The following is a 461373-nucleotide window of genomic DNA, read 5'->3' on the forward strand; positions in this document are numbered from 1 at the left end:
GTCCAGCACGTTCTTGGCGCGGCTGCTTAGCACCGACTGATCGACGCCGAAGGTCACTTCATTTGGCATGTTCAAGATGATGTTGTCGCCGTTGCGGGTGACGCTCACGCCTGTCGATTGTAGCTGTTTACGCAGCTCGGCTTCCTGCACATCCATGTAGTAGCCGATACCACCACCGACCGCGGCGCCTGAGGCTGCACCGATAAGGGCACCTTTACCCCGGTCGCTCTTGCTCGAAGAGGCTACACCGATCGCCGCACCGGCAATGGCACCTATGATGGCGCCGTTAGTCGCCTTGGCGTTTTGGGTCTCGTTGGTATACGGGTTGGTTGTTTGACAAGCCGAAATAAAAAGTGTCGAGCCGGCTAAGAATGCCGCGACGAGTTTCTGATTACTGATCATCGTTACTCCATATTTGGTTTGCCCTGGGGCGGAGACCGTCCTTAGGGCTTGTTGTTATGTGCGCTATTGTCGCATTTTGCTTGCATAATAACAAAGCGAGGCGTTTTTATCGGAATCTATACAAATTTTAATATAACTGCGTCAAATTTAGCCCTGCTAGGCTCCTTTGTTGCGCACAAACTCGCGGCTGGCTTCATCGAGAAAGCGTTTCGAGAGATAGTGTTTTTGGCCGCTAGACAGTAGCAGAAAACCTGTGGTGGTCTCCTGAATGGTGTCGATATCGTCCCACAGCAGGAGTTGTTTAACATAGAGAGATTCTGTTTTGACTCCTTGCTCGTCCAGGGTGAGGCAGGCTTCGTTACCGGCGGCCTTACTCATCATCTGGCGGGCGAGGTACCAGGGACGCTTAAACTTGATACTCAAGGCCTCCAGCACGCCGAGGGCGATGATAAACCAGGAGGCGTAGGCGTTGACCCCCGTTAATAGCAGCGCCAGGCCGACGAGCAGGAAACCCAGTGTCTTAGCATATGCGGTGCGGGGGGCATCTTGGGTCACAGAGGCATCGAAGCACTCGCCATAATAGGCTTTGTCCAGAATAAAGTGTGTGCTGTAGTGAAACGAAGAGTCAGATGAAGCTGTCATGGTCATTGAGATAGCTGAATTTTGGACACAGTGTAATCCCTTATGGATGAAGTGCAATCTTGCCGTTAGCTTGTCTTAGATCTTTGGCAAAATTTAGACTAAGTTTAGCTTTCGGATAGACGGCAACCGGCCGCGATAAGAGAGCTTTATAATGTCATTTGTGCCTAAAGGATATGTGAAGTGTAAGAAGACCCCTGTGTATAGCGAGCAGGATATGCCAGCCATCTACCGTGAGCGGCATTTTACCCGTCACGGCGTGTATGAGCAGATCCATGTGATCCAGGGGGAGCTGATGTTTTTCGGCTACCTAGACAAACAGGGAGAGGTCAATCGCGAGGTGCGCCTGTTGGCTAACGAAACGGCGATTTCCCATCCCGGTTACTGGCACAGTATCAAGCCCCTTACCCCTGATACCCGTTTCGAAATTCATTTCTTCATCAAACCCGATGGGCCGGTCGATCAGGCTTAAGCATGTATTTTGAGGACTCTTATCAACTGTTTCTAACAGCAGCTCTTTTCGAGCTGCGATAGCGATAAATTGGCGCTTCACAAGCGAGAAGTGAATAAAAGTTAACCTGACTTTCCCTAGGTTAAGTAATAGAGTCCAACGATATTTCTCGCTAAGGAAAGCCGATGAAAACCTCCCCAAACAATTTCTTGAAACATCAGGCCTTGAAACCTCAGGCCCCGACACCTCAGGCCTTGAAACATCAGGCATCGATGGCAACGACAGATAAGGCATCGATGGCAGCGCCAGATAAGGCTGCCGCAACCGAGCCTAATATAGCTACTGCGCCACAGACCGGCTCCTCTTTCATGCAAGACTATTTTGAGATGGATACCGGATTTGCCCTGCTGCAGTCCATGATGCGCTCCAAGACGCTCACTATCATGGTGATCATCTTTCTGCTCGCAGGGGCCGGGTTTGCGCTGTTTCTTCTCAAGATGGCGGCGCAATACTAGGAGGCATTATGTTAGCTGCGAGTCTTACCGAGCTCTTTATCTGGTTTGTCTGGGAGATATGCCTCTCATTTGTTCTCTATACTACCGGGGCCGTGGTGATCGCGCTGCTGACCCTTGGCCGGGTACAGAAGCCCTTGTATTGGCCGGCGCTGTTCCATCGGGAGAAACGCCTAGCGAAAAACGATTTTTATGCCGTCTACCTGGCAGGCTTTTTCTTCTATCTTCTGCTGTTCACCCTAGTCGTTTACTGGGGATAGGCCTTTCGCTGCAAAATATTGCGGCCTATCATACCCAGTTGACTTAAAGTTCGAGGCTGTGATCAGGCGTCGTAGCGATTGCGTTGCGCTGGCAGGTCAGTTAAATATTGCACAAACTCCACCTCATAGCCGTCGGGATCGATAAAATAGACGTTGCGACGGAAGGGATCGTCCTGTCCCACCTTGTCGACCTCGAAACCCGCTCGACTCAGCCTGGCTATCACGCCTTCGAGATCTTGGGTGGTGAAGGCGAAGTGCGCTAGGCCGACCCGATGGCCCTTGAGATCGCGGTTTTCCCCTTCACCGTCATCGTTGAAGGCCAGATACTGATAGTCGTCACCGAAGTGAACCCAGTTGCGTGGCTTGCCATACCAGCTGCCCTTACCGCCGCCACGCACCGACCAGTGAGGGAAGGCGGCGCGGTAGAAGTTGAGACTGGCGTCTAAGTCTGTGACCACGAGATTGATATGTTCTAGCTGGATCATGATTAAATTCCTTCTCTGTTAGCTTGGTGGTATTCCATTAAATTTGTGCTGCTTTAGCGCTCTGGATTTAGCGCTCTGGATTTAGCGCGCTGGCTTTAGCGCTCGCGGCCTGCTACATGCCGTACTGATACTCTTGCTGTTTGGGGTAGGCTTGTTCCCTGTGACGCCGGCGTATGGCGCCTAGGGCGTCGGCGTATTGACCGAGCATATGCAGGCTGTAATCGATACGCTCTCTCAGTCCCTGTTCTCTGGCATCGATTTCACCGTCGCCTAACACCTGCTCGACATTACGAATGATCAGATGATCAGGGATAGGTACCAGCTTGTTGTTCTTCAGGGCATTCATCTTTAACTCGGCGATAGGGTAGGCGCCGCTGATCCCGCTGGTGACCGCGACCAGTAGGGCGGGCTTGTGGGCCGTAGCCTGGTTGTCGCAAAGCAGTAGGAAGTTTTTCAGCATTGGCGAGGCCATGCCGCCCCATTCAGGGGTGATCAGCACCAATGCATCGGCCTGCTTTACCAGAGGGTCGAGCTTGTGCCAGTCGCTCGCCTGGAGTGCGGCCCCATTTCTGTCGCCGTCCCAGAAGGGCAGATCGTAGCGACACAATTCGACATGCTGTATCTCACTGAATTGACTGGCATGTTCGCTAAGATATCCGGCGACTCTGGCGCTCTGAGAACCTGGACGTTGGCTGGCACTGACGATAAGAAGTTTCATTATGTAAACCTTTTTATTTATTTAATGTTTTATACACTAGTTGCTTTATTTAATTTTGTAAAGACTAAAGTAAATAAAAAAGTTTACTTAATCTCTGAATAGGTAATAATGGGCGCATGTGAGTTCAGAGGAGACGGCGGGTGAGTAAGAAGACCAGCGAAAAGATCATCGACTATATCAAGACCCAGGGGCCTAGTACCGCCAAGGTATTGGCCGAGCAATTTGCGCTGACCACCATGGGGGTCAGACAGCATCTGCAGGCCCTGGAGGATGAGGGGATCTTGAGTATCGAAGATAGAAAGGCCAGTCGCGGTCGCCCTACCCGATACTGGGGACTTACCGAGAAGAGCTATAAGCTGTTCCCCGATCGTCACGATGAACTCACCAGTCAGCTGATCGACTCGGTGCGGGTGATCTTTGGCGACCAAGGGCTGGATCAGTTGATCGAGCACAGAGAGCAGGCGAGTCGGCGCCTGTACCAAGAGGCGCTGTCGCGAGCCGCCGGCCTGGCGGACAAGCTCGCGGCGCTGGCAAGGCTCAGAACACAGGAGGGCTATGTCGCCTCCGTCGAGGCGCAAGATGGTGTCTATTGGCTGCTGGAAAATCACTGCCCCATCTGCGCGGCTGCGACTCGTTGCGCCAATTTTTGCCGCTCCGAGTTACAACTCTTCCAGGAGCTGTTTACCGGACTGGCTAAGGTTAGCCGAGAGGAGCATATCATAGAGGGGGCCAGACGCTGCGCCTATAAGCTGGTGCCTCTCTCTGAAGTAGAAAAGGCCGAGCAAGCTATGGCGGATGACAATGTCCGCTAAGCGAGCCAGGTTGGACAGGTTTATCAGTCAGCAGTGTCAGATCCCGCGCAAACAGGTGAGGCTGATTTTGGCCAAGGGCAGGGTGAGCGTCGACGGTCAGGTGGTGCGAGACGCCGACTGTCAGATAGATCAGTTCTCCCATGTGATGCTTGACGGTCAGTCGCTCAGGCAGGAGGAGGCCATCTATCTGATGCTGCACAAGCCTGTGGGGGTGGTGAGCGCGACCAAGGATAGCGAGCACAAGACGGTGATGGATCTCTTGCCTGACTATCAGGACAAGGGGCTGCATATCGTAGGGCGGCTGGATCTCAACACCTCGGGATTGCTGTTACTGACGAATGACAGTCGCTGGTCGAAACGCATCATGTCACCCGAGCATAAGGTGGCCAAGCAGTACCTGGTTACCCTGAAGGCACCACTCACCCAGGCTTATGTGAAAGCCTTCGCCGAGGGATTCTATTTTGCCTATGAGAACATCACCACTCAGCCGGCACAGCTGGAGATCCTCGACGCTCATCTGGCACGCGTTACCTTGCATGAGGGACGTTACCATCAAATTAAGCGGATGTTTGGCCGTTTTCGTAATCAGGTGATGGCACTGCACAGGCTCTCAGTGGGTGAGCTGACTCTGGATGAGACCCTGCCCGTTGGCCAATATCGCCCGCTAACGCCATCCGAGGTGGCGGGCATTTCCGGTTAGAAGGCTTATGCCGGCATGTTTCCTTGCTTTCCCCCGTCTAGCACTAATTTCTGACTTCGACAAGCCAAGTATCATTGTGTGACTAATGGCTATATCGTTTTCTATATTTCTTGTGTTATAAATATTAGATTACTCACATAAACAATAGTATCGATGAGCAATCAAACACTTAAGAAAATCAGCGAACTCGATGTGTTTTGTTTGATGGTGTTTAAAGTCATTTTTCAAACTGGACATGCCAACATAGCGGCAAAGCAGCTTAACGTATCTGCACCTAAAATTAGCCGTTGTTTGAATATGTTACGTGCCACCTTCGACGATGAGCTCTTCTATCGTCGCCAACTCGGGCTCAAGCCCACCCCTATGGCGGAGTTTCTCTACGAGCCCGTGTGTCAGTTCTGTGAAGCCGTCTTAAAAATAGAACAGTCTATCAGCGAAAAGAGTAGTGAGTTGGCCAGCGATCGCCTGAGAATCGCTGTCACCTCGAGTATCATGGCCAGCCTCTCCCTGGCTTTTGCCCGTAGCGACGCCAAGACCGCCTTTAGTCAACTTCAGTTTGTGATCTGGGGGGATGACTCAGCCGATCAGATCCATAACGGTGAGCTGGATATGGGGGTGACTTTCGATGCCTGCAACGAGCATTCATTATCGGTCGAGACCTTAGGCTGTCTGAGTAGTGTCTGTCTGGCGGCTAATGAGGAGCATGCCATCTGGACTCAGAGTGAGCCTTTGACCCTAGAGACTATCTGTCGTCACCCCTTTCTCTGCCTGGATGGTAAGGGGTTTAACGACAAGATCGACCCACTAGAGGTGTTCGCTCGCCAAAACGGTGCCGACATAGATTGTATAGAGAGAGTCAGTTCGCGAGATGAATGGTATAGCCATCTGTTGACCATGAACTCGGTGGCTTTCCTGCCTTGTTCCGAGGCCGAGATCTGCGGTGCCTTGCCCGGGATCCGTGTGGTACGCCTGTCTGACGAGGAGGTGGCTCGGCTTCATGGTGAAAGCATGTCGCCCCAATACCTGCTGCTGGAGAATCCTGCCGAGTATCGCCGTTACTCGATGGAGCAGAGAGAATTAATTATCCAGCTTATCAAACAGCTACTGGTTAAATGTTAATTCCACAAATTGAAATTTACACTTTCAGATTTTGAAATTTCTGTTAATGAATCTTTAAATTGCAGTCACAACTTGGACTCAATTATCTAACATTTTGTCGTTACTCCCTTATATTTGAGGTACTGCAATAGCAGAAAATACCTACAAAGGGATATGGCGATGAAAAAAAATAAAATTACCTTATTAGCCATGGCACTCTTTTGTGCCATTGGTGTGAGTGCGTGTGGTGATGGTGATGATGGTAAAGATGGCGCGCCAGGTGAACCTGGCGTTCCTGGTACTCCTGGTACACCTGGTGCACCCGCGGGATCGACTGTTGATGCTGTAGCCACAGCCGCAGACTTCAAACTGACTCTACAACCTGCCGATATCGTAGTAGTAGGAGCTGATGACTTCTCTATTAAGTTCACCGCGACAGGTAAAAATAGTAAAGGAGATGATGTTCCGTTCACTGGCCTGGACAAGGTTGCCCTCTATGTTACCAACCAGGTCGCTAACGCTACTGACAGTGGCGCACCTATGCTCTGGTCAAACAATGCGATCGCAAACGAGTTTGGCTCTAGCATGTACTGTACACCTACCGGTAAGGCAACTGCCCGTGGCGGCGCCGAAGTTAATGCCTGTACTCTGGTGGAAGATCCTGAAAATCCAGGTACATACATAGGTACTTGGGAGCATGACGGTAATGCCCCTGTAGTGGCCGCGGCTGGTGATCCTAACAGCATGTTCCGCGTCATGGTGCGTACCTACAACGTGACCGATGCCAACGGTGAATCGATTTCCGATAAATTACTCTCTACTCCGCTCGATTTCATTCCTGCAACGGGTGAGATGGCCGTATCGGCCAAAGATTCGGTATCAAGCGCCGCATGTATTCAGTGTCACAGCGAGTTGATGGGCTATGGTGATGACGATAAGCGTATTGCTAATATCGGTGCTCACCACAACTATCAGAAAGTGGAAAACTGTATCGCGTGTCATAACCCTGCTTATGCCGCCGATCAAAATGATCCTGAAAAAGGCTTTAACCCTAACTTCAACGCTATGATCCATACCATTCACGCGGGTGGTCATCTTGCAGAGTGGGGTGTGCTGAAAGGTGAAGCATTAGAAGAGTTTGCTGGCGTTCACTTCCCAGCTGAGCTCAACGAGTGTAAGACCTGTCACGACAATGGCAATCAGTGGAAAGAGAACGTTTATCGTGAGGCCTGTGTAGGTTGTCACGTAACGGTTAATTTCGAAACTGGTGAAGGTCACTCTGACTTCCAGTTGCCACAGGCTGACGATTCACAATGTATGAACTGTCACATAGGTAACCTGAGCCCAGAAATAGTGCATAAGGTAGGTAACAGAGCGATTGAACAGGAACAGCTTGTATTTGAATTCCAAGGTGTGACTGTGACTGACAATGGCGATGGTACTAGCGCATTGACAGTGAAGACTAAGGTCACTATCAACGGTGCAGCACCTGTCGATGGTACTATGTTAGATCCATATATTACTATGGCTGGCAAGTTGTTAATTGGTAATGTTGATAGTAAAGGAGCTCCGATTACTGGATTAGGTATGTCGGTTAAAGGTGTGGCAATTACAGGCGGTATCCTGACCACGACTAAGAGCTTCGACTCTGCACGTCTGACAGGTTCTATCTACGTAACCGCTGATATGTTGGTTTGTGCGGCTAGTGGTGAGGTTATTAAGTGTGCTGACGAAGATCGACCTTCGAAAGTGGCCGTAAGCTCACCTATTAAGTACTTCAACCTGGATGACCCTGCGGTTGCACCAATGCAAGCCCGCATGAGCGACCCTGCTCGTGTCACTGTGAGCGAAGCTAAGTGTAACAGCTGTCACGGTAGCCTGACTTATCCTAAGGAAGGACACCATGGTGTGGCCGAGTTTACTCAGTGTATGGATTGTCACAACGATAAAAATCCTGGTACTTACTACCCACAAGCCAAGTATCAAACTGGTGAAGTTGACGAAAGCGGTGCTCCAATCACTGCGCCAATAGAAGGTGTAACCTTCGCGCACAAAGATCTGATGACTGCGGCTCACCGTTTCCACTCTGGTACTTACGGTGGTGGTATCTATCTAGATAAGAACCTGGAAACTGTAGGTTACCCAGCGCTAGCGACTGACTGTGAAGCTTGTCACAAAGATGGTGCGACCTTCTTCGCAGCCGATGGTGGTTTGACTTCTGGTAAGCGTTCAGTTCAAGTTTCTGCAACTGAGTTCATCTCACCTGTAGCCGAAACTTGCCGCTCATGTCACATCAGCGCCTCTGCACTCGCTCACTTCGAGAGCAATGGTGCGACCGTGAACGGTAATCCTGATACAACTGCAGACCTACCTGTCGAGTCTTGTGCAACCTGTCACGCCGAAGGCAAGACATACGGTGTTGATAAAGTTCACGCCGGTGGTGGTCACTAGACGCCAACAATAATAACTCTCGCTAAGTGGGCATACCCCTGCTAAATGCCCACTGAGAAAGCAGTAATTTTGGGGAACCTGACCAGGTTCCCCTTTTTTATGGGCGGAGTTTGCCCAGACTCCCGCAGTTCATTGTCCGTTTTCAGTATCTTGGTCTAAGTTAAATAGATTCAATCTGCAAATATTGGGACCATAAGTTGGCGGTTAAAGACACCTCATCCAGCCTGTTTCTCATTGCGATAAAAGAGTCTTTTATTGCCCTCCTGCCCTTTATCTTCGTTAACTCCTTGCTGGCGCTGATTGTTGCCCTGGTCGATGTGTGGCAACCCAGTTGGCACGGCAGTGAGGCCTATGGCTGGCTGAGTCAGTTTAGCCGCCTGTTGTTCAGCTTCTTTCCCCTGTTGGCGCTGCTCTCGCTATCATTTCATTTTGCCAAGTATCTCCATGTGTCGGCGGTCGTGGTGGCGTCCCTCTCCATCGGCAGTCAAATTGCCCTGCATATTCATGGGAGTGAGGCTATCGATCTCAGCCATGGCTTCGATTTTCTGTTTGGCGATGCCAGGGCCATCATCACGCCGATCCTGGTTGCCTACCTGCTGCAACGCCTGATGGCGATTAAGGCGCTTAATCTGCTGCAGAGTAGCAGCCTGAGCAGCTACCTCAAACTGCACCTTAACCTGCTTATTCCATTGATCTTATGCTTCTTTCTGGTCACCACTGGCATCTATTGGGTTGGCGAACTCCTAGGGCTAGTGCTGAGCCCGCTGATCGACTCCTTAGCCGCGAGCAGTCCCCTGTTTCAGCTATTTGTCAGGGTGTTGGCCACCCATCTGCTTTGGTGTTTCGGTGTCCATGGTGATATCGCCTATATGCTGGTGCTTGGCGTCGATAATGGACTGCAGCCGGTGGTACTCAACCTGACGTTGTCGCAGTTTACCGATCTCTTTGTGTTGCTCGGTGGCAGCGGGGCTACACACTCGCTATTGATCGCCCTGTTTATCGCCTCGAAAGATAAGAATGCCGTCAATGTGGCCAAGCTCGCCTTGCCCTTCGCCCTGTTTAATATCAATGAGATCCTCATCTACGGCCTGCCGATCATCTTTAATCCCAGGCTGATACTGCCCTTCGTGTTGGTGCCCCTGCTAAATACCATGATAGGCACCTTGTTGGTCGTCAGCGGCTGGGTCAGTTTCAGTGGCAATGACTTTCCCTGGATCACCCCCATCTTTCTCAACGGCTACGTGGCCGGTGGTAGCCTGGCACTGCCCCTGGTGCAACTCTTGCTGGTCTGCCTTGGGGTATTTGTCTATCTCCCCTTTGTTAGACGCTACAGCCTGTTGGTGGGCAATAAGGGCTTCGAGCGGGATCTGATAAAACGGGTGCAGCTGCAGCAGGATATCGACAAGATCAGCGAGCGAAACTATGCCCGCCAGCAGTCTGAGGATCTGGCGGCCAACCTCAACCTGGAGAAGACCATCAAGGAGGTGCTCAATGGCGAGTTACTACTTCACTATCAACCTAAGGTGCGCCTAAGTGACCGACAGGTGGTGGGTTTTGAGGCGCTGCTGAGGTTGAGAAATGAGCGTGGTCAGCTGGAAGGCCCCTATTTCATTCCTGCCTTCGATCAGGCGGGTTACTTCAATCTCATCGATACCTTCGTGATTAAACGTGTACGAGACGATATGCAGGCCTGGGCTCGACAAGGTTTCCGGCCCAGGGTCAGCATTAACCTCAATCCCAACAGCGTCCTGAGCCAGGATATTCAGTCTATGTTGATCGAACATTTGGGGGATATCGCCGACAGAGTCGATATCGAGGTGCTCGAGTCTATGTTTGTGGCAGACCTTAACGCCGTCGAGGCGAGCATGGCTCACCTTCGCCAGTTTGGTTTCTCCTTCGTGCTCGATGATTTCGGCACCGGGTTTTCCAGTATTAGCCTGCTGAGTAAGATCACCATAGAGGGGGTCAAGCTAGACAGATCTATCCTGGAGAACATCAAGCATCGTAAGGGGCAGGTGCTTTATCGCCATACCTGCATGCTGTGTCGCAGCCTAGGTTTTAATCTGGTGGCCGAAGGGGTAGAAACCCCTGAGGAGGAGGCCTTCGTTGCCTCGGCAGGTGTTTCGACGGTACAGGGCTGGCTATATGCCAAGGCATTGCCTGCCGATGAGGCCAGACAGTATGCCCTGTTACAAGGGCGCGCTAGCCAAGAGGCTGGCGAGGCGGAAATGAAAAGGGAGCCATAGGCTCCCTCTGTCACGATTAGGCGCGTGCCCGTTGCAGGGTCAGCAACCACTTGCCGTAGATGAAGATCCCCACGGCAGAGATGGTGCCTATGGCCGCGATGATATACCAGGCCATGCCTATGTTGTGGCTGTTATAGAGCAGGGTGGTTAGCGACTGCGCCGACTCGCCGGTGAAGCTTACCAGGGTAGTAAAGGCTTCCCCTTGGGGAATGGCGGCGATATCGCTGGCGCTCATACCGCGCTCAAGCAATAGCTCGCGCGAGAAGATCTCTTTCGAGGCAAACATCTCATATAGCTTAGGACCAAAGTAGCCTTCCAGTCCCCAGCCTATCCCTTGAGGCAGCATCACGAAGCCCAGGTACATGGCCTTCTTGCCCTTAGGGGCGATGTTACCCATAAACTCATTCTTCTTGGGGCTGATCATCATCTCGCCGAAGGAGAACATGGCAATCGCCAACACTATCATCCAGGCGGCGTTGGTGGCGCCGATGAGGACGAAGGCGATGATACTCAGCAGACAGCCAGCCAGCATGGCGGTGGTGATGCGGTATTTGGCGGTCAGCGCCGCCACCAGGAAGCAGCTGGTCATGATCATGCCGGCGTTGAGGTTTAGCATCCCCTCTGGCATCACCTTAGTGCCCGAATTATCCAGGCCGAGCCAGAACTGCAATATGCCGTTGGAGGTGCCTTCCGGGCCGAACAGGCTGGTGACGATCACGCTGGTATCGACCCACTCGGCGATATGGATCGGCAAGACATCGAACAATGAGTTAAACAGGAACCAGAAGCCGGCGAACACCAGCATGTAGTAGATCACCACAGGCTTCTTCAGCTCATGCAGGGCATCTTTCCACAGGGCTTCCTGGGTGAGCTCGCCGCTCTTGATCTTACGGTTACGTTCGATACGTTCCTCCTTGCCCGGCTCCTTGTAGGCCAGCAGGAAGAGGAAGTTGAGCGAGATGATGGCGGCGCAGGCGTAGAAGACGTTGTCCCAGGAGAGCTGACGCATATGCACGGCGACCAGTGGACCGAGGAAGCCACCTATGTTGACCACCTGATAGAAGATCCCCCAGGCCATAGAGGTATTTTGACGGCCGGTGGAGAGCACCAGCGTACCCTGGATCCCAGGTTTGAAGATACCCGTGCCGCCCGCCAGCAGGATGGCGCCGAAGAGGAAACCCCAGAAGTTGGGGAAGAAGGCCATTATCAGGTAACCGGAGATCTTGATGATCGTCGAGGCGAAGATGGTCTCCTTGTAGCCGACACGGTCTGAGATGCCGCCGGTAAATACAGGGATAAAGGTCTGCATCAAGGCCCAGACGGAGATGATAATGCCATAGTCGTGCAGGCTGATCCCCAGGCCGCCCTGTGATACAGGCGCCTTGGCGTAGAGGCCGGCACTGGCTTTCACGCCGTAGTAGGCGATACGTTCGACCAGCTCCATGCCGCCGACGATCCAGAAAATATAACTTAGGCTAGCAATGGAGGCCCACATTCCCAGCTGCTTAACTTCACGCAGATCATTTTCTGCGTAAGCATCATTGGCGTCGCTCATACCCTTCCTTAATTTTATCTTTTTGTTGTGCTGCTTATTGGCAACATCTCGTCTTGGTTAGTGACAAGCGCTCGCTATAGGGGTGATAGCTCGTCATTTGACAGCACACTTTACCTAAAAATGACCCTAAAGACCAAAACCATTCACATTGGGTGGCACTGGTGTGATCAGCAGGTAAAAAAAAGCGAGCACTCCGGCCCGCCAAAAAGGGTGTGACAACAATGTTTTTTTCAGGGTTATAGTGGCCAGGCCTGCTCGCCGTCGACGGCAACCGATTGCAGATCTAAACCAAAACAGTAATCCCCAGGGGCATAGACATAAATCGCCTTAGGCACGGCGGGGTAGGCGAAACTGGCGACCTGTGCCTTGGCGGCATCTGAGGTTGCCAGTCCCCACATCTGGTAGAAGTCGCGATAGTCGAGCCCTGTGGAGAAGCTCATGGCGATCATCAGAAAATCGTTGTTGCTCATCGCCTTGGCCGAGGCTAAATCGAAGCGGCCAAAGCCCAGTTGGTCGCGCTTGGCCAGCCAGCTGGCCTCGTCGGCCTGGGCGCGCTCGAATTCGCGCAGTAAGATGTGCAGCCTGGCCAGAAGATGCCAGCCGTTTTGCAGCGCCCCCTGTTTCTGGGCGGCCACCATGGTCTGTAACATGGTGGCCATGCCGCTCGACCAGCTGGTCAGGTTGGCGGCCTGCACATAGGCAAAGGGATCGGCCTGGCGCTGGCTGGCCTGTAATACCTCAAATTCATCCTGAATCGACAGGCCCTGACACTGAGGAAGCTTGCCCGTCTCTATGTAGGCGCGCGACTTAGTGTAATAGGAGTAAGGATTGGTGGAGGCGTGTCCCTCGTGGCCGTCGAATCTCAGGCGTCCCCGCTCCAGGCCATGGCCCAGTTCATGGATGTCGCCGTGGCCTGTGGGGCTAAATGACCAGGAGGCATCGTAAGGGTTGCCCGAGCAGCCCGACCCACAGGTGGGTTGGTCGGCGTTCATATGTTTGACCATGTCGAGTTGATCCAGCTGCCAGCCCTTACTGGCGGCAAAGTTGGTGATCTCATCGACGCTGTCGATCCCCGGCCCCTTAAAGCCTGCCAGCAGGTGCGGGTAGTTGTGTACATACTGGCTAATGGCCTGGCTCATCTTCTGCGGCGTGTCCCATCTGGGCTCGTGGCTCATGGTCTCTCGCATCTTGGTGAGCCTGGAGTGCACCTCAAAGTGTTCGGTCGCCAGCTCTGCCCAGTCATAATCTCCCTTGGCGAGTGCCTGGGTAAAGCTTTGGTCATCCTTGTCGCTGCGCCAGAAGGGGTGCAGGCCAACCTTACTAAAGGCGAACTCCACCGGCTGATCGTTGGCGCTAAATCTTATCTGCACCGGGCCACCATAGGGGGAGGTGAGGCTGAGGGTCTCCCCTGGTTTAATGGATATGGCCGGCGACTGCAGGTACTTGGGGCGGTTATAGCCCTGGCTGGCATACTCGTGAGTCGAGCCAGAGCGCTGGGTATTGATAAACACCTTGGTCTCCACCGCGCTGTTGTCGGTGCGTTTCACGCTAAAGGTCTGTCCCGGCAGGGCGTAGACGCCCGCGGCGCGAAACGGCGCCTTGCTGCTGAGTGATACCGTCTTGTCTACCGGGGTGACATGGGAAAAATCGGTGCGGCTGAAATTGCCGAGATCGACAGGCACAGGGTTGATGGACCGGGTGTTGTACACGCTGCTGTCGGCGAAGAGCGCCTTGAGGTAGCTCATCGGCGCCGTGCTGCTGACATCCATGGGATATTGGATCTCGCTGCGATAGCTATCGCCAAGCAGAATCAGATACTTATATAGCTGATACTCGGCGCTGTCGAAGATGGCCGTCTTCTCTGTGTCCAGGCGGTTAATGCTGCTGCGAATATGCGCCAGGGCGCTGCGGTATTCCTCGCTAAAGACGGGATCACAGGTATCGCTACACTTGGCCAGATTAAAGCTTGGGCTTTCGCTTTGCAGCAGTTCCAGCCAGAGCGCCTCCTGGCTCAGCGCCGGGTTAGCCGCCTGCATGGCGAGATAGTCGCTCCAATCCGCCTTATCCGGGCTGAAGTAATTGCCCGGACCGCCTGGGCCCTGCATGGCAAATCCCATGGTCCCCAGCACGGTTTGAGTGAGCGGCACGCTGTTCCAGCTATGGCTGTGAAGATAGAGCAGTGGGGTCTTGGTTTGCTTAAGCGTCGCTAACCTTTCCGCGACCTCGGCGTCATCGAAGGCCTCGATGGAGCCGGCGATCACCAGCTCGGCCTCATCCAGGCAGCTCGCCAATTCGCTGGCGACATCACAGCGACTCACCTGCCAGTTGGGGTAGTGGCTGGTGAGCCAGTCGGTGACCCGACTCTTGCTCCAGTCGCTGATAAGGAAGAGGCGGACCTGCTTGGTCGCCGCCAGGTTTTCTTGTGCTTCACCCGTCAGCCAGGCTAGCAGGCGCATCATGCTAGGCTCGAAGGCCAGGTTATTGCCGCTCTGCATGCTGGCGATGATGTCGGTGCCGAAGGCGGCATTGCGCTGGCCCTGCAGGTCACTCGCCGCGGCAAACAGGCGGCCCTGGTTGCCTCGCACCAGCTCGAAACTCTGGTTGAGTGGAAAACCCTTACTGGCCAGGGGCATCTGGATCATCTGTGAGTGTTGACCCGAGTCGTAGCTGACTCTGTCTGCCTGATAGATGGTGTTTAAGAAGCTCTTCTGCGCGCTGCGATAGTCTTGGATTAGCGTGAGGCCACGGGCGATCACCTTAGGCTCCAGGTCCTTAATCAGGCTGGCATCGCCGCTCAGGCTGGCGGCGCTGATCTTATCCTTCAGCTTGAGGGTGAGGCTGTCTTCGCTGCTCAGGCCGGCGCCGTCGGTGACCTTGAGGGAGAGGACGACCTCTTCATCCTGCAGCAGTTCACTGGCATCCAGGGTGAGGGTATCACTGCTTAGGCCGCTGAGTTTGATGCTTGGCCCACTGGTCTGTTGCCACTGGTAGCTGGCATCACCCGGATTAAACAGGGTAACGCTTGCCTTGAGGGAGAGGGTTTCATGATTCCAGGTTTGCTGATCCGGACCGAGTTCGACACTCGGGGCCTGGGCCAAGGGGGGCGTTACGGTGCCGCCGTTACCCGTATCCGTATTGCTATCCTCTGAACCGCCGCAGGCCGTGAGCCCTAGGGCGATACAGGCGGGGAGTATCCATGGTTTCATTGTTAACACCTCATTTCCATTTTGCGACATTCTGATAGCAATCGTCGCCGAATGCAAATGAAAATAAAAAATTATTCAATAAAAACAATGATTAAGACGGTATTTTGACACCTGCAACTTTTTGACGGTGAGATGACCAAGCGATTTAACGCCTGGAATCGACCGACAAGTAACATCTCGAACCGTGGCAGTTCGCTAATGCCGATATCCAGCTATTTCTGAGTTCTTGGGCGAGGCGTTAATGTGAAGATCGGTTAAAAAGATTGGCTAATTGTGATCTACTACTAATTGGGTAATCATATCTGCTGGCACTCTGATGTATTAAGGGTTATTAGTTTAAGTATTATCAGCTTAACTGATTTTGCCTGAGCCCAAATTGGTTCAGGTTTTTTTATCTGGGTACTTTAATCCAGGCGCTTTAATCCAGGTGCTTTGATGCCTGTCGACCCGGATCTAGTGAATTGGCCATAAAAGGAAGCGAATATGTCTGAACAAAACCGCCAGGAGATACAGGCGATGACGGGAGCGTCCGAGCTGGAGGCGGGCTTGATGGAGCGGATCAAGTCGGTAAGATTTCAACTAAGACTCAACGTGTTTCTGATCATCTTTGCCTTTATCTTCCTCGGCTACAAGGGGATCACTGGCATGCTGGATGCGGGAGATGCCATAGGTGAACTCTACGGACAGGGGATGCAGCATAGCATCAGGGCCGGTAAGGTGCTCAACGAGCTCGAAAAAGCCAGAAGCGGCCTCTTGCTCGGGTTTCAGCATGACCCCGCCAACGCCTTCGCCGATATGCACAATCATCCCTTGAGTTTCCACATCGATGCCAGTCGCGCCTCAATAAAGGCGCTGCATGAGATCATCGACAATCAGATCCTGGCATCAGACCTTGCCGATGATGAGCGTGCTCAGGTCGACCGTCTAGTGTCGCTGCTGGATAAGGTGACAGAGCAAGGCTTTAACCCTGCCATTGATGCCTTGAGTCAGGGGGAATACAAGCGCTCTAACCAGCTCTTGCTGGAGAAGATCAACCCGCTGTTTAAGGATATTACCAGCCAGGCCCAGGCCTTCCTGGATATGCAGATAGGTGAGGCCAAGGAGAGCTATGAGGCCTCCCAGGAAACCGTCTCTCTCTATATCTGGCTGGTGGCCATCTTCTCCGGCGTCGCCATGCTTGGCATCAGTGTCAGTTCAGTGTTTATCATTCGCCGGGTAAGCCTGTCTGTGGTGCAGCTCGAAGAGACGGCGGTGGATATTGCCGCGGGCGATCTCACCAAACGCATTCGTCTCGGCGGCCATGACGAGTTTGCCCATATCGCCGAGCACGTGAATCGTATCGCAAGCGATTTCCAGCAGGCGGTGACCAACACCCATGCGTCTACCTCACGCCTGGCCAGCGCGGCCGAAGAGAATGCTGTGGTGTCGACCCAGACCCAGCGTAACGTGCTGGATCAACAGCAGCAGACCCAGCTGATTGCCACCGCCATTCATGAGTTTACCGCGACGGTGCGCGAGGTCGCCCAGAGCGCCGCGGCCGCGGCCAGTGCCTCAGAGGATGCCAACGGTGCCGCTCACGGTGCTCAGGATGTAGTGGATGAGAGTATCACCGTTATCCAAGCGTTGGCGCAGGAGCTAAGCCGTGCCAGTGATGCGATGACCCTGCTGGCGCAGCACTCAAATGAGATAGGCACTGTGGTGGATGTCATCCAGGGGATCTCGGAGCAGACTAACCTGCTGGCGCTCAACGCGGCCATCGAGGCGGCTCGGGCGGGCGAACAGGGCAGAGGCTTTGCGGTGGTGGCCGATGAGGTGCGCTCCTTGGCCAAACGTACCCAGGACTCCACCGAGGAGATCCAGAAGACGATTCAACGCCTGCAACAGGGGGCGCGAGACTCGATGCAGATGATGCAGAGCGGCACAGATCAGGTACAACTGAGCGTGGATAAATCCTTGATGGTGCGCGATGCCCTGCAGCAGATCTTAAACAGCATCGAGGAGATCAACGCGCTTAACGCGCAGATCGCCACCGCCTCTGAGGAGCAGAGCTCGGTGACCGAGGAGATCAACATCAATATCACCAACATCAGCGAGATCTCTGATCAGACCGCCGAGGGCGCCAGACAGAGCAGCGATGCCACCGAAGATCTCGCCAGGCTGGCGGAGTCCATGGAGGCGGATATCGCCCACTATAAGGTGTAGTATCAGCCTAATAAAATGAGGCAATAAAAAAGGCAGTCGATTGACTGCCTTTTTCGTTCGCTCAGATAAGCGCTTACGCTTCTAGCTTGGCCTTCTAGCTTAGCCTTCCAGCTTGGCCAGCTCGGCCTTCTGCTCGCTGAGCTTGTCCATATCGCGTTGGAACTCGGCCAGCTTGGCGCGCTCCTTCTCGATAACCGCTTCTGGCGCCTTGGCCACGAAGCCCTGGTTATTGAGCTTGCCTTCGATACGCTTGGCTTCACCCGCAAGCTTTTCAAGTTGCTTGTCGATACGGGCCATCTCGGCGGCCACATCGATAAGACCCGCCATAGGGATCAGCAGCTCCATCTCGCCAACCAGTTGGGTGGTCGACATAGGCGCCGTCTCATCGTCGGCAAGAATCGTCATCGACTCCAGCTTGGCCAGGGTCGCGAAGAAGGTCTGGTTAGCTTCGACGCGAGCCTTGTCTTGCTCGCTGACGCTGCGTAGCAGGGCGTTAAGCGGCTTGCTTGGGGCTATGTTCAGCTCGGCGCGGATGTTACGCACGGCGACGATCACCTGCTTGACCCATTCCAGATCTGCCATGGCGGCTTCATCTACCTTGCTTGCCTGATATTCAGGGAAAGGCATCAGCATCAGGGTGTCACCCTCGACGCCAGCCAGCGGCTTAACGCGCTGCCAGATGGTCTCTGTCAGGTATGGCATCATAGGGTGCAGCAGACGCTGCATGGCTTCCAGTACAGTTACTAGGGTATGACGGGTACCGCGCTGTTCGGCCTCGGTGCCGTTTTGCAGTACCGGCTTGGTCAGCTCCAGATACCAGTCACAGAACTGGTTCCAGGTGAATTCGTACAGGGTGTTGGCAGCCAGGTCGAAACGGTAGTTTTCCATGTGCTCGTCAAAGGCCTTAACCGTCTGGTTAAACAGGCCGATAATCCAGCGATCCGCCAGCGACAGCTGCATCTCGCCGTCAGCTTTTCCGTTTGGAGATTGCGGGCCACAGTCTTGCTCTTCCGTGTTCATCAACACATAGCGCGACGCGTTCCAGATCTTGTTACAGAAGCTGCGGTAACCGTCCAGGCGCTTCATGTCCCAGTTGATGTCACGGCCGGTAGAGGCCATGGCTGCCAGGGTGAAACGCAGGGCGTCGGTGCCGTGGGCCTCGATGCCGTCGGCAAACTCTTTACGGGTGCTCTTCTCGATCTTAGCGGCCAGCTGTGGCTGCATCATGTTGCCGGTGCGCTTCTCTACCAGGGCTTCGAGATCGATACCGTCGATCATATCCAGCGGATCCAGTACGTTACCCTTAGACTTGGACATCTTGTTGCCCTGCTCGTCACGGATAAGGCCGGTCACATACACCGTCTTGAACGGCACCTGCGGCTTGCCATCTTCGTCTTTGATGAAGTGCATGGTCATCATGATCATGCGCGCCACCCAGAAGAAGATGATGTCGAAACCTGTTACCAACACATCGGTTGGGTGGAAGGTCTTAAGCGCCTCGGTATCGTCTGGCCAGCCTAGGGTTGAGAAGGTCCACAGCGCAGAGCTGAACCAGGTATCCAGTACGTCTGGGTCTTGGCGCAGCACGACAGAATCGTCCAGGTTATGCTTGGCGCGCACTTCGGCTTCGTCGCGGCCCACATACACCTTTCCGGCTTCGTCGTACCATGCCGGGATACGGTGACCCCACCACAGCTGACGCGAGATACACCAGTCTTGAATGTCACGCATCCAAGAGAAGTACATGTTCTCATACTGCTGCGGCACAAACTTGATGTCGCCATTTTCAACTGCTTCGATGGCAGTCTTGGCCATAGGGGCCACGGCCACATACCACTGGTCTGTCAGCAGCGGCTCGATCACCACGCCAGAGCGATCGCCATAAGGCACCTTGAGGGCGTGTGGGTCAATCTTGCCCAGCAGGCCGAGTGACTCGAACTCTTCGACGATGGCGGTGCGCGCCTTGAAACGGTCCATGCCGGCGAAGCGCTCTGGCAGGCTGCCATCTAGCTCGTCATTGGCGGTGCCGTCTGAGTTAACCACTTCTGCCTGGCTGCGGATGGCCGCGTCTATGGTCAGAATGTTGAACATAGGCAGGTTGTGACGCTTACCTACCTCATAGTCGTTGAAGTCGTGGGCCGGGGTGATCTTCACACAGCCGGTACCGAACTCCATGTCCACATAGTCGTCGGCGACGATAGGGATGCGACGGTTAACGATAGGCAGCAGGATGAACTTGCCGATCAGCGATTGATAGCGCTCGTCGTCTGGATGTACGGCAACCGCACTGTCGCCCAGCATGGTTTCTGGACGCGTGGTGGCGACTTCCAGATAGTCTTTACCGTCGGCGGTCAGTTCGCCGTCGGCCAGCGGGTAGCGGAAGTGCCACATGCTGCCCTGCTTCTCTTTGTTTTCGACTTCGAGATCTGAGATAGCTGTGTGTAGCTTAGGATCCCAGTTGACCAGGCGCTTACCGCGGTAGATGAGGTCGTCGTTGTACAGGCGCACAAACACCTCTTGTACCGCGGCCGACATGCCTTCGTCCATGGTGAAGCGTTCACGATCCCAATCGACCGAGGCGCCCAGGCGACGCAGCTGCTTGGTGATGGTGCCGCCAGACTGATTTTTCCAGTCCCAGATACGGTCGATAAAGTTCTCACGGCCCAGGTCGTGACGGCTCTTGCCCTCTTCGGCCTCTACCTTGCGCTCCACCAACATCTGAGTGGCGATACCCGCGTGGTCGGTACCTACCTGCCACAGGGTGTTCTTGCCCTTCATTCGCTGGTAGCGGATCAGGGTATCCATGATGGTGTCTTGGAAGGCATGACCCATGTGCAGGCTACCGGTCACGTTTGGCGGCGGGATCATGATGCAGTAATTGCCTTTTGACTCATCGCCGTGGGGCTTAAAGTATCCTTTCTCTTCCCAGTTCTGGTACAGAGCCTGTTCGATTGACTGTGGGTTGTATGTCTTTTCCATAGGAGCGTGTGCTTCTCAAACTAATTAATTTGGTTGTTGGGTCGTCAGGGGGATCCCTAACTCGCGATACTGGCGATAACGATCGCGCGCGGTCGCTTTCATGGCAGCATCGTTGGCAACGAAGTCGATAATCTGGCCAAAGTTTACCGCAAATTGCGGCGCTTGGTCTGCAAGATTAATCAGAAGGTGACGATTTTTATTTGGGCCCAATTTATCGAAGCCTATCTCCACCGGCGCGCCACCCGTAGGCCCTTCGCCCTTGAGGTTATGGGGCACAAATGCGCTGGGTTCAAATTGCCATAAAATTTCGTCAACTTCATAGGCCTGCTGCTGGTCATTGCAGTGGATATACACCAGCTGTTGACCACGATACGCCTGCTGGGCGAGTCGGCAGGCGAAAAGATAGACACTCTCTTGCTCCGCCTTGGCAACATTGGTTGCGGCAGAACTGGCTTGTGGCATCAAGTAAAACAAGGCGTTAGGCATTATTTGGCTCTATGTCGCTCGTGTCTGGCTAGGCGTTGACGAAAGAGAGGATTTTACACTAAAAGTGAGTTGGTAAACCAGAGGGGGAGGGGATTTGTCGAATAACAAATTGGGTAATATTTTTTGGTTGGAGTGTCTACCTGACTCAGGTACTTGGATAGGAGGTTCTGAACCATAGCCTCATGGTTTATCAATCGCTGTCCGGCGGGGACTGTGCTACGTCATGTAGATTCCATTTATTCAGTTAAGCGTTTACCTGTGTTGGGTATTTGTATGGTGAGTTTTAAACCATAGCTTCACTGTTTATCAATTGCTTGGCAGCAGGCTTTTCGTGCAAACATTCTTTTGGCACGCAGCAAGTCCATCCTTGGATGCTCTGCGAAATCATCCATGATTTCGAAGGCTAAAAGCATGTTTACACCGAGTTATCTATCTCTTCGATTTGACCTTGTGAGAAGGTCTAGACGTAAAATCATTATGGGAATTGGTATTGGTCTGAATGTTTACTCTGTCCCCACTAAATTTGCCGTTCTCGATATTTTTGCATTGTAACCAAGTTAACAAGAGGGCAAAAAATAACAGGCTTATTGTTTCTACCCGTATAGTGCAATTTACCAACGAGCAGTATATGAACTCCTTGTAGATCATCTAGTTCTTTAATTTTAAATGCTTCTAAGAAATCATCCCGAATGTCAGCAAAGACTTTTACACTCAATCCTGATTTGGAATCACTTGCATTTAGCCATATTCCACCATAAGTCTCGTCAAAAGAGTCAACAATGAGTCCCCAAAATAGTCTGCTCCTATCATCATCTACTGCTGGTGAAATATCGTCAAAATGGACAGCAACATCTTTAATTTCACCTTTTACTTTCAACTGCCCACTTTCCGAGTAAATTTCAACTAACTTATCTGAATACTTAAAATCAGGGAAACGTTTTAGGTAAGATAAAATTTGACGTAGTGTTCGAGTAACACTTGTTTCATAGGAAGAACCACGCCCTGTACCTGTCGCACCTCCACGAGGAGTAACAAAACCTTCTTTAGGTATAGGGGGAAGATCAACGTTTGCTATGACCCCGCCAGATTGATCTCCTAAATTAATAATGTAGTCAGTTGCTGCTGGAACAGGCACATCTACAGACTTTCCTGCATCACTTCCATCATCTACGACTAGATAAGATGTTCTATGTTCGCACTCACCTTGATGATGATGAGAGTTAAAGTGCGCCCCACGCGATACTTTTGCAGTCGGTTTTGTTGCCGAACGAAACCACGCAACATCATTACATCCAATACACAGTAAACTAGCTTTGTAGGTTTGCTGTATTTCCTTTGGTAACGCCTCGAATTCTGAGGCCGTGAAAAATCGCCCGTCTTTTGTACTAATTGCATTTTCCATTTGCATATCCTTATGACTTAGTCGGTTCAACACATCACAAGGGAGTGCTCACTAACGCTCACGCCTTTATGATCATAATCATCTAGTTTAATTGTGTTTAAAAGGTGTTTTAATGATTCGGGGTTTACCAATATCTTTTCCCTTATCGAAGTTCATTAAATTCTAGGGAGCGAATTTGAACACCTTGCGATGTTCTACATTCTTTATAGCAAGTTTGAATCGCTAATCCTCTTAACAACATAATTGTTCAACTGAGGCTCCGAAAGTCGATTATTTATGACCTTGCGCCTCATAAATGTTCCATTCATAAGGCTCTCCTTTTGGCCAATCAACTGAGATTGAAAACGTCTTATTCGTGTATGGTGGCACATTTATTTCTATCCTATATTTGTTCTGCCTAGGAAGGGGCATTTCTTCTTTAGCTAATATCCTTTTTTCAAGCCACCCCTTCTCAGTCAAATTAATGATTAGCTCTGTAATCGTCCAATCAGGATTTCCGTTATAAATATTTCCAGAAAAGTACCCATAGGAAGTTATGCTGGCTCGCCCTGTTATCTGCTCTTTTGATTCAAGCGGAATTTTTTGTGAAATTTGAGATTTACTTTTTTTTAAAGGAAACTTCTTAAGGCATGAGCGATGAACTAACTGTGCTGCAACATCGCTTTGTACACCTTTCATTCCTGCAATGATGCATTCATCGTAGTCATCTGGACCGAACCAATCAGCAATTGCATAAACAGGAGTTAAACTGTAAACGGTGAGAATAAAAAATAAAATCAATCGACTCATTATAATATCCCTATTATTACAATACTATTTTATTTAACTAATTGAATAAATTGCTAAAAAATGGCAGGGGAAACTTTTATGGGAGGTGATTGGCGCATGTGGTTGGCTTTTCCTTCCCGGAATGGCTTATCGATGTTTGATTCGATTAGGCCTAGTTCTGTCCCTAACTGGTTATACTTTAATCTACTTAGCTGATGTCAATCAACATGTTATGTCACATTTCAGTCTGCTTTTTTGTCTAAAAATAATAACTTGTCTCAATGCCTCCCCCCAATGAAGCCAAATCGAAGAGACGTTGGATAGCGAGTGTAAGCACACTTTTGGCTCTCGGCGGCAGGGCCGAAAATGTTCCCGTCATTTTTCGGCATTCCCTCCATCCATGTAGGTCAGATGATTTCGCAGAGCCAACATGGATGTGCTGGCGGCGAGCCAAAATAGTGTTTGCACATACGTCGTTCCTTCACTTCCCTGTGATCTCGACATTCGTACTTCCATGTACAGCACCCGCCGGGCAGGCGTTAGGTTGCAATGAAGATACGACCTTCAAATCTCCTGTAAATACAAATTTGGCCAAATGTTTCTCACCAATGGGCACCCCATGACGCTAAATCGAAGAGACGTTTGATACCGGGTGTAGATACGCCGGTGAGCTTCCGAAACAGGGATGTTTCGGCAGAGCCTAAAGGGATTTATTCACGGCGTCTCACAGGTGTATCTGCACAACCCCCGCCGGGCAGGCGTTAGGTAACAATGAAGGTTCGACCTTCAAATCCACTTCGCCAAAGACCACGACGTGAAGCGTTAACACTCAGTTTTTTTGACATTAACCACAATGTCCTCTATTCCCGCTGGGCAGGCGATAGATTGCCATGAAGGTACGACCTTCAAATCTCCCACCAATATCAATGCAGCCAAATGCTGCTTCCCAATCGGCAACATTGAAGCCAAGTCGAAGAGACGTTAGATACCGGGTGTAGATGCATCTGCGGACGGCGATGATAAGCGGCAAATCCCCCGCCGCGTGTTGCGGCAAAAAAAATCCCCCGGGGTGGTGGGGGACTTGGGTGCCATTGAATCGTGGCAAAGGGAGCGCCTCTAACCTGATGAGCGTCTTGCCATCGAGCTAGAGGCCAAGGTTACCATTAATGGAATTTTCTACGGATGGCCAATGGGAGGAGCAGCAAGACCAGGTATCCCAGGCTACCGCCGCCTGAATTCTCTTCTTTGACCTCGATTGAGAGGTTTGCGTTTGTGCTGAGTCCCATGGCGTCGGTGGCCGTGACCACTACGCTAGATTTACCCGAGATCTTGCTGCTACCGCTGAGTTGGCCTTGTGCACTTAGGCTGATACCCGATGGTAGGCCTACGGCTGTAAAGCTCAGGGCATGACCATCGGCGTCGGCAAATGCGCTGGCTAAATCGCGAGAGACGGCTTCGCCTGTCTTGAGTGACACAGCACCCAGCCCTGAGGCTGTTGGGGCTGAATTCACCTGGACGGTAGCAGACACAGAGGCCCTGGCACCTAAGGTGTCTGTAACTGTGGCGAGCACCTGATGTTCACCTGCCTGGGTGAGTTGTCCGTAAGCCATGCCGAGGGCATTTACCTCGAGCGCCGAGCCTTCATCCGTTGTAAAGGTTAAGTCCTGGCCCTCTGAATCGCTTACCGCATCGGCGAGGTTAAAGGTGATATTCTGCCCTGGATTGATCCAATAGGTGTCTATGGCTTCAACGACCGGAGCCGAGTTAGCAAAGAAAGGCAGACTAATGCTGAGCGTCATATCTTTGCTGTCGGTCACCAGGATGTCGAGTTCGCCCGAGTCATGGCTTGTCGTGTCATAGGTGAGCATGCCCGACTCAGTGAGCTCGGCATCAGAGGGAAGATTGCTCGAGCTGAAGACGAGCTGGTCATCATTGTCGGCGTCAAATACGAACTCACTGATATTACGCTCTACTTTCTCCCCTTCATTGGCTAGTAGGGGCATGAGTGCTGAGGTCAAAATTGGACTGGTGGCGATATCGGCCCGCATCAGTAGGTTGTTGGAGTAATTGAGGCTCGCGTTAAAGATCAGGTTCTGTTTTACCGAATCGTCATAGGCTATCTTCCTGGTATTTAAGCCTGACACCCCTAAGTCCTGAGCCATGATGCTCTCTAGCTGTTTCCAGACGCCGCTCTGTCTGTCGATAGCATAGGTGTTCAGATTATTATAATTAGCGTTTACGACGTAATCTTCAGATATGAAGGTTAAGTCATTGGAATAAAGCCCTGAAACAAAAGAGGTCGACATAAATGACAGGCTGAGATCGTCATTAATCTTATAACTCGAGACTGCGGAGTCGTTTATAAAATAGATGTTCTTGCCGTTTGTGATGATCGTTGCGTTGTCGGGGACCGAACCAGAGAGATCTATGCCTTCTTCAAGATCGACGTCCTTGTTCGCAATGTCCACACCGACGAAATAGAATTTAGTGTTTTCTCTGTCCCAGACATAGGGTTTTCCGTCGACGAAGCCTATGCTCCTATAGCTGTAATAGGTATTAAAGAGCGCTGAATCTAAGGTGTCGATAAAGGTCGGATTATTGTCCGCATCCAGGCTAAAGAATGCATAGCCGCCATCTTGTGACAGAAACGCCGCGACTCCACTGCTCGGGTCAAACTGGGCAGAATTACTGTTACTGTGGTAGTAAAATGGATTTCCCGATGCGGTCAGAGGTTTCATCTCTGTCGAAATAACCCCTTTATCATCGACCTCTAGGGCCATAAAGCGATCATTTTGTGAATTCGGTGTAAAGTTAAAATATCTCCCCGCGAGGAGTATGTTGTTGCCTTTAACGACGACCCTATCTATGGACGGCGATGCACCGTAATCGAAACCCAATTGTTCCCAAGTCGTAGAATAGAGTGGGGTTTGAGCGCTTGAGTCGGCGAGCATTGAATAGATGCCTTGTCTATCAATAGCAACAATGATATCGAGTGACTCGATAAAGGCGATTTGGGTACTTGAATCGCCGAAAATCGGCATATTTTGTTGTCCATCGACTAGGGTATCTTTTTTGACAAAGTCATAAGCCGTGGAGCTGTTGGCAAAGAGTTCGGCCTTTTCATTCTTCATTCTCCAGCCGATTCCATCTGCTACAGTCAGTTGATTAAGGTAGACATTGGTGGTGACTGTGTCTTCCAATGTAAAAGTGGGTGAAACACCGTCATCGAAGCGATAAATTTTACCAAGACTGTCACTTTTCTGAACAAATAGTTTGCCATCAATTAGCCTGATGGAGTTGCTATTTACATAGGTATTGAAAGTATTGTAGATGGTGTCACTGTAGCTGGTCGTTAACGTCTTATTCGTCTCATCTAAGTGGTAGACATTAATATTACCACTCTCAGTTATAAATATATTCTTGGTATTAGGATCGAACTGGATGTTATCAATATTTTGATAGGTGCCGATCAGGGGGAGCCGGGCAATTTCAGTTGTCGAGCCATTTGTTGAGTCGAGTTTGAGTGCAATTAATGCAGAGGTCGAATCATAGGTGGTGCCGCGGCCAAAAAGGAGTAAAGTTTGGTTGGCTTCATTATATTCAACTCCCGATACGCTCGAAGGGAGTTTATCGCTGTCGACTAGAATAAAGGGGCTTAGCTCTCCGGTGACTTTATCCCTTTTGGCAATAGATAGGTGATTTTGGTAACTATTCCAGCTGAAGAGATAGCTTCCATCATCAGAGATCTGGCTCTTGGTACTATAATCGATAGAATGAGTACCTATGCTGGTATAGGTAAATTTGGTTTGCCAAACTTTATTATCAGAATCTAAGCTCATCACCTCTATCTGATAGTGACTGTCTTCCCTTTTCTTTAAATACATAAACTTAGCGTCGGGACTCAGAGAGATATTGTCGCGGTTGTTATAGTAATCCTCTTTTCCGATGCTCTGCTTACCCATATAGCTTATGGTGTTGTCATCGTTGGCAAAAAAAGTATGCAAGTAATGATTGTCTACGCCAACGGCTAGTTTGTTCGATGCATAAATTTGATAGATGTCATGAATATGACCTTCATTAATTACGCCTGTATTTTCAACGGTCAGAGCATGCTGCATGTGTTCGGTGATAGCCGTTGTTTGGGTTTCGTTATAGACAACGCCGTAAGATTGAAATGAAGACAATAGGCCGAGAGCAGCCAACCAACAGAGAGGTTTAGTGGTGATCATATGGGGCAACATCCATTTATAGTAAAAATTCCTAAAGCACACCCAAAGTCAGTGTGCTATTTATTCGCCGCTTATATTAGCGTTAGCGATTATTTTGAGCATTTCGCTTTATTGAATTAGTGGAGGAAATGAACAGAATAATTGAGCGAGAAAAATACAGACTTACACACAAAAGTGCAACATTTTTAAATAAACTTGTTAACTTTAGTATTAGCTTAAATGTCTATGTCTCTGAACTCGAAAGGGCTAATTTTCCCTTATAACGCGATATTCCGGCTAAGTAGGTGGGATGGTGAATAATTGGGGCTTGAGCAAACCTTTAAAGGTTTTTATCGATACATGCTGCTAAGTCTTTTCATTCCCAGAATGGCATGATCTATGTTTGATTCGAGTGGGCCTAGCTCTGTCCTTGATTGGTTGCACATTAAGCGATTGGTCAGGAAGTAATCAACATCTTCGGTGACATTTTTGTACGTTTTTTTCTTAAAAATAATAACTGGTCTTAATGCCACCCAATGAGGTCAAATCGAAGAGACGCTAGACATCGAGTGCAAACACGATTTTGGCCTTCGAAAGCAGGGCCGAAAATGCTCCCGACATTTTCGGCATTCCCTACATCCATGCCTCTCATTCGTAAGCTCGAAGCTTTACTTCACTCACCGTGCCCAAAAGAGTGCTTGGTTTCTTCTATCGAAAACCAATGAAGTTAAATCGAAGAGACGTTGGATACCGAGTGTAAACACGATTTTGGCCTTCGAAAGCAGGGCCGAAAATGTTCCCGACATTTTTCGGCATTCCCTCCATCCGTGGAGGTCAGATGATTTCGCAGAGCCTAAAGGGACTTATTCACGGCGTCTCACAGGTGTATCTGCACAACCCCCGCCGGGCAGGCGTTAGGTAACAATGAAGGTGTGACCTTCAACACCCTTGCCGAGTATCCAATCAGCCAGACGCTAAATCCCAAGCCTATGCCAAATGCTAAACCCCCAGCCCACACCAACTGCTACCTGGCCAAAGCAGCGCCGAAGGTCATGATGAAATGACCTGAGTGGTAAACCTGTGCAGCGTGATGGTGTCACGCCAATAATCCTGTGGCCAGCCGCCTTTCTGTTTCAGGGCATCGACAAAGTCCCTGGGGGCGGGCAGGCTTTGCCATACCGAGGGTAGAAACAGGGCGCGGCGTTGGCCGTCATCCATCAGCAAGCCATCGACATTGGGGCGTAGCGTGGATCGCAGAGCGCCTTCGCCCTGATTGTCTATGGGGACGAGGGGCGAGAGGATGGAGATCTCTAGGCTGAGGGCGTCGCGCTCGTCATCTTGTAGCGGTGCAAAGCGGCGATCCTTAAAGGCGGCGCTATAGGCATTTTCGCAGGCGCATTGCCACAGGGGATCGCTGGCATCCACCCGGCCTATGCAGCCTCTGAGTTCGCCGGCTTTGTGCAGGGTGACGAAACAGGCCGCTGGCGTCAGCAGGGCCTCACTTTCTGGCGGTTGTGGCAGCACCAGGCGCCCTTGGGTTAGCCCCTGGTCTATCACCTGCCATATCAGATCGAGCAGGCAGCCTTTATCGCCGGCGCTGAGTTCAATAGAGGACGAAACTGGCATAGCCGACGACCTCTTCGTTGTCTCTGGGGGCGCGATGTTCATTGTGCGCCATGATATCTCCCGAGTTTGCGTGGCTGACACATTGGATCTGCCAGCCCTGTTGTTTGCCATAGTCGAGCAGGCCGTTGATGGCATGACAGCCGCAGGCCTGCTGGGACGTCAGGTGGGTGTCCAGGGCCAGAATTGTGCTGCGGGTCTCTAGGTCGAGGCGATTAGCCAGAGGATAGGGGTGGTAGTGGCTGAGGTCGCTGCTGACGACGACCAGGGGCGCGGGCCTATCGGGGGCATAGCTCAGGGTAGCCTTAATCAACTTACTGATCGCCTCGCTGCCAGAGTCGCCTACCACCACGGGTATCAGACTAAAATCTGGTAGGCAGTATTGCAGCAGCGGGAGCTGGACCTCCAGCGCATGTTCCTGCTGATGGGCGGTATCTGATTCTATGGCTAACCTTTGATAGAGCAGGGCCTCAACCAACTCGCGGTCGATGGCGACCTCGCCCATGGGGGTGATAAAGCGGTCGCTGCGGGGCAGGGCGGCGCCCCTGAGGCCGACATAGTGACTCGGCCCTAATAGCAAGACCTTGTTATAGGCTGGTTTTTTGTTGGCAAGCAGGCGATAGGCGGCTGCGGCAATGGCGCCGGAATAGAAATAACCAGCATGGGGGGCGATGATGGCCTTGGGGACGATAGTGCTGTGGCTCGGCTGGTCAAAATAACTGGCGATCTGCTGTATTAAATCACCAGGGTTATCGGGATAAAAACGCCCGGCAACCGCGGGTTCTCTGTACCTCATGGCTCTCTCCCGAGCGGTGCTCAACTATACTTTCAGTGTAGGCCATCGGCAGGGGGAGCGCGCCATGAATCAAACGCCGCCGAGATATTTTCCCACCCAATATTGGCATGCCTTAGACGATGGGCGTGTCTGCTGTGATGTCTGTCCGCGCAAGTGCACCCTGCGCGAGGGCAAACGCGGCGCCTGTTTCGTGCGCATGCACCATCAAGGCGAGATAGTGCTGACCAGTTATGGCCGCTCTTCAGGCTTCTGTATCGACCCTATCGAGAAGAAACCCCTGAACCATTTCTACCCGGGCTCCAGCGTGCTGAGTTTTGGCACCGCGGGATGCAACCTGAGCTGCCTGTTTTGCCAAAATTGGGACATGAGTAAGTCGCGGCAGATGGACACCCTGTGCGATAGCGCCATGCCAGATGAGCTGGCCGCCACGGCCCGCCGCCATAGTTGCAAGAGTCTCGCCTTTACCTATAACGACCCCGTGGTGTTTATGGAGTACGCCATAGACGCCGCCCAGGCAGCCCATGAGTTGGGGCTTAAGAGCGTGGCGGTGAGCGCGGGTTATATCTGCGAGGCGCCGCGTGCCGAGTTTTACCAATATATGGATGCGGCCAATATCGACCTTAAGGCCTTTAGCGAGTCCTTCTATCACAAGATCTGTCATGGTCAGCTGCAACCTGTGCTGGAGACCCTGCTCTATCTTAAGCATGAGACCCAGGTGTGGTTTGAGGTAACTACCTTGTTGATCCCCGGCGAGAACGATAGCGACCAGGAGCTTAACGCCATGTGCCAGTGGCTGGTGGAAAACTTAGGCCCGGATGTGCCGCTGCATTTTAGCGCCTTTCATCCCGACTTTAAGCTGTTGGATAAGCCGGTGACGCCCCTGAGTACATTGCAACGGGCGCGGCGTATCGCCCTCAATCATGGTTTGCATTATGTCTATTGCGGCAACGTGCACGACCCAGATTCGGACGCCACCTACTGCGCCAGCTGTCACAAACGCCTTATCGAGCGCGACTGGTATCAGCTGGGGCAATATGCGCTGGATGAGAAGGGGGCCTGTCGCTATTGCGGCGTGCCGCTGCCGGGCCGCTTTGCTAAGGGGCGGGAAGATTTCGGTTCACGGCGCATCGCGGTGCGCATTCATCGCGATGAGGCCTGAGTCTCTTCGGGCTTGCTGCCGGCCTGCCTGGGCTTGAGCGCCACCCCACGTATGGTGGGTCGGGCCAGGGGCATCGCCTTACGCATGCTCTCACGGGTGATCGATTCTATCTGAAAGCCTGCGCGGCGGATCTGCGCCTCCGTCTCTCGGTTGAGGTGGCAGTTGCCCGCGATGCGGCGCCAGATGAAGTTGACCCTGTCTTGCCAGCGTCGCCTGCGGGTGCCCTTTTCTGCGGCGACATGTTCGAGAAACAGCAGGTGACCGCCGGGTTTGAGCACCCGCCAGATCTCCGCCAGTGTCGTGGGCAGATCCACCACGGTGCAGCAGACCAAGGATACAAACACCCAGTCGATACTTTCATCCTCGCAGGCCAGGGCTTCCGCCGGGCAGTCCAGTACAGTGATATTGCTATCGGGTAGCTCGGCGACGGCGCGCTCCAGGCGGCGTCTCATGTCCACGTCGGGTTCGGTCAGCACTAGCTCGAGCCCAGGCACATTGGGGTAGAGGGGCAGGCTGGCGCCGGTACCCGCGCCGATCTCCAGCACGCGGCCGCTGACCTGGCTGAGCAGGGTCCGGCGCCAGTCGATGAGGCAGGCCTGTTCGGGCCCGCGCATGAAACTGTCGTAACAAAAGGCGATGATGCGAGACATCTTGGCCTCCGGATCACACGCCGCGACCAAAGAGCCGGCGGCGTATCATGAATGACTTATTTAAGTATGGGCCCTGATACCGAAAAGACACATCTGTGGTCTATCTTTAGGCCTTTAAGACTATCTTTAGATCTTTAAGGCTTTCTTTGGGCTTTGGGCTTTGGGCTTTGGGGCTTTGGTGCGCCGCTGTGCCCGATATCTAGCAGCCCTTAGTTCTCGCTGGTGGAGATCAAGAGGTCAAACCTTGGGTTGTTTCTCAGGTTGGCGAAGTCATCCTCGTTGGCGGCGACCTCCTTGAAGGAGACGCTGTTTTCGATGGCCTGCTCAAGGTCAGACAGGGCACGTTCCTCCTGTCCCAGACAGGCGAAGGCGCAGGCGCGTTGATAGAGGGCGTGGGCGTTGCTGCCGTCGACCTCAAGCACCCGGTTACATAGGCTGAGGGCCCAGTTGAACTCGCGCATCTCCATGGCCGCGTCGGCCTTGTAGGTCATGGCCTCGAGATCGCCCGGGCGTATGGTGAGGATCTCGTTATAGACGGCGATCTTCTGCTCCGGGGTCTGGGCACTCTGGGATTGCAGCCAGAGGGTGTGGATCTCGTTGATGATCTCGATCTCGCGATTGTTCTTGGTGATGATGCGGCTCTTACGCTTGAGATCTTGCTCGAGTACCTTGAACTTCTCCTCATATTGCTCGGTGATCGACTGCAACTGTTCGGCGGCGAGCTTGGCGGTGTTGGTCTTGATCTCCCTGAGGGACTGCCAGCCGATGAAGGCGATCAAGGATGCCACACCTGCGATGATGTAGAAGAAGTAGGTGACGGTGACGTTGGCATAGTTGAGGGACTTGTCGGCCACCGCCAGCTCCCGGTCGGTGATCTCGATTGTCATGCGGCGCTCGAGATCTTGCTGCTCCATCCTAAGGGCCTTGAGCTCGTCGAGTATGTAACGCTCCACCAGGGGCTTGTCTAAAATCGGCTGCTGAGCATGGGTCAAGGCGGGCTGTGGCGGGGCAATCTGGGGCTCGTTGGCCCCCTGGACCGTGAGTGTCGTGGTGAGTGAAATAATGGCGATTAACAGGCAAAGTAAGCGTGGCATATCAGATTTCCGTCTTTAATTTAGGTCGTTAACTTAGTGTGAGTCGTCCTAATCTAGGGTCACACTAACAACATAGGGCGTTTGATGCCAATCTAATTGCCAGACGGAAAAGGTCAATTAGTCGGGCTGTTGGTCCACTAGGCTAGGGCCTGTTTATCTTTCGCGTTCATTTTTGCAGCATTCTGTATCGCCTTTTATACAAGGCAGAGCGATTGTAATGTGGTGTGCTACATCAATGAGCGATAACGCAGTAGAAAAATGATACAGACGCTGCCCGCAGGGTTCGTCTTGAGCACGTTCAACTCTTTGTTACTCGGTTTTTATATAGAATAACTATACTACAAGCCTCATGCCGCGATTTGAACGTGCTCAATTAGAACAAAATTTGTTCTCAAAAGATCAACAGGCCCTAGGGGAAAGCCACTTCGGGTAGGCATTCGAAGCCCGGCTTAGCAAACAGATAGCCCTGCATAAGCGCAACGCCTGCACCTTTAAGCCATCGCATCTCGCCTGGTGTCTCTATGCCTTCGGCCAGGCATCTTATCTTGAGTTGGTGACAGATACCGAGCAGGTGAGTAACTATGACCTGCCGGGTCTCGTCTCTATCTATGTTACGGATCAGCTCCATGTCCAGCTTGATGAGATCGGTCTGGAAGTTGGCGAGCAGACCTAAGCCGGCATAGCCAGCGCCAAAGTCGTCGATGGCGGTCATAAAGCCAAGTTCCCGGTAGTATTCCACTACGCGTTTGACGTGCCCGCTGTCGGTTATTTTTTCGGATTCGGTAAATTCGAACATGATCCGCTCCGTCGGGAAGCCATACTCCCTTGCGGCCGCCAGAGTGGTACGAATGCAACGTTCGGGTTGGTAGATGGCGTTGGGCAGGAAGTTAATGCTTAATATGGATTCCAAATTTAGCTTGGCCGCCAGTGCGATAGCCTTGACTCGACAGGATTGATCGAAGGCATAGCGGTTGTCGTCATTGACCCTTGAGATCACCGAATAGGCGGCTTCATCATTGGGGCCGCGCACCAGCGCCTCATAGCCAAATACCTTTTGGTTGGCGATATCGACGATTGGCTGGAATGCCATAGTGAAATCGAAGTCGAGAGCAACATTTTTGCTACACTGCTGACATCCTTTCATTGTCAATTGCGATTGTACAGCTTCCATCGAGTCATCCTTTAGCGCGCACTGTCTATCGTCCAATTTGTGATTCAAGGTCGTCCTTTGGCCACGTTTTTTAGACGTTAATTAGCTCAGTATAGTTATCATTTTTAGATTTAATATGTCGGGATCCATTTGAAGCCTTCGCAAGACGGCGGCAGGCCACCAAGGATATCGCCGAGTTTATTTTTTGTCTAAATATCTCAACCCATTGGAATCATTAAACTTGTCGCCTCACCAGTCAAGGAGGCCTCTATCTATTTCAGGTTACCCTGAGGAGGTGACTTTGCTGGCTTTGGCCTACACTGGGTAGATAGCCAAAGATTGTAATTCAGCACTCTGGGGGAGTGTTCTCATGGATAAACGATATCTCTTAACGGCCTTTAGCTACGCCCTGCTCGGGCTTGCGTTGGGCCTCTACATGGCGGCCTCCCACGACCATGGACAGCTGGTGACCCACGCCCATATCATGATGATAGGCTTTCTGATCTCCTTCAGTTATGCCCTCTGTTATCGCCTCTGGCTAGAGGCTTCTACGGGGGAGCACTCGGGTAAGCTGGTCACGGCGCAGTTCTGGTTGCATCAGCTGGGCACCATAGGGGTCGCCATCGGCCTGTTCCTGCTCTATGGCGAGTTTGTGGCGCTGGAAGTGGTTGACCCTTTCCTGGCGATCGCCTCCTTTAGCGTGTTCGGCGGCGTCTTGCTGATGATGGTGCAGCTGCTTAAGACCAGGCAGGTGGACTAAGCAGGCGGGCTAGGTTTTTAAATAAACCCATTGAGGAAGAGTAAATCCCATAAAAAAAGGTGAAGCAGTGCTTCACCTTTTTTGTGTTAAACACAGTCTTATGCCGTGTTTAGAAGAGTGGATTACTCGCCCTGTTCAACGCCTGCACGGTTGATCAGGAATTGAGTCAGCAGCGGTACGGGACGACCCGTTGAGCCCTTGTTGGCGCCACTGTTCCATGCGGTACCGGCCACATCCAGATGCGCCCAGTTGTACTTCTTGGCGAAGCGCGACAGGAAGCAGGCAGCTGTGATGGCACCGGCAGGACGACCACCCAGGTTGGTCATGTCGGCAAACGGACTTTCCAGATGCTCCTGGTACTCGTCCCACAGCGGCATGCGCCATGCGCGGTCACCACTCTGCTCGCCGGCGTTCAGTAGCTCGTGGGCCAGCGGGTTGTGTGAAGAGAAGAGACCCGAGGCGTGTTTACCCAAGGCGATCACACAGGCACCGGTAAGGGTTGCCGTGTCGACGACCAGCTCAGGGTCGAAACGCTCTACATAGGTAAGCACGTCACACAGTACCAGACGGCCTTCGGCGTCGGTGTTGAGCACTTCTACCGTCTGGCCCGACATAGTGGTCAGGATATCCCCTGGACGATAGGCGTTGCTCGACGGCATGTTTTCACAGCCAGCCAATACACCTACCACGTTGATCGGCAGCTTCAGCTCGCACAGGGCCAGCATGGTACCGATCACGCCTGCGGCGCCGCCCATGTCATATTTCATCTCATCCATGGCTTCGCCTGGCTTGAGCGAGATACCGCCCGAGTCGAAGGTCAGGCCCTTACCGACAAGTACGATAGGCTTCTCTGTGCTGTCTACCGCGCCCTTGTATTCCATGACGGTCATGACCGACTCGTTATGGCTGCCGCGGCCGACGGCCAGGTATGAGTTCATGCCCAGCTTGGCCATCTGCTCTTCGCCTACCGTGGTGACGGTGAGGTTTTCATGGTTCTCGGCAATCTGACGTGCCTGAGAGGCCAGGTAAGCCGGGTTACAGATGTTAGGTGGCATGTTGGCCACGTCGCGACACAGCTGGGTACCTGTCGATACGGCCATGCCGTGCTCGATGGCGCGCTCACCCACAGTGAGTTCGCGGCGGGTCGGTACATTGAAGACCAGCTTGCGCAGCGGACGACGGGTTTCGCCCTTACGGGTCTTGAGTGCGTCGAAGCTGTACAGACTATTTTGAGTCGATTCAACGGCTTCGCGTACTTTCCAATAGGTATCACGGCCCTTAACGTGCAGTTCGGTTAGGAAGCAAACGGCCTCCATAGAACCTGTGTCGTTTAAGGTGTTGATGGTCTTAGTGATGATCTGCTTGTACTGGCGTTCGTCTAGTTCTCGTTCTTTGCCACAACCTACAAGAAGGACGCGTTCACTCAACACGTTGGGTACATGATGCAAAAGTAGCATCTGACCTGGCTTACCCTCTAAGTCGCCGCGGCGAAGTAAGTTGCTAATGTAGCCTTCACTGATTTTATCCAGTTGCTCAGCAATACCAGAGAGGCGTCTAGGTTCATAGACACCAACGACAATACAGGCCGAACGTTGTTTTTCCGGGCTGCCGCTCTTAACGCTAAACTCCATGAGCTCTCCTAGATTCTTAAAGACAAATATTATTATTTATTAGATAATGTCTGCTTGTGTCCAAAACGGACCTAAAATTGGTACACCAATGTTAATTTTTCAGGTGTTTTTCTGCCATTTTTAGTTAAAGGCTGGTCACAAAACTACCAAAAGTAGACAGTCTACATGAAAAGTGGGCTGATACCAGCATAAATATAAGTTTAGGGACTGGATCCTGCCTGTGATTGTATTTAGATACTTGATTCGTGAAGTTTTAAAAGCGCAGATGGCAGTGCTTTTAGTACTGTTAGCTATTTTTATTAGCCAACATTTTGTTCGTGTACTCGCTGATGCATCCGATGGCGAGTTTCCCGCCTCTCTGGTGATGACCCTACTCGGGCTCAATCTTCCCTATCTTGCCGTGCTTGTGGTACCTCTGAGTCTGTTTTTGGGGATTCTGGTGGCCCATGGCCGTATGTACGCCGAAAGCGAGATGGTGGTCTTTCATAGCGTCGGCGTGAGTGAATGGTATGTCACCCGGGTGACCCTGCTGCTCGCCGTCGTCAATATGCTGTTTACTGGTTTTCTATCTATCTATGTCACTCCCTGGGCGGAAGAGACGCAAAACCGCGTGCTGGAGAATGCCCAGTCGGAAGCCGGTTTAGCGGCGCTGACCCAGGGACGTTTCCAGACCAGCCCTAACGGCCGCGCGGTACTCTTTGTCGAGCGTATCGGCCGCGACAATCAACTGGACAAGGTTTTCGTGGCGCAATTGCCCGACCCGGAAGATGGCGCCAGCCAGACCAATATCGTGGTGGCCCAAGGGGGCCGGGTGATCGAGGACGATACCGGTGAGCAGCGCCTGGAACTTAACGACGGGATTCAGTATCAGAACAAGCCGAATCGGCTCGATTATCAGGTGGTCGAGTTTGCCGGTTACGAGATGCAGATCAAGGAGCAGGAGGTGGATCAGCGTCGTCGCAAGTTGTCAGCCCTGCCTATCGACCAGCTGCTCGACACCGAGGGGCCCGAGGCGGTGGCCGAGTTCCACTGGCGCCTGGCCATCCCGCTGGCGATCCCCTTCATGACGCTGATCGCCGTGCCCATGGCGCGAGTCAATGTTCGTCAGGGCAAGTTTGCCAAGATGTTCCCGGCCATCTTGCTCTATCTGGGTTATTTCGGTCTGATGATCGCCGGGCGTAAGGCGCTGGAGGATGAGGTGATCCCCGCTTATCTCGGCATGTGGTGGATCCATGCCTCGGCGCTGTTTTTGGGTATCTTGCTCCTGAGTAAGGAGCGCCCCACAGGTGCCAAGCTTTCTGGCTTGATCAAGCGTAAGAAGGTGAATGCATGAGAATCTTAGATTTCTATATCGCCCGCGTCCTGGTCAGCACCTCGGCCCTGTGTTTGCTGGTGTTAACCGGCCTGTCTGGCATCATCAAGTGGGTGGATCAGCTGCGTCTCGTCGGCCGTGGTACTTACACCATGGTGGATGCCGCCATCTATGTGCTGTTTCTGATCCCCCGCGATATCGAGATGTTTTTCCCTATGGCCGTGCTCCTGGGGGCATTGATCGGTATGGGGATGTTGGCGTCCAACTCTGAGCTGGTGGTGATGCAGTCGGCGGGCCTTTCCCGCTTTCAGATCACCCTGTCGGCGATGAAGACGGCGGTGCCCCTGATGATCCTGGTGATGGCGCTGGGTGAGTGGGGCGCACCTGTTGCCGAGCGTCACGGTAAGGAGCTGCAGGCGGTCAAGCTCTCGGGCGGTAGCCTGTTCAAGTCGAGCCGCGGTATCTGGGCCAAAGATGGCGATCTGTTCGTCAATATCGGCGAGATAGAGGATATCAAGAGCCTGCACAATATAGTGCTCTATGAGTTCGATGATCACCTGAACCTGGTGGGGACCATAGAGGCGCGCCGCGGCGTCTATTCCAAGGATCATTGGCGTCTGCTGGATGTGCGTCAGACCAAGATCACGCCAGAGCAGGTGAGCCTGACGGATCTGACTCTGTATCGCTGGGAGTCGACCCTGACGCCGGATAAGCTCAGCGTGGTGTCGGTAAAACCCGAGGCCTTATCGATTCAAGGCTTGGTGGATTATCTGGAATACCTCAAGGTGAACAACCAGGATTCCGGCCGCTATGAGCTGGCGCTGTGGCGCAAGATCTTACAGCCGATCACCGTGGCGGTCATGATGCTGGTGGCGCTCTCTTTCGTGTTCGGTCCGCTGCGTACCGTGACCATGGGCGCACGAGTGCTGCTGGGCGTGGTGGCGGGCTTCAGCTTCTATATCTGTAACGAGATCTTTGGTCCCATGACCTTGGTTTACGGCCTGCCAGCCGTGCTGGGCGCCGTCATGCCGCCGCTCATCTTCAGTAGCGCGGCCATCTATTATATACGCCGCTAGGCCATTCTTTAGGTCTAAGGCAGTGAGAAAAGAGCCCATTAGAAATGAGCTCAATAAAAAAGGACCCTTAGGGTCCTTTTTTATGTCTGGGTTTAGCTTATACGCCGTGCCAGTTACGCATCTGGTTGGCTTCTTTTGACAGTACTACCACTTCCGAGCGAGTCATCATATCCTGTAGTGCCAGCTTATCGCCGTTGATTAGGATCCAAAGGTTGCCTATGCCAAGTAGCGACCATACTAGGCGGGCCGTGGCGGTGATCATGCTCAGGCTCTGGCCGTTGGGGTGCTGGATCTTCAGGCGCCAGGCGCGCATGCCCAGTGTCTGGCCGCCGTAACTCCAGAACAGCACATAGAAGAGGCCGACGCAGAAGGTGATCCACAACTGATACAGGCCTTTGTAGAGTGGGGTACCGTTGAGCAGATCCGAGACATGCTCGAAGCCATTCATGGCAAGCAGGCCACTGCTAGTGAGGGCGGTAAAGGCACCGAAGCCGATGGCACCGGCCACCATGTAGACGGCAACGGCCAGCAGGAGGTCGTACACTATCGCGCCCAGGCGGCGAAAGAAGCCGGCTCTGGGAAAATTGGCATGTTCAATATTAGACATTTAGGGCCTACATCATCTGGTAAAAGGCGAAAATGGGTGGCTTATTCTAGCTAACTTGGCCTTAGCTTTCATCCTGAGCGCTTTCATCTCGAATAAAGTGGATGTCGCTAAAGCCAAAGCGGGCGAACTCCTTCTGGCGATAGTCTTTCACCGCCTGGGAACCCTTGGATGTCATGGCGACCTGAGCCTCCATGGCGTGATAGCGGGTCAGATCGATCCCTTCGGCCGCGGCCACGGCTTCATAGATGTCATGAAACTTGTCGTAGACGAAGTTGATCTCTTTGTATTGATTTTTAAAGGTATAACCGACTCTGCGGGCCATAGTAATCTCTTATTCTTGAAGTGAGGCGCCGGAGGCGTGCGCAGCTATGGCATACACCATATAACAGGCATCTTCCGGGTAGCTGTCCAGGGATTTGTCGATTATACGCGATTTAAAGCCCATACGTTGCCAATATGTGTGGGCGCCGCCCACGGCCACTAGAGAGATGCTGTCTAGCCCCTTGTCTTGCGCCCGCTCGATGAGGCGGCTAAACACGGCCGCCCCCGCACCTAGTCCCCGAGCCTTGGCGGAAAAGGCGATGTCATGAAGATATAGCGTTTCCTGCAAAGGTGCCTGCTCAAGTACCTGCTCCAGGCTCGGCGGCAGATCACGTTGCCAGGGATGGGCCAGGCAATAGCCGATCACCGAGTCGTTCTGGGTGACCACATAGCAGGTATCGGGGGAGAGCATCGCCTTGCTCTGCAGGGCGTCGAGGGATTCGGGCTCGATATTGGGATAACACTCATCCTGAATGTGTAAAATGCTTGGCCAGTCCTGGGCCTGAATAGCTCGTATTTGCATCGCTAATGTTTCTAGTCGTAAGGGTAAAGGTCGATGGGGCAAAGGCTAGATGTTCGCACAGCTTTCAGGCCTTATCAATGGTGTTGGCCAGGGCGTTAAGATTAGCAAAAACAAATGTGAATATTGGCTATTTACTCAATTATTCAGTCTGTTATTCTCTAATCTCGGTGGCTCGCCTACCTTGGCAAGTCGTATCTTGTCTGAGCCGCCCAGTTAGCCATTTTTTGGATAGGAACAGGCGTATAGCAATATACGTGCGCGACATTAAGCGGGCCTTAAATCCCCCTGGGGCAAGAGGCATTTTCTCATGGAGAGAGACTGTGGATTTTTTACTGCTTACCGATAACTTACCCTACAGCCTGGCGCTGGCCTTAGTGATCCTCCTTGGCCTGGTCGAGGGCTTCTCTATGGTATTTGGCCTCAGCCTGTTTGGGCTGCTGGACGATCTGACCCCCATGGAGATGGACGCCGATGTAGACACTGGCGTCTCGGGTGTCACAGGTGTCGCCGGCTGGCTCTGCCTTGACCGTCTGCCCCTGCTCATCTGGCTGGTGCTGGCCCTGACCAGCTTTGCCATCGCAGGCTTTAGCATCAACTATCTGGCGCTATCGATTGATACTGCCTTGCCAGCTTCTTTAAGCATTCCGCTCGCCATAGTGCTTGGCGCACTCTCCTGTCGATTTCTCGGCGCCCGTCTCGCTAATCTGCTGCCCAAGAACGAAACGTCGGCGATCTCTGTGGATGACCTCAGCGGCCTGGTTGGGGTGGTGACCCTGGGCTGTGCCCGCAAGGGATTTCCCAGCGAGGCCGTGGTGAAAGATGCCTATCAGCAGAAGCACTATGTGTTGGTCGAGCCTGAGCTGGCCGGGGAGGCCTTCTCTCAGGGCACCTCTGTGGTGCTGTTAAACCGTAATGGCCAGGTCTGGTCTGTGGTGCAATTTAACAATGAAATTTAGTCTTTGGCAGCCTTAAGGTTTGCCGGAAAACCTGCTTACAACAAGCTTAGATTAAGGATGAAACATGAATGAAGTGGAAGGAATAGGCGTGTCATTGGGTGGCAGCTTTGTGTTTGTCGCCGCGGGCGCGGCGTTAATTGGCATCTTGGTGATCGGCCTGATATTTGCCAAGTTATATCGACGGGCCTCGAAAGAGACCGCCTTTGTGAGAACGGGTTTTGGCGGTGAGAAGATCATCAAAGATGGCGGCGCCATAGTGCTGCCTGTGCTACATGAGACGATCGCGGTGAACATGAACACCCTGCGTATCGAGGTGGAGAAGATGCAGAAAGATGCATTGATCACCAAAGATCGTATGCGGGTGGATGTGCGCGCCGACTTCTATCTGCGTGTCGCGCCGAGTGTGGAGGGGATCTCCATGGCCGCGCAGACCTTAGGTACCCGTACTACCCGGGTTGAAGAGGTGAAGAAGCTGATGGAGTCTAAGTTTGTCGACGTACTGCGTGCCGTAGCGGCCGAGATGACCATGACAGAGATGCATGAGCAGCGCGCCGACTTCGTGCAGCGGGTGCAGAACAACGTTGCCAACGATCTGGAGAAGAACGGTCTCGAGCTGGAGTCTGTCTCTCTGACGGGCTTCGATCAGACCGACCTGCAATTCTTTAATGAAAATAATGCCTTCGATGCCGAGGGTCGTGCTCGCCTGGCGAAGATCATCGAAGAGAAGCGCAAAGAGACCAACGACATCGAACAGGAAAACCGCATCAAGATAGAGCAGCGTAACCTGGAAGCCGAGAAGGAGTCGCTGGAGATCGAGAAGGCCGAAGAGGAAGCGCGTCTGGTGCAGCAACAGGCACTGGAGTTTAAGCGTGCCGAGCAGAAGGCGGAGATCCTCAAGAAGCAGGAACAGAAGAGCCGCGAAGAGAAAGAGGCGGAGATCGCCAAGGAACGTGCGGTAGAGACGGCGCAGATCGAGAAGACCAAAGATATCGAGACCCGGGAGATCGAGAAGCGGAAGGCGATCGAACAGTCACGCATTCAGCAGCAGCGCGATATCGAGGTGGCAGAGCAGGACAAGCAGATCGCGGTCGCCGAGAAGTCGGAAGAGGAATCAGCCGCGCGCGCCAAGGCCGCCGAGGCCGAGAAGCTTAAGGTTGAGAAAGAGGAAGCGGTTATTACCGTGCGTCAGGTGGCCGAGGCTAACCGTCGCAAGGAGATCGAGGTGATCGATGCCCGCAAGGAAGCCGAGCGTGATGCGGTGGGCGTGACGGTCGAGGCGGAAGCCGAGAAACGCGCCGCCGAAGATAAGGCAAGCGCGATCCTTACCGAGGCGAAGGCGGCAGCGGATGCCAAGAAGCTTAAGGCCGAGGCCGACGAGAAGGTATACGCGGTCGAGGCGGCCGGTAAGCAGGCGCTGCACGAGGCGGAAAACGTGCTCAGCAGCGAGCAGATCGAACTGCAAAAAGCGCTGGCCATGCTCAAAGCCTTGCCGGAAGTGGTGGCTCAAGCGGTCAAGCCGCTGGAGAACATCGAAGGGATCAAGATCCTTCAGGGCTACGGCATCTCGGGGGCGACTCAGGGCAATGGCGAGGCTGTACTTAGCCAGGGCGGTATCGCAGAGCAGGTGACCTCAGCGGCGCTGAATTATCGCGCCAACGCACCAATCGTCGATGCCATGCTCAGAGAGCTCGGCATGGTGGATGGCAAGCATGGCGGACTCAACGACCTGCTTAAAGGCCACAACATGATCACCCAGGATATGCTGGGCGCCGGCGAGATGAGTGACGAGAGTCAAGGGGCTCACTCTCCCTTGAACGGTAAGACGCCGCGCGAGGGCGATGCCGCCAACTAGGCGACATGACGATGACGAGTCAGCTTACAGAATAAAGCTGTCGGTAATAGAAGAAAAAAGGCTAGCGCATTGCGCTAGCCTTTTTGTTTGCCTTGTTGCGAGTTTAACCTAACTTAACCGAACTTAACTTAAGTAGCGCTGCTCCAGATGACGCTTGAAGTGAACCGGGTTTAGCACTTCGCCGGTCACTTGCGTCACCAGCTCATCTGTGGTCAGAAGCGATCCTTGAGACCAGATGTTTTGGTTGAGCCAATCCATAACCTGGGTGATATTGCCCTGCTCAATCAGGCTGTCGATATTGCCCAGCGCCTTGACCATGCTCGCCTTAAACTGGGCCGCGTACATGGCGCCCAGGCTGTAACTCGGGAAGTACCCCAGCTCGCCTACAGGCCAGTGGATATCCTGCATGCAGCCGTTGCGATAATCTCCCTTAGTGTATAGCCCCAAAAGGCTCTGCATCTGCTGGTCCCAGAACTCGGGAAGGTCGGCGACCTCTAGGCTTTGGTCGATAAGGCCTTTCTCTACCTCATAGCGCAGCATGATGTGACAAGGGTAGGTTACCTCGTCGGCATCGACTCGTATGAGGCCTGGGGTGACCCGCTGCACTAGGTGTGCCAGGGACTCCTGAGTGAGTTGGCTGCCCAGATGATGATTAATCTTCTCTGTCAGCAGGGCGATCATCGCCGGGCTTCTGGCCAGCTGCATCTCGAAGAACAGGCTCTGACTCTCATGGATTGCCATGGAGCGAGCCAGTCCTACCGGTTGACCACGCCAGTCGATGGGCAGTCCCTGCTCGTAGCGGGCATGGCCCACCTCGTGGATGGTGCTATAGAGAGAGGTGACAAAGTCGGCCTCATCGTAGCGGGTGGTGATGCGCACATCGCCGGGCACGCCGCCCGAGAAGGGGTGGCTACTGGTGTCCAGGCGTCCCTGATTAAAATCAAAGCCGAGTAGCTTCATCACATCCAGGTTGAGGGCCTGCTGGGTGCGGGCGCTGCTGTGGGGGATGGCTACGACTTGCCAGCTCCGCTGCCTGGCCTGTACCTGCTGTATCATATCGGGCAGCCAGGTTCTGAGCTCGCCAAACACCTTGTCGAGCGCCGCCGTTTGACAGCCTGGCTCGAACTTATTGAGCAGGGCATCGTAAGGGGAGAGTTGTTGGACCTCGCCTAGGATCTGCGCCTCTTCGCGCACCAGGGCGATCACCTTCTCCAGGTTTGGCCTAAATCCCTGCCAGTCATTGTCTTTGCGTTGCTGACGCCAGGCATGTTCGCAGGCGTAGGTGAGCGCCGTCTTCTGCTGCACCAGCTCGCCGGGTAGGGCGGTGGCCTGTAGCGTGTGATAACGCATCTCTCTCAGGTTGGCCTTCTGCTGCGCGGTTAAGGCCTCTTCGCCTGCCGCGGCTAATCCATCCACCAGAGTGGGGGCGGTCTTGAGTGTGTGAATATGCAGGGCCAGCTCGGCCATCGCCTCGCCCCTTCCTTGGCTGCCGCCACTTGGCATCATGGTGGCCTGATCCCAGTCGCCCAGGGCTTGCAGGTGCTGGAAGTGATGGATCTGTTTAAACGCGGCGCACAAGGCGTCGTAGTGCGGCGTCGCCGAATCTTGCTTGTCTGCTGTCATAGCCTCTGTCCATAGTGTCTGTCGATCTTAAGTTATTGGCTGACATGCTAACACGAGAATGGCCGGAAACGAGTGTCGATATGCGAGTGTCGATAAGCAAGGCCGTCTTGGTTAAGACGGCCTGTAACAGAAGGCGAGCTAAGGTGTGTTTAGGCTTTCAGCAGCGCCAGCGCCGGCAGGCGGTTGCCTGGATAGAGGCGATAGGCCTTATGGTGTTTGATGCAGCTGGCTTTCTTGTCGCCCTGGCTCAGCAGCAGCGCGTGCTTGACGGCGTGTTGGGCGATCAGCTGCTCGTCGGCGCGCATATAGAGGGTGATGGACTTGATAAGCTTACCCTCGACCAGATGCTGCTCATACTGCTCGACCGAGATCACCAGGCTGTTTTGACCATCGCTGTCGAGCCTAAGCTTGCCGCTCACCTCACAGTCGAGGATGACCAGCCAACCCTGGGCTTCGAGGTCGGCAATCAGCGCAAGCAGCGACTGACCTACCTCGGCGTTTTCCATGGCCGGTAGGTATTGATTTTCGATTCGTTGCAGCAGCTGGGGGAGCTGGGCGCCGGCGCCCTTGCTGCGTCCCTCTCTTATCCAGCGGGTCAGATCCTCTGCCACCAACTTGGAGAAGCGTCGCTCCTTGAGTGATTGCACCATCCAGTTGCAGAGGAAATGGCTTTCTGCCGCCGGGGTCTTGATGCTGCCTGGATTGGCGTTACGCGCCGCCAGGTCGGCGAGGCCCGCCTGGGCTAATGCCACTAGGGCCTGGTTGTAGCTTTGCTCAGTCATTGCGTCTCCACGCAAAAGAAAAAGGGATGCGGTGGCGAGTATACCCTATCGGCGCGCTTATCAATATCGGCAGCATAAAGAAAACCACCGCGGTGTGTGGCTACGCGGCGGTTTGTCTAGCTGTAAGCCCTGTCATTTGCTTGGGCTGTCGGCATTAATATTTGCTAGCGTTGTAGGGGCTAATCTTTGCTAGCGCTGTTGGCACTTTTGCCTACAGGGGGATGAGGCTCGCCGCGGTGAGGATAAGCTTAGGCTCGGCGCGCACCTTGTAGTTAGGGTTGATGTATTGAAAGTGCACCAGTCCCGTCTTGTCTGTGATATAGACAGCGGGCACCGGCAGCACCAGACGAGACTCGCCGGCGGCGTTCTTTCACAGCTTGTTTTTCAGCTGCATCTTGGCCATGTATCTATCCGAGATGGTCTGACTGGTGAAATAGGCAAGGCCGAAGGCGCGCATGGCGTTGAGGTCTGCATCCGAGACCAGGGTGTAGTTGAGATCGTTCTTGGCCATGGAGGCGCGCAGATCCTCTGGTACATCGGGCGAGATGCCAATCAACTGAAAGCCCATCTTGAGGAGATCGCCTTCGATCGCCTGCAGCTGACCCATCTGCGCGTTACAGAAGGGGCACCAACCGCCACGGTAGAAGAAGATCACGCTGGGTTTTCCCTGAATCAGCTGCTGTAGATCTATGTTGTCACCATTAAGTGCTTTGACTTGAATCGAAGGCACCTCTTGGCCGTTGAGTAGCGGTGAGATTGCCGTTGGGCTCTCAGCGATGGCCTTGGCAGCTATGGACTTATCGGTAACGGGCTGAGCGTTGGCAGACTCTGCCGCGAAGAGATTTGCTGCAAATGGCAGGCTCAATAATGTAAAAATCAGGGCGCTCAACAGCGCGCGCGTGTAGGAATTATTCGTCTTGGTCATAGGCTGGCCTTCTCGTGATTGTTTTAGGTGTCGAACAGACCCAGGTGGAGGCGTTAATCTGTCACCCCGATGTAGAATTAATCGATGCGATCAAAAAAGGCACTGTTAAGTGCCTTATTTGATTAGATAATAATTTTGTGACCGTACGTCGATTATTTTTGCTTCTTTATTTTCGCGTTGGATGAGTTCTTCACCTTCACCCGGCGAGTACCCATGTTCTTCTCGGCGATCACCTGAGCGCCCACGTTGTCGCTGCGCTGCTGCTTCTTGGCGAAGCTGCGGCGCTTCTGCAGCTGTTTGATCAGGAGATCGCGACTGCCCACCTCGTAGCCTGGGATGGTGATCCGGCGGATCTTATTGCCGATCAGCTTCTCGATATCGGCCAGGGTGCGCTCCTCTTCACGGCTCACCAGGGAGATGGCGACGCCACTACGTCCGGCGCGGCCAGTACGACCGATACGGTGCACATAGTCTTCTGCCAGGAAGGGCAGGTCGAAGTTGACCACATATTCCAGCTCAGGGATGTCCAGACCGCGGGCGGCGACCTCGGTGGCCACCAGGGCGCGTACCTTGCCCTCTTTAAATTCTCGCAGCGCACGGCGACGATTGCCCTGGGCCTTCTCGCTGTGAACTACAGCCGATGGGATGCCATCTAGGTTGAGTTCTTTCACCAGGACGTCGGCGGCTTCGCGGGTGGCGGTAAATACCAATACCTGTTGCCAGTTCTTCTTGCCGATAAGCTCGGAGAGGAGTTCACGCTTGCGACGCTGCTCTACCGGGTAGACCACTTGACTGACGGTCACCGCAGTAGTGTTCTGCTTGTCGACGGCGATCAGCTTAGGCTTGACCAGCATCTCGTTGGCCAGCTGCTTAACGGCGCTGGAGAAGGTCGCCGAAAACAGCAGGTTCTGGCGATCGCGATTCACCTGCTGCAAGATCTTCTGGATGTCGGTGATGAAGCCCATGTCCAACATGCGGTCGGCCTCATCCAGCACCAGGAAGTCGACATTAGAGAGGTTGAGGTTACAGGCTTGCAGGTGCTCCAGCAGACGTCCCGGGGTGGCGACTATGATGTCGGCGCCCTTCTTGACCTTGGCCGCCTGGGTATCCATCTTGACGCCGCCATAGACTGTGAGTACCGAGACAGGCAGGTAACGACTGTACTGCTTGATGTTATCGGCCACCTGGGCCACCAGTTCACGGGTGGGGGCCAAGATCAGGGCGCGGGTGTTGGAGCGCTGGGTATCGCTTGGAGTGTCGAACATCTTCTGCAGGATAGGCAGGGCGAAGGCCGCCGTCTTGCCGGTCCCCGTCTGGGCGCTGGCCAGCACATCCTGTCCGCGGCGAATCGCCGGGATGGCCTCTTTTTGAATGGGCGTCATTTTTTGGTACCCACATTCTGAGATGGCATGCAAAATCTCGGGTGCAAAACTGAAAGATTCAAATCTCATTGGGATATCCTGTTGTTTACCTTTAAAATAACGACATATCAAATTGAGTTTAGTCCAGACTCGAGCCGTACCTTAACCCATAACGCCTCTGGGTCACAAAGGCGGGCGCGGAGTATAGCAAAATTTTCGGTTAAAACCTGCACTTTTATCTGCCGTGATTCACATGTCTCTCAACCTATTGGGTTTATTTGACACCTAAGCGCGCTGAACTAACCTTATTAAGTTAACGTTTGGAGGTTGTCACAGGCATGGAGGCTTAGGTGTATCGTTATTTGCCCCAACTGCAAGGCAGCAACCTGCTTTGGAAGAGGGGATGAGATGTCGATAAATGTCTTGATCGTCGATGATTCGCTGAGCGCCTGCCGGGTGCTCAGTCGTCACTTTTTGCTACTGGATGTGGACAAGGTCGAGTTCTGCCGCGACGCCCGTAGCGCCATTCGTACCCTAAGCAAATATAGCGATGACTACCAGATAGTGGTGGTGGACCTGCATATGCCCGAGGTGGATGGCATAGAGTTTCTGATGCGCCTGAGCAAGATGGAGTTTAAGGGAGGCATCATCATCGCGTCGGGCATGGAGTCGCGCATCGTCGAGGCGGCTTCCCAGCTGGTGGAGGCCTCTAAACTCAGGCTGTTGGGGGCCCTGATGAAGCCGGTGACTACGGAGCAGCTCAGGGTCTGTGTAGAGCGCTATCGTCTGATGTCTTTCCAGGTCGCCGGTGTGCGTCACAAGGGACAGATGAGCATCGATGAGATCCGCCGCGCCATCAACTCTAACAAGATCATCCCCTACTATCAGGCGCAGGTGGACATCGCCAGTGGCAAGATAAAGGGCTTCGAGGTGCTCTGTCGCCTACAGCAGGGCAACCGCCTGCAGCTGATCACCCCGGATAAGTTTATCGATGTCGCCGAGTGCAACAACGCCCTCAACAGCCTGACGACTAAGTTGCTCAATAATGCGATCCCAGAGTGGGCGCTGATCAGCCAGTTCGAGTCGTGCAAACAATGCCATCTGTCGATCAATCTGACCCCAAAGCAGCTCAATCAGAGTGGCTGGCATACCCGGCTGTTGCAGTACTGCGAGCAAAACCTGGTGTCGCCCTCACGGCTGACGGTGGAGATCACCGAAAATCAGGTGCTGGACAAGCAGCGCCAGCATTCGACCATCAGTCAACTGAGGATGAACAGTATCGGCGTCGCTATCGACGATTTCGGCACAGGCTATACCAATCTCTCCCAGTTATGCACCCTGCCCATCAGCGAGTTGAAATTGGACCGTAGCCTGGTGCATGGTATACACAAAGATCCCGTCTCCCAGACCATACTGCGCTCTATGCAGGCGATCAGCGGCAAACTCGGCATTCATCTGGTGGCCGAAGGGGTCGAGGATATCCATGATCTTAACTACCTGGAGCAGGTTAAAGATATCTCCTTGCAGGGCTATCTCATCTGTCGCCCTAAACCCTACAGTGAGCTGGTGCGTTGGCTAAAGGCGCGGGAGCGTCTGGTTCAGGCCTAGAAAAACAGCACCCTGGGGTGCTGTTTTTCTAATGGTTTTTTTATGCTTCTTTTTATGGCTTTTTAAGGGTTAGATGGCCTCAGTCGCCTTGAGCAGCCAGTCTAGCTCAGCGCCCTGCATCAGCGGGCTCAGGGTCTCCCTGACTCTTTGATGGTAGGCGTTGAGCCAGTTGACCTCGGCGTCCGTAAGCAGCTGTTTATCGACCAGGCGGGTGTCGATGGGGATCAGGGTGATGGCATGAAACTCATAGATCTCACGCTCGGCGCCGGCCAGCGCTTCACAGGCCTGCACAGCGACAAGGTTTTCGATGCGGATACCGAAGGCGTCGGCCCGGTAGTAGCCTGGCTCGTTCGACACCACCATGCCCGGCAGCAAGGCGACGCCATTGCTGTTTTTGGCGATCCGCTGCGGTCCCTCGTGTACGCTGAGAAAGTGGCCCACGCCATGGCCCGTACCATGGTCGTAATCGAAGCCATGTTGCCACAGATATTGACGGGCGAAGCCATCGAGCTGCTGACCCGTGGTGCCTTTAGGGAATTTGGCCTGATCAAGGGCGATATGCCCCTTGAGTACCAGGGTGACCATCTTACGTTGCTCGTCGGTGACCTCGCCGATGGCGATGGTGCGGGTGACGTCTGTGGTGCCATCCAGATACTGGGCGCCCGAGTCCACCAGGTAGATGCTGTCCATGGTCATCATGGCGGGAGTGCCATTGTTGTGGTTGTAGTGACACATGGCCGCGTTGGCGCCAGTGGCCGAGATGGTATCGAAGCTTGGCTCGCGATACTGAGGATCTTCCAGGCGGAAGCTCTCCAGTTTATCGGCCAGGGTGCCTTCGTCATAGAGACGATTTGCCGCCACTTCAGCGTCGAGCCAGGCGAGGAAACGGCTCACGGCAACGCCGTCACGAACATGGCAAGCGCTGAGCCCGGCAAGCTCAGCCGGGTTTTTCTGTGCCTTGGGCAGGGCAACCGGATCTTGACCGGCGATAAGCCTTGCACCAGCCTGTTGGGCCGTTAACTGCATCCAGGCATTTGCGCTGTCAGGGTCGGCCAGCAACTTGACGCCATCGAGCTGAGACAATACGCCTTCGAGTTCAGACTCGGCCTTGAAGCTGACGCCGTCACCCACATGAGCCTGAATTCCCTCAGGCAGCTTGGTCAGATCGGTAAAGAGTGTCATCTCACCATTTTTATGCAGCAGGGCGGTACCTAGCACCACGGGCAGGCGCGGCACGTCGTTGCCGCGAATATTCAGTAACCAGCAGAAGGAGTCCAGTGCGCTGATCAGTGCCACATCGGCACCCGCTGCGGCCACGGCCTTTCCTATCTCCTCACGTTTCACTGCGCTGCTGACGCCGGCGCTCTGCTCGCTAAACAGGCTAATAGGGGCGCTGGATGCGGCCGGTCTCTCTTGCCAGTGGCGATCGATAGGGTTTTCTTGGACGGCAACCAGCTCGATGCCGGCGCGCTGGCACTGAGCCTCGGCCTGCTGCTGCCAGCTCAGGGTATGCAGGCGTGGGTCATAGCCGATGCGGGTGCCTTCACCTAGCTCGGCGATAAGCCAGGGGATCTGTGGGGTATCGTGTAGGCTCTGATAATCGAACAGGCTATTGTCTACCTGCTGCTTAACCTGGACTGTGTAGCGACCATCGACGAAGATGGCGGCGCGCTGTTTGAGCACTATGGCCATGCCCGCCGAACCGGTAAAACCTGTGAGCCAGTGGAGTCTTTCATTACGCTCGGGGACATATTCGCCCAGATATTCGTCGGCCCGCGGGACGATGAAGGCATCGAGTGTTTGGCTGAGCATGTCGCTTCTTACGGCGTGTAGACGTTGTGCGGTTACAGATGTCATGAAGTCTCCTTTAGTACCCACTTGCGGGGCCATCTAATCGTGGCCTTCTGGGGTTAAGCGAATAGGCTTGGCTCTGTCTCTACAGATTGAGATATGGCCGAGTTGTCGCCGATTATCGCAGCTCAGGGAGGGAGTTGGAAGGGAAGCGCGAAAAAGCCCAGGGGCGACGCCGTAAAGTCTGACCAGCCTTTGAGGGGATGTGAGTCAGAGGGAGAGGATTTATTGAGGCGATTGAATCAGATAGCGGCGAAGGGGAGGGATGAAATCCCCAATAACGGCGTTCAAGGCTGGTAAATTTCGTCATGAGTCAGTATTTTGCTCGTAAGTAAAACATTTGTGATTAATTTTATGCCTAGAAATGTATGGGTGTTAACCCTGGCCCAGGCCTTTGCCATGAGTGCGACCCCCATGATGATGTTGCTCGGTGGCCTGATTGGCGCGGAACTGGCGCCAACACCCGCCCTGGCAACCCTGCCGATAGCCATCATGGTGATTGGGGTGGCTGTCTCAGTAGTGCCGGTCAGCCGTTTGATGCGCCGCTTCGGCCGTAAGAAGATCTTTCTGCTGGGGACGGGCCTGGGGGTCTGTGCCGGCGCTCTGGCGGCCTTTGCGACCCAGGCAAAGCTTTTTGTGCCTTTCTGCCTCAGTGGGCTACTGCTTGGGGCCGCCGGGGCGATAGTGCAGCAATACCGCTTTGCCGCGATGGAGTCGGTTGACGCGCTCGATAGCGCCAAGGCGGCGTCACGGGTCTTGGTCGGTGGATTGGTGGCCGCCATCGTGGGGCCTGAGCTTGCGGTGATGGGTGAGAACCTGTTCGCTACGCCCCACGTGGGCGCCTTCCTGTTTCTGATCTGTGTCTGCCTGATGGCGGGACTGGTGCTCTGTTTCTATCAGGATAATGATCAGGACAGACCCGCTCATGTGATCTCGCATCAAGGCGTACGTCCCCTTGGCAACATCTTGCTGCAGCCCGCTATCTGGACCGCCATCGGCGCCGCCACCATAGGCTATGGCATGATGAGTTTCATCATGACGGCGACACCGCTGCACATGCATCATATGGAGCACTATTCCCTGGCCGATACCAAGTGGGTGATCCAGAGCCACATCATCGCCATGTATTTTCCCTCGTTGTTTAGTGGATACCTGGTGGCCAAGTTTGGCACCAGCCGCATGATGCTGGTGGGGCTGGCGGCCTATGGCGTGACCATCACGGTGGCCTTGCTCGGGCGCGAGTTGCTTAACTACTGGACGGCTCTGGTGCTCTTGGGGATCGGCTGGAACCTGTTGTTTGTCGCCGGCACCGTCTTGTTGCCTCGTCACTATCACAGCGAAGAACGCTTTAAGGTTCAGGCCTTTAACGATGCCTTCGTCTTCGGCTCCCAGGCGATAGCCTCCTTGAGCGCCGGCTGGGTATTGCACTGGTTAGGCTGGGAGGTGATGTTGCTCACCTGTATCCCTCTGTTGGCGATACATCTGCTGTTGATGGCCTGGGGCAGGGTGCCGCTGAAGCTGGCAGGCCAACAGAAAGTGGATGAAACCTGATGGCCTTTGGTGGAAATTCAATCAAAGCAAAGTGTTAGTCGCATTTTATATAGTATCAGCCGATGCTTTTTGTGATAAAATTTAGCGATACACAACTCTCTCTACTCATGGCATCGAGAAGCGTCTTGCTGCAATGAGCGAGGCGGCTACGGAGCTCGATATGCAATCCCTGACCATAGATATTGGCGCGACGACCGCCCTGTTCGAAATTGAGACTCAGGGGCGCACCGAGCAATACAAGATAGCGACGGGTGAGCACTTTACCCTGGACGATCTCAATGGCCATATCGCCGATATCGAAGCCGACTACGACCTGAGTGACTATGCCCTCGGGGTAGCGGTGCCCGGGTTGGTGAAGCAAGACACACTCATCGCCTGTAAGGCGGCGCCCAAGCTCAACGGCCTGTCGCTGGCACAGCTCAAGACGCGGGCACGTTTTAGTCTGCTCCATAATGATATCGATGCCGGCATGCTGGCGGTATGCGAGACCAAAAACGCCTGCGAGCTGCTCTTGATGAGCGGCGCCGGCATAGGTATGGCGATCGCCATCAAGGGCGAGCCTTTTCTCGGTGCCGGTGGCGTCGCCGGTGAGCTCGGTCATTGCCGGGTGATGACCGAAGGGGGCGAGTACAGCCTGGAGCAGCTGGCCAGTGGCGAGTCGATTAGGATACGCGGCCTCAAGAGTCCGCAGGAGCTCTATCGAGCCGGCAGCTACCTGGGAATGGGGATTGCCTGGACCATCAACCTGCTAAATCCAAATCGAATCTGGCTTGCGGGCCCCATGATGAACCAACCCGACTATTACAAGGGCTGTGTCGAGTCTCTGAAACAACTGGCCTTAACCTCGCCGCTCGGTGATGTGAATATCGCCCGGGTCGACGATATGGAGACTCTGGTGTGTCGCGGCCTCAAGGTACTGCTGGCTAAGCATGCTCAGCACGGCGAGTAAGTGTTTGGGCTTATAAGCCAGTTAGGCCTTTATCCTGCACTCTGTGATAACAGGCTTTATCGAGAGTGAACGCTTAGCTCGATAGTGCCAGGTTTGTTTACATGCTAAGGGCTCTTTATCTGGCTAAGGGCTTCCCACAACGCTAAGGGCTCTCTTTAACGCTGAAGGCCTCCCTTAACGCTAAGGGTTTTCACGCCAAGCTGATTGCCGAGTTTTGGTGCATTTTGAAGATTTTTCTTTCTGCTAGCTACTGCTTTTTTGTATACATTATGCTAAAAAGGCTGCCTGTCATTATTCTTTTCCACGGTGGTTGCGGGCATGCCTCTCTGACTGCCGTCAAAGGTGTTAACTATGAGTGTAAATACCACGAGTGAGATTGCCACTGTGGGCGTGGGCGGTTCGAGCCCTGAGCTGGAGCTGGCCAAGCTGTCTGATATGACCCAAGGGGTCGAAGGGATCACGAAGCAAGAATACAGGGCGCGTATCGACAAGGCGCAGCAGCTGATGCGTCAGCAGGGGATCGCCGCTATCTATCTTAATGCGGGCACTAATCTCTACTACTTCACCGGCACACGCTGGTACGCCAGCGAGCGTATGGTGGGGGCTATTTTGCCGGCCGAGGGTGAGCTGGAATATATCGCTCCCGCGTTCGAGCTAGACACCCTCAAGGGTTACATGGTGATCGAGGGGCGGGTTAACTGCTGGCATGAGGATGAGAGTCCCTATGCGCTTTTCGTTAAGCGCCTGGGTGAGCTAGGCATTAGCCAGGGTAAGCTGGCGATGGATGAGTCGGCGGCGTTTTTCATCTTCGATGGCGTGCGTCAACTGGCGCCGGCTCTTGAATTTGTCAATGGTAAGGCGGTGACGGCGGCTTGTCGTATGATCAAGTCTGAGACTGAGCTGGCGCTGCTACAGCGTGCCAAGGATATGACTCTGGAGGTGCACAAGGCCGCCGCGCGTATCCTGCGTGAAGGGATCACTGTCGGCGAGGTGGAGAGCTTTATTCACCAGGCACACAAAGCCGTGGGCGCTCCCGCGGGCTCCTATTTCTGTATCGTGCTCTTCGGGGAAGACTCGGCCTATCCTCATGGGGTCAAGTCGCCTAAGGCGCTGGAGCTTAACGATACCGTGCTGATCGACACCGGCTGTCAGCTCCATGGTTACAACTCGGATATTACCCGCACCTATGTCTACGGCACGCCGAGCGAGCGTCAGCGTCAGCTATGGCAACTGGAGCAGGATGCTCAGCTGGCGGCCTTCGAGGCTGCTAAGGTGGGCGCGCCATGCTCAAGTGTGGATCGCGCCGCGCGCGATGTGATTGAACAGGCGGGTTTCGGCCCAGGTTATGCGCTGCCGGGTCTGCCTCACAGGACGGGGCACGGTATAGGTCTGGATATCCATGAGTGGCCCTATCTGGTGTTGAATGATCACACGCCGCTAGCTCCAGGCATGTGTTTCAGTAACGAGCCCATGCTGTGTGTGCCGGGCGAGTTTGGGGTGCGCCACGAGGATCACTTCTATATGACCCAGAGTGGCCCCAAATGGTTTACCCAGCCTGCTCACTCTATCGATAATCCCTTCGGATATTGATATCAATCGTAATAAATAATTGATCATTCTAGCTTGTTAAAACGCTATTTTTGATCACGAAATTACTGTGATTGGTATGAAACTAAAAACGCGCCCTAGGGCGCGTTTTTTTATGCTGTCAGCGTAGAGGCATTATTTATCTATACTGATCAGCTCCACATCGAAGACAAGCACAGAGCCGCCGGGGATCTTACCTGCGCTGCGATTGCCATAGGCCAGGCTGCTAGGAATAAAGAAGCGGGTCTTTTCGCCTTCGACCATCAGCTGTACCCCTTCGGTCCAGCCCTTGATGACGCGATTGAGTGGGAAGGCGATAGGCTCGCCGCGCTCGACCGAGCTGTCAAACACAGTACCGTCGATCAGCGTGCCATGATAGTGAACAGTTACGGTATCGCTGGCCTTGGGATGAACGCTGCCGTTGCCCTCTGCCAATACCTGATACTGGAGCCCCGAGGCGGTTTCGATAACCCCTTCCTGAGTCTTGTTTTGGGCTAAAAACGCCTCGCCTTTGGCGATGTTTTCCTTAGCCGCCTTCTGGTTATTCATGCTGGTAAAGAAGTAAAACAACACGCCGGCGATCACTACGACTGCTAATATCATTCTCATCATTGATTTTCCTGAAAAAGTGCGGCCTTCATCATAGCCAATTGCGCCTCTTGGGTAAACGCGTAGGGCTCATTTGAATCAATAGGCTAGTTAACCCCGAGCCGTGTCAGCAAGGCCTGTCCCTGGGGAGAAATTACGGCGCCCAACAGGCTGAGGTTGATGATGACAGTCAACCAGAGCACCAAACGAAAAGCCCGCTTGCTGGACTTGTGCCTCAGGTGTTGCTGGCCCAGCATGGCGCCCGGCCATCCCCCCAGTAGGGATAACCAATGCAGACGACTCTCTTTAATGCGCCAGGTGTCTTGCCTGGCGGCGCGTTTATCGATGGAGTAGCTGGTAAAAGTGATGAGGCTTATGACGACGTAATAGATGAAGACTGCTATTGGTAGTCGTTGCAACAGGCTGGCAAGTAGTAGGCCGAGAAACAGTGCCATCATCAGCAGGAGGCGTAGTTTATCGGCTAGGGTCCATCTCGTCCCTTTTTGTCTGATCTTTCCCCTATGAGGGCGCTTGGATCCTGATGTCTTGGGGCCTGTTGTTTTTCCAGGCCCGCTTATGCTTTGCCTAGGTTTTGCGCTTTGACTAGGTTTTACGCTTTGCCTAGGTGTTGCACTGTGACTGTTAGGACGGTTCTGTCTCATTGATGCTCTTGCGTTAATTTGGGCTGTGGGTTTTATATCATTTAGAAATAGGTGATCTCCAGTTCGTATAGCGTCGCGTCGTCATCATAAGAGTCATATTTCGCCACCAGAGAAAAGTTTTTTTCATAAATATCGACGCTGTCGAATTCATCGTTAGCCTGTTCAAATTGCGCAAGCAGCTTATCCTTTTGCGATGGAACCGCCATCTTATCGCATAGCACGGCGAGATCCGCATCGTCTGCTTGTGGGTAGATGCCTGAAGCCAGTCTAACCCTATGTAGGGTGTCGCCATCAAACTTGAGTTGTAGATGGTTGCCCAGCAGCCACCACTCACCGTCATTCGAGATAGCTAGCTTAGCCATGGAGGGGTAGGTTTTCTGTAGCTGTTGTAAGTTAGGCCGCTCACCGGAATAGGAAGGCGTGAGCTGTTTGAGCAGCGGCGAGAGGGCTTTCTTGCCGGGTTGTTTGCCTTGTAACGCCAGCTTTGTCTTGTCTTGATAGAGGCTAAAACCGGTTAACTGGGATTCTGGCCTTGCCTCGCTGCCCTGGTGAAAGGTGTCAAAGTTCAGTGTGAGGCGATGATTGCCGTCACTCAGTTTGAGCTGGTCACCCTGTAGCCTCGCTTGGTTGGCGCCCAGGGATTGGCGCACCTGAGAGAGGGGCGCGCGGTAGCCTAGCTCGCCGTTAATTAACCAGGGGGCACCATCGAATCCGTCGCGATATTCGATAAGATTCAGACCTGTATTATTCATTGGGCTGAAGTCGGTGGAAATGGCACTGAGAAGTTGGTGGGTAAACACAAACCAGAGCTGTCTGCCGTAACCCCAGGCAAAATCTTGTGCCGAAAGCGGTAACTCTATGCTTGCGGGTCCCAGTAACTCGTAGAGCTCTTCGGGGCTCATGCCGAGTTTTGCGCCATAGACCCCATTGTCTAACGATACTATGGCCGGAGGCAGTGTCTTGGCCGCTGCGATCTTAGCCGCGGACTTGGGCATGATCGGCTCGAAGGTGTATTCAAAATTTGACTTGCGGATCTCGTAGCCTTTGCTGTCGTAGGCTGCAGACTCATTGGATAGGCTCTTGTCATCCTCGCATAACTGGTAGAGTTCGGCCTCCAGTTGAGTGCGCAGTTGGTAAGTCTTAACCATCTCTTGGGTGGAGCGTTGAGACAGTTTTTTCTGTTTCACTTTGCTGAGGATATGGTTACTCACCTGGGTAAGGAGTATGGCTTCGGCGCCCTTTTCCGTGGCGGTTTGTTTGAGTTGGGCTAATACTGCCGCAAAGGCTTCACTTTCCAGTGGTTTGGTCTCACTGGGGTACTTCTTGCTGGTCACCGAGAGAGTAATGGGCTCTAGGGTGGTTGCGATACACTTGGGTTTCTTATCAAGTATCTTCGCGCCTTGTGCCTGCGGGCTAGTATCACTGTTTGCAAAAACCGTTGCGGCAAGGCCGAGGTGTCCAAATAGGAGAATGCCGCTCGAGAGAGTCTTCAATGCTGGTGTCATATGGCGCGTCCCTGTTGCCAAATTAGAGTCAGTCTCTAACATGAGAGACTCAGCCAAAAATGTCAAATTTTCATGGGATTATGCAATTTTTCATTATTCTCCTGTGTGAACAAGCGACCTAAAACCGCCGCTTGTTACCGGCTAAGCCTTGGCAGGCTTAAGGGAGATCCACAGCTTGATGTGCCCCTTGACGACCACTACGTCATTTTCATCCAGTGCGGTAACAGATACTAGCATATCGCCTTCGACCCACTGCTCAGGCGTTACTTCGGCGATACAGCGGATATCGCTGCCGGCCTTGGCGGTATAGTCGACGCTCATGCCTTTGGGGATCCAGCGTAAGTGAGACGGAATCGAGGCCTCGGCCATGGTGCCCATGGCCATCTCCAGGCCATTACAGATGGCGATCACGTGTACAGTGCCGATATGGTTTTGTACTGACTTGCGTTTACGTACCAGCACCTGGCAGTAGTTGGGTCTGAGCTCTGTGATGAGGGGCTTAACGGTAGCGAAGTAGGGCGCCATGCGAGACACCATAACTGAAAAAATTTTATGGCCGAGTGGCCATTTGGTCACGCGGCGGTAGAGTGCCATCACTCTTGTCGGTTTGTTAGTCATTGGCTTACTCGTTAGTCGAAACTGTTCTTTCTTAATAGAAAGCACTCTGGGTTTAATAGAAAGTGCTCTGGGTTTAATAGAAAACCCATCTGGTCTGATGAGTTGTTAGACTAGCCCAATAACAAGCGGTTAACAATAGCGGTGTGAATCGCCTGTCTAAAGTAAACTTCATTTTCCTTTGTTTGTGCTGGGCGCGTATAATCGGCCCCTGAGGCTTTTGGCCCATAGAAAATCATTAACTTAAGGATTTTGAGTGAAATATCTGCTGACTTATTTCAAAGGAATGGCCATGGGCGCCGCCGACGTGGTACCCGGTGTTTCCGGGGGCACCATCGCCTTTATTACCGGTATTCTCGACCCCCTGCTCGATAGCATACGCAGGGTTAACCCTAGCCTTATCGGCATCATACGCCAGCAAGGCGTGAAGGCCGCCTTTATGCATATCAATGGGCCTTTCCTCATCGCCGTGTTTGGCGGCATCCTTACCAGCATCTTTACCCTGGCTAAGTTGATTACCTATCTGCTGCATACTCAGCCGATCCCCGTGTGGTCCTTCTTCTTCGGCCTCATCATCATCTCTGTGGTGCATATGCTTAAGCAGGTGAAGGGATTCTCCATGGGACGCCTGGTGCTGTTTGCCCTCGGGGTAGCCTTCGCCTGGGGGATCACAGTGCTGCACCCCATCGACATGCAGATGACCTACCTCAATGTGTTCATTGGCGGCAGTATTGCCATCTGCGCCATGTTGCTGCCGGGGATCTCAGGCAGTTTCATCCTCTTGCTACTTGGCCTCTACACCTCGGTGCTGGGCGCGGCCAAGAGTCTGGATATCCCGGTTCTTCTGACCTTCGCCTGTGGCTGCGTGGCTGGTTTGCTCTCGTTTAGTCACCTGTTGTCGGCGCTGCTGCGTAAATACCATGATGCCACGCTGATCTTCCTCACTGGTTTGATGCTCGGCACCCTAGGTAAGATCTGGCCCTGGAAGCAGGTGCTCACCTGGCGTGAAAACTCGGCGGGCGAGCAGGTACCCCTGTTGGAACAGAACCTGTCGCCCATGAGTTTCGAGCAGCTAACCGGGCAGCCGGCGCAGCTTGGTCTGGCGATTAGCGCCATGTTGGTGGGTATCGCCCTGGTATGGGCGCTGGAATACTTTGCAGGCGATAATGCAAGTGTGGGTAGCAAAGATGAATAAGTGGATACTGCTCATTGCACTCGGCTTGAGTGCCTGCTCGAGCGGAATAAGCATGAGTGTGACGACTGAGGCAGAGCCAGAAGGGGATCCTCTCATAGTGAAAGATCCCATGTCACAGGACAATCAGCGCATCATAGATGATGCCAAGCAAGATGGCCGCCTGAACAAGGATTAACGGCGGCCAGAGCTTATGATTCGCGAAAGGTGGGCCTAGCCAGCCTGACGCGAATTATCGACGGTTTTCTTGTCGTAATATTCGAAAGGAAATTGGTTGCGGATACGCTGAATGATGGCGTCGCTGACATTGGCCGACACATGTAGCCTGACGCTGCCGCTTTTCTCGGCGCGCACGACACAGGTCAGTTTCTCACTCTTGGCAATCGATTTACATTCCCGCTGAAACTTCTCTGGTATCTTGCCCTTGTGGGAGATGAGCCGGCCATCTTTAAAATGCATCTCAAAGAGGGTCAGGCCGCGTTTGCCCGAGAAGATCAGCTTGTAGATCAGAATCAGGCCCACCAGGATAAAGGCGATTTTAAATAGGGTTTCGGTCATAGTCACTCCTTAGCGTTATAGTTTGAAGATACTCCCAGCTAAGGGTTTTTCCTAGCGGCTTAGATCAAATTTTAATAAACTGGCTATACTCTCCAAAGGATTATCACAGGTTAAGGAAAACACTATGCATCTGTCTAATGCCCGCCGCTGGGAAAAACTCTGCCATCAGCAAGCCGATATACTACAAGGGTTGTCACAAACTTTTCCCGAGCGCACGCAGGCGCACCAGGAGTTAGTCAACTATTGGCGGGGATTGGCCGAGCGCGTCCGCCGGGGAGAGAGCCTGAAGCTGTAAWAAAAAACCGCCAATATTGGCGGTTTTTTTACAATCACTTGGTTGGGAAAGAAATGGGGTTAGAAGGCGTAGCTGGCAGTGGCCAGTATGGTGCCTTCGTTCTTCCATGGGCCATCGCTAATCTCGTTGTCGCTGCTCAGGTTAGTGTCTAACCAGGCCAATGACAGGCCGACACCAGCCACCTCGGTGGACACGCCGATAGAGTAATCGACATAGTTCTCACCCCAGTCCAGATCGGCACCGTCGCCATAGTTATAGCCCACGTGTGCATCTATGCTCCAGTTCTCGGCAAACTCATAGGAGTAATTCAGCTCACTGTAGTGCATGGCAACATCGGCGTTGGCATAGTCGTTGGTATACCACTGAGCGAAGTGGAAGTCGGCAAAGTAGAAGCCCAGTGAGGCTTCGAGATACTTAGTGCTCTCATCCTGTCCCGGATAGGTGTAGTAGGTCAGGGTGAAGTCATATTCTACCGCATCGTCTTCACCGAAGGCGCCGGCATAACCGGCGTAGAAGTCGACTTCGACATCGGCATCATAGCTTTCATCATCGACATTACTGCCCCAGGCACCGATGAAGAAACCACTTTCCATGCTGTAGTCTATGCTGGCTTGAACGGCAAAGTCGCCTGCAGTTTGTGAGATACCGCGGAAGCGGTAATCGTTGGTGACGCCAATTTCTCCCGAGACCTCGGCCTGTGCCAAAGGTGTTATTAGCGCGGTTGCCAAGGTTAAGCCAGCTAGCTGGGCTATCCGTTTCTTATTAAATTTTTTATACACGGTGGTTTCTCCATTTCACTTGGTTGACACCGATCCACATAGCAAGCTACATAGATCAGATTAAGCCAAACAACAGCTAAACAGCTGAGACGACATGGCAATGATTTTCTTTATTTTTGCTCAAATACGACGTAAACCTTGCGGCACTCCTGCAGCACTTTCCATACGCCCTTAAAGCCGGCGGGGATGACGAAGCGATCGCCCTTGGTGACCGTCAGGCTCTTGCCTGCCTCATCAATGATCTCGCTGCTGCCCGATAAGATCTCGCAATACTCATGTTCGCTGTAGTTGACCTTCCAACTGCCGACCTGGCCCTGCCAAATCCCGGCGTGAAATTGATCGCAGGGACTGGAGTAATGATTTTCCAGCTGCTGCTTGGGATCCCCGCTGAGGATCTTTTTCTGTGCCACCTCATAGTGTTCCGCCTTAACCTTATGCTGGCCAAAGTTGATGATGGCATCGATCGTTTGTGTCATGTCGGCTCCAAAATACAGATAGACTTAAGGCGCAGCGCGGCGCCCTAAGCTTAGTTTATTTCATGGTAGGCATCACAAATTCTGCCTGGCCGCTGTGACCCTTAGGCCAGCGGGCGGTGATCGCCTTGCGCTTGGTGTAGAAGCGCACGCCGTCTGGGCCATGCATGTGCAACGGGCCGAAGAGGGAGCGTTTCCAGCCGCCGAAACTATGGAAGGCCATAGGCACTGGGATGGGTACGTTGACCCCGACCATGCCAACTTGTACATGGTGGCAGAAGTGTCTGGCAGCCTCGCCGCTCTGGGTAAAGATGGCGGTGCCGTTACCAAACTCGTGCTCATTGATCAGCGTCAGTGCCTCGGCGTAATCCTTCACCCGGACGATGGCCAGCACGGGACCGAAGATCTCTTCCTTATAGATAGTCATCTCAGGCGTGACGTGGTCAAACAGGCAGCCACCAAGGAAGTAGCCCTGTTCATGATCGGCTACGCTCAGTTGACGGCCATCGGCCAATAGGCTTGCACCCTCGCTCACGCCTGTGTCCACATAGCTGCGCACCTTCGCGAGATGCTGCGCCGAGATCAGCGGTCCCATCTCCATCTCGCCTTCCAGGCCGTTACCGACCTTGAGCGCCTGGATCTGTGGCAGCAGTTTCTCTACTAAGGCATCACCCACGTCACCGACGGCCAGCACTACAGAGATCGCCATGCAGCGCTCGCCAGCGCTGCCATAGGCGGCGCCCATCAGTGCGCTGACCGCCTGATCCAGATCCGCGTCTGGCATCAACAGCATGTGGTTCTTGGCGCCGCCCAGCGCCTGCACACGTTTGCCGTGGGCCGCCGCGGTCTGGTAAATATATTCGGCAATTGGCGTCGAGCCGACGAAGCTCACCGCCTGAATGTCCTTGTGGGTCAGCAGGGTGTCTACCGCTTCCTTGTCGCCGTTGACCACGTTAAACACGCCGTCCGGCAGGCCCGCCTCGGTGAGGAGTTCGGCCATGCGCATCACAGAGGTGGGATCTTTCTCCGATGGCTTCATGATGAAGGTATTGCCCGCAGCGATGGCGATGGGGAACATCCACATAGGCACCATCACAGGGAAGTTAAAGGGGGCGATGCCGGCCACTACGCCCAGGGATTGGTTGAGTGTCCAGGCATCGACGCCACCACCGACCTGTTCTGTGTGCTCGCCCTTGAGTAGATGAGGGATGCCGCAGGCAAACTCCACCACCTCGAGGCCGCGGATGATCTCGCCCTTGGCATCGTCGAGTACCTTGCCGTGTTCGCGGGTGATCATGGCGGCCAGCTCATCCATGTTGGCTTCGACCAGGGCCTTAAACTTAAACAGAATGCGCGCGCGGTTTAGTGGGGTCATCTCTGACCAGGGGCCGTGGGCCTTCTTGGCCAGCTCGATGGCCGCATCTACCTCGAGTGCGCTGGCCAGGGAGACGTTGGCCTTGTGCTCGCCGGTGGCGGGTTCGAAGACGGCGGCGCTGCGGGCGCTGGGCTGAGTGTGCTGGCCGTTGATGTAGTGGTTTATCTGCTGCATAGCGCGTAATTTCCCTGCAAAAATCTCTAATGTGTTCTGGTTATTCTGAATTAGCCAACTGTGGTGATGGCATCGCTTAGTGTGTTGACCATCTGGTCAATCTGGGCCTCGTCGACGATCAGTGGCGGCGACAGGGCAATGGTGTCGGCCGTTGCCCTGACCAGGGTGCCGTTCTTGAAACAGGTCTCGAAGATGCCGAAGCCCCGCTTGCCTATGCCTTTATCGCTCGGGCTAAACTGGATACCGGCCACCAGGCCAGTGTTGCGAATGTCGATAAGGTTCGGCAGTCCCTTGAGGCTGTGGACCGCCTTTTCGAAGTAGCCTTCCAGCGACTTGGTGCGCTCGAACAGCTGCTCTTCCTGATAGATATCTAAGGTGGCGATGGCGGCAGCTGCGGCTACCGGATGGCCCGAATAGGTGTAGCCATGGTAGAGCTCGATGGCGCCCTCTGGCGCATCCATGCTGACATCATAGATGGCATCGTCGATCAACACGGCGCCCATGGGGATGGTGCCGTTGTTGAGCGCCTTGGCTGTGGTGATCATATCCGGTGTGACGCCCCAACGCTGGCTGGCGAAGGCGTCGCCTACACGGCCAAAGCCGGTGATCACCTCATCGAAGATCAATAGGATGCCATGCTTGCGGGTGATCTCTCTCAGGCGCTTGAGGTAGCCCTGAGGCGGTAATATGACCCCGGCCGAACCCGACATGGGCTCGACGATCACCGCGGCGATATTCTCGGCGCCATGTAGGGTAACAAGCTGCTCCAGCACCTCGGCCTTCTCCGCGCCGCTTTCCGGCAAGCCCTTACAGAAGGCGTTTTGCTGGATATCCAGGGTGTGGGGCAGGTGGTCGACTCCCTGCAGTAGCTGCTGGCTGAAGGTGCGGCGGTTACCGCCTATGCCACCGACCGAGATGCCGCCGAAGCCGACGCCATGGTAGCCCAGCTCACGACCGATGAATCGGGTACGGGTCGCCTCACCACGGGCCCTGTGATAGTTGAGGGCGATCTTCAGCGCCGTGTCGACAGACTCAGAGCCAGAGTTGGTGAAAAATACCTTGTTCATCCCTTTGGGGGCTATGGCGGCGAGACGCTCTGCCAGCTCGAAGGCCAGCGGGTGGCCCATCTGGAACGAGGGGGCATAGTCCATCTCGTGGATCTGTTTGCTGACCGCCTCGGAGATCGCCTTGCGACCGTGTCCGGCATTACAGCACCAGAGACCGGCAGTGCCGTCGAGTACGGGACGGCCGTTTACATCCTTGTAGTACATCCCCTCTGCCTGCGCGAGGAGGCGGGGACTTTGTTTAAACTGTCTATTGGCGGTAAAGGGCATCCAATAGTGTTCCAGCGTGCCTGTTGCTACCTGGTCAGCTTTATTAAAATCTTCCATATCATCTACCCTGGTTCTGTGTAATTGTTGTTTTATTGAGTGGTTGATATTCGCTATGCTATGTCAGAAATAATGAACATGAAAGCTTTTTGTTCATTATTTATAGCAAAAAATAACTTTTTGTAAAAAATATTGAAATTGATTGAGGGTTGAGCGTAATCTAGGGCAGGCACAGTCGCGCCACAGAGAGCGTGGATGTGCAATAGCATTGACGCTAGAGCAATTATCACCCGTTAAGAGGTCAGAATGAGTACTCCACAAAATCGCGAACAATGGCAAGAGATGGCGGACAACCTGGTGATTCAGGGCCAGGCATTTATCAATGGCGAATACTGCGCCGCCGATTCGAATGACACCTTCGACTGTATCAGCCCAATCGATGGCAGGGTGCTGACCCAGGTGGCCAGTTGCGATCTGGTGGATGCCAACCGCGCCGTTGCCAATGCCCGAGAGGTGTTCGAGCGCGGCGACTGGTCACAGCTGCCACCGGTGAAACGCAAGCAGGTGATGATTCGCTTTGCCGATCTGCTCGAGGCAAACAGGGACGAGCTGGCCCTACTGGAAACCTTGGATATGGGTAAGCCTATCCGTTATTCCGGCGCCGTCGATGTGGCGGGCGCGGCTCGCGCCATACGCTGGTCGGGTGAGGCGGTGGATAAGATCTACGATGAGATAGCCCCAACGGCCCATAACGAGATCGGCATGATCACCCGCGAGCCTGTGGGCGTAGTGGCTGCTATCGTGCCCTGGAACTTCCCGCTGCTGATGGCGTGCTGGAAGCTTGGGCCCGCGCTGGCCACAGGCAACAGCGTGGTGTTAAAGCCCTCAGAGAAGTCACCGCTGACAGCCATTCGCATGGCGCAGCTGGCGATAGAAGCCGGGATCCCTAAGGGGGTGCTCAACGTGTTGCCTGGATTCGGACATACCGTGGGTAAGGCGCTGGCGCTGCACATGGATGTCGACACCCTAGTGTTTACCGGTTCGACCAAGATTGCTAAGCAGCTGATGATCTATGCCGGCGAGTCCAACATGAAGCGTGTCTGGCTGGAGGCCGGGGGCAAGAGCCCGAATATCGTCTTCAACGACGCGCCGAACCTTAAAGAGGCGGCCATCGCCGCGGCCTCGGCCATCGCCTTCAACCAGGGCGAGGTCTGCACCGCAGGTTCGCGTCTGCTGGTGGAGTCGGGGGTGAAGGAAGAGCTAATTAATCTGATCGAGGCCGAGATGCAGGCCTGGCAGCCTGGGCATCCGCTGGATCCTGCCACCACCTGTGGCGCCGTGGTGGATAAGCAGCAGCTGGATAATGTGCTTGCCTATATCCGCGCCGGAGTGGCCGAGGGGGCACAGCTGCGTCATGGCGGGCAGCAGGTGCTAGCCGAGACCGGTGGCGTGTATGTGGCACCGACCATCTTTGCCAACGTGAAGAACGAGATGACTATCGCCAAGGAGGAGATCTTCGGCCCTGTGCTGTCGGTGATCACCTTCGATGGCATGGAGGAGGCGATCCGTATCGGTAACGATACCATCTATGGGCTGGCGGCGGGTGTCTGGACCTCAGATATCAGCAAGGCACACAAGACCGCCAAGGCGCTGCGCAGCGGCATGGTATGGATCAATCACTATGACGGCGGCGATATGACGGCACCCTTTGGCGGCTATAAGCAGTCGGGTAACGGCCGCGACAAGTCCTTGCATGCCTTCGACAAGTATACCGAGATCAAGGCGACCTGGATCGCGCTCTAGGAAAGCTTTTCAGGGAAAGCCACCGTCTTAGCGGCAAGCAACCCGCTTATACAAAACGCTTTAATCACAGCCCTTTAGCAATAAAGGGCTTTTTTTATGCCAGTTTGTTAGCAGGGGTAAAATAAGTCACTTGTCCTGAGCCCCTTGCATCGTATATTGTCTTTACAGATAAGCGTCATACGATTGATAAGAGGGGCCAGACAGATGTTGATTAGCCCCCACATTGGGAGTCACTATGGAATTGGAATACCCGTTAGTTACCACCGCCTGGCTTGAGGCAAATCTGTTTGAGTCGAATCTGGTATTGCTCGATGCCAGTATGCAGAGTGTGGTGGGCAAGGAGCCCATTTTATACGATGAGTTCATCTGTATTCCCAGAGCGCAGAAGTTTGATATCGAACGGGTGTTTTGCGATACCACTTCTTCGCAGCTGCATGCCATGCCGACCCCTGAGCAGTTTGAGCAAGGGGCCACGGCGCTGGGTATCGACAGAGACAGCCTGGTGGTGATCTACGATAACCAGGGGATCTATAGCGCCCCCAGAGCCTGGTGGATGTTTAAGCTGATGGGGCACGAAAACGTTTATGTGCTCGATGGCGGCCTGCCCCAGTGGCTCAGCGAGGAGCGCATGACCAGCGAGAGCTATCAGCTCACGGTAATAGATGAAGAGTCTGTGCCCTATGTGGCGGATTTCCAGCCGGGCCTAATCTGTGATGCCAACTATGTGCTCGAATCTCTGGGCAGCGACAGTGTTATCTTGGATGCGCGGGCAGCGGGGCGTTTTGCAGGCGAGGTCAGCGAGCCTCGACCCGGCGTGCGCTGCGGTCATATTCCCGGCTCGGTAAACCTGCCTTTTGGCGAGCTGCTGCGCGAACATAGGATGAAACGGGTCGAGGACCTGCAGGCCATGTTTGAGCAGTTGGTAGGAGAGCAGGTGGGTGAGCAGGAAGCAGAGCGGATCTTCAGCTGCGGCTCAGGCATCACCGCCTGTATCCTGATCTTAGCCTCTGTGGCCTCGGGACATGACAAGGCGGTGCTCTATGATGGCTCCTGGGCCGACTGGGGCAGCAATGCCGACTTGCCTATTGAGCAGGGGGCGTAATCGTTACTAACAGAAAAGGTGCCTAGGGCACCTTTTTTTTATGCTGACTGTTTTATTTTAGTTTTTAGGCTAAAACAGGTCTTTCAGCCTGTGATACAGCATGCCCGCCGCCAACATGGGGGAGCGGAATCTCGGCCCGCCGGGGAAGGTCATGTGTTGTACCCTGTCGAAGATATCGAACCTTTCGGCCTGAGTCGTCAGGGCTTCGCCGATAAGCCTGGCCGCCATATGGGTGGCATTGACGCCGTGACCGGCATAGGCCTGGGCGTAGAGGATGTTGGGGCAGTCCGGCAGCCGACCTATCTGTGGCAGGCGGTTGGCGCCTATGCCTATCATGCCGCCCCATTCATACTCTATCTTCACCCCCTTGAGCTGGGGGAACACCTTCTCCAGGTTGGGGCGCAGCGCCGCGTCGATATCCTTAGGATCTTTACCCGAATAGGTGCACAGGCCGCCAAATAGCAGGCGATTGTCCTGGGAGAGGTGGAAATAGTCGAGATCGATACGCATGTCGGCGAAGGCCATGTTTTGCGGGATAATCTCATCGCACATCTCCTGGGACAGTGGCTCGGTGGCCAACAGATAACTGCCGGCAGGCAGCACCTTACCACCTATATAGCCGTTGAGTTCATGGCCGATATAGGCGTTACCGGCGAGGACCAGATAGCGACAGTCGACGCGGCCATGCTCTGTATGTACGCAGGGGCGCTCGCCCTTGACGATTTTGGTGGCGGCGCTGTATTCGAACATCTTGACCCCCAGGCTGCGGGCCACCTTGGCCTCGCCCAGTGCCAGATTGAGGGGATGCAGGTGGCCGCTGTTCATGTCGACCAGGGCGCCGCAGTAGAGATCTGAGCCAATCACTTCGCCAAGCTGGTGCTTCTCCAGCAGCTTAAAGCCCTCACGGCCCTGGTGGAGCATCTCCTGATAGTCGGCGGCGAGCTCCTTCATGTGTCTCGGCTTGGTGGCCAGATCGCAGTAGCCCATCTGCAGGTTACAGTCGATACTGTGCTTGGCGACGCGGTTACGCACTATCTCGACCGCCTCGAAGCCCATCTGCTCGATGGCCGCGACGCCTTCTGAGCCTATCTCGTTGCGAAACTGATCGACATTATGGCCTATGCCGCGGATCAACTCGCCGCCGTTGCGGCCCGACGCGCCCCAGCCGATCCGTTTCGCCTCCAGCAATACTACCTCGAAGCCTCTCTCGGCCAACTCGATGGCGGTGTTGATGCCGCTGAAACCACCGCCGACGATGCAGACATCGGCGCTGATCCGCTCAGTGAGTTGCGGCAGCGCTTCCAGGGCATTGGCGGTGGCATGATAGAAAGAGTCGGGATATTGGTCACTGTGGACAGGGCGCTTGGTGGTCATTTGGGCTCCGAGTGAGGGTTTTATTCTTGTTATTCGACTAAATTGGCCAGAGTAAGTATACTTTTGACCCTTGAGTTGGTTATAATTCACACCTGTTGATTATATTTAACATGCTTTTTAGTTTGATACAAACTAGTATGGAAAATTGTTTCTTCCTGAGTCTTGTTGGATAGGAGATGTTTTTTGGATATAGGCGCAAATCTCAAAGCTGTTCGTAAAATGAAAGGGTTATCGCAACGCGAGTTGGCCAAGCGTGCCGGCGTGACCAACAGCACCATCTCCATGATCGAGAAGAACAGCGTCAGTCCTTCGGTGAGTTCCCTGAAGAAAGTGTTGTCGGGTTTGCCCATGTCGCTGGTGGACTTCTTCTCTATCGAGGAGAGCATGCCCAGCGAGCAGAAGGTGGTCTACCGCTCTGGCGAGCTGCTGGATATAGGCGATGGCAACCTGGACTACAAGTTGATCGGCAGAGACTACCCCAACCGCGCCATGTCTGTGATGAACGAGGTCTATCCCCCTGGGTCTGATACCGGCGAAGAGATGCTACAGCATGAGGGTGAAGAGGCGGCCATGGTGATCGAGGGCCAACTGGAGATCACCATAGGCGATGAAGTCTATGTGCTCAGCGAGGGCGATAGCTACTACTTCAACAGTGAGTTGCCCCACAGGTTCCGCAATCCTTTCGACAAGCCTTGTCGCATCGTCAGCGCCACGACGCCGGCAAACTTCTAACAAAATATTAGTAGGCCGGGTATCGCCCGGCCTATCCATCCTTCCCCCTCTCTATTGTTTCCCTGCCCATCTCGGTATGTCTATGCCCATATGGCTGAGCCATTGCACGCTCGATTATGTAAATAATTTTGTCCATTAAGGCCATAGGGCCCATTTCTGAAGTTGGCTTTTCTGTGGGAGCTGGTTCACAAAACCCTTGGCGTGATTTTCGCCTGTTTTCGGCTTTACATTAATTTTATTTCTCTTTTAATGTTGTTTTAATTGAGTTTTATTCTAATTGTTATTCTGTTGTATATTTTGTTTTCTGCGGGCTATTGCCTCGTCAACTATTTCAGTGTAGTGTGTGAAAAAATGAACATTGGTTGAAGTCTGTTCATTGTTATAACTATAAGAAGACGCAACAAAGCTAAAGGTGAACTATGTCCGATGAAGGACTTGCTGTTATCGGTGTCACGGCCTGTAATCAACAGGTAGGCCTGCACCCATTCAATATCGTTGGCGAGAAATACCTACTGAGTATTGCCGATGCCACCCAGGGCTGGCCCTTGGTGATCCCCGCACTTGGCCATTGCCCGGCCGAGACGATATTGCCCAGATTAGATGGTCTGCTGTTCACCGGTTCGCCCTCCAATATCGAGCCCCATCACTATGACGGTGTGGCGAGTGACCCAGATACCCTACACGATCCCAAGCGCGACGCCACCAACCTGCCGCTGCTGAAGGCAGCGATCGATGCTGGTGTGCCTGTGCTGGCCATCTGCCGGGGATTTCAGGAGATGAATGTAGTATTTGGTGGCAGCCTGCATCAGAAATTGCATGAAGTTGGCGATTATATTGAACACAGAGAAGACAAGACGGCTGACGTCGAGGTGCAGTACGGCCTGTCTCATCCGTTGAAGATAGAACCGGGGGGATTACTCCACGAGGCTTGGGGCCGCAATTTGGCAGAGGTGAACTCTGTGCACACTCAAGGTGTTGACCGTTTGGGTGTTGGATTGCGGCCAGAAGCCTATGCCCCCGATGGATTAATCGAGGCGTTTTCGGTCAAAGAGGCGAAAAATTTCGCGCTGGGGGTGCAGTTTCACCCCGAATGGAAGGTGTTAGAGAACCCTTTCTATCGCTCAATTTTCAGTGCCTTTAGTCAAGCCTGCCAAGCCAGAGCAGCTCAACGCAAGAGATAGTGAAGCATGAAGAAGTTAATCGATTATTTGAAAGCCAATAAGATCACCGAGGTGGAGTGTGTCATCAGCGATATGACGGGGATCGCCCGCGGTAAAATCGCCCCGGTGGATAAGTTTATCGACGAGAAGGGGATGCGCCTGCCTGAGAGTGTGCTGCTGCAGACAGTGACCGGCGACTATGTGGATGACGACCTGTATGACAGCCTGCTGGACAAGGCGGATATCGACTTTGTCTGTGTCCCGGACGCCAACGCGGTATTCATGTTGCCCTGGACGGTCGAAGCCACCGCCCAGGTGATCCACGACACCTTCGACAAGATGGGTAACCCCATAGAGCTGTCGCCCCGTAACCTGCTAAAGAAAGTGCTCAAGCTCTATGAAGACAAGGGCTGGAAGCCAGTCGTCGCGCCCGAGATGGAATTTTATCTGACCCATAGAAACTCAGATCCCGATATTCCATTGATTCCGCCCGTGGGCCGCAGTGGCCGCAAGGAGTCGGGTCGTCAGTCTTTCTCAATCGACGCCGCCAACGAGTACGATCCCTTATTTGAAGATATGTACGACTGGTGCGAGGCTCAGGGACTGGATATCGATACCCTGATCCATGAAGAGGGCACGGCCCAGATGGAGATCAACTTCAGCCACGGCGACCCCTTGTCGCTGGCGGATCAGGTGTTTGTGTTTAAGCGTACCCTGCGTGAGGCAGCGCTTAAGCATGACGTGTGTGCCACCTTCATGGCCAAGCCTGTCACCGACGAGCCAGGCAGCGCCATGCATATTCACCAGAGTGTGGTGGATATCAAGACCGGCAAGAATGTCTTTACCAACGAGGACGGCACGAAAAGTGCTAAGTTCCTGAGTTACATAGGCGGCCTGCAGAAGTATATTCCCGAGCTGCTTCCTCTGATGGCACCCAACGTAAACTCTTTCAGGCGCTTCTTGCCCGGCACCTCGGCGCCGGTCAATCTGGAGTGGGGCGATGAGAACCGTACCTGTGGCCTGCGTATTCCCGAGTCGTCGCCACAGAACCGCCGCATCGAGAACCGTATCGCCGGTGCCGATGCCAACAGCTACCTGGCCATCGCGGCCACCTTGCTGTGTGGTTACATGGGCATGGTGGAAGATGTGAAGCCATCGACGCCGGTACAGGGACGCGCCAACGAAAATCGTCAGGGGATCAGCCTGCCGCTGACGCTGGAAGAAGCACTGGCGGTGATGTCGGAAAGTTCGGCTGTGAGGGAATATCTGGGGGATACCTTCACCACAGGCTATATCGCGGTGAAACAGGCGGATCTGGAAAACTTCCGCCGGGTGATCAGCTCATGGGAGCGCGAGTTCCTGCTGCTGACCGTCTAGGGGCTCTGCACCACTCTGGGGCAGGGGTGGCGACAAAATGAAGCAAGATTGCCGGGGGATTAACCCCCTGGTTGAATCATGGATAACTAACCGGTGTAAATAGATATAAATTCATATTGATGGTGGATATGTTCGATTTTACACTAGCGATGAATGTTAAACAGGTTCGATGCAGTTGTAAGCTGTAGCATTGGCAATAATAACAATGAAAGCCGTCACAAGCGGCAATGCAATGACAGTAATCATCAGACTACTGGCAAGCTAACAAGGAGATAGCATGAAGCTTTTAAAGAAAATGACAACACTCGCTCTGGTCACCGCCGGGGTATTTGCAAGCTCTGTCGCCAGCGCCGAAGAGGTGGTTAGAGTATATAACTGGTCTGATTATATCGCCGAAGATACCCTAGCCAATTTTGAGAAAGAGACGGGCATCAAGGTGGTCTACGATGTGTTTGACAGCAACGAAGTGGTCGAGGCTAAGCTGCTATCGGGTCGTTCTGGCTATGATATCGTGGTGCCGTCAAACAACTTTCTGGCAAAGCAGATCAAGGCAGGTGCCTTCCAGAAGTTGGATCAGTCACAGCTGACCAACCACAAGAACCTCAATCCTGAACTGATGAAGCAGCTGGAAACCGCCGATCCACGTAACGAGCACGCCGTGCCTTACCTGTGGGGCACTACTGGCATAGGCTATAACGAGGCTAAGGTGAAGCAAGTATTGGGTGAAGACGCACCGGTCGATTCTTTGGAGCTGGTCTTTAACCCTAAGTATGCCGAGAAGATCTCTAAGTGTGGCTTCTCGCTGCTGGACAGTGCCGACGAGATGCTGCCGATGGCGATGATCTACCTGGGGCTGGATCCTAACAGCACTAAGAGCGAAGACTACGCCAAGGCGGGTGAGGTGATGGCGAAGATCCGTCCCTTCGTGACCTATTTCCACTCATCACGCTACATTACCGATCTGGCCAATGGCGATCTCTGTGTGGCATTCGGTTACTCGGGTGATGTCTTCCAGGCCGCCGCACGCGCCGAAGAGGCCGAGAATGGTCAGGTGATTGGTTATGCCATTCCGAAAGAGGGTTCAAACCTTTGGTTCGATATGTTGGCGATTCCTGCCGATGCTAAGAACGTGAAGAACGCTCACACCTTTATTAACTATCTGCTGCGCCCCGAGGTGATTGCACCTATCACTAACTATGTGGCGTACGCTAACCCTAACGTGCCTGCTCAGGAGCTGGTGGATGAAGAGATCCGTAACGACGCGGCTATCTATCCTACCCCTGAAGTGCTGTCACGCCTGTATGTGGCCGATGTGCGTCCGATGAAGGCGCAGCGTGCCATGACTCGCGTGTGGACTAAGGTCAAATCTGGCATGTAATGCCTGTATTAGAGGGCAAGGTCGCTTGCCCTCCTTTCTTTAAGATCATCTTAACTATTGCAGTAGGTGCCTTACTGGTGCTTTTTGTGGAGAAGTATTATGGCTAGCAATTCGGGCGTCACCAACAAACCGACAACAAAGACGCAAGGAGAGGTGTTGCTGAAGATCGAGAGAGTCAGCAAGCTATTTGACGATGTTCGCGCCGTGGACGACGTCTCGCTAAATATTAATCGTGGGGAAATTTTTGCACTGCTTGGCGGCTCAGGTTCGGGGAAATCGACGCTGCTGCGCATGTTGGCCGGCTTTGAGAAGCCGACCGAGGGACGCATCTATCTCGATGGCCAGGATATTACCGATATGCCACCCTATGAGCGCCCCATCAATATGATGTTTCAATCTTACGCCCTGTTTCCGCACATGACGGTGGCGCAAAATATCGCCTTCGGTCTGAAGCAGGACAAGATGCCCAAGGACGAGATAGAACAGCGCGTCAAAGAGATGCTCAAGCTGGTTCACATGGAGCCTTATGCCAAGCGTAAGCCTAATCAGCTTTCCGGTGGTCAGCGTCAGCGTGTGGCCCTGGCGCGTTCGCTGGCCAAGCGTCCAAAACTCCTGCTACTGGATGAGCCTATGGGGGCGCTGGATAAGAAACTCCGTACTCAGATGCAGCTCGAGGTGGTGGACATTCTCGAGGCGGTCGGGGTGACCTGTGTGATGGTTACCCACGATCAGGAAGAGGCCATGACCATGGCCGAGCGGATCGCCATCATGAACGATGGCTGGATCGCTCAAACCGGTTCGCCAATGGATATCTACGAGAGCCCGGCTAACCGCATGGTGGCCGAGTTTATCGGCAGCGTGAACCTGTTCGAGGGGGATATTGTCGAGGATGAGGTCGACCACGTGGTGATCAATGTGGCCAACATTCCTCAGCCCTTCTACGTGGGTTACGGTGTGTCGACCAGTGTGGATACCACCCAGGTATGGGTAGCGATTCGTCCCGAGAAGACTCACATCAGCCGCGAGCAGCCAGGCGAGGCGCGCAACTGGTGCGCCGGTAAGGTAGAAGATATCGCCTACCTGGGTGGCATCTCGGTTTACTACATACGCCTGTGTAACGGACAGCTCATTCAATCTGTGATGACCAACAGCGACCGCCGCGCCGACTCGCCCACCTGGGAAGAGGATGTCTTCGTGAGCTGGGAAGCGACCAGTGCCGTTGTACTGAGATCTTAACGGGGGCGTTATGAAGAAGTCATTGAAGTTTCGTTTGCCCAAGGGGCAGTGCTGGACGATAGGCGTGCCCTACTTCTGGCTGCTGATGTTCTTTGCCTTGCCGTTTGCCATCGTATTGAAGATCAGTCTGTCGACCCCGGCCGTGGCGATCCCGCCCTACGAGGCGCTGTATCAATATGCCGACGAGTCGCTGCAGATCATGCTCAATCTGGGCAACTATATCCTGATCTTCGAAGATCATCTCTATATCAATGCCTATCTGGGCTCGCTCAAGATGGCGTTTGTCACCACCTTCGGCTGTCTGCTTATCGGTTACCCCATGGCCTATGCCATCGCCAGGGCACCTAAGCAGCACCAGACTGTGCTGATCCTCTTGGTTATGTTGCCATCTTGGACCTCGTTTCTTATCCGGGTGTATGCCTGGATGGGGATACTGAGTAACAACGGGGTGGTCAATAACCTGCTGATGTGGCTGGGAGTGATCTCTGAGCCGATTCAGATGCTCAATACTAATTTCGCGGTTTATATCGGTATTATCTACACCTATCTGCCCTTTATGATCTTGCCGCTGTACGCCAACCTGTCGCAGCTCGATGGCAGTTTGCTCGAGGCCGCGGCAGATCTCGGCTCACGCAGTCTCAATACCTTCTGGAAGGTGACCCTGCCGCTGTCGAAAGGCGGGGTGATTGCAGGGTCTATGCTGGTGTTTATTCCTGTGGTCGGGGAGTTTGTGATCCCTGAGCTATTGGGCGGTCCCGATTCGCTCATGATAGGTAAGGTGTTATGGCAGGAGTTCTTCAACAACCGTGATTGGCCGGTCGCTTCGTCGCTCGCCATCGTGATGTTGGCACTCTTGATCATCCCTATCACCCTATTCCATCGTTATCAGTCCAGAAGTATGGAGAAGACGATATGAGCAACAGACTAAGAAAATTGAGTTTCTCCACCCTGATGCTCTGGGGTGGGATGTTTTTCCTCTACGCGCCCATGTTCATCCTGGTCTTCTACTCGTTCAACGAGTCTAAGCTGGTGACGGTTTGGGGCGGCTTCTCGGCCAAGTGGTATGGCGAGCTGTTCCGCGACGACCAGATCCTCGATGCGGTGGCGACCAGCTTAAAGGTGGCGTTCTTCGCCTCCACCATGGCGGTGATCCTCGGCACCATGGCGGCCTTCGTGATGACACGCTTCGCTCGCTCCTGGGGCAAGATGACGCTGTCGAACATGATCACCGCGCCCCTGGTTATGCCAGAGGTGATCACGGGTCTCTCGCTGTTGCTGTTATTCGTGCACATGGCAGACCTGCTGGGTTGGCCGGCTGAGCGCGGCATGTTGACCGTGTGGATTGCCCACTCGACCTTCTGCGCCGCCTATGTGGCCGTGGTGGTGTCATCCAGGCTGCGTGAGCTGGATATGTCTATCGAGGAGGCGGCTCAGGATCTGGGGGCGACGCCGCTCAAGACCTTCTTCCACATCACTGTGCCTATGATCTCGCCGGCGCTGATAGCGGGTTGGCTGCTCTCCTTCAGCCTGTCGCTGGATGACCTGGTGATCGCCAGCTTCGCCTCTGGGCCTGGGGCAACGACCCTGCCTATGGTGGTCTTCTCCTCCGTGCGTATGGGGGTATCACCTAAGATCAACGCGTTGGCGACCTTGATCATCTTAATCGTTTCGCTGATTGCCTTTATCTCTTGGTACCTGGCCCGCCGCGCCGACAAACGTAGCCGTATGGTCAGCGATTAGGCTCGCAGCGTTAGCTCTAGATAGCAGGCGCCCCGCGGCGCCTGTCAACCCAAGCCATTATTATAACGATTCAGGGTGAATGATATGACCTGTACACCTCATGCAAATTCCTATTATGCGGCGTCTGCCAACACCAAGACGCTGCGCGACAAGTTAAGCGATAACATAGAGACCGACGTCTGTATCATTGGCGCGGGTTATACCGGCCTCTCGTCGGCGATCCATCTGCTGGAGGCGGGCTTTAAGGTGACTGTGCTGGAGGCGGCCAGAGTAGGCTTCGGCGCATCCGGACGCAACGGCGGCCAGATAGTCAACAGCTTCAGCCGGGATATCGACACCATAGAAAAGGTTGTGGGCACAGAGCAGGCCAAGTTGTTTGGTCAGATGGCCTTCGAAGGTGGCCGCATTCTCAAGGGGCTGGTGGCTAAATACAACATCCAGTGCGATCTGAAAGATGGCGGTGTGTTTGCGGCGCTGAACAAGAAACAGATGGGCCATCTCGAGGTGCAAAAGGCGCTGTGGGAGAAGCATGGTCATCTGGGGCACTTAGAGCTGCTGGATGAGCAGGGCATTCGCGGCGTGGTGGATACCGAGCGCTACGTGGGCGGCATGTTAGACAAGAGCGGCGGCCATATTCACCCGCTAAATCTGGCGCTGGGTGAGGCCGATGCTGTGGAGTCCTTAGGGGGACAGATCTTCGAAGACTCGGCGGTGATCCGCGTCGATCAGGGCGACAGCCCTGTGGTGCACACCCAGGAAGGTTCGGTGAAGTGTAAGTTCGTTATCGTGGCCGGTAACGCCTACCTCAAGGGCTTATTGCCCGAGCTACAGGCCAAGTCTATGCCCTGTGGCACTCAGGTGATCACCACAGAGCCGCTTGGTGAAGAGCTGGCGCACTCGTTGCTGCCGCAAGACTATTGCGTCGAAGACTGTAACTATCTGCTGGATTATTTCAGGCTGTCTGGTGACAAGCGTCTCATCTATGGTGGCGGTGTGGTCTACGGCGCCCGGGATCCTGCCAACATCGAGGCGATCATTCGCCCCAAGATGCTGGCGACCTTCCCGCAGCTCAAGGATGTGAAGATAGATTATACCTGGACGGGCAACTTCCTGTTGACCCTGTCACGCCTACCACAGGTCGGGCGTATCGGCGGTAATATCTATTACTCTCAGGGCTGTAGCGGTCATGGCGTGACCTATACGCACCTGGCGGGGCAGATACTGGCGGAGACCATCAATGGCCAGGCGAAACGCTTCGATGCCTTTGCTCAGCTACCTCACTACCCCTTCCCGGGCGGTCACCTGTTGCAGGTGCCTTTCTCGGCCATAGGTGCCTGGTACTACACGATGCGTGACAAGCTGGGTGTCTAGCCAAGTTATTGCCATTAAAAAAGCCCGCGCGATGCGGGCTTTATTGTGCCTATGAATCAGGCTGGTATAGCGAGCTTACTGCTTCTCATACCAATCACAGTAAATATGTGATCAGAAATAGCGCAGGAAAAGCGCTTGAGAACAAAGCAGGATTTTTAGATAAGTAGTTATTCTACAATTAAAAATACTAATGCAGTTATCGAGCGTTTTAACAAGCTAGAATGATTAATCATTTATTACGATTGGTATTACTGGTCATGTTCCACAGCACGCTCTGGTCGCTGCCCATGATGGTGGTGGGCATCTGGCCATTCCATTGCTGGGCGCGTACATAATCCACCAGAGTCTGCGATTCTCTCAGTGCCTCGGCTTTCTTCTTGATGGCTTCGGCCTCGGCGATACCCTTTAAGCGAATGGCTTCAGCCTCGGCGATAGCCTCAGTTTGAATCGCATAGGCCTTACCGTCGGCGGTGGCCTTGGCGGCGTCACGCTTGGCGTTGGCCGTGTTTACCTCTCGCTGGGCCTCCAGATTCTGTCTTTCAAGACGATGCTTCTCGGCGGCCGCCAGGTTTTTCTCTGTCTGCTTGGTCTCGATAGACTGGATATACTTCTGCGGCAGGCCGAGGTTTTCCAGCTGCGCCGAGTCGAGCTTGACCGGGTATTCCTTCATCTCCTCGACAAGAAAATCTTCGATCTGGGCGATCACCCGGCTGCGGTTTTGGATGATCTCCTCGGCCTTATAGCGCGCAAGGGCATCCTTGGCGGCCGATCTGAGTTTTGGATCCAGAATACGAGACTCGAACTGGCTCAGGCCACCATAGCTCTTGAACAGATCGAAGGCCTGGTCACGATTGACGGTCCAGTTGATCGACACCTCGGCGGTGACCGGCATCTGCTCGTGGGTCGAGGCATTGAGCTTCTCGACGTTCTTGCGAGTACGTATTTCTAAGATCTCTACCTTATCGACAAAAGGGATCTTGATGTGCAGGCCTGGGTTGACCTGCTCTGTTGCTTGACCGAAACGCTTGATGATGCCCACATGTCCCTCGTCAACCGTGTACATGGTCTGGCTGAATAGAATCAGGGCGAAAAGTAAGCCGGCGACCAAGACAATGGCGCCTTTGCCTTTGCTCTTTATGGTCGATAGGTTGGCGATATCCTTGGGTAGTGTTGTCATGCTCTCTCCTTCGTGACGGTATCTCTAGGCCTCAATTGTACGCATGAGTAACGAGTGTTACACACAGGTTAAGGCGCTGAGGATGTTACGTTATTTCCCCTTAGAGTCAAGGGAAGAGGAGAAAGGGAACAAGAAAGGAGGGTTAGCGAATAAAGCGTTGATCAAATTCTGTTAGGGGGAGTGGCTTGCTGAACATATAGCCCTGGCCCTGTTCACACTCAAGTGAGACCAGTTTTTGCAGCTGCTCGGCATCTTCTATGCCTTCGGCGATCAGTTTGAGCTTGAGGGATTTGCCCAAATGGATCACCGCCTTGACGATATCCAGGCTCTGCTCATCTCCCATCATATCCTTCACGAAAGATTGATCGATTTTTAAGGTATTTACCGGGAAGAACTTGAGGTAGCTGAGACTCGAATAGCCTGTGCCGAAATCATCGATGGCGATGCTCAGCCCAAGTGAGGAGAGGGTGTTGAGTACATTGAGCGCCTCATCGAAATCATACATGAGGGAGCTTTCCGTCACCTCAAGTTCCAGGAAACTGCTGTCGAGCCCAGTGAGTTCAAGCACCTTGGCCACAGAGTCACAAAAGTCAGGGTTGTTAAACTGCTTGGCGGCGATATTGACTGCTATCTGCAGTGGTTTGCCTTTATCCTGCCATGCCTTAGCAGCCATGCAGCTCTGCTTTAAGATGATCTCTCCCAGTTGATGGATCAGGCCCGTCTCTTCCGCAAGGGGGATGAAATCCAGGGGGGAGATCAGCTTGCCGTTGGGATCGTAAAGTCTGGCGAGGGCCTCGGCGCCGATAATCTGTTTGGTTTTTAGATCTACCTTAGGCTGGTAGTAGACCTCAATGGCCTCTGTATCGATGGCGTTTCGTAGCAGGGTGACCAGTTCGTGACGTTTAACCAGTTCCTGCTCCAGATCTTCAGAAAAATAGCAGAAGCGGTTACGGCCCAGGTCCTTGGCGCGATACATGGCGGCATCCACATGGGTCATCAGCTCCTCGGGCCTGAGGGCGTCCGAGGGGTAGATGCTTATGCCGACGCTGACCGACAGGGTATATTCCTGACCATCGATACGAAAAGGCGTGTTGAGGCTTCTCACTATATCCGTAGCGATAGAGTCAACCTGGCTGGTGGCGCTCAGAGAGGGGAGCAGCAGGATGAATTCGTCACCGCCAATGCGCCCCAGGGTGGCGCTGGGATCGATGAGGGACTGTAATCGTTTCGAAACCTGCTTGATCACCTGATCCCCATAACTGTGACCTAAAGAGTCGTTGAGGTATTTGAAGTGGTCTATGTCGATCAACATTAGGGCGACGCTTGTGTCGTAGGAGTCGGCCACGGAGCAGGCATGATTGATTCTGTCATGTAACAGGATGCGGTTAGGGAGATCTGTGAGTTGATCATGATTCGCCAGATGGCTCATCTTTAGCGACATGGCCACGGACTCGCTGCAGTCATGGAACACCATGATGCCACCAATGACCTCGCCCTCACTGTCGGTAATGGGCGCCGCCGAATCTTCTATCTGAAATATGGTGCCATCTAAGCTGGTGAGCAGACAGTTGAGCGCCATGGCGACGTTGCGCTTCTCGTTGATGGCGATGGTGACCGGATTGGGGCTACGGTATTTTGTCTTGGCATCGCAAAGATCCATTACCTGCTCGATATGCAGGCCGATAGCGTCACGGCTTACCCAGCCGGTAAGGCGTTCGGCGATAGGGTTCATAAAGGTGATCTTCGCCTTACTGTCGGTGGCGATGACAGCGTCGCCTATGGTATTGAGCATGATCTTCAGGCGGCGATTCTCCATATCCAGCTGGCTCTTGGCCTGCTTGATGGAGGTGATATCCGTCAGGGTCAGCAGCAAGCCTGCGATACGGCCCTCGTGCTTTCTTATGGTGAGATGGGCCTGGGCATACTCGATCTTGTCTGGCTTATTTTCCAGGGAAATCTCAAATTGATGCTTGAGTTTGTTGCTGGCGATGCGCGTCAATACCTCTTCATACAGTGCCTTGGGTAATAGGCTCGAGGCCGGTTTGCCCAGCGCGTCCTGGGGGATAGTGCCGAACCACTTGCCGTTGTAGTCGTTATGGAAACGGTTGAGCAGATCCTTGGACCAATAGGAGATGTATGAGGGGATCTGATTGACCAGGGCCTGCATGTCCTGGCGTGCCTCTATGATGGTCTGCTCCTGACGCTTGAGAAGCAGGTGGTTCTTGACACGCAGACGGCAGGTGGTGAGATCTATGGGTTTGTGGATGAAGTCTATCCCACCTGAGCTGAGGGACTTATATTCGAAGCTGCTCTCGCTATGGGCGGTGACGAAGATCACCGCGCTGTTGCAGGTCTTGGGGTTGTTTTTCAGGCGCTTGCACATCTCGAAGCCATTCATTTGTGGCATCTCGATATCCAGCAATATGATGGCGGGTTGATGCAGTTCTGCCTTGTCCAGCGCGTCCTGGCCGCCTGTGCTACAGATGATCTCGGCCAGATCGGTAAGGGACTGTTCCAGTAGATGTAGATTCGCGCTTTCATCGTCGACAACTAATATTTTTTGCCGAGCCTCTACATCGTTGCCGAAAAGCATAAAAGAATTCCTTTTCAAATCTGCCGCCTACATTTAGCTTAGCCGACTATAATCAGTTTGCTTAGGGATTTTTAATGCTAAGCGGTGAAATTGCGTTTGATTACAACTTTTGAGTTAGTAACAGTCGTGAGATGGCCATAACTTCCGATAGAGTACTGCGCAGTGCGTCGCTTATGCTTAAAGAGTATTGTTTTAATAACAGTGTGTTACTGAGGTTGGATATTAAAAGGAGTTAAAGTCCATGGTGCGACAGATTTCACGCTTATCTTCTCTCTTTGGCGGACGTTCATTGCTGCTAATCGCCTCAATGTTAGTGCTGGCGGTGGCATTGATCATCGTCGCCAGTTTCGAGTCTCAATTAAACCAGAATATCGTCGACAGTCTGCGCGCCGATCTTGAGGCTCAAAGCGAGCAGGTCAATAACCAGGCTCAGCACAGACTCAACTCTTACTTTAATAACTTACGTTTTCTGTTTGAGACGCCACCCATCTCAGGCTTGTCGCGGGCGAAAAACAATCAGGGAATCGATCCCGTGGATGAGACCCGCTACGAGCAGTGGCGTCATCGTCTCGAAACCATTTTTGTCGCGTTTCTTCAGAACAATAGTGAGTATGAACAGCTACGCATACTAAGTGCCGATGGCATGGAGTTGATTCGGGTTGACCGGCGCGGTGGCTCGGTGCAGGTGGTTGAAGATATCAACTTACAGGACAAGCAGGGGCGAGACTACTTTCAAGCCAGCAAAGCGTTGCAACAGGGGGAGATCTATACCTCACCCATCAACCTGAACCGCGAGTTTGGCAAGATTGATTATCCATACCGTCCCATGCTCCGCCTGGCGACACCGATTTTCGATGACGGTGGTGGCCGATTTGGCCTGCTGATCGTCAACATCAATGCCAGTGAACTGCTTGCCTCCTTTAAACGTTTAGTGCCAGATCCTATCGACCTGGTGTTGACCGATGGTGAAGGCTATTTTCTGGTGCATCCCGATGAGGAGATGCGCTATAGCCGAGATCTGCAGCCCGAGTTGGTGTGGGATAAACACTATCAAGTGAGTAAGACCCTTAAACGCAATTTTGAGCTGGTGCTGGATAGCTATCATGACAATAGACCTTATTATGCCTATAGGCGAACAATTACACTGTCAAACGAAGCACAGAGTGGTCGGCTTACCGTCACTTTGATGGCTCCCAAACAATATGTTCAGGAGATGGCGGTATCGCGTCGCATAAGTGTCTACACCTTTATGTTGGCCATTGGCGGACTGTTTCTATTTGTGGTCATTATCCTGGGGCGCAGTGCCCGCAATAGTCAGGCGCTCGCCAAGGAAAAGGCGCAATCTGCGGCCATCATAGATGGCTCCAAAGATGCCATCATAGGGGTGGACACCAGTGGGGTGGTTAATAATTGGAACCGCGCCGCCGAGTTGTTGTTTGGCTATGACGCCGATTATGCCAAGGGGCACTTTATTAGCGAGCTGGCGCTGCTGCCCGAGGTCAATCTGGCCGAGTTGGTGAGCAAGGCTAATCAGGGCAATAAGACGCTTAACCTCGAGGCGGTTCTGCCGATGAACGAGGGACGTAGTGCGGATCTCTCTGTGTCGGTTTCCCCCATCTTAGGAGAAAATAAACTTGCCTTAGGCGTGGCCGTCATCATGCGTGATGTCTCCATCGAGAAGCAGGCGGCTAAGAAGATCCAATTGGTCAACACCGAGTTAGAGAAGAAGGTGGCCGTCAGGACTCAGGAGCTGCAAAAGGCCAGCTATGTGAAGAGCACCTTCATTTCCAACATCAGCCATGAGATGCGCACACCGTTAAACGGTATCGTAGGCACTCTGAATCTGGTTCGTAAGGAGTCACTGAGCGAGCGACAGGAGCGTTATCTGGAGATGGCCGAGGTGAGCGTAAATGCCCTGTCGGCGCTGATCAATGATGTGCTTGATCTCTCTAAGATAGAGGCGGGAAAGTTAGATCTGGACATCAGTACCTTCAGCCCGCTCAACCTGGTTGAGAGTGTCTGCAGCAGCATGGCGGTGAAGGCGCAGGAGAAGGGGGTCGAGTTTGTCATCGATGTGGTCGATCTTCGTTGCCAGAGCATAGAGAGCGACGCCCATCGACTCACCCAGATCCTTACTAACCTGGTGAACAATGCTATCAAGTTTACCGAGCAGGGATATATCAAGGTGAGGGCCTATAGTCGTCTGCGAGAGACGGGAGAGCTCGAGTTTACCTGTCAGGTGTCTGATACCGGCATAGGCATTGCTGAGGAGAACCAGGCCAAGCTCTTTACCGCCTTTTCCCAGGCGACCTCTAGTATTGCGGGGCAATATGGCGGCACAGGTTTAGGGCTTTCGATCTGTAAGGAACTCAGTGAGCTATTAAACGGTAAGATGAGTTTTGAGTCTCATCAGGAGCAGGGGAGCAGCTTCACCTTCACCATGGTGTTGCATCAGGGCCAGTTTAAGTTGATGGCGCCCGAGGCGCTGCTTCATGAAATGACCTGTAGTGTCTTGCTGGTCAACGAGGCGCAGCAGGCCTGTGTCGAGGGGGCTGTCGCTCGCCTAGGTGGTAAGTTACTGCCTGGCGCGCCTATTCGTGACTGGCTTAATCAGGATGCCCCTGTTCCAGAGGTGCTTCCTCATGTGTTGATTGTCGAGCAGCGTCACTCACTGCTTACGGATCTCGATAGCCTTTGGCCGACGCTGGCGGCGACCCATAAACGCTTGCCTAGGGTGCTGGCATTTCAAAAGAGTGCCGACGGTAATAAGTCACTGCAGAATATCGAGCTTGAATATTTGAACAACCCGCTGCTGTTTTCCGAATTTATGCACAAGTTCGGCGCACAGAAATCTGCCACAGGTGTTGAATCGAGCAAGAGTAAACGTGCACTGGCGATCAGCGACGAGGAGGCTCTCTGTGTCAAAGGCGCACGTGTGCTGGTGGTCGATGATAACGAGATCAACATAGAGGTTGCTCAGGGCATCTTGTCGGAACTGTCGCTGGAGTTTGTCAGAGCCACCAATGGGCAGGAGGCACTAGCCAGGCTGAGGGAATGCGAGCAAGAAGGACTGACGGTGCAGGTTATCCTGATGGATTGTCAGATGCCGATACTCAATGGCTATGATTGTACCCGGGCGATCCGTGCTGGGGAGGCGGGAGAGGCGTTTGTCGATACGCCAATTATCGCCATGACGGCCAGCGCCCTGATGGGCGAGCGTGATAAGTGTATCGAGGCGGGCATGAATGACTATATCACCAAGCCTATCCTGGCTGAGCGTCTGCAGGAGAAGGTGGTCGACTGGTTAGTGTCGGTCTGTGAGAAAGCCGATCAGGAGGTCATGCTGGAATCCCAGCCCCATGAGGAGATCCAGGTTAACGATGAAGATTATGTCTGGAATCGCAAGCTGGCTCTGAGTCGGCTGATGGACAATGAGGTTTTGTTTGCCGAGATCTGTCAGATGTATCATGAGACGACGCCTGGGCAACTCAGGGAGCTTGAAGATGCGATAGCTGCCGAGGATTTTGAGAAGGTTCGCCAGCTTAGTCATGGGCTCAAGGGGCTCTCCAGTAGCTTAGGCGCTATACAATTGCAGGAGCAGTTTCTGAGCCTGGAAATGGAGGCTAAGATGAAAAACTGTGACAAGTTGAATCTACTCTTCGGGGTGATTAAGCCTTGCTATGAGAAGTTGATGGAACGCCTGCAGGAGACGCTCGAAAACCAGGATGAGGTACAAAATGCCTCAGCCCAAACTTAACGCATAAATTTTAACGATTAAAGGTCGATAGGTAGTTAATGGAACAGAATAACGAATTGTCTCCATTAGTTTTTTCTCGTAAGGGGAGAATACTGATCGTCGATGATATGCAGGTCAATATCATCATTCTCAGGCAGCTATTGAGCAAGGAGTATGAGATCGCTTCGGCCCTGAGTGGCCAGGAGGCTCTTGCCCTGTGCGATAGCTTTAAGCCGGATCTGTTGTTGCTAGATATCGAGATGCCGGGGATGTCGGGTTTTGAGGTCTGTCGGCAACTGAAATCTCAACCTGATACTCAGGAGATTGCAGTGATCTTTGTCTCGGCACATCATGACGAAGAGCAGCAGGTGAGTGGCTTTGAGTTGGGAGCGGTAGATTTTATCCATAAACCGCTCAATGCGGTGATCGCCCAGGCGAGGGTTAAGAACCAGATGCAGCTGAAACGTCAGTCGGATCTCTTGCGCTTTATGTTGCAGCAGGAGGCCAGACGCAAGGTGCCGAGTTAGTCTTGGGCATGGTAAGCCTTAGGGGGAGGCGATACAGATAACAAAAAAGCCTGCAAGATGCAGGCTTTTTTGTTTGAATTGGTGGCCCCTCACAGACTTGAACTGTGGACCTAACGATTATGAGTCGTGTGCTCTAACCAACTGAGCTAAGGGGCCGACTTAAGATAGTCGTCACTATCGAAAGCGCAAAGAAGTATACGAGGTTTAAAAGCGCTTGTCACCACCGATTTGGCAAGAATTCTGAACTTTGAATTCAACTGCTTATCTGTTGTGCAATCGGCTTGTTAGGCGGAGACAAAAATAGAAAAGCCAGCACTATGGCTGGCTTTTCGGCACTGTTTTAGCTGTCTGTCTTAGCTGCTTTTAGCGAGTCTATTCATCCAGGAAAGATTTCAAGATCTCTGAGCGAGACGGGTGACGTAGCTTACGCAGTGCCTTGGCTTCGATCTGACGGATACGCTCACGGGTTACGTCAAACTGCTTGCCCACTTCCTCTAGGGTGTGGTCTGTGTTCATATCGATACCGAAACGCATACGCAGTACCTTGGCTTCACGTGCGGTCAGGCCGGCAAGTACTTCGTGAGTGGCGTTCTTCAGGCTCTCGCCGGTCGCGCTGTCTAATGGCAACTCGAGGGTTGTATCCTCGATGAAATCACCTAAATGCGAATCTTCATCATCGCCGATAGGGGTTTCCATTGAGATAGGCTCTTTAGCAATCTTGAGTACCTTGCGGATCTTGTCTTCCGGCATCAACATGCGCTCGGCCAGCTCTTCCGGTGACGGCTCGCGTCCCATCTCTTGTAGCATCTGACGGCTGATACGGTTGAGCTTGTTGATGGTCTCAATCATATGTACCGGGATACGGATGGTTCTCGCCTGGTCGGCAATCGAACGCGTGATCGCCTGACGGATCCACCAGGTCGCATAGGTCGAGAACTTGTAACCACGACGGTATTCAAACTTGTCTACCGCCTTCATCAGGCCGATGTTACCTTCCTGGATCAGATCCAGGAACTGTAGGCCACGGTTGGTGTATTTCTTGGCGATAGAAATTACCAGACGCAGGTTAGCCTCAACCATCTCTTTCTTGGCGCGGCGAGCCTTGGCTTCACCGATAGACATGCGACGGTTGATATCCTTGATGGCGGCAATGGCCAGGCCGGTTTCATTCTCGATGGCATCGAGCTTGGCACGGCAGCGTTGCACGTCTTCGGCAACCATCTCCAGCCCTTCGGCATAAGGTTTCTTGGCGGCAATCTCTTCGTTGAACCATTCGATGCTGCTTTCGTTAGAGGTATAGACCTTAACGAAGTTCTTCTTCGGCATCTTGGCCTGTTCGACACACAGCTTCATGATGAGGCGCTCTTGAATACGCACCTTGTCCATCATTTCACGCATGTTCTTCACCAGACGGTCAAACTGCTTAGGTACCAGACGGAACTCTTTGAAGATCTCGCCAATTTCGAACAGGGCAGCTGTCGATTCAGGGTGTTCACGACCCTTAATTTCGATGATCTTTAAGGCTTTTTCGTGTGCTTCACGCAGCTGTGTAAAACGCTCGCGCGCTTCTTCCGGATCTGGGCCTTTTGGCGAATCGTCTTCATCGCCGTCATCATCCTCGTCATCGCCCTCATCATCTTCGTCGTCGAGATCGTCGTCCGACAATTCAGAGCCGATGTGAGTCGCCGTTGGCGCCACGTCTTCGGCATTGGGGTCAACAAATCCAGAGATAATGTCCGATAGTCTGACTTCTTCAGCTTCGTAGCGGTCGTACTGCTCAAGGATCATGGCGATCGCTTGAGGGTATTCGGCTACAGACGCCTGAACCGTGTTGATCCCTTCTTCGATACGCTTGGCGATAACGATTTCGCCTTCGCGGGTCAGAAGTTCTACCGTACCCATCTCGCGCATGTACATACGCACGGGATCTGTGGTACGACCCAGTTCAGCTTCAACCGTAGCCAGTGCTGCGGCAGCTTCTTCGGCAGCATCTTCATCGGTGCTGTCTTCAGACATCATGATCTCATCGGCATCCGGCGCCTGCTCATAGACGCGAATACCCATGTCATTAATCATCTGGATAATATCTTCGATCTGATCAGAATCGACCATATCTGCAGGCAAGTGATCATTCACTTCTGCATAGGTTAAATAACCTTGCTCTTTACCTTTGGCAAGCAACAATTTGAGTTGCGACTGCGGAGTCTGCTCCATAGATATCATCCAAGTTGGGTAACTGTTACAACGACGGGCAATGTGTGCCGCGCAAATCGTCAATTATAGCCGTGTGCACTGTGCTGTGCTAGTCCAAGTGTTTACTTTATGAGACAAATTTTGCTCTAAGCTTGCCCTTGGATCACTGCAATGAGCTTTTTAAGTTGCATCCGCTCTTCTTTAGTATGGTGCTGTTTTAAGCTCAATTCCTGATAACGTTGTTCAATATATTGATTGTTCAACCAAATCAGGGCTTTTTTGAACTCTTGCTGAAGGTTTTCATCCGCCACTTGATGCTCCCATTGGGCTAATTTTTTCAGGGTGTCTAATTGTTGATCACCCCTGAACTGTTCAAGTAGTTGTGCGCTGTTGACCTTCTCGGCGCGAGTTCTGTCGAGTAAGAGGCTGAGCAAATCTATGCCAGCCATCTTGATATGTTTTAGCGCAGGCTGCACCGGTAGGTTATTGCCAAGGTGCGGATGCTGTACCAACAGGGCGATGGCCAATCGCAATGGGGTACCGCGTCCCTTAAGCGCTTTGTTTTGCAGAGGCTTATTTGCGTCAATGCGTTTAAAGCCGAGTTTACGTTGCAATTCTTCTGCACTGTTCATGCCGAGCTTGTAGGCTAGATTCTCCAGCAATAGGCTCTGCAGAACTGTGTCTTGTACTTTCTCTATCAGGCCCATGGCTTGTTTCGCCAGGGTGCCTTTGTCCGTGCCATAGCGGTTGGCTAAGGTATCGAACAGAAATTCCGGTAGTAGCTTGGCCTCGGCAATCAGCTGCTCGAAGGCTGGTTTGCCTATCTGGCGCACCAGAGAATCGGGATCTTCCCCCTGGGGCAAGAACATAAACTTCACCTGGTCGCCGGGCTTGAGCAGGGGCAGGGCAGTTTCCAACGCCCGCCAGGCCGCCTCGTTACCCGCCTTGTCGCCGTCGTAACAGCAGATCACCTCTTTGGCGCTGCGCAGCAATAGCTGGAACTGATCCGCCGTGGTCGAGGTGCCTAGGGAGGCGACGGCATAGTCGACGCCAAACTGAGCCAGGGCCACCACGTCCATATAGCCTTCGACAATCAGGATCTGATTGGGATCCCTGTGTCTCTGTTTGAGTTCATACAGGCCGTAGAGTTCATAGCCCTTATGAAATATGGGCGTTTCCGGCGAATTCAAGTATTTCGGTGTACCGTCACCCAAGACTCTACCGCCAAAGCCAATGACCCGTCCGCGACGATCGCGGATAGGGAACATGAGGCGGTCGCGAAACCTGTCGTAACGCTTGCCGCTGTCGTTCTCGATCACCATGCCCGCGGTGAGTAACTTGTCCTGGGCATCCTGGTTTTGGCGATAACGTCCCAGCAGACCATCCCAGCCATCGGGTGCGAAGCCGATGTTGAAGTGTTCGATCACCTCATCGGACAGTCCTCGGTGAGCGAGATAGTCGATCACCTTCTGCTTATCCGTGTGCTGTTTCAGTTGGTTCTGAAAGTAGCGGCTAGCCTCTTCCATCAACTGGTAGAGGTCACGGCTTAGCCCCTCGTCGCGACGTTTGCCCGTGCCTTGCTCTCTGGGCACTTCCAGACCTAAGCGGCCGGCGAGCTCTTCGATGGCATCTACAAAGTCTAGCCTGTCATATTCCATGACGAAATCGATGGCATTGCCGTGAGCGCCACAGCCGAAGCAGTGATAAAACTGTTTGTCTCTGCTGACGGTAAAGGAGGGAGACTTTTCGCTATGGAAGGGACAACAGGCAGAATGATTTTTGCCCGCCTTCTTCAGGGGGACCTTGGCGTCGATGAGATCGACAATATCGGTGCGAGCTACAAGCTCATTAATAAACTCACGAGGTATCGCCATTGCTGTATAAATGCCGCCTTTTCGCGAAATTAAACCGAAAGAGTAGAAACAAACAAGCCGTGCGTAGGCACGGCTCATTCATACATCGAACTTAAGGTTACTTGAGTTTTGCCTTGATCAGAGCGCCAATTGACGCCATGTCGGCTCGCCCTTGTACCTTAGGTTTCAATGCTCCCATTACTTTGCCCATATCCGCCATGGATGATGCTCCTACCGCTTGGATAGTAGCATCTACTAGCTCGGCAACTTCTTCTTCAGAAAGAGGCTTAGGCAGGAAAGTCTCGAGGACTCGAATCTCTCCGGCTTCTGCTTCTGCTAGCTCGTTGCGACCCGCCGCTTCATATTGAGCGATAGAGTCGCGACGTTGTTTAACCATTTTGGTTAAGACAGCTATGGCTTGATCATCATTTAGCGTCTCGCGGTTATCCACCTCGATCTGCTTGATGGCAGCCAGTGCCATACGAATTGTTCCCAGACGCACCTTATCTTTGGCGCGCATGGCTTCCTTCATCTGGTCTTTTAGCTGATCAACTAGGCTCATAAGAGATTAGTATAAACGTACGCGACGCGCGTTTTCGCGAGAAAGCTTCTTAGCAAGACGCTTAACTGCAGCAGCTTTAGCGCGCTTACGTGCAGTAGTTGGCTTCTCGTAGAATTCACGAGCACGAACGTCGGCTAAGATACCAGCTTTTTCACAAGAGCGCTTGAAACGACGTAGAGCTACGTCAAATGGTTCATTCTCACGTACTTTAATAATTGGCATACGCCATCACCCCTTAGGTGTAGTTTGTATTGAGTTAATTTCTTAACCCAAGTTAATTTAAAAATGGTGCGGAATTCTATACCGACTGTCGACCTTTTGTAAACCCCTTATGGCGATCCTTTCGGGATCCTTTATCGGAGCAACATCCTTAAGTTTAGCATTTCCTTGTGTCCCTATCATGACCGACCAGGTGAAGGTGCCTAGTGCATGCCGCATGGCATCTGGGCTTGGCCTTTATAAGTGGGTGAATCGACAGGGGCGCGCAATCCATTGGTATTTCCGCGGGCAAGCAGGTAAAATTGGCCGCCACTTTATTTAGCTTGATGAGGAAAAATGCGAGTTTTAGGTATAGAGACATCTTGTGATGAGACAGGTATCGCCGTCTATGATGACGAAAAAGGCCTGTTATCTCATGCACTTTACAGTCAAGTGAAACTGCACGCCGACTACGGCGGCGTAGTGCCTGAGCTCGCATCGCGCGACCATGTGCGCAAGATCATCCCGCTCATCAGGCAGGCCCTGAAAGAGGCAGGTTCGACCCAGGATGATATCGACGCCATCGCCTATACCAAGGGGCCAGGTTTGGTGGGCGCGCTCTTAGTGGGCGCCTGTGTGGGGCGCTCGCTGGCCTTTGCCTGGGGAAAACCTGCCGTAGGCGTACATCATATGGAAGGCCATCTGCTGGCGCCTATGCTCGAAGAGGATGTGCCCGAATTCCCCTTTCTGGCGCTACTAGTTTCTGGCGGCCACTCTATGATGGTGGCAGTAGAAGGCATAGGTCGTTATCAGGTGCTGGGTGAATCTGTGGATGATGCTGCCGGTGAAGCCTTCGACAAGACGGCTAAGCTGATGGGGCTGGATTACCCAGGTGGCCCAAGACTGGCTAAGCTGGCCGCCCAAGGTGAGCCAAACTGCTACCGCTTTCCGCGTCCGATGACGGACCGTCCAGGCTTGGATTTTAGCTTCTCTGGCCTGAAGACCTTTGCGGCCAACACCATTGCCGATGAGCCGGATGATGAGCAGACCCGTGCCAACATCGCTCGCGCCTTCGAAGAAGCCGTGGTCGACACCCTGGCCATCAAGTGTAAACGCGCCCTGAAACAGACAGGCTATAATCGTTTGGTGATCGCCGGCGGTGTGAGTGCCAACAGTCGTTTGCGTGAGAGTCTGGCGGAGATGATGCAGGGACTCGGCGGCAGGGTCTATTACCCCAGAGGAGAGTTTTGTACCGACAACGGCGCCATGATCGCCTATGCCGGCATGCAGCGCCTCAAGGCCGATCAGCTTGAGCCGCTTTCCGTTAAGGGGATGCCACGTTGGCCGCTGGACTCGCTTCCGCCTGTGTAATCTAATGCCTTTATTCTTGCCTTAAAGCCCTTCGAGAGAAGGGCTTTTTGTTGCGCCTTGCTTGGAGTCTGTGAGGTCTGATTGAGCAAGAGGTATGTTCTAGAGGTCGAAGCGGAACAAGGAGGGAGAAGGGGGAGGCGTTCTGCCGCTTAGCTGCCGTCGGTGCGCTTCTTACGTGAGACCTTAGACTCTTCGCCCTTAAGCAGGCGATGAATGTTTTCCTTGTGACGTATGATGATCAGCAAGGAGAGCATGGCCACCGGCACAGTAAAGCGCTCGTCGAAATACCAGGTATAGGCCGGGGCGAGTAGGGCCGTGACTATGGCGGCGAGTGAAGAGTAGCGACAAATCAACACCATAACAATCCAGGTGGCGATCAGCGCCAGTGACAGGTCGGCACCGATAGGCGCCATGGCGCCAAAGGCGGTAGCGACGCCCTTGCCGCCCTTAAACTTAAAGAAGATGGGGAAGATATGGCCCAGACAGGCGGCGATGGCGATCACCCCCAATGAGACGGCGTCGACGCCGAGACGGAAGGCGACATAGGCGGGTAGCGCGCCCTTTAGCATGTCGAACAGCAACACCATGGCGGCGGCGCTGGCACCACCTATGCGCAGCACATTGGTTGCCCCTGGATTACCTGAGCCTTGGCTACGAGGATCCGGTAATCCTCTGAGTCGACAAACTAGCACGGCACTGGATATCGAACCCGCAAGGTAAGCGGTCAATATCATCGCTAGAGTCAGCAGCGTTAAGCTCAAATTGGTTTCCTTATCCTTCTTAAGGTATTATCCCGCCCTAGTTATTGAGGCGGCTGATTAAACCTTGTATTTTACGCACTGGTTGATTGGCCATGTAATGATAACGGGCGATTTGGCATCCGTTTTCTAATCCCTGATTCGTTGTCATTACAGTCGCTTATCCTACTTGGGTTTTCGGCTGCACGAAAGGGCTAATCACAGATTATCTGTGTGATCCGAGGCATTATAACCATATTGGTCGTTGTAGCTTATTAGACCTCTTTTATTACCTAATTTTTTGCCTATCGGGAGGCATCATGGACAAGGTACTTATTTCACAGCTTAAAGTCGAAACCGTGATCGGTATTTATGAGTGGGAAAAGCAGATCCATCAAAACCTGTTAATCGATCTTGAGATGGCCTGGGACAACAGCCTGGCGGCAGCCAATGACGACTACCAACAAGCCCTGTGTTACGAAACCGTCTCTAACCGGCTCACGGCCCTGATCACCGAGAAGCCGATAGAACTCATCGAAACGGTGGCGCAGATGTGTACCGATTGCGTGATGGATGAATTTAATGTGCCTTGGGTAAAGGTTAGGGTGATGAAGCCCGGCGCCGTCCCCAGTGCCCAGGCGGTGGGTGTCGAGATTGAGCGAGGTCATCTGTAACCTTATGGCACGCATCTTCATCAGTATTGGCAGTAATATTCACCCAGAGGGCTACTTCAATGCCGCCCTCAAGGCCTTAAGTGCGCATTTCGATAACCTGTGTCTCTCCAGTGTGTTTGAGAGTGAGGCGGTCGGTTTCGACGGCAGCAATTTTCTCAACATGGTGGTTGCCGCCGATACCGAGTTAGGCATCGCCGAGGTGGTGGCCTTGTTCAAGCAGATAGAGTCAGACAATGGTCGTTTGCCGGGTGCGAAGAAGTTTAGTCCCCGCACGCTGGACCTGGATCTGCTGCTCTATGATGACCTAGTCACAGACTCCCCAATCCCGCTGCCGCGCGCCGAGATCACCACCAACGCCTTTGTGCTCTGGCCGCTGGCGGAGATCGCCCCCGAGCGGGTACACCCGGTGGCGCAGCTTTCCTACCAGACCCTGTGGGACAATTATGATAAGTCGCAGCAGAAGCTGTGGCCTGTCGAATTTCAATGGTCTTATTAATTTTTCTTACCCGACCCAAATCTTAAAGGATAATCATGGATATTTTTCAGGTAATTGTTTTGGCCCTGATCCAAGGCCTGACTGAGTTTTTACCTATCTCAAGCTCCGCGCATCTCATCTTACCCGCTCAGTTGCTCGACTGGCAGGACCAGGGGCTGACCTTCGACGTGGCGGTGAATACCGGATCCTTGTTGGCCGTGGTGATCTATTTTCGCCGCGAGCTCTTCTCCATGTTTACCGCCTGGACCGGCAGCCTGGTGACGCGTAAGCAGACCCAGGAGAGCAAGCTGGCCTGGTGGATCATCCTGGCGACCATTCCTGCGGTGATCTTTGGCTTTACCGCCAAAGACTTTATCTCGACGCATCTGAGAAACATCGAGGTGATCGCTACTACGACCATCGTCTTCGGTCTATTGCTATGGTGGGCAGATAAGTTAAACCGTGAAGGCTTTAGTGAGTTTCAGGTAGGCTGGAAGAAGGCCCTGCTTATCGGTTTTGCACAGGCGATGGCGCTGATCCCCGGCACCTCACGATCGGGCGCGACCATTACCGCGGCCTTGGCGCTGGGGTTGAGCCGCGAGGCGGCGGCGCGTTTCTCTTTCTTGATGTCTGTACCTGTGAGTCTGGGCGCGGCTATCTTAGTGGTGAAAGACTTGCTATCCAGCCAGGAGGCGATCGATTATCAGGCGCTGGTACTGGGCACGGCGCTGTCATTTGTGGCCGCCTATCTCTGTATTCATTACTTCTTGAAGATCATCAGTCGCATGGGGATGACGCCGTTTGTTATCTATCGTCTCGTCTTAGGGGCTATCCTGTGTGTGGTGATTTTTGCCTAATGGTCGATAAGTCAATCTTACTTAAGAGAGTCCTATGAAGAGTCATTACTTGTGTCCCCTCTGCCAGGCGCCGATGAGTGTGCATCAAGACTCTCAGGGTCTGCACTGCGCCAATAAACACCATTTCGATAAGGGGCCGCAGGGTTACTGGGTGTTCAGCCAGCCGAAGAAGCCCCATATCGATTCGCGCCAGCTGATGCGCGCCAAACATTTCTTGTTGGAATCGGGGATCTTCACGCCCGTTATCGAGGCGCTGCAGCGTCAGCTAGGTGAGCTATTGCCGAGGGATGCCAGGCTGTCGCATCTGGATATCGACAGCGGAGAGGGCTATTACCTGCGCTCCCTCGATGGCGTGTTTAAGGCATTAGGCCTGGCTGTCGAGCAGACGGGGGTCGCCGAGGCGGATAACGCCCTGTTCGTGGCGGCGAAGGCGCAGCCTGAAGCCCGCCTGATCCAGAGCCAGCTCAAGACCTTGCCCTTCATGGATGACTGTTTCGATTTGGTGAGCCTGTTTGACAAGCCGCTCAAGGGCAAGGAGCCCCTGCGGGTGCTTAAACCCGGCGGCACATTTGTGTGGTTATCGCCGGGCCCCCGTCATCTGTGGCAGATAAGAGAGTTTATCTATCCAAACCTAACCGAGAAGGGCGGGGAGCCGCAGCAGCCTAAGGGGGTAAGCCTGGTGGCGAGCGAACGTATTAGCTACTCCCTGGCACTTAGCGGCGAGCAGGCGCTGACCCTGCTGGAGATGACCCCCTTTGCCTGGCGGGCCAATGACAAGATAAAGCGTCAGATCGCTCAGCAGAATTTCGAATCGCTTGAGATCGATCTCTATCTCACCCTGGCGACGAAAGACGCTTAGGTGAAAGTACAATTATTCACCACTAGAAAATCCCGGCGGCTCGGGTTACCCTTTGAGCCAAACCTTTAACTCGATTTTTGGAAATCCGTTTCGATGATGCGTAAATTGCTGTTGCTCATCTTGAGTCTCGCGCCATTGCAGTTACTTGCCAATGTCTACTCCCTGCCAGCCAATGGCGGTCGCCTCGTCGGCGAGTTGCAGACCCATGTGGTTCAGAAGGGGGACTACTTCAAAACCATCGCCGATAAATACAATATCGGTATCTTGGAGTTGATGGAAACTAACCCTGGGGTGGATCCTTTCCTGCCGACACCGGGTACCCAGTTGGTGATCCCCACCCAGATGCTGCTGCCAGACGTGCCCCGCAAGGGCATAGTGATCAACCTGCCAGAGCTGCGTCTCTACTATTTCCCCAAGAATGGTCGTGAGGTGCATGTTTTTCCTGTGGGCATTGGCCGTATCGGTCGTGAAACCCCAGAGATGACCACTAAGATCAAGGCGCGTATTCCTAATCCGAGCTGGACGCCGCCGGCGAGCCTGCGCGCCGAGCACCTGCGTGAGCGAGGCGAGGTATTGCCTCCCGTGGTGCCCGCAGGCCCTGATAACCCGCTGGGTAAGTATGCCATGCAGCTCTCCTATGGCGACGGCAGCTACCTGATCCATGGCACCAACAAGGATTTTGGTATAGGTATGCGTGTCAGTGCCGGTTGTATCAGACTCAATCCCGATGATATCGAGTGGCTATTCCACCAGGCCAAATATGGCGACAGCGTAAGGGTGATCAACCAGACGGTGAAGATTGCCTCGGAGCCCGATGGCCGTCAGATCATCGAGGTGCACTCGCCCCTGTCTAAGACGGAAGATCAGCCCCGTGAGAAGGTGATCAGCCTGAGCAGCAAGGTAGTGAAGTTTATCAGTCAGGAAAGCGTCGACAATACTAGGGCAAATGATGCCCTGCTGACGCAGAACGGTATCCCTATGGTGATCTCTCATCCACCGCTGACGGCGTCTCAGGACTTAGAGGTAACCCCCTAGGATTTAGGCTTAGCTTCTATAGGTTTAGCGTTGAGCGACTCATGCTAAATGATTAAGGCGTCCATTGGGCGCCTTTTTTATGGGCGTTTTTCTAAGGCTAGTGTGGCGTGAGTGTCAGCGAGTTTAGGTCAACCCTGGATGTCTAAGCGATTTGTTTAAAAGACAGTCTCATAAGGCAAGTCATATGACTAGTTCAAAGGCTTAGCTCAAAGGATTCACGCAAAGGATTAGCTTAAATGAGTGAGAAAAACTGGGGCTTAGGAGCGTGGGGAGATATTAAGTCTTGGGGAAACGAGTTTGGGGTAAAACCGAGGGGAAAACATATCGGCAACACATGTGTGTTGCCGATACAGACACATTACTTCTTGTAAGAAGAAGCGATGTTGTCGATGCGGTCGTTAGCACGCTTAGCTTCTGCTTGTGCGTCCATCGCAGCAGCTTTTGCATCTTTAACGTCAGCAGCAAGAGCACCTTGCTCAGACTTCAGAGAGCTAACTTCAGCAGATAACTGGTCAACTTTGTTGCCTAGGTTAGCAACGCTTTCTTCTAGAGCAGTAGTGTTTGCGCAACCACCAAGAAGGGCAGTCATTGCTACGCCAGCAATCATCAGTACTTTTTTGTTCATTGGGAAATCCCTTTAAATAAGTTGGATTGAAATGGAGCAGCCGAAAAGTACAACTGCAACTGGTTAATTATGTCATAGCCAATTTATATTGCTATGAATTTTCACCCTAAGGTCGTAATACAATATCTCATGATTGTGCAAAATCAAGCCTGTCGAGGGTTTTTGCTCAAATTTTGGCTTATGATCACTAAAACTTAACGAACACTTAGCTATGGCTTTGCATTTAAGGCGGTTTTTCCCTTGTACTGGGCGATAGCCTCGACCCTTTGCTTGTGTAACTGCGCCTTGATCTCGGCGCCCTTAAATCCTGCCTCTATGATAGGTTTTATCGCCACATTGCGAGCCAGTTCAAAACAGTGCTGCACATAGGCCCCTTGGGGGTAGGGACTGTCCTCTAAACCTTTACGTCCCTTGCTGTCGGCTTCACAGGCCAGCAGGAGTTGCGGCAGTCTCTCGGGCTTACGCCAGAGATCGGCCTTGTCGAACAGCTTGACGATAGTCTCGGCTCGTAGCTCGAAGGCGTTATGGATATTCTGATGTTGGTCACTCACCAGGAGGGCCAGATCTCGATAGTCGTTGGGGACACGAAAGCGCTCGCACAGGGCGCGGATCAGCGGCAGGCCTTTTTGGCCATGGCCGTGATGCTTAGGCAGATGCTCCTTGGGAGACAGCGCCTTACCCAGGTCGTGTACCAGGGCGGCAAATCGTACCTGTTTGTCCTGGCTGAGTCTGGCCGCCTGCTCTAATACCATGAGCGTATGTATGCCGGTATCTATCTCTGGGTGATACTGCTCGGGTTGGGGGATGCCAAACAGCGCCTCGATCTCGGGAAACAATATGGCCAGGCCGCCGGCTTCTCTGAGCACCTCGAAGAACACCTGCGGCGCCTCGGTGGCAAGCGCCTTATCCAGCTCCTGAAATACGCGCTCTGGCGTTAGCGCCTCAAGCTCACCACTTGCGGCAATTTCTTGCATCAGCGCCATGGTGTCCGGGGCTACCCTGAAGCCCAGCGGCTGAAAACGGGCGGCGAAACGGGCGACTCTGAGCACCCGCAGCGGATCTTCTACGAAGGCGTCGGACACATGCCTGAGCAGGCGCCGCTCGATATCGGATTTGCCGCCATAGGGGTCGAAGATCTGCCCCTGTTCATCCTGGGCGATGGCATTGATGGTGAGATCGCGCCGCAGCAGGTCCTCCTCCAGGGTGACATCCGGCGCGGCGTAGACGCTAAAGCCGCCATAGCCGACGCCTGTCTTGCGCTCGGTGCGCGCCAGGGCATACTCCTGCTGCGTCTTGGGGTGGAGAAACACGGGGAAATCTTTGCCGACCTGCCTATAACCCTTGTCGAGCATCTCTTGGGCCGTGGCGCCCACCACCATGTAGTCACGATCTTTTATGGGAATATTGAGTAACTGGTCGCGGACGGCGCCGCCAACTAAATAGATCTTCACGTCTCACCAAGGGATAACTTTATATTTGGCCTAAGCTTATCATGGCAAGTCGTCGGGCCGCATCCTTTCGCCACCTCGATAGCTGGCTTTAGGTGCTGCTGTGGCGCAATTAAATGGGGGGAAGTTTTGACAACGTCTCCCCTAGGGATTAATTTGAATCGTCATTATTATTTTGGGACTGAGGCGGCATGTACAAGGCGTTTTACGGACTAAGCGATAACCCGTTTTCGATCGCACCCAACCCTCATTATCTGTTCTTGAGCGACAGACATAGAGAGGCGTTGGCACATTTAACCTATGGATTGGGTGAAACCGGTGGTTTTGTCTTGTTAACCGGCGAGGTGGGCACGGGGAAGACCACAGTGTCGCGTTGCCTGCTCAACCAGCTGCCCGAGAATACCGATACCGCCTTCATCCTCAACCCCTCGCTGACCGAACTCGAGTTGCTTGCCACCCTGTGTGACGAGCTGGGGGTGCATTATGGTGAGTCGCCTACCCTGAAACAGCTCACCGATAAGCTGAGTCAGTTTCTGCTGGCCAACCATGAGAAGGGGCGCAATACCGTCCTTATCATCGACGAGGCGCAGCATCTCCGGGCCGAGGTGTTGGAACAGCTCAGGCTGCTGACCAACCTGGAGACTGATACCAAGAAGCTACTGCAGGTGATCCTTATTGGTCAGCCCGAGCTGCAACAGCTGCTCAAGCGTCAGGAGCTCAGACAGCTGGCCCAGCGCATCACCGCACGTTATCACCTGCTGCCATTGACCCAGCAGGAGATTGCCCTCTATGTTCAGCACAGGCTACAGGTAGCCGGACGTCACGAGCCGCTGTTTCACCGCAGCGCCATCAAGACGCTCCACCAATACAGTGGCGGCATCCCGCGACTTATTAACCTCTTGTGTGAACGTGCCCTGATGGCAGGTTATGCCCAGTCTAAGGTGCCTATCGACGCCAACATGGTGAGAACCGCCGCCAGCGAAGTCCTGGGCGAGGAGCTCAAGCAGCGCAAACTGCTGTGGCCAGCGACGGCCGCAACGCTTATCCTGGCGACCTTTGCCGGAGCCTTCTATTTCTTTAATCTGCAGGGGCAAGGCGGCATAGCTCAGGTAAACACAGCTCAGGCAAATATGGCCCAGACTGGCGCAGTGCAGACCAATGAGCCGAGTGCTACCGGTGCGCAGCAGGCCAATCAGAACCATTCACAAGCCGTCCAGCAACCAACTCAGAACAATCAGGCAAGCCGTCAAGTCGAAGAGAGCAATGCCAACCTGAGCGCCGATCAGCGCATATTGCGTCAGGCGATCAATCAGAGCCGCAGCATAGACACCGCCTATGCCGCCATACTCGGCCTGTGGGATAAGGCACCTTATGTTGGCCTGACCGCCTGTCAGTCGGCCAAGCAGCAGGGGCTGGATTGCTTCCAGCAGCAGGGTAACTGGCATTCCTTGGTACGCCTCAACTATCCGGCCGTGGTCTATTTGCAGGATGAGCGCGGCGAGCCCTTCTACGGCACAGTCGTGTCTCGCCAGGGCGAGCAGCTGTTGCTGCAACTGGCGGAGCAGCAGCTATGGGTCGACAGAGACTGGTTTACCCGCCACTTTGCCGGTACCTTCGAGCTATTGTGGCAGGCACCAAGCTATCAGCCTAAGGAGATAGGCCGAGGCTCGGCGCCGGCGCAGATCCAGTGGCTGGAGAATGCCCTGGCGCAGATCCAGAACAAGCCCGCCCGTCTGGTCGACTATTTCGATGCCGAGCTGGAGCAATCCCTGATGGACTTCCAGCGTCAGCATGGCCTGCGCGCCGATGCCATCGCCGGTAGCCAGACCTTAGTGCAGCTCAATCTCTACCTCAGCGATAAGGGCCCGAGATTGCAGGAGCAGCAAGTGGGATTGCAGGGAAGAGTGCAAGGCGAGGGTCGCTACTGATGTCTATCCTTCTCGATGCGGTGACCCGCGCGAAACAGCAAGATCAGCAGCTAGACCCTGTGATCACCCCAAGGGCCCAGTATGAAGCGATGCAGCCAAGGTGGCCCCTGATCGTCAAATTAGGCTTGTTAGGTACTGGCCTTGGCGGAGCCATCGCCCTTGCCTGGGTGCTCAGCGTTCAGGGAGAGCTGGGCGCGCAAAAGCAGGCCGCTTCGGTATCTACCGTATCTAACATTGCTAGTCAACAAACCTCAGCGATGCAGACACAAGCCCTGCCCCAGCAACTGTCCCAGCAACAGCGCGTGGCTGAACAGCAGACCGCTCAGCTGACTCTGGAGCAGAATCCTCAGACAGGCATCAAACTGGCGGGTAAGGTCGCCCTGCCATTGCCGGTGGAGCGCCCCAGTGCTCAAGCCCGGACGAGTGAACCCATGACGGCATCTACCACTCAGCCAAGGCGTCAGCAGGCCGCGCAAAGCGGTATAAACCAAAGCCGTGCAAATCAAAGCAGCGTAAACACTAGCGCCGCAAGTAATCAGGGCTATGCAAATAACCAGGGCGCAGATGAGCCGATCATATTAGGCGCCAACGCCAACCAGCGTGGGCGTGAGCTGCTCAGCTCTCTCAAGGCACAGGTGGATGAGGCGGCGGCCGATGTCGGCCTGGAGTCAACTTATGCCGAGGAGCAGCGCGCAAATCAAGACTTAGCAGAGGCTTTCGACCAGGCAATTGAGCAACAAGCAGAGCCTGCATCCCAGCAGCGCCCAGTAGTGAAGGATACCAGCAAGCTGGTGGCCGCCTTCGAGGCGGCGCTCAAGGAGGTGGAGAAGGAGAACGCCGTTGCCACTCCTGTGACCGAGCCTAAGTTAGATCCCATTCCCTCGCCCCAACCTGATGAGCTGCCAAAGTATGGTCAGTTGCCGGCGGGGATCCAGCTACAGGTGCCCGAATTCAACATTCTGGCTCATGTCTATGCCAACGATCCTAAGAACCGCTGGTTGAATGTGGATGGCGCCGAGTTACAACAGGGTGACATGATTGGCGGTAAGCTCAAGATAGTCGAGATACGCCCAAGAGACGTGGTGTTAGAGGTGGCGGGCACAGAGTTTAAGGTGCCGGCTATCTAGCGAGCATTATGCGCGACTCGTGAGCACTTTTGATGATACAAAAAAGGCGATGAATCATTCATCGCCTTTTTCATGTTTGGCTGTTGCCAACACCTCTAGCCGTAGAATTCGTAGGCCAGTAGCAGGGTCAGGCCGTAACCACAGGTATAACACAGCGCCAGCGCGGGTACGTACTTGAGGTAGGTGACGAAGGTGAGCTCTTTCACCTTACTCATGGCGATGATACCCGCCGCGCTACCTATCACCAGCAGCGAGCCACCCACGCCCACCGAGTAGGTGAGTCCTAACCACTCTGGGGTGTTAAGCACAGGTTCTGCTTTGAGCAGCGCCGCGGTCAGGGGGACGTTATCCAGAATTGCCGAGCCGATACCCGTCACGAAGTTAGAGATGTTAGGATCAAACTTGGCATACACATCGGTCAGCAGATGTAGGGTACCAATCTCTTTCAGCATGCCCACAAGCAGCAGGATACCCAGGAAGAAGAGCAGGGTATCGAACTCCACCTGACGGATATATTCGAGGATCTGTAACTCCTCCTTGTTGCTGCGCTGCAGTGTGCCCATCAGGAACATCACCGACAGGCCCGACAGGAAGGTCAGCACAGGCGGAATACCGAAGAAGATATTGAGCACCATAGTCATTATGATGGTGATCAGGAAGATGAGGGCAATAAATACATCCAGCTTGCTGTATTGACGCTTGATGGGGGTGGTGCTCACATGGCCTTCCGCCTTTAGCGAGAAGAGTACCGCCAGCAGCATGACGCTGATAGCTGCCGGAATAAATAGCAGGAGTAGCTGCGAGATATGGACATGGCCGCCGAGGAAGATCATTAGGGTGGTCACGTCGCCGGTGATCAGCGCCACACCGCCCGAGTTTACCGCGAAGATGATGAGTACCGACATGCGGCGCTTCATCTGACTCTCGAGTTGGAAGGTGGTCAACAAGCCCAGCGAAACCAGGGTCGCGGTCACGTTATCACAGATGGCCGACAGCACCAAGGAGAAGAGGGCCACCTGTATCATCAGCATGCGCACAGAGACCTTCTGCGGAAACAGCTTCTGCACCAGGATCTGAATCATGCCTTTGGCGTTTAGGTAGGCCACGAAGGTCATGGTCGACATCAGGAAGAGCCAGAGCGTCGCGATTTCCAGCAGGTTGTGGTCCAGCTCCTCTGCCACTAGATGCTGGTGGCTAGGATCCCGCGCCGCAACAAACAGGGTGATCCAGGCGATACAGCCGAAAAAGAGGGTGGTTTTAGCCTTATTAATGTGGGTAACTTCCTCAAAAATAATGCTTAATAGCGCTAGCACAGCAAGTGTGATCAGGAAAATGTTGAGCATACATTTGTTCCTACGGCTGATATTAAATCTCGCCCGGCAGAGTAGAGGCGGCATGATTTACATCAAGGTTTGGTTAAGGTTGTTGTGTTAGGCGGCGATCTGACCATAGGATGAGATAATACGCAAGTGTTACCTTAGTCTAATTTCGCTGAAAAATGCGATCTCGCGCACGCCTAGCCTTTTGAACTAGCGGAATATTTTTTGATTCCTTGAATCTGTGGTGAAAGCTGCTGAATTCTCATCACCCACCGCTTACCCCTTGGTTAATCCTGCTGATAATTTCTCATGTCGCGATAGTCTCTACTGTCAGCGACTGATCGAGTGGAATAAATTATTTACGAACGGCAGCTGGCCAGGTTTATCGAGTAAAGGCCGCTTGATCTCGGGTGAATTTAGCTTGAGCATCGCGTGCGTCGTCGGTAAACGCCGGGTAACAAAAAAGGACGCCTGGGCGTCCTTTTGATCATTGTCACTCTTATCACTTCACTCGCGGCGTGAGTTATTTCGCCATACGGGCAAACACACGGTCGGCAGCGGCTAGTGTCTCTTCCAGTTCCTTCTCGCCGTGTGCCATAGAGAGGAAGCCTGCTTCATAGGCGCTAGGTGCCAGGTAAACACCCTCGTCCAGCATGCCGTGGTAGAAGGCGCGGAAGGCATCTGCATCACACTGAGTCACCTGATCGAAGCGGGTAACCTTTTCCAGTTCGGTGAAGAAGAAGCCGAACATGCCGCCCACATAGTTGATGCTCAGCGGAATACCATGCTTGTTGGCCGCGGCCTTGAAGCCTTCGGCGATACGCTTGGTCTTGGCAGCCAGCTCTTCATACAGGCCTTCGGCGCACAGCTCTTCCATCTGTGCCAGACCCGCCGACATGGCGATCGGGTTACCCGACAGGGTTCCTGCCTGATACACGGGACCGGTAGGGGCGATGAACTGCATCACCTCTTTACGGCCGCCAAAGGCACCGACTGGCATACCACCGCCGATAACCTTACCCAGTGTGGTCAGGTCAGGGGTAATGCCGTAGTGGCCTTGCGCACCGCTCTTAGAGACGCGGAAGCCTGTCATCACCTCGTCGATGATCAGCAGGGCACCATACTGGTCACACAGGGCGCGTAGACCCTCGAGGAAGCCAGGAATAGGCGGAATGCAGTTCATGTTGCCGGCAACCGGCTCAAGGATGATACAGGCGATCTCTTCTGGGTACTGCTCGAACAGCGCCTTAACCGATTCCAGCTCGTTATAAACCGCGGTCAGCGTGTGCTTAGCGAAATCTTCTGGGATGCCCGGTGAGCTTGGTTGACCTAGGGTCAGGGCACCAGAGCCTGCTTTTACCAGCAGACAGTCGGCGTGGCCGTGGTAGCAGCCTTCAAACTTGAGGATCTTGTCGCGATTGGTAAAGCCGCGTGCCAGACGGATTGCGCTCATTGTGGCTTCGGTACCTGAGCTCACCATGCGAACCTGCTCCATCGAAGGCACCATCTCGATCACCTTCTCGGCCATACGCACCTCAAGCTCGGTTGGCGCGCCGAAAGAGAGACCATTTTCTACCGCGTCCAGTACGGCTTGGCGGATCTTTGGATGATTATGACCCAAGATCATCGGGCCCCAAGAGCCAACATAGTCGATATAGGCCTTGCCGTCGGCATCATAGATGTAGGCGCCGTCAGCCTTCTCGATGAAACGTGGTGAACCACCGACGCCGTTGAAGGCACGCACGGGTGAGTTTACGCCACCAGGGATAGTTTTCTTAGCCTGCTCAAATAGGGTTTCAGAACGGGTCATTCTAGATCCTTTAAAGTCGTTGCCAGATTAAAAATCGGCTTTTTGTGAATACCAATTTACCGGACATTCGTGCTGTTCCAACTGTGAATCAACACCTAATGTCAACGCAAACAGCGCCATGCGGATAAGCAATCCGTTGTCTGCCTGTCTGAAGATGGCCAAGTTTGGATGACTGTTGAGGTCGTTGTCCAGCTCGTTGGCCTGTTCTCTCGAATCGCGAGGCAGCGGATGCATGATCACTGTATTCGATTTGCAATGCTGTGTGTAAATATTGTGGTTTAATCGGAACTTACCACGATACTTGTTGGCCTCTTCCTGTGAAGGAAAACGCTCTTCTTGAATACGCGTCAGGTAGAGTATATCAGCCTGATCTAAATTGCCTTCAAGTTGATCTGTTATTGTGATCTTATGCCCAGCATTTTCAATGTCATCGATCACATAGTCTGGCATTGCCAGCTCTTTGGGGGAGATCAGGGTGAAGCTCACATCCTTGTACATGCACAGCAGGCGCGACAGCGAGTGTACCGTACGGCCAAACTTGAGATCGCCCACCATGGCAATGTGCATGCCGCTGATGGTGCGGCCACCGGCGGCCAGCTCTTTCTGAATGGTGAACAGGTCCAGCAGTGCCTGGGTTGGGTGCTCGTTGGGGCCGTCGCCACCGTTAATAACGGGCACACGACTGCCTTCGGCAAACTCTCTGACCGAGTAAGCATCGGGGTGGCGCATGGCAATCACATCCGAGTAGCTCGACAGCACGCGAGCGGTGTCGTAGAGCGACTCGCCTTTCGACAACGACGAGGTGCCTATACCAACTGTTTCGTTGACCTTGCCGCCCAGCAGGTTAAAGGCGCTGCCGAAGCTGACTCGGGTGCGGGTGCTGGGTTCGAAAAACAGATTACCCAGAATCGCGCCATCGAGTACCGTGGTACGTTTTTGTCTGAGGGCATAGGGAGTCATTCGCGATGCAACGCTAAAGATCTCTTGAACGGCATCTAGATTGAGTTGGTTTACCGAGAGGATGTGTGAACCTTGAAACTGAGTCATCAGCCTTTATTTCCAATTTCGGGGGGCAAAATGGCCGAAGCAGATGGTCATTTCGCCCTAAGTTATGTAGGGTGGCTGAGGCGACACTATACCAGACATAGCGAGGCGGTGGAATAACTTGCCGAGCATATTTGCGTGTTGGCCCAAGCTTTGCTGGGCCAAGGCTTGCGGCCAAAGCCCTTCGGGCCAAATTGGCCATCAAGCAGGGGCAAGCAACTGGCCATCGCCCCGCTTGGTAAATCCTGTTTTTCCATCGTGCGCGGCTTGCCTCCTGTTTATAACTTATTGAAAATAAATGAGTGTCATAGGCGTGTCGTGCTTATGTCGTGTAGCAGTCGTGCTAAAGTCGCTTAGGTGCCGTGGTGGGACAAACCGGCAAGGACTAAGCTGGCATCTCCAATTTAACGAGGTTAAGGAAAACAATGATCATTCGTAAATTACGTCTTCAGCGGGCCTGGTCGCAGGAACAACTAGCGCAGCATTCGGGCCTTAACGTGCGCACCATACAGCGTATAGAGCGTGGTCAGAAGGCGAGTCTCGAATCATTGAAATCTTTAGCCGCAGTATTTGAGGTGCCACTGGAGGCGCTGCAACAGGAGATGGATATGAATACGACAATGGATAAGCAAACCAAGGACGCAACTGAGGAAAGATTGCAGCCCGTGAGCCATGATGAGCGCGCCGCCATCGAGTATGTCAAAGAGCTTAAAGGCTTCTACAGCAATCTGGTGACCATGGCGATTGTCTTACCACTGCTTTATCTGCTGAATCTGATGATAAGCCCGGGTTATATGTGGGTCTGGTGGGTCGTGCTGGGCTGGGGCGGCGGGGCCGTGCTGCACGCCATCTCGGTATTCGAGCCCTTTAGCCTGTTTGGCGCGACTTGGGAGAAGCGTCAGATAGAGAAGCGACTCAAGCGTAGACTGTAATTATTTAACCTGAACTCTGGATAAGAAAGGCTATCATTCTTTGATTTGCATAATAGCAATATTATCTCATGACTCAGTGCGGCCATTTTAGATGCAAAACAAGGCAAAATCATAAGACAATAGCTGGTCTATTGCGTTGATTTTAACGACGTTAGGCGCTAAAAGAGCCGTGCTGAGAGACTTAGATTATCCGGAGTTGAGGTTATTTAGGTCTTTAGCAGGTGCCGCTATGCCTGGTTTATAAAAGCTGGCGCCTGCTATATCTGCCCCTGGTTGATCTCTTTTTGTAGCATCACCCAGCTGATCACCCCTACTACATTTTCACGCTTGTCCTGATAGATAAAGACCTCGCCGCGACGCTCCTTGGACAGAATATCGTACACCTCCTTCAGGGTAGCTGTGTCGACAACGCCTTCGATAGGATGGCGGGTGAGTGTGCTCATCTCCTCGGAGACCTGCAGCTCCAGGTGCAACATCTCCATCTGGCCCTGATTATTTTGCATCAATACCGAGCGGCCCTCGGCGCGTTTGAGCACTTCCAGCAGCAGCTCGTCGTTGTCTCTTACAATCACGAAGCGCTTGTCCATCACGGCGCGTACCCCCTTCTTCTGCAGGCCGAGCTTGACCGAGGAGACCTTATAGTCCAGTCCCATCAACTCTATCTGCTTGTAGAACAGCGACTTGGTATTGAACGCCTGATGGGCTATTAGAAACGCCGGAATAGTCACGAACATAGAGGGCAAGATGATGGCGGCGTTATTGGTCAGCTCCAGTAGGGCGACCAGTGCCGCCAGAGGCGCACTGAGGCAGACCCCCATCATGGCCGTCATGCCTATGATGGTGTAGAGGCCCACATAGGGGGTGATGGTGGGAAACAACATGGCGCTGACCACGGCCAAGATGGCGCCAATCAGGGCGCCGATGCCAAAAAGCGGACCTATGATGCCGCCGGGAATGCCCAGGCCGATGGCGGCTATGGTGGCGACTATCTTGCCCAGCAACAAGCCGACCAGCAGCGCCAGGCTGGGGTGTTCGCTAATGGCGTGGCTAATGGCCAAGTCGCCGCTGCCCAGCGCCTGGGGCAGGAAGAAGCCTATGATGGTGGTGATAAGCCCGGCGAGGAGCAGGCGTAAGAGCAGAGGATGTTGCTGCCCCTTGGCGGTGACTTTCAGCAGGGTGTGATTAAACAGGGCGGCAATACAACCTAAGGTGACGCCACAGAGTGCCAAAACAGGATATTGCGACAGGGGAATACTGCTGACCCCTATCTGGTCATATTCGTGGATATTGCCAAATACCAGCTGGCTGGAGAGAGCGCCGCAGATGGCCGAGAGCATGATGGGGAAGAAGTAATGTACCTTGTATTCCCTCAGTATCACCTCGAAGACGAAGATCACCGCCGCTAAAGGGGCGTTGAAGGTGGCGGCGATGCCGGCAGCGATGCCGCTGGCGCACATGATGCGCACGCTGTTGTCGGGCAGCTTAAACTTCTCCGCCATCACGCTGGCACTTACCGCGCCCAGGTGAATCGCCGGGCCTTCGCGGCCTACGGAGAAGTTGGTCGCCAGGGCAAACAGTGCTTGGAAAAATTGTCCCGGCGCAGACTGCAGGGGGATCTTGCCGTAATGCAGTTTCATCCTTTGCATCACATAGGCGATCCCCATGCGTTTGTAGCGCTTAGATCCCAAAATGGCCACAAACCAGATTAAGATCGCCCCTAAAAGTGGCAATAGGACTCGCCAGTCACCTAAGTTGCCAGTAAACTGCCACTCTTGGGTCTGAGTGAGGTGGTTAAGCCACTGCAGCAGAAGTCGAAAGAGGATGATCACGCCAGAGGCCACCAGGGCGAAGGCGAGGGCGAGGCCACAAAGCTGAACGCTGATCTTGGCTTGGGCCAGTTTGTCTTTGAGGTCGGTATTCAGGTATTTCTGGCATTGCTGTATGGCGCTGTTTATTCTGAGCTGCACAGTAACCTTCCGGATCAATCGTTAGTAACGCTTCGCGGGGCGAATGAAGAAATTATCATAAGGGGCTAGTACTTAATGCCAAATTATCATCGCTGGGTCGATCGCATGCAAGTGCTCGAACGAAAAATTAGACCTTCGAGTGTTTATCTGTTTTGTTTAGTGATCGTCGCCTTCTTACTCGGCGTGTTAACCTGGGACCTCTGGTCAGCCAATCATTCTGTGACACAGACGCATTCCACCGCGAAAGAAGCCGAGCTACGCCAGGCGCTCAAGGAGCAGGCCGAGGTATTGGCCTCGCGCAATCTCGAGCTGTCCCTGGAGCGTGAAGCCAACAGCAACATGCAGAAGATGTTTCTCGAGCAGCATCAGAAACAGAAGTCGCTGGACAGAGAACTCGCCTTCTATCGCAGCATCATGGCGCCCGAGCATCAGGCCGATGGCGTTGCCATCCACGGCCTGGAGATGACCCCGGGCCCGCTGGCCAATCAATTTCAGGTCAAGTTAGTGCTCACTCAGCTGCAGAAACGCAAGCAGGCGTTGAAGGGCCAGGCCAAGCTGGCGTTCGTCGGCGTGCAGCAGGGTAAGATGGTGAATCTGCCACTGTCGGCGTTAACCGATGCCAAGTTTGCCTTTAGCTTCCGCTATTTTCAGACCCTGGAGGCGCAGATCACCCTGCCGACCGGCTTCGAGCTGTCTCGGGTGGAGACTGAGGTGATAGTGCCCGCCAGCCGCTGGAGCAAGGGCGCCAAGGCGCAGCAGAGCTTCAGCGCCCAGGAACTTCTTGCCACACCAGAGCCAGATAGCGAGGTGGGCGCCCGCTCCGGCGGTGAGCCTAATGCGATAGAGGAGCCCCAAGCGGACGAGGCTTATGCCCCCGCCGAGGAGGGCGAAGGGTCACAGATTTCAACAGAGCCACGACTATTACTTGAACAAAATAGTCAGGTATCGGATAATTCCGCTCAGCAAACCGATGTAAGAGGTAGTAATGACTGAACAAGCTGAAGATACAATGCCAATTCGTTTTACCGACGCGGCAGCAGCCAAGGTAAAAACCTTATTGGAGGAAGAGCAAAACGATGCGCTTAAGTTACGTGTATACGTGACCGGCGGCGGGTGCTCAGGTTTTCAGTATGGCTTTACATTCGATGAGAAGGTCAACGAAGGTGACTTTACCGTTGAGAAACAAGGGGTTCAACTGGTTGTTGATCCTATGAGCCTGCAATACCTGGTAGGCGGTGAAGTGGATTACACCTCTGGACTTGAAGGTTCACGTTTCTTCGTGAAGAACCCTAACGCCACCACCACCTGTGGTTGTGGTGCCAGCTTCTCGGTTTAAGCCTCCCGTAGCGAGAACCGAATGCCGCCGATGAGCGCATAAACAAAAAGCCAGCATAGCTGGCTTTTTTGTGTCATTTTTATACCAATCGTAATAAGGATTGATCACTGTAAATACTGTGATTGGTATTAGCCCAATACCGATTGGCCTATTTCATGATATTCATGCTGTTCTTGATATGGCAGTAGGCCTTCACCTTAGGGGTAAAGGCTATCCACACCTGCACCAACGCGAGCAGTATCAGTACAGTGAACACTAACCAATCGGGCAGCTTGCCCTGCCAATCGCCCAGGTGAAAGGTCGACGGACCGGCCACCAGGTTGTCGGGGTCATATAAGATCACCGGCAGCAGGCTCACCAGCGCGAGCTGGATAATGGTGTAGCCCCTTAGCATATAGAGCCCGGCTTTTTGCCGGCCCAGCACGGCAATCACCATCAGCAGGGTCAGAATGCAAAACAGTACCCCTTGCTTGGCCATCAAGCCGCTGACAGAGGCCAGCGTCAGGAGCAGCAACATCGCGAGCAGGCGCTTGGGCAGCTTAGCCTTCACTGGCTGCTGACTAGCGGCTTTTGTGAGTTCAACGGCTTGTGCCTTGTCAGCCTGGCTGTTTGTCTCAGTCATCTCTGGCATCGACACCTTATTCTCTTCCATTATCTGAACCGATAGCGTTAACGTTGGCCGGTTAGTGACGCGGTTTAGGCGTCAGGCGCTGCTCAAGCTCATAGGGCGGGATCACCACGCCTAGATCGTCCTGTACCGGGAACACGGCGACAAACAGGTCATCGTCCTGCATGCCAGGCACCCAGCGCTCCAGCCACTCGTCCAGCGGGATGGCCAGAGGGATGCAGTCGGCCCAGTCGTCGACGGCCCACTGCTTGGCGGATTCTTCACATGGCCACATTGGGATGCAGTCTTCATCTTCTGTGGTCAGCATGACGCAGCCATCGACATCCTGTAGGGTCCACAGTGTCTTGGTGGCCTTGGCTTGCTCGACGAGATAGTCGTAACGGGCCTCTGGGGTCATCTGGCTGGCATCTTTTGCACTCTTGGTCATTGCAGTCTCTTCATTTATTTGTGGCTGGGCCGATTGGCGCTCATGATAACATCGCTTGCGCCCCTCGCTAACCGTTTTTTACGTGGGCTAGGGCGCAAGTTAGGGCATCATGCTTAGTTGCCGGGGAACAGGCCGCCGAGCACAGTTTCACGGCTGGCGCCCGTGACCGCAGGCAGGTTACCGGGCAGGCCGAGCTTGTGGCGCATGGCGAGCCAGGCGAAGGCGATGCCCTCTACCCATTGAGGATCTATCCCTAGGCTGGCGGTGGTATGTACCTGATAGCCGGGCAGCAGCTTGGCCAGGCGGCTGAGCAGCTCGGTGTTAAAGGCGCCGCCACCGCAGACATAGAGCTCGGCCTTATCGGTGAGCTTGCGGCAGTCATTGGCGATGCTGTGGCAGGTGAGATCCAGCAGGGTAGATTGAATATCCGCCTCATGCAGATAGCCGAAATCGGCGGTCTGCTGCTCGAGCCAGGCCTGGTTAAACAACTCCCGTCCCGTGCTCTTGGGGGCGCTGAGGGAGAAATAGGAGTGCGACAGCATCTGCTTGAGCAGTTGCTCATCTGTCTTGCCGCTGGCCGCCCAGGCGCCGTCCTTGTCGTATGCCTCGCCCTGCACCTGCTTTATCCAGGTGTCGATAAGCGTGTTGCCCGGGCCGTTATCGAAGCCGATGACCGCGCTGGCATCCCCCGGCAGATAGGTGATGTTAGAGATGCCGCCTATGTTGAGGATCATCCGCTGATGGCCTGTGCGGGCAAACAGCTCCTGATGGAAGGCAGGCACCAAAGGCGCGCCCTGACCGCCCAGGGCGATATCTTTGCGGCGAAAGTCGGCGATGACATCTATGCCCGTGAGGGCGGCTATGGTGTTGGGGTCGCCAATCTGCAAAGTAAAGCCCAGCTCCAGGTTGGGCATGTGGCGCACCGTCTGGCCATGGCTGCCGATGGCCATGATCTGATGTCTGTCGATGCCGCTCTTGGCTAGCAGACCCTCGACGGCCTGGGCAAACAGCTTACCGACGCTGCGATCCAGTATGCCCATTCGGTTGATCTCATCTGAGCCCGACTGACACAGGCGCTGCAGTCCGCTCAGCAGATGGCTGGGTAGGGGCTCGGTATGGGTGTCGACCAGGGTGATCTTATCGTCGGTGAAGTCGACCAGTACGGCGTCGACGCCATCCATGCTAGTGCCCGACATCAGGCCGATATAGTAATGTTTGCTCATCTAGGTGTCCTGGGGTCTGTTGACCCAAAAAGAGAGACTCACTGGGAGGCCAATTGCACCTGCTTGTTCTGTTCAAGTTTAGCCATCAATTGCTTACTCAGGGCGAGGAAGCTGGATTTTTCCTTGCGATCTATGGGCAGAGACTGGGGCAGCTTGACCGTGCGCGGATTACGGTGCACGCCGTTAACGATAAACTCGTAATGCAGGTGGGCGCCGGTGACGCGACCGGTGGAGCCCAGGGTGCCGATGATCTGTCCCTGTTTCACCGTCTGTCCCTGCTTGACCTTGCGCTTCTTGAGATGGAGATACTTGGTGGTATAGGTCTCATTATGCTTAATGAAGACATAGTTACCATTGTATTGGTTGTAGCCGGACTTGATCACCCGGCCCTTACCCGCGGCCTTGATGGGGGTGCCGACCGCCGCCACATAGTCCACGCCTCTGTGGGCCTTGACCTGTCCTGTGACTGGGTGGAGGCGACGCGGATTGAAGCTTGAACTGACATACTTAAAGTCCACCGGCGAGCGCAGGAAGGCCTTACGCATGCTGCGGCCCTCGTCGGAATAGTAGTTGCCGTCCTTATAGCGCACCGCCGTGTAGCGATCGCCCTGGTTGTAGAACTCGGCGGCCAGGATATTGCCGTTACGCAGGAACTCGCCGTCGGCATACTCCTCTTCAAACAGGATGGCGAAATTGTCGCCCTGGCGCAGATCCAGGGCAAAGTCGATATCCCAGCCGAAGATGGTGGCCAGCTGCATGATCTGGTTGGGCGTTAAGCCCGCGCCGACGCCGGCGTTCCAGAAATTGCTGCTGATGGTGGCGCTGGCAAATTTGGTGCGGCTTTCCACCGTCTTCTTGATGATCTCTTCGCTGTATCCCTTATCGTCCTTGCAGATCTTCAGGGTCGAGATGGGGTCAAGATGGTAGACCACTCGCTTGAGCTGACCGGCATCGTCTTTGACGATACTGATCTCTTCGCCGGGCAGGATCTTTAACAGGTTCTTCTTGGCCTTGGGTAGCTGAGTGATCTCATACACGTCGCGGGCGCTCAGGCCGGCGCGCTTAAACAGGGCCGCTAGGGTGTCGCCGCTGCGCACGGTAAAGTCTTCGCTGGTCTCCCGTTCCTCTTCGGGCTCGGCGACGACTGGGGTCGCAGCTACCTGAGTCAGGGCGCTCTCATTTAGGTCGAGATTGCCGTTAAGGTCTAGGCTGCCGCTCTCTTGGGTATTGCGGGCAATCTCATCGGCGCTGGGTGGCTCAGGCGTACGAAAGGCCAGCGGAATGGGGTAGGCGTTGCCCTTGGTCTTGATGTCATTGTCTGAGTCTTCGCTGGACGGGCCGTTACCGGCCTGCTCGCCGAGGCGGATCTTGCCCGACAGTGCCGTCTTGGTGTTGCGCGATGCCTCGGCATCTTCGGAGGGGAGAAATATCACGCCTATGGTGATCATCACTAAGACACTCAATACGATTTGATGCAATCTGGGTAACAGTTTTAAGAGTGTGATGATCTTTCCCATTGACTCCGATACCAATTTCTAACACTTAAGCCGATCCTGTTAGTGTACACTCTTTCATTTGTGCTGGCTAACAAGTAACATTAGTCCCCATTATTTACCTATCGGCTCTTAGGAGTAGCTGCCAAGATGGCTAATTTAGACCAAGCATTAGCAGAAATTAAACGTGGTACCGACGAGATCTTGCTCGAATCGGATCTGCTGGAAAAATTAAAAGAGGGACGTCCTCTGCGCATCAAGTTGGGGGCCGACCCAACCGCGCCGGATATTCATCTTGGCCATACTGTGATCCTCAACAAGCTGCGTGCCTTCCAGGAGTTGGGACATGAGGTGATCTTCCTGATCGGTGACTTCACTGGCATGGTGGGTGACCCGAGCGGTAAGAACAGCACGCGTCCGCCGCTGACCCGCGAGCAGGTCATGGCGAATGCCGAGACCTACAAGGAGCAGGTCTACAAGATTTTGGATCCGGCCAAGACCCGTATCGAGTTCAACTCGAGCTGGCTAGAGGAGCTGGGCGCGGCGGGCATGATCCGTCTGGCCTCACAGCAGACAGTTGCGCGCATGATGGAACGTGACGACTTTAAGAAGCGCTATGCCTCGGGTCAGTCGATCGCCATCCACGAATTCATGTATCCACTGCTGCAGGGCTATGACTCGGTAGCGCTGGAGGCCGACGTCGAGCTTGGCGGTACCGACCAGAAGTTCAACCTGTTGATGGGCCGCGAGCTGCAAAAAGCGGCGGGTCAGAAGCCACAGGCGGTGATCATGATGCCGCTGCTGGAAGGTCTGGACGGCGTGAAGAAGATGTCCAAGTCTGCCCACAACTACATAGGCGTCAGCGAGCCAGCCGGCGAGATGTTCGGCAAGATCATGTCTATCTCAGATGACCTGATGTGGCGCTACTTCGAGCTGCTCTCTTTCCGTCCATTGGAAGAGATCGCTCAGCTTAAGAGCGATGTCGACAACGGCACTAACCCAAGAGATGTGAAGATAGCCCTGGCGAAAGAGATCATCGCCCGTTTCCACGACGAGGCGGCTGCCGAGGCGGCGCATCAGGAGTTTATCAATCGCTTCCAGAAGGGCGCGATCCCAGATGATATCCAGGAGATCGAGATTGCCGCCGGTGACGGTATCGGCATCGCCAACGTGCTCAAAGATGCAGGCCTGGTCAGCTCGACCTCTGAGGCGATGCGTATGATCAAGCAGGGCGCGGCTAAGCTGGATGGCGACAAGATTGAAGACAGCCGCCTAGTGCTTAACGCCGGCATGACGGGCGTGTTCCAGGTAGGTAAGCGCAAGTTTGCCAAGATCACCCTGGTGTAACGACCTGGCTAACCCCTCGGGGGTTAATGCTTAGATGAAATCGATAAAAAGGCCTGCAGATGCAGGCCTTTTTATGTTCGCTTGGCACGAGCAATTTAGCGATCAATATAGCGGGCTGAAGGCTGGTGGCACTGTATTACTGGGTGGCGAGCTGGTCTTGCATGGTCTGATAGTCCATCAGATCTTCATGCTCCTTTACCCTGTGGTTGGCCAGATCCAGTTTGACCGTGGTCACCCCTGGGATCGCCAGTTCGATCACCTTACCTGGCTTGCCAAACAGGCTGCCAGGGCCGCGATAGTGATAGTTGCCTATCATCACCACCAGAGAGCCCGAGTTGTACATGTGTTCTATGTTGAAGTCGTATTCCAGCACGCCGCGATGGGCACGCTCGAAAAACTCTATGATGTCTCGTCTACCCGTGTAGGTCTTGCTGGCGGTGCGATCCTTAAACACGCTGTCGCGGTTGTAGAAGGAGGCCAGGGTGCGGTAGTCATGATCCGTCAGCGCTTGAATATACTTGATCGCCATCTGCTGCTCGGCGGGCATATCGCCGGGAGCCGCCTGGGCAGCCAGGGGCAATATCATCAGAATGCTAACTAAAAACTGCTTGATCATCTTATGTTTTCTTTAATTCAAACGCCGGAAGTCTTAGGTGCCACTTGATGGCCGCCAGTCGTATGACCAGCGCGCTTATCATGGCGATGGCCAGAGCCACCTTATCGGCCAAGCCCCAGGTGATGGCACAGGTATAGCTTATTCCACCAAATATCGAGGCGGTCGCATAGATTTCGGTGCGCAATATCATGGGGATCTGGCGACAGAGTACGTCTCGAATAATGCCGCCTCCGACGCCAGTTATCAAGCCCATCACCACGGCAATCATGCCGCTGAGGCCAAGATTGAGTGCCTTTTCTGCCCCGATCACGGTAAACAGCGCCAATCCGAAGGCATCGGCCACAGGTAGCGTGTACTGGGGCACCTTCTTGGGCTTGCGAATAAAGATAAGCGCAAGCAGCACGGTAGCCAATATCACTATGATGTAGTTGGGGTCGCGGATCCAAAATACCGGTGTGGTGCCGAGCAGCGCGTCGCGTATGCTGCCGCCGCCAATGGCGGTGACCGAGGCCAGCACTATCACCCCAAAGGGATCCATGCGATGACGCCCGGCAGCTAAGGCGCCAGAGAGGGCAAATACCGCGGTACCACAGAGGTCGAAAAAGTAGATCCACTCCTTCATTGATCTAGCTCTTGCAGGTGGTAGTTGAGGGCATCGACCGAGATGCGGATCTCAAGCACAGACAGCAACAGGGAGTAGAGCAGGAGCAGCAGGCTGGAGCCGAAGATGACCGAGCCAGTTTTGTTAAAGCCCACATAGATGAAGATCATACACAGGACGCACAGGGCGAAGCTAGAGACGCCCGCCTCCTGCATGCGGCGAATGATGACGATGCGGCGACGCAGGTTTTTCAGCTGGCCCGAGTGCACAGGTTTGCCCTCGGCGCTCAGGCTGCGGATCAGTGCCGCCAGCGAGAAGAAGCGGTTGGTATAGGCCAGGAGTAACAGTGAGATCGCCGGAAACAGCAGCGCCGGTGTGGTCAGGGAAATGTGAAGATTCTCAAACAAAGTCGTTATGCCTATTGTGTCAATATGTTGCCGCCAGAGGGGAATAATACCAAGGGTTTTTGGCTTGTCTAGTTAAAAGGCGCCGGGCTCGAGACCCAGGGTGTCGATGTGGCGATTAAGCGTGCGCCAGGAGGCGTAGCATGGCCCACAGGCTGGGGATGAGCAGTACCGAGAGCACCCATATGCCCTTGCTCAGGCGCAGCAGTTTCAGCGCCGCCGAGATGGTGTGAGGCGTGGGCTTGGGGCCAGTGCCGATACGGGCGATATCGACTCTCTTACCGGCAAATTTTTGCGGGCCGCCCAGCTCAGTGTCGAGCACTTTTGCCGCGAGGGCGCAGGTGGTTAGATGATTGTTTATCGGCAGCGGGCTCTTGACGGGTCTTAACATCTGCACCAAGGCGCCTGGGCCACCCTGGATCGCCAGGGTGAAGTTCCAGGCTTGGGTGGGTAACCAGTAGATGAGATAGCTCAGCAAATAGGCGGGACGGCCGAACTCACGATATTGTGGGTTGAGGGCCGGCCAGGTGTATTCCAGCTGCTTGATCATCCGCGCGCCCAGTACCAGGGGGGCACCGCCGACGGCGTAGAAGAGGATGGTGGCGACCGTGCCATAGATGGAGGTGGTCATCAGCTTCTCGATCACCGTCTTGCTCATGCCCACCTCCGAGAGCTCTCGGGTGTCGCGATAGACCCATTGGCTCAGCAGGCGACGGGCGCGCTGCTTGTCCTGGCGCTCCAGTGCCTGGCCTGTTTCCTCCGCCACCTTGTGAAACTGCTCGTCGCACAGGCAGAGATAGAGAAACAGACACTCGAAGAACCAGGGAAAGGCTGCCAGCTCCAGCAGGAAGCTTAAGATCAGCCAGAAGGGCAACACGAGCAGCAGCACAGACAGGCTACCGGCCAGGCGCTGCTGGCCAGGGGAGCGATCGCTACGAGCCACCTTGGCCGACAGGCTGCGTGCCAGCAGGGAAAACCAGTAGAAGGCCTGATATTCCCGTGGCAGCGGCGCCAGCAGCGCCATGAAGATCGCCACCAACAAGATGGCAGCCCCTTGGTAGAAGGGGCTGTCGAGCAGTAGTTGCTGGATGATATCGTGCATCGGGTCGCTTAGCTCTTCGCTAAATGGCTACTGGGTGAGCGCCTGCGTCTTACAGGTGCTTCAGCAGCGAGATCACCATCAGCGCCGAATGATGGCCCGCCTTCACCAGGTAGCTGTCAAAATCTACCGGCGAGTCGTTGTTGGCGTTGTCAGACAGCGAGCGGATCACCACGAAAGGCACCTTGAACTGGTGACACACCTGGGCAATCGCCGCGCCTTCCATCTCACAGGCCGCCATGGTCGGGAAGTTATTCAGCATTACCTTAGTGCGCTCAGGGTCGCAGATAAAGCTGTCGCCGGTGCAGATAAGGCCTTCGATCGCCTTCACCTCGCCCAGATCCGCCACCGCCTTCTTGGCCGCCTCGACTAAGACTCTGTCCGGCATGAAGGCCGCAGGCTGCTGGGCCATCTGACCAATCTCGTAGCCAAAGGCGGTGACATCTACGTCGTGGTGACGCACCTCTGAGGAGATGACGATATCGCCGATGGCCAGGCTGTCGACGAAACCGCCCGCAGAGCCCGTGTTGATCACATAATCCGGGGCATATTTCTCAATCAGCAGTGTGGTGGCGACACTGGCGGTGACCTTGCCGATGCCAGAGCGGGTGACGATCACCTCTTTGCCCTCTAGCTGTCCGGCGACAAACTCTATGCCGGCGATGGTCTGGGTCTGAGTGTCTGTCATAGACGCGATAAGATGAGCGACTTCTGGCTCCATGGCGCCGATAATACCAATTTTCATTGAATACCCTTTATGGTCTAGGTGGATCTGGCCGCACGAAGGCGCAACCTGTCTTAAGATAATGGGCGCTAATATAGCAATAAAGTGGTTCGGTGGCGAGGTTGCGGATCGCAAGCTAGCTTGTTGGAAAACAAGTTAGGAAGTTTCTTTGTTGGAGGCCATCAGCGTTATGGCTTTGTATTTGCTGGTCGCAGCGTTGGCCTTCATTTCTTTGAATTGCCGCAGGCAATTCCATTTTGCTATTTGAACTCTACCCGACTTGGTATTTGAGGTGTGGTTTATAACCATGACGTCATGGTTTATCTATTGCCTGCGGCAGGCTCATGTGCAGATACGCCGGTGAGACGCCGTGAATACATTCCCTGTAGGCTCTGCCGAAACATCCATGTTTCGGAAGCTCACCGGCGTATCTACACCCGGTTTTCCATCTCTTCGATTAAGCCGTATTTGGTATCCATAACCTAATCAAAGTCCTAAATTGTATCGAATTAACGCCAATTGCTAGCTAAAACTGATTGAAATACCTAAATCAAAGCGTTTTTTGAAAAAATGCACCACGATTAAACGTCCCGTTCATGCTTTTGTTAGTATTCCGTCCTCAAAAAGGAATATCATCATCAAAATCTACATCTTTAGATATTTGTTGAGGCTGCCCCCAAACTGGTGGCTGAAATTGTGGCTGTACCTGCTTTTTACTTAAGCATTTACTACAGCCTGAGGATGTATCTTTACCAATATCTTGTTTCTTTAAATATGATCCGCAGCTATCGCACTCAGGCACCCTGAATAACTCTGCTCCACAGCCACCACAGAAGCGTGTTTCAGCAATTGGATAGCCGCATGCACATTGATAAGTTAGTTTTTCGCCACATGAAGTACAGTGAATATCAATGCTATTTTCGATGAAATTAGCCCCTTTATAGTAGCCATTAGGTGACCATGAAGCATCTGGGCATTTCAAGTTAGAACAAAGTGCTTTACTTGGTGTGTTAATAGCAAAGTGGCCAGCACCAGAAAGACTTTTTAGTTCCCTCAGAATGTCACCGACATTTTGGTAGCGATTTTCCGCATCGTACTCTGAAGCTTTGTTAATTAAATTTCTCAACGCATGGGGAATAGATAGTTCAGGTTTGTCTAATGCTTTAAGAGTCGGTTCTCCGGTAAGCAGTTTACATAGTGTTAAACCCAAAGAATAAATGTCAGTGCGGCAATCAACATTTTTCATATCGATGTTTTGCTCTGGGGATATATACTCCACAGATCCCAAATGATCACCAGTTCGAGTTGCTCTTGTAAAGTTTGGGTTTCCAGAAGGGGCAAAGCCAATAGAGAAATCTATTAAATAAGCATGTCCAGCGGAAGATAGCATTATGTTTGACGGTTTAATATCTCTGTGAATGATACCTTTCGAGTGAACAAGTGACAGTGCATCAAGTATTTGAGTCGCAATTGTAATTACTTGTCTTTGCTCAATCACTCCACGCTTTTGAATATATTCTTCTAAATTTGTACCATCAATGTACTCCATTACGATGTATGGTACTGAATCTTCGCCACATTTTACTTCACCATGGGTAATTACATACGGTATTGCTGGATGTTGTGCCTCAGCTAGGATAAATGCTTCTCTTTTAAATTTTTTCTTGAGTTCAGAGTTATGTTGATTGAATACACTGTCGAAAAACTTGACTGCAACAAATCTTTCTAAAGAGCCTTGTTTAGCTTTTTTGGTTTTACCAGAAAGCCCGCTACCAATGTCTCCAATTAGTTCAAATCCTTGACGCTTTAAATGGTTTGAATACTCGTCCAATTTTTACCTCTGAACTTAAAACGAATACTAACGCTTATTAGCGCAATGCCGCCTATGTAAATCGGTGTTAGCTAATGTACATTGCGACAAATTTTTAAATATCTGAAATTTATATCAATAACAACATTACATAACAAGGAGAAAGTGAGCTGGTCCAAAAGAAGGCGAGCCATCTACAGAATGCTGATTTAGTTTTCCTAAACGTTATCAAAAGCGGCCAAATCGAAGAGACGTTAGATACTCAGTGTAAGCACGCTTTTGGCTCTCGGCGGCATGGACGCCGCCGTGAAGCCTCCAGGGATGGAATTTCGGCGTGCCAAAAGTGTGCTTGCACAACCCCCGCCGGGCAGGCGCTAGGTTGCATTGAAGGTGCGACCTTCAATAATCCATCAAATAACAACAGAGCCAGACGCTACAACCCGAAAGTATTCCACATTCCCCGGTCGGGCAGGCGCTAGATTGCCATGAAGTGACACCCTCTAGCTGATTAGCTACTCGTATCAAATACCGCTAAATCGAAGAGACGTTAGATACCGAGTGTAGATACACTGGTGAGCTTCCGTGACAGGGCCGAAAATGTTCCCGACATTTTTCGGCATTCCCTCCTTCCCTGGAGGTCAGATGAAACGGCAGAGCCTACAGGGAGCGTACTTGCGGCGTCTCACAAGGGTATCTGCACAACCCCCGTCGGGTAGGCGCTAGATTGCCATGAAGGGACACCCTCTAGCTGATTAGCTACTCGTATCATATACCGCTAAATCGAAGAGACGTTAGATACCGGGTGTAGATACGTCTGTGACCTTCGGTTTCAGGGATGAAACCGCAGAGCGGCCAGGGATGGCGCACAGCGTGTCACAGATGTATCTGCACAACCCCCGCCGGGCAGGCGTTAGGTTGCCATGAAGGTGCGGCCTTCAATAGTCCATCAAATACTCAAACAGGTAGACGCTACAACCTATAAGATCCCCATACGCCCTCTTCGGGCAGGAGCTAGATTGCCATGAAGGTACGACCTTCAACACCCCACCAAATACCAATAACCGCCAGAAGCAACAAAAGCCAAAAAACAAGCCTGGTTTTCCCCTGGCAAAAAAAAGCGCTTTAACTCTCACTCAAAGTTAAAGCGCCAATCACAAGCCAAATTGTGCAGCTCAGAGAATGAGCTGATTCAGACTTAAGCCTCGAAGCTGTTTAATATCCCTAGCGCCGCATCGCGGCCCTCGGCGATGGCGGTGACTACAAGGTCTGAGCCGCGCACCATGTCGCCACCGGCGAACACCTTAGGGTTGCTGGTCTGGAAGGGGTTGTCGGCCACCTTAGGTGCCACCACGCGGCCCCACTTATCCAGCTCAATGCCATAGTCGCCGAACCACTTGGCGGGGCTTGGCTGGAAGCCGAAGGCGATGATGATGGCATCGGCCTCTATCAGCTGCTCGCTGCCTGCAATCGGTTCGGGGCGACGGCGACCCGAGTCGTCTGGTTCGCCCAGGGCGGTCTCGACACACTCGATGCCGCTTACCACGCCGTCCGTCGTCTTGATCGCTGTAGGCTGGCGGTTAAACAGGAAGTTGACGCCCTCTTCGCGGGCGTTTTGCACCTCACGGCGCGAACCCGGCATGTTGGCTTCGTCACGGCGATAGACACAGGTGACCTCGCTGGCGCCCTGTCTAACGGCGGTGCGCACACAGTCCATGGCGGTGTCGCCACCACCCAGTACCACCACCTTCTGGCCGGCGAGGCTCAGGTAAGGGGTCTCGGCATCTGTGGTGCCCATGACGTTGTGGGTGTTGCCGATGAGGTAGGGCAGGGCCTGGTAGACGCCCTTGGCATTTTCGTTGTCCAGTCCGGCCTTCATCGGGGTGTAGGTGCCCATGCCGAGGAAGACGGCGTCGTACTCTTCCAGCAGGGTGTTGAAGTCGATATCTTCACCCACGGTGACGCCGAGCCTGAACTCTATCCCCATGCCTTCCATGACGGTGCGGCGGATGTCCATGACAGACTTGTCCAGCTTGAAGGCGGGAATGCCATAGGTGAGCAGACCACCAATTTGCGGGTGTTTATCAAACACTACCGCCTTGACGCCGTTGCGGGCGAGGATGTCGGCGCAGCCAAGGCCGGCCGGCCCCGCGCCTATGATGGCCACGCGCTCCTGACGCTTGACCACCTTGCTCATGTCTGGACGCCAGCCCTGGGCGATGGCGGTGTCGGTAATGTATTTTTCCACGTTGCCTATGGTGACGGCGCCAAACTCGTCGTTGAGGGTACAGGCGCCTTCACACAATCTGTCCTGGGGACAGACACGGCCGCAGATCTCCGGCAGCGTGTTGGTCTCATGCACCAGCTCGGCCGCTTCCAGTATGCGTCCCTGCTTGGCCAGTTTCAGCCAGTTGGGGATGTAGTTGTGCAGCGGGCACTTCCACTCGCAGTAGGGGTTACCGCAGTCGAGGCAGCGGTCTGCCTGCTCATTGACCTGAGGCTGGGCAAAGGGCTGATAGATCTCGATAAATTGCGTGGCGCGCTGCTTGGCGTCATGCTTGGTCGGATCCTTACGGCCTACTTCGATAAATTGAAAATCGTTACTCATGGCCATTACCCCGCTACCACTGCTAATGCAGGTTCAGTTTGTTCCAGACGCAGAAGATCATCGAGCGCCACATTCTTAGGTTTGACCAACACGAAACAATCGATCCAGTTTTCAAAGTCGTTCAACAACATCTTGGCGTGCTCGCTGCCGGTCTCAGCCACGTGCTCCTCGATAAGCCCCTTGAGGTGCTGTTGCTGTATCGGCGCGGTTACCTTCTGCATATTCACCATCTCGGTATTGAGGCGGCGGTTGAAGTGACCGAAGCGGTCGAACACATAGGCGAAGCCGCCCGTCATGCCCGCACCGAAGTTCACCCCTGTCTTACCCAGAACCACCACGATACCGCCAGTCATGTACTCACAGCCGTTATCGCCCAGGCCTTCGACCACGGCGATGGCGCCAGAGTTACGCACCGCGAAACGCTCGCCCGCCTGACCCGCGGCAAACAGCTTACCGCCGCTGGCGCCGTAGAGGCAGGTGTTGCCCAGGATGACGCTCTTCTCGCTCTGGAACATACTGCCCACTGGCGGATAGAGGGTGATCTTGCCGCCCGACATGCCTTTACCCACATAGTCGTTGGCGTCGCCGCACAGATCCAGCGACAGGCCAGGGCTGTTCCACACACCGAAGCTCTGTCCGGCGCTGCCGTTGAACTTGAGCTGTATCGGCGCTTTAGCGCCCTGACGGCCCACCTTGGTGGCAATGTAGCCAGACAGCGCCGCGCCTACCGAGCGGTCTGTGTTGTTAATATCGAAGCGCGCGGTCAGTGGCTCACCCGCATCCACCGCCGCCTGACAATGGCCGAGGATCTGCTGGTTAAGCTCGCCCTTGTCGTCGGTTGGGTTGGTCTCACGCCAGGTGAGGGCGCAGCCTTTCGGCACTTCTGGCTTGTAGAGAATGGCCGACAGATCCAGCTGTTGCTGCTTGTCTGTGGCGCCTTCGAGCACCGCGAGCCAGTCGCTGCGACCCACGAGCTGTTCAAACTCGGTGACGCCGAGGGCGGCCATCCACTCGCGGATCTCGCGGGCCATAAACTCGAAGTAGGTCATCACACGCTCGGGCAGACCGTGGTAGTGATTGTCCCTCAGTTGCTTGTTCTGGGTCGCCACGCCTGTGGCGCAGTTGTTCAGGTGACAGATACGCAGGTACTTACAGCCCAGGGCGATCATGGGCACGGTACCGAAACCGAAGCTCTCGGCGCCCAGCAGGGCCGCCTTGATCACGTCTGTGCCTGTCTTCAGGCCACCGTCCACCTGCAGGCGGATCTTATGGCGCAGGCCGTTGGCCACCAGTGATTGATGCACCTCGGCCAGACCTAGCTCCCAGGGGCTACCGGCATATTTCACCGAGGTGATCGGGCTGGCGCCCGTACCGCCGTCGTAGCCCGAGATGGTGATCATGTCGGCATAGGCCTTGGCGACGCCAGTGGCGATGGTGCCTACGCCTGGCTCGGATACCAGCTTGACCGAGATCATCGCACTTGGGTTGATCTGCTTGAGGTCGAAGATCAGCTGAGCCAGGTCTTCGATAGAGTAGATATCATGGTGCGGCGGCGGTGAGATCAGGGTGACGCCGGGGCGCGCGTTACGCAGCGCGGCGATCTCCACGCTCACCTTGTCGCCGGGCAGCTGACCGCCTTCGCCAGGCTTGGCGCCCTGGGCGACCTTGATCTGTAGCACCTCGGCGTTCACCAGATAGTGCGCGGTGACGCCGAAGCGGCCCGAGGCGATCTGCTTGATGGCCGAGTTACGCTCCGAGTTGAAGCGGCGCGGATCTTCCCCGCCTTCGCCCGAGTTGGAGCGACCGCCGAGGCGGTTCATGGCCACGGCCAATGCCTCGTGGGCCTCAGGGCTGAGTGCGCCGATACTCATGGCGGCGCTGTCAAATCTTGGATAAAGGGTCTCGGCGGCCTCGACCTTGTCAACCTCGACAGCCTCATTGCCACCCTTGACGGTGAAGAGATCCCTCAGGGTCGCCACAGGTCTGTCGTCCACCAACTCGGTGAAGCGCTTGTAGACGCCATAGTCCTGGTCGCGCAGGCTTTGCTGCAGCGTGTTGACCACATCCGGGTTGAAGCAGTGATATTCACCGCCTTCGACATATTTCAGCAGGCCGCCCTGAGGCAGTGGCTGGTGGGCCTGGAAGGCAAGTTTCTGCAACGCCTGTTGATCTTTCTCCAGCAGGGCAAAGTTTGCCCCCTCGATGCGGCTAACCACGCCATTGAAGCAGAGTTCGACCACGTCAGATGAGAGGCCGATGGCTTCGAACTGCTGGCTACAGCGGTAGGAGGCGACGGTGCTGATCCCCATCTTGGACATGATCTTACGCAGCCCCTTGTCGATCCCCTGGCGGAAGTTGAGCATCAGCTGCTGAGTCTCGCGCACGCCGTGGCGGCTGGCTAGCGCCGAGATGCTCTCGTAGGCCAGGTAAGGGTAGATGGCGGTGGCGCCAAAGCCGAGCAGCACTGCGAAGTGGTGCGGGTCTCTGGCCGAGGCGGTCTCGACTATGATGTTGGTGTCGCATCTCAGGCTCTTGTCGACCAGGACGCGCTGCACGGCGCCCACGGCCATGGCGGCGGGGATCACCTGCTTGCTCTTGTCGGTCGCCCTGTCGGAAAGGATAAGCAGGGTAGTGCCGGTGCGGGCCAGACGTTCGGCCTCGTCGCACACGCGGCGAATTGCCGCTTCCAGCCCTTCGCTGAGGTCATAATTGAGATCGACCGTGTTGGCGCGGTAGTAGGTCGAATCCAGCGCCAGCAGCTGGTTGAAGTCGCTGTAGAGCAGGATGGGCGAGTTAAACATCACCCGATAGGCGTGACCTGTCGTCTCGTTAAACAGGTTCTGCTCGCGGCCGACGCAGGTGGCCAGCGACATCACATGCTTCTCACGCAGCGGATCGATTGGCGGGTTGGTCACCTGGGCGAACTTCTGACGGAAGTAGTCGTACAGGGTGCGGGATTTCTTCGACAGTACCGCCATAGGCGTATCGTCACCCATGGAGCCCGTGGCTTCCTCGCCTTTCTCGGCCAGCACCCAGATCACCTGTTCCAGCTCCTCGCGGGAGTAGCCAAACTGCTTCTGGTATTGCAGCAGGGTGTCGGCAGTAAATTCACATACGCCCTGGGCCTCGCTCGGCATCTGCTCGGCGGGGATCAGGGTATGACTGTTCTTGGCCATCCACTCCTTGTAGGGGTGACGACGCTTAAGATCGTTATCGATCTCAAACGAGGAGTAGAGCTGACCGTTGAGGGTGTCGAGCACCAGTAGCTCACCCGGGCCGACACGACCCTTCTCGACCACCTCGTCCGGGGCATAGTCCCAGATGCCGATCTCTGAGGCCAGGGTCAGGATGCGGTCTTTGGTGATCACATAGCGTGACGGGCGCAGGCCGTTACGGTCGACGGCGCAGGCCACGTGACGGCCGTTGGTCATGACTATGCCAGCCGGGCCGTCCCAGGGCTCCATGTGCATGGAGTTGAAGTCGTAGAAGGCCTTAAGCTCGTCGTCCATCTCTGGGTTACTCTGCCACGCGGGTGGAATGAGCAGACGCATGGCGCGGTAGAGATCCATGCCGCCGGCGAGCAGCATCTCTAGCATGTTATCGAGCGAAGAGGAGTCTGAGCCACTCTCGTTGACGAAGGGCGCTGCCTGCTGCAGATCTGGCAGCAGGGGCGCATTAAACTTGTAGGCGCGGGCACGGGCCCATTGACGGTTACCCGTGATGGTGTTGATCTCACCGTTATGGGCGAGATAACGGAACGGCTGCGCCAGCGGCCACTTAGGCGAAGTGTTGGTTGAGAAGCGCTGGTGGAACAGACAGATAGCGCTTTGCAGGCGTATGTCGGCCAGATCCGGATAGAAGGCGGGTAGATCGGCGGGCATCATCAAGCCCTTGTAGACGATCACCTGGCCGGAGAGGCTGGCGACATAGAAGTCTTTGCAGTCAGTCATCTGCTGCTCGAGACGGCGACGCGCCATATAGAGGCGACGCTCGAGATCTTTTTCACGCCAGCCAATGGGCGAGTTGATCAGCACCTGCCAGATCTTAGGCTGGCTGGCCTGACCTATGGGGCCGAGTACCTCGGAGTTGACCGGGACTTCGCGCCAACCGGCGACACTCAGGGTCTCTTTTTCAAGCTCTCGCTCCAGGGTGCGCTTGGTGTGGTCTGCCTTGGCCTCATCTTGGCTTAAGAACAGCATGCCCACGGCAAACTTACGGCTCAGGTGCCAGTCGTTCTCACTGGCCACGGCTTCGAAGAATTTAATGGGGAGTTGCATAAGTAGGCCACAACCATCGCCGGTACGACCATCGGCGGCAATACCACCACGGTGTTTCATGCGATCTAGGCCATGAATGGCTGTGCGTACAATTCTATGGCTGGCTTCGCCATCCATTTGGGCGATTAAGCCAAAACCACAGTTATCCCGTTCAAAACTGGGGTGATACAAGCTCATATAAAAACTCCCTAATACTAACCAATACATCGTCGGGGAAATTCAAGCGATTGATGTGCACCCGAACCATCCAAATTAACTTTTGCCTAGTAAAAGGTCAATTCAAATTTGTGCATAAAGTATGACTAGGGGAGGGCGTTTAATACGGTTTACATTTTAACCTTACGTTAACGTCAACTGTGAAAGTTGACGTATAACATTATGAATAAAAAGAATTTTGAATATGTGTCTGAATCTTTTTTACTAAAATGTAACAAAAAGGATTATTGTCTTTTAATCTAAAAAAGTGATTTTTATTGCATATACAGTGAATGATTTAACAAATCTTAGACCAATGTATTAGCCAATACTGTGCTGTATCGCTAAGTTTGCGTCTGCTTTGTGACTTAGGACGTCGAGAAAGGGACGAAAAATTGATGTAGCACCAAGAATGGCGCTATCAAGCCAGTTACAATCCACGCCCTTTGAATGAGCGAGAGAGCACCCCGTGGGACTGGATAGTCACGTCAATACCTTTGGTCTGCATTGCAAGCATAAGTACGGTCAGCGGCTCAAGAAGCTGACCCTGGACGCCAAGTTTACCTGCCCCAACCGTGACGGCAGCCTGGGGCGTGGCGGCTGCACCTTCTGTAATGTGGCCTCGTTCAGCCATGAGCATGGCACGGTAGACAGCATCGCCGTGCAGCTGGCCAATGGCCGCGAGCGTGCTCAGGGAAAATCCACTAAGTTCATTGCCTATTTTCAGGCCTACACCAGCACCTATGATGAGTACCGCCTGCTCAAGCAGCGCTATGATGAGGCGGTGGCCGACAGTGACATCGTCGGCCTGTGTGTCGGCACCCGCCCCGACTGTGTCAGCGATGAAGTGATCGACTTGCTGGCGGGTTATCAGGCCCGTGGCCTGGAGGTCTGGCTGGAACTTGGCCTGCAAAGCGCCAATCTTGAGACCCTCAAACGGATCAATCGTGGTCATGGTTTTGAGGAGTATAAGGATACTGTGATTCGGGCGAGACAGGCGGGACTCAAGGTGTGTACCCACCTTATTTTGGGGCTGCCCGGTGAGACACATGAAGACTTTTTGGCCAGCCACAGGGCGGTGCTCGATGTCGGGGTCGATGGGCTCAAAATTCATCCACTGCATATCGTCGAGGGGAGCACCATGGCCAAGGCCTGGCGGGCCGGACGCATGACCCTTCTGTCTCAGCAGGCCTACGCCGAGAGTGTCGGCGAGTTGATCCGGCTAACGCCTAAAGAGGTGATATTTCATCGTGTTACCGCCTATGCCAAGAAACCTATGCTGTTGGCTCCCGACTGGTGCGCCTTTCGCTGGGAGGGGCTGGTGGCCATAGTTCAGAATCTGGAACGCCTCGGCGGTCAGGGTCATTATTTGACCGATTCGGCAGGTGATCAAATGTCGATTTAGGGGCAAAAAACGTGAAGAATTGAGCAATTAATTTAACGCATGGTTAATGGAAGGTTAAATAAGGAGGTATTTAACTTGCATATGCTTCAATTAGTTGCGCCCGCCATTCTAGGCGCTATTATGGGGTGAATTTTATTCTTGTCCCGTCAGCTTTTTTCGAGAGGTGCCTTAAGATGGCAACAGCCGAGTTAGAATCAATATTGGATCTCAACACACTTGAGCAGTACTGCAGCGCTATCGGTGCAGGCACTCTGCTAAAGAGTGTCGTCTTGTTTGAACAGTTGATGCCTGAGTATGTTGGCAACCTGGTCAACGCTAAAGAAGCACAAGACAAAGATACCTTATGTTCTGAGGCGCACAAATTCAAAGGCGCTGCCGGTTCTGTGGGACTGAAGCGCATCCAGCAGTATGCCCAGTTGCTGCAACATGGCGAGGCGGCCGAGTGGCCTGCGGAGCACGCCAACTGGCTGCAGGTGATCGTGGACAATGCCAGCAAAGATCTGGCCGAGCTGAAGGCTTACCTGGAATCTAAGGCCTAATAGGCCAAAGCCTGTAAACCAAGGCCGATAAACCAAGGCCTGCCAAGTTTAATAGCGCCCTCGATGAGAGATCATCGGGGGCGTTTTTGTATGCGCACTATTTGCTCGCTTTTGGGCAGCGCCTCACACTTCTGGCATAAGAGAGGGTTAATCCTAGGGCGGCTTGTGCTAGAGTTAGATTGAGTAATTGAATGTAAATGGAAGTTGGTAATCGATTTTATGAAACATCTGCCGAGCCTCAAAAACCTTTACTATCTGGTCAATCTCTATCAGGAACAGAATTTTAATCGCGCGGCCAAGTTGTGCCACGTGAGCCAGTCGACCCTGTCGAGCGGGATTCAAAACCTAGAGGAGCAGCTGGGTCATCAGCTTATCGAGCGTGATCACAAGTCCTTCATCTTCACCGCCATCGGCGAGGAGGTGGTGCAGCGCTCGCGCAAGTTGCTCACCGATGTCGACGATCTGGTGGAGCTGGTTAAGCATCAGGGCCAGCCTATGACGGGAGATATTCGCCTGGGCTGTATTCCCACCATTGCGCCGTTTCTGCTGAGCCGGGTGGTGAAACTCTGTCAACAGGAATACCCCGAACTGACGTTGTTTCTGAAGGAAGATACCACTGAGCGATTGCTGGATGCGCTGGGCAAGGGCGAGCTGGATCTCTTGCTCCTGGCCCTGCCGGCCGACACCAGTGGCTATCACAGCATGAAGGTGGGAATCGATCCCTTTAAGCTGGTGATGCACAAGGAGCTCAGCAGCGAGGTGCGCCAGCCTATCGATTACAAGGCCCTGCCCGATGAGAGCATCTTCCTGTTGCAGTCGGAGCACTGTATTACCGGCCATGCCATCAGCGCCTGCAGTCTGGCCGACAGCGACAAGATCAATCCGTTCGCGGCGACGAGTCTGCACACCCTGGTGCAGATGGTGAACAGTAAGTTGGGGACGACTTTCTTGCCGCAGATGGCGATCGATGCCGGGATTCTAAACGATACCGAGCTGACGGCCTTAACGCCGCCGGGTGAGGCGCCTTACCGGGATATCGGCCTGGTCTGGCGTCAGACATCCAGCCGTATCATGACCTTCAGAACCTTAGGCAAGGCGATTCAAAGCTTGTTGGAGCAGGGGCAAGGCTAACTAAAGTTAGCTGTTGTTGCCCTTGGGGGAAACGCCATAAACCTCGATAGAGTGTTGTTTCCCCTTGAGTTTTATCGGACCGAGATTGGTAAAGTCGTAATTGCTGTCGCTGGTGTCGATCAACGACTGCAAGGAGCCTGAGATCAACATCCGCTGTCCGAGCGGGTTACATTGATCCTGGAGTCTCGCCAGGGTATTGAGCACGTCGCTGAAGAAGCTGATCTCTTGTTTCTGCACCCCAACCACAGCCGCAACCACCTGTCCACAGTGGGCCGCCGCCTTGAACTTAGGCACGAAGCCATACTGCTCTTCGAAGTACTTACGCTGCCAGTTTAGCTGCTGGCTAAATTCATAATAAATATTGAAGCTGCGGTCTTCGATGATGCCGTTTTCCAGCGGCCAGTGGATCAGCACGGCGTCGCCCATGTAGCGGTAGATCTCGGCGTCGTTGTTGACCACGGTATCCGACAATAAGCTGAAGCAGTCCTGGATCAGGCGGCTGAAGCGATAGTCGCCGAGGGATTCTGCGTGGGTGGTCGAGGCGACCATGTCCAGATAGAGAAACAGGCGCTGCTCATATCTGGGTCTGTGATATTTGCCCAGGCCGATATTGAACAGAATGCGTGGTCCGACTAACAGGGCCACCTGTTCGATGAAGGCCAGGCCGACACGCACCACCACCAGGTAGATGATCAGGGCCTGGAATGAGGGACTGTAGAGAATATGGGCGGTCAACATCTGCCTGAGTGTCGACATATGATTCTCTATGGCCCACATGTTGAGAAACTGGGTCATGTAGGCGAGTGTGGTCGCACCAAGTAACAGGAAGAGTCCCTTGAAGATCACCGAAAACAGATAGGGCAGGCGATTGATGGCGCTAAAGTCGGCGATCAGGTTCGACATCCAGTGCAGGCTACCAAAGATGAACCCCATATAGATAGCCAGGGTCGCGAGATCGGCAGTGCCTACCGCCCATTGGGGCAGCTCTGGTGTTTGCGCATAGCGGAAAAACACAAAGGCCGCCATGGCAATAGCCCAAGCGAAAATGGCAAATATGAGCTTCTTTGCTTGAATGCGTGCTCTCACGGTGACAGAAAATTCCTAAATGCTGCACAAATCTCAGGATGCGCTAGTGTATAGAAAACACCCCTACTATTTCCAGTGATATTTGTGATCTAAGTCAAATGAAGTCTAGATGTGCCAAAAAAGCGACAAATTTATGTTGAACACTTGTTAAGTGACCGTGGTGATTGTTTTTTTCTTGTGGGATGCTGACAGAAAAAACTCTAGTTTGTCGATTATCTAAAAGTCTAAAGTGGGAGAAATAACCCTTAGCTCTCACTCCTTTTAACTAGGGCCTGTTGATCTTTCGCGTTCATTTTTGCAGCATTCTGTATCGCTTTTATACAAGGCAGAGCGATTGTAATGTGGTGTGCTACATCAATGAGCGATAACGCAGTAGAAAAATGATACAGACGCTGCCCGCAGGGTTCGTCTTGAGCACGTTCAACTCTTTGTTACTCGGCTTTTATATAGAATAACTATACTTCAAGCCTCATGCCGCGATTTGAACGTGCTCAATGAGAACGAAAATTGTTCTCAAAAGGTCAATAGGCCCTCGAAGTGAGATAGCGGCTCAGGATCTGCTGAGTGAAGGGGATCTTGAGATAGAAACCTCTGGGATTGGTGAGCTTGATCTGGCCATCTTGGGATATGCTCTGGGTCAGCGCACGGCTGTTGGCGCCCTTGGGTCTGAGCTGCAATACCTCGCCGTGACGGGCGGTGATTTGCTCGACCTTGCCTAGGGCGATGAGCTCCATGATCTCTTCCCAATCCTGGCGTATCTGCGCCATCTCACTCTCGCTCGGCGTCCAGAGAATAGGAAAGCCGATGCGCCGCTCGCCGATTGGCTTATGGCGAATACCTTCCACCGGGATCCACAGCACTCGCTGCAGCTTATGATACACCAGACTCTCTTGCCACCTGAGTCCGTTGATATTCATCAGGGGGGCGACGGTGACATAGGTGGTCTCGAGTGGCTTACCCGACTCATCCACGGGAATGGTCTTCAGCTCGACGCCCAGATGAAGAAAGTCCTGCTCCGGCTTAGAGCCAGCGGTGGCGCCCAGTTCGAGTTCGATCAGCTGACCTATCCAGCCCTTGTCCCGTTTGAGGTTATTAGGCACGGTGACACCGTGGAGTTCGGCCAGTTGGCCCAGGGTGAGACCTGCCATCTCTTGGGCACGGTGCATCAACTCATCGATGGATTCGGGGGGGAGAATTTGACTCTTCATGGGGGGGATTTTACCCGAGTTATGCACTTAATCAATCGAGGTTAAAAATTGTGCGATCTTTTTATGGTAGAGAGATCCTCGAGTATTTTTATATTAAGTGTATGAAAAAATGTGTTTTTACTCTCATATTCATCTATTCGATTCGCCAGTTATTTAAGTTACTCTGTGATTTCCCCACCCTTTCCAACACACTTATCCACAGATTTATTGGATAACTGGATAAGTCTGTTACGGGACAGAATAGAAAAACCCTTGTCAAGGGGATTTTGATGACATTTTTCCGCGGTAGGGGTCGATAAAACTATTTATCTGTGAATAACCTTTGGGGAGTTTATCCGGGTTTTCTGTTGACATCCGCTTTGACCGTTTTTTGTGCGATCTCTCGGTGTGAACAAATGGTCTTACCGTGTGAACAATTAATTTTTATTAAAATACATATGCTTGCTGGTTAAATCTAGGCTGGCATTTACCAGACATTCGATCAGTGATTTGGCCCAATTGACAATTTTAACTGAGTTTCAAACAGAGATATCCACAGATTTTGTGGATATCCTCAGTTTGAAGTGTCGGTCTCTGTTGATAAAAATAAAAATTTTAGTTTTTTATCCAAGCAATATCTGTTAATGGGGAATTGCCGCCGACGCCGCTTTGTGAAACAATCGATTCATTAGAATATTTCATTTTGGAGTCCATGTGATTGATAGTGACGGCTTTCGTGCAAATGTAGGCATCATTATCTGTAATCGCTTTGGGCAGGTGATGTGGGCCAGACGATTTGGTCAACATTCCTGGCAATTTCCGCAAGGTGGTGTGGATGAAGGCGAAAGCGCCGAGCAAGCCATGTATCGGGAGTTGTATGAAGAAGTTGGGTTAAGGCCTGAGCATGTGCAAATTTTAACCTCAACTCGTTCCTGGTTGCGTTATAGATTACCAAAACGGTTAATTAGGCAAGACAGTAAACCCTTATGTATCGGACAGAAACAGAAGTGGTTTTTATTACAATTGAAGAGTCAGGAGTCTGCCATCAATCTGGCGGCGAGCGGCCACCCGGAGTTTGATGACTGGCGTTGGGTCAGTTACTGGTATCCGGTCAGACAGGTGGTATCCTTTAAAAGAGACGTGTACCGCAAGGTGATGAAAGAGTTTGCGCCGACGGCATTGCCGTTTCAGGCCCAGGAAAGCGGCCACAGTGGCAGAAGAAGAGGTCGCCGCCGATAGGATAAGGCGATAAGTATCAGAGGAGAGATAGGCTGTGTTAAAGACGCTCAGAGACATTACTCAGGCCGTAGCCGCAGCCGACGATCTTCAATCTGCCCTATCTTTGCTTGTTAGCCAGACCAAGTCGGCAATGGAAACCCAGTGTTGCTCCATCTATATCTTAGAAGAGCAGGAGCTGGTGCTGTCGGCCACCGACGGCCTCGATCCCAGAGCCGTGGGCAAGGTCAAGATGCCTATGAGCCAGGGCCTGGTTGGCCTGGTGGCCGAACGCGAAGAGCCGGTCAACCTGGCCGATGCCCAACAACACCCCAGATTTAAGCTATTTACCGAAGTCGACGAGGAAGATTTCCGTGCCTTTCTCGCCGTGCCCATCATCTATCAGAAATTAATCCTAGGTGTGCTGGTGGTGCAGCAGGCCGACGCGCGCCAGTTTAGTGAGGCCGAAGAGGCTTTCTTGATGACCCTAGCCGCCCAGCTGGCGGTTGCGGTGCGTGAGCAGCGTAAGAAGGCCGAGGTCAAATCGACGCCCAATAAGTGTGTCTACACGGGGACCTCGGCGGCCAGCGGCGTGGTGATCGCCCATGCCATGGTGCTGGGTGGCGAGATCCCCCTGGAGCAACAGGGACGTCGCACTCAAGAGGTAGATGACGAGCTGCTCGCCCTGAGTCAGGCCTTGGAGGCCTGTCGCAATACCCTGAGTGCCCTGTCTCAGCGCTTCGATGGCGAGAATGAGAAAGAGGTGCAATCTATCTTCTCCGCCTTGCAGCTGCTGCTGGACGACACCAGCCTGGGCGGTGAATATGTGCGGGAGATCCAGGCGGGCTGGACGGCTATCTCGGCGGTGAGCCGGGTGTCTCTGCGTTACATAGATCATTTCCAGCAGATGCAAGACCCCTATATGCAGGAGCGGGCCACGGATATTCGTGATCTGGGGCAGAGGGTGCTGCGCGAACTGATCGAGCCGCAGAAGATGCAGCTGGAGCTGGATGTGCCCGTGATCCTGGTGACCAAGGAAGCCACGGCGACCATGTTGGCGGAGTTTCCCCAGCACAAATTAGTCGGCATAGTCACAGAGCTGGGCGGGGTGAACTCGCACGCGGCCATTCTGGCCCGGGCCTTCGGTGTGCCCGCGGTAATCGGCGTCGAGGGGATCCTCAACGCGGGGATAGACGGTAAGCAGCTTATTTTGAATGCCAACCGTGGGCAGGTGCTGATCTCGCCCACACCGACCCTGATAGGCGAGTACCGCAGCCTGATCTCGGCGGAGAAGGCGCTGCAGAAACGCTATGCCGAAGAGCTTTCTAAGCCTGCGACTACCCTGGATGATCGGCGTATTCATCTCTACCTGAATGCTGGGCTGTTAAGCAGCCTGGCCTCTGAGATCGCAGAAGGCGCAGACGGTGTCGGCCTGTATCGCACCGAGATCCCCTTCATGTTGCAGACTCGCTTCCCCAGTGAGGCCGAGCAGGTAGAGGTCTATCGTCAGGTGCTGGACGCGGCGCTCGGTCGCCCCGTGGTGATGCGCACCCTGGATGTGGGAGGCGACAAGCCACTCTCCTATCTGCCTATCATAGAGGAGAATCCCTTCCTTGGTTGGCGCGGGATCCGCCTGACACTGGATCATCCCGAGCTGTTTCTGGTGCAGCTCAGAGCCATGCTCAATGCCTCAGGTGGCGGTGAGCAGCTGCATATCCTGCTGCCCATGGTCTGTTGTCTCGATGAGATAGATCAGGCGATCGCCTACCTGGAGCAGGCCTATCTCGAGGTGAAACAAGACGTGCATCCGGATCTGCAGCGGCCGAAGATAGGCATCATGCTGGAGGTGCCGGCGCTGCTGTTCCAGCTCGAAGAGGTGGCCAAGCGGGTCGACTTTATCTCTGTGGGCTCGAACGATCTGACCCAATATCTGTTGGCGGTGGATCGCAACAATCCCAGGGTCAGTACCCTGTACGACTCCTATCATCCGGGCATTTTACGGGCGCTGACCCAGGCGAGGCTGGCCTGCAGGGAATACCGACTGCCCATTAGCGTCTGCGGCGAGCTGGCCGGTGAACCCTTGGGAGTCTTGCTGCTGGTGGCCATGGGCTATACCCAGCTGAGCATGAACCAGGGGAGCCTGGCCAGAATCAATTATCTGATCCGCCGGGTGTCTTATCAGGATCTGAGCGAGCTGCTTGCTCAGGCGCTGTCCCTCAGCAACGGCTTCGAGGTGAGGGAGCTGCTCTCCCTTTATCTTAAAGAGAAGGGCCTCGATGAGTTCATCTAAGTGAGTTTCTCTCTGTGAGCGTTAGGCAATTTCAATCTGTCGGTAATTCCTTTAAGCTAATGCCTCCTTTCGCCACTGCCTTAGAGGTTTCATGTTCACCATAGTTGTCAGTTGTATTGCCCTCGGGGCCTTCATCGGCTTTATGGCGGGTCTGTTGGGCATAGGTGGTGGCGTGATAGCCGTTCCTGTCTTGCTGTTTCTTCTGCCCATGGCGGGCGTAGTGCCTGAACATCTTACCCATGTGGCCATTGCCACCTCGCTGGCGGCGATCATCTTAACCTCGCTCTCGTCGGCCCGGGCGCATCACGCCCGCGGCAATGTGCCCTGGCACCTACTGACCATTATGCTGCCCGGTTTAATCGTCGGCGCGCTGTCGGCTGGATTTATCTCGTCGCTGTTTTCTGCCCAGCTGCTCAAGCAGGTGTTTGCCGGTTTCGTGGTGCTGATGGCGCTGCAGATGGTGTTTCCTTTTAAGGCAGCCGAGGGGGAGCGTAGCCTGCCTGCGGCGCCCTATCTGTTTATCGCCGCCGGACTTATCGCCATCATCGCCGCATTAATGGGTATAGGTGGCGGCATCTTGCTGATTCCGTTTTTAAGTTGGTGTGGCGTGCAGATGCGTCACGCCATAGGTTTCTCCTCTGTGACCGGGTTGATGATAGCCCTGTTTGGGAGTCTGAGTTATGTCTTTGCGGGCTGGGGAACACAAGGGCTGCCCGAATATACCCTGGGCTATATCTATCTTCCTGCCCTGTTTGGCATCGTCTGTACCTCTATGTTGACGGCGCCACTGGGGGCGAAGGCGGCCAGTGTCTGGCCCACGGCGAGATTAAAGAAAATCTTCGCCGTCATGTTATTCTTTACCGGGATCAAGTTAGCCCTCACCTAGGGCCTGTTGATCTTTCAAGTTTAATTTTTGTTCAATCTAAACGCGTTTTGCGTGAGGCGAGAGCCATGAAGCATAGTTACTCTATGTGAATGGCGAACAACAAAGAAATCGTCTGGAACGATTTCTAACAGCATTGCTGACCGCTTGCGGTGAAAGGCAGGAAGCCTTTCATAAAGTGCAGCGCGCGTTTAGATGAACCCGTTGGGCAGCGTTTGTAGGCCATTTCTACGGCGTTATCGCCAGTTTGTGTAGAAGACTACACGACACAGGCTCTGCCTTGTATAAATCACCTTCAAACTGCTGCAAAAACAAACGGCAAAGATCAACAGGCCCTAGCGATGGGCGGCTAATGCGCGGCTAGGATTCGAATAAGGCAGGCGCCACGGGGCGCATCTAAGCAAAAATGATAAGTAGGATAAGATGAAACAGTATTTGGCATTATGTGAACGAATCATCAATGAGGGCGTCTGGGTTGAAAATGAGCGCACGGGAAAGCGCTGTTTAACCGTGATCAATGCCGATCTGGAATACGACGTGGCCGCAAACCAGTTTCCCCTGATCACCACGCGTAAGAGTTTTTGGAAGGGGGCGATTGCCGAGCTGCTGGGGTATCTCAGAGGCTATGACAATGCCGCCGATTTTCGAAAATTGGGTGCCAAGACCTGGGATGCCAATGCCAACGAGAACAACGCCTGGCTGAATAACCCACACCGTAAGGGCCATGACGATATGGGCCGAGTGTATGGGGTGCAGGGCAGGGCTTGGGCCAAGCCGGATGGTGGCACTGTGGATCAGCTGAGAAAGATCATCGATAACCTCTCTAGGGGGGTCGATGACCGCGGCGAGATCTTAAGCTTCTATAATCCTGGTGAGTTCCACATGGGCTGCCTACGTCCCTGCATGCATACCCATAATTTCTCTCTGCTGGGGGATACCCTGTACCTCAACAGTTTCCAGCGCTCCTGTGATGTCCCACTAGGGCTGAATTTTAATCAGGTGCAGGTGTTTGCCCTATTGGCGATTGTGGCGCAGATCACCGGCCACAAACCCGGTAAGGCCTATCATAAGATAGTCAATGCTCACATCTATGAAGACCAGCTCCCGCTGATGCAGGAGGTACAGCTTAAGCGTGAGCCGTTCCCGTCGCCTCAACTGCATATCAACCCTGATATCAAGTCGCTGGAAGATCTCGAAACCTGGGTGACCATGGATGATTTCGAGGTCACAGGCTATCAGCATCATGAGGCGATTCAGTATCCCTTCTCTGTCTAAGGCTCTGTCTAAGGGTCAATCTTAAGACTGAGGAATTTCTGAGGTAAAGCGCGGCGGGGTCTAGTTGAGTCGCCGCGTTTTATTAATCTATTCTGCATAAAAAATCTCCATTTTAAACTGAATCTGCCTGTGATCCCCATCACAGAAGGATTTAGCCGCCTCTTCCTCCAGTTAGCACTGCATGCTATTGATTACTTCCGATTGACTGACTACACTTAATACCTCGGAATTACCGATGTATAATGCCGATGCAAACGATTATTCAGCTAGGTTGCATTCCGCTAGACTCGATACATTAAGTGTTTTTGGAGTTTATTTATGGAAAAGGCGATTAGAAATTTTCTGAGCCAGGAATCGGCCGGTGGCATCTTATTGATGGCCGCCGTCATCTTGGCGATGATTATGGCGAACTCCCCGTTATCAGGCCTGTATCAAGGCTTCCTGCACACTGAGATGCAGGTGCGAGTGGGCAGTCTGGACATTGATAAGACGCTGATCCACTGGATTAACGACGGCCTGATGGCCCTGTTCTTCATGTTGATCGGTCTGGAAGTGAAGCGTGAACTGCTCGAAGGGGCGCTGTCGAGCCGCGAACAGGCATCACTGCCGACCTTTGCCGCCATCGGTGGCATGATCTTCCCCGCGGCGATTTACTTGATCTTTAACTATTCTGACCCCTTGACTCAGGTGGGCTGGGCGATCCCGGCAGCGACAGATATTGCCTTCGCACTCGGTATCATGGCCTTGCTTGGCAGCCGGGTTCCGGTGGCGCTTAAGGTCTTCTTGCTGGCGCTGGCCATCATAGATGACTTGGGTGTGGTGGTGATAATTGCCATGTTCTATAGCACAGATCTCTCGGCCATTAGCCTGGTAGTTGCGGCGCTGGCGATTGTGGTCTTAGTGGGTCTGAATCGTAAAGGGGTTACCGCACTCGCACCTTATGGTGTCGTGGGTCTTATCCTGTGGATCGCCGTGCTTAAGTCTGGGGTGCACGCTACCCTGGCGGGGGTGATCATCGCCTTCTGTATCCCGCTTAGGGCCAAAGATGGTAGCTCGCCCTCTGAGCATTTAGAGCATAGCCTGCACCCATGGAGCACCTTTGTCATCCTGCCAATCTTCGCCTTTGCCAATGCCGGGGTCGACCTGTCGGGCATGAGCCTGGGGGATCTGTTATCGCCCGTGCCTGTGGGCATTGCCCTAGGCCTGTTGCTGGGTAAGCCGCTCGGCGTGCTGTTGTTTAGCTTCGTGGCGGTTAAGCTGAAGCTGGCTGCATTACCTGAGGGCATGGGCTGGCGTCATATCGCGCCCGTGGCCGTGATGTGTGGTATTGGCTTTACCATGTCGATGTTTATCTCATCCCTGGCCTTTATCGGCGATGGCGAGGTATACGGCGATCTGGCGAGGCTTGGTATTCTGACCGGGTCGATCATGTCGGCTGTGATAGGTTATTTTTGGTTATCTAAGGTGCTTCCAGAGAAAGGAGAAAAATCATGAAAAAACTCGTCGTGACACTCATGCTCTCATTCGGTTTAACCGGGGGCGCCTATGCCAGCCAGCTTGAGGCCTGCGATAAAGATATCAATAGCGTCACCTGTCAGCATTATCTCGAAGGGGTGGTAGACGGTGCCCTGATGTTTAAACCTAAGGCGATGGGCAAGCGCCTGGAGAGTAATGGTTATGAGTCCAGGGCACTCAAGTATCGTAGCGGTAAGCGCTTTGAGGAGGCTAACCGCACCTACTGCGAGGGGCGCCTGCCGGATCGTGACAGCCTGGTGCAGGGACTCTCCGAGGCCTTCGAGGCCGGTAAAGTGGACTCGATAGAGGCGCTGAGTGACATCATGTACAGCATGATGGATTGCCAACGCCTTAAATAATCAGGAGAGTCGCGAGTCTTGATGTCGCATCTGAATTACAACCATCTCTATTATTTCTGGATGGCGCACAAGAAGGGGTCGGTGGCCAAGGCCGCCGAAACCTTATGTTTGACGCCGCAGACGGTGACTGGGCAGATCCGCGTGTTGGAGCAGCGTCTCAACGGTACTCTGTTTAAGCGGGTGGGGCGTAACCTGGAGCCCACAGAGTTGGGCGAACTGGTGTTTCGCTACGCCGATAAGATGTTTAGCCTGAGCTACGAGATGTTAGATATCCTGAATTATCAAAAGGATAATAATATCTTGTTCGAGGTGGGGATCGCCGATGCGCTCTCCAAGGCCCTGGCCAGCCGGGTGCTGCTCTCTGTGGTGCCCAGTGACGGTTCTATGCATCTTGCCTGCTACGAGGCAACTCACGAGAGCCTGATGGAGCGCCTCAGGGAGCACAAGCTGGATATGATCTTGTCCGACTGCGCCGGTGAATCCCTCAAGTATCCGGAGATCTTATCGAAGAAGCTCGGTGAATGCGGCGTGGCGTTTTTCTCATCCACTACCTATGACAAGCCTTTCCCCGCCTGTCTGGAGGAGGGCAAACTCTTGATCCCAGGCAAACGCACCTCGCTGGGTCAGCAGCTGCATCACTGGTTCGATGAGAATGGCCTGGATGTCACCATACTCGGTGAGTTTGACGATGCCGCCATGATGAAGGCATTTGGCTTCTTCAAGCAGGGGATCTTCGTGGCGCCCTCTATCTATAAGCAGGATATTCTTGCCCATGACATGCAGCTGCTCGGTGAGACGGATGATATCAAAGAGGTTTATCATGTGATGTTTGCCGAGCGGATGATTCAGCATCCTGCGGTAAAGTCCCTTTTGGAAACCGATTTTAGCGATCTCTTCGCCGGTAAGGATCTCGAGGTGGAGCGGCTATAAAACGGTGTGAAGCCGTCGGCCTAACTGGTACACTATCGCCAATCGAAAATAAGGGAGTAGTTGTGTGTCAGAGCCAATGAACATAGCCAGAGTAAGATGGGCGTGCCGACGGGGCATGTTAGAGCTTGATGTATTGTTTCAACCCTTTGTTGAGACTCAATATGAACAGCTGTCTTCAGACGACAAGACGGTTTTTGTTCGTCTGCTAGAGTGTGAAGATCCTGAGTTGTTTGCCTGGTTTATGGGCCATGAGGCCTGCCCAGATCCGCAGCTCGCCGAGATGGTGATCAAGGTTCGTGGCCGGGCGGCGCCATAACTTTCATCTGACAGCCTCCTTTGACCAGCGACTCTCGCTGGTCTGTTTCGCGGCCCTGTGCCTGAGTGCTTTTCTGGCCTGGCCGCCAATCTCCTCTTTCTGGTTTCTCACCCTCAAGTATGGCCTCTTGCTGGCCACTATCGTTTTCTTCCTCTATCAGTTGATTGCGCTAAGAAGTTGGTCTCTTGCCTTCTGGCTAGATGAATCGGGCAGGATAGGCCTTATCCATGACAGGTTGGATAGTCAGCTTGAAGAGTCAAAAGTTGAAGAACCTGGTGAGGCAAGGCTGAGCCATCGCCGTGTCTGGGTCAGTCCCTTCATGGTGCTGTTCTGGTTATACGAGGGAGAGCAGAAACGCCTGGTTATCCTGTGGCGGGATATGTTTGACGACACAGGTTATCGACACCTGTGTCGTCTACTGCTGAGGTTTGGCTGACTCGCGGTGCCTCTATTGCTCAGGATGCAATATGGTTGGCAGTGGGTTATTGGTCTTGTTGGGATGGTCGATATTGTAATGCAGACCTCGGCTTTCCTTTCGCTCCATGGCGCAGCGGATGATCAGCTCGGCCACCTGTACCAGGTTACGCAGCTCGAGTAAGTTGTTACTCACGCGGAAGTTACTATAGTACTCCTGGATCTCCTGCTGCAGCATGGCGCAGCGACGCAGGGCGCGCTCGAGGCGCTTGTCTGAGCGAACGATGCCCACATAGTCCCACATGAACAGACGTAGCTCATGCCAGTTGTGAGCGATCACAACCTCTTCATCCGAATTAGACACCTTACTCTCATCCCAGGCGGGCAGCACACCCGGCATAGGGATCTTGGCCAGCTGACTCTCAATGTCCTCGGCCGCCGCGCGGGCAAACACTAGGCACTCCAGCAGCGAATTGCTGGCCAGACGGTTGGCGCCATGCAGACCAGTATAAGCGACTTCACCTATGGCATAGAGGCCGTTGAGGTCTGTCTGACCATGAAGATCTGTCATCACGCCGCCGCAGGTGTAGTGAGCCGCGGGTACCACAGGAATTGCATCCTTAGTGATGTCTATCCCCAGCTCCAGACAACGTTTATAGATAGTCGGGAAATGTTTAATCACAAAGTCTGCGGGTTTATGTGTGATATCCAGATAGACACAATCGACCCCGAGGCGCTTCATCTCATAGTCGATGGCGCGAGCCACGATATCACGAGGTGCCAGTTCGCCACGCTCGTCGAAGTCAGGCATGAAGCGGCTGCCATCCGGGCGCTTGAGATAGGCGCCTTCGCCACGCAGGGCCTCGGTCAACAGGAAGTTGCGTGCATCGGCGTGATAGAGACAGGTGGGGTGGAACTGGTTGAACTCCATGTTGGCCACCCGGCAACCCGAGCGCCAGGCCATGGCGATGCCATCGCCCGAGGCGATATCCGGATTGGAGGTATATTGGTACACCTTAGAGCTGCCACCTGTGGCCAGGGCAACGAAGCGAGCCTTAACGGTTTCGACATGCTCTTCGTCACGGTTCCATACATAGGCGCCGAGGACGCGGTTGCCGGGGCGCTTAAGTTTGCGTGTGGTAATAAGGTCGATGGCGTTATATCGCTCAAGCACCTTAATATTGGGGTGGTTCTGGGCGCGCTCCTGAAGGGTCACCTGCACCTCTTTGCCCGTGGCATCGGCCGCGTGCAAGATGCGTCTGTGGCTGTGGCCACCTTCGCGGGTCAGGTGGTAGGGGGCATTGCTCTCGTCACCATCGGCGGTTTCTTCTTTGTCGAAGGCGACGCCGCAGTGAATCAACCACTCCATGGCGCTCTTGGCGTTTTCGGCGGTAAAGGTCACAACTTCTTCATCGCATAACCCGGCGCCGGCGATCAAGGTATCGGCAACATGAGATTCGATGGTATCCTCTTCATCGAATACTGACGCGATACCGCCCTGGGCGTAGTAGGTTGAGCCTTCGCTGAGTGGGCCCTTGGAGAGTAAGATTACGTTTGATTTTTCAGCCAGATGTAGCGCTAAAGTCAGACCAGCAGCCCCGCTGCCGATAACCAAAACGTCAGATTGATGTTCAACTACTTGTTTCATCAGGTATCATGGTAAGTTATGCGAGTATTGTCTATGGTAAACCAAGACGCCATTTATGGATACTGATCTCGCCGTAGAAAATAAATGTGGATATCGCAATTTTTTTTAGAACTTTTTCGATGTGGGCTAGTCTACATATGTGAATATGATTCGAGCGACTGAGAAATCAGCATTTTAGATTTAGGAGTAGTCGGCTCGGATGAGTGGACAGATAAGTGATCAACAACTCGTTGAGCGAGTGCAACAAGGAGATAAAAACGCTTTTAACCTGCTGGTACATAAATATCAGAGCAAAGTGATTAACCTGATTGCACGCTATGTGCGTAATCAGGCCGACGTGGCAGATGTGGCACAGGAAGCCTTTATTAAAGCTTATCGTGCGCTGCCTAACTTTAGGGGTGAGAGTGCGTTTTATACTTGGTTGTATCGCATCGCGGTTAATACCGCGAAAAATCATTTAGTGGCACAGGGTAGGCGAGCGCCTGCCAACGATGTCGATGCGGAAGAAGCCGAATATTATGACGGCAGTGATGCGCTAAAGGAGTTTGCCTCCCCCGAGCGTCTCATGTTGTCGGATGAGATTCAAAAAGTGGTCTTCGATACGCTCGATACCTTGCCAGAAGAATTGAAGATGGCCATCTCTTTGCGTGAGCTCGATGGTATGAGTTATGAAGAGATTGCCAATGTGATGGAGTGTCCTGTGGGCACTGTGCGTTCACGTATCTTTAGGGCACGTGAAGCCATCGATAAGAAGTTACAGCCTTTGCTGGAACGATGAAGCATTTTATTCGATACACTAAATTTATATGGGTGATAAATGGATAAGTTAGGTCAGGAATGGGTTTCCGCTGCCGTTGATGGTGAAGTCGACGAGCAGGAATTGGCGCAACTCGCCGCCGATACGGATTCACATGAAAAGTGGCGTGATTATCACATGATAGGTGATGCTATGCGTGGTGAGTTGCCGGCTGCGATCAATCTGGATCTCAGTGCCAACATTGCCGCGGCGATTGAGCTTGAGCCTAGTATCCTTGTGCCTAAGCGTGTCGAAACGCCTGAGGTGACGCCTCAACAAGCCACTCAACACAGACTTGCGAGTGTGGTGCCACTGTTTAAGCAGTTTGGCCAATATGCCATCGCGGCCAGCGTCGCCTTAGTCGCCGTGATCGGTGTACAGAATTATAATCAGGGTGGCGTCGAAGATGCTGCGCCTATGCCAGTGCTCAATACCCGTCCGCTGATTGGCAGCGCGTCGCCGGTGAGCCTGCAGACAGGTCCTGTGCAACAGAACCAAAGTTATACCAACGAGCGTGTGATGGAGCAGCGTCATCGTATCAACACCTATATTCAAGATCATATGCTGCAGCAAAGATTGAATAACAGTGCCAATATAGACGACAATGGTGAGCTTACGCCGATCCCGGTTAATCACTAAAAGCTATTTATACTGGTCACACTGACTATACTCTTTGTGTCGATTGGTATTATTAAGGAGTTAGCTTGCGTCTTATTTGGTTGGCCTTGTTAGTCCTCGTCTTCCCTGCCAGTGCGCAGGAAGAGTTGTCCGCTAAGGCTTGGCTCGAAAATATGAGCCTCGCCTTAAAAGGACAAGAATTCAAGATGTCCCTGATCCATCTGCAAGCGGATCATATACGCCCCCTGGTTTATCTTCACGGCAAGGTCGACGACCATGAAGTCGCTTTTCTCGAGCACCTCAATGGCCCGCCGAAAAATGCCGTGCGCGTGGGCAATACCGTCACCTTTATCGAGCACGATCAGCCTGCCTACAGTGTTAGGGCCGAACGTATTCAAGGGGTATTGCCACCTGCGTTTGCCGGTTCTATCTCAGATCTCGAGTCGGGTTACCAGTTTGTCCTGGGCGGGCGCTCACGCCTTGCGGGGCGCCCCGGTCAGCTAGTGCGCATCATCCCTAACGATGATAACCGCTATAGCTATCAGGTATGGCTGGATATGGATACCTATCTGCCGCTGCGCTACGACATGCTCAATCTTGAGAAGCAGCTGCTGGAGCAAGTGCTGGTGGTGGAGTTGATCGTCCTGGACGATGCACCGGCGATTCTACGTGAAGCCTACAAGCAGGAGTGGCCTGAGATCATGCCTCAGCCCCAGCGAGAGCAGGCCGATAACTGGCAATTCAAATGGTTACCTCAAGGTTTTAAGATCTTAGTCAAGGATAATCACAGACTTATCGGCAGTCACGAGGCGGTCGAGTATATCGCCCTGAGCGATGGTCTGGTGAATATCTCAGTATATGTGGCCAGAGCCGGCGAGACGGCGCTGCCCGACGAGCTGATGACCCGCAACGGACTCTCTTTGGCGACCGAGCGGGTGGGCAATGCCGAGGTGGTTGCCGTGGGCAAGGTGCCGGCGGAGACCCTGAGCCGTATCGCCAAGAGCATCACCATAGAGTAATCAGGCTATGATGGAAGAAACAGCCACAGTGATCAGGTGCCCAGGAGATGGCTGGGTCACGGTCGAAGTCAAAGTGAAAAATGCCTGTAATCATTGCGACAACAATGACACCTGTGGCACCTCGGCCGTCTCTAAGGCCTTCTCACCTAAGGTGCAGCGATTCTCGCTGCCCAGCGACGAACAGTATGAGCCGGGTGAACTGTTAAAGCTTGGCCTGCCCGAGAGCGTGATCTTAAAGGCGGCCGCCATCGTCTACCTCATGCCGCTGGCGGGGCTGTTTATCGGCGCCGCACTGGGACATTTCCTTGCCGACTTGTCGGGGCTTTCGAGCAGCGATCTGCTGGCTATCGCCCTAGGCGCCGGTGGGGCAGTGAGCGCCTGGTGGCTGGGACGGAGATGGGCTAAAGCCCTGGAGACTAACAGTCAGCCTGTCATTCTGTCACGCCTTGGCCGGGCCATAGACGGCATTTCCCCCGCCAGCTAGCCTATTATTTTCCTTGTCCGATGGATTCCAATTGGTATTCATTTTGCGATCGGGTACAATTCGGCACTTTTAGATCAATTTCAATTTCGAGTTTAGTCATTTCGCACAATGAAGCATATTAGAAACTTTTCGATTATTGCCCATATCGACCATGGCAAATCAACCCTTTCTGACCGTCTTATTCAAGAGTGCGGCGGCCTGTCTGATCGTGAGATGGCGGCGCAGGTATTGGACTCAATGGATCTCGAGCGTGAGCGCGGCATTACCATTAAAGCCCAGAGTGTGACTCTCGATTACAAAGCCAAAGATGGTGAAACTTACCAGCTGAACTTCATCGATACCCCTGGTCACGTAGACTTCTCCTATGAGGTGTCACGTTCACTGGCGGCCTGTGAAGGCGCGCTCTTGGTGGTCGATGCCGGTCAAGGCGTTGAGGCGCAGACCCTGGCAAACTGTTATACCGCCCTGGATATGGATCTGGACGTGGTTCCTGTACTGAACAAGATTGACCTTCCCCAGGCTGATCCTGAGCGTGTTGCCGACGAGATCGAGGATATCGTAGGTATCGAGGCCGCCGATGCGGTGCGCTGCTCGGCCAAGACGGGTCTTGGTATCGGCGACGTGCTGGAAACTATCGTGGCGCAAATTCCGCCGCCAGAGGGCGATCCGGATGCGCCGCTGCAGGCGCTGATCATCGACTCCTGGTTCGACAGTTACCTGGGGGTTGTTTCCTTGGTGCGTATCAAGAATGGTGTGCTCAAGAAGGGTGACAAGTTCAAGGTGATGTCGACGGGTCAGACCCATAACGCCGATCGCGTCGGTATCTTTACCCCTAAGCAGACAGATACTGCCGAGCTGAAGACTGGCGAAGTAGGTTTCGTGATCGCCGGTATCAAGGAGATCCACGGCGCGCCTGTGGGCGATACCCTGACCCTGGCCAAGAATGGCGCCGAGAAGCCGCTACCCGGCTTTAAGAAGGTGAAGCCTCAGGTTTATGCCGGTGTATTCCCTATCTCGACCGACGACTACGAGAACTTCCGTGATGCGCTTAACAAGCTGAGCCTGAACGATGCGTCGCTCTTCTTCGAGCCTGAAACCTCATCTGCCCTGGGCTTTGGTTTCCGCATCGGTTACCTAGGTCTGCTGCATATGGAGATCATTCAGGAGCGTCTCGAGCGCGAATATAACCTGGATCTGATCACCACTGCGCCGACGGTAGTCTATGAGGTAGTGACCACTAAGGGCGAGACCATCTACGTCGATAACCCATCGGATCTTCCGCCGATGAACAACATCGAAGAGATGCGCGAGCCTATCGTTGAGACCAATATCCTGGTGCCTAAAGAGTACCTGGGTAACGTGATCACCCTGTGTGTCGAGAAGCGTGGCGTACAGACCAACATGGTTTACCACGGCAATCAGGTGGCGATCACCTATGATATGCCGATGGCCGAGGTGGTGATGGACTTCTTCGACCGTTTGAAGTCGACCAGCCGTGGTTATGCCTCGCTCGAATATAACTTCAAGCGTTTCGAGCCGGCGGACATGGTGCGTCTGGACGTGTTGATCAACGGCGACCGCGTCGATGCCCTGGCGATGATCCTTCACAAGGCAAACGTGCGTTATCAAGGCCTGGCCTTGGTGAACAAGATGAAGGAACTGATCCCAAGACAGATGTTCGATATCGCGATTCAGGCGGCCGTCGGCAGCCAGATCATCGCGCGTTCATCGGTCAAAGCCCTGCGTAAAGACGTGACCGCTAAGTGTTATGGCGGCGACGTCTCTCGTAAGAAGAAGCTGCTGCAGAAGCAGAAAGAGGGTAAGAAGCGCATGAAGCAGGTGGGTAACGTCGAAGTACCGCAAGAGGCCTTCCTCGCCGTGTTGAAGATCAATGAGTAATCACTTTTTAGTTAAGAATTGTTAATAGTGATTGATAATGAGCGCCGCGGTTTGCGGCGCTTTGTTTGTTACAGTATAAATGGGCTAATGGCCTGCCAGCCAGGCGATGAACACCTTATTTTACTGGAGCATTTTTCAGGAGTTAGTTAGCGTATGGCAGCTTATTTTTCCCTTATCCTGGTCTTGGTGACCCTAGGCAGCGGCCTGATCTGGATGTTCGATGCCTTAGTCTTAGCGCCTAAGCGTCAGCAGAAGCTGGCCCTGGCACAGGCGGCCAACCAGGAGATTAGCGAAGAGAGCGCCGAAAAAATCGTGCGTGAGTCGACGATTGTGGAGACCTCGCGTTCTATTTTTCCGGTCATCGCTTTCGTGTTGATCCTCCGCTCTTTTATTTACGAGCCTTTCCAGATCCCTTCGGGCTCTATGATGCCAACCCTGTTGGTGGGCGACTTCATCCTGGTGGAGAAGTTTAGCTATGGGCTGAAAGACCCCGTGTGGCGTAGCGAGCTTATCGAGACGGGTAAGCCGCAGCGTGGTGACGTGGCGGTATTTAAATACCCAGAAAACCCCCAGATCGACTACATCAAGCGTGTCATCGGCCTGCCGGGCGATCGCATCGTCTATCGCAACAAGGATCTCTATATTCAGAAAGCCTGTCCCGAGGGGCAGAGCGAGTGTCCTAAGCTCGAGAAGATAGCACGCGTCGGTGTGAACCAAGGTGAATTTACCCAGGATAATATCCCGCTGCTGCGTTACAAGGAGCAGCTGGGCGAGGTGACTCACGACATCCTGATCAACCCAGGGCGCGGCGAGCCGACCTCCTATTATTTCCGTGAAGGCAATCTGGCGGTGGGCGAGTTTATCGTGCCCGAGGGCCAGTATTTCATGATGGGCGACAATCGCGACAACAGCACCGACTCACGCTTCTGGGGCTTCGTGCCCGAGGCCAACCTGGTGGGTAAGGCCGTGGCGATCTGGATTAGTTTTGAATTTGAGCGCAAGCCGTCGGACTTTTTACCCACTTGGGTGCCGACCGGCGTACGCTTTAACCGTGTAGGCGGAATAGTGTAGATGGAACCCATTAAGAATCTACCGCGTTTGGGTAGAATATTAGGCTATCAATTTCAGCAGATTGAGCTGCTAGAGCAGGCGTTAACGCACCGTAGTGCGGCCAGCAAACATAACGAGAGACTGGAGTTCTTAGGCGACTCGATCCTCTCAATCGTCATCTCAGACGCCTTGTATCATCAGTTTCCCAAGGCAACCGAGGGCGATCTGAGTCGGATGCGCGCGACGCTCGTATGCGGCAAGATGCTGGCGGAGGTCGCCAAAGAGTTCAAGCTCGGCGATTACCTCAAGTTGGGTCCTGGTGAGCTCAAGAGTGGTGGGTTTCGCCGCGAGTCTATTCTGGCCGATGCTATGGAGGCGATTATCGGTGCCATCTATCTGGATGCCGATATCGAGACTTGCCGTGCTTTAGTACTAAACTGGTATAAGAGCCGCCTTGCGGTGATCGAGCCGGTGAATCAGAAAGATCCCAAGACCCTGCTGCAGGAGCACCTGCAGGGATTTAAACAGCCGCTCCCTGTCTATACCGTGGTGAACATCAGTGGTGAGGCCCATGCGCAAACCTTCACGGTAGAGTGCAAGGTGGAGCAGCTAAAAGAGGCCGTTGTCGGCGTGGCGAATTCCCGCAGAAAGGCGGAGCAGATTGCCGCAGCAGAAGTGTTGGAGCGTATTAAGAAATGAGTAATAAACCCGAGCAGCCAGAAGGTGCACAAGAGCCGAGTCTAGACGAGCTGCTGGCGCGGATGAACAGTGGTCGCAGTGGTAGCCAGTACGAGGTGACCTACTGCGGCATGGTGGCAATTGTCGGTCGCCCTAACGTGGGAAAGTCCACCCTGCTCAACAAGCTACTAGGTCAGAAGATCTCTATCACCTCCAAGAAGCCGCAGACCACGCGTCACCGCATCATGGGCATTCACACTGAGGGCCCTCGTCAGGTGGTGTTTATCGACACCCCGGGTCTGCATATCGAAGAGAAGCGCGCTATCAACCGTCTGATGAATCGTGCGGCCTCTAGTTCGCTGGCCGAGGTGAGCCTGGTGGTGTTTGTCGTCGATGGTCTCAACTGGACCGCCGACGATGAGATGGTGCTGAAGAAGCTCCATAGCCGCGACGATGGCCGCAAGACGATTCTGGCGATCAACAAGGTAGATAATATCAAGGACAAAGAGGCGCTATTCCCGCATCTGCAGGAGTTGTCGGCCAAGTTTGAATTTGATGAGATATTGCCGATCTCGGCAACCCATGGCACTAATGTGCAGCGCATCATGGAGCTGGCGCTGGAGTCTGTGCCTGAGTCGCCGCACTACTTTCCGGAGGATTATGTCACCGACCGTTCTCAGAAGTTTATGGCCTCTGAGATAGTGCGCGAGAAGCTGATGCGTTTCCTCGGCGACGAGCTACCCTACGATGCCACGGTAGAGATAGAGCAGTTTAAGATGATGGAAAACGGCGTCTATCAGATTAATGCCTTAATCTTGGTGGAGCGCGAGACGCAAAAGCGTATGGTTATTGGCAACAAGGGCGAGCGTATTCGCACTATTGCCACCCAGGCCCGCCAAGATATGGAGGTCCTGTTCGATAACAAGGTCTTCCTCGAGGTCTGGGTTAAAGTCAAGTCTGGCTGGGCCGATGATGAGCGCGCCCTGCGTTCATTAGGCTATGGCGAGAGTTAAGCCAGCAAGAATAAAGGTAAGCCGAGGTAGTCACGCTAACGTTGTGGTTGTCTCGGCTTTTTTGTCAGCATTGTTTTTGGTAAACAGGGATTAAGGAAGCGGGCAATGCACAGGGGATATGTACTGCACACCCGTCCCTATCGGGAGTCGAGCGTGCTGGTCAATCTGTTGGTGGACGGCCTGGGCAGGGTCGATGCCGTCGCGCGCCTGGGCAGTGGCAAAACTTCTATCAAGAGCATATTGCAACCCTTTCAGCCGCTGCTGTTTCAGTTGTCGGGCCGAAGCAGCCTAAAGAGCCTGTATCAGGTAGAGGCGGCAAGCCCTGCGGTCCCCCTCTGCGGCAGCGACAGTTTTGCCGGACTCTATCTCAACGAACTGTTAGTGCGCTGCCTCTCGGTCGAGCATGGTGCTGAGCAGTTCTTTTTTACCTATCACAAGACCCTGATGGCCATGGCAGCGGCCTTTAGCGAGGCGCAGCTCAGGCAGTTTGAGCTGGCACTGCTCAAGGAGCTTGGTGTGATGCCCTCGTTGAATCTCGATATTGATGGCAGTCCTATCGAAGACGACTTCTACTATCGCCTCTTATCGGAAGAGGGCTTTAGCACGGCCCTTGGGCCCAAGCCTAACCATTTTAGCGGCGAGATGCTGCGGGCCTTAGAGGAAGATAAGCTGGATGAGGCCGACTTTAAACAGGCTAAGTTGCTGATGAGGCAGCTGCTGTCCCCCTTGCTGGGTGACAAGCCGCTCAAGTCGCGGGCGTTGTTTTTAAAGGGCAACAGGCCATCTAGTTACAGCAAGTAACACCACAGACTCGATTGAGGCGGGCAGTTGAGCATATTCATCGGGTGTTTTCCTTGTGGCCTTCCCTTAACCTTGAGTAAAATAGGCGAAAATTCCAATCGCGACACTCTACACTTAAGGACTTTCCATGAGCCGTATTCATCTAGGCGTTAATATCGATCACATTGCCACCTTACGTCAGGCCCGTGGGACCAGCTACCCGGATCCTGTGCACGCCGCGGCGGTCGCCGAGCATGCCGGCGCCGAAGGCATTACCGTGCACCTGCGTGAAGATAGACGCCACATCTGCGACAGAGACATCTATCTGCTGGCCAAGACCATTAAGACGCGCATGAACTTCGAGATGGCGGTGACAGATGAGATGCTGGATATCGCCTGTGAGGTGAAGCCTGCCTATGTCTGCCTGGTACCGGAGAAGCGCGAAGAGCTGACCACAGAAGGTGGCTTGGATGTGGCGGGGCAGCAGGAGAAGATTCGCGCCGCGGTCGAGCGTTTAACTGCGCTAGGTATCAAGGTGTCGCTGTTTATCGATGCCGATCAGACGCAGATCGACGCCACCGTTGCCGTGGGTGCACCTGTTATCGAGTTGCACACAGGCTGTTACGCCGACGCGGAGACAGACGCCGAACAGGCCAAGGAGCTGACACGTATCACCGAGATGGCAACCTATGCCCACGGTCAGGGGCTGGTGGTCAATGCGGGCCATGGTCTTCACTATCACAATGTGAAGCCCATCGCGGCGATTCCTGAGCTGTATGAGCTCAATATCGGTCATGCCATCATTGCCCGCGCCGCGATTGACGGTCTAGATAAGGCGGTGCGCGACATGAAGCAGCTGATGATCGAAGGTCGCAGCGGTCAGTAGTCGTCAGATTGTTAGAATTAACCTTCATGTTGTGGCTGGTAGGGAAGGGCATATGATTGTTGGCTTAGGGACAGATATTGTCGAGATCGCGCGCATCGCCAACAAGGTGCCAGAGGCCGGTGATGAGGCGGCATTGGCTAAGTGTCCGCTGGCTAAGCGTGTCCTGACCCAGGATGAGATGGCGATATTTCTCGCTTCCTCTCAGCCCGGTCGCTATTTGGCAAAGCGGTTTGCCGCCAAAGAGGCGGCAGCTAAGGCGCTGGGCACGGGAATTGGCCGCGGCGTCTCCTTTCAGCACATCGAGGTAAGCAACGATGCCAATGGTGCGCCGCTTATCAGCTTTCGCGATGGTGCGGCTGAGCGATTAGCCCTGCTCGGGGCAAGCCGCGCCCACATCTCTATCGCCGACGAGAAGCACTATGCGACGGCCACGGTTATTATAGAAACTGTCTAATTGATGTTGAGCGCATCGCCGTTTAACTCCCCGTCTGTGTTTCCCATTGTGATTGAGTCTCGCCAGAGCCTGCCGTTTTAAGGTTCTAGGCGAGTCTCCTTGTCATCGATTTCTCTCCGGTTTTGCGCTGGCAAGTGTTAATAAAATGTTTTAGGTTAGGCTAACTGAGACGAACGTCGCATTTAGCCTGCCGGCCAATCATAGCGGTTAGCGCAATCGGGCTGGCTTTCGTCTCGCAATATAAAAAGACGATGGAGCCGAGTCATGAAATCTGCGATCGAGCAGCTATCCACCTATAAGAGTGTTCACCTCAACCCCACCAACATAAAGACGCACTTTGTCGGTATCCCGCTGATCATCTGGTCGGCCTTCGTGATGTTAAACACCATCCCCTTTAGCCTGTATAGCTTCGGCTCCACAGGGTTTGAACTCAATGTGGCCGTGCTGTTTGCCTGCGGCGTCCTACTCTATTACTTTGCGCTGCATGCCAAACTGGCGCTGGGGCTGGTGCTATTTATCCTGCCCGTGCTCTACACCTCTTTTTTTGTATCTCGAATGGAGCAGGCCTGGCCTATCGCCATCAGTGTCTTCGTCATTGGTTGGGTTTTTCAGCTGATTGGCCACAAGTATGAGAAGGCTAAGCCGGCCTTTATCGACGATCTCAACCAGCTGTTGATCGGCCCCTTCTTCCTGATGGCCGAGCTTTACTTCATGCTTGGATTAGAGCGCGACTTAGACGAGGCGATCACCCCATTGGCAAGAGATAAGCGCCGCGCCCTGACCCACGCCAGTAAGCATGACAATTAAAAATTTGGTCGCTATGGGATAACAAAAAGGCGCCTTAGAGCGCCTTTTTTGAGCCATGGTGATGACTAGTTGCGACTGCCCTTTGGCGCCTTGTAGTGCTGGGGCATCACCCGCACCGTCTTCACCATGTTGTCGGCCACCTCGACCACCTCGAGCGGATAGCCACACAGGCGCATTGAGGTGTTAGGCTCGGGGATCTCCTCAAGATATTCCAATATCAGGCCGTTAAGTGTCTTAGGGCCGTCGATAGGGAAGTGCCAGTCCATCTCCTTGTTGAGATCGCGGATGTTGATGGTGGCATCGATGAGGAAACTGCCATCTTGCTGCTTGTTGATATCCTCGCTGGGCGTGGTGATCATCGAGGTGGTAAAGTCGCCGACGATCTCCTCGAGAATATCTTCGAGGGTCACCAGTCCCTGAATATCCCCATACTCGTCCACCACTAGGCCGATGCGCTCCTTATTCTGCTGGAAGTTGGCCAGCTGCACATTAAGGGGCGTGCCCTCTGGGATGAAGTAGATCTCCTTTACTGCGCGTAGTAGCGATGACTTACTAAACTGCTGCTTGGATTGCAGGCGCAGGGCGTCTCTTAGGTGAACGAAGCCGACGGCATCGTCGATATTGTCTCGGTAGAGCAGAACCCTAGTGTGTGGGCTCTGAATCACCTGCTTGTTGATGCGGCTAAAGTCATCGTTGACGTTGATGGCATAGAGGTCCGAGCGGGGGATCATGATGTCCTCCACAGTGACCTTTTCAAGATCCATGATAGAGAGCAGCATCTCCTGGTGGCGCTGAGGGATCAGGGCGCCGGCCTCATGTACCACGGTGCGCAGCTCTTCCTGACTCAGGGCATCATCGGCCTTCACCGAGCGGATCCCCAGCAGTCGCAGGAAGTTGGAGGTGATAAAGTTAACTATCTTCACCAGGGGAGAAAGTACCACCAATAAGGCCTTGAGCAATATGCTCGAGGGGAAGGCGATACGTTCAGGATGTAGGGCGGCCACGGTTTTTGGGGTCACCTCGGCAAACACTAGCACTACCAGGGTGAGCACACCCGTGGCGATGGCAACCCCCACGTCACCAAATAGGCGAATCCCCAAGATGGTGGCAATCGCCGAGGCGAGGATATTTACCAGGTTGTTGCCGATCAGGATCAGGCCTATCAGCCTGTCCGGGCGCTCTAGCAATCTGATGGCACGTTTGGCGCCCTTGTGGCCATTGTTGGCAAGATGACGCAAGCGATAGCGGTTGAGCGACATCATGGCGGTTTCAGAGCCGGAGAAATAGGCGGAGATGACAATGAGTACGAACAGGATGATGACAAGTACGCTGGTGGATATAGCTTCCAATCAGTGGCCCCACTTTGGCGTTGATGAGTAAGAAAAGCGTTAAGATTTAGTAAATACAGCGATTTGGGCTGTGAGTCAAGTTCACCTAGGTCGCACTTTAGTCCATCTTGACCTAGGTGAAGCAAGCTGTGATTAGCGTGTTTGGCCTATTGCAGGATCAACTCTTTGACGATGCGGGCGCCGAAGTAGGCTAGCGATAGCAGGGTGGCGCCTGTCAGGGTATAGGCCACGGCAGTCCGGATCTTACAACCTACCCAGTACTGCTGTGCCAGCATGGCAATATAGGTAAACCAGGCCATGATAGAGAGTATTGCCTTGTGGCCTTGGCCGTCGGCAAACATATCGTCGAGGAAGATGAAGCCGGTTGCCAGTGAAAGGCTCAAGAGCACCACGCCGATGATCACCAGATGATAGAGCTGCTTCTCTACTGTCATCAGCGGTGGAATCGCCGGGCTCAGCATCAGCTGCTTCTTCTTCAGCTTATTCTGAATCATGGCCAGTTGGATGGCATAGAGGGCCGCTATCATCAGGGCGCTATAGGCCATTAGCGACAGTACCACGTGCGCCAACACCTCGGGGTAAAGCTCGAAATGGATGATATATTTAGGTGGTAACAGCCACAGCAGAGCCACTGAGATGACCGAGCAGGCGTAGACCACAGGCACAACCACTATCACCTTGAGGCGGAACATCAAGATGGTAAAGGTGAAGGCAATGATCCAGTTCACCATGGAGATCACATTGGTCAGGCTAAAGTTTTGACCGTCGCCGGTGAAGATGGCCTGAGACAGGGCGGCGGCATGGAGCACCACGGCCACGGCGGCGAAGGCGGCAACGGCTTTACGGTTAGGGCCATCGGCATGAAACAGTCGACTGATGACCAAGACGAGCGCGATACTGTAGAAGAAAATGGCTGAAGCCGAAAAAATCACCATCGAAAATTAACCTATCGTTATGTGAGCTTTCTTGTGGTTATCGACGCGCGTGAGGCGGTCGAGTTTTTATCCTTAGTTGATCGTTAGAATAACACGATGGATGCTATTTTGGGCAGAGGCTTTACACACAAAAATTAGCACTTTCTGAGCGTTACTCCTAAGTTTTGACATTTTTATCCTATGGCAGTTAACTTGCCAAAGCCATAACTTACGCTGTGCGGTAGCATAATATCTGTGCATCGCTATAATACTGGCCCAATCATGTAAATTCTAAACGGTAAAGAACGCGATAATGTTTGAGAACCTCACTGACAGATTATCACGCACCCTGAAAAATATTAGCGGTCGTGGTCGCTTAACAGAAGACAATATTAAAGAAACGTTACGCGAAGTGCGCATGGCGCTGCTGGAAGCCGACGTCGCCTTGCCCGTTGTACGCGCCTTCGTTAACAGCGTTAAAGAGCGTGCCGTAGGCCAAGAGGTCACCAAGAGCCTGAGCCCAGGCCAGGCCTTCATCAAAATCGTCCAGAGTGAGCTCGAAAATGCCATGGGCGAAGCCAACGAGGCGTTGAACCTCTCGGCGCAGCCACCTGCGGTGATCATGATGGCCGGCCTGCAAGGTGCGGGTAAGACGACCAGTGTCGCCAAGCTGTCTAAGTTTCTGCGCGAGAGACAGAAGAAATCTGTGCTGGTGGTCAGTGCCGACGTCTATCGTCCGGCGGCGATCAAGCAGCTGGAAACCTTGGCCAATGAGGTCGAGGTAGAGTTCTTCCCATCGAATGTATCACAAAAGCCTATCGATATCGTCGATGCGGCCATGGCTCACGCTAAGCTCAAATTTATCGATGTGGTGATCGTCGATACCGCGGGTCGCCTGCATGTCGATGAGAGCATGATGGAGGAGATCAAGGCGCTGCACGCCGCGGTCAAACCTGTAGAAACCCTGTTTGTGGTCGATGCCATGACGGGTCAGGATGCGGCTAACACCGCCAAGGCCTTCAACGAAGCCCTGCCGCTGACCGGTGTGGTACTGACCAAGGTCGACGGTGACGCCCGCGGTGGTGCTGCGCTGTCGATTCGCCATATTACCGGTAAGCCGATTAAGTTCCTGGGGGTGGGCGAGAAGACAGATGCGCTCGAGCCTTTCCATCCGGACCGTGTTGCCTCGCGCATTCTGGGTATGGGAGACGTGCTTTCCCTGATCGAAGAAGTCGAGCGCGGCGTCGACAAAGAAAAGGCGATGAAGCTGGCCTCTAAGGTCAAGCAAGGCGGTAGCTTCGATTTAGAAGACTTCCGTGAGCAGCTACAACAGATGAAGAACATGGGCGGCATGATGAACATGCTCGAAAAGCTGCCCGGTGTCGGTCAACTCCCTCCAGAGGCCCTGGCTCAGGTGCAGGACGGCAAGCTAACCGGGCAAATGGAGGCTATTATTAACTCCATGACGCCAGGCGAGCGTAAGCGTCCAGAGATCATCAAGGGATCTCGTAAGCGTCGTATCGCCATGGGTTCAGGCACCCAGATCCAGGACGTCAATCGTCTGCTCAAGCAGTTTACTCAGATGCAGAAGATGATGAAGAAGATGTCGGGTAAAGGTGGCATGAAGAAGATGATGCGTGGCATGAGTGGTATGCTGCCTCCCGGGATGAAAATGCCCGGACGTTAATCGTCTGACTTTGTATAGATTTAGCTAAGTCCATTAAGGGTTTTCGACCCTTGGTGGGCTTGCTATTTTTGCGTGAAAAACGTTGCATTTGTCGCCGGTTCAGGTAGAATCGTGCGGCTTTCTATCTGGGACTCTTCGCGAACACGGGGTTCCAGTTTTTATTTTTGCTTCAGAACGAAGCAAATCATTAGAGGATAAAAGACGCATGGTTACCATTCGTTTAGCTCGAGGCGGCGCAAAAAAGCGTCCATTTTATAACATCGTTGTTGCTGACAGCCGTAACGCTCGTGACGGTCGTTTCATCGAACGTGTTGGCTTCTTCAACCCTGTTGCTCGTGGTCAAGAAGAAGCTCTTCGCTTAGATCTTGATCGTGTAGATCACTGGGTTGCTAACGGTGCAGCTACTACAGATCGTGTAGCGAAACTGATCAAAGACGCTCGTAAAGCTGCTGCTTAATAGCGTTTAGGTATAGATTGATGAGTAGTCACCAAGAACCTGTCTTACTAGGCAAATTAGGCGCTAGTCACGGCATTAAAGGTTGGTTGAAGATCACTAGCTATACCGATTCTGTCGAAGATATTTTTGACTATTCACCTTGGTTGATTAAAGAGCAAGGCGAATGGCGCGAAGTCAAGGTTGCACAGTGGCGTTACCAAGGTAAGGCGATTATCGCCGCCCTGGAAGGCGTAACCACTCGAGACCAAGCGCAAATACTCACCAACTGTGAGATTGCCATTCCCGCCGAGGCGATGAAGGAGCTGCCGGAAGATGAATTCTACTGGCGTGATCTTATCGGCTGTGAGGTGGTGAATACTAAAGGCTACAACATGGGCAAGGTCGACCAGATCGTGGAAACAGGATCGAACGACGTGCTACTTGTGAAGGCCAACGCGAAAGATGGCTTTGGCAAAACGGAACGTATGATTCCTTTTGTTACCGAGCAGTTCATCCTCGAGGTGAATCTGGCGGAAAAACAAATTTTAGTGGATTGGGATCCGGACTTCTAAGTCGAGGGGCAACAGATGTGGTTAGGGGTAGTCACCCTGTTTCCAGAGATGTTTCGTGCCGTAACAGACTTTGGTGTAACGGGTCGGGCCGTAAGTAACGGTTTGTTAGAGTTGCAAACGTGGAATCCTCGAGATTTCACCCATGATAGACATAGAACAGTGGACGACAGGCCTTATGGCGGCGGACCTGGCATGTTGATGATGGTGCAGCCTCTACGTGATGCCATCCATGCAGCGAAAGCCGCTGCGGGTGATAAGGCTAAGGTGATTTATCTTTCTCCTCAGGGACGCAAGCTGACTCAGCAGGGCGTCGAAGAGTTAGCTAAATCGGAGCGTTTGATTTTAGTGTGTGGTCGCTACGAAGGTATCGATGAGCGCATTATTCAGACGGAAGTGGATGAAGAGTGGTCGATTGGAGATTACGTGCTCTCGGGCGGTGAACTCCCAGCGATGACGCTGATCGATTCGGTTTCACGTTTGGTTCCAGGTGTTCTTGGAAAGCAGGCGTCGGCAGAGCAGGATTCCTTCTCTGACGGATTACTGGATTGTCCCCACTATACTCGCCCCGAAAGCCTAGATGGTATCGATGTACCGGCGGTATTGCTTAGTGGCAACCACGAAAATATTAGACGCTGGCGATTGCAGCAGAGTCTCGGAAGAACTTTACTGCGGCGACCAGAATTATTTGAAAATCTAGCTCTGACTGACGAACAAACCAAGCTATTAGCCGAGTTTGTTAATACCGCCCAAGCAGGCGAGTAAAAGTGGTCAGTTATTACTAGTATGGAGTTTATTCATGAATAACATCATTAAAATGCTCAACGATGAGCAAATGAAGCAAGACGTACCAGAATTTGGTGCAGGTGACACAGTAGTTGTAAAAGTACGTGTTGTAGAAGGCGGTAAAGAGCGTCTACAGGCGTTTGAAGGCGTTGTTATCGCTAAGCGTAACCGTGGTCTGCACTCTGCATTCACTGTACGTAAGATCTCTAATGGCGAAGGTGTTGAGCGTGCGTTCCAAACTCACAGCCCGCTCATCTCTAGCATCGAAGTTAAGCGTCGCGGCCGTGTTCGTCGTGCTAAGCTTTACTACCTACGTGAGCGTTCAGGTAAGTCTGCACGTATCCGCGAGAAGCTTGCTAAGTAAGCTATCGCTAAAACGTAAAAAAAGATGCAGTGTTCGCACAATGACCCGCCTTATGGCGGGTTTTTGTTTTTAGGCATTCGCTAATGAGTTGTGCTGTTATCCATAGCATAGCCTTAGGCTGTTTCTTTCCATTTTCCTTCCTTATCCTCTCCCACACAGCAACCCCTAAAGGCTATATCTCTTTTGGTAAAACCTATCTTGGCTAAAACTGTCTCTTCAGCCAGCGCTGATAGAGGCTTTTACCGCTTCGATCGTGAATTCTGTTTGAAAAGCAAATTTCTGCTTGATCTAAATTTATGCAGCAGGCATAGTTAGCTCACAGATGTAATGGTGTACCATTACGATATTGCATTTTAGAGAAGACACACTAGGTTGGTGACAGGTATGCAGCAAGATACGATTAATAATGTTCACATCAGCTCGGAGAAGGTGCTGGTGACCCCGGAAGAGTTAAAACAACAACTGCCCCTGTCGACTGCCGCCTATCACTACGTACTCAATGCACGCCGCACTGTGGCGGACATAGTACACAAGCGAGATAATCGTGTACTCGTGGTCAGCGGACCTTGCTCTATCCACGATATCGCCTCGGCCAAGGAGTACGCGCTGCGCCTCAAGACGCTACACGACGAGCTTAAAGATGAGTTCTACATCCTGATGCGCGTCTACTTCGAGAAGCCTCGAACCACGGTGGGCTGGAAGGGGATGATTAACGATCCCGACATGGATGAGTCCTTCGATGTCGAGAAGGGCTTACGCCAGGCGAGAGAGTTGATGATCTGGTTGGCGGAGCTTGGTTTGCCGGTGGCTACCGAGGCGCTGGATCCCATCAGTCCGCAATATATTTCTGAGTTGGTCACCTGGTCGGCTATCGGCGCGCGCACCACAGAGTCTCAGACCCACAGGGAGATGGCCTCGGGGCTCTCTATGCCGGTTGGCTTCAAGAACGGCACAGACGGCAAGCTGGGGGTGGCGATCAACGCGCTGCAATCGGCGGCCAGCAGCCACAGATTCATGGGGATCAACCAGGCGGGGCAGGTCGCCTTGCTGCAAACCGCGGGTAACCCGGATGGTCATGTGATCCTGCGTGGCGGTAAGACGCCTAACTATGATGCGGCGAGCGTCGCCGAGTGTGAGCAGCAGCTGCATGCGGCCAAGCTCAACGCCAGACTGATAGTGGATTGCAGTCATGGTAACTCGAGTAAAGATCATACTCGGCAGCCGAGTGTCTGTCAGGATGTGTTCGAGCAGATCGCCAACGGCAACAAGTCGATCATAGGTGTCATGCTGGAGAGCCACCTCAATGAGGGCAACCAGAGCAGCGATAAGCCGATGAGTGAGCTGGCCTACGGGGTGTCGGTTACCGATGCCTGCATCGACTGGCAGACCACAGAGGATCTCCTGCGTCAGGGGGCCGCACAATTGGCATCGGTTTTACCCAGCAGATTTGCTATGCTCAAGGCGGTTAATGCCTGATGGAAAGTGCGCAAATGAGTGAGAAAACCACCAAAGAGCTTGAAAAATTAAGAGAACATATCGACAGCGTCGATCAACAGCTGCTGCATCTGCTGCGTAAACGCCTGGACCTCGTGGCCCAGGTGGGCGGGGTCAAGCATGCAGCCGGGGTGCCTATCTACGCGCCTCAGCGCGAGGCCTCCATGTTGGCCAAGCGTCGGGAAGAGGCAGCAAAGATGAATGTTTCGCCTCAGCTGATCGAAGATATTCTGCGCCGCCTGATGCGCGAGTCCTATCTCAACGAGAAAGATGTCGGCTTCAAGCAGGTGAAGACAGATCTGGGCCATGTGGTGATCGTCGGTGGTCAGGGCAAGCTAGGCGGCCTGTTTGCGCAGATGCTGAGTCTGTCCGGCTATCAGATGAAATCTCTTGATAAAGACGACTGGCAGCAGGCCGAGGCGATTTTCGATGGGGCAGGGATGGTGATAGTCACTGTGCCTATTAGCATCACCTGTGAGCTCATTCGCGACAAGCTTACCAGCCTGCCAAGCAGCTGTATCCTGGCCGATCTCACCTCCATCAAGGAGAAGCCGCTCGAGGCGATGCTCGCCAGCCATCAAGGCCCGGTAGTAGGTCTGCACCCCATGTTCGGCCCTGATGTGGGCAGCCTGGCCAAGCAGGTGGTGGTGGTGTGTCATGGTCGAGGTCGCGAGCAATATGAATGGCTGCTCGAGCAGATTGGCATATGGGGCGCTCGCCTGGTCGAGGCCGATGCTAAGCAGCACGACAAGGCGATGCAGCTGGTGCAGGCGATGCGCCACTTCTCCTCCTTCGTCTACGGTCTGAACCTCTATCGCGAGGCGGCCGATATCGACAATCTATTGCAGTTCAGCTCGCCCATCTACCGGCTGGAACTGGCGATGGTCGGGCGCCTGTTTGCCCAGAGTCCCGAACTCTATGCCGATATCATCTTCGCCCAACAGGAGAGCCTGACCGCAATAGGGGATTACCTGGATAACTATGCCCAGGCACTCGAGTTGCTCAAACGCGGCGACAGACAAGGCTTCATTCGTGAGTTCGAGGCCGTGGCGGCCTGGTTTGGAGATTTCGCGCCTCAGTTCCAGCGTGAGAGCCGCGCCATGTTGCAGTCGGTCAATGATATGAAGACAGGCTAATCGATATTACTGATTAAAGCTCCCTGGCGGCGCCCGAGTGTCTGACACTCAGGGCGCCGCTTTTTATTTGGCAGCCTAAGCCGGCTAATAGCTTGTTTTAAAATATCTTTACCATAATTTTTAACAAGTTAGTTTCGCAATTGCTAATTTGATCCGCTTCATAATTTCTCACATTGCTGTCAATTTTATCTTCTGTGAGTGTCATTAGCACAGTAGACTGCGCCAAAACATGCAAAGAAAAAGCATGATTAAATAAAGGAGCAGTGTTGTGTTTTGTATTCAGTGTGAGCAAACCATTCGTACCCCGGCCGGTAACGGCTGTAGCTATTCTCAAGGTATGTGCGGCAAGTTAGCTGCGACCTCAGATCTACAAGATCTATTGATCTACATCTTACAAGGCGTGTCGGCCTACGCCGAGAAGGCGCGCGCGTTTGGCATCATAGACCCGGCCATCGACACCTTCGTGCCCAAGGCGTTCTTCGCCACTCTGACCAATGTGAACTTCGACGATGAGCGCATCATAGAATATACCAAGCAGGCCTACGCCTACCGTACTCAGCTACAGGCCGCCTACGAGGCGGCATGTAAGGAGCAGGGGCAACCAGTTGAGACACTGATCCCTGCCGCCAGCCTGGTGCTGGCCAGCGTGAAAGAAGAGATGTTGGCCCAGGCCGCTCAGGCGATCCCGAATCGCGGAAAAGATGCGGTCGATGAGGACATCATGGGTCTGCGTCTGTTGTGTCTGTACGGTCTGAAGGGCGCAGCGGCTTACATGGAGCATGCTCGTGTGTTGGATCAAACTGACGCTGAGGTGGCAGCTAAGTTTCATCAGATCATGGCATTCTTGGGCTCAGACTCTGTCGATGCCGACAAGTTGTTTGCCACCGCCATGGAGATTGGCCAGCTAAACTACAGCGTGATGGCCATGTTGGATAAAGGGGAAACCGAGGCCTTCGGTCACCCTGAGCCGACTCAGGTCAACACGGTTGCGGTGAAAGGCAAGGCGATTCTGGTGTCGGGCCACGACATGAAAGATCTCGAGCTTATCCTGCAGCAGACCCAAGGCAAGGGCATCAACGTCTTTACCCATGGTGAGATGCTACCGGCGCTGGCTTATCCCGAGTTGAAGAAGTATTCCCACCTAGTCGGTAACTACGGCAGTGCGTGGCAAAACCAGCAGAAAGAGTTCGCTAACTTCCCTGGTGCGGTGGTGATGACCTCTAACTGTATTATCGATCCTAACGTGGGCGACTATGCCGACCGTATCTTTACCCGCAGCATAGTGGGTTGGCCGGGCGTGACCCATATCGTGGGGGATGACTTCTCCGCGGTGATCGATAAGGCCTTGGCGCTTGAGGGCTTTGCCTATGATGAGATCCCCCATCACATCACCATAGGTTTTGCCCGCAACGCGTTAATGGCCGCCGCGCCTGCCGTGGTGGAGAACGTCAAGAATGGTGCGATCAAGCACTTCTTCCTGGTGGGTGGTTGTGACGGTGATAAGGCCGAGCGTAGCTACTTTACCGATATCGCCAAGGCGGCACCTAAGGATTCCATTATCATGACCTTAGGTTGTGGTAAGTATAAGTTCAACAAGCTCAGCTTCGGTGATATCAATGGTATTCCACGCCTGCTGGATATTGGTCAGTGTAACGATGCCTACTCGGCGATTCAGCTAGCCATCGCGCTGTCAGAAGTGTTCGAGTGTGAGATCAACGAGCTGCCGCTGAGTCTGGTGCTCTCCTGGTTCGAACAGAAGGCGATCGTTATCTTGCTGACCCTGTTATCACTTGGCGTGAAGAATATACGTACGGGCCCAAGTGCGCCGGCCTTCTTAACGCCAAACCTGCTTAAGGTGCTGGAAGATAAGTTTGGTCTGCGTAATACCACCACGGTAGAGCAAGACCTGAATGCCATTTTAAACGTCGCTTAAAATGTCCCTAACGCCCACGGCAGTGTCGTGGGCGTTTTTTATTTTTTGGTGAGTCGCCCATGAATCAACAAGATTATCAATCACCCAACTGGCAGGCTGGCGAGATAAGGCTAGTCTGTGTCGAGCGCTGGCAGGAAACCCATGATGTGACCAGCTTTCGCTTTCAAGGCGCCCAGCCCGTTAAATTTCATTTTAAGCCCGGGCAGTTTATCACCTTCCTGCTGGATATCGCTGGCGAGCGCCTTGCACGCAGCTATACCATCTCCTCGTCGCCCTCCCGCCCTTACTCCTTGGTGGTGACCATTAAGCGTATTTCTGGCGGGCGCGTGTCAAATTACCTGGTCGATAACTTGCAGGCGGGGCATAGTGTCAATGTGAGCGGCCCGGCTGGTGCCTTTAACCTGATCGATATTGCCGCCGATAAGTATCTTTTCTTGAGTGCCGGCAGTGGTATTACGCCCATGTACTCCATGTCGCGCTGGCTAACCGACACCCAAGTTGGCAGCGATATCGCCTTCGTGCACAGTGCCAAGGCGAAGGAAGATCTGATCTTCCATGACGCCCTGCTTAAGATGGCGCAGCGTCATCCAAATATGGCATTGCACTATAGTCTGGAATCGGCCGAGGCGCTTGAGGCCTGCTCAAGTTTCGCAGGAAGGCTAAGCTTAGCCATACTCGCCGAGGCAGTGCCCGATTTTCTCGAGCGAACCGTGTTCGTCTGTGGCCCAGAGCCTTATATGCAGGCGGCTAAGACTATGCTGGAGGAGGCAGGTTTCGACATGAGTCGTTATCATCAGGAGAGCTTCGGCGCGCCCACCTCATCGCCTGCATCGCAAGTCGAAGGGCTAGAGGATGACGCGGCCTTCATGCTGCAAATTGGCGATCTGTCTACGCCGCTAAACGAAGCACAGACGGTACTCGAAGGGATAGAGGCCAAAGGCCTGCCCATTATCGCCGCCTGCCGCTCGGGCGTCTGCGGCGCCTGTAAGTGCCAGGTGTTAAGCGGCGAGACAGAGTCCAGCAGTGAGATGACACTGACGCCAGCCGAGGTAGAGCAGGGCTTTATTCTTGCCTGCTCGACGCGAATAAGATCCGACGTGACGCTCGCCTTGGGTTAAGGTTGAAAGGCTAAGCGCGTTAGGTTTGGCTTAGCGATAAGGGGGCTTTTTAAGAAGGGGATACAGTCGTAAGATTTGCGCTATGGGCGATGACACAGTATGGTTAATGTGAGGGTTAGGCGAATGGCATCACGCTGGCTTAGCCCAATTCTTAGACCCTTTGTGTGGAGCGCCCTCATGGTATCGACTACGTCACAGCCAGTCGTTATAGACGACCATAGCCTTGGCCATCTCCTTTATGCCCTGATGTCGGCCTTTCCGCTTTTGTTGTTGCCGCCTCTGTTTGCCTTGCTTATTAGCCTTGGGCAGAAGGGCGACAAGATGAGTAGTCTGCTCTATTCCCATATTCGTTGGCAGCGTTGGTCGATTATCTCGCTGTTTTCGCTTCTGCTCCTGGCCTACTTAATACCTCAAGCCTGGTTGGCCGTCAGCTTGTCACTGCTGGCTCTGCTGTGGTTTTGTCATCGTACAATCAAAGGCTGGATGAACCTGGTCGATGGCCTGGCGATTTAAATGTATCTATAAACAAAAAAGAGGACCTATGGTCCTCTTTTTTGTTTATAGATACGCTCTGGTGTCTGTTAATTAGCCAGCCGTTAGTCGCGGTAGAGACGAGCCAAGATGTCGCTATGGACATTAAGCTGCTGGGGATCGCTCAGGCCCAGCACCAGGCCATCAGCTTTAAGGGCCCTTGCAGCACAGGCCTGGCTAGCGAGTTCATCTTGCTGACAGGCATAGCGGGTATTGATGATCACCGGCAGGTGGCTCTTCTCTTTCAGGCTGATGAGCCCGGACAGATCTAAGGTCGGCCGCTGCTGCTCGTTGAAGGTTCTGATTCCGGCTTCACTCAAGATCACCTGCTGATTACCTGCGGCCAATATGGTCTCTGCACCGCCCAGCCATTCATCTAGGCTGGCCATAGTGTTGCGCTCTAAGATAACCGGCATGTGCAGCGCACCGACCTGTTCGAGCAGATCGCGATTGTGCATCTGCTTGCCACTGATCTGCAGCATGTCGGCATGATCAACGGCCAGCGGGAGTTCGCTCTCATGTTCGATGGCGACGATACAGGCCAGATCAAACTGGCTCAGGGCTCTGCGCATCTCGCTCAGCTGGCGGTTCGCCATGGGGTTGGCATTTAACTCGCTAACGATCACGGCCTGGAACCCCGCCTCTTTTATCTGCTTGGCCAGCTGGCTGTAGTGGCCAGGCTCTTGAGTCAGACTCAGCTGTGCCATGGCGCCAAACTGACCGTCACCTATCTGTAGCTGTCTTGTGACAACGCTGGTTATCTGTGGATGTTCGGCCAGGCTATGACGTAGATGTTTGGCGTCCTGTTTCTCTCTTGCCTGTTGGTCGGCTTCGCGGCTGGTGGTGGGCTCTATCATCAGCTGACTGTTGCTCAGCTGGGTCGGGTTGACGGTTTCGCAGGGGTAACAGCCAAGTACCTTGATGAAGCGGGTAATACGTTCCAGCTCCTTTAACGCCTGTTGCATCTGGTCGCTGGCGAGGTTGGCGTCAAGGTCCAGGTAGAACATCTCCTCCCAAGGGGTACCTGGGATAGGGCGGGATTCGAGCTTACTCATGTTGAGATCATGGGCCTTTAAGATCAGCAAGGCTTCTACCAGGGCGCCGGGTTTCTGCCCCGTGGCCATGATAAGCGTGGTCTTGGCCGGCAGCTGTTCGGGCACCGCAATGGCCTTTCTGGCGACGACGATAAAACGGCTTTGGTTGATCTTCTGGTTGGCCAGCTCGCGCTCGATGGCCTCGAGTTGGTACAGGGCACCGCCTTCGACGCTGCCGATAGCGGCGACGCTGTTATCATCGGCCTCGAGCACACGCTCCATGGCCTCGGCGCTGCTGGAGCAATATTCCAGTTTGAACTCACCGTGTTGACTCAGATAGCGACTGCATTGGCTGATAGGTTGAGGATGGGCATAGATGGTTTTGATCTGCGTAACCTGAGTGCCAGGCTTGGCGAGCAGGCAATGGCCTACCTCTATGGTGGTTTCGCCTACGATAGCCAGGCTGGTGTGTTGCAGCACATCATAGACCTCGTTGATCGAGCCTGATGAGGTGTTTTCGATCGGCAGGAAGCCGTAGTCGGCGTGACCCGATTCCACCGCCTGTACTATCTCATCGAAACTTTTACAACCCAGATCCTGCATGCCAACCTGACGGCGCTCGCAGTAGCGAGTGGCAGCGAGATAAGAGTAGGAGCCACGCGCGCCTAAGTAGGCGATGTTGTATTGCTGTTTCTGCAGGTCAGGGTTGGCGCGACCCTGAAGGTAGGCTTGTTGGTTTAATACCGAGTCTTCGATGATGCTTTGATAGAGGGAGAGGACATAGTGAGCGTCGAGTCCCTGCTCGCGTCCCTGTTTAACCAGTCTGGCCAGCAGCTCTTTCTCTCTCTGGGTATCGCGAATTGGGCGAATATCGACCTCTTTGCTGCGGGCGACATCTAAGCTCAGTGCCCGTCGTTTGGCCAGCAGTGCCAGCAGTTCATTGTCGAGCGCGGTGATCTGTTCCCGGGTATGGTTAAGGGGATGTGGTTTGGTCATGCTGTCCTCTGTCGTTGAACGCTTCTCGATTACTCATGCAAATAAAAAAGCCCCCCATAAATGGGAGGCTCTGGAATTCTTACTTTCGTTTTTACACCGAAATTCCGCCTCCCTAGAAGGGTGGAATAAAAAAGAAAGTAAAAAAAGCGTTGGTGTTCGTTTTCATAGCCTTCAAATTAAGCCTTGCTCTAAATCCTGTCAATCAAAAAAGGGATAAAGTGAGAATTTATACCTGTGGTAATAAGCGCCCCCCGTGAGCGAATTGACTTGCCACAAATAGAAAGCGCACCTCTTTGGGTGCGCCGGGAGAGTAAAAGATCAGAATTTAAGATGGGGCATCCTCCTTTGCTTGTCGCCTGCAGATGAAAAGACTGCAGCAGGTGATAAGGGAGAGGCAGCGGGCTAATCGACTAGCGGTGATCCAATGGCCTGTTAACGTCTATTACGTTGGTTTGCCTTAATTGGCTATTTGGCTGCCTCAGTTACGGAAAAAGCACTCAATATTAAAATGGGACTGCGCTCCTTTCTCACTCGTTAGGGTGCTAGGCTTCGAGATTATCTTAGCGGCAACCCTATGGCCTGCTGGGGACGACTTGTTTGGCGCTATGCCTATTTCCTATTTGGGCTAATCTTAAGCCTTAGGTTGTGTGAGTCGCCTTCAATAAATCAAACGTGAAAGTTAACGTCTTGCGTCTGGTGAATGTGACCTCTTACTCCTTCGTTGGCTTGCTTTCGACATCAGATACGGCGCTTAATAGTAAGTATAACAAGGGCGGACAACATAGCTAGTTCGTTAGCTGAGTTCCACGGCTTCTCATTGAATGCCTGTGGCTGAAGTGGTTGTCCGTCCTCGTCTCTTGCCTGTCGCTGTACCTCGATTTAGGTGGCGGTTTAACTGTCCACCAAGTTTGGGTAAGTGGCTTTTGTGCCAGTTCGTTAGCGTTCGTTCCTCGGCCTATGCCTGAGGCGATGATTCGCCACTTACCGTTAATCTGTTACGCCGCGTATTCCTCATCTAATGTTTCGTCATACTCGTCGTCGATATCGGCGCTTTCTGGCGTTGGGCTCATCGCTGGAGCCGTGTAGCGAGCTCCTTCCGGTTTGTGGCTGAGGCGATTGAGCTGTTTCTCCAATTTTTGACCCATTGCATTGATTGCTGCATAGAGATCTTTGTCTTTCGCCTGAGCAAATAAGGTGTTGCTTGGTATACCGACTGAAGCTTCTATCTTAAACCCTTGCTTCTCTTGACCTATGATTACATGTGGATTAATGAGCTGTACATCGTGTCTACTTAGTTTTTCTAAACGGCTCTCGATACGTTCACGGATAGGAGTGGTGACTTCGAAATCTTTACTTGTAATCTTTATCATATGTCGAACCTTTCGTTGTTTCCTTGACTTCAGATTACCAATTCAGTCCCTAGAAAACGTGATCTAGATCAACTTTTGACTGCCATTATTTTCCGTTCGTTGGTTATTTGAGCCCTTAGACAAAATTGTAAAATAAACATTAGGAATGGCTTGTTTTTATCAAATTTAGGCTGCATATTTGACTGGATAACACTGCTTACATAAATCTATTTGCCTCTCCCCATCGCTTCAAATATCATCAATTTCATTATTTTCTAAAGCGATGAGTTATAAGATGTCCTCAGTAGAAAACCCTCAGTCTGCCCAGGTAAAAATTAAGGTATGGGATCTGCCTACGCGCCTGTTTCATTGGAGCATGATAGCGCTGCTCGGCGGTTTGTGGTGGAGCGCCGAGGTGGGGGAGATGCAATGGCATCAGGTGTTTGCCTACGGGCTAATGATCTTGCTCGGTTTTCGAATTCTTTGGGGAATCGTTGGCAGTGAGACGTCGCGCTTTAGCCATTTTGTGAAATCGCCGACTAAGGTACTTGCCTATGTCAGGCAGCCCCAGTGCCGCAGCGTTGGCCATAATCCTCTGGGGGGCTATATGGTGGTGGTGATGATCTTGGTGCTGATGGTGCAGCTCACCACAGGACTATTTGCCACAGATGAGGTCTTTACCGAAGGGCCGCTATACGCTTATGTGAGCAGCGAGACAGCCGGAACCTTGACCTGGCTGCATAAGCAAAATTTCAATTTACTCCTTTTACTGGCGGTTTTGCATATTCTTGCAGTGGTCTGGCACGGCATTAAAGGCGACAAACTGGTTGGTGCCATGATCACCGGCTATAAGAGCGTCAGCCGCGAGAGCGTTACCGAGTTTAAGTTTCGCTCGGGCTTGATGGCCCTGACACTGGTGGGCGTGCTAGCAGGCCTAGTAGTGAACTATCTGATTTGGCCCATTGCGGCCATGCTGTAGGGCGATGGCTAATGGTAAAAGTTAGGCTAGAGAAACAGGATAAGAAAAGGGGAGCTTAATTGGCTCCCCTTTTTTATTGGCTTTCGATATTGGTCGTCAATATTCGTCTTGTTATTAGTCTTTCTTGTAGACGTCGTGACAACCTTTACAGCTCTTACCTGTATTAATGAAGGCTTGCTTAATCGCATTTTTATCGTCTGATTGCGCGGCAACGGCAAGTTTGGCGGCGTTGTCTTGGAAAGTGCTCATCTTAGCGTCGAAATCGGCTTTGTCGCTCCAGATCTTCGCCAGTGCGCCAGTGTCGCCCTTGTCAGAACCGGCAACGAAACCTTCTGCTGGCAGCTTGCTCAGTGCGGCAACGTTTTGCGCGCGCATGGCAAAGACTTCGGCGTCGAATGGCTTCTTGCCCTTAAGCATGGCGCCCATGTCGCCAAAGTTGTGAGCGATCAGGCCAAAAGCAGATTGACGATAATGAATGGCGTCGTCTGACTCTTTGAAGTTATTGGCTTGTACCGCTGTGGCCAGTAAGGCACTGCCGGCTAGGGCGAGCAGGCTTAATTTAAACTGTTTTTTCATGGCAATCATTCTCACTACTTTGTGGATTTATGTGATCTAACGCAAACATTCTAATCGTAATTAACTATCAGATACTATAGATTTTTCTTTAAAATGCTGGCCAAAATGTTGCCGAATGTGTCTAACTCTTGAACGCCTGACTCATCGCATCTACTGGCTCGATAGCCAGCGTGGCAGATTTCTTGGTACACTTCGATGTACTGGTAGGCTATGACAGCTTAGGAGCTAAAGTGCGCGCAAACTGGGATCTGGTTTTAGAAAAAGTGGTCAATCATCAAGACACCGATGCCTTGATGGATCTGTTCGATCTACTGCTCACCGAGGAGGAGCGTAGCGCCATTGCTGGGCGGCTGAAGGTATTTCAAGCCCTGCTCTTGGGAGAGATGAGTCAGCGACAGATAGCCGCCGAATTCGAGATCAGTATTGCCACCATCACACGTTGTTCCAACTACCTCAAGCATATGCCCACGGCTCAGCGCGAGCGTATCAAGGCGCTCATTCTCTAGTTAGATCACCCGTATTGGCATAGGCAGTTGGGGCTTACGATAGTTGCGGCGCTGGGCCAGACGAAATAAGGCGAAACTGGCTAGCCCGGCGCCTGCAAACGAAAGATAGCTGGAGTCGCTGTGGCGAAAGACAAACAGGGCGCCCAAAAGGTAGGCGTAAGGAAGCAGGTTGTAGAGCGCATCAGGCCAGATGCCTTGCTTACGACGACTCGGTTTATCGCTACGCCGATTCTGTGAGCGCATGTTGAAGATACGTGCGCCGAGCAGGAAGATAATCACGCCTAAGAGCACTGGAAGGGGCGCCGGACTCATCAGTATGGTCGTTGCTGCGATGAGCAGGTAGATGGCAGGAAGTTTTTCATAGATGGGCTGAGCAACCATTTCGATATCCTTATCGTTTATACGCAGCTAGCTGATGTTGTCTTGAGCTTAAAATAAAAAAGTCGGCAACACCTAGTAAAAGGTGGCCGACTCGATTCAGAATCCTACCTGAGATTGACGCCTAAGCGTCAAATTAAGGCTTTAGGTTGAGCTGCTTTAGCTTAGTGCTGGCAGCCGCAACCGCCGTTGCCGTCACAACCTTCTTTGGCTGGCTTCTCAGGATCTTCGCTACAGCATCCGCCTTGATGATCATGACCTTCGCCACCACAGCAACCCCCTTCATGGCTATGCTCGTGGCTGCCACAGCCGCCGGCTGCATGGATATGGCCATGGGCGATCTCTTCGGCGCTGGCGTCGCGTACTGATAGTACTTCAACGGTGAAGTTAAGGGTTTGACCCGCTAGTGGGTGGTTACCGTCAACCACGACGACATCGTCTTTCACTTCGGTCACTTGTACCGGACGCTGGCCCATCTCTGTTTCGGCGATGAAACGCATGCCAGGTACGATATCTTCGATATCGCCGAAGGCTGCTAATGGGACATCTTGACGTAAACCATCGTGGTAAGGACCGTAAGCCTGCTCGGCCTCTACGGTAACTTCAAGCTTGTCGCCAACACTTTTGCCTTCGAGTGCCTGCTCAAGGCCTGGGATCATGTTTTCTGCACCGTGAAGGTATAGCATTGGCTCACCTTCAAATGAACTCTCGATCAACTCACCTTGCTGGTTCGTTAAGCGGTAATGGATGCTAACAGCTTTGTGTTGGGTGATTATCATATCGCCTCCAATTCAGAATGTGGCGGCATTTTAGCTCGCTTTGTTGGCCTTGGCGATGACCTAGCGCAGCTTCTTGAGGGAAAATCGGTAAATTTTTTTTTATCAGGCTAGGTGTAGTGAGAAGTCGGGTAAGGGGAATTGCTTCTCTTTGATTGTTTATTCACAATTTTTGGAAAAGTATTTTGCATTGTTGACGCCTTAGCGTGCATGTTAATCGTCGATTTCTGGTCTCTTTTCTCTGTCAGTTTGTTAGCACTCGTAAAGCCTGATTTCATACCTTGTGAAAATTCACCTTTCATGATTATCGCTATGTTTATTAGCTATTTATTTGATGATTCGGATAAGCGGAATACTGATAGGTCACTTAGCCTATCATTCCCTTTATTTACTTAAATCTATGTCCTGTTATTTCATTTTAGCGTTTGCAGCGTCGCAGGCGCTGAAAGTGTATTTTTATAAAGTTTTGTTTTGGGGGTTGACACCTTGGGGCAAAAAAGGCAATTCTGTAGAGACTTCAATGAATATGTTTTGATACGACAGAATAGAATTTAAATGTTTAGCCTTAATCTCGTAGTAACCACCATTATTACAACCACCACGATTACTAGCGTGGGGGCCGGCTAAGCATACTCGAAAGAAATGATTTGAAATGATTAAGCCCGCTCCCCATCAAGGAGCGGGTTTTTTTGTTTCTGGGGCGCGGTACTAAGGAGAGAAGATGAAGGTAATGAAGTTCGGTGGTACCTCGCTGGCCAACTGGCAGAGGTTTAGTAGTGCGGCGCAGATAGTCTTGGCATCGGCCGAGGAACAGCCGACGGCAGTGGTGTTAAGCGCGCCGGCAACCGTGACCAACGGCTTGTTGGAGATGGTGGATCTCGCTGTTGCAGGGGATGATTTCTCTCCCGTCTTGAGTCAGGTACATGAGGTCTTTAAGACCCTCTATGCAAAGGCCGCCAGCGAGGTCTTGGGTAGCGAGCAGTCAGCAGGCCTCGAAGGTGTCCTGGCCGCGCAGCTCAAGCACTGGCAAGACAAGCTACAAGGCGTGGTCTTATTGGGTGAGTGCCCCGACTTTGTCCGCGCAGAGATAGTGGTCGGTGGCGAGCGCCTCTCTGCGGCGCTGATGGAGCAGTTGATGTTGGCCGCCGGCGTCTCGGCCAACCAGCTTGTACCACAACAGCTGTTTGTGGCCCATGGGCCGGCGCTGGAATCGGTTGTCGATATCGCCGTGAGCAAACAGCGTTTTGCCGAGCTTTCTCTCGATGCCCATCAGGTGTGGGTGATGCCAGGCTTTACCGCCGGAGACAAGGATGGCCGAGTGGTCACCCTTGGCCGCAACGGCTCGGACTATTCGGCGGCGGTGCTGTCGGCCTGTATCGATGCCAGCTGCTGCGAGATCTGGACAGATGTGGATGGCGTCTATAATACCGACCCGCGTGTCGTCGCCGATGCCAAGCTGCTGACTCAGCTCAGTTACCAGGAGGCGATGGAACTGTCCTATTTCGGCGCCAAGGTACTACACCCTAAGACGATTGCGCCTATCGCTCAGTATCACATCCCTTGCTATATACGTAACAGCTTCAACCCACAGGCTCCAGGTACCTTGGTATCTAATCAGGCGGACGAGACGGGCCTGAACGTTAAGGCTATCTCTAATCTCGACGAGCAGACCATGTTCGACATCGCGGGTCCCGGCATGAAGGGCATGGTTGGCATGGCGAGCCGGACTCTGGGGGCCATCTCCCGCTCCGGGGTGTCAGTCTCTCTCATTACGCAAAGCTCGTCCGAGTACAGCATCAGCTTCTGTGTAGCCACCGCCGATGCCGAGCGGGTGCGCCTGGCGCTGGAGCAGGAGTTTGAGTTGGAGCTTAAGAGCGAGATCCTCGAGCAGATTAGCATGCGCCACAACCTGGCCATCGTATCCTTGATAGGTGACGGTATGCGCACCCATAAGGGGGTTGCCGGCAAGTTCTTCCAGGCCTTGGCCCAGGCCAACGTCAACATAGTGGCTATCGCCCAGGGCTCCTCTGAGCGCTCCATCTCGGCGGTTATCGAGCTGCGCAAGACCAAGCATGCCATCGCCGCCTGTCATCAGAGCTTCTTCGATGTGCAGCACTATCTGGATGTCTTCCTGGTGGGCTGTGGCAATGTGGGCGCTGGTTTGCTCGAACAGATCAAGCAACAGACAGAGATGTTGAAGGCCCAGCACATTACGGTGCGCGTGTGCGGAGTGGCGAACTCCCGCCAGATGCTGCTCGATGCTAAGGGGATAGATCTTAATCATTGGCAGGGACTGCTTGCCGACAGCCAGCAGGCTTGCGATCTGGAGAAGATGCTTGCCTGGGCCAAAGATCAGCAGCTACTCAACCCTGTGCTGGTGGATTGTACCTCAAACGAAGCCGTGTCGGATCAATATGTCGCGGTAATGAATGCCGGTCTGCATGTGGTGACTCCTAACAAGAAGGCCAACACACGTGATTATGACTATTACCGTGCCCTGAGGCAGACTGCGCTGCATCAGCGTCGTCAGTTTCTCTATGAGACCACAGTTGGCGCGGGCCTGCCGGTTATCGACAACCTGAAGAAGCTCCTCTTCGCCGGTGACAAGCTACAGAAATTCAACGGCATACTCTCGGGGTCACTCTCCTATATCTTCGGTATGCTTGATGAGGGGATGAGTCTGTCGGAGGCGACGCGTATCGCGCGGGAGAAATGCTTTACCGAACCCGACCCAAGAGACGACCTCAGCGGTATGGACGTGGCCAGGAAGGTGCTTATCCTTGCCCGCGAGGTGGGTATGCAGATAGAGCTGAGTGACATTCAGGTTGAATCTGTACTGCCGAGTCATTTCGACGCCTCTGGCGATGTCGAGACCTTTATGGCGAACTTGAGCGCACTTGATGGCGAACTTGCCGAGCGCGTAAATAGCGCCAAGGCCGAGGGTAAGGTGCTGCGTTATGTGGGGCAGATAGACGAGCAGGGCTGCCGGGTGAAAATCGCCGAGGTGGATGCCAAGGATCCCCTCTACAGCGTCAAGGGCGGCGAGAATGCGCTGGCCTTCTACAGCCGATACTATCAGCCGATCCCCTTCGTGCTTCGCGGCTATGGCGCGGGCACAGAGGTGACGGCGGCGGGAGTCTTCGCCGACCTGCTGAGAACCCTCAACTGGACACGGGAGATGGGCGTATGAGTTTAACGGTTTACGCGCCAGCCTCCATGGGCAATGTCGGCGTCGGATTCGATCTGCTGGGCGCCGCCTTGGCACCCGTTGACGGTAGTCTGTTAGGGGATTGCGTATCGATAGCGTCGGCGCCGCATGGCGTCTCGCTTAAATTGGCCGGTCACTGGGCCGACAAGTTGCCTGCCGCCTGCGAGGAGAATATCGTCTACCAGTGCGCCCACTTCTTCCTCGAGCAGCTAGGGAGCCGGGCTGGCGTTGCCATGACCTTAGAGAAGAACCTGCCGGTGGGCAGCGGCCTTGGCTCCAGTGCCAGCTCTGTGGTCGCCGCCCTGTACGCCCTGAACGAGCATTTCGATCGTCCCTATGACAGCGATGCGCTGCTGAGGTTGATGGGTGAATTTGAAGGCAAGATCAGCGGCTCTGTGCACTATGACAATGTTGCGCCCTGTTATCTAGGTGGCATGCAGCTGATGTTGGATACCCCGAGCGCCGTGTGTCAGGACCTGCCCGTCTTTAAAGACTGGTATTGGGTGGTGGCTTATCCTGGCATCTCCCTTTCAACGGCCAAGATGCGCGCCTTGCTGCCAGCGCAATACGATAAGTCAGTAACCATAGATTTCGGTCGTTATCTGAGTGCTTTCGTGCATGCCAGTTATCGACAAGATGCCGAGCTCGCCATAGAGGTGTTAAAGGATGTGCTGGCGGAACCTTATCGCGCCGCAGAAATTCCCGGTTATGAGCAGGCGCGCGCCGCCTTGGCCGAACTCGGCATGGCCACCACGGGGATCTCAGGGAGCGGCCCGACACTGTTTACCGTGACCGATAACCTGGAGACGGCTGAGCAGGCCAAGGCCTGGTTAGATGCGAATTATGTCACCTCTGGCGCTGGTTTTTCCCATATATGTCAAATTGATATGCTCGGCACGCGCCGTGTAGATGCACCACTTTTAGATTAATAGGCGGATGTAAGATGGAACTCTATAACTTAAAACACCCCTCACAGAAGGTTAGTTTCACTCAGGCGGTTAAATTGGGCCTAGGGCGGGATCGCGGCCTGTTTTTCCCTGTCACTATCCCAAGGCTGGACGATGTGGATGCGCTGCTGGCGATGGACTTCGTCGAGCGCTCAAAGGCGATATTGGGCGCCTGGTTGGCCGATGAGCTTGGCCAGGAGCTGGTGGATAGCCTGGTTGAGCGCGCCTTCAATTTTGAGCTGCCGCTGAGCAAGGCCGATGACAAGCGTTATTGCCTCGAGCTGTTCCACGGTCCGACCCTGGCCTTTAAAGACTTTGGCGCACGCTTCATGGCGCAGTGCCTCAATAGCCTGGCACAGGAAGACAAGCTGACCATATTGACCGCTACCTCGGGGGATACCGGCGCCGCAGTCGCCGATGCCTTCTATGGGCTGGATAAGGTACAGGTGGTGGTGCTCTATCCTAAGGGCAAGATCAGCCTGCTACAGGAGAAGATGTTTACCACCCTGGGCGATAATATTCATACTGTGGCGGTGGAGAGCGATTTCGATGCCTGTCAGGAGATGGTCAAGGCCGCCTTCGAAGACAGCGACGTGCGTGACGGTCTGCACCTTAACTCGGCGAACTCTATCAACATCAGTCGGTTGCTGGCGCAGATCTGTTACTACTTCGAGGCGGTGGCCCAGTTTAAGCGAGCTAATCAAGGCGATCCTGTGATTGCCGTGCCCAGCGGTAACTTCGGCAACCTGACGGCGGGCTTGTTTGCCAAGGCGATGGGGCTGCCGGTGAAGCGATTCGTGGCGGCCACCAACAGTAACGATACTGTGCCGCGTTATCTGGCCGATGGTCAGTGGTCGCCTAAGGCAACCGTCGCGACCCTTTCTAATGCCATGGATGTGGCCGAGCCGAGCAACTGGCCCAGGGTTGAGACCATCATGGAGGTGATGAACTGGCCGCTGAGCGAGCTGGTGGGCGTCGGTCTCTCGGAGCAGGATACGGTGGAGGCGCTGGATGAGCTCTATCGCGGCGGTTACTTGTCTGAGCCCCATGCGGCCATCGCCGCTAAGGCACTGTCGTTAACCATGTCGGCCGATGAGCAGGGGATCTTCCTCGGTACGGCCCATCCGGCCAAGTTTAAAGAGGTGGTGGAAGAGGCGCTGTATATCGAGCTTGAGCTGCCACCAGAGCTACAAGCGGTGAAGGATAAGCCTATCCTGTCGGCCGAACTGCCTGCCGATTTTGCCCGCCTCAAGGCTCACCTGTTTGAGACCTTAGCTTAACCACTGTCTGGTTATTTATGCTTAACAGCCAAGGCGATAGTGCCTTGGCTTTTTTATGCCCGCTTCTTTCTGTTTTATCTCTTAGGACTGTTTTTTAGTTCAATTAGGCTGTTTCTATCCAGTTGTTTCAATCCAGTTGTTTAGATGGGGCGGCAGCTAACCTCCGCGCCGTATTTTATTAGCATTATCAGCAATGCGTTTGCATCGAATCGCGTCCATTACCTAGGTTGCCAAATGTATCAATGACCTTGAGACCGGCGTGATGGTTATCACAACCAAGCTCTGCTAAATCACTTATCTTACGGGCCTTTTTCTTTAGCCATTATTTGATAGAGCCGTGACGTGTTGCATCTTAGAGTGATTTTATCTGGCCTTTGTTTACTGACAGCCTGCGCCTCAAATGAGCCACAGCTCTACTCGCGAATCAATGAGGCCTATGATTTCGAGGTGACCCATTGCGATAGTTTCGCTATGGTGACGGGGATAGGCAGAGGGGAGGCGCCGCTAAGGGCGGCGCGGGAGAATGCCAAGCAGCAAGGTGAGGCCCTGCAGGGCACTCATATCGTCTGGCTACAGGAGGATCACTTCGACAGGGATAATCAGGCCAGGGTGATTGCCGTGGTCTATAAGTGCTTGTTTTAGCGAACCTGACTCCTTAGCCAGTTGATCTCTTGTGGCCAGATCTCAGGTTCTATCGTCTCCAGGATGAGTGGGATCTGCTTAGTCGCGGGGTGTTTCATGATATAGCTAAACGCATCCATGCCGATATAACCGGCGCCGAGGGAGTGGTGCCTGTCGACCCGGCTGTTGAGGGGCGTCTTGCTGTCGTTAAGGTGCATCGCCTTGAGGTAGTGGTTGCCCACTATGGCATCGAATTGTCCGAAGCTCGCTTCGCAGGCCTCATGGGTCGTTAAATCATAGCCAGCGGCAAACATGTGGCAGGTGTCGATACAGACACCTACGCGGCTCTTATCTTCTACCTTGTCGATGATCTGTGCCAGTTGCTCGAAGCTATGGCCCAGGTTTGACCCCTGACCCGCGGTGTTTTCTATGATGGCGCTGACCCCCTGGGTCTTATCCAGCGCCAGGTTGATCGACTCGCTGATGCGGGCCAGGCACTCGTCTATGTCTATCTTGTTGAGATGACTGCCGGGATGAAAGTTGAGCAGGGTTAACCCCATCTGCTCACAGCGTTGCATCTCATCGAGAAAGGCCTCACGCGAGCGCGTGAGCTGCTCGGTATCCGGATGGCCCAGATTAATCAGATAGCTGTCGTGTGGCAGTATGGCATCGGAGGAGATATTGGCCTGTTCGCAGTTGGCCTTGAAGTCGGCTATCTGCTTAGGACAGAGCGGCGCCGCCTGCCAACGTCTCTGATTCTTGGTAAATAGCGCAAAGGCGTTGGCGCCAATCTTCTGTGCGTTTAGCGGCGCATTGGCGATACCGCCGGCGGCGCTGACATGGGCACCAACCCAATGAGTGTCTGACATTCTTCCTCACTAACTTTCAACAAGCTTATAAATTATCACGGTATTTTGAGCGATTTTTCTAGGCTGGACTATGCTCAATGAAAGGTATTTAGCCTTAATTCTTTATTTTTCGATAGTGGAATGGACTCTAGCGTGTTTAAGGATCTCTCTCAATCTGAATTTATGGACTTCGGCCCAGCCTTGATCGCCCAGCTGGGTAAGTTACAGGGACAGTTTATTCGTGGTGACGATGTGCTCTTGCCCCTGTGTCGTGTTCTGGCCGATAGCAGCGGCGCTGAGTCTGTGATGATCTTGTCTCGTCGCCTGCTGGCCTGTGACGAGATGCCGGCCGATGTCACCTGCTGGTGCCGGGATTCTATGCGATATATCACCCTGTGGCGCCAGGTAAAGGACTGGCCGCTGTTGGATGGTCAACGCGGTGCACATCTGTGGCAGCGATTTGTGGTGTGGCCCATCGAGGGGCTAGACGTCAATATCTTCTTCTATCGCCCGGTCAAGGGCTGGCTGTCGTTTCTCACCTCCTATCAGACCTTTATTGCCGATAGTATCAGCGGCATGTTGCAGCAGCAGAGCCTGGATTGGCAGCAGAGCCGTAATGCCCAGATCATCAAGTCGATCGACACCCAGATGTATCAGTCTATCGTCAGTAACAGCGAGGATATGATCGTGGTCGCTTCGCGCCAGAAGGGGATGGCGCCCGTGATCATGTATGCCAACGCGGCGGCGACAGCCATCAGCCAATATCCCCGCAGTCAGCTGATCGGCAAGTCCATTGAGCTCTTCTTCGGAGATCAGGATGACAAGGCGCAGGAACTGCTGGAGGCGATAGAGCTGCGCCTGGAGTTTACCGGCGAGTTGGTTTGTTCGACCGCTACGGGGGAGAAGGTGATCTTGCATACCCATCTGATTGCCTTAAACGAGCAGTATGAAGATGGCAGCCTGTTTACCCTGGTGGGGAGGGACATCACGGAACAGAAGCTGATGCAAAATACCATGGCCCGCACGCAAAAGATGCAGGCCATGGGTCAGCTGGTAGGGGGCGTGGCCCACGATTTCAACAACATCTTAGGTGTGCTCAAGGGCAATCTGGAACTGATGGAGCTCAAGGGCAAGGACGATACCATAGCACGTTACCTGGCCACGGCGCTCAAAGCTTGTCAGCGAGGCACCGACCTGACCCGGCGCCTGCTGCAGTTTTCCCGGCAGGAGCAATTCAGTGCCCAACCGGTGCAGGTCAATGAGGTGCTGCTGGGCTTAGAGGAGCTGCTGGAGAAGTCGTTAACCACTCAGGTGAGCCTCAATATTTTGCCTCAAGCGTCGATGCGGGATATCTGTGTCGATCGTGGCGACCTGGAAGATGCCCTGATTAACCTGGTATTGAACGCCAAGGATGCCATGCATGGGGAAGGGCAGATCACCATAGCGACAGGTGAGCAGTATCTGTCGGGCTATCTGCCAGGAGTGGGCAATACGGTCAGCACAGATAACCGCGACTATGTGTGGGTCTCTGTGATCGATCAGGGCGGGGGGATAGCCGATCACCTGCTGGATAAGATTTTCGAGCCATTCTTTACCACCAAGGATAAGAGCAAGGGGACCGGGCTTGGCCTCTCCATGGTGTACGGCTTCGTAAAACGCTCTAACGGTTACATGAGTATCATGCACACGGGCGCAGAGGGCACTGAGATACGCCTGTGGTTTCCGGCCATCAAGCCGGTCGAGCGACAGAGCGAGCGACATCACAGGCCGCTCGAGTATCCCAAGGTCGCGCGGCCCATCAGGGTGCTTATCGTCGATGATGAACCCGATCTACTGGAGGTGCTCTGCGATCACTGTCAGATGATGGGGATGGAGGTGCTGGCCTATACAGACCCTCTGTTGGTCAGGGAGCAGTTTAGCGGCGGCATAGAAAACATAGATCTCATCATCTCAGATCTCTTGATGCCAGGTGGCATAAACGGCTATGAGCTGGTGACAGATTTGAATCGGCACACAGCTATCCCTGTGCTCTTGATCTCAGGTTATGTCGGTGATGTCGGGATCAGTAGCCGGGAAGATCTGCCCTTTAAGGTACTACAGAAGCCCTTTGATATTAGCGCCTTCGTGCGTGGGCTCGAAGAGATAGGGATTGAGTTTTTACAAGGAGAATTGCGATGAACAACATGGAGATTTGGGTTGTCGACGATGACAGGGATTACTGCGAGCTGATCGTCGAGATGTTGCAAGATGAATTTAAGGTGACTCCCTTCTATGGTGCGGCCGATTTTCGTATTGCCCTGCAAAGTAGCCAACCCGACCTGTTGTTGATGGATATCAATCTGCCCGATACCGATGGCATCACTCTCTGCAAAGAGCTGCAGGAAACAAACCAGGAGGTGGCCGTGCTGTTTGTCTCTGGGATGAATACCCTAGAGGAGCGGCTCAAGGCCTATGAGGTGAATGCGGTGGACTTTATCGCTAAGCCCTTTGAGTTAAAAGAGTTACTGGCCAAGGTCCATAGCGTCGCCCACTATGTGATGAAGCAGAGAGAGCTGATTCAGGCGGAATCAGTCTCCCGTAACATGGCCTTTCAGTCGATGACCGAGTCGTCTCAGTATGGTTGTGTGTTGCAGTTCTTTCGCCAGTGTTTTCTCTGCCACGATCACCAGACTCTGGCCGATGCCTTCTTTGACCTGATGCAGCAGCTTAATCTCAATACCTGCTTGGAGATACGCGGTGATAGCGTGGAGTATTTTGCGCCTAGGCATGCCGCGATCAGCCCCATAGAGTCGAACATTCTCGAACTGCTGGACAAACATGGCCGCCTGTATGACTTTGGCTGCCGTACCATATGCAACGATAAACATGTCTCCTTCCTGATCAAAAATATGCCGATAAATGACGAGGTGCTCTATGGCAGGTTACGGGATATTATCGCCGTGGTGGTCGAAGGCCTCGAGGCGCGCGTCATGGATATCGGTCGTCAGCAGACACTGAAACAGGTTTTTGTCGATATCGAAGCACTTATCGGTGACATCAACGCCGCGACCCTTGAGCATGATGAAAGATTCAGTGCCGCACTCATTAACATGACCACTGAGATCCGCGGCAGCTTTCATGTGCTGGACATGACCATAGAGCAGGAAGATTATTTTACCGCGCTCATCGAGCGTAATTTGAAGGAGGTGAAGTCGGCCTCGCAGGCCTTTACCCGCCTACAGTCTGCGTTGGGCAAGGTGATGGATGTACTGGGGGCAAGCGTACCTTAAGTGATTATTTTATGTTCATTTTTCTTGATCTGAGTCACGTCATCATGGCGGGTTACATATTAGTGTGAGTAAAAGTTCAACAATTGACTATAGTAACTAAAGGCGTCTAGAAGGTTGGAGGTGACGATGTTAGCGAGACTTCATAATGACCATAAACATATCGCGATACTGTTAAATATTCTCAAAAATAAGCAGCAGCGGCTGCAAAATGGTGAGGCCGTCAACTTTAATCTGATCCGAGATATCGTCGAATATATGCAGAGCTATGCCGAGCACAGCCATCACCCGGTAGAGGATCTGATCAACGAATTCTATATCCAGACACACCCTGAAGAGGCCCTGGAAGAGAATCTGGGAGAAGAGCATCATGGTCTCATCGAAAGTTCGACCAATCTGATGACTACCCTAAACCTTATCTTGAGTGACGTCCCGGTACAGAATGAAACCCTGAGTCAGGCGCTGAAGGAGTATGTAGAGGCGCAGCGAAATCACATGATGTATGAAGAGAGTAAGTTGTTTCCCATCTGGGAGGCGGGGATGACCGAGGCGCAGTGGCAGCAGGTGGCCGACAGATGTCAGGAGAAGTTAATTAGCGACCCCTTATTCAGCGACGATGACAATCTGCTCTTCGAGGAGTTAAAAGAATATCTGGCCAAGGCCGAAGAGTGACAGACATAAAAATAGCGCCTTAGGCGCTATTTTCTTATCATTTTTACATCAGAAGGTTATCTAAGTCGTATTCGAAACTGCTGTCGATATCCTGAAGCTCTTTAATCAAACGCTGTTTCTCTTTGATAGCCTCTATTTCGCGCCATTTTCGCTTCTTGTTGGAGCTTCGCGAACGACTGTTGGGTCTTTCAATGACGGTATCATCTAGCGCACTACCATAATCTAAGCGATTCATGGCAACCTCCTGTTGTTGTATTTTTTCTCAACAATTAAATATCACACTTCCAATTTATGGTGCAAGAAAAATGTTTCAATAATGTTAAGTCTGAGTGAATCATTTATGGCGCGGCAGGTGGTTTTTTGCCCGCTGAATGGGCGAAAGCTTAAGCTTGCTGGTGGATATTACTGCAGATAATAAAAAAGCCAGTGAAAACTGGCTTTTTTATTGGCTAATCTTTCGCGAGCTTAAATGTGGCCGCGTCTAAAGAGATTGATGAGGGCGTTGCTGGATGCATCCAGCGCCTTAGCCTCTTCATCGCTCTGCAGACGTGCGAGTACATCATTACCTAGGGTCTTGCCCAGTTCGACGCCCCATTGGTCGAAGGAGTTGATATCCCATAACGCGCCTTGAACGAAGGTTCTATGCTCGTACAGGGCGATCAAGGCACCCAGAGTTTCCGGGGTCAGCTTGTCCATCAGTAGGGTGTTGCTTGGCTTATTGCCATCCATCACCTTGTGCTTAGCGATCAATGCCTTCTCTTCCTGGCTCAGCGAGCTGCCGTCGAGTTCGGCAAGAGCCTCATCGAAGGTTCTGCCTTGCATCAGCGCCTGGGTCTGTCCAAAACAGTTTGACGCCAGCTGAACATGGTGTTCACCGAGGGGGTTGTGGCTCTGCAGCGGCAGAATAAAGTCTGCCGGGATCAGTGCCGTGCCTTGGTGCAGTAACTGATGGTAGGCGTGTTGACCATTAGTGCCTTCGCCGCCCCAGATCACCGGGCCGGTTGCATGGTCGACGCTGTCGCCGTTGAGGGTGACAGATTTACCATTACTCTCCATGTCCAGTTGCTGGAAGTAGGCTGGCAGGCCTCTGAGGTAATGATCATAGGTCAGTACCACATGGGACTGTGCCTGGTAGAAGTTGCCATAGAGCAGGGAAAATAGCCCCATGATCACCGGCATATTCTGCTCGAGAGGCGCTTCGACAAAATGTTTGTCCATCGACTTGGCACCGGCCAGCAGCTGGTAGAAGTTGTCCATGCCAATGAGCAGTGCGATAGGCAGGCCAATCGCCGACCAGAGTGAATAGCGGCCGCCGACCCAATCCCACATAGGGAAGATGTTATCCGCATCCATGCCAAATTCGGTTGCCTTGGCCACATTTGAGGTTACGGCGACGAAATGCTTGGCGATATCCGCTTGAGTGCCGCCATTTTCCAGGAACCAGGCCTTGGCACTCAGGGTATTGGTCAGCGTCTCTTGGGTGCCGAAAGACTTGGACGACATCACGAACAGAGTGGTTTCTGGATCCACCAGACGCAGCTTCTCACACAGTGAGGTGGCATCGACGTTGGCAACGAAGTGGCACTTGAGCGCCGGATTCCAGTAGGGGCGCAGCGCCTGAGTGACGATTTTAGGTCCAAGGAATGAGCCGCCGATACCTATGCTAACGATATCTGTGATCGCCTTGCCCGTGTAGCCTTTCCACTCGCCCGAGGTGACAGCTTCGACAAACTTGGCCATCTTGGCCTGAGTCTGTTTTACCTCGGGGACGATATTTTGGCCGTCCACCAGGATCACCTCGTCAGTCTCGGCTCTGAGGGCGGTGTGCAGTACGGCGCGCTTCTCTGTGTTGTTGATGATCTCGCCATTGAACATGGCGCGGATCTTATCACTTAACTTGGCAGATTTAGCCAATTCAAACAGTTGTGTCAGTGTCTGCTCATCGGCTCGGTTCTTGGAGTAGTCCAGCAACAGTCCACATGCCGACAGTGACATCTTGTCAAAGCGCTGTGGATCGGCTTCAAAGAGCTCGCGCATATGGGGCAGCTTGGCGGTTTGCGCTTCAAGCTGGGCCCACGCATCTTGCTGAGTAAGCTTAGTCATGACGTCTATTCCCTTAGGCTTCGAGTTCGGCTTTTAGCATGGTTTCAAGTTTGCCCTGGTCGATGGCAAAGTTGCGGATACCTTCGGCAAGCTTCTCAACGGCCATAGGATCTTGGTTGAACTCCCAACGGAACTCGGCTTCGCTGAGGGCGGCACCCGGGGCAACGACTTCGCCTGCTGGTTTCAGCTTTTGAACGACAGGCGTGTCACTGTTTGCCATCTCTTCAAGCAGTGCAGGGCCAATTGTCAGGCGATCGCAGCCAGCAAGTTCGATGATCTCACCCGTGTTGCGGAAGCTGGCGCCCATCACAACCGTGTTGTAGCCATGGCGCTTGTAGTAGTTGTAGATGTTAGTGACCGAGACAACGCCAGGATCTTCCTCGGCGCTGTAGTCCAGGCCGGTATCCTTCTTGTACCAGTCGAGAATACGGCCGACGAAAGGCGAGATCAGGTAAACACCGGCTTCGGCACAGGCTCTGGCCTGGGCGAAACAGAATAAAAGTGTCAGATTACAGTTGATGCCTTCTTTTTCCAGCTCTTTGGCGGCGCAGATCCCTTCCCAGGTCGAGGCCAGTTTGATTAGGATGCGAGACTTGTCGATGCCGGCCTCTTCATAAAGCTTGATCAGCTTGTGCGCCTTCTCGATAGAGCCGGCCTTGTCGAATGAAAGACGAGCGTCCACCTCGGTAGAGATGCGGCCTGGAACAATTTTTAGGATCTCGAGGCCGATGTTGACCGCCAGTTTGTCGCCGGCATCTTCAACCTGCTGCGCCAGATCGTCACTCTGAGACTTAGCCCATTCGATGGCATTGGCAATCAGGTGTTTGTATTCAGGAATTTGGGCTGCTTTGAGAATAAGAGAGGGGTTGGTGGTAGCGTCTTGTGGTTGATAACGCTTGATGGCTTCGATGTCACCGGTATCGGCGACTATGGTGGTGATTGATTTGAATTGCTCGAGTGTATTAGCCATGAAAATTACATCCTTCTTAAGAAGCAGCTTAAGTGTGTGGTTTACTAACGGCTATTAGACGCGATTTTGCCGATATTTCCAACCATGAATGAAAAAAAATTACAGAAAAGTTGCTAAATATCAGTAAAAGGCATTTTAGCCATTGCCGTATAGCCGGGCTGATGTTTGGGCTAAACGGACTTAGAGTATAACCATTAAATTATGACAGGAAAAAAAATCGCTGCCTAAGCAGCGATTTTTATTGAGCTCGATCATTAAGTTAATCGTAAAGACTTACTTTAGAATCGCCTCTTTACGAACACCCGTAACGTGGGCTTCGATGCGACGGTTAGCCTTGTTGGCTTCGGCGCTGCTGCCTTCGATCAGCGGCTGAGTGATACCATATCCCTTAGCGCTGACGCGATCTTGGCTGATACCGTACTTGCTGACCAGTAGCTCGGCAACGGCATTGGCACGACGCTCAGACAGATCCATGTTGTAGTCAGGGTTACCTACGTTAGAGGCGTGACCACCGATCAACACGGTTGCGCGTGGGTTTTGGTTCATGTAGTTGGCCAGCTTTTCGATTTGGCCATAAGACGCAGAGTTCACCACGGCAGAGTTATTGGCAAAGCGAATTGAACCCAGTTCATGTTTCTCGGTGACTTCGCGGTAAAGGGTACAACCGCTGGCATCAACCTTATGATTGCTCGGCGTGTTGGCACATTGGTCTTTATCGTCGGTCACGCCGTCGTTGTCTGAATCCTTTGGTTCAACAACCACAGGTGCTGCAACGGGTGCGGGTGCAGCGGCTGCGCGACCGAAGCGGTAGCTTAGCTCAAGACCCCAGTAGTTGCTTTCCATCTCAAGGGTGTTCCACTTGTCTTCGTCGAGATTTTCATAACGACGATACTTGGCTTGCAGCTTGAGGTTTTCGGTAAAGTTGTAGCCGATACCTGCACCAAAGTAAGGTGCAACACCGCTGTCACTGTAGTACTCGCTACCCCACTGTTTGTTGTTAGACAGTAGGTAATTCATTGCACCGGCTTCGGCTGACAGGCTCCAACGGTCGGCAAACGGCCAGAAACCTACCAGGCCGAGTGTCATACCGCGAGCACCGACATCGTTAAGTTTGTTGGCATAGTCGACCCATTCGGCGCGGCCCAGGTCACGATAACCCAGTTCGACACCAAAATAGTCGTTAAAGAGGTAACCACCAAATACATCCCAAGCATAAGGATCATCTTCACCACATTGCTTCATGGTCTTCTGATCGCAGTTAGGCTCGTAGTTGTTTACGCCTAAACCGCCACCGACGTACCAAGGGGTGAGTTCTTGTGCTGCATTGGCTGCAAATGGGAGCATTGATGTAAGCAGAATAGCTTTCAATGTATTGTTCATCATTTTCCAATTCCTTTGTTTTACTATCTTTCCCCCATGCTGTTTTTATCCAGTAAAAACATGCCAGCACTTTGTGGGGGGATTCCTTTGGTATTATCGCTAGCCTCTGTATTATCTTACGCGAATATAGAAATTGCCACGAATAACAGGCAAATTTTCTAGGATTATTGGTCGATAGACAATAAAAAAGGCGTTTCCGCTAGGAATCGCCTTTTTTCTAGTAGAATAATTAACTTAGCGTTAATCTATTCTTAACGTGTCCAGACCCAGTTTTCGATGCTTTCAGGGTCTACACCGTTGGCCTTGATGTAGTTACGGTGATCAACCAGACGCTGAAGCATGTCAGTGGTGATGGCGACGTGTTGTGTCTCGTCGATCACACCCTGTTGGAATAGCTTGTAAGCCATATCGATAACCAGGTGGTAGCGAGAAGTACCGTTACGCACGCCCATATCGAATGGTGTTGTGGTTGAACCTTCCTCTTCATAACCCTTGATACGGAATCTGTGGCTACCCTTGTAATCGAACACCAGCTTCTTGATAGTGTTTGGATAACCATGGTAGTTGAAGACCACGCCTTTATCGGCGGTGAAGATCTCATCCATCATCCAAGGCTTGCTTTGGAACTTACGGCTACCCAGACCGCTGCTGGTTAGCTCGGTTACGCTCACGAAGCGCACGCGGACTCTTGGTAGTAGCTCACGCAGGATGACTAGAGAAGCCATACATTCCTGGGTCACATAGTCACCACAGCCTGCTAGAACGACGTCTGGGTTGTCGTCAGAGGCGAAATCCCACACCATGACGCCATCTTTAGCCTGTTGACGTGCTTCGTCCAGTGTCAGCCATTGTGGCAGCTCTTTCTTACCGGCAGCGATGATGTTTAGCTTGTCGCGGTCGGCGAAGGCACGCTCGGTGTAAACCAGTGTCGAGTTGGCATCTGCTGGCAGATAAGCCGAGATGATCTCTGGGTGCTTCTCAAGCATAGCCCCAAGGAAAGAAGGGTTCTGGTGAGAATAACCGTTGTGGTCTTGACGCTCTAGCAGTGAAGAGAGCACGACGTTACAAGAAGGCACAGGCTTACGGAAGTGTACGCCCTGGCTGGCATAGACATACTTACAGTATTGGTCGGCCATAGAGGACACTACTTGTGAGAAAGACTCATAAGTTGGGAACATACCGTGACGACCCGTTACTGTGTAGCCGTGTAGCATACCGAACAGCAGGTTTTCAGATAGCAGCTCGAGTACACGACCATCGCGAGACATATCTTCGTCCCAGCTCTCGATAGGCCATTGCCATGCACGATCTGTCTCTTCAAACACAGCCTGTAGCTGGTTAGAGTAGGTTTCGTCAGGGCTGAAGATACGTAGGTTACGCTGATCTCTGTTGAGCTTGAACGCATCACGCATCCATTGACCCATCTTCAACATAGAGTAACCACGCTGTCCTCTTGGTGTTTCAGCACCGTAGGCCAGGTCTTCCAGCTTAGGGTTGTTCAGTGAACGTACCACTTCGCCGCCATAGCTCAGGTGTTGACGACCACAGCAAAGCTCTTTTGGTGGGAGCAAAGATTGAATGTCTTTGTCGAACACGATCTGGTTTTGCTCGTTGATGCTATAGAGTTCGCCGAACTTGTAGCTGGCAAGCCATTGATCTAAGGCTTCAAGGTGTTGTTTGTCTTTCGCACACTTGTTAACGATAACCTGGTGAGATTCACAGTTGCCTTCCAGCTTCTTACCATTGTCTTCGGCAACGCCTGTCCAGCCTTTTGCGGTGCGCATCAGAATCACTGGCCAGCGAGGCTTAACGACATCTTCGCCGCTACGAGCCTTGGTTTGAATGGCTTCGATCATGGCATAGGATTCATCCATCGCCTTGGTCATCTGCACGTAGACATCTTCTTCAAGGTCGCTATCGACGATGATTGGATGATAGCCAAGACCTTTAAATTCCAACTCAAGTTCTTCGTGGCTCATGCGTCCCATACGGGTTGGGCCAGAGATCTTGTAGCCGTTGATGTGAACGATAGGCAGTACGGCACCGTTGTTTGCTGGAGAAACCAGACGGTTAGCGTACCAAGAAGCTGCTAGTGGGCCTGTTTCAGATTCACCGTCACCGATAAGTACGGTAGCGATGAGGTTAGGGTTATCCAGTACGGCACCCCAGGCAACAGAGAGCGAGTAACCTAGCTCACCACCTTCTAGGATCTGACCCGGTGCTTCTGGGTTAGCGTGAGAAGGATAGCCATAGGCAGCTGAAAATTTCTTACAGATATCTTCGATACCAGTCTCGTTGTACGGAATCGTCTCTGGATAGAAATGACTCAGCGATCCTTCCATAAACAGGTTAGCTTGTACTGCAGGGAAGCCGTGGCCTGGGCCGACAAGGTAGAGGAAAGGACGATTGGTTTTCTTGATGAGACGGTTGACGTTAGCGTAGACGAAGTTGATACCTGGACAAGTACCCCAGTGCCCTAGCAGTCTGGGTTTGATGTCGCTATGTTCTAGCGGACGCTTGTGCAGTACGTTTTGCTTTAGATAGATTTGCGAGGTGGCCAGGAAGTTGGTCGCTCTTACAAATTTCTTTAGTGCGGTGATCTCTTGCTGTTGTGACATAAATAACCCCATTTATAGTAAGCAATAAGTTAATCAAAGCTCATGTGAGGCACTATATTTGTAATTTTATTACAAAAATGTGTTCAATATCTTATTTTTGAAAAGTCGTTAAATTTACTAAATGTTAAATTTTTGGTGGTAAACACCATGTTAGTTACGTTAATACAGTAGCTTATTTATGTCTGATTGCGTGATGCCAATGTCATGTAAATGGGTAAGTGTGATCTGTATCACATGGCGCTTTTTTGATGGTATGCTATTTTGGCGTGTCGAATTCGGCAGGCATGTTGTTTTGGCATCATGAAAGGATAATTCGAAAAGAAAATCCTGCCGAAATTATTCGATCAAATTGGGAAGGAAATTTAACAAAGATGGCGGCTTGTTTGGATATGCCGCCATAAACGTCCTAAGGGTGATAGAAGTTCTATGTTTGAATCTGTATTAAATTTAGTCGATTCGACTATCAACGCGGTAAACGGCATGCTGTGGGGCAGCGTGTTGATTTACGTGCTGGTCGCTGCGGGCGTGTTATTTACATTGAGATTGGGCTTTATCCAATTACGTATGTTTGGTCATGGCACCAAACTTGTGCTGCAAGGACGGGAAAAGACTAATGGCATTTCCTCGTTCCAGGTGTTTTGTACCTCTATGGCGGCGCGTGTGGGGACGGGCAACATGGCGGGGGTTGCGGTGGCGATCACTGTAGGTGGTGCCGGCGCCGTGTTCTGGATGTGGCTCATCGCCCTGCTTGGGATGGCGACCGCCTTTATCGAGTCGACCCTGGCTCAGGTCTATAAGGTAAAAGACAGCGACGGTCAGTATCGCGGTGGTCCGGCCTATTATATGGAGCAGGGCTTGGGCAAGCGCTGGATGGGCTCGCTGTTCTCGATATTGCTGATCATCGCCTTCGGTTTTGCGTTCAACGCCGCGCAGGCCAACACCATGACTGATGCACTCAACAATGCCTTTGGCTTAGATAAGACCATGGTAGGTCTGGTGATCGTCGCAGTTGCGGCCTATATCATCAGCGGTGGTCTGAAGAAAGTGGCTAAGGCTTCTGAGCTTATCGTGCCTGTGATGGCGGTGGCTTATCTGGCTATCGCCTTGGTTGTGCTGGTGATGAACCTAGAGCAGGTGCCTGCGGCGCTGGCCTATATCGTGAAGAGTGCCTTCGGTTGGGAAGAAGCCGCCGGTGGTGCCATGGGGGCCATGATGGCGGGGATCGCCAGGGGACTCTTTTCAAACGAAGCGGGTATGGGCAGTGCGGCCAATATCGCGGCGTCAGCATCACCGAACCCTAACCACCCTGCTTCTCAGGGCTTCGTGCAGATGATCGGCGTATTCGTCGATACCATAGTCATCTGTAGCGCGACTGCCGCCATCATTTTGCTGTCTGGCGTCCTTGATGCGCCGGGCGAGCAGAAGGGGATTGGCCTGCTGCAGTTGGCGCTCACCAACGAGGTGGGCGGATGGGCAGCCTATTTTGTTGCCTTTGCCATCATACTCTTCTGTTTCTCTTCTATCATAGCTAACTACAGCTATGCGGAGAGCAATATCCTGTTCCTGAGCAAGAGTAAGAAGGTACTGTATACCTTCCGCGCCTTGGTGTTGGCCATGGTCATGGCGGGGTCGGTTGCCTCGTTGCAGCTGGTGTGGAATTTCGCCGATGTCTCCATGGGGCTGATGGCGCTGGTGAATATTGCCGCCATCGTCATGCTCTCTAAGGTGGCCTTTGCGGTGATCAAAGATTATGAGCTGCAGCTAAAGGCGGGCAAGGTGCCAACCTTCGATGCTGCGCATTTTCCCGAGCTTAATGGTCTGGATGAGAAGATCTGGAAGGGTAAGCCGAGTGCGGGGGTACTGGCTAAAGAGGAAGAAGAGTCGGTTGCCGTCCCAGAGGTATAGGGATATTGGGCTAATCGCGGCTTTCTATTAGTTCTATCTAAAAAACCACGTCCTTTGGGCGTGGTTTTTTATTGTCTGCGTCAGTATGATAGTCACCTCGCTTAATGTTAGAAATAAAGGATAATTTATGCTGATCTTAGTCTCTCCGGCTAAAACCCTGGATTATGAAACGCCAGCAAGTACCCAAACCTTTACAATGCCTGCACTGCTGGAACACAGTGAAGAGTTGATCAAGGTGTGTCGAGAGCTAACACCAGCAGATATCGCGTCTTTGATGAAGGTTAGCGACAAGATCGCCGGTCTCAACGCCGCGCGCTTCGCCCAGTGGAACAGAGACTTTAACTTGGATAATGCCAAGCAGGCGCTGTTTGCCTTTCGCGGCGATGTCTATACCGGGCTGGATGCCGATACTCTGTCTGAGGCGAGCCTTGGACGCGCGCAGCAGCATCTGCGCATCTTATCCGGACTCTATGGTTTACTGCGCCCCCTAGATCTGATGCAGGCTTATCGATTGGAGATGGGCACTAAGCTGGCTAACGGCCGAGGAGCTAATCTGTATCAGTTTTGGGGCGATATTGTCACCCAAGAAGTTAATAAGGCGCTAGCCGAACAGGGGGATGATATTCTGGTGAATCTGGCGTCGAATGAATATTTCAAGGCGGTGAAGCCAAAGCAGATCCAAGGTCAGGTGATCACGCCAGTCTTTAAGGATAAGAAGAATGGCCAGTATAAGGTGATTAGCTTCTTCGCCAAGAAGGCCCGCGGCATGATGGTGCGTTATATGCTGGATAATCAGGTGAGTAGTTATAATGAGCTGATCAAGTTCGACACCGCCGGCTATTACTATAGCGAGGCAGACTCGAGCGTCAACGAGCCGGTATTCCTAAGGGAAGAGCAGGCTTAATGTCAGGTAAGAATTGAATCAAAGCGAAAGTCTACTCTCAAGCTAAGTTAGTTAATGGCTCAGCAAGCGCGATAAAAAAGCAGCCATAGGCTGCTTTTTTTGTCTGTCGTCGGCGTAAAGGTGCTGGCGGCCGCTGTTTTTCGCTATTTATTTTGCCTTAGGGGTAAGTGGCCTTAGCTTGATTTCAGACTGGGCCATTAGGTAAGCAAACTGGGCATAGGCCGCCGCATTTTGCGCTAGCGCCTTGGGATCGATTTTATCCAAGGTATCGTTTGGCGTGTGGTGATAGTCGAAATAGTCGCTGCCATCTTGTCTCAGTGACGCAACCGGGACTCCGTAGCCGGGCAACATGGAGACATCAGGGCCGCCAGAGGCCTTGTTGTTGCCGGGAGCGACGCCGTTATCCTGCATCGAGCTTGTATGGGCCTGTACGGCGCCGAAGGCCTTGTCGGCGACGTTAAAGTCGATTTGGTAGATAGGTCCAGCACCAAAGTCGGATTCGGCGGCTATATAGTGTTTGGCCAGTTCCGCTTGATGCTCTTTGGCGTAGCTCTTGCCGCCAATTAACCCTAGCTCTTCAGCGGCGTAGAGGACGACACGTACCGTGCGAGCAGGTTTTGTGGGTAATTGAGCAATATAGTGGCCTGCGGCGGTGACAATGGCTACACCTGCGCCGTCGTCGATGGCACCGGTTCCTTCGTCCCAAGAATCCAGATGGGCACCGATGAGCACTATCTCGTCGGGCTTGCTACTGCCGGTGACCTCGGCAATCACGTTGTAGGATGTGGCATAGCCCAGGTTCTTGGGGCTCATCTCTAGGTGCATCACGACATTGGGATCGCGCTTTAGCATCAGGGTGATCAAGTCCGCATCAGGGTTGGACATGGCCGCTGCTGGGATCTTATCAACCCCGTCCTGGTAGCGCATCATGCCAGTATGAGCCATTCTGTCATGGTCTGTGCCGATAGAGCGGATCACTATGGCTAGCGCGCCTTTCTCTGCCGCCGCAATCGCGCCGCGCGAGCGTCCGCCTACCGTCATGCCGTAGCCTTTGCCTGTCTTGAACCTTGGGGTGATGTGATCGATAAAGACGATTTTTCCTGTGACCTGGCTTGGATCGGCTTGTTTAAGGGCATCCAGGGTCTCGAAACGGACGATTGGCGCGCTGATACCTTCTTCGGGCGTGCCGATACTGCCACCAAGGGCGGTGATCACCAGTGGCTGTGCATAGGGAGAGACAATATTGGCTTTGGCCTCGCCTCGTTGCCATACGGGCACCTGTACCGCTTCCTTATAGACTCTGTCGAACCCAAGTGAGGCGAGTTTTTTCTCTGCCCACTGAACGGCGATCAGATCTTTCTCGCTGCCCGCGAGTCTAGGGCCTACCTCGACAGTTAGCGATTCGACAATATCGAATGCCAGGCTGGAAGCGAGCGCCTCTTGCTGAAGCATTTGGCTAACACTTTGATTTGTGTCTGTTGCTAACGCGTTTTGGCATGCTAATAACCCGGTAAAAAAGAGCGTGGAAAGGAGGGTGATAGGGGAGCTTTTCATGAGTTTCCTTTATTTTTATTACGTATGTCCCATTTTTGAAAACAATCTAGCAAAAAGTGTGCTTCATGTCCCGACTATATCTTTAAGTCAACGCTATATTAGTGCCGGGGTTTGTTTTAGGAGAAATTGCTCGTAATGAATATAGAATTGATGCAGCAACGAGCGGATAATGCTGTTGTATTGCTAAAGGCTTTAGCAAATGAACGCCGGCTGTTCATCTTATGCTACTTGTTGAGCGAAGGTGAGATGTGCGTCGGTGAGATGAATAAAAAGCTGGGGCTTAGCCAATCTGCGCTGTCGCAACACTTAGCATGGCTTCGTAAAGACAATTTGGTCGAAACGCGAAAAGAAGCGCAAACGGTATTTTATTCGCTAAAAAGCAAGGAAGTATCTGAAATTATTAAGTTACTTAACACTATCTATTGCCACTAAACGGCTTGAGAATAGCGCAGATAGAAAGCTGATGGGCTGTAGGCCATCAGCTTTTTTGTTTTTTAGCTTAGGCCTATGCCTGTAATACTGAAGGGAAGTTGACCTAGTACTCGGGCGACAGGTACAAAAAAACCGGCCTAAGCCGGTTTTTTTATATCGCTAAAAGATTAAGCAGCCAGTGCTTTGATCTTAGCGTTTAGACGAGCCTTATGACGGGCAGCTTTATTCTTGTGAATAAGACCTTTAGTCGCCATACGGTCAACAATTGGTTGTGCAGCATTGAATGCTTCAGTTGCCGCTTTGTGATCGCCAGTGTTGATCGCAGCGATAACTTTCTTAACGTAAGAACGTAGCATAGAACGACGGCTAGCGTTGTGCTGACGACGTTTTTCAGATTGAAGCGCGCGCTTCTTTGCAGACTTGCTATTAGCCAAGGTGCAACTCCTAAAAGGGTTAGATATTTTTAAAGGTCGAGGAATATGCCTTTTTTTCGTCAGTTTGTCAATGACAATGATCGGATCTTTATCTTAAAGATAAATTAATCAGAGCAGACTTGGCCTTCTTCAACCTAACTCGTGTAATATGGGGCGCAATTCTAGCAGTATTTGCTGCTTGGTGACAGGGGGTAAGTCGACTTTTTAACTTGCTCGATACACCTGTGATGCTCGTTTCAGGGGGAGCTTTGAGCAAGAAACTTTTTAAGTCAGGCATGATCGTGAGTGCTATGACGCTGATTTCTCGTGTTTTAGGTTTAGTGCGAGACGTGGTTATCGCCAATTTGATGGGAGCAGGGAGTAGCGCCGACGTCTTCTTTTTTGCCAATAAGATCCCAAATTTTTTACGCCGATTATTTGCCGAAGGCGCCTTCGCCCAGGCCTTTGTGCCGGTATTGACCGAATATCAAGAGAAACATGACGACCAGGCGGTTCGCGAGTTGCTGGCCAAGGTGACCGGTACGCTCGGGCTGGTGGTGACCTTGGTGACTCTGGTGGGGGTGATCGCCTCGCCACTATTAACGGCTCTGTTTGGCGGCGGCTGGTTTTTGGCCTGGCTAAACGATGAGCCAAATGGTCAGAAGTTTGAACTTGCATCACTAATGTTGAAGATCACCTTCCCCTATCTTTGGTTTATTACCTTTACCGCCTTGGCGGGTTCGATACTCAATACCCGAGGTCGTTTCGCGGTGTCGGCTTTTACCCCGGTTTTTTTGAATGTCGCCATCATCAGTGCGGCGCTGTTTCTGGCGCCTAAGCTCGATCAGCCGGAGATAGGCCTTGCTTGGGGCGTTTTCGCCGGTGGCCTGATCCAGTTTCTGTTTCAGATTCCTTTTCTATTTAGAGAGAAGGCCTTGGTTAAGCCGTCGTGGGGCTGGCATCACCCGGGCGTCGTTAAGATCCGCACCCTGATGCTGCCCGCGCTGTTTGGCGTGTCTGTGTCGCAGATCAATCTGCTGCTCGATACCTTTATCGCCAGTTTCTTGGTGACGGGCTCCATCAGTTGGCTCTACTACTCAGATCGACTGCTGGAGTTCCCCTTAGGTCTGTTTGGTATCGCGATTGCTACCGTTATCTTGCCGGCCCTGTCGAAGAAACATGTCAACGCCGAAGGTGATGGGTTTGCCAAGACGATGGATTGGGGGATCAAGGCGATTCTGCTGATGGGGGTTCCGGCCATGTGTGGGCTGATCGTCTTGGCCAAGCCCATGTTGATGGTGCTGTTTATGCGCGGTGCCTTCACGATAGATGATGTCGATATGGCCTCCTACAGTTTAATGGCTTATGGTTCGGGTCTGCTGAGTTTCATGCTGATCAAGGTGTTGGCCCCTGGGTATTATTCTCGTCAGGATACCAAGACGCCGGTGCGCTACGGTATCGTCGCCATGGTCAGTAACATGGTGTTTAATCTGATTTTTGTGTTTCCTTTCGGCTATGTGGGGTTGGCGATAGCTACCTCGCTATCGGCACTGCTCAATGCCAGCCTGCTTTATCGCGGTCTACATCGTGCTGGTGTTTATCAAATCTCAAGGCAAACCCTTGTGTTTATGGGGAAAACCTTGGTAGCTGCCGCGCTGATGATCGCCGTGCTCTATCAGTTGTTACCTAGCATGGAAACCTGGCTGACACTCTCCTTTGTGGGCAGGGCAACTCAGCTTGCATATTTGATTGGTGCGGGGGCTGTGGTCTATCTGCTGGCTATGTTATTGTTAGGAATTCGCCCCTGGAGGATGAAAGCTGGCTTTTGATTGCTGATAATCATCTTGAGCTAGTATATAATCCGCGAACTTATGCTTGCTAGTTATTGAATGTAATGGAACTGATCCGCGGTATACATAATATTTTACCCCGACACCAGGGCTGCGTGCTGACTATTGGTAATTTTGATGGTGTGCATCGTGGGCATGCCGAAGTCATTGCTGCACTTGTGAAAAAAGCCAAGCAACATGGGGTTCCAGCAACACTCATGACATTCGAACCTCAGCCGCAAGAGTTGTTTAAGGGGGATAATGCCCCGGCTAGGCTGAGTCTGCTGCGCGATAAGATAGTCTTGCTCGATGAGCTGGGCATAGATCGTCTGCTATGCGTCAATTTTAATCAGAAGTTTGCCGCCATGCCCGCCGAAGCCTTTATCGAGGATCTCCTGGTGCAACAGCTGGGGGTCAAATACCTGGTGGTTGGCGATGACTTCTGTTTTGGCAAGCAGCGACGCGGTAATTTTGAGATGCTAAAGGCCGCCGGTGAAAAATATGGTTTCGCCGTGGTCAATACTCACAGCTTTATCTTGGGGGATAAGCGGGTGAGTTCCACCGAGATTCGGGGGCTGCTCGCCAAAGGCAACCTAGAGCAGGCAAGACGTCTGCTGGGCCATCCCTATGCGCTGAGTGGCAAAGTTGCCCACGGCGAGAAAATTGGCCGCACCATAGGCTTTCCCACTGCCAACATCGCCTTGAAACGTAAGGTGTCTCCGGTACGGGGCGTCTTTGCCGTCAGGCTATTTTGGGATGGTAGTGACATCTATGAAGGGGTGGCAAACGTGGGCTTTAGGCCTACGGTCAATGGACAAAATTGTCAGTTAGAAGTCCATTTGTTTGATTTTGATGGAGACCTCTATGGTCGCACAGTCGAAGTCGAGCTGGTGGCAAAGATTAGGGATGAACAGCCATTTAAGTCATTAGATGCGCTGAAGCTACAAATTAAAGATGATGCTGACAGGGCCAAGGCCCTGCTTGGCTGCGATGCAGGCTGAGAGCGATCAGCTAAATTAACGGTATAGGATCAATGAGCGACTATAAATCTACTTTAAACTTGCCGGAAACTGAGTTTCCGATGCGTGGTAATCTGGCGAAACGCGAGCCAGAGATGTTGAAATCTTGGACAGAAAAGAAGCTGTACCAAAAGATTCGTGAAAGCCGCACAGGTGCCAAGCCATTCATTCTGCATGATGGCCCACCGTACGCTAACGGTAGTATTCATATTGGTCACTCAGTAAATAAGATCCTTAAAGACATTATTATCAAGTCGAAGACCCTGTCGGGTTTCGATGCACCTTATATTCCTGGTTGGGACTGTCACGGTCTGCCTATTGAGCTTAAGGTCGAGCAGAAAGTGGGTAAGCCAGGCCAGAAGGTGTCTGCGGCCGAGTTTCGTCAAAAGTGTCGTGAGTACGCAGCTGCCCAGGTAGATGGTCAGCGTGAAGACTTTATCCGTCTTGGCGTGTTGGGCGACTGGCAGAATCCTTATCTCACCATGAACTTTGATACCGAGGCCAACATAGTTCGCTCTTTGGCTAAGGTTATCGATAACGGCCACCTACACAAAGGTGTTAAGCCGGTGCATTGGTGTACCGATTGTGGTTCGGCCCTGGCTGAAGCCGAGGTGGAGTATGAAGATAAGACTTCACCAGCAGTAGATGTCGCTTTCCTAGCGGTCGATAAGGCGACTGTGCTGGCTAAGTTTGGTGTAGAGCAGTGTGAAGCCGATGTCGCGACCGTTATCTGGACCACGACGCCTTGGACACTGCCTGCTAACCGCGGTCTCTCTATGGCCGGTGATATCGATTACGATCTGGTTGAGTACACTAAAGAAGGTAACAAGCGCGCGATCATCGTGGCGCAGGAACTTGTAGAGTCTTGCGTTGAGCGTTATGGCGCCGAGTCACATCGCGTGCTGGGTACGGTGAAAGGGCAGGCCCTTGAACTGTTGCGCTTTAAGCATCCTTTCTATGATTTCGATGTGCCTGTCATCATTGGTGATCACGTCACGGTTGACTCAGGTACGGGTGTGGTTCATACGGCGCCTGGCCATGGTCAGGACGACTTTGTGATTGGTCAAAAATATGGCCTGGAAGTGGCTAACCCTGTTGGAGACAACGGTGTCTATAAGCCAGATACCGAGTTCTTTGCCGGTCAACACGTGTTTAAGGCCAACGACAATGTAGTTGCACTGCTTGAAGAGAAGGGCGCGCTGCTGAATCATGTGGCCTATCGTCACAGCTACCCACACTGCTGGCGCCATAAGACGCCTATCATCTTCCGCGCGACGCCGCAGTGGTTCATCTCTATGGACCAAAAAGGCTTACGTACTCAGTCACTGAGCGAGATCGAGAAGACCCAATGGATCCCTGACTGGGGGCAGAGCCGAATCGAAAAGATGGTTGAGAACCGTCCTGATTGGTGTATCTCTCGCCAGCGTACTTGGGGCGTGCCTATTACCCTGTTTGTGCACCGTGATACCGAAGAGTTGCATCCTGATAGCGTCGCCCTGATGGAGCGTGTTGCCCACAGAATCGAGCAAGAAGGTATTCAGGCTTGGTGGGATCTCGACGCTGCAGAGCTATTGGGTGAAGAGGCTGACCAATATCGTAAGGTCACAGATACCTTAGATGTGTGGTATGACTCAGGTTCAACTTTCTCGTCGGTGGTTGCCGCACGTCCCGAGTACAACGGCCATCCTGTCGACCTTTACCTCGAAGGTAGCGATCAGCACCGTGGTTGGTTCATGTCATCACTGATGATCTCTACCGCCATGAGTGGTAAGGCGCCATACAAGCAGGTGCTGACTCACGGTTTCACCGTAGACGGCCAGGGCCGTAAGATGTCTAAGTCTATCGGTAACGTGATCGCGCCGCTGCAAGTCACCAACAAGCTTGGCGCAGACATTCTACGTCTTTGGGTTGCGGCGACCGATTACAGTGGTGAGATGACGGTATCTGACGAGATCCTCAAGCGTAGTGCCGATGCCTATCGTCGTATCCGTAACACGGCTCGCTTCCTGCTTGCTAACCTGAATGGTTTCGATCCGGTAAACGACACCGTTGCCGTCGAAGATATGGTGGCGTTAGATCGCTGGGTGGTACGTCGCGCTGCGGCCTTGCAAACCGAGATCCTGGAAGCTTACGAGCAATACAACTTCCATTTGGTGACTCAGAAACTGATGCAGTTCTGCTCTGTCGAGCTTGGCAGCTTCTATCTGGATATCATCAAAGATAGACAATATACGGCTAAACGTGACAGCCTGGCTCGTCGTAGCTGTCAAAGCGCGCTGTTCCTGATCGCCGAAGCCATGGTGCGCTGGATTGCGCCTATCCTGAGCTTCACCGCCGATGAAGTATGGCAATCGCTACCGGGTGAGCGTGAAGAGTTTGTCTTTACTCAGACCTGGTTCGAAGGCTTGGCCTCTGTGACGCTGGATAGCGACCTGAGCGATGATTACTGGGCAAACCTTATCACGGTTCGTGACGAGGTGAACAAGGCCATCGAGCAGGCACGCCGCGAGCAGCGTGTCGGTGGCTCCTTAGAAGCCGAAGTGACTCTCTACGCCGATGAGGCGCTCACCGAGTCTTTGGCGCTGCTTGGCGATGAACTGCGTTTCGTACTGCTGACCTCTAATACTCAGATTGCACCACTGGCTAGTGCCGGTGCCGATGCAGTTGAAACTGAGCTGGCCGGGTTGAAACTATTAGTGGCTAAGACTGAAGCGGCCAAGTGCGATCGCTGCTGGCATCACAGAGAAGATGTGGGTCAGGTCGAAGCGCATCCACTGCTGTGTACCCGCTGTGTGACCAACATCGAAGGTGATGGCGAACAGCGTCAGTTCGCATAAGGGAGTCGAATGCCATCTAGCTGGAAAGAGAGTGGCTTACGTTGGTATTGGGTAGTTGTATTGGTGTTTATTGCCGATCAACTATCCAAACAATGGGTATTAGCCAATTTTGACCTGAGAGAGTCAATTAACCTGCTGCCATTTTTTAATTTCACCTATGTGAGAAATTATGGTGCGGCTTTTAGCTTCTTAAGTGATGCCGGAGGGTGGCAGCGTTGGCTGTTTACCTTGGTTGCCGTCGGTTTTAGTACCTTGCTTACCGTCTGGTTACGTAAGCAATCCAAAGGGATGTGGAGATTGAATCTGGCCTATACCTTAGTGATAGGTGGAGCGCTGGGGAACTTAATCGACAGATTGCAGCATGGCTTTGTGGTCGATTTTCTCGATTTTTATTGGAAGACGAGCCACTTCCCCGCCTTTAACATTGCCGATTCGGCGATCTGTGTTGGCGCAGGGCTCATCATCTTAGATTCGTTTATTTCGGAGCGTAAGCCAAACGGCGAAGACGTTGCAAAGGGGTAAGTCGTGACTGTTACTCGTTCATTATTGTGTCATATGAATATCGTGCTGGAGGACGGTTCGACCGCCGATAGCACTAAAGCTTCTGGAAAACCGGCTAAATTAAACATTGGCGACCAGAGCCTGAGCCCAGCGTTTGAGGCCGAGATCACGGGTCTGAAGCAAGGGGATAAGCATAGCTTTACCCTGGCCGCCGCCGATGCTTTTGGTGAGTCAAATCCAGATGCCATTCATCATATGGACAGAAGTAAGTTTCCTGCCGATATGACGCTCGAAACAGGGGTTATCGTGAGTTTTGCCGGTCCTGGTGGCAGCGAGATCCCTGGCATAGTGCGTGAGGTGATTGGCGACTCGGTAACCGTCGATCTTAATCATCCGCTGGCGGGGCGCTCGGTGACATTCGAACTGGAAGTGGTTCAGGAGCTTTAATCATGACACAACCTCCTCAAGGCTTGCAGATCAAACTGGCTAATCCACGTGGCTTTTGCGCCGGTGTCGACAGGGCCATCAGCATAGTCGAAAGAGCGCTCGAGCTGTTTTCCCCACCTATTTATGTGCGCCACGAAGTGGTACATAACAGATATGTGGTGGAAAATCTGAAAGACAGGGGCGCCGTGTTTGTCGACGAGCTAGATCAGGTGCCAGATGACAGCATAGTGATCTTCAGTGCCCACGGCGTATCTCAGGCGGTTCGCGCCGAGGCGAAAAAGCGTGGTCTGAGAGTGTTCGATGCGACATGCCCCTTGGTGACTAAGGTACACCTTCAGGTGACTAGAGCCAGTCGTAAGGGAATTGAGTGCATTCTTATCGGTCATGCGGGCCATCCTGAGGTTGAGGGAACCATGGGACAATACGATAACCCTGAAGGGGGCGTGTTGTTGGTGGAGTCCCCCGCCGATGTTGAGGCCTTAGTGGTTAAAGATCCAGATAACCTCTGCTTCGTCACACAGACCACCTTGTCTATGGATGATACCGCAGATGTGATCGCCGCCCTGCAGAAGCGTTTCCCTTCAATTCAAGGGCCGCGTAAGGACGATATCTGCTATGCCACCCAAAACCGACAAGATGCGGTGCGTAATGTTGCCGATGATGTTGACCTCTTTATTGTTGTGGGCTCTAAGAACAGCTCAAATTCGAACCGTTTGATGGAACTTGCCATCAAGAAGGGCACTCAGTCTTATCTTGTCGACAATGCCGATGACATAAAATTAGAGTGGTTTAACAATATCTCTAAGGTCGCCGTAACTGCTGGCGCGTCTGCGCCAGAGGTCCTCGTTCAGCAGGTAATCGATGCAATAGCCAAGCTGGCCCCGAGTGTCATTACAGAGGTAGAAGGGCGTAAAGAAGATACTGTATTTGCCGTACCGGCGGAATTGCGATAGGTATCTTGCTGTTTTGATGAGAAAAGGAGGCTTAGCCTCCTTTTTTATTGTCTAAAAATCACACTCGGCATATTGAATTTTATTTTTAGACCTAATATTACTAGCGAGTAACATTCGACTAATCTATGATTAACTAGTATAGTTTAAAGTTATGCTAACTTTCAGATTTTAAAAGACTAAACGGCTGGAACGACTGTCAAAAGTATGGCTAATATCGGAGATTTGACATCATGGTAAAAGGTGGGAAAGGGTTTTCCCTAATAGAGGTGATGGTATCGCTCGTCATTCTTGTTATTGGCCTGATCGGCATATTTAATCTGCACGTTGTTTCCAAGCGCGGCAGCTTCGAGTCTTTTCAGCAGACCCAAGCTTCATACTACGCCAACGATATTATCAATCGTATGAAGTTAAATCCTACCCAGTTAGCAAATTATGCGGGCACCTATAGTGGTGCCCCAAGTTCAGTCAGCAAGCAATGTCAAGGAGCTACAATATGTTCGTCCTCGGAGATGGTTGCTTGGGATCTGTATGAGTGGCAAACATTGTTCAATGGTACCGCTGAGCAGGTAGGTACTCAGAATGTTGGAGGGTTAGATACGCCAACGGCTTGTATTGTGATTAATGGCAATAGTGTATTGGTTACCATGGCTTGGAAAGGTATTCGTGAAACTTCAATTGCCTCAGCGACTTCTGATTGTGGATCTACTACTGCAAATCGACGACTCTATTCAGTTCAAACGGTGATTTAAACGGGATGAAGATTTTAATTATGCGTACTCAGTCAGGGATGTCTCTCGTTGAGCTGATGGTAGCACTTGTTATTAGTCTGTTTTTATCGGCAGGCATCTTCACTATGTTTAGCATGTCTGCTTCTAATGTCACGACAACAAGTCAGTTTAATCAACTGCAAGAAAATGGCCGTATAGCCTTAGCCATTATGGAACGAGACATAAGTCAGCTTGCCTTCATGGGGGATATGACTGGCACCGACTTTATTGTGGGAAATAATACAACAATATCCTCTGCAGCGGTCCCTAATGACTGCATCGGAGGCGGGGTTAATAATGCGACCTTACCTAATGGTACACCTTCGCATTTTAGGAGGATTTGGGGTTATGAGGCTGGCGTTAGTGGCGTAACTTTTAATTGTCTTACTGGGGTGAATGCTAATACAGATGTATTGCAAATTAAGCGTTTGGTTGGGCCTAATGTCTTGGCTCCAAATAATGTGTCTAGTCACTATGTAGCAACCACTTCTAGTCAAGCGATTTTTTTTACGGGCAATCAAGTGACCCCGGTACTCACAAATAGTCGATTTTGGGAGTATCAACATCATATCTATTTCATAAGAAATGATGGAACGATTCCTGTTTTAAGAAGAAGGACGCTTACCGTCGCAAATGGAATGAATAATGAGGAACAGCTCGTTGAAGGGATAGAAAACTTAAGGGTTTTGTACGGTGTCGATGATGATGGTGATGATATTCCTAATCGCTATGTGCCCGTTGGTAACGTGAATACCGTAATGTGGGACAACCAATCATTTCAACGGATCGTGGCACTAAAAGTGTTTTTGCTTGTTCGCTCTGTGGATCAGGATTCTAGCTATACTAATGAGACTCAATATCAGTTAGGCGATAAAACGATATTAGCTCCTCAGGATCATTTTAGGCGCAAGGTAATGTCGACCACTGTCATGCTTGAAAATCCAGTGCTGATTAGGAATTAATGAGGTTGCAAATGAACAAACAGAAAGGCGTTGTACTCTTTTTTGCCTTAATCGTTTTGATTCTTATGACGGTTATTGGCGTTGCATTGGCGGTTAATTCTACTCAGTCTTTAAGAATGGCGGGGGCTGGAGCCGAACGAATTGAAGCAAAAGCCTTGGCCGATGGTGGCGTTGCTGCCGTGCTATTAAATAAAACACAGGCTTTTTTGGCTACCATGACAACAATTGACGATCAGAACTCTTTTTCTGGTGGAAAGCAGGTATTAACGCCTTTGCCATTGGTGGATGACGGTGCGGGAAATTTGATTGTTCAGCCGAAAAACGTGTCTTGTCAGAGAAGTGCGGCCGCCAGTGGTACAGATTTATTTAAATGTCGCAGGATTGAAATCTCGAGCCAGGTTAGTTTTGGTCGAGATAATTTGGGACAAGTGTTAGTTGTAACAGGTATTGAGCAGGAAGTGCTCAGTGGGAGCGGGTCATGAAGTTTAATAAAATTTTATTTGCAAGCCTAGTTACAGCATTGGCTTTGCCTGTTCAGTCTTTTGCTGATGATACTGATCTTTATTTAAATCCAGCACAGAATAATGTACGTCCACAAGTGCTGATTATTTTTGATAATTCAGGAAGTATGGATACCATTTTGGATGGTGTCCCTGGTGGGTATGAACCGGAAACTGTCTATGATGCGGTGGGGAGTTCGAACTCTTATCAAGGAAGAATGATCTATTTTACCGTCGGTACCGGGATGGATGAATCATCGCTGCCCGTACCCGATAGTCCTTCTGAATCCAGACGCTTTAATGATTTCTTAAATGGCTGTAAAGCCGCCAGGGATGCGTTGAATCAGTATGGACGTTTCACCGGTTATATCAGGGAGTTTATTAAAAAAGGTAAGGGTAAAGCAACCTGGCAGCCTATTAAAGAGAATAGTGGTGCGGAGACGAATAACCCCATAGATTGCTGGGAAGACATTGAATTAGGTTACAACAGTAACAATGATGATGGCAGTGCTTATAAAACTGGCTTTACCCGTGGTTTTCCTAAAGATGGAGATGTAAATTCGCCGTGGGATGATTCAACTAATGCACAAGAGAGAGCAAAAAATTTAGGTTGGAATAATGGGGAGTTGGTAACTCTCTATACCGATAATTATTTACGCTGGTATACCCTATATAAGAATAATTTATTGCCAATCCCCCCCGACGGAGAAGGGTTTACTCGTTTAGAAATCGCCAAGAAGGCAATTTCTGGTGTTATTAGCTCCATACCTTCGGTGGATTTTGGTCTAGCGGTTTTTAACCTGAATTTCCCTAATGAAGGGGATAGCGATGGTGGTCGTATCGTTGCTGGTATACGCTCTAGAACATCTGCAGAAAAAGATACTTTGCTTGGTACCATTAATAACTTACCAGCTAAAACGAATACGCCACTATGTGAAACGCTGTTTGAAGCATATCGTTACTTCTCAGGCGGTCCAATAACTTATGGGCATGCTGATTCCGATTATAATGGCAAGGATATTAAGTACACCGCCAATCGCCCTATGTACGATACCAGCATAGAAGATGGAGCGAATTATAAAACGCCTTTATCTGAATGTAATAAAGTTGCGCATGTCATCTATATTACAGATGGTGCTCCAGTGTTAGATGATAGTGCTAATGATTTTATCAAGGCTTTAAATGATGATCCGTATGTCTATAAGGCAGCAAGCGGTGACCAACCTGCTAAAGTAAGTTATCTGCCAGCATTAGCAGAATATATGTTTGCCAATGATTTATTGCCAGATGTAGAAAATAAGCAGCGTGTAGTGACTCATACCATAGGTTTTAGTCTTGGCGAAGATTCTGAGGCAGAACCTTTGTTGGTTGAAACAGCCGCTCGATCCTATTTGATGACTTCTGAAGGTAAGAAGGTTTTTGGTACTTATCGAAGTGCCAATGATGTAAGGGGATTGCAAGCAGCTGTTAGTAATATTATTGATTCAATTCCGCAGACGGGACAGCGTTTTTCTGCCCCAGGTGTCGCTTTTAGTAATGCGGATCCGACGAGAACATTAGACTCAGCTTACTATGCGCTCTTTCGTCCAGAACAGAGTCCCAAGTGGGCAGGAAATCTGAAGAAGCTTAAAGTTAATTCCTCTGGTACCTTAGTTGATTCTACCGGGAAGCCTGCTATTGACAGTTCTGGCGGTATTGCCGAAAGCTCTTGTAGCCTGTGGAGTTCTTGTACAGGTGGCAATGACGGTAATGATGTTGTTTTAGGTGGCGCTGCGCGTACGATAGATCCTGATAGCCGAACGATTTGGAGCGATATTGGTGGTGCAGGAAAGTTTGCCAAACTTACCCGAACAAATGCTTCAAGTTATGCGGGAGGGGATGATGCTCTAGCGACTTATCTTGGACTAGCTAAATTGGATGTTGATGCGGAATTGACTGCTACATTTGATTGGATCAAGGGTAAAAATGTCGATAGAGATTCAGAAGGCGTTTTGACCTCTGAGGATTTCTCCGGTGTTAGAGGGGATATCATGGGGGATCCGCTGCATTCTCAACCTTTGGCTATTGATTACGGCGGTGATGGATCCAATGTTCGTATCTTTGTAGGTACAAACCATGGAGCGCTACATGCTTTTAGGGATTATGGCCCATCAGTGAATGAGAGTTGGGCATTTATGCCGTATCAGCTTCTTCCGAATCTAGCAACCATACGTCGTGACAGCTATTTAGCGGGACATAGTGTCTACGGTATGGATGGCTCTCCTGTAGCTCATATTGAGCGTAATGCTTCTGGAGCGATAACCAAAGCTTGGTTGTTTGTTGGGATGCGCAGAGGCGGCCAATCTTATTATGCTATTAATATCACAAATCCAGATTCTCCATCTTTGATGTGGCAGATAACTAATAATACCAATGGTTTTACTGATATGGGACAGACTTGGTCTACCCCTGTGGTTACCAAAATACCTGGTTCAGATAAACCTGTAGTTGTTTTTGGTGGTGGATATAATCAGGGGTATGATTCCGGTGTAGGATCTAATTCTGTTGGCCGTTTGGTTTATCTTGTAGATGCAGAAACGGGTAATTTAATTCATAGTTTTGGCGCCAATGGTAATACATCTCTTGCTGGCATTGAGGACTCGATCGTTGGTTCAATCGCGACCTTAGACAGTAATAGTGATGGCTACACCGACCGACTCTATGCAGCTGATTTAGGCGGAAACATTTGGCGTATGGATTTGCCGTCTGCTGAAAAGAGCACTTGGAGTGGATTTAAGTTTGCCGAATTGGGGGGGAGTATTGCATCGAGCGATCGACGTTTCTTTTATGAGCCTACCGTCGCACAAACTTATTTTACAAATACAACGAAAGTTACTGTGACGGATGGTTCTGGAACCACGACAACCGTCGCCTATCAAAATGTTCCCTATGATGCTGTGACTTTGGGCTCAGGTAATAGAGCCGATCCTTTGAATTTAAATACAGATGATATGTTTTTTGTCTTACAGGATCGATATGTGATTTCACAGCAATTTGGAGATGGTGGTACAGCAGTGCCCACACCGATAACATTTGCTAATCTTTATGATGTTACTTCGGCGTCACCTTCAACAGAGACTGAAAACATTGAGTTTGGTACGAAGAAAGGCTGGTATTTTAACTTTGCTGTAACCGGTGAGAAGAGCCTTTCTCCATCTGTGGTCATCAAGGGTAAAGTATATTTTACTTCCTTCATTCCAACTCAACCTGCGGCAGACCAAAACGTTTGTAGTGTATCTTCGGTTGGACGTCTATATACGCTGGATTTACATAAAGGGGGACGCTTCACTGAGGAGTATGTTATTGATGTCTGTGATAACTGTATCCCTCAACCTCCTAAGATTATTACGCCGCCTGTAGATCCTGATAATCCAGGAAGCGAGTCCGAACCAGTTCTTATTATTGGTAAGGGCAAGTGTGATGAAGATGGGGAAAACTGTACAGGAACAGTAGGATTAGAGTCTGGCCTGACTACTAATAAAATTTATTACCACATAGATGAGTAGTGTTTTAATGAAGAAGAGTCGTTTAGTTGGTTTTACACTGATTGAGTTGATGATTGTTGTTGCAATTATTGGTATTTTGGCCGCAATAGCTTATCCGTCATACGTAGATTACATCACCAAGAGCGCACGTTCTGAGGGCGTCGCAGCGGTGATGAGAGTAGCTAATTTACAGGAGCAGTATTATTTAGATAATCGTGCTTATGCGACGGATATGACCAAGCTAGGGCTAAGTGCAAATCCGTTTGTTACCGAGCATGGTCATTATAGCTTGGCCTCGGCAGGTACTGGTTCTTTTACTATTACCGCAACGGCGAAAGGGGCACAGGCAAGCAGGGACTCAACCTGTGGCACTATTACTATGACATCGGCAGGTGTTAAGGGGCCTTCAGCGGAGTGTTGGAAATGAATAAGTTAATTGCAACTTTATCTAGCGTTGTTGCGCTAGGTGTAACCTCTTCAGTATTTGCTGCTAAACAGGATTATAAGTGTTTCATTCAAAGCTCTAAGAAAGGTGAGCAAGTAGTTTTTTATCGATGGGATATTAAAGACGCTAAAATACGAGCTAATAGTTTGGTGGGGAAGCGGCTAAGCGATAGCAGTGGAAAGAAATATTTCATTAAGAGTGTTGAGGAATGCGTGCCATTAAATGAAGAGTTTTCGAGTGGTAAGGCCAGGAAGATTGATGGCCAAACACTAAGATAGAGTGTTAGATATTTTTATTTAGCCAAATGTAAAAAGGCCCCAACGAAAAGTAGGGCCTTTTTACATTCTAGTTTTAGCAGGCGTTACCATCAGTCCCATAAGAGACTATACCGCTGGTGCTTAGAGAAACGCTCTTCGAATCACTGGCTCTACCGTTTGGACAATAGATTACAGTCCCGCCGGAAGAAAGCCCATCAGCGGAAAAAGTCATTGAGATGGCCGATGCTTTAACTTTGTCTTGGCTATTGAAACTATCGATAGCTCTTAGTTCATGGTCTGTATTTGTCGCATCAGTTATGTAAACTCTGATGCCACCACTCCAGTCTGTACTTGTTCCGCATGACGTTGCCGTAGCGAAAGAGCATACATTTACCGTTGCACCATAACTAACGGCTTGGTTGCGGGCAAAAGCGAAGAGATCGTGAATTTTTTCAACGTTATTGTTTACCCTAACTTGTTCATATACAGAGGTTAAAGAGGGAACGCCGATAGTCAAGAGTATTGCGGCAACGGCAATGGTGACCATCAATTCTACTAAGGTAAAGCCTTTATTATTGTTACACATCTAAAGTTCCTCGCTGATACTGATACAAAGTATAAGCGAGAAGTTTTAGGATTTCAGTATATATAAGCTATTCTTTTTAATGCCAATAATTTGTCGGCTTGATTAAAATTGGCGTGAAGTATTACTGTGAGCTTGTTATTGGTTGCAGCTAATATTTTTCTCCTTCGAAAATCGCACTCTACCGGCCTGATTGACGATGACGGCTTTGGAATAAGGGCTGTTTGCTGAATCTGGACAATACCTAAGTGTACCGTTGCTGCCCGATGCGAGCCCATCGGGTTGAAAACGAGCGGCGGCTCGGTTGTAGTAGACAATGTCACTGCTATCGAATGTAGTGGTTTGCATTAGCAACTTATCTGCGCCGTCGATTTGATTACTGGTTCCAGAGTCGGTGAAAACGCTGAGCCCTAGATGCCAGTCATTGCTACAGTGATTGTCTTTGAGCGGACATACAGTAACCCGCACACCGTAGTTGATGGCGTTATTTCTCGCAAACTGCAGTGTTTGTTGGATGATTTTTATGGCGGCATCGGCTCGATAAGCTCTATGTAAGTCCGACAAATTGGGTATGGCTATAGAAAGTAGGATGGTCGATACGGCGATAGTGACCATTAATTCAATAAGCGTAAATCCATTACTATGCTTCATGGCTATTCCTTGCTGTATTTAGTCTATGCTTCCTGCAATGACCTGAACTCGTTTTTTGGGCGAGTTCATTGAGTATAGAAGAGTTGGGTCAGGTTTAGGCGACTGGCATATATTGTTCTGCTCTATGAATATTGAATCATTTTATCTCTCGATATAATCATCTTTGGTGGTTTGGATGGACGTGGTAAGCTAGTGCCTAATAAGCTTAGGTTTTGTTGAATTTGGTCAGTAGAATTTTAGGGAGCGTTTGATGAAGAAGGTCGAGGCCATTATTAAGCCGTTTAAGTTAGATGATGTGCGTGAATCTCTGGCGGAGATCGGTATTACCGGCATGACGGTTTCTGAAGTCAAAGGTTTTGGGCGCCAGAAGGGGCATACAGAGCTCTATCGCGGTGCCGAGTATATGGTGGATTTCTTACCTAAGGTGAAAATTGAGCTGGTTATTCAAGATGAGCTGCTAGATCAGGCGCTCGAAGTCATCGTCGATACCGCTAGAACGGGTAAGATAGGTGACGGTAAGATATTTGTTACCGAAGTCGAACGCGTGATCCGCATTCGTACCGGTGAAGAGAACGAAGAGGCGGTTTAAATTCGCCAAAAGAAAACCGCTGATGATAAGTCAGCGGTTTTTTTATGTCTGTCTCTCGAGCCCAACTTTATTAGCTGTCTCTCGGCTCTGTCGATGAGTCTCTTATCACGGGTTCAGGAATAAACACCTGGTGAGTCGTCTCACTTTGCTTGTTGCCTTGATTTTCGATGAGTAACTCGGTCGCCGTCTGGGCAATCAACTTATTAGGTTGATGGACTGTGGTTAACTTAGGCCAGGTTTGCCTTGAGAAGGGGCTATCCTCGAAACCAACGATAGAGAGTTCCTCGGGTATCGCGACCCCAGCTAACCTTGCCGCAAAGAGTGCACCCGCGGCAATTTCATCGTTACAGGCCACAATGGCGGTAGGGCGATGCGACTTAGCCAGCAGGGTTTTAGCCCCTTCAACGCCCGATTCAAAAGAATACTGGCCGTTAATGATGTTTGACTCATCCAGTGTTAAGTTGTTGCTTTGCAGGGCCGCCTTAAACCCCGCCAGACGTTCCTTGGTGGATTCGTGCTGGTGGTCACCACTCAGGAAGGCGATATTTTTATGTCCCAAGTCGATAAGATGCTGAGTGATGGATACCGCGCCATGTTTGTCATTGACTAGGATTGATAAACCGTCGGTCGGGCTCACCTCTTCACCTGCAATAATACGGACATAGTTGGCGTTAATCTGATCTAGGGCCGCCAAGACTTTTGGGTCTTCCGATAGCGGCGGGGTTAATACCAAGCCTGACAGCCTGGCCTGGCGCACCATATCGACCAGCTCCTGGCAGATATTGTCGGACTTGGCATCGCAGGGGTGGATGAGTAGCTCATAGCCTCTTTGCTTACAGGAAGACAAAATACCATTTTGCATATCAATGACATAGTAGGCATTGGGGTTGTCGTAGACAAAGGCGATCACATAGGATTTTGTGCCGGCTAGATTACGGGCTGCCACATTGGGTTGATAGTTGAGTGCGGCAATGGCCTGATTGACTTTATCTATTGTCGCCTGACGAACCGAAGGTTCGTTATTCGTAACCCGTGAAACCGTTTTTATGGAGACGCCGGCATATTTTGCGACGTCATTAATGGTGACTTTCATCTAGCGGATACTCTTTGTGTCTGCGCAGAGTCTAGCTGCATCAGAATTCAAATATGTCTTAAACAATGTACTGTATGGTTACACAGCAGATCTCACTTCCCCTGGCGACAATATTGCTAAGTTTTCCACTATTAAGCAATCATCAAATTGATTTCTATCCCGAAATACCTTTGTCTTTTTACAGGTTTAAGTGATTTTTTCTCATTATTATCAAGCAATTGCATTGTCATCTGAAGAGTGCATTTTGTTTGATGAATGTATAAATCCAAAGAAATTCCCGCTTTTGGTTATTTTGTTGTGGCGCATCTGTTAATTGTTGTGTAATCTTTGTACTCACATGACAGCGTTGTCATTCCTGCGGGAATGGTTATGAATACGAAAAAAGATAATAAAGTTATGGAAGGGAAACGAGATGCGACCATCTACTTTTAAGAAAAGTGTACTAGCTACAAACATTGCCCTGCTCATGAGTGGCGCAGTGTCTGTTTCTGCTTTTGCGGCTGAGGCCGAAGCAGAAGCGGTTAATACTGACAATATTGAAAAAATTGAAGTACGTGGTCTACGTGCTTCGATGAAGGCGTCTATTAACGCCAAACGATTTTCTGATGCCGTTGTCGATGCCGTAACGGCCGAAGACATTGGTAAGTTCCCTGATGGCGACGTTGGTGAGTCTTTAGGGCGTATTCCAGGTGTTACCGTAAACCGCCAGTTTGGCCAAGGCCAACAGGTGTCGATTCGCGGTGCCTCTGCTCAGTTAACCCGTACACTGTTAAATGGCCACTCAGTTGCCTCAACGGGTTGGTTTGACCAACAGGCTATCGACCGTAGCTTTAACTACTCTCTACTGCCACCCGAGATGGTAAGTGGCATCGAAGTCTATAAGTCTTCTCAGGCCGACATCACAGAAGGTGGTATCGGTGGTACGGTGATCGTTAAGACTCGTAAGCCATTGGATTTAGATGCTAACACGCTATTTCTAAGTGCCAAGGGTGATTACGGTACTGTCTCTGAAGCGACAGATCCTGCCGTTTCAGGCCTGTATAGCTGGGCAAACGACGATGAGACCTTTGGTATCTTAGTCTCTGCCGCAGGCTCTCAAACCGATTATCAACGTAACGGTATCGAAACCTTGCTAGGTTGGGGTGAGATAGTACCTACAACTTTCCAGCAAGATCGCGAGCGCACCGCCTACAACATCGCAGCTCAGTATCGTCCAACCGACAACCTAGAGTTCGGCCTAACGGTGACTAGCCTAGATCTTAAGGCAAATAACGCCAACACCTCTATCTTCCTCTTCCCGACACAGCAAGGCGTTAGTACCTGTAATCAGACCAATGCCGCAGGTGTCTGTACCGATATCACCCATACCGGTGAGGGTGGATTTGCCTGGGCGCAGACTTGGGCTCGTGAAGCCGAGATGTCGTCTGATACCTATGATTTGGACTTCAAATATGAAGCAGAAAACTTCACCCTTGAAGGTCGCGTAGGTAACACCAAGGCTGATGGCGGTACCAGCCTGACCTCTAACTATGGTAACTCAATTGGTCAGCCTGGCGACTTTGCCGGTCATTATGACGCGACAGGCGAGAAGATTTTGATCGACATCGCCAACAAGTCTTTCGGTGCGGGCGACTTTAACGGTCAGCTAGAAACAGCTGGCTGGGCGCTGAAGAAGCAGCCTAACACTGACGAAGAGACCTATGCTCAGTTTGACCTGACTTTCCCGGTTGATCTTGGTGCCATCACTTCTATCAAGGCGGGTGTGCGCTATGCCGACCATGACGTGACACAGCAGACTGACGCGGCTATCGTGGGTAACATAGTGGCTAAAGATGCCTCTGAATACTATTCAGGTACTATCTCTTCTGGCGCAGGCTTTACCCTGCCTAAGCCTAATTTTGATGCCATGATCCGTGATGCCAAGGCTTCTGTGGACGGCTTTACTCGTGACAAGTCTGGTTACGGCACCCTGAATGAGAAAAACCTGGCCGCTTATGCCATGGCTAACTTCGAAGCTGAAGGGATCCGCGGTAACTTCGGTCTACGTTTCATCTCTACCGATATCGAGTCTGACTACTATGCGCTGAGCTCAAGCGGTCAGTTTGCCGATGAGTTGAGCACTGACAAGTCGAGCTACAGTGACGTATTGCCAAGCATCAACGTGACGTTCGACTTAGCACCGGATCTCTTGTTGCGTACTACCGCGGCTCAGGTGATATCTCGTCCTAACTATGCGGAGCTGTTTGCCACATCGACACTGCCTGGTTTAAACGATGGTACGCCGGGTAACGAAAAGTTAAACCGCGGTTCTGTAGCGCTTGATCCATTTAAGGCGACCCAAGCCGATGTCAGCTTAGAGTGGTACTTCGGTGGCGAAGGTCTCGCTTCTTTGACCTACTTCATCAAAGACGTGAGTTCGTTCATCACCACACGTCAGAAGCTTAACCAGCAGATAGGCATCGAGGATAACAACCTTAAGGAGCAAGGCGGCAGCGCTTGTGGGGTTGGCGTGTACGATTGCTGGACCGTCAGTGAGAAATACAATGCAAACGGTGGTCGTATAGAAGGGGTTGAGCTGCAGCTGCAAGACTCGTTCGAAAATGGCTTAGGCTACTCGGTTAACTATACCTTCGCCGATGCCGGTTCACCTGCCGAGAACTATCCTGATGAGGTGGGAGTATTCTCTGACTCGTCGAAGCACACAGTTAACCTGGTGGGCTACTACGAGATGGATAGCTTCTCTGCCCGTCTTGCCTACAACTGGCGTAGCGAATATATGATCCGCGAGTTGCCAGGCTTCTATGGTAATCGTCAGCACCAAGACTATGGTTCGTTGGATCTGAGCATGAACTACAGCGTCACCGATTGGATGGATTTGACCTTCGAAGCCGTTAACCTCACTGAGGAAGACAGCATTCAGATAGGCGTCTCACCAGTCGACAACGAAAATGTGATTGCCGAATTTAAAGATAACTACCCGGTATGGAGCTTCGAAGGCGAAGCAAGATACAAGGTCGGTGTCGCACTGCGTTTCTAATCGACACATGAGTGTAGAAAGCCCGGCATAAGCTGGGCTTTTTATTAGCACCGACCTTTAATTAGACCAAGAGTGGGGAAGAGGTGAAACCATGGACATTAAGCGTATCTTGATATTAGGGGGCGGCACCGCAGGCTGGTTGGCGGCCAATCATTTGGGTAAGGCGCTTGAGCATAGGCAGGATGTTAGCGTTATGCTGGTGGAGTCACCAGATATCCCCATCATAGGTGTCGGAGAGGGGACAGTGCCAGCCATTCGTCAGAGTCTGAAACGCTTCGGCATCAGCGAGTCTGAGTTTATCCGTCAATGTGATGTTACCTTTAAGCAGTCGATCAAGTTCGTCAACTGGATGGATAAGGACAGGCATGGAGCTGAGAACTTCTATCATCACCTGTTCGACATGCCGAGCCCTCTGGGGGAGGACCTGACCCAGCATTGGCTAGCGAATCGCCAACAAGCCTATGGTGACCTAGTTTCGCCCCAACACAAGGTGTGTGAAGCGGGTAGGGCGCCTAAACGTATCACCCACAGCGAATATGAAGGGGCATTGGGCTATGCCTATCACCTTAACGCTGCCAAGTTTGCCAAGCTGTTAGCGGATAACGCCATCAGGCGTTTCAATGTCGAGCATATTAAGGCCAACGTCTGTGAGGTTATGCTCAAGGATAATGGCGAGATTGCCTCCCTGGAAACCGATAACCGGGGCAGCATCAGCGCCGATTTCTACATAGACTGCAGTGGGTTTGAATCTTTGCTTATCGATAAGACGCTCAAGGTGCCCTTTGTCGATAAGTCCCATCAGTTATTTGCCGATAAGGCGATTGCCGTTCAGGTGCCCATAGGTGAAGAAGAAGCGATTCCGCCTTATACCCTGGCGACGGCCCATCAGGCCGGTTGGATATGGGATATCGCCTTGACCCATAGGCGTGGCGTCGGCTTTGTCTATTCCTCTAAGTATATGGATGATGCCACGGCGCTTAAAAAGCTGTCACATTATCTGGGGCAGGATGTCGCTCAGTATCAATACCGGGTCTTGCCGATGAAACTTGGCTATCGCAAGGCGTTCTTGCATAAAAATTGCCTCTCTCTGGGATTAGCGCAAGGCTTTCTCGAACCCCTGGAGGCAACCTCTATCTTGCTGACCGATTTTGCAGCAGGCTACATCGCCAACCGTTTACCAAAAGATAGTGAAGCGCTGGCTTTGCTGGCTGAACAGTTTAATCGGGTGATGACCTATGCCTGGGAGCGTGTCGTCGAATTTATCAAGATGCACTATTGCCTGTCAGACAGGAGTGACTCGGCGTTCTGGGTCGATAATCGCGATCCGGCGACGATTCCGTGTGAGCTTAATAGTCGGCTAAAGCTGTGGCGAGATCACGCCCCCATAAGGCAGGACTTCTTCAGTAAGTTTGAGGTGTTTGATTTAGAAAACTACCTCTATGTGCTCTATGGCATGCACTACCCAACGAACACGCAGGTGGCGAGTGAGCAGCAAAGAGAAGCCTGGCAAGTACAGGGAAAACAGATAGCCAACTTGGCTGAGCATCTGGTGAATGAGCTGCCTGCTCATCGAGACTTGCTCGAGAAGATTGCCAAATATGGTATGCAGAGATGTTAACTTGGGCCTGGTCTAGGTGTTCGCCAGACGAGGGGAATCAGGGCTCAAAAAAGCAGGGCCGATATTTATGTACTCTCATATTATCGGCTCTGCTACTTATAAGTTATTGTAACTTATCAAACTGATTTTGCTTGGTGATGAGGCGCGACATCTGATTGAGTGAGGCTCTGTGGGCATAAACAATCGGCAGCAAACCTTTCTTTCTTAGCTCGAGGAAATCCTCATCGCTCAGTTCGTTCAGTGCCTTGTCATCGATCAGGTAGACGCCATTGATGTTGATCTTCTGCTCAGATCTTTCCAGCTTAATGGTCAGTTGCTGTGACACCAGTAGGTTTTTGTCTGCCAGGAATTGGCAAACCGCCTGGGTCTGTTGATGCATAGCGGCGACATCCAGTAGGGCATTGGTTCTGGCCGTCAGGTACTCGCTACGCTCTCCTTCATCGGTAAACAGGCGGTTACCTTCTGTCTCAGACACCATTGGGCTCTCCTCATCGATGCAGACGATCACGTTGTCACCTTCCTCCGAGGTTCTGGCGATCGACAGAGGCGCATTGCTAAAGCCAATTGGGCTAATAGGGGCATTCCATTGGTTGCTTTGGCAATATAGGTTGACTTCGGGTTCGATCCCCATGATAGCCACAGGGATGAACTGGCCTGTCTCACCATTCTTCACGAAGACGATAGGGAATTCTGCCGCCAGGCTGGGGATCTCTCTGGCCAATACCGGGATCAGGTGCTCTTTGCTGAAACGGCTGAAATCATTTGAATGGATCAGCTTGATGTTGAGATGTTTTTCCGTTGAAAGGGGGACTATCTTCGCCATATTCTTACCTTAGTTAATTTTAGTTTGTGGTGTCTGTCTCAAGCGTTAATTGTCTAACCTGAGAAACGCTGGGTTAATCTTTTACCGCTAGTGGGGGCAAAAGCGCAAGTATTAATGTTTCGAGCTGGCCCGAAACAAGCCCTAAATTGGAGTGAAAAGATGTCAAGTCAGTCTGATCTCTATCCTTTGGGGGTCTTAATACTTTTCTGTGTTAGGGTGCACCACTCTGGTTATCTCTCGCCTTGCACATCCTTGTTCTGTTCCTCTCCTAATATGGACACTTAACACTCATTGTTTAGTGTTTTTTCGGCTCTGAGTGCTGTTAGCCTCTCTGAATGTTATCAATAGTTGACAGCGTTGTCATATTTGTGTGGTGAAGAAGGCTTTGTTCGGCCTCTATGACAGCGTCTGTGCTTGGCGGCTTACAGCGGTGTGATAAAAAACTGCCTCATAATGTCAAAAAAATGTAGAAATTCTGTTCTTTCTTAGGTAAATTAACCAATGACAGCGTTGTCATTTGCTTGTGTGGCACGTTTGTTTTGTAAGGTTTGCATTGTTAGGAAGAGGTCTCCTAACGTTTGCATTGGCAGTAGCCATTAAGTTTGTAGCAATGGTTATTGTGTTTGTTTTTTCCTATAGTCTCTCCCCAGATACTAGAGATGGCTAGATGTGTTATGTCTCAATTGGCGCCTTTATCGGTGGCACTTGATACATGATGCATCTAGCGCTTTTTTCTGGATTAGAGTGACGCCTGATGAGTGGGCTCTAGGGAAATGCGTAAGAGCGAGCAAAGCACAGCGCGGCACGGCACAGCAGGGCGTTCGTTGTCTTGCAGAGATTCAGATTAAATAAACAGATTTCTTTCATTGTCAGATGGCTGAGTGGTTTCTAAAGCCAGAACGCTTTCTATAGCCTGATTACTTGCCAATTCTAGATTGCCTGTAATTGCCAGGTGGGGTTCGGGGAGCCGCTAGATTTGTACAAGTCTGACGATGAGCTATTTTCGCGGCGGCATTTTTGTTAATCGGCCAAGATGCGGCGGCAAAAAAGACCAAGCGCAATAAGTAAGTGATCAGCAATAGCGCAGGGAAAACGTTTGAGAGCAAGGCTGGATTTTTAGGTAAGTAGTTATTCTAAAATCAAAAAAGTAATGCAGTTATCGAACGTTTTAACAAGTTCGCTTGAACAGTTATTTATTAGGATTGGCATAAAGTGGTGGCTGTCTCAGATATCGCAATAGCAGGAAGCTTATTGCCGATGCTGATGGGGAAGGGTAGCTGCAATGAGACTTGAACGTTCAAGTTGAGAAAAGTGAGGATAACAATGAATAATAAGCTCATACCAATAACATTACTCATGAGCCTAGGACTGATTGCCTGCAGTCAGCCAACCACTACTCAAGTCCCCAAGGATGAAGGCGCCGCGGCGCAGCAAGTTGTTGACAGCGAGCCGCAACAGGCACTGCATCAATTTGCCACTAGTCTGGCGGTCAACTATCACACACTCACCAATTATCCTCAGCAGTGCACTTCTAGCGGCGTCGACGGTCGTTGTTTTGCCGCCCAGATTGAGCTAATCCCAGGTGTTGATTTTGACCGTAAGGATTGGGCCATCTACTACAGCCAGATGCGACCGGTGAAGCAGGTGCTAAGCGATGCCTTTGAGCTAACCCAAGTGAAAGGGGACCTGCACCGCATCACGCCTACTGACAAGTTCAAGGGCTTTTACAAGGGTCAGCCGGTCGATATCGCCTTTCTTGGGGAGCTATGGCAGCTGTCGGAAACCGATGCCATGCCCAACTACTATATTGTCGTTCCCGGCCTTCAACCTGAGGTTATCACCAGCACTCAGCTCACCGTGGATGCCAGCACAGGCATGGAGCAGCGCCCCTATGTTGAGGCATATGTCAGCGCCGAAAGCCAATATAAGCGCAGCGATACAGACAGGTTAGCATGGGCGACCTCTAAGGTATTGTTTGACGCGAACCAAGATATCGAGAGCCGCCCTGAGCTTGCCGTCAACGCGATCATCCCAACGCCGAAGCGACAAATCATAGAGAGTCAAAGTCCGGTATTATCGCTTGCCTCTGGGTATCATCTGGATACAGGCAGTGTATCTAAAACCGCTGTCGAGGCGGCGCTGTCTCGCTTGGCGCGCCTGGGCGTGAAGCCATCGCCTCAGGGAGTCGCGCTTAAGTTAGAGAAACTGACGACTAGACTTCCCGAGGGGGGGTATCGACTCAGCATTACTGCAGATGGGATCACCATCGCTGCGAGCGACGATGCTGGTTTTTCCTATGGTTTGGCGTCGCTGACGAGTCTCATCTCGCTCGACAACCTGTCGCTTAATGCCATGCAGATCCAAGATGAACCAAGATATGGCTTTCGCGGCATGCACGTCGACGTGGCGCGTAATTTTCACAGCAAGCAGTTTATCTTAGATCTACTTGATCAGATGGCGGCCTATAAGCTCAACAAGTTACACCTGCATATGGCCGATGATGAGGGCTGGCGCCTTGAGATAGATGGATTGCCCGAGCTGACTCAGGTGGGCAGTCGTCGCTGCCACGATCTGCAGGAAGATACCTGTCTATTGCCTCAGTTGGGCAGTGGTCCATATGGTGATAGCAAGGTTAACGGCTACTACTCCAAGGCAGATTATATCGAGATCCTCAAGTATGCAGCTGCCCGCCAAATTCAGGTGATTCCCTCTATGGACATGCCGGGGCATTCCCGCGCCGCCATCAAGTCGATGGAGGCCAGGTATCGTCGCCTGATGGCCGAAGGTAATGAGGCCGGAGCCAACGAGTACCGGCTTATCGACCCGCTCGATAAGACGCAGTATGCCTCGATTCAATATTATGATGACAACACGATCAACGTCTGTATGGAGTCCAGCTATCACTTCGTCGATAAGGTGGTGAGCGAAATTGCCAAGTTGCATCAGGCCGCAGGCCAACGCCTGGATCTTTACCATATCGGCGCCGATGAAACCGCCGGTGCCTGGGTGGAGTCGCCAGTCTGTCAGGCACTGCTAGCAGTCAAAGAGAGCGGCCTTGAGAGCGAGGCACATTTTGGTGCTTATTTCATCGAGCGGCTGGCGAATATGCTGGCCGATAAAGGGATTGAAACTGCGGGTTGGAGTGATGGCATGAGCCATACACGACCCGATCGTATGCCGGCAAAAAATCAGTCCAACATCTGGGACGTGGTTGCTCATGGCGGCCATAAGCGCGCCCATGCACAGGCCAACTTGGGCTGGGATACGGTACTGAGTAATCCCGAGGTACTCTATTTCGACTTCCCCTACGAAGCCGATCCGAAAGAGCATGGATATTACTGGGCGAGTCGCAGCACCAACGAGCGCAAACTCTTTAGCTTCATGCCCGACAACCTACCGGCCAACGCCGAGCAGTGGACGGATATCGAAGGTAAGTCATTTGAGGCCGACGATACCCTTAAGCTCGATGATGCGGGCAAGCGAATCAGCGGCCCACTTAATCAAGGTGTCCGCTTCAAAGGGATCCAGGGACAGCTGTGGAGCGAGACGATTCGCTCAGACCAAGTAGTTGAATATATGGTGTTTCCTCGCCTGTTAGTCCTAGCGGAAAGGGCCTGGCATAAGGCCGATTGGGAAGTGCCTTATCAATATCAGGGGGCTAAATACAGCGCCGAGACTAACTACTTCACGGCCGAGATGCGCGAGAAGCAGAGAATTCAATGGCAGACCTTTGCCAACACCTTAGGCTACAAGGAGCTGGCCAAATTGGATAAGGCGGGGATCGCCTATCGTGTGCCAACGGTAGGGGCCAAGATTAAGGATGGCTACCTGCAGGCGAATAGCATCTACCCTGGGCTCGGCATCGAGTATCGCATCGATGGCGGCCAGTGGCGGCAATATACCGAGGCGGCTAAAGTCTCGGGTAGAGTCGAGGTGAGGGGCGTTGCCGCGGATGGTATGCGCAAGGGACGCATACTCAGGGTCAATTAGCATTTCACAAATAAAACGCTTAAATCAGGGCGGTTATCTATGAGTCGATAACCGCTTTTCTTCATGTCGCCTAGCTAAAGCAAATAGAGGGCCTAACAGGTCTAAAGCGGACAGTAACATCGAGGATTAGCTGTCATAAACTTAGCTAAAATTTTGAATGACAGCGTTGTCATTTTTGTTGTAACATGACATTAACTTAGTCAGTGGGCAGGGCGGGCGAAGCGAGATGCCCTGGATAATAAAACTGTGAATGAGGTTGGTAATGGGATTTAACCAGACAGAGGAACAGGCCCTCGTCATAGGCATAGATGGTGGCGGTAGCAAGTGCCGCGCGACTATCTATGCCGGAGATGACAGTGTAATAGGCACTGGTGTGGCCGGGCGTGCGAATCCGCTTTACGGCCTGACACATACCTTCGACTCTATCTCGCGCGCGACTGAGCTTGCTCTACAAGACGCCGGGCTAAAAGCGAGCGACAGCAAGACACTGGTGGCCGGGGTGGGCCTGGCCGGGGTTAATGTTGAGCACCTCTATCAGGCGATCAAAGAGTGGCAGCATCCCTTCGCAGAGATGTATGTCACCACAGATCTGCACACAGCCTGCATCGGCGCCCATAAAGGGGGCGATGGCGCGGTGATCATCACAGGTACCGGCTCTTGCGGTTATGCCCACGTGGGCGAGCAGTCCCTGAGCCTGGGTGGTCACGGATTTGCTCTGGGCGATAAAGGTAGTGGCGCCTGGTTAGGCCTGCAGGCCGCCCAGCAGGTGCTGTTAGATCTCGATGGCTTTGGTCCGGCGACTCAGCTCACCGAGCGTTTATTGGATCACTTTAAGGTCAGCGATGCCATGGGCATAGTCGAGCACCTGGCGGGGAAATCATCCGGTTGTTATGCCACCCTGGCGCGCACGGTGTTATCTTGTGCGCAGGCACAGGATGAAGTGGCCAAGGCGATAGTGGTCGAGGGCGCAGAGTATATCAGCGCATTGGCGCACAAGTTGTTTGAGATCCATCCGCCGCGTTTTTCCATGATAGGTGGTCTAGCCGAACCCTTGGCACCTTGGCTGGATAAGCGAGTGGTCGACAAGATCTCGCCAATACTTGCCCCGCCAGAGTTAGGCGCCGCCTATTATGCGCGTCAGCAGTTAGGCTTGAGCCAGGCATAGCCTGTGTCACTTAGCCAGTCGTAAATAGCGAGTCGCAGATGATGTTTTGCCAGGAGAATAAATGAAACAGACACTCATTGCCGAGCGGGTATTCGACGGTGAACACTTCCACCACAACCAGGCCATCACCATAGAGGATGGGCGTATCGTCTCCTTTGACAAGGCGAGTGACGTCGAGCCCATTTTGCTTGCCGGCACCTTGGTGCCCGGCTTTATCGATGTACAGGTCAATGGCGGCGGCGGCGCCCTGTTCAACGACGCGCCCAGTATTGAGAAGATAGAGACCATAGGCCTGGCTCATGCCAAGTTTGGTACAACGGGCTTCTTGCCGACCCTGATCACAGATGATATCCAGGTGATGCATGCCGCTGCCGATGCGGTGGCTGAGGCGATCGCCCTGAAAACGCCGGGCGTGCTAGGGATACATTTCGAGGGGCCGCATCTTAGTGTGCCTAAGAAGGGAGTGCATCCGGCCGATTTTATTCGTCGTATCTCAGATGAAGAACTCGCGATATTCGCCCGCAATGATCTCGGCACTAAGGTGGTGACACTAGCACCGGAGAATGTGGCGCCAGAGGTGATCCGTGCCTTAGTCGAGTGTGGCGTCAGAGTCTGTCTCGGTCACTCTAATGCCGATTACGACACTGTAGTTAAGGCGATCGATGCCGGCGCAACAGGTTTTACCCATCTGTTTAATGCCATGTCGCCCATGGATTCTAGGGCGCCGGGCATGGTGGGCGCTGCGCTCGAGAGCCAAGCTGCCTGGTGCGGCCTGATTGTCGATGGGCACCATGTACACCCGGCGTCGGCCAAGGTGGCCATAGCGGCTAAGCCGAGAGGCAAGGTGATGCTGGTGACGGACGCCATGCCGCCGGTCGGCATGGATGATGATGCCAGCTTCGAGCTATTTGGCACGCAAGTTGTGCGTCAGGGAGATAGGCTGAACTCCGTGACGGGTGAGCTTGCCGGTTGTGTGCTGGACATGAATGGTGCGGTCAATAATAGTGTTGATATGCTTGGTGTGGCTCGCGAAGAGGCACTGCGCATGGCATCGAAATATCCCGCCGAGTTTATTGGTCAACGTCAGCGTGGCATATTCACCATAGGCGCCAAGGCGGATATGGTGCTGCTGGATCAAGACAACAGGGTTGCACGAACCTATATAGATGGCCTGCTGATTTATCAGGCCTAGCGAGTCTTCTGTGTGCATAGCCGTTTGTGTTCTGTGCTTAAAATTCTATTGCTATTAGCCCCTTAGGTTATACCTTGGGGCCTTAATTATAATAATAACCATAAGAGAGACGCCTCGATGGAGCCAAAGTTAGATAGCCATCCTAAGCCAGCAACTAAGCCAGCCTCTATGCCAGCCAATAAGCCCAGGCTGAAGTCGCTCGATGCCCTAAGGGGCTTCGACATGTTTTGGATCTTAGGTGGCGAGGCCTTGTTTGCGGCGCTGCTTGTATGGACCGGCTGGCAGGGATGGCGTATCGCCGATGCCCAGATGCATCACAGCCAGTGGCATGGGTTTACCTTCTATGATCTTATTTTTCCCCTATTCATCTTTCTCTCCGGCGTTGCCTTAGGCCTGTCACCAAAACGTTTGGATTCACTGCCTTGGCCAGAGCGCCTGCCGCTTTATCGTCATGCAATAAAGCGTCTGTTCTTGTTGCTTCTGTTTGGCGTGCTCTATAACCACGGCTGGGGTACAGGCATGCCGATGGCGGCGGATGAGGTGAGATATGCCAGCGTGCTGGGACGCATCGCCTTTGCCTGGTTCTTTGCCGCATTATTGGTTTGGCATACCGACCTGAAGACGCAGATCATCATCGCAATCGGGATATTGATTGGATATGCCGCTATGCAGCTGTGGCTGCCGGTTCCTGGCGGAGTGGCGGGGGACTTCTCTATGTCTGGCTCGATCAACGCCTATGTGGATGGCAAGTTTCTACCCGGTATTAGCTATCAGGGCAGGGCGACTGACCCTGAGGGGATCCTCTCGACCCTTCCTGCCATAGTCAATGCCTTGGCCGGCGTCTTCACCGGTCGCTTCATCGTTAAGCCTCATCCGAAGTGGGGAGGGGCAAAGGGCGAATGGGTCAAGGTTGGCATCTTGTTACTTGCCGGTTTGCTCAGCCTGGGACTGGGCTGGTTGATGAACCCTTATATTCCGGTGAATAAAGATCTCTGGACCAGCAGCTTTGTCATGGTCACCCTAGGCTGGAGCCTTATCTTACTCGCCATCTTCTATGCGCTGGTGGATGTCATCAAGCTGCATAGATTGGCCTTCGGGTTTGTAGTCATCGGCTGCAATGCCATCATCATCTATCTGGCCTCGAGTCTGGTGAAATGGGACTACCTTGCCAGTAGCCTATTTGGCGGCGCGATACAGGCGCTGCCGATTGAGATGCAGCCACTGGCGTCTGCCTGCGCCTTGCTCTTGGTTCAATGGCTGCTGCTCTACTGGATGTATAAGCGCGGTATCTTCATCAAGGTTTAAGCCTTGTGGATGATAATTTAACAAGGAAAACGCCGAGTTAGGCTATATGAGGCTAAAAAGCTAAAATGACAGCGTTGTCTTTTTTGTGTTTATGTTTTAACATCGATGAAACAAGGGGGCAACTTGCGCCCAAGCTGTAATGTACCAAGCCGATATCACAGCGCTGATATCCAAAGATTAATTACTATAAGAAAACAGGCTTATGGAAATGACATTAAATAGTGAAAGTAAGCGCAGCAGCGTGATCCCCATGGCGATCGTTGCCGGACTCTTTTTTATTCTGGGTTTTGCGACCTGGCTAAATGGGTCCTTGATGCCTTACCTCAAGCAGATCCTGCAACTCACCCCGCTTCAAGCCTCCCTCATTCTCTTCTCCTTTTATATCGCCGTGACCTTTACCGCATTGCCCTCGGCATGGGTGATCCGTAAGGTGGGTTACAAGACGGGCATGGCGATGGGCATGGGGATCATGATGATTGCCGGACTGCTATTCATACCCGCGGCCAAGACGCAGGTATTTGCGTTGTTTCTGTTTGCGCAGCTGGTGATGGGCACGGGCCAGACCCTGCTGCAGACGGCGGTTAATCCCTATGTGGTCAGAATTGGCCCCGAGGAGTCGGCCGCCGCTCGCGTGAGTGTCATGGGGATCCTCAACAAGGGCGCAGGGGTGATCGCGCCGCTGGTGTTTACCGCCCTTATTTTGGATAGCTTTAAGGACAGAGTCGGCGTTGAGCTGACCCAGGCGCAGATCGACGAGATGGCCAATGGTCTGGTGTTCCCATATCTGGGTATGGCTATCTTTATCGGTGTGCTGGCGCTGTTGGTGAAGAAATCGCCTCTGCCAGAGCTTGAAAATGAAGACGAGCAAGAGCAGGGCACCAAGGGCCATACCCGTGAGGCGCTGTCTCATCCCAATCTGGCATTAGGGGTAGTAGCACTGTTTTTCTATGTGGCGGTAGAAGTGATCGCCGGCGATACCATAGGCACCTTCGCCCTCTCTCTTGGAGTCGAGAACTATGGCGTGATGACCTCATATACCATGATCTGTATGGTTATCGGTTATTCGCTGGGTATCCTGACCATTCCCCGTTTCATCTCTCAGCCTAAGGCGCTGATGATCTCGGCGATACTAGGTCTAATGCTGACGCTGGGGATCCTATTTGGTGACAATGAGTCCTATGCTATCGCCAACGCGTTGCTGGTTCCCTTTGGCGGCGCCATGTTGCCAGACACCCTGTTGATGATCGCCTTCTTAGGTCTGGCCAACGCCATCGTCTGGCCCGCGGTATGGCCGCTGGCGCTGTCTGGCATGGGCAAACTGACCAGCACAGGCTCGGCGCTCTTGGTGATGGGCATTGCAGGTGGCGCCTTCGGTCCGCTGTTTTGGGGATTAACCAGCTCTGCCACCTCGCTCGGTCAGCAGGGCGGCTATATGGTGATGTTGCCTTGTTACCTGTTTATCCTCTTCTACGCAGTAAAAGGTTATAAGATGCGTAGCTGGAAGTAGCCTTATACCAATCACAATAAGTATGTGATCAGAAATAGCGCAGGAAAAACGCTTGAGAACAAAGCAGGATTTTTAGATAAGTAGTTATTCTACAATTAAAAATACTAATACAGTTATCGAGCGTTTTAACAAGCTAGAATGATCAATTATTTATTACGATTGGTATTAGTTATTTCATCAAATCAAAAAGGAGCCTAGTGCTCCTTTTTTGCTGTCTGCTTTCTAACATAGTCCGCTTTCTAGCTTATGCCATGAAGGTGTTAACAGGAAAGGCTGGATAATCGTTGCTATAGGAGGGCGGCTAAATGCAAGAGGAGGGGGCTAAATATAAAGAATTGAAGCAAAGAGTGAAATCATACAGATATAAAAAAGCCCCGACATTGTCGAGGCTGTTTTATATGGTGCCGGCACCAAGAGTCGAACTCGGGACCTACTGATTACAAGTCAGTTGCTCTACCAACTGAGCTATGCCGGCTAAATTGTGGTGCCCGAACCCGGAATCGAACCAGGGACACGAGGATTTTCAATCCTCTGCTCTACCGACTGAGCTATTCGGGCAACTAAACTAAGTGTCTAGCTAACTACTTCAAACCAGGTCTCTGTGACCCTTGCCGTTTGGAGTGCGCGTATAATATAGCGCTGATATTTATCCTGCAAGCGCTTTTTTGGAGAAATTTAACTGCATGGCTAGTTAATGTGCAAAGTGCTGGCTTTTTGGCATTTATGCCGTTTTTTAGCACAGTGGCTGTGGTTAAAACCCAGGTTTAAGCCACTATTTGTTTTTAAGGGGGCATTTTCAGGCCTCTTATTTCTCAATGCTCCACTTATCTCGTTTGTCTTGGCGCTACCTTTCTAAAAATTAGAAGTTTATTGGCGAAATTACGCGATATTCGTCGATCTAAATCGAAGTTAATATGCTGTTAAGTGATAAATGAGGATGAATCGTGTTTAAAAATACCCAGAGCCGCTACGGCGTGGTGAGCATAGGCCTGCACTGGCTATCGGCGTTAGCCGTATTAGGGCTTTTCGCCTTAGGTGTGTGGATGGTCGAGCTGACCTATTACAGCCCCTGGTATAAGCGAGCGCCGGATCTGCATAAGAGTATAGGCGTCTTGCTCATGGTAGTGACCCTGTGCCGTCTGCTGTGGCGCTGGTTAAATCCTGCGCCCAAGACTCTGCCTGAGCATAAAAGGTGGGAGAAGTTGGCCGCCGGCCTGATGCACCGCCTGCTTTATTTGATGTTGCTCGGCATGTTGGTCTCGGGCTACCTGATCTCGACAGCCGACGGCAGACCCATAGTCGTCTTTTCTCTTATCGAGCTTCCGAGTCTAGGGCTGCTGTTTGAGGATCAGGCCGACATCGCCGGCTGGATACACAAGTATTTGGCCTATGGATTTATTGCCTTGGTGGTCCTGCACGCCTTAGGCGCCATTAAACACCACCTTTTAGACAGAGATGCCACATTAAAACGAATGTTAAACATTAAGGAGATACAATGAAAAAGACGTTAGCCACAGCCTTGATATCGGCTTCCCTCATGCTGCCTATGGGGGCCAACGCCGCCGATTATGTGATAGATACCCAAGGAGCCCACGCCTCGGTGCAGTTTAAGGTGAGCCACTTAGGTTACAGCTTCGTGGTGGGGCGCTTTAACGAGTTTGCCGGCGACTTTAGCTTCGATAGCAAGCATATAGGTGATGCCAAGGTGAATGTAACGATAAATACCGCGAGCCTGGATTCTAATCACGCAGAGCGCGACAAGCACTTGAGAAGCGCGGATTTCCTGAATGTCGCTAAGCATCCTGAGGCAAGCTTTAAATCGACCTCAGTCAAAGAGCTGGGTGACGGCAAGTTTGTGCTCAATGGTATGCTGACCCTTAACGGGGTGACTAAGCCCGTGGCAATCGATGCTAAATTTATCGGTGAAGGGCAAGACCCTTGGGGTGGCTACCGCGCCGGTTTCGTCGGCCAGACAGAATTTGCTTTGAAGGACTATGATATCAAAATGGATCTGGGCCCCGCGTCCAGCCATGTGACCCTAGATCTCGTCGTCGAAGGCATTCGTCAGTAATGACTGCTTAAACAAACCCTCCATTATAGAAAAAGCGCCAATAGGCGCTTTTTAATTTTATAGAGCGAGTAATTTATTACTCGTCATCTTTTTGCGGCACATAGCCTTCGATCTCGACCTCTTTGCCCTCAAACAGGAAGTTCACCATCTGCTCTTCGAGGAACTTGCGATCGTCAACATTCATCATGTTGAGTTTCTTCTCATTGATCAGCATGGTCTGCTTAGCCTGCCAGAGCGACCAGGCTTCCTGGCTGATGTTGTCAAAAATTCGCTTACCGAGTTCACCCGGGTAGAGCTGAAAGGCTAGGCCGTCTGCCTCTTTCTTAAGATACTGGCAGTTCACTGTACGCGCCATGATTACTCCTTATTTGATACTGAACCTAAGCTGGTGAGGATCCGCTCTGTGGCGGCGGCCAGACCAACCTTGGGTGGCTTGGCTATGTTATACCAGAGAGAGGCGCTCTCTTCCATGATCTCATGTGCGCTTGTGGCCTTGCGGGCGACAAAGGCGCTGATATCCAGATGGAAATGGCTGAAGGTGTGACGAAAACTGTCTATGGGCTCCTCACTAATAAGAGTTAGGCCGTTTGTTTTGGCAAACTCCTCGAGCGCCTCTTGGCTGTCAAACTGCGGGAAGCACCAGAGCCCGCCCCAGATCCCCGCCGGCGGACGCTTGCTCATCAGCACCCGATCGTCATCTTGAATCACCAACATATAGCCGAGCTTTTCCGGAATCGTCTTCTTCGGCTTCTTGCCCGGAAACTCTGTCTGACGCCCCATCAGCTGCGCCTTGCAGTCTATGGCGACGGGGCAGAGTTCACACTTAGGCTTAGAGCGGGTACAGATGCTGGCGCCAATGTCCATCATCGCCTGGTTGTATTGGGTGACGCCCGCTTTTGGGGTCAGGGTTTGAGTGAGTTGCCACAGCTGCTCCTCCACCTCCCGCTTACCCGGCCAACCGGCGATGGCGCCGTGTCTGGCAAGCACTCGCTTGACGTTGCCATCTAATATGGGGTGATGCTGCCCAAGAGAGAGTGAGAGTACCGCCCCCGCGGTCGAGCGGCCAATGCCGGGCAGGGCGAGTACCTGCTCGAACTCTGTGGGGAACACACCCTCATAGTCGCTGGCGATCAGCTGGGCGCTCTTATGTAGGTTACGCGCCCTGGCGTAATAGCCAAGGCCGGTCCAGTGGTGCAGCACCTCATCCTGTTCGGCACTTGCCAAGTCCAAGATAGTGGGGAAACGCGCCATAAAGGCTTCGAAGTAGGGGATAACTGTGGCGACTTGAGTCTGCTGCAGCATGATCTCGGACACCCAAACCTTATAGGGGGTCTTATCTTGTTGCCAGGGAAGATGCTTGCGTCCGTGTTTGTCGTACCAGGAGACTATGCGCTGGTGAAATTGCTCTGTTTTCATGGCGCTCAGTCTATAGAGGGGCAAGGTTTTTCTCAAGGCAAATGGCATTGCTAAGCCGGCATGGCTCGCACGCCGTGGGATAATTGGTATACTTTGGCAACATAGGGCTTGCCTTAGAGCAGTAACTTTGGATAATGCCCTTCTTTTTATAATTTTCCAATCATATAAGTGTCAGGATCCCATGGGATCATATGAGTTGGTCAGGCGAGCCTAGAGTCGCTTGATGCTGACTTTTTCTCGGCGCTATATGGCCAACCAATGGCAGATCTGAGGCTGAAAGATAATGAGCGAAGTGACCACCGCAGAGTTTAACGAAGAGGGTAAATACCTTCGCAAAGTGAGAAGCTTTGTTTTACGTGAAGGACGTTTGACCAAGGGCCAGGCACAGGCCATGGAGCAACAATGGCCTATCATGGGGCTGGACTATTCGCCCGAGCCGCTGGATCTGGTCAAGGTGTTTGGCCGCGAGGCCGATACCGTATTGGAAATTGGTTTTGGTATGGGCGCTTCACTCGTCGAGATGGCCAAGGCGGCGCCGGAGCTTAACTTCATCGGTATCGAAGTGCACAAGCCAGGTGTCGGTGCCTGCCTGGCGGATGCGGCTGAGGCCGGCGTCACTAACCTGCGTGTGTTCCACCATGACGCCATCGAGGTATTGGAAAACAGCATCCAAAGCGGCAGCCTGGCCAGAGTACAGCTATTCTTTCCTGATCCTTGGCATAAGAAGCGTCATCATAAGCGCCGTATCGTGCAGCCCGAGTTTGCCCAGCTTATCCGTCGCTGCCTTAAGATAGGTGGTGTGTTCCACCTGGCGACCGATTGGGAAAACTACAGCGAGCACATGTTAGAGGTGATGAACGCCGCGCCCGGTTACAAGAACCAGGCACAAGAGGGGGATTTTGTGCCCCGTCCGGATCATCGTCCACTGACCAAGTTTGAGGCCAGGGGTCATCGTCTGGGACATGGCGTCTGGGATCTGATGTTCGAGCGTACCGAGTAAGCTTTATTTCTATATAAAAGAGGGAATACACATGGCAACACGTAGTCGTCGTTTACGTAAAAAATTACGCATTGATGAGTTTCAAGAGTTCGGCTTCGATGTGAATTGGACCTTCGATGATTCGGTAACCGAAAAGCAGATCGATGCTATCGTCGATCAGTTTATCGACCAGGTGATCGAAGAGCGAAAGCTGGGTTTCCACGGTGGCGGCCATAAAGAGTGGGAGGGCATCATTGCCACTCAAACCATTGGCAAGTGCACCGAAGAAGACAGGCAAGCCGTGAGTGACTTCTGGAAGAAGCAGCCGGCTAAAGATGTTGTGGTTAGCGAGCTGTACGACATCTGGTGGAACTAATGCCACAGAAGGACCTGCTCGAGACCATTATCGAGCAGGTGCGTCCTCTGCTGGGAAAGGGCAAGGTCGCCGACTATATTCCCGCCCTGGCGGAGGTGGATCCTACCAAGCTTGGGATCGCCGTGACCACAGTAGACGGTCAAACCATAGGGGCTGGAGACTATCTCGAGCCCTTTTCGATCCAGAGTATCTCCAAGGTCTTTAGCCTCACTGTCGCCCTGACTCTGTATGAGGAGGGGGAGATCTGGTCGCGTGTCGGCAAGGAGCCATCGGGGCAGTCATTTAACTCCCTGGTGCAGATTGAGCTCGAGCGCGGGGTGCCGAGAAACCCCTTTATCAACGCTGGTGCCCTGATCATCGCCGACCTGCTGCAGAGTCGTCTTGGTGCGCCCAAGCATCATATGCTTGAGGTGGTCAGAAAGCTGAGCGCCGATCCCCATGTGATTTATGACAAGCGTGTCGCGGCCTCAGAATATGAGCATAGTGCCCGCAATGCGGCGATTGCCTACTTGATGAAGTCGTTCGGCAACTTCAACAACGATGTCGATAGAGTACTGAAAAACTACTTTCACTACTGCGCGCTTAAGATGAGCTGCGCCGATCTCTCAAGGGCCATGCTCTATCTGGCCAATCGTGGCCAGAGCCTTTCTGGGCAGCAGGTGGTCTCCCCCATACAGACCCGTAAGCTTAACGCCCTGCTGGCGACATCTGGCCTGTACGATGGAGCAGGTGAATTTGCCTATCGTGTGGGCATGCCGGGCAAGAGTGGTGTGGGCGGCGGTATCATCGCCGTGATCCCGGGCGATATGAGCATCTGTGTCTGGTCACCCGAGCTAGATAAGAACGGTAACTCCCTGGCGGGCACCGCCGCGCTGGAGAGACTCTCCCAAGCCCTGGGACGCTCTATCTTCTAATAGTGCGTCTATTCGAGGCGCTCTTTTTGTTCTACCTTTTCACTCTAAGCTGGTTCCTTTTCTCCCTTTTTCTTTCCTTCTATCAGCCCCCATTCTCTCGATGGTGAAATTTACTAAAAACTGGTTGAAGGCTTTACTTTTGTTAGCCCATAGCCGATTTATAGTCTTGGTTTATATCGTTAATTTTAGCTAATTCATTGATTATATTTAATTAGTTAAAATTGGCACGATACCTGTATTGTTAGCTCTCAATGACACATGGTGCACCTTAAGCTTCACATCATGTGATTTTCAATGACTTAAGGATTAAGAATATGAAGAAATTGACCGCATCTCTTGGACTGACAGCTTTCGTACTTGCCACCACCAGCGCCGCCTGGGCCGGCGAGGATAAGGACAACCATATTTCGTTCGGCAGAGATGACAAGCAGTGCGAGGTGAGCCTTAACTATGATGTCTCGGTAGAGCCGAGCAAGCTGGTGGTCAGTGAAGCCAAAAAAGAGGTATATCGCATCGAGCTTGGTCGTCTCTATGTTAACGGTGACAAGGTTGAGCTTAACGATAAGCAGCAGGCCCTGGTTAACCAATATGCAGGTGAGGTGTCAAAGCAGCTGCCCGAGGTGATCGACGTGGTGCATGATGCCGTCGATATTGCCTCTACCGCGGTTAGCATGGCGCTCACCCCTTTGTTAGGCGACGCCGCCGGTGCCAAGATTGATGAGATGATGGACGGTCTGTCTCAGCGTATCGACACGGTTGCCTATCAGAATGGCGACAAGTTTTACCTGGGCGCGACCGAATCTTCTATCGAAGATACCTTCGGTAAAGAGTTCGAGCAGGAGATGGAGCAGCTGGTGCAGAGCTCTATCGGTAGCATGATGATGACCCTAGGTAGCGAGATGATGAAGGGCGACGGTGAGAGTTTCGAAGAGAAGATGAACGCCTTCTCTGCCAAGATGGACAAGGTGGGCGACGATATCGAAGCCCAGATTGAACAGCAGGCAACGGATCTCGAGGCGCGCGCCGACAGGCTGTGTGACAACTTCCAGCAACTGGTTGCCTTAGAGTCTCAGATGCGTAGCGAAGTCCCGGCGCTGCGCGACTATCCACTGGTTAGCGCTAAGCAGCAAACCCTGCGCGAATAAGTCGCAAACAATTTCCTCTGGCAAAGCAAGATCCACATTTCCCTGCACTTACCTTGGGTGCAGGGCTTTTTTTATTCTGGGCCCGCTATTCTTATGACTTTTCCTCCACTCCTAACTGGGTGTATAGTGGCTAGAAAATAGGTATTAGAATCAAAGAGCAAATCTTTGGTATACTTGTAAAAAATAATAACAATGCTGGCGAAATTTCGATAACGAAATGGCTAACAGTCTGACTCTACTCTTAAAATAATCTGCATAGTCAAGGGGATAACTTCGAAGTCAGGAGGTATCTCCATGATTTATAATTGGTATTTATAGGGTCGCATACACCTTAAGGCTATTTAAATGTTAGAACTTTTAGAACCTATTGCAATTTTTACTCATGTTGCTCGTGCCGGGAGTTTTAGCTCTGCTGCGCGAAAATTGGGGATTTCTAAATCAAAGGTCAGTACTCAAGTTGCCGATCTTGAGCATAAATTAGGTGTTCAGCTGATACAGCGTACCACTCGGAGTCTGAGTTTAACCGAAGCCGGACAGCTACTTTATGCCCAGGGTGAAGAGTTGCTTCGCGATGCCGACCAGGCGGTTGCCAGCGTGCACAATCTTAACGATGCCACACGCGGTGTACTCAAGGTGGGGATCTCCCAATCTTTCGGTACCATGCACATCATTCCTGCCTTGCCCGATTTTATGGCCAGACATCCCGAGCTGGAGCTACAGGTAAGCCTGTTGGATCATAAGGTGGATGTGGTCAGTGAGGGCTTAGATCTGCTATTGACCATGTCTGAGCAGTTACCACTCGGCATGGTGGCCAGGCCGCTGATGAAGTGTCAGTTCCTGCTGGCGGCATCGCCTGAGTATGTTGCCAAGCACGGCTACCCTGAGCGCCCCGAGCAGCTGGTGGATCATAACTGTCTGGTGTACCACGGTGAGTGGCACGAGCATAGCGTCTGGCAGTTTAAGAAGGGTGACGACTACTGCGAGATAGGTGTATCGGGTAATTTCAGGGTCGATAACGCCCCTGCGCTCAAGTCTGCCGCGGTAAGTGGCCTGGGTGTCGTCTATCTTGCCAGTTACCTGCTGGAAGATGAGATAGAGAAGGGCACACTGGTGCCGCTATTGCCAGAATGGCAGTTGACTCATCATCTGCCATTACAGGCCGTTTACCCAAGACGTAAACACCTGGCACCTAAGGTTAGCGCCTTTATCGACTTCATTAAGGATCATATCGGTTCGCCTCCCTATTGGGATGAGCCATACGCCGCCCTGTATGCGCAGCGTAAATAGCAGGATGTGGCTGAAAAAACAGCATTTTATCCATGTTGTTGTTAAGGTTTTTGCCACTTTCAGTTATCAATAACTTAAAAACATTGTTCTGATAACAAGACGATAACCCCCGGTATTTTTTGTGTTGGGGGTTATTCTTTTATAATCATGTGGTTACACTGGTATTACCACTCTATTTCGTGATGGCTTATTTAGCTCAAACTAAAGCTTGAAAGTAATTCACGTTGCAGTCCGTTCTTAATTTAATACAATGGTGGCAGTTGATATCGGGATGACCTGAATCAGTTAGCCGAGCCAGAGAATGACCCCTCTCTCGTTTGGTTACACAGGTCGGCGTTACTGCAATCTTGAATCAATGCTGGCAGCGGTTTAAGAACTAAAACAATGCTAGCCTTAAAACCATCATCCTAGTTTTGGTTTACCCCAGCAAAGATTGCTGGGGTATTTTTCTTTTAGCCCTTTATCTTTTCATCACCTTGCTTTTGTCCTTCAATCCCCCTAGGGCCTGTTTATCTTTCGCGTTCATTTTTACAGCATCCTGTATCTATTTTAGACAAGGTAGAGCGATTGTAATCTAGTGTGCTACATCAATGAGCGATAACGCAGTAGAAAAATGATACAGACGCTGCCCGCAGGGTTCGTCTTGAGCACGTTCAACTCTTTGTTACTCGGCTTTTATATAGAATAACTATACTTCAAGCCTCATGCCGCGATTTGAACGTGCTCAATTAGAACAAAATTTGCTCTAAAAAGGTCAACAGGCCCTAGCCTTTTTGACCGCTCGATAAAGAGAATTTAATCTGTTGTCGATGGCACCTATATGCAGAGCAGGTTATTGTGCTGCACAGTTCAATCGAATCGGCCTCTAATGAGTAAAGGGATATTTATGGCTCGTAAACTACTGTTTTCAATTCTCGCCCTGGTTAGCTTAGTCATTCTGGCGGGCATCTACCGTTTTAACTTTACCCATGATGACCTCTATGTGGTGCAGGAGGATGGCAGTGTCGTCCCATTAGATGAAGATATCGACAGGGTCATGCTGACCCTCTTTAGCATAAAGACTCATGAGGGCTGGTCTATCAAGCTGCCCGAATCCCAGTCGCAGCCCCCGGCCGAGGCGAGACTGACCCGTGTCGATCTCAGTGGTGACAGACGCTTTGCCAGTGGCGATTATCAGGATGGCCCAGAGCGTGGCAGCGTGCGCCTCGATTATATGAAGATGTTGACTCTTAACTATGCAAGTGACGCTGACCAGATGCTGTTTGTGGCGCCCTTCTTTGTCTCCAATCAGGGCAGTGGCGTGTTCGCCTACCTGGGCCTGTTTAATCTCAATCATAAACGCGGCGATATCGCGCAGTTAGGCAGTGTTTTTATTGGAGACAGAATCGAGATCCGTGACTTGCAAGTTGAAGAGCCATTCGATGTGACTTCGAGTGTGTCGCTGAGTTATCTCACCCATGGCGACGAGCAGAGTATTGCCGAGGCGCCTGCTAAGCTGGTGACTAAGCTTATTAAGGTGACGCCATCGGGCTTTAGCGAGCAGCGCTAAGGCCATTATGAATACATGAGCCTGAGTTAATGACTATTTGCTGGTAAATGTAAAAAGGCCGCTCTCGTTTAAGAGCGGCCTTTCTTATGGACAATCTTGAATATAAGGTCAGCTGTTAGGCCTTGTGGGCCCAGTTCATCACCTTAGACTCCAACACATCCAGCGGTAGCGGCCCGTTCTTGAGTACCAGGGTGTGGAACTCACGAATATCGAACTTATCTCCCATGATGGCCTTGGCCTTCTCGCGAATATCGACAATCTTGAGCATGCCTATCTTGTAGGCGGTCGCCTGAGATGGCATCACGATATGACGTTCAACCATCTTGATCGCATCTGACTCGGCATTTGGAGTGTTGTTGACATAGTATTGGATCCCCTGCTCGCGGGTCCAATGCTTAGCATGGATCCCCGTATCCACCACCAGTCGGCATGAGCGCCATAGCTCCATGGAGAGGCGGCCGAAGTCAGAGTAGGGATCTTTATACAGGCCCATCTCCTTAGGGAAGAACTCACTGTACAGTCCCCAACCTTCGATATAGGCGGTATAGCCACCGAACTTCCTGAATTTAGGGATCCCCTCTAGCTCCTGGGCGATGGCTATCTGCATGTGATGACCCGGTGTGCCCTCATGGTAGGCGAGCGCCTCCATCTGGTATTTGGGCATGGCGTCCATATCATACAGGTTGGCGTAGTAGGTTCCAGGGCGACTGCCATCGGGCGTCGGCTGATTATAAAACGCCTTACCGGCAGACTTTTCTCTAAACGCCTCGACCCGTTTGACTATCATGGGGGCCTTGGGTTTGACATAGAACACCTCATCGAGACGCGATGAGATGTTATCTATCAGCGTCTTGGCATCTTTGAGATAGGCGGTGCGGCCCTCTTCCGTGTCAGGATAGTAGAACTGCTTGTCTTCACGCATAAACTTGAAGAAGGCCTTGAGATCGCCCTTGAAGCCGACCTTCTTCATGATGGCGCGCATCTCCTGATGGATGCGGTCGACCTCGGCAAGGCCCAGCTGATGGATCTCATCGGCTGTCATCTGGGTGGTCGTGGTGCGTGCCAGGGCGTTGTTGTAAAACGCGTCACCATCTCTAAACTTCCACATGCCATCTTTGGTATCGGCGCGCTTCTCTAGGGTTTCTATGTAGGCGATAAGTTTATCATAGGCGGGCTTGACCTTGGCGGTCAGCGCCTGCTTGGCCTCATCGAGCAGCTTATTGCGTTGATTATCCGCTATCGCAAGCTTGGCCACCTTACGCTGAAAATCGGCCCAGATGGCGCTGTCATCCGCCTGGTCGAAGGGGGCGCCGCTGATGATGTTGCGGCTGTCGGACAGCACATAGGCAAACACAAACTTAGGCGCTATGATGCCGGCCTTGGCGCGCTCCTCTAATGCTTCTTCCAGCTGCTGCATGTAGTGGGGCACACCCTTGAGACGGCTGATATAGGCCTCGGCGTCGGCGACGCTGTCTATCTGATGTTGGTTAATCAGGAAAGAGGGCACCATGGCGTGGCCGCCATACATCTGGTTAACCGGGTAGTTGTAAAGGCGCCACTTATAGTCCTTGATGCTCTCTTCAAGTTTCTGGGTCAGCAGGTCATAACTCAGCAGCGTCTGCGCATCTAACTTACTCTTATCTATCTGTTTGAGCTGCGCGAGATGTCGCTTATCTCTAGCCAGGCTCTCCTTATCGGCGGCTTCGCCTCGCTCATCCCATTTGCCGTAATCTGTCTTGATCCCAAGCTGGGTCTGACTCATGGGGCTGGCCATCACATTTTCCATGAAGATGGTTTCGAAGAGTTGGTTAGCCTTTTCCGATTCTTGCGCGCTAATCTTTTGTGCGGGTTCGCTGGCGCTAAGTAGAGGGAGTGAAACTGGCGCGGCGTGTACAGCGCCAGAAAGTAGTGTCGCCAAGGTGATGGCGAGCATAGTTGTTTTTGTTTTTATTGGCATAACTTTATCAGTTTAACTTGGCTTAGATTGACTAGTGCCTGTTATCCTAATAAAGCTGACGATTAAATATGCAAACTAAGTGTTAGAAAATGTTTCTGTTCCCCTCGTCTGAGGGGAAAGATTATTCGCAAAATAGTCCCAGTAGTTCGTTGACAAACATCTGTCCCTTGGGCGTAAGCTGCCAGTGATCGGCTTCTATGATCACCAGACCCTTTGTCGCCGCCCGCGCCATGCCGTCATCGAGTACATCTGCACAGAGGCCGGTGCGCTCCTCAAACTCGCGCCTAGGGATAGGCGACATCAGTCTCAAGCGGTTCATCAGGTATTCCAGCGCCCTGTCTTCCGCTAGCACTTCACTCTTATCGAATAGATAGTCACTGGCGCCCAGGTAACCCTTTGGATGCTTTATCTTCACCGTGCGGTAGATGCGCTGCTCATTCACTAGGGTTATCTTGCCGTGGGCACCACAGCCGATCCCCAGATAGTCACCAAACTGCCAGTAGTTGAGGTTGTGACGACAACGATAACCGGGTTTGGCGTAGGCGGAGATCTCATACTGTTCATAGCCGAGCGCGGCGAGGCGTTGCTGGCCCTGCTCATAGATCCGCCAAAGCGCCTCGTCGTCAGGCAACTGTGGCGGCTTAGAGTGGAACAGGGTATTGGGCTCTATGGTGAGCTGATACCAAGAGAGGTGAGGCGGATTGAGGGCCGCCGCCTTATCGATATCGTGCATCGCCTCCTCGAAGCTCTGATTGGGCAGGCCATGCATGAGATCCAGGTTAAAGCTCTGGTAACCGGCCTGGGCGGCCTTGGTGGCCGCAACCTCTGCCTCATGCTTGTCGTGAATTCTGCCGAGCAGATTCAGCTTATCGCTGGAAAAACTCTGCACCCCGATAGAGAGGCGAGTCACCCCGGCGGCGCGATAGGCGCTAAAGTCATCGTGCTCCAGGGTGCCCGGGTTGGCCTCCATGGTGATCTCTATATCCTCTGCAAAGGGGATCTGCGCCCTTACACCATTGAGCAGACGCCTTATCTGAGGCCCATCGAACAGGGAGGGCGTGCCTCCACCGATAAAGATGGAGTGCAGGCTGCGCCCCTGAACATAGGCGGCATCGTTAGCCAGATCGGCGAGCAGGTCGTCTACATAGGCCTGCTGCGGCAGCTCACCATGTTGACCATGGGAGTTGAAGTCGCAGTAGGGGCATTTCTGCACGCACCAGGGGATATGGATATAGAGGCTGAGCGGAGGAAGCTTAAGCATTAGCCGAGAACACCCTTGGCCTTGAGCTCGGCCAGTAGCAGCTGCATCGCCTTGCCTCTATGGCTGAGGGCATTCTTCTCGTCGCTGCTTAGCTCGGCGGCGCTGCACTCATGCTCGGCGGGAATAAAGATAGGGTCATAGCCATGGCCGTTGTCGCCCCTTGGCTCGAAGCCGATGGTCCCTTCCCAGGATGCTTGGCAGATGATGGGCGTCGGGTCTTTGGCGTGGCGCATATAGACCAGGATGCACTGGAAGCGGGCGATGCGCTTGTCGCTGTTAGTCAGCGCGTTCAGTAACTTGTTGTAGTTATCGCTGTCACTGGCGCCTTCGCCGCCGTAGCGGGCCGAGTAGATCCCTGGCGCACCTTCTAAGGCGTCTACTTCCAGGCCGGAATCGTCGGCGATGGCCGCAAGGCCGGTCACCTCTGCGGCATGACGCGCCTTGATGATGGCGTTCTCGACGAAGGTGGTGCCGGTTTCCGGGACTTCTTCGACCTTAAATTGGCTCTGCGGCAGGACCTCGATGCCAAACTCGGCAAGGATCTCAGCAAACTCTTTCAGCTTCCCCTTGTTGCCGCTGGCTAATACGATTTGATTCATGTGATGTGACTCGTTGTGACTGCTTTCTAGATGGCCGCCATGATACCCAAGCTGGCGGGGAAACGATAGAGTCACAGGGGCAAATAGCAACAAGCCGCGCAAAGCGCGGCTCGAAGTGTACAGACAGGTGAGCCTAGTCGACGTAAAACTTCTGCTTAAACTTCAGCTGGGTGTTGAGCTTGTTGCCATATTTGATGGCAATCTGAAAGTTGATCTCCTGATCGTCCCGGTAGGGCACCTCGGCGATGTAGTAGATAGCCTCACCCTCGCGGATCTCCTTGAAGGTCAGCTCCACCCTGGCATCGAGCAGGTTGTTGGCGATCCCCGAGATCTCAACGGGTATCGCCGGATTCCCCTCGGCGCTGGTATCGAGCACCGAGATGTTGATTAGGCCGGTATAGCTACTGCGCTTGATGCCGTAGGTCTTGGCGATGGAGGGGGTGATAAAGGTGCTGCCCAGGGCAACATAGTGGATATCAAAAGTGCCGACGCTCTGTTTCTGCTCCGCCGCGGCATTGCCCATGCTAAGCAGTGTCAGCGCCAGGGCACAAAAAAGGGTACGTATCATGGTGATCTCCTGTCACGGGATAATTGACTCTAGTATAGCTATTAAAGTCTTAGGCTGCGGTGCCCTGGCTTATTTGCTTACACATTTCATGGGATTAAGGCCAAGATCTCCGCGGGGATCTCCTTAGGCATCACCACGCGGATCTGCTTGTGGCGCCCAAGTTCTCCGTTCTCGATAAGGATATTGCCCTTAGCCGTCTTAAACTGTTTCGAGAGAAACTTACACAGGTGGGCATTGGCCTTGCCGTCGATGGGCGGGGCGGTAATGGCCACCTTAAGCTCGTCGCCGTGGGGACCAACAATCTGGTCCCGGCTGGCTTTAGGCTGAATATAGAGCCTGATGACGAGGTCGTCCTCTTCTTTGGTGACAACCGCCATCTAGACGTTGGCCCAGAAGGGAACGTACTGAGACAAAAGCTTGTTGATGAAGATCAGACCGAACATGAAGATCATCACCGAAAAATCCAGGCCGCCCATGGGAGGGATGATCCGGCGGATAGGGGCGACCAGCGGCTCGGTCAGCTGTGCCATCACCATCTCGATAGGGTTGTGGCCCTGGCTGACCCAGCTGAGGATGGCGCGCAGGATAAGCATCCAGAACAGCAACACGCCCGCCTGTTTCACCACAGAGACCAGCGCCACCAGGAGTATGATAGGCAGGTTAATGGCGGCGCCCGCCATCAGGCTGAGGATCACAAACTTAATCACCACCACCGCCAGGGCGAGTACCACTGAGGCGGTATCAAGTCCGCCCAGTGGCGGCAGGAAGCGGCGCATAGGGCCGACTACGGGATGAGTCGCCTTGACCACAAACTGGCTGAAGGGGTTGTAAAAATCGGCGCGGGCCAGCTGTAACCAGATACGAATGATGACCACCATGAGGTAAAGGTCAAACAGGGTGTTCACTAAAAAACTTAATGCATCCATTGTGTTTCTCTACTTGTCTGTATCGAATAAAACTAGGGTTAAACCTATATAGGGCCAGCCCTAAAACTGTTTCGCCATCTCCTGGGCCCTATCCATGCAGTCGTGCATGGCGGTGCGCACTATCTCCCTCAGGCCTGCGCGCTCGAATGCCGCCAGGGCCTGCGCCGTGGTGCCTCCCTTAGAGGTGACATTCTCCCTTAGTTGCGCCGGTGAAAGCTGTGGATTCTGCTTCACCATAGAGGCGGCGCCCAGGGCGGCCTGCTGCACCATCTCGCGGGCCGTCTGCTCGTCGACGCCATCTTGTTTGGCACTGTCAATCATAGCCTCCATCATGAGGAAAAAATAGGCCGGCGAGCTGCCCGCCAGGGCGATCACCTGATTGAGATCTTCTTCCTTGTCGACCCATACGGTTTCGCCGCCCGTCTGCATCAGCTGCTCACACAGCTCGCGGTCTTGCGCGCTCACGCCTGGCTCGGCGTAGAGGCCCGTCATGCCGAGGCCTATCTGAGTCGGAGTATTGGGCATGGTGCGGATAAGCTGAATGGGCTGCTTGAAGAAGGCGTGATAGCGCTCGGCCGTGACACCTGCGGCGATGGTGACGATAAGCTTGTCTTTCAGGTTGAGTCCGCTCATCGCCTCGCACACCTGCTGCATCAGCTGAGGTTTCACCGCCAGTACGATAACGTCGGCCTCATCGGCGGCCTTCAGGTTGTCGTGGGAGACCTGGATGCCTAAATCCTGTTTCAGGGCGATGAGTTTGCCTTCGCTTGGGTTGGTGGCATGAATAAGCTGCGGTGCATAGCCTCCCTTGACCAAGCCGCTGGTGATGCTGCGAGTCATGTTGCCCGCGCCGATAAAGCAAATCTTCTTCTGTGTCATAAGGGTCTCTATTTATTCGTCTAACTATCTATATTTGGGCGCTTAGGCTAATTACAAGGGGTCAGCCTTAGGCGTGATATTCTAAGCTTTGGCATAATCCCGGGCGCCGAAGATGGCGCTGCCGATCCGCACCATGGTGGAGCCCGCGGCAATCGCCTGTTCCAGGTCCTGGCTCATCCCCATGGAGAGGGTATCAAGCTCTGGGTGCCGCAGTTTCAGCGCGTTAAATAAGGTCTGCATCTGACTGAATTCGGCCTGCTGCAGCGCAACATCGTCTGTGGCGGTGGGAATGGCCATCAGGCCTCTCAGGGTCAGATTGGGCAGGGAGGCGATGGTTTCGGCTAAGTGAGCGACCTCATCTGGATTAACGCCTGACTTGCTCTCCTCCTGGCTGACATTCACCTGGATGCAGACCTGCAGCGGCGCAAGGTGGTCTGGGCGCTGCTCGCTCAGGCGTCTGGCAATCTTCTCCCGGCTGAGTGTGTGCATCCAGTCGAAGTGCTCGGCGATGGTGCGTGTCTTGTTTGACTGCAGCGGGCCGATGAAGTGCCATTCGATGTCGCCATGGCTCTCGCGCAGGGCATTTATCTTCTCTTCACCTTCCTGGACATAGTTTTCACCAAAAAGCCGCTGCCCGGCATCATATGCCGCTACTATCTGATCTATGGGCTTAGTTTTACTGACCGCCAGCAGCTGTATCTCCCTGCTATCACGTGATGAATTTTGCGCCGCTTGAGCGATTCTTTGGTGGGCGTGGGCCAGTCTGTCTGCTATTGTTGTCATGTTGTAAGTTTTTGGTTGAATGGATATCCCATACTATGGAAATCACAGAGTTACTTGCCTTTAGTGTAAAACACAACGCGTCGGATCTACACCTTTCTGCGGGAGTATCTCCCATGATACGTGTTGATGGTGAGGTCAGAAAGATCAATCTGCCTGCCCTGGATCATCAAGGCGTACACAGCCTCGTTTATGACATCATGAACGACAAACAGCGTAAAGATTATGAAGAGCATTTAGAGATAGATTTCTCGTTCGAAGTGCCCAACTTAGCCCGTTTCCGTGTGAACGCCTTTAACCAGTCGCGCGGCGCCGCGGCCGTGTTCCGTACCATTCCCAGCGAGATCTTAAGCCTGGAGAAACTGGGCGCCCCTGAGATTTTCAAGAAGATTGCCAGCTTTCCCCGCGGTCTGGTGTTGGTCACAGGCCCAACCGGTTCGGGTAAGAGTACCACCCTGGCGGGCATGATAGATTATGTGAACGAAAACCGTCACGACCATATCCTGACCATCGAAGACCCTATCGAATTCGTGCACCAGAACAAGCAATGTCTAATCAACCAGCGTGAAGTGCACAGACACACTCACAGCTTCAACGCCGCGCTGCGTAGTGCACTGCGTGAAGACCCGGACGTGATCCTGGTGGGTGAGATGCGTGACCTCGAAACCATTCGCCTGGCCATGACGGCGGCGGAAACCGGTCACCTGGTATTTGGTACCCTGCACACCACCTCGGCGGCGAAGACTATTGACCGTGTGGTCGACGTATTCCCTGAGGGTGAGAAGAGTATGGTGCGAACCATGTTGTCTGAGTCCCTGCAGGCGGTTATCTCCCAGACCCTTATTAAGAAGGTGGGCGGTGGCCGTGTGGCGGCGCACGAGATCATGATGGGTACCCCGGCGATTCGTAACCTTATCCGTGAAGATAAGGTAGCGCAGATGTACTCGGCTATTCAGACGGGTATGGCTCACGGCATGCAGACCCTAGATCAGTGTCTGCAAAATCTGGTCAGTCGTGGCCTGATCACCCGTGAAGATGCGATGGCCAAGAGTTCTAATAAAAACGCTAGTTTCTAATAAGGTTTGAGTATGGAAGTTCGTCCATTTTTAAAGGTGATGGTAGAGCGTAAGGCGTCGGATCTCTTTATCACCGCCGGCTTTCCCCCCAGTGCTAAGGTCGATGGCGAGGTGCGTCCACTTGCCGAGAACCCCTTTACCCCGGCCCAGGCGCTGGAGTTTGTCGAATCTTTGATGACTGAGGCCCAACGTAAAGAGTTTCACGAGACTCGTGAATGTAACTTCGCCTACGGCGAGAAAGGCTTGGGGCGTTTTCGTGTCAGCGCCTTCTGGCAGCGCGAGTCGCCGGGCTGTGTGATGCGTCGCATCGAGACCAAGATCCCGCTGGTAGAAGATTTGAAACTGCCGCCAATCCTGAAAGACCTGGTGATGAGTAAGCGTGGCCTTATTATCATGGTGGGTGGTACGGGTACGGGTAAGTCGACCTCGTTGGCGGCCCTGGTGGGTTATCGTAACGCCAACGCCCGTGGCCATATTCTGACCATCGAAGATCCGGTGGAATTCGTGCACGACCATCGCAAGAGCATCATCACCCAGCGTGAGGTGGGTATAGATACCGAGTCTTTCGATGCCGCGCTTAAGAGCTCGCTGCGTCAGGCGCCAGACGTGATTCTCATCGGTGAGATCCGTACCCAGGAAACCATGGAATTTGCCCTGTCGTTCGCCGAAACCGGTCACCTCTGTATGGCTACCCTGCACGCCAACAACGCCAACCAGGCGCTGGACCGCATCATGCACCTGGTGCCCGAGAGTAAACATCAACAGCTGTTGTTCGACTTGTCGTTAAACCTTCGCGGCATCGTGGCGCAGCAACTGGTACCTAAGAGCGACGGTACGGGGCGCCGGGCGGCCATCGAGGTATTGATCAACACCCCAAGGGTTGCCAGCATTATCCAGAAGAACGAGCTGCACCTGCTTAAGGAAACCATGGCGAAATCCAACGAGCAGGGGATGCAGACCTTCGACCAGGCGCTGCTTAAGCTCTATGTGGAAGGTGAGATCAGCTACTCGGATGCGTTGCACCACGCCGACTCGCCAAACGATCTGCGCTTGATGATCAAGCTGCAAAGCTCAGAGTCTGCAAGCTCAGGCTTCATGGAAGGTGTGACGCTGGATCTCGACTAGCCTTTGATAGCACTTTGAAAAAACCGATAATCCTTTTATCGGTTTTTTTATGGGCGGGCCTTGATCTAAGCTGCTCTAATGGGCGTACAAGATGAGTGCCCAGTTGCTTTTAGAGTAAGTGAGAGAGCGCAAGTGAGATAAGAGCCAGTTCGATAAAATCAATCGAGTTGAGCGTAAGCGGACAAGTGCAAGGCAGGCGCCTGAACAGATAAAAACAAGGAATCATTTTGGCAAAATACTTTGGATTAAATAAACAGCAGGGCCATGGTGGTCGTGGCAAGACCACAGTACTGCTGATGAATCTGGGCACACCGGACGCGCCAACGACGGGCGCGGTGCGGCGTTATCTGGCGGAGTTTCTGTCTGACCCTCGCGTGGTGGAGATCCCTAAGTTGGTGTGGATGCTGATACTGCACGGCATCATACTCAGAGTCCGCCCGGCCAAGTCGGCGACCCTGTATCAGTCTATCTGGACCGAGCTGGGCTCACCCCTGATGGCCATCACTAAGGCCCAGCGCGACAAGCTGCAGCAAAGCCTGAGTGATGCGGGCATGGCGGTCAATGTGGATTTTTGCATGCGTTACGGTCAGCCGAGCGTCAAGGAGACGCTGAGACGTCTCCACAGTGAGGGAACCGACAAACTCGTTGTCTTGCCCCTCTATCCTCAGTACGCCGCGCCTACCACGGCTTCTGCATTCGATGCTATGGCTAAAGAGCTGATGTCCTGGCGCTACCTGCCGTCGCTGCATTTTATCAATAGCTACCACGACCACCCTGACTATATTGCCGCGCTGGCCGACTCTATCGCCGAGGATTTTGCAAAGCATGGCAAGCCTAAGAAGTTAGTGCTTTCTTACCACGGCATGCCCGAGCGCAACCTGCATCTAGGCGACCCCTACTACTGCCTTTGTCAGAAGACCACCCGTCTGGTGGTAGAGCGTCTGGGACTCAGTGAGAATGACTATATCACCACCTTCCAGTCGCGCTTCGGTAAGGCCAAGTGGCTCGGCCCCTACACGGATGCCACCCTCGAAGCCCTTGGGAAAGAGGGCGTGGATGATGTCGCCATCGTCTGCCCGGCCTTTAGCGCCGATTGTCTTGAGACACTCGAGGAGATAGAACACGAGAACCGGGATGTGTTCACCCAGGCCGGTGGCAAGAAGTATCGTTATATTGCCTGCCTCAATGACAGGGATGATCATATCGAGATGATGGCGAATTTGGTGAAGCCTTATCTTTAGCTGAGTTAGGTTAAAGGGGGGGGCATCTGCTTTGCTGCAGGCTTGATTGTTATCTGCTTTGTTGCAGGCTTGATTGTTATCTGTTTAGCGTATTGAAGGTTATACCTTCACTTCCATCAATTGCCTGCGGCAGGCTTATGTGCAAGCACTCTTTTGGCACGCCACAAGCACGTCCGTGTGGGCTTCACGGCGGCGTCCATGCCGCCGAGAGCCAAAAGCGTGCTTACACCCGTATCTAAACGTCTCTTCGATTTAACATCATTTGTTGCTGATAAAGGGAAAAGATTTAGCGCATCTTTGCTTATTTGAAGCAACTCATAACAAGCAGTTGAAACTGGACAGGTAGACAGTCGTATTTAAATGATGTGACTTTTGGGTGATTTCAAGTCGAAATTCGTGCGCGTTTCCCCATTTCGCTTTAAATAAATATTTTTAAAATCTATCACTTACGAAATTCGTGAAGTAGATTGTAGGTTTGGGAAACGCGCATGCGCGTTTTTCCAGATGGTGTATTGAGCAAAATGCTGATAAGTTCATTACATACAGATAGTTAACTGTGCGCGTTTTCACTGGCCCAACGAGGTTAATGCGCATGCACACTAATAAGCTGTTAGGCCCTTAAGAACGGATTCACAATGAAACTTCCCAAAAGACACCGTAATCATCAGTTAGAAACTGAATCGGTAAGAGAACTTCAGTCTAAACTACCATCTACTTGGGTATATAGAACTCCAACAGATGATTATGGAATAGATGGTGAAGTGGAAATTTTTGACGATGAGGGGGTTGCAACTGGTAAGAAGTTTTTGCTTCAACTAAAAGCTACTGACGAAGGTGATTTAAAAAAAGCACTAAAATTACGACTACCTATTGAAAAAGCTAATTATTTCGATAGCCTTAATTCACCTGTGTTAATAGTTAGATATTTGGCTATAAACAAGAAAATCTATACTAGATGGTTTCATTCTTTTGACCCTTACTGGGAATCTGTGACCGAAAATAGTTTGGCTTTTAACTTTGCTGAAACAAATTCTTGGTGTGAAGGGCGAGAAAATTCTATTGAAGCGGAATTAATTGAATATCTGAGCTTAACAAGCAATAAATATCCTTTTCCAATTTCGTTGCCAATGTTTTTCACTCCAGACTTCCCTTTGGCTAATGAAGCAGCAAAACTAGCTGTTCAAATTATAACTGCTTCAAAGAAGTATGATGAACTCATAGATTTAAAATTATCGACAATACCTGAGTCCTTCCCACCAAGCTATATAATATTCGATAGTGAGAAGTTGCATGTAGTGTTAGCAAACAGAACCGGCTCGTGTTTGCATTTTAAAGATGGGTTGAGCGAGAAATTACGGAAAAATATCATCAGTGACATTTTTGTAGCAATCGGTCTTGGCTTGTTCTTTAAAAGCTATAGGGTTGAAGCTGGACGCTTTCTTTCAGATAACATCAAAACATCAACCCTTAAACACGATATCAAGGTAGTATCTGCGGTTATAGCTGGCCTTATTCAAGCTAGGCAGCATGAACAAGCTTTAGAACTAACGAAAGATTTGTTCTGTGAAGAAGAGGGAATAAATGCAGCTCAAGCCGCACTAGCATCAATCATTAGATGTTTTGGTTCTAACAATACATCCGACAAAAGCCTCCTGTCCGAATCACTTTCTCAAATTAGCAACTCTTTACAGGAAAGAGGAATAAATGAAATAGCTGCAGTTGTAGAATATAATCATGCAAATATGTTGAGATCTAATAATGATAAACTTAAAGATGCCATAAAGCATTACAATAATGCGGCTAAACTACTTCAAGAATACAAAGAAAGAAGCTACTGGCTTTCAGAAGTAGCAGGTTGCCTTTTTCTGCTTAAGCGCTATAGACATGCATCAAAGTTCTACAAAGCATCAATTGATGCTGAATTTAGTTTGCGCGTGTTAGGCTTGTATGCCGACTCTTTGATGTATTCTCGTTGTTTTAAAAAATCACTTGATGAATTTCACCGTTATCTTGAGGTTGATGACAATGACAGCTTTAATACCGAATGGCATCTAAAAAGTACATGCTTACACGCCATCGTTGAAACATTAAATGTAGAAGAGCAACCGGCTTATCATGGAGAGTGTGATATAGACGCTTTAATAAAGGGGACTGAAGACAGCTTTATAATGTATCTAAAAGAGAAAGATGCTCTCTGTGGAGAGGTTTGGTTTCACTTAGCAATCAGCTTAAGTAATGAGGAAAGGTTTGAAAATGCGGTAATTTGCTTTCTTATGTCTGCTTTTTGTGGACACTCCGAAATGGACTCTTGGGGCAATGCATTAAGCTGTTCATTTCAAACGGAATCCAGAGGAATGTCAGCAGCGATAATGAAATGTGCCTTTGATAAATTTGGACAAGATTTTCTTCTTTTTTTTAGTGAAACTCGACCTTTAGGTGAGGATGCTGATCCTGTAGGAGCTCAATTAAAATTAGTTGAATTAATGCAGTTTTTAAATGAAACAAAACCTTCAAAATCAAAATTTGAAGTCCGTATGCATAGACCTGATGGGGGATATGATAAAATTTTGCCTGTAGCAAATGAAAAGGCCTAACGAGTTGCTGCACTCGGAAAAATTGCTCGCTGCACTCCTAATAATCCGGTGAGAGAAGCGTTCGTTGCCCATAAGGATTCAGTGCATTGTTTGAGAAAAAACCAATAGTCAAAGAGATCGAGTTAAGTCGTGAATATGATTTTTCATATGAAAACTTTGTACTGGCAACACAGCATGAGATTTATCTCTTGATCGAAAAATCTGAAGGCTTGATATATGGTATTAAGTTCAAATCTAGGCAAGTCAAGTACGGCGGTCCAAACGATGAAGCTAGAGGTAGACACCCATTAATAAAATACGGCTTGGGTTTTTATGGATTCTTCGAGGTAGAGAATTCGCCGTGGATAAAAGAGCAAATCAAGTTAAACAAAGTTCATACTCGGCATAGTAATTCTTTGTTTTCTGGGCTTACACATTACGTAGCTTGCTTTCAAGATGTAATGCTTGAAGTTACATCTAGAAATTATGAAGAGTTTCAAATAACCCAAGAAGAATTAAATTTAGTGTTTCAAGAACAGGTGTCAAATCTTGAGGCGTAAGCAACTAACAAGCAAAGGCTGCATCACCCTGCGGGCTGGACGCGCTAACTCGGGCCGCTGCTTTGGGCGTTATCTCATAGACATATTACTCTGAAACTCATATATAGAGCTAAAGTCATAAAGCAGAAATGTCCAGAATTTTCCCATATCGTTTAATCGAAGAGAAGGATAATTGGGTGTAGATACGCCAGTGAGCTTCCGAAACACGGCCGCTCTTTGACATCCATGTCTCCGCAGCATTCGTGAGTCCATTCACATCAGATGTTTCGGTAGAGCCTAAAGGGACTATTCTCCATAAACAAAGAGTCGGCGTCTCACAGACGAATCTGCACGACAAGGTCGCTCATACACATCCCTGTGTTCGCGACATTGGCGCATCCTTGCACTGCACCTGCTGCCAAGCAATTCAAAACAGTGACGGTTAACGCTACAGTTAACTTTGCTAAGAAACAAACTAAGTCGGGGTTAAGCCCTTTCCAATACACAAAAAGGTCGCTCTTACACATCCCTGTGTTCGCGACATTGGTGCATCCATGCACTGCACCTGCTGCCAAGCAATTCAAAACAGTAATGGTTGACGTTCGGTTGACATTGAAACTGTCAATTAAGGTGAGGGCTAAGACCTTAAGAAAACTGGGGAAGCGAGTTTCCGCGCATAAAAAAGCGGCCTTGATTAGCCGCCTTCGAACGTTCAAATTTTAGTAGAGATTTTCGAAATAACTCTCGATGATGAGTACCGCCGACATGGAGTCGACCTGACCCTTGGATAGGGCCTTGTAGCCTCCCATCTCGAACAGCCTGGCCTTGGCGTCGGCCGTGGTGAGGCGTTCATCCTGGGTGGCGGTCTTGACGCCGAAGCGGCCGCTGATGCGGTTGGCGAACTTGCGGGCTCGCTGGGTCATCTCCTGCTCTGTGCCATCCATGTTGAGGGGCAGACCGACGACGATAAGGTCCGGTTTCCACTCCTTGATGAGCGCCTCTATCTCTTCCCACCTGGGGATGCCGTCGTTGGCCTTGAGGGAGGCGAGGGGGGTGGCGCTACCTGTGATCTGCTGGCCGATGGCGACGCCTATGCTCTTGGTGCCGAAGTCGAAGCCCAAGACACTTGCTGAACTCATAGTGAATTTTATCCTTTACTGTTAGGCGTGACCGGCCTGGGAGGAGAGCTGCCAGATGTCGAAACCTAATGACTCTGTGGCCTTCTGCCAGCGCTGCTCATGAGCTGTGTTGAACATCAGGTCCATATTGGCGGGGATGGAGAGCCAGGTGTTGTCGGCCAGCTCCTGTTCCAGCTGGTGGCGTCCCCAGCCTGCATAGCCGAGGGCGACGATAAACTGCTCGGGCGCCTCTTTGCCGCCCAGGGAGGTGAGTACGTCGCGGGAGGTGGTGAGCATGAGATCATCACTGATCTGCTGGCTGTTGCTCCACTGTGACTGCGGCGTATGCAGCACGAAGCCCTTCTCCTGCCCAACCGGGCCGCCCACCAGGACCTTGCTGTTGATGCTCTCTATGGTATGAAAATCATCCAGCTCCATCTGTCTGAGCAGTTCATTGACATCGACCCCTATGGGGCGGTTGATCATCAGCCCCATGGCACCTTGTTCGTTGTGCTCGCACAGGTAGATCACGCTGCGCTCGAAAAAGGTATCCTTGAGCGAGGGCATGGCAATGAGTAAATGATTTTGCAAACTTTCCATCTAGCGCTCCAATGGGTTAACCACCCGCCAGTTTCACCTGATAATTAAGCTTTTCCAACAGGGTTTTCAGTTGTTCACGGTTGTCGGTTTGGATCTCTATGTTGAACTCTTTTACCGTACCGCCGCAACCACACTGTTTCTTGAGTTTCTGCGCCAAGGCTTTGAGTGCTTTCTCGTCCAGGCCCAGGCCCTTGATCACCGAGACGCCTTTGCCTTTACGGCCCTTGCTGTCTTTATGAATGCGTACTATGCCATCGCCTTCCGGGATAGCCTTGGTTTCCTTGGGTTGGTCGATTTTGCCGCCATCTGTGCTGTACACTAGGGCAATATTGGGATCGATTCTCATCATCTGTCACACACTTAACTAAGATACCCTGAGTCTATCAAATTGAAACTCCCTTGTGGGAGGAGTAATCCCTAGATACAAAAAAAAGACCACCCTAGGGTGGTCATGGATAAGGACCGATACCAAATGCAGGGAGGTATCGGTACTAGGGTCTGTTTATCTTTCAGGTTTAATTTTTGTTCAATCTAAACGCGTTTTGCTCAAGGCGCGCGCTGTGACGCATAGTATTCTATGCAAATAGCACGCAACACAGGGCAAGGCGAGTTTAGATGAACCCTTCGGGCAGCTTTTGTAGGCCATTTCAACGGCGTTATCGTCCGTTCATGTCACTCTGGTTTATAGGAACCACTACACAGGCCTCTGCCTGGTATAAATGCCCTACAAAATGCTGCAAAAACAAACAGGAAAGGTCAACAGACCCTAACATCCCAAGGCGACAGGTGAGCTGTCGCAATCAGTGAGCAAAACTGGTTGTGCATAACTCCTCATGCAAAAACTAAAGGTACTGCAGCGCCAACATCAGCAGTGACAGGCCTGTGTAGGCGGCGCAGGGAAGGATGAAACGATGAAAGCGGCTGATGGCCACGCTACAGGCGGTGAGGGCGAAGCCGATGGCTATGCTGGCGTGACTCGAGCTATAACCCTTTGCCAGGGCGATCATCATGACAAGCAGTGCCAGCATAGGCAGGGTAAAGAGCACCCACTGGGAGGCCTTTACCTTGGGGGCTTCCGCTAAGGGGGTTGCCAAGGATTTAGGGGCGAACATAAACACTGCGCTGGCGATAACAAATGCTGTGATAAACCAAGTCATGATACGAATCTCAATTAACCTCAATTGATAATCATTATCATTTAGGTTTTTGCTGAAGTCAAGCTGAATGAAACGCCATTTACAATAAAGAAGAGTTGTAGAACAGAGGTTTGCTAGGTAAGCTTTAGGATAAATTCCTGTTTAAGCCATGTCTGAAACATGCTGGAGAGTCTATGAAAAAGGTGATTATCTTGGCCGCTGCACTTGCCCTTTCGGCCTGTAGCACACTGAAAACCAGCTCCGATTATGATCCTAAGGTCAACTTCGATGAGGTGAAGACCTATGCCTGGGTGGTTAAGAAGACAGAGGATACTACCTATAACTTAGACGGCTTGATGGATCAGCGTGTTCGCGAGGCGGTAGACCGTGAACTGCAGATGAAGGGAATCAGTAAAGTCGAGGCAGACAGTGCCGACGTGCTGGTGAACTACTTCACTAAGGTCGACAAGAAGATCAATGTCGATACCTTTAATACCAACTTTGGTTATGACCCCTACTACTATCGTCCAGGCTGGGGCTGGAGCGGCAGTGTGCATACTCAAACCACGGTGCGCGAGTATGAGGTGGGAACCTTAGTGCTGGATATGATCAACAGAGAGACGGGTAACCTCATCTGGCGCGGCTCGGTTGCCGATACCATCCGAGATAAGAGTACGCCAGAGGAGCGCGTCGAGGTGGTTAATAAGGCGGTAGCGGCCATGATGCTTAACTACCCACCACAGAAAGCGGCGAAATAGCCTTTCAGTTTGTTATTAAAGCGGCCCCTTGGCCGCTTTTCTTATGCCTGTCGTTTTGTTTTCCCTATTTTGTTTCCCCTATTTAGTACCTTTGCTATTTGCCTCTGTTACTTTAGTGCTTAAGCAAAAGTGTGAGCCGCTCGACGCCGCGTCACCCCCATTTATGACTTCCTTCGACCAAAGTCCAAGTTATCCGACCGCTGGCCTGGTGTTATCCTGCCTCGACCAAGATTTTTTAACCTCATGATTTAATCGTATCTTTAATCGTATCTAGGGGGGCAGCGTGGAACAGTTTTTACAGCAGTGGTTTCACCACTATGAGAAGGGCGAAGGTGTCGAGGCCAAGGAGCTCTGCCCGGAGACCTTGAGTCATTGGCAGCAACTGCTGGTGGGTGCCAAGTCGGGTGAGCTGGAGCACTGGCAGAAGAATCCGCCGGGACGTCTGGCACTTATTCTTCTCATGGGGCCTGTGGCACATCTGCTGGAAGACGAGGCGGCCTTAGCCCTGCAGCTCAAGGCGCGGGATCTCTGTGTATCAGGGGTCGATCGCGGCTTCGATACCCAGCTCGAACCCCTGCAGCGTCGCTGCTTCTACGATCCTCTGTTCTATTCCAGCAAGAGTGAAGACAGGGCATTACTGGTTCGCTTGCTGGAAGGGATGCAGTCCCACATGGCCACCACCGCCAGACCCGCCTGGAGCCATTGGTATCAGCAGGCCTCCCTCAGTAACTAGGGCCTGTTGACCTTTTGAGAACAATTTTTGTTCTAATTGAGCACGTTCAAATCGCGGCATGAGGCTTGAAGTATAGTTATTCTATATAAAAGCCGAGTAACAAAGCGTTGAACGTGCTCAAGACGAACCCTGCGGGCAGCGTCTGTATCATTTTTCTACTGCGTTATCGCTCATTGATGTAGTGCACTACATTACAATCGCTTTGCCTTGTATAAAAGCGATACAGAATGCTGCAAAAATGAACGCGAAAGATAAACAGGCCCTAGTGGGCGTTGACCAGACTAAGTCTATTTGCGGCGAGCCTGCTGGCTCGCCGCGCTAATCATCTATCCTGTCGTTGTCTACTCGCTACCTGAGGCATGTCTCTTAGACATGTCTCTTAGGCATGTCCCTTAGGCGATGGCCGCGCTTAAGATCTGACGGAATACCCCGCTTACCTCTTGATTGACGCTGCTGTGCTGGATCAGATCCACATTGGCAATCCAGCCCATCTGCTCCATGGTGAGTGGAATATGGCATAGCTGCCCCTGTTCTAAGGCGTCCAGTACCAGGTGTTCGGGCAACAGGGCCCAGCCAAAGCCAGACTTAGCCAGATCCAGCAGGGCATAATAGTTGTCGGCGAGCCAGAGCTGGGGCGAGTGCTCCGCCTGAAAACTCCACTGCGGTCCCTGTTTGCTGCCTATGGTGAGTTGGCGATGGAGTTTCAACTGGTCGAGATTGTTCATGGTCGCCTTGGCCAGCGGATGCTTGGGGCTGACCACAGGTTCAAACTTCACTGAGCCCAGGGATTCAAAGTCTATCTGCTGGGGATAGATCTCCTCACTAAAGACCACCCCCATGTCCACGCTCTGTTGCCTGACCTGCTCGATAATCTCCTTGCTGGGCAGCATGCGCAGCTCGAGCTGCATCAGGGGGTAGCGGTCGGCAAACAGGCTCAGGTGGTGGCTGAACTCGGCGAAGGGGACCCCTTCATCTATGGCCACACGAAACTGCTGCGGCAGTCCGGCGTCCAGCGAGTCGATGAGAGATTGCAGCCTTAGGTGCTGGGCAATCACGGCCCTAGCCTGGGGTAACAGGGTCTGGCCTGCCTGGGTTAGCACTGGGTAGCGACCGCTGCGGTCGAACAGCTGCGTATCGCAATCTATCTCCATGTTGATGAGCTGCTGACTCACCGCAGACTGCACCTTGTTGAGTCGCCTGGCCGCCGCCGAGAAGGAGCCGGTTTCCACCGTTGCCAGAAAGAGTTGTAGCTGTTCGAGTGTCGGCATATCGTAAAATGAGATGGTATCTAACTTTTAAGTATCATATTTGTGGATAAAAATGGCCGCAAATTAATTTTGCGGAGCGACGCTTATGTCTACCAAGATAGTGTCTACAAAGATCATACCTACAACCAGCATGTCTACGGCAGAGAGAATCCTACACTCTGTGCTGTTTGAAATATTTGCCCTGGTGCTGGTGGTGCCCATCGCCATCTGGTTCACCGGCCATGGTGTGGGTGAGATGACCGTCGTCGGTATTGGTCTTAGCCTCTACACAGTCACCTGGAACTACTTCTATAACCTGCAGTTTGATAGGTATTTCGGTGAAGATCGCACCAGGCGCACGCTTAAGCTGCGTGTGCTTCATGCCCTAGGGTTCGAAGGGGGACTAGTGTTTGTAACCGTGCCCGTGGTGGCTTGGTTTTTAGCCATCTCCATCTGGCAGGCGCTGATACTAGAAGCGGTTTTCCTGGTGGTGTTTTTCTTCTATGCCATTATCTTCAACTGGCTTTTTGACTGGGCAAGATCTAAGTTTTATGGGCAGCGTGTGGGCTCTTAATGGCTAGACTGGGCTCGGCGGCCAGGTGAAGGCCAGAATGAGAATTAATTTCACTAGATAGATATTCTTATATTGGAGATGTAGGCAGAAGGATATAAAATGTATCCCTGTCTGCATCTTTATATTTGATTGTTTTTCATGCGTTTTGAGACAGCTCTGTTTGAGTGATTGGCATGAGTGACTCCTATGACTGAACTAAGCAAGCTAATGGCGGGTGGTCGCGTAAAGCGCACTTGCCGTGTAATGGGCAGCGCCTTTGTTTTAAAGGCGAGTCAGTGCCTGTTAGGCGCGCTTTGCAGCGTCTGGCTTGCCGGTGCCGTGCTGGCTCAGGGCTGGGTCGATAGGGATCGAGACGGGGTGCCAGACAGTAAAGATGCCTGCCCACACTCGCGCCCCAATGTCGCCGTCGATGCTATGGGCTGTGAGATTAGAGCCGAAGCGATGGCATGCATGGCTTCTAAGGGGGCGGCGTCGCAACTGATCGCTTGTGAGGGGGCTGAGCCCGGTAAAAGCGTCGAGCCGGCTAAGCAAACTAGCACGGCTAAACAAGGTGCGAGTGAGCCTGATGTCGTTCGCGTCTATTTCGCCTTCGGCAGCGCCGAGGTGGGTATCGACCAATGGCCGCAGCTGGCAAAGGTGCATGGCTTTTTAAAGGCGAGCGATGCCAAGTTAACGCTAGTCGGGCACACGGATAACGTCGGCAGCGAGGAGGTCAATATGAACCTGTCGCGCCAGCGCGCCGAGCGAGTAAAACAGATTTTTGTACAAGATTATGGCGTTGAGGCAGAGCGATTGTCGATAGTCGCCAAGGGGGCCAGCCAGCCCGTGACCGACAATGATGGTCCTGGCGGGCGAGCCTTAAACCGCAGAGTCGAGTTTATAGTTGAGGCCAGATAATCCTGGTCCATTTTATTAGGGAGCGTTACATGGAAAATTTGGATAAATATATCGAGCAAGCGCCCGAGCTGATCGTGACCTATGGTCTTCAGGTGATCTTTGCCATCGTCATCTTCTTTATCGGTAAGTACTTTGCCAAGGTGGCTAAGAACCTTACCACTAAGTTGATGAATAAACGCAAGATCGACAAGACTGTGGTCTCCTTTGTGGCCAACATGGCCTGGGCCCTGGTGTTTGTCTTCACCGTTATCGCGACCTTAGGTCAGATTGGTGTGCAGACCGCTTCTCTGGTTGCCGTGATCGGTGCCGCCGGTTTGGCCGTGGGTCTGGCACTGCAGGGCTCGCTGTCTAACTTCGCCTCTGGCGTCTTGATGGTACTGTTCCGTCCATGTCGCGTGGGTGACTATATCGAGGCCGCTGGTATCGCGGGTACCGTCGATGAGATCACCATCTTCTCGACTAAGCTGCGCACACCGGACAACAAGGTGATAGTGGCGCCTAACTCGTCAATCATGAACGGCACCATCACCAACTACTCGGCCATGGAAACCCGTCGTATCGACCTGGTGATCGGTGTCTCTTACGATGCCGACCTTAAGCAGACCAAAGACGTGCTTAAGCAGGTATTGGACAACAACGCCCATATCCTGAAAGATCCAGGCTACACGGTCGCGCTGACCGAGTTGGCGGATTCTTCGGTTAACTTCGTGGTACGTCCATGGGTCAAGGGTAGCGACTACTGGCCAGCCCGTTTCGAGATCCTAGAGCAGATCAAGCTGGCGCTGGATGAGAACAATATCGGTATTCCATATCCACAGATGGATATCTATGTCAAAGAGACCCCGGCGGCTTAAGCCTTAGGTTGATTGACAGCAAAAAGGTCGGCATTTGCCGACCTTTTTTGTGCCTAAATTCAGGGCTGAGGGCCAACTTTCTTAATGGGTCTGACTGTCCTGATTGCTCTGATCCCCGTGCTGATAGTCAAACTTGGGCATGCCCCAGTGGTAGCGAATAGCCAGCATGCGGAAGCTAAAGCCGACACTCAGGCTGATGGCCAGGTTGACCCACTCGGTGATCTCATAGCTGCGCAGCAGCATGTATAGGCTGGCGGTGGTCAGAGAGACCAGGGCGTAGAGCTCCTTCTTGAAGATCAGCGGCACCTGATTACAGAGGATGTCACGGATCACCCCGCCGAAGACGCCGGTTACTACACCCATGACGATGGCCAGAGCCGGGCTAAAACCCAAGAGCAAGGTCTTCTGGGCGCCCACAATGGAGAATACCGCCAGCCCAAGCGCGTCTATGGTCAGAAACAGCTTGGAGAGATAGCGCATCACGGGGGAGATGAGCACGGTCAGCAGGGAGGCGAAGGCGATGGCCAACAGGTAGTGGATGTTCTCGACCCAGATGAGGGGATAGTTGCCCAGGAGAATGTCGCGTAGGGTGCCGCCGCCGATGGCGGTGGCACAACCTATGATGACCACGCCGAACAGATCCATCTGTTTTCTGCCGGCGCACAGCGCGCCTGTCATGGCCTCGGCCAGTATGCCGATGAGCCAGAGGAGGGTGATAAATTCAGCTTCTTGCATTGTCGATTCAGTCGGGAAAAAAGAGAGCGCATATTGCCAGTCTCTTACGGGAAATGACAGCGAGATTTTTTGAAAAGTTCGGATTAGATTTTTTAATTCTATATATTGGTGAATTTTGGCTTGTTAGCAGTTTGTTGCCTTAAATATGGCTCATTGTGGCTTTCATCCTATTAGTTTATTCAGGTCAAAGCTAAGAGAGAGTGACGCCTGATGATAATTTTCTCGGCTGGTGTTAGGGTAGGCTCTAGCGAGGGCGGGCGGTGAGGAGTACTATTTGCGCTCGGTGTATCATTTTAAGATGAGTAGGATGGGGAAGATGATTGATTTTCGCAGTGACACAGTAACTCAGCCCACGGCGGCGATGCGCCGCGCCATGGCAGATGCCCAGGTTGGCGACGATGTGTATGGAGACGATCCCAGTGTTAACCGACTGGAGGCGATGGCGGCAGAGCGTTTTGGCTTCGACAGTGCCCTGTTTACCTCCTCGGGCACCCAGGCCAACCTGCTGGCGCTCATGTCTCACTGTGACCGTGGCGACGAGTATCTCTGTGGTCAACAGGCTCACAACTATAAGTTCGAAGGGGGCGGAGCGGCTGTGCTGGGCAGCATTCAACCTCAGCCGTTGACCAATCAGGCTGACGGCAGCATCTTGCTCTCTGATATCGAGGCGGCCATTAAGCCGGACGATTTCCATTTCGCCCGTACCCGTCTCCTGAGTTTGGAAAACACCATAGGCGGCAAGGTGTTGCCTCAGTCTTATCTGGCCGAGGCCCAGGCGCTGGCCTTCAACAAGCGGCTCAAGATCCACCTGGATGGCGCCAGAGTTGCCAATGCGGCGGTGGCGCAGAACCTGGATATCGCCGATATCACCCAGTATTTCGACTCAGTCTCTATCTGTCTCTCTAAGGGACTGTGCGCCCCCGTGGGCTCGCTGCTGCTCGGTGATGAGCGGCTGATCAACAAGGCGCGTCGCTGGCGTAAGATGCTAGGCGGCGGCATGCGTCAGGTCGGGATATTAGCCGTGGCTGGTGAAATCGCCCTGAACGATCAAGTTGCCCGCCTGGCAATCGACCATGAAAACGCCCGTTATCTGGCGGAGCAGTTGAGCAGCCTGGATGAGTTTGAGGTAGATCTTGGCGAGGTGCAGACCAACATGTTGTTTGCCCGTGTGGCCGACGGTGTGGCGATAGACAAGCTTGCCAGGGAGCTAAAGGCCTCAGGCATTCTCATTAGTCCGGGTAAGACGCTGAGGCTGGTGACCCATGCGGATATCAGCCGCGAAGATATCGACTTCTTTATCGATAAGCTCAAGGCGTTGCTCTGAGCGATTAGCCTGGCGAGACAGCCACAGTGAAAGCAAAAAGCCATCCTCAGGATGGCTTTTTTGTTATGAGGTAAACGGCCTAATGATGATGGTCGTGGCCGCCTTCAAGTTGTTTACCGTCTGCCGAGTAGAAGCCCGAGCTACCATGCTGAATAAAGCCTTGGGTGATCATCTTGGCGATAAAAGGGTCTGACTCGCTGTCGCCCACGTCGGCAAAGTCGAGGTCCTGATAGCCTGAGGTTAGCAGGTTGAACTCTTGCTGACTGACAGGGGTGAGCTTAGTGAGTCGGTAGTTAAGCTGCTGGCCGCTTTGGGTAATGGTCAGGCTGGCGGGGAGCCCAAGCTCGTCTATCCAGTCGAGTGCCAAAGATTGCCGCTGGCTCTTACTCGTATGTGAGTATCGCTGCTGGGTAAAACAGGTCGCCTGATGTTGCTCGCCCTTGTCGAATTGGCTTAAGGCAGCAGGAGAGATCAGATGAAACTGTTTGTCGATATCCGTATGGATATTGAGCGCCAGCAGATCGCTGCGGCGATAGCTTATCGAGCGCTTCTGCTCGGGGAAGTAACGGATATACTCGCCATTTTTCTGCCAGGCTTCATAGCTGACCGGGCCGCGCTGGTAGATGATGGTGTCATCGAAGCGGGTAAGGATCAGCTGGTGGGCTTGCACCTTATCATCATTTCCAGCGGTTATCTGATAGCTGGCTTGAAAGCGTGTTGGCTGAGCGGCGCTGTCACAGATCAGAGTACCGGCGGCATGCTGATGCCCTTGGCTGTCTGACTGAGCGTGAGCCATAGCTAGTTTTCCAAGGAGCAGGTTGCCCATTAGCAGGCTGCCGGTGACGCCTAAGAAGAGTGAGACTGACTTGAGTGTTGAGCGAGACATAGTAGACCTACCGATATTTCTCTTAAAACTAAATAAGCAGCCTGACACCCAGCCTGAAGCTAGGCGCAGACAAGGGTATCAGGCTGCGGGTCGCTGCGCTTTATTGCGCCGCGGCCGCTTCCGCCTTGCTGACTAGGTCACCGGCAAAGTTCATCACATGGAAGATGTGATTCTGCTCGACCGTACCTTCAACCAGGCTGGCGCCCGGACCACGGGCGAAGATGGCAACGTCTTCACCGGCGTGGGTTTCGCTTCCCAGCGGTACCAGGGCTTCCTGGTGGAAACCGGCGCTCTGGGTGTCGATGTAGTTCAGGTCGACACGGCCAGGCTCGGCGGCGTAGTTGTAACGCTCATCGCCGCCGGTTTCCAGCGAGCCAAAGCCCAGACCGTTGGCATAGCCAACAGTGGTGTATGGCATGCCGTTGGCATCGGTTGAGTTGGTCACTGAGGGCTGACCGTTTGAATCGTTGCTCTTCACTAGCCCCAGGATTGGGTTACCACGGGTTGGATAGCCTGCGATGGTGAACACATGGCTGTGGTCGGCTGTGACCATGAGCAGGGTATCGTTAGCCGAGGTCTTCTCCATGGCCACACGCACCGCCTCAGACAGGGCGATAGTGTCGTGCAGGGCACGGGCCGCGTTACCGGCATGGTGAGCATGGTCGATACGACCCGCTTCGACGATCAGTACGAAGCCCTTGTCGTTTTTGCTAAGGATGTCGATACTCTTAGCCGTCATCTCGGCCAGTGAAGGCTCGCCTTTAACGCCATCTTCGACTCTGTCATAGTCATATTCCATGTGAGACGAGTTGAACAGACCCAGGGCGTGCTCTGTGGTGTTGGTGTCCATGGCCAGGAAGCCGTCACGGTCGGTGACATAGGCGGCGTTAGGATACTGCGCCATCCACTCGGCGGTCAGGTCGCGACCATCTGCACGCTTACCCGATTTACCCTCAGGATCCACTGTGGTGTTAGGGATGAAGGCGCGGCGACCGCCACCCATGACCACGTTGATCCCCTTGCCGTCGTTGAAGTCCAGCATCTGAGCGGCTATATCTTTACAGCCGTTGGCAACGGCTTCGGCCGGCAGGTTGCTGTCTGCTTCCCAGTTACGCTCCGGCACATGGGCATAGGTTGCCGCAGGCGTGGCGTGCGTGATACGGGCGGTCGAGACTACACCGGTAGACATGCCCGCCATGGCGGCCAGTTCCAATGATGTCACCAGGTCCTGGCCTGTGGTCGATGAACACACACCGCGCTCGACGCCTTCGGCCTGTGAGATCACGCCAACGTCTGTCTTCACACCTGTGACCATGGCGGTCATGGTGCCGGCAGAGTCTGGGGTTTGGCCGTCGACGTTATAGGTCTTAGCCAGGCCAAGATGCGGCAACGTCTCGAAAGCGAGTGAGTTCTCTTCACCAGTTTGGCCCTTGAGCTGACCGTCTAAGATGCGCGCCGCCGTTACCGTGGATACGCCCATGCCGTCGCCGACGAACAGTATGATGTTCTTGGCGGCGCCAGCTTTGTTGTTCTTGCTCATGCCCGCGGCCTTAGTGACGCGGTTCTGACCGTCGATATACCATTGGTTGACGCCAGTCCAGTCTTTACCGTTAGTGCCGTTGCTACCGTCGGTACCTGGCGTGCCGGCTACGCCATCTTTGCCGTTGTCACCGTCGCTACCACAAGCCGCTAGGCCAAGAATGGCTGCTACAGACAGTACAAGTAGTTTCTTATTCATTTTGCTGCTCCCAATTAATACTTAGTACCGCCAAGCGCTTGGGCTTGGTTGATGATGTGGAAAATGACGTTCTGTTCCATCACGCCCTGTACCAGGTTTGCGCCTGGGCCCGTGGCGTGCAGGCTGATATCTTCACCTGCGTGTGTCTCGCTACCCATAGGGATAAGAGACTGCTGCATGAAGTCTTTGTCTTGCGTATCGACTGAAGATAGATCGTCACGATTACCCACAACGGCGCCAGGACCATTGGTGTAACCTAGGGTGGTGTATGGCTTGCCATCCAAGGCGGTCGAAACGCTGCCGTCTACGCCATGTACCAGACCAAGGATTGGGTTACCACGCTTTGGATAACCTGCGATGGTGAACACGTGGCTGTGGTCGGCGGTGACCAGGATCAGCGTCTCTTCCGGGTCGGTATTTTCTACCGCGGCCTTGACGGCGTTAGACAGCTCGACGGCATCGGCCAGGGCGCGCTTGGCGTTGCCCGCGTGGTGACCGTGGTCGATACGACCCGACTCGACGATCAGCAGGTAGCCGTTGTCGTTCTTCTTCAACATCTCGATAGATTTCGCTGTCATCTCGGTCAGCGAAGGCTCGCCGCCCACATCATCGGCGCGATCGGCCTCATATTCCATGTGAGATGAGTTAAACAGCCCCAGCAGGTGGTCTGTGGTGGCAACATCGATAGCGTCGAACTCTTCGCTGTTCCACACATAGGCGGCGTTGTCGAAGTTCTCGACCCAAGCCTTGGTCAGATCCAGGCCATCCTTACGCTTACCCTTCTTGTTCTCACCATCGGTCACGGTTTCAGGGATGAAGGCGCGGCGACCGCCACCCAGGGCGACCGTTAGGGCGTTGTCCTTGTCACGCATCACCATCTGATAGGCGATATCTTTACACTCGTTGGCAACCGCCTCGGCTGGCAGGTTGCTGTCTGCTTCCCAGTTACGCTCAGGGCTGTTGGCATAGGTAGCCGCCGGGGTGGCGTGGGTGATACGGGCGGTAGAGACCACACCGGTAGACAGGCCTTTGGCATTGGCCAGATCCACTAGGGTGACCAGCTCATTGCCTTTAGATGACAGGCAGTTGCCACGCAGTGATTGTTCTGACACTGAGAGTACACCCGCCTTAGACTTAACACCTGTGGCGATGGCTGTCATGGTGCCGGCGCTGTCAGGCGTCTGTTGGTTGGTGTTGTAGGTCTTGACTAGGGCGGTATGGTCGAACTTCTCGAAGCTTAGGAAGTTCTCTTCACCGCCTTGGTTACCGGCCAGCTGCTGGCCCTGGTAGATACGCGCGGCGGTCAGGGTAGAGATCCCCATGCCATCGCCCACAAATAGAATGACGTTTTTGGCCTTTGCTTTGGTTTCTAGTGTGGCCTTGTTTGACACCCGCTCGGCACTTTCCTTATACCAATGGCTGTCTGTCTGAACACTGGGTAACACGGCGCTGTTGGCGGCCATGGTTACTAGGCTGCAAGAGATCAACGCAGCTAATCTTTTTATCATCATCACTTTCATCATCCGTATTGGGTTGAAGTAAATTGTTCGCTATTTGAGATAAAGCGGCCTGATTGTCAGGTATCCAGATGACAGAATTGGTGAATTAAGATTGCAGTTATATGAAGCTAAGAAGTCGAAACCCTTTTTATGTCTGAGTTAACTTGGTGCACAGGGCACTAAATTAGTGAGTTTCGTGTCGATGACCTGTTTTTAATTGCCTGTTTTATATGGATTTATTTTGTTGGTCTGTTTCTTGTAACGCTTTCGTCTGAGTCTATCAGGGAGAGCACAAATGAAATATTACAGTCGACGCTTTATTAAACCCGAACATTTAAATCCGGCTAATGCATTGTTTGGCGGACAGCTTTTAAGTTGGATAGATGAGGAGGCGGCCATCTTCGCGGCCTGTCAGATGAATAGCCAGAGCATAGTCACCAAGATCATCTCGGAAATCAACTTCATGACGCCGGCGCGTCAGGGGGATGTGATCGAATTTGGCCTAGCGCTGATCAGCGCCGGGGTCAGTTCCATCACTGTCTGCTGTGAGGTGCGCAACAAGGTGACCCGGCTACCCGTGGTGACCATAGACAAGATGATCTTCGTTAACGTGGATGAAAACGGCCTGCCTAAGCCTCATGGGATGAGGGCTAATGCTGCTTAATAGTGCTGCTGGCTGAGCTAGAGATGGCGAATAAAAAAGAGGGCGGATATGCCCTCTTTATCTTTAGCTCAAGGCCACTATGGTTCAAGGTCACTATGGCTCAAGGCCACTAAGGCTCAAGGCCACTAAGGCCCATGCCGATTTAATTTTCTTTGCTGAGATCTTCTTTAACCGATTTAACCGCGTCGCGCGATGCGTGACCAATTGCCTTGGTGGTGTCTCGGGTGGCGTGGCCGATATCTGTGGTCACTTCCTTGGTGGTGCTACCTATGGTGCGACCGGCTTCTTTAAGATCGGCACAGGCGCTGAGGGCGCCAAGGATCATAACCGCGCTAATAATTTTTTTCATAATGATCTCATGTTGACGAAAGTTGTCACATTTTAACCCGTTAGCCCGGTAAGCGAAAGCCTTCACCCTTGGAGGTCTTCTAGCCCCTAGTGCAGTTTGAGGTGAGGGTGGATGATACGGCTGATCCCCTTGGCGAACATCAGCAGGCTGCCCTTAAAGATCCCGTGGAGTTCAATTAGATGGCGCCGATATAGCGAGGTATAGACGAACCTGGCTATCTTACCTTCGACCAGGACGCCGCCACCTATGAAGGACATCAGGTTACCCACGGTATGGAACTTGGACAGGTTTACCAGGGAGCCAAGATCTTTGTAGAGATACTCCTTGCTGGGCGCCTGGCCGGCTAACATCAGGCTGATGTTGTCGGCCGTCATCAGTGCCATCTGCCGCGCCGACTGGCCTCTAGGTGGCACCCAGGAGCCGTCTGGCTGTGGGCAGGCGGCGCAGTCGCCGATGGCGAAGATGTGAGGATCCCGGGCGGTCTGCATGTTGGGCTTAACCATCACCTGATTGATATGATTGCTCTCTAGCCCGCCTATCTCACGCATGAAGTCGGGCGCCTTCACCCCGGTCGACCAGATGGTCATGTCGCTGGCGATGATCTGGCCGTCACAGGTGTGCAGCGCATTCTCATCGACCCGGTCGATGCGAGTATTGGTCATCACCCTGACGCCTATCTGATTGAGCTGGTCCGTTACCGCCTGGGAGATCTCCTGCTTCTCTACCTTGGGCAGAATGCGTGAGTCTGCCTCGATCAGGGTCACCTCTAACAGGCTGGTGTCTATCTTGTAGCCGAAGCCGCTGAGCTGCTCGACCGCATGGTGCATCTCGGCCGACATCTCGACCCCGGTCGCGCCCGCACCGACGACGGCTATCTTGATCTTGTCGTCCAGCTGGTGGTGGCTGGCATAGCGCATGAACTTGTTGAGCAGCATGGTACGGATCTGCATCGCCTGCTGGGTGTTGTCGAGAAACACGCAGTGCTCCCTGACCCCAGGGATATTGAAGTCGTTGGCGATACTGCCGATGGCCAGCACCAGGTAGTCGTAGTCTATGCGGCGGGCGGGCAGGAGTTCGTTGTCCTTGTCGTCTAAGATGGGCGCCAGGATCACCTGTTTATGTTCTCGGTCGATATCTGTCATCGCCCCCTGCTGAAAATGGTAGCCGTGGGCGGCGGCATGGCTGCGGTAGCTGATGGCGTCTATGCCGATATCCAGCGCCCCGGTGGCGACCTCGTGCAGCAGGGGTTTCCAGATATGGCTGTCGGCGCAGTCGATAAGGGTGATCTTAGCTTTGCCCTTACGTCCCAGTTTACGACCTAGCTTGGTCGCTATCTCCATTCCACCCGCACCACCGCCGACGATGACGATATTGGCCACTGCACCCATGAGGCTATTGCTCCTATATTCTGCTTAAGTTGATGATTGGCTGGCATTGTTCTGCCAGCAAAACTGTCTCGAATCGAGAAAAGTGTAAGCTTGAGCCGATATTTTGACAATTAGCCTAAGTTGGCGAGATTAAGTGGGTGAAATAGGTGGTTTTTTCCTTTAACTATTTGTTTTGTAGTTTATTGTGATTTGGCTTTTTGCGGTTTAAGTCGGCGTGTATCACATTTTAGCGCGTCGTAAATGTGATCTAGATTGTTTTGTGAGCGGAAAAGTGTGAGCCAGATCGGGTGGCGAACTGGCTCTTTTAGCTGTGGTTGAGTCGGCGACTAGGCGAGTTTGGCGAGTCGCTGACGATAGTCATCGATCAGGTGCGTCATGATCTCCTGCACCGAGCTGTCTTTGGTGGCATCGTCCATAAAGATCTTAAAGGTGACCAAGATATGGCCATCATTTTTCAGTCGGTCACTCTGCATCGAGAAGTAGGCGCTCTCGCCATCGGCTTCCCTGACGATGAAGCCGTCATGTTCGAAGATGCGGTGGCCGGATCTGTCGTGCCACTTGGTGATGCGATTCAGGCCAATTTCGCATGACTGATTGAATTCGATATGGTTTTGCCAGGTGGTTGGGTGGGCGGGATCCTTAATATGCGGGCATCTGACTGTATAGTTATAGACATGAGAAATGGCTGTCATAAATTACCTTCCTGATTATGGATACAAGGGCCATCATAGGCACTGCATTTCTTTAGGGTCAACAACTATTCGCCTGGTTTGCACCGATTTAGCCGGCCATGGGAGAAGACCCTTGACCTGTTGTAGCACGATAAGAACGGCCATAACCTTGTGCTGTGTCTCATTTTTACGTCCATTTTGCCATCTGCTTAATAAAGCATCAGCTAATAGACAAGTTGCGGACGTTCAGGTGGGGCCTGTTAACATTTATCCTAAGAAAATCCCACTGATCCCTGGTGATTACGCAAGTTGAAAAATTTAGAAAATGCCAAATGAGTCAGATAATTGCCCTTGCTATTCCTGGTGAAAGCATTAGCTTGTTACTAATATGATAAGCGGTTGTAAATGATGCTGCCGTCATTCACATCTGTCTGCCGTCTGATCAAAGTTATCCATGAATTGTCGCTTGGCGCTATGGAGGCCCAAATGCTTGGTAGAAACACCTCAATTCTCTCTCGACTCACTCTATTTAGCGCGGCCTTGATGCTGCTGGCCTGTGGCAAGGCGCCGGCTCCCGGGCCAGCCATGATGCCCAGCGTGGTGGTCAACACCGCTCAGGTAAAGGAGATCCGCGCCAAGACGGAGATCGTCGGCCGTACCCGGGCATCGGAAGATGTGGTGATCAAGTCGCAGATCCAGGGTCAGCTGTTAAAGCGTAATTTTGTCGAGGGTGACGATATCGAGGCGGGCGCGCTGCTGTTTGAAGTCGATCCCTCCACCTTCGAAGCAGAGCTGGCGCAGCAACAGGCGGTGCTCAAGCAGGCCATCGCCTCGCGGGATGTGGCTGTGATGAACTGGGAACGTGGTCGTCGCCTGTTACCCGACGGCATGATAAGCGCCCAGGATATGGATGAACTCACCAGTCGCAAGTTGACCACGGCCGCCGGGGTGGTTCAGGCCGAGGCTGCGGTCAAGGCCGCCGAGTTGCAGCTGAGCTATACCAAGGTTTATGCGCCCATCTCTGGCCGTATTAGCGGCGCCAAGGTGAGCCAGGGGGATATCATCACGCCTCAGTCTGAGCTCGCCAGCCTGGTACAGCTACAGCCCATGTGGGTCAATTTCCAGGTCGCCGAGAAGACCATCATCTCCGCCAAACAGAATTTTGCCAAGGCCGCCAAACATGATGTGGAGCTCTCGGATATCCTGATCCGTTTGCGTCTGCCCAACGGCACCATGTTTGACGAGACAGGCTATATCGACTTTATCAGTAACCGGGTCGACGCCGCTACAGGCACATTGGAGCTCAGAGCCACCTTCAACAATGAGAGTAAGCTGATGTTGCCCGGCCTGTTTGTCACCCTGGTGATCGAGTCGCCCGTTAGCGAGCAGGCTATCTTGATCCCTCAGGCCGCGGTGCAGGAAGATCAGCAGGGGCGCTTCGTCATGGTGGTCGATAAGGAGAACAAGGTACAGAAGCGGGTGGTCGAGCTGGGTGACAGATTCGGTGTCGACTGGCGCGTGCTCAGTGGCCTCGATGAGGGTGAGCGTATCGTGGTAGATGGTCTGCAGAAGATCCGTCCGGGTATCGAGGTAAAGGCGGTCGAGCAGCAGGCGGTGCCTTTCCAAGAAGCTAACGATGCCTAATCGGGGGTCATTATGATCAGTGAATTTTTTATTCATAGGCCGAAATTTGCCTTCGTCATCTCGACCGTACTGACCCTGGTGGGCTTGATCTCCATCCCTATCTTGTCGGTGGCCGAGTTTCCCGAGATTGCACCGCCTCAGGTGAGCGTCAGCACCAGCTACTCGGGGGCCAGTGCCGATATCGTCAAGGACACCATAGCCCAGCCCATAGAGGCGGAGGTCAATGGCGTCGAGGGGATGCTCTACATGCAGTCCAAGAGCGCCAACGACGGTAGCTACTCCCTCAATGTCACCTTCGATGTGGGCACAGACGCCGACATGGCTCAGGTGAAGGTGCAAAACCGGGTGCAGCAGGCGATGCCCAGACTGCCCGAGGAGGTTAAACGCCAGGGGGTCAAGGTCGAGAAGCAGAGCCCTAACATTCTCATGGTGGTTAACCTGGTTTCCCCCAATGAGACCTTCGATTCCCTGTTTATTACCAACTATGCCGGCCTGAATGTGAAAGATGCCCTGGCGCGGCAGAATGGAGTCTCTAAGGTGCAGGTAATTGGGGCACTGGACTACGCCATACGTATCTGGCTCGATCCCAACCAGATGGCCAGCTTTGGTGTGACGGCCAACGATGTTATTGCCGCCTTGAGAGAGCAGAATATTCAGGTGGCCGCCGGACGTATCGGCGCGGCGCCGGTGCAGCCGGATCAGCAGTTTCAATACACCCTGCAGACCAAGGGGCGTCTGAAGGATCCCGAGGAGTTTGGCCGGGTGATGATCCGCGCCAATCCCGATGGCTCTAAGGTGATCGTCTCGGATGTCGCCAGGGTCGAGCTGGGCTCCCAGACCTATGATGCCCAGGGTAAGTTGAACAACAAACCCTCAGCAATCATCTCCATCTATCAGGCGCCGGACGCCAATGCGTTGGAGGTCGCCAAGGCGGTCAAGGCAGAGATGGAAAACCTCGTCAGCCGTTTCCCGGACGATCTCGAATATAAGGTGCTCTATGATACCACTGAATTTGTCGAGACCTCGATCACCGAGGTGGTACAGACCCTGTTTATCTCCATCGCCCTGGTGGTGTTTGTGGTCTATATCTTCCTGCAGGATGCGCGCTCGACCTTAGTGCCGGGGATCGCGATTCCCGTCTCCCTGATAGGTACCTTTGCCTTCTTGCTGCTGTTTGGCATGAGCATCAATACCGTTTCCCTGTTCGCCCTGATTCTGGCTATCGGCATCGTGGTGGATGACGCCATCGTGGTGGTGGAGAATGTCACCCGCCTGATGGAAGACGAAGGCTTGTCGCCTACAGAGGCGACCTCCAAGGCGATGAAAGAGGTGACTGGGCCCGTTATCGCCACCACCCTGGTGCTGCTGGCTGTGTTCGCGCCCACGGCGGTGATGCCGGGGATCACGGGGCAGATGTATGCCCAGTTCTCTGTGACCATCTGTATCTCTGTGCTTATCTCCTCGGTTAATGCCTTGACCCTGAGCCCGGCGCTGTGCGCCTCCTTGTTGAAGCCGCCGAAGCAGCACACCAAGGGCTTCCATTATCTGTTTAACACCTATTTCGAGCGTTTTACCGGTCGTTACATGAAGCTGGTCTCCTCCCTGGTGCGTAAGCTGGTGCTGGTGGGCATAGCCTATGCCTGTCTTATCGGTGCCACTGGCGGCATTGCCAAGATACTGCCGTCTGGCTTCGTGCCCATGGAGGATAAGAAGGCCTTCATGGTGGATATACAGCTGCCCGATGGTGCCTCGCTCAACCGTACCGAAGAGGTGATGCGGGATCTGGTTAAGCTCACCCTGGAAGAGCCAGGGGTCGAGAACGTCATCCATGCCAGCGGCTTCAGTATTCTGACCGGCTCAGTCTCCTCCAATGGTGGTCTGATGATCGTGACCCTGTCGACCTGGGATGAGCGCGACTCACCCGACATGGTGGAGGCGGCTATCGTCGCCAAGTTGCAGGCCAAGTATGCCGCCAATCCGTCGGTGAAGGCGATGGCCTTCTCCCTGCCGCCTATTCCTGGCGTGGGCAGCGTCGGCGGTTTCGAGTTTGTGCTGCAAGACACCCAGGGGCGTTCGCCCCAGGAGCTCGCCTCTGTGATGCGCGCCTTGATCATGAAGGCCAACGAACAGACGGAAATCGCCATGGCATTTAGTAATTTCCGTGCCGATGTGCCGCAGATGTATGTGGATGTGGACAGAGACAAGGCCAAGGCCCTGGGGATCTCGCTAAACGAGATCTTCTCCACCATGCAGACCATGCTTGGCTCCATGTATGTCAACGATTTCAACCGCTTCGGTAAGGTGTTTAGGGTAATACTCCAGGCCGAAGGGGAGTTTCGTAACTCCGACAAGGATATCGCCAGCTTCTATGTGCGCTCCGCCAGTGGCGATATGGTGCCCCTGAGCACCCTGGTTAAGGTGACGCCGATTCTGGGGCCGGATGTGATGAACAGCTATAACATGTTCAGCTCGACCACCATTAATGGCTTCCCGGCGCCAGGCTTTAGCTCGGGCGATGCCATCGCCGCCATGGAGCGGGCGGCGGATGAGACATTGCCAGCCGGCTATAAGTTTGAGTGGACGGGGCAGACTTACCAAGAGATCAAGGCGGGTAACTTAGCGCCGTTAATTTTCGGTCTGGCATTGATCTTTACCTATCTATTCCTGGTAGCCCAGTATGAGAGTTGGAGCATTCCCTTTGCGGTGATGTTGGCCGTGCCCATCGCCATCCTGGGGGCCTTCCTCAACATACTATTGGTGGGGAGCGAGCTGAATCTCTATGCCCAGATAGGCCTGGTGCTGCTGATCGGTTTGGCCTGTAAGAACGCCATCCTGATCGTCGAGTTTGCCAAGCAGCTCAGGGAGGAGGGCAAGAGTATACTGGAGGCTGCTGAAACCGCCGCGCGCCTGCGTTTTCGCGCCGTGCTGATGACCGCCTTCTCCTTCTTGCTGGGGGTCTTGCCGCTGGTTATCGCAACGGGTGCCGGCGCGGGAAGCCGCCGCGCCCTGGGCTACTCCGTCTTCGGTGGCATGATGGCGGCGACTTTGGTTGGTACCCTTTTAGTGCCTGTGTTTTACGTCATCATGCAGAAGCTGCGTGAGCGCATGAAGGGTGAAGGCGCGACGAGCCAATAGTTAAAACTTGAGCTAAAGCTTAAAATCTGGGCACAAAAAAGGCGACTTGAAGTCGCCTTTTTTTATCGAACCGTTCGATTAAGCCGGAACTACGTTCGCAGCTTGCAAGCCTTTTTGACCTTGCTCAACATCGAAGGTGACCTTTTGGCCTTCGGCTAGCGTCTTGTATCCGTCAGATACGATAGCGCGGAAATGCACGAACACATCAGCGCCGCCATTTGCCTGCTCGATGAAACCAAAACCTTTATCTTCGTTAAACCACTTAACGGTACCAGTTGTATTAGACATATTTGTCCCTTATTCAATTCGTATAAAAAATCCGCGATGTTGCGGTATGCCGAGCCGTTGAATTATTGAGTATTACGATGAAGCTAAGGGAAAACTGAGGACAAAAATGGTGAAGATTTGACTAAGGTTTTGACTTTTACTTAATGCTTTAAACTAATAACCCTGAACAACAGAGCCCGGATAAGATAACACACTTTAGCCATTTACCTAGGGTTTATTTTCGCCATCACGGAGGAAATCAGTTGCGCTAAATTTATACGGCCGTGTTTTCATGGGCTTATGGAAATAAAAAAACTGCCTCTCGGGTACTTCGGTCTCTCTTTGGCATTTGTTGTGGCAGAGTGATAGCGTGAGATATCAGGGAGAAGAAAAAGGCTCGCCGGCAATAGTTGCCGACGAGCCTTTTAGCTAGCTGAATCTTTGCAGGGAAAAAGCGAGCTGACACTATTTTATAACACATGTATCCGAAGGGACTAGTCCAAAAGTGTGACATGAAAAGAGTATTTAGCTATTAGTGCTGGCTTTTTATGATAAAAACTTCGAATGGCCGTGGCTTTAGCGGATAACAGAGTGATTCTGTTTGTTTCTGCTCCCTCTGCCGATAGTTTTTAGAGACCGGGTAGCAAAAGGCCCACCTGAGGTGGGCCTTTGGGAATTTCTACTTGCAGGGAGAAATTCGAAACTTATGCGGCGAGTCTATAGCGCATTGGTGAAGATCTGACAGATCTCTTCGTGCGTCGCCTGTTTAGGGTTAGTCAGGCCACAGGCATCTTTCAATGCGTTGTCGGCAAGCGTTGGGATATCTTCTGCCTTAACGCCCAGTGTGGTAAGGTTTTCAGGGATCTTCACCGCAACAGACAGCGCCTTGATTGCTTCGATGGCGGCGTTTGCACCTTGCTCATCTGTCATTGCGCTGACATCGACACCCATCGCCTTGGCAACATCCTTTAGACGCGGTGCGGCAACCTGTGCGTTGTAGGCCTGAACGTGTGGCAGCAGCAGGGCGTTACAGACGCCGTGTGGCAGGTCGTAGAAACCGCCTAGCTGGTGCGCCATGGCGTGAACATAACCTAGGCTTGCGTTGTTGAAGGCCATACCCGCCAGGAACTGGGCGTAAGCCATCTGGTCGCGTGCCTCAAGGCTCTGACCGTTCTCAACCGCTTCTACCAGATTACCTTTGATAAGCTCGATTGCCTTGATGGCACAGGCATCGGTAATAGGGTTAGCCGCGATAGAAACATAGGCCTCGACCGCGTGTGTTAGTGCGTCCATACCGGTTGCCGCAGTCAGGCCGGCAGGCTTGAGTAGCATCAGCTCTGGGTCGTTAACCGACAGGATCGGGGTCGTGTGCTTGTCCACGATCGCCATCTTGATGTGGCGAGCCTCGTCTGTGATGATGCAGAAGCGGGTCATCTCACTGGCGGTACCGGCAGTGGTGTTGATGGCGACTAATGGAAGCTGTGGCTTCGCCGACATATCCAGACCTTCATAGTCCTTGATGCTGCCGCCGTTAGTGGCAACCAGGGCGATACCCTTGGCGCAGTCGTGTGGCGAGCCGCCACCCAGTGATACCACGAAGTCACAGTTGTTCGCCTTGAGCAGTTCGAGGCCCGCTTCCACGTTACCCACTGTTGGGTTGGGTTGCACGCCGTCAAACACGGTCGATGTGATGCCCGCCGCGCCAAACTTCTCGACGATCTGACCAACCAGACCAATCTCGACCAGTGGCTTGTCGGTGACGATCAGCGCACGCTGAAAGCCTAAGGTTTTAATATCACCAATTGCGTCGTCAACAGCATTTTGTCCTAATACGTTGACTGATGGGATAAAAAATTTAGCAGCCATAAAATCACCTTTTTTATGCTTAAAGTTAAAAGTTGTTATCTTTTCTGGTAACTAAAGTACCAATGCGGTTATCGCAAAGGTGTGATCTGCCTCATAAATAGCATCTATCCAGTCGAAAGCATGGCAAAAACTTAGATCAATACGACTAAATTTGTAAATTTATGACAAATACGAAATTTGACTGATTTTCAATTTCGAAAATCTATCACGGCGACTTTCATCATCTGAAACTCACTCAGATAAGCCAAACCACCCGATCATCATCTGTTTGATTTTTGTGCATCGCTTTAGGTCGGTTGCACAATATTTGTGCGACGCCAAATCTCTACAGCGGCCGCTCGGTCTGGCTTGCTCCCTGGCCAGGCCTTAATCGTAAAGTCTTAAGTTGCTAATTATTATAGATAAATAGAGTTCATCTGATTGACATAAATCTGTCGTCAAGCTGTTACCTGTGCTTGGCATGTTTACTGCTCAAGGAATTAGGGCTGTTTGACTGACTGGCAGGGACAGGGCGATGGACTTAGAGAAGGGCTTAGAAAAGTTACTCTATTTGCAGGGCGTAGGTGCCAGCTATAGCGACTACTCGGGCCGCATGGTACACCATAGTCAGGCCGAGCGTCTCGGCATACTGGCTTGCCTGCTGGCTAATTGTACCCAGCCTGAATTTAACCTGGATGATCTCAGCCCAGATGCTTTTGTTGCCGCCAACGGTGGGGCGGTAGCAGAGCGGAACTTCGACCTCGACGCCGCGCCCTGGCAAAGACCGCTCGCGGCGTTTCAATTTGCCTGTCTGACGGCCCCAAGCTTTATATTGTCTCTGCCCAGTGAGATGCAGCGCGATCTTAGGGTGCGTATCGTCACCGAAGGCGGTACTCAACTCGAGATGACTATCCCCTTCTCGGCGCTGGAGCGGGTCGGCGATTACTATGACGAGCCGCATCTCTATTACCGTTACCGGGTATCGGTCGCGTCTTACCTGGCACAGGGGCAATCTTTGCCCATGGGCTATCACAAGTTGTGGGTTGGCTTTAGCAAAAGCACGGGCGAGGCCAACACTAACACCAACACAAACACGCAAGCCAAGGTCATCGACTGGCAAGCCGAGGGGCATCAGGGGATCTGGCTACTGGCACCGCCCAAGGCCAAGCAGCTGCGGGAGACGGATAAACCCTGGGGAGTGAGCATCGCCCTCTATAGTCTGCGCAGCGACAGTCAGTGGGGCATAGGGGACTTTGGCGATCTGGGGGCTTTGATCGCTTGGCTGGGTGGCTATGGCTGCGACTTTATTCAGCTCAATCCGCTTCATGCTCTGGGGGACTCCTTCAATCTGGAAGAGGCCTATATCAGCCCCTACAGTCCGAGCGACAGACGCAGGCTCAATCCTCTCTATATTCATATCGAGTCTGTGCCCGAGGCCAATGAGATAGTGCCGCTGCTGCAAACTCTTGCCCTGGATCGTGAGCGTCTCAACCGCGACAACTGGCTGGATTATCCCAAGTTGACCCGGCTTAAGTATCGTCTCTTTACCGCCCTTTATCAGGTGTTTAGCCGTGATGTGCTGGGCAGCGGCGGGGCGCGGGAGCAGGCATTTTTGAAGTTTGTTGCCCAGGAAGGTGAGGCGCTGAGCCGTTTTTGTCAGTTCGAGGCCAATAAGGCTGCGGCCCAGGGAGAAGCGCTGGCCGCCGATCCCCTGTTGCATCAGTACCTGCAGTTTGTCGCCCATGAGCAGCTGCTCGATTGTCAGCATCAGGCGCTGGCGGCGGGTATGAGCATAGGCCTTATCGGCGACATGGCGGTGGGCGTGCGCGGCGATGGCGCCGAAGTCCACCAAAATCAAGGCAGCTACTGCCAGAATGCCAGCATAGGTGCGCCGCCAGATGACTTTGCGCCAAAGGGGCAAAACTGGGGCCTGACGCCACCGGATCCCATCGCCATGGCTCAGTCTGGATTTAGCCATTTTATCGGCCTCATTCGCAGTAACATGCGTAACTACGGTGCGCTGAGACTCGACCATGTGATGGCGTTGCTACGTCTATGGTGGTGGCCGAGTGAACCCGAAAATGCGCCCGGTGCCTATGTCTACTACCCCATAGATACCCTGCTGGCGATCGTGCGCCTGGAGAGTATGCGCGGTAACTGTGTGGTGATTGGAGAAGATCTCGGCATAGTGCCGGACGAGGTACGCGCCAAACTCAGCGACGGTGGCATCTATGCCAACGAACTCTTCTATTTCTGCAAGCAGGGCGAATCCTTTAAGTCGCCACAAGATCACAGGGCCGACAGCCTGATGATGCTGGCCAACCATGACGTGCCTACGCTACTGGCCTGGTGGTCTCAGAGTGACCTGCATCTTAAGCGTCAACTGGAACTTCTCGAAAATGACCAGGCGCTAGAGCAAGCCCTGGAGCGGCGCGACGGCGAGCGCCAGCAGCTGCTGGCCTGGCTCGAAGACAACGGTGAAGCGGGCTCGCTGGAAGACGACTATCTGCAGCTGCTCAGTGGCTGGGTGGCGGTGGCGGCGCGCTCCAATTCACGCCTTTTTAGTGTGCAGCTGGCGGATCTCTGCTGCGAGCGACACGGGGTCAATATCCCGGGTACCTGGCAGGAATACGCCAACTGGCAGCGACGACTGCCCTATAGCCTGACCAGCCTGAGACAGTCGCCCTCGATCAAACGCCTGCTACGCCGTATCGTCGAGGGGCGCAGCTCGGCCGAGGCCAGCGACCAATATTGCCGGGCCGACGATCGCCATCGTCAGCCTGTTTTCTGCCGATGACACAGCTATGACACTCCTATGAAACAGACAAACAAAGGGATAACCAGATGACTAAGCAGATACCAGTGCAGACACCTGCGCAGACACCACTGATAGCGCCAAGTGAAATTGAAGCCCTGCTGGCTGCCGACTACGTGGATATCTTCGCCTTGCTCGGTATGCATGCCATTGAGGTTGCCGCCGCGACCAAATCAGGCAAAGGCATCAAGGATGCCAAGGCTGTGAACCTGGTCAAACGTCTGGTGGTGCGCTGTTTTCTGCCTGGGGCCGAGCGCGTCGAGCTGATTGCCGCCCAAGATGGTCGCAAGGTGGCCGAGCTGGAGAAGTGCCATGATGAGGGGATCTTCGCCGGGCTCGCCGGGCGGCGCATCAACCCATTCGAGTATCGCCTGCGGGTGCATTATCCCTTCAGCGTCGAGGAGATAAACGACCCTTACCAATATGCCAGCCTGCTGAGTGATGAGGCGCTGTACCTCTTCAGCGAGGGACGTCAGGAGCAGGCCTATCGTTTTATGGGCGCCAACTGGCGTGAGGTCGATGGGGTGAGCGGCGTGCAGTTTTGTGTCTGGGCGCCCAATGCCAAGCGGGTCTCCTTGGTGCACGATGCCATCGACTGGGACGGCAGACGTCAAGTGATGCGCCACCATCCGGCCAACGGCGTATGGGAGATCTTCATCCCCTCGATGAAGGCGCTGACCCACTATAAATATGAGATTGTCACCCAGGAGGGAGAGCGACTGCTCAAGGCCGATCCCTTCGGCCGCGCCATGCAGGGCGCCCCGGGTAACGCCTCAATCGTGCCGCCCCAACTCGACTATGCCTGGCAGGATAAGCGCTGGCTGGCGAAACGGGCCAAGCAGAGCTGGCACGATCAGCCCATCTCCATCTATGAGGTGCATCTTGGATCCTGGCGTCGCCAGGGGGAAAACGGCGAGCAGTATCTCAGCTATAGTCAGCTTATCGATCAGCTGATCCCCTATGTGGTCGAGATGGGCTACACCCATCTGCAACTGATGCCCCTGTGTGAATATCCCTTCGACGGCTCCTGGGGCTATCAACCCGTGGGACTCTATGCGCCGACCCACAGATTCGGCCAGCCTCACGAACTCAAAGCCTTCGTCGATGCCTGTCATCAGGCGGGCATAGGGGTGATCCTCGACTGGGTCGCGGCGCATTTCCCCAAGGATCCCCATGGGCTGACCCGCTTCGACGGCTCCTGCCTCTATGAACATGAAGATCCCCGTCAGGGAGAGCATCCAGATTGGGATACCCTTATCTATAACTATGGTCGCGGCGAGGTGCAGAGCTATCTGCTCAGTAACGCTCACTACTGGTTGCAGGAGTTTCATTTAGATGGCCTGCGCCTGGACGCCGTCTCCTCCATGCTCTATCTCGACTACAGCCGCGAGCCCCATCAGTGGCTGCCTAACGCCCATGGCGGGCGCGAGAATCTGGATGCCATCGCCTTCTTGCAGGACCTCAACACGCGTCTCTACCAAGGCTTTCCCGGCATCATGATGATCGCCGAAGAATCCACCGCCTGGCCCGGCGTCACCAAGCGGGTCGATGAGGGCGGCCTGGGCTTCGGTTTTAAGTGGAACATGGGCTGGATGAACGACAGCCTGAGCTATATCGGCCGCGACCCCATCCATCGCAGCCATCATCACAACGAGCTGACCTTCAGCCTGATGTACTGCTTCACCGAGCAGTTCATCCTGTCGCTGAGCCACGACGAGGTGGTGCACGGCAAGGGGTCTTTGCTGCATAAGATCCCCGGCGACGACTGGCAGAAGTTTGCGACCCTGCGGGCCTATTTGGGCCTCATGTGGGGCCACCCAGGTAAGAAGCTGCTCTTCATGGGGGCGGATTTTGCCCAGCGTGACGAGTGGGATCATCAGCATAGCCTGGACTGGCATCTGTTGGCGTTCGAGCCCCACCAAGGGATGCAGCGCTGGGTGAAAGATCTCAACAGCCTTTATCGTCAGAGTGTGGCCCTCTATGGTGACGACCATCATGGCGAGGGATTTAACTGGCTCGATTGCGACAACGCCAGCGCCGGGGTACTGAGCTTTATCCGTCAGAGCGGCGACAAGCAGCTGATCTTTATCGTTAACATGACCCCAGAGGTCTACCGTGAGTTTCGCATCGGCCTGCCGCAGCCCGGCCGCTACCATGAACGCCTCAACAGCGACAGCCACTACTATGGCGGCAGCGATGTGGGCAATCAGGGGGTTATCCACACCGAGCCAGAGGCCTATCAGGGCCAGGCTCAGAGTGCCAGCATCAGCGTGCCGCCGCTGGCCTGTCTGGTGCTGGAACTGGACGAGAGTGTGTCATGCGACTGACCCACGGCAAGCCTTATCCCTTGGGAGCAACCTTAGATAGCGAGGGGGTGAACTTCGCGCTGTTTTCCGCCCACGCTAGTGCCGTCTACCTCTGTCTGTTTGACGAGGAGGATAGGGAAGTAGCCAGGCTGCGCCTCGAGCGTCAGTCTCAGCAGATCTGGCACGGCCATGTGTCTGGCCTCAAGGCGGGTTGCCGCTACGGCTATCGGGTCGATGGCCCCTATCAGCCCTTGATTGGCCACAGATTTAACATCAACAAGCTGTTGCTCGACCCTTACGCCAGGCGCCTGAGCGGCGCGATTAAAGATCATAAATCCCACTACGGCTATCAGTTTGGTCACGAGCAGGAAGACTTAAGTTTTTGCGAGCTGGATAACGCCGAGCGGATGCCCAAGTGTGTGGTGGTGGATCTCGAAAACCTTAGGCCCATAACGCCCCTGGTGAATCCCTTCGATCAGAGTGACAGCCCGCTGTCCCTGCGCCGCAGTGTGATCTACGAGCTGCATGTGAAGGGTTTTAGCCAGCAAAATCCCGAGGTGGTCAGTGAGCGTCGTGGACGCTTCGCCGGCCTCGGCGACCCTGCTAGCCTGCAGCACCTTAAAAGCCTTGGGGTCACCGCCGTCGAGCTTCTGCCCGTGCAGCAGTTTGTTACCGAGGCCTTCCTGCAACAGAAGGGGCTGACCAACTACTGGGGCTACAACACCATAGGCTATTTCGCGCCCCATCAGGCCTACCTATGCGAGTCAATAAGCGACTCAAATTGCGATGGAGCGATAGAGGAGTTTCGCGACATGGTCAGCGCCCTACACGGCGCCGGCATAGAGGTGATCCTGGATGTGGTATACAACCATAGCGCCGAGGGCAATCGTCTCGGGCCTACCTACAGCTTTAAGGGGATAGATAACCTCAGTTACTACCGTTTGCACCCCAGCGAGCCGCGCTACTACATCAATGACACTGGCTGTGGCAACACCCTCAACCTGTCCCACCCCAGGGTGTTGCAGCTGGTGATGGACTCGCTGCGCTACTGGGTCGAGGTGATGGGGGTCGATGGCTTCAGGTTCGATCTGGCCAGCACCCTGGGGCGTGAGGATCATGGCTTCGATGTGGGCTCCGGCTTCTTCGATGCCATCAGCCAAGATCCTGTGCTCAGCCGGGTGCGTCTCATCGCCGAGCCTTGGGACATAGGCCCTGGTGGTTATCAGCTGGGGCAGTTTCCCATAAGCTGGAGCGAGTGGAACGACAGGTATCGCGGTACGGTTCGCCGTTTCTGGCGCGGCGATGCCGGCATGTTGCCCGAGTTTGCCACCCGTTTTCATGGCTCCAGCGATCTGTTCGAACACGCCGGGCGTAAACCCGCCGCCAGTATCAACTTCATCACCAGCCATGACGGCTTTACCCTGATGGATCTGGTGAGCTATCGCCACAAGCACAATCAGGCTAACGGCGAGCAGAATCGCGACGGCCACAATGAGAACTACAGCGACAACTATGGCCACGAGGGCCAAAGCGACGAGCTGGCGCTCAGTGCACTGCGTGCCCGCCAGTGCCGCAACATGCTCACCACACTGTTTATGTCTCAGGGGGTGCCCATGCTGCTGGCCGGCGATGAGGTGGGTCATAGCCAGCTGGGCAACAACAACGCCTATTGCCAGGACAACCCCGCCAGCTGGCTCGATTGGCGCAAGGATATCGACAGCGACGAACTACTGAGTTTCACCGCTAACCTCATCAAGCTGCGCCGCCGTTTCCCCATGCTGTGCCACAGAGACTATATCCACGAGAGTGCCAACCAGGCCTCCCCAGGCCTCGACTGGTTCTGTCGACAGGGTGAGCCCATGACCAAGGCCCACTGGGGCGAGGCGCAGACCCGCACCCTGAGCCTAGTGATCAGCGGCGAGTTGGAGGCCCAGGCCGGTTGTCGTCAGGCGCTGCTGCTGATGTTTAACGCCGACAATAGAGCCCAACAGTTCACCCTGCCGAGCCTCGAGGGGATAGTGCAGTGGCAGTGTCTGCTCAGTACCCAGGACAGTCCCCAGTATGGCGAGTCCGCCAGCTATCAGGCCCTGCTACAGGGCGCCAGCCTGGTGCTGCAGGACCGTAGCCTGATGATCTATTACGCCCAATTTACCTCAGCGCAAGAAGAGCCCTCTGCAGGTGAAAAGCCTTCAGCCAAAGGAGAGTCTAGATGAGTTCGACAGCTAAGCCGGTGAAGTCCACTAAAACGAGTAAGACTAGCAGCAAGCCTGTGGTAAAGGTCGAAGCCAAGGCCGACAGCCTTATCTGCGATCCCTGTGAGACCCTGGGGGCCTGTTTCGAGCGTCATATCGACAAGAGCCTGACCCCCAAGGAGCGTGACGAGCAGGCGCTATTTTACGCCTTCGCCATGAGCGTGAAAGATCAGATGCTGCCCAAGTGGCGCGCCACCCGCCAGCTGGATCGCGACACGGGCAACAAGAAGGTCGCCTATCTGTCGCTGGAGTTCCTCATGGGGCGGGCCCTTGGCAATGCGCTGCTGAATCTGGATATGAACGACGAGAGTGCCCAAGTATTGAAAGATTATGCGGTGGCGCTTGAGACCCTGGAGGCCCAGGAGCATGACGCCGGGCTGGGCAACGGCGGCCTGGGACGCCTGGCGGCTTGCTTCCTCGACAGCTGCGCCAGCCTGGATCTCAATGTCACCGGCTACGGCATAAGGTATGAGTACGGCATGTTCGCCCAGAAGCTGTGCGACGGCTATCAGGTGGAGCGCCCCGACCGCTGGCTCAGGGATGGCAACCCCTGGGAGGTGAGGGGGCCAAGCCATAACGTGACTGTGCCTTTCTTCGGTCATACCGAGTCCTATATCGACCGAGACGGTAAGCGCCAATACACCTGGGTGGAGACTCAGGATGTGCTGGCGGTGGCCTATGACATCCCTGTGCCCGGCTATCGGAACGAGCGGATAAACACCCTCAGACTGTGGAAGTCTGAGGCCACCGACGATTTCGATCTCGAGGAGTTTAACCAGGGGGATTACACGGAGGCAGTGGCCCGTAAGAACCTGGCGGAGCAGATCACCATGGTGCTCTATCCCAACGATGCCAGCGAGAACGGTAAGGAGTTAAGACTGCGCCAGCAATACTTTCTTTCTTCTGCCAGCCTGCAGGATCTGCTCAATACCTGGGTGAGCCAGCGCGGCCTCGACTTTAGGGATTTTGCCCGCCAGCATGTGATGCAGCTTAACGACACTCACCCCAGCGTGGCGATCCCCGAGTTGATGCGCCTCTTGATGGACAAGTATGGTCTGTCCTGGGATCAAGCCTGGGATATCACCAGCCAGACAATGGCCTACACCAACCACACCCTGCTGCCCGAGGCGCTGGAGCGCTGGCCGGTGCGCATGTTTGCTCATATGCTGCCCAGGTTGCTGGATATCATCTATGAGATCAACGCCCGCTACCTGGACATGGTGGCTCACCATTGGCCGGGGGATGGCGACAAGCTGCGAGCCATGTCGATCATCGAAGAGGGCGATGAGCCCCATATCCGCATGGCTTACCTGGCGATCGTCGCCAGCTTCTCGGTCAACGGGGTCGCCGGGCTGCATACTCAGTTGCTGACCTCTGGCCTGTTTAAGGACTTCTATGCCCTCTGGCCCGAGAAGTTCAACAACAAGACCAACGGTGTGACGCCGAGACGCTGGCTGGCCCAGAGTAACCCCGCGCTGGCCGAGCTGCTGGGCAAGCGATTGGGTGAAGGCTGGGTGAAAGATCTTAGCCGTCTCAGCGCCCTCAACGCCTTCACCGATGACGAGGGGCTGCTAAAGGCCTGGCAGGAGGTCAAACATGGCAACAAGCAACAGCTGGCAAAGCTGGTGGAGCAGGAGTGCGATGTTCGCTTCGATCCTAAGATGATGTTCGATGTGCAGGTGAAACGCATTCACGAATATAAGCGTCAGCTGCTCAATATCCTGCATGTGATCCACCTGTATCACCAGATCCAGCAGGGCAAACTCACGGATATCACCCCAAGGTGCGTGCTGATCGGCGGCAAGGCGGCCCCTGGCTATGCCATGGCCAAGCTACTGATTAAGTTGGCTAACAATGTGGCCCACATGGTCAACTCGGATCCTCTGGTGACGCCATATCTGCGTTTCGCCTTCTACCCCAACTACAACGTCAGCGCTATGGAACGTATCTGCCCGGCGACGGATCTCTCCGAGCAGATCTCTACCGCCGGCAAAGAGGCCTCGGGCACGGGCAACATGAAGTTTATGATGAACGGCGCCCTCACCATAGGCACCCTGGATGGCGCCAACATCGAGATGCTCGAAGAGGTGGGCGAGGATAACTTCTTCCTCTTCGGCCTGAGGGCCGACGAGGTGGAGGCCCTAAGGCCTCACTACGATCCCCAGCACTTTATCGCCAAGTCCCAGGCGCTGACCGAGGTGATGAGCCTGCTGGAGAGCGGCCACTTTAACCTGCTGGAACCGGGGATCTTCGACCCCATCATCAACAGCATACGTTGTCCTCGGGACCCCTGGATGACCGCCGCCGATTTCGAGTCTTACCGACTCGCCCAGGTGCAGGCGACCAAGGCCTACCGGGATCCCCACCATTGGACACAGATGAGCATACGCAATACCGCCGCCAGTGGTCGCTTCTCCAGCGATGTCACCATTGGTCAATATCGAGACGAGATCTGGGGGATAGCCTAATGACGTTAATCGAGCTAAGTCGGGTCGCCGCGGCGCCCAAGCAACTGGTGTGTTTTTTATCTCAAGGAGTGAGTACCTATGCCTAACATGAATCCTAGCCCACGTTATATCAGTAATTTAACCCGAGAAACCTATGCATTAATCTTGGCCGGGGGGCGAGGTTCACGTCTGCATGAATTGACCGATTGGCGCGCCAAGCCATCGCTCTATTTTGGGGGCAAGTTCCGCATCATAGACTTCCCGCTGTCGAACTGCATCAACTCGGGCATTCGCCGCATCGGTGTGGTGACCCAGTACAAGTCGCACTCGCTGATCCGCCACGTGATGCGCGGCTGGGGCCACTTCAAGAAGGAGCTGGGGGAGTCGGTAGAGATCCTGCCCGCCTCTCAGCGTTATTCCGAGAGCTGGTATAAGGGCACCGCCGATGCGGTATTTCAGAATATCGACATCATACGCCACGAGCTGCCCAAGTATGTGATGATCCTCTCTGGCGATCACGTCTATCGCATGGACTATGCCGGCCTGCTGGCGGCCCACGCCGAGTCGGGCGCCGACATGACAGTCTCCTGCCTCGAGGTGCCGGTGGCCGAGGCGGCAGGCGCCTTTGGGGTGGTCGAGGTGGACGAGCGCAACAAGATCTTGGGTTTCGAAGAGAAGCCTGAGCTGCCCAAGCATCTGCCGGAAAATCCCGAGATGTGCCTGGCCTCCATGGGTAACTATGTGTTTAACACTGAGTTCCTGTTCGAACAGCTCAAGAAAGATGCCATGAACGAGAACTCGGATCGCGACTTTGGCAAGGATATCATCCCGTCGATCATCGAGGGGCACGAGGTCTACGCCCACCCGTTCAGAAGTGGCTTCACCGATGAGGAGGCCTACTGGCGCGACGTGGGCACCCTGGACTCCTTCTGGCAGGCTAACATGGAGCTGCTGTCGCCCACGCCGGCGCTGAATCTCTATGATGCCAAGTGGCCCATCTGGACCTTCCAGGAGCAGCTGCCGCCGGCCAAGTTTGTCTTCGATGACGACGAGCGCCGCGGCATGGCGGTGGACTCCATCGTCTCCGGTGGCTGTATCATCTCTGGCTCCACCGTGAGACGCAGCGTGCTGTTTAACGAGGTGCAGGTCTGCTCCTACTCCACGGTGGAAAACTCTGTGGTACTGCCCGATGTGGTGGTGCTGCGTCACTGCCAGATTAAGAATGCCATCTTAGACAGAGGCTGCATCATCCCCGAGGGTACGGTAATTGGCCACGACCATGATCACGACAGGGCACGGGGCTTTAGGGTCTCGGAAGGTGGGATCACCCTGGTGACCCGTGACATGTTGGGGTTACCGGTGGGTTATGAGTAAGACGCAGAAGGAGAGCGCCATGAAGCGCGTGTTGATGGTCGCCGCCGAGAACGGCGCGCTCAAGGGCGCCAAGGTGGGCGGCATGGCCGATGTGATCCGTGACCTGCCGGGCGCCCTCTATCCGCTGGGCGTATGCAGCGATGTGATCATGCCAAGCTATGGTTTTCTGCATCGTCAGCAGGGGGCCGAGCCCCTGGGCGAACTGGTGGTCGACTTCTATGGCCAGCCCCACTGGTTGACCCTCTACCGCGCATCGCATCCCAGTCTGCCTGAGGTAAACCTCTTCTTGTTGGATCACCCGCTGTTCGATCAGGACGGTAAGATCTACACCCCGGGGGCGAGCGATCGCCCTTTCGCCGAGGATGCCAACAAGTTCGCCCTGTTCTGCCTCGGTGTCGCCAAGGCGGTGTTGTCCGGCTTGATGCCAAGGCCGGCTCATCTGCATCTGCATGACTGGCATTGCGGCGTGCTGGCGCTGCTGCGCGCCTTTGCCCCCGAGTATGCTGCGCTGCAGGCGATCCCCTGCGTGTTGTCTATCCACAATCTGGCGATTCAGGGGGCGCGGCCCTTAACTCAGGAGCACTCCTCACTGCAGGCCTGGCTGCCGAGTCTGTTTGCCTCGCTTGGCAGTGACGCGCTCAATCAGGTGATCGACCCCAGGTATCCCCAATGTTTTAATCCACTGCGCGCCGCCATAGTGCTGAGCGATCGCGTGCATCTGGTGTCCCCCAGCTATGCCCAGGAGGTGCTGCGTTCCTCATCGCCTGAAAAGGGGTTTATTGGCGGCGAAGGGCTGGAGGTGGACCTTCAGCAGAAGCAGCAAGCGGGCGCGCTGCATGGCATCTTAAACGGCTGCGAGTATCCGAGTAAGTTGAAACGTTCGGGTCAGCTCTACAAACGTCAGGCGCTGCTCAGGGGCAACACCGACAAGCTGTTGCCGCTCATCGATAGCGCCGAGCGGGCGATACAAGGTTGGCTATGTCAGACGCCTTGGGTGCGCAGCGTCGATCAGCAGGCGCTGATGACCCTTGCCCGGCTGAGGCGTCAGTCGGAGTTTCAGGATGCCCCCAGGCTGCTATTGACCTCTGTGGGACGATTGACGGATCAGAAGATGGCGATCCTCTGCTATCGCGACGAGCAGGGCGTCAGCACCTTGGAGCATCTGCTTAAGACATTGGCTGAGCATGCGCCTAATGGCCTGATGGCTATCTTGGGTAGCGGCGATCAGGCGATAGAGGCGCAGCTTGCACAGCTTGCTGGCAGGTATCAGAACCTGCTGTTTATCAATGGCTTCGACTTGCCACTGTCAGACAGCCTGTACGAGTGCGGTAACCTGTTTATCATGCCCAGCTCCTTCGAGCCCTGCGGCATCAGCCAGATGCTGGCGATGCGGGCCGGTCAGCCCTGCCTGGTGCATGGCGTTGGAGGCCTGAAAGATACGGTAAGCCATGGGGAAGACGGGTTTGTCTTCTATGGCGATAGCCTGGCGGAGCAGGCGGCCGCCTTGCTACAGACCCTAGCGCAGACCCTGCCACTCATAGGTAAGGAGGAGTGGCAGCAGGTTTGTGATAATGCCAGTCAGAAGCGATTTAGCTGGGAGGCTTCGGCGAAGGCCTATTGCCAGCAGCTCTACAAGCTGTCAGCGCATTAGAGCATTAGCGCAGCAGCTCGCCTTCGATGGGGTGAAACTCTGTGGCGGCGTCCATCAACGCCTTGGCGGTGAGTTCAGGTACGCCGTAAACCTGGGTTTCTACGGTATGCTTGCTTGCGATATGCTCGAGCAGCATGGCGAAGTCACCATCCCCAGAGAGTAAGATGACTGCGTCCACCTCGGCGGCCAGCTCCATGATATCTATGGTGATCCCAACGTCCCAGTCTCCCTTGGCGCTACCGTCGCTGCGCTGAATAAAGGGCTTTAGCTTGACCTCGAAGCCGATATGCTTGAGGGCATCCTGAAACTTGATCTGACCGTCATCGCCCCGGTCGATAGCATAGGCAAGCGCCTTCACTATCTCTCCCTGCTCATTGAGCCTCTGCCACAGCGCGTGATAGTTAAACTGACGACCATAGGCCTGGCGGCAGGTGTAATAGATGTTCTGGACATCGACAAAGAGGGCGATTCGTTTCACGCAGATACTTCGAGTTGCTGAGTCATGAGATGACCATAACCTAGCGGCACTAAGAGGGGAAGGGGAAAGAGGAGAAGAGGCTGAGACAAACGGCTTTGTTAACACCTCGTTGCTTTTGTTGGGGCGCGATGTTTAGAATAGGCCTGCAAACCAAGATCACAGTCGCAGTCACTTAAATAATAACGATAACAACAGGAGTATGACTTGAGTCGAGAAGCGCGCTATTTAGAAGAAGCCAGAGCCTTTTATCAGAGTGGAAAATTTTCCTCTGCCGGCATCTATGCCCGTAAGGTGATTCGCAGAGAACCCAGTAATGGTGAGGCGCAGGCGCTATTGGGTCACCTCGCTTTTCGAAGTGGTGAGCATCAAGAAGCCTTGAGCTGCTATCTAAGGGCCCAAGCCGCTGGATTTCAAGATCAAGAACTGCGCCTAAATCTGGTGACCCTGCATGAGCGCCGCGAGGCCTTCTTCGATGCCGTCAACTTACTCAGAAACTTGGTTGAAGAGACGCCGCAAGATTTAAGCCTGCAACTGCGTCTGGGGATAAACGCCAGTCGCACCGGCGATATGACGACGGCCGAGTCGGCGCTACTTGCTGCGTTAGCGGGTGATGAACAGGCGCCGCAGGCAAGCCTGAACCTTGGGCATGTCTACAAGGCCAAGGGGGACACAGATAAGGCCGCAGCCTTCTACCATGATTATATTCGTTTGGCGCCCAGTCAGCAGGCGACCGCCTACTGGAGTCTGGCGGATCTGAAAAACTATCGGTTCACCGAGCAAGATGAAACTGCTCTCAAGGCCAATATCGCCTCTGAGGAGTTCTCTCAGGCGAGCCAGTCTCTGCTTCATTTCGCCCTTAATCGCGTCTATGAACAGCGCAAACAGGGCGAGTTAGCCTTCGATGCGGTGCGAATGGCCAACCAGCTGATGCGTCCACTACGCCCCTTTAAGAGAGAGGCCTTTACCCGCTTGGTCGATAGCCTCAAGTCGGCTGAGGTGAAGCCGCGCGGTGAAGAGACTAGCGGGCCTTGGACACCTATCTTTATTGTTGGCATGCCGCGCTCAGGCACCACACTATGTGAGCAGATCCTGGCAAGCCACAGTCAGGTTGCGGCAACCGATGAGCTGCCCTTCATGGAGCGTCTGGCGCTGAGCCTGGAGATGAAGGGAGGCTATGGCGCCATGTTACCTCAGCTGTCCAGCGAGCAGATAGCTCAGATGCGTCAGCAGTATATCGAGCAGGTGAACCAGTATCTTAAGGCCCAGGGTGAAGCGTCGCCAAGCCTAGTGCCAAGCTTAGTGATTGACAAGAACCCCAATAACTTCATCCATATCGGGCTTATCAAGACGCTGTTTCCCGAGGCCAAGATAATCAACGTGATCCGCGATGCCAGAGACAACGCCATGGGGGTCTATAAGCAGCATTTTAGCCATGGTCACGACTACTCTTACCATCTGGATGATATCTGCCACTACTGGCAGCTATACCTGGAATTGATGAGTCACTGGCAAGCGGCCTATGGTGATAGCCTATATCATCTTTGTTTCGAAGAGCTGGTGAAGGCGCCGGACGAGGAGATCCCCGCCATGGTGGACTATGTCGGCCTGGCACTCGAGCCTGGCTGTCTTAAGTTTTATGAGTCAAAGCGCAGCGTGCTGACCCCCAGTGCCAGCCAGGTGAGAAGACCGATGAACCCTAAGGCGATAGGCCAGAGTGAAGCCTATGCGGCCTTTATTCCCAATGCCTATCGCACCTTGAGCGAGATTGCCGACAAGGCCCATAAGACCTTCTTGAGTTGATGGGGTGTTAGCCAAGCTTGTTGACCTAAAAGGTGACTAAATAAATGGTGACTAAGTAAAAGGTAGCTAAGTAAAAGGTGATTAGGTAAAAGGGCGACACAAGTGTGTCGCCCTTTTCTTTGTCTGAAGCAGATTGCTGACTGTAATTGGCCTCAGCTTTTGGCCCTAGCTGTTGGAGATAGTATTGGCCATAGTGTTAGTTAAGCTGGCCGTGACACTGCTTATATTTTTTGCCTGAGCCGCAGGGGCAAGGGCTGTTACGAGTCAGTCCTGCACCTAGCTGTGAACCTGTTTTTGCTTCGCCCGATGGTTCTGGTTCCGCCTCGCTCACTTTTGTGGCAACGGCGCTTGGCGGTATCGACGCCCTTTGCGTAGTCTTTTGCGTAGTCTTTTGCGTAGCCCCTTGCGGCGCGGCATTGTTTACCTGGGCCAATTCCGGGCTCATGGCCGGGCCCATGATCAGGTGAACCAGCACCTTCATCGCCGATGTCTGGCTGTCTACCATTACCTGATTCTCCAGCGGGGCAGCCTGTGCCAAAGTTTGTTGCCGCAGTCGATGGAAGGCATCCCAGCCGGCCTTATCATCGCCAAACTGTGACCAGATAGCCTGCCAATCCAGTGCAAAGTCATTGAGTAATTTGATAAAGCGCTCACTTGCCTGGGGGGTGTTATTCGGTGTGGCTTGGATCTGCGAGCCTAGCTCTTGAGTCAGCAGACGCACCTCGCTGGGGGGCATCACCAGAGGAAAGTTTACCTTCTCTGTGATGATCTCTGGCTGACTACCTGGGATGAAACTCAGGTGCTTGGACTTAAAGCTTGGGTCATCTAACTGGCCGTAGGGCAGCGAGGCTTCGTCGATCATCTGCCAGAAACGACTCGAGCCCATGGTGTCGATAACCAGATGAACCCGCATCTTGTCACTCTTGTTCACCACCTTGTGGTATTTCCAGGAGTCGAAGATCCAGCATTCTCCCTCGCCCATGTGTACCTGCTTATCGTCGCAGTGAAACTGCACCGCGTCGTCTGTGACGATGGGGATATGGATACGCACCCGGTTGTGCCAATGGTAGTTGATGTCGCTGTGCAAAGGCACCTCGCAGCCGGGGGCCAGACGCATCAAACGAGAGCGGCCAATTACCTCACCGAAGGAGGCGATAACCTGCTGAAGATAGGGGCTCTGCAGCAGTGCCGGAGTGGGACTCATGGGGCCCTTAAACTCGTTGTTAAAGCTGCCGCCGACCGAGATGAGGGCGATGGCCGAATTGCCTTTAAAGCTTTCATGATGGGCGCGCCAGTCTTCCTCGGTGAAGGCCGACAGCTCCTGTTGCAGGCGCTCGACATCAAAGCTTAGGGGCAGACGGTAGAACTCTTTTGCTAACTTCATAATCTCTCTTTTATCCCTATTGCAGTTTGCCGTGACAGGCCTTGTATCTCAGCCCAGAGCCACAGGGGCAAGGGGCATTGCGGGCGGTATTGGGGTAGCTAGTGCTGGAAGCGCCTGGATTAGAAGCGCCCGGATTTGAAAAGCCTGAATTGGAAAAGCGTGTGCTCGCCCCGTGAGCCGCGCGCTCGCCTGGTGTCCCCTGCTTCGCTGTTGACTCCAACGACGGTGTGGTATCGGGCTCAGTATCTGCCGCACTCAGAGGTGGCGAGGGTAATTCTGTGGCAAAGGGGGAGAGGCCTCTAGCTATCAGCCTCTGATTTATTTTGTCGAGACAGGCTTGTGTTTGGGGCCAGATGGCGTTTATGGCCGCATAGTTGGCCAGCCATTTATCGGCCTTAGGAGCCGAGACAGTGTAGCGGGAGTGAGGCAGTTTGCCATCGCATCGCTCTGCCAGCGAGGCATCCAGAGGGAGCTGGCAGAAGTCGACTATCTTCTGGGTGGTTCCCTTAGGATCGGCAACCAAGTCATGATAGCTCACCAGGTGCCAGCGATCCTGGGGCAGTTTATCCAGTGAGGCCATGATATGGTCATTTGCCTGACACCATTGAAAACAGGCGACCTGCTCTAGGGGTTTTCCTCTTAATGCCTGCCAGCCTGGCGGCAACAAGAGTGACCAGTCGCCGCCCCAGCCGGGTAGCCCCGGGTAGGTGCGAAAACGGCCGCTGCGCCAGGCCTGCATTATGCTGGCAATATTTTCCTTGGGATCCCTGACCAGATAGATGAAGTGCGCATCGGGAAAAAGTTTATTGAGAAAATCGATACGCAGGCTGTTCTTGGGGGTCTTCTCCAGAAAGCGGATCGGCCCGAGTTTGTCTTGATAGGGCGCTCCTTGGTGGTCTCGTAGCGCCGCTTCAAAGTCAGCCTTGAGCTGCTGGTCGATGTCGGCACCCCAGTCGCTAATGTCCAGTGCGTTGGAGGCAAAACCCTTGGCGGTGATATTGAGCTGTCTATGTTTCTCTATGACGGCATGGCTCTCACCGCCTATGGTCCAGAGAGATTCGCTATGGCTTAAGAGTTCAAATAATAGGGTGCTGCCGGATCGCGGCGCCGAGATGATAATAATGGGTCTATCGAAACAGGATTGATGCAACAGCGCCACCTTCTGTAGGGTGTTTGGATATTGTTATGGTGGCTTTACTTTAATGTTATTGCAGAAAAACTCAAGTGGACGATTCTTCCTGGTAGTGCATCAAAACGAGCTGTTTGCCTTGAGTCTGGTAGCGCCTTTGCAGCTGCAGCAGCTCGCTGGGAGGGTTATTGGGTAACATGAAGCCCAGGCCGTGGTAGAAAGCAGTGAGTTCGGCTTCGCAAAACAGGAAACTGGGCGCCGCGCCAAGTGTCGGTGCCAACGCCTGCATCAGGCTTGTACCCAGGCCTTGTCCCCTTAAATGTGGATGAACTAACAGGCCTGTCAGCAGGTGATAGGGACCTATTGGGCGAATGCGCGCCGCGGCGGCTATCTGTCTGTCTTCTAAAAGTAGGCTCTTTCGCTCTTGCCTTGTTTGATGCTCTATCGTCTGCGTTTTACTTGCCTGTTCGGTCAGCTCACCGAAGTAGACGACGCAGAGGGCTTCTTTCTTGGCGATCCTGGCGTGAGGCATGAACGCCTTGTAGAAGGTAAATGCCTGTGCACGGCTGTCGTTATCTAGCCAGTCGAGTTTCATGCTTGCTTGTCTTTTCCCAATTTACGCTGCTTGTGATTCATCAGCCGAAAGTTAGCGTGCTCGCTATCTGTCATGCTTGGCCGACATACCTGTTTGCACTCTTGTTAATCAATGAGTATGACGCTTTGCGCAGCTTTACATTGCTTTACCCTCTAAGCCACGGCGCCATTTTACAATAGGGGCACTCGAAAAGCCCATGGATAAGATACCGTCCCAATGGATAAGAAATACCTGTTTATTCCTCTTGGCCTGCTAGTCCTGGCCGTGCTGTTCACCTTTGCCCTCGCCGACAAGCAGGCTGAGGGGCAGTCGTTACAAGCGACTAACACCAAAGCGACTAATACCACAGCAGCAAGCACCAAAGGCGCTAATGCCACAGCAGTTAATGCCAGGGCCGTTAATATCAGAGCCCTTAATAACAGAGCCGTGCCTATCGCCAGTGCCAGGGTTGAGGCCCACCAGGTGGCGCAGCACCTGTCGTTAGTGGGTAAGTTGGCCGCCAATCACTCGGTACAGATCGCCGCCGAGGTGGCGGGTAAGGTGCAGGCGATCAATTTAAGTGATAATCAGGCCGTGGAACAGGGACAGGTATTGGTGCGTCTCGAAGATGCCAAGGCCAAGGCAAACCTGGCCGAGGCCAAGGCCTATCTCAATGACGAGCGGCGCAAATTAGGCGAATACCAGCGACTCATAGGTAAGCACGCCATCACTCAGACCGAGATAGATGCCCAGTTGGCCAGTGTCGATATCGCCAAGGCCAGGCTAGAGGCTGCACAGGCGGATTTGGACTATCACACGCTTAAGGCGCCCTTCGATGGCGTCGTGGGGCTGGTGGACTTTAGTCTGGGCAAGCTGGTGAGTGTCGGCAGTGAGTTGGTAAGCCTGGACGATCTCTCCAGCATGCGCCTGGATCTGCAGATCCCCGAGCGTTATCTGTCGCAGATCTATATGGGTATGCCTGTGGTGGCCAGCAGCAGTGCCTGGCCTGGCGCCGAGTTTCATGGTCAGGTGGTGGCCATGGCCCCAAGGATCAATCCTGAGACCCTCAATCTCAAGGTGAGGGTGAATTTCGATAACCCGGATCATCGGCTAAGGCCCGGCATGTTGATCTCGGCGCGGCTCAATTTTGACCCCGTGACCCAGGCCGTGGTACCGGTTCAGGCATTGGAGTATTCCGGCACCAAACGTTTCGTCTATGTGGTGGGTAGCGACAATATCGCCCACCGCACTCGGGTGACCCTGGGGGCGCGTATTGACGATCAGGTGCTGATCGATGATGGCTTATCCCTGGGGGACACCATAGTGGTCAAGGGGCTGGTAAACATGCGTGATGGCATCAAGGTAGAGGATGTCGAGGCCAGCCAGCTGGCCGACAGCTCGGGCGAGGGACGGCTATCAGAGGCCCAGACGGGCGAAGCTGAACTCACGCGAGGACAGAGCTAATGTTGCTGTCGGATCTGTCGGTGAAACGCCCTGTGGTGGCGATCGTCCTAAGCCTGTTGCTGTGTGTGTTTAGTCTGGTGAGTTTTTCCAAACTGGCGGTGCGTGAGATGCCGGACGTGGAGAGCCCTGTGGTCACTGTGATGACAACCTACAGCGGCGCCTCGGCCAGCATCATGGAGAGTCAAATTACCACTGTGCTCGAGGATGAGCTGACGGGAATAAGCGGCATAGATGAGATCACCTCAGTGACCCGCAACGGCATGTCGCGCATCACCATCAGCTTCGATCTCGACTGGAACCTGACCGAGGGGGTGAGCGATGTTCGCGATGCCGTGGCCAGGGCACAGCGCCGCCTGCCCGACGAGGCGGACGAGCCGATCGTCTCTAAAGACAATGGTTCGGGCGAGCCCTCTGTCTACATTAACCTTAGCTCCAGCACCATGGACAGGACTCAGCTGACCGATTATGCCCAGCGGGTGTTGGAAGACAGGTTTAGCCTGATAACCGGGGTCAGCTCGGTCAATATCTCCGGCGGCCTCTACAAGGTGATGTATGTGCAGCTGGATCCCAAGTTGATGGCCGGGCGTGGGGTGACCACCACAGATATTAGCAATGCGCTGCGCAGCGAGAATGTGGAGAGCCCGGGCGGCGAGGTGCGTAACGACACCACTGTGATGACGGTACGCACCGCCAGACTCTATCTGCATCCCGAGGACTTCGACTATCTGGTGGTGCGCAGCGCCAGCGACGGCAGCCCCATCTATCTTAAGGATGTCGCCAAGGTGTTTATCGGCGCCGAGAATGAGAACTCTACCTTCAAGAGTGACGGCGTGCCTAACCTCAGCCTGGGTATCGTGGCACAGTCCGATGCTAACCCGCTACAGGTGGCGCAGCGGGTGCATCAGGAGGTGGACAAGTTGCAGAAGTTTCTGCCCGAGGGGACACAGCTGTCGGTGGACTATGACTCGACCGTGTTTATCGACCAGTCGATCGGCGAGGTGTACAACACCCTCTATATCACCGGCGCCCTTGTGGTGCTGGTGCTCTACCTGTTTATTGGTCAGGCGAGGGCGACGCTGATCCCGGCGGTGACAGTGCCGGTTTCCTTGATCTCGGCCTTCATCGCCGCCAACTACCTCGGCTACTCCATCAACCTGCTCACCCTGATGGCGCTTATCTTAGCCATAGGCCTGGTGGTGGATGATGCCATAGTAGTGGTCGAGAACATCTTCCATCATATCGAGCGAGGAGAGCCGCCTATTCTAGCGGCCTATAAGGGGGCCAGAGAGGTGGGGTTTGCCGTGGTGGCGACCACCGCCGTGTTGGTGATGGTGTTTCTGCCAATCTCATTCATGGACGGCATGGTGGGACGTCTGTTTACCGAGTTTGCCGTGATGCTCGCCATGGCGGTGATCTTCTCATCGGTGATCGCGCTCACCCTGACCCCAGTGCTCGGTAGCAAGTTACTCAAGCGTAAGCATGAGCCTAATGCCCTTAACCGTCTGATGGACGCAGGATTCTCAAGGCTGGAGGCCGTCTATCGCCGCTGCCTGGCCTGGGCGGTGCGTTTTCGCCTGGGGGCGCCTGTGGTGATCATCGCCTGTGTTTTTGGCAGTGGTCTATTGATGAAGCAGGTACCGGCGCAGCTGGCCCCTCAGGAAGACAGGGGGGTGATCTTCGCCTTCGTGAAGGGCGCCGAGGGCACCAGCTATAACCGGATGACGGCTAACATGGATATCGTCGAGCAGCGACTGATGCCACTGCTGAGCCAGGGAGTGATCAAATCCTTCAGCGTTCAGGCGCCGGCATTCGGCGGACGCGCCGGCGATCAAACCGGCTTTGTGATCATGCAGTTGGAAGATTGGCAGGCCCGTGACATCAATGCGCAACAGGCATTGGGCATAGTGGCTAAGGCGCTTAAGGGGATCCCGGATGTGATGGTGCGGCCCATGCTACCCGGCTTTAGGGGGCAGTCTAGTGAGCCGGTCCAATTTGTGTTGGGGGGCAGCGACTATGATGAGCTGTTTAAGTGGGCCAGCGAGCTTAAGGCGATTGCCGATGCTTCGCCCATGGTGACCGGCGCGGACCTCGACTATGCCGAAACCACGCCTGAGCTGGTGGTGAGTGTGGACAGGCAGCGCGCCGCTGAGCTGGGGATCAGCGTCGCCCAGGTCTCTCAGACGCTGGAGGTGATGCTTGGGGGTCGCAGTGAGACTAGTTTCATTGAGCGTGGCGAAGAGTACGACGTGTATCTGAGGGGAAAGGAGGAGAGCTTCAACAGCATGGCGGATCTGAGTCAGATCTATATGCGCGCCGCTAACGGCGAACTGATCACCTTAGATGCCATTACCCATGTCGAGGAGGTGGCCTCGGCGCACAAGCTGAGTCATACCAATAAGCAGAAGTCGATCACCCTCAAGGCCAATCTTGGAGAGGGCTACACCTTAGGCGAGGCGCTGGATTTTCTCGATGCCAAGGCGATTGAGATCTTGCCTGGCGATATCAGTATCGGCTACACGGGTGAGTCCAAGGATTTTAAGGAAAACCAGAGTAGCGTCATGCTGGTCTTTGCCCTGGCGTTGCTGGTGGCCTACCTGGTGCTGGCGGCGCAATTCGAGAGTTTTATCAACCCTCTGGTGGTGATGTTGACTGTACCCATGGGGATCTTCGGTGGCTTCATGGGTCTCTATCTGATGGGCGTCGGGCTCAACATCTACAGCCAGATAGGGATGATCATGTTGATCGGCATGGTGACCAAGAATGGCATCCTGATCGTCGAATTTGCCAACCAGCTCAGGGATAGGGGGGCCTCACTGGAGTGTGCGATATTAGACGCCTCGGCGCGCCGCCTGCGCCCGATCCTGATGACGGCCTTTACTACCTTGGTGGGGGCCGTGCCCCTGATTTTATCGAGCGGCGCCGGTTCCGAGAGCCGAATCGCCGTGGGCACTGTGGTGTTCTTCGGTATGGCATTTGCGACCCTGGTGACCCTACTGGTGATCCCCGCCATGTATCGGTTGATCTCCGGTCGTACCCGATCACCCGGCTTTGTAGCCGAACAGTTAGAGCATGCTATCGCCAAACAGCAGGCGACAGGCGCCTAAATCATCCGCCAGCCTTGTCCGTGAAGACGAGGCTGGCGCGGCTGATGGGCGACGGGGCAAACAGTGGCTAAATAAACTAACTTCCGCTGAATTCAGATAATAAGTGCACCACTCTACAATCAATTGGGCATCTCTTATTCAGCAGCGTCGATTGAACGCTATACAGGTTTAAAAGAGAGTTGCTTAAGAGAGGAGGGTAAATCTTTGCCAATAGCATCGAATGATGACCTATTTAGGTCATATAGGTTTTATTAGATTTATTTCATATTTTGCGATGAGTAAATATTGTCATTAAGTTGAAAAATTTGCATCTTAAATAAAAGGTGAATATTTTTTGCGCCATATAGACTAAATATTCACTCAACGAGCCAGGATGACGCGGGTGTCATTTATACGACGCTCATCTTCATCTGGTTTGGCGCAGATAACTTGTTAGGTTAACGCCAGTATTTTTGTGAAAAATTCCTTTTATTCAATGTATTAGTTATTGGTTGATTTTTTACTTTAGTCTGGTGCCGTGTTTTTATTAAACTGGTCATTCCAGTGTCAATAAAATAGCATTTCTGTTATCCGAGTCTCTTATTCATTCGAAATTCGACGATCCTCCTGTTTGCATGATTCAATTTGGTTAAAAATGTTGCATTTTGTATCGATGGGGTGTTAAATCCGCTTTCTGTCGCACTTTTGTCTCATCCTAACTGGCTGAATTCATGCTTAAGGCTAGTGTTTCGCTGCCTGAAAGTCTGCATTTGGTTGATAGCCTCTAGCTATAGCGGATTTAGGCAATGAGCCATGAAAGTGGGATAAGGGGTCATTTAAAAAATTAAAAAGAATTTGAAGTAATAGGTTTAGTGAAATGGATATTTTGCGCGCTGGTCAGTCTGCTCTGGCAAATATCATCATGCAGCGAAAGGGAGAGCTTGTTAAACCCCTTGTCGCTCTGTTGACTGCCATCATGAGTCTTCTCTCGGCCTCTTCTTGGGCCGATGATACCGAGTTGTATGTCTATGAGGCGAGTGCACGAACGGGTGCCAGGCCACAGATCCTGCTTATCTTCGATAACTCAGGCAGTATGGGCACCACAGTCTATGATGTGGATGTGCCTTATAAGCCGGGGGCTGGTGGTAGTTCCAGTGTTAATAATGGCCAGCAAGGGATGCTCTATTATGTTAAGGGCGATCAGGGTAAGAATAAGTTGCCCAATCCCTATGATCCTAACGAGCGCCGTAAATTTTCCGCGTCCATTAACGGCTGTGAGAGCTCTTGGGAGTTGCTCAACGACTATGGCGTATTCACCGGTTTCTTCCGTAAGTATACCTTCAGCGGTGCCAACGGTGCCTGGCGTGAGTTTGGCGACAACAACGGCCTGAATGCCAAGGCGGTGGACTGTTACGAAGACATTCAAGATGGCAAGTATCTCAATGCCAGTGGATTGATTAAAGGCTTGCCGATCGATAGTCAAGGCTCGCCCACCACGCCAATCATATATACCCCAGCAAGCGAGGGTTCTGATGAGAGTGTCAAGGAGAGAGCCAAAGAGTTGTCGCAGCTCACAGGCTTTGGTACCGGGCGGGTGCTGACTGTGTATACCGAGGATTACCTTCGTTGGTATCACAGTAAGAAGGCAACGGAAAATATAACTCGAATGGATTTGGCCAAAAATGCAATAAAAAACGTTATTTTAACCACGCCAGGAGTGGATTTCGGTCTGGCGATTTTTAACATGAATGGCCCGGACGATACCGAGAAGAATGGCCGTAACGGTGGCCGTATCATCAAAGCGATTAAGACCCTCTCGTCAGAAGAAAAAGTGAAGCTTCTCGAAGGCGTGCAGAAAATCGAGGGGGCGTGGAATACTCCTCTTTGCGAAACCCTCTACGAGGCATATCTCTACTTCGCCGGAAAGCCTATGCGCTTTGGCGATGATGATAAAAACTATCGAGGTAGAGGATGGTCGTATAACGCCAAACTGAACCCTGGCTTTGACGCCAATGCGCTGTTTGAGAAAACAAAAACCTATCAAAGCCCCTTCAAGAAGTGTCAGAACAACGCCTATATCGTCTATATTACAGACGGTGAACCGACCCTAGATAGCGCAGCAGACAAGTATGTAAAGCCGTTGACCCAAGGTGTCGATAAGCACAGCACCAGTTACATGAGTGCACTCTCAAGCTGGATGTATCGCAACGATGTGAATGATAAAGTGGATGGTGATCAACATGTGATCACCCACACCATTGGCTTCAGTGAGGGGGCAAAGAAGGCCGAAGCTCTGCTTAAGAAGGTGGCGAGCAAGGGGGGCGGAAGCTATTTCGATGCCACCGATACCACTAAGCTACAGGGCTCGATTCAACAGGCGGTGAATGAGGTGTTGGCCAATAGCGCCAGCTTCACCTCGCCTTCTGTGGCCAGTAACAACTTTAACCGCACCCAGACCTTTAACTATGCCTATTACTCCATGTTTCTGCCGGACAGGGGGCCGCGCTGGACGGGTAATATCAAGAAGTTCAGAGTCGACTCCGAAGGCAAGGTGCTCGACGCCGAGGGTAATCTGGCGATCGGCGAAGACGGCAATATTAAAGACAGTGCCTGTTCCTATTGGACGCCCAAGAAGCTCTGCGGCGATGGCAACGATGTGCGCAAGGGCGGCGTGCTGTCGGCCATGCAGAGTGCAGATAGTCGAACCCTCTACAGTAATCTGGGGGGCGGCATGGACAAGCTCAGTCTGTCGGCGGCGGCCAGTAAGGCAGGTGGTAAGGATGACCTGGCTAATTTCATGGGGGTGGATAAGAGTCAGCTGAAAGAACTCTTCGACTGGGCCAAGGGACTGGATGTGGACAACGAGAAGAACCTGTCTAGCATTGCCAATCCCACCAAGAACTGGCGCAGCGACATCATGGGCGATGCCCTGCACTCTAAGCCTCTGGCATTGAACTTCGGCAGTAAGTCCAGCCCAGATATTCGTATTTTGGTTGGCACCAACCATGGTTTCATGCATATGTTCAAGGATGACACCACTGCCAATGAGGTTAGCGAGAGCTGGGCCTTCATGCCCTATGAACTGCTGCCAAATATCCAGACCCTGAGAAACAATGTGCCGACGGGCGTGCACTCAGTCTATGGTGTCGACGGTTCTCCCGTGGCCTATGTGAAAAATGGCGCCTCGGGCGTAGAAAAAGCCTGGCTCTATTTCGGCATGCGCCGTGGTGGTGGTAGTTATTATGCCCTGGATATCAGTAACCCTGATTCGCCAAGTTTCAAGTGGCGTATCGATGCCAGCTCACCAGGCCTGAGTGAGCTGGGACAATCCTGGTCGACGCCGGTAGTGACCACGATTCGTAGCGCCAGCGGCACGGATAAGCCCGTGCTCATCTTCGGCGCCGGTTACTCGCCGGCAGGTAAGGATAGCACGAGTGTCGGAACCAAGGATAATAAGGGACGCGGCGTGTTTATCGTCGATGCCGATACGGGCAAACTCATCCATCAATTTGGCGTCGGTGGCGGAACGGCATTGCCAGGTATTCAGGACAGCATTCCCAGCGGTGTGGCGGTACTCGATGCCGACGGTGATGGCAACACCGACCGTATCTATGCGGTTGATACCGGCGGTAGCGTCTGGCGCATGGATATGCCAAGGGCGGATAAGGCCAGCTGGTCTGCCTTTAAGTTTGCCGATTTAGGTGGAAAGTCGCTGCTGCAGAATCGTCGTTTCTACTCGGCGCCTGCTGTGGCACAGACCTTGATTAATAACGTCTCTGTGGTTGATCATACGGTCAATGGCAAGAATACAAGGGTGACCACAAGTCAGAATGTGCCTTACGATGCCGTGGTGGTGGGCAGTGGTCACAGGGCGGCGCCGTCGGATACTTCCCGAGAGGATATCCTCTTCGTCCTGCAAGACAGAAACGTGGTGTCTCAGACCTTTGGCGGTACAGGCAGGCCTAAGGCGCCAGCGGCTTTGACCATCAGCGATCTCTATGAAAATACCAAGTCAGCAGCGGAGATCACGCCCGATAAGTTGGCTATCGGTAAGAAACTGGGTTGGTATTTCAAATTTCCCGATAAAGGTGAGAAGAACCTGTCACCGGCTGCCATTATCAAGGGTAAGGTGTTGTTTACGACTTTCGTTCCTGGTAATTCCAAGGATACTAATCAGTGTTTGAGCTCAGGTAAGGGATATTTAAGAAGCTTTAATCTTCAATATGGTACCAGAACCTACACCTCAACCAAGATCGAGGCGGGCAACTTGGTATTAGACACACCTCAGCTGGTGATCCCTGCCGACAATAAAGGTGGCCAAGGAAAGAATGGTAATGCCTATATGTATCTTATCGGCATAGGTAATGCCGCCGAGAAGATGGAGAAAGTTAACCCCGATGACGAATGCCCTGCCGGGAATAACCGCTGTATAGGTGGTCGTCTGCGCGCCAAAAAGCTCTACTACTATAGCGAGTAGTTGATGCAGTTGATGAGTAAGGGATGCAGTTCGAGTAGGTGATGCTGTTCGACCAAGAGATGCCGAGGCGTGAGATGATAAAGAGAATGATTGAGAGAATTAGCGTGAATAAATTAACTTTGCTGGCGTTAGTTGCTGGTTGTGTGATGGCCGGGCCATTGCAGGCGGAGCCCCGTGAAGACTACAAGTGTTTCATCGACACCAATAAGGGGCAGGTGCTGGTGCGTTTCTCCTGGCAGCCCAGCAAGGCGTCAAAGTATAAGAAGCAGCTCCTTGGCAGTGAGTTGCCCGCCTTGCCCCACACAGACGGTAAACCCATGCTGGTGAAACGTGTCTATGAGTGTGTCAAAAAAGAGGATGCATTTAGCACCAGCCAGGGACGCATGCTAGAGCATAACTGGCCCATGGAAGGCTAAATGCTATCGAATCCTTATCAAGAGGCCGGGTGATCACCCGGCCTTTTTTATCCTATCGGGCCAACACCTGCTCCTTCGAAGTCTTGCCTTGTGTTTGCTTAGTGCGGCGCCTTGTTTGCGGTTTGCGCCGGGTCTGCCACATCAAATAACCGGAGAGGGCCATCAGGCTCGGAAAAAAGCCCACCACACACCAGATAATTTTGCTGATAAGCCCGCCGAAATGGCCGTAATGCAGTGGACGAAAGCTGTCGACGAATTGGTAAAGTACGTCGGCCTGAGTGGCATCCACGCTGGCGGTGAGGCGACCCGCTTTATCATCGAAACTGACGATAGAACCATAGTCGCTGCGAAGCGCTCCGCTGTCTCTTGCGGCGCCAAAAAGGTGGATGCCGGGATAACTCTTGTCGGGAAAGCGTACATAATGGGCCTCGAAGCCCGGGATAACTTGATTTGCCTGAGTCAATAGCGCATCGAAATCCAGCTGCTTGTTGTAGTAGCTCTGGGTGATGGCGAGTGTCTTAGGATCTACCTCATCCCACTCTTCTAAGATGTGCGCTATGTTCCACCAGGCGCCGGTAAAGCCAAGGATTAGAAACAGCGGCGCGCCGACTATCCCCAGCATCTTGTGGCTATCGCTGAGAAACAGGCGCAGACTCTTGCCCCACCTAAGGGTAAAAAAGGTTCGCCAAAACTGACGGTGTAGTATAAATCCAGATAACGAAAGCAATATCAGCAAGACAGATATTAATGCGGTAACGGCTAGCCCCAGATGATCCGCCAGTAAGGTGTAGTGCAGCTCTAGGAGCCAATCCAGCAGGTAGTGACTCAGGTCGACGGGCTGGCTTAGCAAGTTGCCTTGGCTTGGGTCGACAAACAGGATCTGCCAGTCGTAGGTACCCTGCTTGGCCACATAGAGCTTGTCTGCCTCGCCGGCGCGAGCCGCAAACTGCCAGCCAAGAATTTCATGTTGCGGCAAGGCCTGGTCTGCCGCTCTCAGGAGCTGGGTAAAGCTCAGGCGGCTATCATCGGTGGCAAGCACCTTCTCAGGCATCAACAGGTGTTCGAGTTCGCTCTTAAACACCAAGACGCTGCCGGTCAGGGCGATGATAAATAGCGGCGCGGCGGCGAGGAGTCCGAGCCAGCCGTGCCATTTCCATAGGAGACGACGCATTAGATGATTACCTTTTGTTATGGCGCCATTCTGAAAGGTGCGAGTGGCAGGGTAGAAGAATCAGGCTTGAGGCTAACATTAATGAGAATCAATTTCATTCTCAAGTTTGATCCTGCGGCATTGAGTCACATTTTTAATCCAAAGCGCCGCATTAGACTCGTTATCCAGGGAGATGGGAGGTAAATATAATGAGCAGGGGACTTGGCTTGAATTGCCAGGTTCTCATTTCGTTCTTAAGTCGCTTTAGACTGCTAGATTGTGTCGGATTCAGGGGAGCTTTGGGTTTCAGGTTTCAGGATTTGGCTTAGAGGCTTAGAGGCTTAGAGGCTTAGACGTGGCGATGGCTTTATTTTTGGCCATCGCCACGTCTTTCAATAGAAGGAGCGCTAGACTGAGTCGAGCCTGAGCTTAGGCTGAGCTTTGCGGGCTTAAAGCGGCGTCTGTGTGCCGTCATACTGACCGCGGATAAGCTTGTCTTTCTCTATGAGGAGCAGTTCACCAGACAGGCCTTTTTTAATGCTGCTGTCGACGGCAATCACCCGGTTGTCGAAAAGGCCAAGCACTCGCGTCTGTGAGGTGTGGCCCACGACGATGCGCTTGACCTTGAAGTAGTCCAGGATATTGGCCAGTTCCTGGGTATCGAAGTCGGGCTTAAAGTAGCCGCGATACCAGGTGGGGCCGTTACCGAAGAAGAGAAAGTTAAGTAACTCATCTTGTTTTAATTCGGGCTTAGTCTTGTCGATATTTTCCCGGTAGAGACGGTTGGCTCTATCCAGTGTCAGCTCTCGGTCGACCCACTCCTGGCTGATGCCACCATGGAGAAAGAGGGTATCGTTTATCTTAACGATAGTGTGCTTGCTGCGTAGCCATTGGCCGAGTTCGCTGTCTTTGCCGTAGAGGTCCTGATATTGGCGATTAAGCAGGGTACTGGCCGTCTGATACTTGTCATTGACGTAGCGCAGATCGCCGCGCATCACCATCTGCTCATGATTTCCCATCAGCAGATGTAGCTGGCCACCGGCGGCCTTGGCCTGTCTGTCGAGTCGATACATGAACCAGAGTACTTCGTTGACCTGAGGGCCACGGTCAAACATGTCACCCGTCATCACCATATGGCCCTTGCCGAAGGCCCAGTTGTTATCCTGATCGATGATCTCGTTGCTGCGCAGCAGCTTGATCAGCACCTCATACTGGCCATGGACATCGCTGAGCGCCACTATCTTATCGACGCCCTGATAGCTGTCGGCCAGTACTTCAGTGGCCTGCGGATTCAGGCTGGGCTCAGGGAGCTGATCGCAATGTTCGGGGCGACTCAGCTGTCCCTGATTGACGCGGGTCTGTTTATGCTCGCCTTCGCAGATCCAATCGGCTATCTCCGCCTTGGGGTTGAGAAATAGATAGGGGCCGTCGCTAATGCCTGAATTCGTACTGGCTTGAGTCACTGCCTTAGTATCTTGCTGAGTTTGCGCCTGAGCGGCTAAAACCTGTAGGGGCAGTAAACCGGCCAGGCATAAGCTAGCCGTCTTTAGTGCCGAGTTTAGGGGCATTAGCCAGAGTGATCTATTCAAGACAAATCCTTTTATTATTCTGATGTTGTTGTCGGATAGGCGTTCAATCCTAGCACGCTTTTGTTTCCGTGTTAGCCCCTTTTAATGAGGGGAGCAGGCGTTGGGAAGAGAAGATAAAAAAACGGAGGCTACAGCCTCCGTTTATATGTGTTTTGCGCTACTGAAATTGCTCCAGAGTGCAAGATGCGCGAGTTAGCTGATGCGCTTGTACTTGAGACGGTGGGGCTCAATCACATCTGTGCCCAAGGTCTCTTTCAGCCAAGTCGAGTATTCTGTGTAGTTACCTTCGTAGAAGTTCACCTGACCCTCGTCGCGGTAGTCCAGGATATGGGTGGCGATTCTGTCGAGGAACCAACGGTCATGCGAGATCACCATGGCACAGCCTGGGAATTCCAGCAGGGCTTCTTCCAGTGCACGCAGGGTTTCGACGTCGAGATCGTTGGTGGGCTCATCGAGGAGCAGCACGTTGCCGCCAGCCTGGAGCAGCTTGGCTAGATGCACACGGTTGCGCTCACCGCCCGAAAGGGTGCCGATGATCTTCTGCTGATCGCCGCCGCGGAAGTTGAAACGGCCCACATAGGCGCGGCTCGGGATCTCTGTGTTGTTGATACGCATGATATCCTGACCGCCGGAGATCTCCTCCCATACGGTCGCCTTGTCGTTCATGGCATCGCGGAACTGTTCCACCGAGGCGATCTGTACCGTATCACCCACTTCAATGCTGCCGCTGTCTGGCTGCTCGGCGCCGCTGATCATCTTAAACAGGGTCGACTTACCGGCACCGTTTGCGCCGATAATACCGACGATGGCGCCTTTAGGTACGCTGAAGCTCAGGTTGTCGATAAGTACCCGATCGCCATAAGACTTGGTCAGGTTGTTGACTTCGATCACCTTGTCACCCAGGCGTGGCCCTGGCGGAATAAACAGCTCGTTGGTCTCGTTACGTTTCTGGTAGTCGTTGGTGTTCAGCTCTTCGAAGCGCGCCATACGGGCCTTGCCCTTTGACTGGCGGCCCTTGGCACCTTGACGAACCCACTCGAGTTCCTTGGCAATGGTCTTCTGGCGAGCGCTTTCGGCGGCCGATTCTTGTTGCAGACGGGCGTCTTTCTGCTCTAGCCATGAAGAGTAGTTGCCTTCCCAAGGAATACCCTCGCCACGGTCGAGTTCTAAGATCCAACCGGCGGCGTTGTCGAGGAAGTATCTATCGTGGGTAATGGCCACAACGGTACCCGTGTATTCTTGCAGGAAGCGCTCTAACCAGGCGACAGACTCGGCGTCCAAGTGGTTGGTCGGTTCGTCCAGCAGCAACATGTCTGGCTTTTCAAGTAGCAGACGACAGATGGCCACACGGCGACGCTCACCACCTGATAGCACTTCAATCTTCTCATCCCAATCCGGCAGGCGCAGCGCGTTAGCGGCGCGTTCGAGAATATTGTCCAGGTTGTGGGCATCCTGGGCCTGGATGATGGCTTCTAGTTCGCCTTGCTCCTTGGCAAGGGCGTCGAAATCGGCATCTGGCTCGGCATACAGGGCATAAACCTCGTCGAGACGGGTCAGGGCGTTCTTGGCCTCGCTTACCGCTTCTTCGATCGCTTCTCGTACGGTTTGTTGGGGATCTAGCTTAGGCTCCTGGGGCAGGTAACCTATCTTAAGATCCTGCATTGGACGCGCTTCACCCTCAATCTCGGTATCGATACCGGCCATGATGCGCAGCAGGGTAGACTTACCCGAACCGTTGAGACCCAATACACCAATCTTGGCGCCGGGGAAAAAGCTTAAGGAAATATCTTTGAGGATCTGCTTCTTCGGCGGGACTATCTTGCCCACGCGTAGCATGCTGTATACAAACTGAGCCATAAAAAAGTTTACTCACTGACGAAACAATGGGGGCAATTCTACTGTAATCGCCCTAGAACTTAAATCGGATTTTCGGTGGCAGATTTTAGCTCGCATTGTCGCCCCTCTCATAGTGAGACGTTTTTGTTTTGTGACCCAGTGTAAAAATTGTTAACATCTGCGCAACCTAGGCTGGCCGCCCGGTCGGTGATGCCTGGGCACCAATAAAAATAAAGACAAAAATAACCACAAAGATAAGGGATCGATCTTGAACGCCACCCCCCCATTTTTTGCTGCCTCCCTGTTTGGCGGCATGAGCCTACTATTGTCAGCCCCTGCGCTAGCCGATACTCAGCCCCAAGTCGTTGAAACATTGCCTCTAGTGGCACAGACGGATCGCCCCGTGACACTGTCGGCGGCGCTGGCTAGTGATGGAGATGCCTCTGTAGAGAAAGAAGCCCTTAGCGAAAAAGGTGTCCTTAGTGAAAAAGATGCCCTTAGCGAGAAGGACTGGTGGGGAGCCACGCTGGAGATCTCTACCGTGCTGGTGCTGGGTGAGCTGCTCTATAAGACTGGCTCACAGGCCATGGAAGATGATTTCGATTATGAAATCGATGGCAATGCGGCCGAGTTTTTCTACGACAGGCTGACTACAGGTGCGTCGTGGAAATATGATGATAACGATATCGGCATGAACTGGGGCCATGCCTATGCCGGCGCCCTCTATTATCAGGCGTTTCGTAACCATGGCTTCAACTATTACGAGTCGACCCTGGGCACCTTTGCCGCCTCTACCATCTGGGAGGTGTTTGCCGAGTATAAGGAAGTGGTGAGCATCAACGATCAGATAGTCACCACCTGGGGCGGCGCGGTATTGGGGGAGAGCCTGTATCAGTTTACCGAGATGCTGGACGCCAAAGAGGGCTGGCTGCCCGCCGGCCTGAGCTACCTGTTTAACCCCTCGCGGGCGGTGCGGGGCTGGTTTGGCTACCCGAGCCCTAACAGGTTCGATCGCAGCCAGGCCAAAGACAGCTTCTCCGTCTATACCGGCGTGCGCTATGCCAGCAAGGACGAGGCGGACGTCAGCAGCACCATGGTGATGCTGGGGATGCGCGCCGCTATCGACAGCCGCGAAGGAAAGTATGATTCACTGAGCGGCACCCCGAGCCGGGTCGAGATGATGATGGAGACCGCGGTCTCCCAAGAAGGCGTGGAGGAGTGGCAGATGGCCACCCAACTGCTGCTGGCAAGCTACGGCCGCAAACATAAAGGCGGGGGACTGGCAAGCGACTGGTCCCATAGCTTCTATGTCGGCCCATCGACGGGCATGGAATATACCAGCCTGGGGCTGGAGCTGGATGAAGATTTCTACGCCGTGGTCAATCTACTCGGCCTGTCGTTTGGGGCCAACTGGTCGACTCAAGATATCAATATCGATCTGCGCAGCGATCTCTTTGGTGACTTTGCCATGGTGAAGCCGTTCGCGACCAAAGATTATCTGTCTCAGGGGCGGCATTTCTGGGGCACTAAATCAGTGCTCTGGGAGGGAGAGTATGGTTACGCCTGGGGCCACACCTTTAATCTGTCGCTGGAGGCCAGCTACCGCAACCTCCTATTAGGCATGAAGCTTAAGTCCCAGCGCTGGAGCTCGATCAACGACAAAGAGAACGAGCGCGCCCCCCAGTGGAACCCCAATAACAGCGATCTGGATTTTGATGACGCGAGAGACAGGTATGAGATCTATCTTAGCTATGGCGTTAGCGACGATTTGACCCTGAGTCTGCACCATGAGCGGATCGATCGCAGCGGCGAAATTCACGGTATCGACAACCCTGGCATCTATAGCCGCCTTGACGACACGGAGCTGCGTAGCTGGCTGCAACTCGAATACCATTATTGATTACCTTACTGATTACCTTTACTAATGCAAAATGACGGCCCGGCGCCGTCATTTTTGTTGGATTAATAAAACAGTGTTTTCGTTCAAAAGGCTGTAAACCAGCCATTTTGTCCCTTGCAAAAAAGGAGTCTTGGCAAAACAGGGCTTAATCGCCCGACTTTTGTTGTAAGGGGCATTTTGATGAACATTTCTCAGCTTGAATCGCAACTAATTTCATGTCGCAAATGCTGGGATTGTGATCGAATGCACTGTAGAATACCGCGCAACCCTACCTTAATAAGACTTTACAGCTGGAGTGACCAATGCTGAAAAAAGAGATGAACATCGCCGACTTTGATCCGCAACTGTTTGAAGCGATCCAGGAAGAGACTCGTCGTCAAGAAGAGCACATCGAGCTTATCGCCTCGGAGAACTATACTTCTCCTCGCGTGATGGAGGCTCAAGGTTCTCAGCTGACGAACAAGTACGCCGAAGGTTATCCTGGCAAGCGTTACTACGGTGGTTGTGAGCATGTCGATATCGTCGAAAACCTAGCTATCGAGCGCGCCAAAGAACTGTTCGGTGCGACCTATGCTAACGTTCAGCCTCACTCTGGCTCTCAGGCTAACAGCGCAGTTTATATGGCGCTATTGCAACCAGGCGATACCGTACTGGGTATGAACCTGGCTCACGGCGGTCACCTGACTCACGGCTCACCAGTAAACTTCTCTGGCAAGCTGTACAACATAGTGCCTTACGGCATCGACGAGTCTGGCAAGATCGACTACGACGAGATGGAGCGTCTGGCCGTTGAGCACAAGCCTAAGATGATGATTGGTGGTTTCTCTGCTTACTCTGGTATCGTCGACTGGGCACGCATGCGTGAGATCGCCGACAAGATTGGTGCTTACCTGTTTGTCGACATGGCCCACGTTGCAGGCCTTATCGCCGCCGGTGTCTATCCTAACCCAGTGCCACACGCACACGTGGTGACTTCGACGACTCACAAGACTCTAGCCGGTCCTCGCGGCGGTATCATTCTGTCTGCGGCGAATGACGAAGACCTATACAAGAAGCTGAACTCTGCGGTATTCCCAGGTGGTCAGGGGGGCCCATTGATGCACGTTATCGCCGGTAAGGCGGTGGCCTTCAAGGAAGCGCTGTCTCCTGAGTTTAAGGCTTACCAGCAGCAGGTTGTGGTTAACGCTAAGGCGATGGCTAACACCTTCATCGAGCGCGGTTTCGATGTCGTTTCTGGCGGCACAGAAAACCACCTGTTCCTGCTGGATCTGATCGCTAAAGATATCACGGGTAAAGATGCCGATGCGGCCCTGGGTCGTGCCAACATCACGGTAAACAAGAACTCAGTGCCTAACGATCCACGCTCACCTTTCGTGACCTCGGGTCTGCGTATCGGTTCGCCTGCCATCACGCGTCGCGGCTTCAAAGAAGCTGAAGCGGTTGAGTTGACTAACTGGATCTGTGACATTCTCGATGACATCAGCAACGAAGGCACTATCGAGCGCGTGAAGAACCAGGTGCTTGAATTGTGCGCTAAGTACCCTGTTTACGGTTAACCTTAAGGGTTAAATCGGGTAAACTCCGATGGCCGCTACTGATTTAATATTGGTAGCGGCCATTTTTGTATCTATTTCAAGGGAAAGCTCCCCAAGATACCGATTAGCATATGCTGGAGGCTCAATGCATTGTCCGTTTTGCAGCGCAACCGACACTAAGGTGATTGATTCTCGTCTGGTGGCCGATGGTCATCAGGTGCGTCGTCGTCGCGAGTGTCTGCTTTGTCACGAGAGATTTACCACCTTCGAAGGCGCCGAGCTGGTGATGCCCAGAGTGGTGAAACAAGATGGCAGCCGCCAACCCTTCGATGAAGACAAGTTGCGTGGCGGCATGCTCAGGGCGGTCGAGAAGCGCCCCGTGTCGATGGACGAGATAGAGCAGGCGCTCAGCAAGATTAAATCTACCCTAAGGGCCACGGGCGAGCGCGAGGTCACCTCTAAGATGATAGGTAATCTGATGATGGATCACCTGGTCAATCTCGACAAGGTGGCCTATATCCGCTTCGCCTCCGTGTACCGCGCCTTCGAAGATGTCTCCGAGTTCGGCGAGGCGATTGCCAAGTTGCAAAACGATAAGAGCAAACCGGGCAAGTCTTAGATTATGCGTAGCGGGGCTTCCCCAATTATTCTCAAGAGATGGCGATCCAGACATGGCCTGGTCCAAATTTGATTCTCAGATGATGGCGCGCGCCATCCAGTTGGCCCGCAAGGGCCAGTACACCACTCGTCCCAATCCGAATGTCGGTTGCGTGCTCGTCCAGGGGGAGACCCTTGTGGGCGAGGGCTATCATATCGCCGCCGGCGGCCCCCACGCTGAGGTGCACGCCCTGCGTATGGCGGGCGATAACGCCAAAGGCGCCACTGCCTACGTGACTCTGGAGCCCTGTAGCCACTATGGCCGCACGCCCCCCTGCGCCGAGGGGCTGATAAAGGCGCAGGTTTCCCGCGTCGTGGTAGCGGTCACCGACCCAAATCCTCAGGTGTCAGGCCGGGGGACCAAGATGCTCGAGGATGCCGGTATTCGCGTCGAGGTCGGCCTGCTGCAAGAAGAGGCCGCTGCCCTCAACCCTGGGTTTATGAAGCGGATGCGCACCGGACTTCCCTGGGTCAGCATCAAACTGGCCGCCAGCCTGGATGGTAAGACGGCGCTTTCCAATGGCGTGTCTAAATGGATCACAGGTCCTGAGGCGCGCCGCGACGTGCAGCGCATGCGCGCCCGTTTCGACGCCGTAGTGACAGGCATAGAGACGGTACTGGCCGATGACCCAAGTTTGAACGTACGACATGGGGAGCTAGGTTATTTGCGCGAGCAGCTAGCGGATGCCGATATTCGTCAGCCTCTGCGTGTCGTGCTCGATTCTCGTGCGCGTCTTGGCGCCAAGGCTAAGCTGTTTGACACTGAGTCCCCCGTGCTCTTGGTGAGCTGTCAGCCCTATCCCGATGAGATCGTCAGAGCCTGGCCTGAGCAGGTGAGTCAACTGCAACTGACCAGCGAGAATGGCCAGGTGCCGTTAAAGGCGCTGCTCGAATACCTTGGCGGACAAGTTAACAGTGTGATGGTGGAGGCTGGGGCGACACTGGCCGGCGCCTTCATGGCACAGGGACTGGCGGACGAGTTGGTGCTGTATCAGGCGCCCAAGATCTTAGGCGGCCACGGACGCAATCTGCTGGCCCTGCCAGACTATACTGAGATGGCACAGTTACCCGGCCTGCGTCTGTGTGACGATCGCCGCATCGGCGCCGACAGACGCCTTACCTTTCAATTGAGTCACAATCATTTACCGAGCGATAAAGAGTAGTTAGTCATGTTTACTGGGATCATCGAGGCTGTGGGCAGCCTGAGAAAAATTGAGCGTCGCGGCGATGATATTCGCCTGACCGTGGCGAGTGGCAAGCTGGACTTAAGTGACGTTAAATTGGGTGACAGCATAGCCACCAATGGCGTGTGCCTGACCGTCGTCGAGCAGATGGCCGATGGTTATGTGGCCGATATCTCCGCCGAAACCGTTGCGCTTACCGGTTTTGCCCATTATCAGGTGGGGCAGAAGGTCAACCTGGAGAAGGCGGTCACCCCAACTACGCGCCTTGGCGGCCATATGGTAAGCGGCCACGTCGACGGTGTGGCCAGCGTGGATGACAGGCAGTATCGCGGCAAGGCGATCGAATTCTGGTTGACGCCGCCCAAGGGCTTAGCGCGCTATATCGCCCATAAGGGCTCTATCACCATAGATGGCGTTAGCCTGACGGTGAACGAGGTGGACGGCGAGCGTTTTCGCCTGACCATAGTGCCTCACACCGCCAGCGAAACCACGCTTATCGAGCTCAAGGCGGGTGACAGGGTCAACATCGAGGTGGATCTGATCGCCCGGCACCTGGAGCGCCTGCTGAGTTTCTCTCAGTCAGAGGAAAATCCAGCGAAAGAATCAAAGGTCACCATGGATCTGTTAGCTCGCTCCGGCTTTTTAAGATAGACACTGGCAATCCCGGTCGATAGCAGATTAAATAACTCTTACTATAAGAATATTTCAAGGTCTAACAGTTTAAGGTCTAACAATGGCACTACACAGCATAGAAGCGATTATCGAAGATATCCGTCTGGGTAAGATGGTTATCTTGATGGATGACGAAGACAGAGAGAATGAAGGCGACCTGATCATGGCCGCCAACCTGGTGACGCCCGAGGCGATCAACTTCATGGCCACATATGGTCGCGGCCTCATCTGCCAGACCATGACCAAGGCCCGCTGCGAGCAGCTTAACCTGCCGCTGATGGTGAGCAACAACAATGCCCAGTTCTCCACCAACTTCACCGTGTCTATCGAGGCGGCAGAAGGGGTGACTACGGGTATTTCTGCCTATGACAGAGCCGTTACCGTGCAGGCCGCCGTGGCCCGCGACGCCAAGCCGTCGGATATCGTGCAGCCGGGTCATATCTTTCCACTGATGGCCCAAGAGGGCGGGGTACTTATCCGCGCCGGTCATACCGAGGCGGGCTGCGATCTGGCGCGCCTGGCCGGTCATGAGCCATCGGCGGTGATCGTCGAGATCCTCAACGAAGATGGCACCATGGCCCGTCGCCCGGATCTTGAGGTGTTTGCCGAGAAGCATGGCCTCAAGATAGGCACTATCGCAGATCTCATCGAATACCGTAATACCAAGGAAACCACTGTGGTGCGCGAGGCCAAGTGCAAGCTGCCGACCCGTTTCGGCGAGTTCGACATGATCACCTACCGCGACACCATAGATAACCAGCTGCACTATGTGCTGGTGAAGGGAGAGGTAGAGCCTAACGCCTTGGTCCGTGTGCATCTGCAAAACACATTCAACGACCTGCTGCACTCTGAGCGCGACGAGAAGCGCAGCTGGCCGCTGGAAAAAGCCATGGCGCGTATCGCCGATGAGGGCGGCGTGTTAGTGGTGCTGGGTCATCAGCAGAGTAACGAAGAGCTAATCGCTAAGGTTAAGGCCTTCGAGGCGGAAGATAAGGGCGAGATTGGCGCACCGGCGCCGTGGCAGGGCACCTCACGTCAGGTGGGTGTGGGCTCGCAGATCCTTGCCGATGTGGGCGTGACCAGCATGCGTCTGCTCAGCTCGCCTAAGCGTTACCATTCGCTGTCGGGTTTCGGGTTGGAAGTCACTGAATATATTGCAGAATAAGTTACTCTGTAGGGAATTCATCGATTTGAGTTAAATTGCATGGGGATCAACGCGGTAGGCTGTGGTATCATACCGCCTCTTTTTTCCCGTGCCGGGTTTGTTAAGCTAATTTAGGTAAGATAAATGAACGTAGTTCAAGGTAATATCGAGTCGAAAAACGCCAAAGTGGCCATAGTGGTTTCACGTTTTAACAGCTTCGTGGTTGAAAGTCTGCTAGAAGGCGCGGTGGATACATTGAAGCGCTTCGGTCAGGTCGCCGATGACAACATTACCGTTGTCCGCGTACCCGGTGCCGTAGAGCTGCCACTGGCAGCCCGTCGTGTGGCGGCAAGTGGTAAATTTGACGGTATCATTGCGCTGGGCGCCGTGATCCGTGGTGGTACGCCACACTTTGATTTTGTTGCAGGCGAGTGTAACAAGGGGCTGGCTCAGATAGCGCTTGAGTTCGACCTTCCTGTGTCATTCGGTGTATTGACCACAGATACCATTGAACAAGCTATCGAGCGTTCTGGTACTAAGGCGGGTAACAAGGGCGGCGAAGCGGCACTTGGTCTGCTAGAGATGGTCAATGTTCTGCAAGAACTAGAACAGCAGTTGTAAGATTAGGAACCAAGATGAAACCTTCAGAGCGCCGTAAAGCCCGTCGTCTAGCGGTACAAGCTATCTACTCATGGCAGCTAAGCGGCAATAATGTTGCCGACGTGGAGCATGAATTTCTCACCGAGCAGAAGATCGATGGCGTCGACGTTAGCTATTTCCGTGAATTGCTATCAGGCACCACGACCAAGTCGGCTCAGTTGGATGAGTTGATTATGCCTCACCTCGAGCGCCCGTTCGATGAGGTTTCGCCTATCGAGAAGGCGGTGTTGCGCATCGCCACCTACGAGCTGACCTTCCGTAAGGATGTGCCTTATAAGGTCGCCATCAATGAGGCGATCGAGCTGGCCAAGGCCTTCGGCGCCGAAGATGGCCACAAGTTCGTTAACGGCATTCTCGATAAGATAGTCGCTAAAAAGTGATACAATAAACGGCGTCCCAGGATGCCGTTTTTTATATTCAGGTTTAGCCTCGACGTCGCCTTCGTTAGCTCGATGTTGCCTTCGCTAAAAAGTGTGCTAGCTGATTAACCCTTACTATGGTTCTTAAGACTGTGAAAGAGTTTACACTGATAGATCATTTCTTCGCTAACCTAGGCCAGAACCGCCGTGATGTGCACCTCGGCATAGGTGATGACTGTGCCCTGGTCCAGCCTGGTGAAAACAAAGTGATTGCCATCTCCTGTGACACCCTGGTTGAGAATGTACACTTCTATGCCGATATGCCTGCCAAGGCGCTGGGTTATAAGGCGCTGGCGGTTAACCTGTCTGATCTCGCCGCCATGGGGGCCGAGCCTGCCTGGATGACGCTTGCCCTTACGCTTCCTGAGGTGGATGAAAGCTGGCTTCAGGAATTTAGTCAGGGGCTGAAAGAGGCCGCCGAGTATTATGGGGTTGCCCTGGTTGGTGGCGACACGACCCGTGGTCCTAAGTCGATCACCATCACCATCAACGGCCAGGTGCCCGAGGGCAAGGCGTTAACCCGAGGCGGCGCCAAGAATGGCGACTGGATCTATGTGACCGGTAGCCTCGGCGATTCCGCCGTGGGGCTGGCCATTCTGGGTGACAAGCTTAATATCGAGGGTGAGGCGAGAGAGCACTTTATTCAGCGTCACTATTTCCCGACGCCCAGGGTACTCGCGGGTCAGTCGCTGCGAGGATTAGCCTCGAGCGCCATCGATCTTTCCGACGGTTTCGTGTCTGACATAGGCCATATCCTTAAACAGTCTCAGGTGGGAGCCGTAGTAGATGTCGATCGTCTGCCCTTGTCGGCCCAGATGCGCGAATCTTTGGATGAATCTGTGGCACTTGGCTATGGCCTGACCGGTGGCGAAGATTACGAGTTGCTGTTTACCGTTCCCGAGGCTCAGCGCGGCGCGCTGGAGACGGCACTGGCCCACGCGGGGGTAAGCTTTACTCAGGTGGGGCAGATCGCCACCGGCGACAAGCTGCGCCTGATCAAGGGCGGCGAACCCTACACTCCAACACACTTTGGTTTCGAGCACTTTTAAACATGCAGTTATGGTCGAGCGATCCGGTTCTTAAGAAGCTTTCTCTGGCAAACCCTATTCATTTCCTGGCCTTGGGTTTCGGTTCAGGCCTAGCCGCCAAGGCCCCAGGCACCTTCGGTACCCTGGCGGCGATTCCGCTTTATCTGTTGATGGCAGGCCTTCCGCTGAGTTGGTATCTGGGGTTGACCCTGCTGAGCGTACTCGCCGGTTTCTATATCTGTGACAAGGCCTCTAAAGATATGGGGGTGCATGATCACGGCGCCATCGTCTGGGACGAAGTAGCGGGCCTGCTTATTACCCTCATCGCCGCCCCCGCTGGTTGGCTCTGGCTGTTGATTGGTTTCGCGCTATTTCGCTTCTTCGACATCCTCAAGCCCTGGCCCATCAAGGTACTCGATGCCAAGGTTCATGGCGGTATCGGCATAATGATCGATGACGTGCTCGCCGGAGTGTTTGCATTTTTGTGCCTGCAGGGGATCGTCTATCTGGCAGGATAGTGACAGGCTTACCCAGTTCATATTGAGTTGAAATAAAGTCCCGACTGTCGATGGCGAGCGCGCCGAGACAATCGGGATTTTTGTTTTTGGCACTCCAGCAAAAATTTGATTTGTCACTGCGCTGACTGCATGCTCAGTTTTAACTTTTAGTCATTTTCAGGCAAGAGGAGACTGGTTATGGATGATGAGAGCCTTAATCAAAACAGGTTGGAAGTTGAGTATAGTGGTAGCTGTCTCTGTGGCGGCGTGGCCTTTAGCTTAGTGGGTCGCTTCGATGCTTTCTATTTGTGTCACTGTAGCCGCTGTCAAAAGGGCTCGGGCTCGCTCCATGGGGCCAACCTGTTTTCCAATCATTTAGCTCTTGTCTGGCGGCGTGGCGAGGCCTTGCTGCAAACCTTTCAAGTAGCGAATACTCGGCACAAGCGATGTTTTTGCAAGGTGTGCGGCTCGCCTATGCCTTATCGGCTGCAGGCGTTTAATCTGGTCGTGGTGCCAGCAGGCTGTCTGGATGTCGAGGTACCCATTATGCCTACGGCAAAGCTGTTTATGGCAGAGCGCGCGAATTGGGGGGAAGAACTCCAATCTGTGCCGGGTTTCGATCGTCTACCGGAATAGCATTTTAGCGCTGAAAATTTTTGGCATTTATATCCCCTGAAGCTGGTCAGGGGATGAGCTGTGATGACGGAAAAAGAAACTGTAGGCTCGTTATTCTGGTGAGCTCTCATTAGGTTTTTCATCATTGGTCTCAGTCACCATCCCTGCTGAGATGGCAGGAGTCGTTATGCGGGTAACAAGCTCGGCGCGCAGCGATTCCAGTTTGTTAGCAGTAGCCTGGTAACTCTCGAATGATGGAATACCAGAACAGAGGATAAATTTACCCATTGGATTGTAGGCGTACTCTTGCAGGGTCGAGAGCGAGAGATCGTTAGGGCACTGCTTGATGCTTGCCTTGCCAGTTAAGATATCTGCGTAGCGGTTTGAGGTATCCTGTTTTTGCAACAGTGGCATAAGCATCGCCTCGGCGATCTTAGCTGTGATGCTGGCGTCTTCACCTGCCTCAAATGATTGATTCACTTTAGTTAGGAAGTGCCACTCACCACGTTTAACCCGCTTTAGTGACAACACTTCTTCTGAGGTGGACTGCAGCCAGAGGCTAGGTATTTGAGTATCCTCATCCTCTGTTCGCTTTTGACTGACGAGCACCTCGCCCAGCTTCATGTTTTGCTTGAGCGCGTCTATGGCTAGGAATTTATTGCTTAGCATGTTGATTCGCTCGGCGGCCTGCTGCCAGAACTGCATATCTGTATCTATGGCGGTTATGAGGGAGGCTGGATCCGTTCCATTGAAATAAGCATTAACAAGGTACAATTGCCTTGCAGCAGCAAGATGTTTAAAAGACACCATGCTGCGATAGGGATTAAAGTGGGTATCATCTTGCCATTGACCGAGGGAGAGTAGGGTGCGGTAGCGCTCAATTAGCCAGGCAAAGTCATCGAGTGTGGCCTTAAGAGGCTCTGGCTCGGCGAATAGGGCTGCACACTCGTCGAGATAGCCTTCTTGTTTGAGGCAGTTGGAAATAGCCCATTCGGGAAGCTCGAATTTTTCGTCGACAGTCTGTGTTGGCCTTTCTAAAACTCCAAGTTGTTTGAGCGCTTGATAGCGTTCAAGTCCGACCGCCATGGGGTCATCATCTTCCGGCGCATCGAAACCAAAGGCGTAAAGATAAGGATTGTTTTCAAGATGCTGACTCAAGGCGGTCTCTTCGGCGTTCACCTGCTTAAGAAAGGCGCTGGCCTGCTCTGATGGCGCGCTATCTTGCAGATTAATTAGCAGCAAGATGAGATAGCCGCCGACGGGAATGAGTAGCAGGGTAAATAAGATCCATTTCAGAGCACGAAAAAAGTGTCGCATTTCAAATCCTTGTGGCTTTTAACTTAGTATCGACAGCAAAGGGCTCAGTTTATCAGAGTCTCTTCGCTGTGCAACAGCGCTACATTAGCGGCGCAATAGGCTCACCTCAGAGGTGCTTATGAAATAAAAAGCGCGGCCTGAATCTTGCCGCGCTTGCGTTCGCTAATCTGCTTAATGGCTGTCAATGTCAGGGTTTATCAGTCTTAGCCCTGTAGTAACTCCTTGGCGTTGGCCAGGGTATTGTTGGTGATGACATCGCCACCAAGCAGGCGCGCCAGCTCCTCGATACGTTGCCCCTTATCCAGTGGCACCATGGAGGTCTCGGTTTGGCCTGACTTGCTTTGCTTGTTGACGAACATATGCTGATGACCGTTACCGGCCACTTGGGGCAAGTGGGTCACACAGAGTACCTGTGTCGACTCGCCTAAGGCGCGCAGCATCTTGCCCACCACTGCCGCGGTCGGGCCTGAAATCCCCACGTCGACCTCGTCGAAGATGAGGGTCGGGGTGGCAACCTTCTTGGCGGTGATCACCTGAATGCCCAGGCCGATACGCGACAGCTCGCCGCCCGAGGCCACCTTGGCGATGGGCTGTAGCGGCTGACCCGGGTTGGTCGTGACCTGAAACTCCACAGTATCGCAGCCGTTTGGCGACATCATCTCGGGATTAAACTGTACGTCGATGACAAACTTGCCCTTAGGCATGCTCAGCTCATGGATAGAGCGGGTAACCTGCTTGTCCAATTCCTTGGCGTAGCGTTGACGGCTCTGGCTGAGCTTCTGGGCGTGGGCGATGAAGCTCTCGCGGCAGCTCTGAAGCTGCTGGGCGATCTCATCGAGCTTCTCCTCATCCGAGTCGAGCTCGCTCAGCTCCTGGCTAAGTGCCTGATGATGCTGATAGAGATCTTTGGCGTTCACATGGTGCTTGCGCGCCAGCATCATGATTTTAGACAGGCGTTGCTCCAGCGCAGCAAAGTGATCCGGGTCCAGTTCCAGCCTGTCTAAGTATCTTTGTAGCTCGCTGCTGCTCTCTTGCACCTGGATCAGGGCATCGTTGAGCATGTTGCCCACCCCTTTAAGCTCAGGATCGTAACCTTCGAGCTCCTGGGCCTGATCTAGGCTCATGTTGAGTAGCGATTCGATGGCGCCCTCTTCGCTGTCTTGCAGCAGATAGAGGGTGCGTTGGCAGGCCTGGATAAGCGCCGTACCATTGGCCAACTTCTTATGCTCGGCCTCTATCTCTTCAAACTCCTCTTCGCCCAGGGCAAATTCGTCTAGTTCTTCGACCTGATATTGCAGCAGCTGCTTGCGGGCGATGCGTTCATGTTGTGACTGCTGTAACTGACTCAGTTCTTTCTGGATCAGCTTGAAGCGCTGGTAGCTGGCGCTACAGGCATCGAGCAGCATCTTGTGGTTGGCATAGCTGTCGAGCAGGGTAAGTTGATGCTCACTCTTTAACATGGCGTGGTGGGCATGTTGGCCGTGAATGCCGATAAGCAGCTGGCCCAGGGCGCGCATCTGGCTCAGGGGAACCGGGTTGCCGTTGATGTAGGCCCGTGAGCGACCGTCGCTGCCTATGGTGCGGCGCAGGATACATTCGTCGTCTAGCTCAAGATCATTGTCCTCTAACCAACGTTTGGCCAGCGGGATATCGCTGAGGGCGAAGCGGGCACTGACTTCGGCCTTGCTGGCACCGGGACGGACCGTATTGGCATCGGCGCGGTTACCCAGGCACAGGCCCAGGGCATCGATGGCAATCGATTTCCCCGCGCCGGTTTCGCCTGTGATGCTGGTCATCCCAGACTTAAAATCGAGTTCTAAAAAGCGGACAATGGCAAAGTTATTGATGCTGAGCTGACAAAGCATGATGACATCCTTTTACAAAGTACTGTATTCATGCACAGTATATACTGAATTTTTATACAGTAAATACCTGTGTGCTTTTTATCCGTTAAAACACGCTGGCGGTGCCCGAGCCGAGCCAATAGTGCAGCAGTGGAATGGTGGCAAAGCTAATCACTATTCCTAAGCTGATGGTCTGGGCGCTACTGGTGGCACCCACGTTGAATCTGTGGGCTAGCAGGTAGACGCTGGCGGCGGTAGGCAGGGCGGCCAGAATCACCCCCATCTGTAGCAGTTGTCCGCTAACCCCTAAGGCGCCCAGTAGCAGGTAGGCCAGCAGCGGCTGTAGTAGCAGCTTACTCAGGTTAAGCATGGCCAGCTCGGCAAGGCGTGACTGTATGCCGGCGGCATTTCTGCCTCCCTGATTGGCCTTGCAGAGCACCATGCCGATGGCAAACAGGGCGCAGGGGCTAGAGGTCATGCCAAATTGCCGGATGATCTCGGCGATGGGGCGATAAAGCTCAATATGGGCGGCGGATATCGCCATGCCGGCCAGGCTACCCAATATGATGGGGTTTTGGATGAGGGCCAATACTACCGTCTTGAGTGCGCTATCTGTCTGGCCCTGAAACAGTGCCAGCTGAGCTAGCACTATGGCAAATACGGTTACCGATAAAAGGCTGGCCAGGGCGGCAGCGGCCAATGCCAGCTGATCGCCGGGAAACAGCATCATCATCAGCGGGATGCCGATGAAGGAGGTGTTACCAAAGGTGGTGTTGAGGGCGCGGATGGCCGCCAGGGGCTTCTCTTTCGGTTGTAACCAGAGGGAGAGCAGGCCGGTCAGCAGGTAAATCAGGATCATGGCCAGGCTGTAGCCGCCAATAAATCCCCAGTTGGTGATCTCTTCGATCGGGGTTTCGGCCAGCACTATCATCATGATCGCCGGAAAGGCGATGTAATAGACATATTGATTAAGCACGTTGTCGCTGCCCTCGGGCAGTAGCCGGGCTTTTTGCACGACAAAGCCGGTGACCATGATGCCAAATACGACAAAGAGTGGCGAGAGAGTGGATAACATAGGGAGACGACTTCCTTGGCTTGAGTCTGAGTGGCGCTTATCCTAAAAACTGTTATGGCTATTAGGTTACCACTCAGCCGGTCGTGTCCCTATAACGCTAAAGTCTAATGCTTGGGGCCTGATCGCCTTTGCAGCGGCTTGGGCGGCGGCAATATCCCCAGCTCCTGGTAGAAATGGATCTGGCGCCTGAGCTCAAACAGGGAGCCGACGCGTCGCTGCTCCCCTATGGTGAGGCACCAGGTATTGGTTAACCCATCGGGGTTGGTCAATACAAATCCCTGGTAGATAAGTTTGCGCATTAGGCGCCCGCCGAGATACCTATGTTGGATACGCCTGCCTGCACTAACTCCTTGCGCAGCGCCTTGACGAAGTCGGCGGTGATCTTAGGATTCTCTTCGATGATCTCCAGTAAAGAGGCCTGCAGTGCCTTCTCTTCCTGCATCACCTCGTGATTGAAGATGTGTTCGTCCAGTGCTTCTTCATCCATCTCCTCCTCTAGGGTGGCCTCGATATAGTTGGCTACGGTAGCGGATGAGAGCTTGCTGATGTTGGTGATATCGTCTTCCACCTTGCTCTGCAGGGCGCTGAGCAGTGAGGTGAGGGCAACGGCCGCATCCATGGCTGGGTAGACGCCATAGACATCGAAATCGCTGGGTTCTGGGGTGTTGAGATCCAGACGCTCCAGATAGAGGTCGATGTTGAGCTTCAGCTTCTGATCGTACATAGATTGCCACAGCAGGTTGAGCACGGTATCGAGCACCTGTGGGTCGCCAAACTTGCAGACTTCGCTGAACAGCTGATAGTTGGGGTACATGCGTTGGCAAAGGGCGATGGCGAACAGCTTCTTCTGTTCCAGTTCGAGGGCCTTGAGGCGCTTGAAAAACCCGGGTTTATTACTCATCGATCACATCCATAGATAACTGGGCTATTACTTGATTTGCGGCCGATTCTACCTTAGAAAGCTCGTCAAGTAACTCAAGTATTTCCGGCTCGACGAGATCGACGTCGGCATTTTGCTTGAGTGACTGTTCAATCTCTCGACAGAGTCGCTGCGTGGTCGGCACGCCGCAGTAGCAGCTGGCGCCGTGTAGCTTGTGGACATGGCTGACCATGGCCTGGCTGTCTTGCCTTTCGAGCGCGCCCGAGATGTTGTCACGGGTCTCGGGCAGAGAGTCGACCAGCATCTGTAGCATCTCCAGCGCCAGATTGGTCTTCTGGTTGGCCTGGGTCAGACAGAGATCCCAATTAAGGGTGTGCTGGTCGAAATGGGTAAACTGTGGCCGCGTCTTCCAGCGGCTAATCACGCTCTTGAGCGCCGCCTCATCGATAGGTTTTGGCAGGTAGCCATCCATGCCGCTCTGATCGATACGCTCGCGCTCTTCGGCGATGGCGTGGGCGGTCACGGCGACTATGGGGGTGTTGCGATTGAGCGAATGCTCACGTATCTGCTTGGTCGCGCTAAAACCGTCGGTGCCCGGCATCTGAATATCCATGAAGATGAGATCGAAGCTCTTGGCCTTGGCGATCTCTACCGCCTCCTGGCCGTTGTCGGTAACAGTCACCTGAGTAACCAGCTCCTTGAGCAGGGTCTTAATCAACTTGAGGTTGGCGGGATTGTCGTCCACCGCCAATACGCTCATGGGCTCGCGTTCCTGAGTCTCTTTGGCCGCCTCTTGGAACGGCATGGCTTCGAATTGGGCGCGGTGAGGATTGATCAGTGTCACCGCCAGGGCGCGCTCGCCTACCGGCGCCTGCATCACCTTGTCTACAGTGGGCTGGATCAGGCTCATCTTGGCGGCGCTGTCGGTGCTGCTGCACAGGTAGAGGGTATAGTCGCTGATCTTGGCAATCTTATTCAGTACGTTGAGCAGGTTAGGGCTACTGGCCAGATCGTTACAGCTGATGATGGCATAGTCGAAGTGACGTCCCTCTTCGCCGGCGACACGGGCCAGATCTTCCGGGGTCGTGATGCTGACACTTTGCATGCCCCAGTGGCTAAGCAGGCTCTCATGGACCTTGCGTGACAACTCCCTTGGCTCGAACAAGAGCACCGTCTTGTCGATGAGTTTATCGGTTTCTAACGGCTGACTGATAGGGTAGGAACTCAACTTGAGAGGTAGGGTGAACCAGAAGGTAGAGCCTTTACCCGGCGAGGAGATGCAGCCGATTTGACCGCCCATACGGTTGATCAGGCGTTTGGTGATAATCAGGCCCAGGCCGGTACCGCCGAAGCGACGTGAGATGGAGGAGTCTGCCTGGCCGAAGGCCTGGAACAGTTGCGCCTGATGTGGCTTGTCTATGCCTATGCCTGTATCTGTGATCTCACAGCGGACATTAACCTTGTCACTCTCTTCGCTGGTCAGGCGCATCTTGAGGTGTACGCTACCGCTGTCGGTAAACTTGATAGCGTTGCCCACCAGGTTAGTGATCACCTGGCTGACCCGCAGGGCATCGCCAGAGACGTTGTCGTTGATGCTAGGCTCGATATCCACCACAAGTTCGAGATCTTTATCCTTGGCGCTGTTGGCCAGCAGTGAGATGGTGTCGTCGATCAGCTCGCGCAGGGCAAAGGGCATGTTCTCCAGCTCCATCTTGCCCGCCTCCAGCTTGGAGAAGTCTAAGATGTCGTTGATGATCCCCAACAGGTTGGTGGCGCTCTTTTCTATGGTCTTGATGTAGTCCTGCTGACTGGCATGCAGTGGCGTCTTTAATAGCTGCTTGGCAAAACCTATCACCCCGTTGAGCGGCGTGCGCAGCTCGTGGGACATGTTGGCCAGGAACTCAGACTTGATACGGCTGGCCTCTAGGGCGCGTTTCTTGGCCAGATCCAGCTCGACGTTTTGGATCTCAATTTGCTCCAGGGTTTCCCGCAGATCTGAGGTCGCCTGATCGATATTCTGCTGCATCTCCTCATGGTATTCCGATAAGGAACCGGCCATGGCGTTGATGCCGCGCTTGAGCAGATCCAGTTCACCGATCAGGTTGCCGTCGACCCGGGTGTCCAACTTGCCCTCGCGGATCTTGGCCACCACGCGCACCATCTCGGTGATGGGGTGGGTAACGTTTTTCACCAGGCGAAAGGTAAACAGTAGGTTAAGCTGCACGCCGATAAGGACGATGATAAAGGCGGCCACCGCGGCCCTGTGCTGCTCCAGCAGGGCATTTTCTTTGTTGAGTAACACGGCGATATAGCCGAGTTTGGCGGAGTTGACCTGCTGGGCCATGGAGTTGCTGTCGTAGGGGCTGACCACCAGTTCGCGCTGACTGGAGAAGATGGGGCTGCGCATGATGATGCTATCGCCAAACTCCTCTACCTCTGTGGTTTGCAGCGAATCTATGGGCTCGTTGTAGCGCATAAACTCGTGGCTCTTATAGTGATGCGAGGTCACTATCACCCGGTTACTGGTGTCGAAGATGGCAATAAACTGCACCAGGTTGGATTTGTTGAGCTGTACCGAGGTGATCAGTCGCTTGGTGGTCTCAAAATTCTTAGTTTCTAGGCCTATCTCGGCGGAGATGGCCAGCGGCTCGATGATGTTACCGCCGCGCTCGATTAAGCTTTCTTCCAGCTCATAGAAACGATTTATGGTAAAATAGCTGCCAAGCAAAATACCAACCAAAATAGTGGGCGCTAAGGCCAGCACGAGAACCCAGGCTCTCAGGCTGTATTTAGTCATATTGTCTGCACTATTCATTGAGTTGGTATTATTTATCTACGATGGATATAGGTTACATTAGACTGCCAGACTTTGTGCAGTCTTTACTAGTATTTTTATTGTTTTAGAGGCCTAAATGGCACAATTTTATAAAGCTAAACCCCGCAAGATACAACAAACCCAGGCCAAGCAAAGTTTCCATGTGAGCCAGCTGGATCACCTAGGGGCGGGGATAGCCGAGCATCAGGGAAAAATCGTCTTTATTCCCGGCGCCCTGCCCGGTGAAACGGTAACGGCGCAGATAACAGAGCAGAAGAAGCGTCACGCCAAGGCCAAGCTGATCAAGGTCGAAACCGCCAGCGAGGCGCGTATCGCCCCTAGTTGTCCTTATTATGGCCGCTGTGGAGGCTGCGACCTGCAACACCTTGAGCTCTCTGCCCAGCGCGAGGCCAAGCAGGCGGCGCTCGAAAACCTGATCAACAAGATGGGCCGCACCCAGCCACAGGCAATGAGCGAGCCACTAAGCGGCGAGGGCTGGCACTATCGCCGCCGCGCCCGCTTGGCAACCCAGTATCAGCGCGATAGTAAGCGGCTCAACCTGGGCTTTCGTGCCCTGGCCAGCAGTGAGGTGGTTAACATAGATGCCTGCCCCGTGCTGGCTAAGTCGCTGTCAGATCTGATCGCGCCACTCAATCAATGCCTTAACCGCCTGAGTGCCAAGCGTAGTCTGGGCCATGTGGAGCTACTCTCAGTCGACTCGGGCCCAGGTGTGGTGCTGCGTATCACCAGCCCTCTGAATGACAAGGATAAAGCCTTGCTAGCAGCCTTTGGCGAGCAGCATGGGGTAAGGGTGATATTGCTCGACGACGAAAGCAGACTTGAGACCCTTTGGGGCGACGAGGCGCTGCCTTTTTATCGGCTAGAGGATGGCTGTCAGCTTGGCTTTTCGCCGGGCAACTTCATTCAGGTCAACGGTGAGATCAATCAACAGATGGTGACTCAGGCCATCGACTGGCTGCAGGTTCAGCCCGGCGAGCGGGTGCTGGATCTCTTCTGCGGCGTGGGTAACTTTACCCTGCCGCTGGCCAAGGCCGGTGCCCAGGTAGTAGGTGTCGAGGGGGTCGAAACCATGGTGGCTCAGGCAAGACTAAATGCCGGTGCGAGCGGCGTCGAGGGCGTGGAGTTTTATCATGGGGATCTCAGCGCGGATCTGTCCGGTGCACCTTGGCTCGGGCGTATCGACAAGTTACTGCTGGATCCTGCCAGAGCCGGCGCCTATGAGAGTCTACAATGGTTAAAGAAGATGAAGCCGAAGGCGATTGTCTATATCTCCTGTAATCCGGTGAGCCTGGCCAGAGATTGTGAGCCCTTGCTCGCCCAGGGATATGTGCTGAGTCGACTCGGCCTCATCGATATGTTTCCCCAGACACATCATATCGAGGCCATGGCCTTGTTTGAGCTGGGTAAATAGTTGTTAATCTTGGCCTAAGCGCGCAAATAGTCGGCGTATATCATTTGACTTTGGCGAGGGAATCCCCAAGATAGTGAGTTCATTATTGGCGATGTCATATGGCGCTTATTTAGGCTGGGGTCGAACGCTTTTAGGGGCAAGCAATCAAGTAATAGGACATGCAGTAGATGGTATCTGTTAGAGAAGCACATTTTAAAGACACAGATTTTCAATTGACCGAGTGGGTTAATCGTTATCTGAGTGACGCCGATGACGCCAGTACCTTACTTGCGCTAATAAAGCAGGTAGAGGCCCTGGTGGCGAAACATGATGCTAACGATACCCTGCTGATCGGCCGTGCTCGCGAGCTGATCGAGATCTTAGCGCCGCTCAACATGGATATCGAGACCCTGCAGGCGGCGGTGATCTTCGTGGTGTTCGATGCTGGCCTGCTGACCGAGGAGCAGATGCTTGAGCTGTTTGGCGACAAGCTCACCACCCTGGTTAATAGCGTGGTCACCATGGAAGCCATTGGGGCCCTTAAGGTCAACGAGCAGAGCCGTAACGCAGAACCCCAGATAGATAACATACGTAAGATGCTGCTGGCCATGGTTGAGGATGTCCGCGCCGTGGTGATCAAGCTGGCCGAGCGTATCTGTCTGCTGCGTGAGGTTAAGAACGCCGATGAGGAGACTCGTGTCTTACTGGCACGGGAGATCGCCGACATCTATGCGCCCCTGGCCAATCGCCTTGGCATAGGCCAGCTCAAGTGGGAGCTGGAAGATATCTCGTTTCGCTATCTGCACCCTGAGATCTACAAGGACATCGCCAAGCAGCTCGATGGCAAGCGGATGGATCGTGAGACCTATATAGATAACTTCGTTAACCAGTTGCAGCAGCGATTGGACGAAGAACAGATCCGCGCCAAGGTCTATGGCAGGCCCAAACATATCTACAGCATCTGGAAGAAGATGCGCGGTAAAGATCTTACCTTCGATGAACTCTTCGATGTGCGCGCGGTGCGAGTCGTTACCGAGCGTCTGCAGGACTGCTACGGCGCCTTGGGTGTAGTACACACGCTCTGGCATCATATTCCTAAAGAGTTCGACGATTATGTGGCCAACCCTAAACCCAATGGCTATCAGTCGATCCACACCATAGTCGTGGGGCCAGAGGGCAAGACGGTGGAGATCCAGATCCGTACCGAGCAGATGCATGAAGATGCCGAGCTGGGGGTGGCTGCCCACTGGAAGTATAAAGAGGGCACCACAGGCAAGCAGAGCGGCTACGAAGAGAAGATCAACTGGCTACGTAAGATCCTGCAGTGGCAGGAGGATGTGGCCGAGAGCGGTAACCTGGTGGACGAGGTGCGCAGCCAGGTGTTCGAAGACAGGGCCTATGTGTTTACGCCAAATGGTGACGTGGTGGATCTGCCCATGGGGTCGACCGTGCTGGATTTCGCCTACTATATTCACTCCCAGGTGGGCCATAGGTGTATCGGTGCCAAGGTCGATGGCCGTATCGTGCCTTTTACCTATCAGGTCGAAACAGGTGAACGGGTAGAGATCATCACCTCCAAGCATCCTAACCCTAAGCGCGACTGGCTTAACCCTAACCTGGGCTATATCAAGGCATCGCGCACCCGCTCTAAGATCCAGCATTGGTTCAAGCAGCAGGACAGGGACAAGAATATCGTCGCCGGCCGCGAGATGCTCGAGGCCGAACTGGCACGTTCAGGCCTGACACTGAAAGATGCTCATAGCGCGGTGGAACGCTTTAACATGGTGGGCATGGACGATCTGCTGGCCGGTATCGGCGGCGGTGACGTCAGGCTCAACCAGGTGGTTAACCACGTACAGAGCCGTATGCGGGTCAACGAAGTCTCCGAAGAGGAGGCGCTGGAAGATCTTCTGAAGAAGAATCAGGCGCGTTCGACAGGTAAGGGTAAGGGCCAGGTCGAGGTGAATGGTGTAGGTAACCTGCTCAGTCATATTGCTAAGTGTTGTCAGCCGGTGCCGGGGGATGAGATCTTCGGGTTTATTACCAAGGGCAGGGGGATCTCGGTTCACCGAGCCGATTGTGAACAGGTGAAGGAGCTGATGCGGGTGCATCCCGAGCGCAGCGTCGATGTGGTCTGGGGTGAGAACTACTCCGGCGGCTATAAGCTCAAGCTTAAGGTGCTGGCCAATGATCGCAGCGGACTGCTGAGGGATCTCACCTCAGTGCTGGCGGCAGAGAAATCAAACGTGTTGGCCATGAGCTCATCGTCGGATGTGAAGACCCAGACCGCGGCTATCGAGCTGGAGCTTGAGTTGTATAACCTGGAGGGCTTGTCGCGAGTGATTGCCAAGCTGTCTCAGGTGAGTGGCGTTATCGAGGCGAGACGCCTCTAAGCTGTGATGACAGCCTATAAAGCGTAATTAGAGGCGGCCCTGGCCGCCTTTTTAATGAGGTAAACGATGCAGAGCAAATCAGACATCCAGAGACTGCTGACCATAATGGAGCGGCTCAGAGACCCACAGACGGGTTGCCCCTGGGACAAGGCACAGAGCTATCAGACCATAGTGCCCTTCACGCTGGAAGAAGCCTTTGAAGTGGCCGACACCATAGAGCGCGGCGCCCTGGATGAGCTCCCCGGGGAACTCGGCGATCTACTGTTTCAGGTGATCTTCTATTGTCAGTTGGGTAAAGAGCAGGGCAGGTTCGATTTTGAACTGGTGGTGGAGAAGATCTGCACTAAGCTCACCGAGCGTCATCCCCACGTGTTTGGCGAGATGAGTCAGGCCTCTAGCGAGTCGGTGCGCGAGACCTGGGAGAGCATCAAGGCCAAAGAGCGCGCCGGGCGCTCGCTGCATTCGGTGCTGGATGATATTCCAAGGGCACTGCCAGCCCTGACCCGCGCGGCCAAGGTACAGCGCAGGGTGGCAACTGTGGGCTTCGACTGGAACGACTTAGGGCCTGTGGTGGCCAAGATCCATGAGGAGCTCGACGAGGTGATGGTGGAGGTCGCCGCCCAGGATAGCGACAAGATGGAGGATGAGCTGGGTGATCTGTTGTTTGCCGTGGTGAATCTAGCCAGACACCTCAAGCTGGACCCTGAGCAGGCGCTGCGCCGGGCGACTAATAAGTTCGAACATCGCTTTCGTGGCGTCGAGGCCCTGGCAGCCCAGGCGGACAAACCCATGCAGGCGCATACCCTTGAGGAACTGGATGCCTATTGGGAGCAAGTCAAGCGAAATGATCCCTTAAAAGGCTAAAATAGTTGCTGTTACCTATTTGTCGAATCCAAAGGGCTTTGATATAATAACGCCCCGTCCTAGTGCTTTCTTACAAGCACATATTTCCAACTCATTTTCTCAGGTTCAGCATGACTACAAGGTATATCTTCGTTACTGGTGGCGTGGTTTCATCACTAGGTAAAGGCATTGCAGCAGCATCATTGGCGGCAATTTTAGAGGCTCGGGGCCTTAACGTAACCATTATGAAGCTGGATCCTTATATTAACTTGGATCCGGGTACCATGAGCCCAACCCAGCACGGTGAAGTATTCGTCACCGAAGATGGTGCTGAAACTGACCTCGACCTGGGTCACTACGAGCGTTTCATCCGTACCAAGATGAACCGTCGTAACAACTTCACCACGGGTCGTATCTACGAAGAAGTGCTGCGCAAAGAGCGTCGTGGCGACTACTTAGGGGCCACCATTCAGGTGATCCCACACATCACCAATGCGATTAAAGAGAAAGTGCTTGAGGGCGGAGAAGGGCACGACGTGGCGATCGTAGAGATCGGCGGTACCGTTGGTGATATCGAGTCATTGCCTTTCCTTGAGTCTATTCGTCAGTTAGGCGTAGAACTCGGCCGTGATCGTACCCTATTTATGCATTTGACCCTGGTGCCTTTCCTAGGCGCGGCGGGCGAAGTGAAGACCAAACCTACCCAGCACTCGGTGAAAGAGCTGCGCTCAATCGGTATCGCACCAGACGTATTGGTTTGCCGTGGTGACCGTGCGATCCCATCTAATGAGAAGGCGAAGATCTCGCTATTCTGTAACGTCGAAGAGCGTGCGGTTATTTCACTGAAAGATGTCGATAGCATCTATAAGATCCCGGCTCTGTTGAAGGCGCAAGGCTTAGATGACCTGGTCACCAAGCGTTTCGGCCTAGAGTGTAAAGAAGCCGATCTGTCTGAGTGGGAAAATGTGATCTATCAAGAAGCCAACCCAACCGGTGAAATCACAATCGGTATGGTCGGTAAGTACACTGAATTGCCAGATGCCTATAAGTCGGTGAACGAAGCGCTGAAACATGCGGGTCTGTTTAACCGTGTATCGGTCAACATCAAGTATATCGATTCACAAAACATCGAAGCCAAGGGCACTGAAGTGCTGGAAGGTCTCGATGGTATCCTGGTACCGGGTGGTTTTGGTGAGCGTGGCGTAGAAGGTAAGATCATGGCGGCTCAGTATGCCCGTGAGAATAACCTGCCGTATTTCGGTATCTGTCTGGGTATGCAAGTGGCGCTGATCGAGTTCGCTCGTCACGTGGCTGGTTTAGAAAATGCGCATTCAACCGAGTTCAACAAAGACACGCCGCACCCAGTTGTGGGCTTGATCACAGAATGGATTGACGAAAAAGGTAATATCGAGCAACGTCATGAAGAATCAGATCTCGGTGGCACCATGCGTCTAGGCGCGCAGCTGTGTCATCTGGTCGAAGGTACTAAGGCGGCTGAAGCCTACAAGGGACTGACCTGTGTAGAGCGTCACCGTCATCGTTACGAAGTGAATAACACATACAGAGAACGTTTAGAGAAAGCCGGCTTGGTATTCAGCGGTCTGTCGACAGATCGTCAGCTGGTTGAAATGATTGAACTACCTAACCACCCATGGTTCGTGGCGGGTCAGTTCCACCCTGAATTTACATCAACACCTCGCGATGGTCAGCCATTGTTCCAAGGTTTCGTTGCTGCAGCCGTTGCGTACCAGAAACGCGATTTAGGCTAATCTTTATACAAGAGCCGCTTCCGAGTCTCGGAGGCGGCTTTTTTGTTTCAGATGATGTAAATTTAGCGATAAGAATTTTAGTTTTGCATTAACTTTTAAACTTAAATCTTAAACTTAGAGTCGAGGAAATTATGGCTAAAATTATCAATGTCATTGGTCGCGAGATCATGGATTCACGCGGTAACCCAACGGTTGAAGCGGAAGTGCATCTAGATGGCGGTTTCGTAGGCATGGCAGCTGCACCATCGGGTGCTTCTACCGGTAGCCGCGAAGCATTAGAGCTGCGTGATGGTGACAAGAGCCGTTACATGGGTAAAGGCGTACTGACTGCTGTGGCTAACATCAATGGTCAGATCCGTGATGCCCTACTGGGTAAAGATGCGACGGCGCAAGCTGAGCTGGATAAGATCATGATCGATCTGGATGGCACTGAAAACAAAGACAAGCTAGGCGCGAACGCTATCCTAGCCGTGTCTCTGGCTGCTGCGAAAGCCGCTGCTGCCTTCAAAGGCATGCCACTATACGCGCACATCGCCGAGCTAAACGGTACTCCAGGCCAGTACTCTATGCCTGTACCTATGATGAACATCCTTAACGGTGGTGAGCACGCCGATAACAACGTTGATATCCAGGAATTCATGGTTCAGCCTGTTGGTGCTAAGAGCTTCCGTGAAGCGCTGCGTATGGGCGCCGAGATCTTCCACAACCTGAAGAAGGTACTGCAAGAGCAAGGCCTTAACACGGCTGTGGGTGATGAAGGTGGTTTCGCGCCTAATCTGGCCTCTAACGCCGATGCGCTTGCTGTAATTAAGGTTGCAGTCGAAAAAGCCGGTTACAAGCTGGGTGAAGACGTTACTCTAGCCCTTGACTGTGCAGCCTCTGAGTTCTACAAAGACGGTCAGTACGACCTGTCTGGCGAAGGCAAGGTATTTGACTCAAACGGTTTCTCTGACTTCCTTAAGTCACTGACTGAAGAGTACCCAATCGTTTCTATCGAAGATGGCTTGGACGAGTCAGATTGGGATGGCTGGGCATACCAGACTCAAATCCTGGGCGACAAGATCCAGCTGGTGGGTGACGATCTGTTCGTAACCAACACTAAGATCCTAAGCCGCGGTATTGAAAACAAGATCGCTAACTCAATCCTGATCAAGTTCAACCAGATCGGTTCTTTGACTGAGACGCTGGCGGCAATTCGCATGGCGAAAGATGCTGGTTACACTGTGGTTATCTCTCACCGCAGCGGCGAAACCGAAGATGCGACCATCGCGGATCTGGCGGTAGCGACTGCGGCTGGCCAAATCAAGACCGGCTCTCTGTGTCGTAGTGACCGTGTTGCTAAGTACAACCAACTGCTACGTATCGAAGAGCAGTTAGGTGAAAAGGCTCCTTACAAGGGCCGTAGCGAGATCAAAGGTCAAGCATAACCGAGTTTTTACGGTTAATTTGGTAAAAGGCCACCACTTGGTGGCCTTTTTTGTTGTAATATCAGTTCAGCCTTTTAACAGAGATAAAGCCCATTAAGGATGAAGCGACTTCTTATCGCCATGTTTATGCTGCTTGGTCTGCTCCAGTATCGACTCTGGTGGGGACAAAATAGCCTTCCCGAATCTTTTCAGCTGCAGGAACAGATCAAGTTGCAGCGCGAGAGTAACGCCAAACTCATCGAACGAAATCAGGTACTCAAAGAAGAGATTCTCGACCTTAGACGCGGTACCGAGGCGCTTGAAGAACGCGCCCGCAACGAACTGGGGATGGTGAAACAGGGAGAGACCTTCTTTCGGGTAGTGGGTGAGCCTCAGCGTAAAGCCGAGATCGGCGAGCACTAACCTCAAACGGTTTCGCCTAAAAGTGACACGAGTTAACACCTATGATTAGTCGCATACAAGAGCTGGTTGCTATCGTGCCCGCCGCCGGCATAGGCGCGCGAATGGGCGCCGAGATCCCAAAGCAATATCTGATGTTAAATCATCAACCTATCCTGGCGCACACCTTAGATGTGCTATTGGCACATCCGCGCATCACCCAGGTGATTATTGCCCTGAACCCTGAAGATAACTATTTCGCCAAGCTGGTCCAGGCGGCCCATCCTAAGCTGATGACAGTTATCGGCGGTAAAGAGCGCGCCGATTCTGTGCTGAGCGCTCTCAAGGCGGCACCGAGTGATGCCTGGGCGCTGGTACATGATGCCGCGCGCCCCTGCCTGAGCGCCTTGGATATCGACAAGCTGATCGTCGCCTGCGAGACAGATGTGGGGGCTGAGCAGGGCGCCATACTGGCGATGCCGGTGCGCGACACCATGAAGCGCTCGGGTGAAGGGGGAGCTATTCAAGAGACCGTCTGCCGGGAGAATCTCTGGCATGCGCTGACACCCCAGCTGTTCCCGGTTCAGAGTCTTAAGCACAATCTTAATGATGCCCTGGCCGCGGATGTTGCCATTACCGATGAGGCCTCGGCGATGGAGTGGGCCGGAGGTCGGCCGCTATTGGTGAGTGGACGCTTCGACAACATCAAGGTGACCCATCCAGACGATCTGCAACTGGCGGCGCTGTTTCTGCAGGCGGCTGCGAGTGACTTAATTTCGAACACAGGTGAAAAGTAGATGAATATACGTATCGGCCACGGTTTCGATGTGCATAAATTCGGCGGCGAGTTACCGCTTATCCTCGGCGGGGTGGAAGTCCCCTATGATACCGGCCTGGTCGCGCACTCGGACGGTGACGTGGTGCTGCATGCCATCTCAGATGCCATTCTTGGCGCCATGGCCCTAGGGGATATTGGTAAACATTTTCCCGATACCGCCCCAGAATTTAAAGGGGCCGACAGCCGCGTGCTGCTACGTCACTGCTACCAGCTGGCGCTGGATAAGGGCTATAGGCTTGGTAATCTGGATGTCACCATCATCGCCCAGGCACCTAAGATGCTGCCCCATATTCAGGCGATACGCGAGTGTTTAAGCAGTGACTTAGACAGTGATATTGAAGCGATCAATGTAAAGGCTACCACCACAGAGAAGCTTGGCTTTACCGGGCGCAAAGAGGGGATAGCGGTGGAAGCCGTGGTGCTGATGTGCGCCTCCCCGAGATAAGAGAGAGTTATGACCCCACTACATTATTTGCATGGCCAGCCCGAGGCGAGCGCCGACTTAAGAACTTTTAATAGCGATTTTATCGTGCAGGAGCTATTGCCATTCCTCCCGACAGGAGAGGGGGAGCATCACATGCTGCACATTCGCAAAGAGGGGTTAAATACCGCCGATGTGGCGCGCATGCTCTCAAGTTTTGCAGGGGTGCATCCTAAAGAGGTGACCTTTGCCGGCCAGAAAGATAGACATGCCATCACTGAGCAGTGGTTCGGGGTGCGTATTCCCGGCAAGAGTATGCCCGACTGGCAGTCGCTCAACAGCGAGCAGCTCACCGTGCTTTCCAGTGCTCGTCACGGCAAGAAGCTGCGCACCGGCGCCCTCGCGGGTAACCGCTTCACCCTGACCTTAAGGGCTGTGTCTGACATGGACGCTTTGGTGCGGCGCATCGAGCTGATCAAAGCCACCGGCGTGCCAAACTACTTTGGCGAGCAACGCTTCGGCCACGATGGTAAGAATCTCACTTTTGGTCGTTTGATGCTCAGCGGACGCAAGAAGGTGAAAGACAGAAATAAGCGCAGCATCTATCTCTCTGCGGTGCGCTCTCATCTCTTTAATCAGCTGGTGAGCGAGAGACTGCGCCAGCATGAGCTGAAGACGCTCGAGGGCGACTGTGTGATGCTGGCCGGCAGCAAGAGCTATTTCGTGGCTAATCCTTGGGACGAGGAACTGATGGCCCGTCTGTCACAGAAGGACATCCAACTCTCGGCGCCCATGTGGGGCAGAGGTCAGGCATTGAGCGAAGCTGAGGCGTTAGCCTTTGAGCAGAGTGTTTGCGATCAGTACCCTGAGGATCTTGCTGGCCTGGAGCAGGCAGGTCTGAATCAGGAGCGTCGCCCCCTGCTGCTTATGCCCCAGCAACTGAGTTACGAGATTAAGGATGATGTCATAGTGATAAAGTTCGCCCTACCGGCCGGTAGCTTTGCCACCTCTGTGCTGCGGGAACTGGTGAATTATCAAGATGTCAAAGAGCGGGAATATCAGGCCAGAAAGGCCGCAGCGAGTGAAGAAGCCCATGATTAAGATATTGGTAAGCAATGATGATGGCATCACGGCGCCGGGTATCGCGGCCCTGTCCAATGCCCTGGCGAAGCACTTTGACGTGATGACAGTCGGTCCGGATCGCAACTGCTCCGGTGCCAGTAATTCACTAACCTTGACTAACCCTTTGAGAATTAATAAGTTAGACAATGGTTATATTTCCGTCAGTGGTACGCCAACCGATTGTGTACATCTGGCCATTCGCGAATTTTATGCCCATGAGCCGGATATCGTGGTGTCCGGCATCAATGCCGGTGCGAATATGGGGGATGACACCCTCTATTCGGGTACCGTCGCGGCGGCGATGGAAGGACGCTTTCTGGGCTTGCCGGCGATTGCCATCTCGCTTGTGGGCCGAGAACTGAAGCATTATGACAGCGCAGCCCATTACGCCTGTAAGATAGTGGCTGGCTTGATCGATAGCCCTATCGCTTCGGATCAGATCTTAAATGTGAATGTGCCGGACTTACCGCTCAGTGAGATCAAGGGCATAAAGGTGACCCGCCTCGGCGCCAGACACAGGGCCGAGGGCATGGTACGCATGCAAGATCCGGCCGGACGCGAAATATTTTGGCTGGGTCCGCCGGGTGAAGAGCAAGATGCCAGCGAAGGCACTGACTTTCATGCCGTGGCCAACGGCTATGTGTCGGTGACGCCATTGACGGTGGATCTGACCGCATTTGAACAAGTACCAAAGATAAAGCAATGGATAGAGCAATTATGAATGGGGTAGCCACAACGGCGGCATTGAATCTGGCACGTCACCTTCAGGGGGCGGGGATAGTTAATGCTGATGTTTTATCTGTGGTGGCGAAGACGCCGAGAGAGCTGTTTCTCGATGCGGCCCTGGGCCATAAGGCCTATGAAAATACTGCTCTGCCCATAGGACAGGGACAAACTATCTCTCAGCCCTACATAGTTGCGCGCATGACTGAACTTTTGTTAGAGTCGCATCCCAAGCGCGTATTGGAGATAGGCACAGGTTCTGGTTATCAGGCGGCTATATTGGCGCAGTTGGTGGATGAGCTCTGTACTGTCGAGCGCATCAAGAGCCTGCAGATCCAGGCGCGCCAACGTCTAAAGCGCCTCGATCTGCATAACGTCTCCTTTAAATATGGTGACGGCTGGAAGGGATGGGCGAACAAGGGGCCCTTCGACGCCATCATGGTGACGGCCGCGGCCAGCAGTGTGCCTCAGGCGCTGCTCCAGCAGTTGGCCGATGGCGGCGTGCTGGTTATCCCCGTCGGCGACGAGGTTCAACAATTGATGCGCGTGGTGCGCCAAGGCGACCAATTTCATTCGCAGACTATCGAGATGGTGAAGTTTGTCCCCCTGGTTAACGGTGAACTCGCCTAGTGGTGGTTGTCATGTTTTTCGCTGGCGCTAAGGGAATAGGGGAGCTGTCATGCTGAGCCCCCCGAGTCGGTGTAGGTTTTTGCAAAAGCTTGTTCAAAAGCCTGTCGGCATTCTATGTGTCTTGATGCTTACCTGTCTGCTGAACGCCTGTAGTTTTCAGGCCCATTCTCCCGCTCCCGTGGTCAACGTTAACTCACCGGTGAAAAAAGCCTATAAACGAGGCGGCCTCACCTCCGACCACTATAAAGTCAGGCGCGGCGACACCCTCTATTCGATCGCCTGGGCGGCCAACAAAGATTTTGTCGAAATTGCCCGATATAACGGGCTTCGCAAGCCCTATACCATCTATCCAGGACAGGTTTTAAAGCTAAAATCGACAAACGCTGTTACAAATAGCAAAACCCAGCGTAGCACTCAGGTATCGAGTAAAAAAACGCAGCAAAACACAGTTAAAAATCAACCTAAACAAACAGTTAAACCTCGTCAGCAGGTGGCTACTAGTAAAACGACACTGGTGAAAAAATCGCTTGATCGGGGCGATAAATCTGCGTACGCTGTAACAACTGGTCAACAAAATGTTAACGGTGTTATCCACAAGCCCAGTAGCACCCTACCCAAGAAGGTTCAGCGCTGGCATTGGCCTGTTAAAGGCAAGTTGATCGGCACATTCTCTACCAAGGAGCAAGGTAATAAAGGGATTAAGATCGCAGGATCCCGAGGCGATCGCATTCAGGCCGCCGCCGATGGGCGAGTGGTGTATGCGGGAAATGCACTAAGGGGATACGGCAATCTGGTGATCATTAAGCATAGCGATGACTATCTCAGTGCTTATGCCCATGCCGATAAGATCTTAGTAAAAGAGAAGCAGTTCGTTACCGCGGGACAAACGGTGGCGAAAATGGGACAAACGGGTACCAATAGGGTGATGCTGCATTTCGAGATACGGTATCACGGCAAATCCGTCGACCCACTTAAATTTTTGCCTAAATCATAATTTTATAGGCGCCATTTTGGCAATTGGAGGACAGTAAAGTGCAGTAAATTAGCATGTAAAATTTGGGAGAGTATATTATGGGTCGTAAACAATCTACCGCCGTGGCGGAGCCCTTAGTTGACTTGTCTAAGAATGAGTCTGATCTATCAGTTACCAACAGCAAGGAGGTTTTGAAAGAAGCAGAATTAGAACAGCAAGTACAAGATGACTTACAAAAGAACTTAGATGCCACTCAGCTGTATTTAAGTGAAATTGGATTTTCCCCCCTATTGAGTGCGGAAGAGGAGGTTTATTTCTCACGTAAGGCCCTAAAAGGCTGTGAAAAATCTCGCAACCGTATGATTGAGAGTAATCTCAGACTCGTCGTAAAAATTGCACGTCGTTATAACAATCGTGGCTTAGCATTATTGGATCTGATTGAAGAAGGTAACTTAGGTTTGATCCGCGCCGTCGAAAAGTTCGATCCGGAACGCGGTTTTCGATTCTCTACCTATGCTACCTGGTGGATCCGCCAGACCATAGAACGTGCGATCATGAATCAAACCCGTACCATTCGCCTACCTATTCATGTGGTGAAGGAGCTCAACGTTTACCTTCGTACCGCTAGGGAACTCGCGCACAAGCTAGATCATGAGCCTACCGCCGAAGAGATCGCCGAGCAGTTAGATTTGCCCAGTAGCGATGTGAGTAAGATGCTTAAGCTCAATGAGCGTATAACCTCTGTCGATACCCCGCTGGGTGGTGACAACGACAAGGCATTGCTGGACGTGTTAGCCGACGATGATTGCGTGGGCCCAGATTACAAGGTACAAGACGATGATATGTCTAAGTCTGTCGTACGCTGGCTAGACGAGCTGAACAGCAAGCAGAGAGAAGTGCTTGCCCGTCGTTTCGGTTTGCTAGGCTATGAGCCATCGACTCTTGAAAATGTCGGTAAGGAGATAGGTCTCACTCGTGAGAGAGTACGCCAGATCCAGGTGGAAGCCCTGAAACGGTTAAGAGATCTGCTCAGTGCACAAGGACTATCGGTAGAAGCTATCTTCAGAGTATAAGTGTGTATCGGGGTGTAGGCTTAAGGGCTGATTTAATGTACTTATTGCCGTTTTGAATTTGTCGCCTGGTTGAACTGGCCGTATGTTGGCTAGAAGGTCGATGAGCAGTGCTAGCGTCTTGTTGAGAAAAGTTGTGGTAAGCGCCCTAAGGTGTAAACCTTTTTCATGAAGAGCCGACCCCAGAATTAAAAAAAGCGCATCTCTAAGAGGTGCGCTTTTTGCTGTTTAGACTTGATTAACCTAGCTGTATTTAATTAACCTGCCTGTATTTAATCAACGTAGCTGTTTGAGCTCATAGAGCAGATCCAGCGCCTGTCTCGGGGTAAGGCTGTCGGGATCTATGGTGTCTAATCTGTCTAGGGCCTTTGAGGATTCTGGCATGGCGAGACTCAGCTGAGCCTGTCTGAGTTCGGGCAGGCCCTCCTCTCTGTCACGGCTCTCAAGATGATGCAGCTTGTGCTTGGCGGCCTGTACCACTTTGGCCGGTACCCCGGCTAGGGCCGCCACCTGTAGGCCATAACTCTTACTCGCCGCTCCTTCCTGCACCGCATGCATGAAGGCGATGGTGTCGTCATGCTCTATGGCGTCAAGGTGCACGTTAGCCACATTTTCCATCTGCTCGGGCAGCTGGGTCAGCTCGAAATAGTGGGTAGCAAACAGGGTCATCGACTTTAAATTCTGCGCCAGATGTTCGGCGGCCGACCAGGCGAGTGATAAGCCGTCATAGGTCGAGGTGCCCCGGCCAATCTCGTCCATCAGCACCAGACTCTCCGGCGTGGCGTTATGCAGTATGTTGGCAGTTTCCGTCATCTCAACCATGAAGGTCGACCGGCCGGAGGCGAGATCGTCCGCGGCGCCAATACGGGTAAAGATGCGATCCACTGGGCCGATGGCGGCCTTCTGCGCCGGCACGAAGCTACCGATATGGGCCATCAAAGTGATCAGTGCGACCTGACGCATATAGGTTGACTTACCGCCCATGTTAGGACCGGTAACGATCAGCATGCGCCTCGCCGGGTTGAGGCTGACAGGGTTGGCGATAAATGGCGTCTGACTGACGCGCTCGACCACGGGGTGCCTTCCCGCCTCGATATTTATGCCGCTCTGAGCCGTGAGTTCTGGCCTGTGATAGTCCAGCTGCTCGGCGCGCTCAGCAAAGTTGGTGATCACGTCAAGCTCGGCGGCGGCGCGGGCGAAGGCCTGTAGCTCGTGCAGGCGGGGCATTAGCAGATCGAACAGCTCTTCCCATAGCTGTTTCTCCAGTGCCAGAGCCTTGCCCTGACTGGAAAGCACCTTCTCCTCATGTTCCTTGAGCTCGGCGACGATATAACGCTCTGTGTTCTTCAGGGTCTGTCTGCGCTGATAGCTCATGGGGACCAGATCTGACTCGCGGCGACTCACCTCGATGTAATAGCCGTGCACCCTGTTATAGCCAACCTTCAGGGTTGAGGCGCCGGTGGCAGCCTTCTCGCGTGCCTCGAGTTCGGCAAGGTAGTCGGTTGCGCCCTGGCTGAGTTTGCGCCACTCATCCAGCTCTGCATGATAGCCCTCTTTAATCACTCCACCGTCGCGGATCAGCATAGGCGGGTTGTCGACGATGGCGCGGCTTAGGAGGGCATGCTCTTCGGGAAACTCGCCGATAGATTGCGACAGGGTATGCAGATGTGCGCTGTGACAATCGGCTAGCTGTTGCTGTATTTCGGGCAATAGGGCGAGTGCCTGACGCAGGCGGGCAAAGTCACGGGGGCGAGCACTGCGAATGGCCAGACGCGCCGTGATACGCTCTATGTCGCCCAGGGCTTTTAGCTGCTCGTGCAGACTCTCGTGATAACCATTGTCCAGTAGCTCGTCGATAGCATCGTGACGGGCACGAATGATGTTGTGGTTGCGCAGTGGTTCGTGGATCCAGCGCTGTAACATGCGGCTACCCATAGGAGTTGCCGTGTTATCCAGTACCGAGGCCAGGGTGTTGTCGCTGCCCCCCTGCAGGTTGCGGGTCAGCTCCAGATTCTTTCGGGTGGCCGCGTCCAGCACTATGCTGTCGCACTGATTGAAACGTGTGATGGCGTTGATATGGGGCAGGGCGGTGCGTTGGGTATCTTTTACATACTGGATAAGGCAGCCAGCCGCCTGCAGCGATAACCTGACTTCGCCCAGGCCAAAGCCATAGAGGTCTTTGGTGCCGAACTGTTCCAGCAGCAGCTTGTAGCTGGTGTCATAGTCGAACTCCCATTCGGGACGGCGACGCTTACCCGAGAGCGAGGCGATCAGTGCCGGCTCGCTGAAATCTTCGCTGTAGAGCAGCTCCGCCGGATTGGTGCGTTGTAGCTCGGCTTCCAGTGCCTCTTTGCTGGCCAGCTCTGTAACCACGAAGCGCCCGGATGAGACATCCAGGGTCGCGTAACCAAAGCCAATCTTACCGTGATAGACGGCGGCAAGCAGGTTGTCTTGCCTCTCCTGCAACAGGGCTTCATCGGTCAGCGTGCCAGGGGTGACGATGCGCACGATTTTTCGCTCCACCGGTCCCTTAGTGGTGGCGGGGTCACCTATCTGCTCACAGATAGCTACCGAGACCCTGAGTTGCACCAGCTTAGCCAGATAGCCTTCTACCGCATGGTAGGGGATGCCCGCCATGGGGATAGGGTCACCGCCACTCTTGCCCCGGGCCGTTAAGGAGATCCCTAACAGCTCAGATGCACGCTTAGCATCGTCGTAGAAGAGCTCGTAAAAATCTCCCATACGATAAAAAAGCAACATATCGGGTGTTTCGGCTTTCAGCGTCAGATATTGACGCATCATGGGGGTGTGCTTTTCAAGATGTTGAGTATCGACGGCGTTCATGAATTAACCAAGGTATCCTGCTACAAAAATGTCTGTCATAGCCCCGCGGCTAGCACAGAATGAATGGCCTCAATACTAACAATAAATTGATGGCGGTTGCGCATTTATCCTGCCTGTTTGGATAAATTTAGTGCTAATGCGCCTTGGGGCATTTAGCTGGCTTTGTCGGAGCTTAGGCAAAAATAATCGCATACAGTACTTGATACTGTATGATTGTACAGTATACTAGGTTTCATATTGAGACAGCCTAAAGCGATGCAGAAACCGTCTGCGGGCTTTAACTTAACGGATACCCCACAGCGCAGCGTCTGTGATTGAGAGGAAAGCAGAATGAAGATTGATGCGAATAAAGAGAAAGCCCTGAGCGCGGTTCTTGGCCAGATTGAGAAGCAGTTTGGTAAAGGCTCTATCATGAAGCTAGGTGAAAACCGCTCTATGGATGTTGAGACTATCTCAACGGGTTCTCTGTCGCTGGACGTTGCATTGGGTGCGGGTGGTCTGCCACTGGGTCGTATCGTTGAGATCTATGGTCCTGAATCTTCGGGTAAGACGACCCTGACCCTGGAAGTGATTGCGGCGGCTCAGCGCGAAGGTAAGGTTTGTGCCTTCATCGACGCCGAGCACGCGCTGGACCCTATCTATGCGCAAAAGCTGGGTGTGGATATCGATAACCTGCTGTGTTCTCAACCCGATACTGGCGAGCAGGCCCTTGAGATCTGTGACGCACTGACGCGTTCTGGCGCTGTGGATGTGATCATCGTCGACTCGGTAGCTGCCCTGACGCCTAAGGCGGAAATCGAAGGCGAGATCGGTGATTCTCACATGGGTCTAGCCGCGCGTATGATGAGTCAGGCGATGCGTAAATTGGCAGGTAACCTGAAGCAATCTAACACCTTGCTGATCTTCATCAACCAGATCCGTATGAAGATTGGTGTGATGTTCGGTAACCCTGAGACCACAACTGGTGGTAACGCGCTTAAGTTCTACGCCTCCGTTCGTTTGGATATTCGTCGTACGGGCGCCATCAAGGATCGTGAAGAGGTTATCGGTAACGAGACCCGCGTTAAGGTGGTGAAGAACAAGATTGCCGCACCGTTTAAGCAGGCAGAGTTCCAGATCCTCTATGGTGAAGGCATTAACCGCACAGGTGAGCTGGTGGACCTTGGTGTGATGCACAAGCTGATCGAAAAGTCGGGTGCCTGGTACAGCTACAAGGGCGACAAGATTGGCCAGGGCCGCGCTAATGCCGGTAAGTACCTGGTAGAGAACCCAGAGATTGCCGCAGAAATCGACCAGGCGCTGCGCGCCATGCTGCTGGGTGCTGGTCAAGTGGTTGCCGAGTCGGCCACTGGCGATGAGAATGTCGATCTGGAAACCGGTGAAGTATTTTAAGCTGACCCGTTTCAGCTAATCGGTTTTTGATGACTCAGGCTTTGCAATGACCTTGGTTCTTTCATGACAATGTCGGCGATGCAAGTTGCGGTGGGCCTGCTGGCCCGCCGCGATTATTCCCGCTATCAGATAAAGAGTAAGTTGAATCAGAAAGGCTTTCTCGACGGCGAGATCGAAGCGGTGCTTGGCGAATGTGAGCGCCAGGGCTATCTCGATGACGCCAGGTTTGCCGGACTTTTGTTGCGCTCTCATATTGCCAAAGGTCATGGTCATAATAAGATTCGTCAATCCATGTCGCAGAAGGGACTGACTAAAGAGGTTATCGAGTCGACCCTCAATCAGAGCGATTGTGACTGGTTCGAGCTAGCGAGACAGAAAGCCGTCAAGAAGTATGCCGCTAGCGGCCCTATTCAAGATCAGAAAGACCGCGCCAGGCGAGTGCGTTATCTTCTCTCCCAAGGTTTTGGCTTCGACCAGGTCGCCTATGCCTTAGAGGTCGATCTCGACTTAGATTAAGCCCAATTCCCTGTCGACTATCCAAGCAATGGCTCAGGCTATGAATCAGGCAATGACTCACACTGTGCCCCAGACTATGACCCAGACCTGGATTAAGTCATAGCCTGAAAATCATCCTCGCTCTTTAGCTAGCAGACCCAATGGAAACTGAGGCTTTTTACGGTTTCTTTGGGGATCCTCGGCTAAACCTCTGGTTGTTCCCCCATAGACTGCTTATAATGCTGGGCTAACTGAGCATCGTCGGTGAACCTTTTGCTTTCATCGCTAAAATAATCAAATTCAGGATGATTTCATGTATCAAACCACTGCAGCGCTGAGAAGTGCTTTCTTGGAGTTTTTCCGCAGAAACGGTCACCAGGTTGTGGACAGCAGTTCACTGGTACCTGGCAATGATCCCACCTTGCTATTTACCAATGCAGGGATGAACCAGTTTAAAGATGTTTTCCTTGGGGAAGACAAGCGTGACTACACTCGAGCCACCACGGCCCAGCGCTGTGTGCGCGCCGGCGGTAAGCATAACGACCTAGATAATGTCGGTTACACTGCGCGTCACCATACCTTCTTCGAGATGCTGGGTAACTTCAGCTTCGGTGATTATTTCAAGCAAGATGCGATTCGTTTTGCCTGGACCTTCCTGACCGAAGAACTCAAGCTGCCAAAAGAGCGTCTGTGTGTCACCGTCTATGAGACAGACGATGAAGCCTTCGAGATCTGGAACAAAGAGATTGGCGTAGCGGCCGAGAACATCATTCGCATCGGCGATAACAAGGGGGCTGCATATGCCTCTGACAACTTCTGGCAGATGGGCGATACCGGTCCTTGTGGTCCTTGTACCGAGATCTTCTACGATCACGGCGAGCATATCTGGGGTGGCCGTCCCGGCACGCCTGAAGAAGATGGTGATCGCTTCATCGAGATCTGGAACATAGTATTCATGCAGTACAACCGTCAGGCCGACGGCACCATGGATCCGCTACCTAAGCCTTCGGTCGATACCGGTATGGGCATAGAGCGTATCGCGGCTATCATGCAGGGCGTACACTCAAACTATGAGATCGACATCTTCCAGTCACTGATCAAGAAGACCGCCGAAATATTGGGCGTTACCGATCTGGAGAACAAGTCGCTGCGCGTCGTCGCCGACCACATCCGTTCTTGCGCCTTCCTGGTTGCCGATGGCGTAATGCCATCAAACGAGGGCCGTGGTTACGTACTACGCCGTATCATTCGCCGCGCCGTGCGTCATGGTAACAAGCTGGGTGCTACCGAGGCCTTCTTCTATAAGCTGGTACCGACACTCATCGAAGTCATGGGTGACGCAGCCAAAGAGCTGGTAGCGACCCAGGCGATCGTCGAAAAGGCACTGAAGGCGGAAGAGGAGCAGTTTGCCCGTACGCTTGAACGTGGTCTTGGTATTCTCGACAATGCCCTGAGCCAGCTAGAAGGTAAGGAACTTGATGGCGAGACAGCCTTTAAGCTTTACGATACCTATGGTTTCCCTGTGGATCTCACCGCAGATGTATGCCGCGAGCGTGATATCACGGTCGATGAAGCTGGCTTCGAAGCGGCCATGGCCGAGCAGCGTAGTCGCGCCCAGGCGGCGGGACAGTTTGATACAGATTACAACGAAAGCCTGAAGATAGATGCCGAGACCGAGTTCTGCGGTTATAGCGACCTTAACGGTGAAGCCAAGGTGATTGGTCTCTATGTCGATGGTCAGGCGGTCGATGCCCTAGCCGAAGGCGACCAAGGTGTCGTGGTGCTCGACAGTACGCCATTCTATGGCGAGTCTGGTGGTCAGTGTGGCGACAAGGGCCTATTGAGCGCCGAAGGCGTCGAGTTCCAGGTGAAAGACACCCAGAAATATGGTCAGGCAATGGGCCATATCGGTCAGGTTAAGACTGGTGGCATCGCCATGGGTCAAACCCTTAACGCTGCAGTGGACAAGAAGCTTAGACATCGCACCGAACTCAACCACTCTGTGACTCACCTGCTGCACGCCGCGCTACGTCAGGTACTGGGTACTCACGTGAGCCAGAAGGGCTCTTTGGTAGAGCCTGAGCGTCTACGTTTCGACTTCTCTCACTTCGAAGCCGTTAAGCGTGAAGAGCTTAAGCAGGTCGAAGATCTTGTTAACACTCAGATCCGTCGTAACCACAAGCTGAAGGCCGAGGTGATGGATATCGACCAGGCGAAAGAGAAAGGCGCTATGGCCTTGTTTGGTGAGAAATATGACTCACAGGTTCGTGTGGTGACCATGGGTGACTTCTCTATCGAGCTGTGTGGTGGTACTCACGTGGGTCGCACGGGTGATATCGGCCTGTTTAAGATCACATCTGAAGGTGGCATCGCCGCCGGTATCCGTCGTATCGAGGCGGTCACAGGGGCGGCGGCGATCGCTTATGTCGGTGAGCAACAGGCTCAGCTCGAACAAGCGGCTTCCTTGCTCAAGGGCGATAGTGCCTCTGTTGTGGCCAAGCTTAAGGCGCAGCTGGATAAGACTAAGCAACTTGAGAAGGAGCTGTCTCAGCTTAAAGACAAGCTGGCGGCGGCGACCAGCGCCGACCTAGCAGGTGAGGCTCAGGAGCTTGCAGGCGTTAAGGTGCTGGTTAAGCAGCTAGAAGGCGTCGAAGCCGGCGCGCTACGTGGCCTACAGGACGAGCTCAAGCAGAAGCTGCAATCTGGCATCGTAGTGCTGGGGATTGCCGGTGATGCCAAGGTGAACTTGATTGCCGGTGTGACCAAAGACTTGACCGGTAAGGTCAAGGCCGGTGAGCTTGTTGCCATGGTGGCTGCTCAGGTGGGCGGTAAGGGCGGTGGACGCCCAGACATGGCTCAGGCCGGTGGTAGCGAGCCTGCTAAACTAGCGGGCGCATTGGATTCTGTGATTCCTTGGCTGTCTGAACGTTTGGCCTAAGTTGCCTCAATAGAAAAAAGCGCTCCCTGAGCGCTTTTTTTGTGCCATATTGATTGAAGCATAGGCCGAGGTACGGTTTAAGGTGTTAAATATAAAGCTGGTTTACTTGACCGCCCTTATATCTTGGATATCTGTTAATGAAGATTTGGCTAAATCAGCGATGTGCGGCACATTTAAACGAACTAACATGCAATAAAAGGGTGTTTTTCATCAGAACACTATTAATTTGTACTAAGCTGACCGTATAATAAGGTCATAACGGAATAATGCCGTATAAGCAGAATTAGGAACTAAAGGAGCAAAAAATGCTGATATTGACTCGTCGTGTTGGTGAAACACTGATGATTGGTGATGAAGTTACTGTCACCGTTTTAGGCGTAAAGGGTAATCAAGTTCGTATTGGTGTGAATGCACCAAAAGAAGTTTCAGTTCATCGTGAAGAGATTTATCAGCGTATTCAGTCTGAAAAGTCAGGTAGCTCTTCGGAAGGCGGCAATTTTTAAGCGATAGATATAACCGGCGTTACACGATAAGAGTCAGCAAGTTTGCTGGCTTTTTTGTTTTTAGCTGGCAGCTTTTTAACCATAACGGCGACATAGCATACAGGCCCTTAGGGGAAATAGGGATAACTGCTTAAAAACAGCTCAAACAGCATTTGTTTAGGAGAAATGGTTTGACTTATTTTCTTCAAACAGTAATATGTGCGCCAAGAAAACGGAGAGGTGGCCGAGTGGCCGAAGGCGCTCCCCTGCTAAGGGAGTATGGGCTTTATCTCCCATCGAGGGTTCGAATCCCTCCTTCTCCGCCATTTCTTAACTGACAAAACAGGGCGCGTGTAGCTCAGCTGGATAGAGTACCTGGCTACGAACCAGGCGGTCAGAGGTTCGAATCCTCTCACGCGTACCATTTGTTTTTCAGTAAAAGTAGGTTTATAGATATAAGATGCGCGTGTAGCTCAGCTGGATAGAGTACCTGGCTACGAACCAGGCGGTCAGAGGTTCGAATCCTCTCACGCGTACCATCTCTTCACTTACTTAAATTTCTGTGCGCGTGTAGCTCAGCTGGATAGAGTACCTGGCTACGAACCAGGCGGTCAGAGGTTCGAATCCTCTCACGCGTACCATATTTTAAAATCGACGGTTTTGGCCGTCGTTTTGTTTGAAAGCCTAGAATTTGCGCGTGTAGCTCAGCTGGATAGAGTACCTGGCTACGAACCAGGCGGTCAGAGGTTCGAATCCTCTCACGCGTACCATTTTAGACGGAGAGGTGGCCGAGTGGCCGAAGGCGCTCCCCTGCTAAGGGAGTATGGGCTTTATCTCCCATCGAGGGTTCGAATCCCTCCTTCTCCGCCATTATTAAAACCCGTAACTTAGGTTGCGGGTTTTTTTATGCCTGTTTTTCGTATCTCTCTCAAATCTTACCCCTATCTGGCCCATGCTGAAGCCAGACCTCCTCATGCACAGCCGATAACCTGTGTAGATTGCATAATCTTGCATTTATCGCAGGTTCTCGTTCGTATTCGTGAATTCAATTTTCAAGCGGGTTAGGGCTTTTTAATCAAATTCTGCATATGGCGGCTAAAATTTTATGTGATCGTCAAAAATAACTGCCATTTATTGTGAAATAACCGAAAGCCCCTTATCAATTAGTCTTATTTTGGTAAGACCAATTTACAACGTGCTCGCCTTTTTGTTATAGATTGGTTAAGGTTTCCTGGCTAAAGGCGATCCCTTTGCGCCCTAATCGACGACACCTGTCATGTCATCGGTCGATTTTTAAGCGTATTACCTGAATAAATAGCATGTCGTGCGGCTAGGCCGTTAGTCTGATGTGCTCGATTAACCTGAGAGGATAGTATGGAATCAATGGCTCAACAGATAATGGAAGCACTGGCGATCATGGTACTGGGAATGGGGTTGGTGTTTATCTTCCTAACTATACTCATTGGGGTCGTTAATCTTGTGGCCTGGAGGTGTGCGCCTAAGCCCAGTCTTGCACCACTCTCCGAGGCGAGTGAGCCGCAAGCGCCACGCTTTCCGGGCGTCGACCCTAAGATGGTCGCCGTGATCACCGCCGCCGTACATCAATATCGCGCCAAAGCATAAATAGAAGTAGGGAGTTTTTATGAGCAAGCCACTTGCATTAACCGACGTCGTGTTACGCGACGCCCATCAATCGATTCTTGCCACGCGTCTTCGTATCGACGATATGCTTCCTATTGCCCCCTTACTGGACAAGGTGGGCTTCTGGTCGCTGGAATCCTGGGGCGGTGCCACCTTCGACGCCTGTATCCGTTATTTGGGGGAGGATCCCTGGGAGCGGATCCGTGAGCTCAAGAAGGCGATGCCCAATACGCCGCAGCAGATGTTACTGAGGGGGCAGAATCTCTTAGGCTATCGTCACTATGGCGACGACCTGGTGCATAGGTTTGTCGAACGCGCACATGACAACGGCGTCGATGTGTTCCGTATCTTCGATGCCATGAATGATGTGCGTAATCTGGAGACTGCGGTTAAGTCTGTGGTCGAGGTGGGTGGTCATGCTCAGGGCACCATCTCCTACACCACGAGTCCGGTACATACCCTAGAGACTTGGGTGGACATGGCTAAGCGTCTGGAAGATATGGGCTGTCACTCGCTCTGTATCAAGGATATGGCCGGCCTGCTCAAACCTTTCGATGCCTTCGATCTCATTAGCCAGCTCAAGGCGCAGACTAACCTGATTGTCTCCATGCAGTGCCACGCCACTACGGGCCTGAGTACGGCGACCTATCAAAAGGCGATTGAAGCTGGCATCGACGTACTCGACACCGCTATTTCTTCGATGAGCCAAACCTATGGTCATAGCGCTACCGAGACCCTGGTGGCCATGGTGGAAGATACCGACAGGGCCACGGGTTACGACATGGCGCTGCTCGAGCAGATCGCCGCCTATTTCAGGGAGGTGCGTAAGAAATACGCCGCCTTCGAAGGAGAACTCAAGGGTATCGATTCGCGTATTCTACGCGCCCAGGTACCCGGTGGCATGCTTACCAACATGGAGAATCAACTGAGGGAGCAGGGCGCCGTCGATAAGTTGGACCTGGTGCTCGAAGAGATCCCTAAGGTGCGTGAAGATCTTGGCTATATTCCGCTGGTCACGCCTACCTCGCAGATCGTTGGCACCCAGGCGGTGATCAATGTGCTCACCGGCGAGCGTTATAAATCACTGACCAAGGAGACCGAAGGGGTGCTTAAGGGCGAATATGGCGCCACGCCTGCACCGGTTAACAGCGAGCTGCAGGCTCGTGTGCTGGCTGGTGGCGAGGCGATCTGTTGCCGCCCGGCTGACTTGCTGCCCAATGAGCTAGACAGCCTGAGAGCCGAGCTTAACGACAAGGCCGCCAGCGACAAGATAAGTTTGGCTACAGAGGTGGACGATGACGTATTGACCTACGCGCTCTTCCCACAGATTGGCCTTAAGTTCCTTAAGAATCGTGATAATCCTGATGCCTTCGAGCCTAAACCCGAAGCACCTCAGGCCGCAGCTCAAGCCACAACTCAAGCCGCATCGTCTAGCGAGCCGGTCGCTACGCGCCAGCCACAAGGTAAGGAAACCTATACGGTCAATGTTCAGGGCCAGAGCTTCGTGGTAGAGGTCTCTCCCGGCGGCGACATCAGTCAGATAGTGCCGAGTGAGAACGTGGTGCCTTTCGCGGCGCCAGAACCCGCAGCTCCAGCGGTCGGCGACGGGGCGCCCATGAACGCGCCTTTGTCGGGTAACATCTTCAAGGTCAATGTACAGCCAGGTGACGCCGTTAAGGCGGGGGATGTGGTGATCATCCTAGAGGCGATGAAGATGGAAACGGAGATCCGCGCCGAATCCGATGGCGTGGTCGCCAAGGTGTGGGTCAAGGAAGGTGACTCTGTTGCCGTTGGCAATCAATTGCTTGCCATTGCATAGGAGCTGAGATGGACGGATTAATCGCCTTTTGGGCCGAGTCGGGTATTGCTAACTTTACCGGTGGCCAGTTGTTGATGATGGCTGTGGGGGGGCTCTTGCTCTATCTGGCCATCGCCAAGGGATTTGAGCCACTGCTGCTCTTGCCTATCGGTTTTGGTGCCATATTGGCCAATATTCCCAACGGGGGCTTTACCGAAGAGGGCGGCATGCTCTATTACGCCTACCACGTGGGGATCGAGACCGGGGTCTTCCCCTTACTGATCTTCATGGGCGTCGGTGCGCTGACAGACTTTGGTGCCCTTATCGCCAACCCTAAGATGCTATTACTGGGGGCGGCGGCGCAGTTTGGGATCTTCGCCACCTTAATTGGTGCCATCGCGCTCAACGCTGTGCCTGGATTTGAGTTTTCCATGACGGATGCGGCGGCAATTGCCATCATCGGCGGCGCCGATGGTCCGACGGCTATCTTCCTCGCCTCCAAGTTGGCCCCTGAGCTGCTCGGTGCCATTGCGGTGGCGGCATACTCCTATATGGCGCTGGTGCCCATCATCCAACCGCCTATCATGAAGCTGCTGACCACTGAGGCCGAGCGTCAGATCAAGATGGAGCAGCTGCGTGAGGTGAGTAAGCTTGAGAAGATCATCTTCCCGCTCGCCGTGTTGGGACTGACGATACTCTTCCTGCCGGCAGCGACTCCCTTGGTGGGCATGTTCTGTCTGGGCAACTTAATGCGCGAGTCCGGTGTGGTCGACAGACTCTCCAATACGGCGCAGAACGAGTTGATCAACATAGTGACCATCTTCCTGGGGCTGGCGGTCGGCTCTAAGCTTTCGGCGGACAAGTTCCTGCAGCTGGAGACCTTAGGCATCTTGGTGCTAGGGGCCGTGGCCTTCGGCATCGGTACGGCCGCCGGTGTACTGATGGCCAAGCTGATGAGTAAGCTGTCTGGCGGTAAGATCAATCCACTTATCGGCGCCGCAGGTGTCTCGGCCGTGCCTATGGCCGCCAGGGTGGTGAACAAGGTAGGTCTGCAGGCCAATCAGCAAAACTTCCTGCTGATGCATGCCATGGGGCCGAACGTGGCCGGTGTGCTTGGCTCTGCGGTCGCCGCCGGTGTCTTGCTGGCGGTGCTGGGCGGCTAGCCTATTTAGACTCGAAGCGTCTTAAACCTAAAAGCGGTCGGCATCTGTGTCGGCCGTTTTTATTTTTTCTGTTTAATCGACTTGCTTAATCGACTCGTGGCATTACGTCCTGATTTAACGCCTTTTCATGGCTTGATTGATTACGCCTCTCCACCAAGCTGGCTGCCATTCGGCTTCCCTTAATCAAGCTAATGCTAAAGCGCTTGATGCAGATCAACGCTAGGCTTGTCGATTTAGTGTCTTATAGTGTGATACAGCTCTCAATACGTCTGTTTTGGTGAGCCATGACCCAATTAGTGAGGAGTAGAGGATGGAATTACGACCCAATTGCTATACCGATATCTGTGTGAACGGTAAATGGTTTCATTATGACCACGGCGATCATTCGGTGTTTATGTTAAACGGCGGCGATCCCTTAACCTTCGAGCTGAGTGAGTTGCCCACCACAGAAGCCGAGCTTGAGGCGCACTTGGAAAGCTTTACCCGCCAGGGCTAACGAGGTTAAGTCAACCGCGCAGGTTTTGCCCGGCGGTGAGCCAGAGCAGAAAGCCGAGTGAGAGCATGAGGGTAGCGCTGATCGCTATAATATAGATAAAGCCCTTCTTGCCTTGTTTTAGCGGCACGCCGTTGAGATAGAGAAACAGCGCCCAGAACAAACTTAAGATGATTGGCAGTAAAAACAGGCGAGCCATGGCGGTTAATTGATACCTTATTGCTGGGTGCAGTTAATATATGATTTAAACTTACTATTTCAGATTTAACAAGCAATTAGCAATAAAAAAGCCGCATTAAGCGGCTTCTTTTTTATCGGGTAGAACTGAGATTAGCTGGCAACCTCAGGGGCGTCAGTCTCTTCGTTGCGATAGAACTGCTCCTGGTCGAGCTGACCCTCAGACTTGCCCACCACCACGGCCGTCATCATGTCGCCGGTCACGTTAGTCGCGGTACGTATCATGTCGATCACCCTGTCGATTGAGGCGATAAAGGCGATGCCTTCGAGGGGCAAACCTACCACGCCCAGGGTGACAGAGAGCATCACCATGGCGCTACCGGGTACGCCTGCCGTACCCACAGAGGCCACAGTGGCGGTAACGGCGATCAGCATGTAGTCGGTCATCTCCAGTGGGATACCATAGATCTGCGCGATGAAGATGGCCGCGATGGCCGGATAGATACCGCCACAGCCGTCCATATTCATGGTGGCGCCTAGTGGCAACACGAAGGCGCCATATTTCTTCGATACGCCCATGGTCTCTGTGGCGCGGGTGCTGGCGGGCAGGGTGCCGAAGCTCGATGCCGTGGTGAAGGCAACCAGCTGGGCTGGCATCGCCTTCCTGAAGAACTGCACTGGGCTCAGGCCGGCGCCAAATCTGACCAGGCCGCCATAGACGAAGATCATGTGGATCAGCGCGGCGATATAGATGGCGCCGATAAACTTGCCCAGCGGCAACAGGGTTGAGAGCCCATATTCACCTACTACCCAGGCCATCAGGCCGAATACGCCGATAGGGGTCAGTTGCAGTACCATACGGGTCAGCTGGAACATCACCTCGGCACCGGCTTCGATGGCGTGCTTGAGTGGCTCGGCCTTCTCGCCAATCTTGTTGATGGCGATACCGACTAAGGCGGCGAAGACGATGATCTGTAGCACCTTGCCTTCGGCCAGGGAGGCAAAAGGATTGACCGGGATCATGTCCAGCAGTACCTGGGCAAAGCCTGGCACGTTACGCTCGCGCACCTCTGTGGTGGCCAGCTCTAGCGAGCCCCCCATGTCGATCAGGCTGCCGATGGTCAGGCCGATAAGCGAGGCTATGGTGCCGGTCAGCATGAACATGGCCAGAGTCTTGATACTCAGGCGCTTGAAGCTAACATCGTTACCCAGAGAGGTGATGCTGACGACAATGGCGCAGAAGATCAGCGGCGCAACCAACATCTTGATTGCCGCGATAAAGAGGTCGCCCAGCGGCTTGAGTTGGGTTGCCTGCTCGCCCAGGACAACGCCCAGGCCTACCCCTAAGATGAAACCGGCGAGAACCTTCTGCCAAAAGGGGATCTGTTTAATTGTTTGCCACATGGGATCTATTCCAAAATTTATTAAGTCGTTATTGTGGATGGCGTTTCGAATCAAAAATGAATTGCTTGTTCTAGCACGAGCCATCCAGGTATTTCAACCTTAGCGAGTGAGCCAGATATTGTATCTGGCTGATGCCTTGCTTACCAAAGCGATTTTGTTATAACTTATTGTGATATAAGAGTTTGTTTTAATAAGATTAAATTTTTACTTTTAGGTAACATCATCAGCTTGAATGACATACACATAAAAATTTACTTTTTTTCATTAGGTAAGGGATCATGACGGCGTTATGGTTGATCTTTAGCGGCGCCTTTTTAGCCGCCACTTTGTTACCGGGTGGATCTGAGGTATTGCTGGCGGCGCTGATCAATCAGGCGCCCGAGACCTGGGTCTCCTTAGTGGTCATGGCGACCCTGGGCAATACCTTGGGATCTTTGACCAGTTACTATCTGGGCGCCCTGGGGCGTTTCGCCAAGACGCCCGAAGAGATGGCCAGCGGCCGTTATCGTCATGGGCTGCGGCTTGTCGAGCGCTACGGCTACTGGAGCCTACTGCTCGCCTGGACGCCCCTCATCGGCGATATCTTATGCCTGCTGGCAGGCTGGCTCAGGATGCCACTGGTTAAGTCCAGCATAATGATTTTTATAGGGAAAGGAGTGCGCTACCTGCTGGTTGCGGCGTTGGCGTTACATTGGTTGTAAGCGGTGTGGTCTTTAGGGACGAACTTATTTTGGCAAAAGCTGTCTCGATAAAGGCTGGCTTCACTGTTTCAAATTAGGAGCAAAGAATGAAAAAATGGATATTGGCTGCGGCGATCTCGGCCGCGCTAAGCGCCTGTGCCAACGCACCGACGAACGTTGCGCTGCCTCAGGGCGTTTCGCTGATCGAAAATGTGGCCCTAGCCGAGTCGGGCGTCGGCATTCCCTACAAGAAATATCAATTGGCCAATGGCCTGACGGTGATCCTGCACCAAGATCATTCCGATCCTCTGGTACATGTGGATGTTACCTATCATGTGGGCTCGGCAAGAGAGCTGCCAGGACGCTCGGGATTTGCGCACCTGTTTGAGCACATGATGTTCCAGGGCTCAGAGCATGTAGGCGACGAGCAGCACTTCAAGACGGTAACCGAGGCCGGCGGCAATCTCAACGGCACCACCAACACAGACCGCACCAACTATTTCGAGACAGTGCCCAGCAATCAGCTAGAGAAGATGCTCTGGCTGGAGTCGGATCGCATGGGGTACTTCTTGCCAGCCCTGACTGACAACAAGTTCGAGGTGCAGCGCGAGACGGTGAAGAACGAGCGCGCCCAGCGTATCGACAATCAGCCCTATGGCCGCATGAACGAGCGCTTCAATCAGGCCTTCTACCCCAGCGGACATCAATATTCCTGGCCCGTCATCGGCTGGCCCGAGGATCTCAATCGTGCCCAGCTCGATGACGTGAAGCACTTCTTCCAGCGTTGGTACGGGCCCAACAACGCCACCATCACCATTGGTGGCGACTTCGACGAGATGCAGACACTGGCCTGGGTGAACAAATATTTTGGTGAGATCCCAAGAGGCCCTGAGGTGAAGCCTGAGGCCAAGACGCTGGTCACTTTAGACAAGACCCGCTACATCTCCATGGAAGACAGGGTACATCTGCCGCTGCTGCGCATGGCATTTCCAACTGTCTACGCCAGCCATGAAGATGAGGCGGCGCTGGATCTGCTGGCCAACATCATCGGCGGCGGCCCTACCTCGCTGGTGTACAAGAACCTGGTGAAGGATGGTTATGCGGTGCAAGCTGGCGTGAGTCACCCTTGTCAGGAACTGGCCTGTCAGTTCTCTATCTATGCCCTGGCCAATCCGGCCAGAGGCGGTCAGCTTGCGGATGTCGAGCAGCGCATCAGGGAATCTATTGCCGAGTTTGAACAGCGTGGCGTGACCGACGATGACCTGCAGAAGGTGAAGGTGCAGTTCGAGGCGAGCACCATCTTCGGCCTGCAGAGTGTTAAGGGTAAGGTGTCGACCCTGGCCCTGAATCAGACCTTCTTCGGTAATCCCGACATGATAGCGCACGATCTTAAGCGCTACGCCAACGTGACCAAGGAAGATGTGATGCGGGTGTTTAACACCTACATCAAGGGCAAGCCGTCTGTGGTGATGAGTGTCGTGCCTCAGGGGCAGAAGCAGTTGATCGCCCATCAGGATAACTTTGTACCGCCGGCGCCGCGTGTGGCGGCAGAGGCCGTGACCGGCATGGTTGATGTGGCAAAGGCTGGAAGCAGTTTCGATCGCAGTGTCATGCCGAGCGCCCAGCAGGCACCCGTTATCACGGCGCCAAGCCTGTGGACAGATAAACTGAGCAACGGCATAGAGGTTATGGGCACAGAGAGCGACGAGACGCCTACCGTCGAGCTGCTTATCTACCTCAACGGTGGCCATCGCCTGGCGGATGTGAAACAGGCGGGGCTAGCCGGCCTGACTGCGGCCATGCTTAACGAGTCGAGCGAACAGCGCAGCACCGAAGAGCTGGCACAGGCGCTGGAGATGCTCGGCAGCAGCGTCAGTTTCGGCAGCAGCATCTATCAGAGCTATATCAAGGTCTCGGCCTTGACCTCGCATCTGGATGAGACCCTGGCGATCGTTGAGGAGAAGCTGTTCCATCCTGGCTTTAAAGAGAGCGATTTTTCCCGGGTGCAGCAGCAACACCTGCAGAGCCTGCAGCACATGCAGTCCGACCCTAACTATGTCGCCGACAGCCAGTTCGATGCCTTGCTCTACGGCAAAGACACGGCCCTGGGCGTGAGCGACATGGGCACGCCAGAGACAGTATCTCAGCTGACACTGGACGATGTTAAGGCTTTCTACAACAAGCAGTTCCGCGCCGGTAACGCCCAGATAGTGGCCGTGACTAACCTGTCTAAGGCGCAGCTGATGCCTAAGCTTAAGGGCCTCTCCAAGTGGCAGGGGGAGGCGACGCCTATGCCTGAGCTTGCAGCCATGCCAAAGCTTGATGCCGGTACCGTCTATATTTTGGATAAGCCGGGCGCGGCGCAGTCGGTGATCAAGATAGGTAAGCGCGCCATGGCCTATGACGCCACAGGAGAGTTCTTCAAGTCTTACCTGATGAACTACCCGCTCGGCGGCGCCTTTAACAGCCGCATCAACCTTAATCTGCGTGAAGATAAGGGCTACACCTATGGCGCCCGCAGTTACTTCAGCGGTGGTAGCGAGCTTGGCCTGTTCGAGGCTTCGGCCAGCGTTCGTAGCGATGTGACGGCGCAGGCGCTCAGCGAGTTTGCCAAGGAGATCAGTGCCTATCAGGCTGGCGGCATGACAGACAAGGAACTGAGCTTCCTGCGCAGCTCTATCTCTCAGGGTCAGGCTCTGGATTATGAGACGCCATACCAGAAGGCGGGCTTCATGCGGAAGATTCAGCGTTATGATCTCGCCGCCGATTACACTCAGCAGCAGGCCGAGATCATCAATTCGGTCAGCAAGGATGAGCTCAATCAGCTGGCGAAGGATAAGCTGGCATTGGACAAGATGATCGTCCTGATCGTCGGCGACAGGGCCAAGATAGAGCAAGAGATTAAGGCCCTTGGCTACCGGGTGAGTAATTTAGAGTTGTAATCTGTAGATTGCGCCCCAATATAAGCCCTAGCGGTGAGCATTAACTCTGCTCACCGCTTTATTTTTTCCCTTGCCAAGGATCTAGCACAGCGGCTATTTTGTGGTGATGGCGAAAGCAAACGCGCTTTTTGCAGGTCTGACTTGCAAGGCAAACGGTTGAAGCAATGAGAGACGAAGAATTTGAACTCTTTCGATGAAGTGATAGGCCTACTCGACAACGAGCAGGGAAGCGCCGCACTGGCAGGTATGCAACGAGGTATTGAGCGCGAAGCATTACGTATCGAGCCAAATGGTCATCTGGCCATGGATAAACATCCTAAGGCGCTCGGCTCGGCCCTGACCCATTCGCGGATCACCACAGACTACAGCGAATCCCTGTTAGAGTTTATTACCCCAGTCTATCAAGATATCCCCGCCTTGCTGACGGATCTCACCCAGACCCATGCCTTTACCGTAAGGCATCTGGGCGAGCAGCAGCTCTGGCCGGTGAGCATGCCCTGTTATGTGGGCGATGTGGCCGATATTCCCATTGCCGATTATGGCAGTTCCAATACCGGCAAGCTTAAACGTTTGTATCGCAAAGGGTTAACCTATCGCTATGGCGCCCAGATGCAGATCATCTCTGGCGTACACTTTAACTTTTCCGTGTCCGATGCCCTATGGGAGCGACTCTACCAGGCATCGGATAAACGTCTCAGCCGGGGCGATTTTATTTCCGAATCCTATTTTGGATTGATCCGTAACTATCGCCGTCTGGTATGGGTACTGCCTTATCTGTTTGGCGCCTCGCCGGCTCTGTGTGGCTCCTTCATCAAGGATCAACAAACCGATCTTGCCTTCGAGAAACTGGGTAAGGGCACCCTCTATCTGCCCTATGCCACCTCGCTGCGCATGAGTGATTTGGGGTACACCAATAAGGAGCAGGAGCGGCTTAACATCAGTTACAACTCCCTGGCGGATTACCTCGAGGGGATCAACGCGGCCATCAAGATGCCATCGGCCAGTTTCGAGGCGATAGGCGTCAAGGTCGACGGTGAGTTCCGTCAGTTGAATGCCAACGTGCTACAGATAGAAAACGAGTTCTACTCACCCATCCGTGCCAAGCGGGTCACGCTGGCCGGCGAGAAGCCTTCTCAGGCATTGGCCCGTGCCGGAGTCGAATATATCGAGGTGCGTGCACTGGATGTTAATCCATTCAGCCCCGTGGGCATTGATGCCGATCAGGTGCGCTTCCTGGATCTCTTCCTGCTGCACTGCCTGCTGACGCCATCGCCCAAGAGCGATGCACAGGACGAGGCAGCCATCGGCGATAACCTGAGCCGGGTGATCACCCGAGGCCGAGAGCCAGGGTTGACCCTTAATCGCGCCGGTGAGGAAGTGACGCTGAAGGCCTGGCTGGAGTCGCTCTTTGGTGAGCTAAACACTTTGGCCAAGCTGCTCGATGCTGAAGGACAGGCTTATCAAGACAGCCTGGCCCATTGGCTCGAGGCGGTGCGCGATCCTGCTAAGACGCTGTCTGGCCGCGTGATGTCGACGCTGCTGGCCGAGGGGATAGACCACAGTCAGTGGGTGAAATCACTGGCGAAAGATTATTATCAGGCCCTGCTTGAGTATCCACTCTCTCAAGAGGTTGAGGCGGCCTATGAGGCGGCGGCTACGCAATCCCTAGCGGCCCAGGCCCAGCTTGAGGCCGAATCAACCCAGGACTTTGAGCAGTATCTTGCCGACTACTTTGCCGAGGCGCCCGCGCCGGTAGAGCAAGTGGTGTAAGTATGAAGGCTCGCGCTATTGGTGCAGGTGCTGGCCTGCTGACGCTGATGATGTTATCGGGCTGCGCCTCTGGGCCCGACAATGAGTCGCTGTGCGCGACCGTGTCTGGCTATCAGATGCCCGATGAGTCCCAGGGCTTGTACCGCGCCGTGGTGACCCATCTCAATGGTAAGCCTGTGATCTCAAGGCCCAACTATCGCCTCACGCCTGGGGAGTATCAATTTACCCTGGCCGAACTCATCGACTCGCCGCGGCTCAAGGTGAAACTCGCGGCGCGCAAGACCAAGACACTGACGCTGCATCTCGAGGCGAATCAGCGCTATCATCTCGCCGCGCAATTTAATCAAGACAAGATCTACCGCGGACTGGACAGCGACTACTGGCAGCCGGTGGTGTGGGTCCAAGAAAGTCACGAGTGTGAGTTTCTAAGCGAAAGCAATTAGTGCGCCTTTGCCAAGGTTAAAAATCCCTTTGGCCGAGGTGAAAAATCTCCTTGGCCGATTGCATCTCGCTAGTAAGGATGTGACACTAGCCTTTTGATTGAGTTATTGTTTCGGGCCTTTTGATGAGAAAGATTTCCTTTGCCTTACTTGCCGCCACGCTTCTGACTCTGGGCGGCTGTGCCACCTCTCCACCGGAGGATCCTGAGAACCTCTGCGCCATCTATCAAGAGAATCGAGACTGGTATGAGGCCGCGGTCAATACCCGCGAGAAGTGGGGCGTCCCGGTACATGTCCCGTTGGCCATGATGTATCAGGAGAGCTCATTTAAACATAATGCCGCGCCGCCGATGGAGTATTTCTTAGGCTTTATCCCCATCGGCCGTGCCAGCGACGCCTATGGCTATGCCCAGGCCAAGACGCTGACCTGGGATGACTATGTGCGTGAGACGGGAAACTCCTGGTCGAGCCGCAGTGATTTCGATGATGCCATGGACTTCATGGGCTGGTTTATCTACAAGACTCATAAGATCAACGGAGTCTCCAAGTGGGATGCCCGTAATCAGTATCTCAATTACCATGAGGGCTGGGGCGGTTATAAGCGTGGCACCTACAGGCAGAAGCCTTGGCTGATCAAGGTGGCCGACAAGGTCGACAAGCGCTCTAAGCGTTATGCCGCCCAGTACCACAGCTGTAAGGAAGATCTCGACTCCTCCTGGTTGTGGCGTCTCTTCTTCGGCTAACTGGTTGAATTTACCTCGCCTGCCTCTTTGAAAGGGGTGGGCGAGGTGCTGAGCCAAGACTCTCGATATGGCTAAATATGTCCGGTTGCGTCGTCAAATCGCCTAACAATTAGCTATTTATCACCTATCTATTACTTATCCAGCACTCCAGAACTCACTGTTTTTATATTCGCACAATGTTAATCGGTTATTTGGGGGCTAAGTCAATGCTGCCTAAGCCTTTTTACTGCACTTAGGTTAATCCCGCCGATCACTATTATCTGCATTTAAAAATGACTATAATGCGCGCAAAACAATAGCCTTACCCTACAAAAAGGATAAAAGATGACTAAGCCATTTGTTGCCGTACTCATGGGATCGGATTCTGATCTCCCAACAATGCAAGCCACCTTAGATGTACTTAAAACTTTCGGTATTCAATACGAAGCCAAGGTAACTTCGGCGCACCGCACGCCTGCAGCGACCCATGCTTACGTTCACGATGCCGAAGAACGTGGTTGTAAGGTATTTATCTGCGCGGCGGGTCTGGCGGCTCACCTGGCAGGTGCCGTAGCCGGTATCACTACTCGTCCGGTCATCGGTGTGCCAGTAGATTGCGGTCCACTACAGGGTCATGATGCTCTGCTATCGACAGTGATGATGCCTGGCGGTGTGCCTGTGGCAACCGTGGCTATCGGCAGTGCAGGCGCGAAGAACGCGGGTTACCTGGCGGCGCAGATGCTGGCCGTTGGCGATGATGCCCTGGCGCTTGCGGTGAAAGAAGAGCGTGCTAAGTCTGCCGAAGCCGTACAGGCAAAAGATGCCAAGCTACAAGAGAAATTAGCCAACGCATAATCTCATTTTTATGAGAAAAAAAGCCGCCAACCTTATAGGTTGACGGCTTTTTTTTGTCTTGTTTAACCCTTTAGCCAATTTCTAACGTTACTAGAATTAATGATGAGTTTAACGTGACAGCAGGAGTGTGAAATGTGGATGAATCTATCGACCCAAGTTAACGCCTTGCCGAGCACTGGTAACCTAAATCATTTGTCCTCGTTGGTGGTGGGATTTTTGTTCCTTATGCTCTCGGGCTGTCACATGACAAATCAACAATCACGTGAACAAAACACAGCTGAAGCGCAGGTGAAACAGACTGAAATCCTTGAGATACAGGCAACTGATAATAGCAGCGAACAGCCGCTGAAAGTGCTTAAGCCATCAACACGAGAAGAGCCTGCTGCCCCGCAAATAAAGCAGGGAGAGCATACCTTAGTTAAACCAATTGATAAGCCTTGGCCGCCTCAACCGGATCCTAAACCTGTATTGGAAGAGAAGCCTAAAAAGGACAGCATATAGTTGAATTTACAAGCATACCTTAGGTTAGCCGTAGACAAACGCAGCGAGGCGATGCAGACTCAGTCATAGAAGACTGATTATCCATTTATGGATATGCATAGGGAGCCTAGCGTGACTAAGGTATCTGAAGATGATGTTGTAAAGGATCCTGATCAAACCTTAATGATGCAATACGCCCAGGGAGATCAGGGAGCCTTTGAGCAGCTTTATCATAAACACAAGGGTGGCCTGTATCGCTATTTCAAGCGTCAACTCGGCGACGCTGCCCTGGCCGAAGACCTCTACCAAGAGACCTGGAGCCGGGTGATTAAGGCAGCCGCAGGCTACGAGCAGCGTGCCAAGTTTACCACTTGGCTCTATCGCATCGCCCACAACTTGCTAATCGATCATGTCAGGGCGCTCAAGCCGGTGGATAGCCTGAGTGATCCGGCGGGCGATGAACAGCCCTTGGAGGCTGTTATTCCCAGCGATGAGAGCGGCCCGGACAACCAGCTCGAGGATGAGCAGAAGGCCTCGATCTTAAAGGATTGCATCAGCCTTTTGCCCCATGTGCAGAAAGAAGCCTTTCTGCTGAATGTGGAGATGGGATTTACCGCGGCGGCGATTGGTGAGATCGCCGGGGTCGGCATGGAAGCCACCAAGAGTCGTATTCGTTATGCCAATCAGGCGCTTAAGGCCTGTGTGCAACAGAAGTGGCAGGAGCAGTCTAATGTCAGATGAAAACGATAAAATGCTCTCGGATGCCGAGCTAAAGGCACTCTATCTCGCAAAGGCGACAGAGCAGCCATCATCAGAGCTGGATGCCCGTATCCTGGCGATGGCCCAGGCACGCCTAAATGAGCGGCGCCCAAATGAGCAATGCCTAAATGAACAGCAATTGGCCGAGCAAGAGAGTGAGGGGGCGGAAAAGCAGAGCGGGTCTGCCAATGTTATCCAGGTCAGCTTCTGGCGCCGTTATCGCTGGCCGATGTCAACGGCCGCGTCCGTACTCCTGTTGTCTAGCCTGCTGCTGATGAACCTCAATGGACCAAACCCCATAGACGAGCAGGTTCGGCCTATGCTCGCCAGTGAGCCTCAGCCGATGAGGATGACCGCGCCGCCCGAGCAGCAAGAACCGAAAGTACAGCAGGGCCCCAGTGCCCAGGCCGATGTTGACGTGCCCGAGATGGCGAGCCCCCAGGCCGTCACTGTGATGTCTCGTAAAGCGCCTGCGGATCTCAAGACAGAGGTGAAGACAGGCACGCAGCCAGACGAGCAGGCCAAGCTCGAGTCGCTAACGCCTAACGAAGCCGAAGTGAAAACCCAGGCCAAGGCGGTGATATCGGATATTCAGGCGGTGAATCATCTGCAGCAGCTGGTCGATGCCGAGCTGTGGCCTGATGCCAATACCCTCTACCAAAGATTGTTAAAGGAGCGTCCAAGGCTGGAAGATAGCAGCCATCCTCAACATTCCCAGTGGCGTGAGTTGGTGAATCAGATTAAGGCGCACCGACAGGATAACTAAATGCGGTGAATTAGCAATGGGGCCTATGGGCCCCATTTGTTTAGAAGGGCTTAATTCGCTGGTGGATTTGGCTGGGTCATTATCAACCAATCTTTTACGCCATCTTTTACCACCCTCGTTTACCATCATCTTTTGCGACTCACCCTTTGCCCTCTCTTTTGACTAGCTTCTTTTGCTACCACCGTTTGCCACCTCTTTTGGTTAAATGGATAGCGATATCCACTCCCCTTATCAGCCGACTAAAGGTCAGTGTAGGATTATGGATATTTGTACACATTTGCTAATACTTCTTTGGTCACTAATTACTGTAGATTTAAGGAAAGTTTGCTACCTTGTTGCCCCATAAGAATAAATCTAACTTAATCATGGGCGCTTTATGAAACTTTCTCACCTGTTTGCCTGCTGCGCGATCGCCTTGGGCACAGTCTCCTCCGCACCACTCTTCGCCGCTCAAGCTAAAAATGTAAAAGCCGAGGGCCAAGCCGCCGAGCAGAACGTAGGTTATTACCGCTCGCCAGCCATACATGGCGATACCTTAGTGTTTACCGCCGAGGGCGATCTTTGGGTTCAGCAGTTGGGCGATGCCCAGGCGAGAAGGCTTACCAGCCTGCCAGCGCAGGAGCTGGGCGCCGCCATCTCTAACGATGGTCAGCAGCTCGCCTTTGTCGCCAACTATGAAGGGGCCAGCGAGGTCTACGTGATGCCGGTTCAGGGGGGCGTGGCCAAGCGAGTCAGTTTCGAGAACAGCCGAGTAAGAGTGCAGGGCTGGACGGCTGATGGCAAGGTGCTCTATGCCACGGATAATGCCTTCGGCCCGGCCAACTATTGGGTGCTACGCAGCGTCGATCCTAAGACGCTAACCACCCAAGATCTGCCGCTGGCGGATGCCATCGAAGGTGTGGTGGACGATGCCGGTGATTATGTCTACTTTACCCGCTTCGGTCTGCAGGCCACAGGCGATAATGCCAAGATGTATCGCGGCGGTGCCAAAGGCGAGTTGTGGCGTTATAAGCTCGGCAGCGACCAGGAGGCTCAGCCTCTGACCGTCGAGCATGAAGGCTCGGTGCGCCAGCCCATGTTGTGGCAAGACCGCCTCTATTTCGTCAGCGACAGCAGCGGCAACGATAATATCTGGTCCATGGCGCTCGATGGCAAGGATCTACGTCAACATACGCAATTCAGTGACTGGCAGGTACGCGGTGCCCGCCTAGAGCAGGGACGCGTGGTGTTTCAGCAGGGCGCCGACATCAAGCTCTATGATATCGCCAGCAATCAGGTGTCGACCCTGGATATTCATCTAACCTCTGATTTTGCCGAGCGCCGTGAGCACTGGGTCAATCAACCAATGAAGTATGCCACCTCGACTAGCCTGGCGCCGAGTGGCAACAAGGTGGTGATCACCGCCCGCAGCCATGTGGCCCTGGCGGGCACAGACGGCTCGCGTCTGGTTGAGCTGGCGCTGCCCGGAGACTACCGGGTTCGCGGCGCCGTGATGAGCCCGGATGGCAAATGGGTCTATGGGATCAGCGATGCCTCGGGTGAGCAGGAGATCTGGCGCTATAGCGCAGATGGCAGCGATGAGGCCAAACAGCTCACCCAAGATGGCAAGGCTCTGCGTATGGCGCTGAGCCTCTCACCGGATGGTCGCTACATTGCCCATGACGATTACAACGGCGACCTCTGGCTCTTGGATCTCAAGAAGGGGCGCAACAGCAAGATATTGACCAATGGTCAGGGACTCGGGCCCTATGGCGATGTGGTCTGGTCGAACGACAGCCGCTTCATTGCTGTGACCAAGGATGAACGAGGTCAGCTAAGACCACAGATAGTGCTCTACTCTCTGGAAGAGGAGAGAGCCGAGGCGCTGACCAGCGACAAGTATGAATCTTTCTCGCCCGCCTTTAGCGATGATGGCCAGTGGCTCTATTTCATCTCTAATCGTGAGTTTAATGCCACCCCAACCTCGCCTTGGGGCGATCGCAACATGGGACCGGTTTTTGACAAGCGCGGGCAGATCTTCGCCCTGGCGCTGACGCCAAAGGCGGTATTCCCCTTTACTAAGCCTAACGAATTAAATCAGCAGCCTGCTAAAGAAGCGAGCGCCGCCGATAAGCCCGCCAAGACTCAGGTTCAGTGGCAGGGGCTTGGCAAGCGTCTATGGCAGGTGCCGGTCGCCTCTGGTAATTATAGCCAGCTACAGGTGACCGAGAAGGGACTTTACATGCTGGCTAATTCTGTCGACGGCGCCCAGGCTCCAAATCTGATGTGGGTCAAGTTCGACCCCCTCGGCCCCAAGGTGGAAACCTTCAGCGAAGATGTGGCCAGCTATGGGCTTTCAGCCGATGACAGCAAGCTCTTCCTACGCCGCCACAGCAAAGGCGGCGCGGAGATGCTGATCGTCGATGCGGGCGAATCGCTGCCAAAAGATCTTGCCCATGCCAAGGTACAGACAGAGCAGTGGCAACTGGCGATCTCGCCGCAGCTCGAGTGGCAGCAGATGTTTGAAGATGCCTGGCTGATGCACAGAGATTCCTTCTTCGACAAAAAGATGCGCGGCCTCGACTGGCAGGCGACCAAGGCCAAGTACCAGCCGCTGCTGGCCAGACTGACCGACCGTCACGAACTGAACGATATCTTCATGCAGATGATGGGCGAGCTCGATGCCTTGCACTCTCAGGTGCGTGGCGGCGATCTGCCACAGGATCCTAACCAGCCTAAGGGGGCGAATTTAGGTGCCCGTCTGTTACAGACCAAGCAAGGGGTCAAGATAGCCCATATCTACCAAAACGATGCCGAGTTACCCCAGCAGGCTTCGCCGCTGGCCAGGGTCGATGTTGATGCCAGGGTGGGTGACTTGATACTGGCTATCAATGGTAAGCCCGTTGAAAACGTTGCCGACGTGGCGCGTCATCTGCGCAATCAGGCCGATAAGCAGGTGCTGCTGACCCTTAAACGCGATGGTAAGACGCTCAAGACCATAGTCTTGCCTGTGGCTAACCGCGTCGATGCCAAGCTGAGATACCTAGATTGGGTCAACAACAATAACCAGAAGGTGGCTAAGGCGGCAGGCGGTGACATAGGTTACCTACACCTCTATGCCATGGGTTCAGGCGATATCGCCAACTTTGCCCGCGAGTTCTACGCCAACATAGAGAAGAAGGGCTTGATCATCGATGTGCGCCGTAACCGTGGCGGTAACATCGACAGTTGGATCATCGAGAAGCTGCTGCGCCGCGCCTGGATGTTCTGGCAGCCTACCCAAGGCACGCCAAATACCAATATGCAGCAGACTTTCCGTGGTCACTTGGTGGTGTTAACCGATCAGCTGACCTATTCAGATGGCGAGACCTTCTCTGCCGGCATCAAGGCGTTAGGCCTGGCGCCGCTCATCGGCAAGCAGACCGCCGGTGCCGGTGTTTGGCTCTCGGGTCGTAACTCGCTGACCGATAGGGGGATGGCACGGGTTGCCGAATATCCTCAGTACGCCATGGATGGACGCTGGATAGTGGAAGGTCGAGGCATCAGCCCGGATATCGAGGTCGACAATCTGCCCCACGCCACCTTTAAGGGAGAAGATGCCCAGTTGAATAAGGCGCTTAACTATCTCAAGCAGAAGCTGGAACTCGAGCCTGTATTGCCGATTAAGGCGCAGCCGATGCCAGGCAGCGGGATGGCCCAAGACGTTAAATAAAGCTTTTTATAACGCCTTAAGTTAACCCATACCATTTTAGGGGGTTACCGACCAAGCAGTTCCCAGGTCGGTAACCTCCATTTTTATGGGCGCTGATTTACGTGCGCGGATATATGTATGCTGAGCACGATTTCTCTGTGGCAAAGGCTAGGGCCTGTTGACCTTTTGAGAGCAAATTTTGTTCTAATTGAGCACGTTCAAATCGCGACAGGAGGCTTGGAGTATAGTTATTCTATATAAAAGCCGAGTAACAAAGAGTTGAACTTGCTCAAGACGAACCCTGCGGGCAGCGTCTGTATCATTTTTCTACTGCGTTATCGCTCATTGATGTAGCACACTAGATTACAATCGCTCTGCCTTGTATAAAAGCGATACAGAATGCTGCAAAAATGAACGTGAAAGATAAACAGGCCCTAGGCACCGAGACGGTGTGAGTGCTATGGTGTATCGCCAGCTCAGTGTGGGCCATTGGCATCTTGAGGCATTGGCATCTTGAGGTAAGGGCACCTTGAGCCGTCAGCGTTAGCCAGGGATGATCTCGATTGTTATCTCTTTGGCCAGGGAGTTAGCGATAAAGCAGTGTTTGTGGGCTAAGGCATGCAGCTTAGTTAACTGTTCATCGTTTAATGGCGGCACCGATTCAACCTTGGGGTTTAAGGTGATGCGGGTGATCGCCGTTCTCCCCTGAGCGTTGGTGCCCAGTTCGGCGCTCGCCTGGTCATGATAGCTTATCAGGGTGAGTCGCTTCTTTTGCACTATGGTGAGAAAGCTCAGCATGTGGCAGGCCGCCAGCGCGCTGAGCAGACTCTCTTCTGGATTGACTCGCGTGTCATTACCGCGATATTCGGCGGCAGCCGAACCCTGCAAATACTGACCACTACCAAAGCTAAGCTCATGATCTGTCGATGTGAGGTTGGCTGCACTGTCCTGCGCTGGCCATGAGATGTTTACCGAAAAAGACACGCGTGCGACTCGTTAATGTGAGGTGGCATTAATATACCAGAGTCACGCTGACTTAGCAGGCGCCTAGGCCTGATACCAACTCATCGCCTGTTCATTGCTTTTGGCATAGGTCTGCATGGCAGAAACCTGTTGCTGTTGCATGCTAGCGTTGACGACTGCACTGCGCGCGTCGTCATGCCGGGATAGATAATAGATGCTGACCGGTGACAGACCATTATGATTGCCCGTGACGATAGAGGCCATGTCGCTGCGTACCTGGTATTCGAGCTGGGCCTTCTTATAGGCCTTTAGTTTGTCCAGCGCATCGTCAGGTACTGGGCGATTTAGTTGCTGAGTCGCAGTTGCTTGAGCAGTGGACTTATCATGTTCACTTAGCTGTCTTGCCAGGGCCGAGAGGGTCACTGTGTCCTGTACGCCATCGACCTTAGTTTCCACAGTCTGTGAGCCTTGATGGGGCGTCATCTTGCCTGCTGGTGGCATGATGGCCGCATTGTCATCTTGCCTTTTCACTTGTTGATTGGCCGGTTGATTCACTGGTTGATTGAGCTGTTGGTAGGCCATCGCCGGAGAAACTCGCATCTTAATTCGCCTTAGTCACCTGTAGTCTGATTAGGCGTATCCTAATGGACTGAGGCTGTACCTTAGCTGAATTAATAACCAGTTAGGCGATAAGGCCGCTGCCTCCAAACACTAAGGTAAAGACACTGGTTAGGGTTAACACCAAAGGCAGGCGCTTGGCCTGGTAACTCAGCAGCAAGATGGTGGACAGTGCCGTAATGGTCATCACGCCAAAGAAGACGATGCTGCCGTAGCCCAGATGATAATCGTGGATGCATTGGCCATAGCTGCCGAGTAATAGTAACCAGGCAAATACTGTTAGCCAGCGTTGCTCGGCCCTCGTCGGGGCTCGACCAAAGCAGTCTTTATAATGGCCGAACATCGACAGCGCCATCAAACCAAAGGCGATGACGCCAAGACAAAGGGCTAATATCATTGGCGAGCCTCCTCTAAGCTTAGGTCTTTCGATTCTTTCTTATTAACCGCTGCTCTGGGAGCAAGAGTGCTAGCAGTGCTAGGCGAGGCTGATTTACTGTTTAGCCTGCTAGTGGCGCCTTGGCGCGAAGGGATCAGCCTAGTGCGTGACACCTGCCTGGCGGCAAACCCCAGTGCTAAGGCAAACAGCAGGCTGACCATATCGAAACCCACCAGGGTCCATTGGTTAGCGGCCATGTTGCTAAGCAGATTCTGCCCAGAGGTGACTGCGCCTAGTAGCGGCAGCGCCGCAAAGGCCAGGGCACCCAGTGCTAACCATTGACGCCAACGTCGCCAAGATTGCGTGCAGCGCAGCCCATCCCACAGCGCAACGATGGCAATGACGGCCAGGGTGATAAAGAAGACATCCACCTCTCGTTGGGCTCGGTCAAACATATCGAGTGGTAACAGACGGTTGGCATAGAAAAAGCCTGCCGTGGCGAGAGGAAGGCCACAGATGAAGCTGATGTTGAGCCCATCCACCAGCCTGAGGCCAATGCTTGGCTTAGCGCCTGTTTTAATGGCTTTTTGTTGTTTCTGGGCGATTTTCACCGCCCATAGCAGGGTGCCAGTGGCCACCATGGCGCAGCCTAGCAGACCACAGAGGAAGAACAATCCCCTCAAGGCCCAGTCGGCAAAGCGCGCGGTATGCAGTGCCATCAGGGTGTCGTAGGTCTTGTAGGTGGCGCTTTCTGGGTTGCCTAAGGATTTAAGCTCGCCCGTTACCCCATCGAAGACAAGCAGGTTGCGTCTATCTGTCACCGTCTGCTCGCTGTTAAGGGTAAAGCTGATGCGGCTGTTGTCACGCCCAGGGCCTGTGATGCTCACCTGTTTCAGGGGCGCCGCGCCCCATTGGCGCTCGACTTGACTGACGAGTCTGGCCGCATCGAAGAGGGGCGCCTGGGTATCGCCTGGCTTCTCCTGTATTCGCGCGGGGTTGAGATCGGCCCTGAAGGCGCGCACGTCACCATCGTATTGCTGCAGAGCGCCCCATGGCATGAACATGAACATCAGGGTAATGAGACCCGTGTAGGTGATGATCAGATGATAGGGCAGTGCCATCACGGCGCTGACATTGTGAGCGTCGAGCCAGGAGCGACTGCCCTTGGCAGGCCTGAAGCTGAAGAAGTCTTTAAAGATCCGCTTGTGGATCACCACGCCGCTGATCAAGGCGATCAGCATCGCCATGGTGGCGAGCCCCACTATCCAGCGGGCGGTCACTACGGGCAGGTAATGGAGATCGAAATGCAGACGATAGAAGAAGTTGCCACCGCGGGAGTCGCGAATGTCTGTGATCATCTGCTGACCATCCTGGCTAACCACATGCTCGTGGAATTTGCCGCGGTGTTCGCCCGCTTTCGGCGCATCCGCCCAGCCGAAGCTCAGATAGGGCTTACGCTCGCTCGGGAAAGAGATGGTCCAGCTGGCGGCATCGGGCGCCTTGTCGGCCAGATATGCCTGGCCCTTGGTGATTTGCTGCTCAACTTGCCTTTGGTCATAGTCTTGAAACACGGCCTGGTGCAGTTCAGGTTTACTCCACAGGCTGATCTCATGGCGAAAATAACTCATGCTGCCGGCAAAGAAGATGAGTAGCAGTAGCCAGCAGACGGCGAGACCGGCCCAGGTGTGCAGCCAGGTCATGGAGCGAAAAAAAGTCTCTTTCATGGGATTAACCTAAAACGAGTGTGAGGCCGTATAGCAGGCTACAGAGTGCCACGGGTTCCAGCACCACACGTAGGTGGGACCTTAGGCTAAAGAGTCGAATGATCATCATGGCAAAGAGGCTAAAGGAGACCATGGTGCCCACAAGCACGGCGTCGAGACGGCTTAGGGGCAGGGACTGTGCCAGCAGAACTGTGGTGAGCGCCGCCACGCCATAGCCACCAAGCAGGGAGGCGAGCAGGCGTACGATGACGGAAGTCCTGGGAGAGAGGTCTCGCTTGATTGGCGTCAGACGCTGAGAAATGCTTGTATTCACTATGGATAAATTGATGACCTATAATTCAGGTCATTCTACACTTGTTGAGATAAGTTCTCATTCGTATTTACATGTAAAGCTCATCTCTTAGCCTAGCGAGGATGCTAGGGCCTGTTTATCTTTCGCGTTCATTTTTGCAGCATTCTGTATCGCTTTTATACAAGGTAGAGCGATTGTAATGTGGTGTGCTACATCAATGAGCGATAACGCTGTAGAAAAATGATACAGACGCTGCCCGCAGGGTTCGTCTTGAGCACGTTCAACTCTTTGTTACTCGGCTTTTATATAGAATAACTATACAGCAAGCCTCATGCCGCGATTTGAACGTGCTCAATTAGAACAAAATTTGTTCTCAAAAGGTCAACAGGCCCTAAGGTGACGTCATAAAGTCAGATTGATTAAATTTTGTTTATTTTGTGGGATTTATGGCCGAAACCGCTCGTTTGCACCCGATATCCTGTTTTTGCCGCTTGATTTTAACCTGTATGGGGAGTAGATCTTAGTAGACAGTGAATGGAGATTTACTTGGATATCGCCCATGCTTACATAGGCGTCAATTGAAAAAAAAGTGCTTCAGTCCCTTGTTTTTTCTTTTAATCATCCCAAGTTCATTATTGAAGTCATCCTAAAAAGGAAAACCTATGAAAATAAATCTTTCTGGTCATCACGTAGATATCACCGATTCAATTAAAGAGCATGTGAATCAAAAGTTTTCCAAGATCGCGACCCATTTCCCAACGCTCATTTCACTAGATGTCATCATTGCTAAAGAGCACGGAGAGTTTCAGGTCGAACTCAGTACCAATTATGAAGGTAGCCGGATATCCGCCTCTGGGAGTGACGATGTTATGTATCCAGCTATCGCTAATGCCGCCAAAAAACTGGATGCTGCGTTAAAGCACAGAAAAGGGCAGTTGAAGGCAGATCTGCATCAAAAGCCGGTAAGTACCACACCTGAGATAGCCCATGAGATCATCCAGGAGATGAAGTTGGTCTAATCAGCCTGCCAGGTAAGTGATATAAAAAAGCCACCCTAAGGGTGGCTTTTTTATGTTCGTCCTAAACCCGAACAGGGCTGAAAGGCTAATGCGGTTAAGGCCAGGCTGTTAAAGCAAATGCAGTAAAAGTCAGTGCGGTTAAGGCAACTCTACCTCTAGCGCCGGGCATTCAAGCGTCGTGACCAGCTGCTTGTCGCTTAGGTCTTGATAGAGTCTCATGGGCTTCAGCGCCGCTCTGTATCGACCAGGCGGGATCTCAAACGCCTGGGCAAGCGCCAAAGAGACGGTTAGGGATTTACCCGCAGGCAGAAGCAGGTAGTCGTCATCAAGTGGCTCGCCGCGCTTGGCCAGTGCGCCCTGGTAATCGAGTTTCTGTTGATTGCCAAGGTCGGTCAGGGTCAGAAACTCACTAAACCAGGCATCGAAGGGCGTGTGCCAGCTAAGCAGATACCAGCTAGTCTTGGTGGGGGCCTGTATCTCGAAGGTGAGGGTATTGTCTTGCTCCGCCTTTATTAGGCGACAGGTGGGCAGTGCTTGATGTGCGAGGCTGTTCATACTGATCGTCCAGAGTAGCAAGAGGCTAAGAGACAGAGACCTTAAAGGCGTAAACATAGGCGTTAACCCTTGGCATAGACCAAACAAAAAAAGGGCGGATAATTCCGCCCTCTAACTGACAAGAAAGATAATAAGAAGATTAGTTTAAGTTAGGCGTGTTTTCAGCAAAATATTCATGGCTGTCAGCATTTTGAATCGCCTGTGAAGGATCGCTGATCGCCAAAGATTTCGCACCACTCTGACCGTAAACGATGTCATCGGTACCGGCAACTACGTTGAAGTGGCTGGTTTCGTGGATGATGGTGCCGCCCTTAGAGTCTGTGCCCGATGTCGGGGCTGACCAGAAGGCATTACACATGTAGATCTTGTATGGCTGAGTTGGGTAAACATAAGCGTAGTATTGCTTCTTACAGCTACAGTCAAAGGTCAACGGCTCGTTGTTAAGCGCACTGTCGATCTTGCTGAAGTTGTTGCTTACCGTGTTCCAGCGAGAAGAGCTGTAGGCACCAAACCAGGTGCTGTAACGCTGAGAGTTGCTGCTGGCCGTGGCCAGGTGCTGGTTAGCGTCGGCAGACATAGTCTTAGCCGCAGCCAGGCCTGCAAGGATATCGCTCTGCTGTGAGTTGCTGCAGCGACCGGTGAAAGAGATACCGTCAGGTGTAGTACCGCCGCCATCGCCAGTGCCTGGCTTACCCTTGTTAGCGCCGCCCTTAAATTCGCGACCCTCTAGGTAGAAGCTGGCTGGCGCCGAATGTATGCCTTCTACGCCCAGGCGAGCCAGCTTCTTGGCTTGGCCAGGATTTGGCGCAAACAGTTGCATAGAGCTGACATCGTAGCTGATCTCATAGTTGGCTGTAGACGACATGTCATATAGCGACGAAAGCTCTACCTGATAAGAGATGCTCTCGCCAGATTTTAGCTTGATGTAGTCCTTATGGCTTGGTGCTGGACGCTTGTAGTGAGCGCCAAGGTAAGGGCGCTCCTGACCGTCAGCGGTAACTTTAAATAGCGACTCTTCAACACCGTCTGCCGCGGTAAACCACTTGAGTAGTTTCACCGGAACGTTTGCTTCGTTGGTCAGGGTTAGCGTGACCATCACGTCCTGGTCGCTGCTAAAGCTGTCTTGGCTCATCTGCAGCTTAGCGGCGATCCCCTCGGCGAGGGCCGATTGACTCAGTAAGGTGGTAGCAATGGCGAGTGTTGATAATTTGAATAGCTTGCTCATCAATTTGTCCTTTTGATTGAGGTTGTTCTTATTGTGTTTACAAATGTTACTCAAATGTTGCGAAATCGAGTTTATGTCGAACCGCTAATGAAAAGCAAGACTAAGTTGGCGATTTGTTTCGTTATGATCTTAATATCTAGTGTAAAACGCTTTTTTAGCACACAGCAGGAAGGTGAAATTTAGGGGCGTGGCTGGGCATGCGGGCTCGATTCCTCATAGAAACGAGCCCGGTTAGGTTAACGTGTTAACCATTGGGTGATGGCCTGATTAAAGGCCTCCGGCGCTTCTGTCATGACCCAGTGACGGGTATCGAAGGCGATGACCCGATTCCCTTCTCTTGCGGCCATCTCTTGTTCCCACGCAGAGGAGTGGAACATACCCGGTTTATTCTTTCCGTATATAAACAGCAAGGGACAATCGATTTTTAGCGGCAGATGACCCAGAGGCTTGCCCGTCAGCGTTCGACTCCATTTCCAGTAGTAGGAATAGGTCATGGATGAACCGATCAAGGCAGGATCTCCCGGTGCATGAAGCCACTTAGCCATCTTGCGGGTCATCGCATCGCCAATGGTGCCGCCAATTTTCCAGGCCGTGGCTAACCAGATCTGGTAGGCAAACATAAAGGCTTTGACGCTTGCGGTTAACTGATGCTCCTTTGAGCCGGCATCACCAATGTCGACACCTATGATCTTCTCGACTTTATCCTGGTGGCGCAGATAAAACTGGTAACCGAAGAAGCAGCCCCAATCGTGGAGCATTAAGATCACCTTTTGGTTAGGGCTAACGGCATCGATGACAGCGTCAATTAAGGTGACGATCTGCTCTAAGGTATAGAGTGTGCGCGATTGTTTGTCCTCGTAGCCGGGCAGGCTAAATCGAACACAACGATAATCTGACTTAAGGACATCGACCTGTGGTTGCCAGAGCCGATAGGTATCGGGCCAGCCGTGAAGCATCAGTATGGTCTGTTCGCCTTGACCTTCTATATGAACCTGAGTTCCGTTTACATCTACTAATTCAACCATGTTAACTCCCACTCTTGGTGAAAACGGTTTAGAGTAATTGCTCTATTTTAAGGTAAGGCGAAAAAGAGAGCATGTCCAGAAGATGTTAATGCATCAGATCATGTTTTCAACGTAAAGCTGTGGGGTGAAAAACGGCTGCCGATGCGAGTATGGCGTGAGCATTGGGTGATCATAGTGTGATCAATCGTAGAATGAGTGCAGATAGCATGATTAAGCCCAATGTTAAGCGGCGAGATCATGAGGCCAGTGAGACCATGAGGCTAGCAGTACCAAGAGCTGGTGGACGGGAGCTTTAACCTTCTATCAAAAGTCATCGTCTTTAGGAGGGCAATAGCAGCGGGGATAGTTAAGCTTTAACGCCCGCCGAGTGATCCCTAGGGCGGCTATTGCCGTAGGCCTATTTATGAATCGATTACATCCTAAGAAACTGCTCCAGAGTAAATGGACAAAAGTAACGCCACAGGCGCGTGAGAAACACTTCATAGTGATTGAGGTGGATTATGACGAGCAGCGAAGAGGCCCTGTATAGTGGCAGGCAATACGCTATCGACTGGCGTTCACTGAAAGACAGTGATATCTGGCTTGTCGGCTGGCGCTAATCGGCTTAACCAATAATCGCCATTGAGTCTTTTTACTTAAATTGCGCGCAATTTATTTGCGTAGCACTCTCTTGTTTGCTATAAATAGCTTCAATTAAGTTGTGTGCAATTTATTTTATCAAAATCGAGAGAGGAAAATGAGATGAAGACATTATATCAAACCAGTGCTACTGCCAGTGCCGGCCGTAACGGCCGAGTCGCCACCGACGATGGCAAACTGTCGCTAGACCTAAGCTATCCTAAGGAGATGGGCGGAACAGGTGAGGCGACCAACCCAGAGCAGCTGTTTGCCGCGGGTTATAGCGCCTGTTTTTCTAACGCCATATTGCATGTTGCCAGAGAGGCTAAGATGAAGCTGACTCAGGCACCGGTTACGGCCGAAGTTGGCATAGGCGCCCGCGCCGAAGGCGGGTTTGGACTGAGCGTTAAGCTCAACGTTGAACTGTCATTACCTCAGGAGCAGGCGGTTGAATTGGTCAAGATGGCCCATCAGGTCTGCCCATACTCTAATGCCGTGCGTAACAACATTGACGTAGGGCTAATGGTTAATGGTGAGTCTTTGTAAGTGCAATTTATGAATAGTCATTCGATGGATGAACGATTCGCTTCTGCGGGCATCTTAGTTGGGCGTATCATGCTAGCGCTCTATTTTCTCGTCCCTGGGATCTTGAAGTTTGTCAGTTGGGATATGCATGTTGCCTTAATGGAACGACATCACATGGTGCTAATTCCCCTGCTGCTTGCCAGTGCCGGTGTTAGCCAGATTGTGGCGGGCATCTGTTTAATGTTAAACCGTTATACGTCAGTGGTTGCTTCGCTGTTAGCTATGATGGTGTTACTGATTAACGTTACACTGCATGATTTTTGGCATTTCGAAGGGCTTGAAGCGGCACATGAGATGCAAAATTTCATTAAGAATCTGGGGATATTCGCAGGTTTACTGGTGTTGGCTGGCCACAGTCACCTGAAGCACCTTGGTAACAAGGGGTTGCGCTAGGCCTAGTCTAGAATAATCCGTAAGCTTGGGTTTGTCGGCCGTTGCCTATGGGGGCAGTTTTGTGGCGTCCCCTAATGACTAATGACTAATGACTAATGCCTAGTGCCTAGTGCCTAAGGCTTGTATAATTGCCTGCAAAATGGCGCATCAATAAGTCTTTAAGAGCAATAAGCCTTTAAGATCAACGGGCTTTAGGTATTCACCAGGACACAATAAAACGCCCCATTCTATGGGTTTTTTTTATAGCTTATGTTTGGCTAGCTCGGTAAGCAGCATCTCACGGCCCTCGCTTTCAACATGGGTCAAGAAGGCCTGGGCGATCGCCGAGGGGCGTTTCGATTTCAGCCAGAGAAAATACCAGTTAGAGTTGATCGGCAATTCCTTCACATTGAGTTGCGCCAGTCCGGTATTGCCGCCAAAGGCCAGGGTATGGGCCGAGAGAATACTGACGCCCAGCCCCGACATGACCGAGTGTTTGATCGCCTCGTTGCTTTCAATGGTCATCTTCACGTTTAGCTTCACCCCCTGTTTGGCCATGAAGCGCTCGATCGCCAAACGGGTGCCCGAGCCATTTTCACGCATCAAGAAGGGTGCCTCGCAGAGCTCGGCTAACGAGACGCCATCCTGACTGACCAGAGGATGGTTTTCCTGTGCAATTGCTACCAGGGGATTGTTGAAGAACTCTATGCTCTCTGTGTTGATATCCGCCGGTGGATGACTGAACACGTAGAAGTCGTCGATGCCCTGTTTGAGGCGCTCGATGATCTGCTGACGGTTGCCCACATTCAGCTGCACTGCGACATTGGGGTAGCGTTCGCAGAAGGGGCCGAGCAGATGGGGAATAAAGTATTTCGAGGTGGTCACCACCGCCAGGCGAAGGGTACCCGACTTTAGTTCCCCCATGTCCGACAAGGACATCTCCAGGCGGGCGAAGCTGTCGAGGATCTCCGTGGCCGATTTTACCMCCTCCAGCCCCGCCTCGGTAAACACCACCTTGCGACCCACTATGTTATACAGAGGGAAACCTATCACATCGGCGAGCTTCTTGAGCTGCATAGAGATCGTAGGCTGAGTGAGGTGCAGGGTCTCGGCGGCGCCGCTGACACTGCCGCTATCATAGACAGCCAGCAAGATCTCCATCTGCCTGAGGGTACCAAGATGTGCCTGTAGTCTGAGAGACATGGTTGCTCCATATATAGATTTTTATCTATATAAAAACACAAAAATATCTATTTTTATATATAAATTGTTTTTGGCAAGATCGCTCCAGTTAAAAGAACACCGAATTTTTCGCGGTATCAGTCGTAAACGGGGGATCTTATGAAACAGTTAACTCAGCTTGTCCTGGCAGAAAAACAATCACTCTTCAGCCTAGTCGTCGGCCTGATGGTGACCGCGCTGGCGTTTGCCACCATGAGGGAGGGGCACAACGGTATGGGGTTGCTGGTAGTTGGTCTCGGTTTGATCTCGCTGAACTTGGTCTCTATGACCGCAAAGCTGTCGTCTAAGTTCTCGAATAGGCGCCGCACCGTAAAGCCTGCCACTCGCCTGCAAGTAAAGGGCGCCTAAGATGCAGCTAGATATCACCATAGCCTTCTTTATCCTGGGTGCGCTAGCCACACTGATCCGCTCCGACATCCAGTTTCCCAAGGCGCTCTATCAGAGTCTGACTCTGTTTCTCATGTTGGCCATCGGCCTCAAAGGGGGCGTGGCTCTGGCAAAATATAGCTCTATCGCACTCTTGCCCCAGTCTCTACTAGTGATCTGTCTGGGGCTTGTTCTGCCGCTAATTGCCTTTCCCATACTGCGCTATGTCGGTCAGCTTAAGCTTGAAGATGCAGCCTCAATTGCCGCCCACTATGGCTCGGTTAGCATTGGCACCTACGCGGTGGCCGTGGCGTTTCTCGAGACGCAAGACATTAGCTTCGAAGCCTACTTCCCGCTGTTTGTGGTATTGCTGGAGATCCCCGCCATCGCCGTGGGTATCGCCCTGGCCAGACGTTCGGGCACCAACCTTAAGTGGCGCACACTCATTCACGAGGTGTTTTGCAACCAGAGCCTGGTATTGCTCGTCGGCGCGCTGATCATCGGTTACTTCTGGGCCGAGCGCATCGAGGGGGTGACCCCGCTGTTCTTTAATCTGTTCCACGGTGTACTGGCGCTCTTCCTGCTGGAGATGGGGATGCTGGCCGCCAGCCGCCTAAAAGAGCTCAAGCAGATGGGCAACTTCATGTTGGCATTCGGCGTCTTCATGCCACTGATTGGTGGCTTGCTGGGCAGCATTCTGGGCTTACAGATGGGACTGTCGAGCGGCGGCGCCACTCTGCTGGCTGTGCTGGGGGCTAGCGCCTCATACATAGCGGTGCCTGCGGCCATGCGGGTCGCGATTCCCGAGGCGAATCAGAGTCTGTCTATCACCTATTCACTGGCAATTACTTTTCCGTTCAACGTATTGGTGGGCATACCTACCTATGCGCTGTTCACCTATTGGTTATCAAATTAAGAGGCACGTATGAATAAAGCAAGAGTAGCAATCATCATGGGTTCACAGAGCGATTGGCCGACCATGAAAAATGCCACCACAGTCCTGGATGCCCTGGGGATCGCCTACAGCAAACAGGTGGTCTCGGCGCATCGCACCCCAGAGCGTCTGGTGAGCTTCAGCCACAGCGCGGCCGATGAGGGAATTGAGGTGATCATTGCTGGTGCCGGCGGCGCGGCGCATCTGCCGGGCATGACGGCTGCAATGACGCATCTGCCGGTGATTGCGGTGCCCGTGATGAGCAAGGCCCTGAAAGGGATGGACAGTCTGCTTTCTATCGTGCAGATGCCAAAAGGCGTTGCGGTAGCCACCCAGGCGATTGGCGATTCAGGCGCCTTTAACGCAGGCCTGATGGCGGCGCAAATCTTAGCGTTGGGCGATAGCGAACTGACCCAGCGTCTGTGTGACTGGCGTGCTAGCCAAACCTCAGGTGTGCCGCTGGAGGTGGAATAATGCGCATCGGCATTATCGGTTGTGGTCAGCTGGCGCGCATGATGGCGCTGGCGGGCATTCCCTTAGGGCTTAAATTCAGTTTCGTCGCCGATGGCGGCCCAGATACGGATCTCAGCTGCATCGAGGGCCTTGGCCCTGTGGCGTCCTGGCAGCCGGGGCAGAGTGTCAGCTCACTCTATGAAGCCTTGGGCAAACCCGAGGTGATCACAGTCGAAAAAGAGCAGGTGGATCTCGAGTTAGTTCACGCCCTCGAGGCCCACTGCTCCATCAGACCGAATGTCGATAGCATCGCCAAGTGCAAGAGCCGCATCCATGAAAAGCAGCTATTAGCCGAGCTTGGTATTCCCTGTGCGCCCTTTACCTATGATGTCAGCCTCGAGAAGAGCGCCAAGACCTTAGGTTATCCCATGGTATTCAAGTCCCTCGACGAAGGCTATGACGGCAAGAACCAGTGGGTGGTGCGCAGTGATGAGGATCTTGCTAGCGTTGCGCCTGATCTTAAACAAGGTCATTACTTAGCCGAGCAATGGATCCCTTTCGATGCTGAGGTGTCTATCATAGGTGTGCGTAGTGCAAGCGGTGAGGTGAGTTGTTATCCCCTGACCGAGAATCAACATCAAAACGGTATTCTGGTGCGCTCAATGGCGCCCGCCAGAGGATTAAGTGCCGAGATGGTGCAGCAGGCGCAAAGCTATATGACCAAGCTGCTTGAAGCACAGCAGTATGTGGGCGTGCTCGCCATGGAACTGTTCGTGGTGAGCGATAAGCTGCTGGTGAACGAACTGGCACCTAGGGTACATAACAGTGGTCACTGGACTCAGCTCGGCGCCCAGACCTGCCAGTTTGAGAATCACATTCGCGCCGTCGCCGGACTCGCCCTGGGAGCAACCTCGGCCATAGGTAAGACCGGCATGCTGAATCTGTTAGGTGTGGTTGCACCGCCAATGGATGCCCTAAGCAGCAATGCCAGCCTGCACTGGTACAACAAGGCTGCCAAGCCTAACCGCAAGCTAGGACACATCAACTTCATTTTGGATGACTACGCCCAACTGGCCAGTCAGATGCAAAGCGTCGAGCAGTCGCTGGTGAAGTGCTAAGTTAAAAGTTCATGCACGAGATTGGTGTTTAAGATTCTGCTTAATTAAGGTAAGTGTCTTAAACCGATAACGAGAAAGCCCTGACAAGTCCTGTCGGGGCTTTTTTATCTTTGATTTTAAGCCGTTAAATAGACCTACTATAGTCAGCTAAAAAGTGATAGATACAAAAAAGCCGCTAAACCCGTCTGGCAAGGGCTTAGCGGCCTTTGAAGGTTATCGCTAACCTGATGTTGATGGGGATGAAACTTGAGTTTGTGTTTTCAATCTGAATTTAACGTCTTCCCGGTCGCCGTACTTTTTATGTGTTGTAGTAATTGTTGCTTAATGTTCCTCTACGGATTGACTTAGGTACTTGTTGTCGAGTTCTTCCCTATGTTGATCCAAATCCTGTGTTTTCTTACATCGTTGTGGCACAATCTTGAAAGGCACTAATCCGTCTGTAAGTGTTTGTTATCTTCTAAGAAGGACCTGGATTGACAATGAGCATCAACAAAGCAAAGCTGACTGAAACGGACATCATCACCAAATTCATTATGCCAGCCATTACCAATGCGGGTTGGGATGATATGACGCAGATACGCCAAGAGGTGAAACTGCGTGATGGCAAGGTGATTGTACGTGGTCAATTAGGCGTCCGTAAGACTGTAAAGTCAGCCGATATAGTGCTCTATCATAAACCCAGTATGCCGCTTGCCGTTATCGAGGCGAAAGCCAATAAGCATGAAGTGGGTAAGGGGATGCAGCAAGGGCTAGATTATGCTCGTTTGCTCGAAGTGCCCTTCATCTTTGCATCAAACGGTGATGGCTTTATCTTTCACGATAAGACCAAGCTTGGAACGCCCGAAGAGCACAACCTAGAATCCGAAATCCGTTTAGAAGATTTTCCTTCACCACAAGATTTATGGGCTAAATACTGTGCCTGGAAAGGTTATACCCAAGCGCAGCTTCCAATAATCAATCAAGAATACTATGACGACGGCAGTGGTAAACATCCTCGTTATTATCAACTGCAAGCTATTAATAAAACAGTAGAAGCAATTTCATCGGGTAAAGACCGCGTGCTATTGGTCATGGCTACTGGAACGGGTAAAACCTATACCGCATTTCAAATCATCTGGCGTTTATGGAAGTCTCGCGCGAAGAAACGTGTTTTGTTCTTGGCCGACCGCAATATTCTGGTTGATCAAACTCGTATAAATGATTTTCAGCCCTTTGAAACATCAATGACCAAGGTAACAGGTAGAACTGTTGATCCTGCTTATGAAATTCACTTAGCGCTATATCAAGCACTCACTGGCCCAGAAGAAAGCCAAAAAGCTTATAAACAAGTCGATCCAGACTTTTTTGATTTAATCATAATCGATGAGTGCCATAGAGGAAGTGCTGCTGACGATAGTGCCTGGCGTGAAATTCTCGAGTATTTCAAAAGTGCGGCCCAAGTCGGATTAACAGCTACCCCCAAAGAAACTGAGGAAGTGTCAAATTCAGACTATTTCGGTGATCCTGTTTATACCTACTCATTAAAGGAAGGTATTGAAGATGGCTTTTTGGCACCCTACAAAGTTGTGCGGGTAGATATAGATGTCGATCTACAAGGCTGGCGGCCTACTAAAGGCCAAATCGATAACAATGGTGAAGTGATTGAAGATCGCATCTATAACCAAAAAGATTTCGACCGCACCATGGTTATTGATGAGCGAACTCAGCTAGTGGCAGAGACCATTACTAACTACTTAAAGCGCACCGACCCAATGGCAAAAACCATAGTGTTCTGCAATGACATTGACCATGCAGAGCGTATGCGCCGCGCGATTGCTAATCTCAACCCAGATCAGATGGCTAAAAGCGACAAGTACGTGATGAAAATTACGGGGGACGATGAGATAGGCAAAGCCCAACTTGATAACTTTATAAACCCGAAGAAAGCTTATCCCGTCATTGCCACAACCTCAGAGCTCATGACAACTGGAGTTGATGCGAAAACCTGTAAGCTGGTGGTGCTTGATCAAAATATTCAGTCAATGACTAAGTTTAAACAGATAATAGGTCGCGGCACCCGTATCGATGACAAATATGGCAAGCTTTGGTTTACCATTCTTGATTTCAAAAAGGCCACTGAGCTATTTGCTGACGAAAGATTCGACGGTACTCCGGAAAAAGTCATTAGAGTCACACCATCCGAAGTTGAAGATACAGAAGTTGACATCGACCCAGTTGATGAAACTGAAATTGAACTTGGTGGAGAGTGTGGTGAGCTTCATGACGATAACCTTAATGGACATCAAGATGACAGTTTAAGCCCCCCTCAAGTTGGCGATGGCTTCGATAATGGAGAGTGGGGTGACGAGCCACGCAAAGTACATAAATACCGCGTATCAGGTGTTACGGTCAGTAAAGTCGCCGAGCGGGTGCAATATTATGATAGCGACGGCAAATTAGTTACCGAATCTTTTAAAGATTACACTCGAAAAACCATGGCGAAGCAGTTTGCTTCACTCGATGAGTTTGTAAAGCGCTGGAATGAATCTGACCGTAAACAAGCCATCATAGATGAGCTCGCCAACGAAGGTATCATCTGGCAAGCACTAGAGGATGAAGTTGGCAAAGAGCTAGACCCCTTCGATATGATTTGTCATGTTGTTTACGGCCAACCACCATTAACGCGCAAGGAGCGCGCAAATAACGTCAAAAAGCGTAATTATTTCACTAAATACTCTGAAACCGCGCAAGCTGTATTAGATAATCTTCTGGTAAAGTATGCCGACGTTGGCGTGCAAGAAATCGAATCCATGCAAGTGCTTAAAGTGCAGCCATTTAACGAAATTGGAAGCTTAAGCGAAATCGTTAAAAAAGGCTTCGGTGGTAAAAAACAATATGAGCAAGCCATTAGTGAATTAGAAGCTGAGATTTATCAAATCCATCAGCAATCTGCTTAACATTAAAGTAGGTAAAGCGCCAACCAAAGTCGTTATTTTATAGGGCTGATTAACCACTAACTCAGCCTTTTTCCAAATAAGAGAATACTATGTCAATCAGTTCAGTTATCAAATCTATCCAAGATATTATGCGTAAAGATGCCGGTGTCGATGGCGATGCCCAGCGTCTGGGGCAAATGTCTTGGTTGCTCTTCTTAAAAGTGTTTGATGCCCAAGAGGAGGAATTGGAGTTTGAACAAGATGACTATCGAGCGCCAATCCCAAGTCATTACCTGTGGCGCAATTGGGCGGCAGATAGCCAAGGTATTACCGGCGATGAACTACTTGAGTTTATTAACGACGACCTATTCCCAACGCTGAAAAATTTAACCGCACCAAGCGATACCAACCCTCGCGGCTTCGTAGTGAAAGAGGCTTTTAGCGATGCCTTCAACTACATGAAAAATGGCACACTGCTGCGCCAAATCATCAACAAGCTCAATGAAATTGACTTCACCGACTCTAAAGAGCGTCACCTGTTCGGTGACATCTACGAGCAAATCCTACGCGACCTACAAAGCGCAGGTAATGCAGGTGAGTTCTATACCCCTCGAGCGGTAACCCGCTTTATCGTTAATCGCCTTGACCCAAAACTGGGTGAGCAGATTATGGACCCAGCTTGTGGTACAGGTGGCTTCTTAGCTTGCTCGTTCGATCACGTAAAAGATAACTACGTAAAGAGCGCTAGCGACCATCAAACACTGCAACAGCAGATCCACGGCGTAGAGAAGAAACAACTACCACACTTGCTGTGTATCACCAACATGATGCTGCACGGCATAGAAGTACCAGTGCAAATAAAACACGGTAATACGCTAAACAAACCGCTATCGAGCTGGGATAGCAACATTAACGTGATTGCCACTAACCCTCCGTTTGGTGGCACAGAAGAGGACGGGATAGAAAAGAACTTCCCAAGCGATATGCAAACCCGCGAAACCGCCGATTTGTTCTTGCAGCTTATTGTCGAAGTATTGGATAGAGATGGTCGCGCTGGTGTGGTGTTGCCTGATGGCACACTGTTTGGTGAAGGAGTTAAGAGTAAGATTAAAGAAAAGCTCACCGACGAGTGTAACCTGCACACAATTGTTCGTTTACCAAATGGCGTTTTTAATCCATATACAGGGATTAAAACCAATATCCTATTCTTCACCAAAGGCCAACCAACACAAAATATCTGGGTATATGAGCATCCTTATCCCGAAGGCACTAAGAGCTACAGTAAAACTAAGCCGATGAAGTTTGATGAGTTCCAGCAAGAGATAGAGTGGTGGGGAGATGAGGCTACAGGTTTCGCAGAGCGTCTGGAAAATCAGTTTGCATGGAAGGTAGACTTTCAGGCTATGAAAGACGATGCCAACATGAAAGCAGAACCACATCGTCAAAAAGCCATAGAATTTAAGCAGCAAGAAGATCTACTGAAGTACGATATTGCGAGCTTGAAGGAACGACGGTCAAAGGAACAACTGGATGACAAGCAATTAGAACATATTGAAAAAGAAATTAAATCTTTGCAAAAGAAGGCTAAAAAAGCGTCTGAGTCAGCTAAGGCTGAAGAAAAATCAGCAAGCGATATCTATTACGCCATTTTCAATTTTGATTTTAAAAATCCATATCAGGACGAAGTAGCCAGCCATGACCCTGAAGAGTTGCTGGCGAGCTATCAACAACAGCAACAAGACATTAAAGCACTCCGTGACCAACTGAAAGGCATTCTCGGTGATGCGCTTAGCTCTACCATTCAAGGTAAAAAGCAAGGTGGAGAACAATAATGGCTGTAGACCAATCTCCTATGAATAAGTTAATTACCGAACATATTGATATTTGGACTTCAGCAGTAAAGACCAAATCCACCGCCGGCCGTGGCACGGGCGGTAAGCTGGAGTTATACGGTATTAAAAAACTGCGTGAGCTGATTTTAGAGTTAGCAGTGAGCGGCAAACTCGTTCCTCAAGATCCTAATGATGAGCCTGCTTCTGTTTTGCTTGAGCGAATATCGGTTGAAAAAGCTAAGTTGGTCAAAGAAAAAAAGATTAAGAAGCAGAAAGATCTGCCAGCTATCTCTGATGACGAACTGCCATATTTGATACCAGAAAATTGGGAGTGGTGTCGTCTAGATGATATCTGTTTTGGAATCACGTCAGGTTCAACCCCGCCAAAAAGTAGTTTCAATGAAAGTGAAGGTATTCCGTATCTGAAGGTTTATAACATTAGAGATCAGAAAGTAGATTTTGACTATAAACCACAGTTTGTGGATATTGAGTGCCACTTAACTAAGTTAAAACGATCTTGCCTTTACCCTGGCGACGTCATTATGAATATCGTGGGGCCACCGTTAGGTAAAGTTGCGATCATCTCAAATGATTACCCTGAGTGGAACTGCAATCAGGCTATTACTTTTTTTAGGCCGATAGAGACTGTTCTAAACACATATATTTATACCTACTTAAGAGCTGGTACGTTCCTTAAAGCAATTGACTTAATCGGGACAGCAGGGCAAGACAATATATCTGTGACGAAAAGTCGATCTATTTTGCTACCAACACCACCATTAAAAGAACAACACCGCATCGTCGCTAAAGTCGATGAGTTAATGGCACTCTGCGACCAGCTAGAGCAGCAAACCGAAGCCAGTATCGAAGCGCATCAAGTACTGGTAACAACTCTGTTGGACTCTTTACTCTTGTCTGCGACAACGGCTGAGGGCTCTTTATTGTTGTCTGTGACAACGGCTGAGGGCTCTCTAACCAACTCTGCAAACGCAGAAGATAATGTGACTACCAAGGAAGGCGGAAATGTCACTGATATTAAAAACGTAAATGCAGGAACAAGTTTCGACCAAAACTGGCAGATGATTGCAGAGCACTTCGATACCTTATTCACCACTGAAGAGAGCATCGACCAGCTTAAGCAAACCATCCTACAACTGGCAGTAATGGGTAAGCTGGTTCCACAAGACCCAAATGATGAATCTGCTGCTGAGTTACTGAAAAGAATCGCGGAAGAAAAAGCACAGTTAGTCAAAGAGAAGAAAATCAAAAAGCATAAAGCATTGCCGCCAATTGCTGATGATGAAAAGCCGTTTCAACTGCCTAATGGGTGGGAGTGGTGTCGTGGCGAAAGTGTTGCAGACTTTATTGATCCTCAACCTAGTCACCGCACACCACCAAAAGTTGAAGGTGGAGTACCTTATATTGGTTACACTGATATAGATCATTCCAAAGGAATAAACTTCGAAGGAGCAAGAAAAGTAGGGACTAATGTCTATGAAGAGCATCTTAATCGATACACGCTGAAGCTTGGTGATTTCGTATTCGGGAAGATTGGTACTTTAGGTAAGCCATATTTTCTCGAAGAGCCTTTCAATTATTGCCTGTCTGCGAATCTAATTCTGATCCAGCCTAATTTAGATGTAATAACCGCTAAGTTCTTAGCCTTATATTTGAATAGCCCTACTCTATATAAAGTATTGGGTGAGCAAAAAACTAATAGCACACATGGTGTATTTGGAATAAAAAAAGCGAGATTGTTATTAATACCTTACCCACCAATTGAAGAACAACACCGCATAGTAGATAAAGTCGATGAGCTAATGATCCTTTGCGACCAACTCAAAGCTCGGCTGCAAGAGTCTCAAGCTACCCAACTCCACATCACCGACGCCATCGTCGAACAGGCGGTTTAAGGAAGTAGACAATGCCAAGGATAGCGAAGAAGTATGAGAAATTAGCCCTAACTGATGATTATTTAACAGATCCTTTGTTAATGGCTTTGGCTTGGAAAAAAAGTCATCACTATATTCGAACCACGAATTGGTATGCTGATAACTTTGAACTGGATTTAACAGCCCTCTCGTTAGCTGAGACTGCCGATAAATGGTGTCAAAGTATTAAGCGACGGAGATTTAAGTTCAAACAGTTGGAGTTAGTTCCTGCCCCAAAGCAGCATGAATGGGGCTTTCATGAAATTAAGCCAGATACTGCATCATCTTATGAATGTTTATATTGGTATCCGAATGACATTGCTGATGAAATTCCTTTAAGGCCACTCGCTCACATACCTATTCGTGAGCAAAGCATGATGACCTTATTGATGATGTGCTTAGCTAATGAAGTCGAAACTCTGCAAGGCGATCCGTCGACAAAGGTTGAGTTAGTCCATGAGAAGGGCATTGTTAATTATGGTAATCGACTCTATTGTCGATATGACAACGAAGAGCTGGCTGAGCATAGTTATGGTGCTACGACCATTTACAGTAAGTTTTTCTCAGATAATCGCTTTTTTTTAGAACGCCCTTATCACTTTGCACAACAAGCCAGAAATGAGCTAAATGACGATCATGAAGTGTTCATGGTTGAGTTGGATCTATCGAAATTTTTTGATTTAGTTGATAGAAATATACTCTGTGAAAAAATAAAAAAACTAGCAGCAGACCAGCTTGTTGGTGCGGAAGAACAGAAGTTAGTCGACAAGCTATTATCTGCATTTGAAGCATGGGACTGGAGTAAAGAAGCCACAGCAGATTTTGATAAGTTATGTAAATCAGATGATGTGCCCAAAGCGCCTAAAGGTATACCACAGGGACTTGTTGCTGGCGGCTTTCTTTCTAATATCTATCTTTTAGAGTTTGATGAGCTACTTAAAAATTTAATAGGTAAGCAATTAAACGACGATAGTGATGTAGAGATCTCCTTGATTGATTATTGCCGTTACGTAGATGATATGCGGCTAGTTGTTTCTACTCGTAAATACTCAGCATTATCTGGGCAGGAAAAATTATCAAATTTTATTCTTGATAAAACAGATCATTTAGTTTTTATCAAAAACCAAATCATCTCTTCCGTTGAGAAATATTTTGAAAAGGCTGATCTCAAAACCGTATGCCTTAACAAGAAAAAGACTAATATCGAACGCTACCAGCCTAGAGTTGTTGGAGTGTCAGGTGAGCTAACCAAAATTCAACAACGTCTAAGTGGCCCGATTGCCTTTGATGACTCACAAGAGTATTTGGGGCAGCTTGAAGCGCTATTATCGATGGCGGTGAGTGATTCTGATAACGCGCAAGGTGAAGGTTGTACTCCAAACCTGCTCGCGCAAGTAGAGCAAACCCATCTCGATGTTAGGGATGATACCCTGAAGCGCTTTGCAACCAATAAAATTGTTAGGGTTTTAAAGGTTATTCGTAACTTTACATCGCACCGAGTAGATGGAAATGGAAAGCAAATACCTGGTGACTGGGATTATCAACAAGAACGATTAGCAAGACGGTTGATTACTTGTTGGAGCCAGGACCCATCACTGGTGATGTTATTAAAAAAAGGCTTGGAGCTTTTCCCTAGTTGCCAAATATTAAGACCTGTTATTCAGCAATTAAAGCATAAGCTTAATGACAAGAACCCAAAAGTGAAAGCTGTGGCTTCGTACTGCTTATCTGAATTATTTAGGCATGCGGCAACAACAATTCATCGCTTAGACCCGATGTATATTCCGCTACATGCAGACCAAGAAATGTTTTTTGAGCAGCTTCAGCAAGAAGCAGTACAGATATGCATTAATGGTAGTAACAAAAGCGAGATCAGTTTTGACTTACTGGTTGAGCAAGCGAGGTTTTTATTACTCGTAAGACTTGATACAACTTTAGAGCATGGATCTGGTAATGATGACTATGACCTTATTATAAAATTGATAAAGGGCTTTAGAAAAATTAAGTTTGATGATTCTTTTTCTTCAAAAAGACTTGCTGCAAATATTCTACTTGCTCGGCAGCTTACCTCTGATGTCAAATCATTGAACCGCGCGGTATCTTGTTTAGTTGATGAGTTGGAAGAGGATGAATGTTCAGAGGTCCTATCCAAAGTAGCTTCGCAGAATATTGATTTATTGAGATCTCTTGTTAAGCATGCGCGCCCGCTTAATTATAGTTGGCCGAAACTATCTGAAATAAAAAAACTGATAAAGCTTCATGCAGTGGATCAAAACCCATTAAGAACACCATTAGGTAAAATCTCTGGCCCTCAATCTTTACTCCGGATAATACAGCGCCCTGACAATCCGTTTGCAAATGAGTTGATGGCATTAAAGTTAATGCAAGCTCTACTTGAGTCAGCCCCTGATTTGGCACAAGGTCAATCAGGTGAGCTCATAGATCTTTCGGAAACTAAAGTCGAATTAAAGAACACTGCTTATTCAATACCGCCAAAGTTCGATGTATTTGAAGGTTCACTCAAAGTAATAGTTAGTTTAACGACTTCAACCCCTTTACTTAGCCCCCACCTTAAAGATACGGATGACGAAACTAGAGTTTTGCAAAGAGTTGCGATATGCGCACGTTCTGCATTAATTGGTAATATTGATTGGTCCGGCTTTACTTTAAGTATAGAACCGAAAACGGGTTACCGAGGCTTAAAGACCAGTTCCGCGAAAAGGGCCTTAGGCATGATGAATACTCCGCACTCTATTGCGGGGGAGTCTGCACAAATTTCTCATTGGTTAACAACTTTACTTTCTAAATTACTAATCTGGCCAGGTATATCCGTTAATGATCAAGGCTATAGTTGGCCTGTGAAGTGGACCATCGATAGCGTAAAAAGACTTATTGAAAATAGACTTAGTGAGCTCAGAACTAAATATTGTGAACAAACAGCTATGCCTGGGTTAATAGAATCTGTTTTCCTTGATTGGGAAGAAGACAAGAGAAATTTAACCGTTGCTATGGTGCAGTCAAAATTACCCAGTAATTATGATTTTAAACAATATGGCATTTTGTTGAAGGATGCAGGTTTCCGTTCAAGGCATAGACGTCACGTTGCAGATGTTGCGGCACTAGTTTGTAAACATATTGATGCGCAACGTACTAATGATTCAGTGCGCAAAGAGAGGGGGAAGCAAGTCGACCTTATTGTTTGGCCTGAGCTTGCAGTTAATCATGATGATATGGATATTTTAGTTACCCTTTCTAGAAAAACTCACTCAATAATTTACGCAGGCCTAGGCTTTATTAAGCAGGACAATATCGATGGGCCAAATAACTGCGCTGTTTGGATTGTGCCACCAAAAGCAAATTCAGAGCAAAAGGAGCTAATAAGGCTTCAGGGTAAACATAATATGATGGCTGATGAAGCTGGAAAAATTAAACCTTGGCGTCCGTACCAGTTAATGCTGGAACTTAAGCATCCTAAATTCCCAAATAAACCTGGTTTTATGCTCACAGGCTCAATTTGCTATGACGCAACCGATATATCTTTAAGTGCAGACTTAAGGGATAAGTCCAATGCTTACATTGTGTGTGCACTAAATAAAGACGTTAATACGTTCGATACAATGATTGACGCACTTCACTATCACATGTTCCAACCAGTAGTGTTAGTAAACTCTGGCGAGTATGGAGGTTCTTGTGCCAAAGCGCCTTATAAAGAGCCATATCATCGATTGATTGCCCATAACCATGGGAAAGACCAAGTATCTATCAACACTTTTGAAATGAATATGTTTGATTTTAGGCGTGATGATGTAGGCGAAGGGATGAAGTCTGAAAAATCAACTAAAGCACAACCTGCAGGTGTAATGATGCAAAAGGATAGAAAATGACATGTTTTAATACAGGGTGGGCTGCTTTGCTTGATGTTAGTTTATGGGTTAGTTGGGCTAACATCTGCACCTTTATTGTTGCTGTTGTAGCTGCAGGCTTTGCATATTTTCAATGGATTAGTTCAAAAGAAGAAACAAGGCGTGCAACAGCATATTCTGCTTATTCAAAATTCTTAGAGCTGTGCCAGGAGCATCCTGATTTTGCCTATGCGAATGAAGAAAGCATAAAAGCTAATCAAAAAGAGTATATAAAATATCGATGGTTTGTAGCGCAAATGCTGTTTGCATTTGAGCAAATTCTAGATGTTTTGCCTAATGATAAAAATTGGAATACAACAATTACAAATCAACTACAGAAACATGGTTGGCATCTGAAAAATTCAGGTTCCGTTAAGCGAGAAGAGTGGAACCGACCTTTGAAGAAGTTAATTGAAGATGTAATTAAGTAAATTTATATCTGGCAAGGAATATAGAGGTAAAATGATAACCACTTTTGACCCATTACAAATGCATGTGGTCGCTGTTTGAGCGCTATCTAGGTGCATTAAAGCTAATAGAACAGGTTTCCAGCAAGTGCTGAACGAGTCACTATCGCTAGGATTGATTTAGATATGAAGCACATTGGCATCGTGCTTTTTGTATATGTTATTAAGGTAAATAAAAAATGGATTTTAAAGCTAAAATGGATTTTGCCTATTATGCTAGGTTACAAAACGAAGTAGCCACCAAAAATGTAAAACCAGGCTATCACAAATATGTTTCCGAAGGCATAAGGCTGACTGATGCGGTTGATGACAAGGATTCATTGAAAAAAACGTTACGGTACTTTGAAAAGGCTTTAGCGTTAGCGTCTAAAAATGAATATACAAAGGCTTCTGCATGCCATGAGTTAGGAGTATTTTATTTTACTCATTTTGCGCATTTACCCGGAGCACCTCACTCTAATTTAAATAAAGCGGTTTCATTTTTTTCTCGTGCAATTGAAAGCAAGCAACGACAACAATTTCCAGACAAACATGCATCAAGTTTGTCGCAATTAGGGGCGGCATATCGAAGAGCTGCAAATGAGCATTTGTTTTCTTTAAGCAAGCAGGCTTGCCTAATAAAGTCACAACAGTTACATGAGTCTGCTATTAGGGTATTAGAGGGAGATATCCCGTTATTTTTTCGATTAAATCAGCTTTCTATCGCCTACTATAATTTAGCTGCAACTCTAATCGATGCCGAAAAAGTTGCTGAAGCTTGTGATACTCAAGCTAAGGCTTTCCATTGCTTCATGGGGGCTATTGAGTGGGCTCAAGAAAATGCCCCTCATCTCGGCTTAGAGGGCTCAATGTCCTTAAAACTTGATCAAATATTACCTATGACCTTTGCTCGCTTGTTTCATTTTTCCAACAATGAGGAGCACAAACAGCTTTGTCATTTTATTGGAGAAATAGCACCGTCGTTTGGCCTAGACCCTTTAGATTTTATGAGGGTAAATCCATATTCAGATCTCTCAAATCCTATTGTTGAAATTCAACAACTTGTAATTGAGGCAGAGAGAAGCTGCACTGCTGCTAATATTGAAAAGTTACAAGTAAAGCTACATTCATTGATGGCGAGTAGGCAGTCTACCGAGACGGATCAGGAGTCTGATAGAGTCAGTGTGCTAATTCAACAGGCAAGCTCAGGCTTAGCTCGTATATTAGTAAACAGAGAAGACTATTTACGAGCATTTATCACGCTTGAAAATACCAGTGGAATGCGATTTTGCGAAAGCGCCAGTTCGTGCTGGCTCCATTCTAAAAATCCAGTCAATCAAGTGTTATTGGATGCTTTGAGAAAACTGGGTAGTACGTATTATAGTTTGAATGAACTTGCACTTATGGTTGGTGTTGTGGACAAGGAAAAATTACATCAATCTCTTGCTGAGAGTGCTCATTTACTTAAATCACAAGGCATCCCAAAACTGACTAATATTAATGAGCATGTATTTGATGAAAATCGATATGCAAGAATCGTTGAAATGGCGAGTCAAGCCAGAGACCCAATTAATTATTTACACGAACAAGCAAACTTGTGTTTAGATGATTTCAAAACATTAGGTGAATATACAGACAGATTAGACCCTGATTACTTCAACGCTAGGCAACGTACTTATCAAATTACCTTTGATGATTTAACCGAGGCCGTTCATGCCCATCCCGAGCAAGTACTCGTTAAGATAGATATTGAAGATCACTATGATGATGCTCTGATTATCGTTGTCTATTTGCAAAATGAGGAGATAATTGCTAACGGTTATTCCTTAAACCTACCCCAAAATCTTATTAATAATGTTGCAGCATTTGTGGCTAATAACAAAGAAGCCAATACAGAGTGGGAATTAGATTTTATCGATTGGGCATCTATTATTCCTAACCATTTGGATAAAGTTTCTCTACTACCTTCATTTTTTGCTTCGCATATACCTTGGGTAGCAACTGGTAAAGCGGGAGAGAAGCTGTATCAATTAGTCAGCGAGATCAATTGGCTACCTTCGCTGATATATTTATATCAACAAGTAAAATACTCAGATGAAAAAAGCCAGCGTACTAGCATATGTGGTGGTGACACGTTATTTGAAAAACTCGCGGTGCAAGCCTGTCCAGAAGTTAATGTTACTCAATCTATGGATGACGTTGTTAATCAGTTAACTCACTCTAGTGTTTTTAGTTTCTATGGGCACTGCGAACATAAGCATCCAGACAGACCTTCGTTATTATTTAAAGATTTTGTTATTCGGGACGTTGAGATGCGTTTTGGTGTGAGAGGGGCTGAGCGCATTGAGTTGTGGGCGTGCCAAAGTGGTTCAAACATTCCTCTGCACTTTTTACCCAGCCAAGTGAATGAAGCCTTCGGTATGGATATGAGGATGCTAGAGTATGGCGCTAAAACTGCTATTGGTTCGTTGTGGGCTGTTCCCGAGCTAGTGACGGCACATATTAAGGCTGAATACGATAAGCTCGTTATAAGCGGTTTAGGGGCATCTGAAGCACTGCTTAGCGCTCAATGTTGGTGGGTTGAAAGTGGTGCCGATGAGGAGTTGCGTAAAATCACGGCTGTTGGTGAAAAAGAGTATCTTAAAACGCTTGGTTGCCATTATACCAAAAAACAAGCATTGGAAGCGCTTATGGGTCCAGTGCTTGCGAGTAGTGCTAATAAATCCAAGTTTGATGTAAGTGTTTTGGAGGGTTCATTTAAACATCCTTCAGCTTGGTCAGGCATGCGTTTTTGTGGTTTAAGCGAGCAGCAAAACGTTTTTATTCCTAGAGTAGAGTTGTCTTCGGCTCAAAAGCAGGAGATGAGAGATTTAATTTTAAAAATGAATTTACAGTCAGGCTTTGTAAAAAATGCGTGATAGCGACTTACCCATTACTGATTGGTCTATGATTGGTCGTCAAAACTATGTTGATGAAAATCGATTAGTTATTGAATTGGTCATTGAACAGGCGCTTGAGGAGTTTGAAGAGAAAACAATCTCTGTTACGTTTGGTCATCAAGACACAGCTGTAGATAAGATTATAAACTTATTTTTGCTTAGTCATTTTTGTGTTGAACGGTTGCCAACAGCGATACCCAAAGATATTACATTGTTTAGTGAGTTGTCATTCTGGGTTAGCTTAAAAACAGCAGGGAATGTCAATGCTGGGGGGAAGGCTTATAAGCAAGCTTTCGTTGAAAGCGAGCATGAACTTCCGGATTCTAAAGTCGCTGATATCGATAGGCATGTGCAACCGTTGGCAAGAAACCTGAAAAAACTTAGTAAAAAGGTTGCCCCTGATTTGATTGGTTATTGGCTACAAGCTAATAAAAAACTTTTAAATGAATTAGCTGTATCTGATGATTTATCGTGGGACATCGAAATAGAAAACGAGGTGTCAGCCCCTCAAATAACCCGCTATAAGGTAGATGCCTCCTTTCGGTACTTGTATCAGTTCCTCAATATTAAAGAACACATAAATTCTGTGGAACTCTATGAAAATAAATACTTTGTCAAAGGCCTTAATCGTCCCCAGTATGTCGCAGAACAGTCAGAGACCCATCAAACTAAGCATCAAGTCAGGCAGAAAATTAAGCAAATAATCAATCGATTTCATTCAATCCACACTCAGACAGGTGATAATGATTTTCTAACTCGAGCATTGTTTAAGGCCATTGCCAAAAAAGCAGTGCTTGATGTGTATGAGATAAATAAGAATGAGCCATACTATTCAGATTATGCTCACAAGCTGAAGCAACTAAAAAATAAGCCATCAACAATATTGGAGCAAGTATCATGACATTGGATAAGTTATCACTCGATGAAATGGTCCAAGGTGTAGATAGTTCTGATGAAAACTGGGTTAAGTTGTTACAACATCCAGATGCTGAAAGGGTTTGGGCTGATGCAGTTAAGCGGCGGGAGAGTTTGAATGCGTTTTGCAGTCTAGCGGCAAGATGGCCTGCGATAGTTCATCAATATAAAAAATTAAAATCTTTTACTAAAAAAAGCACCACCTCCCCACAAATTAGTCTTTTTAGTGATAGCTACCAACCATTTAGTGCTGCTTTGAGTAGCAAATCAGATGAAGATCAAGCCTTTTCACTTGACGTTAAATGGGGGGAACAACAGATAGTGGAGCTAGATAAAGACATTCTGATTCAGTTCAATGGGGGCAGGGATATTAATGTCTACTACTCTTTTACTGGCGGTGATGGAGTTATTGGTATGGGTGACTCATGGGCCTTTAAGCTTGACGAGGGGGCTGTATTGCTCACTTTTGTTGAAGGTGAGCGTTTAAGCAATGATTTTGAGTCGATGTTAAGCAATGCAGAATCAGTTGGGAGTGTTGTACTGCTACCGTCAAAATAAAAAGCGAAAAAAAATTAATTAACCTGCGTATAGAAGCACCCATAACAAAAAAGGTGCTTCAAAATGTCAACAAAACAATATGCTTTTCCCTTCACACAACAGTCTGCTCAAGCGAATACAATTTCATCGCTAGTGTGTCGTATAAACGCTAGAGTGTGGCAAAGTTTATCTTCGAATCAACAGGTTCAAACTATGAGCCTGATTAATGAGATTGCATCAGGTAAACCTTATCCGCTTTTAGGTGGTCGAAAGGTTAAATGTAACAACTCTCTAGTTCGTTTTCGTATAGGCCGAAATCATCGACTTATATTGAGCCTTACTTCAACGAATTTCATTTTTCAGCTATTTAACCGACAAAATTATGAGCGAAACTTTAATAAAAAGTTCAGTTCATTAACTGTTGAAGGTTAAGGGGCTGAGTCATGAAATTTATCAATGAAGAAAATAAAAATATTAAAGAATTGGTCATCAACTGGCATATCACAGAAGTGTGCAATTATGACTGCAAGTACTGCTTTGCAAAGTGGGGCCGCCCCAAAGAATTGCATCGTTCTCTTGAGGAAATTGAAAAGCTGCTTGATAACTTAGCTTCATATTTTATCAAAGGCCACTCACCGTTAAAGAGTGAACTCGGTTACGACACTGTACGCCTTAATTTAGCTGGCGGAGAGCCAATGATGCTTGGCAGTACGTTTTTTATTGTACTGATGCTGGCGAAACAAAAAGGCTTTAAAACCTCAATCATTACTAATGGGCATTACCTAATCAATAGCCGCTTAGATTTCCCTAAAAATGTGCTGGATATGGTTGGTATCAGCTTTGATAGTCAGGACTTAAGCGCTCGAAAGGCGATTGGCCGAATTGATCGTAAAGGCAATTCACTGAGCGCTGATGATTTAAAAATTGCGTTAGGGGGTCTAATAGGTACTCAAAAAGGCATCAAAACCAAGATCAATACTGTTGTTAATAGCTTAAATTATGAGGAGGACTTTTCATCACTGATTGGCGAGTTAAAACCTTATAAATGGAAAGTCTTACAAGTGATGCCCTATGGTGATGATGAATTACTGATTTCAGATGACAAATTTAACCAGTTTGTTGAGCGCCACAGTGGTCTGGGGCTCCCAATATTTGCTGAATCGAATTCAACGATGACCGAGTCATATTTGATGATCGACCCTTTGGGACGCTTCTATCAGAACTCAAAAAATGCCAGCGGTTATCAATACAGTAGCAGCATTAATCTGTGTGGTGTAGAAAGTGCGCTTGCACAGATAGCCTTTAATCCTAAAACATTTTTATCAAGATATCGTCCAATTGATATCGATGTTGTTGAGTCTTAGGAGGCCAATGTGAAAAGTGAAACTTGTTTTGGAAAGGCCTCCGGTAAGCCACTAACACAATATTACTCTGAGGAAGAAGCACAAGATGCTGCTTATTTCTCTAAAGAATATTATGGTAATGATTTAAGTCCGTATCATTGCAGTAAATGTGATTTATGGCACCTATCACCCAAAAGTAGACAAACGCCGAGCCAAAAATGCACTCGTTGCACTGGTGGGTATGGCGTCGAAAAAGCATCATATCGCTCTAAAAGCGAGGCGCGTTTACGAGCTGATATCATTTATGATGAACAGGGCGTTAGTTTGCGAGTTTATAAATGCAAGTACGGTTTGGGGTGGCATTTGACTAAGAGTCAATTCTAATCAATTCGCGATAGGTATCGATTAAGCATAGAGCAGCTAGCTCGAAAGAATCTGTAATTTAAACGACGACAATACCAGCTCATCAACTAGTTTTTTGCTCACTAGTTGATGAGTTTGGGTGTTGAGATGATCAAAATTAAGTCCTGTAACTGATTTGTTATCGTCAGAAGATGAAGGTTTTTTGGGCAAGCCCTTTGATGTTGAGTTATCTATGTTATCGAGTAAATGGGCTGGTTTAGATGGATGTTTCATACAAAAAACTTAACAAGATTTGTTGCCAATGAGCTTTCATTATTGTTTGTTATCATTGGCTGAAAGCCCCTTGAAAGCCCCTTGAAAGCCCCTTGAAAGCCCCTTGAAAGCCCCTTGAAAGCCCCTTGAAAGCCCCTTTGTAGCGGCGATTTAATCTGACCTTTCCAGTTGTTAGCTTTAATGCCATTGGCGGCTCATCGAGGTTGTCGAGGAGTGTTGTTTTAGAAGGACCAGATTTCAATTCTAACCCTTGGTAATGCCAAAGTTTCGAGCCGTTCGGTTTAATGCGCAATCTTAAACCATGACCATCGAATAGGTGATATTCCTTATCTCGAGGTTTCGCGTTCTTAACTTCTGTGTCACTTAACTGGGTAGTCTGCTTAGCCATATTAGGTACACCGTAGAGTGTGTGTACCTTCAGTGTACCCGCCGATGTATCTATTGCAACCGGATATAATCGGACTAAAAAAGTCCTTACTGGAAGGGGGTATCGCTAAATGGTTGATTTTACTTTCTTAAAGGCAGAAAAAAAGACGTCCTAGGACGTCTTCGTTTCTGTTATTGGTGGAGGCGGCGGGACTTGAACCCGCGTCCAAAAAGCCTACATCCTCGGCGCTACATGCTTAGTCTTTCTATTGGTTAACCAACAACACTCCGAAAGACAGGATTGTTATTGGCGAGTTCAGTACTGTTTCGCGGTTCACCCCTGAACATGGTTCCCTCGCTATCAAATGTAAAGGTGACCATCTTAATACTCTGCCCATTTGAGAAACGTGAGCAAGATGGCTAGCTAGCCTAAGCTGCTAGAGCGTAGTTATCGTCGTTTGCAACTATAACTGTGCGGCTTTTTACGAGGCCAACCGCCCCTCGGCATGCTCCTAGGGTTTCGTGAATCTTGTCGAATCCAGAATCGCCCCCAGTACAATGTCGATTGTAACCCGCGTCGTCCTCGATTACCAAGGATTAATCACAGGGGTTACTATCGTTTGTTCGTTATCCGTACGTTTTATGCCAGACAAGTCGCTGAATCACAGCGATTATTATCGTGCGGCATGTTTCATGGTACGAGATTTTTCAATTTTCCACTCGCGCTCTTTGGTATCGTCGCGCTTATCGTGCTCTTTCTTACCCTTACCCAGGCCGATTTCGAGCTTTACCCAGGCATTTTTGCGCCAATACATGGAGATAGGCACGATAGAGTAGCCTTGACGCTCGACCAAGCCTTGCAGCTTATCCAGCTCTCTGCGGTTGAGCAGCAGCTTACGATCGCGCATGGGGTCACATACCACGTGAGTCGATGCGGTGTTGAGCGGGGTGATGGTGCATCCGAACAGATAGGCCTCACCATCTCTGAGGAACACATAGCTCTCAGACAGGTTTACTTTTCCGACTCGGATCGATTTCACTTCCCATCCCATCAGGGATAAGCCGGCTTCAAATTTCTCTTCAAATTTATAGTCGAAGTTTGCGCGTTTATTGCGTGCAATCGTCGCCGGTGGGTTCTTTGATTTTTTTGCGTTTTTCTTAGCCATAGGAGGGCTATTATACGCGCGGTTAACCAATTTGGAATTGGCTCGCGTGATTATTTGTTTAATTTGCCTGCGTAAACGGGTCGAGGTGGTGTTTTTTTGAGCTTGGCATGAGTGCTGGGTGAGGTGACCGGTGTTGCCTAGCATGTTAAAATCAATTTTTTGCTTTATGGTGTCAGGCCAAGGTTTCAGGTTAAACAGTCATATGCCCAAGATTTCCCGTAGCGTATTAGTACGCTTTAGTGCCATGCAGATGTACGAGTTAGTCAACGATGTGGAGTCCTATAAGGAGTTTCTGCCGGGGTGTGTTGGCGGTAAGGTACTTGAGTTTGATGGTAAGACCATGGTGGCCTCGGTCGATGTCTCCAAGGCGGGGATCAGCAAGACCTTTACTACACGCAATCAGGTTATTCCTGGTAAGCGAATTGAACTGGCGCTAGAAAATGGCCCCTTTAAGCACCTGCATGGTCAATGGGAGTTTACCGAGTTGACGGAAGATGCCTGTAAGGTGGATTTTGAGCTTAACTTTGAGTTTTCCAGTTCGATAGCGGATTTGGCCTTCGGTAAGGTGTTCAAAGAGCTGATGTCTTCCATGGTGACCGCTTTTACCAGCCGCGCCAAAGTGATTTACAAATAACAGCTTTTTAATCTTCTTAGGATGTAAGATGAGCGATCAAGATAAGTTTGCCGTTGAAGTGATTTATGCACTGCCTACCCAGCAGAAGCGTATCAGTGTCATGGTGTCGCCGGGCACCAGTTGTATCGAGGTGGTAAAGCAGAGCGATATTTGCCGTTTCTTTCCTGAGATCGATCTGGAAAAGGTAAAGCTAGGTATTTTCAGCCGAGCGGTGAAGCATGATGAGGTGCTAGAACCCGGGCAGCGAGTGGAGATCTATCGCCCCTTGATTGCCGATCCCAAAGATGTGCGTCGTCAACGCGCCGAAAAGGCCAAGAGTGAGGGCCGTGCCAACAAGACCACAGGGGCCAAGGTGAGCTAGTCAGGTCTGAGTTTCCTCTGGGATATTATCGAGTGATAAGAAGGCGAGATAAGAAGACGAGATAAGCAGTCAGGCAGGATAGGCTGCAAGGCGTATTAAAGAGTTAAGAATTAAGAAAAAGCCGCTAGATAGTAAAAGGGTCTTAAGCAATGCTTAGGACCCTTTTTTCGTCTGAAAGCCCAGGCGCTTAAACAGGCCTGGCGCTAGTCATAGCCTTTATTCAAACTCTTTAACTTCGTTGAGTTCTTGTGCTTTTTTCTCTTCAACGAGTGGCTTGGTATCCGGGCGCTGCTCTGGGTTCAGCGGAACCAGATCGCCTTTAGGTGCGCCGAGTTCTGGCAGCGTGCTTTGATCCAGCGGCGTGTTAAAGTCGGCGGCCAGTTCATAGTCGCCATCGACGCTAGAAAGCTTGTCATTGGTAAAGTGCAGCACTAGCTCTTTGTGGGTGATGCTGGCATCGCGACCACTCTTGTAGTGATAAACATAGTACCAGGTATCGTCAGAGAAGCTGTCGCGCAGTACGGGGCGGCCCAGGATGTATTCGACCTGCTCTTTGGTCATCTCGATTCTGAGTTTTTCGACCTGTTGCGTCTCCATGTAGTTGCCTTGCGGCACATCTGGCTTATAGATCAGCCAGTCAAATACGCTACATGCGCTTAATGAAAGAGACAGCGCCGCTGCGCCTAATAGAGTAATACTATGTTTTTTGATGGTCATTGAATGCGCTACTTCCCTAAAAATCTGTCGGCCATGATACCCAAGCATTCCCCATGCTGACAAGCGCAATCGCCGTTTTCTGGATCTTGCCTGCGGATCAGCTAAGGCCTTTGTGTTTGGGGCGCCCAAGGGGAGGGCGAGTAGTTCAGACCGACGTGTTAACGATTAGTTTCATCGGCTTGCATGAATTTTGTCCAAATAGTGCGGCCTAAGCCTGGAGCCGTGATAAAAATGGCAGACTAATTAATTGTTAGTATTTGTTTTATCCCGATTTGTGGTAAGTTATTTTGGTTTACACCTTTGTAGCATTGGCTTAATTTGTTTAATTGAAAAAGCTGCAACAAGCCAAGGAGCAAACGGTGGTTGATTACCCGGGCAATGGACGGAAGCATCGATATGGGTGAAGCCTATACAAAAGGCAGTTTGGTTTGCGTAGGCACAGGTTTAAACCTGGGCGGTCAGATAACTGTGCTGAGTAAGAGTTATATCGAGCTGGCCGATGTCGTTTTTTCTTTAGTACCCGATGCCTTCTCCCTCCAGTGGCTGCAGAAGATGAATAGCGATGTTAGATCGCTGCATCGCTATTACGCCCAAGGTGATGAAGTTAAGAGCCGTCGCGATACCTATCAGCAGATGGTTGAGGCGATATTAACCCAAGTCAGGGCGGGTAAGCGGGTGGTTTGTGCCTTATATGGCCATCCTGGTGTCTTTGCCTGCGTGTCTCATATGGCCATTCGCCGGGCGCGGGAAGAAGGTTTCGAGGCCAAGATGGAGCCAGGGATCTCGGCTGAGGCCTGTTTATGGGCCGATGTGGGGATCGACCCGGGGCAGTCTGGGCATCAGAGCTTCGAGGCAAGCCAATTCATGTTTTATTGCCATACGCCGGACCCTGCCACCCATCTGCTGCTGTGGCAGATAGCCATCGCCGGTGAGCACACCCTTACCAAGTTTCACACCAATTCGGATTGCTTACGAGTCTTGGTCGAGCAGCTTAGCGAGTGGTATCCCTTAGACCATGAGGTCATCCTGTATGAAGCGCCCAACTTACCGACTCAGGCGCCTCGAATCGAACGTCTATCACTCAAGGCTCTGCCGGAAGCCAGGTTAAGTCCTATTACTACCCTGTTAATACCACCTGCAGCGCCACTCAGTGTAAATCATAAGGTTTTGGCAAAACTCGGAATTTCAGAAGACTTATTGGGTTAAAAAATGAGACTATGTTTGATTAATCCTAGAGTGGTCAAACTATTGTCTAGCAACTAGTGTTATTACATAACAATGGAGAATGATATGTCTAAGCTAAGCGATTTTTTTCAGAAATTAGGTTCGGATGCCGCGCTGTTAGAGGCTTACAAGGCTGACCCTAAAGGAGTGATGAAGGCCAATGGTCTGACGGATGAGGAGATTCAGGCGGTGTTGTCTGGCGATAAGGCGCGGCTCGATTCGCTTTCGGGCGATACCAGTGAAGTTCAGTCATATCTGATTATCACTAACCCAGATGACAGCAAGTAACCCTTAGTAATTTATATGCATTACCTCAGACTATTCTTGGCTTGTGCCTTTTCGATAGCATTTTGCCCGCTTGCCACCGCGAGTGACGTCGACTATGACGCCGTTATCGATGAGTTAAAGGCCGCGCTGATTGCAGAGCCAGCCAAATCGTCTGAGGTAATTGCCTACCTTAAAGAGAATACTCAGCACTTGAGCCGCGAACAGAGGGCTCGGGTGTTAACCCTCGAGAGTAACAAGGAGATGTTTAACGGCGCCTATGAACGCGCCTTTAATCTACTCATTCAGGCCGAGCAACTGAGCCACTCTCCCGAAATTCAAAATTCCATCTATCTGTATCAAGCCACCGCACTGATCGCCATGAAGAACTATCAGGGGGCACTGGATGCGATGGCGAAGAATCTTGACCGTATCGAACAGATTGATGATGTCACCATCAAGATGACCTCCTACCTGAGGCTCGCCAATCTCTATTTGGATCTTGAGGTCTATGATGAGGTGAAGCGCTACGCCTCACTGGCCTATAGCCTAAGCCGTGATAGTTCACCCAAGGAGCAGTGTTACGCCCAGCTGTTTTTGGCGGCAGGGGAGTTAAAGCTCTCTCAATACAATGAGGCCAAGCAATTATTTGCCGATACCAGAGCCTTCTGTCATGAACATAACATTCCGCTTATTGTCGCCATGGCCGACAAAGGTAAGGGGACGTCGCTCCTTAAATTGGGTGAGTTGCAGCAGGCCGAGAGGCTATTCCAGTCAGCCCTCACCGAATACAAGACATTTAAGTTCCAGTTAGAGATCAACGATGTAAACGCCTTGCTGGCCGAAACCTACTTGATGAAGAAAGAGGTGGACAGTGCCAAGCAATATGCACAACAAGTCATAGACGTACCAGACGATCCTAGCGTCCTCAGCGCGAAGAAGCGTGCCTATAAGGTGATGGCGGATGCCTTATCCGTAGAGGGTGAGTATCAGCAGGCCTATCGTTATCTGGACAAGTATTTGCAGCTGAGTGAAGCCGCTATCGATGAGACCAAGGCGAAGGCCTATGCCTATCAGATGGCTAAGTTTGAGAATGCCGAGAAGGCCCGCGAAATTAAGATGCTGAATCAGGACAGGGCGCTCTATACCGCGCAGCAAAAAGTGGTTGAGCTGGAGAGATATAACGAGAGCATGGCGCTGATGATTGCCATTGGCTGCTCTATCTGCCTCATCATCTTCGGCGCCTCTATGTTTGTGCAGAAGCGCAAATACAAGCGTATCTCGCAACGTGATCCGTTAACCGGCGTATTAAATCGTGGTACGGGACAAGATTTTGCCGAAAACCTGTTTGTCGATGTGCTGGCCCATCGCAACGTGTTTAGTGTGGTGATGTTCGATTTAGACCACTTTAAATCGATTAACGATACCTATGGTCATAGTGCCGGAGACTGGGCGCTGCGTCGCGTGGTGGAAGCCGTTTCACCGAGTCTCAAGGGGCGCGATCTATTTGTGCGTATGGGCGGTGAAGAGTTTGCGATCTTCTTACCTTATACAGATGAACAGGCAGCCTTAAAGGTCGCCAAGCACTGCCGCCTTGCGATAGAGTCTATTCAGACCCGTCCTCACTATAGCGACTTAAGTATCACCGCAAGTTTCGGCGTCTGTACCAGTGTAGAGGATGACCTTAGCCTGGACCCACTCATGAAGCGCGTCGATATCGCCATGTATCAGGCCAAACGCAATGGCCGCAACTGTGTGGTGATGTACCGTCCTGGTATGGCGACCATGTCTGACAAGGCGGCAAACCCGACTAATGGGGCTAACGCCACTAATGCAGTAAATGCATAATGGCTATTTAGTGGCTAGCGTTTAGTTCCCAGTATTAGTGCCCAGTATTAATGCATAGCACTGGCTTATCGTCTTTACTCTTTAAACCCTTGAAGTTATGTGTTTGAATGCGATGCAGCTGAACTCTTGATTGGCCTCTCGTCCTGCTCATTAAATCTAGTTTGAGGCCATCTTACTTGCTTCTCCCGTGATGTATCTCCTACTTAATAGTGCTTTAAGTGACTCTCTTAAGTGGCTCCCTTTGGCATTGGAGCCATCTTAGAGCCGTGGCTTAATCATTTGCCTGTGCCTGTGCCTGTGCCTGTGTCTGTGCGTACGCCCTGGTGTCCACTAATTGCCCGCCTGCTTGCCTTTCATCGTATCGCCCCTCTTTAACTCTTATCTCATGAATCAATCCATATAGGAAAGCACTCGTATCCTGGTTTGAGAATCCAGTCGATATCACTAGGGAATTGTTTTTTTCTGCTTATTTTTAATAGCTTAGGTGGTGGCTTCCTGGCTTCCTGGCTTTAGGCCATAGCTTTTGGGTATTAGCTTTTGGATATTAGCTTTTGGGTTTTAGGCATTAGATTTCCAGCATTATTTTCCAGGCTTTAGTTTCCTTCCTGACAGCTTCTGATGTGGTTTGTGTATCGGATCACTCAGGCAATGAGCCTTAGGAGGGCAAGTCGGCCTGTTAAGGGAGTAGAGCTTGGCACGAATGATGAATGACTATTTTGGGGTAAGTATGCAATTTATTCGGTTTTTTTGGATTTTTTTTGCATCAAACCAAAAAAAATCGTGATGTTGATCGACAAACGTTACCGATTTGTGACAAGTCATTGCGTTTGCCTCGTCTTGCGTTTACGTAAACGTCAAATTAAAACACTTGTTTGATTTTTGTTTGTTCTGTGAGCCAGGTAATTCACTGAATATTAATGGTTTATTATGGTTTACTCACAAGGAAAGCAAAACGAACGGCTCTAAATTCTAACAGGCTTTAAGCTTGATTGTGTGTACCGTTAATCTTACTTGGTGTAATTAAATTACGTAATAACTTTCTTTGGTTGGTTGTTGGTTAATTTGTCTGACAAGTTTAAGGTTCTGTTGTTTTTAATGTTGGCGCAAGAATATTAAGTAAATAAAAATCAATGGTTAATGTGTGATTTATGATTTTGGTCTTACCAATTCTTTGTGATGTAATTCCGGTCTTTTAGCTGTTTTTCTCGCCAGTTGTATTGTTGCAATCCCAACAGTTTGTTAGTAGGTTTTGTTCAAAACGTACATTTGTAACCCCTTGCTGGTGTTTCAAGCTGTATGGCCTGCACTAGAGGCGTGGCAAGCCCTATTTTGTGGACTGGATGAATTGAAATTAACGGTAAGTGAGCGCTTGGGAGATATCGGGATGACTGAACAGGTAATGAATAAACATCAGCTAGATACGGGATTGTCTATCCTGGGGGCGACAGTACCAGGGCAAGAGATAGTGCTTAATGAAGGCGCGCTTAGCTTGCTTGAAGTCTTATGTGATCAGTTTGCGGCAGAGGTGCCAAATCTGCTCGACATGCGTAAGCAGAAGCAGGCATCGATCGATAACGGTGCCTTGCCGGACTTCTTACCCGAGACCCGTGCCATAAGAGACGGCGACTGGCAGATCCGCGGTATCCCGCAAGATCTACAGGACAGACGCGTCGAGATCACCGGGCCTGTGGACCGCAAGATGATCATTAACGCCCTCAATGCCAACGTTAAAGTCTTTATGGCCGACTTTGAAGATTCATTGGCCCCAAGCTGGACTAAGGTGATCCAGGGACAGATTAACCTGCGTGATGCGGTGCGTGGCGAGATTGAATATACCGCCCCCGAAACAGGCAAGCATTACACCCTTAATGATGACCCCGCGGTGCTTATCGCTCGCGTTCGCGGCCTGCATCTTAAGGAGAAGCATGTGGCCTTCAATGGCGAGGCGATCCCTGGCGCGCTGTTCGATTTCTGCCTCTACTTCTACCACAACTATCGTCAATTGCTGGAGAAGGGCAGCGGACCTTATTTCTACATCCCTAAACTCGAGAGTCATGTGGAGGCACGCTGGTGGGCCAAGGTGTTTGCCTTTGTGGAAGAACGTTTCTGTCTGACGCCGGGCACCATTAAGTGTACCTGTCTCATCGAGACACTACCGGCGGTGTTCGAGATGGAGGAGATCCTCTATGAACTGCGCTCTAACATAGTGGCGCTCAACTGTGGCCGCTGGGATTACATCTTCAGCTACATCAAGACATTGAAGAAACATAGCGATCGCATCTTGCCCGACCGTCAGGCTGTCACCATGGATAAGCCGTTCCTGAGTGCCTACTCGCGCCTACTGATTAAGACCTGTCACAAGCGCGGCGCCCTGGCGATGGGAGGCATGGCGGCCTTTATTCCTGCCAAAGACGCGGCGCAAAACGAGGCTGTGCTGGTTAAGGTTCGCGGCGATAAAGAGCTCGAGGCGCGTAATGGCCACGACGGAACCTGGGTAGCGCATCCAGGTCTGGCGGACACTGCCATGGGGATCTTCAACGAGTATATAGGTGAGGATCACGTCAACCAGCTGCACATCACTCGTGATGTCGATGCGCCAATCCAGGCAAGGGATCTCCTCATGCCTTGCGAAGGCGAACGTACCGAGTCGGGTATGCGCCTCAATATCCGTATCGCACTGCAATATATCGAGGCCTGGATCCGCGGCAACGGCTGTGTACCCATCTATGGCCTGATGGAAGATGCGGCGACGGCAGAGATTTCGCGCACCTCTATCTGGCAGTGGATCCAACATGAACAGAAGCTCTCAAACGGCAAGCTGGTCACCAAGGAGCTGTTTAAAGAGATGCTGGTCGAAGAGCTGGCCAACGTCAAACTCGAGGTGGGACCAGATCGCTTTACCCACGGCAGCTTTACTCAAGCGGCAGTCCTGCTGGAAGAGATCACCACCTCTGATGAGCTGGTGGATTTCCTCACCCTGCCTGGCTACGAGATATTGACCCAGGGCGACAATGCTTAACGCGATGATTTTATAAATGAAAGGGTAATACCCAAAACCTATTTAGCGCCTTTGAATGTGAGTGGTATTGAGGGAGCTGGATGCTAACACCTGAGATGGAGAAGATTATGACTAAGGCAACTACACAGATTTCACGTCAAGAACAGATTGATGCGATTAAACAAGATTGGGCTGAAAATCCACGTTGGGCCGGCGTTCGTCGCCCCTATTCAGCAGAGGACGTAGTGGCCTTACGCGGTTCGATTGTCCCGGAAAATACCCTGGCAACTCGCGGTGCGGAAAAACTATGGCAGCTGGTTAACGGCGGCGCTAAGAAAGGCTATGTCAATTCACTGGGTGCCCTCACAGGTGGTCAGGCGGTACAGCAGGCTAAGGCGGGAATCGAGGCCATCTATCTGTCGGGCTGGCAAGTGGCCGCCGATGCTAACCTGGCGGGCACCATGTATCCGGACCAGTCTCTCTATCCGGCAAACTCAGTACCTGCAGTGGTTCAGCGCATTAATAACTCGTTCCGCCGCGCCGATCAGATCCAGTGGAGCAACCAGGTTGACCCACAAGATGAGGCCTACACCGACTACTTCCTGCCTATCGTAGCCGATGCAGAAGCGGGTTTCGGCGGTGTGCTTAATGCCTATGAGTTGATGAAGAACATGATCGACGCTGGCGCCGCCGGTGTGCACTTTGAAGATCAGCTGGCCTCGGTGAAGAAGTGTGGTCACATGGGCGGTAAGGTACTGGTACCGACTCAAGAAGCGGTACAGAAGCTGGTATCTGCGCGTCTGGCGGCCGACGTGAGCGGCGTACCGACTCTGGTTATCGCCCGTACCGATGCAAACGCTGCGGATCTGCTGACCTCTGACTGCGACCCATACGATCGCGACTTCATCACCGGCGAGCGTACTTCTGAAGGTTTCTACCGTGTAAATGCCGGTATCGACCAGGCTATCTCTCGCGGTCTGGCCTACGCACCGTACGCCGACCTAATCTGGTGTGAGACTGCCAAGCCTGATCTGGAAGAGGCGCGCCGCTTTGCCGAGGCGATTCACGCACAATACCCAGACCAGCTGCTGGCCTATAACTGTTCACCGTCTTTCAACTGGAAGAAGAACCTGGACGATGCCACCATCGCCCGCTTCCAGCAGGAGCTGTCGGACATGGGTTATAAGTACCAGTTCATCACCTTAGCCGGTATTCACAACATGTGGTACAACATGTTCGACCTCGCCTATGACTATGCGCGCGGTGAAGGCATGAAGCACTATGTTGAGAAGGTACAGGAAGTTGAATTTGCGGCGGCGAAGAAGGGTTACACCTTCGTGGCACACCAGCAAGAGGTGGGTACAGGCTACTTCGATAAGGTGACCAATGTGATCCAGGGCGGTGAGTCTTCGGTTACGGCGCTGACAGGCTCGACCGAAGAGGAGCAGTTCTAAAGTTTCGACTTGCTGTCCTTTAGCAGCGGTTGTTCCTCGCACCGTGTTCCTACGTGCGGTGCGAGGTTTTTCTTTCTTTTCCAAATTGTTATTTTTGCTTGCCTTGGCGGTCCCTCTTGAGCCGCCTTTTTTATTTTCTTCTTATCTTTTGAGCCCGCTCGTCGATATAAAGGTGAAATCCTCGCCATGTGGATCGGGTATAGGTGATAAACGTGATTTGCCTCTGGCGACAGATGTAATTGTTATGTTATAAGTTTTTCTGCCTATAATTCATCAAAGACGGCGCCAGATAACTTAGCGCTATCCTTATTTCTTCATATAAAGAGTAGATAAGCATTGAACACTGCTATGTCAGGAAAAGGTGCAGAGTACTGGACCAAACGCATCAGCGAACAGGAGATGCCGGCACTTAGCTCGACGGTGAAGACCCTAGAGAAGCTTGCCAAAGACGATGTTTCCTCCCTGGCGATACTCGGCCGCAGCGTGATGCATGATAACGCGCTGACCTCGCGAATTCTTAAGGTGGCCAACAGCGCCATCTATAACAAGGGGATCTCCCACGTTACGACCGTGAGCCGCGCGGCCGTCGTTCTGGGCTTCGATACCATACGTAATATCTGTATTACCGCTAAGCTCCTCAGCAGCCTTTTAGAAAACAAAGGGTTATCAGAGGATGTCTACCAGAGGCTACTTACCCTGATGGCCAGAGCCTTCCAGGCAGCCATGCTGGCCAAGATGATGCTTAAAGATCACGACGAAGAGCTGCAGGAAGAGGTGTTTATCGCCGCGCTGCTCTATCACCTGGGAGAGAGTGCCTTTTGGAGCATGGGCGGTGAAACGACAGAGCAGCTCAATGCACGTCTCAATAAGGTGGACGAAAAGGAAGCCAGCGCCGTGGTCAGAGAGGTGCTGGGAACCTCCTTTACCCAGCTCTCCATGGGTATCGCCAAAAACTGGGGCCTAGGTGAGGTATTGGTGAAGTCCTTGTCGAATCCCAATGAGCGCACTCCCGAGATCCGCTCCATCTATCTTGCCAATAAGATCAGCGAGTTGATGGCGAGCGACAGCAAAGATATTACCGAGCTGAACCACCGTATCAAGCAGGCCGCAGACATGCTGGACCTCGAGGTGGATGAGTTTAAGGGGCGGATGATCCAGTGTAGCCATGCCACCCGAAAGCTGGCCGATACTTATGGTGCCAAGGTACTCGTGGCCTTCCTGCCCGATACCCATCAGCTGACGCTGGCGGCGGAGCCAGAGGATGAGCCAGTTAAGGTTCGCGAGTTTAATGTCGAGCTGCAGCTGAAGAAGCTTAGGGAGCTCACAGATTGCGCCATCAATAAGGCGAACTTTAATGAGGTGATAACCATTACCCTCAGCGGCCTGCTCGATGGCATAGGCATGGATCGCTGCGCCGTCATGCTACTCTCGCCAAACCGTAAGCGCCTGCAACCTAGGGTGGTGGTTGGTGAGAACAGCGACAAGATGAAGAATGAATTTGTCGTCGAGCTCAATCATGATAAGAATGTGTTTGGCGAGAGCGTCGATCTCAAGAAGCCGTTGTTTATCGATAACCCAGGCTCGGAAAAGTGGCGCCTCTATACCGACGAAGCGCTCAGGCGCCATACCTCGCCAATGGGCTTCATGTTGGCGCCGATATTGGTGGATAACAAGGTGATTGGCCTGTTATATGCCGACAGGCACAGCTCAGAGCGCAAGCTGGTTGATGCGGATTTCGACCGTTTTACCCATTTCGCTCAGCTGACCAATCTCTGCCTCTCTGTCTCGGTGCACTAGGGCCTGTTGACCTTTTGAGAACAAATTTTGTTCTAATTGAGCACGTTCAAATCGAGGCAGGAGGCTTGGAGTATAGTTATTCTATATAAAAGCCGAGTCACAAAGAGTTGAACGTGCTCAAGACGAACCCTGCGGGCAGCGTCTGTATCATTTTTCTACTGCGTTATCGCTCATTGATGTAGTGCACTACATTACAATCGCTCTGCCTTGTATAAAATCGATACAGAATGCTGCAAAAATGAATGCGAAAGATAAACAGGCCCTGGGGCCTTTTACCTATCAGCTTTCTGTTTGCTTTTAGATTCGTTCAATCTAAGCGGTTTTGCTCGATGCAAGTGCAATGAAGCCATTCATATAGTCGTACTATGTGAATGGCGAGCAGCAAAGGGCTAGCGGCGCCTAGCTGCCCCTAGGGCAGCCTCTATCGGCCATTTTTACTGCATCATCCCCGTATACTGCGTCATTGCGTTTACTACATTATCGCCTGTTTGTGTTGACTCACTGCATGGCACAGGCGCTGCCTTGTATCCATCACCTACAAACCGCAGCAAAACCCAAACCGCAAGGTCAACAGGCCCTAGCTCTATTTGCTTTTGCTGGCGGCGCTGATCTGCGCCGTGATCCGCTTGGCCATGGCGTTAGGGATAGGAAAACTCAGGTGGTATTGCAATATCTTCCAGCCTTGTGGGGTGAGGACCAGGGTGCCTGTGCCGCGGCAGTTGCCGTAGGACTTACTGCTTAAGTGCTCATCGAAGACTATCACGTCGCCGTGTTGCTGGAGCTGTCTGGAAACCAGGGTGTAGTGCCAGCCTTTTGTCGGGCGGGCATAGGCGGAAAATTCCTGCATGTTCCAGTTTTCCGTGGCATCGGTACCGATAAAGTGGGCATTCTCGGTATAGAGGGCGAAGTAGTTGTCCCAATCGGCGCTGGCGGCGTAGCCGTGTAGCTTGTCTAAGGTCTGAGTCGCCTCTAGCGGGATCTCGGCCCGGCAAATGCCGCTCAGCAGTAGGGCGCAGCCTGCAAGTATCCAGGTCAGCGAGTGATGTCTGACGGCCATGGTGTTCTCCTTTTAAATCCGTTTAATGCCAGTTTACCGGATCTAGTTTGAAAAATTGACTTATCTGTTGATAAAGGGCCGGGTGCTGCTGATAAAAGTCATGGGGACGCTCGAAGAAGGTTTCGGTGATCACCGCGAAGAACTCGGCTTCGTTGGTGGCGCCGTAATAGTTAAACAGGCTGGGCTGATGGTACTTGGCGTCTTCGCGCAGCTGTTCAAACTCCTGAGTCATGACGGTCGACCATGACTGGTAGTCGTTAGCATTAGCCAGGATGGGCGCACCGTTGGAGTGGCCATCTTCTTGATCCAGCTGGTGGGCAAACTCGTGGATCACCACGTTATGGCCATCGTAAGGCTGGGCCGCGTCTTCCTTGGCGGTATGCCAGGAGAGCACGACCTTGCCAAACTCCCAGGATTCACCCGAGAGAATATTTTTTCGCTCCCAGAAGGTTCCGTCGCCATTTTGCTGCATCTGATTGACGATAAACAGGCTAGGGTAAACCAGTATCTGTTTCAGCTTAGGGTAGTAGTCTGTGTCGCGATTAAGTAGTAACAGACAAGCCTGGGCGGCGATGGTGACACGGATCTCATCATCAATTGCTATGCCCTGACACCCAACGAAGCGCTTCTCGGCAATGAAGATCTGGATGTGGCGCTTGAGCTGTAACTGCAGGTCGCTGGGGAGGGCGCGAAAATAGGGCATGCGGCGTTTGAGTATGGCGCGCCAGCTCTCGGGAAAGGGGCGCTTGGCGATCTGCGCGCGACGATACCTGACATACTTTGGCTTAAACAGTATGTAACCTATGGCGGCGCTACTGACCAGCGCGAGAATAAAGATGGCTAGCATAAAAATCTCCCTATGATATAGCAAGATATGGTGTTGCTTGCCGCAAATTCAATCTTAGGGCCAGAAAAAGCGTGGAGAAAAAAGGCGTGGAGAAAAAAGCTGGCAGCCCTAAGTTCGGAAAATGAAATCTGTCGCTGCCAGAAAGGTTAGGGAGACGGGCTGAAAGGAGCGACGCGCTGGGTGATGATGTGCCCAGCGCGTCTGGGGATATGCTAATTTAATCGACTATGATTGATTGTTCCTTCTGTTGCCGCTCGCTCTCAGATAACGAGTAATGATGCTCGATGAGAAAACGGATCAGTTTCGACTTAGCCACATCACAGCCGCTGGCCAATTCGGCGAGGTGCGCGATAGCGGACTCGCTCAGGGTGAAGGTCGCCTTGCGATAAGGCCCTGCCCCCTTGGGCACCACCTTAGGTGTCGCCTGAGATGCGTGGCGATTTAAAAAATCACCATCGAAACCCGTTTCTAAGGCGATAACCTCGGCCATCTGCTGTACATTGCTCGGCTGCCCGGCGGCATAGTGAGTCGCGTCGTCGATGAAGTCATCGATCAAGGCATCGAGCGAAATATTCAGTAGCTTACGGTTTTGTCTCGCGGCACTAGACTGCGTAGAGCTTTTCTTGAGATCGGCCAGACCCATAGTTACCCCTTAACTTATCCATCTGTTTTTCGGCGAGACGATTGCGAATTTCTGTGGCACTGGAAGCCTGTAGCATTTCACAGGCGATGCTGCGGATCTCTTCGGCGGCCTTGCCTTTTGGTTGTGTTTCCATGACAGACAGACCCGATTCTTCACTGTCATCATAAATGTTTCGGCTGTAGGTGATGGCGTCGAGTACATTGATGTCGTACGTCTTACATACCTCTTTGGCTTCCATGATGCGGTTAGCCTGGTTTGGCAGGCTAGGGCATTGGGTGATCACGAAAGATGCGCGCATCTTAGGATTAATCATCATACAGGTCGCGACGATATCATCCATGTGGCTAACCGTTTTCAAGTCTCTGCGCTTCGGACGCAGTGGCATCAACACATGAGAGGCGACCGACATGGTGGCGCGTAGTGCCAGGTTGTCCTGGCCACCACAGTCGACCAGCACATAGTCATAGTGTTGCTCTAGGCTGAGCAGATCGTTACGTATCTTGCCGTAGAGCTGTACACAGTTGATGCCGGCCAGGGTGCCGTTGTTGTTACGAGCTTGAATCCAGTCCGAGGTGGTCCGCTGGGGATCACAATCGACCATGATGACCGACGCGCCGCATTCTACTGTGAGAAATACCGCTATGTTTTGGGCTAAACAGCTCTTTCCGCTACCGCCTTTTTCACCGCCAACTAAAATGATCATTCTATTTCCTCTCGACTGCCAATGATTGCCGATGTTTGTTGTTAGGTTCCCAAGTGATGTACTGCTATCTCGCGATCTCACCTGTTTGGGCATGACTCCAATTTAGGTGTTAATTAATTGTTGGTCAACTACATGAAAATTGACGTTTTTTTTGATTATGGCGCTTGTCATTAAGTTGACGTTTTGACTTGTTTGGCGGATATTTGACGCTAAGGGCTTCTGGAGTGAAAAGTTATCTCAAAGCTTTTATAAAACAGTGCGTTACTGTTTTTGTGTTGGTTTTAGGGGCTTGTTTTTCGTACCTATGCCTTAAAAGCGTAAGACTTTCATCTTACTCTTATTTCTGTTTGGTCTTTTTGCTTTGTTTTATATTTCCAAATGTTATATTTGTAATGGCTAAAACTTTGAAGTCGGTTGGCTTGTCGCTGCGAAAATTTACCTTATGTTTCAATGCGACGCGCGGAAAATGAGCATGTGTAATCACGATTTCGTCAAAGCTTCTTGGTTTGACGCCTGTAGTCACGTAAGCTGGGCCGCGTACTTTTCCCGATAGCCGTTTAGGATAGTCAAGATGGATCAACAGGCCTTAATCGAGGCGATAAATCAAAAAATGCCCTTTGGTAAATATGCCGGGTTACGCTTACTCGAGTTGCCAGAGCCTTATTTAGTCTGGTTTCATAGTAAAGGCTTTCCCGAAGGTAAGTTAGGTCAGCAGTTGGCGCTGATCTATGAGGTGAAGCTCAATGGCCTGGAGGGCATGCTCAAGCCTTTATTAGTTCCACGTAAGCAGGGATAAAATTCGGGAATGAGAGCTTGATCTAAAACTGATTCATTGAATGCTGTTTTAAGACGTCCGGGTAGAGATTTATGGCTAAGGCCATGTTTTAATGCAGGGGTTAAAGGCAAACACTTAAGGAATGACAATGATAACTAAATTAGTTCGTTTAGCCGCTGCGGCCACCTTAGCCCTGGGGATCTCGAGTGCCTGGGCGGCTGGTGTAGTGCATCAAGGTACTGTGGTCGATACCATGAATGGTGGCGGTTATACCTATGTACAGATCAAAGAAGCCGATAAGACTTTCTGGGCGGCAGGACCTCAGGCCGAGGTGAAGAAAGGTGACGTCGTTGTCGTTCAAGAGCAGATGTGGATGAATGACTTTACCAGCAAGACACTTAACCGCACCTTCGATGAACTCTTGTTTGTGGGTCGCATCGACAAGAAGTAATTTGCGTGGCTAAGCAGCCGGATGAATATAAGAAATAGTGCCGATAACTTGTTATCGGCACTATTTTTTTGCCTAATGGGACTAAAATCAGCTGCAATTTACGCAAACAGGTGGCTGTATGGATTGGCAAAGGGGCGATGAGTGCCTGAGCTTCTCTGCCTGATATAGACAGAGCACCTATAGACAGAACTCATACCGATAGAACACGTATCGATAGAACAAGGCGATGATTAAGATAATTCCCTATCGTAAGGGGTATAGCAAGACGGTCAGTGAGGTCTATCATCTGGCGGTGCGCGCCATCGATGAGACCCATTACAGTGCGGCGCAGAAACTTGCCTGGTCCCAGGCGCCGCGCTCCGGTTATCACTGGCATAAACGCCTGACCCGCTCACAGGCCTGGCTGGCCGTCGATACCGCTTGCATGGAGGGGGAGGATCCCCGCTGTGTCGGTTTCATCAATGTCGAGACCCAGTATGCATCGCGGGGTTATATCGACAGCCTCTATGTGCACCCTGAATATCAGGGGCAGGGGATTGCGCGACAGTTGTTGCAACAACTCGAATCCTGGGCGGCTTCGCAGGGGATGGATGAGCTGAGGGTCGATGCCTCCAGCCTGTCGCGGCCACTGTTTGTGGCAGAGGGATTTGCTCTGCGACACAAGCGGTATCAGGAAAAGGCCGGCCAGGTGTTTATGGCCTACTACCTGGCAAAGTCCCTGGCTTAGTCTCTGGCAAAGTCCCTGGCTTAGTCTCTGGCAAAATCCCTGGTTTAGTCACTTGCAACACCCTCGCCATACCCTCGCGATAACCTAGGCGTGCTTAGCCGGCCAGCAAGGCGCCTAAGTTTCCTGTTTTTTATAGCTCGCGCTAATGGCCATCCAGGTGACTCGTGTATAACACATGAGGCGGCATGACGCCGTGTAGCCCCTCTTCTCGCTGCATGAAGCGGATGAAGGCTTGGGGCAGGGTAAGCGCCTCAATCGATTCCTGCTGTTCTGCGCTAAGTAGCGCCTGATAACCTTCCTTGCCCGACGCCGTATAGGCCGATGATACGCCGCTATACAAGCGATCTGGCATCACGCTATGCCACTGCATCTCACCGGCTATTTCGGTCAAGATCTCCAGTTGCAGGATGCGGGCGCCCAGCGGCTGCCTTCCGTCGTAACAATATTTAAGGCCGTAGGTATAGGGGAAGCTTCCCGCACCAGTGCCGGTAATGCTGTTGTTGGTGGCCGAGTTGATGGCCGACTCCAAGGTTTGATACAGGTAACGGCCCTGGATGCGATATTTCACCAGGGGTAGGGCGAAAGGGAGCAGTCGCCCGAGAATGTCCGCCATGGTCACAGTGCCCTTGTTGAGGGATTGTCTGACACCACCGGCATTGTGCAGGGCAAAATCCACCTGAATGTCCAGGTTGCGAGTCTCATGATAGATGCTCTTACAGACCCAGGGGGCGATCTCGCTGCCGTGGGGCAGTGCCTTGCTGGGCAGGCGGGTGTGGATTAGGTTTTTGGGTACAAATCCCAGCACCTGATGCTCCAGGGCGTCGATGGCCGGGCGATAGTGCTGGGTGATCACCTGATTGATCTCTGTGAGTTCGTCATCCCATAAGATCCCGGGATGCGCCATGAGCTGCTGCTTCAGCGCGTCGTAGGTTGCTGCGGTGACCTCTTGCTCCCCTTCGATGATTAGATGCTCATCGAGCATGAAGTAGTTGTGTCCGGCGAGCTTTGTAACGCGCCCCTTGTCGTCAAATTCGATGTCGCACAGCCCCAGGGTTTCGGCGTACTTGCCTGCATGCAAAATAGGCGTATTTTCTACGCGGTAGCCATAGGGTAGGGCGTTGATGCCTATGGCGCTGAAATCGCCCTGAAGCGTGTGAGAGTGGCCACCGACGATCAGGCTGATCCCAGGCACTTCTTGGGCTAATATTTTGTCTTTATCCCAGCCTAAGTGGCTCAGCACCAGGATATGATCTATGCCCTGCGCCTTTAGCTTAGCTACCGTATTGGCGGTGGTCTCTATGGCGTCGGCAAAGTGAGTATCTTCATCTGGCCTGGCGATCTCTTTCATCTGATCTAGGGTGATGCCTATGATGGCAAGCTGTCTATCGCCTAATGGCTTTAAGAGTACCTTGGCCGAGCCGTGCTCGGGAACATAGTTAAACAGCTTGGGATGCCCCGCTAGCCTGTCCTGCTTTAGGGGATCTTCCTGGCTGAGATCCATGTTGCCTGCCAGCAGAGGAAAATTAATGGTATCGAGAAACTGTTTAACCGGTTGATTGCCTGCGTCTATCTCGTGGTTGCCGAGGACCATGGCATCGGGTGCCAGACGGTTGAGCAGGTCGGCATTGGCCACGCCCTTAAACTGGTTGAAGTAGAGGGTGCCCTGAAAGCTGTCGCCCCCATGAAGAAACAGAAAATCTTGCCCAGCATCGGCCGCCTGACTGCGCGCCTGCTGCACCTGATATCCGATCCTCGCATAGCCGCCGCTGTGGCTATAGACCTCATAACTTTGTTGCTCATGGCTGAGCAGAAACTGGACGCGTGAAGGATCGAAGTGAGAGTGGGTGTCGTTGATGTGTGCAAGCTTTAGGGAGTATCTGTTGGTCATGTAGGCCTCATTTGTGAAGCGGGCAAGTATACCTCAGCAGGGCTAAATGAAAAAGGGAAGCATTTGCTTCCCTTTATTAACTTTTCTTAAGTTATTTGCTCACCTTATCCAGCGGCTCGGCCTCTGTGATACTGGTGGCCTGCTGTTCGCCTTTGGGGAGATCCTCATCTTCCGACGAGCCCTCATCCGAGATGCGTATCCCCTTATGAGTCATGCGGCGTTTCCAAAGGCGTCTCGCCAGTTGCTGCATATCGGTCACAGGGTCGTTACTGTCGACAATCTCTAAGCCCAGCAGGGATTCGATAATATCTTCCAGGGTGACGATACCGTGGCCACTACCATATTCGTCCACTACCATGGCGATCTTGGTGTTGCGCTTAATCATCAGCTGGAACAACGGCAATATCTTGGCCGTTTCTGGCACGATCACCAGGTTACGCCGTACCGCAGAGATAGGCGCCATGGGGGTGTCTCGCTCCGACAACAAGATGGTGTTGCGGTTGACATAACCCACGATATTGTCGCGATCGCCATCGAAAACCGGGATACGGGTAAAGGGGCTCTTCTTGTGAAGCTTGGCAAACTCGGCCTGGGTCATGGTCGCTGGCACGCTGAACATCACGGTTCTCGGCGTCATGATGGCGGTCACCGGCATCTCCTTGACCGACAGCATCTGGGTCAGAATCATAGATTCCTGTTCGTCCAGCTCGCCCGATTCGTGACCTATCTTGGCCATAGCGCTCATCTCTTGACGAATGTATTGACCATCGTCGCCCTTACCCAGCTTTTGAGTGACCTGCTGAGACATCCAGATAAGCGGCTTAGTGATGCGCTCCATCCACAGCAGCACCAGAGACACGCTAGGAGCCAGGCTGCGCCAGTAGTTCGCGCCCAGTGTCTTGGGGATAATCTCTGAGAAGAACAAGATAAGAAAGGTCAGCACGCCCGAGAAGACACCCAGCATCTCGTCGCCAAACACCTTTGCAGCCTGCGCACCGGCAACGGCGGCACCTACGGTGTGGGCAATAGTGTTCAGGGTCAAGATAGAAACTAGTGGCGATTCCACATTCTCCTTCTGGTGGCTCAAACGCTCGGCCGCCGCGGGATGGGTTTCTTTTAGGTTCGCAATAAAGCTAGGTGTAACAGACAGAAGCACGGCTTCGAATACACTACAGAGAAAAGAGATCCCGATAGCGACAAAGACAATAACAATAAGGGTTATCATGGGGGAGGTAAAACAACTCCGAGTAGCAAGCCAATATTAGCTTGGGGGGATTCTAGCATAGTCTATTTCCTTACTGGCTAAAATTTATTGATATCTGTATAATTCGCCGCCCTGTGGCAGGTTTTGGTGTTGAGGTTAGTCAAAATGAGTGAAAAAAAGATCAATTTATTGGATCTCGATCGTAAGGGATTGAGAGCGCTATTTACCGAGATGGGTGAAAAGCCTTTTCGTGCCGATCAATTGATGAAGTGGCTATACCATTTTGGCGTCAGCGACTTCGAACAGATGACTAACATCAACAAGGCGTTACGTGCCAAATTGGCCGCGCGTTGTGAGGTGGTGGCTCCAGAGATCTCCAGCTATCAGAAGTCTGCCGATGGCACCATTAAGTTTGCCATCAATGTGGGTAATGGTCAGGAGGTAGAGACCGTTTACATCCCGGAAGATGACCGTGCCACCCTATGTGTATCATCACAGGTGGGTTGTGCCCTCGAGTGTACCTTCTGCTCTACCGCCCAGCAGGGCTTTAACCGTAACCTTACCGTGTCTGAGATAGTCGGCCAGATCTGGCGCGTGTCTCACTTTCTTGGTTTCCAGAAAGAAACCGGCGAGCGCCCAATCTCTAACGTGGTGATGATGGGCATGGGTGAGCCGCTGTTGAATCTGAAAAATGTCATGCCGGCTATCGACATCATGCTGGACGATTTCGGCTTCAGTCTGTCTAAGCGCCGCGTGACCGTATCGACCTCGGGCGTGGTGCCTGCGCTGGATATCCTAGGCGATAATCTGGATGTAGCGCTGGCGGTGAGCATTCACGCGCCAAACGATGAGCTGCGTGACGTGTTGGTACCGGTTAACAAGAAGTATCCGTTGCAGGAGTTTTTGGCGGCGATCCGTCGTTACCTGGCTAAGTCCAATGCTAACCGCGGCCGTGTGACCCTGGAATATGTGATGCTTGATCATATCAACGACAGCACAGATCAGGCTCATGAGCTGGCCAAGTTGATGAAGGATACTCCTTGTAAGATCAACCTGATCCCTTTTAACCCTTATCCTGGGTCGCCATACGGGCGTTCATCGAACTCACGTATCGACAGATTCTCTAAGGTGTTGATGGAATATGGTCTGACGGTCATCGTCCGTAAGACCCGCGGAGACGATATTGACGCGGCCTGTGGCCAGTTAGCCGGGGATATTCGCGACCGAACCAAACGTTTAGCGAAAAAACGCATGCAAGATAGTCAGATTTCAGTCACAATAAACTAACTTATTGTATCTGCTACTAGATAGGCTTGCGAATGTTAAGCAAAAAGCCAACATTGACCCTGTTAGTCATCCTGACTTCGACGCTGATGTCAGGATGTGTAACTGAGAGAACATACAGTGGCACAGATGTGCCCGTTCAAGAGCGTACCTTCGACAATGTTTCTGCCGCCCGCCAACGGGTGCAGCTGGGTCTGACCTACCTGCAAAAGGGCAACAGCGAACAAGCCAAGTACAACCTGGATAAGGCGCTCGAGTTTGCGCCTAACATCGAAGATGTACACGTGGCCTTAGCCTATTACTATCAATCGGTTGGTGAATTAGAGCTGACCGAGAAGGCGTATCGCAACGCCATCAACGCCAGCGATGCCAGCGGCGATTCTATGAATAACTTCGGCGTGTTTCTCTGCCAGCAGGCAAAATACGACCAGGCCGAAGAGATGTTTCTTCGGGCGGTAAAGATGCCCAAATACACCCGTTCGGCCTCCAGTTATGAAAACCTGGGGATCTGTAGCCGCAAGTCGGGTGATCTACAAAAAGCACAACGCTACTTCGAGATGGCACTTAACTATGACCCGCGTCGTGCCAACTCCCTTTTAGAACTGTCTGAGATCGAATTGGATCTGGGGAACTACTCCGCAGCCAAGAAAGGTTTGGCGCGTTACCATAGAGTAGTGCCCGAATCGGCTCAGAGTCTGGCGTTGGGAATTAAAATTGAGCAAGGCCTAAATGACCCTGAAGCGATGAGAAAATTTGGCATTCTTCTCCTGGCTAAGTTTCCCGCTTCCAATGAGGCCAAGCAGTATAGAGCAAGCATGCACTAATGACTGATAATCAAATCGATATGCTCAAGGATGATGCTGAGAAACCAAAGGAAACCGGTGAAACACTGGGCCAGTGGTTAAAGGCGGCGCGTGAGTCGCGCCAGATGACTTTAACCAGCGTGGCCGAGCGACTCAATCTGCGCCCGTCGATTGTTAAAGATCTCGAGGCGGACAACTATGACAACATAGCGTCGGCGACCTATGTCAAAGGCTATGTGAAGAATTATGCCCGCATCCTAGGCCTAGAGATGGCAAGGGTAGATGCCTACCTCGCCGAAAGCTTTCCTGTGGTCGATGCCCCTACCATGCAGAGCTTCTCCCGCAAGACCACGCGCCAGGCCAGAGACGGCCGCCTGATGCTGGTAACTTATTTGATCATCTTCGTCTTATTGGCCTTACTGGTACTCTGGTGGGTGCAAAAGTCGGCCATGGTGGCGGATCTGGATCTCTCCAAGCCATCGGTAGAAGAAGCTGCCGAGCTTTCGACTTTGCCTGGAGAGCCCAGCCTGATGCCCGCCCAGGATCCACAGGCCGATACGGGTATCGAGATGCCACGCGCGTCCTTGAGCCAGACAGCTTCTGAACAGGGGGCTTCTGAACCGACTGTTACTGAATCAACAGCAGCAGAGCCTGCAACAGCCGAGCCCCTAGAGCGAGCCACTCAAGCATCCCTGTCTCAAGAGCCTCAAGCCCTTGAGTCATCCAGGACAGATGACACGGCTCAGGCCGTGGACGATGCCGAGTTGGCCCTGAGTCTGAGCGGCGATTGCTGGATCAAGGTGACCGATGCCAACGGCAAGGTACTCGTTAATGGCCTTAAGCTGGCGGGCAAAGAGATGAATGTCTTTGGTCAGGCGCCGTTTAAGGTTATATTGGGGGCGCCGCAGTCATTGACCATGCACCTCAATGGTGAACCAATCGATCTGGCTAAGTATCCCAGTGGCCGAGTTGCCAGACTGACGGTCGGTAACGCCGTCAATCTTTGAAGTAAAAGAGTGAATTAAGATGTACAACGAGTCCCCAATCATTCGCCGCCCTTCGACACGCATCTATGTGGGCGATGTGCCTATCGGTGATGGCGCGCCCATCGCCGTGCAATCTATGACCAACACCCGCACCACAGATGTGGAGGCCACGGTGGCTCAGATCCGCGCGCTGGAAAATGTTGGCGCCGATATCGTACGTGTCTCTGTGCCGACCATGGATGCCGCCGAGGCGTTCAAGGTGATCAAGCAGCAGACTAAGATCCCGCTGATCGCCGACATTCATTTCGATTACCGTATCGCGCTCAAGGTGGCGGAATATGGCGTGGATTGTCTGCGTATTAACCCGGGCAATATAGGCAACGAAGAGCGTATCCGTAACGTGGTGGAGTGCGCCCGCGACAAGAATATCCCAATTCGTATCGGTGTTAACGGCGGTTCGTTAGAGAAAGATCTGATGGACAAGTACAAGGAGCCGACGCCGCAGGCCTTGCTCGAATCGGCCATGCGCCATGTGGATATTCTCGACAGACTCAATTTCGATCAGTTTAAGGTAAGCGTTAAGGCATCAGATGTCTTCCTAGCGGTGGAGTCTTACCGCCTGCTGGCCAAGCAGATAAAACAGCCGCTGCACCTTGGGATCACCGAGGCCGGTGGCGCCCGTGCCGGCGCCGTGAAGTCGGCGGTTGGCCTGGGCATGTTGCTGGCCGAAGGCATAGGCGACACCCTGCGTGTCTCGCTGGCTGCCGATCCCGTCGAGGAGATCAAGGTCGGTTTCGACATCCTCAAATCTCTGCGTATTCGCTCACGTGGCATCAACTTCATCGCCTGCCCATCATGCTCGCGTCAGGAGTTTGATGTGATCGCCACGGTGAACGAGCTGGAGCGTCGCCTGGAAGATGTGGTGACCCCTATGGACGTCTCTATCATAGGTTGTGTGGTCAATGGCCCGGGTGAAGCCCTGGTATCGGATATTGGCCTAACGGGTGGTAACCGTAAGAGCGGCTACTACGACGACGGTGTGCGTCAGAAAGAGCGTTTCGATAACGAGCATATCGTCGATCAGCTCGAGGCGAAGATCCGCGCCAAGGTCGCCAGCGTCGACGCGCGTATTCCAACAACCGATATCACGGAATAACCCTTTGCTTGTTGCGCAGAAGATGGGGCTTTTAGCCCCGTTTGTGGCGCAGCTCACTGGCGCGCCGCGCCGGTTTTGCGTTTATTGTTGATGCGCCTATAATGCGAGGCGCTTTTTTTATTTTTTACAGCTAAATTTCGGACGAGTTGATACAGTGGCAAAACAGATTCAAGCGATTCGCGGAATGAACGATATTCTGCCGACCCAGAGCCCGCTATGGCAAAAACTAGAAGCAGTGTTGCGTGATACCGTTGCGGCCTATGGTTACAGCGAGATCCGCACTCCTATCGTAGAGAGTACCGACCTGTTCAAACGTTCCATCGGCGAAGTGACAGATATCGTCGAGAAAGAGATGTATACCTTTGCCGATCGCAATGGCGATCTGCTGACTCTGCGCCCTGAAGGCACTGCCTCTACCGTGCGTGCGGGTAACGAGTACGGCCTGCTATATAATCAGGAGCAGCGTCTGTGGTACATGGGTCCCATGTTCCGCCACGAGCGTCCACAGAAGGGGCGCTACCGTCAATTTAACCAGTTTGGTGTCGAGGTCTATGGTATCGCCTCGGCCGATATTGACGCCGAAGTCTTGATGATGTCCCACCGCCTGTGGCAGAAGCTAGGTATCAGCGAGCATGTGAAGCTGGAGCTGAACACTCTGGGGGATGCACAGGAGCGCGCGGCCTACCGTGACGCCCTGGTCGCCTTCCTAGAGCAGCACAAAGAAAAGCTGGACGAAGACAGCCAGCGCCGCATGTATTCAAATCCGCTACGTGTGCTCGACAGCAAGAACCCTGAAGTTCAAGCGCTTTTGGGCGATGCCCCGGCGCTAATGGACTACCTCGGCGAAGAAAGTCGCGGCCATTTTGCACATTTGTGTGAACTACTTGAAGCCGTTGGCATCCAATACGAAATTAACCCACGTCTGGTGCGTGGTTTAGATTACTATAACCGCACAGTATTCGAGTGGGTCACAGACAGCCTGGGTGCCCAAGGTACAGTGTTGGCCGGTGGTCGTTACGACGGCCTAGTCGGTCAGCTAGGCGGCAAAGACACCCCAGCGGTAGGTTTCGCCATGGGGCTCGAGCGCATCGTATTGATGCTGGAGACGCTGGCGCTAACCGACGATGTATCGGGTCCGGTCGATGTGTATGTCACCGCCATGGGCGATGATTGCCGTGTGGCGGCGATCAAGGTGGCGCAGCAGTTACGTGAAGTAGACGGCCTCAAGGTGATGAGTCACTGCGGCGGCGGTAACTTCAAGAAGCAGATGAAACGTGCCGATAAGAGCGGCGCCAAACTCGCCATAGTGATCGGCGAGACCGAACTGGCCAATGGTCAGGTGGCGCTTAAATATCTGCGCGAAGAGAAAGAACAAGAATTGGTTGCACAGGATTCGTTAGCAGCTTACGTTGCAGAACTGATTTAAAGAGGAAGAGAAACGTGGAAATTTATAGCACAGAAGAACAACAAGTCGATGCTATCAAACAGTTCTGGAAAGACTATGGCAACTCGATTGTCATCGGTGCCGTGGTAGGCCTGGGTGGTCTATACAGCTGGAACTACTATTCAGATTACAAGGTGGCTCAGGCAGAAGAAGCCTCTGAAGCCTTCCAAACCATCAGCAACTCGGTCAAAGCCGATTCTAGCATGCTGGCGGCCGCCGAGAGCTTTGCGAAAGACCATGACGGTCAGCAGGGCTATCAGGCGCTGCTGCAACTTATCGTGGCTAAGGCCGCGGTAGAAGCCGGTGAGCTGGACAAGGCCGAGCAGGCCCTTAAGCAGATTCTGGTCAGCAAGCCTGAAGAAGGTCTGGTTGCGATTGCGACATTGCGTCTTGCCCGCGTACAGGCAGAGCAAGGTCAGCTGGCAACGGCACTGGCAACTCTGGAGCAGCTAAACACGCCTTCGTTTGCCGTACAGCGAGATGAGTTAAAAGGTGATTTCCTGGTACGTCAAGGCGAGGCCGACAAGGCAAAGAGCGCCTATCAGTCAGCACTGGACAATGGCGGAGCGACTTCAAGCCCAGCCTTACAGATGAAGCTAGATAACCTGAACAAGGCATAAGGAAGCTGCCCATGAAGTCTTGGTGCAAAACATTACTGGCTTGCAGCTTGAGCCTGGGGTTGCTGTCGGCCTGTTCTTCTAACGATGTTGAGGAAGAGCCGATAAGTCCGCTGCCGCAGATCGAGGCGAGCGTCTTCCCCGAGGTGAGCTGGAGTGCTTCCGTCGGCAGTGGTGTCGGTGATTATTACTCTAAGATCCGTCCGGCCGTGCGTTACGGCAAGTTGTTCGTCATGGATCGTTACGGCGAAGTAACCGCCTACGACGAAGCCACAGGTGAGCAGGTCTGGTCATTGGATATCAGCTCCTGGTTTAAGGAAGGCGCCTTGTCTAAGAACAAGGGTGCACGCCTCTCTTCAGGCATTACCGCCGCCCGTAACAAGGTGTTCTTCGGTGGTGAGAGTGGCCTGCTGGGCGCCGTCGATGCCGAAACCGGGGAGATGGTCTGGCATGTGACTGCGGGCGGTGAGCTGCTGTCGGCGCCTACCGTAGGCGAAGATGTGGTGGTGGTTCACACAAGTACCGGTGGCCTAGAAGCCTATAACGTCGATGATGGCGAGAAGCTCTGGGTTTACGAGAGCAAGCTGCCTACCCTGACCCTGAGGGGTACAGGTTCGGCTGCCTATGAGGCCGGTGGCTTCTTCGTCGGCACAGCCGATGGCAAGGTTGCGGTCGTGGTGAAAAGCAATGGTCAGGCCGCCTGGGAGCAGCCTATCTATACACCTAAGGGCGGCAACGAGTTTACCCGTATGGCCGACGTGGATATGAAGCCGCTTATCGTGGGCGAGAACATCTATGCGGTGAGCTATAACGGTAACCTGGTGTCGATGGAGCTGCGTAGCGGACGTGTCGTCTGGAGCCGTAAATATTCTAGCTTCAACGAGTTGGCTTCTGCCGGTCTGAATCTCTATCTGGTGGATGACCATGGTCGTATCTATGCGGTCGATAAGCGCAACGGCCTGGAAAGCTGGAGCAACAGCGAGCTGACCAACCGCGAGTTGACCTCACCTGTCGTCTTCAAAGACTACTTGGTGGTGGGCGATTTCGAAGGCTATCTGCATTTCATCGATCGCACCTCTGGCAAGCTTGTTGGCCGCGTCGACGTGGATAGTTCAGGTTTATTTAGCCAGCCACTGGTAATAGATGATAAGATCTACGTCCAGAGTCGTGGCGGCAAGGTAGCAAGAATTACGCTTCCCTAAGGCGAGCTTTAACAGTTTTTAAAGCCCCTGGACCTTGTGCTGGGGGCTTTTTATTTAAGATATTCAGATAGATTTGTAGATTAGAGGCAAAAAAATGATTCCAGTTGTGGCCCTGGTAGGCCGACCAAACGTAGGTAAGTCGACCCTGTTCAATCGTCTTACGCGCACCAGAGACGCCTTGGTAGCTGACTACCCAGGTCTGACTCGGGATCGTAAGTATGGTCGTGCACATCTGTCTGGTTACGAATTTATCGTGGTGGATACCGGCGGTATCGACGGTACCGAAGAGGGGATCGAGACCCGCATGGCCGAGCAGTCGCTGGCGGCGATCGAAGAAGCCGATGTGGTGCTGTTTCTCACCGACGCCCGCGCGGGCCTGACGGCCGCCGACGAGGCGATTGCCGAGCATCTGCGTCGCCGCGAGAAGACCACCTTCGTGGTGGCCAACAAGGTTGATGGTATCGACGCCGACTCCGCCTGTGGCGAGTTCTGGGCCCTGGGCCTGGGTGAGGTATACCAGATGGCCGCCGCCCAGGGGCGCGGTGTGACCAATATGATCGAATACGCGCTGACCCCCTACGCCGAGGCCATGGGGCTGAACCGTGAAGGTGAAGGCGAAGAGGAAGCCGACGAGCGTCAGTACACAGAGGAAGAGGCCGAGGCCGAGCAGCAGCGTCTGCAGGATCTGCCGATCAAGCTGGCAATTATCGGTAAGCCTAACGTGGGTAAGTCGACCCTGACTAACCGTATCCTGGGTGAAGAGCGCGTCGTGGTCTATGACGAGCCGGGCACGACCCGAGACAGCATCTATATCCCGCTGGAGCGCGACGGTCAGGAATATGTGATCATCGACACCGCGGGTGTGCGTCGTCGCAGTAAGGTGCACGAGACGGTTGAGAAGTTTTCTGTGATTAAGACCCTCAAGGCGGTAGAAGACGCCAACGTGGTGCTCTTGGTGGTCGATGCCCGCGAGGGGATCGCCGAGCAAGACTTAGGTCTGCTGGGCTTCGCCCTGAACGCAGGTCGCGCCCTAGTGATCGCGGTCAACAAGTGGGACGGTATCGATCAGGACGTGAAAGAGCGCGTGAAGAGCGAGCTCGACCGTCGTCTGGGCTTTATCGATTTTGCCCGTATTCACTTCATCTCGGCGCTACACGGAACGGGTGTGGGTCACCTGTTCGAGTCGGTAGAGGAAGCCTACGAGAGCGCCACGCGCCGCGTGAGCACCTCTATGCTGACCCGCATCATGCAGATGGCTCAGGACGATCACCAGCCGCCTCTGGTGAACGGTCGCCGCGTTAAGCTGAAATACGCCCACGCCGGTGGTTACAATCCGCCAATCGTGGTGATCCATGGTAACCAGGTGAAGAAGCTGCCCGATTCCTATAAGCGCTTCATGATGAACTACTACCGTCGCTCTCTCAAGGTGATGGGTACGCCGATTCAGGTACGCTTCCAGGAAGGGGGCAACCCGTTCGAAGGGCTCAACACCAAGAAGCTCACCGTGAGCCAGGAGCGCCGTCGTAAGCGCATGATGAGCCATATCAAGGACAAGAAGAAGTAACTTTCTCAATCTTACTAAAAAGGTCAGCCTAGTGCTGGCCTTTTTGTTATCTCGGTGTTTAATTCTGCTTATTGTCTTTCTTTTGGCTTTATAAACTGCTTATTGCAAGCAAATCGAGCCTTTATAGGGATGCCGACTATACTCAAGAGTGCAGTAATTAAGGTAGTTTAACTCACCTGAGGATAGTGTTATGAACCACCAACAACCCCTGCTGCTTGCCGCCACGCTGGCTCTCTTGGCTGGTGCCGCCCAGGCTGCAGATAAACAGGCCTTACTCGAAGACGCACTCAATGCCGCGCCGCCGACCCTGAGGGATAAGGTCACAGTGATGGACTGGGACAATAATGTCCTGCAAAAGGGTAGTGTCGACTATACCTGTTTCCCGACCCCGCCTAGTCTGCAAGGCACGGCGCCTATGTGTATGGATGGGCCTTGGATGGAGTGGGCCGATGCCTGGATGAATAAGAAGCCGTTTCAGGCTAAGGCTGTGGGCATCTCCTATATGCTGGCCGGTGATGGTGGCGCGAGCAATACCGATCCCTACGCCGAGGGCGAAACCGCCGATAATCAGTGGATTGTCGAGGGGCCGCACCTGATGATTCTTATGCCGGATCCCGCCTTGCTCGACAGTCTGCCAACCGACCCTTATGCCGGTGGTCCCTATGTGATGTGGAAGGGCACTCCCTACGCGCACATCATGGTGCCTGTGGGGCCAAGAAAATAGGCCTTGGATTTTTTGCTAAATACTCATTTTAACGCCCGTAAGGGCGTTTTTTATGTGAGGGTTAAACTACCGTCGATTGCACCTCGCCATCGACCAGCTTAGTGGTGAGGCGATCGCCCGTGCAGACATCTTGCGCGCTGTGCAGCACCTTGCCCTGTGCGTCTAGGGTGATGCTATAGCCGCGGCTCAGGGTCGCCAATGGGCTGACGGTTTCCAGCTGGTGGGCGGCATATTGCAGCGACTTTTCCGCCGTCTTGAGCTTGGCCTGCATGGCGCCGTGCAGCCTTTGACTCTGGTGGCTCAGGCGGCTCGATGCGAGGGCGAGCTGATGACTGGGGGAAACCTGATTTAATCTGGCGTGCAGGGATTGTTGGCGACGCTCTAACTTGTGCAGCTTGGCGGTTAATGCGGCGTTGAGCCTGAGCTGCAGCTCGTCGAATCTCTGCTCATACTGCTCTAGGCGGCGCTTGGGGTCTTGTCGCTCTAGTCTATGGTGCAGTAGGCTGAAGCTCTGGGCCTGTTTTAGCCCATAGTGCTGCCAACCCTGCTTGAGGCGTGTCATGGCCATCTTGAGTTTATCGGCCTTGCTGAGCGCATCCTGAGACAGTAGCTCAGCCGCGGCAGAAGGGGTAGGGGCACGTAGATCGGCGACATAGTCGCTGATGGTGGTGTCCACCTCATGGCCCACCGCCGAGACCACGGGCAGGGCGCTGTTATAGATGGTGTGGGCCAGGGCCTCGCTGTTGAAACACCAGAGATCTTCTAGGGAACCGCCGCCACGAGTGAGCAGCAGCACATCCACCTCCATCCGGTCGTTGGCCTGCATGATGGCATGGATTAGCGACTTATCGGCGTGTTCGCCCTGCACCTGGCTGGGGTAGATGATCACCTCGATAGAAGGATCGCGTCTTTGTAAGACATGGAGCACGTCTCTGATGGCGGCGCCGGTGGCAGAGGTGATCACCCCTATGCGTTGAATGTTTTCTGGTAGCGGGCGCTTGGTGTCGGCGGCAAACAGGCCCTCGGCGGCCAGCTTCATCTTGAGGGCTTCATACTGCTGCGCCAGTAAACCATCACCGGCGGGGAGCATGGATTCTATGATCAGCTGATAGTCGCCCCTGGGCTCGTAGACGCTGATGGCGCCCTTGACCAATACCTGCTGGCCATTGGCCGGGCGGAAGGTGACCGCACGATTGCGCCCCTTAAACATGGCGGCGCGGATCTGGGCGTAATTGTCCTTTAGGGTGAGATACCAGTGGCCTGAGCTGGGGGCCGAAAAATTGGATATTTCTGCTTCGAGCCAGACTTTACCCAGTTCACCTTCGAGTAATTGCCGCACTTCTCCATTGAGGCGCGATACGGTGTAAACATTATTTTTCGGCATTTTCATAGATATTTTGCTACTAAAGCGACTTTTTTACTATTTTCCATTTACCACACCCAATATGCAAGGTATAATCCCGCCGCAATATTTTACCTCTTATATCACCTACATGGGGAGATGTTGCCATGCTACGTTTAAAAAAAGAAGCACTAACCTTTGATGATGTGTTGCTTGTTCCTGCACACTCGACCGTACTCCCTAACACTGCCGTTCTTAAGACTCGTTTAACCCAAAAGATCGAACTCAACATGCCTATCGTGTCTGCAGCCATGGATACCGTGACTGAAGCGCGCCTTGCCATCGCCATGGCACAGGAAGGTGGTATTGGTTTCATCCATAAAAATATGAGCATAGAGCAGCAGGCCGAGCAAGTTCGCCAGGTAAAGATCTATGAAGCGGGTATCGTTCAGCAACCTGTAACGGTCACGCCTAATACGACACTTGAGCAGCTTAAAGCGCTTACGGAGAAGAACGGCTTTGCCGGTTACCCAGTGATTGACGAAGCCAATGAGTTGGTGGGTATCATCACGGGTCGTGACGTACGTTTCATCACCGACTGGTCTCGTACCGTCGACAAGGTGATGACACCTAAAGAGCGTCTGGTGACAGTGCCTGAAGGTACGCCGCTGGATGAAGTGCAGAAGTTGATGCACGCTCACCGCGTCGAGAAAGTCCTGGTTGTCGATGGTGACTTCCGTCTCAAGGGCCTTATCACAGTTAAAGATTTCCAAAAAGCCGAGCGTAAGCCTAACGCCTGTAAGGATGAGTTAGGTCGCCTACGTGTGGGCGCGGCTGTAGGTGCCGGTGCCGGTAACGAAGAGCGTGTCGATGCGCTGGTAAAAGCCGGTATCGACGTGCTGCTTATCGATTCATCTCACGGTCACTCTGAAGGCGTATTGCAACGTATTCGTGACACCCGCGCCAAGTACCCAGATCTTCAGATCGTGGGCGGTAACGTGGCCACGGCCGAAGGTGCCCTGGCACTGGTCGAGGCGGGTGTGAACGCGGTTAAGGTGGGTATCGGTCCTGGCTCTATCTGCACAACTCGTATCGTTACCGGTGTGGGCGTACCGCAGATCACCGCCGTTTCTGACGCGGCCGCTGCGGTTAAGCACTTAGATATCCCTGTTATCGCCGATGGTGGCATCCGCTTCTCTGGTGACCTGGCTAAGGCGCTGGCAGCCGGTGCATCATGCATCATGGCGGGCTCTATGTTTGCCGGTACCGACGAGGCGCCAGGTGAGACAGAGCTATACAACGGCCGTGCCTACAAGTCATACCGCGGCATGGGCTCATTGGGCGCCATGACACAAGGTTCTTCTGACCGTTACTTCCAAAGCGATAACGCTGCCGACAAGCTGGTACCCGAGGGTATCGAAGGTCGCGTACCTTACAAGGGTAAGCTGAAGGAGATCATCCACCAGTACATGGGCGGCCTACGTTCATGCATGGGCCTCACAGGTTGTCCTACCATTAAAGATCTTAATGAGAAGGCGGAATTTGTGAAGGTAACCTCGGCGGGTATGGGTGAGTCCCACGTTCACGACGTGACCATCAGCAAAGAAGCCCCTAACTATCGCAGCGGTTCTTAATTATTGAAATCAGGCAGTGTCATTGAAAAATACACTGCCTTTTCTTAAGCCAGGTCTTACTAAATGACATTGGCGAAAAATCTGAAAGATAAAAGGTAAAGCATGAGCAACATTCATGATCATAAGATCCTTATCCTCGATTTTGGATCTCAGTACACGCAATTAATTGCCCGCCGTATCCGTGAGATCGGTGTTTACTGTGAGCTTTGGGCCTGGGATGTGTCTGAAGAGCAGATCAAAGCCTTTGCGCCTAACGGTATCATCTTGGCCGGTGGCCCAGAGAGCGTCACCGCCGACAACTCGCCTCGTGCCCCTGAATATGTGTTTAACGCCGGCGTGCCAGTACTCGGCATCTGCTATGGCATGCAGACCATGTCAGAGCAGCTGGGCGGCAAGGTAATTCAAGGCATTGGCGAAGGTGAGTTCGGCTATGCCCAGGTTGAAGTTCAGGCGGCTTCAGAGCTGTTCAAGAGCATCGAAGATGCGGTCAGCGACAGCGGTAAGGCGTTGCTGGACGTATGGATGAGCCATGGTGACAAGGTCTCTGAGATCCCTGAAGGTTTCGTGACAGTCGCCAAGACAGATACCTGTCCTTATGCGGCCATGGCTAACGAAGAGAAGCGTTTCTACGGCGTTCAGTTCCACCCAGAAGTGACCCACACCCGTCAGGGCAAGCGTATGCTGGAGCATTTCGCCCTGGATATCTGTCAGTGTGAGGCCAACTGGAAGCCGGCTTCTATCATCGAAGACGCTGTCGCTCGCATCAAGGAGCAGGTGGGTGATGACGAGGTTATCTTGGGTCTGTCAGGTGGTGTTGACTCCTCTGTTGTGGCCATGTTGCTGCACCGCGCCATCGGCAGCAAGCTGACCTGTGTGTTTGTCGACAACGGTCTACTGCGTCTGAATGAGGCCGACCAGGTCCTCGAGATGTTTGGTGACCATTTCGGCCTGAATATCGTTCACGTCGACGCCGAATCACGCTTCCTCGACGCCCTGGCCGGTGAAGCCGAGCCAGAAGCCAAGCGTAAGATCATCGGTAAGGTGTTTGTCGATATCTTCGACGAAGAGTCACGCAAGTGCGTTAACGCCAAGTGGCTGGCGCAGGGTACCATCTATCCTGACGTTATCGAGTCTGCAGGCAGTGCTACCGGTAAGGCGCACGTGATCAAGTCACACCATAACGTCGGCGGTCTGCCGGATGATATGGAGCTGGGTCTGGTCGAGCCGCTGCGTGAGCTGTTTAAGGATGAGGTGCGTAAGATTGGTTTAGAGCTGGGCCTGCCTTACAACATGCTCTACCGTCACCCATTCCCTGGCCCAGGCCTAGGAGTACGTGTACTGGGCGAAGTGAAGAAAGAGTACTGTGACCTGCTACGCCGCGCCGATGCTATCTTCATCGAAGAGCTGCACAAGGCCGACCTGTACAACAAGGTGAGCCAGGCCTTTACCGTCTTCCTGCCGGTTCGCAGTGTAGGCGTGATGGGTGATGGTCGTAAGTATGACTGGGTAGTATCGCTGCGTGCGGTAGAAACCATAGACTTCATGACGGCGCACTGGGCACATCTGCCATACGATTTCCTCGGCAGAGTCTCAAACCGTATCATCAATGAGATCGACGGCATCTCTCGTGTGGTTTACGATATCTCAGGTAAGCCACCTGCAACCATCGAGTGGGAATAACTCCGCGATAGGTTGAGATGATTGATGAAAGGGGCATAGCGATATGCCCTTTTTTATTTGAGTGACATAATTCACCTGGCCGATAGAGCCAGGCATAAACATTACCCTTAAAAACATTGCCTTTGAAAAATGGCCGAGTGAACCTAAGTAATAGAGAGCAGATGAGTAAGGCAGTTGAAGAGCAAGCCAGCCTGGAGCAGCAGGCGGTAAAAGATGAAGCCTATATGCGCCAAGCGATGGCACTGGCCGCCGAGGCCGAGTCGCGGGGGGAGGTTCCCGTAGGCGCGCTATTGGTGAAAGACGATAAAGTGATTGCCACAGGCTTTAACCTTAGCATCTGTCGTCATGATGCCAGTGCCCACGCCGAGATGGAGTGCATTCGCGCCGCGGGTCAGGTGGTGGAGAACTATCGTCTGCTCGATACCACCCTCTATGTGACCTTAGAGCCCTGCGCCATGTGCGCCGGTGCCATGGTGCATGCCAGGATCGCGCGTTTGGTGTATGGCGCAGCCGATCTTAAGACGGGTGCGGCGGGGAGCGTGGTGGATCTGGTGCGTAGCAGCGCCTTCAATCATCAGTTAACCGTGACCTCAGGCGTGCTGGCCGAGGAGTGCGGCCAGCAGCTCAGCGCCTTCTTTCGTCGGCGGCGTCAGGAGAAGAAGGCGTTGAAGATGGCAGAAAAAAAACAAGGGCAATAGCCCTTGTTTTTATTTGTCGGTCACTCAATTTTTTAGCCCGGTGGATTGTCGTTATCGGGATGCTTAATAAAAGTGAAGTACTGTTTCTGCCTGTTAATCGTATGCTGGTGGCGTATTTTAAGCAGGGTTCTTCTACGTGAAGACAGATTATTTAAGGCTTTTTTTCTCATAATGAACCTCCATTGGGCCGCTGCGCTATCTATATCACAAGCTTTAGCTCATTAATCGGGCTGACTCGCTGAAACCTTGCTTTGTGATTGTTTTTCGGCCGTTTGTTGCGTTTCCACCATTTCATCTTGTAACTCTTGATTCTGATTGTCAATCCAAACCAGGGTGTCGTAGTAGCGTCTGATGTTATCCACATAGTGGACCGCTTCGCCGCCGCGGGCATAGCCATAGCGCGTCTGCTTGTAGTATTTACGCTTCTGCAGCAGGGGCAATACTTTTTTCAAATCCCGCCAGGCACTTGGGTTTAGTCCCATAGACTGCGCCAGCTTGCGGGCATCTTCCACATGGCCATAGCCTATGTTGTAGGAAGCCAGCGCAAACCACATGCGTTGATTGTCCGGAATCGACTCCGGCAGGCGATTGAGAATGTCACTCAGGTATTTGGCGCCGCCTCGTATGCTCTGCTCTGGATCCAGACGGTTGTCGATCCCCATCTGCTTGGCCGTGGGCAGAGTAAGCATCATCATGCCACGCACCCCGGTGGGAGAGCGGGCGTTGGGGTTCCAATGGGACTCCTGATAGGCGGTGGCCGCCAGCTTACGCCAGTCGAGGTCACCTGCGTATTCGACAAAGTTGTCGCGATACTTGGGCAGCCTGCTGTCGATGGCTCTTAGGAAGGCGCGGGTGTCCACATAGTCGAAACGCTTCACATGGGCGAAATATTTCTCGTTGAGATGGGCCAGGGTACCGGCCCGCTTCTCCTGGTGCCAGAAGCTCAGCAAGTCGCTCATCAGCTGATCGCTGTCGTTGGGGGGCAGCAGCCAGACCACGGCCTGGCCTTCTCGCAGAACCGGGCCGGCCCTGAGCTCAGGCATGTAGCGGCGGTTGATCTCGAAGGTGGTCGAATCGGCGATGGTGTAGCTGATCTCGTCGCGAGCGATCATTGCCAGCAGCTCTTCGCTGTCCTTGTCGCCTTGCTGATCCCACACCAGCTCGGGGTAGAGTTTTTGCAGCTCGGCCAGGGTCTCAATAAAGGAGGAGTCTGAAACCACGGTGATGTTATCGTCCAGCTGACTCACGTCTGTCGGGTATTTGGCCCCCTGTTTGTAGACCAGTACTTGATTAACATAGTAGAGCGGCGGGCCAAGCCTGAATTGTTCTCGGCGGCTCTGGGTATCAGCGAGTCCGGCGGCGATCAGATCGATCTCTCCATTTCGCATCGCCTGGTAGAGATCGCTGATGGTGGGGTAGGGCTGCATCTTGAGCTCAAGACCCTGATGCTCGGCAAAACGCGCCGCCATCTCATAGTCAAAGCCGGCGAGGCCCTGACCTGTGGTCACATAGATCTGGGCGCCGTAGAGGGTGCCGACATTGAGCTGGGTTTTGGGCTGGGTCTCAACCACTTTTGCTGGTTCCACGCGCTCGCCCTGACAAGCCGTCAGTAGCGATACACAGTATAGAATCAGCAGGAGAGTTCTCATTAAGTTACTATTTTTTAATCCATTTTATAAAAATCGGCCGACGATTATATCACAAGCTGGTCAAAGGCAATAATGGCGATTATTTCGGCTGAAATTGTTTGTTGGTCTATGGATGATTTTGGCGTTTAGCCCACTTAAGTATGGGGCATGAATTTGGCGCCGCGCCAGTTTCTTTAAAACGTAAAGCTGTTTTCGCGCTATGGTGATAATAAATCGAAGGAAACGCCTTTTTGAAGCCATGCTACGGATGATTTGTGCCCCACATTTCCCTATAATAGCGCCAGATCTGACCCTGCAATTATAAATAATAAGGTGAAAAGACGTGATGGAGATCATCCGCGGAGCCCCTGCATTATCAGCGTTTAGAGTCCAAAAGCTAATGGAGGCCTGTCAGAGTGCGGCGCTTCCAGTACAAGATATCTATGCTGAGTTCATACATTTAGCCGATTTAACAGAAGCGTTGGACGCTGGCGAAACCCAGCAGCTGGCCAAACTGTTAACCTATGGACCTGCGATTGAAGCACATGCGCCCCAAGGCAACTTGTACTTCGTAACGCCGCGTCCGGGCACCATCTCTCCATGGTCGTCTAAAGCGACCGACATCGCTCATAACTGTGGTCTGAACAAGGTCAAGCGCCTAGAGCGCGGTATCGCCTACTATGTTCAGGCCGACAATCTGGATGACGCCCAGCAGAAGCAGCTGCTTGGCCTGCTGCACGACCGCATGGTCGAAGTGGTTCTGCCAGATTTCGAGCAGGCGAGCAGCCTGTTTGCCCGCACCGAACCTGCGGTCTTTACCAGCGTCGATGTGCTGGGTGAAGGCAAGGCGGCACTGGAAGCGGCCAACGTTAAACTGGGTCTGGCGCTGGCGCCGGATGAGATCGACTACCTGGTAGAGAACTTCCAGCGTCTGAATCGTAACCCAAATGATGTCGAGCTGATGATGTTTGCCCAGGCAAACTCAGAGCACTGCCGTCACAAGATCTTCAACGCCGATTGGACCATCGACGGCGAGGTACAGCCAAAGTCGCTGTTCAAGATGATCAAGAACACCTTCGAGAAGACCCCAGATCACGTGTTATCTGCCTACAAAGATAACGCCGCCGTGATGGAAGGTTCTGTCGCCGGTCGCTTCTTCCCCGAGCCAAACGGGGTGTACGCCTATCATACTGAGCCTATGCATATCCTGATGAAGGTGGAGACCCACAACCACCCGACGGCCATCAGCCCATACCCAGGTGCGGCCACAGGTTCTGGCGGTGAAATCCGCGACGAAGGCGCAACCGGACGCGGCTCTAAGCCAAAGGCGGGCCTCACCGGCTTTAGCGTATCAAACCTTAAGATCCCAGGCTTCGTACAGCCATGGGAAGGCGATTATGGTAAGCCAGATCGCATCGTGACCGCGCTAGATATCATGACCGAAGGCCCACTGGGCGGCGCGGCCTTTAACAACGAATTTGGTCGTCCGGCGCTGCTGGGCTACTTCCGTACCTATGAGCAGGAAGTCTCTAGCCACAACGGCGTCGAGGTACGTGGCTATCACAAGCCAATCATGCTTGCCGGTGGTCTGGGTAATATCCGTGAAGAGCACGTGCAGAAGGGTGAGATCACCGTCGGCGCCAAGCTAATCGTTCTGGGTGGCCCTGCGATGAACATCGGCCTGGGCGGCGGCGCGGCATCTTCTATGGCCTCTGGCCAGTCGAGCGAAGACCTGGATTTCGCCTCCGTACAGCGTGACAACCCAGAGATGGAGCGTCGCTGTCAGGAGGTGATCGATCGCTGCTGGCAGATGGGCGAAGCCAACCCGATTCAATTTATCCACGACGTGGGTGCGGGCGGTCTGTCGAACGCCTTCCCTGAGTTGGTGGACGACGGTGGACGCGGCGGTCGTTTCGAGCTGCGCAACGTGCCATCGGACGAGCCGGGCATGAGCCCGCTGGAGATCTGGTGTAACGAGTCGCAGGAGCGTTATGTTCTCTCTGTGGCGCCGGAAAACCTAGAGCTATTTACCGCCATCTGTGAGCGCGAGCGCGCGCCATTTGCCGTGGTGGGAGAGGCGACCGAGGAGCGTCACCTGACCCTGTCGGATGAACACTTCGACAACAAGCCTATCGATCTGCCGCTAGAGGTCCTTTTGGGCAAGGCGCCTAAGATGAGCCGTGACGTGGTGTCGCAAAAGGCAGACTCGCCTGCGCTGGCACAAGAGACCATCGAGCTGAAAGATGCGGTGCGCCGCGTACTGCGTCTGCCAACCGTTGCCGAGAAGACCTTCCTGATCACTATCGGTGACCGCACGGTTACCGGTCTGGTGAATCGTGACCAGATGGTCGGCCCTTGGCAGGTGCCTGTGGCCGACTGCGCCGTGACCGCATCAAGTTTTGATTCTTACAGCGGTGAAGCCATGTCCATGGGCGAGCGCACGCCGCTGGCACTGCTGGACTTTGGCGCCTCGGCGCGCATGGCGGTAGCCGAATCTATTATGAACATCGCCGGCAGTGATATTGGTTCACTCAAGCGTATCAAACTGTCGGCCAACTGGATGTCTGCCGCGGGTCACCCGGGTGAAGACGCAGGCCTGTACGAGGCGGTTAAGGCCGTGGGCGAAGAGCTGTGTCCTGAGCTGGATCTCACTATCCCAGTGGGTAAAGATTCCATGTCGATGAAGACGGCTTGGCAGGATGGCGGTGAAGATAAGACGGTTACCTCGCCTATGTCGCTGGTGATCACAGCCTTCGGTGCGGTGCAAGATATTCGTAAGACGGTAACCCCAGAGCTGAGAAGCGACAAGGGTGACACAGAGCTGCTGCTGGTTGACCTTAGCCAGGGCGAGCGTCGTCTAGGCGGCTCATGTCTGGCGCAGGTATTTGGTCAGCTGGGCGACAAGGCGCCAGATTTAGCCGATGCGGTATTGCTGCGCGGCTTCTTCGAGGTGACTCAGGCGTTGGTGGCCGATAAGGCGCTGCTGGCCTATCACGACCGCAGCGACGGTGGTCTGTTCACGACGCTGGTTGAGATGGCGTTTGCCGGCAATACAGGTCTGGATGTGGATCTCAGCGTGCTGACGGGCACTCATTTAGAGCGTCTGTTCAACGAAGAGCTGGGCGCCGTGATCCAGGTGCGCGCAGCCGATAGTAAAGCTATCAAGGCGCAGTACCAGGCGGCCGGCGTCACTTGCCATGTGGTTGCTAAGCCAGTGGCTGGCGACAGCATCATCATCCGCGATGCAGCGACTGAGGTATTGGCCGAGTCACGCACCGAGCTGCGTACCATCTGGGCCGAGACCACCTATCGCATGCAGGCGATGCGCGACAACCCTGAGTGTGCCGAGGAAGAGTTCAAGCTCAAGCAGGTGGCCGATGCCCCAGGCTTGACCGTGGATCTCAAATTCGACCCGAGCGAAGATATCGCCGCGCCTTATATCCTCAAGGGCACAGCGCCTAAGATGGCTATCCTGCGTGAGCAGGGAGTGAACTCTCACCTCGAGATGGCCGCCGCCTTCGACCGCGCCGGCTTCGAGAGCCGCGACGTTCACATGTCTGACATTCTCTCGGGCCGTATCAGCCTCGAAGAGTTCCAGGGCCTGGCGGCCTGTGGTGGCTTCTCCTACGGTGACGTACTGGGCGCCGGTGAAGGTTGGGCCAAGTCGATTCTGTTCAACGGCCGTGCCCGTGAAGAGTTCAGCCGCTTCTTCGAGCGTAACGACAGCTTCGCCCTCGGGGTATGTAACGGTTGTCAGATGCTCTCTAACCTGAAAGATATCATCCCGGGTACCGAGCATTGGCCACACTTCGTGCGTAACCGCTCCGAGCGTTTCGAGGCCCGTTTCAGCCTGGTAGAGGTGCAGAAGAGTCCATCCTTCTTCTTCGAAGGCATGGAAGGCTCTCGTATGCCGATCGCCGTGTCTCACGGTGAGGGGCGCGCCGAGTTCGCATCGCCTGAGGCGCTAGCCGCCGCAGAGGCGTCTGGTACTATCGCGCTGCGTTTCGTTGATGGCCATGGTCAGATAGCGACGCAATACCCAGAGAACCCTAACGGTTCGCCAAACGCCTTAACCGGTATCTGTAGCACAGACGGTCGCGTCACCATCATGATGCCGCACCCTGAGCGCGTATTTAGAACCGTTGCCAACTCATGGCATCCTGACGAGTGGGGTGAAGACAGCCCATGGATGAGAATGTTCAGAAACGTCAGAGCTAAATTAGGTTAACCTAAGCTTGTCAGCTTGACGGATGCAAAAAGGGCCTCGAAATTTCGAGGCTCTTTTTTTATACCCATAAAGGGTTAACTTAAAATCCTATATATACATGCACTTAGTCTTACTTTATTACATTCTGAACTGCTAAACAGGCATAAAGAAGCCATACTGGCGGTTTTCACTCTTTATTCACGCAAATAATGCTTAATAGGATCTGCCCTGAAAATGGTTAAAAGGCGGACTGGTTTAATTAGTATCTGCTAAACTAGCCTGGAATCATCTAAATCGAGTCGTCAGAAAGTAAAAAGCCACCGCCTTCGAGAAGAAAACGGTGGCCGTTTTGCGCTAGCAAAACTTCAAGTAATGATGGGGTTAAGGGCTATTTACAGCTCTCTTGCAGTATAGAGTTCAACAAAAGTGCGCTTGTAGCTGTTAACTAGATGTTCAAATAGGTTTTTCATAACGGATTCTCCACACAGTGATTAATGATGTGAGCGGAGTGTGGCTTGCCGGGCAACTTCACCGGGTTGATTGAGCCGTCTCCTTAACACAGGGATATAGTAAGCAAATGCTGCCTCCACGACAAACGATTAAAATTTCAATATCGCATTAGTATTTTTAATGTTGCGTTGGTTTATTTGATGGGGGTTGGCAAGTGTTGTTTTTGTAATTCATTGTTTTTAAGGAGTTTTTTTGCTTTGTGCTTATTGGTTTTAGGTTATTAATATTAACCCTTGATTTGTTAAAATTTGTTAAATGTTGCATTTTGAGTAATGTGAGCTGAAATATGCTAAAAATAGCCTTTTTATTAAAAATTAAGGTGCCCCTATCATGTATGTAATGTTTTGGCAAGCGTGTTGTCGGGTGAAGTGTGGCGCCGTCCGCAAAACCCACTATCCGCGCCGTGATTGATTGATTTGAATCAATTTTGAATGGTATAAAATGGCTAGGGTACGTTTGATATGCCTTGTTATAAGTTTTTGAAAAAAATAATTTAAATTGATTTTCCCTGCCGTTTTATGAGATGTGGGCTTAAAAACTAAACAGTTTTGTGAGTCACCTCTCAAAACCGGGGCGAGAGGGCCTTTTTGGGCGTCAAGGACGTTTGAGAGAGGCAAAAAGTTAAAATTTGGCGGTTTGTGAGACTCGGGTCTGACAAATTACTTGAATAATAAAATTCCTAATTAGGCATTTTTCCGGGTTGATGGGGATCTAACCCTGAAGAATGATCGCACCACCTAAGGAGTCACTGATGATTGTTGAAGAGGTTGTAGAGCTCTCGCGCTTACAGTTTGCGCTGACAGCTATGTATCACTTCCTGTTTGTACCTTTGACCTTGGGGCTGGCGTTCTTGCTGGCCATTATGGAATCACTCTATGTGATGACCAATAAGCAGATCTATAAAGATATGACCAAGTTTTGGGGTAAGTTGTTTGGTATTAACTTCGCCCTGGGCGTTACCACAGGTCTGGCGATGGAGTTCCAGTTCGGAACCAACTGGTCATACTATTCTCACTATGTGGGTGACATCTTCGGTGCACCGCTGGCTATCGAAGGCTTGATGGCCTTCTTCCTGGAATCGACCCTGGTCGGTATGTTCTTCTTCGGTTGGGACAGATTCAGTAAGCGTCAACACCTGGCGGTCACCTGGTTGGTGGCCCTGGGTTCAAACATGTCGGCGCTGTGGATCTTGGTCGCCAACGGCTGGATGCAAAACCCTGTGGGCAGCGTGTTCAACTACGAAACCATGCGTATGGAGATGACCAGCTTCGCCGAGGTGCTGTTTAACCCGGTTGCCCAGGTGAAGTTTGTTCATACCGTCGCGTCTGGTTATGTGGCCGGTGCCATGTTTGTTCTGGCGATTAGCTCATACTACATACTAAAGAAGCGTGACCTGCCGTTTGCCCGTCGCTCATTTGCCATCGCGGCAAGCTTTGGTATGGCGTCTATCCTGTCGGTTATCGTACTGGGTGACGAGTCAGGCTATAAGGTGGGTGAGGCCCAGCGCGTTAAGCTGGCGGCTATCGAAGCGGAGTGGCACACAGAACCTGCACCTGCGGCCTTTACCGCTGTGGGTTTCCCGAATCAGGAGACCATGCATACCGACTACGCCATTAAGATCCCATACGCCATGGGTATCATCGCCACCCGCTCTATCGATGAAGAGGTTACCGGTATCCGCGACCTTATCGTCGAGCACGAGGAGCGTATTCGCAACGGCATGAAGGCTTATGCCATGTTGACCGAGCTGCGCGCCGGCAAGGAAACCCCTGAGCTGCGTGCCGCCTTCGAAGAGGCCAAAGTCGACCTGGGTTATGGCCTGCTGCTGAAGCGTTACACAGACAATGTGGTCGATGCCACCGAAGAGCAGATCAAGGCCGCGGCTAAAGACTCTATCCCATCGGTTGCCCCTATGTTCTGGAGCTTCCGTGTGATGGTTGGCCTGGGTGTAATCATGCTGTTCGTGTTTGCGGCAGCCTTCTGGCAGAGCACACGTCATCAGATCGAAGAGAAGCCTTGGGTACTTAAGGCGGCGCTATACAGCCTGCCACTGCCTTGGATCGCCATCGAGTGTGGTTGGTTCGTGGCCGAGTACGGTCGTCAGCCTTGGACCATTTCCGAGGTGCTGCCAACCTTCATGTCGGCCTCTAGCCTGACGGCTGCGGATCTCTGGTTCAGTATCATCTCTATCACGCTCTTCTACACAGTCCTGCTGGTGATTGAGCTGTTCTTGATGATCAAGTTTGCACGTAAGGGACCTAGCAGTCTCAAGACGGGCCGTTATCACTTTGAAAACCTAGAAGCTTAAACCGGAGATCTGATTATGTTTGATTATGAAATATTAAGATTTGTCTGGTGGGCGCTCATTGGTGTGCTGTTCATCGGATTCGCCGTCACCGACGGTTTTGACATGGGCGTGGGTGCCTTGCTACCGATTATCGGTAAGGACGATACCGAACGCCGCATTATGATCAACTCTATCGCCCCGCACTGGGACGGTAACCAGGTGTGGCTGATCACCGCAGGTGGCGCGCTGTTTGCGGCCTGGCCTATGGTGTACGCGGTCTCCTTCTCTGGCTTCTATGTGGCCATGATGTTGGTGCTGTTTGCCCTGTTCCTGCGTCCAGTGGGCTTCGATTACCGCTCAAAAATCGAAGATCCAAGATGGCGTAAGGCCTGGGACTGGGCGTTGTTTGTGGGTGGCTTCGTACCGCCGCTCATCATAGGCGTTGCCTTTGGTAACCTGCTGCAAGGCGTGCCGTTTAACTTCGACGAGTACCTGCGTGCGACCTACCATGGTGGTCTGTTCGGTCTGCTGAACCCGTTTGGCCTGCTGGCCGGTTTGGTGAGCGTGTCGATGATCATCATGCAAGGCGCCTCTTGGTTGCAGATGAAGACAGAAGGCGAGCTGCGCGTGCGTGCGGCGACGGCGACCCAGGTGGCTGCGGCCCTGGTTGCAGTGCTCTTCACCCTGGCTGGTGTATGGCTGGCCAATGGTATCGACGGTTATGTAGTGACCTCGACTATCGACACCCACGGCGCATCTAACCCAGCCCTTAAGACGGTTGCGGTAGAGGCGGGGGCCTGGCTGGCCAACTACGACAAGTACCCAGTGACCATGCTGTTCCCAATTCTGGGGATTGCCATGCCTGTACTGGCGCTGCTGGCGAGTCGTTTCAACCGCTCTGGTTTCGCCTTCCTGTTCAGCTCGCTGGCGGTGGCTATGGTGATTCTGACTTGCGGCGCGGCCATGTTCCCGTTCGTGATGCCATCATCACTTGAGCCAAACGTGAGCCTGACCATGTGGGATGCCACAGCGAGTCACATGACACTGACGGTAATGACCTGGGCGGCGGCGATTTTCGTGCCTATCGTGCTAAGCTACACCATCTGGACTTACTTCAAGATGTTTGGTCGCTTGAGCCGTAGCTACATCGAAGACAACAAGACGTCACTTTACTAACAGGAGCCGACACTATGTGGTATTTTGCTTGGATATTAGGCATTTTGCTGGCGTGTTCTTTCGGTATCATCAACGCCTTGTGGTTAGAGAATACTGAGAACATGGATAGGGATTCTGAGCTTAAAGATTAAGCTTTGAATCGCGATTGATGAGAAACCCCGTATGAGAATGCGGGGTTTTTTTATTGCCAAATGAATTTGGCGGGATTCTTGTTGGGCGGGGATTTGAAGGTCGAATCTTCTCTGATAGTTAATGGCTGCTGCTAGTTGTGTTGGTATTTGTTGAGGTCATTTTTAGGTTGTACCTTCACTGTTATTTATCGCCTGCCCGGCGGGGGATGTGCAAACACGTTTTTGGCACGCTGTGAATATATCCCTATACGCTCCACGGCGGCGTCCATGCCGCCGAGGGCCAAAAACGTGTTTACACTGGTATTTCAACGTCTCTTCGATTTGGCGGTATTGGTGTGTTTAAGGAGTAAAAGTTGACTTGAGTTTGACCCAAAGTTTTTAGCAAGTTGTCGGCGGAGCAGTAACGAATGGGTTTTCTAGCCTAGAAATTTTCATCGTGACACCCGTGTGATGTAATTCACTACTCCCATCAAAAAACTAGGTAAGTAAACAGTTATATTAAAACCATAAGGATTTTGAATGATTTTGACCCCGCATTCGTGCGCGTTCCCTCATCTTTGTTTAAATAAACATTTAAAAATTAGTTACTTATACTTCTCAACAAGTAGGTGATAGGTTTGAAAAACGCATATGCGCGTTTTTCAGCATGGCGTATTTGAAGAAAAACTGATAAATTCATTGTAATACAATAAGTTAATAGCGCGCATTTCAGTGGGTTATTGAGGTGAGCGCAGGCGGACTAATTAAGCTGTTATGGCGATTGGATAAATAGGAGAGTATTAATGATTAAAATGACCATTAATGGAAAACCTGCTACTTCAAGCAATATTAAAACTGAATTCGATAAAATGATTCTTGAAGGCGTAATTGAAATTACAAAAAATGCAGCTACTTCAATATTGACACTTGAAGAGCAATCACAAATTACAATCGATGTTGAAGGAAATAGCTTAGATAACCTTTCATTAAAGGTGAGTGGACCAGACGAATTAGTTGATAAGGTTAGCGCTGCGCTTTCTTAATAAAAAATGCCTCATAAAAAGTCAAAGCGGCACACCAGTGCATGGCTAGGACACGCACTGGCGTGCCCCTGTTTGAGGTGTTATATGTACAGAGGTGCATTGAAATTATGAATCCAGATTTTAGTAAGTCAACTATTGATACTCTTGCTAAGAGAGCAGCCTTTAAATGTTCAAATCCTGATTGCAGAGTTTCTACGATCGGACCTAATAAAGATGCTAACAAGTCAACATTGATAGGTGAAGCTGCACATATTCATGGAGCGAGAGTTGGTTCTAAAAGATATGTAGAAAGCATGAGTGATGCTGCTCGTTCAGAAATAACTAATGCACTATGGTTGTGCCGTAATTGTCATAAAATGATAGATTCTGATGAGCGAAGATATACCGCTAATATACTCTTTGCTTGGCGTACTACACATGAAGAATATGTCTTAGCAGAATTAGGTAATTTTTCTGATAGATTAATATTAGAAGATAGTCTCTCAAAAATAGAATCATTTAAAAACTATCCACCAATAATCAAGCGGATAGTAATCGATGAACCTCCTGCATGGGAGTGGCGATTAGCATCAGAACTACTAACTTACTTAAACAAGCCTCTTCACAGGAAATTAGAGAATCTTAACCAGCAGCTTTACACAAAACCATTAAAGCAAATTAATCTTGAAGATTTCATTAGTTGGGTAAGCCTTAAACTGGCGGAAATGCAGCAATTAATGCCACCTTTTGAGGGGTTGCTAGATCGTTTGACTTTAAGCTTTGGTGCGCCGGGCGAGAAGGGGGATCTTGATGAAATCCATCATATATGCATTTTAATTTCTGATTACATCAAGCAAGTAATTTTGATGGAAGAGAGTCTCTATTTTGTTCATGTTCCTGACGAATGTTTAGACTTAGTTAACTTACTAAGAAATGGTGTTGGTTCTCAAGCTATGAAGCTCGCTGATATTCCTTTGATGCTAAATAAAGTTGCGGAAAAAGCTGTCTCTGAAGAATATCAAAATTTAAGTGAGCCAGAAGTTGTTTGTCATACAATAGAATTAGTGCTCCCTGATAATTGGAGTAAAGATGTAAGCTACGAATTGGAAAAAATTCATCGTTTACTTGATGAATGAACATATAACGAGTGCCTCATGTTACTCGTAAATTTACTGAGAAAAATTTTTGCGGGCTTTGCGCTGCGCTTAAATTTAGCCCTTTCAATTTATCCTTTAGGCGGGCATTACACATACAAAATTAATACGAATCTTATTGGATAGCATTAAGCATATAACTTTATTTTGTCCAATTTTGCTTTTAACAGTCTAAGGGTATCAAAGGCGTTAAATCGAAGAGACGATAGATACTGGTGTAAACACATTTGTGACCTTCCGAGGCATGGATGCCGAGGTAGAGCTCACAAGGAAGTGCTTGCAGCGTGTCACAAATGTGTTTGCACATAAGGCCTGCGGCAGGCAATTGATAAACCATGAAGCCTTGGTTACGGCTGACATTGCCAATCTTCACTTGGCTAGGTGTTAGATGATTTTTCCCATCAAAACTTCTACGGGAATGAATTAATTCTGAATAGTAGATTGCTGTAATGGCTGAGCTAACCCAGACATAAAAAAGCCGCTATTGAAGCGGCTTTTTTCGTTGAGATGAGCGTTAGCCAGAAGCTATGACTTAAACACGCTGATCTTCTGTTTGATCTCGGCGGCGATGTGGGAGAGGTTTTGGGCGGCGTCGACTGTGTCGCCGGCGCGCTGTTCGCCGTCGCGGGCCAGCTCGGTGATCTCATGCAGGTTACGGGTGATCTCGTCGGCCACGGCGCTCTGTTGCTCGGTGGCGCTGGCGATGCTGCTGGACGCGATGGCCAGCTCCCCGATACTGATGGTGATCTGGTTGAGCTTGGTCGCTGCCTCCTGTCCCTGGGCGGCGGAGGCGGTGCCCAGCTGGTGGCTCTGCCCCATCTGCTCGGCGGTGAGCTTGATCTGCTGCTGTAGCTGAGTGATGGTCTGGCTGATCTCTGAGATCGAGGTCTGGGTGCGCTGGGCCAGGGTTCTCACCTCGTCGGCCACCACCGCGAAGCCGCGGCCCTGTTCACCAGCGCGGGCGGCCTCGATGGCGGCGTTGAGCGCCAGCAGGTTGGTCTGCTCGGCGATGCTGTTGATCACCTCGGTGACCTGGCTTATCGCCTCGCTCTCCTTGCTGACACTCTCGACGCTCATATGGCTGGCATCGAGCTGTTCGCTGAGTTTGCCAAGGCCCTGCACCAGTTGGTCGAGCTGCTGGTGGCCGTCGCGGGAGGCGTTGTCGACCTGCTGGCTCTGGCTGGCGCCTTCGCTGGCGTGGTTGGCCACGTCGCGCACCGAGGTGGACATCTCTTCGATGGCGGTGGCGATCTGATCGGTCTGCGCCATCAGCTGCTGGGCCTCTTCGCCGTTGAGTCTGGCCACTTCCTGGGCGCTGCTGGCCTGCTCTTCAAGTGTGTTGACCGAGGCGCGCAGGGCGCCGACCAGCTCGCGCAGGCTCAGGGCCATCTGGCGGGCGGCGTGGGTGATTCTGTCGACCTCGTTGTCTGTGTCTGGGCTGACTTGGTCGAACTCTTGAGTCAGGTCACCCTTGCCCAGCTCGGTGAGCTGGTGCTGCAGGTGACGCAGCGGGCGCAGTGTCTTAATCAGCACCATGGAGAGCAGCAGGGTGATCAGCAGCACGCCCACGGCGGCGACGCCGGCATTGATGCTCAGCAGTTTCAGGCTCTCTTCGTTCAGCTCGCGCTTCTTGGCCTGACCCAGCAGGGTCCATTGCCAGCCGGGAATGGTAACGGCGTAGGCGTACATGGGCTCCTTGTTGCCATTGAGGTATTCGCTCTCCTGGCCGCCACGCTTGGCTTGTTCTATTGAGAGGCCGTCGAGTATCGCCTCGGTCAATATGGTGCCCGACTCTTGGTTGGGCTGGGCGATGATGGCGTTGTCCACGTTGCGGATCAGGGTGAAGTAACCTGACTCCTCCAGCTTGAGCTGGTTCATGGAGCGTTGCAGCTCGGCCAGCGCCTCTGAGATATCGAAGCCGATATAGAGTATGCCTATGATGTCGCCCTGTGGACCCGTGATGGGGCGGTAGACTGTCATATAGTCTTTGCCGAACAGTCTGGCGTAGCCTTCATACTCTTTGCCCGCCATCAGCGCGGCGTAGCCTGGGTGCTTCTTTCCCAGGTAGGTGCCCAGGGCGCGTTTGCCGTCGGCTTTCTTCAGCGAGGTGGAGATGCGGATAAAGTCGTCGTCGTCGCGTACGAAGACGGTGGCGTTACCGCCGGTGAGGTTAGAGTAGCGATCTACCTTACTCTTGGAGGCATTGATCTGTTCGCGCTCGTGTACCAGCGCCGGGGTGGGCTTCCCCATGACCATGACGGTCTTATCTGGCTTGAAGAATTGACCTGGGTACATGGCTCTGAGCACATCGGCGTTGCGTCTGGCGAGAGACAGCAGGCTGTTGTACTCGAGTTCAATCAGGTCGGCGGTGCTGTGCATCTGCGCTTTTACGGCAGTCTTACCTTTATCTTCCAGCACGTTGGCGGCTGTGATGTAGGAGACGCTGCTGAGAATGGCAAATACAACGACGGTGAGGATCAGGGCAAGGGCGCCTATCTGTTTGGCGATAGGCCAGTTTTTATAGTTCATTATGGTAATCCACCTTGTGGTTAGACTGTCGCTAATGTAACTAAGGTGGTGCGAGATTGTTTTGACGCAGGTCTATTTCGGTAAAGGAAAAATTGCCCCAAGCCTCGGCAATTAGTCTAAATATGCACTGGATCACCCTGGGCGGGCGAGCCAGTGCATCTTGTGATTAGCAAATTGACGAGATCGTTAGCTAAGCCATTAGCCAAGCCGTTAGCTGGGCTGCAGTGCGGGCACGGGCGCCGCCTGGCGCTTGGTCATCAGCAGCTGGTACATGGTCGGCACCCAGACCAGTGACAACAGTGTGGTGAGCGCCGTACCGCCAGCGATGGCGATGGCAAACGGTGGCCAGAAGCCGCCACCTGCGATGATCAGCGGCAGGAAGCCGCCTATGGTGGTGATGGTGGTTGAGCCGATATGACGGCCGCAGCTGCTGACCACAGCCACTATGGCTGGGATGCCTGCCTCACGCTTGTTTGGCATATCCTCAAGCTCGGCCAGGATCACGATGGCGGCGTTGATGGCTAAGCCCATCAGGCCCAGCAGGCCGATAATCACCGTAAAGCCGAAGGGATAGTTAAACAGGTAGACGGCGAGTAGGCCAAGGCCTGCCGACTGCACCGCGCTCAGCAGTATGATGCCGGTGAGGCGGAAGGAGTTGAACGACAGCACCACGGTTGCCAGGAGCAGGGTGATCATCAAGACGATGTTGGACAGCAGGTTACCCACGGCCTCGTTACGCTTGGCGCTCTCGCCGCCTACCTCGATACGATAACCAGCGGGTAGGGTGAGGGCGTCGATGCGCGTCTTGGCCTGGTTGAGCACCTGCTGGGGCAGCACATCGCTCTCCAGGTAGGCCTCTATGGTGTTGACTCGCTGGCCGTCACGTCTGGGGATGGCGCCCAGGCTGACGTCGATACGGCTGCTGGCCAGCGCCGAGAGCGGGATGCCGACGCCGTTGCTCGACAGCAGATTGATCTGTGACAGCTCGGTCTGCTGCTCGCGCATCAGATCTTGGGTGCGTACCCGGATCGGTAGCGACTCCGTCTGCTCCAGTATGCTGCCGCCGTTGATGCCGGTAGTGGCCATCTGGATCTGGTTGGCGATATCCGTCAGGCTCAGGCCGCTCATCTTGCTGGCATCTTCGTTTACCTGAAACCAGACCTTGGGCGCGCCGGCGCTCAGGGTGGCACGGGTGTGCAGCACGTGATCTGTGGTGATCAGAATACGCCGCACCTCATCGCCAATCTCCCTTAAAGTATCTAAGTTGTGGCCGTAGATGCGCAGCTCCACGGGGGCGTTAAACGGCGGGCCCTGCTCTAGCTTACGCACCAGGATCTGCGCCTCGGGAAACTCGGTATCGAGCTGTGTCTGCAATCTTGGGATCAGCTGGTTGGCACGCTCGAAGTCGGCAACCTTGATCATCGCCTGGGCGTAGTTGGCCGCCCCCTGCTGACGCTGCAGCAGGTTGTAGTAGAAGGAGGGCGCATTGCCGCCAATCACCCAGTCGAGCCTCTGCATCTCACCTGTGGCCCTGAGCTTGGCATCGATACGCTCCACCAGGGCGCGAGTGTTCTCTATGCTGGACTGAGGCGCCAGGTGCACCTCTATCTGGAACATGTCTCTGTCTGACGGCGGGAAGAACTGCTCCGTCATCTGCCCAGAGGCGATAAAGCCGCTAATGGGCAATATGCCGATCACTACGCCAGCCAGTAGGGGACGCTTGAGGGCGATATGCAGTGTAGTGCTAAAGGCGCGGGCGATGATGGGGAAGTTGACCCCGCGCTGATACCAGTGAGTGGCGTCGCCCTCGGCGCCGAATCGGCCCGCGAAACCGGCGATCAGCGTATGGGAAATAAGATAGGAGCCCAGCAGGGCGAAGATCACCGAGATAGCGATACCGCCGACAAATTCTCCCGCGGCCCCCGGCATTAGGATGATGGGGGTGAAGGCCAGCATTGTGGTGATGGTAGAACCTGCCAGCGGCAGCCAGAGATGTTTGAGGGTCTCGCCGACGGCGCTGAGGCGATCCAGCCCCTGACGGCGACGCTGGGCGATGGCATCGACGATGACGATGGCGTTATCCACCATGATCCCCAGCGCCACCACCAGGCCGGTCACCGACATCTGATGAATCGGCAGGCCGACATACTTCATGCAGGCCAGGGTGAAGAGGGCGGTCAGCGGCAGCGACAGGGAGACGATCACCGCGTTGCGTAGCCCCAGGGTCAGCATGAGCACCACCAGGATGATGATGAAACCCAGCAGCAGGCTGGCGATGAGATCGCTCAGGCGAGTGGTGGTATAGCCTTCTTGATCGAACAGCCACTGGATCTCCACGTTGGAGGAGAGATCCCCTTGCACCTTCTCGACCACGCGATGCACCTGCTGTAGCCAGAGATCGACCCGGGTGTTGTTGAGCATGCGCGCCGACACCATGATCCCCTGGGCTTGCTCTATCAGGGCGATGCTGGCGGCGGGTGTCTTGGGCTGGCGCTGCACGCTGGCAACCTCGCCGAGGCGTATGATCTGACCGTTTTCATCGACCTTGAGTGGCACCTGTCTGATGCGGGTGACAGAATCCAGCTCGCCGGAGACCTCCACCAGGGCGCGAAAGGCGTCGTTGGTGATCTCTCCGGCGGACACCTTAGTATCGGCGTTAGCCAAGATCTCGGCGATGGCGGCGGCGCTGAGGCCGATGCGGTTGACGTTTTGGGCGTCGATCTGCACCAAGATCTCTTCGGTGGGGGCGCCATAGAGTTTCACAAAGTCTGTGCCCGGGATCAGCCTGAGCTGGCTCTGTAGCTCCTTGGCGTAGCGGTTAAGGATATCCTGGCGCGGCTCGCCCGCGCCTTGCCAAACCAGGCCGAGGATGGCGGTGTTGGCATAGCCCAGCTGATCATCTAGCAGGGCATTTTGCGCCGCGGGAGGTAGCAGGTTCTTGGCGTCGTTGACCAGATCCCTGGCCCTTGACCAGACGGGGTCTGTCTCTGTGATCCTGTCTTTAAGCTCTAGCTGGATGACGGAGATCCCCGGGCGTGAGGTGGACTGCACCAGTTTTAGCTCTTCCAGGCGTCTGAGCTGGTTCTCCAGCACCTCGGTGACCAGGGCTTCGACCCGCTCCGCCGAGGCGCCCGGATAATGGGTGACCACAGAGGCGAAGCGGTTGGTGATGCTGGGATCTTCCATGCGCGGCAGGCTGGTGATGGCACCCAGGCCCGCCACGATCAGCAGGGCGATCACCAGGCTGGCCAGACGACCATTTTCGACTAAGGCTTTTATCATGGCTTACCTCGTCGCCACTTGGGTGTTGAGCATGACGCGCTCGCCCACCACGACCTTGTGCAGCCCTTGGGTGACGAAGCGTTCATCTTCGCTTATCGCCCCCTGGATGAAGGCCTGATCGCCACGTGTGTAGAGGATCTCTATGTCTCGCCGCTCGATAAGATATTGGTCCGGCGCCTGTTCTACCAGCACATAGAGGTTCCACAGGCCGCGCAGGCCGTCGGTGAGCGAGGAGATGGGCACCCAGAAACCGGCGGTGTCGACTGTCTTGTTGTAATGCAGGTAGGCCAGCTCGCCGTTGATCACCTTGGCATCTGTAGGCAGAGTCAGGCGCACGGGGACGGTACGTGTCACCGGGTTGACCTCGGCGCCTATGCCGGCCACGGTGGCCTGATAAGGGGTCTCTTTCACCGTCAGGGTCAACTGCTGGCTGTCTTGCAAACTTTGGGCGAGTCCTACGGGGACGCCGACAATTGCCTGGGGATTGTTGTGTTGGATCAGGGTAAATAGCGGTGCGCCCAGGGCCACCACCTCGCCTAAGTTGTTGTTGCGTTTGGCGATAACGCCATCGAAGGGGGCGACCAGAGTGGACTTAGCGATCCGCAGGGCGTTGGCCTCTATGGCGGCGCGCAGACGCTGCTCGGCGGCTTGCAGGCTGCTGAGTTGTCCCTTGAGTTCATCGAGTTGCTGAGCCGAGGCGTAGCCCTGCTTCTTTAACGCCAGGCTACGCTTGAGTGTGCTCTGGGCTAATTCTTTGTCGGCGCGGTTTTGCGCCAAGCTGGCGAGCAGCTCGCGCTTCTCGGCCTCAAGCAGGGAGGTATCCAGCTCGGCCAAGAGGTCGCCCTGTTTAACATGATTACCGCTATCCACCGCCAGGTGTTTGATCTTACCCGCCAGTTCGAAGCCGATAGCCGTGGTGTTACCCGCCCGTATGCTGCCGGTGAAGACCTGGGCCGTGTCATAACTGGTCGAGTGTATCAGGCGCTGACTCGAGACCTTGGGAAAGTGTTCGCTGCTGCCTTGAGCACTTTCCGGGGACTGGGCCTGCTGGCAGCCGCTGGCCACTAGGCTGAGGCTGCTCCATAACAACACCCTGGCGAGGGATTTGGCGGTAAACATCGTCATACTGATACGCTTCCGTGGTTAACAGTTGGTGAAAAAATCGTTAAACTAGACTTGTTAGTCTAATTTGCAAAAACTGGACTGTCTAGTCTAGTTTGTGTATAAATATGTCGTGATATAAATGAAGACCTTATAGGAAGTTTCAATGGTACAAACACCCCTTAGCCGCAGTGAACAGAAGAAGGCGCAGATTTTAAATGCGGCGATAGAGCTCTTCTGTGGGCAAGGATTTCCCAATACCAGCATGGATGAGGTCGCGAAGTTGGCGGGCGTCTCTAAACAGACCGTCTATTCGCATTTTGGCAGCAAGGATGATTTGTTCGTTGCATCAATCGAATCTAAGTGCGTCGTGCATCAGGTGACGGCCGAGCTGTTTACCAGCCCGGAGGAACCCGAGCAGGCACTGCTACATTTCGGTAACTATTTTGGCGAGATGATTGTATCGCCCGAGGCGATAGAGGTGTTTAAGACCTGTGTGGCCCAGGCCGATACCCACCCGGAAATTTCGGCGCTGTTTTTTAATGCCGGCCCTGAGTTCCTGTTGAATCTGCTGGAGAAATATTTCGGGCAGGTGGAGAAACTCGGCGAGTATCATTTTGGCGATCTGCGCCATGCCTCGGTGCGTCTGTGTATGATGCTTTTTGGCGAGATGCGCCTCAAGTTAGAGCTAGGCTTACCGGTCGAGGATCTGACTGCTAAGCGCCCTGCCTACATCAAAGAGACGGTGAGCATGTTCCTGCGCGCCCATCGAGTCTAGGCGCTGGCAATTTTAGTTCAAAGCGCGGCTTTAATAAGAGTTTTAGCCACGCTTTTAGTAGCAGAGCTTGCCGTTTTTAAAGGGAAAGTGATCTTTTCGCTAGTCTGGTCGTACTAAGCTTGAGTGTACTAACTTTATGATTGGAATTTGGACGGGTGCCCACATTGAAATCGCGCAGCCGGCCAAACCTTAAGATCAACTGAGTAGCCCCAGGGAGAGGGTATGAAGCCTAGCCTAATTTCTCGCAATAAGTTCAACGCCCTGTTTCTAGGGTTAACCTGTCTGACGGCCGTTTCCGCCCAGGCGGCCCAAGGGGGAGCGCGACAGGCGTCGCCCCTGACCCTGTCGGTATCGCGTATCGGCGTCGGCGAAGCCGATATGGGTGACGGCGGCTTGGCGCTACAGCGCGATACCTGGCTGTTCGGCGCCAAGACCAGCTTTGCCTTAAACAGGCAATGGTCGCTGAGTGCCAGCATAAGCTATGACAGGTTGGATTATGACTGGAGCGGCCGCGGCTCGCTACTGAATGGTAACCTTGCTCCCTGGTCCAATGTGGACAGGTATGGGGTTGGCCTGGGGCTCAGTTTTCGTCCCAACAATCGTTGGCTGTTCATGCTGGCGCCTAAGCTGCAGTACGCCTATAGCGAGGGCACCTCATCTTCCAATGCCCAAAGTTATGGGGTGGTCGCCTCAGGCATGTATCGCTTCAATGGCGGCAACATGTTGGGGCTAGGGGTGGCCTATCTCAATGACATCTCCGAGGTGCGCACCTTGCCTTATCTGGCGGTGAACTGGCAGATAACCGACAAGCTGAAGCTGGCTAACCCCTTCTCGGCGGGCTTTAGCGGCCCGGCGGGCCTAGAGCTGAGCTATCAGTGGTATGACACGCTCGATGTGGGCGTTGGCAGCTCGAAGCGCACCCAGAGATTCTTGGTGGAAGATGAAGATGTGACCCTGGAGATCGACGAGTGGGTCGGCTTTGTTAGGGCGGGCTGGCAGGCAAGCGAGCCACTGAAGTTTGACGCTTACCTGGGGTATTTCTTAAGCGGTGAGCTAGAGCTCTCCTCGCCGAAAACTCAGGTGTCGCTAGAGGATCAGCTGGCGTTGGCGTTTTCCGCCCAGTATCGATTCTAGGATGCTAATGTTGAATCAGAAAATGTGATGAATCAGAAAATGAGATGAATAAGAAAATGTTATGCATACAAAAATGGCCTGAACATACCGTCAGGCCATTTTTTTATGATTTTTCATTTAGCTGTCATTTAGCTTTCAGTTAGCTATCGGCTAGCTTCAGCTATTGTTTATTCGCCTAGCATTGCCCGCTTGAGGCTCTTCTGCGCCGGCTTATCGCCAAGCCAGATCTTCAGTAGCGCCTTGCGAAAGGCCTCACCCTCGACCGTGGCCTGCTTTTCGCCGTTCTTATAGGCAGTGACACCGAGATCTTTTATCGCCTCCAGGGTAAATTGATCCCCTTCGATGATCGGCGCCGAGAAGAGGGCCATGAAGGCATCTATCTGGGGCTGAATTGCCTCAGGCTCAGAGTCTGTGGCATCGTCGAAGCCGTCGATGATTGCATCTTGCATCTTCTCAGAGGTGATCATGCCCGAGACGATATTCAAGCGAATCGCGACCCTAGGGGCGTTGAGTACGTTGTCGAGCGTTTGGCTCGGGCTCTGGGTGTATAGGCTGCCCACATAGAGATCCATAAAGAACTTGCTGCGAATGCCGGCGCCGTTGAGGGCCAAAGGCTGTCCGCTTAGGTTTACCTCGTCGGCGAGTGGCACGTCGGCCAGGATGTTGTTGGCCAGTGTGTTGGCGGCCAGTGGAGCACTGACCACGGCTGTCATCAGGAGTAGTTGGCGTAGGAGGGACTTCATATAACCTCTTATAATACCAATCGTAGTAAATAATTGATCACTCTAGCTTGTTAAATCGTCCGATAACTGTGTTACTATTTTTGATTGTAGAATAACTACTTATCGAAAAATTCTGCCTTGTTCTCGAACGTTTTTCCTGCGCTATTTCTGTTCACTTACTTACCGTGATTGGTATAGATTGTAATCGTTGGACTAGCCGCGTTTACCCAGCTGATATTGACCGCTCTGGTGGAAAAGCGCCGCCTGTTTCTTCTTGGGGGCGATCAGCAGTGGGCCGTCATCGAAGAAGAGAAAACATTTCCAGTTACGCACGAAGATGTCCCAGCGGGTCTCAATTATCTGATACTTGTCGTAGCAGAAATAGACCTGAGTATCATCACTCCAATCGAAGTGGCCCTGAAACAGCTCGGGTAGGGCGGGGGAGTCGCTGTCCCAGGCGCTTTGCCAGTGGTCGGTTTCCTGCCAGGCATCGCCCTTGGCGGCCCAGTCGCCCTTGGTAAATTGCTCGCTGCGGCTGCTCTTGTTGCTCACCCACTGATTCCACACCGTCATGGATGATTTTTGATCCAGGGGCTTGATGCAGGCCTTGTCTTCATCTGTGACAGGAAGATCTTTATGGTTAAAGATCCATTTGCGTTTGTATTGTTCGAGTGGGATATAGGTGTGCGCCACAGGGCCTCGCTATCGGCAGTAAGTTGTTAACGCCCGACATTATACGGCCTGCCACCGGACAAGGGAAACGGCGCCGCAGGATAAATGAGCCCTTGGCGCCAAAATATTCCTTAGGGCTTTATTTGCTTGAGATAGTTAAGCGCCGCCTGATTATGCTCATCCAGCATGAGGACGTTTTCGAAACAGGAGGCGGCGCCGTCGATTTGACCCGCCTGGGCCAGAAATATCCCTAATTTCAACATGACAGGAATGTCCTGCGGGTACTTGTCCAGGTAATCCAGGTAGATACCCAGCGCCGCTTGAGGATCGCCATTCAAGTTCAATGCATGGGCATATTGCGGCAGATATTCGTCGCTGTACTTAACTATCTTGGCGTAATGCTCGAGCGCCAGCGGGAGGTTATTGAGCTGCAGAGAAAGCTGGATGATCTGTTTTAGCTCCTCCTCTTGGCGGTCGGCCAAGGGGGTCTGTAGCACGGCATCGAGTGAGGCCTGTAATTGATTCTCCAGTAGGTAACGATAACTGAGTGCCAGGTTGTATAAACGGGCAATCTCGGGATCTTCATCGATATGAGGCGCCGTATATTGCACCATCTTAGTGATACCCAACAGGTGCTTTTGTTGCCTGAGTAACTGTAGTTTTTTAAAGGCGTTATCCATGATTGGGGCGGTACGCTCAGCCGAATGATCGATATATTCCTTGATGACAAACAAGGCATCAAAGGTCTTCTGGCACTCGGTAAGCATTTCTTGCTCTGCGGCTGACAGCTTTTGATACTGCTGGGGATGTCGTTCCTGCCAAAGTAACGCGCGGCCCCACTGCTTATCCTGAGCCCATCTTTGGCACAGTGGCTCTACCTCGACTTTCTCTTGATATTCGGCTAGGCGAGACTCAGTTCTCTCGATAGCCGATTGGACCTGCTCCAGTAGCTGCTCGCTCATCTCTTTGAAGGCGCTGTAGTAGATGCGCGTGCGCTTGTTGATCTCTTCTTGGGACCAGTCATCGGATTGTTGGGTAGATAAGAAATGACTGAATTCGTAGTAACCGTAGAATTTAATGAGGCTTGCTAGCACCTTGTGTTCTTTATTGATGCTCTGTTCGATACTTTCCAGCTTGTTAGCGAGCTGCGCGATGCGTTCATTTGTCCTTTCTTTCTCCAGTTTACCAATGATGGCTAGCGCGTCATTATTCTTGCTATTGAGCTGTATTAAAGCCTGTCGAGCTGTGGTCAACTCTTTGAGAGTACGAGTGAAATGCGCCACCCACTCGGCGTCGCTCGCAAGGTAAGCCTCTGGTGCGAGTAGATGTCGCTGTACGGCATCTATCTGTGTGAGGGCGATAGTATCTGTCGGGTGATGTTCGATACCTTTCACCTTGGCTGCATCGGCGGATAGATTGATATAGTTAGCTTGCTGGGGGTGAGAGGCGATAAGATCCTCGGTCGCGCCGATCGCCTGCAATAACTGCATTGGGGTCTCGGCCATCTCTCCTGAATAGGTTTCAACCCATTCCATGACGGCGCCCAAATTTGGTCCAAGGCTTGCAGCATAGGTGCCCGAGGTGTGGCTGGCGCCCGTTTGGGAATGACAGAAGTCGACGCCGCTGAGCAATATCTGGCTAAATCCCATCTCCCGTGCAATTTCCATCGCACTATTGATCACGGTCGGACCTATGGATTGAATATTCTTGTCTTTGGCAAAATCATTCCAGGGATAGCGCGGTCCTGTGTATAGGCAAGCGCCACGCCACTGCCCCAAGATCTGCGGCGTCACATGGTATGAGCAGATGAGTAGGGTGTCATGGGGCAGCGACATCATATCCTTGTTGACATCGAAACTGACGGACTGAGGGTCGACCGAGACGACGATATCGGGCTTGATGGCCAGTCGATTGAGTTTACCTATGACACGTGATGCGGCGATGATGACCAAGTTATCGCTATTTGCCTTTATCCATTGAGCATGGTTATCCAGCGAGGGGCCACCCCCTAGGATGATACAGCTCTTGCCTCTGAATTGATCCCTTAAAATCGATGCCGGTCTCAGGGTTTCCGCGACATTTTTCAGTTGAGTCTTGACGAAGATTTTTTGGGTGAAGCCTATGCTATTCTCGAAATAAGCCTGTCTGACGGCGTTGTCTATTTGGGCGTGTAGCCAACTATAGCTATCGAGATAGTTACCGTCAGCCGCAACAGATCTATGTAATTTAAATTGCTGCTTTACGATGAATAAATTGTTCTCATAGGATTGAATTAAAGTCGAAAACTGTTCTAGGGAAACGACCTGAATAGCATCAGAAAGAGTCGAGGGGATCTCGATAGAGAGTAGAGATAAGATCTCATCGAGTTCGACAAAGATGTACTTGCTACCCGTGGGGGTGGTTTGCTCCATCACATAGTTTGCCAGTAGGCCAGAGTCTAGCCCAGCAATGATATGCAGTGTATCCGGGGTTGATAACGCTTTTTTGAGTTTATTGTCGAAGAGGGTCGTCGAATCGATTTTTTCGAAGGTGTTGCGGTTGACGCTTGGTAAGTAATATTCACCAAACTGGCTGACGGCAAAGGTATTGGTTATTTCAGATTGATTGTTCTGCATTGCACCCTCAATTCGATGTTTTTAGACAATTTATTGACACTCTGGCCGACTTTTGCCGATTTAAATCCCTGCATGGCTTAGAGTCTGACTCAAATACGACACAAGTGCGATGTTAATCTGGGATTAATCCGACATGAATGCGAGTTTTATGCCAGCCAGCCTGTAGTAAGTATTTGAGGTAGAAGAGGATTAAAATTTAGCCAAAATGAGACCACTTAGGGACTTGTTGAAAAATAAGGTTAGACATTAGATATTAAGTTACTAAGATTAAAGATGTTTATTATATATTGATCGGTGTGGCAATTTGAGACGATTTTCGGTTGAATATCTGAGTTAGCTGTTATGGTACGAAATTTGCCTTACCTTTTTGACGATTAAAATTAAGCCATGGGCTCGTAACCAAAGGCTTTGCTTTAATAATTTCTTATTTTAGTGATGCTGAGTTTAATGCGAATATGGAGCGTTAATGTTCGATAATAAATCTATCCTGATCACAGGTGGCACAGGCTCTTTTGGTCAGAAGTACACTAAGACCATATTAGAGCGATACAAGCCGAAGCGGTTAATCATTTTGTCTCGTGATGAATTGAAACAATATGAGATGCAGCAGAGATTTAACGCCCCTTGTATGCGTTATTTTCTTGGTGATGTGCGAGATGGCGACAGGTTGATGCAGGCGTTTAAAGAGGTCGACTATGTTATCCATGCCGCTGCGATAAAACAGGTACCTGCTGCCGAGTACAACCCCACCGAATGTATCAAGACAAATATCCATGGTGCAGAAAACGTGATCCGGGCGGCAATCGCTAATAATGTCGATAAGGTGATAGCGTTATCGACGGATAAGGCTGCTAATCCGATTAACCTCTATGGCGCAACCAAGTTAGCCTCAGATAAATTGTTTATTGCTGCCAATAATATGGTTGGCAGTGGTAAGACACGTTTTGCGGCGGTGCGGTATGGGAATGTCGTCGGTTCTCGTGGTTCTGTGGTCCCGTTTTTTAAGCAGCTGATCGCTGAAGGGGCCAAATCGCTTCCCATTACTCATCCGGATATGACGCGGTTTTGGATCACCTTGCAAGATGGGGTCGATTTCGTACTGAAAAATTTCGAGCGCATGCAGGGGGGAGAGCTCTTTGTGCCTAAGATCCCTTCTGTACGCATCGTTGACCTGGCTAAGGCCTACGGTCCTGAACTCGAACTCGATATCGTTGGTATCAGACCAGGTGAAAAGATGCATGAGATCATGTGTCCAGCCGATGATTCACACCATACCTTAGAGTTTGATGATCATTTTGTTATCACACCCAGCATTCGATTTTTTGG

Annotated in this window: 383 protein-coding genes, 9 tRNA genes, 1 other RNA gene, 3 pseudogenes and 1 other annotated feature (2 of these 397 only partly in view); of the genes and pseudogenes, 243 read left to right on the plus strand and 153 right to left on the minus strand. The window is 52.4% G+C overall.

Annotated features, from left to right (window positions below; translation table 11 throughout):
* Both L1D43_RS01990 and L1D43_RS01995 read right to left on the minus strand, forming a co-directional pair.
* Positions 1–402: the 5' portion of an OmpA family protein gene (locus L1D43_RS01990; protein WP_239849750.1), read on the minus strand. It extends 273 nt beyond the left edge of the window; the window shows 402 of its 675 coding nt (coding positions 1–402); it begins with the start codon at positions 400–402; the stop codon falls past the left edge of the window.
* A 156-nt stretch (positions 403–558) separates the two neighbouring features.
* The gene (locus L1D43_RS01995; RefSeq protein WP_239849751.1) at positions 559–1044 is read right to left on the minus strand and encodes a YcxB family protein; all 486 of its coding nucleotides are present in this window, start codon (positions 1042–1044) and stop codon (positions 559–561) included.
* Positions 1045–1195: 151 nt separating this feature from the next.
* Here L1D43_RS01995 and L1D43_RS02000 point away from each other — a divergent pair, with 151 nt between their 5' ends.
* The 3 genes from L1D43_RS02000 (at position 1196) to L1D43_RS02010 (ending at position 2264) form a co-directional block, all read left to right on the plus strand.
* The gene (locus tag L1D43_RS02000; protein ID WP_041510236.1) at positions 1196–1513 is read left to right on the plus strand and encodes a DUF1971 domain-containing protein; all 318 of its coding nucleotides are present in this window, start codon (positions 1196–1198) and stop codon (positions 1511–1513) included.
* Positions 1514–1677: 164 nt separating this feature from the next.
* Positions 1678–2007, plus strand: coding sequence for a hypothetical protein (locus L1D43_RS02005; RefSeq protein WP_239849752.1), 330 nt, complete (start codon positions 1678–1680; stop codon positions 2005–2007).
* Between the two features lie 8 nt (positions 2008–2015).
* Complete coding sequence (locus L1D43_RS02010) at positions 2016–2264, plus strand: hypothetical protein (RefSeq protein WP_239849753.1); 249 nt, start codon at positions 2016–2018, stop codon at positions 2262–2264.
* A gap of 62 nt (positions 2265–2326) precedes the next feature.
* On the opposite strand, the gene L1D43_RS02015 is transcribed toward L1D43_RS02010, so the two are convergent.
* Positions 2327–2749: a VOC family protein gene (locus L1D43_RS02015; protein ID WP_239849754.1), complete on the minus strand. Its 423-nt coding sequence runs from the start codon at positions 2747–2749 to the stop codon at positions 2327–2329.
* 112 nt (positions 2750–2861) lie between these two features.
* On the minus strand, positions 2862–3467 hold the full coding sequence (locus L1D43_RS02020; RefSeq protein ID WP_239849755.1) for an NAD(P)H-dependent oxidoreductase: 606 nt from the start codon (positions 3465–3467) through the stop codon (positions 2862–2864).
* Between the two features lie 140 nt (positions 3468–3607).
* Here L1D43_RS02020 and L1D43_RS02025 point away from each other — a divergent pair, with 140 nt between their 5' ends.
* The 5 genes from L1D43_RS02025 to L1D43_RS02045 all read left to right on the plus strand — a co-directional run bounded on the left by L1D43_RS02025 (position 3608) and on the right by L1D43_RS02045 (position 10774).
* Positions 3608–4279: a metalloregulator ArsR/SmtB family transcription factor gene (locus L1D43_RS02025; protein ID WP_239849756.1), complete on the plus strand. Its 672-nt coding sequence runs from the start codon at positions 3608–3610 to the stop codon at positions 4277–4279.
* Positions 4269–4979, plus strand: coding sequence for a pseudouridine synthase (locus L1D43_RS02030; protein WP_239849757.1), 711 nt, complete (start codon positions 4269–4271; stop codon positions 4977–4979). Before L1D43_RS02025 ends, L1D43_RS02030 begins: the two co-directional genes overlap by 11 nt.
* Before the next feature lie 204 nt (positions 4980–5183).
* Complete coding sequence (locus tag L1D43_RS02035) at positions 5184–6098, plus strand: LysR family transcriptional regulator (protein ID WP_239851012.1); 915 nt, start codon at positions 5184–5186, stop codon at positions 6096–6098.
* Positions 6099–6287: 189 nt separating this feature from the next.
* Positions 6288–8528 (plus strand): OmcA/MtrC family decaheme c-type cytochrome, encoded by a 2241-nt coding sequence (locus L1D43_RS02040; protein ID WP_239849758.1) that lies wholly within the window; start codon positions 6288–6290, stop codon positions 8526–8528.
* Between the two features lie 197 nt (positions 8529–8725).
* Positions 8726–10774: an EAL domain-containing protein gene (locus L1D43_RS02045; protein WP_239849759.1), complete on the plus strand. Its 2049-nt coding sequence runs from the start codon at positions 8726–8728 to the stop codon at positions 10772–10774.
* Between the two features lie 16 nt (positions 10775–10790).
* On the opposite strand, the gene L1D43_RS02050 is transcribed toward L1D43_RS02045, so the two are convergent.
* Positions 10791–12329, minus strand: a complete 1539-nt coding sequence (locus L1D43_RS02050) for an MFS transporter (RefSeq protein WP_041510244.1) — start codon at positions 12327–12329, stop codon at positions 10791–10793.
* Between the two features lie 236 nt (positions 12330–12565).
* Positions 12566–15535: an ImpA family metalloprotease gene (locus tag L1D43_RS02055; protein ID WP_239849760.1), complete on the minus strand. Its 2970-nt coding sequence runs from the start codon at positions 15533–15535 to the stop codon at positions 12566–12568.
* Positions 15536–16018: 483 nt separating this feature from the next.
* Between L1D43_RS02055 and L1D43_RS02060 the strand changes: the two genes are divergently transcribed.
* On the plus strand, positions 16019–17737 hold the full coding sequence (locus tag L1D43_RS02060) for a methyl-accepting chemotaxis protein (protein ID WP_239849761.1): 1719 nt from the start codon (positions 16019–16021) through the stop codon (positions 17735–17737).
* Between the two features lie 99 nt (positions 17738–17836).
* Here the strand turns inward: L1D43_RS02060 and L1D43_RS02065 are convergent, their stop codons facing one another.
* From L1D43_RS02065 to amrB, 7 genes are all read right to left on the minus strand, one after another.
* A complete protein-coding gene (locus tag L1D43_RS02065) occupies positions 17837–20716 on the minus strand; it encodes a valine--tRNA ligase (protein WP_239849762.1) in 2880 nt (959 codons plus the stop codon).
* A gap of 24 nt (positions 20717–20740) precedes the next feature.
* Positions 20741–21202 carry a DNA polymerase III subunit chi gene (locus L1D43_RS02070; protein ID WP_239849763.1) on the minus strand — a complete coding sequence of 154 codons (462 nt, stop codon included), beginning with the start codon at positions 21200–21202 and terminating at the stop codon, positions 20741–20743.
* A 517-nt stretch (positions 21203–21719) separates the two neighbouring features.
* A complete protein-coding gene (locus L1D43_RS02075; protein WP_239849764.1) occupies positions 21720–22604 on the minus strand; it encodes a hypothetical protein in 885 nt (294 codons plus the stop codon).
* Positions 22605–22874: 270 nt separating this feature from the next.
* Positions 22875–23393, minus strand: coding sequence for a hypothetical protein (locus L1D43_RS02080; RefSeq protein WP_239849765.1), 519 nt, complete (start codon positions 23391–23393; stop codon positions 22875–22877).
* Between the two features lie 1142 nt (positions 23394–24535).
* Positions 24536–27601 (minus strand): putative Ig domain-containing protein, encoded by a 3066-nt coding sequence (locus L1D43_RS02085; RefSeq protein ID WP_239849766.1) that lies wholly within the window; start codon positions 27599–27601, stop codon positions 24536–24538.
* Positions 27602–28630: 1029 nt separating this feature from the next.
* Positions 28631–29206 carry an AmmeMemoRadiSam system protein A gene (amrA, locus tag L1D43_RS02090; protein ID WP_239849767.1) on the minus strand — a complete coding sequence of 192 codons (576 nt, stop codon included), beginning with the start codon at positions 29204–29206 and terminating at the stop codon, positions 28631–28633.
* Positions 29184–29999, minus strand: coding sequence for an AmmeMemoRadiSam system protein B (gene amrB / locus L1D43_RS02095; protein WP_239849768.1), 816 nt, complete (start codon positions 29997–29999; stop codon positions 29184–29186). Before amrB ends, amrA begins: the two co-directional genes overlap by 23 nt.
* Before the next feature lie 64 nt (positions 30000–30063).
* On the opposite strand from amrB, the gene amrS reads away from it, so the two are divergent.
* Complete coding sequence (gene amrS / locus L1D43_RS02100) at positions 30064–31158, plus strand: AmmeMemoRadiSam system radical SAM enzyme (RefSeq protein ID WP_239849769.1); 1095 nt, start codon at positions 30064–30066, stop codon at positions 31156–31158.
* Here amrS and L1D43_RS02105 read toward each other — a convergent pair.
* The 3 genes from L1D43_RS02105 to L1D43_RS02115 all read right to left on the minus strand — a co-directional run bounded on the left by L1D43_RS02105 (position 31140) and on the right by L1D43_RS02115 (position 34046).
* Entirely contained in the window at positions 31140–31808 is a 669-nt protein-coding gene (locus tag L1D43_RS02105) for a class I SAM-dependent methyltransferase (RefSeq protein ID WP_239849770.1), read from the minus strand. The two genes, amrS and L1D43_RS02105, sit on opposite strands and share 19 nt — an antisense overlap.
* Before the next feature lie 209 nt (positions 31809–32017).
* Entirely contained in the window at positions 32018–32902 is an 885-nt protein-coding gene (locus tag L1D43_RS02110; RefSeq protein WP_239849771.1) for a hypothetical protein, read from the minus strand.
* Between the two features lie 409 nt (positions 32903–33311).
* Positions 33312–34046: an EAL domain-containing protein gene (locus L1D43_RS02115; RefSeq protein ID WP_239851014.1), complete on the minus strand. Its 735-nt coding sequence runs from the start codon at positions 34044–34046 to the stop codon at positions 33312–33314.
* A 376-nt stretch (positions 34047–34422) separates the two neighbouring features.
* On the opposite strand from L1D43_RS02115, the gene L1D43_RS02120 reads away from it, so the two are divergent.
* Positions 34423–34812 carry a TonB-dependent receptor gene (locus L1D43_RS02120; RefSeq protein WP_239849772.1) on the plus strand — a complete coding sequence of 130 codons (390 nt, stop codon included), beginning with the start codon at positions 34423–34425 and terminating at the stop codon, positions 34810–34812.
* Between the two features lie 122 nt (positions 34813–34934).
* Here L1D43_RS02120 and pepA read toward each other — a convergent pair whose 3' ends face one another.
* Positions 34935–36443, minus strand: a complete 1509-nt coding sequence (gene pepA / locus L1D43_RS02125; RefSeq protein ID WP_239849773.1) for a leucyl aminopeptidase — start codon at positions 36441–36443, stop codon at positions 34935–34937.
* A gap of 220 nt (positions 36444–36663) precedes the next feature.
* On the opposite strand from pepA, the gene lptF reads away from it, so the two are divergent.
* Entirely contained in the window at positions 36664–37776 is a 1113-nt protein-coding gene (gene lptF, locus L1D43_RS02130; protein WP_239849774.1) for an LPS export ABC transporter permease LptF, read from the plus strand.
* Positions 37773–38831, plus strand: coding sequence for an LPS export ABC transporter permease LptG (gene lptG / locus L1D43_RS02135; protein WP_239849775.1), 1059 nt, complete (start codon positions 37773–37775; stop codon positions 38829–38831). Before lptF ends, lptG begins: the two co-directional genes overlap by 4 nt.
* Positions 38832–38928: 97 nt before the next feature.
* On the opposite strand, the gene L1D43_RS02140 is transcribed toward lptG, so the two are convergent.
* From L1D43_RS02140 to L1D43_RS02150, 3 genes are all read right to left on the minus strand, one after another.
* The gene (locus tag L1D43_RS02140) at positions 38929–39438 is read right to left on the minus strand and encodes an RDD family protein (RefSeq protein ID WP_239849776.1); all 510 of its coding nucleotides are present in this window, start codon (positions 39436–39438) and stop codon (positions 38929–38931) included.
* 61 nt (positions 39439–39499) lie between these two features.
* The gene (locus L1D43_RS02145; protein WP_239849777.1) at positions 39500–39760 is read right to left on the minus strand and encodes a DUF2960 domain-containing protein; all 261 of its coding nucleotides are present in this window, start codon (positions 39758–39760) and stop codon (positions 39500–39502) included.
* 9 nt (positions 39761–39769) lie between these two features.
* Entirely contained in the window at positions 39770–40282 is a 513-nt protein-coding gene (locus L1D43_RS02150; RefSeq protein ID WP_239849778.1) for a GNAT family N-acetyltransferase, read from the minus strand.
* Positions 40283–40602: 320 nt separating this feature from the next.
* Between L1D43_RS02150 and L1D43_RS02155 the strand changes: the two genes are divergently transcribed.
* Complete coding sequence (locus L1D43_RS02155; RefSeq protein ID WP_239849779.1) at positions 40603–41238, plus strand: YqiJ family protein; 636 nt, start codon at positions 40603–40605, stop codon at positions 41236–41238.
* Between the two features lie 64 nt (positions 41239–41302).
* Entirely contained in the window at positions 41303–43090 is a 1788-nt protein-coding gene (locus L1D43_RS02160; RefSeq protein ID WP_239849780.1) for a flotillin domain-containing protein, read from the plus strand.
* A 123-nt stretch (positions 43091–43213) separates the two neighbouring features.
* Here L1D43_RS02160 and L1D43_RS02165 read toward each other — a convergent pair whose 3' ends face one another.
* The 5 genes from L1D43_RS02165 to L1D43_RS02180 all read right to left on the minus strand — a co-directional run bounded on the left by L1D43_RS02165 (position 43214) and on the right by L1D43_RS02180 (position 47871).
* The gene (locus tag L1D43_RS02165) at positions 43214–44713 is read right to left on the minus strand and encodes a carboxypeptidase M32 (protein ID WP_239849781.1); all 1500 of its coding nucleotides are present in this window, start codon (positions 44711–44713) and stop codon (positions 43214–43216) included.
* A gap of 149 nt (positions 44714–44862) precedes the next feature.
* Entirely contained in the window at positions 44863–45495 is a 633-nt protein-coding gene (locus L1D43_RS02170) for a DUF2913 family protein (protein ID WP_239849782.1), read from the minus strand.
* 211 nt (positions 45496–45706) lie between these two features.
* Complete coding sequence (locus tag L1D43_RS19835) at positions 45707–45829, minus strand: hypothetical protein (protein WP_275659039.1); 123 nt, start codon at positions 45827–45829, stop codon at positions 45707–45709.
* A 36-nt stretch (positions 45830–45865) separates the two neighbouring features.
* On the minus strand, positions 45866–46420 hold the full coding sequence (locus tag L1D43_RS02175) for a peroxiredoxin-like family protein (RefSeq protein ID WP_239849783.1): 555 nt from the start codon (positions 46418–46420) through the stop codon (positions 45866–45868).
* 152 nt (positions 46421–46572) lie between these two features.
* Positions 46573–47871 carry a DEAD/DEAH box helicase gene (locus tag L1D43_RS02180; protein WP_239849784.1) on the minus strand — a complete coding sequence of 433 codons (1299 nt, stop codon included), beginning with the start codon at positions 47869–47871 and terminating at the stop codon, positions 46573–46575.
* A 318-nt stretch (positions 47872–48189) separates the two neighbouring features.
* Between L1D43_RS02180 and L1D43_RS02185 the strand changes: the two genes are divergently transcribed.
* Entirely contained in the window at positions 48190–49389 is a 1200-nt protein-coding gene (locus tag L1D43_RS02185; protein WP_239849785.1) for an EAL domain-containing response regulator, read from the plus strand.
* A 69-nt stretch (positions 49390–49458) separates the two neighbouring features.
* On the opposite strand, the gene L1D43_RS02190 is transcribed toward L1D43_RS02185, so the two are convergent.
* Positions 49459–51246: an aminopeptidase P family protein gene (locus tag L1D43_RS02190; protein ID WP_239849786.1), complete on the minus strand. Its 1788-nt coding sequence runs from the start codon at positions 51244–51246 to the stop codon at positions 49459–49461.
* Between the two features lie 348 nt (positions 51247–51594).
* On the opposite strand from L1D43_RS02190, the gene L1D43_RS02195 reads away from it, so the two are divergent.
* The 3 genes from L1D43_RS02195 (at position 51595) to L1D43_RS02205 (ending at position 55330) form a co-directional block, all read left to right on the plus strand.
* A complete protein-coding gene (locus L1D43_RS02195; RefSeq protein WP_239849787.1) occupies positions 51595–52791 on the plus strand; it encodes an MFS transporter in 1197 nt (398 codons plus the stop codon).
* Positions 52792–52951: 160 nt separating this feature from the next.
* Entirely contained in the window at positions 52952–53740 is a 789-nt protein-coding gene (locus tag L1D43_RS02200) for an ROK family protein (protein ID WP_239849788.1), read from the plus strand.
* A 351-nt stretch (positions 53741–54091) separates the two neighbouring features.
* Positions 54092–55330 carry a Xaa-Pro peptidase family protein gene (locus L1D43_RS02205; protein ID WP_239849789.1) on the plus strand — a complete coding sequence of 413 codons (1239 nt, stop codon included), beginning with the start codon at positions 54092–54094 and terminating at the stop codon, positions 55328–55330.
* 132 nt (positions 55331–55462) lie between these two features.
* On the opposite strand, the gene L1D43_RS02210 is transcribed toward L1D43_RS02205, so the two are convergent.
* From L1D43_RS02210 to L1D43_RS02225, 4 genes are all read right to left on the minus strand, one after another.
* The gene (locus L1D43_RS02210; protein ID WP_239851016.1) at positions 55463–55936 is read right to left on the minus strand and encodes an FKBP-type peptidyl-prolyl cis-trans isomerase; all 474 of its coding nucleotides are present in this window, start codon (positions 55934–55936) and stop codon (positions 55463–55465) included.
* Positions 55937–56022: 86 nt separating this feature from the next.
* A complete protein-coding gene (locus L1D43_RS02215) occupies positions 56023–56373 on the minus strand; it encodes a DUF1294 domain-containing protein (protein WP_239849790.1) in 351 nt (116 codons plus the stop codon).
* A gap of 245 nt (positions 56374–56618) precedes the next feature.
* Complete coding sequence (locus L1D43_RS02220) at positions 56619–58082, minus strand: hypothetical protein (RefSeq protein ID WP_239849791.1); 1464 nt, start codon at positions 58080–58082, stop codon at positions 56619–56621.
* A 141-nt stretch (positions 58083–58223) separates the two neighbouring features.
* A complete protein-coding gene (locus L1D43_RS02225; RefSeq protein WP_041510276.1) occupies positions 58224–58700 on the minus strand; it encodes a hotdog fold domain-containing protein in 477 nt (158 codons plus the stop codon).
* A gap of 253 nt (positions 58701–58953) precedes the next feature.
* On the opposite strand from L1D43_RS02225, the gene L1D43_RS02230 reads away from it, so the two are divergent.
* On the plus strand, positions 58954–59892 hold the full coding sequence (locus tag L1D43_RS02230; RefSeq protein ID WP_239849792.1) for a DUF368 domain-containing protein: 939 nt from the start codon (positions 58954–58956) through the stop codon (positions 59890–59892).
* The gene (locus tag L1D43_RS02235; RefSeq protein ID WP_041510278.1) at positions 59885–60067 is read left to right on the plus strand and encodes a hypothetical protein; all 183 of its coding nucleotides are present in this window, start codon (positions 59885–59887) and stop codon (positions 60065–60067) included. The genes L1D43_RS02230 and L1D43_RS02235 overlap by 8 nt, the downstream gene beginning before the upstream one ends.
* 35 nt (positions 60068–60102) lie before the next feature.
* Here the strand turns inward: L1D43_RS02235 and L1D43_RS02240 are convergent, their stop codons facing one another.
* The gene (locus L1D43_RS02240) at positions 60103–60447 is read right to left on the minus strand and encodes a DUF3634 family protein (RefSeq protein WP_041510279.1); all 345 of its coding nucleotides are present in this window, start codon (positions 60445–60447) and stop codon (positions 60103–60105) included.
* A gap of 124 nt (positions 60448–60571) precedes the next feature.
* On the opposite strand from L1D43_RS02240, the gene L1D43_RS02245 reads away from it, so the two are divergent.
* Positions 60572–60742, plus strand: a complete 171-nt coding sequence (locus L1D43_RS02245) for a hypothetical protein (RefSeq protein ID WP_239849793.1) — start codon at positions 60572–60574, stop codon at positions 60740–60742.
* A 59-nt stretch (positions 60743–60801) separates the two neighbouring features.
* On the opposite strand, the gene L1D43_RS02250 is transcribed toward L1D43_RS02245, so the two are convergent.
* The 4 genes from L1D43_RS02250 to L1D43_RS02265 all read right to left on the minus strand — a co-directional run bounded on the left by L1D43_RS02250 (position 60802) and on the right by L1D43_RS02265 (position 64934).
* Positions 60802–61521 (minus strand): TorF family putative porin, encoded by a 720-nt coding sequence (locus L1D43_RS02250; protein ID WP_041510280.1) that lies wholly within the window; start codon positions 61519–61521, stop codon positions 60802–60804.
* A gap of 110 nt (positions 61522–61631) precedes the next feature.
* Positions 61632–61997 (minus strand): cupin domain-containing protein, encoded by a 366-nt coding sequence (locus L1D43_RS02255; RefSeq protein WP_239849794.1) that lies wholly within the window; start codon positions 61995–61997, stop codon positions 61632–61634.
* 55 nt (positions 61998–62052) lie between these two features.
* Entirely contained in the window at positions 62053–63543 is a 1491-nt protein-coding gene (locus tag L1D43_RS02260; protein ID WP_239849795.1) for a CoA-acylating methylmalonate-semialdehyde dehydrogenase, read from the minus strand.
* A 50-nt stretch (positions 63544–63593) separates the two neighbouring features.
* Complete coding sequence (locus tag L1D43_RS02265) at positions 63594–64934, minus strand: aspartate aminotransferase family protein (protein ID WP_239849796.1); 1341 nt, start codon at positions 64932–64934, stop codon at positions 63594–63596.
* Positions 64935–65180: 246 nt separating this feature from the next.
* On the opposite strand from L1D43_RS02265, the gene L1D43_RS02270 reads away from it, so the two are divergent.
* Both L1D43_RS02270 and L1D43_RS02275 read left to right on the plus strand, forming a co-directional pair.
* Entirely contained in the window at positions 65181–66677 is a 1497-nt protein-coding gene (locus L1D43_RS02270; RefSeq protein ID WP_239849797.1) for an aldehyde dehydrogenase, read from the plus strand.
* A 241-nt stretch (positions 66678–66918) separates the two neighbouring features.
* Positions 66919–67779: a sulfurtransferase gene (locus tag L1D43_RS02275; RefSeq protein ID WP_239851018.1), complete on the plus strand. Its 861-nt coding sequence runs from the start codon at positions 66919–66921 to the stop codon at positions 67777–67779.
* Positions 67780–67848: 69 nt separating this feature from the next.
* Here L1D43_RS02275 and L1D43_RS02280 read toward each other — a convergent pair whose 3' ends face one another.
* Entirely contained in the window at positions 67849–69153 is a 1305-nt protein-coding gene (locus L1D43_RS02280; RefSeq protein ID WP_239849798.1) for an FAD-binding oxidoreductase, read from the minus strand.
* 183 nt (positions 69154–69336) lie between these two features.
* Between L1D43_RS02280 and L1D43_RS02285 the strand changes: the two genes are divergently transcribed.
* The 8 genes from L1D43_RS02285 (at position 69337) to L1D43_RS02320 (ending at position 78147) form a co-directional block, all read left to right on the plus strand.
* The gene (locus tag L1D43_RS02285) at positions 69337–69885 is read left to right on the plus strand and encodes a cupin domain-containing protein (protein WP_041510286.1); all 549 of its coding nucleotides are present in this window, start codon (positions 69337–69339) and stop codon (positions 69883–69885) included.
* 419 nt (positions 69886–70304) lie between these two features.
* Complete coding sequence (locus L1D43_RS02290) at positions 70305–71066, plus strand: gamma-glutamyl-gamma-aminobutyrate hydrolase family protein (RefSeq protein ID WP_041510287.1); 762 nt, start codon at positions 70305–70307, stop codon at positions 71064–71066.
* A 6-nt stretch (positions 71067–71072) separates the two neighbouring features.
* On the plus strand, positions 71073–72422 hold the full coding sequence (locus tag L1D43_RS02295) for a glutamine synthetase family protein (RefSeq protein ID WP_239849799.1): 1350 nt from the start codon (positions 71073–71075) through the stop codon (positions 72420–72422).
* Between the two features lie 277 nt (positions 72423–72699).
* Entirely contained in the window at positions 72700–73800 is a 1101-nt protein-coding gene (locus L1D43_RS02300) for a polyamine ABC transporter substrate-binding protein (protein ID WP_041510288.1), read from the plus strand.
* A 99-nt stretch (positions 73801–73899) separates the two neighbouring features.
* Positions 73900–75036, plus strand: a complete 1137-nt coding sequence (gene potA / locus L1D43_RS02305) for a polyamine ABC transporter ATP-binding protein (protein WP_041510289.1) — start codon at positions 73900–73902, stop codon at positions 75034–75036.
* A gap of 10 nt (positions 75037–75046) precedes the next feature.
* Positions 75047–75952: an ABC transporter permease subunit gene (locus L1D43_RS02310; protein ID WP_239849800.1), complete on the plus strand. Its 906-nt coding sequence runs from the start codon at positions 75047–75049 to the stop codon at positions 75950–75952.
* The gene (locus L1D43_RS02315) at positions 75949–76776 is read left to right on the plus strand and encodes an ABC transporter permease subunit (protein WP_011864781.1); all 828 of its coding nucleotides are present in this window, start codon (positions 75949–75951) and stop codon (positions 76774–76776) included. Before L1D43_RS02310 ends, L1D43_RS02315 begins: the two co-directional genes overlap by 4 nt.
* A gap of 84 nt (positions 76777–76860) precedes the next feature.
* Positions 76861–78147: an FAD-binding oxidoreductase gene (locus tag L1D43_RS02320; protein ID WP_239849801.1), complete on the plus strand. Its 1287-nt coding sequence runs from the start codon at positions 76861–76863 to the stop codon at positions 78145–78147.
* Positions 78148–78376: 229 nt separating this feature from the next.
* On the opposite strand, the gene L1D43_RS02325 is transcribed toward L1D43_RS02320, so the two are convergent.
* Together L1D43_RS02325 and L1D43_RS02330 are read right to left on the minus strand one after the other, a co-directional pair.
* Positions 78377–79324, minus strand: coding sequence for an SPFH domain-containing protein (locus L1D43_RS02325; RefSeq protein ID WP_239849802.1), 948 nt, complete (start codon positions 79322–79324; stop codon positions 78377–78379).
* A 142-nt stretch (positions 79325–79466) separates the two neighbouring features.
* The gene (locus L1D43_RS02330) at positions 79467–81917 is read right to left on the minus strand and encodes an EAL domain-containing protein (protein WP_239849803.1); all 2451 of its coding nucleotides are present in this window, start codon (positions 81915–81917) and stop codon (positions 79467–79469) included.
* A gap of 241 nt (positions 81918–82158) precedes the next feature.
* Between L1D43_RS02330 and L1D43_RS02335 the strand changes: the two genes are divergently transcribed.
* Positions 82159–85674, plus strand: a complete 3516-nt coding sequence (locus L1D43_RS02335) for an ATP-binding protein (protein WP_239849804.1) — start codon at positions 82159–82161, stop codon at positions 85672–85674.
* Positions 85675–85712: 38 nt separating this feature from the next.
* A complete protein-coding gene (locus tag L1D43_RS02340) occupies positions 85713–86180 on the plus strand; it encodes a response regulator (protein ID WP_239849805.1) in 468 nt (155 codons plus the stop codon).
* A 79-nt stretch (positions 86181–86259) separates the two neighbouring features.
* On the opposite strand, the gene L1D43_RS02345 is transcribed toward L1D43_RS02340, so the two are convergent.
* The 5 genes from L1D43_RS02345 to rpsU all read right to left on the minus strand — a co-directional run bounded on the left by L1D43_RS02345 (position 86260) and on the right by rpsU (position 91010).
* Positions 86260–86336, minus strand: a tRNA-Ile gene (locus L1D43_RS02345).
* Positions 86337–86552: 216 nt separating this feature from the next.
* The gene (gene rpoD, locus L1D43_RS02350; RefSeq protein ID WP_152619144.1) at positions 86553–88394 is read right to left on the minus strand and encodes an RNA polymerase sigma factor RpoD; all 1842 of its coding nucleotides are present in this window, start codon (positions 88392–88394) and stop codon (positions 86553–86555) included.
* Positions 88395–88519: 125 nt separating this feature from the next.
* Positions 88520–90247, minus strand: a complete 1728-nt coding sequence (gene dnaG, locus L1D43_RS02355) for a DNA primase (RefSeq protein ID WP_239849806.1) — start codon at positions 90245–90247, stop codon at positions 88520–88522.
* Positions 90248–90344: 97 nt separating this feature from the next.
* Positions 90345–90788: a GatB/YqeY domain-containing protein gene (locus tag L1D43_RS02360; protein WP_041510297.1), complete on the minus strand. Its 444-nt coding sequence runs from the start codon at positions 90786–90788 to the stop codon at positions 90345–90347.
* Positions 90789–90794: 6 nt separating this feature from the next.
* Positions 90795–91010, minus strand: coding sequence for a 30S ribosomal protein S21 (rpsU, locus tag L1D43_RS02365; protein ID WP_006080725.1), 216 nt, complete (start codon positions 91008–91010; stop codon positions 90795–90797).
* Between the two features lie 333 nt (positions 91011–91343).
* Here rpsU and tsaD point away from each other — a divergent pair, with 333 nt between their 5' ends.
* A complete protein-coding gene (gene tsaD, locus L1D43_RS02370; RefSeq protein WP_239849807.1) occupies positions 91344–92357 on the plus strand; it encodes a tRNA (adenosine(37)-N6)-threonylcarbamoyltransferase complex transferase subunit TsaD in 1014 nt (337 codons plus the stop codon).
* Positions 92358–92506: 149 nt separating this feature from the next.
* Here the strand turns inward: tsaD and plsY are convergent, their stop codons facing one another.
* Positions 92507–93118, minus strand: coding sequence for a glycerol-3-phosphate 1-O-acyltransferase PlsY (plsY, locus tag L1D43_RS02375; protein WP_239849808.1), 612 nt, complete (start codon positions 93116–93118; stop codon positions 92507–92509).
* A gap of 296 nt (positions 93119–93414) precedes the next feature.
* On the opposite strand from plsY, the gene folB reads away from it, so the two are divergent.
* The 5 genes from folB (at position 93415) to L1D43_RS02400 (ending at position 96994) form a co-directional block, all read left to right on the plus strand.
* Entirely contained in the window at positions 93415–93768 is a 354-nt protein-coding gene (gene folB / locus L1D43_RS02380) for a dihydroneopterin aldolase (protein ID WP_239849809.1), read from the plus strand.
* Positions 93769–93772: 4 nt separating this feature from the next.
* Entirely contained in the window at positions 93773–94264 is a 492-nt protein-coding gene (gene folK / locus L1D43_RS02385) for a 2-amino-4-hydroxy-6-hydroxymethyldihydropteridine diphosphokinase (protein WP_239851020.1), read from the plus strand.
* A 35-nt stretch (positions 94265–94299) separates the two neighbouring features.
* Entirely contained in the window at positions 94300–95100 is an 801-nt protein-coding gene (locus L1D43_RS02390) for an undecaprenyl-diphosphate phosphatase (protein WP_239849810.1), read from the plus strand.
* A 34-nt stretch (positions 95101–95134) separates the two neighbouring features.
* Positions 95135–95959: a putative RNA methyltransferase gene (locus L1D43_RS02395; protein WP_239849811.1), complete on the plus strand. Its 825-nt coding sequence runs from the start codon at positions 95135–95137 to the stop codon at positions 95957–95959.
* 93 nt (positions 95960–96052) lie between these two features.
* A complete protein-coding gene (locus tag L1D43_RS02400; protein ID WP_239849812.1) occupies positions 96053–96994 on the plus strand; it encodes a L,D-transpeptidase family protein in 942 nt (313 codons plus the stop codon).
* 358 nt (positions 96995–97352) lie between these two features.
* Here the strand turns inward: L1D43_RS02400 and L1D43_RS02405 are convergent, their stop codons facing one another.
* Positions 97353–97619, minus strand: coding sequence for an Lpp/OprI family alanine-zipper lipoprotein (locus L1D43_RS02405; RefSeq protein ID WP_011864811.1), 267 nt, complete (start codon positions 97617–97619; stop codon positions 97353–97355).
* A 209-nt stretch (positions 97620–97828) separates the two neighbouring features.
* Complete coding sequence (locus L1D43_RS02410; protein ID WP_239849813.1) at positions 97829–99070, minus strand: multifunctional CCA addition/repair protein; 1242 nt, start codon at positions 99068–99070, stop codon at positions 97829–97831.
* A 188-nt stretch (positions 99071–99258) separates the two neighbouring features.
* Here L1D43_RS02410 and L1D43_RS02415 point away from each other — a divergent pair, with 188 nt between their 5' ends.
* Both L1D43_RS02415 and L1D43_RS02420 read left to right on the plus strand, forming a co-directional pair.
* Positions 99259–100995, plus strand: a complete 1737-nt coding sequence (locus L1D43_RS02415) for an ExeA family protein (protein WP_239849814.1) — start codon at positions 99259–99261, stop codon at positions 100993–100995.
* Complete coding sequence (locus tag L1D43_RS02420) at positions 100995–102122, plus strand: general secretion pathway protein GspB (protein ID WP_239849815.1); 1128 nt, start codon at positions 100995–100997, stop codon at positions 102120–102122. Before L1D43_RS02415 ends, L1D43_RS02420 begins: the two co-directional genes overlap by 1 nt.
* Positions 102123–102217: 95 nt before the next feature.
* Here L1D43_RS02420 and nhaD read toward each other — a convergent pair whose 3' ends face one another.
* The 3 genes from nhaD to L1D43_RS02435 all read right to left on the minus strand — a co-directional run bounded on the left by nhaD (position 102218) and on the right by L1D43_RS02435 (position 106298).
* Complete coding sequence (gene nhaD / locus L1D43_RS02425; RefSeq protein WP_041510305.1) at positions 102218–103465, minus strand: sodium:proton antiporter NhaD; 1248 nt, start codon at positions 103463–103465, stop codon at positions 102218–102220.
* Positions 103466–103964: 499 nt separating this feature from the next.
* Positions 103965–105251, minus strand: a complete 1287-nt coding sequence (hemL, locus tag L1D43_RS02430; protein WP_041510306.1) for a glutamate-1-semialdehyde 2,1-aminomutase — start codon at positions 105249–105251, stop codon at positions 103965–103967.
* 27 nt (positions 105252–105278) lie between these two features.
* Positions 105279–106298, minus strand: coding sequence for an aspartate carbamoyltransferase (locus L1D43_RS02435; RefSeq protein WP_041510307.1), 1020 nt, complete (start codon positions 106296–106298; stop codon positions 105279–105281).
* A 422-nt stretch (positions 106299–106720) separates the two neighbouring features.
* Between L1D43_RS02435 and L1D43_RS02440 the strand changes: the two genes are divergently transcribed.
* Positions 106721–107227: a 2TM domain-containing protein gene (locus L1D43_RS02440; RefSeq protein WP_239849816.1), complete on the plus strand. Its 507-nt coding sequence runs from the start codon at positions 106721–106723 to the stop codon at positions 107225–107227.
* Between the two features lie 257 nt (positions 107228–107484).
* Here the strand turns inward: L1D43_RS02440 and L1D43_RS02445 are convergent, their stop codons facing one another.
* A complete protein-coding gene (locus L1D43_RS02445; RefSeq protein WP_239849817.1) occupies positions 107485–109194 on the minus strand; it encodes a chloride channel protein in 1710 nt (569 codons plus the stop codon).
* Between the two features lie 75 nt (positions 109195–109269).
* Here L1D43_RS02445 and L1D43_RS02450 point away from each other — a divergent pair, with 75 nt between their 5' ends.
* Both L1D43_RS02450 and erpA read left to right on the plus strand, forming a co-directional pair.
* The gene (locus tag L1D43_RS02450; protein ID WP_239849818.1) at positions 109270–110187 is read left to right on the plus strand and encodes a DUF6776 family protein; all 918 of its coding nucleotides are present in this window, start codon (positions 109270–109272) and stop codon (positions 110185–110187) included.
* Positions 110180–110530 (plus strand): iron-sulfur cluster insertion protein ErpA, encoded by a 351-nt coding sequence (gene erpA / locus L1D43_RS02455; RefSeq protein WP_011864821.1) that lies wholly within the window; start codon positions 110180–110182, stop codon positions 110528–110530. Before L1D43_RS02450 ends, erpA begins: the two co-directional genes overlap by 8 nt.
* A gap of 148 nt (positions 110531–110678) precedes the next feature.
* On the opposite strand, the gene L1D43_RS02460 is transcribed toward erpA, so the two are convergent.
* The 4 genes from L1D43_RS02460 to L1D43_RS02475 all read right to left on the minus strand — a co-directional run bounded on the left by L1D43_RS02460 (position 110679) and on the right by L1D43_RS02475 (position 114325).
* Positions 110679–111182, minus strand: a complete 504-nt coding sequence (locus L1D43_RS02460; RefSeq protein WP_239849819.1) for a hypothetical protein — start codon at positions 111180–111182, stop codon at positions 110679–110681.
* A gap of 31 nt (positions 111183–111213) precedes the next feature.
* Complete coding sequence (locus L1D43_RS02465) at positions 111214–111585, minus strand: DUF2750 domain-containing protein (RefSeq protein WP_239849820.1); 372 nt, start codon at positions 111583–111585, stop codon at positions 111214–111216.
* Positions 111586–111698: 113 nt separating this feature from the next.
* Positions 111699–112808 carry an anhydro-N-acetylmuramic acid kinase gene (locus L1D43_RS02470; protein ID WP_239849821.1) on the minus strand — a complete coding sequence of 370 codons (1110 nt, stop codon included), beginning with the start codon at positions 112806–112808 and terminating at the stop codon, positions 111699–111701.
* Positions 112809–112846: 38 nt separating this feature from the next.
* Positions 112847–114325, minus strand: coding sequence for a peptidoglycan DD-metalloendopeptidase family protein (locus tag L1D43_RS02475; RefSeq protein ID WP_239849822.1), 1479 nt, complete (start codon positions 114323–114325; stop codon positions 112847–112849).
* Between the two features lie 126 nt (positions 114326–114451).
* Here L1D43_RS02475 and tyrS point away from each other — a divergent pair, with 126 nt between their 5' ends.
* Complete coding sequence (gene tyrS, locus L1D43_RS02480) at positions 114452–115648, plus strand: tyrosine--tRNA ligase (RefSeq protein ID WP_239849823.1); 1197 nt, start codon at positions 114452–114454, stop codon at positions 115646–115648.
* A gap of 136 nt (positions 115649–115784) precedes the next feature.
* Here the strand turns inward: tyrS and L1D43_RS02485 are convergent, their stop codons facing one another.
* The 8 genes from L1D43_RS02485 to gltB all read right to left on the minus strand — a co-directional run bounded on the left by L1D43_RS02485 (position 115785) and on the right by gltB (position 127961).
* Positions 115785–116234 carry a nuclear transport factor 2 family protein gene (locus L1D43_RS02485; RefSeq protein WP_223294798.1) on the minus strand — a complete coding sequence of 150 codons (450 nt, stop codon included), beginning with the start codon at positions 116232–116234 and terminating at the stop codon, positions 115785–115787.
* A gap of 31 nt (positions 116235–116265) precedes the next feature.
* On the minus strand, positions 116266–116886 hold the full coding sequence (locus L1D43_RS02490; RefSeq protein ID WP_041510316.1) for a trimeric intracellular cation channel family protein: 621 nt from the start codon (positions 116884–116886) through the stop codon (positions 116266–116268).
* Entirely contained in the window at positions 116883–117272 is a 390-nt protein-coding gene (locus tag L1D43_RS02495) for a DUF2721 domain-containing protein (protein WP_011864829.1), read from the minus strand. Before L1D43_RS02495 ends, L1D43_RS02490 begins: the two co-directional genes overlap by 4 nt.
* A gap of 115 nt (positions 117273–117387) precedes the next feature.
* Entirely contained in the window at positions 117388–118371 is a 984-nt protein-coding gene (locus L1D43_RS02500; protein WP_239849824.1) for a cobalamin biosynthesis protein, read from the minus strand.
* Positions 118372–118420: 49 nt separating this feature from the next.
* Positions 118421–119113: a 5'-methylthioadenosine/S-adenosylhomocysteine nucleosidase gene (gene mtnN, locus L1D43_RS02505; protein WP_239849825.1), complete on the minus strand. Its 693-nt coding sequence runs from the start codon at positions 119111–119113 to the stop codon at positions 118421–118423.
* 598 nt (positions 119114–119711) lie between these two features.
* On the minus strand, positions 119712–120923 hold the full coding sequence (locus L1D43_RS02510) for a serine/threonine-protein kinase (protein ID WP_239849826.1): 1212 nt from the start codon (positions 120921–120923) through the stop codon (positions 119712–119714).
* A 1174-nt stretch (positions 120924–122097) separates the two neighbouring features.
* Complete coding sequence (locus L1D43_RS02515) at positions 122098–123507, minus strand: FAD-dependent oxidoreductase (protein ID WP_239849827.1); 1410 nt, start codon at positions 123505–123507, stop codon at positions 122098–122100.
* A gap of 5 nt (positions 123508–123512) precedes the next feature.
* A complete protein-coding gene (gene gltB / locus L1D43_RS02520) occupies positions 123513–127961 on the minus strand; it encodes a glutamate synthase large subunit (protein ID WP_239849828.1) in 4449 nt (1482 codons plus the stop codon).
* A gap of 487 nt (positions 127962–128448) precedes the next feature.
* Here gltB and L1D43_RS02525 point away from each other — a divergent pair, with 487 nt between their 5' ends.
* The 3 genes from L1D43_RS02525 (at position 128449) to oxyR (ending at position 131054) form a co-directional block, all read left to right on the plus strand.
* Positions 128449–129384, plus strand: coding sequence for a TIGR01212 family radical SAM protein (locus L1D43_RS02525; protein ID WP_239849829.1), 936 nt, complete (start codon positions 128449–128451; stop codon positions 129382–129384).
* A gap of 173 nt (positions 129385–129557) precedes the next feature.
* On the plus strand, positions 129558–129923 hold the full coding sequence (locus tag L1D43_RS02530) for an Hpt domain-containing protein (protein WP_041510324.1): 366 nt from the start codon (positions 129558–129560) through the stop codon (positions 129921–129923).
* A gap of 219 nt (positions 129924–130142) precedes the next feature.
* Entirely contained in the window at positions 130143–131054 is a 912-nt protein-coding gene (oxyR, locus tag L1D43_RS02535) for a hydrogen peroxide-inducible genes transcriptional activator OxyR (RefSeq protein WP_239849830.1), read from the plus strand.
* A 6-nt stretch (positions 131055–131060) separates the two neighbouring features.
* Here the strand turns inward: oxyR and L1D43_RS02540 are convergent, their stop codons facing one another.
* Positions 131061–132140, minus strand: a complete 1080-nt coding sequence (locus L1D43_RS02540) for an adenylate/guanylate cyclase domain-containing protein (RefSeq protein ID WP_239849831.1) — start codon at positions 132138–132140, stop codon at positions 131061–131063.
* A gap of 521 nt (positions 132141–132661) precedes the next feature.
* On the minus strand, positions 132662–133348 hold the full coding sequence (gene mutH, locus L1D43_RS02545) for a DNA mismatch repair endonuclease MutH (RefSeq protein ID WP_239849832.1): 687 nt from the start codon (positions 133346–133348) through the stop codon (positions 132662–132664).
* 693 nt (positions 133349–134041) lie between these two features.
* On the opposite strand from mutH, the gene rppH reads away from it, so the two are divergent.
* The 9 genes from rppH (at position 134042) to L1D43_RS02590 (ending at position 142546) form a co-directional block, all read left to right on the plus strand.
* Positions 134042–134566, plus strand: a complete 525-nt coding sequence (gene rppH, locus L1D43_RS02550; RefSeq protein WP_041510328.1) for an RNA pyrophosphohydrolase — start codon at positions 134042–134044, stop codon at positions 134564–134566.
* Between the two features lie 34 nt (positions 134567–134600).
* Entirely contained in the window at positions 134601–136832 is a 2232-nt protein-coding gene (ptsP, locus tag L1D43_RS02555) for a phosphoenolpyruvate--protein phosphotransferase (RefSeq protein WP_239849833.1), read from the plus strand.
* A 91-nt stretch (positions 136833–136923) separates the two neighbouring features.
* Positions 136924–137718, plus strand: coding sequence for a sulfite exporter TauE/SafE family protein (locus tag L1D43_RS02560; protein WP_239849834.1), 795 nt, complete (start codon positions 136924–136926; stop codon positions 137716–137718).
* A gap of 420 nt (positions 137719–138138) precedes the next feature.
* Entirely contained in the window at positions 138139–138990 is an 852-nt protein-coding gene (locus tag L1D43_RS02565) for a thymidylate synthase (protein ID WP_239849835.1), read from the plus strand.
* A 318-nt stretch (positions 138991–139308) separates the two neighbouring features.
* Positions 139309–140484 carry a Na+/H+ antiporter NhaA gene (gene nhaA / locus L1D43_RS02570; protein ID WP_239849836.1) on the plus strand — a complete coding sequence of 392 codons (1176 nt, stop codon included), beginning with the start codon at positions 139309–139311 and terminating at the stop codon, positions 140482–140484.
* The gene (locus tag L1D43_RS02575) at positions 140481–140864 is read left to right on the plus strand and encodes a hypothetical protein (RefSeq protein WP_239849837.1); all 384 of its coding nucleotides are present in this window, start codon (positions 140481–140483) and stop codon (positions 140862–140864) included. The genes nhaA and L1D43_RS02575 overlap by 4 nt, the downstream gene beginning before the upstream one ends.
* Positions 140865–140885: 21 nt before the next feature.
* Positions 140886–141794 (plus strand): transcriptional activator NhaR, encoded by a 909-nt coding sequence (gene nhaR, locus L1D43_RS02580; protein WP_239849838.1) that lies wholly within the window; start codon positions 140886–140888, stop codon positions 141792–141794.
* A 76-nt stretch (positions 141795–141870) separates the two neighbouring features.
* Positions 141871–142110 carry a succinate dehydrogenase assembly factor 2 gene (locus L1D43_RS02585; protein WP_041510335.1) on the plus strand — a complete coding sequence of 80 codons (240 nt, stop codon included), beginning with the start codon at positions 141871–141873 and terminating at the stop codon, positions 142108–142110.
* On the plus strand, positions 142091–142546 hold the full coding sequence (locus tag L1D43_RS02590; RefSeq protein WP_239849839.1) for a protein YgfX: 456 nt from the start codon (positions 142091–142093) through the stop codon (positions 142544–142546). Before L1D43_RS02585 ends, L1D43_RS02590 begins: the two co-directional genes overlap by 20 nt.
* A gap of 12 nt (positions 142547–142558) precedes the next feature.
* On the opposite strand, the gene nadB is transcribed toward L1D43_RS02590, so the two are convergent.
* Positions 142559–144172, minus strand: coding sequence for an L-aspartate oxidase (gene nadB, locus L1D43_RS02595; protein WP_239849840.1), 1614 nt, complete (start codon positions 144170–144172; stop codon positions 142559–142561).
* Between the two features lie 199 nt (positions 144173–144371).
* Here nadB and rpoE point away from each other — a divergent pair, with 199 nt between their 5' ends.
* The 12 genes from rpoE (at position 144372) to L1D43_RS02655 (ending at position 154656) form a co-directional block, all read left to right on the plus strand.
* Positions 144372–144950, plus strand: coding sequence for an RNA polymerase sigma factor RpoE (rpoE, locus tag L1D43_RS02600; protein WP_011864852.1), 579 nt, complete (start codon positions 144372–144374; stop codon positions 144948–144950).
* A 39-nt stretch (positions 144951–144989) separates the two neighbouring features.
* A complete protein-coding gene (locus tag L1D43_RS02605; protein WP_239849841.1) occupies positions 144990–145607 on the plus strand; it encodes an RseA family anti-sigma factor in 618 nt (205 codons plus the stop codon).
* Positions 145608–145672: 65 nt separating this feature from the next.
* Entirely contained in the window at positions 145673–146605 is a 933-nt protein-coding gene (locus L1D43_RS02610) for a MucB/RseB C-terminal domain-containing protein (protein WP_041510339.1), read from the plus strand.
* Positions 146606–146612: 7 nt separating this feature from the next.
* The gene (locus tag L1D43_RS02615) at positions 146613–147089 is read left to right on the plus strand and encodes a SoxR reducing system RseC family protein (RefSeq protein ID WP_239849842.1); all 477 of its coding nucleotides are present in this window, start codon (positions 146613–146615) and stop codon (positions 147087–147089) included.
* Positions 147090–147197: 108 nt separating this feature from the next.
* Positions 147198–148988, plus strand: coding sequence for a translation elongation factor 4 (lepA, locus tag L1D43_RS02620; RefSeq protein WP_041510341.1), 1791 nt, complete (start codon positions 147198–147200; stop codon positions 148986–148988).
* 153 nt (positions 148989–149141) lie between these two features.
* Positions 149142–150059, plus strand: coding sequence for a signal peptidase I (gene lepB / locus L1D43_RS02625; RefSeq protein WP_239849843.1), 918 nt, complete (start codon positions 149142–149144; stop codon positions 150057–150059).
* Positions 150060–150737: a ribonuclease III gene (gene rnc / locus L1D43_RS02630; protein WP_239849844.1), complete on the plus strand. Its 678-nt coding sequence runs from the start codon at positions 150060–150062 to the stop codon at positions 150735–150737.
* The gene (gene era, locus L1D43_RS02635; protein WP_041510344.1) at positions 150734–151729 is read left to right on the plus strand and encodes a GTPase Era; all 996 of its coding nucleotides are present in this window, start codon (positions 150734–150736) and stop codon (positions 151727–151729) included. Before rnc ends, era begins: the two co-directional genes overlap by 4 nt.
* Before the next feature lie 105 nt (positions 151730–151834).
* Positions 151835–152530: a DNA repair protein RecO gene (recO, locus tag L1D43_RS02640; RefSeq protein WP_239849845.1), complete on the plus strand. Its 696-nt coding sequence runs from the start codon at positions 151835–151837 to the stop codon at positions 152528–152530.
* A 127-nt stretch (positions 152531–152657) separates the two neighbouring features.
* On the plus strand, positions 152658–153395 hold the full coding sequence (gene pdxJ, locus L1D43_RS02645) for a pyridoxine 5'-phosphate synthase (RefSeq protein WP_239849846.1): 738 nt from the start codon (positions 152658–152660) through the stop codon (positions 153393–153395).
* 52 nt (positions 153396–153447) lie between these two features.
* Positions 153448–153849 carry a holo-ACP synthase gene (gene acpS, locus L1D43_RS02650; protein WP_239849847.1) on the plus strand — a complete coding sequence of 134 codons (402 nt, stop codon included), beginning with the start codon at positions 153448–153450 and terminating at the stop codon, positions 153847–153849.
* A 264-nt stretch (positions 153850–154113) separates the two neighbouring features.
* Positions 154114–154656, plus strand: coding sequence for an Mpo1-like protein (locus tag L1D43_RS02655; RefSeq protein WP_239849848.1), 543 nt, complete (start codon positions 154114–154116; stop codon positions 154654–154656).
* A 65-nt stretch (positions 154657–154721) separates the two neighbouring features.
* Here the strand turns inward: L1D43_RS02655 and L1D43_RS02660 are convergent, their stop codons facing one another.
* Both L1D43_RS02660 and ccsA read right to left on the minus strand, forming a co-directional pair.
* The gene (locus L1D43_RS02660; RefSeq protein WP_239849849.1) at positions 154722–156005 is read right to left on the minus strand and encodes a CNNM domain-containing protein; all 1284 of its coding nucleotides are present in this window, start codon (positions 156003–156005) and stop codon (positions 154722–154724) included.
* 146 nt (positions 156006–156151) lie between these two features.
* Positions 156152–156940 (minus strand): cytochrome c biogenesis protein CcsA, encoded by a 789-nt coding sequence (gene ccsA / locus L1D43_RS02665; protein ID WP_239849850.1) that lies wholly within the window; start codon positions 156938–156940, stop codon positions 156152–156154.
* Between the two features lie 292 nt (positions 156941–157232).
* Between ccsA and ffh the strand changes: the two genes are divergently transcribed.
* The 10 genes from ffh to L1D43_RS02715 all read left to right on the plus strand — a co-directional run bounded on the left by ffh (position 157233) and on the right by L1D43_RS02715 (position 166955).
* Positions 157233–158606, plus strand: a complete 1374-nt coding sequence (gene ffh / locus L1D43_RS02670; protein WP_239849851.1) for a signal recognition particle protein — start codon at positions 157233–157235, stop codon at positions 158604–158606.
* 205 nt (positions 158607–158811) lie between these two features.
* Positions 158812–159063, plus strand: a complete 252-nt coding sequence (rpsP, locus tag L1D43_RS02675) for a 30S ribosomal protein S16 (protein WP_011864867.1) — start codon at positions 158812–158814, stop codon at positions 159061–159063.
* A 20-nt stretch (positions 159064–159083) separates the two neighbouring features.
* Positions 159084–159614, plus strand: a complete 531-nt coding sequence (rimM, locus tag L1D43_RS02680) for a ribosome maturation factor RimM (RefSeq protein WP_239849852.1) — start codon at positions 159084–159086, stop codon at positions 159612–159614.
* Between the two features lie 15 nt (positions 159615–159629).
* Complete coding sequence (trmD, locus tag L1D43_RS02685) at positions 159630–160376, plus strand: tRNA (guanosine(37)-N1)-methyltransferase TrmD (protein ID WP_239849853.1); 747 nt, start codon at positions 159630–159632, stop codon at positions 160374–160376.
* A gap of 34 nt (positions 160377–160410) precedes the next feature.
* Positions 160411–160761, plus strand: a complete 351-nt coding sequence (gene rplS / locus L1D43_RS02690) for a 50S ribosomal protein L19 (protein ID WP_011864870.1) — start codon at positions 160411–160413, stop codon at positions 160759–160761.
* A gap of 384 nt (positions 160762–161145) precedes the next feature.
* The gene (locus L1D43_RS02695; protein WP_239849854.1) at positions 161146–162237 is read left to right on the plus strand and encodes a 3-deoxy-7-phosphoheptulonate synthase; all 1092 of its coding nucleotides are present in this window, start codon (positions 161146–161148) and stop codon (positions 162235–162237) included.
* Positions 162238–162251: 14 nt separating this feature from the next.
* A complete protein-coding gene (tyrA, locus tag L1D43_RS02700) occupies positions 162252–163391 on the plus strand; it encodes a bifunctional chorismate mutase/prephenate dehydrogenase (protein ID WP_239849855.1) in 1140 nt (379 codons plus the stop codon).
* 268 nt (positions 163392–163659) lie between these two features.
* The gene (gene hcp / locus L1D43_RS02705) at positions 163660–165324 is read left to right on the plus strand and encodes a hydroxylamine reductase (protein WP_239849856.1); all 1665 of its coding nucleotides are present in this window, start codon (positions 163660–163662) and stop codon (positions 165322–165324) included.
* 59 nt (positions 165325–165383) lie between these two features.
* The gene (locus L1D43_RS02710) at positions 165384–166442 is read left to right on the plus strand and encodes a hybrid-cluster NAD(P)-dependent oxidoreductase (protein ID WP_239849857.1); all 1059 of its coding nucleotides are present in this window, start codon (positions 165384–165386) and stop codon (positions 166440–166442) included.
* A 177-nt stretch (positions 166443–166619) separates the two neighbouring features.
* Positions 166620–166955 carry a hypothetical protein gene (locus L1D43_RS02715; protein WP_041510378.1) on the plus strand — a complete coding sequence of 112 codons (336 nt, stop codon included), beginning with the start codon at positions 166620–166622 and terminating at the stop codon, positions 166953–166955.
* An 83-nt stretch (positions 166956–167038) separates the two neighbouring features.
* On the opposite strand, the gene L1D43_RS02720 is transcribed toward L1D43_RS02715, so the two are convergent.
* Positions 167039–169003, minus strand: coding sequence for a chorismate mutase (locus L1D43_RS02720; protein ID WP_239849858.1), 1965 nt, complete (start codon positions 169001–169003; stop codon positions 167039–167041).
* Positions 169004–169043: 40 nt separating this feature from the next.
* Positions 169044–169164, minus strand: a sequence feature (Phe leader region).
* Positions 169165–169998: 834 nt separating this feature from the next.
* On the minus strand, positions 169999–170373 hold the full coding sequence (gene raiA / locus L1D43_RS02725) for a ribosome-associated translation inhibitor RaiA (protein ID WP_041510380.1): 375 nt from the start codon (positions 170371–170373) through the stop codon (positions 169999–170001).
* 274 nt (positions 170374–170647) lie between these two features.
* Here raiA (L1D43_RS02725) and L1D43_RS02730 point away from each other — a divergent pair, with 274 nt between their 5' ends.
* Entirely contained in the window at positions 170648–171331 is a 684-nt protein-coding gene (locus L1D43_RS02730; protein WP_239849859.1) for a cytochrome b/b6 domain-containing protein, read from the plus strand.
* 114 nt (positions 171332–171445) lie between these two features.
* Here L1D43_RS02730 and L1D43_RS02735 read toward each other — a convergent pair whose 3' ends face one another.
* Positions 171446–171907 carry a cytochrome c gene (locus L1D43_RS02735; RefSeq protein WP_239849860.1) on the minus strand — a complete coding sequence of 154 codons (462 nt, stop codon included), beginning with the start codon at positions 171905–171907 and terminating at the stop codon, positions 171446–171448.
* A 230-nt stretch (positions 171908–172137) separates the two neighbouring features.
* Here L1D43_RS02735 and trpR point away from each other — a divergent pair, with 230 nt between their 5' ends.
* Positions 172138–172413 carry a trp operon repressor gene (gene trpR, locus L1D43_RS02740; RefSeq protein ID WP_041510382.1) on the plus strand — a complete coding sequence of 92 codons (276 nt, stop codon included), beginning with the start codon at positions 172138–172140 and terminating at the stop codon, positions 172411–172413.
* Here the strand turns inward: trpR and L1D43_RS02745 are convergent, their stop codons facing one another.
* Complete coding sequence (locus L1D43_RS02745) at positions 172414–172794, minus strand: hypothetical protein (protein ID WP_239849861.1); 381 nt, start codon at positions 172792–172794, stop codon at positions 172414–172416.
* Positions 172795–172955: 161 nt separating this feature from the next.
* The gene (gene slyD / locus L1D43_RS02750; protein WP_239849862.1) at positions 172956–173570 is read right to left on the minus strand and encodes a peptidylprolyl isomerase; all 615 of its coding nucleotides are present in this window, start codon (positions 173568–173570) and stop codon (positions 172956–172958) included.
* A gap of 718 nt (positions 173571–174288) precedes the next feature.
* Here slyD and thrA point away from each other — a divergent pair.
* The 4 genes from thrA to L1D43_RS02770 all read left to right on the plus strand — a co-directional run bounded on the left by thrA (position 174289) and on the right by L1D43_RS02770 (position 179644).
* Entirely contained in the window at positions 174289–176757 is a 2469-nt protein-coding gene (thrA, locus tag L1D43_RS02755) for a bifunctional aspartate kinase/homoserine dehydrogenase I (RefSeq protein ID WP_239849863.1), read from the plus strand.
* On the plus strand, positions 176754–177704 hold the full coding sequence (thrB, locus tag L1D43_RS02760; protein WP_239849864.1) for a homoserine kinase: 951 nt from the start codon (positions 176754–176756) through the stop codon (positions 177702–177704). Before thrA ends, thrB begins: the two co-directional genes overlap by 4 nt.
* Positions 177705–177718: 14 nt before the next feature.
* Entirely contained in the window at positions 177719–179002 is a 1284-nt protein-coding gene (gene thrC / locus L1D43_RS02765; protein ID WP_239849865.1) for a threonine synthase, read from the plus strand.
* Positions 179003–179347: 345 nt separating this feature from the next.
* A complete protein-coding gene (locus L1D43_RS02770) occupies positions 179348–179644 on the plus strand; it encodes a hypothetical protein (RefSeq protein WP_239851022.1) in 297 nt (98 codons plus the stop codon).
* On the opposite strand, the gene nfo is transcribed toward L1D43_RS02770, so the two are convergent.
* The gene (nfo, locus tag L1D43_RS02775) at positions 179641–180492 is read right to left on the minus strand and encodes a deoxyribonuclease IV (protein WP_239849866.1); all 852 of its coding nucleotides are present in this window, start codon (positions 180490–180492) and stop codon (positions 179641–179643) included. The genes L1D43_RS02770 and nfo overlap by 4 nt on opposite strands.
* Positions 180493–180624: 132 nt before the next feature.
* Between nfo and L1D43_RS02780 the strand changes: the two genes are divergently transcribed.
* The 3 genes from L1D43_RS02780 to L1D43_RS02790 all read left to right on the plus strand — a co-directional run bounded on the left by L1D43_RS02780 (position 180625) and on the right by L1D43_RS02790 (position 184409).
* On the plus strand, positions 180625–182649 hold the full coding sequence (locus L1D43_RS02780) for an ATP-binding protein (protein ID WP_239849867.1): 2025 nt from the start codon (positions 180625–180627) through the stop codon (positions 182647–182649).
* Positions 182646–183740 carry a response regulator gene (locus L1D43_RS02785; RefSeq protein ID WP_239849868.1) on the plus strand — a complete coding sequence of 365 codons (1095 nt, stop codon included), beginning with the start codon at positions 182646–182648 and terminating at the stop codon, positions 183738–183740. The genes L1D43_RS02780 and L1D43_RS02785 overlap by 4 nt, the downstream gene beginning before the upstream one ends.
* Before the next feature lie 126 nt (positions 183741–183866).
* On the plus strand, positions 183867–184409 hold the full coding sequence (locus L1D43_RS02790) for a hemerythrin domain-containing protein (protein WP_041510391.1): 543 nt from the start codon (positions 183867–183869) through the stop codon (positions 184407–184409).
* A 43-nt stretch (positions 184410–184452) separates the two neighbouring features.
* Here L1D43_RS02790 and L1D43_RS02795 read toward each other — a convergent pair whose 3' ends face one another.
* The 5 genes from L1D43_RS02795 to L1D43_RS02815 form a co-directional block, all read right to left on the minus strand.
* On the minus strand, positions 184453–184644 hold the full coding sequence (locus L1D43_RS02795; RefSeq protein ID WP_011864891.1) for a DUF3545 family protein: 192 nt from the start codon (positions 184642–184644) through the stop codon (positions 184453–184455).
* Positions 184645–184874: 230 nt separating this feature from the next.
* Positions 184875–186512 (minus strand): glucose-6-phosphate isomerase, encoded by a 1638-nt coding sequence (pgi, locus tag L1D43_RS02800; protein ID WP_239849869.1) that lies wholly within the window; start codon positions 186510–186512, stop codon positions 184875–184877.
* A gap of 13 nt (positions 186513–186525) precedes the next feature.
* The gene (tal, locus tag L1D43_RS02805) at positions 186526–187482 is read right to left on the minus strand and encodes a transaldolase (protein ID WP_041510393.1); all 957 of its coding nucleotides are present in this window, start codon (positions 187480–187482) and stop codon (positions 186526–186528) included.
* A gap of 273 nt (positions 187483–187755) precedes the next feature.
* Positions 187756–188865, minus strand: a complete 1110-nt coding sequence (locus L1D43_RS02810) for an OmpA family protein (protein WP_239849870.1) — start codon at positions 188863–188865, stop codon at positions 187756–187758.
* A gap of 248 nt (positions 188866–189113) precedes the next feature.
* Positions 189114–191480: a phosphoketolase family protein gene (locus L1D43_RS02815; protein WP_239849871.1), complete on the minus strand. Its 2367-nt coding sequence runs from the start codon at positions 191478–191480 to the stop codon at positions 189114–189116.
* Positions 191481–191906: 426 nt separating this feature from the next.
* Here L1D43_RS02815 and L1D43_RS02820 point away from each other — a divergent pair, with 426 nt between their 5' ends.
* Complete coding sequence (locus L1D43_RS02820; RefSeq protein WP_239849872.1) at positions 191907–193385, plus strand: alanine/glycine:cation symporter family protein; 1479 nt, start codon at positions 191907–191909, stop codon at positions 193383–193385.
* A 127-nt stretch (positions 193386–193512) separates the two neighbouring features.
* Positions 193513–194289 (plus strand): peroxide stress protein YaaA, encoded by a 777-nt coding sequence (yaaA, locus tag L1D43_RS02825; protein ID WP_239849873.1) that lies wholly within the window; start codon positions 193513–193515, stop codon positions 194287–194289.
* A 147-nt stretch (positions 194290–194436) separates the two neighbouring features.
* Here yaaA and L1D43_RS02830 read toward each other — a convergent pair whose 3' ends face one another.
* Entirely contained in the window at positions 194437–195843 is a 1407-nt protein-coding gene (locus L1D43_RS02830) for a M28 family peptidase (protein WP_239849874.1), read from the minus strand.
* A gap of 135 nt (positions 195844–195978) precedes the next feature.
* Between L1D43_RS02830 and L1D43_RS02835 the strand changes: the two genes are divergently transcribed.
* Complete coding sequence (locus L1D43_RS02835) at positions 195979–196275, plus strand: metalloregulator ArsR/SmtB family transcription factor (RefSeq protein WP_011864899.1); 297 nt, start codon at positions 195979–195981, stop codon at positions 196273–196275.
* A gap of 167 nt (positions 196276–196442) precedes the next feature.
* On the opposite strand, the gene rpsT is transcribed toward L1D43_RS02835, so the two are convergent.
* Positions 196443–196709, minus strand: a complete 267-nt coding sequence (gene rpsT / locus L1D43_RS02840) for a 30S ribosomal protein S20 (protein WP_011864900.1) — start codon at positions 196707–196709, stop codon at positions 196443–196445.
* Between the two features lie 248 nt (positions 196710–196957).
* On the opposite strand from rpsT, the gene murJ reads away from it, so the two are divergent.
* The 12 genes from murJ to L1D43_RS02900 all read left to right on the plus strand — a co-directional run bounded on the left by murJ (position 196958) and on the right by L1D43_RS02900 (position 210750).
* Positions 196958–198517 carry a murein biosynthesis integral membrane protein MurJ gene (gene murJ / locus L1D43_RS02845; RefSeq protein WP_239849875.1) on the plus strand — a complete coding sequence of 520 codons (1560 nt, stop codon included), beginning with the start codon at positions 196958–196960 and terminating at the stop codon, positions 198515–198517.
* Between the two features lie 65 nt (positions 198518–198582).
* On the plus strand, positions 198583–199518 hold the full coding sequence (ribF, locus tag L1D43_RS02850; protein ID WP_239849876.1) for a bifunctional riboflavin kinase/FAD synthetase: 936 nt from the start codon (positions 198583–198585) through the stop codon (positions 199516–199518).
* Between the two features lie 32 nt (positions 199519–199550).
* Positions 199551–202373 carry an isoleucine--tRNA ligase gene (gene ileS, locus L1D43_RS02855; protein WP_239849877.1) on the plus strand — a complete coding sequence of 941 codons (2823 nt, stop codon included), beginning with the start codon at positions 199551–199553 and terminating at the stop codon, positions 202371–202373.
* A 9-nt stretch (positions 202374–202382) separates the two neighbouring features.
* Positions 202383–202895: a signal peptidase II gene (lspA, locus tag L1D43_RS02860; protein ID WP_041510402.1), complete on the plus strand. Its 513-nt coding sequence runs from the start codon at positions 202383–202385 to the stop codon at positions 202893–202895.
* 3 nt (positions 202896–202898) lie between these two features.
* On the plus strand, positions 202899–203321 hold the full coding sequence (fkpB, locus tag L1D43_RS02865) for an FKBP-type peptidyl-prolyl cis-trans isomerase (protein ID WP_239849878.1): 423 nt from the start codon (positions 202899–202901) through the stop codon (positions 203319–203321).
* Positions 203322–203344: 23 nt separating this feature from the next.
* Complete coding sequence (gene ispH, locus L1D43_RS02870) at positions 203345–204274, plus strand: 4-hydroxy-3-methylbut-2-enyl diphosphate reductase (protein ID WP_200890553.1); 930 nt, start codon at positions 203345–203347, stop codon at positions 204272–204274.
* A gap of 230 nt (positions 204275–204504) precedes the next feature.
* On the plus strand, positions 204505–205023 hold the full coding sequence (gene pilV, locus L1D43_RS02875; RefSeq protein WP_239849879.1) for a type IV pilus modification protein PilV: 519 nt from the start codon (positions 204505–204507) through the stop codon (positions 205021–205023).
* Positions 205024–205028: 5 nt separating this feature from the next.
* Positions 205029–206003 (plus strand): PilW family protein, encoded by a 975-nt coding sequence (locus L1D43_RS02880; protein ID WP_239849880.1) that lies wholly within the window; start codon positions 205029–205031, stop codon positions 206001–206003.
* Positions 206004–206014: 11 nt separating this feature from the next.
* Positions 206015–206485, plus strand: coding sequence for a pilus assembly PilX N-terminal domain-containing protein (locus tag L1D43_RS02885; protein ID WP_041510551.1), 471 nt, complete (start codon positions 206015–206017; stop codon positions 206483–206485).
* Positions 206482–210048, plus strand: a complete 3567-nt coding sequence (locus tag L1D43_RS02890; RefSeq protein WP_239849881.1) for a PilC/PilY family type IV pilus protein — start codon at positions 206482–206484, stop codon at positions 210046–210048. Before L1D43_RS02885 ends, L1D43_RS02890 begins: the two co-directional genes overlap by 4 nt.
* Before the next feature lie 7 nt (positions 210049–210055).
* On the plus strand, positions 210056–210454 hold the full coding sequence (locus L1D43_RS02895) for a type IV pilin protein (RefSeq protein ID WP_239849882.1): 399 nt from the start codon (positions 210056–210058) through the stop codon (positions 210452–210454).
* Positions 210451–210750 carry a TapY2 family type IVa secretion system protein gene (locus tag L1D43_RS02900; RefSeq protein WP_239849883.1) on the plus strand — a complete coding sequence of 100 codons (300 nt, stop codon included), beginning with the start codon at positions 210451–210453 and terminating at the stop codon, positions 210748–210750. The genes L1D43_RS02895 and L1D43_RS02900 overlap by 4 nt, the downstream gene beginning before the upstream one ends.
* A gap of 73 nt (positions 210751–210823) precedes the next feature.
* Here the strand turns inward: L1D43_RS02900 and L1D43_RS02905 are convergent, their stop codons facing one another.
* Together L1D43_RS02905 and L1D43_RS02910 are read right to left on the minus strand one after the other, a co-directional pair.
* Positions 210824–211315, minus strand: a complete 492-nt coding sequence (locus L1D43_RS02905; RefSeq protein WP_239849884.1) for a GspH/FimT family pseudopilin — start codon at positions 211313–211315, stop codon at positions 210824–210826.
* A 135-nt stretch (positions 211316–211450) separates the two neighbouring features.
* Positions 211451–211963, minus strand: coding sequence for a GspH/FimT family pseudopilin (locus L1D43_RS02910; RefSeq protein ID WP_239849885.1), 513 nt, complete (start codon positions 211961–211963; stop codon positions 211451–211453).
* A 250-nt stretch (positions 211964–212213) separates the two neighbouring features.
* Here L1D43_RS02910 and L1D43_RS02915 point away from each other — a divergent pair, with 250 nt between their 5' ends.
* A complete protein-coding gene (locus L1D43_RS02915) occupies positions 212214–212552 on the plus strand; it encodes a P-II family nitrogen regulator (RefSeq protein WP_239849886.1) in 339 nt (112 codons plus the stop codon).
* Positions 212553–212622: 70 nt separating this feature from the next.
* On the opposite strand, the gene L1D43_RS02920 is transcribed toward L1D43_RS02915, so the two are convergent.
* Positions 212623–213645, minus strand: coding sequence for a LacI family DNA-binding transcriptional regulator (locus tag L1D43_RS02920; RefSeq protein ID WP_239849887.1), 1023 nt, complete (start codon positions 213643–213645; stop codon positions 212623–212625).
* 412 nt (positions 213646–214057) lie between these two features.
* Here L1D43_RS02920 and L1D43_RS02925 point away from each other — a divergent pair, with 412 nt between their 5' ends.
* Both L1D43_RS02925 and L1D43_RS02930 read left to right on the plus strand, forming a co-directional pair.
* Positions 214058–216682 carry a TonB-dependent receptor gene (locus L1D43_RS02925; RefSeq protein ID WP_239849888.1) on the plus strand — a complete coding sequence of 875 codons (2625 nt, stop codon included), beginning with the start codon at positions 214058–214060 and terminating at the stop codon, positions 216680–216682.
* Positions 216683–216773: 91 nt separating this feature from the next.
* A complete protein-coding gene (locus L1D43_RS02930; RefSeq protein ID WP_239849889.1) occupies positions 216774–218300 on the plus strand; it encodes a tryptophan halogenase family protein in 1527 nt (508 codons plus the stop codon).
* Between the two features lie 103 nt (positions 218301–218403).
* Here L1D43_RS02930 and L1D43_RS02935 read toward each other — a convergent pair whose 3' ends face one another.
* Positions 218404–219123, minus strand: a complete 720-nt coding sequence (locus L1D43_RS02935; RefSeq protein WP_239849890.1) for a SapC family protein — start codon at positions 219121–219123, stop codon at positions 218404–218406.
* 1323 nt (positions 219124–220446) lie between these two features.
* Here L1D43_RS02935 and L1D43_RS02940 point away from each other — a divergent pair.
* From L1D43_RS02940 to L1D43_RS02960, 5 genes are all read left to right on the plus strand, one after another.
* Positions 220447–223113, plus strand: coding sequence for a family 20 glycosylhydrolase (locus L1D43_RS02940; RefSeq protein ID WP_239849891.1), 2667 nt, complete (start codon positions 220447–220449; stop codon positions 223111–223113).
* Positions 223114–223375: 262 nt separating this feature from the next.
* Positions 223376–224278, plus strand: a complete 903-nt coding sequence (locus L1D43_RS02945) for a BadF/BadG/BcrA/BcrD ATPase family protein (protein WP_239849892.1) — start codon at positions 223376–223378, stop codon at positions 224276–224278.
* 61 nt (positions 224279–224339) lie between these two features.
* Positions 224340–225470: an N-acetylglucosamine-6-phosphate deacetylase gene (gene nagA / locus L1D43_RS02950; protein WP_239849893.1), complete on the plus strand. Its 1131-nt coding sequence runs from the start codon at positions 224340–224342 to the stop codon at positions 225468–225470.
* A gap of 168 nt (positions 225471–225638) precedes the next feature.
* Positions 225639–226775 carry a DUF5009 domain-containing protein gene (locus L1D43_RS02955; RefSeq protein ID WP_239851023.1) on the plus strand — a complete coding sequence of 379 codons (1137 nt, stop codon included), beginning with the start codon at positions 225639–225641 and terminating at the stop codon, positions 226773–226775.
* A gap of 208 nt (positions 226776–226983) precedes the next feature.
* A complete protein-coding gene (locus L1D43_RS02960) occupies positions 226984–228282 on the plus strand; it encodes a sugar MFS transporter (protein ID WP_220044591.1) in 1299 nt (432 codons plus the stop codon).
* 399 nt (positions 228283–228681) lie between these two features.
* Here the strand turns inward: L1D43_RS02960 and L1D43_RS02965 are convergent.
* Both L1D43_RS02965 and L1D43_RS02970 read right to left on the minus strand, forming a co-directional pair.
* Positions 228682–228757: transfer RNA gene (locus L1D43_RS02965), tRNA-Thr, on the minus strand.
* Positions 228758–228764: 7 nt separating this feature from the next.
* A tRNA-Phe gene (locus tag L1D43_RS02970) sits at positions 228765–228840 on the minus strand.
* A 386-nt stretch (positions 228841–229226) separates the two neighbouring features.
* On the opposite strand from L1D43_RS02970, the gene L1D43_RS02975 reads away from it, so the two are divergent.
* Together L1D43_RS02975 and L1D43_RS02980 are read left to right on the plus strand one after the other, a co-directional pair.
* On the plus strand, positions 229227–229781 hold the full coding sequence (locus tag L1D43_RS02975) for a cytochrome b (protein WP_239849894.1): 555 nt from the start codon (positions 229227–229229) through the stop codon (positions 229779–229781).
* On the plus strand, positions 229778–230353 hold the full coding sequence (locus L1D43_RS02980) for a YceI family protein (RefSeq protein WP_239849895.1): 576 nt from the start codon (positions 229778–229780) through the stop codon (positions 230351–230353). The genes L1D43_RS02975 and L1D43_RS02980 overlap by 4 nt, the downstream gene beginning before the upstream one ends.
* Before the next feature lie 76 nt (positions 230354–230429).
* On the opposite strand, the gene L1D43_RS02985 is transcribed toward L1D43_RS02980, so the two are convergent.
* Both L1D43_RS02985 and mutY read right to left on the minus strand, forming a co-directional pair.
* A complete protein-coding gene (locus L1D43_RS02985) occupies positions 230430–230708 on the minus strand; it encodes an oxidative damage protection protein (protein WP_011864926.1) in 279 nt (92 codons plus the stop codon).
* A 2-nt stretch (positions 230709–230710) separates the two neighbouring features.
* Entirely contained in the window at positions 230711–231769 is a 1059-nt protein-coding gene (gene mutY, locus L1D43_RS02990; protein ID WP_239849896.1) for an A/G-specific adenine glycosylase, read from the minus strand.
* Positions 231770–232052: 283 nt separating this feature from the next.
* Here mutY and trmB point away from each other — a divergent pair, with 283 nt between their 5' ends.
* The 6 genes from trmB (at position 232053) to L1D43_RS03020 (ending at position 238019) form a co-directional block, all read left to right on the plus strand.
* Complete coding sequence (gene trmB, locus L1D43_RS02995) at positions 232053–232769, plus strand: tRNA (guanosine(46)-N7)-methyltransferase TrmB (RefSeq protein WP_239849897.1); 717 nt, start codon at positions 232053–232055, stop codon at positions 232767–232769.
* 31 nt (positions 232770–232800) lie between these two features.
* Positions 232801–233124 (plus strand): 50S ribosome-binding protein YggL, encoded by a 324-nt coding sequence (locus L1D43_RS03000; RefSeq protein WP_239849898.1) that lies wholly within the window; start codon positions 232801–232803, stop codon positions 233122–233124.
* Positions 233124–234038 carry a glutaminase B gene (glsB, locus tag L1D43_RS03005; RefSeq protein ID WP_239849899.1) on the plus strand — a complete coding sequence of 305 codons (915 nt, stop codon included), beginning with the start codon at positions 233124–233126 and terminating at the stop codon, positions 234036–234038. The genes L1D43_RS03000 and glsB overlap by 1 nt, the downstream gene beginning before the upstream one ends.
* Positions 234039–234352: 314 nt before the next feature.
* On the plus strand, positions 234353–235183 hold the full coding sequence (locus L1D43_RS03010) for a YggN family protein (RefSeq protein WP_239849900.1): 831 nt from the start codon (positions 234353–234355) through the stop codon (positions 235181–235183).
* A gap of 345 nt (positions 235184–235528) precedes the next feature.
* On the plus strand, positions 235529–236470 hold the full coding sequence (locus L1D43_RS03015; RefSeq protein ID WP_041510424.1) for a LysR family transcriptional regulator: 942 nt from the start codon (positions 235529–235531) through the stop codon (positions 236468–236470).
* An 886-nt stretch (positions 236471–237356) separates the two neighbouring features.
* On the plus strand, positions 237357–238019 hold the full coding sequence (locus L1D43_RS03020; protein ID WP_239849901.1) for a hypothetical protein: 663 nt from the start codon (positions 237357–237359) through the stop codon (positions 238017–238019).
* A gap of 115 nt (positions 238020–238134) precedes the next feature.
* Here the strand turns inward: L1D43_RS03020 and L1D43_RS03025 are convergent, their stop codons facing one another.
* From L1D43_RS03025 to L1D43_RS03060, 8 genes are all read right to left on the minus strand, one after another.
* Positions 238135–239976 carry a DUF885 domain-containing protein gene (locus L1D43_RS03025; protein ID WP_239849902.1) on the minus strand — a complete coding sequence of 614 codons (1842 nt, stop codon included), beginning with the start codon at positions 239974–239976 and terminating at the stop codon, positions 238135–238137.
* 121 nt (positions 239977–240097) lie between these two features.
* Positions 240098–241237, minus strand: a complete 1140-nt coding sequence (hemW, locus tag L1D43_RS03030) for a radical SAM family heme chaperone HemW (protein WP_239849903.1) — start codon at positions 241235–241237, stop codon at positions 240098–240100.
* The gene (rdgB, locus tag L1D43_RS03035) at positions 241237–241836 is read right to left on the minus strand and encodes an RdgB/HAM1 family non-canonical purine NTP pyrophosphatase (protein ID WP_239849904.1); all 600 of its coding nucleotides are present in this window, start codon (positions 241834–241836) and stop codon (positions 241237–241239) included. The genes hemW and rdgB overlap by 1 nt, the downstream gene beginning before the upstream one ends.
* 133 nt (positions 241837–241969) lie before the next feature.
* Entirely contained in the window at positions 241970–242404 is a 435-nt protein-coding gene (locus tag L1D43_RS03040; protein WP_041510429.1) for a DUF4426 domain-containing protein, read from the minus strand.
* Between the two features lie 86 nt (positions 242405–242490).
* A complete protein-coding gene (gene yggU / locus L1D43_RS03045) occupies positions 242491–242781 on the minus strand; it encodes a DUF167 family protein YggU (protein WP_239849905.1) in 291 nt (96 codons plus the stop codon).
* Positions 242782–243330, minus strand: coding sequence for a YggT family protein (locus L1D43_RS03050; protein WP_144201230.1), 549 nt, complete (start codon positions 243328–243330; stop codon positions 242782–242784). It abuts the gene before it with no gap.
* A gap of 60 nt (positions 243331–243390) precedes the next feature.
* Entirely contained in the window at positions 243391–244209 is an 819-nt protein-coding gene (gene proC, locus L1D43_RS03055; RefSeq protein WP_239849906.1) for a pyrroline-5-carboxylate reductase, read from the minus strand.
* Positions 244210–244290: 81 nt separating this feature from the next.
* Complete coding sequence (locus L1D43_RS03060; RefSeq protein WP_239849907.1) at positions 244291–244992, minus strand: YggS family pyridoxal phosphate-dependent enzyme; 702 nt, start codon at positions 244990–244992, stop codon at positions 244291–244293.
* Positions 244993–245027: 35 nt separating this feature from the next.
* On the opposite strand from L1D43_RS03060, the gene L1D43_RS03065 reads away from it, so the two are divergent.
* From L1D43_RS03065 to L1D43_RS03085, 5 genes are all read left to right on the plus strand, one after another.
* A complete protein-coding gene (locus L1D43_RS03065; RefSeq protein WP_041510434.1) occupies positions 245028–246065 on the plus strand; it encodes a type IV pilus twitching motility protein PilT in 1038 nt (345 codons plus the stop codon).
* A gap of 12 nt (positions 246066–246077) precedes the next feature.
* A complete protein-coding gene (locus L1D43_RS03070; RefSeq protein ID WP_239849908.1) occupies positions 246078–247190 on the plus strand; it encodes a PilT/PilU family type 4a pilus ATPase in 1113 nt (370 codons plus the stop codon).
* Positions 247191–247417: 227 nt separating this feature from the next.
* The gene (hemH, locus tag L1D43_RS03075) at positions 247418–248431 is read left to right on the plus strand and encodes a ferrochelatase (protein ID WP_239849909.1); all 1014 of its coding nucleotides are present in this window, start codon (positions 247418–247420) and stop codon (positions 248429–248431) included.
* Between the two features lie 635 nt (positions 248432–249066).
* Positions 249067–251025, plus strand: coding sequence for a DUF4365 domain-containing protein (locus L1D43_RS03080; protein ID WP_239849910.1), 1959 nt, complete (start codon positions 249067–249069; stop codon positions 251023–251025).
* Between the two features lie 86 nt (positions 251026–251111).
* The gene (locus L1D43_RS03085) at positions 251112–251564 is read left to right on the plus strand and encodes a hypothetical protein (RefSeq protein WP_239849911.1); all 453 of its coding nucleotides are present in this window, start codon (positions 251112–251114) and stop codon (positions 251562–251564) included.
* A 698-nt stretch (positions 251565–252262) separates the two neighbouring features.
* Here L1D43_RS03085 and ruvX read toward each other — a convergent pair.
* The 4 genes from ruvX to L1D43_RS03105 form a co-directional block, all read right to left on the minus strand.
* Positions 252263–252682, minus strand: a complete 420-nt coding sequence (ruvX, locus tag L1D43_RS03090) for a Holliday junction resolvase RuvX (protein WP_220058764.1) — start codon at positions 252680–252682, stop codon at positions 252263–252265.
* Between the two features lie 21 nt (positions 252683–252703).
* Positions 252704–253261: a YqgE/AlgH family protein gene (locus tag L1D43_RS03095; RefSeq protein ID WP_239849912.1), complete on the minus strand. Its 558-nt coding sequence runs from the start codon at positions 253259–253261 to the stop codon at positions 252704–252706.
* Between the two features lie 16 nt (positions 253262–253277).
* On the minus strand, positions 253278–253607 hold the full coding sequence (gene yciH / locus L1D43_RS03100) for a stress response translation initiation inhibitor YciH (RefSeq protein ID WP_041510556.1): 330 nt from the start codon (positions 253605–253607) through the stop codon (positions 253278–253280).
* A 496-nt stretch (positions 253608–254103) separates the two neighbouring features.
* Positions 254104–254418 (minus strand): hypothetical protein, encoded by a 315-nt coding sequence (locus L1D43_RS03105; RefSeq protein ID WP_239849913.1) that lies wholly within the window; start codon positions 254416–254418, stop codon positions 254104–254106.
* A 173-nt stretch (positions 254419–254591) separates the two neighbouring features.
* Here L1D43_RS03105 and L1D43_RS03110 point away from each other — a divergent pair, with 173 nt between their 5' ends.
* Both L1D43_RS03110 and L1D43_RS03115 read left to right on the plus strand, forming a co-directional pair.
* Positions 254592–255155, plus strand: coding sequence for a DUF4136 domain-containing protein (locus L1D43_RS03110; protein WP_041510440.1), 564 nt, complete (start codon positions 254592–254594; stop codon positions 255153–255155).
* 283 nt (positions 255156–255438) lie between these two features.
* Positions 255439–255888 (plus strand): DUF924 family protein, encoded by a 450-nt coding sequence (locus L1D43_RS03115; RefSeq protein WP_239849914.1) that lies wholly within the window; start codon positions 255439–255441, stop codon positions 255886–255888.
* Between the two features lie 392 nt (positions 255889–256280).
* On the opposite strand, the gene L1D43_RS03120 is transcribed toward L1D43_RS03115, so the two are convergent.
* Complete coding sequence (locus tag L1D43_RS03120; protein WP_239849915.1) at positions 256281–257156, minus strand: LysR family transcriptional regulator; 876 nt, start codon at positions 257154–257156, stop codon at positions 256281–256283.
* 130 nt (positions 257157–257286) lie between these two features.
* On the opposite strand from L1D43_RS03120, the gene L1D43_RS03125 reads away from it, so the two are divergent.
* The 3 genes from L1D43_RS03125 to L1D43_RS03135 all read left to right on the plus strand — a co-directional run bounded on the left by L1D43_RS03125 (position 257287) and on the right by L1D43_RS03135 (position 259460).
* Complete coding sequence (locus tag L1D43_RS03125) at positions 257287–257709, plus strand: PACE efflux transporter (protein ID WP_239851025.1); 423 nt, start codon at positions 257287–257289, stop codon at positions 257707–257709.
* Positions 257710–257895: 186 nt separating this feature from the next.
* Positions 257896–258606 (plus strand): OmpA family protein, encoded by a 711-nt coding sequence (locus L1D43_RS03130; RefSeq protein WP_239849916.1) that lies wholly within the window; start codon positions 257896–257898, stop codon positions 258604–258606.
* Positions 258607–258635: 29 nt separating this feature from the next.
* Positions 258636–259460 carry a mechanosensitive ion channel domain-containing protein gene (locus tag L1D43_RS03135; RefSeq protein WP_239849917.1) on the plus strand — a complete coding sequence of 275 codons (825 nt, stop codon included), beginning with the start codon at positions 258636–258638 and terminating at the stop codon, positions 259458–259460.
* A gap of 81 nt (positions 259461–259541) precedes the next feature.
* On the opposite strand, the gene L1D43_RS03140 is transcribed toward L1D43_RS03135, so the two are convergent.
* Positions 259542–260195, minus strand: coding sequence for a trimeric intracellular cation channel family protein (locus L1D43_RS03140; RefSeq protein WP_239849918.1), 654 nt, complete (start codon positions 260193–260195; stop codon positions 259542–259544).
* A 316-nt stretch (positions 260196–260511) separates the two neighbouring features.
* On the opposite strand from L1D43_RS03140, the gene ltaE reads away from it, so the two are divergent.
* The gene (ltaE, locus tag L1D43_RS03145; RefSeq protein WP_239849919.1) at positions 260512–261519 is read left to right on the plus strand and encodes a low-specificity L-threonine aldolase; all 1008 of its coding nucleotides are present in this window, start codon (positions 260512–260514) and stop codon (positions 261517–261519) included.
* Between the two features lie 79 nt (positions 261520–261598).
* On the opposite strand, the gene L1D43_RS03150 is transcribed toward ltaE, so the two are convergent.
* The 3 genes from L1D43_RS03150 to L1D43_RS03160 form a co-directional block, all read right to left on the minus strand.
* Positions 261599–262405, minus strand: a complete 807-nt coding sequence (locus tag L1D43_RS03150) for a hypothetical protein (RefSeq protein WP_239849920.1) — start codon at positions 262403–262405, stop codon at positions 261599–261601.
* Positions 262406–262505: 100 nt separating this feature from the next.
* The gene (locus L1D43_RS03155; RefSeq protein ID WP_239849921.1) at positions 262506–264143 is read right to left on the minus strand and encodes an alkaline phosphatase; all 1638 of its coding nucleotides are present in this window, start codon (positions 264141–264143) and stop codon (positions 262506–262508) included.
* Positions 264144–264157: 14 nt separating this feature from the next.
* Positions 264158–265654, minus strand: a complete 1497-nt coding sequence (locus tag L1D43_RS03160) for an alkaline phosphatase (protein WP_239849922.1) — start codon at positions 265652–265654, stop codon at positions 264158–264160.
* A gap of 283 nt (positions 265655–265937) precedes the next feature.
* On the opposite strand from L1D43_RS03160, the gene L1D43_RS03165 reads away from it, so the two are divergent.
* Complete coding sequence (locus L1D43_RS03165) at positions 265938–266306, plus strand: hotdog domain-containing protein (RefSeq protein WP_041510449.1); 369 nt, start codon at positions 265938–265940, stop codon at positions 266304–266306.
* Between the two features lie 142 nt (positions 266307–266448).
* On the opposite strand, the gene L1D43_RS03170 is transcribed toward L1D43_RS03165, so the two are convergent.
* The 3 genes from L1D43_RS03170 to L1D43_RS03180 all read right to left on the minus strand — a co-directional run bounded on the left by L1D43_RS03170 (position 266449) and on the right by L1D43_RS03180 (position 268735).
* Complete coding sequence (locus L1D43_RS03170; RefSeq protein WP_041510450.1) at positions 266449–266655, minus strand: hypothetical protein; 207 nt, start codon at positions 266653–266655, stop codon at positions 266449–266451.
* A gap of 86 nt (positions 266656–266741) precedes the next feature.
* Positions 266742–268043 carry an NAD(P)/FAD-dependent oxidoreductase gene (locus tag L1D43_RS03175; RefSeq protein ID WP_239849923.1) on the minus strand — a complete coding sequence of 434 codons (1302 nt, stop codon included), beginning with the start codon at positions 268041–268043 and terminating at the stop codon, positions 266742–266744.
* Between the two features lie 326 nt (positions 268044–268369).
* Positions 268370–268735, minus strand: coding sequence for a hypothetical protein (locus tag L1D43_RS03180; protein WP_041510452.1), 366 nt, complete (start codon positions 268733–268735; stop codon positions 268370–268372).
* A 465-nt stretch (positions 268736–269200) separates the two neighbouring features.
* Here L1D43_RS03180 and L1D43_RS03185 point away from each other — a divergent pair, with 465 nt between their 5' ends.
* Positions 269201–270358, plus strand: coding sequence for an efflux RND transporter periplasmic adaptor subunit (locus tag L1D43_RS03185; RefSeq protein WP_239849924.1), 1158 nt, complete (start codon positions 269201–269203; stop codon positions 270356–270358).
* Positions 270359–270370: 12 nt separating this feature from the next.
* Positions 270371–273493, plus strand: a complete 3123-nt coding sequence (locus tag L1D43_RS03190; protein ID WP_239849925.1) for a multidrug efflux RND transporter permease subunit — start codon at positions 270371–270373, stop codon at positions 273491–273493.
* Positions 273494–273571: 78 nt separating this feature from the next.
* On the opposite strand, the gene L1D43_RS03195 is transcribed toward L1D43_RS03190, so the two are convergent.
* Together L1D43_RS03195 and yiaY are read right to left on the minus strand one after the other, a co-directional pair.
* Positions 273572–273781, minus strand: coding sequence for a cold-shock protein (locus L1D43_RS03195; RefSeq protein WP_144203266.1), 210 nt, complete (start codon positions 273779–273781; stop codon positions 273572–273574).
* Positions 273782–274477: 696 nt separating this feature from the next.
* Positions 274478–275626 carry an L-threonine dehydrogenase gene (yiaY, locus tag L1D43_RS03200; protein WP_160794213.1) on the minus strand — a complete coding sequence of 383 codons (1149 nt, stop codon included), beginning with the start codon at positions 275624–275626 and terminating at the stop codon, positions 274478–274480.
* A 514-nt stretch (positions 275627–276140) separates the two neighbouring features.
* Between yiaY and malQ the strand changes: the two genes are divergently transcribed.
* The 6 genes from malQ to L1D43_RS03230 all read left to right on the plus strand — a co-directional run bounded on the left by malQ (position 276141) and on the right by L1D43_RS03230 (position 288450).
* Complete coding sequence (gene malQ, locus L1D43_RS03205; protein ID WP_239849926.1) at positions 276141–278402, plus strand: 4-alpha-glucanotransferase; 2262 nt, start codon at positions 276141–276143, stop codon at positions 278400–278402.
* Between the two features lie 47 nt (positions 278403–278449).
* Entirely contained in the window at positions 278450–280747 is a 2298-nt protein-coding gene (gene glgB / locus L1D43_RS03210) for a 1,4-alpha-glucan branching protein GlgB (RefSeq protein WP_239849927.1), read from the plus strand.
* Positions 280738–282939, plus strand: coding sequence for a glycogen debranching protein GlgX (gene glgX / locus L1D43_RS03215; protein ID WP_239849928.1), 2202 nt, complete (start codon positions 280738–280740; stop codon positions 282937–282939). Before glgB ends, glgX begins: the two co-directional genes overlap by 10 nt.
* A complete protein-coding gene (locus tag L1D43_RS03220) occupies positions 282936–285446 on the plus strand; it encodes a glycogen/starch/alpha-glucan phosphorylase (RefSeq protein WP_239849929.1) in 2511 nt (836 codons plus the stop codon). The genes glgX and L1D43_RS03220 overlap by 4 nt, the downstream gene beginning before the upstream one ends.
* Positions 285447–285524: 78 nt before the next feature.
* A complete protein-coding gene (glgC, locus tag L1D43_RS03225; protein ID WP_220044626.1) occupies positions 285525–286799 on the plus strand; it encodes a glucose-1-phosphate adenylyltransferase in 1275 nt (424 codons plus the stop codon).
* The gene (locus L1D43_RS03230) at positions 286792–288450 is read left to right on the plus strand and encodes a glycogen/starch synthase (RefSeq protein WP_239849930.1); all 1659 of its coding nucleotides are present in this window, start codon (positions 286792–286794) and stop codon (positions 288448–288450) included. Before glgC ends, L1D43_RS03230 begins: the two co-directional genes overlap by 8 nt.
* Positions 288451–288454: 4 nt before the next feature.
* Here L1D43_RS03230 and L1D43_RS03235 read toward each other — a convergent pair whose 3' ends face one another.
* Complete coding sequence (locus L1D43_RS03235) at positions 288455–288928, minus strand: NYN domain-containing protein (RefSeq protein WP_239849931.1); 474 nt, start codon at positions 288926–288928, stop codon at positions 288455–288457.
* Between the two features lie 204 nt (positions 288929–289132).
* Between L1D43_RS03235 and L1D43_RS03240 the strand changes: the two genes are divergently transcribed.
* Positions 289133–290728, plus strand: a complete 1596-nt coding sequence (locus L1D43_RS03240) for a sulfotransferase (protein ID WP_239849932.1) — start codon at positions 289133–289135, stop codon at positions 290726–290728.
* 196 nt (positions 290729–290924) lie between these two features.
* On the opposite strand, the gene L1D43_RS03245 is transcribed toward L1D43_RS03240, so the two are convergent.
* The 3 genes from L1D43_RS03245 to L1D43_RS03255 form a co-directional block, all read right to left on the minus strand.
* A complete protein-coding gene (locus tag L1D43_RS03245) occupies positions 290925–292112 on the minus strand; it encodes an aspartyl/asparaginyl beta-hydroxylase domain-containing protein (RefSeq protein WP_239849933.1) in 1188 nt (395 codons plus the stop codon).
* Between the two features lie 16 nt (positions 292113–292128).
* Positions 292129–293262 carry a sulfotransferase gene (locus L1D43_RS03250; protein WP_239849934.1) on the minus strand — a complete coding sequence of 378 codons (1134 nt, stop codon included), beginning with the start codon at positions 293260–293262 and terminating at the stop codon, positions 292129–292131.
* 70 nt (positions 293263–293332) lie between these two features.
* Complete coding sequence (locus L1D43_RS03255) at positions 293333–293836, minus strand: GNAT family N-acetyltransferase (RefSeq protein WP_239849935.1); 504 nt, start codon at positions 293834–293836, stop codon at positions 293333–293335.
* Positions 293837–294052: 216 nt separating this feature from the next.
* Here L1D43_RS03255 and L1D43_RS03260 point away from each other — a divergent pair, with 216 nt between their 5' ends.
* From L1D43_RS03260 to L1D43_RS03275, 4 genes are all read left to right on the plus strand, one after another.
* On the plus strand, positions 294053–295279 hold the full coding sequence (locus L1D43_RS03260) for an efflux RND transporter periplasmic adaptor subunit (RefSeq protein WP_239849936.1): 1227 nt from the start codon (positions 294053–294055) through the stop codon (positions 295277–295279).
* A complete protein-coding gene (locus tag L1D43_RS03265) occupies positions 295279–298383 on the plus strand; it encodes a multidrug efflux RND transporter permease subunit (protein WP_239849937.1) in 3105 nt (1034 codons plus the stop codon). Before L1D43_RS03260 ends, L1D43_RS03265 begins: the two co-directional genes overlap by 1 nt.
* An 856-nt stretch (positions 298384–299239) precedes the next feature.
* A complete protein-coding gene (locus tag L1D43_RS03270) occupies positions 299240–302839 on the plus strand; it encodes a PilC/PilY family type IV pilus protein (protein WP_239849938.1) in 3600 nt (1199 codons plus the stop codon).
* A 104-nt stretch (positions 302840–302943) separates the two neighbouring features.
* Positions 302944–303255 (plus strand): TapY2 family type IVa secretion system protein, encoded by a 312-nt coding sequence (locus L1D43_RS03275; RefSeq protein WP_239849939.1) that lies wholly within the window; start codon positions 302944–302946, stop codon positions 303253–303255.
* Between the two features lie 52 nt (positions 303256–303307).
* On the opposite strand, the gene L1D43_RS03280 is transcribed toward L1D43_RS03275, so the two are convergent.
* The 3 genes from L1D43_RS03280 to ettA form a co-directional block, all read right to left on the minus strand.
* A complete protein-coding gene (locus L1D43_RS03280) occupies positions 303308–304426 on the minus strand; it encodes a PepSY-associated TM helix domain-containing protein (protein ID WP_239849940.1) in 1119 nt (372 codons plus the stop codon).
* A gap of 428 nt (positions 304427–304854) precedes the next feature.
* The gene (locus L1D43_RS03285; protein ID WP_239851027.1) at positions 304855–305973 is read right to left on the minus strand and encodes a metallophosphoesterase; all 1119 of its coding nucleotides are present in this window, start codon (positions 305971–305973) and stop codon (positions 304855–304857) included.
* A gap of 213 nt (positions 305974–306186) precedes the next feature.
* Complete coding sequence (gene ettA / locus L1D43_RS03290) at positions 306187–307851, minus strand: energy-dependent translational throttle protein EttA (protein WP_041510464.1); 1665 nt, start codon at positions 307849–307851, stop codon at positions 306187–306189.
* Positions 307852–308098: 247 nt separating this feature from the next.
* On the opposite strand from ettA, the gene L1D43_RS03295 reads away from it, so the two are divergent.
* The 11 genes from L1D43_RS03295 (at position 308099) to L1D43_RS03345 (ending at position 318162) form a co-directional block, all read left to right on the plus strand.
* Positions 308099–309730, plus strand: coding sequence for a DUF3943 domain-containing protein (locus L1D43_RS03295; RefSeq protein WP_239849941.1), 1632 nt, complete (start codon positions 308099–308101; stop codon positions 309728–309730).
* 302 nt (positions 309731–310032) lie between these two features.
* Positions 310033–311286, plus strand: coding sequence for a serine hydroxymethyltransferase (glyA, locus tag L1D43_RS03300; RefSeq protein WP_041510465.1), 1254 nt, complete (start codon positions 310033–310035; stop codon positions 311284–311286).
* Positions 311287–311410: 124 nt separating this feature from the next.
* Positions 311411–311884, plus strand: a complete 474-nt coding sequence (gene nrdR / locus L1D43_RS03305; protein WP_041510466.1) for a transcriptional regulator NrdR — start codon at positions 311411–311413, stop codon at positions 311882–311884.
* A 52-nt stretch (positions 311885–311936) separates the two neighbouring features.
* Positions 311937–313085, plus strand: a complete 1149-nt coding sequence (ribD, locus tag L1D43_RS03310) for a bifunctional diaminohydroxyphosphoribosylaminopyrimidine deaminase/5-amino-6-(5-phosphoribosylamino)uracil reductase RibD (protein ID WP_239849942.1) — start codon at positions 311937–311939, stop codon at positions 313083–313085.
* A 6-nt stretch (positions 313086–313091) separates the two neighbouring features.
* Positions 313092–313757 (plus strand): riboflavin synthase, encoded by a 666-nt coding sequence (locus tag L1D43_RS03315; RefSeq protein ID WP_239849943.1) that lies wholly within the window; start codon positions 313092–313094, stop codon positions 313755–313757.
* Positions 313758–313839: 82 nt separating this feature from the next.
* Positions 313840–314943, plus strand: a complete 1104-nt coding sequence (gene ribBA, locus L1D43_RS03320) for a bifunctional 3,4-dihydroxy-2-butanone-4-phosphate synthase/GTP cyclohydrolase II (protein ID WP_239849944.1) — start codon at positions 313840–313842, stop codon at positions 314941–314943.
* Positions 314944–315066: 123 nt separating this feature from the next.
* Entirely contained in the window at positions 315067–315543 is a 477-nt protein-coding gene (gene ribE, locus L1D43_RS03325; protein ID WP_011864992.1) for a 6,7-dimethyl-8-ribityllumazine synthase, read from the plus strand.
* 14 nt (positions 315544–315557) lie between these two features.
* Positions 315558–315962: a transcription antitermination factor NusB gene (gene nusB, locus L1D43_RS03330; protein WP_011864993.1), complete on the plus strand. Its 405-nt coding sequence runs from the start codon at positions 315558–315560 to the stop codon at positions 315960–315962.
* 131 nt (positions 315963–316093) lie between these two features.
* A complete protein-coding gene (gene thiL, locus L1D43_RS03335) occupies positions 316094–317050 on the plus strand; it encodes a thiamine-phosphate kinase (RefSeq protein WP_239849945.1) in 957 nt (318 codons plus the stop codon).
* Positions 317051–317052: 2 nt separating this feature from the next.
* Positions 317053–317547 (plus strand): phosphatidylglycerophosphatase A, encoded by a 495-nt coding sequence (locus tag L1D43_RS03340; RefSeq protein WP_239849946.1) that lies wholly within the window; start codon positions 317053–317055, stop codon positions 317545–317547.
* 177 nt (positions 317548–317724) lie between these two features.
* Positions 317725–318162 (plus strand): GFA family protein, encoded by a 438-nt coding sequence (locus L1D43_RS03345; protein WP_239849947.1) that lies wholly within the window; start codon positions 317725–317727, stop codon positions 318160–318162.
* A 90-nt stretch (positions 318163–318252) separates the two neighbouring features.
* Here L1D43_RS03345 and L1D43_RS03350 read toward each other — a convergent pair whose 3' ends face one another.
* From L1D43_RS03350 to barA, 6 genes are all read right to left on the minus strand, one after another.
* The gene (locus tag L1D43_RS03350; protein ID WP_239849948.1) at positions 318253–319458 is read right to left on the minus strand and encodes a hypothetical protein; all 1206 of its coding nucleotides are present in this window, start codon (positions 319456–319458) and stop codon (positions 318253–318255) included.
* A 203-nt stretch (positions 319459–319661) separates the two neighbouring features.
* The gene (gene recN / locus L1D43_RS03355) at positions 319662–321323 is read right to left on the minus strand and encodes a DNA repair protein RecN (RefSeq protein WP_239849949.1); all 1662 of its coding nucleotides are present in this window, start codon (positions 321321–321323) and stop codon (positions 319662–319664) included.
* An 85-nt stretch (positions 321324–321408) separates the two neighbouring features.
* Positions 321409–322377 (minus strand): AEC family transporter, encoded by a 969-nt coding sequence (locus L1D43_RS03360; RefSeq protein ID WP_239849950.1) that lies wholly within the window; start codon positions 322375–322377, stop codon positions 321409–321411.
* Positions 322378–322481: 104 nt separating this feature from the next.
* Positions 322482–322676, minus strand: a complete 195-nt coding sequence (locus L1D43_RS03365; RefSeq protein ID WP_239849951.1) for a DUF3319 domain-containing protein — start codon at positions 322674–322676, stop codon at positions 322482–322484.
* Positions 322676–323278, minus strand: a complete 603-nt coding sequence (locus tag L1D43_RS03370; protein ID WP_239849952.1) for a YjaG family protein — start codon at positions 323276–323278, stop codon at positions 322676–322678. The genes L1D43_RS03365 and L1D43_RS03370 overlap by 1 nt, the downstream gene beginning before the upstream one ends.
* The gene (gene barA / locus L1D43_RS03375; RefSeq protein ID WP_239849953.1) at positions 323271–326072 is read right to left on the minus strand and encodes a two-component sensor histidine kinase BarA; all 2802 of its coding nucleotides are present in this window, start codon (positions 326070–326072) and stop codon (positions 323271–323273) included. The genes L1D43_RS03370 and barA overlap by 8 nt, the downstream gene beginning before the upstream one ends.
* Positions 326073–326169: 97 nt before the next feature.
* On the opposite strand from barA, the gene rlmD reads away from it, so the two are divergent.
* The 13 genes from rlmD (at position 326170) to rpoS (ending at position 340073) form a co-directional block, all read left to right on the plus strand.
* Positions 326170–327504: a 23S rRNA (uracil(1939)-C(5))-methyltransferase RlmD gene (rlmD, locus tag L1D43_RS03380; RefSeq protein ID WP_239849954.1), complete on the plus strand. Its 1335-nt coding sequence runs from the start codon at positions 326170–326172 to the stop codon at positions 327502–327504.
* A 167-nt stretch (positions 327505–327671) separates the two neighbouring features.
* Complete coding sequence (relA, locus tag L1D43_RS03385; protein ID WP_239849955.1) at positions 327672–329876, plus strand: GTP diphosphokinase; 2205 nt, start codon at positions 327672–327674, stop codon at positions 329874–329876.
* Positions 329877–329942: 66 nt separating this feature from the next.
* Positions 329943–330740, plus strand: a complete 798-nt coding sequence (gene mazG / locus L1D43_RS03390; RefSeq protein ID WP_239849956.1) for a nucleoside triphosphate pyrophosphohydrolase — start codon at positions 329943–329945, stop codon at positions 330738–330740.
* A gap of 110 nt (positions 330741–330850) precedes the next feature.
* Positions 330851–332488, plus strand: a complete 1638-nt coding sequence (locus L1D43_RS03395; RefSeq protein WP_041510479.1) for a CTP synthase — start codon at positions 330851–330853, stop codon at positions 332486–332488.
* Between the two features lie 131 nt (positions 332489–332619).
* Positions 332620–333915 carry a phosphopyruvate hydratase gene (gene eno / locus L1D43_RS03400; protein ID WP_239849957.1) on the plus strand — a complete coding sequence of 432 codons (1296 nt, stop codon included), beginning with the start codon at positions 332620–332622 and terminating at the stop codon, positions 333913–333915.
* A gap of 99 nt (positions 333916–334014) precedes the next feature.
* Positions 334015–334317: a cell division protein FtsB gene (gene ftsB, locus L1D43_RS03405; protein ID WP_041510481.1), complete on the plus strand. Its 303-nt coding sequence runs from the start codon at positions 334015–334017 to the stop codon at positions 334315–334317.
* Between the two features lie 41 nt (positions 334318–334358).
* Positions 334359–335090, plus strand: a complete 732-nt coding sequence (gene ispD / locus L1D43_RS03410) for a 2-C-methyl-D-erythritol 4-phosphate cytidylyltransferase (RefSeq protein ID WP_239849958.1) — start codon at positions 334359–334361, stop codon at positions 335088–335090.
* Entirely contained in the window at positions 335091–335576 is a 486-nt protein-coding gene (gene ispF, locus L1D43_RS03415; RefSeq protein WP_239849959.1) for a 2-C-methyl-D-erythritol 2,4-cyclodiphosphate synthase, read from the plus strand.
* A gap of 9 nt (positions 335577–335585) precedes the next feature.
* Positions 335586–336653 carry a tRNA pseudouridine(13) synthase TruD gene (locus L1D43_RS03420; RefSeq protein WP_239849960.1) on the plus strand — a complete coding sequence of 356 codons (1068 nt, stop codon included), beginning with the start codon at positions 335586–335588 and terminating at the stop codon, positions 336651–336653.
* On the plus strand, positions 336646–337395 hold the full coding sequence (surE, locus tag L1D43_RS03425; protein ID WP_041510569.1) for a 5'/3'-nucleotidase SurE: 750 nt from the start codon (positions 336646–336648) through the stop codon (positions 337393–337395). Before L1D43_RS03420 ends, surE begins: the two co-directional genes overlap by 8 nt.
* Positions 337392–338027, plus strand: coding sequence for a protein-L-isoaspartate(D-aspartate) O-methyltransferase (locus tag L1D43_RS03430; RefSeq protein WP_239851030.1), 636 nt, complete (start codon positions 337392–337394; stop codon positions 338025–338027). Before surE ends, L1D43_RS03430 begins: the two co-directional genes overlap by 4 nt.
* A 124-nt stretch (positions 338028–338151) precedes the next feature.
* Positions 338152–339021, plus strand: coding sequence for a peptidoglycan DD-metalloendopeptidase family protein (locus tag L1D43_RS03435; protein ID WP_239851032.1), 870 nt, complete (start codon positions 338152–338154; stop codon positions 339019–339021).
* Positions 339022–339098: 77 nt separating this feature from the next.
* Positions 339099–340073, plus strand: a complete 975-nt coding sequence (rpoS, locus tag L1D43_RS03440) for an RNA polymerase sigma factor RpoS (protein ID WP_041510486.1) — start codon at positions 339099–339101, stop codon at positions 340071–340073.
* A 273-nt stretch (positions 340074–340346) separates the two neighbouring features.
* On the opposite strand, the gene mutS is transcribed toward rpoS, so the two are convergent.
* A complete protein-coding gene (gene mutS, locus L1D43_RS03445; protein ID WP_239849961.1) occupies positions 340347–342914 on the minus strand; it encodes a DNA mismatch repair protein MutS in 2568 nt (855 codons plus the stop codon).
* Between the two features lie 330 nt (positions 342915–343244).
* Between mutS and recA the strand changes: the two genes are divergently transcribed.
* The 14 genes from recA to L1D43_RS03515 all read left to right on the plus strand — a co-directional run bounded on the left by recA (position 343245) and on the right by L1D43_RS03515 (position 353319).
* Entirely contained in the window at positions 343245–344306 is a 1062-nt protein-coding gene (gene recA, locus L1D43_RS03450) for a recombinase RecA (protein ID WP_041510488.1), read from the plus strand.
* A gap of 63 nt (positions 344307–344369) precedes the next feature.
* Complete coding sequence (gene recX, locus L1D43_RS03455; RefSeq protein WP_239849962.1) at positions 344370–344822, plus strand: recombination regulator RecX; 453 nt, start codon at positions 344370–344372, stop codon at positions 344820–344822.
* A gap of 292 nt (positions 344823–345114) precedes the next feature.
* On the plus strand, positions 345115–347739 hold the full coding sequence (gene alaS, locus L1D43_RS03460; protein WP_239849963.1) for an alanine--tRNA ligase: 2625 nt from the start codon (positions 345115–345117) through the stop codon (positions 347737–347739).
* A gap of 305 nt (positions 347740–348044) precedes the next feature.
* Positions 348045–348242, plus strand: coding sequence for a carbon storage regulator CsrA (gene csrA / locus L1D43_RS03465; RefSeq protein WP_011865020.1), 198 nt, complete (start codon positions 348045–348047; stop codon positions 348240–348242).
* Positions 348243–348455: 213 nt separating this feature from the next.
* Positions 348456–348547, plus strand: a tRNA-Ser gene (locus L1D43_RS03470).
* A 21-nt stretch (positions 348548–348568) separates the two neighbouring features.
* Positions 348569–348645: transfer RNA gene (locus L1D43_RS03475), tRNA-Arg, on the plus strand.
* A 38-nt stretch (positions 348646–348683) separates the two neighbouring features.
* A tRNA-Arg gene (locus L1D43_RS03480) sits at positions 348684–348760 on the plus strand.
* 25 nt (positions 348761–348785) lie between these two features.
* A tRNA-Arg gene (locus L1D43_RS03485) sits at positions 348786–348862 on the plus strand.
* A gap of 52 nt (positions 348863–348914) precedes the next feature.
* A tRNA-Arg gene (locus L1D43_RS03490) sits at positions 348915–348991 on the plus strand.
* Between the two features lie 8 nt (positions 348992–348999).
* Positions 349000–349091 (plus strand) — tRNA-Ser (locus L1D43_RS03495).
* A 504-nt stretch (positions 349092–349595) separates the two neighbouring features.
* Positions 349596–349844: an OadG family transporter subunit gene (locus L1D43_RS03500; RefSeq protein ID WP_239849964.1), complete on the plus strand. Its 249-nt coding sequence runs from the start codon at positions 349596–349598 to the stop codon at positions 349842–349844.
* A gap of 19 nt (positions 349845–349863) precedes the next feature.
* On the plus strand, positions 349864–351681 hold the full coding sequence (gene oadA, locus L1D43_RS03505) for a sodium-extruding oxaloacetate decarboxylase subunit alpha (protein WP_239849965.1): 1818 nt from the start codon (positions 349864–349866) through the stop codon (positions 351679–351681).
* A gap of 8 nt (positions 351682–351689) precedes the next feature.
* Positions 351690–352823 carry a sodium ion-translocating decarboxylase subunit beta gene (locus L1D43_RS03510; protein WP_041510492.1) on the plus strand — a complete coding sequence of 378 codons (1134 nt, stop codon included), beginning with the start codon at positions 351690–351692 and terminating at the stop codon, positions 352821–352823.
* 310 nt (positions 352824–353133) lie between these two features.
* A complete protein-coding gene (locus L1D43_RS03515; protein ID WP_144203348.1) occupies positions 353134–353319 on the plus strand; it encodes a hypothetical protein in 186 nt (61 codons plus the stop codon).
* A gap of 10 nt (positions 353320–353329) precedes the next feature.
* Here the strand turns inward: L1D43_RS03515 and L1D43_RS03520 are convergent, their stop codons facing one another.
* Together L1D43_RS03520 and L1D43_RS03525 are read right to left on the minus strand one after the other, a co-directional pair.
* Positions 353330–353515, minus strand: coding sequence for a hypothetical protein (locus L1D43_RS03520; protein WP_011865025.1), 186 nt, complete (start codon positions 353513–353515; stop codon positions 353330–353332).
* 131 nt (positions 353516–353646) lie between these two features.
* Positions 353647–354897, minus strand: coding sequence for a dicarboxylate/amino acid:cation symporter (locus tag L1D43_RS03525; RefSeq protein ID WP_239849966.1), 1251 nt, complete (start codon positions 354895–354897; stop codon positions 353647–353649).
* A 278-nt stretch (positions 354898–355175) separates the two neighbouring features.
* On the opposite strand from L1D43_RS03525, the gene L1D43_RS03530 reads away from it, so the two are divergent.
* The 10 genes from L1D43_RS03530 to L1D43_RS03575 all read left to right on the plus strand — a co-directional run bounded on the left by L1D43_RS03530 (position 355176) and on the right by L1D43_RS03575 (position 368002).
* The gene (locus L1D43_RS03530) at positions 355176–355598 is read left to right on the plus strand and encodes a YqaA family protein (protein ID WP_239849967.1); all 423 of its coding nucleotides are present in this window, start codon (positions 355176–355178) and stop codon (positions 355596–355598) included.
* Positions 355599–355684: 86 nt separating this feature from the next.
* Positions 355685–358519, plus strand: coding sequence for a pitrilysin family protein (locus L1D43_RS03535; RefSeq protein ID WP_239849968.1), 2835 nt, complete (start codon positions 355685–355687; stop codon positions 358517–358519).
* A gap of 180 nt (positions 358520–358699) precedes the next feature.
* Positions 358700–360289: a glutamate--cysteine ligase gene (gshA, locus tag L1D43_RS03540; RefSeq protein ID WP_239849969.1), complete on the plus strand. Its 1590-nt coding sequence runs from the start codon at positions 358700–358702 to the stop codon at positions 360287–360289.
* A 2-nt stretch (positions 360290–360291) separates the two neighbouring features.
* Positions 360292–360732, plus strand: a complete 441-nt coding sequence (locus L1D43_RS03545; protein ID WP_239849970.1) for a hypothetical protein — start codon at positions 360292–360294, stop codon at positions 360730–360732.
* Between the two features lie 122 nt (positions 360733–360854).
* On the plus strand, positions 360855–361472 hold the full coding sequence (locus tag L1D43_RS03550; protein ID WP_041510499.1) for a lipoprotein: 618 nt from the start codon (positions 360855–360857) through the stop codon (positions 361470–361472).
* 324 nt (positions 361473–361796) lie between these two features.
* On the plus strand, positions 361797–362306 hold the full coding sequence (gene purE / locus L1D43_RS03555) for a 5-(carboxyamino)imidazole ribonucleotide mutase (protein WP_041510500.1): 510 nt from the start codon (positions 361797–361799) through the stop codon (positions 362304–362306).
* A gap of 132 nt (positions 362307–362438) precedes the next feature.
* On the plus strand, positions 362439–362807 hold the full coding sequence (locus tag L1D43_RS03560) for a hypothetical protein (RefSeq protein ID WP_239849971.1): 369 nt from the start codon (positions 362439–362441) through the stop codon (positions 362805–362807).
* Positions 362808–362969: 162 nt separating this feature from the next.
* The gene (locus tag L1D43_RS03565) at positions 362970–363527 is read left to right on the plus strand and encodes a sigma-70 family RNA polymerase sigma factor (protein WP_239851034.1); all 558 of its coding nucleotides are present in this window, start codon (positions 362970–362972) and stop codon (positions 363525–363527) included.
* Positions 363517–364311, plus strand: coding sequence for a hypothetical protein (locus L1D43_RS03570; RefSeq protein ID WP_239849972.1), 795 nt, complete (start codon positions 363517–363519; stop codon positions 364309–364311). The genes L1D43_RS03565 and L1D43_RS03570 overlap by 11 nt, the downstream gene beginning before the upstream one ends.
* A gap of 376 nt (positions 364312–364687) precedes the next feature.
* Positions 364688–368002, plus strand: coding sequence for a S41 family peptidase (locus L1D43_RS03575; protein ID WP_239849973.1), 3315 nt, complete (start codon positions 364688–364690; stop codon positions 368000–368002).
* Positions 368003–368524: 522 nt separating this feature from the next.
* Here the strand turns inward: L1D43_RS03575 and L1D43_RS03580 are convergent.
* The 5 genes from L1D43_RS03580 to L1D43_RS03600 form a co-directional block, all read right to left on the minus strand.
* Positions 368525–368965 (minus strand): OsmC family protein, encoded by a 441-nt coding sequence (locus tag L1D43_RS03580; protein ID WP_239849974.1) that lies wholly within the window; start codon positions 368963–368965, stop codon positions 368525–368527.
* Between the two features lie 63 nt (positions 368966–369028).
* On the minus strand, positions 369029–369544 hold the full coding sequence (locus tag L1D43_RS03585; RefSeq protein WP_239849975.1) for a hypothetical protein: 516 nt from the start codon (positions 369542–369544) through the stop codon (positions 369029–369031).
* Positions 369545–369626: 82 nt separating this feature from the next.
* A complete protein-coding gene (locus L1D43_RS03590; RefSeq protein WP_239849976.1) occupies positions 369627–369959 on the minus strand; it encodes a DUF3325 domain-containing protein in 333 nt (110 codons plus the stop codon).
* Positions 369956–371662: a PepSY-associated TM helix domain-containing protein gene (locus tag L1D43_RS03595; protein WP_239849977.1), complete on the minus strand. Its 1707-nt coding sequence runs from the start codon at positions 371660–371662 to the stop codon at positions 369956–369958. Before L1D43_RS03595 ends, L1D43_RS03590 begins: the two co-directional genes overlap by 4 nt.
* Before the next feature lie 4 nt (positions 371663–371666).
* Positions 371667–371975 (minus strand): hypothetical protein, encoded by a 309-nt coding sequence (locus tag L1D43_RS03600; RefSeq protein WP_239849978.1) that lies wholly within the window; start codon positions 371973–371975, stop codon positions 371667–371669.
* Between the two features lie 641 nt (positions 371976–372616).
* Here L1D43_RS03600 and raiA (L1D43_RS03605) point away from each other — a divergent pair.
* Entirely contained in the window at positions 372617–372973 is a 357-nt protein-coding gene (raiA, locus tag L1D43_RS03605; protein ID WP_041510507.1) for a ribosome-associated translation inhibitor RaiA, read from the plus strand.
* A gap of 138 nt (positions 372974–373111) precedes the next feature.
* On the opposite strand, the gene L1D43_RS03610 is transcribed toward raiA (L1D43_RS03605), so the two are convergent.
* The 3 genes from L1D43_RS03610 to L1D43_RS03620 all read right to left on the minus strand — a co-directional run bounded on the left by L1D43_RS03610 (position 373112) and on the right by L1D43_RS03620 (position 375778).
* Positions 373112–373528, minus strand: coding sequence for a hypothetical protein (locus tag L1D43_RS03610; protein WP_239849979.1), 417 nt, complete (start codon positions 373526–373528; stop codon positions 373112–373114).
* A 139-nt stretch (positions 373529–373667) separates the two neighbouring features.
* Positions 373668–374753 carry a M35 family metallo-endopeptidase gene (locus L1D43_RS03615; protein WP_144203379.1) on the minus strand — a complete coding sequence of 362 codons (1086 nt, stop codon included), beginning with the start codon at positions 374751–374753 and terminating at the stop codon, positions 373668–373670.
* Positions 374754–374989: 236 nt separating this feature from the next.
* Positions 374990–375778 carry an alpha/beta hydrolase gene (locus tag L1D43_RS03620; protein ID WP_239849980.1) on the minus strand — a complete coding sequence of 263 codons (789 nt, stop codon included), beginning with the start codon at positions 375776–375778 and terminating at the stop codon, positions 374990–374992.
* A 403-nt stretch (positions 375779–376181) separates the two neighbouring features.
* Here L1D43_RS03620 and L1D43_RS03625 point away from each other — a divergent pair.
* From L1D43_RS03625 to L1D43_RS03635, 3 genes and pseudogenes are all read left to right on the plus strand, one after another.
* A pseudogene (locus L1D43_RS03625) lies at positions 376182–376377 on the plus strand (TIGR02450 family Trp-rich protein).
* Positions 376378–376519: 142 nt separating this feature from the next.
* On the plus strand, positions 376520–376942 hold the full coding sequence (locus L1D43_RS03630) for an organic hydroperoxide resistance protein (RefSeq protein ID WP_239849981.1): 423 nt from the start codon (positions 376520–376522) through the stop codon (positions 376940–376942).
* A 9-nt stretch (positions 376943–376951) separates the two neighbouring features.
* Positions 376952–377374, plus strand: a complete 423-nt coding sequence (locus L1D43_RS03635) for a DoxX family protein (protein WP_239849982.1) — start codon at positions 376952–376954, stop codon at positions 377372–377374.
* A 240-nt stretch (positions 377375–377614) separates the two neighbouring features.
* Here L1D43_RS03635 and L1D43_RS03640 read toward each other — a convergent pair whose 3' ends face one another.
* Complete coding sequence (locus tag L1D43_RS03640) at positions 377615–378556, minus strand: LysR family transcriptional regulator (RefSeq protein WP_239849983.1); 942 nt, start codon at positions 378554–378556, stop codon at positions 377615–377617.
* A 138-nt stretch (positions 378557–378694) separates the two neighbouring features.
* Between L1D43_RS03640 and L1D43_RS03645 the strand changes: the two genes are divergently transcribed.
* From L1D43_RS03645 to L1D43_RS03710, 14 genes are all read left to right on the plus strand, one after another.
* Positions 378695–378943, plus strand: a complete 249-nt coding sequence (locus tag L1D43_RS03645; protein WP_239849984.1) for a hypothetical protein — start codon at positions 378695–378697, stop codon at positions 378941–378943.
* Position 378944: 1 nt separating this feature from the next.
* Positions 378945–379877, plus strand: coding sequence for a sodium-dependent bicarbonate transport family permease (locus L1D43_RS03650; RefSeq protein WP_239849985.1), 933 nt, complete (start codon positions 378945–378947; stop codon positions 379875–379877).
* Between the two features lie 9 nt (positions 379878–379886).
* Positions 379887–380369, plus strand: a complete 483-nt coding sequence (gene purE / locus L1D43_RS03655; protein ID WP_239849986.1) for a 5-(carboxyamino)imidazole ribonucleotide mutase — start codon at positions 379887–379889, stop codon at positions 380367–380369.
* Complete coding sequence (locus L1D43_RS03660) at positions 380369–381466, plus strand: 5-(carboxyamino)imidazole ribonucleotide synthase (RefSeq protein ID WP_239849987.1); 1098 nt, start codon at positions 380369–380371, stop codon at positions 381464–381466. The genes purE (L1D43_RS03655) and L1D43_RS03660 overlap by 1 nt, the downstream gene beginning before the upstream one ends.
* Before the next feature lie 479 nt (positions 381467–381945).
* Positions 381946–384402 carry a DEAD/DEAH box helicase family protein gene (locus tag L1D43_RS03665; RefSeq protein WP_239849988.1) on the plus strand — a complete coding sequence of 819 codons (2457 nt, stop codon included), beginning with the start codon at positions 381946–381948 and terminating at the stop codon, positions 384400–384402.
* 89 nt (positions 384403–384491) lie between these two features.
* Positions 384492–386213: an N-6 DNA methylase gene (locus tag L1D43_RS03670; protein WP_239849989.1), complete on the plus strand. Its 1722-nt coding sequence runs from the start codon at positions 384492–384494 to the stop codon at positions 386211–386213.
* Positions 386213–388126 carry a restriction endonuclease subunit S gene (locus L1D43_RS03675; protein ID WP_239849990.1) on the plus strand — a complete coding sequence of 638 codons (1914 nt, stop codon included), beginning with the start codon at positions 386213–386215 and terminating at the stop codon, positions 388124–388126. Before L1D43_RS03670 ends, L1D43_RS03675 begins: the two co-directional genes overlap by 1 nt.
* An 11-nt stretch (positions 388127–388137) precedes the next feature.
* Positions 388138–392028 (plus strand): RNA-directed DNA polymerase, encoded by a 3891-nt coding sequence (locus tag L1D43_RS03680; protein WP_239849991.1) that lies wholly within the window; start codon positions 388138–388140, stop codon positions 392026–392028.
* Positions 392025–392477, plus strand: coding sequence for a hypothetical protein (locus L1D43_RS03685; protein ID WP_239849992.1), 453 nt, complete (start codon positions 392025–392027; stop codon positions 392475–392477). The genes L1D43_RS03680 and L1D43_RS03685 overlap by 4 nt, the downstream gene beginning before the upstream one ends.
* 215 nt (positions 392478–392692) lie before the next feature.
* Positions 392693–395410, plus strand: a complete 2718-nt coding sequence (locus L1D43_RS03690; protein ID WP_239849993.1) for a CHAT domain-containing protein — start codon at positions 392693–392695, stop codon at positions 395408–395410.
* Positions 395403–396332 carry a hypothetical protein gene (locus tag L1D43_RS03695; protein ID WP_239849994.1) on the plus strand — a complete coding sequence of 310 codons (930 nt, stop codon included), beginning with the start codon at positions 395403–395405 and terminating at the stop codon, positions 396330–396332. Before L1D43_RS03690 ends, L1D43_RS03695 begins: the two co-directional genes overlap by 8 nt.
* On the plus strand, positions 396329–396904 hold the full coding sequence (locus tag L1D43_RS03700; protein ID WP_239849995.1) for a hypothetical protein: 576 nt from the start codon (positions 396329–396331) through the stop codon (positions 396902–396904). The genes L1D43_RS03695 and L1D43_RS03700 overlap by 4 nt, the downstream gene beginning before the upstream one ends.
* A gap of 422 nt (positions 396905–397326) precedes the next feature.
* Entirely contained in the window at positions 397327–398247 is a 921-nt protein-coding gene (locus tag L1D43_RS03705; RefSeq protein WP_239849996.1) for a viperin family antiviral radical SAM protein, read from the plus strand.
* A 9-nt stretch (positions 398248–398256) separates the two neighbouring features.
* The gene (locus L1D43_RS03710; protein WP_239849997.1) at positions 398257–398610 is read left to right on the plus strand and encodes a hypothetical protein; all 354 of its coding nucleotides are present in this window, start codon (positions 398257–398259) and stop codon (positions 398608–398610) included.
* Between the two features lie 511 nt (positions 398611–399121).
* Here the strand turns inward: L1D43_RS03710 and L1D43_RS03715 are convergent.
* The 3 genes and pseudogenes from L1D43_RS03715 to smpB all read right to left on the minus strand — a co-directional run.
* Positions 399122–399250, minus strand: a pseudogene (locus L1D43_RS03715) (integrase arm-type DNA-binding domain-containing protein); the annotation flags it as partial.
* Positions 399251–399424: 174 nt separating this feature from the next.
* Positions 399425–399780: a transfer-messenger RNA gene (gene ssrA / locus L1D43_RS03720) on the minus strand.
* Positions 399781–399902: 122 nt separating this feature from the next.
* On the minus strand, positions 399903–400394 hold the full coding sequence (smpB, locus tag L1D43_RS03725; RefSeq protein WP_011865070.1) for an SsrA-binding protein SmpB: 492 nt from the start codon (positions 400392–400394) through the stop codon (positions 399903–399905).
* Between the two features lie 202 nt (positions 400395–400596).
* Between smpB and L1D43_RS03730 the strand changes: the two genes are divergently transcribed.
* Positions 400597–401028, plus strand: a complete 432-nt coding sequence (locus tag L1D43_RS03730; protein WP_011865071.1) for an SRPBCC family protein — start codon at positions 400597–400599, stop codon at positions 401026–401028.
* A 28-nt stretch (positions 401029–401056) separates the two neighbouring features.
* The gene (locus L1D43_RS03735; RefSeq protein ID WP_239849998.1) at positions 401057–401389 is read left to right on the plus strand and encodes an RnfH family protein; all 333 of its coding nucleotides are present in this window, start codon (positions 401057–401059) and stop codon (positions 401387–401389) included.
* 216 nt (positions 401390–401605) lie between these two features.
* On the opposite strand, the gene L1D43_RS03740 is transcribed toward L1D43_RS03735, so the two are convergent.
* Positions 401606–402106, minus strand: a complete 501-nt coding sequence (locus L1D43_RS03740; protein WP_239849999.1) for an outer membrane protein assembly factor BamE — start codon at positions 402104–402106, stop codon at positions 401606–401608.
* 378 nt (positions 402107–402484) lie between these two features.
* Here L1D43_RS03740 and L1D43_RS03745 point away from each other — a divergent pair, with 378 nt between their 5' ends.
* The 6 genes from L1D43_RS03745 (at position 402485) to L1D43_RS03770 (ending at position 411691) form a co-directional block, all read left to right on the plus strand.
* Positions 402485–403312 (plus strand): SAM-dependent methyltransferase, encoded by an 828-nt coding sequence (locus L1D43_RS03745; RefSeq protein WP_239850000.1) that lies wholly within the window; start codon positions 402485–402487, stop codon positions 403310–403312.
* Between the two features lie 84 nt (positions 403313–403396).
* Positions 403397–403618, plus strand: a complete 222-nt coding sequence (locus L1D43_RS03750; RefSeq protein ID WP_239850001.1) for a hypothetical protein — start codon at positions 403397–403399, stop codon at positions 403616–403618.
* 15 nt (positions 403619–403633) lie between these two features.
* Positions 403634–405442: a diguanylate cyclase gene (locus tag L1D43_RS03755; protein ID WP_239850002.1), complete on the plus strand. Its 1809-nt coding sequence runs from the start codon at positions 403634–403636 to the stop codon at positions 405440–405442.
* A gap of 1384 nt (positions 405443–406826) precedes the next feature.
* Positions 406827–408461: a malate synthase A gene (gene aceB / locus L1D43_RS03760; RefSeq protein ID WP_041510530.1), complete on the plus strand. Its 1635-nt coding sequence runs from the start codon at positions 406827–406829 to the stop codon at positions 408459–408461.
* 107 nt (positions 408462–408568) lie between these two features.
* Entirely contained in the window at positions 408569–409894 is a 1326-nt protein-coding gene (gene aceA / locus L1D43_RS03765) for an isocitrate lyase (RefSeq protein ID WP_239850003.1), read from the plus strand.
* Between the two features lie 348 nt (positions 409895–410242).
* Entirely contained in the window at positions 410243–411691 is a 1449-nt protein-coding gene (locus L1D43_RS03770; RefSeq protein WP_239850004.1) for an HDOD domain-containing protein, read from the plus strand.
* A gap of 583 nt (positions 411692–412274) precedes the next feature.
* Here the strand turns inward: L1D43_RS03770 and L1D43_RS03775 are convergent.
* The 4 genes from L1D43_RS03775 to L1D43_RS03790 form a co-directional block, all read right to left on the minus strand.
* Positions 412275–412748 carry a nuclear transport factor 2 family protein gene (locus L1D43_RS03775; protein WP_239850005.1) on the minus strand — a complete coding sequence of 158 codons (474 nt, stop codon included), beginning with the start codon at positions 412746–412748 and terminating at the stop codon, positions 412275–412277.
* A gap of 22 nt (positions 412749–412770) precedes the next feature.
* Positions 412771–413595, minus strand: coding sequence for a M90 family metallopeptidase (locus L1D43_RS03780; RefSeq protein WP_239850006.1), 825 nt, complete (start codon positions 413593–413595; stop codon positions 412771–412773).
* Positions 413596–413812: 217 nt separating this feature from the next.
* Positions 413813–414238: a CopG family transcriptional regulator gene (locus L1D43_RS03785; protein ID WP_239850007.1), complete on the minus strand. Its 426-nt coding sequence runs from the start codon at positions 414236–414238 to the stop codon at positions 413813–413815.
* Complete coding sequence (locus L1D43_RS03790; protein ID WP_041510536.1) at positions 414198–414941, minus strand: AAA family ATPase; 744 nt, start codon at positions 414939–414941, stop codon at positions 414198–414200. The genes L1D43_RS03785 and L1D43_RS03790 overlap by 41 nt, the downstream gene beginning before the upstream one ends.
* 571 nt (positions 414942–415512) lie before the next feature.
* Between L1D43_RS03790 and L1D43_RS03795 the strand changes: the two genes are divergently transcribed.
* The 3 genes from L1D43_RS03795 (at position 415513) to L1D43_RS03805 (ending at position 416894) form a co-directional block, all read left to right on the plus strand.
* On the plus strand, positions 415513–415737 hold the full coding sequence (locus tag L1D43_RS03795) for a DUF3820 family protein (protein ID WP_041510537.1): 225 nt from the start codon (positions 415513–415515) through the stop codon (positions 415735–415737).
* A gap of 127 nt (positions 415738–415864) precedes the next feature.
* Positions 415865–416167, plus strand: a complete 303-nt coding sequence (locus L1D43_RS03800; RefSeq protein WP_011865085.1) for a hypothetical protein — start codon at positions 415865–415867, stop codon at positions 416165–416167.
* A gap of 226 nt (positions 416168–416393) precedes the next feature.
* On the plus strand, positions 416394–416894 hold the full coding sequence (locus tag L1D43_RS03805; protein ID WP_239850008.1) for a GNAT family N-acetyltransferase: 501 nt from the start codon (positions 416394–416396) through the stop codon (positions 416892–416894).
* A gap of 142 nt (positions 416895–417036) precedes the next feature.
* Here L1D43_RS03805 and L1D43_RS03810 read toward each other — a convergent pair whose 3' ends face one another.
* Positions 417037–418782 (minus strand): bifunctional metallophosphatase/5'-nucleotidase, encoded by a 1746-nt coding sequence (locus L1D43_RS03810; protein ID WP_239850009.1) that lies wholly within the window; start codon positions 418780–418782, stop codon positions 417037–417039.
* A gap of 91 nt (positions 418783–418873) precedes the next feature.
* Complete coding sequence (locus L1D43_RS03815) at positions 418874–420007, minus strand: hemolysin family protein (RefSeq protein WP_239850010.1); 1134 nt, start codon at positions 420005–420007, stop codon at positions 418874–418876.
* Positions 420008–420151: 144 nt separating this feature from the next.
* On the opposite strand from L1D43_RS03815, the gene L1D43_RS03820 reads away from it, so the two are divergent.
* From L1D43_RS03820 to L1D43_RS03860, 9 genes are all read left to right on the plus strand, one after another.
* Complete coding sequence (locus L1D43_RS03820) at positions 420152–421273, plus strand: bifunctional tRNA (adenosine(37)-C2)-methyltransferase TrmG/ribosomal RNA large subunit methyltransferase RlmN (protein WP_239850011.1); 1122 nt, start codon at positions 420152–420154, stop codon at positions 421271–421273.
* Between the two features lie 32 nt (positions 421274–421305).
* Positions 421306–422094 (plus strand): type IV pilus biogenesis/stability protein PilW, encoded by a 789-nt coding sequence (gene pilW / locus L1D43_RS03825; protein ID WP_239850012.1) that lies wholly within the window; start codon positions 421306–421308, stop codon positions 422092–422094.
* Positions 422094–423080, plus strand: a complete 987-nt coding sequence (locus tag L1D43_RS03830; protein WP_239850013.1) for a RodZ domain-containing protein — start codon at positions 422094–422096, stop codon at positions 423078–423080. The genes pilW and L1D43_RS03830 overlap by 1 nt, the downstream gene beginning before the upstream one ends.
* Positions 423081–423099: 19 nt before the next feature.
* Entirely contained in the window at positions 423100–424215 is a 1116-nt protein-coding gene (gene ispG / locus L1D43_RS03835) for a flavodoxin-dependent (E)-4-hydroxy-3-methylbut-2-enyl-diphosphate synthase (protein WP_239850014.1), read from the plus strand.
* 154 nt (positions 424216–424369) lie between these two features.
* On the plus strand, positions 424370–425641 hold the full coding sequence (gene hisS, locus L1D43_RS03840; RefSeq protein ID WP_239850015.1) for a histidine--tRNA ligase: 1272 nt from the start codon (positions 424370–424372) through the stop codon (positions 425639–425641).
* 14 nt (positions 425642–425655) lie between these two features.
* Positions 425656–426279: a tetratricopeptide repeat protein gene (locus L1D43_RS03845; protein ID WP_220058667.1), complete on the plus strand. Its 624-nt coding sequence runs from the start codon at positions 425656–425658 to the stop codon at positions 426277–426279.
* Positions 426280–426290: 11 nt separating this feature from the next.
* Positions 426291–427478, plus strand: coding sequence for an outer membrane protein assembly factor BamB (bamB, locus tag L1D43_RS03850; protein ID WP_239850016.1), 1188 nt, complete (start codon positions 426291–426293; stop codon positions 427476–427478).
* A 94-nt stretch (positions 427479–427572) separates the two neighbouring features.
* Positions 427573–429042, plus strand: a complete 1470-nt coding sequence (gene der / locus L1D43_RS03855) for a ribosome biogenesis GTPase Der (protein ID WP_239850017.1) — start codon at positions 427573–427575, stop codon at positions 429040–429042.
* A gap of 190 nt (positions 429043–429232) precedes the next feature.
* The gene (locus tag L1D43_RS03860; RefSeq protein ID WP_239850018.1) at positions 429233–429766 is read left to right on the plus strand and encodes a hypothetical protein; all 534 of its coding nucleotides are present in this window, start codon (positions 429233–429235) and stop codon (positions 429764–429766) included.
* A gap of 61 nt (positions 429767–429827) precedes the next feature.
* On the opposite strand, the gene xseA is transcribed toward L1D43_RS03860, so the two are convergent.
* Positions 429828–431156, minus strand: coding sequence for an exodeoxyribonuclease VII large subunit (gene xseA, locus L1D43_RS03865; protein WP_239850019.1), 1329 nt, complete (start codon positions 431154–431156; stop codon positions 429828–429830).
* A 119-nt stretch (positions 431157–431275) separates the two neighbouring features.
* Here xseA and guaB point away from each other — a divergent pair, with 119 nt between their 5' ends.
* From guaB to tadA, 3 genes are all read left to right on the plus strand, one after another.
* On the plus strand, positions 431276–432742 hold the full coding sequence (guaB, locus tag L1D43_RS03870) for an IMP dehydrogenase (protein ID WP_239850020.1): 1467 nt from the start codon (positions 431276–431278) through the stop codon (positions 432740–432742).
* 102 nt (positions 432743–432844) lie between these two features.
* Positions 432845–434422: a glutamine-hydrolyzing GMP synthase gene (gene guaA / locus L1D43_RS03875; RefSeq protein WP_239850021.1), complete on the plus strand. Its 1578-nt coding sequence runs from the start codon at positions 432845–432847 to the stop codon at positions 434420–434422.
* 161 nt (positions 434423–434583) lie between these two features.
* Positions 434584–435120 (plus strand): tRNA adenosine(34) deaminase TadA, encoded by a 537-nt coding sequence (tadA, locus tag L1D43_RS03880; RefSeq protein ID WP_239850022.1) that lies wholly within the window; start codon positions 434584–434586, stop codon positions 435118–435120.
* A 221-nt stretch (positions 435121–435341) separates the two neighbouring features.
* On the opposite strand, the pseudogene mltF reads toward tadA, so the two are convergent.
* Positions 435342–436772, minus strand: a pseudogene (gene mltF / locus L1D43_RS03885) (membrane-bound lytic murein transglycosylase MltF); the annotation flags it as partial.
* Between the two features lie 322 nt (positions 436773–437094).
* Between mltF and purL the strand changes: the two are divergent.
* The 6 genes from purL to L1D43_RS03915 all read left to right on the plus strand — a co-directional run bounded on the left by purL (position 437095) and on the right by L1D43_RS03915 (position 447196).
* Entirely contained in the window at positions 437095–440976 is a 3882-nt protein-coding gene (purL, locus tag L1D43_RS03890; protein ID WP_239851036.1) for a phosphoribosylformylglycinamidine synthase, read from the plus strand.
* 1240 nt (positions 440977–442216) lie between these two features.
* Positions 442217–443773 (plus strand): cytochrome ubiquinol oxidase subunit I, encoded by a 1557-nt coding sequence (locus L1D43_RS03895; protein WP_220073471.1) that lies wholly within the window; start codon positions 442217–442219, stop codon positions 443771–443773.
* A gap of 15 nt (positions 443774–443788) precedes the next feature.
* A complete protein-coding gene (gene cydB / locus L1D43_RS03900) occupies positions 443789–444928 on the plus strand; it encodes a cytochrome d ubiquinol oxidase subunit II (RefSeq protein WP_011865105.1) in 1140 nt (379 codons plus the stop codon).
* 14 nt (positions 444929–444942) lie between these two features.
* Positions 444943–445059: a cytochrome bd-I oxidase subunit CydX gene (cydX, locus tag L1D43_RS03905; RefSeq protein ID WP_011865106.1), complete on the plus strand. Its 117-nt coding sequence runs from the start codon at positions 444943–444945 to the stop codon at positions 445057–445059.
* 782 nt (positions 445060–445841) lie between these two features.
* Positions 445842–446081, plus strand: a complete 240-nt coding sequence (locus L1D43_RS03910; protein WP_239850024.1) for a hypothetical protein — start codon at positions 445842–445844, stop codon at positions 446079–446081.
* A 107-nt stretch (positions 446082–446188) separates the two neighbouring features.
* The gene (locus L1D43_RS03915; RefSeq protein ID WP_239850025.1) at positions 446189–447196 is read left to right on the plus strand and encodes a hypothetical protein; all 1008 of its coding nucleotides are present in this window, start codon (positions 446189–446191) and stop codon (positions 447194–447196) included.
* A 543-nt stretch (positions 447197–447739) separates the two neighbouring features.
* On the opposite strand, the gene L1D43_RS03920 is transcribed toward L1D43_RS03915, so the two are convergent.
* The 3 genes from L1D43_RS03920 to L1D43_RS03930 form a co-directional block, all read right to left on the minus strand.
* Positions 447740–449743 (minus strand): methyl-accepting chemotaxis protein, encoded by a 2004-nt coding sequence (locus tag L1D43_RS03920; RefSeq protein ID WP_239850026.1) that lies wholly within the window; start codon positions 449741–449743, stop codon positions 447740–447742.
* Between the two features lie 210 nt (positions 449744–449953).
* Complete coding sequence (locus L1D43_RS03925; RefSeq protein WP_239850027.1) at positions 449954–453025, minus strand: efflux RND transporter permease subunit; 3072 nt, start codon at positions 453023–453025, stop codon at positions 449954–449956.
* Positions 453026–453028: 3 nt separating this feature from the next.
* Complete coding sequence (locus L1D43_RS03930) at positions 453029–454150, minus strand: efflux RND transporter periplasmic adaptor subunit (RefSeq protein ID WP_239850028.1); 1122 nt, start codon at positions 454148–454150, stop codon at positions 453029–453031.
* Between the two features lie 142 nt (positions 454151–454292).
* On the opposite strand from L1D43_RS03930, the gene L1D43_RS03935 reads away from it, so the two are divergent.
* Positions 454293–454904, plus strand: a complete 612-nt coding sequence (locus L1D43_RS03935) for a TetR/AcrR family transcriptional regulator (protein ID WP_239850029.1) — start codon at positions 454293–454295, stop codon at positions 454902–454904.
* Positions 454905–455126: 222 nt separating this feature from the next.
* A complete protein-coding gene (locus tag L1D43_RS03940; RefSeq protein WP_239850030.1) occupies positions 455127–456038 on the plus strand; it encodes an autotransporter outer membrane beta-barrel domain-containing protein in 912 nt (303 codons plus the stop codon).
* A gap of 167 nt (positions 456039–456205) precedes the next feature.
* Here the strand turns inward: L1D43_RS03940 and L1D43_RS03945 are convergent, their stop codons facing one another.
* From L1D43_RS03945 to L1D43_RS03955, 3 genes are all read right to left on the minus strand, one after another.
* Complete coding sequence (locus L1D43_RS03945; RefSeq protein WP_239851038.1) at positions 456206–456751, minus strand: chalcone isomerase family protein; 546 nt, start codon at positions 456749–456751, stop codon at positions 456206–456208.
* A 222-nt stretch (positions 456752–456973) separates the two neighbouring features.
* On the minus strand, positions 456974–457453 hold the full coding sequence (locus L1D43_RS03950) for a DUF2947 domain-containing protein (protein ID WP_041510598.1): 480 nt from the start codon (positions 457451–457453) through the stop codon (positions 456974–456976).
* A gap of 110 nt (positions 457454–457563) precedes the next feature.
* Positions 457564–460047, minus strand: coding sequence for a 6-hydroxymethylpterin diphosphokinase MptE-like protein (locus L1D43_RS03955; protein WP_239850031.1), 2484 nt, complete (start codon positions 460045–460047; stop codon positions 457564–457566).
* A gap of 466 nt (positions 460048–460513) precedes the next feature.
* On the opposite strand from L1D43_RS03955, the gene pseB reads away from it, so the two are divergent.
* Positions 460514–461373: the 5' portion of a UDP-N-acetylglucosamine 4,6-dehydratase (inverting) gene (gene pseB, locus L1D43_RS03960; RefSeq protein ID WP_239850032.1), read on the plus strand. The gene runs 136 nt beyond the window's last position; the window shows 860 of its 996 coding nt (coding positions 1–860); it begins with the start codon at positions 460514–460516; its stop codon lies off the right edge, out of view.

The organism is Shewanella sp. Isolate8 (assembly GCF_022398495.1).
GTDB lineage: Bacteria > Pseudomonadota > Gammaproteobacteria > Enterobacterales > Shewanellaceae > Shewanella > Shewanella aquimarina.

Coding starts and splice junctions, on each gene's coding strand:
- L1D43_RS01995 (WP_239849751.1), bottom strand. CDS start 1,044: ATGACAGCTTCATCTGACTCTTCGTTTCACTACAGCACACACTTTATT.
- L1D43_RS02000 (WP_041510236.1), top strand. CDS start 1,196: ATGTCATTTGTGCCTAAAGGATATGTGAAGTGTAAGAAGACCCCTGTG.
- L1D43_RS02005 (WP_239849752.1), top strand. CDS start 1,678: ATGAAAACCTCCCCAAACAATTTCTTGAAACATCAGGCCTTGAAACCT.
- L1D43_RS02010 (WP_239849753.1), top strand. CDS start 2,016: ATGTTAGCTGCGAGTCTTACCGAGCTCTTTATCTGGTTTGTCTGGGAG.
- L1D43_RS02015 (WP_239849754.1), bottom strand. CDS start 2,749: ATGATCCAGCTAGAACATATCAATCTCGTGGTCACAGACTTAGACGCC.
- L1D43_RS02020 (WP_239849755.1), bottom strand. CDS start 3,467: ATGAAACTTCTTATCGTCAGTGCCAGCCAACGTCCAGGTTCTCAGAGC.
- L1D43_RS02030 (WP_239849757.1), top strand. CDS start 4,269: ATGTCCGCTAAGCGAGCCAGGTTGGACAGGTTTATCAGTCAGCAGTGT.
- L1D43_RS02035 (WP_239851012.1), top strand. CDS start 5,184: ATGGTGTTTAAAGTCATTTTTCAAACTGGACATGCCAACATAGCGGCA.
- L1D43_RS02040 (WP_239849758.1), top strand. CDS start 6,288: ATGGCACTCTTTTGTGCCATTGGTGTGAGTGCGTGTGGTGATGGTGAT.
- L1D43_RS02050 (WP_041510244.1), bottom strand. CDS start 12,329: ATGAGCGACGCCAATGATGCTTACGCAGAAAATGATCTGCGTGAAGTT.
- L1D43_RS02055 (WP_239849760.1), bottom strand. CDS start 15,535: ATGAAACCATGGATACTCCCCGCCTGTATCGCCCTAGGGCTCACGGCC.
- L1D43_RS02060 (WP_239849761.1), top strand. CDS start 16,019: ATGTCTGAACAAAACCGCCAGGAGATACAGGCGATGACGGGAGCGTCC.
- L1D43_RS02065 (WP_239849762.1), bottom strand. CDS start 20,716: ATGGAAAAGACATACAACCCACAGTCAATCGAACAGGCTCTGTACCAG.
- L1D43_RS02070 (WP_239849763.1), bottom strand. CDS start 21,202: ATGCCTAACGCCTTGTTTTACTTGATGCCACAAGCCAGTTCTGCCGCA.
- L1D43_RS02075 (WP_239849764.1), bottom strand. CDS start 22,604: ATGGAAAATGCAATTAGTACAAAAGACGGGCGATTTTTCACGGCCTCA.
- L1D43_RS02080 (WP_239849765.1), bottom strand. CDS start 23,393: ATGAGTCGATTGATTTTATTTTTTATTCTCACCGTTTACAGTTTAACT.
- L1D43_RS02085 (WP_239849766.1), bottom strand. CDS start 27,601: ATGATCACCACTAAACCTCTCTGTTGGTTGGCTGCTCTCGGCCTATTG.
- amrA (WP_239849767.1), bottom strand. CDS start 29,206: ATGCCAGTTTCGTCCTCTATTGAACTCAGCGCCGGCGATAAAGGCTGC.
- amrB (WP_239849768.1), bottom strand. CDS start 29,999: ATGAGGTACAGAGAACCCGCGGTTGCCGGGCGTTTTTATCCCGATAAC.
- amrS (WP_239849769.1), top strand. CDS start 30,064: ATGAATCAAACGCCGCCGAGATATTTTCCCACCCAATATTGGCATGCC.
- L1D43_RS02105 (WP_239849770.1), bottom strand. CDS start 31,808: ATGTCTCGCATCATCGCCTTTTGTTACGACAGTTTCATGCGCGGGCCC.
- L1D43_RS02110 (WP_239849771.1), bottom strand. CDS start 32,902: ATGCCACGCTTACTTTGCCTGTTAATCGCCATTATTTCACTCACCACG.
- L1D43_RS02115 (WP_239851014.1), bottom strand. CDS start 34,046: ATGAAAGGATGTCAGCAGTGTAGCAAAAATGTTGCTCTCGACTTCGAT.
- L1D43_RS02120 (WP_239849772.1), top strand. CDS start 34,423: ATGGATAAACGATATCTCTTAACGGCCTTTAGCTACGCCCTGCTCGGG.
- pepA (WP_239849773.1), bottom strand. CDS start 36,443: ATGGAGTTTAGCGTTAAGAGCGGCAGCCCGGAAAAACAACGTTCGGCC.
- lptG (WP_239849775.1), top strand. CDS start 37,773: ATGAGAATCTTAGATTTCTATATCGCCCGCGTCCTGGTCAGCACCTCG.
- L1D43_RS02140 (WP_239849776.1), bottom strand. CDS start 39,438: ATGTCTAATATTGAACATGCCAATTTTCCCAGAGCCGGCTTCTTTCGC.
- L1D43_RS02145 (WP_239849777.1), bottom strand. CDS start 39,760: ATGGCCCGCAGAGTCGGTTATACCTTTAAAAATCAATACAAAGAGATC.
- L1D43_RS02150 (WP_239849778.1), bottom strand. CDS start 40,282: ATGCAAATACGAGCTATTCAGGCCCAGGACTGGCCAAGCATTTTACAC.
- L1D43_RS02160 (WP_239849780.1), top strand. CDS start 41,303: ATGAATGAAGTGGAAGGAATAGGCGTGTCATTGGGTGGCAGCTTTGTG.
- L1D43_RS02165 (WP_239849781.1), bottom strand. CDS start 44,713: ATGACAGCAGACAAGCAAGATTCGGCGACGCCGCACTACGACGCCTTG.
- L1D43_RS02170 (WP_239849782.1), bottom strand. CDS start 45,495: ATGACTGAGCAAAGCTACAACCAGGCCCTAGTGGCATTAGCCCAGGCG.
- L1D43_RS02175 (WP_239849783.1), bottom strand. CDS start 46,420: ATGACCAAGACGAATAATTCCTACACGCGCGCGCTGTTGAGCGCCCTG.
- L1D43_RS02180 (WP_239849784.1), bottom strand. CDS start 47,871: ATGAGATTTGAATCTTTCAGTTTTGCACCCGAGATTTTGCATGCCATC.
- L1D43_RS02185 (WP_239849785.1), top strand. CDS start 48,190: ATGTCGATAAATGTCTTGATCGTCGATGATTCGCTGAGCGCCTGCCGG.
- L1D43_RS02190 (WP_239849786.1), bottom strand. CDS start 51,246: ATGACATCTGTAACCGCACAACGTCTACACGCCGTAAGAAGCGACATG.
- L1D43_RS02195 (WP_239849787.1), top strand. CDS start 51,595: ATGCCTAGAAATGTATGGGTGTTAACCCTGGCCCAGGCCTTTGCCATG.
- L1D43_RS02200 (WP_239849788.1), top strand. CDS start 52,952: ATGCAATCCCTGACCATAGATATTGGCGCGACGACCGCCCTGTTCGAA.
- L1D43_RS02205 (WP_239849789.1), top strand. CDS start 54,092: ATGAGTGTAAATACCACGAGTGAGATTGCCACTGTGGGCGTGGGCGGT.
- L1D43_RS02210 (WP_239851016.1), bottom strand. CDS start 55,936: ATGAGAATGATATTAGCAGTCGTAGTGATCGCCGGCGTGTTGTTTTAC.
- L1D43_RS02215 (WP_239849790.1), bottom strand. CDS start 56,373: ATGATGGCACTGTTTCTCGGCCTACTACTTGCCAGCCTGTTGCAACGA.
- L1D43_RS02220 (WP_239849791.1), bottom strand. CDS start 58,082: ATGACACCAGCATTGAAGACTCTCTCGAGCGGCATTCTCCTATTTGGA.
- L1D43_RS02225 (WP_041510276.1), bottom strand. CDS start 58,700: ATGACTAACAAACCGACAAGAGTGATGGCACTCTACCGCCGCGTGACC.
- L1D43_RS02235 (WP_041510278.1), top strand. CDS start 59,885: ATGAATAAGTGGATACTGCTCATTGCACTCGGCTTGAGTGCCTGCTCG.
- L1D43_RS02240 (WP_041510279.1), bottom strand. CDS start 60,447: ATGACCGAAACCCTATTTAAAATCGCCTTTATCCTGGTGGGCCTGATT.
- L1D43_RS02245 (WP_239849793.1), top strand. CDS start 60,572: ATGCATCTGTCTAATGCCCGCCGCTGGGAAAAACTCTGCCATCAGCAA.
- L1D43_RS02255 (WP_239849794.1), bottom strand. CDS start 61,997: ATGACACAAACGATCGATGCCATCATCAACTTTGGCCAGCATAAGGTT.
- L1D43_RS02260 (WP_239849795.1), bottom strand. CDS start 63,543: ATGCAGCAGATAAACCACTACATCAACGGCCAGCACACTCAGCCCAGC.
- L1D43_RS02265 (WP_239849796.1), bottom strand. CDS start 64,934: ATGGAAGATTTTAATAAAGCTGACCAGGTAGCAACAGGCACGCTGGAA.
- L1D43_RS02270 (WP_239849797.1), top strand. CDS start 65,181: ATGAGTACTCCACAAAATCGCGAACAATGGCAAGAGATGGCGGACAAC.
- L1D43_RS02280 (WP_239849798.1), bottom strand. CDS start 69,153: ATGACCACCAAGCGCCCTGTCCACAGTGACCAATATCCCGACTCTTTC.
- L1D43_RS02290 (WP_041510287.1), top strand. CDS start 70,305: ATGTCCGATGAAGGACTTGCTGTTATCGGTGTCACGGCCTGTAATCAA.
- L1D43_RS02295 (WP_239849799.1), top strand. CDS start 71,073: ATGAAGAAGTTAATCGATTATTTGAAAGCCAATAAGATCACCGAGGTG.
- L1D43_RS02300 (WP_041510288.1), top strand. CDS start 72,700: ATGAAGCTTTTAAAGAAAATGACAACACTCGCTCTGGTCACCGCCGGG.
- potA (WP_041510289.1), top strand. CDS start 73,900: ATGGCTAGCAATTCGGGCGTCACCAACAAACCGACAACAAAGACGCAA.
- L1D43_RS02310 (WP_239849800.1), top strand. CDS start 75,047: ATGAAGAAGTCATTGAAGTTTCGTTTGCCCAAGGGGCAGTGCTGGACG.
- L1D43_RS02315 (WP_011864781.1), top strand. CDS start 75,949: ATGAGCAACAGACTAAGAAAATTGAGTTTCTCCACCCTGATGCTCTGG.
- L1D43_RS02320 (WP_239849801.1), top strand. CDS start 76,861: ATGACCTGTACACCTCATGCAAATTCCTATTATGCGGCGTCTGCCAAC.
- L1D43_RS02325 (WP_239849802.1), bottom strand. CDS start 79,324: ATGACAACACTACCCAAGGATATCGCCAACCTATCGACCATAAAGAGC.
- L1D43_RS02330 (WP_239849803.1), bottom strand. CDS start 81,917: ATGCTTTTCGGCAACGATGTAGAGGCTCGGCAAAAAATATTAGTTGTC.
- L1D43_RS02335 (WP_239849804.1), top strand. CDS start 82,159: ATGGTGCGACAGATTTCACGCTTATCTTCTCTCTTTGGCGGACGTTCA.
- L1D43_RS02340 (WP_239849805.1), top strand. CDS start 85,713: ATGGAACAGAATAACGAATTGTCTCCATTAGTTTTTTCTCGTAAGGGG.
- rpoD (WP_152619144.1), bottom strand. CDS start 88,394: ATGGAGCAGACTCCGCAGTCGCAACTCAAATTGTTGCTTGCCAAAGGT.
- dnaG (WP_239849806.1), bottom strand. CDS start 90,247: ATGGCGATACCTCGTGAGTTTATTAATGAGCTTGTAGCTCGCACCGAT.
- L1D43_RS02360 (WP_041510297.1), bottom strand. CDS start 90,788: ATGAGCCTAGTTGATCAGCTAAAAGACCAGATGAAGGAAGCCATGCGC.
- rpsU (WP_006080725.1), bottom strand. CDS start 91,010: ATGCCAATTATTAAAGTACGTGAGAATGAACCATTTGACGTAGCTCTA.
- tsaD (WP_239849807.1), top strand. CDS start 91,344: ATGCGAGTTTTAGGTATAGAGACATCTTGTGATGAGACAGGTATCGCC.
- folB (WP_239849809.1), top strand. CDS start 93,415: ATGGACAAGGTACTTATTTCACAGCTTAAAGTCGAAACCGTGATCGGT.
- folK (WP_239851020.1), top strand. CDS start 93,773: ATGGCACGCATCTTCATCAGTATTGGCAGTAATATTCACCCAGAGGGC.
- L1D43_RS02390 (WP_239849810.1), top strand. CDS start 94,300: ATGGATATTTTTCAGGTAATTGTTTTGGCCCTGATCCAAGGCCTGACT.
- L1D43_RS02395 (WP_239849811.1), top strand. CDS start 95,135: ATGAAGAGTCATTACTTGTGTCCCCTCTGCCAGGCGCCGATGAGTGTG.
- L1D43_RS02400 (WP_239849812.1), top strand. CDS start 96,053: ATGATGCGTAAATTGCTGTTGCTCATCTTGAGTCTCGCGCCATTGCAG.
- L1D43_RS02405 (WP_011864811.1), bottom strand. CDS start 97,619: ATGAACAAAAAAGTACTGATGATTGCTGGCGTAGCAATGACTGCCCTT.
- L1D43_RS02415 (WP_239849814.1), top strand. CDS start 99,259: ATGTACAAGGCGTTTTACGGACTAAGCGATAACCCGTTTTCGATCGCA.
- L1D43_RS02420 (WP_239849815.1), top strand. CDS start 100,995: ATGTCTATCCTTCTCGATGCGGTGACCCGCGCGAAACAGCAAGATCAG.
- nhaD (WP_041510305.1), bottom strand. CDS start 103,465: ATGCTCAACATTTTCCTGATCACACTTGCTGTGCTAGCGCTATTAAGC.
- hemL (WP_041510306.1), bottom strand. CDS start 105,251: ATGACCCGTTCTGAAACCCTATTTGAGCAGGCTAAGAAAACTATCCCT.
- L1D43_RS02435 (WP_041510307.1), bottom strand. CDS start 106,298: ATGACTCAGTTTCAAGGTTCACACATCCTCTCGGTAAACCAACTCAAT.
- L1D43_RS02440 (WP_239849816.1), top strand. CDS start 106,721: ATGATCATTCGTAAATTACGTCTTCAGCGGGCCTGGTCGCAGGAACAA.
- L1D43_RS02450 (WP_239849818.1), top strand. CDS start 109,270: ATGCCAAATTATCATCGCTGGGTCGATCGCATGCAAGTGCTCGAACGA.
- erpA (WP_011864821.1), top strand. CDS start 110,180: ATGACTGAACAAGCTGAAGATACAATGCCAATTCGTTTTACCGACGCG.
- L1D43_RS02460 (WP_239849819.1), bottom strand. CDS start 111,182: ATGGAAGAGAATAAGGTGTCGATGCCAGAGATGACTGAGACAAACAGC.
- L1D43_RS02465 (WP_239849820.1), bottom strand. CDS start 111,585: ATGACCAAGAGTGCAAAAGATGCCAGCCAGATGACCCCAGAGGCCCGT.
- L1D43_RS02470 (WP_239849821.1), bottom strand. CDS start 112,808: ATGAGCAAACATTACTATATCGGCCTGATGTCGGGCACTAGCATGGAT.
- L1D43_RS02475 (WP_239849822.1), bottom strand. CDS start 114,325: ATGGGAAAGATCATCACACTCTTAAAACTGTTACCCAGATTGCATCAA.
- tyrS (WP_239849823.1), top strand. CDS start 114,452: ATGGCTAATTTAGACCAAGCATTAGCAGAAATTAAACGTGGTACCGAC.
- L1D43_RS02485 (WP_223294798.1), bottom strand. CDS start 116,234: ATGATATTGCCCCTGGCTGCCCAGGCGGCTCCCGGCGATATGCCCGCC.
- L1D43_RS02490 (WP_041510316.1), bottom strand. CDS start 116,886: ATGAAGGAGTGGATCTACTTTTTCGACCTCTGTGGTACCGCGGTATTT.
- L1D43_RS02500 (WP_239849824.1), bottom strand. CDS start 118,371: ATGCACGATATCATCCAGCAACTACTGCTCGACAGCCCCTTCTACCAA.
- mtnN (WP_239849825.1), bottom strand. CDS start 119,113: ATGAAAATTGGTATTATCGGCGCCATGGAGCCAGAAGTCGCTCATCTT.
- L1D43_RS02515 (WP_239849827.1), bottom strand. CDS start 123,507: ATGAGTAACGATTTTCAATTTATCGAAGTAGGCCGTAAGGATCCGACC.
- gltB (WP_239849828.1), bottom strand. CDS start 127,961: ATGAGCTTGTATCACCCCAGTTTTGAACGGGATAACTGTGGTTTTGGC.
- L1D43_RS02530 (WP_041510324.1), top strand. CDS start 129,558: ATGGCAACAGCCGAGTTAGAATCAATATTGGATCTCAACACACTTGAG.
- oxyR (WP_239849830.1), top strand. CDS start 130,143: ATGAAACATCTGCCGAGCCTCAAAAACCTTTACTATCTGGTCAATCTC.
- mutH (WP_239849832.1), bottom strand. CDS start 133,348: ATGAAGAGTCAAATTCTCCCCCCCGAATCCATCGATGAGTTGATGCAC.
- L1D43_RS02560 (WP_239849834.1), top strand. CDS start 136,924: ATGTTCACCATAGTTGTCAGTTGTATTGCCCTCGGGGCCTTCATCGGC.
- L1D43_RS02565 (WP_239849835.1), top strand. CDS start 138,139: ATGAAACAGTATTTGGCATTATGTGAACGAATCATCAATGAGGGCGTC.
- nhaA (WP_239849836.1), top strand. CDS start 139,309: ATGGAAAAGGCGATTAGAAATTTTCTGAGCCAGGAATCGGCCGGTGGC.
- L1D43_RS02575 (WP_239849837.1), top strand. CDS start 140,481: ATGAAAAAACTCGTCGTGACACTCATGCTCTCATTCGGTTTAACCGGG.
- nhaR (WP_239849838.1), top strand. CDS start 140,886: ATGTCGCATCTGAATTACAACCATCTCTATTATTTCTGGATGGCGCAC.
- L1D43_RS02585 (WP_041510335.1), top strand. CDS start 141,871: ATGAACATAGCCAGAGTAAGATGGGCGTGCCGACGGGGCATGTTAGAG.
- nadB (WP_239849840.1), bottom strand. CDS start 144,172: ATGAAACAAGTAGTTGAACATCAATCTGACGTTTTGGTTATCGGCAGC.
- rpoE (WP_011864852.1), top strand. CDS start 144,372: ATGAGTGGACAGATAAGTGATCAACAACTCGTTGAGCGAGTGCAACAA.
- L1D43_RS02605 (WP_239849841.1), top strand. CDS start 144,990: ATGGATAAGTTAGGTCAGGAATGGGTTTCCGCTGCCGTTGATGGTGAA.
- L1D43_RS02615 (WP_239849842.1), top strand. CDS start 146,613: ATGATGGAAGAAACAGCCACAGTGATCAGGTGCCCAGGAGATGGCTGG.
- lepA (WP_041510341.1), top strand. CDS start 147,198: ATGAAGCATATTAGAAACTTTTCGATTATTGCCCATATCGACCATGGC.
- lepB (WP_239849843.1), top strand. CDS start 149,142: ATGGCAGCTTATTTTTCCCTTATCCTGGTCTTGGTGACCCTAGGCAGC.
- rnc (WP_239849844.1), top strand. CDS start 150,060: ATGGAACCCATTAAGAATCTACCGCGTTTGGGTAGAATATTAGGCTAT.
- era (WP_041510344.1), top strand. CDS start 150,734: ATGAGTAATAAACCCGAGCAGCCAGAAGGTGCACAAGAGCCGAGTCTA.
- recO (WP_239849845.1), top strand. CDS start 151,835: ATGCACAGGGGATATGTACTGCACACCCGTCCCTATCGGGAGTCGAGC.
- pdxJ (WP_239849846.1), top strand. CDS start 152,658: ATGAGCCGTATTCATCTAGGCGTTAATATCGATCACATTGCCACCTTA.
- acpS (WP_239849847.1), top strand. CDS start 153,448: ATGATTGTTGGCTTAGGGACAGATATTGTCGAGATCGCGCGCATCGCC.
- L1D43_RS02655 (WP_239849848.1), top strand. CDS start 154,114: ATGAAATCTGCGATCGAGCAGCTATCCACCTATAAGAGTGTTCACCTC.
- ccsA (WP_239849850.1), bottom strand. CDS start 156,940: ATGGTGATTTTTTCGGCTTCAGCCATTTTCTTCTACAGTATCGCGCTC.
- ffh (WP_239849851.1), top strand. CDS start 157,233: ATGTTTGAGAACCTCACTGACAGATTATCACGCACCCTGAAAAATATT.
- rpsP (WP_011864867.1), top strand. CDS start 158,812: ATGGTTACCATTCGTTTAGCTCGAGGCGGCGCAAAAAAGCGTCCATTT.
- rimM (WP_239849852.1), top strand. CDS start 159,084: ATGAGTAGTCACCAAGAACCTGTCTTACTAGGCAAATTAGGCGCTAGT.
- trmD (WP_239849853.1), top strand. CDS start 159,630: ATGTGGTTAGGGGTAGTCACCCTGTTTCCAGAGATGTTTCGTGCCGTA.
- rplS (WP_011864870.1), top strand. CDS start 160,411: ATGAATAACATCATTAAAATGCTCAACGATGAGCAAATGAAGCAAGAC.
- L1D43_RS02695 (WP_239849854.1), top strand. CDS start 161,146: ATGCAGCAAGATACGATTAATAATGTTCACATCAGCTCGGAGAAGGTG.
- tyrA (WP_239849855.1), top strand. CDS start 162,252: ATGAGTGAGAAAACCACCAAAGAGCTTGAAAAATTAAGAGAACATATC.
- L1D43_RS02710 (WP_239849857.1), top strand. CDS start 165,384: ATGAATCAACAAGATTATCAATCACCCAACTGGCAGGCTGGCGAGATA.
- L1D43_RS02715 (WP_041510378.1), top strand. CDS start 166,620: ATGGTATCGACTACGTCACAGCCAGTCGTTATAGACGACCATAGCCTT.
- L1D43_RS02720 (WP_239849858.1), bottom strand. CDS start 169,003: ATGACCAAACCACATCCCCTTAACCATACCCGGGAACAGATCACCGCG.
- raiA (WP_041510380.1), bottom strand. CDS start 170,373: ATGATAAAGATTACAAGTAAAGATTTCGAAGTCACCACTCCTATCCGT.
- L1D43_RS02730 (WP_239849859.1), top strand. CDS start 170,648: ATGTCCTCAGTAGAAAACCCTCAGTCTGCCCAGGTAAAAATTAAGGTA.
- L1D43_RS02735 (WP_239849860.1), bottom strand. CDS start 171,907: ATGAAAAAACAGTTTAAATTAAGCCTGCTCGCCCTAGCCGGCAGTGCC.
- L1D43_RS02745 (WP_239849861.1), bottom strand. CDS start 172,794: ATGGTTGCTCAGCCCATCTATGAAAAACTTCCTGCCATCTACCTGCTC.
- slyD (WP_239849862.1), bottom strand. CDS start 173,570: ATGATAATCACCCAACACAAAGCTGTTAGCATCCATTACCGCTTAACG.
- thrA (WP_239849863.1), top strand. CDS start 174,289: ATGAAGGTAATGAAGTTCGGTGGTACCTCGCTGGCCAACTGGCAGAGG.
- thrB (WP_239849864.1), top strand. CDS start 176,754: ATGAGTTTAACGGTTTACGCGCCAGCCTCCATGGGCAATGTCGGCGTC.
- thrC (WP_239849865.1), top strand. CDS start 177,719: ATGGAACTCTATAACTTAAAACACCCCTCACAGAAGGTTAGTTTCACT.
- nfo (WP_239849866.1), bottom strand. CDS start 180,492: ATGTCAGACACTCATTGGGTTGGTGCCCATGTCAGCGCCGCCGGCGGT.
- L1D43_RS02785 (WP_239849868.1), top strand. CDS start 182,646: ATGAACAACATGGAGATTTGGGTTGTCGACGATGACAGGGATTACTGC.
- L1D43_RS02790 (WP_041510391.1), top strand. CDS start 183,867: ATGTTAGCGAGACTTCATAATGACCATAAACATATCGCGATACTGTTA.
- L1D43_RS02795 (WP_011864891.1), bottom strand. CDS start 184,644: ATGAATCGCTTAGATTATGGTAGTGCGCTAGATGATACCGTCATTGAA.
- pgi (WP_239849869.1), bottom strand. CDS start 186,512: ATGACTAAGCTTACTCAGCAAGATGCGTGGGCCCAGCTTGAAGCGCAA.
- tal (WP_041510393.1), bottom strand. CDS start 187,482: ATGGCTAATACACTCGAGCAATTCAAATCAATCACCACCATAGTCGCC.
- L1D43_RS02810 (WP_239849870.1), bottom strand. CDS start 188,865: ATGATGAACAATACATTGAAAGCTATTCTGCTTACATCAATGCTCCCA.
- L1D43_RS02815 (WP_239849871.1), bottom strand. CDS start 191,480: ATGTCACAACAGCAAGAGATCACCGCACTAAAGAAATTTGTAAGAGCG.
- L1D43_RS02820 (WP_239849872.1), top strand. CDS start 191,907: ATGTTTGAATCTGTATTAAATTTAGTCGATTCGACTATCAACGCGGTA.
- yaaA (WP_239849873.1), top strand. CDS start 193,513: ATGCTGATCTTAGTCTCTCCGGCTAAAACCCTGGATTATGAAACGCCA.
- L1D43_RS02830 (WP_239849874.1), bottom strand. CDS start 195,843: ATGAAAAGCTCCCCTATCACCCTCCTTTCCACGCTCTTTTTTACCGGG.
- L1D43_RS02835 (WP_011864899.1), top strand. CDS start 195,979: ATGAATATAGAATTGATGCAGCAACGAGCGGATAATGCTGTTGTATTG.
- ribF (WP_239849876.1), top strand. CDS start 198,583: ATGGAACTGATCCGCGGTATACATAATATTTTACCCCGACACCAGGGC.
- ileS (WP_239849877.1), top strand. CDS start 199,551: ATGAGCGACTATAAATCTACTTTAAACTTGCCGGAAACTGAGTTTCCG.
- lspA (WP_041510402.1), top strand. CDS start 202,383: ATGCCATCTAGCTGGAAAGAGAGTGGCTTACGTTGGTATTGGGTAGTT.
- pilV (WP_239849879.1), top strand. CDS start 204,505: ATGGTAAAAGGTGGGAAAGGGTTTTCCCTAATAGAGGTGATGGTATCG.
- L1D43_RS02880 (WP_239849880.1), top strand. CDS start 205,029: ATGAAGATTTTAATTATGCGTACTCAGTCAGGGATGTCTCTCGTTGAG.
- L1D43_RS02885 (WP_041510551.1), top strand. CDS start 206,015: ATGAACAAACAGAAAGGCGTTGTACTCTTTTTTGCCTTAATCGTTTTG.
- L1D43_RS02890 (WP_239849881.1), top strand. CDS start 206,482: ATGAAGTTTAATAAAATTTTATTTGCAAGCCTAGTTACAGCATTGGCT.
- L1D43_RS02895 (WP_239849882.1), top strand. CDS start 210,056: ATGAAGAAGAGTCGTTTAGTTGGTTTTACACTGATTGAGTTGATGATT.
- L1D43_RS02900 (WP_239849883.1), top strand. CDS start 210,451: ATGAATAAGTTAATTGCAACTTTATCTAGCGTTGTTGCGCTAGGTGTA.
- L1D43_RS02905 (WP_239849884.1), bottom strand. CDS start 211,315: ATGTGTAACAATAATAAAGGCTTTACCTTAGTAGAATTGATGGTCACC.
- L1D43_RS02910 (WP_239849885.1), bottom strand. CDS start 211,963: ATGAAGCATAGTAATGGATTTACGCTTATTGAATTAATGGTCACTATC.
- L1D43_RS02915 (WP_239849886.1), top strand. CDS start 212,214: ATGAAGAAGGTCGAGGCCATTATTAAGCCGTTTAAGTTAGATGATGTG.
- L1D43_RS02920 (WP_239849887.1), bottom strand. CDS start 213,645: ATGAAAGTCACCATTAATGACGTCGCAAAATATGCCGGCGTCTCCATA.
- L1D43_RS02925 (WP_239849888.1), top strand. CDS start 214,058: ATGCGACCATCTACTTTTAAGAAAAGTGTACTAGCTACAAACATTGCC.
- L1D43_RS02930 (WP_239849889.1), top strand. CDS start 216,774: ATGGACATTAAGCGTATCTTGATATTAGGGGGCGGCACCGCAGGCTGG.
- L1D43_RS02935 (WP_239849890.1), bottom strand. CDS start 219,123: ATGGCGAAGATAGTCCCCCTTTCAACGGAAAAACATCTCAACATCAAG.
- L1D43_RS02940 (WP_239849891.1), top strand. CDS start 220,447: ATGAATAATAAGCTCATACCAATAACATTACTCATGAGCCTAGGACTG.
- L1D43_RS02945 (WP_239849892.1), top strand. CDS start 223,376: ATGGGATTTAACCAGACAGAGGAACAGGCCCTCGTCATAGGCATAGAT.
- nagA (WP_239849893.1), top strand. CDS start 224,340: ATGAAACAGACACTCATTGCCGAGCGGGTATTCGACGGTGAACACTTC.
- L1D43_RS02955 (WP_239851023.1), top strand. CDS start 225,639: ATGCCAGCCAATAAGCCCAGGCTGAAGTCGCTCGATGCCCTAAGGGGC.
- L1D43_RS02960 (WP_220044591.1), top strand. CDS start 226,984: ATGACATTAAATAGTGAAAGTAAGCGCAGCAGCGTGATCCCCATGGCG.
- L1D43_RS02980 (WP_239849895.1), top strand. CDS start 229,778: ATGAAAAAGACGTTAGCCACAGCCTTGATATCGGCTTCCCTCATGCTG.
- L1D43_RS02985 (WP_011864926.1), bottom strand. CDS start 230,708: ATGGCGCGTACAGTGAACTGCCAGTATCTTAAGAAAGAGGCAGACGGC.
- mutY (WP_239849896.1), bottom strand. CDS start 231,769: ATGAAAACAGAGCAATTTCACCAGCGCATAGTCTCCTGGTACGACAAA.
- trmB (WP_239849897.1), top strand. CDS start 232,053: ATGAGCGAAGTGACCACCGCAGAGTTTAACGAAGAGGGTAAATACCTT.
- L1D43_RS03000 (WP_239849898.1), top strand. CDS start 232,801: ATGGCAACACGTAGTCGTCGTTTACGTAAAAAATTACGCATTGATGAG.
- glsB (WP_239849899.1), top strand. CDS start 233,124: ATGCCACAGAAGGACCTGCTCGAGACCATTATCGAGCAGGTGCGTCCT.
- L1D43_RS03010 (WP_239849900.1), top strand. CDS start 234,353: ATGAAGAAATTGACCGCATCTCTTGGACTGACAGCTTTCGTACTTGCC.
- L1D43_RS03015 (WP_041510424.1), top strand. CDS start 235,529: ATGTTAGAACTTTTAGAACCTATTGCAATTTTTACTCATGTTGCTCGT.
- L1D43_RS03020 (WP_239849901.1), top strand. CDS start 237,357: ATGGCTCGTAAACTACTGTTTTCAATTCTCGCCCTGGTTAGCTTAGTC.
- L1D43_RS03025 (WP_239849902.1), bottom strand. CDS start 239,976: ATGCCAATAAAAACAAAAACAACTATGCTCGCCATCACCTTGGCGACA.
- hemW (WP_239849903.1), bottom strand. CDS start 241,237: ATGCTTAAGCTTCCTCCGCTCAGCCTCTATATCCATATCCCCTGGTGC.
- rdgB (WP_239849904.1), bottom strand. CDS start 241,836: ATGAATCAAATCGTATTAGCCAGCGGCAACAAGGGGAAGCTGAAAGAG.
- L1D43_RS03040 (WP_041510429.1), bottom strand. CDS start 242,404: ATGATACGTACCCTTTTTTGTGCCCTGGCGCTGACACTGCTTAGCATG.
- yggU (WP_239849905.1), bottom strand. CDS start 242,781: ATGGCGGTTGTCACCAAAGAAGAGGACGACCTCGTCATCAGGCTCTAT.
- L1D43_RS03050 (WP_144201230.1), bottom strand. CDS start 243,330: ATGGATGCATTAAGTTTTTTAGTGAACACCCTGTTTGACCTTTACCTC.
- proC (WP_239849906.1), bottom strand. CDS start 244,209: ATGACACAGAAGAAGATTTGCTTTATCGGCGCGGGCAACATGACTCGC.
- L1D43_RS03060 (WP_239849907.1), bottom strand. CDS start 244,992: ATGACAACAATAGCAGACAGACTGGCCCACGCCCACCAAAGAATCGCT.
- L1D43_RS03065 (WP_041510434.1), top strand. CDS start 245,028: ATGGAAATCACAGAGTTACTTGCCTTTAGTGTAAAACACAACGCGTCG.
- L1D43_RS03070 (WP_239849908.1), top strand. CDS start 246,078: ATGGAAGTTCGTCCATTTTTAAAGGTGATGGTAGAGCGTAAGGCGTCG.
- L1D43_RS03080 (WP_239849910.1), top strand. CDS start 249,067: ATGAAACTTCCCAAAAGACACCGTAATCATCAGTTAGAAACTGAATCG.
- ruvX (WP_220058764.1), bottom strand. CDS start 252,682: ATGAGTTCAGCAAGTGTCTTGGGCTTCGACTTCGGCACCAAGAGCATA.
- L1D43_RS03095 (WP_239849912.1), bottom strand. CDS start 253,261: ATGGAAAGTTTGCAAAATCATTTACTCATTGCCATGCCCTCGCTCAAG.
- yciH (WP_041510556.1), bottom strand. CDS start 253,607: ATGAGAATCGATCCCAATATTGCCCTAGTGTACAGCACAGATGGCGGC.
- L1D43_RS03105 (WP_239849913.1), bottom strand. CDS start 254,418: ATGACTTGGTTTATCACAGCATTTGTTATCGCCAGCGCAGTGTTTATG.
- L1D43_RS03110 (WP_041510440.1), top strand. CDS start 254,592: ATGAAAAAGGTGATTATCTTGGCCGCTGCACTTGCCCTTTCGGCCTGT.
- L1D43_RS03120 (WP_239849915.1), bottom strand. CDS start 257,156: ATGCCGACACTCGAACAGCTACAACTCTTTCTGGCAACGGTGGAAACC.
- L1D43_RS03125 (WP_239851025.1), top strand. CDS start 257,287: ATGTCTACGGCAGAGAGAATCCTACACTCTGTGCTGTTTGAAATATTT.
- L1D43_RS03130 (WP_239849916.1), top strand. CDS start 257,896: ATGACTGAACTAAGCAAGCTAATGGCGGGTGGTCGCGTAAAGCGCACT.
- L1D43_RS03135 (WP_239849917.1), top strand. CDS start 258,636: ATGGAAAATTTGGATAAATATATCGAGCAAGCGCCCGAGCTGATCGTG.
- L1D43_RS03140 (WP_239849918.1), bottom strand. CDS start 260,195: ATGCAAGAAGCTGAATTTATCACCCTCCTCTGGCTCATCGGCATACTG.
- ltaE (WP_239849919.1), top strand. CDS start 260,512: ATGATTGATTTTCGCAGTGACACAGTAACTCAGCCCACGGCGGCGATG.
- L1D43_RS03150 (WP_239849920.1), bottom strand. CDS start 262,405: ATGTCTCGCTCAACACTCAAGTCAGTCTCACTCTTCTTAGGCGTCACC.
- L1D43_RS03155 (WP_239849921.1), bottom strand. CDS start 264,143: ATGAATAAGAAACTACTTGTACTGTCTGTAGCAGCCATTCTTGGCCTA.
- L1D43_RS03160 (WP_239849922.1), bottom strand. CDS start 265,654: ATGATGATAAAAAGATTAGCTGCGTTGATCTCTTGCAGCCTAGTAACC.
- L1D43_RS03165 (WP_041510449.1), top strand. CDS start 265,938: ATGAAATATTACAGTCGACGCTTTATTAAACCCGAACATTTAAATCCG.
- L1D43_RS03170 (WP_041510450.1), bottom strand. CDS start 266,655: ATGAAAAAAATTATTAGCGCGGTTATGATCCTTGGCGCCCTCAGCGCC.
- L1D43_RS03175 (WP_239849923.1), bottom strand. CDS start 268,043: ATGGGTGCAGTGGCCAATATCGTCATCGTCGGCGGTGGTGCGGGTGGA.
- L1D43_RS03180 (WP_041510452.1), bottom strand. CDS start 268,735: ATGACAGCCATTTCTCATGTCTATAACTATACAGTCAGATGCCCGCAT.
- L1D43_RS03185 (WP_239849924.1), top strand. CDS start 269,201: ATGCTTGGTAGAAACACCTCAATTCTCTCTCGACTCACTCTATTTAGC.
- L1D43_RS03190 (WP_239849925.1), top strand. CDS start 270,371: ATGATCAGTGAATTTTTTATTCATAGGCCGAAATTTGCCTTCGTCATC.
- L1D43_RS03195 (WP_144203266.1), bottom strand. CDS start 273,781: ATGTCTAATACAACTGGTACCGTTAAGTGGTTTAACGAAGATAAAGGT.
- yiaY (WP_160794213.1), bottom strand. CDS start 275,626: ATGGCTGCTAAATTTTTTATCCCATCAGTCAACGTATTAGGACAAAAT.
- malQ (WP_239849926.1), top strand. CDS start 276,141: ATGGACTTAGAGAAGGGCTTAGAAAAGTTACTCTATTTGCAGGGCGTA.
- glgB (WP_239849927.1), top strand. CDS start 278,450: ATGACTAAGCAGATACCAGTGCAGACACCTGCGCAGACACCACTGATA.
- glgX (WP_239849928.1), top strand. CDS start 280,738: ATGCGACTGACCCACGGCAAGCCTTATCCCTTGGGAGCAACCTTAGAT.
- L1D43_RS03220 (WP_239849929.1), top strand. CDS start 282,936: ATGAGTTCGACAGCTAAGCCGGTGAAGTCCACTAAAACGAGTAAGACT.
- glgC (WP_220044626.1), top strand. CDS start 285,525: ATGCCTAACATGAATCCTAGCCCACGTTATATCAGTAATTTAACCCGA.
- L1D43_RS03230 (WP_239849930.1), top strand. CDS start 286,792: ATGAGTAAGACGCAGAAGGAGAGCGCCATGAAGCGCGTGTTGATGGTC.
- L1D43_RS03245 (WP_239849933.1), bottom strand. CDS start 292,112: ATGAAGTTAGCAAAAGAGTTCTACCGTCTGCCCCTAAGCTTTGATGTC.
- L1D43_RS03255 (WP_239849935.1), bottom strand. CDS start 293,836: ATGAAACTCGACTGGCTAGATAACGACAGCCGTGCACAGGCATTTACC.
- L1D43_RS03260 (WP_239849936.1), top strand. CDS start 294,053: ATGGATAAGAAATACCTGTTTATTCCTCTTGGCCTGCTAGTCCTGGCC.
- L1D43_RS03265 (WP_239849937.1), top strand. CDS start 295,279: ATGTTGCTGTCGGATCTGTCGGTGAAACGCCCTGTGGTGGCGATCGTC.
- L1D43_RS03270 (WP_239849938.1), top strand. CDS start 299,240: ATGGATATTTTGCGCGCTGGTCAGTCTGCTCTGGCAAATATCATCATG.
- L1D43_RS03280 (WP_239849940.1), bottom strand. CDS start 304,426: ATGCGTCGTCTCCTATGGAAATGGCACGGCTGGCTCGGACTCCTCGCC.
- L1D43_RS03285 (WP_239851027.1), bottom strand. CDS start 305,973: ATGCCCCTAAACTCGGCACTAAAGACGGCTAGCTTATGCCTGGCCGGT.
- ettA (WP_041510464.1), bottom strand. CDS start 307,851: ATGGCTCAGTTTGTATACAGCATGCTACGCGTGGGCAAGATAGTCCCG.
- glyA (WP_041510465.1), top strand. CDS start 310,033: ATGCTGAAAAAAGAGATGAACATCGCCGACTTTGATCCGCAACTGTTT.
- nrdR (WP_041510466.1), top strand. CDS start 311,411: ATGCATTGTCCGTTTTGCAGCGCAACCGACACTAAGGTGATTGATTCT.
- ribD (WP_239849942.1), top strand. CDS start 311,937: ATGGCCTGGTCCAAATTTGATTCTCAGATGATGGCGCGCGCCATCCAG.
- L1D43_RS03315 (WP_239849943.1), top strand. CDS start 313,092: ATGTTTACTGGGATCATCGAGGCTGTGGGCAGCCTGAGAAAAATTGAG.
- ribBA (WP_239849944.1), top strand. CDS start 313,840: ATGGCACTACACAGCATAGAAGCGATTATCGAAGATATCCGTCTGGGT.
- ribE (WP_011864992.1), top strand. CDS start 315,067: ATGAACGTAGTTCAAGGTAATATCGAGTCGAAAAACGCCAAAGTGGCC.
- nusB (WP_011864993.1), top strand. CDS start 315,558: ATGAAACCTTCAGAGCGCCGTAAAGCCCGTCGTCTAGCGGTACAAGCT.
- L1D43_RS03340 (WP_239849946.1), top strand. CDS start 317,053: ATGCAGTTATGGTCGAGCGATCCGGTTCTTAAGAAGCTTTCTCTGGCA.
- L1D43_RS03345 (WP_239849947.1), top strand. CDS start 317,725: ATGGATGATGAGAGCCTTAATCAAAACAGGTTGGAAGTTGAGTATAGT.
- L1D43_RS03350 (WP_239849948.1), bottom strand. CDS start 319,458: ATGCGACACTTTTTTCGTGCTCTGAAATGGATCTTATTTACCCTGCTA.
- recN (WP_239849949.1), bottom strand. CDS start 321,323: ATGCTTTGTCAGCTCAGCATCAATAACTTTGCCATTGTCCGCTTTTTA.
- L1D43_RS03360 (WP_239849950.1), bottom strand. CDS start 322,377: ATGTTATCCACTCTCTCGCCACTCTTTGTCGTATTTGGCATCATGGTC.
- L1D43_RS03365 (WP_239849951.1), bottom strand. CDS start 322,676: ATGCGCAAACTTATCTACCAGGGATTTGTATTGACCAACCCCGATGGG.
- L1D43_RS03370 (WP_239849952.1), bottom strand. CDS start 323,278: ATGAGTAATAAACCCGGGTTTTTCAAGCGCCTCAAGGCCCTCGAACTG.
- barA (WP_239849953.1), bottom strand. CDS start 326,072: ATGAATAGTGCAGACAATATGACTAAATACAGCCTGAGAGCCTGGGTT.
- rlmD (WP_239849954.1), top strand. CDS start 326,170: ATGGCACAATTTTATAAAGCTAAACCCCGCAAGATACAACAAACCCAG.
- relA (WP_239849955.1), top strand. CDS start 327,672: ATGGTATCTGTTAGAGAAGCACATTTTAAAGACACAGATTTTCAATTG.
- mazG (WP_239849956.1), top strand. CDS start 329,943: ATGCAGAGCAAATCAGACATCCAGAGACTGCTGACCATAATGGAGCGG.
- L1D43_RS03395 (WP_041510479.1), top strand. CDS start 330,851: ATGACTACAAGGTATATCTTCGTTACTGGTGGCGTGGTTTCATCACTA.
- eno (WP_239849957.1), top strand. CDS start 332,620: ATGGCTAAAATTATCAATGTCATTGGTCGCGAGATCATGGATTCACGC.
- ftsB (WP_041510481.1), top strand. CDS start 334,015: ATGAAGCGACTTCTTATCGCCATGTTTATGCTGCTTGGTCTGCTCCAG.
- ispD (WP_239849958.1), top strand. CDS start 334,359: ATGATTAGTCGCATACAAGAGCTGGTTGCTATCGTGCCCGCCGCCGGC.
- ispF (WP_239849959.1), top strand. CDS start 335,091: ATGAATATACGTATCGGCCACGGTTTCGATGTGCATAAATTCGGCGGC.
- L1D43_RS03420 (WP_239849960.1), top strand. CDS start 335,586: ATGACCCCACTACATTATTTGCATGGCCAGCCCGAGGCGAGCGCCGAC.
- surE (WP_041510569.1), top strand. CDS start 336,646: ATGATTAAGATATTGGTAAGCAATGATGATGGCATCACGGCGCCGGGT.
- L1D43_RS03430 (WP_239851030.1), top strand. CDS start 337,392: ATGAATGGGGTAGCCACAACGGCGGCATTGAATCTGGCACGTCACCTT.
- L1D43_RS03435 (WP_239851032.1), top strand. CDS start 338,152: ATGCTTACCTGTCTGCTGAACGCCTGTAGTTTTCAGGCCCATTCTCCC.
- rpoS (WP_041510486.1), top strand. CDS start 339,099: ATGGGTCGTAAACAATCTACCGCCGTGGCGGAGCCCTTAGTTGACTTG.
- mutS (WP_239849961.1), bottom strand. CDS start 342,914: ATGAACGCCGTCGATACTCAACATCTTGAAAAGCACACCCCCATGATG.
- recA (WP_041510488.1), top strand. CDS start 343,245: ATGAAGATTGATGCGAATAAAGAGAAAGCCCTGAGCGCGGTTCTTGGC.
- recX (WP_239849962.1), top strand. CDS start 344,370: ATGACAATGTCGGCGATGCAAGTTGCGGTGGGCCTGCTGGCCCGCCGC.
- alaS (WP_239849963.1), top strand. CDS start 345,115: ATGTATCAAACCACTGCAGCGCTGAGAAGTGCTTTCTTGGAGTTTTTC.
- csrA (WP_011865020.1), top strand. CDS start 348,045: ATGCTGATATTGACTCGTCGTGTTGGTGAAACACTGATGATTGGTGAT.
- L1D43_RS03500 (WP_239849964.1), top strand. CDS start 349,596: ATGGAATCAATGGCTCAACAGATAATGGAAGCACTGGCGATCATGGTA.
- oadA (WP_239849965.1), top strand. CDS start 349,864: ATGAGCAAGCCACTTGCATTAACCGACGTCGTGTTACGCGACGCCCAT.
- L1D43_RS03510 (WP_041510492.1), top strand. CDS start 351,690: ATGGACGGATTAATCGCCTTTTGGGCCGAGTCGGGTATTGCTAACTTT.
- L1D43_RS03515 (WP_144203348.1), top strand. CDS start 353,134: ATGGAATTACGACCCAATTGCTATACCGATATCTGTGTGAACGGTAAA.
- L1D43_RS03520 (WP_011865025.1), bottom strand. CDS start 353,515: ATGGCTCGCCTGTTTTTACTGCCAATCATCTTAAGTTTGTTCTGGGCG.
- L1D43_RS03525 (WP_239849966.1), bottom strand. CDS start 354,897: ATGTGGCAAACAATTAAACAGATCCCCTTTTGGCAGAAGGTTCTCGCC.
- L1D43_RS03530 (WP_239849967.1), top strand. CDS start 355,176: ATGACGGCGTTATGGTTGATCTTTAGCGGCGCCTTTTTAGCCGCCACT.
- L1D43_RS03535 (WP_239849968.1), top strand. CDS start 355,685: ATGAAAAAATGGATATTGGCTGCGGCGATCTCGGCCGCGCTAAGCGCC.
- L1D43_RS03545 (WP_239849970.1), top strand. CDS start 360,292: ATGAAGGCTCGCGCTATTGGTGCAGGTGCTGGCCTGCTGACGCTGATG.
- L1D43_RS03550 (WP_041510499.1), top strand. CDS start 360,855: ATGAGAAAGATTTCCTTTGCCTTACTTGCCGCCACGCTTCTGACTCTG.
- purE (WP_041510500.1), top strand. CDS start 361,797: ATGACTAAGCCATTTGTTGCCGTACTCATGGGATCGGATTCTGATCTC.
- L1D43_RS03560 (WP_239849971.1), top strand. CDS start 362,439: ATGTGGATGAATCTATCGACCCAAGTTAACGCCTTGCCGAGCACTGGT.
- L1D43_RS03565 (WP_239851034.1), top strand. CDS start 362,970: ATGATGCAATACGCCCAGGGAGATCAGGGAGCCTTTGAGCAGCTTTAT.
- L1D43_RS03570 (WP_239849972.1), top strand. CDS start 363,517: ATGTCAGATGAAAACGATAAAATGCTCTCGGATGCCGAGCTAAAGGCA.
- L1D43_RS03575 (WP_239849973.1), top strand. CDS start 364,688: ATGAAACTTTCTCACCTGTTTGCCTGCTGCGCGATCGCCTTGGGCACA.
- L1D43_RS03585 (WP_239849975.1), bottom strand. CDS start 369,544: ATGCGAGTTTCTCCGGCGATGGCCTACCAACAGCTCAATCAACCAGTG.
- L1D43_RS03590 (WP_239849976.1), bottom strand. CDS start 369,959: ATGATATTAGCCCTTTGTCTTGGCGTCATCGCCTTTGGTTTGATGGCG.
- L1D43_RS03595 (WP_239849977.1), bottom strand. CDS start 371,662: ATGAAAGAGACTTTTTTTCGCTCCATGACCTGGCTGCACACCTGGGCC.
- raiA (WP_041510507.1), top strand. CDS start 372,617: ATGAAAATAAATCTTTCTGGTCATCACGTAGATATCACCGATTCAATT.
- L1D43_RS03610 (WP_239849979.1), bottom strand. CDS start 373,528: ATGAACAGCCTCGCACATCAAGCACTGCCCACCTGTCGCCTAATAAAG.
- L1D43_RS03615 (WP_144203379.1), bottom strand. CDS start 374,753: ATGAGCAAGCTATTCAAATTATCAACACTCGCCATTGCTACCACCTTA.
- L1D43_RS03620 (WP_239849980.1), bottom strand. CDS start 375,778: ATGGTTGAATTAGTAGATGTAAACGGAACTCAGGTTCATATAGAAGGT.
- L1D43_RS03630 (WP_239849981.1), top strand. CDS start 376,520: ATGAAGACATTATATCAAACCAGTGCTACTGCCAGTGCCGGCCGTAAC.
- L1D43_RS03635 (WP_239849982.1), top strand. CDS start 376,952: ATGAATAGTCATTCGATGGATGAACGATTCGCTTCTGCGGGCATCTTA.
- L1D43_RS03645 (WP_239849984.1), top strand. CDS start 378,695: ATGAAACAGTTAACTCAGCTTGTCCTGGCAGAAAAACAATCACTCTTC.
- L1D43_RS03650 (WP_239849985.1), top strand. CDS start 378,945: ATGCAGCTAGATATCACCATAGCCTTCTTTATCCTGGGTGCGCTAGCC.
- purE (WP_239849986.1), top strand. CDS start 379,887: ATGAATAAAGCAAGAGTAGCAATCATCATGGGTTCACAGAGCGATTGG.
- L1D43_RS03660 (WP_239849987.1), top strand. CDS start 380,369: ATGCGCATCGGCATTATCGGTTGTGGTCAGCTGGCGCGCATGATGGCG.
- L1D43_RS03665 (WP_239849988.1), top strand. CDS start 381,946: ATGAGCATCAACAAAGCAAAGCTGACTGAAACGGACATCATCACCAAA.
- L1D43_RS03670 (WP_239849989.1), top strand. CDS start 384,492: ATGTCAATCAGTTCAGTTATCAAATCTATCCAAGATATTATGCGTAAA.
- L1D43_RS03675 (WP_239849990.1), top strand. CDS start 386,213: ATGGCTGTAGACCAATCTCCTATGAATAAGTTAATTACCGAACATATT.
- L1D43_RS03680 (WP_239849991.1), top strand. CDS start 388,138: ATGCCAAGGATAGCGAAGAAGTATGAGAAATTAGCCCTAACTGATGAT.
- L1D43_RS03685 (WP_239849992.1), top strand. CDS start 392,025: ATGACATGTTTTAATACAGGGTGGGCTGCTTTGCTTGATGTTAGTTTA.
- L1D43_RS03690 (WP_239849993.1), top strand. CDS start 392,693: ATGGATTTTAAAGCTAAAATGGATTTTGCCTATTATGCTAGGTTACAA.
- L1D43_RS03695 (WP_239849994.1), top strand. CDS start 395,403: ATGCGTGATAGCGACTTACCCATTACTGATTGGTCTATGATTGGTCGT.
- L1D43_RS03700 (WP_239849995.1), top strand. CDS start 396,329: ATGACATTGGATAAGTTATCACTCGATGAAATGGTCCAAGGTGTAGAT.
- L1D43_RS03705 (WP_239849996.1), top strand. CDS start 397,327: ATGAAATTTATCAATGAAGAAAATAAAAATATTAAAGAATTGGTCATC.
- smpB (WP_011865070.1), bottom strand. CDS start 400,394: ATGGCTAAGAAAAACGCAAAAAAATCAAAGAACCCACCGGCGACGATT.
- L1D43_RS03730 (WP_011865071.1), top strand. CDS start 400,597: ATGCCCAAGATTTCCCGTAGCGTATTAGTACGCTTTAGTGCCATGCAG.
- L1D43_RS03735 (WP_239849998.1), top strand. CDS start 401,057: ATGAGCGATCAAGATAAGTTTGCCGTTGAAGTGATTTATGCACTGCCT.
- L1D43_RS03740 (WP_239849999.1), bottom strand. CDS start 402,106: ATGACCATCAAAAAACATAGTATTACTCTATTAGGCGCAGCGGCGCTG.
- L1D43_RS03745 (WP_239850000.1), top strand. CDS start 402,485: ATGGACGGAAGCATCGATATGGGTGAAGCCTATACAAAAGGCAGTTTG.
- L1D43_RS03750 (WP_239850001.1), top strand. CDS start 403,397: ATGTCTAAGCTAAGCGATTTTTTTCAGAAATTAGGTTCGGATGCCGCG.
- L1D43_RS03755 (WP_239850002.1), top strand. CDS start 403,634: ATGCATTACCTCAGACTATTCTTGGCTTGTGCCTTTTCGATAGCATTT.
- aceB (WP_041510530.1), top strand. CDS start 406,827: ATGACTGAACAGGTAATGAATAAACATCAGCTAGATACGGGATTGTCT.
- aceA (WP_239850003.1), top strand. CDS start 408,569: ATGACTAAGGCAACTACACAGATTTCACGTCAAGAACAGATTGATGCG.
- L1D43_RS03770 (WP_239850004.1), top strand. CDS start 410,243: ATGTCAGGAAAAGGTGCAGAGTACTGGACCAAACGCATCAGCGAACAG.
- L1D43_RS03775 (WP_239850005.1), bottom strand. CDS start 412,748: ATGGCCGTCAGACATCACTCGCTGACCTGGATACTTGCAGGCTGCGCC.
- L1D43_RS03780 (WP_239850006.1), bottom strand. CDS start 413,595: ATGCTAGCCATCTTTATTCTCGCGCTGGTCAGTAGCGCCGCCATAGGT.
- L1D43_RS03785 (WP_239850007.1), bottom strand. CDS start 414,238: ATGGGTCTGGCCGATCTCAAGAAAAGCTCTACGCAGTCTAGTGCCGCG.
- L1D43_RS03790 (WP_041510536.1), bottom strand. CDS start 414,941: ATGATCATTTTAGTTGGCGGTGAAAAAGGCGGTAGCGGAAAGAGCTGT.
- L1D43_RS03795 (WP_041510537.1), top strand. CDS start 415,513: ATGGATCAACAGGCCTTAATCGAGGCGATAAATCAAAAAATGCCCTTT.
- L1D43_RS03800 (WP_011865085.1), top strand. CDS start 415,865: ATGATAACTAAATTAGTTCGTTTAGCCGCTGCGGCCACCTTAGCCCTG.
- L1D43_RS03805 (WP_239850008.1), top strand. CDS start 416,394: ATGATTAAGATAATTCCCTATCGTAAGGGGTATAGCAAGACGGTCAGT.
- L1D43_RS03810 (WP_239850009.1), bottom strand. CDS start 418,782: ATGACCAACAGATACTCCCTAAAGCTTGCACACATCAACGACACCCAC.
- L1D43_RS03815 (WP_239850010.1), bottom strand. CDS start 420,007: ATGATAACCCTTATTGTTATTGTCTTTGTCGCTATCGGGATCTCTTTT.
- L1D43_RS03820 (WP_239850011.1), top strand. CDS start 420,152: ATGAGTGAAAAAAAGATCAATTTATTGGATCTCGATCGTAAGGGATTG.
- pilW (WP_239850012.1), top strand. CDS start 421,306: ATGTTAAGCAAAAAGCCAACATTGACCCTGTTAGTCATCCTGACTTCG.
- L1D43_RS03830 (WP_239850013.1), top strand. CDS start 422,094: ATGACTGATAATCAAATCGATATGCTCAAGGATGATGCTGAGAAACCA.
- ispG (WP_239850014.1), top strand. CDS start 423,100: ATGTACAACGAGTCCCCAATCATTCGCCGCCCTTCGACACGCATCTAT.
- bamB (WP_239850016.1), top strand. CDS start 426,291: ATGAAGTCTTGGTGCAAAACATTACTGGCTTGCAGCTTGAGCCTGGGG.
- der (WP_239850017.1), top strand. CDS start 427,573: ATGATTCCAGTTGTGGCCCTGGTAGGCCGACCAAACGTAGGTAAGTCG.
- L1D43_RS03860 (WP_239850018.1), top strand. CDS start 429,233: ATGAACCACCAACAACCCCTGCTGCTTGCCGCCACGCTGGCTCTCTTG.
- xseA (WP_239850019.1), bottom strand. CDS start 431,156: ATGAAAATGCCGAAAAATAATGTTTACACCGTATCGCGCCTCAATGGA.
- guaB (WP_239850020.1), top strand. CDS start 431,276: ATGCTACGTTTAAAAAAAGAAGCACTAACCTTTGATGATGTGTTGCTT.
- guaA (WP_239850021.1), top strand. CDS start 432,845: ATGAGCAACATTCATGATCATAAGATCCTTATCCTCGATTTTGGATCT.
- tadA (WP_239850022.1), top strand. CDS start 434,584: ATGAGTAAGGCAGTTGAAGAGCAAGCCAGCCTGGAGCAGCAGGCGGTA.
- purL (WP_239851036.1), top strand. CDS start 437,095: ATGGAGATCATCCGCGGAGCCCCTGCATTATCAGCGTTTAGAGTCCAA.
- L1D43_RS03895 (WP_220073471.1), top strand. CDS start 442,217: ATGATTGTTGAAGAGGTTGTAGAGCTCTCGCGCTTACAGTTTGCGCTG.
- cydB (WP_011865105.1), top strand. CDS start 443,789: ATGTTTGATTATGAAATATTAAGATTTGTCTGGTGGGCGCTCATTGGT.
- cydX (WP_011865106.1), top strand. CDS start 444,943: ATGTGGTATTTTGCTTGGATATTAGGCATTTTGCTGGCGTGTTCTTTC.
- L1D43_RS03910 (WP_239850024.1), top strand. CDS start 445,842: ATGATTAAAATGACCATTAATGGAAAACCTGCTACTTCAAGCAATATT.
- L1D43_RS03915 (WP_239850025.1), top strand. CDS start 446,189: ATGAATCCAGATTTTAGTAAGTCAACTATTGATACTCTTGCTAAGAGA.
- L1D43_RS03920 (WP_239850026.1), bottom strand. CDS start 449,743: ATGAACTATAAAAACTGGCCTATCGCCAAACAGATAGGCGCCCTTGCC.
- L1D43_RS03925 (WP_239850027.1), bottom strand. CDS start 453,025: ATGATAAAAGCCTTAGTCGAAAATGGTCGTCTGGCCAGCCTGGTGATC.
- L1D43_RS03930 (WP_239850028.1), bottom strand. CDS start 454,150: ATGACGATGTTTACCGCCAAATCCCTCGCCAGGGTGTTGTTATGGAGC.
- L1D43_RS03935 (WP_239850029.1), top strand. CDS start 454,293: ATGGTACAAACACCCCTTAGCCGCAGTGAACAGAAGAAGGCGCAGATT.
- L1D43_RS03940 (WP_239850030.1), top strand. CDS start 455,127: ATGAAGCCTAGCCTAATTTCTCGCAATAAGTTCAACGCCCTGTTTCTA.
- L1D43_RS03945 (WP_239851038.1), bottom strand. CDS start 456,751: ATGACAGCCGTGGTCAGTGCTCCACTGGCCGCCAACACACTGGCCAAC.
- L1D43_RS03955 (WP_239850031.1), bottom strand. CDS start 460,047: ATGCAGAACAATCAATCTGAAATAACCAATACCTTTGCCGTCAGCCAG.